The following is a 455,441-nucleotide window of genomic DNA, read 5'->3' on the forward strand; positions in this document are numbered from 1 at the left end:
AGGTTTCCCATACGTCAGGCCCGACCGTCTCGCCGACCCACTCACCCATCGCCACATGACGAGTCTGGCCCTGCCGCTGACGCGGCAGGGCCAGAACCCCAAGATCTTCATCGGCCTTCTAGCGCGCGACGAGTTCCCGCACGCGGTCCACGAGCTGTATGAGGACCGGGTCGCCCGCGCTCGCGTGGGCCTCGGACGGGTTCAGGATGAGCAGGAGCAGGCTGACGAAGGCCAGGGTGGGCAGGGCGAGGGCCCACCAGGGCAGCAGGGTGCCGAGGCCGCCGCCCGGGGCGGCCGGGTGGGGCCGGGTGTGCGTGCGCGCCGCCATGGGTGCCTCCGCTGGTCTGCGAGTCGTCCGTGGACCGCCGCCTGCGGTCACACTTCGAAGGTACGGACGCGGAGGCCCTCGGCCCATCCGGTGATCCACCCACTTGACCCTGACCCTGACCCCCTAGGGGACGGGGGGTTAACCCCACCCTCCGTGAGGGGCGGGGCGGATCCGTCGGGGCGGCGTCAGGGCGAGGCGATCGTCGCGATGACGCCGATGATCACGAAGATGAGGAAGAACGAGCCGAAGACGAGCAGCATCTTCTTCTGACCGTTCCGGGGATTCGGATCGAGCACTGGCATGGGTCAAGTCTCGCACCCGGCGGGGACGGCGACTCCCCCGGGGTCAGCGCGCGGCCTCGTCCTCCACCGTGCGGTCGCGTCCCGCCAGGACGCCCACCGCCATCTGCGGGACCATGAGCACCGCCATCAGCGCGAGCGGCAGCCCCCAGCCGCCGCTGTGCTGGTAGAGCACCCCGACCAGCAGCGGACCGGGGATCGAGATCAGATAGCCCGTGCTCTGCGCGAAGGCCGACAGCTGGGCCACTCCCGCACCGGTCCTGGCGCGCATCCCGACCATCGTGAGCGCCAGCGGGAAGGCGCAGTTGGAGACGCCGAGCAGCAGCGCCCACGCCAAGGCGCCGCCGGCGGGCGCGAAGTAGAGGCCGGCGTACCCGACGAGGCCGCAGACGCCCAGCGCGATCACGATCGGTCCCTGGTGCGGCAGCCGGGTCGCCACGCGCGGGATGACGAAGGCCAGGGGCACGCCCATCGCCATCGTGACGGCGAGCAGGAGTCCGGCCGCGCCCGCGGCCACGCCCGCGTCGCGGAAGATCTGCGCCATCCAGCCCATGGTGATGTAGGCGGCGGTGGCCTGGAGCCCGAAGAAGACGGCGAGCGCCCAGGCGGTACGGCTGCGCGTCATCCGCAGGCCGCCCGCCGCGCCCGGGTCCGACCCGCCGGGGTCCGACGCGTCCGGGCCCGAGGCATCCGGGTCCGGGGCCGACGCGTCGGCACCCGGCGTCCCCCCGCGCGCGGTGCGCCGTACCGTCGCCCTCTCCCCCCGCTCGCGGGCCAGCGGCAGCCAGGCGAGCACGGCCGCCGCGGCGAGGCCCGCCCAGATCGCGAGCCCGGACTGCCAGCCGCCGCCGAGCGCCTCGGTCACGGGCACGGTGGCCGCGGCGGCGATCGAGGTGCCGAGGGCGAGGGCCATCGAGTACAGCCCGGTCATGGAGCCGACCCGGTCGGGGAACCAGCGCTTGACGATCGCGGGCATCAGGACGTTGCTGACGGCGATGCCCATCAGAGCGAGGGCGCTGGCGGCCACGAAGCCGGCCGTGCTGTGCGTGTACGGCCGTACGAGCAGCCCCGCGCCGATGGCGACCATGCCCGCGCAGACGACGGCGCCCGCGCCGAAGCGGCGGGCGAGCCGGGGCGCGGTGACGCCGAAGACGGCGAAGCAGAGCGGCGGCACGGAGGTGAGCAGGCCGGCCACGGTGCCGCTCATGCCGAGGCCGTCGCGGACCTCTTCGAGCAGGGCGCCGAGGCTGGTGATGGCGGGGCGGAGGTTGAGGGCGGCCAGCACGATGCCGACGACGAGCAGCCGCCGCGTCCACGCACGCGTGGACGTGCGCGGCACCCGCGCATCGACCCGGGGCTCCTCCACCGCCGGGGGCTCCCCCGTCGCCGGTGCACCACCCGGACTCGGGGAAGTCGTCCGGGAAATCGTCCGTGTCTCCTCACGCGCCATGCCGCCCATCATAGAATCATGGGATGATTGGTTGTCCACCCGGGTCACCGTCCCCGGCCGTGCCCGCGCCGCCCCGTCCGTGCGAAGGTGTGCCATGCCTCTGAGTCATCCCCGTCGCTCGGCGCTGTCCGAGCAGGTCATCGCCGCGCTGCGTCATCAGATCACCTCGGGCGAGTGGCCGGTCGGCGCGCGCATCCCGACGGAGCCGGAGCTGGTGGAGCAGCTCGGCGTCGCCCGGAACACGGTCCGTGAGGCCGTCCGCGCGCTCGCGCACAACGGCCTGCTGGACATCCGGCAGGGCTCGGGCACCTATGTCGTCGCGACGAGCGAGCTGGCCGGCGTGATGCACCGCCGCTTCGCCGGCGCCGACCCCCGGCACATCGCCGAACTGCGCTCCACGCTGGAGTCGGGGGCGGCGAAGCTGGCCGCCGAGCGGCGTACCGAGCGGGATCTGAAGCAGCTCGACGCGCTGCTGCTGCGGCGCGAGGAGGCGTGGGAGTCGGGCGACGCGGAGGCGTTCGTCGCGGCGGACACCAGCTTCCACATGGCGGTGGTGGCCGCCTCCCACAACGACGCGATGACCGCGATGTACGCGGACCTAGGCGAGGTGCTGCGGGACTGGCTGCGCGCCGACGTCGGCGAGGAGCTGAAGCCGGAGACGTTCATGGAGCACACGCGGCTGGTGGACGCGATCCGGGCCGGGGACGCGGAGGCGGCCGGCGTGGAGGCGGCGAGCTATCCGTTCCAGTGCCGGCCCGGACGGTTCACCGCCGCTGGTGGCTGACCCAGACCGTGGCGACCTCCTTCCAGCAGCGGCCGCTCAGCCGCACGGTCACGGCGGGGCCCGCGTCGGCGGGGGCGCCGTCGGTGTCGAGGTCCCACCAGCGTTCGCACTCGATGTGCAGGCGTACGCGGTCGGTGCGGGCGTAGGGGTTGTGGCAATGGGCGACCACATGGGAGCCGCGGACGTCGATCCGGCATTCCGCGCCGAACAGCTCCGGCGGGGCGGTGGGTTCCCGTGCCTCCACGCGCGTGTGGGACAGCGCGTCGTACGGCAGGGAGAGGACGAGACAGACGGCGACGGTCAGTGGGACCAGGCTGCGAGACAGGCGCACAAGGGGACCTCCTCGGCCGAGCTGGGGAGGGAAGCGCGGTAACGGACCCGCACTTCAGAGTGGCTTGTCAGGCCCGCCCCGCGCCCGGTCAGCTGGGCCGAACGGGTGAGGGCCCGCGTCGCTCGGACGCGGGCCCTCACCCGTGGAAACCGTGGGCTCGGCGTCCCGTGAGACCCTCAGCGCCCCGGCGGCGTCACGCGCCGATGGCGTGCAGACCGCCGTCGACGTGGATGATCTCGCCCGTGGTCTTCGGGAACCAGTCGCTCAGCAGGGCGACCACACCGCGGCCGGCCGGCTCGGGGTCCTTGAGGTCCCACTCCAGCGGGGAGCGGTCGTCCCACACGGCGGCCAGCTCGCCGAAGCCCGGGATGGACTTGGCGGCCATGGAGGCGAGAGGGCCCGCGGAGACGAGGTTGCAGCGGATGTTCTGCTTGCCGAGGTCCCGGGCGACGTAACGGCTGGTGGCCTCCAGGGCGGCCTTGGCCGGCCCCATCCAGTCGTACTGCGGCCATGCGAACTTCGCATCGAAGGTCAGACCCACGACCGAGCCGCCGTTCTGCATCAGCGGCAGGCAGGCCATGGTCAGCGACTTCAGGGAGTACGCCGAGACGTGCATGGCCGTGGCGACGGACTCGAACGGCGTGTTGAGGAAGTTGCCGCCGAGGGCGTCCTGCGGGGCGAAGCCGATGGAGTGGACGACGCCGTCGAGGCCGCCGAGCTCCTCGCCCACGATGTCGGCCAGGCGCCCGAGGTGCTCGTCGTTCGTGACGTCCAGCTCGATGACCTTGGTGGGCTTGGGCAGCTTCTTGGCGATGCGCTCGGTCAGCGTGGGCCGCGGGAAGGCGGTCAGGATGATCTCGGCGCCCTGCTCCTGGGCCAGCTTGGCGGTGTGGAAGGCGATGGAGGACTCCATCAGCACACCGGTGATCAGGACGCGCTTGCCCTCGAGAATTCCGCTCATGGTGATCAGTGACCCATTCCCAGTCCGCCGTCAACGGGGATGACGGCTCCAGTGATGTACGAGGCGTCGTCCGAGGCGAGGAAGCGCACCGCCGCGGCGATCTCCTCCGGCCGCGCGTACCGGCCGAGCGGCACCTGGGAGACGATGCCCTCGCGCTGCTCGTCGGTGAGCACCTTGGTCATGTCGGTGTCGACGAAGCCGGGCGCGACGACGTTGAAAGTGATGTTGCGCGAGCCCAGCTCACGGGCGAGGGAGCGCGCGAAGCCGACCAGTCCGGCCTTGGAGGCTGCGTAGTTGGCCTGTCCGGGCGAGCCGTACAGGCCCACGACCGAGGAGATCAGCACGACGCGGCCCTTCTTGGCGCGCAGCATGCCGCGGTTGGCGCGCTTGACGACGCGGAAGGTGCCGGTGAGGTTGGTGTCGACGACCGAGGTGAAGTCCTCCTCGGACATGCGCATCAGCAGCTGGTCCTTGGTGACGCCGGCGTTGGCGACCAGGACCTCGACGTTGCCGTGGGCGTCCTCGATCTCCTTGTAGGCCTGCTCCACCTGCTCGGGGTCGGTGATGTCGCACTTGACGGCCAGGAAGCCCGCGGGCGGCTCCCCCGAGCGGTACGTGATCGCGACCTTGTCGCCGGCGTCGGCGAACGCGCGGGCGATGGCGAGGCCGATGCCCCGGTTTCCTCCGGTGACGAGAACCGAGCGGCTCAACGGATCACCCTTTCGATAGGGATCTGAACACACCCGCCCGAACGCTGGATGACAGGCGGCTTCCTTCGAAACCTATCGGTCGGCCCCTGCTCACGGACATTCGGGCACCGACAGTGGGGCACGGGAGTCGCTGTGGGGTTTCTACAGTCGTCACCCGTCCCGCCCCCATCGGAGATCGGCGGCGGACAGCTTGGCGCACAGATCGTCGAGCTCCTCGTCCCCGAGGACGTCGCGGTGCGAGAGCGTGTTGCGGGCTTTGACCAGAGCCGCCAGCAGGACCCTTTCGTCGAGCGGCAGGGCGACATGGCCGCTGAGGCAGGCGTGCTGGAGCTCGGCGGCCTCGGCGCACCGGAAGGTGCGCTCCGGGCGGGCGTCGCAGTCGGGGAGCCGGGCCCGCATGTGGAGCTTCACCAGTTCGGCCGCAGGCCGGTTGGCGAAGGACAGCGCCAGGTCGGCCAGCCGGTACCGGGCCTCCTCGATCCACGGCATCAGCACGCGGGCCTGGGCCAGGCCGACCAAGGCGTTGAGCCGGTCGGTGCGCCCCGCGCCGCCGTCGCTGTGCCACAGGGCGGGGTGGAGGCGGGGCCGGCCTTCCCAGGCCTGCACGATCCCGTCCGCCCAGGCGCGGCGCAGTCCGGACGGGGGCTTGTGCTGAAGGCCCGCCCCGCCGCGCACCGTCGGGCATTCGACGTGCGCCTTCCGTGTCCGGGCGGCCAGGCAGGCGCGCAGACAGTCGTCCAGGCTGCGGTCGCTGCCGTCCCAGCGGGCGTGGAGGTCCACGGCGAGGGCGAGGTCGGCCCCGCACACCTCGCCTATCACCTCGGCGCGCACCGCGCGCACGACCCGGGTGCGCAGCACCGCGCCGCCCTGGGCGGTCCTGCCCCGGTCCCGGTGTCCGCCCGACCCGCTCAGGAGGGTGGCGCTGTCGAGCCGGCCGATCGTGCCCCACCACCAGTGGACGGCGGCGGCGCCCAGTTCCCGTTCGCATTCGTCGGGGAGCTGGGGAGGCAGGTCCCCGAGTCGGCCGGTGACCATCAGCCGGGGCCGCTGATCGGGGAGGAGGCCCGCCTCCTTGACCGCCGCTCCGAGGGCGCGGACCAGCCGGGCGATGTCGTGGCCGCGCTCTCCCGCCCGCCCGGCGCCGCCCTGCCGGGGTCCGGGTTCGGTCCAGGCTCTGATGCCGATGACCGGCCGCCAGTGCGCGGCCGGGTCGGTCAGCTCGTCGAGCGCGTGGTCCGGGTCGACGGAGAGCTCCTTGGCCAGCCGGGTCACCAGCTCCGACGGTCCGCCTTCCACCGGCGCGGACGTCGGCGGGGTGCGCGTGGGCGTGGGCGTCGGCAGGTCCCAGCCGATGTCGAAGCCGTCGTCGAACCCGTCGAGGAGCGGCACGTCGGCGACGGGCCGTGCCGGTTCGTCGTGCCAGGCGGCGGTCTGCGGGGCCGGGGCCGCGGGCTCGGGCAGCTCGACCTGTTCCGGCCAGCGCGCCATCACCGCGCGGTGCAGCTCCTCGGCGACGCCCTGGTCGACGAGGTCGTCCGGCATCAGCCACACGCAGGTACGGCCGGCGGCCAGATCGGCCGCGATGCGTTCGATCTGGCCGCGCACACCGGGCAGCCGGGCCAGTTCCTCTCCGGTCGGGAGCACGCCTCACTCCCCGGCGCGACGGGCGGCCACGGCGCGGAAGGTCACCGGGTCCACCGCGATGCCGTCCGCGAGCTCGTCGATCAGGCCGAGCCGTTCCAGGCGCGTGAGCCAGGTCTCGGTCTCCGCCTCGGGCAGTTCGACCGCCTCGGCGACCTGGTCGATGGGGATGCCCTGGCCCTCGCTCACATACCCGTTCCACAGGGCGAGCAGGTCCAGGTCCCCGCGCTCCAGGCCGGACGCCTCGCAGTGCCGGTCGAGGTTGTCCGGCTGCCGGATCACCCGGCCGATCTTGTCGAGGGCGCTGTCGAAGGTCGCGCCGTTGACGGTGACCTCCGCGATGGCGGGTTCCACCCAGGTGGCCCAGCCTCCGGTCACCTGGATGAGTCGCGTGCGGTCGGCGGTGGACACGAACGGGCACTCCGGCCAGGCCCGCAGGCTCTCCACCGACCACCGCTCGGGGCGCAGGAAGCGCACCGGCAGCGGTTCCGCGTCCGCCGCCTCTCGCGGCTCGCGCAGCGTGCCCGCGGCCGGGGCGTCGGCGATGACGAACACGGACCGGTGGTTGGAGCGTTTGCGGCCCTCGGCCTGGTGGACGAGGGTGTCGGCCGCGGGGCCCGCGTGCTCCACGCACAGCCGCACCGCCTCGGCCAGGGGCACGCCCTCCAGGCCGCGCAGGTCGAGGGCGAGGACGTAGTTCTTGCGCAGGCGTGAGGCGTCGGTGAGGACCGCGCGCAGGTCGTGGGCGGCCGTGGCCCGGCGGACCTCCACGCCGCGCGTCTCCGCGAACCGCTCGGTGGCGGTGATCATCAGCTCCGGCCGGTGCAGTCTGGTGGTGCCGATCACCGTGACGCCCGGCTGGGCGGCCTCGTGCAACTGGCCCTCGGTGAGCGGGCTGTAGCGGGTGACATAGCGGTTGGGGTCGCTGCCCGTGTAGCGGCCGAGGAGCCTGCGGGCCGCCCGGGGGTCGTACTCGTAGGGCTGGCTGAACTCGGTCTCCCTCAGCTCCAGCAGCAGTTCGTCGCGGGTGCCCAGCATGTTGACGACGTTGGGGCTGCGGACGGCGAACCGGGAGCGGTCGCCCAACTGCACGAGCAGGCCCAGGCCGACCATCTCCCGGAGGTAGATCTGCACCTGTTTGACGCCCAGTTCACGGAAGCCCTCCTCCCAGGCCTCCACGGCCCACTGGAGGAGTTCCTCCGCGGAGTAGTCGCCCCGGTAGCCGTCGTCGAGGCTGCGCAGGGCGATGACCAGGGTCAGGACGCGGTAGCGGTCCTCCAGGTTGATGGTGAACCGCAGCCGCTCGGCCAGCCGGGTGCGTACGGTCTCCGAGGCCGCGACGTCCTGGACGTCGCTCTCGGTGATGCGGGTCGGGCGGTCGTGGCCGCGCTGGGAGCGTCCCTGGAGGGTCCGGACGAGCTCGCTGCAGAATATCTGCACCAGGTTGGCCTGGTAGTTGGTGATCGCCAGGATGCGCCACACCAGCTCCGGGCGTTCGAAGACGAAGCCCAGGGCCGCCATGGGTTCGGTGACCAGGCGTACGGCCGCGGTCGGGTTGAGCGGGCCGACCAGGACGTCCGGACCGCCGTGCGCGGTCGAGACGTTGGACAGCTCGCCGAAGCGCTGCACCTGGTGGAGGCCCGCGAACACGACCTTCAGGCGGCGGTCCGTCTGCTCCATCAGGTGCTGGAAGCGCTTGACGTTCTGGAACGTGGACTCGCCGCCGGAGCGGAAGACCCGGCGGGAGTCGGCGGTGAGGAACGCGTCCGCCTCGTCGGCGAGGATCAGCAGCCGGCGCGAGTCGTCGGCGTCCAGCCAGCTGCGGATCGCCTTGGCCACCACGTCGGGGCCCGCCTGGTCGGACACCTTCCGCGGGTCGATGACCTTCTGCCGCTTCAGGTCCTCGGCGAGCAGGTTCCAGATCCGCTCCGGGGACTCGGCCTGGCCGATCTCGGCCTTGACGAGGTCCAGGTAGACGGCGACGTTGGCGTCGGAGTTGCTCGGGAACAGCTCCGCCACCCGGCGCAGCAGCGCCGACTTGCCCAGCTGCCGGCCCCCGTAGAGGAAGAGCCCGCCCTCCGGGTTCATCACCTCGCGCAGTTCCTGGTCGCGGCCGTAGAAGACCTCGGGCGGGACGGCGCCCGCGACGAACGGGGTGTACGGGTCGTAGGACGCCCAAGGCAGCGTCACCCGTTGCAGCGCGCGGAAGGCGCCGGGAGCGCGGGCCGCCATCCAGCCGAGGACGGCGGGGTCGACGACGAGGGCCTGCTGCGCCTTCCGGCGGGAGGCCTCGGTGAGGGCGCGGCGGCCCTCCCGCCCGAGCGGGTGCAGGTAGAGGACGATGTTCGCGTCGACGTCGGAGTCCTCCAGGTGGGCGAGGGGCCCGTCGGCGCGCTGCTCCTCCCAGATCAGCAGGACAGTGTAGGAGGTGGCGCGGGAACCGAGGGCGGCGACGTACCCCGGCGCCTCGGCGACGAGCGCGCGTCCCTTGAAGCGGCGGACGCCCTGGCTCGTGCGCTCGGCCTGGAACTGGCCGGTGGGCTTCAGTCCGAGCAGCCGCAGCACGCGGGAGATGTGGTGGCGCCAGTCACCGTTGCGGCCCTTCTTCGTGCAGAGGGCCTTCCAGGAGGCGAGGCCGAGATCGGCGTTGGGCGTGACCTTCTCGCCGCGGCCGTAGCGGTCGACCCACCAGCCGGCGGGGACGCCGTCGCCGCCGGGCGCGGGGGCTCCGGGGCCGGCCAGGCCGGCCAGGAACTCGCGCAGTTCGGCGCCCTCCTCGTCGGAGCGGTCGGGGAGCCGCTGTCCGCTCTCCACCAGGGCGAGGAACTCCTGCGCGGTGACGGTGTCGCCCTCGTCGATCAGGCGCAGGATCCGCTCGTGGTCGGGTTCCGAGAGGGGGCGTTCGGGGTCGAGCCACACCGCTTCGAGGCGTTCGCGCAGGCGGTCGGTCGACTCCGCGACCCGACCGGTCAGTTCGGCCGCCAGGTCGCGCAGGGCGTCGAGGGCGTAGCGGTAGCGGCCCGCCTCGTCGCCGTCCGCGAACTCCTGGAGCCGGCCGGTGAACTCGCGTTCGGTGTCGGAGGGCATGAGGTTGAGCGTCCGGATCTGGGCCAGGTGCGAGGCGGCCAGCCGGTGGTGCTCACCGATCTCGCGGCGCCATGCCTTCTCCGCCTCGCGGCACCGCCGTACGGCGTCCTCGAGCCAGTCGGGCTGTGCGTCCGGCTCCACGCCGGACTCGCCGGCCGTCCGGACGAGCGCCCGTGCCAGATGCAGGTCGCCGCGGTCCAGGTACTCGGCCAGGGCCGTCTGCGGGGAGGCCGGGGCGAGCAGGCCGGCCAGGGCGGGGGCGGTGCGCGGGTCGGTGAGGTCGGGCCGGCCGAAGGCGTCGCGCGGGAGGTTCGGCAGGAGCAGCAGACAGGATTCGGAGGGGCGCATGGAGCCGTCCGGTGCGACCAACGCGGCGGTGTGGACCACGGGTTGGGCGGCCAGCCACCGGCGCAGGAGGCCGAGGGCCGCGCCGCCGATGCCGGGCGGGTCGTCGCAGGCGGCGAGTTCCGCCACGGCGGACTCGAGCTGGGGCACCTTGGAGCCGGAGGCGGCATCCCTGGCCTGGGCCGCGGCGGCCATCGCCTCGGCCTTGGCCGTCAGCTCCCCCACCGAGCGGATCGTGGCGTGCAGTTGGCGCAGCGCGCCCGAGTGGATGGCTTCCCTGGCCTGCTTCGGGGTGCGGAAGCGGCTGTCGGCGTCCTCGATGAGCCGGTCGACGTACTCGCCGCGGCGCAGGTTCTCGCCGAACGCCCTGAGCGCGGTCGCGTCGGCGGTGCCGCGCGCCCAGTCCAGCACCGTGCGCAGCGCCTGGTGGAGCTCTCCCGAGGGGCCGGTCAGGTACTGGAGGACCCGGGAGGCGCGCTGGTACTTGATCTTCCGGCGCGGGAGGTCCTCCAGGAGGACCCGCGCGGACTCCTCGATGTCCCGGACGGTGAGCTGGTGGTCCAGTTCGGAACGTTCCTGGGCCGCGCCGGGCACGAAGACGTGGCACTCGCGCACGGCCTCCTTGAGCACCATCAGCAGCAACTGCCAGGGCTGGGAGAGCCCGGAGGGCAGCCCGAAGTCGCTGACGAGGGCATGCGGCCAGCCGGCGGTGAGTCCTGACCTCATCGCGGCGACGAGGGCCACGAGATGCGCCTCACGGTCCTCGACGAGGTCGAGGGTGGTGATGTCGTGCTCCATCTGCACCTGGGTGGCGCCGTCCACGTCCACGGCGGCGAACGCGGCCGTGAGGAACGAGAGCGCCTTGGTGCGATGCGGGTGCTCCCCGGACGCCGCCGTCATCCAGTACGCCTGCGCGAGGTGTCCGCGGGTGAGGAGTCGCGCCAGCGGGGAGGGGCCGTTCTCCGACGCCGTCCAGGGGTGGACCACTTCCTCGGTGAGCTGCTCCGCGGGCGCGGCGACACTGGCGGACCTGGCGGCCGGACGGTGCTCGGTGCTCGTCGGGGGCAGCACGGCCGGCGCCGCCGGTTCGGCCGGGGCGGGGGCGGGGGCGGGTGGGTCGGTGTCCTCAGGGACGGCGGGGATCGCCTCGGCGGGCGTCCGCGCGTCCGCCGCCGAGGGCGGGGCGGAGCGGGCGGCGCGGGCGGCGACGCTCTCCGCCGTGCGCAGGTCGGTCCCGTCGGCGCGGCCGGCGATGCTCTCCGCCGAGGGCGAGCCGGTTTGGGCGGCGACGCTCTCCGCCGTGGGCGGGCTGGTCCGGGCGGGGCGGGCGGCGATGCTCTCCGCCGAGGGCGGGCCGGTTCTGGCAGCGCGGGCGGCGACGCTCTCCGCCGTGGGCGGGCTGGTCCGGGCGGGGCGGGCGGGGACGCTCTCCAGCGAGGGAGAACCGGTCCGGGCCGCGCGGCCGACGACACTCTCCGCGGTGCGCGGGTCGGTCCGGTCGGCGACACTCTCCGCCGTGGGCGAGCCGGTCCGGTCGACGCGGGCGGCGGCGCTCTCCGCCGTGCGAAGTTCGCCCGCTGCACCCTGCGGGGCGGCCCCTGCACCGTGCGGCGTGGTCGCCGACTCGGTGGTCTCGGTCTGCGCCGTCGGGCCGGGGCCGCCGTCCGCGGCGGGTGCGTCGGCGTCTTCCGGCCCGGGGTGCGTTCCCGGCGCGACGGGAGCGGCCCCGGGCTCCGCGGGCGACGGCTCCGCGGGCGACGGCTTCGCCGGCGGTTCGGCGGAGGCCGGTTCCCCTGCCGGCTCCGTCACCGCGTCCCCGTCCGCGGTCGGCGACGACTCGTAGCCCGCCAGCGCCTCCCATCGGTCCAGCTGGCCGCGTATGCCGTCCAGCGCCATGCGCAGACCGTCGGCCTCCGCCTCGGCGACCGCCCCGGCGATCAGCTCCTCGTACTGCGCGGCGCGCAGCCGGAGCCGCTCCAACTGGGCGCGGGCTTCGGCCTGTTCGGCACGGGCGCGGCGGAGGCGGTCGAGTTCGGCCTCGAGTTCCGTGTAGCCGGCGTCGGCAGGCCACTGCCCCCGCCGCGCGGACACAGCGTCGGCGAGACGTCCGCGCTCCTCGACCCACGCGGCCAGCCGGCCGGTGAGCCCGTCGGCCGTCCCGGGCAGCCGGCCCTCCGCCACGGCAGCGGCCAAGTCGCCTAACTCTGCCGCGAGTTCGGCACCGGACGAGCGCAGCGCGTCCACGGCGCCCCGTACCGCGTCGGTGTTCTCGCCGTCGCCGCTGACACCACCGGCACCGCTGTCGCCGTCCGCCGTCCGTGTCCCGGCCGTCGTCATCCCCGTCCCCCTTCGCCCCTCGCCATCACCCGGCGCCGCGCGGTGCCGGCAGCCGTCTCCCGCCTTGTCTCCCCGCTGATCCACCGGCGCACGCGGCTGCTTGCGTTCGCCCAGCTCCCGGGCGAGCGCCGGACCGACGCCCAGCGCTCCGGGCTGCGGTTCCCGGTCGGCCGCGGCCAGGCACCGGTCCTTGTGCCGTACGGCCACCTCCGCCGCGGGCAGCCTCCCCAGGGCGTCCGGCGCGAGCAGGCCGTAGACGGCGCAGCGGGCCAGGGGCGGATCGAGGACTTCCAGCATCAGGAGCAACTGGTCCTCGGTGGGATGAGCCACCACCTGCCCCGGAAACCCGTAGGCGCCCACCAGCGCCCGGGACGCCCAGGTGACACCGCACGCCGCCGCCGACTGGAGCATGTGGTCCGTCGCGTTGGTCAGCCAGACGCGCACCGACTGCGTGTCGCGGCGCGAGGAACAGGCCGCCGTACGGGCGTCTTTCGTCCCGTCCCGGGGCCGCCGGTGCAAGCAGTGTCTGCGCCGCAGACAGGGGTGCTGGGCCAACAACCCCCGCATACCTCGCTTGTCGAGCGACAGCAGCCACGTCCGAAACTCAAGCCCCCAAGCCTGCATGGACAGATACTGGCACTCGCCGCCGACAAAGCACCCCGAGTCACGGGAAATCACGCGGAGTCGAGGCGCGGGGTGGCACGATCTTCCTGCGCCCGCGGCCGGAGGTACATGATTCACTCCGAGGAACGGTCTTCACACGCGACAGCGCGAAGGGAACCCCATCCGTGCCCCATGAAATCGATCAGTCATTTCTGGCACTACCCCTGCGCGCCCTTGCCGACGCCGCGCTCGCGCGGGCGCGGGCGCTCGGGGCCGAGCACGCGGACTTCCGGTTCGAGCGGGTGCGCAGCGCGTCGTGGCGGCTGAGGGACGCCAAGCCGGCCGGGTCATCGGACACCACGGACCTCGGGTACGCGGTGCGGGTGGTGCACGGCGGGACGTGGGGGTTCGCCTCGGGCGTGGATCTGAGCATGGACGCGGCGGCCCGGGTGGCCTCGCAGGCGGTGGCGATGGCCAAGCTGTCGGCGCAGGTGATCAAGGCGGCCGGGTCGGACGAGAGGGTGGAGCTCGCCCACGAGCCCGTGCACGCCGAGAAGACGTGGGTGTCGTCGTACGAGATCGATCCGTTCACCGTGCCGGACGAGGACAAGGCGGGGCTGCTCGCGCAGTGGAGCGCGCGGCTGCTGGCGGCCGACGGGGTCGATCATGTGGACGCCTCGCTGCTCACCGTCCACGAGAACAAGTTCTACGCCGACACCGCGGGGACGGTGACCACGCAGCAGCGGGTGCGGCTGCACCCGGCGCTGACGGCGGTGTCGGTGGACGAGTCCAGCGGTGAGTTCGACTCGATGCGGACGATCGCGCCGCCGGTCGGGCGGGGCTGGGAGTACCTGACGGGGACCGGCTGGGACTGGGACGACGAGCTGGAGCGGATTCCGGGGCTGCTCGCCGAGAAGATGCGGGCGCCGAGCGTGGAGCCGGGGCTGTACGACCTGGTCGTCGACCCGTCCAACCTGTGGCTGACCATCCACGAGTCCATCGGGCACGCCACCGAGCTGGACCGGGCGCTCGGCTACGAGGCCGCCTACGCCGGCACCTCGTTCGCCACCTTCGACCAGCTCGGCAAGCTGCGCTACGGCTCCGAGCTGATGAACGTCACCGGCGACCGCACCGCCGAGCACGGTCTCGCCACGGTCGGGTTCGACGACGAGGGCGTCGAGGGCCAGTCCTGGGACCTGGTGAAGGACGGCACGCTCGTCGGCTACCAGCTGGACCGGCGGATCGCGAAGCTCACCGGGCTGGGGCGCTCCAACGGCTGCGCCTTCGCCGACTCCCCCGGGCACGTGCCCGTGCAGCGCATGGCGAACGTGTCGCTCCAGCCGGATCCGGCGGGGATGTCGACCGAGGATCTGATCGGGAGCGTCGACCGGGGCGTCTACGTCGTCGGCGACCGGTCGTGGTCCATCGACATGCAGCGCTACAACTTCCAGTTCACCGGCCAGCGGTTCTTCAAGATCGAGAACGGGCGGATCACCGGGCAGCTGCGGGACGTGGCCTACCAGGCGACGACGACCGACTTCTGGGGCTCGATGGCGGCGGTCGGCGGCCCGCAGACCTACGTCCTCGGCGGCGCCTTCAACTGCGGCAAGGCCCAGCCGGGACAGGTCGCCGCCGTGTCGCACGGCTGCCCCTCCGCCCTGTTCAAGGGCGTCAACATCCTCAACACGACGCAGGAGGCCGGTCGATGAGCGCCCGTATCAACAAGCCGCACGAGATCGTGGAGCGGGCGCTGGAGTTGTCGCGGGCCGACGGCTGCGTCGTCATCGCGGACGAGCAGTCGACCGCCAACCTGCGCTGGGCGGGCAACGCGCTCACCACCAACGGCGTCACGCGCTCGCGCACGCTCACCGTGATCGCGACGGTCGACGGCAAGGAGGGCACCGCCTCCGGGGTCGTCTCCCGGGCGGCCGTGACGCCGGACGAGCTGGAGCCGCTGGTGCGGGCCGCCGAGGCCGCCGCGCGCGGCGCCGCCCCAGCCGAGGACGCGCAGCCGCTGGTGACGGGCGTGGCGCGGTCCCCCGAGTTCACGGAGGCGCCGGCCGAGACCTCCTCCGCCGTGTTCGCCGACTTCGCGCCGGCGCTGGGCGAGGCGTTCGCACGCGCGCGTGCGGGCGGGCGTGAGCTGTACGGCTTCGCCAACCACGAGGTGGTGTCGACGTACCTGGGCACCTCGACGGGGCTGCGGCTGCGGCACGACCAGCCGAACGGGACGCTGGAGCTCAACGCCAAGTCGCCGGACCGTACGCGCTCGGCGTGGGCCGGCCGGTCCACGCGGGACTTCAAGGACGTCGACCCGGCGGCGCTCGACGCGGAGCTGGCCGTACGGCTGGGCTGGGCGCGGCGGCGGATCGAGCTGCCCGCGGGGCGGTACGAGACGCTGCTGCCGCCGACGGCCGTCGCCGACCTGATGATCTACCAGCTGTGGTCGGCGTCGGGCCGGGACGCGGCGGAGGGTCGGACGGTGTTCTCCAAGCCGGGCGGCGGTACCCGTGTCGGCGAGCGGCTGACCGAGCTGCCGCTGTCGCTGCGCAGCGACCCTCACGAGCCGGGCCTGGAGTCGGCGCCGTTCGTGATCGCGCACTCCTCCGGCGGCGACCAGTCCGTCTTCGACAACGGGCTGACGATCGCCTCCACGGAGTGGGTCGCCGGGGGCGAGCTGAAGCACCTCACCACCAGCCGGCACAGCGCCGGTCTGACCGGTCTCCCGGTGGCCCCCGGCGGCGACAGCCTGATCCTGGACGGCGGCGACGACCGCTCCCTGGAGGAGATGGTCGCGGGCACCACGCGCGGGCTGCTGCTGACCTGCCTCTGGTACATCCGCGAGGTCGATCCGGCGACGCTGCTGCTGACCGGTCTGACTCGGGACGGCGTGTACCTCGTGGAGGACGGCGAGGTCGTCGGCGAGGTCAACAACTTCCGGTTCAACGAGTCGCCGGTCGACCTGCTGGGCCGGGCGACCGAGGCCGGGCGCACGGAGAAGACGCTGCCCAGGGAGTGGAGCGACTGGTTCACCAGGGCCGCGATGCCCGCGCTGCGGGTGCCGGATTTCAATATGAGCTCTGTCAGCCAGGGCGTATAACCTCGTAGCCGGTAGTCACTCGACTGCCCGAGAACGTCAAGAAGATCACCGAGGAGACACGAGAACCGTGACGGACATCGTCGACGAGCTGAAGTGGCGGGGGCTGTTCGCCCTGTCCACCGACGAGGACGCTTTGCGCAAGGCGCTCGCGGACGGTCCCGTCACGTTCTATTGCGGCTTCGACCCGACCGCCCCGTCCCTGCACGTCGGGCATCTGGTGCAGGTGCTCACCGTGCGCCGGCTCCAGCAGGCCGGTCACCGGCCGCTGGCACTGGTCGGCGGGGCGACGGGCCTGATCGGCGACCCGCGCCCGACGGCGGAGCGCACGCTGAACGACCCGGAGACGGTCGCCGGCTGGGTCGGCAAGCTGCGCGGCCAGATCGAGCCGTTCCTGTCCTTCGAGGGCGAGAACGCGGCCGTGATGGTCAACAACCTCGACTGGACGGCCGGTCTGTCCGCGATCGAGTTCCTGCGGGACATCGGCAAGCACTTCCGCGTCAACAAGATGCTGACGAAGGACTCCGTGGCCCGCCGGCTGGAGTCCGACCAGGGCATCAGCTACACCGAGTTCAGCTACCAGATCCTCCAGGGCATGGACTTCCTCCAGCTCTACCGGCGCTACGGCTGCACGCTCCAGCAGGGCGGCAGCGACCAGTGGGGCAACCTCACGGCCGGCCTGGATCTGATCCACCGGCTGGAGCCGGACGCGTCCGCGCACGCGATCGCGACGCCGCTGATGACGAAGGCCGACGGCACCAAGTTCGGCAAGACCGAGGGCGGCGCGGTCTGGCTCGACCCGGAGATGACGACCCCGTACGCGTTCTACCAGTTCTGGCTGAACGTGGACGACCGGGACATCTCCCGGTACCTGCGGATCCTGTCCTTCAGGTCCCGTGCGGAGCTGGAGGAGCTGGAGCGGCAGACCGAGGAGCGGCCGCAGGCGCGGGCCGCGCAGCGGGCGCTGGCCGAGGAGCTGACCACGCTGGTGCACGGCGCCGAGCAGACGGCCGCCGTGATCGACGCGAGCCGTGCCCTCTTCGGGCAGGGCGAGCTGGCCGGCCTCGACGACCGGACGCTGGCGGCGGCGCTGTCGGAGCTGCCGCACATCCAGGTCGCCGAGCTCCGTCCGGTCGTGGACCTGTTCGCCGAGGTCGGGCTGGTGGCCAGCAAGTCCGCGGCGCGGCGCACGGTGAAGGAGGGCGGGGCCTACGTGAACAACGTGAAGGTCGCCGCGGAGGACTCCGTCCCGGGGCGGGAGGAGTTGCTGCACGGGCGGTGGCTCGTGCTGCGGCGGGGGAAGAAGAATCTGGCCGCGGTGGAGGTCGTCAGCGGGAGCTGAGGTTCGCTCCGCGGGGTGCGCCGTAGGGGTGCGGGTGTTCTGCGGGCCGCGCGTGCGTCGTGGCTGGTCGCGCCCCGCGGCGGAGCCGCATGTCGACACTGCCCCGCGCCCCTTTTGCGGTGCCCTTCGGGCGCCTGCGACGGGGGCTCAGACCCGTTGCTTCCTCTTGCCCAGTGTCTTCATGTACAGCATGTCGCCGAGGGCGACGATGATGATCGCTGCGATCAGTTGGAAGATGTGGCGGCTCCAGTCGATGCCGGGGGTCTCGGCGACGCCGAAGCCCCGGGCGACGGCGTTGCCGACGACCGCACCGAGGATGCCGAAGATGGTGACCAGCCAGAGCGGACTGTGCTGCTTGCCCGGAATGATCGCCTTGGCGATCAGGCCGAGTATGAATCCCACGATGATCGCCCACAACCAGCCCATGGCTGCCTCCTTGTACGGCTCGACGTGAGCATTGCCCCCAGTTTCGGCCCGTCCGCCGTACGGCGCATGTCGGGTGATGTCGTACACGTTCCGGCGTAGCGGTGTCCGTGCGGGCGGGAGAGGGCCCGGTCTCGAAGGCGGCGCAGCCGCGGCGTACCGTGGAGACCGGGGAGAGTTCGACGCGGGCGGATGGTGGAACGCGATGCGGAAGCAGGGTGGCGGCGGGAACGTCCAGGTGTTCCGGATCACCGGGGCCCGGCAGGGGCTCCAGGACGATGTCCGGGCGCGGCAGCGACGGTATGTGATCTCGATGTCGGTCCGTACGGTGTCGGTGATCCTTTCCGCGGTGCTGTGGAACGTGGAACGGCATGTGGCGATCGTGGCGCTGGTCCTCGGCCTGGTGCTGCCGTACATCGCGGTGGTGATCGCCAACGCCGGGCGGGAGAACGCGCCGGGGCTGCCGACGACGTTCGTGACGGTGCCGACGCCGCCGATGATCACGCCGCCCGGGACGGACGGGCGCGGCCCGCAAGAGGAGCGCTCCGCGGAAGCCGGGCGGGAGGACCCGGGGCCCCGCGAGGGGGAGGCGCAGGCCGATCAGGCTGAGCGCAGGCCGTGAGTCGGCCATGGGTCGACTGTGCGCCAAGCTCAGGAAAAGCTCAGATCAATCATGTTGTTCCGGTGCCCTGCGGCCAGTTGGCCGTGACATACTTCGTACGACGCTCCGCATCCCCCGTCGGAGCGACAGACCGACGCCGGGCAGCTCCCCCCGTGGCTGCTCGGCGTCGCCTTTTGTGCGCGTGTCGGCGAGACGAATCTGTGAGTGACGTCCGTGAGTGACGAGACCCCCATCTGTTCCGCCAAGGGCTGCCGTGTCGACGCGGTGTGGGTGCTGGCGTGGAACAACCCGAAGATCCACACGCCGGAGCGGCGGAAGACGTGGCTGGCCTGCGAGGAGCACCGCGAGCACCTGTCGCAGTTCCTCGGCGTCCGGGGGTTCCTGAAGGACGTGGTCCGCTTCGAGGACTGGCAGGCGCCCGCGGGGTCCTAGGGCTCCAGAGCTCCGGGGCTCCAGGTCTCAGGGCCTCAGCCGCCGATCGCGGACATCGGTCGGTCCGGCTGGACGAACGAGGGGTCGTCCAGGCCCGCGCCGGTCTTCTTGCCCCACATCGCCAGCCGCCAGATACGGGCTATCTCCTCGTCGGGGGCGCCGGAGCGCAGGGCCGCCCTGAGGTCGGTCTCCTCGCGGGCGAAGAGGCAGGTGCGGACCTGGCCGTCGGCGGTGAGGCGGGTGCGGTCGCAGGCCGAGCAGAACGGGCGGGTGACCGAGGCGATCACGCCCACGCGGTGCGGGCCGCCGTCGACGATCCAGCGTTCCGCCGGGGCCGAGCCGCGCTCCTCGGAGCCCTCGGGGGTGAGGTCGAAGCGGGTGCGCAGGGCGGCCAGGATGTCGCCGGCCGTGACCATGCCGTCGCGCTTCCAGCCGTGCTGGGCGTCCAGGGGCATCTGCTCGATGAACCGCAGCTCGTAGTCGTGCTCGACGGCCCAGGCCAGCAGGTCGGGGGCCTCGTCCTCGTTCAGGCCGGGCATCAGGACGGTGTTGACCTTGACCGGGTTGAGATCGGCGTCGCGGGCGGCCTGGAGGCCTTCGAGGACGTCCTTGTGGCGGTCGCGGCGGGTGAGCGCCTTGAAGACGTCCGGGCGGAGCGTGTCCAGGGAGACGTTGACGCGGTCCAGGCCGACGGCCTTCAGGGCCGCCGCCGTGCGCTTGAGGCCGATGCCGTTGGTCGTCAGCGACATCTGGGGGCGCGGGGTCATGGCGGCGACCCGCTCGACGATGCCGACCAGGCCGGGGCGCAGCAGGGGCTCGCCGCCGGTGAAGCGGACCTCCTCGATTCCCAGGGAGGTGACCGCGATGTCGATCAGGCGGACGATCTCGTCGTCCGTGAGGAGGTCTGGCTTGGCCAGCCACTGCAAGCCCTCCTCGGGCATGCAGTACGTGCAGCGCAGGTTGCAGCGGTCGGTCAGCGAGACCCTCAGGTCGGTGGCCACTCGGCCGAAGGTGTCGATGAGCACGTGGGCCCCCTCCCTCGTGGTGGATCAGTCCTCTGTCGTCACTTGCGAGCCTACGTGACGGCGCCGACAGCGCGGGGGCCGCCGTAGGGATCTACGACGGCCCCCGCGTGGGGTGGTTCGGCGGGTCGGCTCAGTGGGCGCCGGTTCCGGTGAGCGAGCGCACCTCCAGTTCGGCGTACTTGCCGGTGTCGGGGCCCTCCTTCGACAGGACGGTGCCCAGCCAGCCCATCAGGAAGCCGAACGGGATGGAGATGATGCCGGGGTTCTTCAGCGGGAACCAGGCGAAGTCGGCGTCGGGGAACATCGCCTTGGGGTCGCCGGAGACGACCGGCGAGAACAGCACCAGGCCGACGGCGACGATCAGGCCGCCGTAGATCGACCACAGGGCGCCCTGGGTGGTGAACTTCTTCCAGAACAGGCTGTAGAGGATGGTCGGCAGGTTGGCGGAGGCGGCGACCGCGAAGGCCAGGGCGACCAGGCCGGCCACGTTGAGGTCGCGGGCGAGGGCGCCCAGGCCGATGGAGACGACGCCGATGAAGACGGTCGCCCAGCGGGCCGCCCTCATCTCCTCCTTCTCCGTGGCCTTCCCCTTGCGGATGACGTTGGCGTAGATGTCGTGCGCGAAGGACGACGACGAGGCCAGGGTGAGGCCGGCGACCACGGCGAGGATCGTCGCGAAGGCGACCGCGGAGATCGTCGCGAGCAGGATCGCGCCCCAGGTGGAGTCCACGCCGCCGAGGTGCAGGGCGAGCAGGGGCGCGGCCGTGTTGCCGGACGGGTTGGAGGCGATGATCTCCTCCTGGGAGATCAGGGCCGCCGCGCCGAAGCCGAGGGCGATGGTCATCAGGTAGAAGCCGCCGATGATGCCGATCGCCCAGTTGACCGACTTCCGGGCCGCCTTCGCGTTGGGGACGGTGTAGAAGCGGATCAGGATGTGCGGCAGGCCCGCGGTGCCGAGGACCAGGGCGATGCCCAGGGACATGAAGTCCAGCTTGGAGGTGCCGGTCGCGCCGTACTGGAGGCCGGGCTCCAGGAAGGCGGCGCCCTTGCCGCTGTTCTCGGCGGCCGAGCCCAGCAGGTCCGAGATGTTGAAGTCGAACTTCAGCAGCACCAGGAAGGTGATCAGCAGGGTGCCGCCGATGAGCAGCACCGCCTTGACCATCTGGACCCAGGTGGTGCCCTTCATGCCGCCGATGGAGACATAGACGATCATCAGGATGCCGACGAGGGCGACGATGAGGATCTTGCCGGCGTCGGAGGTGATGCCGAGCAGCAGGGAGACGAGGACGCCCGCGCCCGCCATCTGGGCCAGCAGGTAGAAGATCGAGACGACGATCGTGGAGGTGCCGGCCGCGGTGCGGACGGGGCGCTGGCGCATCCGGTACGCGAGGACGTCGCCCATGGTGTAGCGGCCGGAGTTGCGCAGCGGCTCGGCGACCAGGAGCAGCGCCACCAGCCAGGCGACGAGGAAGCCGATGGAGTAGAGGAAGCCGTCGTATCCGAACAGGGCGATGGCGCCGGCGATGCCGAGGAACGACGCCGCCGACATGTAGTCGCCGGAGACCGCCAGACCGTTCTGGAACGCGCTGAACTGACGGCCGCCCGCGTAGAAGTCGGCGGCGTCCTTGGTCTGACGGCCCGCCCAGACGGTGATGATGAGCGTCGCGACGACGAACAGTCCGAACAGTGTGATGATCAGGGGCCGGTGCTCGCCGGCCTCGCCGGCCGCCATGGTGATCGCGGGGCTCATGCGCCGCCCTCCATCCGGGACTTGATGGCCTCCGCCTTGGGGTCGAGCTTCGCGGCGGCGTGCCGCGAGTACCACCAGGCGATGAGGAACGTGGTGACGAACTGGGCGACGCCGAGGACGAACGCGACGTTGATGTTGCCGAAGAGCTTGGTGCCCATGAAGTCGCCCGCGTAGTTGGACAGCAGGACGTACAGCAGGTACCAGGCGATGAAGGCGACGGTCAGCGGGAAGGCGAAACTGCGGTAGGAGCGGCGCAGTTCACCGAACTCCGCGCTCTCCTGCACCGCGACGAACTCCTCGGTGGACGGGAGCCGGGCTTGCGTTTTCGAGGGGGGCGGTGTCTCGGTGGCCACGGAGTCTCCTCGCGTTGCGGACGACGGGTGTGCGGGGGGCTCGATCGTCCTCGGGCTCCCTGCCCAAGGTCACGGCGGCGCGCGAGGGCCGGTTCAACTCGATCGGGTTCTTTCGCAAGTTGTCGGCCGGTCGTTTTCCGACGCCTTTCCGGGAGCCGCTGAACGAGTCGTTCCGGAAGTCGTCGCCGTAGGTCATTGCTGGCCGGTGAGTCAGGAAGATAGCTTCGGGTGGTACACCCGTCATGTACCTGTCCAGGCACTACCTGTGTCTGGGCCGGTCCCGTTTCCGGATGATGTGGAGACCCCATGGCTCATCTGCCTTCCAGACGCCGTCTCGCCCTCGCGGTGCCCGTCGTGCTGTCGCTGACCGCCTCGCTCGGCTTCCTGCCGACGGCCGCCTCCGCGGCCCCGGTCACGGCCCCCGCCGCGCAGACGACGGCCGCCGGCACCCTGACGTACGTCGTCAACACGAAGGTGGATCCCCGCACGATCAAGTCGGTGGAGAAGGCGATCGCCGCCTCCGGCGGCACGGTCGTGACGACGTACGAGAAGATCGGCGTGATCGTCGTCCACTCGGCGAACCCCGAGTTCGGCCCGCAGATACGCGCGGTGCGCGGGGTGCAGTCGGCGGGTGCGACCCGCACCGCGCCGCTGAGCCTCGCGGGGACCACCGACGAGGGCGCGGCCAAGCTCCTCACGGCGCCCGAGGCCGCGAAGACCGCGAGCGCGTCGGCGAAGGCGGGCGCGAGCGAGCCCCTCGAGGCCGACCAGTGGGACCTGCGCGCGATCGGCGCCGACAAGGCCGCGGAGATCAACCCGGGCAGCAAGAAGGTCACCGTCGCGGTGATCGACACCGGCGTCGACGACACCCACCCGGACCTCGCCCCCAACTTCTCCGCCTCGCAGTCGGCCAACTGCGTCGGCGGCGTCGCGGACACCTCCGAGGGCGCCTGGCGTCCGTACACCGAGCAGGACTACCACGGCACGCACGTCGCCGGTGAGATCGCGGCGGCCCGCAACGGCATCGGCGTCGCCGGTGTCGCGCCCGGGGTCAAGGTCTCCAGCATCAAGGTCAGCGACCCGAAGGACGGCCTCTTCTACCCGGAGAACGTCGTCTGCGCCTTCATGTTCGCCGCCGACCACAGCGTCGAGATCACCAACAACAGCTACTACGTGGACCCGTGGCTGTACAACTGCATGGACGACCCGGACCAGAAGGCCATCGTCGACGCGGTCAACAGGGCGCAGCTGTACGCCCAGTGGCAGGGCACGCTCAACGTCGCCTCGGCGGGCAACTCCAACCACGACCTGGACTCCGACGCGATCGTCGACACCAGCAGCCCGGACGACTCCACCCCGGTGACCCGGACGATCGACCCGCACAAGTGCTTCGACGTGCCGACCCAGTTGGAGGGCGTCGTCACGGTGAGCGCGACGGGCGTCAAGGGCGCCAAGTCGTACTACTCGACGTACGGCCTGAACGCGGTCGACGTGGCGGCGCCGGGCGGCGACCGCTACCAGATCCCGGACACCCCGTCGGCCAACGGCCGCATCCTGTCGACGATGCCGAACAACGGGTACGGCTTCCTCCAGGGCACCTCGATGGCGTCCCCGCACGTGGCCGGCGTGGCCGCGCTGCTGAAGTCCACCCACCCGTGGGCGTCGCCGGGGGCTCTCCAGAAGCTGCTCAAGAAGCAGGCGGACAACCCGGGTTGCCCGACCGAGCCGTACGACGGCAACGGTGACGGCGTCGTCGACGCGACCTGCGAGGGCGACAAGCAGCTCAACGGCTTCTACGGCTCGGGCGTGGTGAACGCGCTGAAGGCCGTGAAGTAGCCGACAGTCGAGGTGAGTTGAGCCAGAAGGGCCGGACGGAGCACCGTCCGGCCCTCCGCGCCTCATCTGGCCCCCGGCATCCGGTGCCCGGCACCCGGTCGAACTGTCGTGCGGGCTTGGCCCCTTCCGTCCGGTTTCGTCTCGTACGCCCGTATGGGGCGTCGGCGTTCGGCGGCGGGATGCTTGCGCGGGGTGTCAGTGAGGGCCCGTATCCTCAGTGACCATGCTTGAAGACCGCATGACCACAGCGTCCTCCCCCACGGAGTGGCCGGCCGCTTATCCCCAGGGGTACGCGGTCGTTGACGTGGAGACCACCGGGCTGGCACGCGACGACCGGATCGTGTCCGCCGCCGTCTACCGGCTGGACGCGCGCGGCGAGGTCGAGGACCACTGGTACACGACGGTCAATCCGGAGCGCGATCCCGGGCCGGTGTGGATACACGGTCTGACGAGCGAGGCGCTGGAGGGCGCGCCCCTCTTCCGGGACGTGGCCGAGGAGTTCGCGGGACGGCTCGCGGACCGGGTGCTCGTCGCGCACAACGCGGTCTTCGACTGGCAGATGATCGCGCGGGAGTACGCGCGCGCGGAGCGCGAGGCGCCGGTGCGGCAGCGGCTGTGCACCATCGCGCTCTCCAAGGAGCTGGCGCTGCCGCTGCCCAACCACAAGCTGGAGTCGCTGGCCGCCCACTTCGGCGTCGTGCAGCAGCGGGCGCACCACGCGCTGGACGACGCGCGCGTGCTCGCGGAGGCGTTCCGGCCGAGTCTGCGGGCCGCGGCGGCGGGCGGGGTGCGGCTGCCGCTGCACGAGTGCCGGCCGCTGACGGAGTGGCAGGACCGGCCCGCGCCGCGCATCGGGCAGCAGGCGAGCGGCCCCGGCGGAGCCCGTGGCGGCTACGGCGGCGGGTACGGGGGCGGCGGCTACCGGCCGAGCAGTTGGCGTCCCTCCCGCAAACGGCCCGCATGCCCCCATCCCAACCCCGGCCGGTATGAAGAGGGCAAACGACTCAAGCAGGGCATGCGGGTCGCGTTCTCCGGGGACACGTCCGTCGAGCGGGAGCTGCTGGAGGACCGTGCGGCCGAGGCCGGTCTGCATGTCGCGACCTCCCTCTCCCGGCTGACCAGCCTGCTCGTCACCAACGATCCCGGCTCGGGCACCTCGAAGGTGGTCAAGGCCCGGCAGTACGGCACGCCGGTGATCGACGAGGCGGCGTTCGGGCAGTTGCTGCGGGACGTGGAGCCGGCCTCGGAGGAGTGACCGTACGGACGGGTGATTGACGGGCGACTCGCCTGGAGCCGCCTCGCCCGCGCCGCGCCGACGGCTCACCCTGTGGCGCATGGCGACATGTGAAGTCTGCGGCAACAACTACGGCATGACCTTCGAGGTGCACGCGCAGGGCGCTGTGCACGTGTTCGACTGCTTCTCCTGCGCGATCCACCGCATGGCACCCATCTGCGAGCACTGCCGGGTGCAGATCATCGGGCAGGGCGTCGAGGTCGAGGGCCACTGGTACTGCGGCGCCCACTGCGCCCGCGCGGAGGGGAAGGTGGGCATCGTCGACCGGGTCTGAAGCGGCCCCCCACGCGCGTGCGCCCCGCGACCGAGTTGTACGGTCGTGGGGTGTACCGCTTCCTGTTGTCCCGGCAGTGGGTGATCCTCACGCTGGTCGCCCTGCTGCTCATCCCCACGATGATCAGGCTGGGCATCTGGCAGATGCACCGCTACGAGGAGCGGACCGCCCGCAACCAGCTGGTCTCCGACGCGCTCGCCGCCGCGCCGGCGCCCGTGGAGACGCTGACGTCCCCGGGGCACGTCGTGACCAGGGACGAGCGGTACCGCAACGTGACCGCCACGGGGCGGTTCGACACCGAGCGGGAAGTCGTGGTCCGGCGGCGCGTCAACGCCGACGAGGAGGTCGGCTTCCACGTCCTCACCCCGTTCGTCCTGACGGACGGCAAGGTGCTGCTGGTCAACCGCGGCTGGATCCCCGCCGACGGCCCGAGCCAGACCGTGTTCCCCAAGGTGCCCGCGCCGCCCGCCGGGCAGATCACCGTCACCGGGCGGCTCATGCCCGACGAGACGACCGCCGCGAGCGGCATCAAAAACCTCAAGGGGCTGCCCGACCGGCAGGTCATGCTGATCAACAGCGAGCAGGAGGCGGAGCGTCTGGGCGCCGAGGTGCTCGGCGGCTACATCGCGCAGACCGCGCCCGCGCCCAAGGGCGACACCCCGCAGCTGATCGGGCGCCCCGGCGACGAGGACGCCGCGCTGAACTATGCGTACGCCATCCAGTGGTGGCTGTTCTCCGCGGCCGTGCCGGTCGGCTGGGTCGTGCTGGTCCGGCGCGAACTGCGCGACCGCCGGGAGGCCGGCACACCGGAGAAGAGCGAGCAGACGGAGCCGGCGGCGGTGTAGCGAACGCACGGAGCCGGCGGCGGCGGAGCGAACGCCCACCGTCCACGTCTGCCCCGCCCCAGCTCCCGCGCCACCGCCCCGCCCGCCACCATGGGCGGACGAGGCAGGCGCGGCGGGTGAGGCAGGCGGGCTCAGCAGCAGCGGCTCTGTGGGTGCTCCTCGCGGTGGCGCGTGCGCAGCACCTGGTACTCGCGGCGGGTGGGGACCGGGGCCCGCGGATGCCGGCGGCGGTGCCGTTCGCAGTAGCGGTCGTACTCCGCCTCCCCGGTCAGCTCCCGCAGATACCAGCGCACCGCCCGCAGGACGCGCGCCGCCCCCGTCCAGCACACCTCCGGCAGCACACGCACCGACCTCACGAGCGCGCCCCCGCCAGCGGCTCCCGCTCCCGCTGTTCCGGCAGCTCGATGCGGGACTCGACGTAGGGCGCCTCCGTCGTCGGGAGTGACCCGGGGGCGCGGACCGCGCGTGCGCACACGACCGCCGCGTTCACGATCACCACCGCGACCAGGAGCAGGAAGAGGGCGATCAGGACGCCGTCGACCGTGGAGTTGGTGACCACCGTGTGCATGTCGTCGAGGGACTTCGCGGGCGGCAGGACCTGGCCGGCGTCGATGGCGTCGGCGTACCGTGTGCGCTGGGCGAAGAAGCCGATCTTGGGGTCGTCGGAGAAGATCTTCTGCCAGCCCGCGGTGAAGGTGATCGCGACCACCCAGGCCAGCGGGACGCCCGTGACCCAGGCCCAGCGCAGCCGGCCGGACTTGACGAGCACCGTCGTGCAGACGGTCAGGGCGATGGCGGCCAGCAGCTGGTTGGCGATGCCGAACAGGGGGAAGAGCTGGTTGATCCCGCCGAGGGGGTCGGTGGCGCCGGTGTAGAGGAAGTAGCCCCAGGCCGCCACGACGAGGGCGCTGCACAGCCAGATGCCGGGCTTCCAGTTGACGCGGCCGACGGGCTTCCAGACGTTGCCGAGCATGTCCTGGAGCATGAAGCGGCCGACCCGGGTGCCCGCGTCCACCGTGGTCAGGATGAACAGCGCCTCGAACATGATGGCGAAGTGGTACCAGAAGGCCTTCATCGCCGTGCCGCCGAAGACGCCGGAGAAGATCTCCGACATGCCGACGGCCAGGGTGGGCGCACCGCCGGAGCGGGCGATCAGGGTCTGCTCCTCGACCGCCTTCGCGGCCTGGGTGAGCTGGTCCGGGGTGATGCTGAAGCCGAGGCCGGCCACCGCCTGGGACGCGGACTCGGCGGTGGCGCCGAGCAGGCCCGCCGGCGCGTTCATCGCGTAGTAGAGGCCCGGCTCCAGCGTGGCCGCGGCGATCAGCGCCATGATCGCGACGAACGACTCCATCAGCATGGCGCCGTAGCCGATCATCCGGACCTGGGACTCCTTCTGGATCAGCTTGGGGGTGGTCCCGGAGGCGACCAGGGCGTGGAAGCCGGAGAGCGCGCCGCACGCGATGGTGATGAACAGGAAGGGGAACAGCGAGCCCGCGAAGACCGGGCCGGTCCCCGAGGTGGCGAACTCGGTCACCGCGTCCGCCCTGAGCACGGGCGCGGCCACGACGACGCCGACCGCGAGCAGCGCGATGGTGCCGATCTTCATGAAGGTGGAGAGGTAGTCGCGCGGCGCGAGCAGCATCCACACGGGCAGCACCGAGGCGACGAAGCCGTAGCCGACCAGGCAGAAGACGAGGGTCGTCGGGCTGAGCGTGAACGCGCCGGCCAGCGAGGAGTTCTGCACCCAGCCGCCGCCGACGATCGCGAGCAGCAGCAGCGCCACGCCGATCAGGCTGGTCTCGACGACCCGGCCCGGACGGAAACGGTGCAGCCAGAAGCCCATGAACAGGGCGATCGGGACGGTCATCGCGACGGAGAAGGTGCCCCACGGGGAGTGGGCGAGCGCGTTGACGACGACCAGCGCGAGCACGCCCAGCAGGATGATCATGATGGCGAAGACGGCGATCAGGGCGGCGGCACCGCCCGCCCGGCCGATCTCGTCCCGGGCCATCTGCCCCAGCGACTTGCCGTCCCGCCGCATCGACAGGAACAGCACCACCATGTCCTGCACGGCTCCGGCGAAGATCACGCCGGCGACGATCCACAGGGTGCCCGGCAGATAGCCCATCTGGGCCGCGAGCACCGGGCCCACCAGCGGTCCCGCGCCGGCGATCGCGGCGAAGTGGTGGCCGAGCAGCACCCGGCGGTCGGTGGGCTGGAAGTCGACGCCGTCCTCCAGCCGCTCGGCCGGGGTGGCGCGGCGGTCGTCGGGCCGCAGCACGCGCCGGGCGATGAAGCGGGAGTAGAACCGGTAGGCGATGGCGTACGAGCCGAGCGCGGCCACCACCAGCCAGACCGCGGAGATCTCCTCGCCCCGGACCAGCGCGACCACGCCCCAGGCCACCGCGCCCAGCAGGGCGACGGCGGACCACGACAGGATCGAGCGCAGTGACATACGCGACTTTCCCGGCCCCGTTCGGCCGGTTTCGGGCAGGGTGGACGCAGGCATGGCGGCTCCTCGCTCGGACTGCGGGGTGAAAGCGCCCGGCCGCTCGGGCGAGCGGCCGGACCAGCGAAGACGCGGCCCGTGGGCTCCCGTCCGCTGTCGGTCTGTGCAAGAGTTGCCCGCCCGCCGGATCCGGTTGACAGCGAATGTCCGGAACATTTCCCGCAGGTCTCCGTCAACCGAACGGGCCCTCCGCGCAACTGACGCGTGAGGGCACAGGCACACCAAGGACGGTGACCCATGGCCGACGGCGCCATGACCGCGACGTTCCTCGCCGTGATCGGCGGGGCGTCGCTGCTCGCCGTGACCGCGCGCCGGCTGCGCCCGAGCGACCGGCTGCCCTCCCTGGAGGGCTGGGCGCTGGCCGACCGTTCCCTCGGCCCGGTGTGGACCTGGCTGCTGCTCGGCGGCACGATCTTCACCGCGTACACCTTCACGGCCGTCCCGGGACTGGCGTACGGCAACGGAGCGCCCGCGTTCTTCGCCGTGCCGTACACGGTGATCGTCTGCCCGCTCGCCTTCGTCCTGCTGAGCCGGCTGTGGAGCGTGGCCCGCCGCAACGGTTACGTGACCGCCGCCGACTTCGTGCGCGGCCGGTACGGGTCGCCGTCGCTGGCCCTGGTGGTTGCGCTGACCGGGATCCTCGCGACCATGCCGTACCTGGCGCTGCAACTGCTGGGGATCCGGGCGGTGCTGACGGCCGGGGGCGTCTCCCCGCGGGGCGTGGCCGGCGATCTGCTGATGGTGGCGCTGTTCGCGGGGCTCGCGGTGGCCACCTACCGGCACGGGCTGCGCGCGCCCACGGTGATCTCGGCGCTGAAGGCGGTCGCGGTGTTCGTGTCGGTGACCGCCGTCTGCTGGCTGGTGCTGTGGCGGCTGGGCGGGCCCGGGGCGGTGTTCGAGAGCGCGGCACGGCGGCTGGGCGGCACGGACGTGGCCCACTCGCCGCTGCTGCTCTCCCCCGAGCAGCAGCCCGCGTACGCCACCCTCGCGCTCGGCTCCGCGCTGGCCCTGCTGATGTACCCGCACGTGCTCACCGCGGGGTTCGCCGCCGACGGTCCGCGCACCCTGCGCAAGGTGTCGGTGGCGCTGCCGGCCTGGACCGGGCTGCTCGCCCTCTTCGGGTTCCTCGGCGTCGGGGCGCTCGCCGCCGGGGTGCGCGCTCCGGCGGGCGCCGCCGAGTCCGCCGTCCCGATGCTGGTCGACCGGCTGATGCCCGCGCCGCTGGCCGGGCTGGTGTTCGCGGCGATCACCGTGGGCGCGCTGGTCCCGGCCGCCGTGATGTCGATCGCCGCGGCCACGAGCTTCGTGCGGAACGTGTACGTCGAGTACGTCCATCCGACGGCCACGCCGAAGCGGCAGGTGCGTATCGCGAAGGCGGTGTCGCTGACCGCGAAGGCCGGGGCGGTGGCGTTCGTGTTCGGGCTGCGCGACCAGGACGCCGTCAACCTGCAACTGCTGGGCGGGGTGTGGATCCTCCAGATCTTCCCGGCGGTGGCCGTGGGCCTGTTCACCGGGCGGCTGCGTCCGCGGGCGCTGCTCGCCGGGTGGGCGGCGGGCATGGTGACGGGGACCTGCCTGGTGGTGCGGGAGGGGTTCTCGTCGATCGTGACGCTGGGCTTCGGACCGCTGGAGATCTACGCCGGGCTCGCTGCCCTGGTGGTGAACCTGACCGTCGCGGTGGCCGGCAGCGCCGTCCTCGCGCGTCTCGGCGTCCCGCGCGGCGCCGACTCGACCGACCTGCCGTCCCGCCTGGTCCTCAGGCGGCGCCCCGAGACGGGAGCGAACAACCCGTGACACGACGACGCCCCATCCCCCTGCGGCGACCCGGCACCGGACCGTCCGCCGAGCCGCTCGCGGCGACCGTGACCGGATCGGCCGGACCGGCTGGACCCACCGGGCTGGCTGGCCCCACCGGGCCGACCGGGCCGACCCGACCAACCGGGCGTGTCGGCCCGTTCGCCGACGCGCCGCCGGCCGCCGAGCCGCTCACCGGCGTGCCCCGTCCCGCCGACCCGTTCACCGCAGAGCCCTTCGCCGCCGACCCGTTCGCCGCCGAGCCGCAGGCCGCAGACCCGTTCGCCGCCGACCCGTTCACCGCGGAGCCGCCGGCCGCCGACCCGCTCGCCGACGTCCCCCGCCAGGCGGAGCCGTTCGCCGCCGTCGCCGATCCCGGCGAGCGGGAGCGCGAGGCCGGTGTCGCCCGGCTCTTCGAGCTGCACTACTCCTCGATGCTGCGGCTCGCCGTGCTGCTCGGCGCCGACGACCCGGAGAACGTGGTCGCCGAGGCCTACTACCAGATCTACCGCAAGTGGCGGCGGCTGCGGGACACCCAGGCGGCGGAGGCGTACCTGCGCTCCACCGTCTGCAATCTGACCCGGATGCGGATACGCCACCTCCAGGTCGCCCGCCGGCATGTGGAGGTCCCCCCGGAGCTCCCGGACGAGACCGTCGCCTCCGCCGAGAGCGCGGCCCTGCTCCGCGACGACCAGCGCGTCCTGATCGACGCCCTCCAGCAGTTGCCGGCCCGGCAGCGCGAGGCGCTCGTGCTGCGACACTGGCTCGGGCTGAAGGAGGGCGAGATCGCCGCCGCGATGGGCATCTCCTGCGGCTCCGTCAAGACCCACACCTCCCGCGGCCTGGCCGCGCTGACCCAGGCGATGGAGGCCCGGCGATGACGCACCGAGACGCGACTCCGTCGCACGGCACCGGTCAGGACCGCACCGAGCGGGAACTGCGCGAGGCGTTGGAGGCGCTGGCCGGCGGCGTGCGGCCCGCCCCGGACGCCTACCGCACGGCGCGCGGCGAATGGCTGCGCCGCGAGCGCCGGCGGCGGCTCGTGCTCGCCGTGCTGATCGCCGTCGTCTTCGCCCTGGCCACGCTGATCGGGCTGTGGGTGCTGAACCAGGCCCCCGCGCACCCCGGCGTGATCTTCTCCGGCGCGGGCGGCGAGGTGAGCCACGCCTCGCTCCCCCGGCCCGCGTCACTCCCCCGGCCGCACCCCTGATTGCCCGGGGGGCCCGCCGGGAACCCGCACCCCGTGCACCCCCGTATCGAGGACTACGCCCTCATCGGCGACGAACAGACCGCCGCCCTGGTCGGCAGGGACGGCTCGATCGACTGGCTGTGCCTGCCCCGCTTCGACTCCGGCGCCTGCTTCGCGCGCCTCCTCGGCGACGAGAACAACGGCCACTGGCGCATCGCGCCCGCGGACGCCGAGGGCCCCTGCACCCGCCGCGCCTACCGACCCGACACCCTGGTGCTGGACACCGAGTGGGAGACGGCCGAGGGCGCGATCCGGGTCACCGACCTGATGCCGCAGCGCGACCGCGCCCCCGACGTCGTACGCGTCGTGGAGGGCCTGCGCGGCCGGGTCACCGTGCGCAGCACACTGCGGCTGCGGTTCGACTACGGCTCGGTCGTGCCTTGGATGCGCCGGGTCGACGGCCACCGGGTGGCGGTCGCCGGGCCGGACTCGGTCTGGCTCCGCAGCGAACCCGCCGTGCGCACCTGGGGCGAGGACTTCTGCACGTTCTCCGAGTTCACGGTGGAGGAGGGCGAGTCCGTCGCGTTCGTCCTGACCTGGCATCCCTCGCACCATCCGCGTCCGCCGCTGGTCGATCCGCACGAGGCGCTGCGCCTCAGCGTCGCCGACTGGCGGGCGTGGGCGGCGCGCTGCCGCTACGACGGGCCCCACCGGGACGTCGTCGTGCGTTCCGTCATCACCCTCAAGGCCCTGACCTACGTCCCCACCGGCGGGATCGTCGCCGCGCTGACCACCTCCCTGCCCGAGGAGCTGGGCGGGGTGCGCAACTGGGACTACCGGTACTGCTGGCTGCGCGACTCCACCCTCGCCCTGGGCGCCATGCTCGCCGCCGGCTACCAGGAGGAGGCCGAGGCCTGGCGCAACTGGCTGCTGCGCGCCGTCGCGGGCGACCCGGCGGACCTCCAGATCATGTACGGGCTGGCGGGCGAGCGCCGGCTCCCCGAGTGCGAGCTGCCCTGGCTGTCGGGCTACTCCGGCTCCACACCCGTACGCATCGGCAACGGGGCCGTGGACCAGCTCCAACTGGACGTCTACGGCGAGGTCATGGACTCGCTGTCGCTGGCGCGGATCGCCGGCATGACGCCGCCGCCGCACATGTGGGCGCTCCAGTGCTCGCTGATGAAGTGGCTGTGCGAGCACTGGCGGCAGCCGGACGAGGGACTGTGGGAGGTGCGCGGCGGGCGCCGCCAGTTCACGCACTCCAAGGTGATGGTGTGGGTGGCCGCCGACCGGGCCGTCCGCACGCTGGAGGAGTACCCCGCGCTCGACGGCGACCTGGAGCGGTGGCGGGCGCTGCGCGACGAGGTGCACCGCGAGGTGTGCGAGAAGGGCTACGACCCCGAGCGGAACACCTTCACCCAGTACTACGGCTCCCGTGAGCTGGACGCCTCCCTGCTGCTCATCCCGCGCCTGGGCTTCCTGCCGCCCGAGGACCCGCGGGTGACCGGCACCGTGGACGCGGTCCGCACGGAACTCGGCCACGGCGGGCTGGTGCGCCGTTACAGCACCGACGGGACGGCCGTCGACGGCCTGCCGGGCGACGAGGGCACCTTCCTGGCCTGCTCGTTCTGGCTCGCGGAGGCCCTGCACCTGACGGGCCGCACCGACGAGGCGCGGGAGCTGTTCGAGCGGCTGGTGGGCCTCGCCAACGACGTGGGCCTGCTGGCGGAGGAGTACGACCCGGTGGCGGACCGCCACCTCGGCAACTACCCGCAGGCCTTCAGCCACATCGGCCTGGTGAACACCGCCCTCGCCCTCCTCGGCGGCAAGGGGGCAGGATAGGGACCATGGATCTTGGACTGAGGGACCGGGTGTACGTCGTCACGGGGGCCACGCGCGGCCTCGGCAACGCCGCCGCGCGGGAGCTGGTCGCGGACGGTGCGAAGGTCGTCGTCACCGGGCGGGACGAGCAGCGGGTCGCCGACGCGGCGGCCGAGCTGGGACCGAACGCGCTCGGGGTCGCCGTGGACAACGCCGATCCGGAGGCTGCCGCGCGGCTGATCGCCGCCGCGCGGGACGCCTTCGGCGGCTTCGACGGGATCCTGGTGAGCGTGGGCGGGCCGCCGCCGGGGTTCGTCGCCGACAACACGGACGAGCAGTGGCAGTCGGCGTTCGAGTCGGTGTTCCTGGGCGCGGTGCGGCTCGCGCGGGCGGCGGCGGCCGAGCTGGAGGCCGGGGGCGTCATCGGGTTCGTGCTGTCCGGGTCGGTGCACGAGCCGATCCCCGGGCTGACGATCTCCAACGGGCTGCGGCCCGGGCTCGCCGGGTTCGCGAAGTCGCTCTCGGACGAGCTGGGCCCGCGGGGAGTGCGGGTGGTGGGGCTCCTGCCGGCCCGGATCGACACGGACCGCGTGCGCGAGCTGGACGCGCTGTCGGCGGACCCGGAGGCGACCCGGGCCGCCAACGAGTCCCGCATCCCGCTGCGCCGGTACGGCGCGCCCGAGGAGTTCGGCCGGGTGGCGGCGTTCCTGCTGTCCCCGGCCGCTTCCTATCTGACGGGCCTCATGGTGCCGGTCGACGGGGGCATGCGGCACGGGTTCTGATCCCGGCGGGTTCAGGTCCCGGCGGCGCTCAACTCACCCTTTCCGCCGCGTGCTTGGCCGTCTTCAGGCGTACCTCCGCGGGCAGGGCCTTCAGGGCGGCCGAGTCCCGCGCGTGGGTCAGCGCCTGTGTCGTCAGGTGGTTCAGGGCGTCCGCCGGGTCCACGTGGGGTTCCAGGAGGAGGCGCACGTGGGCCTCGGGGGCGTGCCGGCGGCCCTTGAGGTGGGTGTGGGCCTGGGCCACGCCGTCCAGGCGGGCGGCGTCGCCGTTCAGGACGCCCTCCAGGGCGCGCCCGCGCAGCAGGGCGCCCGCGCCGTCCCCGGTGTCGACGAGCACCTCGCCGAGCCGGCGGCGGCGCAGATCGGCGATCAGCCACCACAGGGCGAGCAGGACGAGCAGCGCGAGCACGGCGATGACGACCGGCCACCACCACGTCTCGTCCCGCCAGCGGGTGCGTTCGGCGGCGCTGAGCAGCACGTCCCGCTTGCCGTCGTGGATCCACCAGGCGGGCGACGGGGCGCCCAGGCCCACGGCGAGCACCGCGCCGCCGACGGCCAGCAGGACGAGTCCGACGAGTCCGGTCACCACGCGGTTGACGGTCCTGAGCATCGTCGTCATCCCTTCCTGCCGAGCCGGCGCACCCGCACCGACAGCGCGGGCGGCCGGGACAGGCCCAGGCCGCGGACCGCGTCGCCGAGCACGGCGTCGAGATCGGCGCGTACGTCGTCGAGGTCGCGGAAGTGGGAGACCGCGTGCACGTCGGCCTTGCGGCGGCGCGCGCGCACCCGCACCGACTGCACGCCGGCGACCTCCATGGCCCGGTCGCGCAGCACCAGCGCGGCGGCGGCGCGGTGGAGTCCGGCGCGGACGTCGGGGTGGGCGCGGCTCATGGGCAGGACCTTTCGCAGGCCGGGGGTGACGGCGAGAACCACCAGCCACAGGCCGGCGGCGGCCGCGACGCCCGCGCCGACGAGCACCCAGGTGTCGTCCAGGGGGCGTTCGGCGAGCTGCCGGGCGAGCGCGCGCCGCGCGTGCAGGGCGGGCCGGTCGGCGCGCACGGCGGCGACGTCGTAGAGCAGGACGCCCGCGAGGGCCAGGAGCAGCAGGGCGACGACGGCCGCCGGGACGCGTCGCGCGGACCAGAAGCGTCCGCCGCGTGTGGTCGGGGCGGGGCCCGGCCCTGCTTCCCGTGGGCCCTGCGGATCGTGCGGGTCCTGCGGTTCGTGCGGGTCGTGCGGGTCCTGTGGGGGCTTGTCCAGGACCGGCAGTCGTTGCGTGCTGCCCTCGGAACTCCGGGGCTCGCTCATCGCGTCCTCCCGTGCGCCGGGCCGTGTGCCGCCGTCAGATGCAGTCGTTCGACCTGCACGGCGACCTCCGGCACCTCCATTCCCACCAACGCGCCTACCCGCTCGGTGACATGACGACGCACCGCATGACAGCGCGGGCCGATGTCGGTCGGGTAGTCGAGTTCGAGGTGTACGCGGACGCGGGCCGCCTCGTGATGCACGACGACGGTGGCCTGCGGACGGGCTGCCTCGGGCGGCAGCGGTCCGACGGCCTCGCGGGCGGCCTGCGCGGCCACCTTGGCGACGACCCGGTCGGCGATCCGGGTCGCGCCGCGCTCCCCCGGTGGGACGACCGCCGCGGGCGGGCGTCCGCCGGGGGCCTCGGTCCCCTCGTTCACCGGTGTCACCGGCGCCGGTCGTCACGGGTGCGGGTGTGGAAGAAGTCGCCGAAGTCCAGGTCCCCTTCCAGGAACCGGCCGACGACGAAGCCGACGGCGCCCAGCGCCGCCACCAGCAGAAAGGCCCCGAACCCACCGAAGTATCCGGCGAAGCCCAGTGCCATGCCGGCGATCAAGCCGACCACGGCCATGCTCAAGGTGCACTCCCCTCAGCGGTCCGGTCGCCCGGCCGCCGACGCGTCACTGGATCCGGGGCTCCGGCTCCTCGTCCTCTTCCTCGGGCAGCTTCACGTCGCTCACCGCGATGTTGACCTCGACGACCTCCAGACCGGTCATCCGTTCCACCGCCGCGACGACGTTCTCCCGTACGTCCCGGGCGACGTCCGAGATCGACACGCCGTAGTCGACGACGATCTCCAGGTCGAGCGCGGTCTGCACCTCGCCGACCTCCGCCTTGACCCCCCGGGTCACCGACTTCCCGCCGGGCACCCGGTCCCGTACGGCGCCGAAGGTGCGGCTGACGCCGCTGCCCATCGCGTGGACTCCGAGGACGTCCCGGGCCGCGAGGCCGGCGATCTTCTCCACGACTCCGTCGGCGATGGTGGTCCGCCCACGGCTCGCCGGGTCCTCGCCGCCCCGCCGGGTGGTCTTGCGGGTCTGGACCGGTTCCCCGCCGCCGTCCGGGGGCTGTGTCCGGTTCTGCTCGGTCGTCTCGCTCATCGCCGTACGTCCTTTGCGATTTACGTCATGTGTGAATTGTCGTCCTTCTGCCACATTAAGCGCCGTTGCCCGACCTCGCCCCGGGGATACGGCAGGCTGGAGGAATGACGGCTGATCGGTGGACGCGAGCGGTGCGGGAACAGCTGGGCCTGGGCAGACTGCTCCCCTTGGGCGGACCGGGGGACGGCGCGTGGATCGCGGAGGGCGCGGCGCGGGCGGCGCTGCGGCAGGCGGTGCGGGGCCTGCCGGGCGTGCGGCTGGGGGAGTTGCGGATCGCGCTCGCGGATCCGTCCGACGCGCACGAGCCGGCGGTACCGCCCCCGCCGACCGGACTACCGCCGGGCCCCCTACGAGTGACGGCCGACTTCACCGCGACGGCGTCGGAGCCACTGCCGGCCACGGCCTCCCGCCTCCGCGAGGCCCTGAGCTCCGCCGCGGCGCGACGACTGGGCCTGACGGTGACAGAGATCGACCTACGGGTGACGTCACTGCTGGACGCCGGGGAGGAGGCTGCGCCGGCCGGGTCGGAACCGGGGGTGGCGGCGGGGCCGGAGGCGGGCGCGGCCGACGCGGCCTCGGTGGGTGACGCGCCCACAGAAGGCGACGTGGCTCGGGTGAGCGCCGTGGCTCTGGGTGTGCCCGGAGTGGTGGGGCTCAGTTCCGTGGTCGGGAGGGCTGTGTATATCGAGGAAGGGGAGGTCGTGGGGGTCTCGCTGGCTCGGCGGCATGTGCGGGTGCAGTTTGCCGTGAGTGCGGCCTGCCGGGCGGTGGACGTGGCCCGGCAGGTCCGTGTGGCGGTGTCGGAGGCGTTGCCTGATCATCCGACGGTGGCGGTGCTGGTCACCGACGTGCGGTGACCGGGCCGTTCACTCGCCGAGGCCGGCCAGGTCCCGCAGACGGCGGGCCTGCGAGGCGCGTTCGGCGCCGCGCTGCTCGTCGTAGGTGCGGTCCGCGGCGCCGCGGAGCAGCGCCTTGGTCTCGATGACCGCCTCGCGCGGGGCGGCCAGGATCGCCGCCGCCAGCTCGCGGACCGTCGCGTCGAGGTCCGCCGCCGGTACGGCGATGTTGGCGAGGCCGGAGCTCACCGCCTCCTCCGCGTGCACGAAGCGGCCGGTGAGGCAGATCTCGGCGGCGCGGCCGTAGCCGACCAGGGAGACGAGGGGGTGCGTGCCGGTGAGGTCCGGGACCAGGCCGAGGCTCGTCTCGCGCATGGCGAACTGCACGTCGTCGGCGACGACGCGCAGGTCACAGGCGAGCGCGAGTTGGAAGCCCGCGCCGATGGCATGCCCCTGCACGGCGGCGATCGACACGATGTCGTTGCGCCGCCACCAGGTGAAGCCCTCCTGGAACTCCGCGATGGCGGCGTCGAGTTCGGCGTCGCCACTGCGCGCGAGTTCGATGAAGGACGGTTCGCCCTCGATCCCCTCGGGCGTGAACATCTGCCGGTCGAGCCCGGCGGAGAAGGACTTGCCCTCGCCGCGCAGCACGACCACACGGACGGAGCCCGGCAGCTGACGTCCGGCTTCGGCGAACGCACGCCACATCGCGGGGCTCTGCGCGTTGCGCTTGGCCGGACTGGTCAGCGTCACCGTGGCGAGCGTGTCGTCGACGGTGAGCCGTACGCCGTCCTTGTCGAGCAGGGGAACGAGTTCCTGGTCGGGCGAAGCCATGGGGCGCCTCCGGTGGGTGCGGTCAGCAGAGCATGCTGTGAGCGGTGCTAAGTGACTGCACAGTAACCACCCGGCCGACCTGGTGGTCCCCCCGGGCCCCTCTCAAAGGCCTGGGAAGAGACCGACCGGGTGGCCACCGCAGAAGCCCGGTGGAGCCGCCCGGGTCAGGACGAGGCGGCCTTCTTGCCCCGCGTCGCCCCGCCACGCCCACGGAGCGTGACGCCCGACTCGCTGAGCATCCGGTGTACGAAGCCATACGAGCGGCCGGTCTCTTCGGCCAGCGCCCGGATGCTCGCACCGGAGTCGTACTTCTTCTTCAGGTCTGCCGCGAGCTTGTCGCGCGCGGCGCCGGTCACCCGGCTGCCCTTCTTCAGAGTCTCGGCCACCCGTGCCTCCTCATGGGAAGTGCGCTCTGGTCCCCTCATGATCACCCCTCCGGGCCCCGATGGCCACCCATTCGGCAAGGTCCGTGCGACATGGTTTTGACGACAGGAGTGCGTACCCACAAGCGGAACCTCCGCTTCCAGGCGGTGATGTTCGTACGGCCGAACGGGTTGTTCCGCGAAGTCCCAGGTCAGAGACGCGCGACGGCCGATCCTCCGTCGAAGGGAGGATCGGCCGCGAAATGGATGTAGGACACACCTCGATACGAGGAGATCTCACACAGATGATGGATCACCGATAGGCCGAATGATCCATACGCCGTGGATCACGCTTTCGGTCACGCCAGGGCGACGAGATCCGCGTAGTCGGCGCCCCACAGGTCCTCGACGCCGTCGGGAAGCAGGATGATCCGCTCGGGCTGGAGCGCCTCCACGGCGCCCTCGTCGTGGGTGACGAGGACGACCGCGCCCTTGTAGGTGCGCAGGGCCCCGAGGATCTCCTCGCGGCTGGCCGGGTCGAGGTTGTTGGTGGGCTCGTCGAGCAGCAGCACGTTCGCCGAGGAGACCACCAGGGTGGCGAGCGCGAGCCGGGTCTTCTCGCCGCCGGAGAGCACGCCGGCGGGCTTGTCGACGTCGTCGCCGGAGAACAGGAACGAGCCGAGCGTCTTGCGGACCTCGACCAGATCCAGGTCGGGGGCGGCGGAACGCATGTTCTCCAGGACCGTGCGCTCCGGGTCGAGGGTCTCGTGCTCCTGCGCGTAGTACCCGAGCTTGAGACCGTGGCCGGCGACGACCTCGCCGGTGTCGGGCTGCTCCGCCCCGCCGAGCAGCCGCAGCAGGGTCGTCTTGCCGGCGCCGTTCAGGCCGAGGATGACGACCCGGGAGCCCTTGTCGATGGCCAGGTCGACATCGGTGAAGATCTCCAGCGAGCCGTACGACTTCGACAGGCCCTCCGCCATCAGCGGGGTCTTGCCGCAGGGCGCGGGCTCCGGGAAGCGGAGCTTGGCGACCTTGTCGGAGACGCGGACCGCGTCCAGGCCGGAGAGCAGCTTGTCGGCGCGGCGGGCCATGTTCTGCGCGGCGACCGTCTTGGTGGCCTTGGCGCGCATCTTGTCGGCCTGGGAGTGCAGGGCCGCCGCCTTCTTCTCGGCGTTGGCGCGTTCGCGCTTGCGGCGCTTCTCGTCGGCCTCGCGCTGCTGCTGGTAGAGCTTCCAGCCCATGTTGTAGACGTCGATCTCGGAGCGGTTGGCGTCCAGGTAGAACACCTTGTTGACGACCGTCTCGACCAGGTCGACGTCGTGGCTGATGACGATGAAGCCGCCGCGGTAGGTCTTGAGGTAGTCCCGCAGCCAGACGATGGAGTCGGCGTCGAGGTGGTTGGTCGGCTCGTCGAGGAGCAGGGTGTCCGCGTCGGAGAACAGGATGCGGGCCAGTTCGACGCGGCGGCGCTGACCGCCGGAGAGCGTGTGCAGGGGCTGGCCGAGCACGCGGTCGGGCAGGTTGAGCGCGGCGGCGATGGTGGCGGCCTCGGCCTCGGCGGCGTACCCGCCCTTGGTGAGGAACTCCGTCTCCTGGCGCTCGTACTGCCTCAGGGCCTTCTCGCGGGTGGCGCCCTGGCCGCTCGCGATGCGCTGTTCGTTCTCGCGCATCTTGCGGATCAGGACGTCGAGGCCGCGCGCGGAGAGGATGCGGTCGCGGGCGAGGACGTCGAGGTCGCCGGTGCGGGGGTCCTGCGGGAGGTAGCCGACCTCGCCGGAGCGGGTGACGGTGCCGCCGGCGGGCATGCCCTCGCCTGCGAGGACCTTGGTGAGGGTGGTCTTGCCGGCGCCGTTGCGGCCGACCAGGCCGATGCGGTCGCCCTTGGCGACGCGGAAGGAAGCGTTCTCGATGAGGATGCGGGCACCGGCGCGCAGCTCGATGCCGGAGGCGGAGATCACGGACAGACTCCAGGGCGGGGAAAGGTGGCGGGTGGGCGGCTGAGGACGTTCCCGCTGTCTAATGCGCGAGGAGAATGGCCATGGGGTCAGTCTAACGGGGTTGTGCAACCAGTTTTCCGGGGTTCGGGTGTTCGATCTCCCCGCGGCCTCGTCCGGGGGCGTTGTCAGTGGTGGGTGCCAGACTGGGCGGTGGGTGACATTCCCGACACGGAGCGGGTGACACGACCGACAGGGATCACGAGGGAGTGATCGGTATGGCAGGGACGGACGGCGGGCGTCCGAGCATCTACCCGACGGTGCTGTACCGGGACGCGAAGGCGGCGATCCGGCAGCTCACGGAGGCTTTCGGGTTCGCGGCGCCGGCGGTGCACGAGGGGGACGACGGGACGGTGGCGCACGCCGAGCTGGTGCAGGGCAACGGCGCGGTGATGGTCGGCTCGAAGGGCACGGGCGGGGTCTTCGACTCGGTGATGAAGGACGCGGGCCCGACGGGGGTGTACGTCGTGGTGGAGGACGTGGACGCCCACCACCGGCGGGCCGTGGAGCACGGCGCGGAGATCCTGATGCCCCCGACGGACCAGGACTACGGCTCTCGCGACTACATGGCCCGGGACGCCGAGGGCAACATCTGGAGCTTCGGCACATACGCGCCCGAGATACGGGGCTGAGGGCCCGCCGGGCGTCCTTCCCCTGCTCGGCCGGCCGCTCGGCCGCGGCTCAGCTGCCGCCGGTGTGCACCTGGAAGGCGGCCCGGCGGACGGCCTTGGCCAGGGCCGGGTCGGGGTGCGCGGCGGCGAGCGCCACCAGGACCTGCACGGTGCGCGGATGACCGACGGCGCGGACCTCGGCGAGGAGCGCGGGGACGGTCGGCTGGAGGGCGGACTCCAGGTGTCTGACGAGCATGGGCGCCTCGCCGTGGTCGGCGACGGCGGCGGCGGTGTCGACCCACAGCCAGGTGGCCTCCTCGCGGGTGAGCACCTCGTGCGCGTCCTCGGGGTCCACGCCGTCGTGCTCGGCGAGCCAGAGCAGGGCGTAGGGCCGCAGGGCGGGGTCCTCGACGACGACGCGGACGTCGTGCTCGGCGGGGGCGCCGACCACGCGCAGCGCCTCGAAGGCGAGGCCGCGCAGCAGGGCGTCCTCGCCGCGGGCGGCGGACAGCAGTTCGGTGACGGCGCTGCCGACGGGGCGGGCGGCGAGCCAGGCGCGGTACTCGGCGCGGGCCGCGTTGGGGCGCAGCTGGGCGCAGCCGCGGAGCATGTCCTCCGCGGACTGCTCGATGTTGCCGGCGGGGCTCTGCGCGGCGACGCAGATCTGCTCCAGCTTGACCCAGACCGCCCAGTTGCCGAGCGGGGTGAGGGTGGCGTGTCCGTCGCCGCAGGTGAGGGCGCCCACCGAGGCGAGGGCGCGCAGGGCCCAGTCGAGGAGGGGGGCGAGTTCGGCGTCCTGCGCGGGCTCCGCCTGGTCGGCGACGGCGACGGCGGGGCGGGGGGCCTCGGGGGCCGCGGCGACGGCCTCGGGACCGTAGGGGACCTCGCAGCGGGCGGTACGCAGTTCGGTGACGCGCTGGCTGAGCAGGTCGAGGAGTTGGTCCACGGGGACGGGGCCGGCGGACAGCTGGAGGAAGGAGAGCACCTGGGGCATGGCCGAGACGACCTCGGCGACGGCGGCGGACTCCAGTTCCCGGGATTCCGGCAGGGCGAGGGACCAGGCGTCGAAGAGGGCGACCCAGCCGCGCAGGACGGCGCTGTCGTCGCGGTCCCAGGCGCGCAGGCGCCAGCTGGAGCGGGCGCTGTCGCCGTGCACCTCGACGAGGCCGGCGAGGCGGGCGGTGTCCCAGTCGGCGCGGACCTGAGTGAGGGTCAGGCCCAGGTCGCTCGCCGCCCGTTCGGCCGTGGCGTCGGAGAGGGTGGCCTTGCCGTCGGTCGCCGCGTCGCGGCCGGGGCCGAGGGCGTTGTCGGCCCAGCGGGCGACGCGGGCGGCGGAGGCCAGACCCGAGCGTGCCATTCTGGCCAGCTCCGCCGGGGCGGGGGTGCCCTCCGGCGGGCGGGGCGCGGGGCGGCGCGGGCGCCGCTGGTTCACAGCTGAGGGGGCGGCGGCCAGGGGTCGCGGGCGGACGAGTCGAAGCCTGGAGTCGCGCGGGATACGGGACGTCACGGGTGCAGTCTTCCGGTTGACGGTCCGAAAACCCAAACGGAATGTCACGACGGGCCGGGGGACTGGCCAACGCACGGGGTCGCGAGAGGCCTGGAGAGAAGCGATCCGGCCAGTGGTACGGCCTTGAACGGAACCTTGGGGGCCAGGTGGAGCGGGGTGCAGCGGGGTGCGGCAGGGGGGACGGCGGGAGGTGGCCGCGGGGCGGCGAGGGGGACGACGGCGGGCCGCTCGCCGCGCTCTACATCAGCGGGGTCAGGAAGCGGCGGAGCGCCTCCTCGTAGGCGGTGGGGTCGGCGTTCCACATGGCGGCGTGGGGAGCTTGGGGAACGGTGTGGAGGGTGACCAGGTCGGGGCGGCGGGCGGCGAGGGTGCGGGAGGCCGACCAGGGGGCGACGGTGTCGTCGGGGCCGTGCACGATCAGGGTGGGGGCCTGGAGGCGGGCCGGGTCCGTGGTCGGGTCGGCGCGCAGGCCGGTGCGGCCCTGGGCGGCGCGCACCGCCAGCGGCAGCAGCGGGCCAGGGGTGTGGCGGGCGGTGGCGAGGGCGCGCAGGGTCGCCTGCCAGTCGAGGACCGGGGAGTCGAGCACCAGCCCGGCGACCAGGTGGCGCAGGCCCGAGCGGGCGGCGGCGCGCAGGGCCATGGTCGCGCCGGTGGACCAGCCGAGCAGGACGAAACGTTCGGCGCCGTAGCGGACGGCGTACCGCATCGCCGCGTCCAGGTCGCGCCACTCGGTCTCGCCGAGGTGGTTCAGCCCGTCCGGGGAGCGGGGCGCGCCGAGGTCGCCGCGGTAGGCGAGGGCGAGCACCGGGAAGCGGCGGCCGTGCAGGAAGCCGGTGAGGTTGAGGGCGTGTTCCCGGGTGGCGCCCAGGCCGTGCACGGCGATGACCCAGGTGCGGCGCGCGCCGGGGACGAACCAGGCGGGCAGCGCGCCGAGTTCGCCGGGGACGTCGACGTCGGCGTGGTCGAGGCCGAGCGCGCCGCTCGGGTTGCCGACGTACAGGTTCGGGGTGAGCCAGACGGCGTCTCCGGCGCTCAGGGTGCCGTGGGTGACGCGGTCCAGGCGGCGCACGACCGTGTCGGCGGAGTGCGGGGCGTCGGTGAGGACGGGGCCGACGACCGCGTGGGAGCCGTCGCCCGCGAGGCCGTACGCGCCGGGGCGCAGGGCGGCCAGATGGCGGGTCAGGGTGATCCGCCCGTCGGCCGTGCCGTGCACGGTGAGCCGGGGTTCGGTGGGCAGGGGGCGGCCGGGCGGCGCCTTGAGCGCGGCGTCGCTGGCGAGCCGGCCGGCGGCGACACTGGCGGCGCCGGCGGCGAGGGCTGCGGAGACGGCGGCGGCCGTCGCGGTGACAGTGCGCACCCGTCCAGTGTCCCGGCGGATCCCGTCACCGGCCAGTGGTCTCTCACCGGCCGGCGCTACGGGTCTCTCCCCCGCTGGTGCCACGGGTCCCCCTCAGCCCCGCTGGCCGTACCCGCGCAGCCGCTCCCCCGCCTCCGTCAGCTGGTCCGTCGTGAGGAGGGTCGGGGTCAGGCCGGGAACGGAGGACGCCGTCAGCCACAGGCGGCACATCCAGTCCAGCTGGGCCGTGCGGTCGTAGGCCTCGTCGAGGGTGGCGCCGTAGGTGAGCGCGCCGTGGTTCCGCAGGAGGCAGCCGGTGCGGCCGGCGAGGGCCCGGACGGTGTTCTCGGCCAGCTCGTCGGTGCCGTACGCGGCGTAGGGGGCGACCCGTACGGGTCCGCCGAGGGCCGCGGCCATGTAGTGGACCGCGGGGAGTTCGGTCACGAGGGTGGAGACGGCCGTGGCGTGCACGGCGTGGGTGTGGACGACGGCGCGGGCGTCCGTCGTGCGGTACACGGCCAGGTGCATGGGCAGTTCGCTCGTGGGGACGAGCGTGCCGAGCACCCGCCGTCCGTCGAGGTCCACGCCGGTGACGTCGTCCGGCGTCAGCCGGTCGTAGGGCACGCCCGACGGGGTGACCAGCACGGTGTCGCCGACGCGGACGGAGACGTTGCCGGAGGTGCCGACGACCAGGCCGTCGGCGACGCTGCGCCGGGCCGTCGCCACGAGCGCCTCCCAGGCGGCCGCCACCGAGCCGTGATCCATGCCGTGATCCATGCCGTGATCCATGCGGCGATCCTCGCAGGAGCGGGGGTCAGCGGGGGTCTCCGGGGCGGGCGGCGGCTAAGCGGAACCACTCCCGCCATGTGCGGACACCACGATGCCCGCCCCAGTTCACCTTCCGTTCACTCAGGTTACTTACGTTCATCCCGCCAATGACGCTCGAACGATTGCCTGGGTAAATGGAAAGCTTCTCGCTGATCCTCGCGATTGTGGTGGTAACCGCTCTCGCGTTCGATTTCACGAACGGTTTCCACGACACCGCCAACGCGATGGCCACGACCATCTCGACCGGTGCGCTCAAGCCCAAGGTCGCGGTGGCCATGTCCGCCGTGCTGAACCTTGTGGGTGCTTTCCTCTCCGTGGAGGTCGCCAACACGATCTCCAAGGGGCTCGTGGACGAGACCGGTATCCGCCCCGAGGTCATCTTCGCGGCGCTGGTCGGCGCGATCCTCTGGAACCTGCTGACCTGGCTGGTCGGACTGCCCTCCAGCTCGTCGCACGCCCTCATGGGCGGTCTGATCGGCGCCACCGTCGCCTCCGCGGGCGTCGGCGCGGTCCACGGTGACGCGCTCGTCACCAAGGTCCTCATCCCGGCGGTCGCGGCCCCGCTCGTCGCGGGCATCGCCGCGATGCTCGCCACCCGGCTGTCGTACGCGCTCGGCAAGAAGGCCGACGGCAAGGCCGCCGACAAGGGCTACCGGGCCGGCCAGATCGCCTCCGCGGGCCTGGTCTCCCTCGCCCACGGCACCAACGACGCGCAGAAGACGATGGGCATCATCACCCTCGCCCTGGTCGCCGGCGGCGCCGTCGCCCCCGACTCCGACCCGCCGATGTGGGTCATCCTCTCCGCCGGCATCGCGATCGCGCTCGGCACCTACCTCGGCGGCTGGCGCATCATCCGCACCATGGGCAAGGGCCTGACCGACCTCCAGCCGCAGCAGGGCTTCGCCGCCCAGACCAGCGCGGCCACCGTCATCCTGGCCTCGTCCCACCTCGGCTTCTCCCTCTCCACCACCCACTCGGTCTCCGGTGCGGTCATGGGCGCGGGCCTCGGCCGCAAGGGCGGCGTCGTGCGCTGGTCGACCGCCACCCGCATGTTCGTCGCCTGGGGCCTGACGCTCCCGGCCGCGGCCCTGGTCGGCGCGATCGCCGAGTACGTGACGGGCTTCGGCGACTGGGGCACGGCGCTCGTCGCGGTCTTCCTGGTCGGCTCCAGCGCCGCGATCTGGAAGATCTCCCGCCGCGAGGTCGTCGATCACACCAACGTCAACGAGACCGACGAGCCGGCCGGCGTCGTCACCCAGGCGATCGCCGCAGTGACCCCGCCCCCGGCGGGCACGGTCGCCGACGAGCTGACGGCCACCATCCCGGCCCAGGCGACCGAGTCGGCCCCGTCGGCCGCGACCACCTCCGTCTGAGCCCCGCCCACCCCGGTACGAAGGAAGAAACCGTATGAAGATCGACTGGGCGGCCCTCGGCTCCGTCTTCGGCGTCAGCCTGGTGGTCACCGTGGCGCTCGTCGGCCTGTTCACCCTCGGCATCATGGGCCTCTCCCGCCGCGAGCGGGCCGAGGCCCAGGGCGACTCGGCGGCCCTCGCGGTCACCGGCGCGTACGCCTGCTTCGCGGCCTGCGCGGTGGCGGTGGCGTACGGCATCTCGCTGATCGTCATCTGATCGTCGTCTGACCGGCGTCTGACCGGCGCGACGCGCACAGCGCCCGGGGCGCGGGACGGTTCGCCGTCCCGCGCCTCACGCGCGTGCGTGCGCCGTGAGCCCGCGACCGGAGGGCGTGTGGGGTTCTGCACACCACCCCGTCGCAGGTCAACAGCAAGTTGACTGCCCTTCCGCGCCCGTGGTGGACTGCCAAGGCCATGTACGGCGGCAGAAGAGGAAGCCGGTGCGAATCCGGCGCGGTCCCGCCACTGTCACCGGGGCAGCCAAGCCCCCGGAAGCCAGGAACTCTCGTCGTCGGACTCGTCGAACCAGGGCGCGGACACCCTGAGTGAGGACATATCGCCATGCCCGGCTGCCGTTCGAGGTCCAGCACCAGGCCGTTCCCCGACCCTGCGGTCGGCTGAGCCCATGGGTGCCGATCGCGTCCACGCGTACGGCGCCGCCGCCGGCCTCCTGGGGGACCTGCTCCTCGGCGATCCGCGCCGCGGTCATCCGGTGGCCGCGTTCGGACGGGCCGCCGCCGGTGTGGAGCGGGTGCTGTGGCGGGACCACCGCGGATGGGGCGCGCTGCACACCGCCGTGTGCGCCGGGGGCGCGGTGGCGCTCGGAGCGCTCGCCACGCGGGCCGTGCGCTCCTCCCCCGCCGCCTCCGTCGCGCTGACCGGGGCCGCCACCTGGGCCGTCGTCGGGGGCACCTCCCTCGTGCGCGAGGCCCGGCTCATCGGGCGGGCCCTCGAAGCGGGCGACGTCGAGGCGGCGCGGGAGCGGCTGCCGCATCTGTGCGGGCGGGACCCGCAGGCCCTGGACGCCGACGGGATCGCCCGCGCGGTGGTGGAGTCGGTCGCCGAGAACACCTCGGACGCCGTGGTCGGAGCCCTCGTGTGGGGAGCCGTCGGCGGGGTGCCGGGACTGCTCGGGTTCCGGGCCGTCAACACGCTGGACGCGATGGTCGGCCACAGGTCGGCCCGTCATCTGCGCTTCGGCTGGGCCTCGGCCCGGCTCGACGACCTCGCCGGCTGGCCCGGCGCGCGGCTGACCGCCGTACTGGCGGCCCTCGCCGGAGACGATCCGCGGGGCGCCGTACGGGCCTGGCGTGCCGACGCCCGCAAGCATCCGAGCCCCAACGCCGGCCCGGTGGAGGCCTCCTTCGCGGGCGCCCTCGGCGTGCGGCTCGGCGGGACGCTCTCCTACGGCGGCCGGGTCGAGCACCGGCCCGTGCTCAACGGGGCGGCCGGGCGGGCCGTCGTGCCCCGGGACATCGAACGCGCCGCGCGGCTCTCCCGCCGCGTCGGCCTGCTGGCGCTCGGCGTCACGGCCGCCGCACGCGCCGTCGCGGCGGCAGCGACAACCAAAGCGACAGCCACAGCCACAGCCACAACGGCAGCCATAACGGCTGCTGGATCGAAAGGGCGTGCGTCATGAGCGGGGGGCTCCTCGTCGCCGGCACCACCTCCGACGCCGGGAAGAGCGTCGTGACGGCGGGCATCTGCCGGTGGCTGGTGCGGCAGGGCGTGAAGGTGGCGCCGTTCAAGGCGCAGAACATGTCGCTGAACTCGTTCGTGACGCGGGAGGGCGCCGAGATCGGGCGGGCCCAGGCCATGCAGGCCCAGGCCTGCCGGGTGGAGCCGACCGCGCTGATGAACCCCGTGCTGCTCAAGCCGGGCGGCGAGCAGAGCAGTCAGGTCGTGCTGCTCGGGAAGCCCGTCGGGGAGATGAGCGCCCGCGGCTACCACGGCGGGCGTCGGCAGAAGCTGCTGGGGACCGTGCTGGAGTGCCTCGCCGAGTTGCGGGGCACGTATGACGCGGTGATCTGTGAGGGGGCGGGCAGTCCGGCCGAGATCAACCTGCGGCGGACCGACCTCGTGAACATGGGGCTCGCGCGCAACGCGCGGCTGCCCGTGCTGGTGGTGGGCGACATCGACCGCGGGGGCGTCTTCGCCTCGTTCTTCGGGACCGTCGCCCTGCTCTCCCCCGAGGACCAGGAACTGGTCGCCGGGTTCCTCGTCAACAAGTTCCGCGGCGACGTCTCGCTGCTGGAGCCGGGCCTCGACATGCTGCGCGGGCTCACCGGGCGGCCGACGTACGGGGTGCTGCCGTTCCGGCACGGGCTCGGGATCGACGAGGAGGACGGGCTGCGGGTGTCGCTGCGGGGCACGGTGCGGGAGTCCGTGGTCGCCCCGCCCGTCGGCGAGGACGTGCTGCGCGTCGCCGTCTGCGCCGTCCCGCTGATGTCCAACTTCACCGACGTGGACGCGCTCGCCGCCGAGCCCGGGGTCGTGGTGCGGTTCGTGGACCGGCCGGAGGAGCTGGCCGACGCCGACCTCGTGGTGATCCCGGGGACCAGGGGGACCGTGCGGGCGCTGGAGTGGCTGCACGAGCGCGGACTCGCGGACGCCGTGCGGCGCAGGGCCGCCGAGGGGCGGCCGATCCTCGGCGTCTGCGGCGGCTTCCAGGTGCTCGGCGAGCACATCGAGGACGAGGTGGAGAGCCGGCGCGGGCAGGTGGAGGGGCTCGGCCTGCTGCCCGTGCGGGTGCGGTTCGCCCGCGAGAAGACCCTGACCCGGCCGGTGGGCGTGGCCCTCGGCGAGCGGGTCGAGGGGTACGAGATCCATCACGGCGTCGCCTCCGTCGAGGGGGGCGAGCCCTTCCTGGACGGCTGCCGCGTCGGACAGACCTGGGGCACCCACTGGCACGGCTCGCTGGAGTCGGACGGCTTCCGGCGCGCCTTCCTGCGCGAGGTGGCCGCCGCCGCGGGCCGCCGGTTCGTGCCGGCCCCCGACACCTCGTTCGGCGCGCTGCGCGAGGAGCAGCTCGACCGGCTCGGCGACCTGATCGAACAGCACGCGGACACCGACGCGCTGTGGCGGCTCATCGAGTCGGGCGCGCCGTCGGGACTGCCGTTCGTCCCGCCGGGAGCGCCCGCATGAGCCCTCAGCGCGAGTCCGGCCCTCAGCAGGTGTCCGGCCCTCACCGTGTGTCCCCGTATTCGCCGACCGCCGACGCCGATCCGGCGTCCGAAGGAGTGATCGCCACGTGACCGCCCCCTTTCCGTTCACGGCCGTCGTCGGACAGGACGACCTGCGCCTGGCGCTGCTCCTCAACGCGGTGAGCCCGGCGGTCGGCGGCGTCCTGGTGCGCGGGGAGAAGGGCACCGCCAAGTCGACGGCGGTGCGGGCGCTCTCGGCGTTGCTGCCGGAGGTGGCCGTGGTGCCCGGGTGCCGCTTCTCCTGCGACCCGGCCGCCCCGGACTCCGGCTGCCCGGACGGTCCGCACGAGGCGGGGGCGGGCGCGACGCGGCCCTCGCGCACGGTCGAGCTGCCCGTCGGCGCGTCGGAGGACCGGCTCGTGGGCGCGCTGGACATCGAGCGGGCGCTCGCGGAGGGCGTGAAGGCGTTCGAGCCGGGCCTCCTCGCCGACGCGCACCGCGGGATCCTCTACGTCGACGAGGTCAACCTCCTGCACGACCATCTCGTCGACCTGCTGCTGGACGCGGCGGCGATGGGCGCCTCGTACGTCGAGCGCGAGGGCGTGTCGGTGCGGCACGCCGCCCGGTTCCTGCTCGTCGGGACGATGAACCCCGAAGAGGGCGAGCTGCGGCCGCAGTTGCTGGACCGGTTCGGCCTGACCGTCGAGGTGGCCGCCTCCCGCGAGCCCGAGCAGCGGGTGGAGGTCGTCCGGCGCAGGCTCGCCTACGACGACGACCCGGCGGGCTTCGCGGCGGGCTGGGCGCGGGAAGAGGCCGACGTACGGGCACGGATCGTGGCGGCGCGGGAGCTGCTGCCGCAGGTGCGGCTCGGCGACGGGGCGCTGCGGCAGATCGCGGCGACCTGTGCGGCGTTCGAGGTGGACGGCATGCGCGCCGACATCGTGATGGCGCGGACGGCGACGGCGCTGGCGGCGTGGGCCGGCCGGACCGACGTGGAGGCGGAGGACGTACGGCAGGCGGCGCTGCTCGCGCTGCCGCACCGCCGGCGGCGCAACCCGTTCGACGCGCCCGGTCTGGACGAGGACAAGCTCGACGAGACGCTGGAGCAGTTCGCCGACCGCAGCGACGTCGACGAGGGCGACGGCGAGGACCCGGATCCGGACGGGCCGGGCGGCGGCGGACTGCCCCCGCAGGGCGGGCCCGAGGGCGGCGAACCGCCGTCGAACGACGCGCCCCAGGAGCCTCACGAGCCCCAGGAAACCGCGCAGCCCGAGCCCTCCGAGCCCGAGTCCGGAGGCGAGGGCGATGGCGGCCGGCCGCGCGGCGCCGGGGCCGGCGGGCGGTCCGCCGTGCAGGCCGCCGAGCCGTTCCGCACGAAGGTGCTGAGCGTGCCCGGCATCGGTGAGGGCGCCGCCGGGCGTCGCTCGCGGGCGCGGACCGAGCACGGGCGGACCACGGGGTCCCGGCGGCCCCGGGGCGCGCTCACCAAGCTGCACCTGGCGGCGACCGTGCAGGCGGCCGCACCGCATCAGCGCTCGCGCGGGCGGTCGGGGCCGGGGCTGGTGGTGCGGCGGGACGATCTGCGGCAGGCGACCCGGGAGGGGCGCGAGGGGAACCTCGTGCTGTTCGTGGTCGACGCCTCCGGGTCGATGGCGGCGCGGCAGCGGATGAGCGCCGTGAAGGGCGCCGTGCTGTCGCTGCTGCTGGACGCCTACCAGCGGCGGGACAAGGTGGGCCTGGTGACCTTCCGGGGCACGGCCGCGGAGGTGGCGTTGCCGCCCACGTCGTCCGTGGACGCGGCGGCCGGCCGGCTGGAGGCGCTGCCGACCGGCGGGCGCACACCGCTCGGCGCCGGGCTGCTGAGGGCGCACGACGTGCTGCGGGTGGAGCGGCTGCGGGATCCCGCGCGGCGGGCGCTGGTCGTGGTGGTGACCGACGGGCGGGCCACGGGCGGCCCCGAGCCGGTGGCGCTCGCGGGGCGGGCGGCCCGGCTGTTCGCCGCCGAGGGCGTCGCGTCGGTGGTCGTGGACTGCGAGTCGGGGCCGGTGCGGCTGGGGCTCGCCGGGCGGCTCGCGGGTGAGCTGGGAGGTACGGCGGTGACGCTCGACGAACTGCGGGCGGACTCGATCGCCGGGCTGGTCAGGGAAGTTCAAGGCGACAGGAGGGCCGCGTAATGCCGCAGGGACAGCCGAGCGTCGTACCGGACGACGGGCTGACGACCCGTCAGCGACGGAACCGGGCGCTCGTGCTCGTGCACACGGGCATAGGGAAGGGCAAGTCGACCGCCGCGTTCGGGCTCGCGCTGCGGGCCTGGAACCAGGGGTGGCCGATCGGGGTGTTCCAGTTCGTCAAGTCGGCCAAGTGGAAGGTCGGCGAGGAGAACGCGCTGCGGGTGCTGGGCGCCAGCGGTGAGGGCGGCACCGTCGACTGGCACAAGATGGGCGAGGGCTGGTCGTGGATCCAGCGCGACCCGCAGGGCGACAACGCCAGCAACGAGGAGAAGGCCCGCGAGGGTTGGGAGCAGGTCAAGCGGGACCTGGCCGCCGAGCGCTACAAGCTGTACGTGCTCGACGAGTTCGCGTATCCCCTGCACTGGGGCTGGATCGACACCGACGAGGTCATCGCGGTGCTGCGGGACCGGCCCGGTACGCAGCACGTCGTGATCACCGGGCGCAACGCCCCCGAGAAACTGGTCGACTTCGCCGATCTCGTCACCGACATGTCCAAGGTGAAGCATCCGATGGACGCGGGGCAGAAGGGTCAGCGGGGAATCGAGTGGTGATGTCGTCGTGAAGTCGTTCCCGTCGTCCGTGTCGTCCGTGTCGTCCGCGTCATCCGCGTCGTCCGGGGTGTCCGTTCCGCGGCTGGTGATCGCCGCGCCGGCCTCCGGCAGCGGCAAGACCACCGTGGCCACGGGGCTGATGGCCGCGTTCACCGCGCGGGGGCTCGCCGTGTCCCCGCACAAGGTGGGCCCGGACTACATCGACCCCGGGTATCACGCGCTCGCCACCGGACGGGTCGGGCGCAACCTCGACGCGTATCTGTGCGGGCCCGAGTCGGTCGGCCCGCTGTTCGCGCACGGGGCCCGCGGCTGCGATCTGGCGGTCGTCGAGGGTGTGATGGGGATGTACGACGGGGCCGCCGGGGAAGGCGAGTTGGCGTCCACGGCGCATGTGGCGAAGCTGCTGCGGGCACCGGTGGTGCTGGTGGTGGACGCCTCCTCGCAGTCGCGGTCGGTGGCGGCGCTGGTGCACGGGTTCGTGTCGTTCGACCCGGAGGTGCGGGTCGGGGGCGTGATCCTGAACAAGGTGGCGTCGGACCGGCACGAGGAGTTGCTGCGGGAGGCGTTGGACTCTGCCGGAGTGCCGGTGCTGGGGGTGTTGCGGCGGACGGCTCAGGTGGACACGCCGTCGCGGCATCTGGGGTTGGTGCCGGTGGCTGAGCGGCGGGCGGCTGCGGTGGATGCTGTGGCGGCTATGGGGGCGCAGGTGGCTTCCGGGTGCGATCTTGACGCCGTGATGGGGCTTGCGCGGAGTGCGGGAGTCTTGTCCTGTGCGGCTTGGGATGCGGCTGAGGTGCTTGGTGGGTCGCCCCCGCCGCCCCTTCCCTCCCCCACTCTCGGCTTCGCTCGAGCGGGGGGACCCCCATCGTCCCCGGGGGCTGCCGCCCCCGGACCCCCGCTTTCGGCCCTGGACGGGCCTCGTCCTCAATCGCCGGACGGGCTGAAGACACCGGGCCTGGCTCAGAAAGCGGACGGGCTGAAGACACCGACCCCGGGTGACAAGGTCGTCGTCGCTCTTGCCGGGGGGCCTGCGTTCACCTTCTCCTACGCTGAGCACAGTGAGTTGCTCGCTGCCGCCGGGGCCGAGGTCGTGACCTTTGATCCGTTGCGGGACGAGCGGTTGCCGGACGGGACCGCCGGGCTGGTCGTCGGGGGCGGGTTCCCCGAGATGTACGCGGCCGAGCTGGCCGCCAACGAGCCGTTGCGCAAGGCCGTTTCCGAGCTGGCCCTCAGCGGTGCTCCGGTCGCCGCCGAGTGCGCCGGGCTGCTGTATCTGTGCCGGGAGCTGGACGGGCTGCCGATGTGCGGGGTGCTCGACGCCTCCGCGCGGATGTCGGGGCGGCTCACCCTCGGCTACCGGGACGCGGTCGCCGTGAGCGACAGCGTGCTGGCGGCCACGGGGACGCGGATCCGGGGGCACGAGTTCCACCGGACCGTCGTCGAGCCGGGGGCCGGGGCGACGCCCGCCTGGGGGATGCGGACCCCGCAGCGTCGGGTCGAGGGCTTCGTGCAGGGGGGCGTGCACGCGAGTTACCTGCACACGCACTGGGCGGGCGAGCCCGGTGTGGCCCGGCGCTTCGTGGAGAGGTGCCGTACGCCATGAGCGGGAGCGGCTCAGCCCGACAGGCCCACCACCAGCCAGATGAAGGCCGCGCCCGCGACCGTGCACAGCACGGTGGAGCGGGCGGGGTGGTCGTGGTGGGCCTCGGGGAGGATCTCGGCCGCCGCCAGGTAGAGGAGCGCGCCGCCGAAGAGGCCGAGGTAGCCGCCGAGCAGGTGCTGGGGGATGGTGACGAACGCGGTCGAGGCCGCGCCGACGACGGGCGCCGCCGCGTCGGCGAACAGCATGGCCAGGGCCCTGCGGCGGGCGTTCCCGTACAGGCTCGTGATCGTGTACGTGTTGAAGCCGTCCGCGAAGTCGTGGGCGACGACCGCCAGCGCGACCGCCGTTCCCATGCCGTCGCCGACCTGGAAGGCCGCGCCGATCGCCACGCCGTCCATGGCGCTGTGGCCGACCATCGCCGCGGCGGCCGTCAGGCCCACCTCGGGCGTGCGGCCGTCGTGCTCCTCCGCGCCGTGGGCCGCCCTGCGGTGGGCCAGCAGACGTTCCACCAGATGGGCCAACAGGAAGCCGGCCACGAAGAGGAGCAGCGCGGCCGGGACGCCGAAGACCTCCGTGCCGGCCGCCTCCAGGGCCTCCGGCAGCAGGTCGAGGCCGACCACGCCGAGCATCAGGCCCCCGGCCAGTCCCAGCACCAGGTGGCGGCGGTCGGTCACGCGTTGCGCCGTCCAGCCGCCGGCCAACGTCATCAGGAACGCGCCGAGCGCGACGAACACCGCCATGTGCCCTTGGTATCCGATCGGGCCCCGGCCGCGCACATCAGCTCCCCCGGCGTCCTGGTGGTGGGCGTCGGCGCGTCCACCGGGGTGTCGGTCGAGGAGGTGCTCGGCGTGATCGAGGGCGCGTTGCGGGACGCGGGACTGTCCGCGTGCCGCGTGGCCGAGCTCGCCACGGTGGACGGCAAGCGCGACGAGCCCGGCGTCGCCGGCGCGGCGGCGCGGCTCGGGGCGCCCCTGGTGACGTACTCCGCCGGGGAGTTGGCGGCGGTGCGGGTGCCGAACCCGTCCGACGCGCCGCTCGGCGCGGTGGGCACGCCGTCCGTCGCGGAGGCCGCGGCGCTGGCCGGCGGGGGCGAACTCGTCGTGCCCAAGCGGAAGTCGGAGCGCGCGGACGGGCGGCCCGCAAGGGCGACCTGTGCCGTCGTACGGCGGACGGGGCCCGGGGACGGTTCCGGACAGCAGCAGCACGAAGGGCACGTGGACTTCCATGCACACTGACGGTCATGATCTGCGGCACCACGGGGACTCCGAGGTGCGTGACGACGGCGCGGCGCTGGTCGACCTCGCGGTGAACGTCCGCGCGGACACCCCGCCGGAGTGGCTGCGCGAGCACATCGCCGCGTCCCTGACCGGTCTCGCCGCCTACCCCGACGGGCGCGAGGCGCGGGCGGCGGTGGCGGCGCGGCACGGACTGCCGCCGGAACGGGTGCTGCTGACGGCGGGCGCGGCGGAGGCGTTCGTGCTGATCGCCCGCGCCTTGAAGGTGCGCCGGCCGGTGGTCGTGCATCCGCAGTTCACCGAGCCGGAGGCGGCGCTGCGGGACGCCGGGCACAGTGTGGGCCGGGTGCTGCTGCGGGAGGAGGACGGCTTCCGGCTCGATGCGGCGGCCGTCCCGGAGGACGCCGATCTGGTCGTCGTGGGCAATCCGACGAACCCGACATCGGTGCTGCACCCGGCGGACAGCATCACGCGTCTGGCCCGGATCGGGCGGACGCTGGTCGTCGACGAGGCGTTCATCGACGCGGTGCCGGGTGAGCGGGAGGCCCTGGCCGCGCGGACCGACGTGCCCGGCCTGGTCGTCCTGCGCAGCCTGACGAAGACCTGGGGGCTGGCCGGGCTGCGCATCGGGTATGTGCTCGGCGCGCCGGAGACGGTGCGGGAGCTGGAGCGGGCGCAGCCGTTGTGGCCGGTGTCCACGCCGGCGCTGGCCGCGGCGCGGGCGTGCGTGTCGTCGCGGGCGGTGGCGGAGGCGGCGCACGCGGCGCGGCGGGTGGCGGTGGAGCGGGCGCGTCTCGTCGCGGGGCTGGAGGGGTTCGCGGGGGACGGGGTGCGGGTGGTGGGGCCTGCGGAGGGGCCGTTCGTGCTGGTGCGGGTGGCTGGGGCGGGGGTGGTGCGGGAGCGGTTGCGGGGGTTGGGGTACGCGGTGCGGCGGGGGGACACGTTTCCCGGGCTGGGGGCTGAGTGGATTCGGGTGGCTGTGCGGGACCGGGGGACTACGGAAGGGTTCCTACGGGCGCTGGGGAGGGTGCTGGCCTCCGCCTGAGGGTGGGCGCCCCGGGGGCTCCGCCCCCGGACCACCTCATCGGCCCTGAACGGGCCTCGTCCTCAAACGCCGGACGGGCTGTGTATCCCAACCGAGTCGGGTGGTGGATGGGCATGGGCCGGGGGTCTGGGGGCGGAAGCCCCCAGGGACGGTCAGCCGCGGCGGCGGGCCAGGGCCACCGCTCCCCCGCCCAGCGCCAGCAACGCCGCCGCCCCCGCCGCGACGTACGGCGTGACCGAACTGCCCCCCGTGGCCGCGAGGTCGGACTTCACGGCGTCCCCCTAGGCGCGGACCTCACCGGCAGGTGCGGCGGCGGTCGCCGGGGACACCGCCCCCTCCCCCGCCGCCGCAGGCATCTCGCACGTCGCCGCCGCCACCGTCACCGTGCCGCTCACCTCGGCGACGTTCAGCTTCAACGGGTTGACGGACACCGTGAGTTCGAGGGCCGTCGCCGCGGCCGTGCGGGACGTCGTCTCGCGCTGGGAGAGGTCGAGCCGCACCTCGCCGACGCCCGGCACCCGCACCTGCGTGGGCCCGGACGCGGAGACCGACACCCGCCGGCCCAGGACGGTCACCGCGCCGGGCAGTTCGGCGGTGGCGACCGGTGTCTTCCCGGTCTCGCAGACCGCCTTCGAGGTGACGGCGTCGATCTCGATGAGCGACAGCAGCGGCAGCCCGGGGACGTGCAGCCGGGCGCGGGCGAGCCGGGTGGAGGCCTCGGCCCTGTCCGCGTCGGCGGTCGCCTTCGCCTCGGCGACGTCCGCGCGCAGCACCTGGACGGGACGGCCGCCGTCGACGCCGCCGACCCCGTCGACGTGCACGGTCAGCGCCGTCTTCTCCGCACTGTGCGGGGCCTGTACCTCGTTGAGGGTGGCGGCGAGCGGGACGTGGACGGTCCTGTTCTGAAGGGCCACGTCCAGGCCGGTGCGGAGCACGACGGCGCTCGCGCGCCCTTGGTCGGCGGCGTGCGCGGGGTGTGCGCCGGAGAGGACGGCAGGGCCGGCGGCGAGGACGGCCGCCGCCCCGACGATGAGGCAACGGCGTGCGGGCATGCGGAAGTTGGTGCCGTTCAAGGTGGTGGGACCCCCAGAGAGAACCGCTTGGGACCTCGAAAGGATGTCGCACCGCCGTCCGTTCGACAGCGATCCGCCGGGAGTTCACACCATCGTGGCGCACCCGCGCGCGTATTCGAGAGGAGCGGGGTCCGGTGGGCCCGGATCAGCCCACGACGCGGCCGTTCAGGACCACGCGCCGGGGTGCGGCCAGGACGCGCACGTCCGTGCGGGGGTCCTGTTCGTAGACGACCAGGTCGGCCGGGGCGCCCTCGTCCAGGCCGGGCCGGCCCAGCCACTCGCGCGCGGCCCAGGTGGTCGCCGCCAGGGCCCGCACCGGGGGGATGCCGGCCGTGACGAGTTCCGCGACCTCCTCGGCGACCAGGCCGTGGGGCAGGGTGCCGCCGGCGTCGGTGCCGACGTAGACGGGGATGCCGGCGTCGTAGGCGTTGCGGACGGTGTCGTAGCGGCGGGCGTGGAGGCGGCGCATATGGGCGGACCAGGCGGGGAACTTCGTCTCGCCGCCGGCCGCCAGGTCGGGGAAGGTCGCGATGTTCACCAGGGTGGGGACGATCGCGACGCCGCGCGAGGCGAACAGGGGGATCAGTTCGTCGGTGAGGCCCGTGGCGTGTTCGACGCAGTCGATGCCCGACTCGACGAGGTCCTGGAGGGAGTCCTCGGCGAAGCAGTGGGCGGTGACCCGGGCGCCCAGCCGGTGGGCCTCCTTGATCGCCGCCTCGACGGCCTCCCGCGGCCAGCAGGCCGACAGGTCGCCCAGCTCGCGGTCGATCCAGTCGCCGACCAGCTTCACCCAGCCGTCGCCGCGCCGGGCCTCCTGGGCGACGTAGGCGACGAGGTCGTCCGGTTCGATCTCGTGGGCGTAGCCGCGGAGGTAGCGGCGGGTGCGGGCGATGTGCCGGCCCGCCCGGATGATCTTCGGGAGGTCCGGGCGGTCGTCGGTCCAGCGGGTGTCGGAGGGGGAGCCGGCGTCGCGGATCAGGAGGGTCCCGGCGTCCCGGTCGGTGAGGGCCTGGCGTTCCGCCGTGTCCTGGTCGACCGGGCCGTGGGCGCCCAGGCCCACATGGCAGTGGGCGTCGACCAGGCCGGGCAGGGCCCAGCCGGTCACCGTGCGGACGTCGCGGGCGCCGGCGGGGCGGTCGTAGGAGATCCGCCCGCCGACGATCCACACCTCGTCGTGGACCCGGTCCTCGTCCGGTCCGGCGAGGACCCTGCCCTTCACGTGCAGCACCGCGCGATCGCTCATGTACCGCACCCTAGCTAGTGCGCCTTCTTCACCCGGTCCGGCGTCTCCTCCTCCACCTCGGCCATGGCCGGGTCGAGGATGCGGGAGAGGAAGTGGCGGGTGCGTTCGTGGGCGGGGGCGCCGATGACCTGTGCGGGCGCGCCGTCCTCGACGATCACGCCGCCGTCCATGAAGACGACCCGGTCGGCGACCTCGCGGGCGAAGGTCATCTCATGGGTGACGACCATCATCGTCATGCCCTCGCGCGCGAGGCCGCGCATCACCGCGAGGACGTCGCCCACCAGCTCCGGGTCGAGCGCCGAGGTCGGCTCGTCGAACAGCATCACCTCGGGGCCCATGGCGAGGGCGCGGGCGATCGCCACCCGCTGCTGCTGGCCGCCGGAGAGGGAGGAGGGGTAGGCGTCCGCCTTCTCGGCGAGGCCGACGCGTTCCAGGTTCCGGGCGGCGACCCGGGCGGCCTCCGCCTTGTCGCGCCGCAGCACCCGGCGCTGCGGCAGCGTGAGGTTCTCGGTCACCGTGAGGTGCGGGAACAGGTTGAACTGCTGGAAGACCATGCCGATCCGGCGGCGCGCGGCGTCGATGTCGACGTCCGGGTCGGTGAGTTCCGCGCCGCCGACGAAGACCTGGCCCCCGGTCGGCTCCTCCAGCAGGTTCACACAGCGCAGCAGCGTCGACTTGCCCGAGCCGGACGGGCCGATGACGCAGACGACCTCGCCCCGCCGGATCTCCAGGTCGATGCCGCGCAGCACCTCGTTGTCGCCGAACGACTTGCGCAGGCCGCGTACTTCGATCTCCGGTCGGCTCATTTCACGGCCTCCTGGGCCTTCGCCTCCATACGGCGCACGACGAAGCCGAGCGGGATCGTGACCAGCAGGTAGCACAGGCCGGCGACGAGGATCGGCGTGGAGTTGGCGGTCGTACTGGCCAGGTCGCGGCCGTACTTGGACAGTTCCCGCTCCTCCAGGGTGACGCCGAGGAACAGCACCAGGGAGGAGTCCTTGAAGAGCAGGACCAGTTCGTTGGTGAGCGGCGGGAGGATGACGCGGAACGCCTGCGGGATGATGATCGAGACCATCGCGCGGGCCGGGGAGAAGCCCAGGGAACGGGCCGCCTCCATCTGCCCCTTGGGCACGGCCTGGATGCCGGCGCGGATCGTCTCCGCCATGTAGGCGGCGGCGACCAGGCCGAGCGCGAGGGCGACCTTGCCGTAGGTGCCGCCGATGATCTCCGTGCCGGGGAAGGCCAGCGGGACGGCCACCCCGATGAAGATGAAGATCAGCAGGGCGGGCAGGCCGCGGAAGATCTCGATGTAGATCCCGGCGAGCCAGCGGTAGGGGCCGACGGACGACAGCCGCATCAGCGCGATGACCATGCCGAGGCCCAGTCCGACCAGGAAGCCGGAGACCGTGTAGAGCACGGTGTTCTTCAGCGCCAGCGTGATGACGTCCGGGAACATCTGCTCGGCGATGTCGGCCTGGGCGAACTGGTTCTGGAGCCGGCCCCAGTCCGCCGAGACCGCGAAGGCGATCACGGCGGCGACGAAGACGGCGTACTGGACCCCGCGCGAGACGCCGCGCTTCTGGCGTCGGGTCAGGCCCTTGCGGCGGGGGGTGGCCGCGGGATCGGGCGACCCCGGGCCCGGTTCCGGCGCTGGTGCGGTGTCGCTCATGAGGTGGCGGGTGCGGACGGGGAGGCGACGGCCGGGTCGTAGGGGCCGATCCACTGCTCGTACAGCTTCTTGTACGTGCCGTCGGCCTTGGCGTCGGCGAGGGCCTTGTTGATGGCCGCGGTGAGCTTGGTGTTGCCCTTCTTCACCGTGAAGCCGTACTGCTCGCCGGTGTCGAGGTTGTCGACGACCTTGAAGGCGTCGGCGTTGGCCTTGTCCTTCAGCCAGCCCTGGACGACGGGGTAGTCGATGACGACGGCCTTGACCTGGCCGGTGCGCAGGCCGTTGAGGACGGCGTCGGAGGACTCGAAGGAGACCGGGTCGAAGCCCTCCTTCTTGACGTAGTCCTCGCCGGTGGTCTGCGCCTGGGCGCCGAGCTTGACCTTCTTGGACTTGATGTCGGCGAGGGAGTTCACGCCGGCGTTCTTGTCGACGAGGACGGCCTGGGTGGCCTCGAAGTAGGGGTCGGAGAAGTCGACGTTCTTCTTGCGCTCGTCGGTGATGGTCATGCCGGCGGCGGCCAGGTCGCACTCGCCGGAGTTGAGGAACGCGCCGGTCTTGAAGTTCTCGAACGGGGTGTCGAGGATCGACTGCTTCACGCCCAGGTCGGCGGCGACCAGGTCGATCAGGGCGACGTCGAAGCCCTGCACCTTGCCGTCGATCTCCGACTGGAACGGCGGGTACGGCAGGTGGGTGCAGGTGGTGAGCTTGCCCGCCTTGGCGAGCTCGACGCCGCCGGCGGCGGTCTTGGAGCCGCTGCCTCCGTCGTCGGTCGAGGTGCAGGCAGTCACGAGCATCAGCCCGGCCGTCACGGTGGTGGCGGCCAGGATGCGGGTCCGGCGCCCGGGAAGCGTGGTCACGGCGGGCCTTCCTGTGAGAGGACTTTGGGGTCCGATTATAAGGAAAGGTTTGAGGTACTCAAACCATTCCGATGGTTCCAGAGCTGCACGACCTGCGAAGTCGCCGCCGGTTACTCTCGTCACCTCTACCCCGTGAGTGAAGAGAGCACCGCCGTGACACACCCGTTCCTGGACCTTGCCCCGCTGAGCGCCGCCCGCTTCGCGTCGATCGAGGACCGGGTGGCGCGGCTGCTGAGCACCCGGCAGGACGTCGTGATCATGCAGGGCGAGGCGCTGCTCCCGCTGGAGGGCGCGATCCGCGGCACGGCGGGGCCGGGGACGACCGCGCTGAACGTGATCACCGGCCCGTACGGGCAGACCTTCGGGGACTGGCTGAGGGACTGCGGGGCCACGGTGATCGATCTCTCGGTGCCCTTCCACACGGCGGTCACCGCCGGGCAGGTGCGGGAGGCGTTCGCCGAGCACCCGGAGATCGACTTCGTCTCCCTGGTGCACGCCGAGGCCGCCACCGGCAACACCAACCCGGTCGCGGAGATCGGCGCGGCGGTGCGGGAGCACGGCGCGCTGTTCTACCTGGACGCGGTCGCCTCGGTGGCGGCCGAGCCGGTGCTGCCGGACGCGTGGGGCGTGGACCTGTGCGTGATCGGGGCGCAGAAGGCGATGGGCGGTCCCGCCGGGGTGTCGGCGGTGTCGGTGAGCGAGCGGGCGTGGGCCCGGATGGCGGCGAACCCCGGGGCGCCGCGCCACTCGTACCTGTCGCTCCTCGACTGGAAGGAGCGCTGGGTGGACGGCGGCCGCAAGGCGCTGCTGCACGCGCCGGCCCAGCTGGAGATGCTGGCGCTGGAGGCGTGCGTGGAGCGGATCGAGGCCGAGGGGCTGGAGACGGTGACGGCCCGCCACTCCTCGGCCGCCGCGGCGGCCCGCGCGGGCGCGACGGCGCTGGGCGGCGGTCTGGAGCCGTACGTGCACGCGGCGCGGGAGGCTGCGCCGGTCGCCACGACCCTGCGCGCCCCGTCGGGCGTCCCGGCCTCGGAGCTGGTCGCCCACGCCCTCGCCGCCGACCCGGCGCTGCCGCTGGCCGCGGGGGGCGGCGCACTGGCCGCCGAGATGATCCGCGTCAACCACTACGGCCCGGCGGCGACCCCCGGCACCATCCGCGGCGCCCTGACCGCCCTGGCCACGGCCCTCACGGCGCACGGCCGCACGGTGGACCTCCACGCCGCGCTGGAGGCGGCGGACCGCACCTGGCGCTGACCGGGCGCCGGCCGACGTGCCGGCCGTAGCGCTGACCGAGGCGCTGACCGAGGTGGATTGTCAGTGTGCGGTGCCATGCTCGGCGCATGGACACCCTTCCCGACGGCAGGCCCGTGCCGCGCATGACCGGTGACGAGCGGGCCATGCTCGACAGCTGGCTCGACTTCCACCGCGCCACCCTGGAGCTCAAGTGCGCCGGGCTGGACGACGAGCAGGTGCGGCTGGCCGCCGCCGCGCCCTCCGAACTGACCCTGCTCGGCCTGGTGCAGCATCTCGCCGAGGTCGAGCGCACCTGGTTCCAGCGGGTGTTCGCCGGTCTCGACGTGCCGCCCGTGTTCGAAGAGCCGACCGGGTACGCCCTCTCCCCCGAGCGGGGGCTCGACGAGGCCCTGGACGCCTGGCGGCGGGAGATCGCCCGCGGACGCGAGCTGACCGCCGGCCGCTCACTGGAGGACGCCGGGCGGATCGCCGACGGGCCGATGGCGGGGCTGGAGGTCAGCCTTCGGTGGGTGCTGATCCATCTCATCGAGGAGTACGCGCGGCACAACGGTCACGCGGACATTCTTCGGGAGAGTATCGACGGGATGACCGGGGCCTGAATTGCGGGTAATTCTGAAATTCCTTTCGCGGATAGCTTGCCCAAGTTCTTCTGCCCGGATTTCCCAGGTCTAAACGCAGGCAGATTTCGAGCGGATTGCCTATGCGTGACGCATTGCACAGGGGTGCCTTTATGTACCTTTTTGCACCGGTCAAACCGGGACACAGTCACCACTGAGCACGAGTGCATCACCAAATCGACGCCGCCTCTCCATGCATCTTTTGATTTCGCTCGGTAAATTCAATCCGCATGACTGCCACGCAAGCAGACCTCCAGATCGACCGCCCTTCGGTGGCGGACGGGGCCGCGCTCTGGCGTATCGCCAAGGAATCCGGAAACCTCGACCTGAACTCCTCCTACAGCTATCTGCTGTGGTGCCGTGACTTCGCCGGCACCACGGCGGTGGCCCGCGCCGAGAACGGCGAGCCGGTCGGGTTCATCACCGGCTACGTACGGCCGGAGGCCCCGCACACCCTGCTGGTCTGGCAGGTGGCGGTCGACGCCGCGTACCGCGGTCGCGGACTGGCCGCGGCCCTGCTCGACGGACTGACCGCACGGGTCACCGCCGAACGCCCGGTCACCTCCGTCGAGACGACGATCACGCCGGGCAACACCGCCTCCGAGCGGCTGTTCACGTCCTTCGCCGCGCGGCACGGGGCGGACCTCAGCCGCGAGGTGCTGTTCGCCACGGGCCTGTTCCCGGACGGCCCGCACGACCCGGAGGTCCTGTACCGGATCGGCCCGCTGCCCTCGGGCGCGGCCTCCGCGTGACCCCGTGACCCTGGGCGCGGCCTCCGCGTGACCTTCGGGCACGACGCCCGCCCCGGTCCCTCCCCCCTGACTTCGCCCGGCCTTCGGCCCGGCATCCCCACTCCCCACGCACCCCACACCCCGCATTGAGGAGCGTTTCGCCGTGACCATCACTCAGCCCGACCTCAGCGTCTTCGAGACCGTCGAGTCGGAGGTGCGCAGCTACTGCCGCGGCTGGCCCGTAGTCTTCGACCGCGCGGTGGGCAGCCGTATGCACGACGAGGACGGCCACCAGTACCTCGACTTCTTCGCCGGCGCCGGCTCACTCAACTACGGCCACAACAACCCGGTGCTGAAACGGGCGCTGATCGACTATCTGATGCGCGACGGCGTCACCCACGGGCTCGACATGTCCACCGTCGCCAAGCGGTCCTTCCTCCAGACCTTCCAGGACCTGGTGCTCAGGCCGCGCGACCTGCCCTACAAGGTCATGTTCCCCGGCCCGACGGGCACCAACGCCGTGGAGTCCGCGCTGAAGCTGGCGCGGAAGGTGAAGGGGCGCGAGGCGATCGTGTCGTTCACCAACGCCTTCCACGGCATGTCGCTGGGCTCGCTCGCCGTCACCGGCAACGCCTTCAAGCGGGCCGGCGCGGGCATCCCGCTGGTGCACGGCACGCCGATGCCGTTCGACAACTACTTCGACGGCACGGTGCAGGACTTCCTTTGGTTCGAGCGGCTGCTCGAGGACCAGGGCTCCGGCCTGAACAAGCCCGCCGCGGTGATCGTCGAGACCGTGCAGGGCGAGGGCGGCATCAACGTCGCCCGCCCGGAGTGGCTGCGGGCCCTCGCCGAGCTGTGCGAGCGCCAGGACATGCTGCTGATCGTCGACGACATCCAGATGGGCTGCGGCCGCACCGGCGCGTTCTTCTCCTTCGAGGAGGCGGGCGTCACCCCGGACATCGTCACCGTGTCGAAGTCCATCAGCGGCTACGGCCTGCCGATGTCGCTGTGCCTGTTCAAGCCCGAGCTGGACGTGTGGGAGCCGGGCGAGCACAACGGCACCTTCCGCGGCAACAACCCGGCCTTCGTCACCGCCACCGCGGCGCTGGAGACGTACTGGGCCGACGGCTCGGCCATGGAGAAGCAGACCCGCCGGCGCGGCGAGCAGGTCGAGCAGGCGCTGATCTCGATCACCGAGGAGAACCTCGCCGACGTCCGGGAGTACCGGGGCCGCGGTCTGGTGTGGGGCCTGGAGTTCCACGACAAGGACCGCGCCGGCAAGGTCGCGCGGCGCGCCTTCGAGCTCGGGCTGCTGATCGAGACGTCCGGCCCCGAGAGCGAGGTCGTCAAACTGCTGCCCGCCCTCACCATCACGCCCGAGGAGCTGGACGAGGGCATGCGCATCCTCGCCCGCGCCGTTCGGGAGACCGTCTGACCGGCCGTCCGTCCGGTCGCCCGGCGGGTCGTCCGACACCGACCGGCTCCGTGACCGTTCGACGCCGTCAGAGACACCATCCACCTAGGAGGCATCGCACCACCGTGATCGTCCGTTCGTTCAAGGACATCGAAGGCACCGACCGGCACGTCAAGGCGGCGTCCGGGACGTGGGAGAGCAAACGCATCGTGCTGGCCAAGGAGAGGGTCGGCTTCTCCCTCCACGAGACCGTGCTGTACGCCGGCACCGAGACGTCGATGTGGTACGCGAACCACGTCGAGGCCGTCGTCTGCGTCGAGGGCGAGGCCGAGCTGACCGACCACGAGAGCGGCCGGACGTACTCGATCACGCCCGGGACCATGTACCTCCTCGACGGGCACGAGCGGCACACGCTGCGCGTCAAGGAGGACTTCCGCTGCCTCTGCGTGTTCAACCCGCCCGTGACGGGCCGGGAGGATCACGACGAGAACGGCGTCTACCCGCTGCTCACCGAGCCCGAGGAGGTGTGAGACCCCGATGACCACTCACCTGACCACCCCCGCCCAGGCCCCCGCGGCCCCGGTCACCGACCTCTACCCGAGCCGTGGCGCGACCGAGGTGACCGTGCCGCGCCAGGACCCGGTCCTGTGGGGCGCCCCGGACGCGCCCGGCCCGTTCGAGCCGCTGGACCTCCAGTCGTTCGAACGTGACGGCTTCTTCGCCGTCGACCAGCTGCTCGCCGACGACGAGGTCTCCGTCTACCGGCAGGAGTTGGACCGGCTGGTGAGCGACCCGACGATCCGGGCCGACGAGCGGTCCATCGTCGAGCCGCAGTCGCAGGAGATCCGCACCGTCTTCGAGGTGCACCGGATCAGCGAGGTCTTCGCGCGGCTCGTGCGCGACGAGCGGCTCGTCGGCCGGGCCCGGCAGATCCTCGGCTCCGACGTGTACGTCCACCAGTCGCGGATCAACGTCAAGCCGGGCTTCGGCGCCTCCGGCTTCTACTGGCACTCCGACTTCGAGACCTGGCACGCCGAGGACGGGCTGCCCCGGATGCGGACGGTGTCCGTCTCGGTCGCGCTGACCGAGAACCACGACACCAACGGCGGTCTGATGATCATGCCGGGCTCGCACAAGACGTTCCTCGGCTGCGCCGGCGCGACGCCGAAGGACAACTACAAGAAGTCGCTCCAGATGCAGGACGCGGGCACGCCCTCCGACGAGGCGCTGACCGCGATGGCCTCCGACTACGGCATCAAGCTGTTCACGGGCCGCGCCGGTTCGGCGACCTGGTTCGACTGCAACGCCATGCACGGCTCCGGCGACAACATCACGCCGTTCCCGCGCAGCAACGTCTTCATCGTGTTCAACAGCGTGGAGAACGAGGCGGTCGAGCCGTTCTCGGCCCCCGTCCGCCGCCCTGAGTTCATCGGCGCCCGTGACTTCACCCCGGTGAGGTAGGCAGGCGCTCTCAGGACACCGCGCCTCAGGTCACCGGGCCGGGCCCCCTCGTGTGGGACGGGGGGCCCGGCCCGGTTCTGTGCCGTCAGCTCTGCGCGGTCAGCTCTGTGCCGTCAGCCGGACAGCGCGTCGAGGAGACGGTCGACGTCCGCGGGCGTGTTGTAGAGGTGGAAGCCCGCGCGCAGATTGCCGGCGCGGTCGGAGAGTTCGATGCCCGCGCGGCTCAACTCCGGCTGCCGGGAACCGAGTCCGGGGACCGAGATGATCGCCGAGCCGGGCGCGGACAGCGGTTCGTGGCCGAGTTCGGCGAGCCCGGCCCGGAACCGGTCGGCGAGGGCGACATCGTGGGCGTGCACGGCGGCGACGCCGAGTTCCTCGATCAGGTCCAGGCTGTGACGCAGTCCCGCGAGCGCGAACAGGGCCGGGCTCAGGTCGAACCGCCGTGCGGAGTGGGCGAGTTCGGCCACCGGGCCGTAGCAGCTGTCCCACGGCCGCTCGCCGGCGACCCAGCCCGCCAGCACCGGCGTCAGCCCGCCGAAGTCCTCCGGGACGGTGAAGAAGGCGGTGCCGTGCGGGCCGAGCAGCCACTTGAAGGCGACGGCGGCGGTGTAGTCGTACGCGTCGGCGTCCATCGGCAGCCAGCCCGCCGACTGCGAGCAGTCGACGTAGGTGCGGGCGCCGTGCGTCCGCGCCGCCTCGCGCACCGCGGGCAGGTCCGCGAGCCGCCCGTCCGCCGACTGCACGGCGCTGACCGCGACGAGCGCGGTGTCCGGGCGGACGGACTCGGCGATCCGCTCCAGCGGCACCGCGCGGACCTTGAGGTCGCCGCGCACATGGAACGGGTTCAGCACGGAGGTGAAGTCGTCCTCTGCGGTGAGGACCTCGGCCCCGGCGGGCAGCGAGGCCGCGACGACCGCGGTGTGCGCGGCGACCGAGGCGCCGACCGCCACCCGGGTGACCGGGACGCCGGCGAGCCGGGCGTACGCGGCCCGGCAGGCCTCCACGTCCTCGTAGAGCGGCGTCGTCGGCCGGCCCTCGGCCCGCAGCAGCGCCGCCTCGTGCAGGGCGGCGACGGCGCGGGCCGGGAGCAGGCCGTTGCTGGCGGTGTTGAGGTAGGTGGTCTTCGGGGCGAACTCGGAGCGGACGAGGGTGTCGAAGATCGCCGGGTTCTCCGTGCTTCCCGTGCTCCGCGGGCTCTCAGGGCTCTGGGGGCTCTCCGTGGTCTCCATGGATCCACTGTGCGGCCCGCCGATGTAGAAGTCCATCGCGGATTTCTGCACGGCTTCCCCAAGTGACGCTTATGAGTCAGGGCTGGACGCCCCTGCCCTGACGCGTCAGTGCCCCGGGACCGCGCAGCCGTCCGGGCCGCAGGCCTCGGCCCCGCCGTCGTCGATCAGCTCGAGCGGGGAGCGGTCGCCCCAGGCCCGGGCCAGCGCCTGGGCGAACACCTCGGCGGGCTGGGCGCCCGAGACGCCGTAGGCGCGGTCGAGGACGAAGAACGGCACGCCGTTCGCGCCGAGTTCGGCCGCCTCGCGCTCGTCGGCGCGGACCTCGTCGGCGTACGCGGTCGGGTCGGCGAGCACCTCGCGGACGGCGTCGGGGTCGAGACCGGCCGCCACGGCCAGCTCCACCAGCCGCTCGTCGCCCTCGGAGAACAGGGACCGCTCCTCGGCGAAGTTCGCCCGGTACAGGATTTGGATCAGCTCGTCCTGCCGGCCCCGCTCCTTGGCGAGGTGCAGCAGCCGGTGCAGGTCGAAGGTGTTGCCGTGGTCGCGGTCACGGGTGCGGTAGTCGAGGCCCTCGGCGGCGGCCTGCGCGCCGAGGTTGTCCTCGCCGGCCTGGGCCTGCGCCTCGCTCATGCCGTACTTCTTGGTGAGCATGGTGATCACGGGCTGGACGTCGCCCTTGGCGCGGCCGGGGTCCAGCTCGAAGGAGCGGTGCACCACCTCGACCTGGTCACGGTGCGGGAAGGCCGCGAGCGCCTTCTCGAAGCGGGCCTTGCCCACGTAGCACCAGGGGCAGGCGATGTCGCTCCAGATCTCGACGCGCATGTCTCGGCTCTCTCAGTTCGTCGTCACGGCGGCGGAGACTCCCTCCGCCGATAGATGAACGTTCAAGCTCAGCCGGGCATTCCCGTCGGTCGCCCGCCGCCGACGCAGTAGCGCAGGAAGAGGTGGTGGTCGCCCTCGGCGGGCGGGTTCTCCGGGTCGGGGACCCAGCCCCGGCGGGCGTAGAAGGCCTGCGCGCGCCGGTTGTCGACGTGCACGTCGAGGACGGCGGCGGCCTTGCCGTCGGCGCGCCACCGCTCGACGCACGCCGTGTGCAGGGCCGTGCCGAGGCCCGTCCGCCAGTGGTCGGGGTCGACGTGGAACTGGAACAGCTTGACCGTGTCCGCCGGCGTCCCCTGCGGGGTGCGGAAGGAGGCGAGCGCGACGATCCGGTCCTGCTCGACGGCGCACAGCACCCGCCCGTCCGGCCGCTCGACGGCCGTGCGCCAGTTGGCGTGCCAGTCGGTGCCGTCCTGCGGAATCCCGTCCGGGTAGTAGGTGGCCCGTGCCCGCGCGTGCAGCGCGACCACGGCCTCCACGTCGGCGGGTACGGCGGTGCGTATCACCGTCGAGTGCGGCACGCTGGGCCTCAGCTTCCGTCGCGGAGGTCGTCCGGCCAGCTCGGGCGGAACTCGACGTGGTCGTACGTGACCACGCACCCCTCCCCCATCGGCGCCTGCGCCATGAAGCCGACCAGGGCCGCGCCGGTCTCCTTCTCGTCGCCGAGCGTGAACAGCCGGACGAAGGTCCAGTGTTCGCCGTCACGGGAGGCGTGGAAGGCGAAGGCCCGCCCGGTCCTGCTCACCCTCAGCCAGACCGAACTGCCGTCCACGGTGAAGGAGTTGGCGTCGTCGGAGTGCCCCCGGGTGACCACCGTGCAGACGGTGGGCACGTCCGGGGAGTACTCCAGGCAGAGCTTGGCCCAGGCCCGCTCCCCGACGTGGACGTACAACACCCCCGCGTCGAAGGCCCCGTTGAACCCGACGGTGACCCGTGCGATGAACTGGAAGTCCCCCTCGGGCGCCCCGAGCAGCCGGGGCGCGTCGGAGGCGGGATCGAGCGCCTCCCCGGTGGGCGGCACGAACCGGTCCTGCCGGGGCCCGGCCCACGCGGTGAGCACCCCGTCCTCGTAGGACCAGTTCCCGTCGGGCCCGTAAGCGCGGAGGGAAAAGGGCAGTTGGGGAAGTGAGACGTCCATGGCTTTTCCTCCCGGGGCCGCGAAGCCAACCTGTTTGGGGGCGCGGGGAACTGCGCGACCAGCCACAACGGCCCCGCAGCCCGCGAACGACTGTATCCCTGACGGCGATTCCGCGAAGCGTTACCGTTCCAGCCGCCCATTGAATCGCCGCGGCAACCCCAACCCGTTCTCATCCCGAAGCTCCACCGGCAACAACGCCTCCGGGGCATTCTGGTAGACGACCGGCCGCAGCCACCGCTCGATCGCGGTCCCGCCCACCGAGGTGGACGTGGACGTGGTCGCCGGGTACGGCCCCCCGTGATGCTGGGCCGGCGCGACGGCGACCCCCGTCGGCCACCCATTGACCAGCACGCGCCCCGCGAGCGGCGTCAGTTCGGCGAGAATCTCGGCCCCGCGCCCCTGCCCGGCCGCCTCCTCGGCGGACAGCTGGACCGTCGCCGTGAGGTTGCCCGGCAGCCGCGTGAGGACCGCCTTCACCTCGTCCTCGGAGTCGTAGCGGGCCACCACGGTGACCGGCCCGAAGCACTCCTCCAGCAGCAGGTCGTGCTCGCCCTCCGCCGCCAGCCGCGCGGCCGGCACGGTCAGGAACCCGGCGCTGACGGTGTGCTCGCCGCCCGCGCCCGGCGTCACCGGGGACTCCACCTCGGGCAGCTCCGCCCGCTCGGCGACCCCGGCGATGAAGTTGTCCCGCATCCGGTGGTCGAGCAGCACGCCCGCGTCGGTGTCGCTCACGGCGTCCGTCAGCGACTTCAGGAGCCCGTCGCCGGCCGCGCCGGACGGCACCAGCACGAGTCCGGGCTTCACGCAGAACTGGCCGACGCCCAGCGTCATGGAGCCGGCGAGCCCGGAGCCGATGGTCTCGGCGCGTTCGGCGGCGGCGGCCTCGGTCACCACGACCGGGTTGAGCGAGCCCAGCTCGCCGTGGAAGGGGATCGGCGTCGGCCGGGCCGCCGCCGCGTCGAACAGCGCCCGGCCGCCCCGCACGGACCCGGTGAAGCCGGCCGCGGCGACCAGCGGGTGCTTGATCAGCTCGACGCCCGCCTCGAAGCCGTGCACCAGGCCCACGACGCCCTTGTCGACGCCCTGCTCGGCCGCGGCCGAGCGCAGCAGGCTGGCGACCAGCTCGGACAGGGCCGGGTGGTCGGGGTGCGACTTGACGACGACCGGGCAGCCCGCGGCGAGCGCGCTCGCGGTGTCGCCGCCGGCGACGGAGAAGGCGAAGGGGAAGTTGGAGGCCGAGTAGACGGCGACGACGCCCAGCGGCACCTTGTAGCGGCGCAGGTCCGGGACGGGCGGGGTGGCGGTGTCGTCGGGGTGGTCGATGACGACGTCGAGGAAGGCCCCTTCGTCGACGATGCCGGCGAACGCGCGCAGCTGGTAGCAGGTGCGGGCGAGTTCGCCGTTCAGCCGGACCGGGCCGAGCGCGGTCTCGGCGTCGGCGACCTCGACGAGGTGGTTCCGGGACGCCTCCAGGCGGTCGGCGGCGGCACGCAGGAACGCGGCGCGGACGGTGCGGTCGGCGAGGGCGTCGCGAGCGGCGTGCGCGGCACGGACTACGGCGTCCACCTCCTGGGCCGTTGCCTCCACCGCAACCTGCTCACGCTGCTTCCCGGTTCGGGGGTCGACACTCCAGACTGGTGCTGCTGCCACCGCGGGTCCCTCCACGTGCTCTGTTCTCGGGGGCGTTCGATATACTGAACGTTGTCTCTGATGGTGAATACGCTGGAGATTATTTCCCGTCGAACGAAGGGGTCAAGGGCGATGTCGGCTGGCGAGACGGGGGGCGGGGCGCAGGTCAAGTCCGCGGTGCGGACGGTTGAGCTGCTCGAATACTTCGCCGGCCGCCCCGGTATGCACTCCCTCGCGTCGGTCCAGGAGGCCGTCGGGTATCCCAAGTCCAGTCTCTACATGCTGCTGCGCACCCTGGTGGAGCTGGGCTGGGTGGAGACGGACGCCACCGGCACGCGCTACGGCATCGGCGTGCGGGCGCTGCTCGTCGGCACCTCGTACATCGACGGCGACGAGGTCGTGGCGGCGGCCCGGCCCACGCTGGACCGGCTCTCGGACGACACCACCGAGACCATCCACCTGGCCCGCCTCGACGGCACGAACGTCGTCTATCTCGCGACCCGCCAGTCCCAGCACTACCTGCGCCCCTTCACGCGCGTGGGCCGCCGGCTGCCCGCCCACTCCACCTCGCTGGGCAAGGCGCTGCTGAGCACGTACACCGACGAGCAGGTCCGCAAGATGCTCCCGGAGACGCTGCCCGCGCTGACCGAGCACACCATCACGGACCGCGAGAAGCTCATCGAGGAGCTGCACCAGGTCCGGGACCAGGGCTTCGCGGTGGACCGCGAGGAGAACACGCTCGGTCTGCGCTGCTTCGGCGTCGCCGTCCCGTACCGCACGCCCGCGCGTGACGCGATCAGCTGCTCCGTGCCGGTGGCGAGACTCACGCCCGCGCACGAGCAGATGGTGAAGGACGCGCTGTTCGACGCGCGTGACCGGCTGACCCTGGCGACCCGGAGGCTCTGAACGGTGCAGGTGGTACTTCGCGAGGTGCACGACAGCGACCTGCCGGTGTTCTACCGGCAGCTCAACGATCCGGAGGCCCTCCGGATGGCCGCGTTCACCCCGCCCGACCCGGCCGACCACGACGCGTTCGAGGAGCACTGGAGGCGGGTCCGCTCGACCGCCCTGGTGCGCACGGTCCTGGCCGACGGCGACGTGGTGGGGCACGCGGCGGTGTACGGGGAGCCCGGTGAGCGCGAGGTCACCTACTGGGTGGACCGCGCCTACTGGGGGCGGGGCGTGGCGACGGCCGCGCTGCGCGGGCTGCTGAACGAGGTCGCGGAACGGCCGTTGTACGCGCGTGCGGCGGCGGACAACGCGGGGTCGCTGCGCGTGCTGGAGAAGTGCGGCTTCCGCACGACGGCCGAGGCGACGGGGTACGCGCCCGCGCGCGGCGAGGAGATCGACGAGCTCGTGCTGCGGCTGGAGGAGTGAGGCCGGCCCGCTCATGAACCGTTCATGAGATGAACCGTTCATGAGAAACATGAGAAAGATGAGAAAGCGGACCTTCGGGAACGTTTCGCGGTGACTCGTTCGTCTGACCGTTCGCGATGAACAAGACGATCAGGCGTGCCTCGGTCTTCACGCTGCTGCTGGTGTTCGCCCTGCTCCTGCGGGCGACCTGGGTGCAGTTCTACGAGGGCCGCGCGCTCGCGGACGACCAGGACAACCGGCGCAACGCGATCGAGACGTACTCGGGGCCGCTGGGGAACATCGTCGTGGCCGGCAAGGCGATCACCGGCTCGGCGGCCGGTACGGACAGCGACCTGAAGTACCGGCGCACGTACACGGACGGCGAGTTGTACGCGGCGGTGACGGGCTACGCCTCGCAGAGCTACGCCCCCACCCAGCTGGAGGGCGTCTACGCCGAGCTGCTCAACGGCACCGACACCCGGCTCAGGACCATGATGGACACGGTCACCGACACCCGGGCCGCCCCCGGCAACGTGATCACCACGATCGACCCGGACGTGCAGAAGGCCGCCTACGACGCGCTCGGCGACAAGAAGGGCGCGGCCGTCGCCATCGACCCGGCCACCGGGAGGATCCTCGCGGTGGTGTCGACGCCCTCGTACGACCCGTCCTCGCTGACCGACGCGAACAGCGCCGGAGCGGCCTGGAAGAAGCTCACCGCGGACCCGGACAAGCCGCTCACCAACCGTGCGCTGCGGCAGCCGCTGCCGCCGGGCTCCACGTTCAAGCTGGTCGTCGCGGCGGCGGCGCTGGAGAACGGCCTGTACGCGTCGGTGGACGTGGGCACCGACAGCCCGGACCCCTACACGCTGCCCGGCACGAGGACCGTCCTGCGCAACGAGAACACCTCCGCGCCCTGTGAGAACGCCTCGATCCGGGTCGCCCTCCAGTACTCCTGCAACAACGTCTTCGCCCATATGGCCGTCCAGTTGGGGCAGGACAAGCTGCGGGCGACGGCCGAGAGGTTCGGCTTCGACGACACTACGCAGGACGTGCCGGTGCGGGCGTACACGAGCGTGTACCCGTCCGGCATGGACGAGTCGTCGACCGCCCTCACCGGCATCGGCCAGTTCGACGTGACGGCGACACCGCTCCAGATGGCCATGGTGTCGGCCGCGATAGCCAACGGCGGTGAGCTGGTGTCGCCGCACATGGTCTCGCAGATCACCGACGGCGGCGGCGATGTGCTCGACGACTACGACGCCGACGCCTCGACGACGCGGGTGGTCAGCGCCCGCACCGCCGAGCAGTTGCAGTCGGCGATGCGGACGGTCGTCGAGGAGGGCACCGGCACCAACGCCCGGATCGACGGGGTCACCGTCGGCGGCAAGACGGGCACCGCCCAGCACGGCGAGAACAACAGCCAGACGCCGTACGCCTGGTTCACGTCGTACGGCGCGTCAGGCGGCGAGAAGGTCGCCGTGGCGGTGGTGGTGGAGCAGTCGGACGCGGAGCGGTCCGAGGTGAGCGGCAACGGTTTGGCGGCACCTGTGGCCAAGGCCGTCATGAAAGCGGCGTTGCGGTAACCCCTCAGGGGCGCGGGGCTGTGTCAAGTATGCGGCTCCGCCGCTTGGGCGCGACCGGCCACGACGAACCCGCGCCGGCCGCGCAGCGCCCCCTACTTCGCGCCCAGGATCTGCTCGATCGGGTCGATCGCGAAGTACACCACGAACAGCGCCGACGCTCCCCACAGCAGCCAGTGCACCTCCTTGGCCCTGCCCAGCACCGTCTTGATCAGCACGTAGGCGACGAAGCCCGCGCCGATGCCGTTGGTGATGGAGTAGGTGAACGGCATCACGGCGATCGTCAGGAACGCGGGGACGGCGATCTCGTACTTGTCCCAGTCGATGGACTTGACCTGGGTCATCATCAGGAAGCCGACCGCGACCAGCGCGGGGGCCGCCGCCTGGAGCGGGACGATGGTGAGCAGCGGGGTCAGGAACAGGGCGAGGGCGAACAGGCCGCCGGTGACGAGGTTGGAGAAGCCGGTGCGCGCGCCCTCGCCGACGCCGGCCGCCGACTCGATGTAGGAGGTCGCGGAGGAGGACGAGGCCGCGCCGCCGGCGACCGCCGCCGCGCCGTCGATGAGCAGCACACGGCTGAGGTTGGGCACCTTGCCGTCCTCGTCGAGGAGTTCCGCCTCGGCGCTGATGCCGACGACGGTGCCCATGGTGTCGAAGAAGTCGGACAGGATCAGCGTGAAGACGAGCAGGACGACGGTGATGACGGTGGTCTCGCCGAACGCGCCGAACAGGCTGAAGTGACCGATCAGTCCGAAGTCGGGGGTGTCGACGATCTTCTCGGGCCACTCGGGTGTGGTCAGGCCCCAGGACTTGATGTCCGCGACCGAGTCGATGACGATCGCGAGGATCGTCATCGTCACGATGCTGATCAGGATCGCGCCCTTGACCTTGCGGGCGAGCAGTCCGACGGTCAGCAGCACGCCGAGGCAGAACACCAGGACCGGCCAGCCGGTGAGGGTGCCGGAGCCGCCGAGCTGCACGGGGACGGTGGTGTTCGCGGCGTCGGGGATCCGGCTGACGAACCCGGCGTCGACGAAGCCGATGAAGGCGATGAACAGGCCGATGCCGACGCTGATCGCCTGCTTCAGCGGCTGCGGGATGGCGTGCATGACGGCCTCGCGCAGACCGGTCAGCACCAGCACGCAGATCAGCAGGCCTTCGAGGACGATGAGGCCCATCGCGTCGTCCCAGCTCATCAGCGGGGCGATCTGGAAGGCGACGACGGCGTTGAGGCCGAGGCCCGCGGCGAGCGCGAGGGGCAGGTTGCCGCCGACGCCCATGACGATCGTCATCACGGCGGCCACCAGGGCGGTGGCGGTGGTGAGTTGGACCGGGTCGAGGGAGTCGCCGAACTTGTCCTTCGCGCTGCCCAGGATGAGGGGATTCAGGACAAGGATGTAGGCCATGGTGAAGAACGTGGCGAAGCCGCCGCGTATCTCACGGGCGAAGGTCGAGCCCCGTTCGGAGATCCTGAAGAACCGGTCGACGCTGTTCGCCGCGGGGGGCGGGGCAGTCGGCCGGTCGGTCTCCTGCTGCGGTGCGGACATGGCGGACACTCCTTGTGACCTGGGTGATCAGTGCGCGGATGCTGGCTGGATTGTTCCCCTGTTGAACCCGCTTCAGGTTTTCGCCGTGTTACGGAATCAGGGTTCGATCGGCCCTACGGTGTTCGAACCCCCGTACAAAGCCGAGTGAATGATCACTGCTACGCTTCCGGATCTCGTCCCGACCCCTTCTCGGGACATCCTCATGTCATTCACATGACACGCACAGCGTCCCCGGCCGGGATGCCAGAAGTCCGCATCGAGAAGAGGTCACCCGTGGGCACAGTCGTCGACGACGCCGCCTCCGTGGAGTTCCATGCCTTCTTCGAACGTCACTACGCCGAACTCTCCCGCCTCGCCGCCCTGTTGACCGGCGAGGCGGACGCCGCCGACGATCTGGCGGCGGACGCGCTGCTGGCGCTGTGGCACCGCTGGGACCGGGTGCGCGCGGCCGACCACCCGGTGGCGTACGCGCGCGGCGTCGTCGCCAACCTCGCCCGCAGCCGTATACGCAGCGCCGTGCGCGAGCGCCGCAGGATCACGCTGTTCTGGTCGCAGCGCGAGGAGAAGACGGAGAACCCGGACGTGGCGGGCGTGGTGGACGTCCAGTCGGCGCTGCGTAGACTCCCGTTCCGCAAACGGGCCTGTGTCGTGCTGCGGCACGCCTTCGACCTCTCGGAGAAGGACACCGCGCTCGCGCTGGGGGTCTCGGTGGGTACGGTGAAGAGCCAGACCTCCAAGGGAATGGCCGAGTTGCAGAAGCTGCTCGGCGCACAAGGCGCTCCGCAGCGGGTGCACGCCGTGATGGCGGCGCGCACCGGTCAGGCCGGAGGAAGGGACCGATGACGATGCAGCGGGACGTGCACGACGAGCTGCGCGCCCGGCTGCACGAGGCGGCCGAGGCGCACGAGCCGGACCGCGAGTACATCCTCGCCCGGGTCGAGCGCGGCATGGCGGGCCAGGAGCGGACCGACCACCGGGCCTCCCGGCCGCCCCTGTGGAGCTGGACGCGGATCGTGGGCGCCACGGCCGCGGTCGCGGGCATGCTCGCGGTCGGCGGGTACGCGGTGGCCTCCGCGGTGAAGGACGACACCCCGCCGCAGCAGCAGACGGTGGCGGTCTCCTCGCCGCCGGTGGAGTCCCCGGACGCCACGAGCCGGCCGCCCGCCTCCCCCGAGGCGACGCCGAGTTCCGGCGGCGGGAAACAGGACCCGGCCGAGCCGAGCGGCTCCCCCGCGCCGAGCGCGCCGCCCTCGTCCGCCGCGCCGCCCGCCGCCTCGACGCCGCCGTCCGCCGACGGCGCCGAGGACGGCCCGCTGTGGTCGGACGGCTCGGTCGACCCGCACAGCAACGACTTCTGGGCGCAGAGCAACATCACCATCAAGACCTCCGAGCAACTCAGCGCGTTGACCGTGGAGTTGAAGGTGGCGCAGACCGGCGGCGTGTCCTCCGCGGGCGCCTGGCGCTCGCTGCCGGAGAGCGACTTCACGTACACGGTCGCCGAGCGGGACGGCTTCCTCGTCCACACCTGGGTGCTCAAGGAGGGCCGTACGGTCCCCAAGGGCGAGTGGGTGTTCGCCGGACAGTACGACCACGACCGCGGCGGCCGTGACGCCAAGGACGACCGCTACACCGTCACCGCCCGGGTCGGCGACGACACGCGCTCGGTGGGCGGCGACTTCGCCGCCCAGGACGACGACGAGGACGATTCGTAGCTTCGTCAGGGGCCGGCGGGGGTCAGTTCATCGTCGAGCCGATGGTCGTGCTGCCCGTCGTCAGGAACGCGGTGGCGGGCATGGCCCGGGTGAGCGGTACGACGAGACATGGAGTGCGGTCCTCTCTCGTGCGGGTGGGGGGACGGTTCACAGGACCGGCTCACGGGGCGGTTCACAGGACGCGTTCACACGACGGTGTCGAGCCAGGCGAAGACCTCGTCCTGCATGCGGTCGACGAAGACATGGCCGAGGTCGGGCCAGGTCGACAGACGCAACCGCTCCTCGGCGTGGTGGGACCGCCAGACGGTGCGCAGCTTGTCGTGGGCCGCGCGGACGCCGTCGGCGGGGAACAGCGGATCGAGGCCGCCGTCGAGGAAGAGCATCGGCCTGGGTGCGGCGATGCTCGCCACGTCGGGGAAGTCGAGATGCCGGGACAGTCCGGGGTGCAGCATGCAGTAGGCGGACTGTCCGCGCAGGGTGTTGTTGCCGGGGACCATCATCTCCTTGAGCCCGGTCATCCAGCAGACGGCGGCCGTGGCGGCGATGTCGTCGCTGAGCGCGGCGGTCTGCCAGGCGCGGAAGGCGCCCATGGAGAAGCCGAGGGCCGCGATCCGCCGCCGGTCGACCCGGTCGAGGCCGGCGAGGAAGCCGGCGGCCCGTACGTCCTCGCGGGCCATGAGCCCGGCCAGGGAGGAGCCCAGGTTGAAGAAGTTGCTTGCCAGGGCCTGCTGTTGCTCGTAGGCGAGGGGGCCTCGATCGCTCCAGCCGAGGGCGTCGGCGGCCAGCACCACATAGCCCCGCCGGGCCAGTTCGTCGCCGACGAACCGTCCGCTGAAGTACTTCTCCGCCCAGCTCCGCGCGGAGGCGAGCCGCGTGGAGTCGTACCAGGGCCGGACCAGTTTCTCCTTGCCGATGTCGAACTTCGCCCCGTGGTCGTGCAGAAGGAGAACGGCCGGGAAGGGGCCGGCGCCGTGCGGGGTGAGCAGGGCGGCGCGGACGCGTTCGTGCCGGGTGAGGGAGAGGGTGACCAACTCGCTTGAGTAGTCGTCGTGTTCGGCGCGCGCGCCGAACTCGGCGTCGTACGGGAGGCGCGGGTCCGCCTCGACGATCAGCAGTTCCTCGACCTTGGCGCGGGCGGCCCGGCGCCAGGCGCGGAAGTCGCGGATCGGGGAGTTGCCCCAGGCCAGCGGGAAGTCCAGCTCCGCCCTGAGCGCGGGGTGGAAGTCGGGCAGCGGCCCGGCGACGACCGCCGCCCGCGCCCCGCTCACCGCGCCTCCCGTGACCAGCGCGGCCCCGGCGCCGACGACGAACGCCCGCCGCCCCACCGGGTCATGGGCGCTCATACGGCCTCCAGTCGCCGAGGTAGGTCCGCCGGGTGTGCGCGGCGGCCTCGGCCGAGGTCAGCCGCGGCCGGTTGTCCGGCTGCGAGATCACCGCGCCGGGGCCGGAGTTGGCGTGCTCGCGGAACCGCATGGTCTGCCACGGGTAGGCGTCGCGCATGTTCGTGTAGGGGGCGGCGGCGTCGATGCCGGGCCCGATCCAGGTGTCCCGCACGACCAGCGAGGGCCAGGCGGTCGTCTCGTACGACGGCACCCAGGGCCGGGCGATCTTGTACGCGCCGTCCTCGGCGCCGGAGGTGATCCGGCCCCGCACGGCGAGGAACCCGTAGGGGTTGGCACGGGCGGTGGAGGGGGCGAAGACCATGCCCTTGGGGGTGAAGGACACGTCCCGCTGGAGGGTGTGGAAGCGGCAGGCGTCGAAGACGGCGCGGGCCCGCCCGAAGACGAAGTCGACGTCGCCCTCGATGTGGCAGCGGCGGTAGTAGTGCCGGTCGAAGGCGTCCAGGGCGGTGGTGTCCGCGAACAGGGTGTCCTGGTGGGCCAGGAAGCGGACGTTGTCGAAGGACGAGCGGTCGCCGGTGACGTACGCGGCCACTGCCTGGGTGCCGGTGACGTCCGGGTGATCGGCGCGCAGCCAGTCGTTGGCGAGGGTGAGGTCGCGGACGGTGAGGCCGGGCGCGGCGGAGGCGAAGGTGGCCGAGCCGGCCGTGCCGTACGTCGTGCCGTCGGGCTTCTTGGTGCCGTTGGCGTTGTCGTACACGATCACGGCGGCGCGGGGGTCGCGGCAGGCTCCCCGCAGGGTCAACGAGGGCCGGTCGGCCGGGATGCCGACGACCTCGCGGTACGTCCCGGGGTGCACGACGATCGTCCAGCCGGGCCCGTCGACGGCGTCCACGGCGGCCTGGACCGAGTCGCCGGGGCGGACGTGCAGGACACGGCGGGAGCCGTGGGAACCGTGCGAGCCGTGGGCACCGTACGAGACGGCGTGTGCGGAGGTCGCCGCCGTGCCCGTGCTCAGCGCGCCGCCGGCGAGGCCCGCGAGGAGGGTGCGTCGGCGCATGTCAGTGGCCCTCCTTCCAGGGCCGCCAGTCGCCGAGGTGGGTCTCGCGGGTCGCCGACTCGGCCTGCTCGCGGGTGAGTTGGGGCCGGTTCTCCGGGACGGTGATCCGTGCGCCCGGCCCGGAGTTGCGGTACTCGGCGAAGCGCTGGTCCTGCCACGGGAAGGAGGCCGACATGTTGGCGTAGGGGGCCACCGCGTCGATGCCGGGGCCGAGACGGGTGTCGCGGACGGTGAGCATGGGGCGGGCGGTGGTGTCGGAGCTGGGCACCCAGGGGCGGGCCAGCTTGTAGTAGCCGTCCGGGGCCTCGCCGGTGACACGGCTCCGGGTCACCAGGTAGCCGCGCGGGTTGGCGCCGGCGGTGGAGGGCGCGAAGACGAACCCGTAGGGGGCGGAGGCGAGGTCGGTGCGGGTCAGGGTGCGGAAGCGGCAGTGCTCGAAGACGGCGGTGGCCCGCCCGAAGACGAAGTCGACGTCTCCCTCGGCGTAGCAGTGGGAGTAGTACTGGCGGGCGAAGACGCCCAGGGACATCGAGTCGGCGTACAGGGTGTCCTGGTGGCCGAGGAAGCGGCAGTGGTGGAAGGCGGACCGGTCGCCCTGGACCTTGACGGCGACGGCCTGGGTGCCGGTGATGTCGGGGTGGTCGGCGCGCAGCCAGTCGTTGGCGAAGGTGATCCAGCGGGCGGTGAAGCCGGCGGCCTGCACGGTGGTGGTGGCCGAACCGGTGGTGCCGTGGGTGCCGCCGCCGGGCTTGGGGGTGCCGGCCGCGTTGTCGTACACGATCACCACGTCGTGCGGGTTCTCCGAGGCGCCGATCCAGGTGGCCTCCGTGCGGGTGGCGTCGACGGCGACCGTCTCGCGGTAGACGCCGGGCGCGAGGACGAGGGTCCGGCCGCTGCCCGTCGCGGCGGTCACGGCGTCGCGGACGGAGGTGTGGTCGCCGCGGCCCAGGGGGTCGACGTACAAGGTGCGCGGGGTGAGGCGGGCGGCCGGGGAGCCGAAGCGGCCGAACGGGCGGGCCGGGCGGCCGGTGGCGGCCAGGGCGCCGGGGGCGGCCAGGGGCCCGAGCCCGAGGGCGGCCGCCGTGCCGGCGCCCGCCGTGAGGAAGCCCCTGCGGGACAGGGGCGGTCGGGGGTGGGACGAAGACATGGGGGACGAAGGCATGGGGGACGAGGGCATGGGGGACGAGGGCATGCGGGACGGGGGCATGCGGGTGCTCCTTCGCGTGCGGCTCGAATCGAAGGGGGGTGGGCCGGGGCTCGGGGGCCCCGGCCCGTGACCGGCGAGCGGTCAGCAGATCTTTCCGGCGCCGGCGCCGGCGCGGACGATCCCGGGGACGGCCCTGGCCGGGTCGACCTTGGTGCGCAGGGTCGGCGTCCAGCCCGCGCCGGACTGGAGGGTCTCGGCGGGGATCTCCGCGTTGTGCACGGCGATCAGGTCGACGGCCCTGCCGTTGACGAGGTTGTTGTCGGCGGTGACCGGCGCCTCGTTCCACTTCTTCAGCACCTTGGCCGCGCTGACCCCGCTGGGCAGGGTGAACGCGTTGTGTTGGGCGACGAGTTGGGACTCCTTGCCGATGCCGAAGCTGTAGGCGTAGGTGGAGTCCGCGACGAAGTGGTTGTTGTAGGCGTCGACCTGCCCGAACCGCACCCGGGGCGCGCGCTCGACCAGGTTGGAGAACAGGTTGTGGTGGAAGGTGACCTTCAGCTTGCCCCGGTCGCCCGCCGCGGTGGACTCACTGTCGCTGTTGCCGACCAGGATCGTCTTGTCGTGCTCGGTGAAGACGTTCCAGGAGGCGGTGACGTGGTTGGAGCCGCGGACGATGTCCAGCTCGCCGTCGTGCTGCTGGTACAGCATCCCGAAGTAGGTCGGCGCGGCGCTGTCCGGGTGGGAGCCGTCGGTGAAGGTGTTGTGGTCCAGCCAGACATGGGTGGAGCCGTAGACGACGGCGGTGTCGTACTCCGAGTTCCAGTTGCCCTTCGAGCCGTCGGTCGGGTCCCATTGGGGGAAGCAGTCGACGGGGCTCTCGAAGGCGAGGTTGCGGACGATGACGTTGTCGACGGCCCTGATCTGGAGGCTCGCGCCCTTGAACCCGGCGTCGCGGCCCACGCCGATGATGGTGGTGTTGGCGGGGACGTTCGCCTTGATGGCCTTGTCCTGGCCGGCGGCGGAGACGCGGCGCAGGCCCTCGGGGCTGTCGGCGGGCTCACCGCTGAGGTCGGTGTCGAGGCCCCACGTCTCCGGCGCGTACTTCGCCAGATAGGCGTCGAAGTCGTAGCCGGGCGCGGCGAAGGCGTCGCAGCCCTCGGAGACCGCGTCGATCGTGCCCTTCACCTTGATGATCTTCGGGGCGTCGCCGCCGGCGGCGAGGGCGGCCTTGAACTCGGCCCAGGTGGTGACGGTGTAGACGTGCGCGGCGTCGGCGGCGGCCCCGCCGGTGGTCCCGGTGCCGTACGACCCCCAGCCGTCGCCGGCCGGGAGGGTCTGCCGGGCGGGGTCGCGCGGGGACTGCGCCTGGGCCGTGGCGCCGGTGGCCGTCAGCGCGAGGGCGGTGCAGCCCACCACGACCATGCTGGTGACATGCCCATGCCATCTCTGTGCGTTCATCGTGCGGCTCTCTTCCCGATGTCGAAGGGGTCGGTGGTTACGCGGCGGCCGGCGGCCAGGTGATCCAGGAGTCCGGGATCTGCGCGTCGAGCCGGCGCACGTCCCGGCGCGCGAGCACCCGGCGGCGCGCCAGCCCGGCGGCGACCAGCCGGGCCAGGGCGATCGCGCCCGGCGGGTTGAAGTGCGTGTTGTCCTGCTCGGTCTCGGTCCAGTTGAAGTAGGTCTTGGTCCCCTCCACCCCGAGCTCCTGCCACAGCGCGAGCGAGAGCGCCTGGAGGTCGAGCAGCGCGACGCCCTCCTCCTCGGCCAGCGCGCGCATCGCCGCCGGATACTCGCCGTGACTGGGCACGGCGTTCCCCGCCGCGTCGAACCGCCGCCGCTCGACGGGCGTCAACAGCACGGGCCGCGCACCACGGGCCCGCGCCCCGTCGACGTACAGCCGCAGATAGTCCTGGTACGTCGTCCAGGGCTCGGTGTAGCGGGTGGGGTCGGTGGTCTTCTCGTCGTTGTGCGCGAACTGGATCAGAAGAAGGTCACCGGGCCGGATCGAGGCGAGGAGCGCGTCGAGCCGCCCCTCGTCGACGAAGCTCTTCGAACTCCGCCCGTTCACGGCGTGGTTGGCGACGGCGAGCCCCTCCCGGAGAAAGAAGGGCAACGCCATGCCCCACCCGGTCTCGGGCGCGGCATCGGCGAACTTCTGAGCGGCGGTGGAATCACCGGCGAGGTAGACAGTACGGGGGCAGTGGGAGGAGGCGCGCGCGGGAGCAATTCCCGCAACGCCGAGCGGTATGGCCGCAACGGCCGCGGAAGCAACCTGCCTGCGGGTAAGGGACACAGAGGTGCACCTTTCACCAGGGGATGGGCAACTCACCTAGGGGCGCGGGGCTGTATCGATTTGCGGCTCCGCCGCGTGGGCGCGCCCAGCCGGGGACGGCCCGCACCCTGCAACGAAACGGACCGCCCCCGGCGAGACACAGCTCGGTCAGCTCTTCTGCTGCTTCCACTCCGCCTGCGCCTTGTTCAGCTGCTCAGCCAACGTGTCCAGAAAGTCCTTCGCGCTCATCTTCCCGAGCAGCACCTTCTGGAAGTTCGGCTCGTTGTCCGACTTGGAGATCGTGTTCCAGTCCGGCAGGTAGTACGGCAGCTGCACGATCGTCGTCGACCCGTCCGTCAGAGCCTGCGCGGCCAGCTTCGTCGGCTCGGCCTTGGCGATCCACGCGTCCTTGGCCGCGTCGTTGTTGGACGGCACCTGCCCGGCCGACTCGTTGAACTTCGAGTTCTCCGCCTTGGAGGTGGCGAACTCGATGAACTTCCACGCCGCGTCCTTGTTCTTCGAGCTCTTGAACAGGCCGAGCCCGTCGACGGGGTTGGAGACCTGGACCCGCTTGCCGTCGGTGCCCGTCGGCTGCGGGATGCCTCGGAACTTGTCGACGCCGAGCGCCTTCACATGGTCCTGGTAGGAGCCGAGGTTGTGGTTCAGCATGCCGATGGTGCCGGAGTCCCACTGCGCGACCATCTTGGTGAAGTCGTTGTTCAGGTCGGCCGCGGGCGTGACCTTCTTGTAGAGCGCCGCGTACTTCTCCAGCGCCGCGACGTTCTTCGGGTCGTTGACGGTGGTCTTGTCCCCGTTCCAGAACGAGGTGATCCCGCTCTGGCCGTAGGTCGCGTCCAGGGCCTGGGCGATGGAGCCGGTGCCGCCGCGGATGGTGTACCCGAACTTGTTCTTGCCGGCTTCGGTGAGCTTGTCCGCGGCGGCGAAGAACTTGTCCCAGGTCGTCGGCGCTTCCAGGCCCGCCGCCTGGAACAGGTCCGTGCGGTAGTACAGGACGCCGTTGTTGGCGGAGGTCGGGATCGAGTACAGGGTGCCGTCGCCGCCGCCGGCCGCCTTCAGCACCTTGACCATGTCCTCGTTGAGCTTGCCGCCGAGGGAGGACTTGCCGAGCCGGTCGTCCAGCGGCTCCAGCGCGTTCTGGGCGGCGAACCCGGCGAGCATCGCGGCGCCGACGCCGCCGACGTCCGGCAGACCGCCGCCCTGGATGGCGGTGTCGACCTTGGACTGGTACTCGGTGGAGGCGATGCCGACGTACTCGACCTCGATGCCCGGGTTCTGCTTCTCGAAGTCGGCGATGATCTCCTTCCAGATGTCGGTGCGGACACCGCCGTTGTTGTCCCAGAAGACGATCTTGCCCTTGCCGCTGCCCTCGGACCCCTTGTCGCCGCCCGCTCCGCTGCCGTCGTCACCACAGGCGGTGGCGGTCAGGGCGAGGACGGATCCGAGCGCGACGGCCACGGCGGCACGCCTGCTTCTGTGAACGCTGATCTTCATTGGTCGGCTCTCTTCTTCTGGATCCAACGAGGATTTCTGTGACGTCGTGGGGGGAGGTCAGTGGGGTAGGGCGGGCGGCGGCCCGTCGGCGCCGATGTGCTGCTGCGGCCCGGAGAACCGCGTCACCAGCGCGGGCACGGCCGCCGCCGGGTCCAGGCGGTAGGCGTAGAAGTCCCGCGGCTCGAAGGCGGCGCCCCAGGCGTCATGGCGGCCGGTCGTGTTCCTCAGGATCGACCCGCGCTGCACCAACTCGGCGGTGGTCTCGGCCTGATAGGGGTGCTGGACGTCGCGGTAGTAGCTGTTCTCGATGACCATCTTCGTCCGGCCGCGCGACCAGTTGCCGTACGTCCACACCGGATCGCCCGGATCGGCCTGCGCCTTCAGGTAGTTGTTGTAGAGGTGCGCGTAAGCGGCGTTGTCGACCGAGGGGTTGCGCTGCTTGGTGTTGGCGAACAGGTTGTGGTCGACGGTGATCTGCGTCCTGACGTTCGTCGTCCAGCCCAGTCCGAAGGTCTTGTTGTTGTTCTCGAACCGGTTGTAGGAGACGGTGATGTACTCGCTGTCCTTGCGGACGTCGAGCTGCCCGTCGCAGATGTTCGAGAAGCGGTTGTGGCCGACCCAGACGTGATGGACGGTGTCCATCTGGACGCCGTCGAAGTCGGTGGTCTTGCAGTCCCGGTCGCCCTCGACCGCCGAGTCCCGGATCGTCAGATTGCGGATGATCACGTTGTGCGTGCCGGGGTTCAGATGTAACTCCCCGTGGACGATCTCCCCGGTGACGCCGACGCCGACGAGCGTCTTGTCCGAGGCCACCACGATGTCCGCACCGAAGGGCTCGACCTCGATCGCCCCGGCGACCCGGATGACGTACGGCTCCTCGGCGGCGGCGTAACGGGCCAGCGAGGCCTGGTCGGTGACGGTGACCACCTTCCCGCCGGCGCCTCCGGTGGTCCCGCCGGCCAGCGAGGCGAAACCGTGGGCCCGGTCGCTCCAGCGGGACGCGCCGGCGTGGTCCGACGGCGGCACGGCCTTCGCCTCGCCGACCGCGCCGAGTCCCAGCGCGGCGATCAGGCCGGCCACGGCGGCCAGCACCGCGCCACGTCGCGGCAAGCGCTTGCTCCGGAAGTGCGTCATTGCGGCTCCCACAGGCGTTCGGATGGTCAGGCGTTCTGCTTGTCAGGGCGCTCGGGTCGTCAGGCGTTCAGGGACGGTGCGGTCACAGGCGGTGCGGTCGGAGGCGGTGCGTCGGCGCGGAGGGGGCTGATCCGGAAGTGCGAGAACGTGGCCGCCCCGGCGTGCCCGGGTCCGTCCGGGGCGAGGGCGAACAGGCCGAGCTGCGCGCCGACCCAGCGCCACGGCGCGGCGGCGAAGACGGGGCCGGAGGGGCGGAGGCCGTCGCCGAGGTCGTGGGCGAAGCGGCAGCGCGCGCCGGCGCCGATCTCGACGCGCAGCCGGACGCGTCCGCCGGGCGCGAGCCGCGGCCGGTCGGCGTCCCGCTCCCGCTCGGCGACGGTCTCGGCGAACCGGTGCACGAGCTGGACCGTCCCGTCGGCGGCGCGTTGCAGCCCGATCCAGGAGAAGGCGTCCCCGAGGACCGCGAGTCCGGCCCGCGCGCCGGGCTCCTCGCCGTGCAGCTCGAGTTCGACCTCGACGGCGGACGGGGAGCCGGGCAGCCGCTGGGTGAGGATGTGCGGCAGCTTGCGCAGGTCGTGCGCGTCGTGGGTGCGGACGCAGCTCAGGCGCAGTCCGTCGCCGGAGTGGTGGGTGGACCAGCCGTCGCGCGGGTTGGCCGTCCAGCTCCACTGGCGGCCGAAGCGTCCGCCGGGGAAGTCGTCGTCGGCGGCGGGCGCGGCGGGCGGCTGCGGGGGCAGGTCGGGCCGCCGGTGGACGGTGACGGGGGCGCCCTCGTCGCCCAGCACCGGCCAGCCGTCGACTCCCCAGCGCATCGGCTGGAGGTGGACGACCCTGCCGTACGCGCCGCGCTGCTGGAAGTGCAGGAACCAGTCCTCGCCGGCCGGGGTGCGCACCCAGCCGCCCTGGTGGGGGCCGTTGACCTCGGTGTCCTTCTGCTCCAGGACGATCCTCTCCTCGTAGGGGCCGAAGAAGTCCCGGGAGCGGAAGGCGCCCTGCCAGCCGGTCTCCACTCCCCCGGCGGGCGCGAGGATCCAGTACCAGCCGTCGTGGCGGTAGAGCTTGGGGCCTTCGAGGGTGAACCAGCCGGGGATGTCGTCGCCGTCGACGATCAGCCGGCCCTCGTCGAGCAGGGAGGTCCCGTCGGGGTGCATCCGGTGGCCGGTGAGGCGGTTCTTGACGCCGGAGCGAGACTTGGCCCAGGCGTGGACGAGGTAGGCCTCGCCTGTCTCGTCGTCCCACAGGGGGCACGGGTCGATCAGGCCCTTGCCCTGCTTCACCAGATGCGGCCGGGTCCAAGGGCCCCTGATCTCGGGGGCGTTGACCTGGAAGATGCCTTGGTCGGGGTCGCCCCAGAAGATCCAGAAGCGGTCGTGGCTGTGCCGCAGCGAGGGCGCCCACACTCCGCAGTCGTGGCGGGGTGAGGTGAACTCCCGTGCCGGTTCGAGGCGTTCGAGGGCATGGCCGACCAGGGTCCAGTTGACCAGGTCGCGCGAGTGCAGCAGGGGCAGGCCGGGGGCGCGGCCGAAGCTGGAGGCGGTGAGGTAGAAGTCGTCGCCGACGCGCACGACGTCCGGGTCGGACCAGTCGGCGTCCAGCACCGGGTTGGTGTAGGTCTCGCCGGTCACTGGCTGACCGCCTTCCGGACCAGGGAGGCCGCCTCGTCGCGGCGCAGCCGGCCGTCGGCGACGACGGTGACGATCCGCCGGACGGCCGTGTCGCCGGGGGCGATCGCCAGCCGCTGTGCCGAGGCGAGGGAGGAGCCGACGCCCGGGTATTCGGCGGTGCGCACGAACCAGGGGTCGCGGCGGGTGGTGTCGGTGGCGCCCGCGAAGACGAGGGTCCAGTCCGCGCCGGCCAGGGCGAGCCATTCGGCGCGCTCGCCGTGGACCGCCGTCTCGCCCTCGGTCGTGGCGGTGAACACGTCCGGCGCCGACGCCTCCTTGCGGGCGCGCCAGAAGAAGCCTCCGTAGGCGGCGCCGGGGCGGCCGTTGGTGGCGGGGCTGCCGATGGACAGCGGGTCGGGGGTGACGTTGGTGAGGGAGAAGGTGAAGTCCAACGCCCAGGCGCTGTCGGTGAGTTCGCTGGCCGCGACCGTGCGTCGCTCGCGCAGCAGCTCGGCTCCGGCGGCGACCCAGCGCAGTTCCTCCACCAGCCCGTCGGGGTCGCGGAGTTGGAACGCGGTGTGCCGCTGGGCGCCGTGGTTGTCGAGCTCGGTGGGGCCCTGGTCGCGGACGTAGGTGCGGCCGCCCCAGAAGTTGAACCCCTCGACGTCGGGAACGGCGACACCGACGCCGAGGTGGTGGGTGTGGTCGGCGGGGCTCAGTTCGGTGACCGCCGTGCCGGCCAGGGTGGTGACGGGGTGCAGGTAGGGGCGCGGGGAGAGCCGTGCGGGCAGCTCCGGCCGGGTGACATAGCGGCCGACGGGGCGGCCCGCGACGCGCAGGACGAGCGGTGCGTCGGGTGCCGTCATCAGGTGATCACCTCTTTCGGATGCGCGCTCGGGTAGGTGGTCGGGTGCGCCCAGGAAGCGCCGAGCTCGGAGAACAGCGTGAGGGTGTCGGCGGCGGCGGCCACCAGCCCGTCGGCCCCGGGGACCACGCGGCGGCCCTCGTCGGGCAGCAGGCGCCAGGCGTCCTCGGGCAGCCGCACCGGATCGGGGGCGACCCGGATCGCCTCGACGACCCGCATGAACGCCTCGGTCGCGGCGGGCGGGACGAGCAGGTCCGCGCCGTCGGTGAGGTGGTCGACGAGGTTCTCCAGCAGGTCGGTGCGGCCGTGCTCGAACTCCTCGGGGCCGTGGCCGGCGCGCTGGAGCAGGACGCGGTCCTGCTTGTACCAGTAGGTGATCCGGCCGCGGCTGCCGTGGACGAGGACGTAGGGGTCGTCCGGGTCCTCGGCGCAGAGCGTGGCGGCGACGACGAGGGGCAGCCCGTCGGGGGTGGTGACGCGGACGCAGGAGGTGTCGTCGGACTCGATGTCGTTGGCGTGCGCCAGCTCGGTCTCGATGCCGGCGACGTCCTCGGCGCGGGTGACGCCGGCCAGCGCGAGGGCGGTGGCGACGGCGTGCGCGAGCGGGTTGGTGAGGGCGCCGTCGATCACGTCGACGCCGTTCAGCCGTCGCTTGCCGGCCCAGGGGGCGCGCCGGAAGTAGGTCTCCGCACGGGCCCAGGCGCCGGCCCCGCCGACCCCGACGACCTCGCCGACGGCCCCTTCGGCGATGAGCCGCCGGATGGCGGGCACAGCGTGCGAGCCGAGGGACTGGAAGCCGATCTGGCAGACCACGCCCGCCTCGGCGACTCCGTCCGCCATCCGCCGGAACTCGGCGTACGACGGGGCCGGGGGCTTCTCCAGCAGCAGGTGGACGCCCCGGCGGGCCGCGGTCAGGGCCAGGTCGGTGTGGGTGGGGATCGGGGTGCAGATCACGGCGATCCGGGCGCCGGTGGAGTCGAGGAGCGCGCCGAAGTCGCCGGACTGCTCGGGCGTGCCGAGGCCCTCCGGGATCTCGTCCGGGGTGAGCGGGGTCAGCTCGCAGACTCCCGCGAGACGGACGATGCCCTTGTCCTGGAGCCGGCGGATGTTGTCCAGGTGCCAGCGGCCGTGGCCGCGCGCGCCCGCGAGGACGATCGGGACCGGTGCGTTCGTCGGTGCTGCGGTGCTCATGGGATCCTCCCTGCGCCCGCGCCGCGTGCCGCCTCGCGGTCGGCCGCCGCGGCGCTGTCGATCTTTGTGTGCAGGGTAGGCGTCCGGCCGCCGTCCGCCGTGCGCTCGCTCATCCCTTCACCGCCCCCGCGCTGAAGCCGGTGATCAGCCACTTCTGGATGAAGGCGAAGACGATCACCACGGGGACGGCGGCGATGATGCCGCCCGCGGCGAGCGCGCCCAGGTCGACGCTGTCGGCGCTCATCAGGGTGTTGAGGCCGACCGGGATCGTCTGCTTGTCCTGGTTGTTGAGGAACATCAGGGCGAACAGGAAGTGGTTCCAGGAGTGCACGAAGGCGAAGGAGCCGACGGCGATCAGACCGGGCCGCAGCAGCGGCAGCACCACGATCCGGAAGGCCGTCATACGGTTGCAGCCGTCGACCCAGGCCGCCTCCTCCAGCGAGTACGGCACGTTCTTGATGAAGTTGCTGATCAGGATCATCGACAGCGGCAGCTGGAAGACCGTCTCGGCGAGGATGACGCTGCCCAGCGAGTTGATCATCTGGAGTTCGGCGAAGATCTCGAACAGCGGGACCAGCAGCAGAGCGCCCGGCACGAACTGGGAGCACAGCAGCGCCAGCATGAAGCCCTGCTTGATCTTGAAGTCGAAGCGGGCGAGGGCGTAGCCGCCGGCCAGCGCGACCAGCGTCGTCATCACCAGGGTGGCGACGCCGACGAGCAGGCTGTTCTGGAAGTAGGTGCCGAAGCTGCGTTCCGTCCAGACCTTCTCGAAGTGGTCGAGGGTGATCGGCCAGGGCACGAGGGAGGTCGAGCCGGCCGGGCGGAGCGCGAAGAGCAGGATCCAGTAGAAGGGGATCAGGGTGAAGACGAGGTAGACCGACAGGGGCAGATAGATCTGCCAGCGCGGGACCTCGTCCCAGGAGCGGTTCTTGCCGTGCGGCCGCTGCTCGGGCGCGGCGGGGGCGCTCACGGGCGTGGGCGCCGCCTCGGTGGCCTCCTTGGTGATCACTTGGCCTCCCTTCCGAACTTGCTCAGCCGCAGGTAGACCATCGAGCAGAAGAGCAGGATCACGAACGCGACCGTGGTGAGCGCGGACGCGTAGCCGAAGTTGTGGGCGTCGACGCTGGTGTTGGCGATGTAGAGCGGGAGGGTCGTGGTCTCGCCCGCGGGTCCGCCGCCGGTCAGGGTGTAGAGCAGGTCGACGTTGTTGAACTCCCACACCGCGCGCAGCAGCGTGGACAGGACGATGGCGTCCTTCAGGTGCGGCAGCGTGATGTGCCAGAACTGCTGGAGCCGGCCGGCCCCGTCGACCTCGGCGGCCTCGTACAGGTCCTTCGAGACGGACTGGAGGTCGGCGAGGATGAGGATCGCGAAGAAGGGCACGCCTCGCCACAGGTCGGCGACGATCGCCGCCGGGAAGACGGTGGAGGTGTCCGACAGCCAGCTGGTGCCGTAGGAGCCGATGCCCACGTCGGCGAGGTAACGGGTGATGCCCGTCTGGGAGTTGTAGAGGAGCACCCAGATCGCGGAGGTCAGCACGCCGGAGACGGCCCACGGGGAGAAGACCAGGGCGCGTCCCAGCGCCCGCCCCACGAAGGTCTGGTTGACGATCAGCGCCAGCGCGAGGCCGAACAGCAGTTGGAGCGACACCTCGACGAGGACCCACTTGGCGCTGAAGGTCAGCGTGTCCCAGAAGACGGGGTCCTCGGTGAAGGCGTGGACGAAGTTGTCGAAGCCCGCGTATCCGTTCCGCCACGGCTTGGTGGGGTTGTAGTTCTGGAGGCTGTAGTAGAAGACGCTGATGACCGGGTAGGCGATGAAGCCCAGCATGAGCAGGGCCGCCGGTGCGATCAGCAGGTACGGCAGCCTGCGCGGCGTGGCGGAGGTACGGCGCCGCCGGGGTGGCGCGGGCGGTTTCGCCACGGCTGCGGCTTGGGCCATGACAGTTCTCCGTTCTGGTACGTCGTCGTACGTGGTGCGGGCGTGCGCGTGGTGCGTGGTGCGTGTGTCACGCGTGGCGCGGGAAGCGCTTTCTCTCTGCGCATGGGTGTGCCGAGTCGTGCGGGTGCTGCGGCGGTTCAGCCCGCGTAGGGGTCCTGCACCTTGCCCGGGCGGGCCAGGAACTCGAAGTCGCAGCCGGTGTCGGCCTGGGTGATCTGTTCGTTGTAGAGCGCGCCGTAACCGCGCTCGTACCGCACGGGCGGCGGCGTCCACTCCGCCCGACGACTCTCCAACTCCTCCTCGTTCACGTTGAGTTGAAGTGAGCGCGCCTGCACGTCCAGGGTGATCGAGTCACCGGTGCGCACCAGCGCGAGCGGTCCGCCGACGTACGACTCGGGTGCCACGTGCAGCACGCAGGCGCCGTAACTCGTGCCGCTCATACGGGCGTCGGAGATGCGGACCATGTCCCGCACGCCCTGCTTGAGCAGATGGTCGGGGATCGGGAGCATGCCGTACTCGGGCATGCCCGGACCGCCCTTGGGGCCGGCGTTGCGCAGGACGAGGACGCTGTCGGCGGTGATGCCCAGCGCCGGGTCGTTGATGGTGCGCTGCATGGTCCGGTAGTCGTCGAAGACGACCGCGGGGCCGGTGTGCTTGAGCAGGTGCCCCTCGGCGGCGATGTGCTTGATGACGGCGCCGTCCGGGCAGAGGTTGCCGCGCAGGACGGCGACCCCGCCCTCGTCCGCGACCGGGTTGTCCCGGGGCCGGATCACGTCGTCGTGGTGCACCCGCGCGCCGGCGATCTGCTCGCGCAGGGTGTCGTGGGCGACGGTCGGGCGGTCCAGGTGGAGCAGGTCCGGGATCCGGGAGAGGAAGCCGGGCAGGCCGCCCGCGAAGTGGAAGTCCTCCATCAGGTACTTCTGGCCGCCGGGGCGCACGTTGGCGAGGACGGGGACCGTGCGGGCGATGCGGTCGAAGTCGTCGAGGGTGAGCGCGACGCCGGCCCGGCCCGCCATGGCGATCAGATGGATCACCGCGTTGGTGGAGCCGCCGAGGCCGAGGACGGTGGTGACGGCGTCCTCGAAGGCGTCCGGGGTGAGGATGTCGTTCAACGTCCGGCCCTTGTGGACCAGTTCGACGATGCGCAGGCCCGCCGCGGCGGCCATCCGGTCGTGTCCCGAGTCGACGGCGGGGATGCTCGACGCCCCCGGGACCGTCACGCCGAGCACCTCGGCGGCGGCGGTCAGCGTGGAGGCCGTGCCCATCGTCATGCAGTGGCCGGGCGAGCGGGCGAGGCCGCTCTCCAGTTCGGTCATCTCGCAGTCGCCGATGAGGCCGGCCCGCTTGTCGTCCCAGTACTTCCACATGTCGGTGCCGGAGCCGAGGACCTCGCCCCGCCAGTGGCCCGGCAGCATCGGCCCGGCGGGCACGAACACGGTGGGCAGGTCGACGCTCGACGCCCCCATGAGCAGGGCGGGGGTCGTCTTGTCGCAGCCGCCCATCAGCACCGCCCCGTCGACCGGGTAGGAACGCAGCAGCTCCTCGGTCTCCATCGCGAGGAGGTTGCGGTAGAGCATCGGGGTCGGCTTCTGGAAGGTCTCCGAGAGGGTCGAGACGGGGAACTCCAGGGGGAAGCCGCCCGCCTGCCACACACCCCGCTTGACCGCCTGCGCCCGGTCACGGAGGTGTACATGACAGGGGTTGATGTCCGACCAGGTGTTGAGGATCGCGATGACCGGCTTGCCGAGGTGCTCCTCGGGCAGGTAGCCGAGCTGGCGGGTGCGGGCGCGGTGGCTGAAGGAGCGCAGCCCGTCGGTGCCGTACCACTGGTGGCTGCGCAGCTCCTCGGGGCGCTTCCGGGCGTCGTCGGTCATATGGACCACCCGGCGGCGATGGCGGCGACCTCGGCGCGCTCGTCCTCGGGCAGCGGCCGGCTCGGCGGGCGGACCTCGCGCCGGCACAGCCCGAGGGAGGCTAGGGCCTCCTTGACGACGGTGACGTTGTTGGCGGAGCCGTTGGCGGCGCGCAGCTCCTCGAAGCGGCGGATCTGCTCCCAGACCTTCATCGCGGCCCGGTAGTCGCCGGAGCGCAGCGCCTCGATCATGTTCAGCGAGACGGCCGGGGCGACGTTCACCAGGCCCGAGGTGAAGCCGGTGGCGCCCGCGGAGAAGTAGGAGGGGGCGTACGGCTCGGCGAGGCCCGCGACCCAGACGAACCGCTCCAGCCCGGCGTCCCGCGCGAAGGCGGCGAAGCGGGCGGCGTCCGGGACGGCGTACTTCACACCGATCACGTTCGGGCAGGCGTCGGCCAGCTCGGCGAGCCGGAGCCCGGAGAGCTGCGCGTTGCGGATGTACGGGACGACGCCCAGCTCGGGCACGGCCTCGGCGATGGCGCGGTGGTAGTCGACCCAGCCGCTCTGCGAGACGTAGGGGTGGACGGGCTGGTGGACCATCACCATCTGCGCGCCCAGCTCGCGGGCGTGCCGGGCGGAGGCGACGGCGGTGGGGACGTCGTGCCCGACGCCGACCAGGATCACGGCCCGGGCGCCGGCCTCGTCCACGGTCAGCTCGGTGACCAGCCGGCGCTCCTCGGGGGTGAGGGCGTAGAACTCGCCGGTGTTGCCGTTGGGGGTGAGGGTGGTGACGCCGCCGTCGAGCAGCCGGCGCAGCAGGGCCCGGTGGACGTCCCGGTCGACGGAGCCGTCCTCGGCGAACGGGGTCACCGGGATGGCCACCACGTCGGCCAGGGCCGCACGCTGGGCCTCGAACGCCACGCTGCTCATCGCTGACCTTCCTCTCCCTGGGCTTCCCCGGCCTCGGGGAACGCCCGCCGTACGAACGACGCGATGTGGGCGTGCAGGGCGCGGGCCGCGCCGTCCGCGTCGCCGTCGAGGGCGAGCCGCAGGATCTCGCGGTGCTCGCCGGCCTCCCGCTCCCAGGAGGGCGAGGCGGCCCAGGCGACGGCGGAGACCAGGGCGGCCTGGTCGCGGACCTCGTCGAGCATCCGGCCGAGCAGCGGGTTGCCGCAGGGCAGGTAGAGGGCGCGGTGGAACTCCCGGTTGGCCAGGGAGCGTTCGGCCGTGTCGGTGGCCCTGTCCGCCCTGGTCAGCGCGGAGCGGGCGGCGTCCAGGGACGCCCCGCGCCGCACCGCCCGCTTCAGCGCCTCGGGTTCGAGGAGCAGCCGTACGTCGTAGACCTCGCGCGCCATGTCCGCGTCCACCATGCGCACCGTGACGCCCTTGTACTGGCTCATGACGACCAGGCCGGTGCCGGCGAGGGTCTTGAGCGCCTCCCGCACGGGGGTCTTGGAGACCCCGAACTGTGCGGCGAGCTCGGTCTCGACCAGCGCCTGGCCCGGCGTCAACTGCCCGGTGAGGATGCGGCGTTTGATCTCCTCCAGCACGTACTGCGTGCGGGACGGGATCGGCGTGGGCACAGAGGTCATGCGCGCCTCTCGGATGTCGCGTATCTGATCTCGCGTATCGCGTCTCATATATGACGTACGAAGTACGACGCGTTGAAGTTAGGAGGGGCCCAAGGTTTCGTCAATGCTTCTGACAAGAGAAGTTGCGGGATGGCTCAAAGGGCCGGGTGGCTTCAAAGTGCCGGACGGCTTCAGCGGGCCGGGGGGCTTCAGCGGGGGCCTCAGAGGGGGATGGTGTCGCCCTCGTACGCGGTGCGGGCGGGGCCGCCGAACGCGGCGGCGGCCCGCGCGATCGCGTTCTCCCGGGTGAGCGTGGGCCCCACATGGGTGACGACGAGTTCGCGCACCCCGGCCTGCCGGGCCGCCTCCCCGGCGTCCTCGGGGGTGAGATGCACCTGTTCGCCTTCGCGATGCCGGTCGATGTCCGCCTCGCACAGGAACAGGTCCGCGCCGGAGGCGAGTTCGGCGAGCGCTCCGCACGGCCCGCTGTCCCCGGAGTACGCGAGGACGCTCCCCTGGCATTCGGCGCGCAGCCCGTACGCCTCGGTGTCGTGGACCACCGCGCGGGAGGTGAGCCGCAGGTTCCAGTGCCGTACGGTATGGCCGTCGTACAGGGCGCGGAAGTCGAGGATGCCGGTCAGGAACCGGGCGTCCGGCTGCCCGAAGAACGCGGCGAGCCGCCGGGCGCAGTCCCTCGGCGCGTACACCGGGACGGGGGCCGGCGGGGTGAGGCCGCCGAACGCGTACGCGTACACGAGGGCGAGCAGGTCGGCGCAGTGGTCGGCGTGCAGATGGGAGATCCAGATCGCGGTGAGCCGCCGCGGATCCGTGTGCCGTTGCAATTCGGCGAACGTGCCGGTGCCCGCGTCCACCCACACCTCGGCGCCCCCGCCGCGCAGCAGATACCCGGAGCAGGGGCGGCCCGGCTCCGGATGCGGGGAGGCGGTGCCGAGGACGGTGAGGCTGAGGGGCATGGTGGGGAGCGTACGTTTCGCCCCCGCCCGACGCGCCCTGATTACGTCCGTCTACGCCGTGCTCATCGGTGCGTCTAGGGGTGCGTCTACTGGTGTGTCTACGGCGTCCAGCCGGGGTCGCGCCCGCTCAGTCCGACGGTCCGGTCGAGCAGCGGGGCGTCCGGCGGGACGGGGACGACGGGTCCGAAGATGCCGCCGCCGCGGTCGTCGTCCTCGGCGGCGGCCCGCAGGAACGCGTGGGACGCCCGAAGCGCCGCCGGGTCGGGCGCGTACGACTGTCCGGTGGCCCGCGCCAGGTCCCATCCGTGGACGACCAGTTCGTCGGCGGCCACGGCGCCGGCGATGTCGCCGGGAAGGTCGATGCCGCCCGCGCGGGTCATGCCGGTCCAGGCGGCGGGGTCGCGCCAGGCGTCGGCGAGCCCGGCGAGCGCTTCGGGCAGCTCCTCGCGCCAGCCGGGGGCGAGGTCGGGCAGGGCCGCCTCCGGGCTGGTGTCGGTGGTGGCGCCCAGCTCCTTGCGTCCGGCGTCCCGGAAGGCGACGGCGAGGCCCGTCAGATGCGCGAGCAGGTGCCGTACGGCGTACTCCGGGCAGGGTGTGCGGCTCGCGAGCTGCTCGTCGCGGACCGCCTCGGCGAGCCGCGCGACGATCCGGGCCTGCGGTGCGAGATCGAGAGTGGTGGTGATGTCGGTCATGAGAGGTAGACCGGCGGCGGTCCGCGAACTCATCGCCCCGCCGGGACAGGTGTCGGGCTCAGAGCTCGGCGAGCCCCTTGCGCACCGCTTCCAGGTCGCCGTCCGACGCCAGTCCGGCGTGGTACAGCCGCAGCTCGGTGGCCCCGAGTTCACGCGCGCGTGCCGCGTCGGCCGCGAGAGTGCCGGGGCTGCCGTCCATGCCGGAGACGATCTGGAGGTTGGCGGCGAGCACGGCCCCGTCGCGGCCCTGCTCGGCGAAGGGCGTGAGCAGGGCGGGGCCGCCCGCGCAGGGGACGACCACGCCGTCCGCGACGGACAGGGCGTGCGCGGGGTCGACGCCCGGGTTGGCGCCCACGTGGTGGGACACGGGGTCGGCGTGCAGCAGCACCTGGAAGCCCTCGGGCGCCGCCGCGCGGACGGCCGCGACCGCCGTCTCCTGGAGCGTGCGGGCGGTCGCCTCGCGCCACGCGCGCGTGGCCCGCGCGGTCTCCTCCCCGAGCAGCCGCTCGACGCCCGCCCAGTCCCCGTCGTCGGACGCCCCCTGCCAGAGCGGCTCCAGCGCGGTCCGCACGGAGTCCGCCAGGCGGTCGGCGTCCAGTCCGCGCGCGTCGTAGCCCTGCCGGCAGGACGGGCAGAAGCAGAGCGACATCAGGTACTGCCCGGCGTCCCCGAGGGCGACGCCGGACGTCTTGTCGTGGGCGTGCAGGTGCTGGAGGCCGTACCAGCCGAGGGACTCCAGCTCCGTGCCGGCCGCGCCCGGCCGTACGGCGGCCTCGGCGGCGAGGTCGACGAGGTACGCGCGCGTGGCGGGCTGCGCGATGCACGGGGCCCACGGGTAGCGGTCGCCGTAGGCGTTGACGACCGAGGTGTCCGGATGCTCGGCGCCGAGGCGGGAGTTGTGCGCGAGGACCACCCAGGTGTGCACCTCCAGACCCGCCTGCGCGAGCGCGGCGGCGGCCTCGCCGTAGGCGTCGCCGGGGGCCCAGTCGCCGGCCGGGTGGGGGCGAGGGGCGCGGCCTTCCCAGCGTGCGTCCGTCGTCGGGTACAGCACGGCCGCGTGCTCGGCGGTGACGATCCGGTGCCGCGGGTGGCGCGGGGTGAGGGCGCGGGTGGAGTGGTAGGCGGCGGCGAGCGTCGCCTGCGCCACGCCGAGCGCGGCGATGCGGCCCGGCGCCTCCGGGTCCCCGTTGACGTCCCAGGGGTAGACGAATGCCGACGCCTTCACCGGTCCTCCTCCAGCAGCGCGTGTCCGCGCTCGATCACCTCGGCGAGCTGTTTGACATGATCCTCGCTCGGTTCGTGCAGCGGCGGGCGTACTTCGCCCACGTCGAGGCCGCGCATCCGTACGGCGGCCTTGACGAGGGAGACGGCGTAGCCGCGGCCGAGGGCGCGCAGTTCGACGAGCGGGCGGTAGAAGCCGTCCAGCAGTCGGTGGACGGTGTCCCGGTCGCCGGCGGTGAGTGCCCGGTGGAAGGCGAGGGCGATCTCGGGGGCGAAGCAGAACACGGCCGAGGAGTAGAGGGTGACGCCGATGCCGTGGTAGGCGAGCTGGGTCTGTTCTGCGGTCGGCAGGCCGTTGAAGTAGAGGAAGTCGTCGCCGGGGACCTCGCTGCGGACGGCGCTGACGATGCGCTGCATGAGGTCGAGGTCGCCGGTGCCGTCCTTGAGGCCGATGATCCCCTCGGTGCGGGCGAGTTCGACGACGGTCTCGGGGGTGAGGACGGCGTTGTCGCGCTGGTAGACGATGACCGGGAGAGCGGTGGCCGCGGCGAGTTCGCGGTAGTGGCGCAGCAGCCCCTCCTGGGCGGCGACGACGAGGTAGGGCGGCATCGCGAGCAGCCCGTCCGCGCCGGCCGCCTCCGCGAGCCGGGCGTAGCGGACGGCGAGGGCGGTGCCGTATCCGGCGCCCGCGACGACGGGCACCCGTCCGCCGGTCTCCTCCACCGCCGCCCGGACGCAGTCCTGGAACTCCTCGGGGGTGAGGGCGTGGAACTCGCCGGTGCCGCAGCAGGCGAAGACGGCAGCCGCCCCGGCCTCCACGCCGCGCCGGACGTGCGCCCGGTAGACGTCGAGGTCGATCGAGCCGTCCTGGCCGAAGGCGGTGACGGGGAAGAACAGCGGTCCGCTGGGCACGCGGAGGCGGGCGGTCAGGGGGGCGGTGGCGAGCGGGGCTGGCGTCACGGACACTCCCTGAGACGAGGCGTGCATTCTTCTGACTGATGTCCACATTTCTGAACGCTGTTCACCCTAGGGAGCCGGTCAGGCCCGGTCAAGCGCACGGACGCCGACACGGGAGGCGACTTGTCGACTTCACGAGCCCTTGACTGGGCCCGTGCGAGATCCCTAGCGTGTACATGCATGTGAATAGCGTCCACGCATACGGCCGTGAGATCCAAGGAGACCCCAGGGATGCCCGCACCGCGCACCGTCCTGCTCACCGGCGCCGCCGGCGGCCTCGGCACCCTGATGCGGGACCTGCTCCCCGCCTACGGCTACGAGCTGCGCCTGCTCGATCTGCGCCCGATCGAGGGCGAGCCGGACGCGATCGTCGCGGACCTCGCCGACCGGGACGCCGTCCGGGAGGCCGTCCGGGGCGTCGACGCGATCATCCACCTCGCGGGCATCTCCCTGGAAGCCCCCTTCGAGAAGATCCTCAAGGCGAACATCGAGGGGACCTACCACCTGTACGAGGCCGCCCGCGAGGAGGGCGTCGGCCGGATCGTCTTCGCCTCCTCCAACCACGCGGTGGGCTTCACCCCCCGCCCCGAGGGCGAGGTCCCGCTCGCCCCCGACGCGCTGATCCCGGTCGACACCCCGCGCCGCCCGGACACCTTCTACGGCCTGTCCAAGTCCTTCGGCGAGGACCTCGCCCAGCTCTACTGGGACAAGCACGGCCTGGAGACGGTGTCGGTGCGCATCGGCTCCTGCTTCCCCGAGCCGACCAGCGTGCGCATGCTCTCGGTGTGGATGAGCCCGGCCGACGGCGCCCGCCTGCTCCACGCCGCCCTCACCGCCGAGGAGGTCGGCCACACCGTCGTCTACGGCTCCTCCGCCAACACCCGCCTGTGGTGGGACCTGACCAGCGCACGGGCCCTCGGTTACGAGCCGCGGGACGACTCCGAGCCGTACGCCGAGAAGCTGATCGCCGAACAGGGCGAACTGGACCCGGACAACATCGCCCACGCCTGCCTGGGCGGCCACTTCGTCAGCGACCCGCCGATCTGGCCGTACTGACACCCGCGCGGCACGCGCACGCGTGTGAGGTCTCCACGGCGGCGGACGGGCACCGAACGGGCCCGTCCGCCGCCGCATTCGGGCAGCCGCGCCGCCCGCTTCGCCGCCCTCCCCCACGCCCGCGCAGGTCCGCGGCGGGCGCGCCCTCCGGCGAACGGGCGCATCCGGGCGACATCGGGCCCGTAACAGGCCTGGTCAGTGCCGCGCACCGGCTGTAGAACTTCCCCCATGGGTCCCACCGGGCCCGAACGGGCAGCCCGACGGCGGGGGAAGGCGAGGTGACCGGGATGGCTCCGGAGACGGCCCCGAGAACGGCGGAGGAGCGCCAGCGCGAGATCGTGCGGGCCGCGCGGGCCGCCGGCTCGGTCGACGTCGCCGGGCTCGCCGCCGCACTGGGGGTGGCGAAGGAGACCGTACGGCGGGATCTGCGCGCGCTGGAGGACCACGGCCTGGTGCGCCGCACCCATGGCGGCGCCTATCCCGTGGAGAGCGCCGGCTTCGAGACGACCCTCGCGTTCCGCGCCACCAGCCATGTGCCCGAGAAACGCCGGATCGCCGCCGCGGCGGCCGGGCTGCTCGGGGACGCCGAGAGCGTCTTCGTCGACGAGGGCTTCACCCCGCAGCTCATCGCCGAGGCGCTGCCCCGGGACCGGCCGCTCACCGTGGTCACCGCCTCCCTGCCGGTCGCCGGCGCCCTCGCGGAGACCGGCAACGTCTCGGTCCTGCTGCTGGGCGGCCGGGTCCGCGCCGGCACTCTGGCGACCGTCGACCACTGGACGACGAAGATGCTGGCCGGGTTCGTCCTCGACCTCGCCTACATCGGCGCCAACGGCATCACCCGCGAGCACGGACTGACCACGCCCGACCCGGCCGTCGGCGAGGTCAAGGCGCAGGCCGTGCGCGCGGCGCGGCGCACCGTGTTCGCGGGCGTGCACACCAAGTTCGGGGCGGTCGGCTTCTGCCGGTTCGCCGAGGTCGGCGCGCTGGAGGCGATCGTGACGAGCACGCTGCTGCCCGCGCCCGAGGCCCACCGCTACTCACTGCTGGGACCGCAGGTCATCCGGGTCTGAGAACCGGGATCCCGGCACACCCCCACGGCCACCTCACACCCAGTTGTGCCCCTTATCTCCCCACATGTCCAGGAGCGATTCATGCGCATCCCGAGCCGACGACGACCACCGCGGGCCACGCTCGCCCTGGCCGCCGCGGGGACGCTGCTCGCCCCGCTGCTCTCCGGCTGCTGGGCCGGGGCGGGCGGGTCCGGTTCCGGCGGCGACTCGATCAACGTCCTGATGGTCAACAACCCGCAGATGGTGGAGCTCCAGAAGCTCACCGCCGCCCACTTCACCGAACGGACCGGCATCCAGGTCCACTTCACCGTCCTGCCCGAGAACGACGTCCGCGACAAGATCAGCCAGGACTTCGCCAACCAGGCCGGCCAGTACGACGTGGCGACCCTCTCCAACTACGAGATACCGATCTACGCCCGCAACGGCTGGCTGCGCGAGATGGACTCCCACCTCGCGAAGGACCCCGCGTACGACGAACGGGACGTCCTCGGACCGATGCGGGAGTCCCTGACCGGCGACGACGGCAAGCTCTACGGCCAGCCCTTCTACGGCGAGTCGTCCTTCCTGATGTACCGCAAGGACGTGTTCGCCAAGGCGGGCCTGACCATGCCGGCGCACCCCACCTGGACCCAGGTCGCCGACCTCGCCGCGAAGGCGGACGGCGCCGAGCCCGGCATGAAGGGCATCTGTCTGCGCGGACTGCCGGGCTGGGGCGAGGTGATGGCCCCCCTCACGACCGTCGTGAACACCTTCGGCGGCACCTGGTTCGACGAGGACTGGAACGCCCGGCTGGACTCCCCCGAGTGGAAGAGGGCGACCGAATTCTACGTCGGACTGGTCCGCGAGCACGGCGAGTCGGGCGCCGCCCAGTCCGGCTTCGCCGAATGCCTGAACAACATGACCCAGGGCAAGGTGGCCATGTGGTACGACGCCACCTCCGCCGCCGGCTCCCTGGAGGCCGCCGGCTCCCCGGTGAAGGACAAGGTGGGCTACGCGCCCGCCCCCGTCGAGCGCACCGAGTCCTCCGGCTGGCTGTACACCTGGGCCTGGGGCATCCAGGACGCCTCCCGCAACGCCGACAAGGCCTGGCAGTTCGTCTCCTGGGCCTCCGGCAAGGAGTACGAGCAGCTGGTCGGCGAGGAGTTCGGCTGGGCCAACGTCCCGGCCGGCAAACGCGCTTCGACGTACGCCCGCCCCGCCTACCGCGCGGAGGCCGCCGCCTTCCAGGAGATGACGAGGCAGGCCATCGAGGCCGCCCGCCCGAACGACCCCGGCGTACAGCCGCGTCCCGCGCCCGGCATCCAGTTCGTCGGCATACCCGAGTTCACCGACCTCGGCACCAAGGTCTCCCAGGAGATCAGCGCGGCCGTCGCCGGACGCCAGTCCGTCGAGTCGGCCCTGAACAAGTCCCAGCAGCTCGCCGAGCGCATCTCCGAGGAGTACGAGGGACGATGACCGCGACGACGACGGCCCCCCTGGCCACCGCCCCCGTGCACCGCCCGCGCCGGCCCTCCGCCCGGCTGCGCGCCTGGGCCACCCGCGCCCCGCTGCTCCCCGCCCTGATCTTCATGGTCGCCGTGACCCAACTCCCGTTCGTGGCCACGCTGGTGATCTCCTTCTTCGACTGGAACGCGCTCTACCCCGACGCCCGCCGCTTCACCGGCCTGGACAACTACCGCCAGGTGCTGGGCGACGCCGATCTGCGCCGCTCGGTGTGGACGACGGTGCTGCTGACGGCGTCGGTGGTGCTGGCCTGTCTGGTGCTCGGTCTGCTGCTGGCGCTGCTGCTGGACCGGCGCTTCAAGGGCCGTGGCGTGGTCCGCACACTGCTGATCGCGCCGTTCCTGGTGGTGCCGGTGGCGGCGGCCCTGCTCTGGAAGCATGTGCTCTACAACCCCGAATACGGGCTGCTCAACGGGCTGTTGCACTATGCGGGCGGCCCGCAGCCCGACTGGATCTCCGACACCCCGCTGCTCGCCGTCGAGGCCTCGCTGGTCTGGCAGTGGACGCCGTTCATGATGCTGATCCTGCTGGCCGGACTGCAGAGCCGGGACCAGCAGCAGATCGAGGCCGCGCGGGTGGACGGCGCGAGCGACTGGCAGATCTTCCGCCATCTGACGCTGCCGCACCTGCGCCGCTACCTGGAGCTGGGCGCCCTGCTCGGCTCGATCTACATCGTGCAGAACTTCGACGCGGTCTTCACGATCACGTCCGGCGGCCTGGGCACGGCGAACCTGCCCTACACCGTCTACCAGAGCTTCTACCAGGCCCATGAGAACGGCCTCGCCTCCGCGGCGGGCGTCCTGGTGGTCATCGGCTCCCTCGTCATCGCGACCTTCGCCCTGCGGGTCGTCTCGTCCCTGTTCCGCGAGGAGGCGTCCCGCGCATGAAGGTCCTACGCTCCAGCGGCCCGGGCCTGGTGGCCTGGCTGGCCGGGATCGTGTTCTTCCTGCCGATCGCGTGGATGGCGCTGACGTCCTTCCACGCCGAGCAGGACGCGGCGACCAACCCTCCCTCGTGGGGCGCCGCGCTGACGCTCGACGGCTACCGCGAGTTCTTCGGCATGGACGGCGGGGCGAGCCCCTGGCCGTCCCTGGTCAACTCCACGGTGGCGTCGGTGGCGTCGACCCTGTGCGTGCTGCTGCTGGCGCTCCCGGCGGCGTACGCGCTGTCGATCCGCCCGGTGCGCAAGTGGACGGACGTCCTGTTCTTCTTCCTCTCCACCAAGATGCTCCCGGCGGTGGCGGGCCTGCTCCCGATCTACCTGTTCGCCAGGGACGCGGACCTGCTGGACAACATCTGGCTGCTGGTCGTCCTCTACACCTCCATGAACCTGCCGATCGCCGTCTGGATGATGCAGTCGTTCCTGGCGGAGGTACCGGTCGCGGTGATCGAGGCGGCGCGGGTGGACGGGGCACGGCTGCCGACGGTCCTCGCGCGCGTGGTCGCCCCGATCGCCCTGCCGGGCATCGCCGCGACGGCCCTGATCTGCTTCATCTTCAGCTGGAACGAACTGCTGTTCGCCCGGGTGCTCACGGGCGTGGTCGCGGAGACCGCGCCCGTCTTCCTCACCGGCTTCATCACCAGCCAGGGCCTGTTCCTGGCCAAGGTGTGCGCCGCGTCGCTCGTCATCTCCCTGCCGGTGCTCGCCGCGGGGTTCGCCGCCCAGGACAAACTGGTCCAGGGCCTGTCCCTGGGAGCCGTGAAATGAAGGCCGCCGTCATCGAGTCCGTGGGCCACGCCGTCGTCACCGAGGTCCCCGACCCGGCGCCCGGTCCGCGCGAGGTCGTCGTGGAGGTCGCGGCATGCGGCCTGTGCGGCACGGATCTGCACATCCTCCAGGGCGAGTTCGCCCCGAAGCTGCCGGTCGTGCCGGGGCACGAGTTCGCCGGGGAGGTGGTCGGCGTCGGCGCGCGGGTCACGGAGGTCGCGGTCGGCGACCGGGTCGCGGTGGACCCGTCGCTCTACTGCCACGAGTGCCGCTACTGCCGCACGGGCCACGACAACCTGTGCGAGCGGTGGGGCGCGATCGGCGTGACGACGGCCGGCGGCGCGGCGCAGTTCGCGGTGGCGCCCGTGGCGAACTGCGTGAAGCTGCCCGAGCACGTCCGCACCGAGGACGCGGCGCTGGTGGAACCGCTGTCGTGCGCGGTACGGGGTTACGACGTGCTGCGCTCCCGCCTCGGGGCGCACGTCCTGATCTACGGCTCCGGGACGATGGGGCTGATGATGCTGGAGCTGGCGAAGCGGACGGGCGCGGCGGGGGTCGACGTCGTCGACGTGAACCCGTCCCGTCTGGAGACGGCCCGCCGGCTGGGCGTCTCCGGGGCGGCGGCGAACCCGGACGAGCTGGACCGGCCCGAGGGGTGGGACGTGGTCGTGGACGCCACGGGCAACGCGGCGGCGATCCAGGACGGCCTGGAGCGGGTGGCCAAGGCGGGCACGTTCCTCCAGTTCGGGGTGGCGGACCACGGGACGCGGGTGACGATCGACCCGTACCGGATCTACAACCGGGAGATCACCATCACGGGGTCGATGGCGGTCCTCCACAGCTTCGAGCGGGCGGCGGGGCTGTTCGCGAACGGGGTGCTGGACCCGGAGGTGTTCATCAGCGACCGCGTTCCGCTGGACCGGTATCCGCAGGCGCTGGAACAGTTCGCGGCGGGGGTGGGCCGCAAGATCCTGGTGATGCCGTAGGGCTTTTCTCGCCCCCGCCGCCCTTTCCCGTCCCGTCCCCGGGGGCTGGCGCCCCCGGACCCCCGCTGTCGGCCCTGAACGGGCCTCGTCCTCAAACGCCGGACGGGCTGCATGTCCTCACCCTCCGATCGGGCGGTGGGTGGGCATAGGCCGGGGGTCTGGGGGCGCAGCCCCCGGGGACGGGACGGGTAGGGGCGGCGGGGGCGAGAAAGCCGACGGTAAGGGAACGGCAAAACGGCCTCGCTCGTTCATGTGGCATGACAGCTATGACCCCCGGCTCGAACATCCCCCTCTCCGCCACCCGCGTGGCGGTGGACGTCACCGCCCCCGTGCGCCTCGACGTCTCGAGCCTGCTGCTCACCGCCGACGGCAAGGTGCGCTCCGACGACGACTTCATCTTCTACAACCAACCGAACGGCCCCGGCGTGACGTACCGCTCCGGCGGCGGTACGGCCCCCGACGCGATCACGGTCGACACGGCCGCCGTCCCCCCGGGCATCGAGAAGATCGTCGTCACCGCGAGCCCGGACGCCGCGGGGCAGACGTTCCAGGGCATCGAACCGACGGCGACGATCCGCAACGCGGACGACGGCGGCGTCCTGGCCACCTTCACGCCCCCGCAGCTCGGCGCCGAGACGGCGCTGGTGATCGTGGAGATCTACCTGCGCAACGGCGCGTGGAAGGCCCGGGCGGTGGGCCAGGGGTACGCCGACGGTCTGGCCGGCATCGCCACCGACTTCGGCGTGACGGTGGAGGAACCGGCCGCGCCCGCACCGGCCGCCCAGCCCGCCGCGCCCGCCGCTCCCCCGGCTCCCGCCGCCCCCGTGACCCCCGCGGCCGCCGCCCCGCCGATGCCCCAGTCGCCTCCCCCGGCGCCGCCCGCCGCCGCTCCCGGCGCCGGCAAGATCAACCTCGACAAGGGCCGCGTCAGCCTCCAGAAGAACCAGACCGTCTCCCTCATCAAGGGCGGCCAGCCCCTGCTGTCCCAGGTCAAGATGGGCCTCGGCTGGGAGCCGGCGTACCGCGGCCGGGACATCGACCTGGACGCCTCGGTCATCGCCTACGGCCCGCAGCGCAACCACATCGACAGCTGCTACTTCGGCAAGCTGACCATCGTCGGCGGCGCGATCAAGCACTCCGGGGACAACCTCACCGGTGAGGGCGGCGGGGACGACGAGGTGATCGCCGTCGATCTGGGCCGTCTCCCGCAGGAGGTCACGGGCCTGGTCTTCACGGTGAACTCGTTCTCCGGGCAGAAGTTCACCGAGGTGGCGAAGGCCTACTGCCGGCTGCTGGACGCCACGACCGGCGAGGAGCTGGTCCGCTTCGACCTCACCAGCGCCGAACCGCAGACGGGCGTCATGATGGCGAAGCTGATCCGCCAGTACTCCGGCGAGTGGGAGATGACCGCCATGGGCGAGTTCGTGAAGGCCCGGACGGTCCGGAACATGGTGAAGCCGGCGGCGCAGGCGCTCTGACCCACCACCTGGCATCCCCCACCCTGACATCTCCCGCAGTCGCGGGCGCCCTCCCTCAGGCGGAGGCGCGCCCGCCGCCGGGCTCAGCGGGCCGGGCGCAGTCCCTCCGTCAGCAGCGTCACGTACCGCCGGATGCTCCCGCAGCCGCCGTCCCCGCCGACCAGTTCCGCCGCCGACGCCAGGCCGTGCGCCAGCCGCAGCACCTCCATGGGCTCGACGTCCGCCCGCAGGGTCCCCTCCCGCTGCGCCGCCTCCACCAGCCGGGCCGCCGCGTCCTTCACGCTGGTGGCGCAGGCCGGGACGGCCCGGCCTGCGCCGTCGGTGACGGCCGAGCCCAGCAGCGCCTTCATCCCGCGGACCTGGAGCGTTCCGACGCACAGCTCGTTCAGCCAGGCCACCAGCGCCTCCCCCGGCGGCAGTCGCGCGCCGAGTTCGTCGGCGCGGACCGCGAACGCCTCGACCCGGTCGACGTAGGCCGCCTCCAGCAGCGCCTGCCGGGTCGGGAAGTGCCGGTACAGCGTGCCGGAGCCGACGCCGGCGCGCTTGGCGATGTCGTCGAGGGACGCGCCCTCCCCGTGCTCGGCGAAGGCCTCCGCCGCCGCCGTCAGCAGCCGCTCGTAGTTGCGGCGGGCGTCCGCGCGCATGGGCCTGGCCCGCGTCATCCAGCGCCTCCTTCGTCCGGCACCCAGCGCGGCACGTCGCCCGGCCGGCAGTCCAGCGTGCGGCAGGCCGCGTCCAGCGTGGTGAACCGTACCGCCTTCGCGCGGCCGTTCTTCAGCACGGCGATGTCGGTAGGCGTGATGCCGACGACGATCGCCATCAGACCACCTCGGCGATCTCGGCCTGGAGGTCCGTCGCCTTGTGCAGGAGGCTGCGCATGATGACCATGAGCATCGCGAACGCGGCGGCCACGCCGAGGCCCGCGGTCGCGGCGGCCAGCGCGCCCTCGACGTCCATGCCGTCGCCGGGCGAGGGGATCTCGGCCAGGGCCAGATGCCCGGCGACCCCGAGCGCCAGCACCGTCGCCACGACCGCGGAGCCGATGATGACGTCGACCCAGCGGAAGGCCAGCGGGGTGAAGATCGCGTCGCGTTCGACCGCGGTGAGCAGCATCCACACCGCGAAGAGCCCGACCTGGACGCAGACGACCTCGATGATCGCCACCGTTGTGTAGGGTCCCGCGAACGGCGCGTAGGGCGGGAAGCGGTCGACCTCATCGGCTGCCGCGCCCGGGATGACCACGAGCTGACCGAAGAGACCGAGCAGGATCGCCAGGACGATGCCGGCCCGGAGCGCGGCGATGAAGATTCGATGCATATATCGATTCTCGATGGATACCGATCGAAAATCAATCGATGCGGTGATCAACCTTTTGGCCGTGATCACCATCGGGGGCGGTGAGCAGCGCGGCCAGCCCGGCGAGCAGCTGCCGTTCGCCCCCGCTCTGGGCGAGGGCCGGTCCGAGCTCGCGCAGCTGCGGGAACTCGGCGGGCGGGAGCCGGTGCAGGCCGAGCCGGAAGGCCGGGTCGGTCTCGTCGGGGGCGTCCACGGTCTGCCGGAGTTCGATGACGATGTAGCCGAGCACCCAGGACAGGAACCTGCGGTAGAGCGTCAGCGCGCGCTCGTCGTCCATGCCTGATCCCCGCAGCAGGGCCAGCACGCGTTCATGGCAGCGCAGCACCGCGCGCGGGCGGCGGGCGAAGGGGACGCTGAGGGGGCGGGTGGCGACGAGCGGCACGACGCGGGGATGGGCGAGCGCCATCCGGTAGATCGCGAGGGCCTGCTGTTCCAGCCCCTCCCGCCAGGCGATCACCCCCGCCTCCTCCGCCGCCGCCCCGTCCGCTCCCGCCGTCACCCTGCCCGCCCCCGCCGTCACCTCGTCCGCGCGCGTCAGTGGTTCCTCGGCGTCCAGGAACAGCGTCTCCACCATCCCGTCGAGCAGGTCGTCCTTGCTGGGCGTGTAGCGGTACAGCGCCATCGCCTCCACGCCCAGCTCGTCGGCGACGCGGCGCATGCTCAAGGCCGCCAGGCCCTCCCGGTCCACCACCGCGACCGCCGCCCGCAGCACCCTCTCCCGCGTCAGCCGCTCCCGGCCCCGCACGGTCTCCTCGGCCACCACCTGCCGCACCTCCTGCACCCCGGGCTCCCCTTGACCCGCTTACGACGTAAGCGCACCCTGGAAAAATACGGTGTAAATGTACACAAGAAGCATATATCCCACACAGCGGAACAGGACAGCACGATGACGACACAGGCACACCGGCCGCAAGGCCAGTTCGACACCCTGGTGCGCGCCCTCGCGGACGAGATGTCCCGGCGCTCCGGCGACATAGCCCACCCCGCGGCGTACGACGACGGCCGGACGGACGGCGGGCCGCGGGCGTTCGGCGCAGAGGCCGTCGACGCCGGCATCGCCCCGTCGACGCGCCGCAGCGGGCTGTACGTCCGCGCGGCGCTGGTCCCGGGGGACGACGCCGCGGGGAGCGACGGAGCCGCGCGGCCCGACATGGATGCCGTCCCGCCCGCCCCGCCGCTCGGCCTGTTCGAGGACCTGCGGGTGGACGTGGACGGTCCGGCCCCCACGATGACCGTCTCCGGCCGTCTCTGGCGGCTCACCGCCGGCGGTCTCACCTGGATCGCGCGGGTCGCCGAGCAGCCGGACGGCTCGTACGCCGGCCCCGTCGTCTTCCGCGACGGCAACCCCGCGCTGCGCCCCGCCGCCTCCGTGCAGGTACGGCTCACCGGCCGGCCGCCGCTGCAACGGCTCGGCGCCCTGGTGACGTTCAGAAGCCCGGGGGCCGCCGACCGGACCCTCGGCTACGCCTTCCGCCGGCCGGGTTTCCGCGAGGTCGGCATCGAGTTCGACCAGGTGGAGGGCGCCGTCCGGACGGACGTGTACGCCCTGCACGACCATCCGCTGCGGCCCCCCGACCTCCCCGATCTCACGCTGAGCGTGGAGGACGCGTTCACCCGACAGGGCATCGACGTCACCCGCACCCGCGGCGGCGACACGATCCCGCTGTCCGCCGCCGCGAACGACGTCTGGTCGAACATCGAGATGCACGACGCCATGCAGGCCCACTGGTCCGAGTGGAAGCCCGGCCCGACCGGCCAGGGCGTCGCCCAGTGGCAGGTGTGGACGCTGTTCGCGGGCCGGCACGACCGGGGGACGGGCCTCGGCGGGATCATGTTCGACTTCGAGGGCGCGGTCCAGCGGCAGGGCTGTGCGGTGTTCTCGGACTCGTTCATCTCCGAGGAGCCGCCGGGCGATCCCGCGCCCCAGGCCTTCGCGCGCCGCATGCGGTACTGGACCGCGGTGCACGAGATCGGGCACTGCTTCAACCTGTGGCACTCCTGGCAGAAGACGGCGGCGGAGGACAGCCTCTGGATGTCGATTCCGGACGAGCCCGAGGCCCGCAGCTTCATGAACTACCCGTTCAACGTGGTGGGCGGCCCGGACTCCTTCTTCGCCGACTTCCGGTACCTGTTCTCGGAGAACGAGCTGCGCTTCCTGCGGCACGCCCCCGAGCGCTTCGTCCAGCAGGGCGGCCTCCCGTGGGGCGACGAGCACGCCTTCGAACAGGTGCGCCGCGAGACCGCCGCCGGCCCGCTGACGCTGTCCCTGCGCGTGAACCGCGAGCCCGGCCCGGACGGCGCCCACCGCTACGGGATGCTGGAGCCGGTGATCGGCGAACTCAAGCTCGCCAACACCTCGGCCGCCCCCGTCATGGTGGACAAGAACGTGCTGAGCGGCGACGAACTCGGCGTCGTCGTCCAGCGCGGCGGGGCCGCCGAGGCCCGGATGCGCCGCCCCTACCTGCACTACTGCCGGCAGCGCGAGCCCGTGGTGCTCCAGCCCGGGGAGGCGCTCTACCACGCCCTCGTGCTCGGCTCCGGCGTCGGGGGCTGGCAGATCGCCGAACCCGGGACGTATCGCGTGTACGCGGCGCTGCGCACCGTCGGCGATCCGGCGGGCCGGGCGGCGACGGCCGCCGCCGACGGGGCCGCGCAGGGACAGCTCCTGGCCGCGCCGCTCAGCGTGCGGGTGGAGCGCCCGGCGGGGCGTGAGCAGGAGCGGCTCGCGGACGACGTCCTCACCGACGAGGTCGGGCGCGTCCTCGCCCTCGGCGGCAGCCGTGTCATGGACCGCGCCAACAAGGTGCTGGAGGAGGTCGTCGACCGGATCCCCGAGGAGGCGGTGGCCACGCATGCCGCCTCCTGCCTGATGACGGCGTCGGCCGTGCCGGGCAAGGTGCTGCGCGAGGGGCAGATCCGCCAGGACTCGCTGGGCCTGGAGACCGGCCGGCTGGCCGAGCGCGCCTACGGCGACCTCGACGCGGCGGCCGAGACGCTCGGCCACATCCGGCTGACCCGCGCCGTCGAGCAGGTCGCCGGCGCACGCCACGACCGGGAGGAGGGCGCGCCGGCCGCCCGGCTGCTGACCGACCTCGCCCGGACCCTGGAGCGTCGCGGGGTCAAGCCCTCCGTGGTGCAGGAGGTGCGGGAACTGGGCCGCAGGCTCGCCGCCGAGGGCTGACGGCGGGCAGGAGATTCCGGTCCGTACCGCAACCGCTACGCGGTACCACCTCGGGTTCCTGTTTCACAGGCCACTGGCGACCGGTGAGGGTCGGTCTTACACGGCCTCCGCAGGCCTGACTTCCCGCCCGTCCGGCGGTAGGTCCGACGACTACGCAGCCGGACAAGGCGCGCCCGGGTGTAGCGGCTTGCTCTCCAGCAGCCCCTGGTCCACGAGCCGCGTGAAGGCCTCGCGCACCGGCGCCCGGGACAGCCCTAGGCGCTCGGCGAGCTCGGCGTCGCGCACCACCGCGACAAGGAGGCGGACAGGGGGATGCGCCAGGGGACCGCGCACACGGGCGCGAGCCCCTCGCAGTGCGTGCGGCGTCGGGCGGCGCGTCCGGTCAGCCGCGCCGCTGGCGCTTCCAGGGGCCGGTGATGGCGAGCATGATGCCGGGGGTCTGGATGTTCGCGTACAGCGTGCGGCCGTCCGGGGAGAAGGTGACGCCGGTGAACTCGCTGTATTCCGGGTCGTCTTCGGTGCCCTGGTTCAGGTCGTTGCGGGCGATCGGGTAGGTGCGGCCGGAGTCGGTGGCGCCGAACAGGTGCTGGACGCCCTCGCCGTCCTCGGCGATGACCAGTCCGCCGTAGGGGGAGACGGTGATGTTGTCGGGGCCGTCGAGGGCGCCGTCCGCCGAGGGGTCGGGGTTGACGCCGAGGAGGACCTTCAGGGTGACGGTGCGGCGCTTGGGGTCGTAGAACCAGACCTGGCCGTCGTGCGCGGCGCCGGGGCTCTCGGCGCGGGCGTACGAGGAGACGATGTAGGCGCCGCCGTCGGCCCACCACATCCCCTCCAGCTTGCGGGCGCGGGTGACCTCGCCGGCGGCGAACTGCTTGCGCACGTCGACGGTCTTCGCGTCGCGGTCGGGGACGTCGATCCAGTCCACGCCGTACACCGTGCCGATCTTCGTGGCGCGGGAGAGGTCGTCGACGAACTTGCCGCCGGAGTCGAAGCACTTGGGGGCCTGGAGGACGCCGGCGTCGTCGGCGAGGGTGCGGAACCGGCCGCGGCCGTGCTCGAAGCCCTTCGGGGGGACCCAGCGGAAGAAGAGGCCGTTGGGGCTCGCGGCGTCCTCGGTGAGGTAGGCGTGGCCGCGCCTCGGGTCGATGACGACGGCCTCGTGGTCGTAACGGCCGAAGAACTTCAGCGGCTTGGGATCGCGGTTGGCGCGGCGATCGCAGGGGTCGACCTCGAAGACGTAGCCGTGGTCCTTGGTCATGCCGTTGACGCCGGCCCGGTCGGAGTTCTCCTCGCAGGTGAGCCAGGTGCCCCAAGGGGTGCTGCCGCCCGCGCAGTTGGTGGAGGTGCCGGCGATGCCCACCCATTCGGCGACCCGGCCGCCGGGACGGACCTCGACGACCGTGCAGCCGCCGGCCGCGGCCGGGTCGTAGACCAGACCCTCGGTGAGCGGGACGGGGTGCTTCCAGTTGGCGCGGGGGCCCTTCAGCTCGTGGTTGTTGACGAGGAGGGTGGTGCCGCGCGGGCCCTCGAAGGCGGCCGTGCCGTCGTGGTTGGAGGGGGTGAACTCGCCCGACTCCAGTTTCGTCTTCCCGCTGTAGGTGATGACCCGGTAGCTGAATCCGGCGGGCAGCGCGAGGATGCCCTTCGGGTCGGGGACCAGCGGCCCGTAGCCGACACCGACCCCGCGGCGCGCGGCCTCCGGCGTGTCCTGCGCGCTCTCGGTGTCCGTGGACGCGAGGGCGTTGGGCGCGCTGGCGAGGGCGCCGACGCTGCCCGCCAACGCGACTCCGGCCCCGGTGACCGCGGATGTTCTGGCGAAGTCCCTGCGGGTGAGCGACATGGTGTCTCCTGAGACGGTGGCTGTGCCGTGAGGTGCGGCGAACCTCGGATCGGCGCCACGCTCCCGCCCACGCCTGAACAACGCCTGAACACAGGGCAGCTTCGGCTCCCCCGCTTGTGTGAACCCACCGGGTCGAGGGCGGGGACTCGTGGTGGCCGACGAGGGCTCTGGGCCGGCAGAGCCTCCGGGCTGTGGGTCGGGGATGTGGGTTCGGAACCTTGAGTTCGAGGGCTTTGGGCCTGGGCCGGCGGGGCTGTGGGCCCGGGGACTGGGGCCTGTCCGGCGGGGCTGTGGGCCCGGGGCCTGGGGCCTGTCCGGCGGGGCATGCCGGAGGCTCCCTCCAGCTTTCCGTCGGACGTACCGAGCCCCGCTCGCCCCCGCCGAGGAACCACCGCAGGTTCCCGTGACCGGAGCCGCCGGGCAGGCCTAGCCCTGCTGGGACCTGGCCTTGAAAGCCGCCTTGCGGGCCTCCTTGGCGATGCGCTTGTCGGGGTGGAGGCGGCCCATTGCCTCCAGTACGTCGGGGGTGGCCGGGTGCTCGACGCGCCAGGCTGCCGCGAAGAAGCCGCTGTGCTGCTGGGCCAACCCCTCGACCAGGGACTGGAGTTCCTCGGAGTTGCCCTCGGCGGCCAGTTGGGCGGCCACGGTGTCGATGGTGAGCCAGAAGATCATGGCCTCCGACGGAGGCGGTACGTCGGTGGCGCCCAGCTCGGTCAGCCAGACCCGGGCGAGGCCGCCCAGTTCGGCGTCGTCGAGCACCTCCCGCACGGCCGGCTCAGCCTGGGGCCCCACCAGGGACAGCGCCTCCTGACAGCGCAGCCGGCGCAGCGGCGCACCCTCGTCGGAGCCGCGGGCGGCGGCCAGCAACTCCCGCGCGGCGGCGAGGGGTTCGCGCTGGGCGAGCCACTGCTCGGTCTCGGCGCGGGCGGCGAGCGGCCCGTAGCCGGCGCTGCCGTCGAGGAGGACGTCGGCGCCCTTGTCGGCGAGCTCGCCGACGGCCGGCACGGTGAACCCGGCCTCCAACAGCCGCGCCCGCAGCCCGTACAGGCCGAGCGGGGTGAGCCGGACCATGCCGTAACGGGCGACGTCTGTGTCGTCGTCGACCGGTGAGGCGGGGGCCTCGGCGGACTCACGCATGAGCGCCTCGTCCACCGGCCGGTAGGAGACCAGCCCGATCGGCTCCAGCAGGCGGAACTGGTCGTCGAGGCGCATCATCGCGTCGGAGACCTGCTCCAGCATGTCGTTGGTGGGCTCGGCCGCGTCCCCGGGGACGATCATCGAGGCGGCGAGCGCGGGCAGCGGGACGGGCGCCTCGCCGGGGCTGTCCTCGCCGACGGTCAGCAGGTAGAGGTTGCCGAGCACGCCGTCGAGGAAGGCGGCCTCCCGCTCGGGGTCCCAGTCGAGCCGGGAGAGGTCGACCTGGCCGAGCCCGCCCTCGGAGTCGACGGCCTCGATCAGATCGTCGAGGTCGGGCACGCTCGCGTCGGCGAGGACCGTCTCCAGGGCGACGAGCCAGAGGGCGAGCACGTCCTGCGGGGAGCCGCCGGTCAGCAGCGCGAGGTCCTCGCCCGCGGCGACGGCGCCGGTCTCCTCGTCGACGATCTCGACGAGCCCGGTGTCCAGCGCGACCCGCCACGCCTCGCTCGCGCAGGCGGCGGCCTCGTCGCCGGTGAGGCCGAGCACCTCGGCCGCGGCCGGCAGCTGCTCGTCGACGAGTCCGCCCCCGGCGTCGACACGCGTCTCGGGCCCGGCCCAGCGGGCGAGGCGCGCGGCGCGCAGGAGCAACGGGGTCGACAGCGCGTCGCGCGCCAGCTCCGCTTCGGAGTGCAGCCGTACGGGCGGCAGGGGGGAGCTGTCTGACATCGGCTGGTTCTCCTAGGACGCGTCGTGCCACTCGGTCACTCAGCCTAGACGGATATCCACCCATGCCGCCCGGTTCATCTCCCGTACGGCATCCGTACATGGCTGAAACCTTGACAACTGGCGTGACCAGGCAGGAGATTGACGCGCGTAGAAGTTGGGGGGACAGGTGTTCACTGATTTTCTCCGCGCGTCCGTCCGCGCCCCACGCCTCACCCTCGTCCCGGCGCTCATGTACGTCCCCCGGAGGGAACCCGTTGCCTAGCAGGTCTTCCGCGCGCCTCGCCGCGCTCACCGTCGCCGCCGTCTGCTCCGCGGCGTCCACCGTCGTCATCGCCTCGCCCGCGCAGGCCGACGCCGTGCGCATCCACGACATCCAGGGCACCACCCGGATATCCCCGTACGCCGGCCAGCAGGTCACGGACGTGGCCGGAATCGTCACCGGGGTGCGCACCTACGGCTCCTCCAGAGGTTTCTGGATCCAGGACCCGAACCCGGACACGGACGTCGCCACCAGTGAGGGCGTGTTCGTCTTCACCAGCTCCACCCCGAAGGTCGCCGTCGGCGACTCCGTCACCGTGACCGGCACCGTCACGGAGTTCGTCCCCGGCGGCGCGTCGACCGGCAACCAGTCGGTGACCGAGATCGTGCGGCCGACGGTCACCGTCGTCTCCAGCGGCAACCCGGTCCCGGCCGCGACCGTCGTCAACGCCGGGACGGTCCCGAACAAGTACGCCCCCGACGGCGACCCCGCCGCGAACAACTCGATCAACGGCCTGACCCTGCGGCCGCGGAAGTACGCCCTGGACTACTACGAGTCCCTGGAGGGCCAGAACGTCCAGGTCGCGGACACGCGCGTGGTCGGCGCGACCGACCCGTACACCGAGCTGTGGGTCACGGTGAAGCCGCACGAGAACCCGAGCGGCAACGGCGGCACGGTGTACGGCTCGTACAAGACGCCGAACACCGGCCGGATCCAGATCCAGTCGCTCGGCGCGACGGCCGCCTTCCCGAAGGCGAACGTCGGCGACGTCCTCGAGGGCGTGACCGCGGGCCCGCTGGACTACAACCAGTTCGGCGGCTACACCCTGGTCGCGAACCGGATCGGCACGCTGAAGAGCGCCGGCCTGGAGCGTGAGACCACCGAGGCGCAGCAGACGGGCGAGCTGGCCGTCGCGACGTACAACGTCGAGAACCTCGACCCGGGCGACGCCACCTTCGATGAGCACGCCGCCGCGATCGTGCGCAGCCTCCAGTCGCCCGACATCGTGTCCCTGGAGGAGATCCAGGACGACAACGGCGCGAAGAACGACGGCACGGTCGGCGCCGGCCAGACGGTGCGCAAGCTGATCGACGCGATCGTCGCCGCGGGCGGCCCGCGCTACGACTGGCGCTCCGTGGACCCGGTGAACAACGCCGACGGCGGCGAGCCGGGCGGCAACATCCGCCAGGTGTTCCTGTTCAACCCGGAGCGGGTCTCCTTCACGGACCGCGCGGGCGGCGACGCCACCACCGCGGCCGGGGTGACCGGGGTCCGCGGCAAGGCGGCCCTGACGGTCTCCCCCGGCCGGATCGACCCGGCGAACGCGGCCTTCAACTCCAGCCGCAAGCCGCTGGTGGGCGAGTTCGTCTTCCGTGACCGCACGGTCTTCGTGATCGCCAACCACTTCAACTCCAAGGGCGGCGACCAGGGTCTGACCTCGCAGTACCAGCCGGCGGCGCGCAGTTCGGAGGTCCAGCGCCACCAGCAGGCGGCCCTGGTCAACGGCTTCGTCAAGGACATCCTGGACCTGGAGCGCAAGGCGTCCGTCATCGCGCTCGGCGACATCAACGACTTCGAGTTCTCCGGCACCGCGGACGTCCTCGAAGGCGACGGCGAGCTGTGGTCGGCGATCAAGTCCCTGCCGACGAACGAGCGTTACTCGTACGTCTACCAGGGCAACAGCCAGGTCCTCGACCAGATCCTGGTCAGCCCGGCCATCCGGCGCGGCGTCTTCGAGTACGACAGCGTGCACGTCAACTCGGAGTTCCACGACCAGATCAGCGACCACGACCCGCAGGTGCTGCGCTTCCAGCCGTAAGGCCTGCGCTTTCAGCCGTGGGCCGCAGGCCTCGTCAACTGGGCCGGCTGAACACGCCGTTCAGCCAGCCCTGCCAGGCGAGTTCGTTCGCCTTGGCGTCGGCGTCCGGCGCGAAGTCGTGGACGCTGACGCCGACGGGCGCGCCCCAGTGGTTGCGTCCGAAGAAGCGGATCAGCGCGTGGTCCGTGCGCAGCCCGACGAAGTAGGGGTTGCGGAAGTCGAGTACGGCGTCCACCGGTCGCCCCTCGGGCCCGTGGGCGCGTACCCGCTCGCCGGCCGCGTCGCCGTCGGCGAGGCCGAGCGCCCGGCCGACGGCGGCGAAGGCGTCGGGGGCCTTGGACGCCTCGGGCCCCTCGAAGGTCGCGAAGGCCACCGGGCGGGGCGCGAAGTGCGTGAGGTACTCGCGCAGGGTGTGCAGATAGAACTCGGTGTGCTTGCTCGCGCCGTCGTACTGGTTGTCCCAGTCGTCGGTGAAGACGCCGCTGTGCACGTACCGCACCCAGGCGCGGCGTCCGCCGTCCCGCGCCTCGATGGTGTGCTCCAGCTGGTTGGCGCTCTGGACGGAGAAGCCGACGTCCTCGCTGCGAATGGTGAGGTGGTGCGGCGGGTCCCAGGCGGTGACGGTGGAACCGAAGGCCGCCGCGCCCCCGACCCGGGGCTCGGGCGGATCCATCGGCCACAGATAACCCCCGGTGCCTTCGGTGATCGCCTCCCAGACCTGCTCCGGAGAGGCGTCGACCTCAAACTCACGGACGATCTCGAATTCCCTGTCCGTCGACGTGCTGTTCTGCGGCGTGCTGTTCTGCGACATGGCAAGCTCCTACTGGTTGTTCTCGGGGGAGGACTCGGGGCGAGCCTCGGGAAGGGCGGCGGGCCGCTCCTCGGCCGCGGGCCGCGCCTTGAGCGTCGGATGGACGGCGACCACGATCCGGTGATCCCGGCCCCGCTCGGCGTCCGGCGCGTCGTACTTGCGGATGAGCGCGGTGACGCCGACCGTCAGCTCCTGGACGAAGGCCGCGCGGTCGGCGGCGGAGGCGAAGCGGACCTCGCCGTCCAGGGCGTACGTCGCCAGCCGCTGGTCGGCCTTCGCCGCGCCGGTGATCAGCGAGCCGACGTCCCGCACCAGCCGTGCGCCGAGCGCGAGCAGCCAGCGCGCGGAGAGCTGGTCGCGGAAGCGGCCGGGATCCGGCTGCACCTCGGCCAGCGCCAGCGGCGAGATCACGTACGAGGCGGCGGTGGCGCGCATCAGCCGCTCGGTGACGTTGCCCTTGCGGCGCTCGCCGGCCAGTTCGACCAGACCGTGCCGCTCCAGCGCCTTCAGGTGGTAGTTCACCTTCTGCCGCGGCAGCCCCACCTTGCCGGCCAGCATCGCGGCCGACGCGGGGCCGGCCGCGAGCTCGGCCAGCAGCCGGGCCCGTATGGGGTCCAGGGAGACGGCCGCGGCCTCGGGGTCCTCGATGACGGTGACGTCCAACATGGGTCCACCGTCTCACCGAAAACTTTTTTTGTCCAGACAGTCAGAGTTTTCGGTGCGTGTCGGCGGCGGGCGTCATTCGGGCACGAGCCCGACGGCGTGCGTGTACCGGCTGCCGGTGACCTTCGTCAGCCCGGGGTAGGTCCGCACCCGCTCCCACTCGGGGGACGACGGCGCGGCCATGGCCTCCTCGTAGGCGCGCCCGCTCTCCCACTCGGCGTAGTTCAGGACGTGCGCCCCGTCGGCGCTGAGGTGGAAGTGGGCGGCGATCAGGCCGCGGTGGCCGTGGGGATCGTCCGCCAGGGCCTTCAGCACGACGTCCACCCAGTCGGCGCGCCGCCCGGCCGCCTCCGGTTCGAAGTCGATCCGCACGGTCGCGATCATCCCCGGGACCCGTACGTCCCCGGCGGCCCGTTCACGGCTGCGGTGACGCCGGTAGCGGTCGAGCGCCACCCGCTCGATGCCGGGGACGGCGGTGTCGATCTCGTCCACGCGCTCCTGGCGGTGCGTCTTCACGAAGGCCTCGAAGGCCTGCTCGGTCGTCCAGCGGGAGTGGTGCAGCAGGGTGGAGCCGTCATGGCCGGTGTAGAGGTGGTAGCCGAGCAGGTCGGCGGTGGGCCAGGGCCGTCGCTCCCAGGTGTGCGCGACCGCCTCGACGGTACGGGCCTGGCGCTCGGGCGTGCCGACGCGCCAGGTGCTGAAGAGGGGCGCGCCGGCGCGGGGGTCGGCGACGTCGGGGTGGGTCTCGGTTCGACGAGTCATGGCCCCCACCCTCCAACCTCAACCAAGATTCAGGTCAAGTGCGAGGTTCGCGGCCCCTTTTCGGGAAACCCGCAGGTCATGGAGGATGACGCCAAGGACCGTCCCGGCCGGTTGCCCGCACGATCCTGGTGGGCGGTGGCGCGGCGCACGGCGAAGGAACTGCTCGACGACGAACTCTCCGACCGGGCCGCCGCGTTGACGTACTACGGCGTGCTGTCCCTGTTCCCCGCCCTGCTGGTGATGGTGTCGCTGCTGGGCGTGGTCGGCCAACGCGCCACCGACGGGATCCTCGACAACATAGGGGAGTTGGCCCCCGGGCCGGCCCGGGACATCCTGCGCGACTCGGTCGTCCAGCTGGGCGAGAGCGGCGGGACGGGCAGCGTCCTGGCGGTCGTGGGCCTGCTCGCCGCGCTGTGGTCGGCGTCCGGTTATGTCGCCGCGTTCATCCGGGCGTCCAACGCGGTGTACGACCTCCCCGAGGGCCGCCCGGTGTGGAAGCTGACGCCGCTGCGGCTGGCGCTGACCGTGACGCTGATGCTGATGCTGGCGGCGAGCGCGCTGATCGTCGTCTTCACGGGACCGCTGGCCGAGCGCGCGGGCAGGCTGGTGGGGGCCGGCGACGCGGCGATCGCGGTGTGGGACGTCGCCAAGTGGCCGGTGCTGCTGCTCCTGGTGGTGCTGATGATCGCCCTGCTGTACTGGGCCGCCCCCAACGTCCGTGGCCGCGGCTTCCGTTGGATCTCCCCCGGCAGTGTCGTCGCCACCCTCATCTGGCTCGTCGCCTCCGCGGGCTTCGCGGTCTACGCGGCCAACTTCTCGCTCTACAACCGGACTTACGGCACGCTCGCGGGCGCCATCGTCTTCCTGGTGTGGCTGTGGCTGAGCAATCTGGCGATCCTGCTGGGCCTGGAGTTCGACGCGGAGCTGGCGCGGGAGCGGGCGATCGTGTGCGGCGGGCGGGAACGGGAGTCGGCGAAGACGCCGTACGCGGAACCGCATGCGGAGCCGTACGTGGAGCCGAGGGACACCCGGAAGTGGCCGGCCCGGCTGCGCTCGACGTGGGCGGCGACGCGCCGCGGCCGCTCGACCTCGTCGACCCAGTCGACCTCGGGGTGAACGACGTGGGGTGAACGACGCCGGCTGCGCCGTCGGACATGGTGGGACGCGATCGGACATGCGGAAGGGTCCGGCACCCGAACCGGGTGCCGGACCCTTCCGCACTCCGTGCGGAGCGTCCGCCGCTGATCAGCGACGACGGCCCGCTCGCCGCCGCCCCATCACACCGGCCGCGAGGAGCGCCACGCTCGCCGCCGCGGCGATGAGCACGGGGCGCGGGTGCTGCTGGGCGTAGCGCACCGGGGTGCGCAGCGTCCCGGGCAGGTCGCGGCTCGCGCGGGACGTCGTGTCCTGCACACCGTGGCGTGCGTGCGCGGCCTTGTCCTGGGCGGTGAGTGCCGCCTCCTTGGCCTTGTTCTGGGCGACGTGCCCGGCGCGGCCCGCCTTGTCCTGGACCGTGTGACCGGCCCGGCCCGCCTTGCTCTGGACGGTGTGGCCCGCGCGTCCGGCCTTCTGCTGCACGGTGTGGCCCGCCTGGGCGGCCGTGCTGCGGAGCTGGACCGTCATCGCGCCCGCGCGGTCCCTGAGGTCGGCCGCACGGGCGCGGGCCCGTCCACGGAGGTCCGTTTTCGCCGCCAACTCCTCGACGGTGTGGCCGAGTTGGTTTCGCGTCTCGGCTATCTGCCTGCGCAGCTCCGCCGCCGCTGTCCTGTCCGTCATCGATGCGCCCTTTCCCTGATCTCCTCGACGTCGGCCTTGACGCTGCCGATGGCTTCCTCGGGGGTGGGCGGCGCGGCCCGGCGCAGCTGCCTGCGGCCGGTCACGGCCAACACGGCGGCGATCGCGAACAGTACCGCCGTCACGATGAGCGCCGCGGCCCAGACGGGCAGCGCCAGCGAGAGTGCGGCGACGCCCGTCCCGGACAGGGCGAGCAGACCGGCGTAGGCGAACGCGCCCGCCCCGCCGAGCATTCCGCCGCCGCGCCCCGCGCGGCGACCCTTCTCGGCCAGCTCCTCCTTGGCGAGGGCGAGTTCCTGCCGTACGAGCCGGGAGAGCTGTTCACTGGCTTGGCCGACGAGTTCGCCGACCGAGTGGTGCCCGTCGTGGTGGACGGGCCGGGTGTCCGTGATCCCGGTCAAGGTGTTCCGCCTCCTCTCGGTTCCGGAACCACCGGGTACCCTGCCGGGCCGGTGCTACCCCTGCCCGGCAGGACCCCGCACGCCGCCCATAGGACGGTCGCACGTCCCGCCGACTCCTCCCCCGACACGCCCACCACCCCCACAGACACCACACCACAGCTAATCAATACCCCGTAGAAGAATTAAGTAGAGCTTCACCCCCACCTGTCCGAAGCTACTCCCATGACAACCGCACCCGTGCACGCACCCACACCCGCGCACGCACCCGCCCCCTCCCCCTCCCCCGCCCCCGCCCCCGCCCCCGTCTTCGGCCGCGCCCTGTGCGCCATGATCACGCCCTTCACCGAGTCGGGGGCGCTGGACCTGGACGGCGCGCAGCGGCTCGCCGCCCGTCTGGTGTCGCACGGCTGCGACGGGCTGGTGCTGTCGGGGACGACGGGCGAGTCGCCGACCACGTCGGACACGGAGAAGGCGGAGTTGGTACGGGCCGTGCGGGCGGCGGTCGGGGACGGGGTGCCGCTGGTGGCGGGCGTGGGCACCGCCGACACCCGCCACACGGTCGACGCGGCCCTGGCGGCCGAGAAGGCCGGCGCGACCGGCGTCCTCGTCGTCAGCCCCTACTACAGCAGGCCCCCGCAGGACGCACTGGAGGCCCACTTCCGCGAGGTCGCGGACGGCTGCGGACTGCCGGTGATGCTCTACGACATCCCCGGCCGCACCGGCGTCCGCATCGAACCGGACACGATGCTCCGCCTGGCGGAGCACCCCTCCGTCGTGGCCGTGAAGGACTGCTCCTACGACCTCCTCGGTGCCCAGAAGGTCATGTCCCGCACGGAGTTGGCGTACTACGCGGGCTGCGACGAGCAGATCCTCGCCCTGTACGCGGTGGGCGCGACGGGCTACGTCAGCACGGTCGCCAACGTCGTCCCCCGCCGACTCCGCGCCATCCTGGACGCGTTCGACCGCGGCGACACCCACGAAGCCACCCGCCTCCAGCACCAAGCCCTGCACCTCATCGAACCGATGATGACCACGAACCTCCCCGGCACGGTCACCACCAAGGCCCTCCTCACCACCCTCTCCCTCCCCTCCGGCCCGGTCCGCCCCCCACTACGCCCCGCCGACCCCGAAACGGCCACCGCCCTCCGCGCGATCCACGACCACCTCGTCACGCACTCGGGGTGAAGCCCGTCGGCGACGGACACGCAAAGAGCGCCCTGCCGACCACCGGCCGAAGGGCGCTCTTCCGCGGACGTGACGCTCAGTTGTGGCTGTGCAGGATTTCGTTCAGGCCGCCCCAGACCGCGTTGTTCGGGCGGGCCTCCACCGTGCCGGTGACCGAGTTGCGGCGGAAGAGGATGTTGGAGGCGCCGGAGAGTTCGCGGGCCTTGATGATCTGGCCGTCGGGCATGGTCACGCGGGTGCCCGCGGTGACGTAGAGGCCCGCCTCGACCACGCACTCGTCGCCCAGCGCGATGCCGACGCCCGCCTCGGCGCCGACCAGGCAGCGCTCGCCGATCGAGATGATCACGTTGCCGCCGCCGGAGAGCGTGCCCATCGTGGACGCGCCGCCGCCGATGTCCGAGCCGTCGCCCACGACGACGCCCGCGGAGATGCGGCCCTCGACCATCGACGTGCCGAGCGTGCCGGCGTTGAAGTTCACGAAGCCCTCGTGCATGACCGTCGTGCCCTCGGAGAGGTGCGCGCCCAGGCGGACGCGGTCCGCGTCGGCGATGCGGACGCCCTTGGGGGCCACGTAGTCCGTCATGCGCGGGAACTTGTCGATCGACGTCACCTGGAGGTGCAGGCCCTCCGCGCGCGCGTTCAGGCGGACCTTCTCGATGTCGTCCACGGCGACCGGGCCGAGGGACGTCCACGCGACGTTCGCCAGGTGGCCGAACATGCCGTCCAGGCTCTGGCCGTGCGGCTTGACCAGGCGGTGCGAGAGCAGGTGCAGACGCAGGTAGACGTCGTGCGCGTCCAGGGGCTTGTCGTCGAGGGAGGCGATGACCGTGCGGACCGCGACCACCTCGACGCCCCGGCGGGCGTCCGGGCCGATCGCCTTCGCCGCGCCCTCGCCGAGCAGCTCCACGGCCTTCTCGGGGGACAGGCGCTCGGTGCCGGCCGGGCCGGGCTCGGCGGTGAGCTCGGGCGCGGGGAACCAGGTGTCGAGAACGGTGCCGTCGGCGGCGAGGGTGGCGAGGCCGGCGGCCGCGGCGCCGGTGGTGCGAGGAGCAGTCGTTTCGGTCATAAGGGCAACCTAACCGGGTCGGGCCACCGGAGGCCAACCGACCGAGCGGCGTCTCAGGTGGCGGTCGGGAGGGGCCCCCTCCCACAGCGTCACCCCTCACCCACAACCCGCGCCAGCACCCCCCGCGCCTCCCCCTCGTCGTACGGCGTGTCCGTCAGCAGGGTCTGGAGGCAGATTCCGTCGATCAGGGCCACCAGGGCGCGGGCCGTGAGCGGGTCCGTGCGGGTGGTCAGGAGGGCGGTCAGAGCCTGGATCCATTCGCCGGCCACGGGCCGCAGGGCCGGGCGGCGCAGGGCGGCGAGATAGAGCTCGTACTCCAGCTCGACCCCGGTGCGGTCGCCCGACAGCCACTCGCCCATCAGGGCGGCCAGCTCGGCCGGGAGGTCGGTCCGGCGGTCCGTCAGACCGCCCCGGCCGCGCAGCAGTTCGGCGAAGCCCTCGTTCACCTGCCGCAGGGCGGCCGCCATCAGGTCGTCGAGGGTGGCGAAGTGGTACGTGGTGGAGCCGAGCGGCACGTCCGCCTCGGCGGCCACCGTGCGGTGGCTCAGGCCGGACAACCCTTTCTTCCCCACCACCCGGATCGCCGCGTCGATGATCCGCTGCCGCCGCTCGGGGTCGTGGCGGCGCGGCATCAGTGCACGCCCCCCGCCCCCTCCGCGCCCCCCAGGTTGAGCACCACCACTCCCCCGACGATCAGCAGGATGCCGGCCACCTTCGTGAACGTGAGCGCCTCGCCGAAGAGGACGAGCCCGAGGACGGCGATCGACGCGGTGCCGACGCCCGACCAGATCGCGTAAGCCGTCCCGATTCCGACCGACTTGAGGGTCTGGGCGAGCAGCGCGAAGGAGACGACATAGCCGACGGCCGTCAGCAGGGACGGCCAGAGCCGGGTGAAGCCGTTGCTGTACTTCATGGCGGTCGTGGCGGCGACCTCGGCGGCGATGGCGGCGGCCAGCGTCAGGTATCCCATGTGTACGAGCGTACATATCGAAGTGGCCCGCGAGCACCCGGGCGTGAGAAACCGTTATGGAAACCGCTCGCCCAAACGGATGCTCGGAAGCCACAGGGTCCACTACTGTTTCACCATTCACACACCGGGCCCTCGCAGCCCGCGGCCGCCGACACGAGCGCCGCTGGAGGAACAGCGCATGCCAGACAACAAGTCCCGGCCTTCCCCGGAGAATCCCTGGGAGAACGGTTGGGCCCCGGACACGTCCCGGGCACCCGGAACGCGACGGCTGTGGCTGGCCGGCGCGCTCGCCGTGGCCACCGTGGTGGCCTGCGTGACGGCGATATCCATCGCCGACAAGGCCACTGACGACCAGTCAGCCGCCCGCCAGGGCAACACGACGTCGGACAAGGAGACCTCCTCGGGGCTCATCTCCTTCGCCTCGCCCTCGGCGAGCGGCTCCTCGGCATCGCCTTCGGCGAGCAAGAGCGCCTCGCCGTCCGCGTCCGCCTCGGCGTCGGCCTCGCCGTCCGCCTCGACCTCGGCCCAGCCGCAGGGGAGTTCGTCGCCCCGCACGTCCCCCGTCCCGGCCCCGCCGGCGCCCCCCGCGTCGCCGACCAAGGGCGCGCCCGCCCCGCAGCCGGCGACCACCCGGAAGTCGGTGCGGTCGGTCAACTACCCCGACCGCTACTGGCGGGTGGGCGGCGGCACCGTGCGGCTCGAGGCGCCCGGCGGCTCGGAGTTCCGCGAGGACGCCTCCTTCGACGTCGTGGCGGGCCTGGCCAGGAGCTCCTGCTACTCGTTCAAGACGTCCGACGGCACGTATCTGCGCCATCGCAACTTCGTGCTGCGCTCGGAACGCAACGACGGCTCCGGCCTGTTCCAGCAGGACGCCACCTTCTGCCCCAACTGGTCGCCCTACTCGGGCGCCATGACGCTCCAGTCGGTGAACTACCCCAACTACGCCCTGCGGCACAAGAGTTTCCAGCTGCGGCTGGAGCCGTACGGCTACAACACCGGCAGCCGCGAGGACTTCGCGTTCCGCCTCGTGGACGGCCTCGCCTGAGCGAAGCCCTCACTCTCACGCACGTGTGGCCCCCGGCGATCGTCGCCGGGGGCCACACGTGTCAATCGCGTCCGCGGACGCCGAAGGCCTGTCTCAGACGTTGAAGCCGAGCGCCCGAAGCTGCTCGCGCCCGTCGTCGGTGATCTTGTCCGGGCCCCACGGCGGCATCCAGACCCAGTTGATGCGCAGCTCGTTGACCAGACCGTCCGTGGCGGACTTCGCCTGGTCCTCGATGACGTCCGTCAGCGGGCAGGCCGCGGAGGTCAGGGTCATGTCGATCGTCGCGATGTTCGCGTCGTCGATGTGGATGCCGTAGATGAGGCCGAGGTTGACCACGTCGATGCCCAGTTCGGGGTCGACGACGTCGTACAGCGCCTCGCGGACCTCTTCCTCCGAGGCCGGCTTCATCTCCAGGGTCTCGCTCATGCCGTCTTCCTTTCGGCTTCGGCGTCGGCGCCCAGCGCCTGGGCCGTCGCGTCCTTCCACGCCATCCAGCTGAGGAGGGCGCACTTGACCCGGGCCGGGTACTTGGAGACGCCGGCGAACGCGACCGCGTCCTCCAGCACCTCCTCCATCGCGTCGTCGGGTTCGAGCTTCCCCTTGGACTGCATCAGCTCCAGGAAGGTCTCCTGGATCCGCCGCGCCTCGGACAGCTCCTTGCCGACGAGGAGTTCGTTCAGCACGGACGCGCTCGCCTGGCTGATGGAGCAGCCCTGGCCCTCGTACGAGACGTCCTCGATCGTCGTGCCGTCGTACTTCACCCGGAGCGTGATCTCGTCACCGCAGGTGGGATTGACGTGGTGCACCTCGGCGTCGCCGTCCCTCAGACCACGCCCGTGCGGGTTCTTGTAGTGGTCCAGGATGACTTCCTGGTACATCGAATCCAGCTTCACGGTTCAGCTCACGCCTCTCAGCCGAAGAAGTTCCGTACGTGCTCCAGGCCGTCCACCAGAGCGTCGATCTCGGCGGGCGTGGAGTACAGATAGAACGACGCACGCGTGGTCGCGGGAATTCCGTAGCGCAGGCAGACGGGTCGCGCACAGTGGTGGCCGACGCGGACCGCGATGCCCTGCTCGTCCAGGACCTGGCCCACGTCGTGCGGGTGGATGTCGCCCAGCGTGAAGGAGATCGCCGCGCCACGGTCCTCGGCCGTGGTGGGGCCGATGATCCGCAGGTCGGGCACCTCGCCGAGCCGCTTCACCGCGTACTCGGTGAGCGCGTGCTCATGGGCGAGGATCTTGTCCATGCCGATCGCCGACAGATAGTCGATCGCCGCGCCGAGACCGACCGCCTGGGCGATCGGGGGCGTGCCCGCCTCGAACTTGTGGGGCGCGGGAGCGTACGTCGACGAGTGCATCGAGACCGTCTCGATCATCTCGCCGCCGCCGAGGAACGGGGGCAGGTCCTCCAGCAGCTCCTGCCGGCCCCACAGCACGCCGATGCCGGTCGGGCCGCACATCTTGTGACCGGTGAAGGCCACGAAGTCGGCCTGGAGGGCCTGGACGTCCAGCGGCATGTGCGGCGCGGCCTGTGAGGCGTCGATGCAGACGAGGGCGCCGACCTCCTGCGCCCGGCGGACTATCGCCTCGACCGGGTTGACCGTGCCGAGGATGTTCGACACCAGCACGAAGGAGACGATCTTCGTCTTCTCCGTGATGATCTCGTCGATGTTCGACAGGTCGAGGCGGCCGTCGTCGGTGAGACCGAACCACTTCAGCTTCGCGCCCGTGCGCTGCGACAGCAGCTGCCACGGCACGATGTTGGAGTGGTGCTCCATCTCGGTGATGACGATCTCGGTCTCGGAGTCCACGCGGTAGGGCTCGTCGGCCCAGCCCAGCATGTTCGCCACGAGGTTCAGCGACTCCGAGGCGTTCTTGGTGAAGATCACCTCGTCGCGGCTGGGCGCGTTGACGAACTCCGCGACCTTGTCGCGCGCGCCTTCGTACAGCGCCGTGGCCTCCTCGGCGAGCACATGCACACCGCGGTGGACGTTGGCGTTGTAGCGCTCGTAGTACTCGCTCAGGGCGTCCAGCACCTGGCGCGGCTTCTGTGAGGTCGCCGCGTTGTCCAGGTACACGAGCTTCCGGCCGTCGTGGACCTGCCGGTCCAGGATGGGGAAGTCCTTGCGGAGCGCCTCTGTGTCGAGGAGGCCCGGCAACTGCGTCACGCGGATACGCCACCCTTCACGTACTTGTCGTAGCCCTCGGCCTCGAGCTGGTCGGCGAGCTCCGGGCCGCCGGACTCGGCGATACGGCCGTTCGCGAACACGTGCACGTGGTCGGGCTTGATGTAGCGCAGGATGCGCGTGTAGTGGGTGATCAGCAGGGTGCCGACCTCGCCGGTCTCGCGGACGCGGTTGACGCCCTCGGAGACGATGCGCAGCGCGTCGACGTCCAGGCCGGAGTCGGTCTCGTCGAGGATCGCGACCTTCGGCTTGAGCAGCTCCAGCTGGAGGATCTCGTGGCGCTTCTTCTCACCGCCGGAGAAGCCCTCGTTGACGTTGCGCTCGGCGAAGGAGGGGTCCATGTTGAGGCGCTCCATGGCCTCCCGGACCTCCTTCACCCAGGTGCGCAGCTTGGGGGCCTCGCCGCGGACGGCGGTGGCGGAGGTGCGCAGGAAGTTGGACACGGAGACGCCGGGGACCTCGACCGGGTACTGCATCGCCAGGAACAGGCCCGCGCGGGCGCGCTCGTCGACGGACATCTCCAGGACGTCCTCGCCGTCGAGGGTGACGGTGCCGCCGGTGATCGTGTACTTGGGGTGACCCGCGAGGGAGTAGGCGAGGGTCGACTTGCCGGAGCCGTTGGGGCCCATGATGGCGTGCGTCTCGCCCTGCTTCACGGTGAGGTCGACGCCCTTGAGGATCTCCTTCGTGGCGTTGTCGGCCTCGACGGTGACGTGCAGGTCTCGGATTTCAAGCGTTGCCATGGATGCCTCAGGACTCCTGGGTGAGGGAGACGAGCACGTCGTCCCCTTCGATCTTTACGGGGTATACGGGTACGGGGCGCGTCGCGGGAAGGCCGGACGGTTTGCCGGTGCGCAGGTCGAAGGCGGAGCCGTGCAGCCAGCACTCGATCTGGCAGTCCTCCACCTCGCCCTCGGAGAGCGAGACGTTCGCGTGCGAGCAGATGTCGTGGATGGCGAACACCTCCCCCTCGGTCCGCACCACGGAGACCGGCGTGCCGTCGAGTTCCACCCGTTTCGGGGTGTCCTCGTCCAGCTCGCTCAGCCCGCAGGCGCGTACATAGGTCGTCATCCGACCGACGCCTCCAGCTCTTCGTCGATCTTCGCGAGCAGACGCTCCTCGATGTCGTCGACACCGATCTGCTGGACGAGCTCGGCGAAGAAGCCGCGGACGACGAGGCGGCGGGCCTCGTACTCCGGGATGCCGCGGGCCATCAGGTAGAAGAGCTGTTCGTCGTCGAAGCGGCCGGTGGCGGAGGCGTGGCCGGCGCCGACGATCTCGCCGGTCTCGATCTCCAGGTTCGGCACCGAGTCGACGCGCGCGCCGTCCGTGAGGACGAGGTTGCGGTTCATCTCGTAGGTGTCGGTGCCTTCGGCCCTGGCCTCGATGAGCACGTCGCCGATCCACACCGCGTGCGCGTCGTCGCCCTGGAGCGCGCCCTTGTAGACGACGTTGGACTTGCAGTGCGGGACGTTGTGGTCGACGAGGAGGCGGTGCTCCTGGTGCTGGCCGGCGTCGGTGAAGTACAGCCCGAACAGCTCGGCCTCGCCGCCGGTGCCGGCGTAGCGCACACGCGGGTGGAGGCGTACGACGTCGCCGCCGAAGGTGACGATCACCGACTTGAAGGAGGCGTCGCGGCCGACGAGGGCGTTGTGCTGGGCCACGTGGACGGCCTTGTCGTCCCAGTCCTGGACGGAGACGACGGTCAGCTTGGCGCCGTCGCCGAGGAGGTAGTCGACGTTGGCGGCGAGGACGGCGTCACCGGTGTGGTCGATGACGACGACGGCCTCGGCGAAGGCGCCCAGCTCGATGACCTGGTGGCCGTAGGCGACCCCGCCCTCGCCGTGCACCGCGATGCGGATCGGCTCGGTGAGGACGGTCTCCTTGGGGACGGTGACCACGCCGGCCTTCTCGAAGGCGGAGTACGCCTGGGCGGCGACGCGGTCCACGGGGGTGCCCGCCTTGCCCAGCCGGGCGTCGTCGCGGCCGACGGTCTCTACGGTGACGCCCTCGGGGGCCTCCACCTCGACCTTGACGCCGGTGCCGGCCGCGACGGCGGTGCCGTCGTGGAGGCCGCGCAGGCGCTCCAGCGGGGTGAACCGCCACTCCTCCTCGCGGCCGTGGGGGACCGGGAAGTCCGCCACGTCGAAGGACGCGGGCGCGCTCATGCGCGTGGCGACGGTCGATTCCGCGGCGACCGCGATCGAGCCCGCGGTGGTGGATCCCACGGGGATGTTCTGAGCCTCAGCCATGGCTGTCGGTCTGCTCTCTTCCTGCGTAAGTGGCTTGGCGGTGACGGCGGTTGGTCAGCCGACCGCGCCTTCCATCTGGAGCTCGATCAGCCGGTTGAGTTCGAGCGCGTACTCCATCGGCAGTTCCTTCGCGATGGGCTCGACGAAGCCGCGCACGATCATGGCCATCGCCTCGAACTCGCTCAGACCGCGGCTCATCAGGTAGAAGAGCTGGTCCTCGGAGACCTTGGAGACGGTCGCCTCGTGGCCCATGGACACGTCGTCCTCGCGGACGTCGACGTACGGGTACGTGTCCGAGCGGGAGATGGTGTCGACGAGCAGCGCGTCGCACAGCACGTTGGACTTGGAGCCGGGAGCGCCCTCGCCGATCTCGATGAGACCGCGGTAGGAGGTACGGCCGCCGCCTCGCGCCACCGACTTGGAGACGATGTTGGAGGAGGTGTTCGGGGCCATGTGGACCATCTTGGCGCCGGCGTCCTGGTGCTGGCCCTCGCCCGCGAAGGCGATGGAGAGGGTCTCGCCCTTGGCGTGCTCGCCCATCAGGTAGACGGCCGGGTACTTCATCGTCACCTTGGAGCCGATGTTGCCGTCGACCCACTCCATGGTCGCGCCCTCGTAGGCGACGGCGCGCTTGGTGACCAGGTTGTAGACGTTGTTCGACCAGTTCTGGATGGTCGTGTAGCGGCAGCGCGCGTTCTTCTTGACGATGATCTCGACGACCGCGGAGTGCAGCGAGTCCGACTTGTAGATCGGGGCGGTACAACCCTCGACGTAGTGCACGTAGGCGCCCTCGTCGACGATGATCAGGGTCCGCTCGAACTGGCCCATGTTCTCCGTGTTGATGCGGAAGTAGGCCTGGAGCGGGATCTCCACGTGGACGCCCGGCGGGACGTAGATGAAGGAGCCGCCGGACCACACCGCGCTGTTCAGCGAGGCGAACTTGTTGTCGCCGACGGGGATGACGGTCCCGAAGTACTCCTTGAAGAGCTCCGGGTGCTCCTTCAGCGCGGTGTCGGTGTCGAGGAAGATGACGCCCTGCTCCTCCAGGTCCTCACGGATCTGGTGGTAGACGACCTCCGACTCGTACTGGGCGGCGACACCGGCGACGAGGCGCTGCTTCTCGGCCTCCGGGATGCCCAGCTTGTCGTAGGTGTTCTTGATGTCCTCGGGCAGGTCTTCCCACGACTCCGCCTGCTTCTCCGTGGAGCGCACGAAGTACTTGATGTTGTCGAAGTCGATGCCCGACAGGTCCGAGCCCCAGTTCGGCATGGGCTTCTTCTCGAAGAGCTTCAGGCCCTTGAGGCGGAGCTTGGTCATCCACTCCGGCTCGGACTTCTTGGCGGAGATGTCCCTGACGACGTCCTCGTCGATGCCTCGGCGTGCAGAGGCACCGGCCGTGTCGGAGTCGGCCCAGCCGTATTCGTACTTGCCCAGACCCTCGAGTTCGGGGTGAGCAGTCTCCGTGGGGAGAGTCATGCGGGGTTCCTCCCGGCCGTGCTTGCAGATGCGTTCTGGCTGCGTTGATCAGTGTGGGAAATCTTGGGGATGAACGTCGTGCAGACGCCGTCTCCGTGCGCGATGGTCGCCAGTCGCTGGACGTGCGTGCCGAGCAGTTGGGAGAAGATCTCCGTCTCGGCCTCGCAGAGCTGCGGGAACTTCTCCGCGACATGGGCCACCGGGCAGTGGTGCTGGCAGAGCTGCTCACCCTTTTGAGGGAGGGGCGCGCTACGCGCCGTAGCAGCGTACCCGTCGGCGCTCAGCGCCTTGGCCAGGGCCTCGGTGCGCTGTTCGGGGGCCGCTGCCTCGATCGCCTCGCGGTAGGCCGCGGCCTGTTCCGCGATCCTCGCGCGCGCGAAGGCGACGACGGCCTCGTCCCCGCCGAAGCGCTCCTGTATCCAGCGGAGCGCGTCCGCGGCGAGCGTGTCGTACGACTGGTCGAAGGCGTCGCGGCCGCAGTCGGTGAGGGCGAAGACCTTGGCGGGACGCCCGCGCGTCCGCGCGCCGTACACCCGCTGCTCGCGTGCCTCCACGACGTCGTCGGCGACCAGTGCGTCGAGGTGGCGGCGGACGGCGGCCTGGGTGAGCCCCAGCCGCCCGGCCAGCTCGGCGACGGTCGAGGGCCCGTGGTCCAGGATGGAGCGCGCGACCCGGTTGCGCGTCGAGCGCTCACCGGTCGCCAGCTCCTCCTGAGGGGCCCCCGTGGGGGTCTCCCGAGCCTGTCCGACGTTTTTCACAACGCCATTGTTGCGTAATTCCTCAGAGGCAGGCAAGCCGCGTCGAGCCGTCCGGGCGGTGCCCTACGTCACTTAGGTAAAGCTAACCTGACCTGCGGAAACGATCTTTGATCGATCACCGGGGAGGGGTCCGCCGGGGGATCACGCACCCGCCCGTCCGGCCCCCCGCCCGCGAACCTAGACTCTGGATCCATGCGAACTGAGCCTGTCGTCCGGGTCCAGGCCCTGGTGCAGCGGTACGGGACGAAGACCGCGGTGGACGGCCTCGACCTGGAGGCCCGGGCGGGCGTCACCGCCGTCCTGGGCCCCAACGGCGCCGGCAAGACGACCACCATCGAGACCTGCGAGGGATACCGCAGGCCCCACTCCGGCACCGTGCGGGTCCTCGGCCTCGACCCGGTGAGACAGGCCCGCGAACTGCACCCCCGGATCGGCGTGATGCTCCAGTCCGGCGGCGTCTACTCGGGCGCGCGGGCCGACGAGATGCTCCGCCATGTCGCGAAGCTGCACGCCCACCCGCTGGACGTGGACGCCCTCGTCGAACGACTCGGGCTCGGCGGCTGCGGCCGGACCGCGTACCGCCGCCTGTCCGGCGGACAGCAGCAGCGGCTCGCGCTGGCGATGGCCGTCGTCGGCCGCCCCGAACTGGCGTTCCTGGACGAGCCGACCGCCGGGCTCGACCCGCAGGCCCGCCGCGCCACCTGGGACCTCATCCGCGACCTGCGCGCCGACGGCGTCTCGGTCATCCTCACCACCCACTACATGGACGAGGCCGAGCAGCTCTCCGACGACGTCGCGATCATCGACGCCGGCCGGGTCATCGCCCAGGGCTCGCCCGAGGAGCTGTGCCGGGGCGGCGCCGAGAACACGCTCCGCTTCACCGGCCGCCCCGGACTGGACGTGACGTCCCTGCTCAAGGCGCTGCCCGCGGACAGCACCGCCGCGGAGCTGACGCCGGGCTCGTACCGCGTCTCCGGCAAGATCGACCCGCAGCTCCTGGCGACCGTCACCTCCTGGTGCGCGCAGCACGGAGTGATGCCGGACCGCATCTCGGTCGAACGCCACACCCTCGAAGACGTCTTTTTGGAGCTCACGGGCAAGGAGCTGCGTTCATGACGCCACCTCGCACAAGGACCTGCTGGGGGTCCGGGGGTCATCCCCCGGGAAGGCACAGCCTGGAGCTCACGGGCAAGGAGCTGCGTTCATGACCGCCGCCGGGACGTACACCCCGAAGCCGGGCGCCGCGCCCCTGCCCCGCATGATCGCGGCGCAGGCGGCGCTGGAGACGCGGATGCTCCTGCGCAACGGTGAGCAACTGCTGCTCACCGTGGTGATCCCCACGCTGCTGCTGGTGCTGTTCAGCTCGGTGGACATCGTCGACACGGGCGAGGGGAAGGCGGTGGACTTCCTCGCCCCCGGCGTCCTCGCGCTCGCCGTGATGTCGACGGCGTTCACCGGGCAGGCCATCGCCACCGGCTTCGAACGCCGCTACGGCGTGCTGAAGCGGCTGGCGTCCTCGCCGCTGCCCCGGTGGGGCCTGATGGCCGCCAAGACGCTGTCCGTGCTGGTCACGGAGATCCTCCAGGTCGCCCTGCTCACCGCGATCGCCTTCGCGCTGGGCTGGTCCCCGCAGGGCGGCCCGCTCCCGGTGCTGCTCCTGCTCGTCCTCGGCACGGCCGCCTTCTCCGGCCTCGGCCTGCTGATGGCGGGCACGCTCAAGGCGGAGGCGACGCTCGCCGCGGCCAACCTGGTCTTCCTGCTGCTGCTCGTCGGCGGCGGTGTCGTCGTCCCGCTGGACAAGTTCCCGCCGGCGGCGCAGGACGTCCTGGGGCTGCTGCCGATCTCGGCCCTGTCCGGCGGGCTGCGGGACGTGCTCCAGCACGGGGCGGGGATGCCGTGGGGCGAGCTCGGGATCCTGGCGGTGTGGGCGGTGGCCGGTCTGGCCGCGGCCGGCCGGTTCTTCCGCTGGGAGTAGGCGGCCCATGGCGTCCGGGACCCTCGTGAAAGCGTGCACAAGCGGCCCCCTACGATGGAGGGCGTGCCAAACGTGACCCGCGCCGACGCCGTGGCGGCCGTGCGCAACCCGCTCGCCTTCATCGCCGCCCGCTGGACCCCCTCCCCCCGGACGGTTCAGCGGGCGGCCCTCGCCGCACTCGTGATGTCGGTGCTCATCGTGGTCACCGGGGGCGCCGTACGGCTCACCGGCTCCGGCCTCGGCTGCCCGACCTGGCCCAAGTGCACCGAGGACTCCCTCACCGCGACCAGCGAGATGGGCGTCCACGGCGTCATCGAGTTCGGCAATCGCATGCTGACGTACGTGCTGTGCGCGGCGGTCGGCTGGGCGATCATCGCCGCCCGCTCGCAGAAGCCGTACCGGCGCAGCCTCACCCGGCTGGGCTGGACCCAGTTCTGGGTGGTGATGAGCAACGCCGTGCTCGGCGGGATCGTCGTCCTCGTCGGCCTCAACCCGTACACCGTCGCCCTCCACTTCGTGGCGACGTCGGCGCTGATCGCGGTCGCCACGGTGATGTGGCAGCGCACCCGGGAGGGCGACACGGCGCCGCGCCCGCTGGTCGGCGGCTCCGTGCAGCAGCTGGTGTGGTGCCTGATCGGGGCCACGGTCCTGCTGATCCTGGTCGGCACGGCCGTGACCGGCGCGGGCCCGCACGCCGGCGACTCCAGCGAGGTGGAGCGCATGCCGCTCGACTGGGAGACGGTCAGCAAGGTCCACGCCGTCCTCGCCTGGATCGTGGTCTCCCTGACCTTCGCCCTGTGGTTCGTCCTGCGAGCGGTCGACTCCCCGAAGGCCCCGCTGGACCGCACCCGCGACCTCTTCGTGATCCTCCTCGCCCAGGGCGTCATCGGCTACGTCCAGTACTTCACGGACCTCCCCGAGATCCTGGTCGGCCTCCACATGCTCGGCTCGGCCCTCGTCTGGATCGCGGTACTCCGCGTCCTTCTGTCACTGCGCGAACGCCTCGACGACGAGACCCTCCAGGCTCCCGCACCGGCCGACCGGGTCCAGGCGGCGTCCTCCACCTGAGCCCGCTCGCGGTCTAGTCACCCAGTCCGTACACCCGCCGCGCGTTCCCCGACGACACCAGGTCCACGACGCGTTGGGCGTCCGGGAGGGACCAGGCTCCCTCTGCGACCCAGGTTCCCAGTACGCGGCCGAGGGCCTCGCGGAAGAGGTGGGCGCCGACGACGTGCAGTTCGGGGAGGGCACGGGCGCCGCTGGAGAAGAGGATCTTGCCGAAGGGGGCGAGTTCCAGGATCTCCGCGAGGATCGTCGCCGCGCGGGCCCCGATGCGGACGAGTGCCGCGCCGGAGTCGGCGTAGACGTGCGGGAAGACGCCCGCGAGGTGGGCGGCGTGCCGGTGGTAGGGGTAGCCGTGCAGCAGGACCAGGTCCGTGCCGAGGCCGGCCGTCGCGCGGACGAAGTCGGTGAGCAGCACGGGGTCGGTGCGGTCGACGCGCAGGCCCGGTTCCCCCAGCCCCGCGTGCAGTTGGAGCGGCAGCCCGGAGGCGACCGCGCTCCACAGCACGTGGCGCAGCAGCACCGGGTCGCTCAGCTCGCCGCCGACGCGGCGGCCGGCCAGCCAGCGGCCCGCCGCGCCCCGCACCTCCCCCGGTCCCGGCGGCTCGGGCGCGAGGGCGAGGCCGTGCCGGACGCCGGCCACGGAGGTGAAGGCGACGGCGTGCGCGGCGGCGCCGTGCACCGCCTCGGCCAGGTTGGCGAGGAACGCCTCGACGGTGCCGGAGGTGTCGGCGACCTGCTCGGCGAGCAGCTCCAGCCGTACGATCTCGCGGGCCTCGGCGGCCCCAGCCGACGCGATCTCGGCGGGGCCGGTCAGATCGCCGGGCAGGCCGGTGTCGACGAGGTACGTCGTGATGCCGCTGCCGCGCAGCAGCCGGCGGCCCGCCTCCAGTACGCCGAGCTCACGGCGCCGGGCGAGATAGCGGGCCGGTGGACAGTGCGGCTCAAGACCGAGGAGCGGGGGGCACCAGCGGCGTACGGCGAAGCCCGTCTGGGTGTCGAAGAGGGTGGTGCCGGGGGCGGGCGGTCCCTCGGTGCGGGACAGCTGGGCCTCGAAGGTGCCGAGGCCCAGCTCCGTTCTCAACACGCCGTGGCAGTACTGGTCCACCAGGGACGGCGTTTCGATCATCCAACACTCCCCGCGTGTCGACCACGTCTTCTACGGGGCTAACGGGTGAACGGGGTCGCAGGTGTTGCTTCCGTCCAAGGGGGCTCAGCCGGCTCAGCCGTTGGACGGGCCGCCCACCTGGATCCCCGCCATGCGGGTCCATTCGTACGGGCCGGTCTTCACCTTCGCCGCGAACTCGCCGTCGAAGTCCTCGTGGGCGGTGATGCCGGACTTCTCCACCGCCTTCCGCGCGATCTCGACGGAGGGGGCGACGAGGTCGCCCCAGCCGCCGTCCTCGCCGACGAGGACGATCCGCGCGCCCCGCTCGCCGATGTACGCGACCTGGCCCTCGGCCCCGCCGTGCGCCGTGGAGAAGGCGCTGATCCGCTTGGCCAGCCGGGCCGCCGTGCGCTCGGCCTTCGCCTCAACCTGCTTGCTGTCTGCCATGGTCAGGATGCTACCGACGGGTAGATCAAACGGCGACGGCCGGGGTGCGTGGCCTTGACCACGCACCCCGGCCGCGATGCCGAGCGGGAGCAGGGGTTCAGCGGAGGAAGGGGTCCACCGCCACCGCCACGAACAGCAGCGAGACATAGGTGATCGACCAGTGGAAGAGCCGCATCTCCTTCAGCTTCCCGCCCGTCGTCTCCGCCTTCGCCCGGTTCTGGAGGGCGTGCGCCTCCCACAGCCACCAGCCGCCGGCGGCCAGCGCGACCACCGTGTAGAACCAGCCGGTGTAGCCGAGCGGGGTCAGCAGCAGCGAGACGGCGACCATCACCCAGCTGTAGATCACGATCTGCTTGGCGACGACCTTGTTGGAGGCGATCACCGGCAGCATCGGCACGCCCACGCGCGCGTAGTCGTCCTTCACCTTCATGGACAGCGGCCAGTAGTGCGGCGGCGTCCAGAAGAACATGACGAGGAAGAGGACGACCGGCGCCCAGGACAGCGAGTTCGTGACGGACGACCAGCCGATCAGCACCGGCATGCAGCCCGCGATGCCGCCCCACACGATGTTCTGCGACGTACGCCGCTTGAGGATCATCGTGTAGACGACGACGTAGAAGAGGAGCGCTCCGAGGGCCAGCCAGGCCGACAGCCAGTTGACGGTGAGACCGAACAGCAGCGTCGAGACCACGGCCAGCGAGATGCCGAAGGCGAGGCACTCGCGCGGGCTGACCATGCCGGTGACCAGCGGGCGCTGCGAGGTGCGGTCCATGAGCGCGTCGATGTCGCGGTCGATGTACATGTTGAGCGCGTTGGCGCCGCCGGCGGAGAGGTAGCCGCCGACGCAGGTCAGGAGCACCAGACCCAGGTCGGGCACACCCTGCTGCGCCAGGAACATCACCGGAACGGTGGTGATGAGCAGCAGCTCGATGATCCGCGGCTTGGTCAGCGCCACGAACGCCTTGACACGGGCCCCGAACGGCCGGTGGCTCGGGCTCTGGCTCGTCCCGATCATCCCTACTGGACGGGATTCAACGGCCGTCACGCACACCCCTGACAGAGACTCCCAGCGAGCCTCCCCATGTGAATACGGGGTAAAGGCTCGCGCGTACCACGCCACTGTAGACGTTGCCCATACCTCGTCCTTCGCGGGGGTGGGGTCGTGTTGAGGGGGGCCGCTCGGGGGTGTGTTCGGGGGTGTCCCGAAGGCCCGCTCATCGGTCGCACGGTGGCTCGATTGAGCAGTCAGATGAGCGGCTCCGTATTCATGTGCCAAGTGGGGAACGGCCCAGTCGGGAGGCGGATACCGACGCGGCCCGGCAGTCTGGAATGACGCGAAAAAGGCACGTCCTCACGGGGGTAGGCTCGACAGCGGCCGGTGGGCGCACAGCGCACCGGCAGCCGGTGGGCGCGCGCCCGCAACAGCCGGTATTCGACATGTGGAGAGGAGCCCTGACTCAGGGTGAGCACCAAGCCGACCACCACAGACCTCGAGTGGACCGAGTGGGACCAGCGGGCCGTGGACACCGCCCGCGTTCTTGCCGCCGACGCCGTACAGAAGGTCGGCAACGGCCATCCCGGTACGGCGATGAGTCTGGCGCCCGCCGCCTACACCCTCTTCCAGAAGGTGATGCGGCACGACCCCGCCGACGCCGACTGGGTCGGCCGCGACCGCTTCGTGCTGTCCGCGGGACATTCGTCGCTGACCCTCTACACCCAGCTGTACCTGGCCGGTTTCGGCCTGGAACTGGACGACCTGAAGGCGTTCCGGACGTGGGGCTCGAAGACCCCCGGCCACCCGGAGTACGGCCACACCGTGGGCGTGGAGACGACGACCGGCCCGCTCGGCCAGGGCGTCGCCAACGCCGTCGGCATGGCGATGGCCGCCCGTTACGAGCGCGGCCTGTTCGACCCGGAGGCCCCGGCCGGCGAGTCGCCCTTCGACCACTTCGTCTACTGCGTCGCCGGTGACGGCTGCCTCCAGGAGGGCATCTCCGCCGAGGCGTCCTCGCTGGCCGGCCATCAGCAGCTCGGCAACCTGGTGCTGCTGTGGGACGACAACCACATCTCCATCGAGGGCGACACCGAGACGGCCGTCTCCGAGGACACCGTCAAGCGGTACGAGGCGTACGGCTGGCATGTGCAGCGCGTCGCCCCGAAGCCGGACGGCGACCTCGACCCGCACGCCCTCTACGACGCGATCGAGGAAGCGAAGAAGGTGACGGACCGGCCGTCCTTCATCGCGATGCGCTCGATCATCGCCTGGCCCGCCCCGAACGCGCAGAACACCGAGGCCGCGCACGGCTCGGCGCTCGGCGACGACGAGGTGGCGGCCACCAAGCGCGTCCTCGGCTTCGACCCGGAGCAGAGCTTCGAGGTCTCCGACGAGGTCATCGGCCACACCCGCAAGGCACTGGAGCGCGGCGCCGAGGCGAAGGCCGAGTGGGAGAAGTCCCTCCAGCAGTGGCGCGACAACAACCCCGAGCGCGCCGCCGAGTTCGACCGCGTCGCCGCGGGCGAGCTGCCGACCGGCTGGGAGGAGAAGCTCCCGGTCTTCGAGCCCGGCAAGGGCGTCGCCACCCGCGCCGCGTCCGGCAAGGTGCTCCAGGCCCTCGGCGCGGTCATCCCCGAACTGTGGGGCGGCTCGGCCGACCTGGCCGGCTCCAACAACACGACGATCGACAAGACGTCGTCGTTCCTGCCCGCCGGCAACCCGCTGCCGGAGGCCGACCCCTACGGCCGCACCATCCACTTCGGCATCCGCGAGCACTCCATGGCCGCGGAGATGAACGGCATCGCGCTGCACGGCAACACCCGTGTCTACGGCGGCACGTTCCTCGTGTTCTCCGACTACATGCGCAACGCGGTGCGCCTGTCGGCCCTGATGCACCTGCCGGTGACGTACGTGTGGACGCACGACTCCATCGGCCTCGGTGAGGACGGTCCGACCCACCAGCCCGTCGAGCACCTCGCCTCGCTGCGCGCCATCCCGGGCCTCAACGTCGTGCGCCCGGCCGACGCCAACGAGACGGCCATCGCCTGGCGCGAGATCCTCAAGCGCTGGACGAAGCAGTTCGGCAAGGGCGCCCCGCACGGTCTGGCGCTGACCCGTCAGGGCGTGCCGACGTACGAGCCCAACGAGGACGCGGCGCGCGGCGGTTACGTGCTGTTCGAGGCGGGCTCGGGCACTCCGGAGGTCGTGCTCGTGGCGACCGGTTCCGAGGTGCATGTGGCCGTCGAGGCGCGCGAGCTGCTCGAAGCCGACGGGGTGCCGACGCGGGTGGTGTCCATGCCGTCCGTGGAGTGGTTCGAGGAGCAGGACCAGGGGTACCGGGACAGCGTGCTGCCGCCGTCGGTGAAGGCCCGTGTCGCGGTCGAGGCGGGCATCGGACTGACCTGGCACAAGTACGTCGGGGACGCCGGCCGCATCGTCTCCCTGGAGCACTTCGGTGCTTCGGCCGACGGCAAGGTCCTCTTCCAGGAGTACGGCTTCACTGCCGAGAACGTGGCCGCCAAGGCCCGGGAATCCCTCGCGGCCGCTCAGCGCTGACGCCCATACACGACACGTAGGAGATGTAATTCCATGACAGACGCACTCAAGCGCCTCTCCGAGGAAGGCGTCGCGATCTGGCTGGACGACCTGTCGCGCAAGCGGATCACGTCCGGCAACCTCGCCGAGCTGATCGACCAGCAGCACGTCGTGGGCGTCACCACCAACCCGTCGATCTTCCAGAAGGCGATCTCGCAGGGCGACGGCTACGACCAGCAGCTGTCGGACCTCGCCTCCCGCAAGGTCACCGTCGAAGAGGCCATCCGCATGATCACGACGGCGGACGTCCGTGACGCCGCCGACATCCTGCGCCCGGTCTTCGACGCGACGGGCGGCCAGGACGGCCGGGTGTCGATCGAGGTCGACCCGCGGCTGGCCCACCACACCAAGCCGACGGTCGCCGAGGCCAAGCAGCTGGCCTGGCTGGTCGACCGGCCCAACACGCTGATCAAGATCCCGGCCACCATGGGCGGTCTCCCCGCGATCGGCGAGGTCATCGGCCACGGCATCAGCGTCAACGTCACGCTGATCTTCTCGCTCCAGCGCTACCGCGAGGTCATGGACGCCTACCTGACCGGTCTGGAGCAGGCGCAGGCCAAGGGCCTGGACCTGTCGAAGATCCATTCGGTGGCGTCCTTCTTCGTGTCCCGCGTGGACACCGAGATCGACAAGCGCCTCGACGCGCTCGGCACCGACGAGGCCAAGGCCGCCCGCGGCAAGGCCGGCCTCGCCAACGCCCGGCTCGCCTACGAGGCGTACGAGGAGGTCTTCTCCTCGGACCGCTGGCAGGCGCTGGAGAAGGCGGGCGCCAACAAGCAGCGTCCGCTGTGGGCCTCCACCGGCGTGAAGGACCCGGCCTACAAGGACACGCTGTACGTGGACGAGCTGGTGGCGCCGAACACGGTGAACACCATGCCGGAGGCGACCCTGTTCGCCGCCGACGACCACGGCGAGATCACCGGCGACACCGTCACCGGCACCTACGAGCAGGCGCGCGCCGACCTGGACGCGGTCGAGAAGCTCGGGATCTCGTACGACGAAGTCGTGCAGCTGCTGGAGGACGAAGGCGTCGAGAAGTTCGAGGCGTCCTGGAACGACCTGCTCAAGTCGACCGAGGCGGAGCTCCAGCGCCTCGCTCCTTCGGAGGACTGAGGATTTGTCATCCCTTCCCGGTTCCGGAGCGAATCCGCTTCGTGACCCCGCAGACCGACGGCTCCCGCGTATCGCGGGGCCGTCGGGCCTGGTCATCTTCGGCGTCACGGGCGACTTGTCGCGCAAGAAGCTGATGCCCGCGGTGTACGACCTCGCGAACCGGGGTCTGCTGCCGCCGGGCTTCTCACTGGTCGGGTTCGCCCGCCGTGAGTGGGCCCACGAGGACTTCGCGCAGGAGGTCCACGACGCGGTCAAGGAACACGCCCGCACCCCGTTCCGCGAGGAGGTCTGGCAGCAGCTCATCCAGGGGATGCGCTTCGTGCAGGGCACCTTCGACGACGACGACGCCTTCGAGCGGCTGCGTTCGACGATCGAGGAACTGGACAAGGCGCAGGGCACCGGCGGGAACTTCGCGTTCTATCTGTCGGTGCCCCCGGGCGCCTTCCCGGTGGTCATCCAGCAGCTGAAGAAGCACGGGCTGGCGGACCAGAAGGGCGGGCACTGGCGGCGCGCGGTCATCGAGAAGCCGTTCGGCCACGATCTGAAGTCGGCCGAGGAGCTCAACGAGATCGTCCACGAGGTCTTCGCCCCGGACCAGGTCTTCCGCATCGACCACTACCTGGGCAAGGAGACCGTCCAGAACATCCTGGCGCTGCGCTTCGCCAACACGATGTTCGAACCGATCTGGAACCGGTCCTTCGTGGACCATGTGCAGATCACGATGGCCGAGGACATCGGCATCGGCGGCCGGGCCGGCTACTACGACGGCATCGGCGCCGCCCGTGACGTCATCCAGAACCACCTCCTCCAGCTGATGGCCCTGACGGCCATGGAGGAGCCCGCCTCCTTCGACGCGGACGCGCTCGCCGCGGAGAAGACCAAGGTGCTCGGCGCGGTCCGGCTGCCGAAGGATCTGGGCAGCGACACCGTGCGCGCCCAGTACGCGGCAGGCTGGCAGGGCGGCGAGAAGGCCGTCGGCTACCTCCAGGAAGACGGCATCGACCCGCAGTCGAAGACCGACACCTACGCGGCGATCAAGCTGGAGGTGGACAACCGCCGTTGGGCGGGCGTCCCCTTCTATCTGCGCACCGGCAAGCGGCTCGGCCGGCGCGTCACCGAGATCGCGGTGGTCTTCCAGCGGGCCCCGCACTCCCCGTTCGACCACACGGCGACCGAGGAGCTGGGCAAGAACGCGATCGTCATCCGCGTCCAGCCGGACGAGGGCGTGACGGTCCGCTTCGGCTCCAAGGTGCCGGGCACCTCGATGGAGATCCGGGACGTGTCCATGGACTTCGCCTACGGCGAGTCGTTCACGGAGTCCTCCCCGGAGGCGTACGAGCGGCTGATCCTGGACGTGCTGCTCGGCGACTCCAACCTCTTCCCGCGCACCGAGGAGGTCGAGCTGTCCTGGAAGATCCTCGACCCGATCGAGGAGTACTGGGACAAGAACGGCAAGCCCGCCCAGTACCAGGCCGGCACCTGGGGACCCGTCGAGGCGGACGAGATGCTCGAACGACACGGACGGAGCTGGCGCCGGCCATGAAGACAGACCTCACGGACACCACGGCCAGCAAGATCAACAAGGCGCTGGTGCAGGGCCGCCGGGCGATCGGCACGCCGGCCGTCGGCATGGTGCTCACGCTGGTCATCGTCACCGACGAGGAGAACGCGTACGACGCGCTCAAGTCGGCCGGCGACGCCTCGCACGAGCACCCCTCGCGCACGCTCGTCGTGATCAAGCGCGTCTCCCGCTCCCCCCGTGACCGCACCCAGTCCCGGCTGGACGCGGAGGTGCGGGTGGGCGCGGACGCGGGCACCGGCGAGACGGTCATCCTGCGGCTGTACGGGGAGGTGGCCGACCACGCGCAGTCGGTGGTGCTGCCGCTGCTGCTGCCGGACGCGCCCGTCGTCGTGTGGTGGCCGGTGAACGCGCCGCTCGACCCGGCCCAGGACCCCCTGGGCGCGCTGGCCCAGCGCCGCGTCACCGACACCTACGCCGCCGAGCAGCCGGTACGGGACCTGGCGGCCCGCTCCGAGGCCTACACCCCCGGCGACACCGACCTGTCGTGGACCCGCATCACGCCCTGGCGCTCGATGCTGGCCGCGGCCCTGGACCAGGTCACCTGCAAGGTGGAGTCGGTCGAGGTGGAGGGCGAGGAGTTCAACCCGAGCTGCGAGCTGCTGGCGATGTGGCTGGGCGACCGGCTGGGCGTCCCCGTCCAGCGCTCGCTGTCTGCCGGGCCGGGGCTCACGGCGGTGCGCATGCGCACCGACTGCGGTCCGATCGCGCTGGACCGGGCCGACGGCTCGCTGGCCACGCTGTCCATCGAGGGCCAGCCCGACCGTGCGGTGGCGCTCAAGCGCCGGGACACGGCCGAGCTGATCGCGGAGGAGCTGCGGCGGCTGGACCCGGACGACACGTACGCCTCGGCGCTGCGGTTCGGGGTGGAGCGGCTGGGCGCGACGGAGTCGGCGGACGGGGCGGGGTCTCCGGGCCCGGCTGAGTCCGCGGACTCGTCGGAGTCCGCGGGTTCGTCGGCGTCTTCGGGTTCGTCGGCGTCTTCGGGCTCGTCGGCGTCTTCGGGCTCGGTCGGGCGGACGGAGTCCGCCACGGGTGAGCGGGGCGCGGAGGAAGCGGCCTCGGCCGAATCCGTCGCGGGTGACGCGGTCGCGGACGAGCCGGCCTCGGACGAGTCGGGCTCGGCTGAGCCGGCCGGGACCGAGCCGGCCGCCGTCGAGACCCCCGTCGAGGAGGCCGCGAAGGCGCCCGCCCCGCAGGCGGCGAAGAAGACCGCCCGGAAGGTCCCGGCGAAGAAGGCGGCGGCGAAGTGAGCGCCCCTCAGCTCGTCGTGCACCACGACAAGGACCTGATGGCGCAGGCCGCCGCGGCCCGGCTGATCACGAAGATCGTGGACGCGCAGACCTCCCGGGGTCACGCGTCCGTGGTCCTCACCGGCGGACGCAACGGCAACGGCCTGCTGGCCGCGCTGGCCGCCGCGCCCGCCCGGGACGCCGTCGACTGGGCCCGGCTCGACCTGTGGTGGGGCGACGAGCGCTTCCTGCCCGAGGGCGACCCGGAGCGCAACGTCACGCAGGCCCGCGAGGCCCTGCTGGACTCCGTCCCCCTGGATCCGAAGCGCGTGCACGCCATGCCCGCGTCGGACGGTCCGTACGGCGCCGATGTCGAGGCGGCGGCCGAGGCGTACGCCGAGGAGCTTGCCCGCGCGGCCGGCCCGGAGAACCATGGAGCCGTCCCCACCTTCGACGTGCTGATGCTGGGCGTCGGCCCGGACACCCATGTGGCCTCGCTCTTCCCGGAGTTGCCGGCCGTGCGGGAGACCGAGCGCACGGTGGTCGGCGTGCACGGCGCGCCCAAGCCGCCGCCGACTCGTGTCACGCTCACCCTCCCGGCGATCCGGGCGGCCCGTGAGGTGTGGCTGCTGGCGGCCGGCGAGGACAAGGCGCGGGCGGCGGCGATCGCCCTGTCGGGCGCGGGTGAGATCCAGGCCCCGGCGGCGGGCGCGCGCGGTCGTGCGCGCACGCTGTGGCTGCTGGACACGGCGGCGGCGTCCGAACTGCCGAGGGCGCTGTACCCGCCGGCGTCGCCCTGATCCCCGGACCCGGGACTCCGGAAGCAGGAAGAAGTGAGGGCGGCGGGCCGGTAAACAGCCCGCCGCCCTCACCCGTTGTGGGGACTCACTTCACCGAGCCCGCCATCACCCCCTGCACGAAGTGCCGTTGGAAGGCGAAGAACACGGCCACCGGTACCACCAGCGACAGGAACGCGCCCGGCGCGAGCACGTCGATGTTGCTGCCGAACTGCCGGATCTGGGACTGGAGCGCGACCGTCAGCGGCTGCGCGGAGCTGTCCGCGAAGAGCAGCGCCACCAGCATGTCGTTCCACACCCACAGGAACTGGAAGATGGCCAGGCTGGCGAGGGCGGGCCGGCCCACCGGGAGGACCAGCCGGGTGAAGATGCGCCACTCGCTGCCGCCGTCCATGCGGGCCGCCTCCAGCATCTCCTTCGGGATCTCCACGAAGTAGTTGCGCAGCAGGAACACCGCGAACGGCAGCCCGTACGCCACGTGGAAGAGCACCACGCCGGGGATGGTCCCGAACAGGCCCAGCTGGCCGAAGAGTTTGGCGACCGGCAGCAGACCGATCTGCACCGGCACCACCAACAGCGCGACCACGACGAGGAAGACGGCGTCCCGGCCGGGGAAGTCCAGCCAGGCGAAGGCGTATCCGGCGAGCGCCGCCAGCACCACGACGAGCACGGTCGTGGGCACCGAGATCAGCACGGTGTTCCAGAACGCCTCGGTGATGCCCGAATTCCCCAGCAGCGAGGCGTAGTTGTCGAAGGACAGCTGCCCGGGAGCGGCGAACACCGTCCACCAGCCGCCCTGGGCGGTGTCCTCGGCGGACCGCAGGGAGGACAGGAACAGCCCGGCCAGCGGTGTCATCCACACCAGCCCGACCACCACGAGGAAGGCCTGGACGACCCCGCTGCCGAGGTGACGCCTGAGGGCGTTCATCGCTGACTCCTTCGGAAACGGCGGACGTTGAAGACCATCGCCGGGACCACCAGCAGCAGGAGCAGCACGCCCAGCGCGCTGCCGAGGCCCTGGTCGTTGCCGCCGCCGAAGGACACCAGCCACATCTGCGTCGCGAGCACGGTCGCGTCCTCCTGCACCGGTCCTGGCGCGATGATGTAGACGAGGTCGAAGACCTTCATCACGTTGATCACCAGGGTCACGAAGACCACGGTCAGGACGGGCGCGAGCAGCGGGACGGTGATCCGGCGGAAGATCTGCCACTCGTTGGCCCCGTCCATCCGCGCCGCCTCCAGCGCGTCCCGGGGCAGTGTGGAGAGCCCCGCGCCGATCAGGACCATCGCGAAGCCGGTCCAGATCCACAGGTACGCGCCGATGATCGCCGGGGTGACGAGGGCCGGGCCGAGCCAGGAGACGCCGTCGTAGGGCTGTGCGAAGTTCGAGGCGGGGAGCCGCAGCGTGTAGGAGCCGGCGTCCAGTCCGGGGAAGCGGAAGGAGCCGTCCGCGGCCGTGGTCGTGCTCGCGACCGTCGTGCCGTCGCGGACCGCCTCGACCCGCAGCTGCGGCAGGCCGCTCTCCGGCCGGTCGACCTTGCCCTGTTCCCCGCCGCCGCCGGGCGTGAAGTCCAGGTAGACCACCCCGCGCAGTTCGTCGGGGGCGGCCGCGCGGCCGGCGGCGGCGTACGCGGGCTCGGCGCCGGCGGGGACGTCCTTGGGCGCGACGCCGACCAGGGGCAGCGCCACCGAGTCGCCCGGGGACACGCCCGCGCCGGTCCGGTACGAGCCGTCCGCCGCCGCGGTCAGCCCCTGTCCGTCGCGTGCGCGGGCCGTCGGATAGGCCGCGGTGTCGCGGAAGGCGTCGTGGAAGGAGACCGCGGCGGCGTTCAGCACGCCCTTGTCCGGGTCCTCGTCGTAGGCGAGCCGGAAGATGATGCCGGCGGCGAGGAAGGACACCGCCATCGGCATGAACAGCAGCAGCTTGAACGCCGTCGCCCAGCGGATCTTCTCGACCAGCACGGCGAGGATCAGTCCCAGCCCGGTCAGCAGCGCCGGGGCCACGACCACCCAGATCGCCGTGTTGCGGACGGCCTTGAGGGTCGCCGGGTCGCGGAACATCTCGGCGTAGTTCTCGCCGCCGACGAAGCGGGTGCCGGACGCGTCGAACAGGCTGCGGCCGATGGAGAAGAGCACCGGGTAGACGACGAGGGCGCCCAGCAGGAGCAGTGCGGGGAGGGCGAACAGCAGGGCGACGATCCGCCCCCGCCGCCGCGGGCGGCGCGGGGGGCCGTCCGGGGCGGCGGGCGGCGGGGCCGCCTCTTTCACGAGGGTCGCGGTCATGTCCGGTCAGCCCTTGTAGGCCTTGGCCGCGGCGGCTTCGAGCTGGGCCGCGGTCGCCTTCGGGTCGGACGGGTCGCGCAGGAAGTCCTGGAGCAGCTTCCACTCCCCCGCGCCCTTGGTGCCGCCGAACGCGGCGGGCGCCTGGTCGGACATGTCGAAGCGGACGGAGTCTCCGGCGTCGACGAGGGACTTGGCGGTGGCGCGGGTGACGTCGTCGCCGTAGGAGGCGAGGTCGAGCTTCTTGTTCGGGGACAGGAAGCCGCCCGCCTCGGCCCAGACGGCGGCGGCCTCGGGGGTCGCCAGGTACTCCAGGAGGGCCATGCCCGCCTTGGCGTTCTTGCCGTCCTTGAGGACGACGGCCGCGTCGCCGCCGCTGACCACGGGGGCGTCGCCGCCGTCGACCGCCGGGAAGGGGAAGAAGTTCGCGTCCTGGCCGATCTTCCGGCCGAACTGGTCCTTGGCGACGCCGGCGACGAAGTCGCCCTCGTAGACCATGCCCGCCTCGGGCTTGGGCCCGAACACCTTCTCCACCGAGCCCGGGAAGTCGGTGTTCAGGGCGCCCTTCTGGCCGCCGGCGATGAGCTGCTTGTCCTTGAACAGCTCGCCGAGGGTGGTGAGCGCCTTGACGACGGAGGCGTCGGTCCACTTCAGCTTGTGGGCGGCGAGGGCGTCGTACTTCTCGGGTCCGGCCTGGGAGAGGTAGACGTTCTCGAACCAGTCGGTGAGGGTCCAGCCGTCCTGCCCGGCGACCGAGAAGGCGGCGAGCCCGGAGTCGGAGACGGTGCGTCCGGCCTTCAGCAGGTCGGCGTAGGTGGTGGGCGGCTTGACGCCGGCCTGGGTGAGGGCGTCGGGGCTGTACCAGACGGTCGACTTGTGGGCGGCCTTGAAGTAGAGGCCGTAGAGGGAGCCGTCGACGCTGCCGTAGGTCTTCCACACGGGGGCGTAGTTGGCGTCGACGGACTTGACGGTGGTGGCGGAGAGCGGCTGGAGCCAGCCGTTGCCGGCGAACTGCTGGAGCACGCCGACCTGCGGGACCATCACGACGTCGGGGGCGTTGCCGCCCTCGATCTTGCTGCCGACAACGGTGGAGACGTTGTCGCCGGTGGACGTGAACTGCGTCTTGGCGCCGGTCTTCTCGGTGAAGGCGTCCAGCACCTTCTGGAAGTTCTTCTGTTCGCTGCCGGACCAGACGCCGGCCACGGTGACGGTCTGGCCGTTCAGCGCCTTGTCGCCGCCGCCCGCCGTGACCGGGCCTCCGCCGCCGCAGGCGGTGGCGCCGAGCGCGAGGGCGAGGGCGGTGCAGCCGGTGAGCAGGGTGGTACGTCGTCGCATCATCGTTGATGTCCCTTCGGGGAGTGGGGAGTTGACGGGGTTCAGAGGTCGCTGAGCCACCAGGGGGGTTCAGAGGTCGCTGAGCCACCAGGCCGCTGTCGAGCCGGGCAGGACGCCGGCCGGGCAGGGGTCGCTGGAGAGCAGCGGGGTGCCGGAGACCGGCGCGGGGGTGGGCGCGGTACCGAAGTTGACGGCGCAGACCAGGCCGTCGCCGCGCTCGAAGGCGAGGACGCCGGGCGGGGTGTCCAGCCAGCGCAGTTCACCCTCGCCCAACTGGGGTAGGGCGGCCCGCAGTTGGAGTCCGTCGCGGTACAGGTGCCAGAAGGAGCGGGTGTCGGCGAGGGCGCGGTCGGTGGCGTGCTCGGCGAAGTACTCGGGCTGCGGCAGCCAGGGCTTGGCTCCCTCCGCGCCGGAGGTGAAGCCGAACGGCGAGGCCTGTCCGGACCAGGGCAGCGGGACGCGGCAGCCGTCGCGGATGCGGGCGCGGCTCCCGGTGCGGCGGAAGATCGGGTCGGTGAGCACGTCGTCGGGCAGGTCGACGACCTCGGGCAGGCCGAGTTCCTCGCCCTGGTAGATGTACGCGGCGCCGGGCAGCGCCAGCATCAGCAGGGCGGCGGCGCGGGCGCGGGCGGTGCCGAGGCCGCTGCCGCCGGTGGCCGGTTCGCCGTAGCGGGTGACGGTGCGGACCTGGTCGTGGTTGTTGAGGACCCAGGTGACGGTGGAGCCCGTGCCGGCGATGTCCTGGATGGCCTCGGAGACGACCTTGCGGAAGGCGTCGGCGTCCCAGGGGGCGCTCAGCAGGTCGAAGAAGAAGGCCTGGTGGAGCTCGTCCGGGCGGACGTACTGCGCGTGTTCGCGGGCGGTGGGGACGGAGACCTCGCCGACCAGGAGCCGTTCGCGGCCGTCGGCGGCCGTGTACTCCTCGCAGACGGACCGCCAGTGCCGCCACACGTCGTGCACCTCGGGCTGGTTCCAGGCGAGCGGGTTGACCGAGTCGCGGGTGCGGGCGTCGGCCTCGGGGTCGTCGGAGTCCGGCAGTTCGGGGTGCTTGTAGAGGCCCGCGGCGACGTCGATACGGAAGCCGTCGACGCCCCGGTCGAGCCAGAAGCGCAGGATCCGGTCGAACTCGGCGGCGACCTCGGGGGTGCGCCAGTTCCAGTCGGGCTGTTCGGGGGTGAACATGTGCAGGTACCACTGGCCTGGCCGGCCGTCCGGCTCCGTGACGCGGCTCCAGGCGGGGCCGCCGAACATGGCGTGCCAGTTGTTGGGCGGCTCGGCGCCGTCCGGGCCGCGGCCGTCGGCGAAGTGGAAGCGGGCGCGGGCCGCGCTGCCGGGCGCGGAGGCGAGCGCCTCGCGGAACCAGGGGTGCTCGCTGGAGCAGTGGTTGGGGACGACGTCCAGGAGCACCTTGACGCCGAGTCGCCGGGCGGCCGCCGCCAGCAGGTCGAACTCGGCGAGGTCGCCGAAGAGCGGGTCGACGTCGCAGTAGTCGGCGACGTCGTAGCCGTGGTCGTGCTGCGGGGACGGGTAGAAGGGGCTCAGCCAGATGCCGTCCACGCCGAGCTTCTTCAGGTAGGGCAGTCCGGCCCTGACTCCGGCGAGATCGCCGACGCCGTCGCCGGTGCTGTCCAGGAAGCTGCGCACGTAGACCTGGTAGATCACCGCGTCCCGCCACCAGCGGTACTTACTCAACATGTATGCATGTTAGGTAAGTGGGTTACGAAAGTGTCAACGCAAAGGTGCCTCAACAAGGCGAGATGAGACCTACGCGTTACCTAACAAGTAACTAGGGAGCCGTGAGAGAGCGGGAACGCCGGGCGGTGCTAGCGGCGGGACAGCGCATCGAGCTCGCGCGCGAGCCGGCGGACCGCCGCCTCGGGCGTCTCGCGGCCGGCCATCGCGTCGTGCACGACCGACTGCACGACCAGGCTGACCTGGTCGTAGCGCGGGCTCTTGGGGCGCGGCGCGGCCGCCAGCACGCTCTCGCGCAGGGTCGGCAGATAGGGGAACGCCCTGATCAGCTCGGGGTCCTCGTACAGCGCGGCGCGCACGGGCGGCAGGGCGCCGCGGGTGAGGACCTGGCGCTGGACGGGCTCGCTGGTGAGGTAGGCGATCAGGCGCGCTGCGGAGTCGGGGTGCCGCGCGTGGGCGTTCACCGCGAGGTTGGAGCCGCCGAGGACGCTGGTCCCGGGACCGTCGGGCCCCGGCAGCGGTACGGCGCCGACCCGTCCGGCGACCTTCGAGTCCGCGGCGGAGGCGGCGACGTAGGCGTAGGGCCAGTTGCGCAGGAAGAGCAGCCGGCCCTCCTGGAAGGCCTGTTTGGACTCCTCCTCCTTGTAGGCGAGGGCCCGCTGCGGTATCCATCCCTCGCGCACGCCCCGGGCGAGGAAGCCGATGCCCTCGCGGGCGGCGGCCGAGTCCACGGTGACCCGCGCCCCCTCGTCGCCGAGGATCGAGCCGCCCGCCGAGTAGACGGCCTCGGCCGCGTTGACGGTGAGCCCCTCGTAGGGCAGGAACTGCCCGGCGTAGCCGTCGAGTCCGTGCTTCGGGGCGATGGTCCGCGCGTACCGTTCCAGCTCGGCCCAGGTGCGCGGCGGCGGGACGCCCTCCGCGGCGAGGACGTCCTTGCGGTAGAGGAGGAGGCCGGCGTTGGTGACGTACGGGACGGCGTAGAGCCGTCCGTCGTAGGTCGCCGTGTCCACGACCGGCGACAGGAAGTCCTGGAGGGGGAAGCGGCCGGAGGGCAGCGGGCGTATCCAGCCCGCGGCGGCGAACTCCGATGTCCAGCTGACGTCGATGTTGAGGACGTCGAAGCGGCTGCGGTCGCCGTCGCGCAGGTCGGTCGCCATCTGCGCGTGGGTCTCGTCGGCGGAGTCCGGGAGTTCGACGAGGGTGACCCGCTCGCCGGGGTGGGTGCGGTTCCAGCCCTCCAGCAGGGGGCCGAGATAGCCGGTGAGGTCCCCGGCGGTGGCGAGCGTCAGCGGCCCCCGGCCGCCCGCGCTGCCCTCGTCGGCCCGTGCGCCCGAGGCGATGTAACCGGTCATGACCACGACCAGGACGAGAAGGCCCCTACCGGCGGCGCGTATCCACCGCATAGGTTCCTCCCTGTACACCGGCCCGGGGCACCCTTGCCTGGGGTCAGAGGCCATGTATACCTGTTAGGTATGGGCGATACTAGAGCCTGGAGCACATTACGCGAGGAGGAGGACAGCACGAGTGCGCCTGCCCCTCCTGGCTCTTCTCGCGCGCGGCCCGGCGCACGGTTACGAGCTGAAGCACGACCTTGAGCAACTGCTGGGCTCCGCGTACCCTCAGCCGAACGTCGGCCAGATCTATGTGACCCTCGGCCGCCTCGAGAAGCAGGGACTGATCGAGGGCGAGGACGTCGAGCAGTCCAGCCGGCCCAACAAGAAGGTCTACCACCTGACCGACACCGGGCGGGTGGCGCTGCGCGCCTGGTTCGAGGAGCCCGAGGACGAGCCGCGGGTACGGGACGAGTTCTTCATGAAGCTGGCCCTCGCCCCGCAGACCGGTCTCGCCGACCAGGTCGCCCTCATCAACCGGCAGCGGCGGCAGTACCTGAACACCATGCGCAGTCTGTCCAAGCTGGCGGCTGCCGAAGACCGCGACAACCGCATCGCCCATCTGCTGATCGAGGGCGCGATGCTGCACCTGCAAGCCGACCTCGACTGGCTGGAGCGGTGCCAGGAAGAACTGGAAGACCTGGGAGAGCTGGAGGAGCTGGAGTGAGCGAGCGTCCCGCTCCGGTGCTGCGCGCCGAGGGCCTGGTCAAGACGCACCACGGCGAGGGCGCCCCGGCCCACGCCGTGCGCGGGGTCGACCTGTGCGTGGACCCCGGTGAGTTCGTGGCGATCACGGGTCCTTCCGGCGCCGGGAAGTCGACGCTGCTGCATCTGCTCGGCGGGCTGCAACGCCCGGACGGCGGCAGCATCTGGCTGGACGGCGAGCGCACCGACGCCTACAGCGAGGCGCGCTGGGCGGTGGAGCGCCGGAAGCGCATCGGGATCGTCTTCCAGTTCTTCAACCTGGTGTCGAACCTGTCGGTCGCCGACAACGTCGAGCTGCCCGCGCTGCTCGCCGGCGTCTCCCCCCGGCAGGCGCGCGCCGAGCGGGAGGGGCTGCTCGCCGAGCTGGGGCTCGCGGGCAAGGAGCGCAGCATGCCGGGCGAGCTGTCCGGCGGCGAGCAGCAGCGGGTGGCGCTGGCCCGCGCCCTCGTGAACCGTCCGCCGCTGCTGCTCGCCGACGAGCCCGCGGGCAGCCTCGACAGCAAGGGCACCCGCGAGGTGATGCGGCTGCTGTCCCGCTTCCACCAGCGCGGCCAGACGATCGTGCTGGTCACCCATGACGCACGGCTGGCGAGCGCCGCGGACCGGGTGATCAGCTTCTTCGACGGGCGGATCGCCGACGACGCTCGACTGGACGGCACGCCGACGCGCGGCGCCGGCATCTCCGGCGTGCTGGAACTGAAGGACTGACGTGCGGCAGCTCAAGGCGTACGACGACCCCCGGAAGGGCTGAGACGGTGCGGGCCACCTTGCGCTGGGCGCACTCCGATCTGCGGACGCACCGCGGCGAGGCGCTGTTCCTCGTGCTCGCCACGGCGGGCATCGTCGCCTCGCTGCTGCTGGCCACGGCGCTGTTCGGGTACGCCACCAACCCCTGGCAGCGGGTGTTCACCCAGGCGCGCGGCGCGCATGTGTGGATCCACACCGGTCCGGCCGCCGCGACGGACGAACTCGCCGCGCTGGACGGCGTCGACTCCGTCGCCGGGCCCTATCCCGTCGCCTCCACCGCTGTGACCTCACGCGGCGCCCGCGCCTCCGTCGAACTGCGCGGCGTCTCCGAGCAGCCCTCCGTGGGCCGCCCGCTGCTCGCCTCCGGCCGCTGGCTGGACCCGGCGACGCCGGACGGCGTGGTGCTGGAGAGCCGGCTCGCCCGCACGCTGGTGGCCGAGCCCGGCGACACCCTCGACCTGCCCGGCGGCGCGCGCGGGCTGACGGTCCTCGGCATCGCCGACAGCGCCGAGCCCCGCTACTCCCCCGGCGACCGGCCCGGCCTGGTCTGGGCGCTCCCGTCCGCCGTGCCGGACCCGGCCGGCCAGGTGATCGGGCTGCGGCTGACCGATCCCGACGACACGGACTACGCCGTGCAGCGCGCGGTCACGGTGCTGGGCGCGGGCGCGGTCAGCGAGGTGTCCACCTGGCAGCAGGCGCGCGCCGAGGCGCAGGGCGACAACCGGCTGCTCGGGCAGGTGCTGGGCCTGTTCGGGCTGGGCGCGCTGGTCGCCGCCGGGCTCGCGGTGCACGGGGCGATCGCCACCCGGATCCGCGGGCATCTGCGGGACATCTCGATCCTGAAGGCGATCGGCTTCACTCCCGGTCAGGTCGTACGGATCTTCCTCCTCCAGCACATCGCCTACGCGCTGCTGGGCGCCACGGCCGCGGCCGCCCTCATCCAGGCGCTGGGCAGCCGGGTCCCGGGGCGGCTCGGGGACGCCGTGGGCGTGTGGCAGGGCCTGCCGGGACACACGGTGGCGCTGTTCACGGTGCCGGCCGGGGCGGTGCTGTTCATCGGCGCCATCACCGGCCTCGCCGCCTGGCGCGCGGGACGCGTGCCGCCGGTGCCGGTGCCCCGGCCCGCCCCGCGGGCGGCCGGACGGCTGTCCGGCTCGGCGCTGCGGGCGCTCGGACTGCGGCTGCCGCCCGCCCTGGTCCTGGGCTGGCACCGGGCCTTCGGCACCCGTCGGCTGAGATCCCTGGCGACGGTGGCCCGGCTCGCGCTGCCGCTGCTGCTGATCGTGGTCGCGCTGAGCGCCTGGACCACCATCGACCGCTTCCGCAGCGCGCCCGAGCAGACGGGCCTGCCCACCGCGCTCACGGTCCACCCGGACGCCGCGCTCCCCGACCGGGAGACCCGCGCCCTCCTGGAACGCGACCCGCAGATCGCCGCCGCCTACCCCGGCGTGGAGGTGGCGGCCCTGGTCCCCGGCCAGACCGCGACGATCGCCCTGCGCGGCTACGGCACCCGCGCGGACCCCTACCCGTACACCCTGGCCGAGGGCCGCCCGGCGCACGGCCCCGACGAGGCGGTGGCCGGGCAGGGCCTGCTCGACCTGCTGGACGTGCGCGTCGGCGACTGGGTGCGGATGACCGTGGGCGACCAGCCGCAGATCCTGCACATCGTGGGGCGCAGCATCGAGCCGGAGAACGCGGGGCGGGTCATCTCCACCTCGCTCGACACCCTCCACGAGAACGCCCCCGAACTGGGCCCGACCCTCTACCAGCTCCGGCTGACCCCCGGAGCCGACCCCGCGGAGGTGGGCGCCCGCCTCACCGCCGCGAGCGAGGGCCGCCTGGACGTCCACACGCCCACCAACCCGGCCGACGGCCTCTCCCCGCTGCGCGGGGTGGTCGTCGCCGTGATCGCCGTCCTGGCCCTCATCGGCCTGATCGAACTGCTGACGGTGATTGGCGGCACGGTCCGCGAGAGCGAACGCGATCTGCTCGCCCTCAAGGCCATCGGCCTGTCCCCGCGCCAGATCACGGCGATCACGGTCACGGCCACGGCCTGCACGACCCTGTCGGCGGTCGTCCTCAGCACCGCCGTGGGCGCCCCCCTGGCCCACTGGCTGATCGACGCCCAGGCCGGCTCCAGCGGAACAGGAGCGGGAATAGCCCGAACCCCGCCCCTCCCCCTCCTCGCCCTCTTCGCGACGGCAGCGGTACTGGGCGCCACGGCTTTGGCGACCTTCCCTGCGACGAGGGCGGCTCGGCGCAGGTTGGCGGACACGTTGAGTGCGGCGATGTGAGGATGCTGCGCCGCCGGCGGGGTTGGGGTGCTGGGGCGGAGCCCCGCCGGGGCGCAGGGGCGGAGCCCCACGGGGGTGCAGGGGCACAGCCCCGCCGGGGTGCAGGGGCACAGCCCCGCCGGGGCGCAGGGGCGGAGCCCCGCCGGGGTGCAGGGGCGGAGCCCCGGTTGGGGAGTTGCTTACTTACCGAGTCGGGCGGGTGGGTGGGCAAAGGGGTCAGCGGTTGCGCAAGGTGCGGTACTTCTTGACCAGCGCTCGGGTGGAGCCGTCCAGCCCCCAGACGTCCGCGTCCTCGGTCAGCGCCGGCTCCAGCCGCTTCGCCAGGACCTTGCCCAGTTCCACGCCCCACTGGTCGAAGGAGTCGATGTCCCACACCGCCCCCTGCACGAACACCTTGTGCTCGTAGAGGGCGATGAGCTGCCCCAGCACCGACGGCGTCAACGCGGTCGCCAGGATCGTCGTCGTAGGGTGATCGCCCTTGAACGTCTTGTGGGCGACCAGCTCCTCCGGCACCCCCTCCTCCCGCACCTCGTCCGGCGTCTTGCCGAAGGCCAACGCCTGCGTCTGCGCGAAGAAGTTGGCCATCAGCAGATCGTGCTGCGCCCGCAGCTCCCCGCTCAGCTCGGCGACCGGCTCGGCGAAGCCGATGAAGTCCGCCGGGATCAGCTTCGTCCCCTGGTGGATCAACTGGTAGTACGCGTGCTGCCCGTTGGTCCCCGGCGTCCCCCACACGACGGGCCCGGTCTGCCAGTCGACCGCCCTGCCGTCCCGGCCGACGGACTTGCCGTTGGACTCCATGTCCAACTGCTGGAGATACGCGGCGAACTTGGACAGATAGTGGCTGTACGGCAGCACGGCATGCGACTGAGCATCGTGGAAGTTGCCGTACCAGACGCCCAACAGCCCCAGCAGCAATGGCACGTTGGCCTCGGCGGGCGCGGTGCGGAAGTGCTCGTCGACGAGCCGGAACCCGTCGAGCATCTCCCGGAACCGGTCCGCGCCGATGGCGATCATCAGGGAGAGCCCGATCGCCGAGTCGTAGGAGTAGCGGCCCCCGACCCAGTCCCAGAACTCGAACATGTTGGCCGTGTCGATGCCGAAGTCGGCGACCTTCTCCGCGTTGGTCGACAAGGCGACGAAGTGCTTCGCCACGGCGGCCTCTTCACCCAGCGCGTCCAGCACCCACTTGCGGGCCGAGGTGGCGTTGGTGATCGTCTCGATCGTGGTGAAGGTCTTGGACGCGATGATGAACAGCGTCTGGGCCGGGTCCAGGTCCCGCACCGCCTCGTGCAGGTCCGCGCCGTCCACGTTGGAGACGAACCGGAAGGTCAGCGAGCGGTCGGTGTAGGCCCGCAGCGCCTCGTAGGCCATGGCGGGGCCGAGGTCGGAGCCGCCGATGCCGATGTTGACGACGTTGCGGATGCGCTGACCAGTGTGCCCGGTCCACTCCCCGGAGCGGACCCGTCCCGCGAAGTCGGCCATCTTGTCGAGGACGGCGTGCACCGCCGGGACGACGTTCTCCCCGTCGACCTCGATCACCGCGTCACGCGGCGCGCGCAGCGCGGTGTGCAGGACGGCCCGGTCCTCGGTGGTGTTGATCTTCTCGCCGCGGAACATCGCGTCCCGCAGGCCGAACACGTCGGCGGCGGCGGCCAGTTCGCGCAGCAGCCGAAGCGTCTCGTCGGTGACGAGGTGCTTGGAGTAGTCGATGTGGAGGTCGCCCACCTCGAGGGTGTACTCGTCGCGCCGGGCGTCGGCGCCGAACAGCGCCCTCAGCCGCACCTCGCCGAGCTCCTCGCGGTGCTTGGCCAGCGCGGTCCACTCGGGAGTCTGGTTGAGCCTCGTACGGCCGTCTGCGTTCATGTCGGACCCAGCCCTCTTTCTTCACCTGTCCGTGCTGCGCGTCTAGTCCCGCTGCGGGTCCCAACCTAATTGATCAGCGTGTGACATGAGCTGACGCGGGACCGCGAGGGGGTGCGACAACAGGTACGTCCGAGAGGGCCGCCGGTATCAACGCGACGGACGACGGGACGAAGGCGGGACGAGGGCGGGGCGAACGGCAGGGCGGACGGCGGAACGGACCCGGCCAGGCACCCGGAACGCACCCGGCCGACCCCGACTCCTAGATCTCGCCCCGCAGTTTGGCGAGCGCCTCCGCGAGGATCGCCTCGCCGTCGGCGTCGCTGCGCCGCTCCCGCACATAGGCGAGGTGCGTCTTGTAGGGCTCGGTGCGCGGCGGGTCCGGGGGGTTGTCCCGGTCCTGGCCGGCCGGGAAGCCGCAGCGCGGGCAGTCCCAGGTATCGGGCACCTGCGCGTCACTGGCGAAGCTGGGCTGGGTCTCATGCCCGTTGGAGCACCAGAAGGAGATGCGCAGACGCGGCGCTGACTCACCGCGCTCGGCCTCGCCCATCGGCCCCGCCCCGACCCGGCTTCCCCGGATCGCGTTGCCACTTGCCACGGTCGTAACTCCCTGCGTGATGGTGCCGCGAAGCGAGTCGGCGTTTCGCTCCGCTGCGAGCGCCTCAGTCTACGTAAGGCCCAACGCGCGTCCAGTGATTGGAGTTACAGCTCCCACACGTAGACGCAAGCCCCATGATAGGCCGCGCTGAGCTGCGCGTACCGAACATGGGGCCTTACGTACGAAATGTGCGTTTGTGTGCGTCTGTTCAGCTGTTCGTCTGATCAGGTGCGTACCTGATCAGCTGTTCGTCTTCATGAGGATGCCGAGGACGACGATGCACGCGAACCACAGCAGCCCGATCACGACGGTGATGCGGTCGAGGTTGCGCTCGGCGACCGAGGAGCCGCCGACGGAGGACTGCATACCGCCGCCGAACATGTCGGAGAGGCCGCCGCCCTTCCCCTTGTGCATCAGCACCAGCAGCATCATCAGCAGGCTGAAGACGATCAGGGCGATCGAGAACCCCAAAACCACGGCTGGACCAACTTCCTCGGATTCGGATGACGACGTCGGATAACGACGGGGGCACAGCGACGGCGCTGTGCCCCCGCAAGGGTACGACGGATCGCCGCTACCGCCTACACACGGCCGGACTCACTGGTCGCGGAAGCGCACGATCTTGACGAACTCGTCGGCGTCCAGCGAGGCGCCGCCGACCAGCGCGCCGTCGATGTCGGCCTGCGCCATGATCTCGGCGACGTTGCCGGCCTTGACGGAGCCGCCGTACTGGATGCGGACCCGGTCGGCCAGCTCCTGCGTGTACAGCTCGGCGATCTTGCCGCGGATGGCGGCGCAGACCTCCTGGGCGTCCCCGGCGCCGCAAACCTTGCCGGTGCCGATGGCCCACACGGGCTCGTAGGCGATCACGATCGTCTCGGCCTGCTCGGCCGGGACGTCCTTCAGACCGCCCTCGACCTGGGCGAGGGTGTGGGCGACGTGGTCGCCCGCCTCACGGACCTCCAGCTCCTCGCCGACGCACAGGATGGGGGTGATGCCGTGCTTGAAGGCGGCCTTGACCTTGGCGTTGACCACGTCGTCGGTCTCGGCGTGGTACTGGCGGCGCTCGGAGTGGCCGATCGCGACGTACGCGCACTTCAGCTTGGCCAGCATCGGGCCGGAGATCTCGCCGGTGTACGCGCCGCCGTCGTGGGCCGAGATGTCCTGGGCGCCGTACTTGATCTTCAGCTTGTCGCCGTCGACCAGGGTCTGCACGGAGCGCAGGTCGGTGAAGGGCGGCAGGACGGCGACCTCGACGGCCTCGTAGTCCTTGTCCGCGAGGGCGAAGGCGAGCTTCTGGGTGTGGGCGATGGCCTCGAGGTGGTTGAGGTTCATCTTCCAGTTGCCCGCCATCAGCGGCGTGCGCTCCGAAGAAGTAGATGCAGCCATCAGGGGTCAGTCCTCCAGTGCGGCGAGGCCGGGGAGCGTCTTGCCCTCGAGGTATTCGAGGGAGGCGCCGCCGCCGGTCGAGATGTGGCCGAATGCGTTCTCGTCGAAGCCCAGGAGGCGGACGGCCGCGGCGGAGTCGCCGCCGCCGACGACCGTGAAGCCCGGGGAGTCGAGGAGGGCCTGGGCGACCGCCTTGGTGCCCTCGGCGTAGTCGGGGTGCTCGAAGACGCCCATCGGCCCGTTCCAGAAGACGGTGGCCGCGTCGGCGAGCTTCGAGGCGTACAGCTTGCGGGTCTCGGGACCGATGTCCAGACCCTCCTGGTCGGCGGGGATCGCGTCCGCGGCGACGGTCGTGGGGTGGGTGGGGGCCTTGGCCTTCAGGTCCGGGAACTCGGGCGAGACCAGCACGTCGACGGGCAGGACCAGCTCGACGCCGGTCTTCTCCGCGCGGGCGATGTACTCGGTGACGACCGGGATCTGGTCCTCCTGGAGGAGGGAGATGCCGACCTCGTGCCCCTGGGCCTTGAGGAAGGTGTAGGCCATGCCGCCGCCGATGAGGAGACGGTCGGCCTTGCCGAGCAGTTCGTCGATGACGGCGAGCTTGTCGGAGACCTTGGCGCCGCCGAGCGCGACGACGTAGGGGCGCTTGACGTCCTCGGTGAGCTTCTTCAGGACGCCGACCTCGGTGGCGATGAGGTAGCCGGCCGCGTGCGGCAGGCGGGCCGGGAGGTCGTACACCGAGGCGTGCTTGCGGTGCACGGCGCCGAAGCCGTCGCCGACGTAGAGGTCGGCGAGTTCGGCGAGCCGGTCGGCGAACTCGCCGCGCTCGGCGTCGTCCTTGGACGTCTCGCCCGGGTTGAAGCGCAGGTTCTCGATGACGGCGACCTGGCCTTCGGCGAGGCCGGCGACGGTGGAGCGGGCGGACTCGCCGACCGTGTCGGTCGCGAACGCCACGTCGGCGCCGAGGAGTTCGCCGAGGCGGACGGCGGCCGGGGCGAGGGAGAAGGCGGGGTCCGGGGCGCCCTTGGGGCGGCCCAGGTGCGAGGCGACGACCACCTTGGCGCCCGCGTCCGCGAGTGCCTTGACGGTCGGCAGCACGGCGCGGATACGGCCGTCGTCGGTGATCGTGGCGCCGTCCAGCGGCACGTTCAGGTCGGCACGGACGAAGACGCGCTTGCCGGCCACGCCTTCGGAGAGGAGTTCGTCGATCGTCTTCATGAAAGGGGCTCCCGGGAGGGCTGGTGGTACTCCGTGATCGTAGAGAAGGCCGTTCCGTACGTGAGTCAGGGCCCGGACAGCGCGTCCCTGCGCTGCCCGAGCCCTGCTCTCACACCGGGCTGCCCGCTCTGTCGGTCAGAGCTGGCCGCCGACGAAGACCGTCAGGTCGACGAGGCGGTTGGAGTAGCCCCACTCGTTGTCGTACCAGCCGAGGATCTTCACCGAGTTGCCCTCCTGGACCATGGTCAGGGAGGAGTCGAAGGTGCAGGAGGCCGGGTCGCCGACGATGTCCGAGGAGACGATCGCGTCCTCGGTGTACGCCAGGTAGCCCTTGAGGTCGCCGTCGTCGGAGGCCTTCTTGAACGCGGCGTTGACCTCGTCCTTGGTGACCTCGCGCTGGAGGGTGACCACCAGGTCGGTCGCCGAGCCGGTGGGGACCGGGACGCGCATCGCGATGCCGTCCAGCTTGCCCTTGAGCTGCGGGAGGACCAGGGCGGTGGCCTTGGCGGCGCCCGTCGTCGTCGGGATGATGTTCTCGGCGGCGGCACGCGCGCGGCGCAGGTCCGAGTGCGGGAAGTCCAGGATGCGCTGGTCGTTGGTGTACGCGTGGACCGTCGTCATCAGGCCCTTGACGATGCCGAAGTTCTCGTCGAGGACCTTCGCCATGGGCGCCACACAGTTGGTGGTGCAGGAGGCGTTGGAGATGACGTGGTGGTTGGCGGCGTCGTACTTGTCCTGGTTGACGCCCATCACGATGGTGATGTCCTCGTCCTTGGCCGGAGCCGAGATGAGGACCTTCTTGGCGCCGCCGGCGAGGTGCTTCTCGGCGTCGGCCTTCTTGGTGAAGATGCCGGTGGACTCGATCACGATGTCCACGCCCAGCTCGCCCCACGGGATGTCGGCGGGGTTGCGCTCGGAGAGCACCTTGATGGTGTGGCCGTCCACCGTGATGGTGTCGGCGGTGTGCGACACCTCGGCCTTGAGGCGGCCCAGGATGGTGTCGTACTTGAGCAGGTGAGCGGTGGTCGCGGTGTCACCCAGGTCGTTGACAGCCACGATCTCGATGTCAGCACCCTGCTCAAGGAGCGCGCGGAAGTAGTTACGCCCGATACGGCCGAAGCCGTTGATGCCTACGCGGATCGTCACGAACCGATCTCCTCGTTGGTACGCCGGCCATGCGGTGCCGGCGAGCTGTGTTTGGGATGTCCCCGACCACCCCCGACCCTACCTCTCCGAGACCCGGGGAGTGACATTGAGTCGGCGCATACACGGCATGGCGGCCCGTACCCGTCAGTAGGGGTACGGACCGCCCTGACCGGAGGGCCTTTCGGCCCTTTTTCGTCACGGACCGTCAAAGCCCGTTTGGCTGTGCGTCACTGATCAAGTGATGCGAGGGCCTTTCCGATGAGCGCCGCGCGGTCCGCGGCGGCGGTGACGTGCTCCAGGCCGAAGCCCAGCAGCACGGTGTCGTCGGTGGTGACCGCTCCGTACGTCTGGAACAGGGCTCCGCTGCGCGCCCAGTCCTTGACGACCGCGGGGCTGCCCGCGGGCGGGCCGGGCACGCTCCAGGCGCCCAGCGACGTCTCGAAGCTCTCGGTGTCGACGGCGTCGCCGCCGACGACGACGGAGGCGTTGTCGGCGAGGACGCCACGTCCGCCGCTGCCGGGGTCGGTGATGTAGGAGAGCGACAGCTCGACGTTCTTCCCGGCGTAGGCGGACAGGTCGAAGGAGACGTCCTGCCAGCCGGCCGAGGCGCCGGTGAAGCTGTTCCAGGAGCCGCTGGCCCCCGTCGGCGCGCAGGAGCCGCCGTTGAGCGTCAGGTACCGCTTGAGGGCGGGGTGCGCCTGGATGAAGTAGCCGGCCTCGCACTCCAGGGGCACGGCGGTGCTGGTGGCGCCGCCGGCCTCGGGCAGCGTGGTCCAGTCGTCGGCCCCGGCGGTGTGCGCCTCCAGGACGGCGTGGTCGTAGCCCGTCTCGGTGTTCCACAGCAGCCGGGTCCGCAGCGTGGGCTTCTGGGACGCGGTCACCCCGGTGAGGTCGACGGTGCGGGTGAGCCGGTTCCAGGCGTAGTCGCTGTGGGTGACGGCGGCCATGGACGCGCCCTCGTAGGGCCCGAACGGGTTGATGGTGCCGGGGTAGCGGCCCGCTCCCGCGCTGGCGAACTGCGGGAAGCCGGACACGGGCAGCGTCTCGGAGGTGACGCTGTAGGAGCCCGCCTGGTTCAGCGGGTTGCCGGGCGCCGCGCCCAGCGGCCCGCCGGAGCCGGCGAGCGCGCCCGCGCCCTCGAAGGAGGTCGCGCCGGGCAGGGAGGTGCGGGTGTAGGCGCCCAGGTAGTACTGGCTGAAGTCGTTGGACGGGGTGCCGTCGCCGAGGTCGACGCTGCCGCCGGCCAGTTCGCCCGCCTCGATCAGCTTGCCGCGCTCGTTGAGGTAGGCGCGCAGTTCCAGCTGGGTCGGGTTGCCCGGGGCGCTCGCGCCCGTGTAGTGGACGACGGTGTCGAAGTGGCCGAGCACGCCGAGCGCGTCCGGCACGCCCTGTGCGGCGACGTCCCAGACGACCGCCTTGTGGCCGTTGGCCTTCAGCGCGTCCACGTAGGTCTGCGCCTGCGTGGCGGCCGCGCCCTCCTCGGCGACGACGAGGATGTCCGCCTTGGCGCGTGCGGCGACCGTGTAGGTGAAGTGCGAGCTGGAGACCTTCTTGCCTTCCGCGGTTTCACCGGTGAACCACACCTCGACCTTGTCGCCCGGCTCGCCGTCGCGCACCTTGGCCCGGTACTCGTCGAAGTACAGGTTGTCCTCGCCGCCGTAGGTCTCGCCGCCGTTCCATGAGCTGAGCTTCTGGCCCTGGGTGCGGCCGCCGTTGACGCGGTACTTGAGCTCCTTGTCGCGCAGCGCCTTGCGGGCGACGACGGAGACCTCCTGGTCGCGGCCGCGCGAGTACGACGTGGTGAACGGCGCCGGGGTGAAGTCTGCGGCGGTCAGGCCGACCGAGGACTTCGGCTGGTCGGGGCGCGCGGCGCTCTCGGCGACGGAGAGCGCGAAGGGGATGTTCTTCGCGAACTCCTCCTGGATCAGCTTCTCGTCGTCCGGGAAGTTGAAGACCGACTGGCAGTCGGCGGCGTTCCACTCATCGTCCGGGTAGAGGTTCGACACCGTCTGGCAGGTCGACATCTCGGGGGTGAACATCGCCGTGCCGTTGACGTTGGCCGCGTGCCCGTCGGCCTCGCCGTTGGTGGTGTACAGCTCCGAGGAGACCTGCGGGTGGTAGCCGGGGACCGCGGAGTTCTCCGGGGTGCCGGCGAGCGCCTTGTAGAGGACGTCGTCCGGGGTGTCGGTGGCGACCTGCCAGCCGACGCCGTAGAGGAGGAGTTCGGCGGCGGAGTGGTAGTTGATGCCGTACGTGAAGTCGATGCGCTTCTGGAAGGCGTCCAGCGCCTTGGTCTCGGGCTCGGAGTTGGGCCCCGCGCCGCGGTAGGTCTGGCTGGTGGGGTTGGGGGACGAACCCTCGTCGTCGTAGCCCCACTTGTAGGCGAAGTTGCGGTTGAGGTCGACGCCGTCGCCGGTGCTGATCACGCCGTCGGCGTTGACGTCCCGCAGGTTCTTGCGCCACAGGCGGTTGTCGGTGTCCTGGAAGGTGTAGTCGTAGCCGTCCGGGTTGGCGGACAGCACGAACCACAGCTCGGTCGTGTCGACGACCTTCTTCACGCGCTGGTCCGACCGGTAGCTGTCCAGGTAGTGGTGGAGCAGCCGGCGGGTCATCTCCGGCGTGATCCACTCGCGCGCGTGCTGGTTGGACATGTACAGCGTGGACGGCTTGGAGCCGTCCTTGCTCTTCTTCGCGTCCTTGGTGAGCTTCAGCGCGAGGATGTCCTGGCCGCCCACGGTCTTGCCGATGGAGACGACCTTGGTGAGGCCGGGGTTCTCCTGGGCGGTGCGGAGGATCTCCTCCTTCAGGCCGCCCTTGCCGCTGTAGGGGCGGAACACGCCCTCGGCGGCGGCCTCCACGCGGCCCTCCGCCTTGGCGGACAGGGTGTGCTCGGTGAGCGGGACGCCCTGCTTCTCCAGCTTGTCGGCCTGCTTGTCGGTGAGGTAGACCTCGATGGTGGCGGTGCCCTGCTCGGGCGCCTGCTCACTGAGTTCGTGAGCGTCCTGGCCGGCCGCCAGCAGCAGCGGGACCTGCTTCTTGGTGACCTCGGCGCGGAAGACCTTGACCTCGTCCGCGTCGGATTCCTGGGGTGAACTTCCGGGTTGTGCCTGGGCGATGGGCGCGATGCTCGCTCCGCCGAGCAGGAGCGTGCCGACAGCGAGGATCGATCTCGCTCTTCGTCTCATGAACCCCCCTGGTGTGGGTTCGCCGCAACAGCGAACAGAAGCCAGGCTCATGACAGTCCATGATCGAGTCAAGGGTGCCTCAGGGACACGCGAACGCCGACGCCTGCCACCCAACTGGGTGCGGGCACCGGCGTTCTGACAGGAGGTCAGCGTGTTCCGGGCCGACCGCGGAGGGCGGCGGCGCGGCGGCGAGCCCGCGCGGCGGGGGCTGCTCAGCTCACCCCCGCGGCGGGCGGGCGGCTCAGCCCACGAGGTTGTCGGCCAGCTCCTCGCTGAGGTTGGCCTCCGTGCTCGGGATGCCCAGGTCGGAGGCGCGCTTGTCGGCCATGGCGAGCAGCCGGCGGATCCGGCCGGCGACGGCGTCCTTGGTCAGCGGCGGGTCGGCGAGCGCGCCCAGCTCCTCCAGGGAGGCCTGCTTGTGCTCCATGCGCAGCCGGCCGGCCGCGGCGAGGTGCTCGGGGACCTCCTCGCCGAGGATCTCCAGCGCGCGCTGCACCCGGGCCCCGGCGGCCACGGCCGCGCGGGCGGAGCGGCGCAGGTTGGCGTCGTCGAAGTTGGCGAGGCGGTTCGCCGTGGCGCGCACCTCGCGGCGCATCCGGCGCTCCTCCCAGGCGAGCACCGACTCGTGCGCGCCGAGGCGGGTGAGCAGCGCGCCGATCGCGTCGCCGTCGCGGACCACGACCCGGTCGACCCCGCGCACCTCGCGGGCCTTCGCGGCGATGGACAGCCGGCGGGCGGCGCCGACGAGCGCGAGCGCGGCCTCCGGACCCGGGCAGGTGACCTCCAGGGAGGAGGACCGGCCGGGCTCGGTGAGCGAGCCGTGCGCCAGGAACGCCCCGCGCCAGGCCGCCTCCGCGTCGCAGGTCGCGCCGGACACCACCTGCGGGGGCAGGCCGCGGATCGGGCGGCCCCGGCCGTCGACCAGGCCGGTCTGCCGGGCCAGCTGGTCACCGCCCGCGACGACCCGCACGACATAGCGGGAGCCGCGGCGCAGACCGCCGGGCGCCATCACGATCAGCTCGGAGCTGTGGCCGAAGATCTCCAGGATGTCCCGCTTGAGCCGGCGGGCCGCCATCGCCGTGTCCAGCTCCGCCTCGATCACGATCCGACCGCTCACCAGGTGAAGGCCGCCGGCGAACCGCAGGATGGCGGAGACCTCCGCCTTTCTGCAGCAGGTACGGGTGACGGGGAGCCGGGAGATCTCGTCCTTCACCGCTGCCGTCATCGCCATGGGCCGATCCTTCCATGCATCCGAAAAATACGGTCGTACGCGGCGGCCAGCAGCTCCGGATCATGCCGCGGAGTTCCGTCGGGCCGGGCCACCGGCGCCAGCTCCACCGCGGCCCCGAACCGTTCGGCGGCGTCGGTGAGGGAGTCGCGGTCGGGCACGGCGGCCTCGTCGGCCAGCACCACGTCCAGGGCGAGTTTAGGGGCGTGTCGTCCCAAAACCTCCAAATGACGCTGCGGGGAGAAGCCTTCGGTTTCTCCCGGCTGCGGTGCGAGGTTCAGGGAGAGTACCCGGCGCGCCTTCGTCTCCGTGAGCGCGTCCAGCAGTTGCGGCACCAGCAGGTGCGGGATGACCGAGGAGAACCAGGAGCCGGGGCCGAGGACGACCCAGTCCGCGTCGAGGACGGCCGCCACCGCCTCCGGGACGGCCGGCGGGTCGTGCGGCACGAGGTGCACGGACTGCACGTCGCCGGGCGTCAGCGCCACGGTCGCCTGTCCCCGCACGGTGTCCACGTCGTCGGGGCGCTCGGGGTCGTGCCCCTTGACCAGGGCCTCGAGCTCCAGCGGCACCGCCGACATGGGCAGCACCCGCCCGTGCGCGCCCAGCAGCTTGCCGACCAGGTCCAGGGCCTGCACATGGTCGCCGAGCTGCTCCCACAGGGCCACGATCAGCAGGTTGCCGACCGCGTGGCCATTGATCTCGCCCTGCGACTGGAAGCGGTGCTGGATGACGCGGGACCAGGTCTGGCCCCAGTCGTCGTCGCCGCACAGCGCGGCCAGCGCCTTGCGCAGGTCGCCGGGCGGCAGCACGCCCAGCTCGTCGCGCAGACGCCCGCTGGAGCCGCCGTCGTCGGCCACCGTGACGACGGCGGTGAGGTCGCCGGTGATCCGGCGCAGCGCGGCGAGCGAGGCCGACAGGCCCATGCCGCCGCCGAGGGCGACGACCTTGGGCTGGGCGCCGCGGCGGCGCGGCCTGGCGCCCCGGGCCTCGGCCGGCCGGCTCACCCGCCCCTCGGGCGCCGTTCTGCGCAGCCGGCCCAGCCGCGGAGTGCGTCCCGTCATTCCCGTCCCATGTCCCGGTGCACGACCACCGTCTCCACGCCCTCGGCCGCGAGGCGCGCGGCGAGCTTCTCCGACATCGCGACCGAGCGGTGCTTGCCGCCCGTGCAGCCCACCGCGATGGTCACATAGCGCTTGCCCTCCCGCCGGTAGCCCGCGGCGACCAGCTGGAGCATCTCGGCGTACCGGTCGAGGAACTCCTTGGCGCCGGGCTGGTTGAGGACGTACGCCGAGACCTCCTCGTTGAGGCCGGTGAAGGGGCGCAGCTCCGGGACCCAGTGCGGGTTGGGCAGGAAGCGCATGTCGACGACCAGGTCGGCGTCGACGGGGAGGCCGTACTTGAAGCCGAAGGACATCACGGTGGCCCGCAGCTCGGGCTCCTCCTCGCCGGCGAACTGGGCGTCCATCTTGGCGCGCAGTTCGTGCACGTTGAGGCTGGAGGTGTCGATCACCAGGTCGGCGTCGCCGCGCAGTTCGCGCAGCAGCTCGCGCTCGGCGGCGATGCCGTCCACGATGCGGCCGTCGCCCTGGAGGGGGTGCGGCCGGCGCACGGACTCGAAGCGGCGCACCAGGGCGTCGTCGGAGGACTCCAGGAACACGATCCGCCGGGTGACGCTCTTGGACTCCAGATCGGCGAGGGATTCGCGGAGGTTGTCGAAGAAGCGCCGGCCGCGGACGTCGACGACGACCGCGATCCGCGCCACGTTGCCCTGGGAGCGGGCGCCGAGCTCCACCATGGTGGGGATCAGGGCGGGCGGGAGGTTGTCGACGACGAACCAGCCGAGGTCCTCCAGACACTTGGCCGCCGTCGAGCGCCCGGCCCCGGACATGCCGGAGATGATCACCAGCTCGGGGATGGCCGCCTCGGGGATCCCGGGGGGTGTGACGTCCGTACTCACCTGTGCTCCGTCTTCCTGGCGTGCCTGCTGCTCGTCGCCGTCGTGACCTGCGTCGTGCGGGGTCTGTTCCGGTTCGGTGCTGGGGTGTGCGTCGTGCTCGGTCATGTCTCCTGCCCCCGTCGTTCTTGTGGGACGCCCGCGGCCACGGGCTCCTCGGCGGAACCCTCCGTCGTACCGGGTTCCCCCTCCTCCATGATCTCTCCTGTCGCCGTGTTCACGGCGGGGGCGGACGGAGCCGCCTCGGCGAGGGCGACGGCGATCGTCTCGGCCGTCTTGCGGCCTATGCCGGGCACCTCGCAGATCTGCTCGATCGTCGCGGCACGCAGCCTCTTCACGGAGCCGAAGTGTTTGATGAGCGCCTGCTTGCGGGTCTCGCCGAGGCCCGGCACGTCGTCCAGCGGGCCGGAGCGGAACCGCTTGGCGCGCTTGGTGCGCTGGTAGGTGATCGCGAAGCGGTGGGCCTCGTCGCGGACGCGCTGGAGCAGGTAGAGGCCCTCGCTGCTGCGGGGCAGGACGACCGGGTCGTCGTCGTCCGGCAGCCAGACCTCCTCCAGGCGCTTGGCGAGGCCGCAGACGGCGATGTCGTCGATGCCCAGCTGGTCCAGCGCCCGCCGGGCGGCCGCGACCTGCGGCTGCCCGCCGTCGACGACGACGAGCTGGGGCGGGTAGGCGAAGCGCTTGGGACGGCCGTCGTCCTCGGTGAGGGTGCTGACGACGGCGTCTTCGGGGGTGGCGGGCGCGATGGGGGCGACCGTGGCGACGGGCGTGCCGTCGGCGAGGGCGGGGTCGGCGTCACCGTTCGAGGGGGCCGGGTCGCCGTCCGGGAGGGCGGGGTGGGTGGTGTCGGTCCACTCGCCCGTGCGCTCCTTCTCGGCGAGGTAGCGCCGGAAGCGGCGGGTGATCACCTCGTGCATGGACCGGACGTCGTCCTGTCCCTCGAAGCCCTTGATCTGGAATCGGCGGTACTCGCTCTTGCGGGCCAGACCGTCCTCGAAGACGACCATGGAGGCCACGACGTCGTCGCCCTGGAGGTGCGAGATGTCGAAGCACTCGATCCGCAGCGGGGCGCTGTCCAGGTCGAGGGCCTCGGCGATCTCCTCCAGGGCACGCGAGCGCGTGGTGAGGTCGGAGGCGCGCTTGGTCTTGTGCAGGACCAGGGCCTGCTGGGCGTTGCGCTCGACGGTCTCCATCAGGGCCCGTTTGTCGCCGCGCTGCGGGATGCGCAGCGAGACGCCGGAGCCGCGGCGGCCGGTCAGCCACTCCTGCACCGGCTCCACCGGCTCGGGCAGGGCGGGGACCAGGACCTCCTTGGGCACGGCGTCCCCGGTCTCCTCGCCGTAGAGCTGCTGGAGGGCGTGTTCCACGAGGGCGCCGGTGGTGATCTCCTCGACCTTGTCGGTGACCCAGCCGCGCTGGCCGCGCACGCGTCCGCCGCGCACGTGGAAGATCTGGACCGCTGCCTCCAGCTCGTCCTCGGCGACCGCGATCAGGTCGGCGTCGGTCGCGTCGGCGAGCACGACCGCGTTCTTCTCCATGGCCTTCCGCAAGGCCTCGATGTCGTCGCGCAGCCGGGCGGCCCGCTCGTACTCCAACTCCTCGGCCGCCTCGCCCATCTGCTTCTCCAGCCGGCGCAGATAGGTGCCGGTGCGGCCGGTCATGAAGTCGCAGAACTCGTCGGCCAGCTCCCAGTGGTCGTCGGCGGAGATCCTCTCCACGCAGGGCGCGGAGCACTTGCCGATGTAGCCGAGCAGACAGGGGCGGCCGGTGCGGGACGCGTTCTTGAAGACGCCCGCCGAGCAGGTGCGGACCGGGAAGACGCGCAGCAGGAGGTCGACGGTGTCGCGGATCGCCCACGCGTGCGCGTACGGCCCGAAGTACCGGACGCCTTTCTTCTTGTGGCCGCGCATGACCTGCACGCGCGGGAAGTCCTCGTTCATCGTCACCGCGAGGTAGGGGTAGCTCTTGTCGTCGCGGTACTTGACGTTGAAGCGGGGGTCGTACTCCTTGATCCACGAGTACTCCAGCTGGAGCGCCTCCACCTCCGTGGACACCACCGTCCACTCCACGGACGCCGCCGTGGTCACCATGGAGCGGGTGCGCGGGTGCAGGCCCGCCAGATCCTGGAAGTAGTTCGCCAGGCGCTGGCGCAGGCTCTTCGCCTTTCCGACGTAGATCACCCGGCGGTGCTCGTCACGGAACCTGTACACCCCGGGGGAGTCCGGGATCTGTCCCGGACTGGGGCGGTAGCTGGAGGGGTCGGCCATGTCTCACACCCTACTGGCGCACGGTGACAGTCCGGCGGGGCTGTGGACAACCACGGCCGTGTCCACGACACGTGTCACGGAGAGGTCCCGGCCGGTCGTGCGTCACGTTCGGGCGTCAGGTGTTGTCGGGGCTTGGTCAACACGCTTCAATGCGGGAGAACTCGGGGTGGTGAAGCACGCCCTACGGATGTGAAGGCGCCCCGCGCCTCCTGGGGTCGCCCGGCCACCCACGCGATCGGTCTGACCAGCCGTCGTGCGCATTCACAGAAAGGCCCCTGCATGCCGCATGCCCCTCAGCACGTGGACGCCGCCGCCGACGCCCCCGCCGCGGACCTGGACGCGGCCCTGCGGGGCGGCCCCTTCCACGTCGCCCTGCGCGCCGCGATCGCCGCACGGGGACTGCCCCTCCAGCGCGTCCAGCACCATCTGTCACGGCACGGGGTCAAGGTCGGCGTCACCAGTCTGAGTTACTGGCAGCAGGGCGCCCGCCGGCCGCAGCGCCCGGAGTCCCTGCGGGCCGTGCGCGCCCTGGAGGAGATACTGCGGCTGCCGGACGAGTCCCTGATCCGGCTGCTCACGGAGGCCGAGGCGGACTCGCTCACCGGGCAGCCCGCGGGACGCTCCTACCGGGCGCTCATGGCGGCCTCGGACGTCCTGGAGACGCTCTTCGTCGAACTGGAGTGCCCTCTCGACGACGGTCTGCACACGCTCGGCCACCATGAGCGGGTCCGCATCGGCGCGCGCCGCGAGCTGCTGGGGCGCGAGTCGCAGCACATCGTGCGGGCCCACCGCGACGGCGTCGACCGTTTCGTCGCCGTCCACCACGGCGACCCGGGGTGCGTACCGGAGCAGATGGCCGTGCAGGCCCTGGAGAACTGCCGCACCGGACGCGTCCGCCGCCACCACGACACCGGCGTCCTGGTGGCCGAGTTCCTCTTCGACACCAGCCTGCGCGCCGGCGACACCTTCCTCTTCCGCTACGGCGTCCAGGACGGCACCGCCGAGGCGTCCCGCGAGTACGTCCGCGGCTTCGACGCGCCGGGCGGCCAGTACGCCCTCCAGATCCGGTTCGCCGAGGACGCGCTGCCCGTCCGCTGCCACCGCTTCACCCGGCACTCCCCCGCCGCGCCGCGCAGCGGCCGACAGGAGCTGCCGCTCAGCCACCGCCACCGCTCGGTCCACCTCGTCGAGCCGCGGGTGCGGTCGGGCATGCTGGGCATCGGCTGGGACTGGGAGTGAACGAGCCGCCGAGTCCATCCGCGCCGCCGAGCCGCCGGCAACCGAGCCGCTGAGCAACTGGGTGACCGAGTCACCCGAGGAAGGAACCGCCCCGTGATCGTCGTCGCCGGTGAGGCCCTGATCGACCTGGTACCGCAGGGCACGGGCGCCCTAGCGACACTTCAGCCGGCGCTCGGCGGCGGCCCGTTCAACACGGCCGTGGCCCTGGGCCGGCTCGGCTCCCCCACCGCCTTCTGCTCCCGCACCTCCCGCGACGCCTTCGGCGAGGCCCTGCTCGACCGGCTGCGCGAGACCGGCGTGGACGTGTCGCCGGTGCAGCGCGGCACGGAACCGACGACCCTCGCGGTCGCCACGATCGACGCCGACGGCTCGGCCGCCTACTCCTTCTACGTCGACGGCACCGCGGACCGGCTGTTCGCGGCGCCGGCCGGCCTGCCCGCCGGGACGCGCGCGGTGTCCTTCGGCACCTGCTCGCTCGTCCTGGAGCCGGGCGCGAGCGCGTACGAGGAGCTGATGCGGACCTCGGCCGCGCGAGGTCTGTTCACCGCGCTCGACCCCAACGTCCGGCCCGGCCTGATCCCCGACGCCGACGCCTACCGGGCCCGCTTCAAGAGCTGGCTGCCGTCGGTGGCCCTGCTCAAGCTGTCGGAGGAGGACGCCCGGTGGCTGGGCGGTTCCCCGCGCGAGTGGCTGTCGGCCGGCCCGGCGGCCGTCGTGATCACGCACGGCGGCGAGGGGCTGACCGCCTACGCCTCGGACGGCGCCGAGTACTCGGTGCCGGGCGAGAAGGTCGAGGTCGTGGACACGATCGGGGCCGGTGACACCGTGAACGCGGCGCTGCTGCACGGGCTGTCCGCGCGGGACGCCCTGTCCCCGGCGGCGCTGGCGGGCCTGGGGCGCGACGGCTGGGAGCGGCTGCTGCGGTTCGCGGCCCGCGCGGCGGCGATCACCTGTTCCCGGGCGGGCGCCGAACCGCCGTACGCGTCCGAACTCGGCGAGCTGTAGGGGCGGTTCGTCGGCGTACGCCGGGTGCGCGATCCGGTGCACGGAGAACGGACGGCGGCCCGTGGGGAGTTCCCACGGGCCGCCGTCCTTCGTGCGTGCTCGGCGTGTCAGCGCCTCGGCTCGGCCGTCAGGCCTTGCGCGCTGCCCGCGTGGTCTTCTTCGCCGGCGTCGCCTTCTTCGCGGCCGTCTTGGCCGGCGTCTTCGCCGCTGTCTTGGCAGCCGTCTTGGCCGCCGTCCTGCGGGGGGCCTTCACCGGTGCCGCGTCGCTGATGCGGTCGGCGTCGAGGATCTCCCTCAGGAACTTGCCGGTGTGGCTGGCCGGCACTCCGGCGACCTCCTCCGGCGTGCCCTCGGCGACGACGACGCCGCCGCCCGCGCCGCCCTCGGGGCCCATGTCGACGACCCAGTCGGCGGTCTTGATCACGTCGAGGTTGTGCTCGATGACGATGACCGTGTTGCCCTTGTCGACCAGCCCGGAGAGCACCCTGAGGAGCTTGCTGATGTCCTCGAAGTGCAGGCCGGTGGTCGGCTCGTCCAGGACGTAGACCGTGCGGCCGGTGGAGCGGCGCTGGAGCTCGCTGGCGAGCTTGACGCGCTGGGCCTCACCGCCGGACAGGGTGGTCGCGGACTGGCCGAGCCGGACGTAGCCGAGGCCGACGTCCTTGAGCGTGTTGAGGTGGCGGGCGATCGCGGGGACGGCCTCGAAGAACGCCGTGGCCTCCTCGATCGGCATGTTGAGGACGTCGGCGATGGACTTGCCCTTGTAGTGGACCTCCAGGGTCTCCCGGTTGTACCGGGCGCCGTGGCAGACCTCGCACGGGACGTAGACGTCCGGGAGGAAGTTCATCTCGATCTTGATGGTGCCGTCGCCCGCGCAGTTCTCGCAGCGGCCGCCCTTGACGTTGAAGGAGAAGCGGCCGGGCATGTAGCCGCGGACCTTCGCCTCGGTGGTCTCGGCGAACAGCTTGCGGACGTGGTCGAAGACGCCGGTGTAGGTGGCGGGGTTCGACCGGGGGGTGCGGCCGATGGGCGACTGGTCGACGTGGACGACCTTGTCGACGAGATCGTCGCCGTCCACACGCGTGTGCCGCCCCGGCACGCTTCTCGCGCCGTTCAGCTCGCGGGCCAGGTGCGTGTACAGGATGTCGTTGACCAGGGTCGACTTACCGGAGCCGGAGACACCGGTGACCGCGGTGAACACGCCCAGCGGGAAGGAGACGTCGATGTCCCGCAGGTTGTTCTCGCGGGCGCCGTGCACGGTGAGCTGCCGGGACAGGTCGCGGGGGCGTCGGATGTCGGGCAGCGGGATCGCCTTCTTGCCGGACAGGTACTGCCCGGTCTGCGAGGCGGAGTTGGCGAGCAGCTCCTTCAGGGAGCCGCTGTGCACGACCTCGCCGCCGTGCTCGCCGGCGCCGGGGCCGATGTCGACGATCCAGTCGGCGACCTTGATGGTGTCCTCGTCGTGCTCGACGACGATGAGCGTGTTGCCCATGTCGCGCAGCCGGACGAGGGTCTCGATCAGCCGGTGGTTGTCGCGCTGGTGCAGGCCGATGGAGGGCTCGTCGAGGACGTAGAGGACGCCGACGAGTCCGGAGCCGATCTGGGTGGCCAGACGGATGCGCTGGGCCTCGCCGCCGGAGAGCGTGCCGGCGGCGCGGTTGAGGGAGAGGTAGTCCAGGCCGACGTCGACGAGGAACTTCAGCCGCTCGTTGACCTCCTTCAGGACGCGCTCGGCGATCTTCTTGTCGCGGGCGTTGAGCTTGAGCTCGCCCAGGAAGTCCGCGCAGTCGCTGATGGACATCGCGGAGACCTCCGCGATGGACTTCTCCATGATCGTGACCGCGAGGACGATCGGCTTCAGGCGCGTGCCCTCACAGGTGGGGCAGGGCACCTCGCGCATATAGCCCTCGAAGCGCTCGCGGCTGGCGTCGCTCTCGGCCTCGCTGTGCCGGCGCTTGACGAAGGGGACGGCCCCCTCGAAGGGCGTGGTGTACACGCGCTCGCGGCCGTACCGGTTGCGGTAGCGGACCTCGATCTGCGTCTTGTGGCCGTGCAGGAGCGCCTTCTTGGCGCGCTGCGGCAGCCCGGCGAAGGGGATGTCCGTCCGGAATCCCAGCGCGTCCGCGAGTGCGGTGATCAGCCGGCCGAAGTAGTCCTTGGTGTGGCCGTGCGACCAGGGGTGGATGGCGCCCTCGTCGAGGGACTTGTCCTCGTCGGGGACGATCAGCTCGGCGTCGACCTCCATGCGCGTGCCGATGCCGGTGCACTCGGGGCAGGCGCCGAAGGGCGAGTTGAAGGAGAAGGAGCGGGGCTCCAGCTCCTCGAATGAGAGGTCGTCGTACGGGCAGTACAGGTGCTCGGAGTACATGCGCTCGCGCTCGGGGTCGTCCTCGGGGAGGTCGACGAAGTCGAGCACGACCATGCCGCCGGACAGGCCGAGCGCGGTCTCCACGGAGTCGGTGAGCCGGCGCTTGGCGGAGTCCTTCACCGTGAGGCGGTCGACGACCACCTCGATGGTGTGCTTCTCCTGCTTCTTCAGGGTGGGCGGGTGGGAGAGCTGGACGGTCTCGCCGTCCACCCGCGCGCGGCTGTAGCCCTTGGTCTGGAGATCCGCGAAGAGGTCGACGAACTCGCCCTTGCGCTCACGCACGAGCGGCGACAGGACCTGGAAGCGGCTCCCCTCCGGCAGCTCCAGGACCCGGTCGACGATGGCCTGCGGCGACTGGCGGGAGATCGGGCGGCCGCACTCGGGGCAGTGCGGCTTGCCGATGCGCGCGAAGAGCAGCCGCAGGTAGTCGTAGACCTCGGTGATGGTGCCCACCGTGGAGCGCGGGTTGCGCGAGGTCGACTTCTGGTCGATGGAGACCGCCGGGGAGAGGCCCTCGATGAAGTCGACGTCGGGCTTGTCCATCTGGCCGAGGAACTGGCGGGCGTACGAGGAGAGCGACTCCACGTAGCGCCGCTGGCCCTCGGCGAAGATCGTGTCGAAGGCCAGCGAGGACTTGCCCGACCCCGACAGGCCCGTGAAGACGATGAGCGAGTCGCGCGGAAGGTCGAGCGAGACGTTCTTGAGGTTGTGCTCGCGCGCTCCACGGACGATGAGACGGTCGGCCACGCCGGTCCGCACCTTTCTTGAGAGAAGTGACAGGGGCGGGGCCCCCGTCCTTTTCAGACTAGGGGGAGCCACTGACAACGCCGGACGGGATTCACCGGTTCACAACAATCCCCGGGCTTCCAGCATGCCTGACGTCGCCCCCGACCATATAGCACGCACATTCGATTTGCGGGCCCGTCCGCCTCCTTCACTCGAAGGTGTGACGGGTCTAGGGTCAGCACCATGATTGATCACGCTCATGACCTGGTGTCTGTACGTGAAGCGACGGAACGGCTCCTGAACGCAGTCGCCGAACTGGACGACGCGTCGGCGGCAGAACCGTCCCGCCTGCCCGGCTGGAGCCGCGGCCACGTCCTCGCCCACCTCGCCCGCAACGCGGACGCCCTGGTGAACGTCCTGGAGGGCCGACCCATGTACGTCGACGGCGCCACCCGCGACGCCGACATCGAGCGGGACGCCCCACGGCCCCTGGACGCGCACCTCGCCGATCTGCGGGAGAGCGCGGCCCGCCTCCATGCGGCGGGCGCCGCGCCCGCGGACTGGTCGCGCACCGTGGAACTGCGCAACGGCGTCACCGACTCCGCGTCCCGGCTGCCCTTCCGTCGGTGGGTGGAGGTCGAGCTGCACCACGTCGACCTCGGGATCGGCTACGACCTGGAAGACCTCTCGGCGGAGTTCACCGAACGGGAGATCGACTTCCTCGCGGACCGGTTCGCCGGCCATCCAGACGTGCCGCCGACGCGCCTGACGGACGGCACGCGCGCGTGGCGCACCGGCCGGCAGGCCGACGGCCCCGAGACGACCGTCACGGGTGCCCCCGCCGACCTCCTGGGCTGGCTCGCCGGGCGGCGCGACGGGGCCGCCCTGACCGTCGGCGGCGGACCCCTTCCGGCGCTCCCGCCGCTATAGGCTGCCGTCATGACGTACAGCGGAGAGGTGCGGGTCGGCGGCCCGGCGGACGTGCACGAGCTGAAGGACCTGATGATCACCAAGATCGCGGTCGGTCCCATGGACAACAACGCCTATCTGCTGCGTTGCCGGGCCACGGACGAGCAGTTGCTGATCGACGCGGCCAACGAGGCGCAGACGCTGCTCGGCATGATCGGTGACGACGGGATCGCCTCCGTCGTCACCACCCACCAGCACGGCGATCACTGGCAGGCGCTCGCCGACGTGGTCGCGGCCACGCGTGCGCGTACGTACGCGGGCCGGGAGGACGCCGAGGGCATCCCCGTGCCGACAGACGTCCCGGTGGACGACGGCGACGTCATCCGGGTGGGGCAGGTCGAGCTCACAGCGCGTCATCTCGTCGGGCACACGCCGGGCTCGATCGCCCTCGTCTACGACGACCCGCACGGGCACCCCCACGTGTTCACGGGCGACTGCCTCTTCCCGGGCGGTCCTGGTCGGACAACACAGCCTGAGGACTTCCAGAGTCTGATGAGCGGTCTCGAAGCGAAGGTCTTCACACTGCCTGATGAGACATGGATCTACCCGGGCCACGGTAACGACACCACCCTTGGGGATGAGCGGCCCCACCTTCAGGAGTGGTGGGCCCGCGGCTGGTAAGTCGCACACGCGATGAGAACTCAGATCATCACGGCGCTCGTGGGCGTCGTCGGCACGGGCCTCGGCGCCTCGCCGACCCTCATAGGCACGACTTGGCAGGCGCGCATTACTGCGCGAAGCAAACGCCAGGAGCTGGATCAGACGAAGGAGCAGGCCAGCACTCAGCTGTACGTCGACCATGTGAGCCGCCGCTTGGAGAACCGGCGGACCACGTACATCGGCTTCATGCAGGCCGTGTCTCAGCTGGTTCAGCTGACACGTGAGGACAAGATCGACCGGGCTCGGCTTGACAACGAAACCTTCGATCACCGGATGCAGATGATGGAGGCGGCGGGGGAGATCGAGGCGGCCAGGAACACGGTCATGGTCGACGGGCCCCAAGCAGTCGCCATCCAGGCCGCCGAGATCTGCCGGGTCCCCTACCCCCTGGCGCAAGCCGTCTCTGCCATCTACAACGAGGCCCTGGATGACGACGGGCGCCGGCAGGCGATGGAGCAGGCCATTGAAGTCCGCACTGTACTGATGCGGGAGCTGACGCGCTTCTCTGTGATGGCGTCAGCAGCGCTGAACCTGGATGGCGTTGGCAACCACCTAGACCCGCTTACCTCTCCTACTCCGACGCAAGGTCGCTAACGTCGCCTCCCCCGGTCACGATGTCTGGCGGCCAGCGTAGAGTGCGCGCACCCGGGCGCCGAGGGGCTCGAAAACGGCGTTCGCCGTCCTCACCACTTCTATGGTGTCGATTGATGAGCTCGCCGCAAGCAATCCGCTAGCCCGGGCCATGTGACTGGTGGCGGCCTGGGCCTTTTCTCTCACACCGTCATCCAGAACAAATCCCAGTTGCGAAGCGAGGTTGGACAAAGCTCCTGCGCCGCTGCGCCTGCCGCCTCCCTGCGCTCCTCAACCTCCGAGCTGAGACTGTTCCTGTCTCTTCGGTCCACGAACAGGAGGACCGACACGTGATAGTCGAGGAGTGCCGCAACGGCGGCCTGCATCAACTCGTTCACCTCGACGAGATGCTGTAGCTCGAACTCCTCACGCCGAGCCCGGAGCGCGTCCGCAGCGTCATCGGCCCGGTCCTTACGTTGCCGACGGTAAGCAAGCCAACTGTTCAACTGGGTGGCCAGGACACCGAGAAAGAATGCGGCGATCCCCCACCAGAAGTTCCACCCCTCCATGAGGCGTGAGCGTACGCCAAGCGATCACTGAGTTGGACGACCGTATGACGGTCGTCCAAGGGGGGATGCAGGTTGGCGATATCCGGGTGTCGCCAGTCTCTGAAAAGTGCCTGCGCGGTTCTACTGCGGCGCGCAGCCGCGCAGGACGGACGCGATCAAGTCGTCCAAGCCGTGCTCAGTGGCCTCCGGTGGCAGGACGCCGCTCACCGCCAGGCCGGCGTAGCCGTGCAGCGCCGCGAAGACCGGCAAGGCAATCCGTTCGAGTGGCCCCTCATGTACTTCGCCGCGGCCCTGCCCGTAGGCGATCAGGTCCAGGAGTTGATCGGACCATCGGTGGGCCGTTGCCCCGAGTGCTTCCGATGCCTCCGGGCTGTGCTTGACCGAGAACATCAGGTCGAGCAGCGCGGCGTTGTCCACGGCGAAGCCCACGTAGGCGCGGGCCGCGCTGTCCAGGCGGTCGGCGAACGTCTCGCCAGCGTCTTCCTGCGAGGCTGCGATGGCCTCGGCGAACCGCTCGAACCCGGTCAGCGCCAGGGCGTCCAGCAGCGCCTGCTTGGACTTGAAGTGGCGACTCGGTGCGGCGGGGCTCACCCCGATCTCGCGGGCCAGTTCACGCAGCGACAGCGCGGCTGCCCCCCGCTCGCGCAGTGTCGTCTCGGCTCGCGCGAGCAGCGCGGCGGGGAGGTCTCCGTGATGGTAGGGGCGGTTCGTCATGCCCTCAGCCTAGCCGGGTGTAGGCGACGTACACATTGTTATCGTTGACTACATTGTGATCGGTGCATACATTGGGGTCATGGCAAAGAACACGCACACCCAGCCCTGGAACACCACCGACATCCCCGACCAGACCAGCCGCACCGCCGTCGTCACCGGCGCCAACAGCGGCCTCGGACTCGCCACCGCCACAGCCCTGGCCGCGGCGGGCGCCCACGTCGTCCTCGCCGTACGCGACACCAAGCGCGGCGAAGCCGCAGCCGCGACGGTGAACGGCAGCGTGGAGGTCCGCCGACTCGACCTGGCCGACCTCGCCTCCGTCCGCGAGTTCGCCGCCGACTGGCACGACGACCTGGACCTGCTCATCAACAACGCCGGCATCATGAACGTCCCCGAAGGCCGCACCAAAGACGGCTTCGAGACCCAGTTCGGCACCAACCACCTGGGCCACTTCGCCCTGACCAACCTGCTGCTGCCGCACATCACCGACCGCGTGGTGTCCCTGTCGTCGGGAGCGCACAAGGCCCCGGGCAGTCCCCGCATCCACTTCGACAACCTCAACCTGACCGGCGAGTACAACCCGCTGACCGCCTACAGCCAGTCCAAGCTCGCCACCCTGCTCTTCACCCTGGAACTCCAGCGACGACTCAGCACCGCCGGCTCGCCCGTCCGCGCCCTCGCCGCGCACCCCGGCCTGGCCGCCACCAACCTCCAGAGCCACGACGCCAGCCTCCTGCGAACCCTCTTCTACCGTCTCGTCAACAGGCTGATCGCCCAGGACGGAGAGGCCGGCGCACTCCCCACCCTGTACGCGGCCGTCCAGGACCTTCCCGGCGCGAGTTACGTCGGCCCTGACGGCATGTTCGAGACCCGCGGCGCCCCGACCCTGGTCGGCCGCTCCCGAGCCGCCGCCGATCCAGAAGCCGCCCGCCGTCTGTGGACCGCCTCCGAAGAGCTGACCGGCGTCACCTTCCCTGAACCGACCGCCGCAGTTCGATCCTGAAGCCGCGGCCGACCCACCACACGGTGTCGGAGGCTGCTCGATACAGGGTGCTGAAGGTGGAGGACTGGGCGGAGATACGGCTGCATTGAGCAGAGGGCGTGCCCATTGAGGCGATCTCACGGCGGCTGGGGGCGGCCCGGAACACGGTGCGGGCCGCGTTGAACTCGGACCGGCCGCCGAAGTACGAACGGACTGCGCGCGGACGGGTAGCGGACGCCTTCGAGCCGCAGGCCGGCGCCCGTGATCGCCGAGCGGACTACCCGGCAGTGCAGCCAGAGCCACCTCAGCCTCGCCAAGGCCGAGGGGGTGCCACAGTCGCCAGTCGTCCGGCAGGCCTCGGATGCCCTCCCGCGGGGCGCGGGTCTTTTCGGTGGACGATCCTCCGATGCCGAGTGGCCCTGAGGCCTGTCCGACCCCGAAGGGGGAACGATGCTGTGCCACAACGATGTGTGCCCGGAGAACGTCGTCTTCCCGGGCGGGGTGGGCAACACCCGCAAGGACCCCGAGGCGTTCGCCCGCCTCATCCACGACGTGGAGACGAGGATCTTCGACGTCCTCCCGGACGAGACCTGGGTCTACCCGGGCCACGGCAACGACACCACGCTGGGCGCCGAGCGGCCGCACCTGCCGGAGTGGCACGCGCGCGGGTGGTGAGCAGGCGGTGAACCGCGCGGGCGGCGAACGGCGCGACAGGTGAACAGGGGGCGCGCGTTGGTGCTTGCGCGCCCCGTGTGAACGGTGTGCACGCGCCGGTGCCGCGCGCACACTCCCCGTCCACGTGGTTGCGCGGTCAACTGGTTGTAGCCCCGCGCGGGATGACGGCTCCCGCTCGGATGGGCCGCCGGCCTACGTTCCCCGCCCTCGGCCGGCGGCCCAGGCCCTCTCCAGCGGCCCTGTTCACGCAGCCGCAACACCCGTTCCCACCATGCGGACAGAAGCCGGGGCGACCTCGACAGACACGGGTTTCGCTGTCACTCTCCCGCCATGCACCTCGCCCTTCGCGTCCCGCGTCGCGCCCTCGTCGGCGTCACCGTAGCCCTCCTCGCCACCGCCGTCGGCTGCGCTCCGCAGCCGGAGGGCGAGGCGGCCGCCGCTCCGTCCGGTTCGGCCGGGAACGCCTGCGCCAAGGGCGCGTTGGCCACCAAGACCTCCGGCAAGCTGACGATCGCCACCGACACGCCCGCGTACGAGCCGTGGTTCAAGGACGACCAGCCCGCCAACGGCGAGGGCTTCGAGTCGGCGGTCGCGTACGCCGTGGCGAAGCAGCTCGGCTACGACAAGAGCGCCGTCGTCTGGCAGAGCGTGCCGTTCAACAAGGCCTTCGCGCCGGGCGCGAAGACCTTCGACTTCGACCTCAACCAGGTGTCGATCAGCGACGAGCGCAAGCAGGCCGTCGACTTCTCCTCCGGCTACTACGACGTGCGCCAGGCCGTCGTCGCGCTGAAGAACTCCAAGGCCGCGGGCGCGAAGAGCATCGCCGACCTCAAGGGCCTCAAGCTGGGCGCCCAGGTCGGCACCACGAGCCTCGACTACATCGACGACGTGGTGAAGCCGACGCGGGACGCGGCCGTCTACGCCAAGAACGACCAGGCCAAGTCCGCGCTGAAGAACGGCCAGGTCGACGCCATCGTCACCGACCTGCCGACCGCCTTCTACATCACCGCCGCGGAGGTCACCGACGGCACGATCGTGGGGCAGTTCGAGAACAAGGGCGGCACCCCCGAGCAGTTCGGGCTGGTGCTCGACAAGGGCAGCGCGCTCACCCCGTGCGTGACGGCCGCCGTGGACGCGCTCCGCGCGGACGGCACCCTGGCGAAGGTCGAGAAGCAGTGGCTCTCCGACGCCGTCGACGCCCCGGTCCTCAAGTGACCGTCGTCAAGGAGGAGTCCGGCCCGGAGGACGCCGACGACTCGGGCGACACGGGCCACACGGGCGACGACAGCGGTGACGTGCGGGCCCGCGACGCTCAGGACGACGGCTACATCCCCTCGCGGCGGCGGCTGGAGCGGGAGCGCTACAAGCGCACGCGTGCCCGCCGCGCCACGGCGATCGCCGCGCTGTCGACCCTGGTCACCGCCGTCGTCCTCTACCTGGTCGTCGTCAGCGCGCCCGGCTGGCCGCGCACCAAGGAGACGTTCTTCGACGGGCGCTACGCGCGCGAGGCCCTTCCGAAGGTCCTGGAGGGGCTCTGGCTGAACGTGCGTCTGCTGCTCGTCTGCGGCGCCGCCGTGCTCGTCCTCGGCATGCTCATCGCGGTGGCGCGCACCCTGCGCGGCCCGGTCTTCTTCCCGCTGCGGGCGCTGGCCGCCGCGTACACGGACTTCTTCCGCGGACTGCCGCTGATCATCAATCTGATGATCGTGGTGCTGGGCGTGCCGGCGCTGCGCCTGCAAGGCGTGACCGTCGACCCGATCCTGCTCGGCGGCACGGCGCTGACCCTGACGTACTCGGCGTACGTCGCCGAGGTGTTCCGCGCCGGCATCGAGTCCGTGCACCCCTCGCAGCGCGCCGCCGCCCGCTCGCTGGGCCTGACCAACCGGCAGGCGCTGCGGCACGTGGTGCTCCCCCAGGCCGTGCGCCGTCAGGTGCCGCCTCTGCTGAACGACCTGGTCTCCCTCCAGAAGGACACCGGTCTCGTGTCGATCGGCGGCGCGGTCGACGCCGTGCGGGCCGCCGACATCATCGTGGGCCGCAGCCTCAACTACACGCCGTACATCGTCGCGGGACTGGTCTTCGTGGCGCTGACCATCCCGATGACCCGGTTCACGGACTGGGTGACGGCCCGGATGGACCGTCAGCGGGCCCAGGGAGGAACGACATGAGCGACGCGCCCGACGCCCACGACGGCCCCGTGCTGCGGATGGAGTCCGTCCGCAAGACCTTCGGCGGTTCCGTGGTCCTGCGGGACGTCGATCTGGAGGTCGCCCCGCACACGGTGACCGCGCTGATCGGCGCCTCCGGCTCCGGCAAGTCCACGCTGCTGCGCTGCGCCAACCTGCTGGAGGACATCGACGACGGCGCGATCTGGCTGGACGGCGAGGAGATCACCGACCCGCGCGCCGACCAGGACGCGGTACGGCGGCGGATCGGCGTGGTCTTCCAGTCGTACAACCTGTTCCCGCACATGACCGTGCTGGAGAACATCACGCTGGCCCCGCGCCGGGTGCACGGCGTCCCGCGCGCGCAGGCCGAGGAACGCGCCCGGGAGCTGCTGGAGCGGCTCGGTCTCGGCGGGAAGGCGGGCGAGTACCCGGACCGGCTCAGCGGCGGCCAGCAGCAGCGTGTCGCGATCGTGCGCGCCCTCGCCGTACGGCCCCGGCTGCTGCTGCTCGACGAGATCACCGCGGCTCTCGACCCCGAGCTGGTGGGCGAGGTCCTGAACGTCGTCCGCGATCTGAAGGGCGACGGCATGACCATGGTGCTCGCCACGCACGAGATGGGCTTCGCACGAGAGGTCGCCGACCAGGTCTGCTTTCTGGACGGAGGCGTGGTGCTGGAGCGCGGCACCGCCGAGCAGGTCTTCGGCGACCCGCGGCAGGAGCGCACGCGGCGCTTCCTGCGACGGATCGTGGAGGCGGGCCGGCTGTAAGGGCGCGCGCAGAAAGGGTGCGTGCGGCAAGGGCGCTCGTTGTAAGGGGCGTTCGCCAGGAGGCCGGTGCTTACGCGTCGGCCCGCGCCGCGCCCGCCAGCGCCGCGACCCGCTCCACGCCGAAGACGTACCCCTGCACGCCGCAGCCCGCGATGACGCCGTCGGCGCGCAGCGAGACGTACGAGTGGTGCCGGAACGACTCCCGCTGGTGGATGTTGGAGATGTGGACCTCCAGCACAGGCAGGCCGTCGCAGGTGTTGAGCGCGTCGAGGATCGCGACCGAGGTGTGCGAGTAGGCGCCGGGGTTGATGACGATCCCGCAGTGGTTCAGCCGCGCCTCGTGGATCCAGTCCACCAGCTCGCCCTCGTGGTTGGACTGCCGGAAGTCCACCGTGCCGCCGTGCGCGGCCGCCGCCTTGACGCACATCGCCTCGACGTCGGCCAGGGTGTCCGAGCCGTAGATCTCCGGCTGGCGCTGCCCCAGCAGGTTCAGGTTGGGGCCGTTGAGGATCATGATCGGGGCGTTGGCGAGGGTGCGGGGCACGGTTCCTCCGGTCCGGTGAAGGCAGGCTGCTCACCCACCGTTTATCACGATGCGCCGCCACGGTACCGGCCGTACCCTCCCGGCATGACCATGATCTCGTACCCGCCCAAGCCCTCCCCCGGCGACCGCATAGCCGTCGTTTCGCCCGGCGCCGGCCTGCCCGGCCTCTTCCCGCGCCCCTTCGAACTGGGCCTGAAGCGGCTGCGCGAGGACTATGAGCTCGAACCGGTCGAGTACCCGACCACCCGCAAGATGGGCTCGACGCCGCAGGAGCGCGCCGACGACCTCCACGCGGCCTTCGCCGACCCGGACGTGAAGGCGGTCATGGCGTCGATCGGCGGCGATGACCAGATCACCGTGCTGCCTTTCCTGGACCGGGAGTTGATCCGGGCGAACCCGAAGCCGTTCTTCGGGATGAGCGACAACACGAACCTGCTCGCGTACCTCTACAACACCGGGATCGTCGGCTACCACGGCGCGACCGTGATGACGGCGCTGGGCCGGCCCGTGAGCATGGACCCACTGACCGCCGACTCCCTGCGGGCGGCGCTGTTCACCTCCGGCGCGTACGAACTGCGGCCCGCCGAACGCTGGAACGACGTCAACCGCGACTGGGCCGACCCGGCCACGTTCGAGGCGGAGCCGCAGACCCGTCCCGGCGACGGATGGACCTGGCTGAACGCCGACCGGGTGGTGGAGGGCCGCAGTTGGGGCGGCTGTCTGGAGATCCTCGGCTGGCTGCTCATGGCCGACCGGGAGATCGCGCACGACCTGTCCGAGTACGACGCGGGCGTGCTGCTCCTGGAGACCACCGAGGAGCTGCCGAGCGGCGAGGAGGTCTTCCGGACCCTGCGGAACATGGGCGAGCGCGGGCTGCTCCAGCGCTTCTCCGCGCTGCTGATGGGCCGGGCGAAGACCTGGTCCTTCGAGCGCCCCAACAGCCCGGAGGAGGCCGCTCGTTACGCGGCCGAGCAGCGCGACGCCGTCCTTCGTGCCATGCGCGCCTACGCCCCCGACACGACGATCGTCTTCGACGTGGACTTCGGGCACACCGATCCGCAGCTCGTGATCCCCTACGGGGGCATCGTGCGCGTCGACGGGCCCGCCCGGCGCATCACCGTCACGTACTGACGGGGGCAGCGCACCTCCGCGCGCCCCGTAACCCGCTGTGACGCTGGGTAGTTGACGCGGCATGCACGACGTACGCACCGTGAAGGCGCCCTCCATGCCGCGGCTCGCGGCCGCCTCGCTCGCCGGGACGGCCATCGAGTTCTACGACTTCTTCGTCTACGGGACCGCGGCCGCGCTGATCCTGGGGCCGCTGTTCTTCCCGACGTTCTCACCGCTGGCGGGGACACTGGCCGCCTTCGGGACGTTCGCCGTGGGCTTCGTGGCGCGCCCGCTGGGGTCGGTGCTCTTCGGGCACATCGGGGACCGGCACGGACGCCGGCCGGTCCTCGTCGTCTCCCTGCTGCTGACCGGCGGCGCGACGGTCGCGGTCGGATGCGTGCCGACGTACGACGCGATCGGCGTCACGGCCCCTCTGCTGCTGCTCCTGCTGCGTTTCCTCCAGGGGCTGGGGCTCGGCGGGGAGTGGGGCGGCGCCGTCCTGCTGACCGCCGAGCACGCGCCCGCCGGGCGACGGGCGCTGTGGTCGAGCTTCCCGCAGGTCGGGCCCGCGGTGGGGTTCGTGCTCGCCAACGGGGTGGTCCTCGCGCTGTCGGCGACGCTGACCGAATCGCAGTTCGCGCAGTGGGGGTGGCGGGTGCCGTTCTGGGCGGCGGGGGCGCTGGCCGTGCTCGGGCTGTGGCTCAGGTCGTCCCTCCCGGAGAGTCCGCGGTTCCTGGAGATCGACGACCACGCGCGGGTGCCGTTCGTGGAGGTCGTGCGCTCCCACTGGCGGCTCGTCCTGCTGACCGCCGGCGCGCTCTCCGTCGGCTACGCGATCTTCTACGCCGTGACGACGTGGTCCCTGGCGTACGCCACCGAGCGGCTGGGAGTGAGCCGGAACGTCATGCTGGCCTGCATCATGGCCGCGGTGGTGGTGAAGGGGGCGCTGACGCCGCTGGCGGCGCTGCTCGGCGACCGGTACGGGCGGCGGCCGTTGTGCCTCGCCGGCTGCGCGGCGGCGGCCCTGTGGATGTTCCCGCTGGTCGCGCTGCTGGCGACCGGTGAGCCGCTGCCGATGTTCCTGGGCATCCTGGGGGCGCTGGTCGCGTTCGTCACGATGTTCGCCGTGATCGCGGCCTATCTGCCGGAGCTGTACGAGCCGCGGGTGCGCTGCACGGGCGCGGCGGTCGGCTACAACCTCGGCGGGGTCCTCGGCGGCGCGCTCACGCCGATCGCGGCGACGGCTCTGGCGGAGCAGGGCGGGCGCGTCCCGTGGGGTGTGGGGGCGTATCTGACGGGCATCGCGCTGCTCAGCCTCGGCTGTTTCGCCCTGCTGCCGGAGACCCGCCCGGCGGCGGTGACGGTGGCGCGGCCGGCTATGGATTGACCGCCAACTCCAGGTACGCCGCGAACACCACCAGGTGCACGCCGCCCTGGAGCGGTGTGGCCCGGCCGGGCACCACGGTGAGGGAGCTGACCACGACGGTGAGCGCGAGCAGCACCATGTGGGTGGGGCCGAGGCCGAGGACGAGCGGCCCGGAGAGCCAGATGGAGGCGAGGGCGACGGCGGGGATGGTGAGGCCGATGCTGGCCATCGCGGAGCCGAGCGCGAGGTTGAGGCTGGTCTGCACCCGGTCGCGGCGGGCGGAGCGCAGTGCGGCAATGGTCTCGGGGAGCAGCACGAGCAAGGCGATGACCACACCGACGACGGCGTGGTGCAGTCCGGCCGCCTCCACGCCCTGTTCGATCGTCGGCGAGACCCCCTTGGCGAGTCCCACCACGCCGACCAGGGCCATGCCGAGCAGCCCGAGGCTGATCAGCGTGGTCCGGGAGGACGGGGCGCCGGCGTGGTCGTCCGCGGTGATCACGTCGCCCTGCCGGGTGACGGGCAGGAAGTAGTCGCGGTGCCGGACGGTCTGGGTGGCCACGAACAGGCCGTACAGGATCAGGGACGACAGGGCGGCGAAGGTGAGCTGGACGCCGGAGAACTCCGGGCCCGGCTTGCTGGTGGTGAAGGTCGGCAGCACCAGGCTGAGCGTGGCGAGGGTGGCGACGGTCGCGAGGGCGGCGCCGGTGCCCTCCGGGTTGAAGACCGCCGTTCCATGGCGCAGCGAGCCGACGAGGAGGCTGAGGCCGACGATGCCGTTGCAGGTGATCATCACGGCGGCGAAGACGGTGTCCCGGGCGAGCGTGGAGCTCTTGTCGCCGCCGTCCGCCATCAGCGTGACGATCAGGGCGACTTCGATGATCGTCACGGCGATGGCGAGGACCAGCGAGCCGAAGGGCTCGCCGACCCGGTGGGCGACGACCTCCGCGTGGTGGACGGCGGCCAGGACGGCGCCGGCGAGGACCACGGTCACGAGGGCGACGATCGCGCCGGGCAGATCCCGGCCCCAGGTCAGGATCAGCAGGACGACCGCGAGCGCCGGCACAAGGGACGTCCACCGGGTCGTGACCGACCTGAGCCGAGCGATCATGCTGCGATGGTCCCAGAGCTGTACGGGCTTCGCACCCCGGCCGCCTGGACGGCCGGCCGGAGTGCGGGGCGCCGGGGGCGGCGCCCGGCATCACGCCGGGCGCCGCCTCCGAAGACCGCGTCAGACATCGACGCTGTCCTTCGGAGCGCCTTCGCCGGTCTGCTGAGCCTCCTCGGCCGCCGCCTGCTTCTTGGACGCCCGGAGGCTGGTGATCGTGGTGATGATCAGGACGGAGCAGATGACACCCAGCGAGACCGGGATGCTGATCTCCGGGACGTGGACGCCGGACTCGTGCAGCGCGTGCAGCACCAGTTTGACGCCGATGAAGCCCAGGATGATCGACAGGCCGTAGCTCAGGTGGACCAGCTTCTTCAGCAGGCCGCCGATGAGGAAGTACAGCTGGCGCAGACCCATCAGCGCGAACGCGTTGGCCGTGAACACGATGTACGGGTCCTGCGTCAGACCGAAGATCGCGGGGATGGAGTCCAGGGCGAACAGGACGTCCGTGGAGCCGATCGCGAGCATCACGACCAGCATCGGGGTCATGACCCGCTTGCCGTTCTGCTCGATCCACAGCTTGGTGCCGTGGTAGCGGTCGGCGACGCCGAACTTGCGCTCGACGGCCTTGAGCAGCTTGTTCTCCTCGAACTCCTCGTCCTCCTCGTCCGCGCGGGCCTCCTGGATGAGCTTCCAGGCCGTCCAGATCAGGAAGGCGCCGAAGAGGTAGAACACCCAGGAGAAGCTGGCGAGGATGGCGGCGCCGGCGGCGATGAAGATCGCCCGGAGCACCAGGGCTATGAGGACGCCGATGAGCAGGACCCGCTGCTGGTACTGCGACGGGACCGCGAACTTCGCCATGATCAGGACGAAGACGAAGAGGTTGTCGACGCTCAGCGACTTCTCGGTGATGAAGCCGGCGAAGAACTCGCCGGCGGGCTGACCGCCGCCGAAGACGAACAGTCCGAGCCCGAAGAGGCCGGCGAGCACGATCCAGACGATCGTCCAGATGCCGGCTTCCTTGATCGACACGTCGTGCGGTTTGCGGCCGATGAAGAAATCGACCGCGATGAGAGCGGCTAGGCCCACGATGGTGAGGACCCACAGGCCCACGGATACATCCACTGCGCCTCCGGCAGTACGTAACGGCAGGTGATCAGCGTCGTCGCGCTGCCGGAGGTCTCTTCCACCCCGGGCCCCGGCACGCCGAAGCGCGTGGGACCACACGGGCCGACGCCCCGGGATCTGGCCAGATCCGTATTGACGGGTACGCCGCAGCAGACAGGGAGTACTCCCCTCCGATGTGAAAGACAGTACCCCAATCACCAAGGATTGGTAAAGGGCTTGGCAAAAGAAATGCCAAGTTCGCAGGTCAGAGTGGCTTTACGGGGCTTTACAGATGCTTGGCGGAGCCCTGAGCCGACGTCACCGGGGCCCGGAACGGCGGGCCTGGGCGACCTGCGCGAGCACGGTGTCGAGCACCCGGCTGCCGGCCGGCACGAGCGCCGGCTCGTACGTCCAGGCATGCCCGACCCAGGGGTCGGCGAGGTGGTCGTCGGGCACCGGGGTCAGCCGCATCAGCCCGCGCCACAGCGGGTCCAGCAACGGTCCGTAACCGGCGGCGTCCTCGCGGTCGGCCACCATCATCAGGTGGACGCCGACCACCGGGCCCTCGTCGGCGAGGTAGCGCAGCTGGTTCACGGCCCGGTCGTCGAAGCCGTGCGGGAAGTCGTTGACCACCAGGAGCTGCTGGGACGTGTCGAAGCCGGGCGGGAGCGAGTCGGCGGCGCCGCCGCGCACCGCCATCTGCACCAGGTCGACGCGCTGGGTGAGACGGGCCAGCGCGTCCGCCACACCGGCCGCGCCGACGGCTGGCGGGCCGGCGAGCACACCGGCCCGCACCAGCGGCGCCAGGGCCTGCGCGCCCGACCCCGCCGGGTCGACGACGTGCACGGTGAACTCGTCCGCGGGATGCACCGCCAGCAGCCGGGCCGTGTGCGCCACGGCCGACTCCAGGGCGAGGCGGCGCAGCTCGTGGGAGTCGAGGAACGAGCCGTCGGCCGACCCCGACCGCCCGCTGTCGATCCACAGGCCCCGCTCCAGCGGGAGGCGGATCAGCATCGGTATGCGCAGCCGGTCGCTCTCGGGCAGGTGGAGGTCGCCCAGGCGCAGGGCCATGGGCATCTCCATGGGGACGCGGTAGCCGTGCCAGGCCGGGTTGTCCCAGCGGGCGTACGCCGGCGGCAGCGCCGGTTCCACCACGTCGGCCTCGGCGGCGAGCTGGGCGAGGTCGCGGTCCAGGACCTGGCGGGCCTGGTCGACGAGCCGGCTGTGCTTGGCGCGAGCCGACTCCCGGGCGGCGTCGCCCTGGCCGCCGATCCGGCTGCGCGGGTCGGACAGGACCTCGTCGAGTTCCTTCTCCATGCGGGTGTCGGCGAAGTCGACGGCGCTGCGGAACGCCGCCGTCGTACGGGCCAGGTCCTCGAACATGCCCCAGACCTGGTTGTAGAGCCGCTCCTCCATCGACCAGCCGGTCGCGTCGCCCGCGACGGGCTGGGCGGGCCGGCCGGGCTGGGCCGGGGGCGCGGTGGGCGGGGGCGGCGGGGCGGTGTTCTGCCGGCGCGGGTGGCTGTAGTCGACCGGGCCGCCCGCGGCGGGCGGCTGCGGAGTCGTGGGCGAGGCCGCCGACGGATCCGCCGGTGCGGCGGCCGTGGGGTAGCCGACCGGGGGCTCGGCGGGGCCCTGCGGGGTCTGCGCGCCGTGCGGGCCCGGACCGCTCTGGGGCCCGCCGTACGGGCCGGCGTGGCCCTGGGGGTTCTGCCCGCCGTAGGGGGAGCCGCTCTGGTCCGGGCCGAGGGCGCTCGTGGCCGTCTGCCGGGAGCGGCCGCCGTCGGTCGTGACCGGCGGCGGGGCCGGCACCGAGCGGGCCATGCCCTGCGCCACGGCCTCGTTGATGTCGGCGGCGAGCTGGTGGGCCTGCGGCAGGCCCTGGTCTGTGAGGAGTTCGGCGAGGCCGCCCGCGTAGCCCTGGCCGATGGCGCGCACCTTCCAGACGCCCTGTCGCCGGTACAGCTCCAGGGCGACGACGGCCGACTCGGCGCCCAGGCCGGTGAGGGTGTAGCTGGCGACCTCGGTGCCGTCGAGGCCGGTGACCGCGACGAAGGGGGCGGCGACGGAGCCGAAGCTCGAGGGCCCGCCGACGCCCGTGGGCAGGGCGAGCAGCACGCCGACCCGGTGCACGGCCTCCGCGACGGCGTCCAGGTCGACGGCGAGGCGGTGCTCGGCGGCGGCCTGCCGGGAGACCTCGACGCCGGGCAGCGTGGGCGAGCCCGGATGGGCCACCCACTCCACGCCGTGCACCCTGCCGCTCTCGTCGCCGAGCGTGGCCCCCGCCACGATCGGCGCGCCGGCCGAGACCCTGATCTCGAGGCGGACCTCGGAGAGCGGGTGGTTCTGGCCCCGTACCAGCTCGGCCGTCATCGCCTGTCGTCCCCCTGCGTCGCGTCGGTCGCGTCGGTCGTGTCTTGTGTTGTCGAGTGCCGCTCGGCCTGCGCCCTACAGCGCCGGCAGGATCGAGGGCATCAGGTCCTGGAAGGTGCGGCCGTTGGCCGGTGTGCCGAGGGCCGTCATGTTCCAGCCCGTGCCCACCCGGTGGACCTTCGCCATGATCTGGGCGGTGTAGGCGCCGCCGCCCGCGAGCGTGTAACGCGCGAGCTCCTGGCCGTTGGTCTCGTCGACCAGACGGCAGAACGCGTTCTGCACCTCCTGGAACGTCTGGCCGGTGAAGGAGTTCACCGTGAAGATGATCTGGTCGATGTGGACCGGCACCCGGGACAGGTCGACGAGGATCGCCTCGTCGTCGCCGCCCTGGCCGACCCCGCCGACGAGGTTGTCACCGGTGTGCCGGACGGAGCCGTCGTCGCTCACCAGGTGGCGGAAGAAGACGACGTCGACCGGCTGCTTGTCCGCGAAGAGCACGGCGGAGGCATCGAGGTCGATCTCCCGGGTGCGGGAGCCGAACAGGCCGCGCCGGGGGGCAGCCTGCCAGCCGAGACCCATGCGCACCGCGGTCAGGCTGCCGCCGTCGTTCTTCTGCAGACTGATGGCCTGACCCTTGGTCATGTTGACGGTCACGCGCTGATTCCCCTCTCGACTGTCCCCTGTTGCCGCGGAACCCGCGGTTGACGAAAACCCTACGCAAGGGCACTGACAGTGCCGTACCCAGGTCCGCACTTTGTGTCGTTCTTGCAACACAGTGCGTACGGCGCCGGGCCCGGCCTGGTCCCTCAGGCCAGGCCGGCCTCCTTCATCTGACGCAGTTCCTTCTTCATCTCGGAGACCTCGTCGCGCAGCCGGGCAGCGACCTCGAAGTGGAGATCCGCGGCGGCGGCCCGCATCCGCTCGGTCATCTCCTCGATCTGCTCGGCGAGTTCGGCGGCGGGGCGGTCCGTCGGGACCGTCTCCTTGGCCTTCCCCTTCGCGGACTTGGCCGGTTTCGCCGCCTTGGCGGCCTTGTCGCCGAGGGAGGGCACCGGCGCCTTGGTGCCCCGGCCGTCCTTCTTCGCGCGGTAGCCCGAGCCGAGCAGCTGCTCGGTGTCGACCTCCTCGCGGGCGATCTGCGCCACGATGTCGTTGATCTTCTTGCGGAGCGGCTGCGGGTCGATGCCGTTCGCCTTGTTGTAGGCGATCTGCTTCTCCCGGCGGCGGTTGGTCTCCTCGATCGCCCGCTCCATGCCCGGGGTGATCTTGTCGGCGTACATGTGGACCTGGCCCGAGACGTTGCGCGCCGCGCGGCCGATGGTCTGGATCAGGGAGGTGCCCGAGCGCAGGAAGCCCTCCTTGTCTGCGTCGAGGATGGCCACCAGGGACACCTCGGGCAGGTCGAGGCCCTCGCGCAGCAGGTTGATGCCGACGAGGACGTCGAACTCGCCGGCGCGCAGCTCGCGCAGCAGCTCGATCCGGCGCAGCGTGTCGACGTCGCTGTGCAGGTAGCGCACCTGGATGCCGAGTTCCAGGAAGTAGTCCGTGAGGTCCTCGGCCATCTTCTTGGTGAGCGTGGTGACCAGGACGCGTTCATCCTTCTCCACGCGCGTGCGGATCTCGTGCACCAGGTCGTCGATCTGGCCCTCGGTGGGCTTGACGACGACCTCGGGGTCGACGAGGCCGGTGGGGCGGATGATCTGCTCGACCACGCCGTCCCCGCGCGAGAGCTCGTACTTGCCGGGCGTCGCCGACAGGTAGACGGTCTGCCCGATGCGCCCCTGGAACTCCTCCCACTTCAGGGGGCGGTTGTCGAGCGCGGAGGGCAGCCGGAAGCCGTGGTCGACGAGCGTGCGCTTGCGGGAGGCGTCGCCCTCGTACATGGCGCCGATCTGCGGGACCGTGACGTGGGACTCGTCGATGACGAGGAGGAAGTCGTCGGGGAAGTAGTCGAGCAGGGTGTTCGGCGGCGAGCCGGGCGAGCGGCCGTCGAAGTGCATCGAGTAGTTCTCCACGCCGGAGCAGCTGCCGATCTGGCGGAGCATCTCGATGTCGTACGTGGTGCGCATGCGCAGGCGCTGGGCCTCCAGGAGCTTGCCCTGCTTCTCCAACTCGGCCAGGCGCTCGCCCAGTTCCTTCTCGATGTCGTTGACGGCCCGCTCCAGGCGCTCGGGGCCGGCGACGTAGTGGGAGGCCGGGAAGACGTACAGCTGGTCGTCGTCGCTGATGATCTCGCCGGTGAGCGGGTGGAGCGTGGACAGCGCCTCGATCTCGTCGCCGAACATCTCGATGCGGACGGCGAGTTCCTCGTAGACCGGGAAAATCTCGATGGTGTCGCCGCGCACCCGGAAGGTGCCGCGGGAGAACGCCAGGTCGTTGCGCGTGTACTGGATGTCCACGAAGCGGCGCAGCAGTTCGTCCCGGTCGATCTCCTCGCCGACCTTCAGCGGGACCATGCGGTCGACGTACTCCTGCGGCGTGCCGAGGCCGTAGATGCAGGAGACCGAGGCGACCACGACGACGTCGCGGCGGGTGAGCAGCGAGTTGGTCGCGGAGTGCCGCAGTCGCTCGACCTCCTCGTTGATCGAGGAGTCCTTCTCGATGTAGGTGTCCGACTGCGGGACGTACGCCTCGGGCTGGTAGTAGTCGTAGTACGAGACGAAGTATTCGACCGCGTTGTTCGGCAGCAGTTCGCGGAACTCGTTGGCCAGCTGGGCGGCCAGCGTCTTGTTCGGCGCCATCACGAGCGTGGGGCGCTGGAGCTGCTCGATCATCCACGCGGTGGTGGCGGACTTGCCGGTGCCGGTCGCGCCCAGCAGGACGACGTCCTTCTCACCGGCCTCGACGCGCTTGGCCAGCTCGGCGATGGCCGCCGGCTGGTCGCCGTTGGGCTGGTACGGGCTGACGACCTCGAAGGGCGCCACCGTGCGTTCGATCTGGGAAACGGGCCGCATGCCATCCACCGTACGACCCGCCACTGACAACGGGGTCCGATCAGCGGTTCTGCGGGGTCCGCGACGGGTGGGCGGCGACCTTGCGACGGGTGCGCAGCGGAGCCCGGCGGGCGGTGTGCGGGGGGTGGGCGGGGACGCCGGGCCGGGGCTGGGCGGGCGTCCAGTCGGGCTTGCCCATGACCATCAGCGGGTCGAACATCACGACGACGCCCGCGAGGCAGAGGAAGGCGAGGGGGCCGATCAGCATCGGCGCGAGCAGGCCGGCCGGGGAGTCGCCCTGGGAGGGCGCGCCGGTGGCGTGCAGGTGGACGCTGAGGGCGGCCATGCCCGTGTAGTGCATGCCGGTGACGGCCAGCCCCATGACGAGGCTCGCGCCGACGCTCCAGAGGAAGCCCCTGACCTGTCCGGCGGCCCACAGGGCGGCGGTGGCGGCGGCCATGGCTATGGCGACGGAGACGGCCACGGTGAGGGTGTTGTACTCGAACCTGCCGTTGAACCGCATCCCGGCCATGCCCAGGTAGTGCATCGACGCGATGCCGAGGCCGGTGATGGTGCCGCCGGTGAACAGCGCGGTGCCGGTCGCGCCCCGGTAGCCGACGATGAAGATCCCGACTCCCACCATGACGATCGCGACGCCCAGGCTGGCGTAGGTGATCGGCTTGTCGTAGTGGATCGGGGCGCCCGAGACCCAGAAGCCGATCATGGCGATGAAGTGCATGGTCCAGATGCCGGAGCCGATCGCCGCCGCGCCCAGGGCGAGCCAGCCGGGGCGCCAGGAGTGGGCGACGAGCAGGGCTCTGGTGGTGCACCGCAGGCCGAGGGCACCGCCGAGGCAGGCCATGAGGTAGGCCACCAGCGGTGTGACGAGTCCGTAGCTGAATCCGTCGACCGTGCCGTGCATGCGCGGTTGCCCTTCCGCCCTGTTGCTGGACTTCCTGAAGCGCGCCCCTTCCCAGTCCGCGCGAGCGGCCAGGGTTGACGCAGAAAGTATGACCCCCACCGGAATGGTCGAACGATTTTCCGGCAAAGAAACACGTCCTTGCCCCACATGTGCGGCCCTGGTGAGCGGGTCGGGGCACCGTCTTCCCTTCTGTGGGAATCTTGCACCGCCGCCCGCCGATGACTCTCCGCTGCCAGAGTTGAGCAGAACGTGATACCCCGACGCGAGGAGTCCGCATGCACGCGCGCGCAGTCGTCCCGACCACCGCGCTCCTGGGCGCCGTCGCCCTTCTGCTCCCTGTCGTCGACGCCCGGGCCGGCGTCGACGTCCGTCCCTCGCTGATCGCCCACCGGGGCGCGTCGGCCCAGGCGCCGGAGAACACCCTCGCCGCGGTCGACGCGGCGGCCGGTATGGGCGTCTCGTGGGTGGAGAACGACGTCCAGCGCACCCTGGACGGCGAACTCGTCGTCCTCCACGACGAGAGCCTGAGCCGGACCACCGACGTCGAGGAGGTCTTCCCGGAGCGCGCTCCCTGGAAGGTGAAGGACTTCACCGCGGCGGAGATCGCGCGGCTCGACGCGGGCAGCTGGTTCGGTCCGGCTTACGTCGGCACGCGCGTGCCGACGCTGACGGAGTACGTCCGCCGTGTCGAGGGCAACCACCAGAAGCTGCTGCTGGAGATCAAGAACCCGGGGCTGTATCCGGGGATCGAGCGGCAGACCCTCAAGGTGCTCGGCAACGAGGGGTGGCTGGACCGGCGGCACATTCAAGGCCGGCTGATCGTGCAGAGCTTCAGCGCCGACAGTCTCCGCGCCGTCCACGACCTGGATCCGGCGGTGACGACCGGGCTGCTCGGCAAGCCGGCGGTGGCGGACCTGCCCGACTGCGCGCGCTTCGCCGACCTGATCAATCCCTCGTACGCGTCCCTGTCGGCGGGCTACGTCTCCGCCGTGCACGAGACGACCGGGCCGCACGGCAGGCCGTTGAGGATCTTCGTCTGGACCGTCGACGACGACGCGGTCGCCCGCAGCGTGGCCGGCTACGGCGTCGACGGCGTGATCACGAACAGGCCCGACGTGGTGCGGCGGGCGTTGGCCCGGCCCTGAGGTCCGGCCACCGGCGGGGTGGCTCCGGCGGATGCCGAGGGGCGTTGTCAGTGGCTGGTCGTACGGTGGGCGCATGGACAGCCATGGGCAGATCGAGCAGCAGGTCGTGTGGGCCGTCGTCGGTACCGACATCGGTCCGCTGCTGCTGGCCGCGACCGGTGAGGGCCTGGTCAACGTCGTGTTCCACGCCACCGACGCGGTGCGGGACAAGTCGCTCGGTCGGCTCGCGGACCGGCTCGGCGTCGAGCCGGTCGAGTCGCCCGGCTCCCCTTTGCTGGCCGAGGCGATACATCAGGTCGAGGCCTATTTCGCGGGTGCGCGCAAGGACTTCGCGCTGCCTCTGGACTGGTCGCTGATCTCCGGCTTCAACCGGCAGGTGCTGCGCGAACTCGCCTCCGGCGTGCCGTACGGAAGCGTCGTGGGCTACGGCGACCTGGCGAGACGGGTGGGGCAGCCGGGGGCCGCGCAGGCGGTGGGGACGGCGATGGGCGCCAATCCCCTTCCCGTGGTCGTGCCCTGTCACCGGGTCGTGGAGAGCGACGGCGGGATCGGCGGGTTCGGGGGCGGCCTGGAGGCCAAGCGGAAGCTGCTCGCGCTGGAAGGGGTGCTGCCCGAGCCGCTGTTCTGAGGCGGTGCCGCGGCGGTGCTGCGGCCGGAAGGGGGCCTGGGCCGGAGGGAAGGCAAGGGGGACACTGCGCCAGTGACCACTCATGACACGCACGCGTATCCGCTCGGCCGGGGACGGGCGCGGTCCGGTGACCGCTGTCGCCGTGCCGGGTGGACGTCGTGACCTCTGTGGAACGCGCCTGCGCCCCGGCCGCCGTCACCGCCGAGCTGCTGCCCGCCCTGCGCCGCCGTACGACCGCGGTCCTGATCGCCGGCCAGATCCTCGGCGGGCTGGGCGTCGCCACGGGCATCGCGCTGTCCGCCGTACTGGCCCAGGAGGTCGGCGGCACCGAGGCGCTGTCGGGGCTCGCGGCCACGGCGACCGTCGCCGGCACGGCCGTGCTGTCGGTGCCGCTGGCCGCGCTGATGACCGCGCGCGGCCGCCGTCCGGGGCTGGTGCTGGCCTACGTCGTGGGCGCGCTGGGCGGCGGTCTCGTCGTGGTGGCGGCACGGCTCGGGAGCTTCCCTCTGCTGCTGTGCGGGATGGCCCTGTTCGGGGCGGCCTCGTCGGCGAACCTCCAGGCCCGGTACGCGGCGGCCGACCTGGCCGAACCGGACCGGCGGGCCCGGGCCATCTCGTCCGTCGTGTGGGCGACGACCGTCGGCGCGGTCCTGGGACCGAACATCGCCGCGCCCGCCGGCCGCAGCGTCTCCGGGCTCGGGATACCCGAGGCGGCGGGACCGTTCCTGTGGGCGGCCGGGATCTTCCTCATAGCGGCGGTCGTCATCAGCGTCCTGCTGCGCCCCGACCCCCTGCTGACGGCACGCGCGCTCGCACCGGAGGAGGAGCGGTCCCCCGCGGCCCGTTCCCTGCGCGCGGGGGCCGCCGCGGTGGCCGCCTCGCCCCGCGCGCGGCTCGCCCTCGTGACGGTGGCCGTGTCCCACACGGCGATGGTGTCGGTCATGTCGATGACCCCGGTCGCCCTCGCGCACCACGGCGCGGGCATCGATCTGATCGGGCTGGTCATCAGTGTGCACATCGCGGGCATGTACGCGTTCTCCCCGCTGATGGGGCGGCTGGCGGACCGGGTGGGGCGGCTGTCCGTCACGGGGCTCGCGGCGGGGCTGCTGGCGTGTGCGCTGTTCCTGTCCGGCACGGCGGGCGGCAGCCACGGGCAGACCGCCGCCGGGCTCTTCGTGCTCGGCCTGGGCTGGTCGGCGGGGCTGGTCGCCGGGTCGTCGCTGCTCACCGACGCCGTGCCGCAGCCCGCGCGGGCCGCCGCCCAGGGGCTGTCCGACCTCGTCATGAACGCCTCGGCGGGCGTCGGCGGAGCGGTCGCCGGGCTCGTGGTCGCGCAGGCGAGCTACGCCTGGCTGAACCTCGTGGCGGCCTGTCTGCTCGTCCCGTTGGCCGGGCTGGCGCTGTTCACCCGGGGCCGGGTTCGTCAGTCGTCGTAGTGCCGGGCCTCGATCACGTTGCCGTCGGGGTCGGGGAAGTAGAAGCTGCGGACGGCCTCGCCGCGGGCGCCGAAGGAGCCGTGCGCGACGTCCGACGCCGGGACGGAGTGGTCCGCGAGGCGCTTCAGGAGCGCGTCGAAGGCGGCCCGCGGCAGGGCGAGGCAGACGTGGTTCACGGGGTGCCCGGCGGCTTCGGCGGCTCCGGGGAGCATGGTCATGCGGTCGGCCACGGTGAGCGGCATGAGGTCGAGCAGCGTCTCTTCGTTGACGCGTACGGACGGGAACGGGGCGTCGCCCGAGGCGAACTCGGTCACGCGGACCGGCTCCAGGCCGACGGTCCGCTCGTACCAGCCGGCCGTGGCGATCGGGTCACGCGCCCACAGGACGAGGTGGTCGAGACGTGTCGTGTTGTCGGTCATGCGTCCCAGGCTGGTGTCGTCCCCCACAGGTCGCAAGGGTTTGACCGGGCGCGCCGCCCGCCAGAGATGAGGCAGGACCGATCGACAGGAGGCGGGCTCTTGGTGCTGGTGGTGTCGGAAGAGGTGCGGGAGGCGGTCGACGCGCGTCGTCCCGTGGTGGCCCTGGAGTCCACGATCATCGCCCATGGGCTGCCGCGCCCGCGCAACCTCCAGGTGGCGCTGGAGCTGGAGGCGGTGGTGCGGGCGGAGGGCGCCGTGCCGGCGACGATCGCCGTGCTGGACGGGCATCCGCATGTCGGCCTGGACAAGGAGCAGTTGGAGCGGGTCGCCAACGAGGACGGCATCCGCAAGCTGGGCCATCGTGATCTGCCGCTCGCGGTGGCCTCCGGGGCGAGCGGCGCGACGACCGTCTCGGCGACCGCCCTGCTGGCGGCGCTGGCGGGGGTGCGGGTGTTCGCGACGGGCGGGCTCGGCGGGGTGCACCGGGAGTGGACGGTGACCCAGGACGAGTCGGCCGACCTGGGGCTGCTGGCGCGGACGCGGATCACGGTCGTGTGCGCGGGGGTGAAGTCGATCCTGGACGTGCCGGCGACCCTTCAGCGCCTGGAGACGCTGGGCGTCGCCGTGGCCGGGTACGGCACGGACCGCTTCCCCGGCTTCTATCTGTCCGACTCGGGGCATCCGGTGGACTGGAGGCTGGACGACCCGCGGCAGGTGGCGGAGGTGATGCGGGCGCAGGACGCGGTGGGCGGGCCCGAGTCGGCGCTGATCGTCGCGAACCCGGTGCCCGAGGCGGAGCAGCTGGATCCGGGCCTGCACGCGCGTGTGCTCGCCGACGCGCTGCACGCGTGCGAGGCGGAGGGCGTCACCGGCCAGGGCGTCACGCCGTTCCTGCTCGACTACCTGGTCCGGCACACCGACGGGGCTTCCCTGAGCGCCAACCTGGCGGCGGTGCGCGGGAACGTACGGCTGGCGGGGCGGATCGCGTCGGCGTGGGCGGGGACGTGACCGCAGGGCCGGGCGGGGCGGCGGGCGGGGACGGGCGCGGGGCGTTGCTGGTCGTCGGGGACGTCGTGACGGACGTCGTCGCACGGCATCGCGGGCCGCTGGCCTCGGGCACCGACACGGCCTCCGTGATCCGGACTCTGCCGGGCGGGGCGGGCGCCAACGTGGCGTGCTGGGCGGCGCACCGGGGGTGTGCGGACGTGCGGCTGCTCGGGCGGGTGGGAGCGGACGGGGCGGCCTGGCACGAGCGGGAGCTGATCGCCGGCGGGGTGCGGCCCCGGCTCGTGGTCGACCCCGAGGCGTCGACAGGGACGGTGATCTGCCTCGTCGACACGGGCGCGGGGGGCGAGCGGACGTTCCTCACCGACAGCGGCGCATCCCTGCGGCTGGAGCCGGACGACTGGTCGGACGCGCTGCTCGACGGTGTCGGCCGGCTGCATCTGTCGGGGTACCTGTTGTTCTCCGCGTCGGGTCGTGCGCTGGTGCGCACGGCGCTGGCGTCGGCACGCGCGCGTGGGGTTCCGGTGAGCCTGGATCCGGCGTCGGCGGGGTTCCTGGTGCGGTTGGGCGTGGAGCGATTCCTGACGCTCGTCCAGGGCGTGGACGTGCTGCTGCCGAGCCGGGACGAGGCGTGTCTGCTGACGGGCCTGTCCGACGGGGCGGACGCGACGGCCCGGCTGAGCCGTCAGTTCCCGCTCGTCGTGGCCAAGCAGGGCGTGCACGGTGCGGTGGTGGCCCAGGGCGGCGTCGTGATCGCCCGTGTCCCCGCCTTCCCGGCGACGCCGTGCGACACCACGGGCGCGGGCGACGCCTTCACGGGCGCTTTCCTCGCCGCCCTGCTGACCGGGGCAGCCCCCGGGGACGCGGCGGTCGAAGGATGCGCGGCGGGGGCCCGGGCGGTGGAACGGGTGGGCGGCAGACCGCCCGTGCGCGAAGACCGCACCGCGCCGGCGGTCCACCCGGCCCGCACCCCCTGAGCCCGCCCGTCCCTCCCGGGGGCTTGCCGCTCGTGATCGATCCGCCTAGGCCTTCCGCCCCCATGTGGAGATCATCGGCGCCGTGGCGAGGTCCATGTCGCCGGTGGCGACGTTCGTCAGGTGGCGGTCGATCTCCTCCTCGGTGGCCAGGCCGGCGGTGACGAGGTCGGCGCGGATCTGACGGATCGTCGCGGACTCCAGGGCCGCGCAGTCGGGCGAGGCGACCGGGAAGTAGGCGTCGGCCTCGACCCGGCGCAGTCCGGCCTCGCGGAGGAGGCGGGGCAGCTTGCGGCCGTAGGCGAGGTCGGCGCCCCGGTCGGTGAGGAGCGTGCGGAAACCGTTCCGCAACCGGTTGGCGAGCTGCTGCTCCGGGCCGTGCTCGTCGGGGCAGAGCAGGGGTTGCAGAGCGGGGTCGGCGTCCTCCAACAGGAGCCGTCCGCCGGGGCGCAGCGCCCTGATCATCGACCGCAACGCCCGCTCCCGCTCGGGCACATGGACCAGGACGAGCCGGGCGTGCACCAGGTCGAAGCCCTCCCCCGGCGGTTCCTCGGCGCCGACGTCGTGGACGCGCACCTCGACCGGCGGGCGGGCGGCGGAGGCCAGTTGAGAGGTGTCGATGTCGGTGGCGACGACCTTCCCGGTCGGGCCGACCTTCTTGGCAAGCCAGGACACCACGGAGGTGGCACCCGCGCCGACCTCCCAGCAGCGCCAGCCGGGTCCGACGCCGAGCCCTTCGAGGTGCCGGAACGTCGTGGGGTCGAAGAGCGTAGCGAAGGCCTCGAAGCGTTCACCCGCCTCGGTGCGTCGGTTGTCGAGGAGATACCCGTCGGATCGCGTCATGCGGCGATCATCCCAGTCGTCCGGGTTGTCCGCGACGGTAGACGCGGCCGGGCCGCCCTGGCCGGAAGCGGTCGGCGGGGCCGGGGGCCGGCAGGCGGCGGGGCGGCGAAAGGGGTGGGGAGAGGGGTGGGGAGAGGGGTGGGGATCCGTGGCGTGGGCAGACCCTCATCAGCTCGTCCACAGGCGGGAACTAAGCGGAACGTCCCCTTTCCACAGGCTCGCCCACGTCGGTTGCGGGCCTGGCAGACTGGCGTGCCAGGGCGCAGGAATCGCGCCACGGCACATCCACGCGAGGAGATGCGGATGACCATGGCAGGGAATCTGCGGAAGGTCACCGGCCTGGGCCGGGTCGGCGGCCTGCGCGGGATGGCGCGGCTGGCCCGCCGCCGAGCACGGGTCGATCTGAGCCATCCGGCGCGCTCACCGCTGGGCTCCTCGGTGGTGAACTGCGTGACGTACCGGGACGGCGCCCGGGCCCCGGTCGGCGGCGATCTGGTCGACACGGTGGAACGGGTGCGCAAGAGCGGCCACGGCTTCGTCTGGCTCGGTCTGCACGAGCCGACGAACGAGGAGTTCGCGGGCATCGCCGAGTTGTTCGACCTGCATCCGCTGGCCGTCGAGGACGCGGTGGAGGCCCACCAGCGCCCGAAGGTGGAGCGGTACGACGAGACGCTGTTCGCGGTGTTCAAGACGGTCTGCTACGTGGAGCACGAGCAGCTCACAGCGACCAGTGAGGTGGTGAACACCGGCGAGATCATGGTGTTCGTCGGCGAGGACTTCGTGGTCACGGTGCGCCACGGGCGGCACGGCTCGCTGGGCCCGCTGCGCGAGGATCTGGAGTCCGACCGGCGTCAACTCGCCAAGGGCCCTTCGGCGGTGCTGCACGCGATCGCGGACCACGTCGTCGACGACTACCTCCACGTCATCGACGCGGTGCAGGCGGACATCGACCAGGTGGAGACGGACGTCTTCGCCGAGAACGGCGCGCGGGCGGACCCGGGGCGCATCTATCAGCTCAAGCGTGAACTGCTGGAGCTCAAGCGGGCGGTGGTGCCGCTCGGCCGGCCGCTGCTGGACCTCGCCGGCCGGCCGATGCGGGTGGTCGATCCGGAGATACAGGCCTACTTCCGGGACGTCTCCGACCATCTGCTGCGGGCCACGGAGCAGATCGCCGCGTTCGACGAGCTGCTCAACTCGATCCTCCAGGCGCATCTGGCGCAGGTCACGGTCGCGCAGAACGCCGACATGCGGAAGATCACGGCGTGGGCCGCGGTGATCGCCGTGCCGACCATGGTGTGCGGCATGTACGGCATGAACTTCGATCACATGCCGGAGCTGCACTGGAGATTCGGCTATCCGCTGGTCGTCGGCGTCATATCGGTGGTCTGTCTGACCTTGTACCGGGGGTTCCGGCGCAACGGCTGGCTCTGAAGCGCCGGCGCGTCACGGCCGGCCGGCGCCGGTCCTGGCGTAGACGCTCTCGGCCCAGGAGCCCAGCTGATCGTCGGTCAGGTGCTGGGCGAGGTCGGCCTCGCTGATCATGCCCACGAGGCGCTTGTCCGCGATGACGGGCAGTCGGCGGATCTGGTGGTCCCGCATCTCCTGGAGCACCTCGCTGACGTCGGCGTCGGCGTCGATCCAGCGCGGTGTGCCCTGGGCCATCTGTCCGGCGGTGACCTTGGCGGGGTCGTGACCCCTGGCCACACAGCCCACGACGATGTCCCGGTCGGTGAGGATGCCGCAGAGCCGCTCGTTCTCGTCGCTGATGGGCAGCGCTCCGACGTTGAGGTCGCGCATCAGCTGGGCGGCGCGATCGAGGGTCTCGTGGGCGGGGATCCACTGGGCGCCCCGGTGCATGATCTCTCCGGCGGTGGTCATGTGTGCCTCCCGGTGCGGGCGACCGGCGCGACGCGGATCGCGCCGCTCCCGGCGCCCTGAAGTGTCGTTTCCCGGCGTTCCTTCGATTCTCACCGGCCGGTCGGACGGGCGCACCTTCGCGGACGCCTCCACGACGAGGGGCTCCGGAAAGCGGGCGGCACGGGCGTGGCTCACCCGTTCCAGGCCGGGTGGCGCGGGTCGTCGGCGCGGACCAGGACGTCGGCCGCGGCGGCGGGGTCCGTCTCCTGTTCGTACCGCTCGAAGGCGGGGAGCGTCCAGTGGTCGGCGTCGGGGGTGCGGCGGCGCAGGGCGCCCGGGGAGAGGAGGACGTGGACGGTCAGATCGAAGGGGAACCAGTGCCGCAGGAGGAGAGGACCGTGCAGCAACAGGACGCCGCCGGGCGGGAGTTCGACGTAGGAGCTGCGGGTGGCGCGGTCGGTGACGGGGTCCCAGAGATCGGGCAGGACACGGCCGTCGCCACCGGCTTCCAGAGGGCCGAACACCTCGCGCCACAGGGCTCCGGTGTCGAACCAGCCGTCGTAGTAGGCCTCCACGTCCTGGTGGCCGTACTCCAGGCGGAGCGAGGCGGGGCGGAGGAAGCCGTGGGTGTCGATGACGCGGGACGGCCGGCCGCGTGCGCGCAGCGCCTCGGCGACGCGCTCGGCGAGGTCTCCAGGGCGGGCCGCCGGGGCCCCGTCGAAGGCGATGCGCGGCCAGGGGCTGCCGTCGCCCGGCTTCAGATCGAGCAGCCGGTCGGCGAGGGCGTCGCCGAGCCTCTCCCAGGTGATCGCTTCGAGTCGCACACGGCCCATGATGCGTCAGGGAGCCGGCCCGGTCGGCGGCCGGGGCGTGCGAGACGGGGCCGGGGGCCGGAGTCGACGCCGGTGCCGATACCGAGCCGAGGGCCCGCGCCGCATCGGATGTGCGTGTCCGTTGTGCGTGTCCGTGTACAGCCAGGCTCACCGGAGGGAATGAAGCCGGTATGCCGGCTCTCGCACCTCACCCGTCCCGTACCGGGCTGCTCGTCGTCCAGCCGCTGCGCCGCCGTCAGTGCGTCGGCTGCCGGCGCGGGCCGCTGCCGATGCTCGTCCTGGAGGACTCCGCTCCGCGCTGCCTCGACTGCGCCGATCTGGGGCACCTGGTGTTCCTGCCGCGCGGTGACACGGCGCTGACGCGCAGGTCGCGGGAGGAGAGCACGCTCTCGGTGGTCGTCGTCCGGTTCAACCGGCGCAAGGGACGCTACGAGCGGCAGGGCGTGCTGGTCGAGGAGGCGGGGCTCGCGCGGGCCGAGGTGCGGTGCCTGGCGGACGCCGAGGCACGGCGGCGACGCCGGATGCGGGACGCTCGGCTGCGGGCGGTTCGGGACGAGCGGTTCGTGGCAGCCTTCACGGCTGAGGTGCGGCGGCTGTTCCCGGGCTGCCCGGCCGACCGGGCGCGGGACATCGCCGCGCACGCCTCGGTGCGGGGCAGCGGGCGGGTGGGGCGCAGCGCGGCCGGGCGGGCGCTGGCCGAGGGGGCGGTGGTCTCGGCGGTCGTGGCCTCCGTACGGCATCTGGACACGCCGTACGACCGGCTGCTGATGAGCGCGGTGCCGCGGCGGGAGGCGCGGGCGCGGATCGCGGCGCAGGTGGAGTCGGTGCTGCGGGCCTGGGGGTGGGAGGGGCGGTTCTGGTCGGCCGGGCCATGAGACACGGCCCGCGGTCGGTGAACCCGGCGCACCTCGCCCCGTCACCTCCTCGCCCCGTCACGCCCTCGCCCGTCGCGCCCTCGCCTCCGCCCCCTGGACGCTCGCGTATGGCTTCGCGGCTCTCGGCCATGGTCGTCGTGGTCCGGTGGGGATTCACTTGTGGTGACGGGCGGTGGCGGGCGGGGTGCCGGGCCGCCGGGCAGGACATGGAGGTGGCGTTGAGATGACCGATGGACCGTACTTCGTGCTGACGGTGCTCGGGGTGCTGGGAACGGGGCTGGTCGCAGGGGTCTTCTGCGGGTTCTCCACCTTCGTGATGAAGGGCCTGGCCGCGCTGCCGCCCGCGCAGGGCGTCGCCGCGATGAAGGCGATCAACGTGGCGGCGGTGACACCGGCGTTCATGGTCGTGTTCATCGGCTCGGCGGTGGTGTGCGCGATGATCGCGGTGGTGACGTTCGTGCTGTGGCCGGACGAGGGGGCGGTGGAACTGCTGCTGGGCAGCGCGCTGTACCTGTTCGGCTCGTTCGGGGTGACCATGGTCGCCAACGTGCCCCGCAACGACGCGCTCGCCGAGCTGGAGCCGGGCACACCGGAGGCGGTCGCGTACTGGCCGGCCTATGTGCGGGAGTGGACGGCGTGGAACCACGTGCGCACGTTCGCCTCGGCCGCCGCCGCCGTCGCATACGTGCTGGCGCTCACCTGAGAGCAGAGGTAGGGACAGGGGCTTTGTTTCCGGCTTGCGAGAAAGCGCTGTCCGGGCCCTGCGCACGGGGCCCGGGGGACGTATCGTGGCCGGAAGAGCGCCGCCCGATGACGCACTGGTCGCCGCACGCGTACGCAAGGAACACGGCCATGGCCGATCCCAAGGGATTCATGACCACGCCCCGCCAGGACTGGCCCCGCCGGCCGGTCGAGGAGCGGGTCCGGGACTGGGACGAGGTGTACGTCCCCGGTGCGCTGCTCCCCATCGTCAGCAAGCAGGCCGACCGCTGCATGGACTGCGGCATCCCGTTCTGCCACGACGCCTGTCCGCTCGGCAACCTGATCCCCGAGTGGAACGACCTGGTCTCGCGCGAGGACTGGCGGGCGGCGAGCGACCGGCTGCACGCGACGAACAACTTCCCCGAGTTCACGGGGCGGTTGTGCCCGGCTCCGTGCGAGGCCGGGTGCGTGCTCGCCATCAACCAGCCCGCCGTGACCATCAAGAACGTCGAGGCGGCCATCGCCGACCGGGCCTGGAGCGAGGGGTTCGCGCAGCCGCGGCCCCCGGACCGGCTGTCCGGGCGGACGGTGGCGGTGATCGGCTCGGGGCCCACCGGGCTGGCCGCCGCCCAGCAGTTGACGCGGGCCGGGCACACGGTCGCCGTGTACGAGAAGGACGACCGGATCGGCGGGCTGATGCGGTACGGCATCCCCGAGTTCAAGATGGAGAAGCGCCATCTGGAGCGGCGCATCGAGCAGATGCTCGCCGAGGGGACCAAGTTCCGTACGTCGACGCAGGTCGGGCGGGATGTCATGGCCGACGATCTGCGGTCCCGCTACGACGCCGTGGTGATCGCCACCGGCGCGACCGCGTGGCGGGAACTGCACGTGCCGGGGCGGGAGTTGACCGGCATCCACCAGGCGATGGAGTACCTGCCGCTGGCCAACCGGGTGCGCGAGGGGGATCTGGAGGCGTCCCCGATGTCCGCCGCCGGCCGGCATGTCGTGATCGTGGGCGGCGGCGACACCGGTGCGGACTGTCTGGGGACGGCCGTTCGGGAGGGGGCCGCGTCGGTGACCCAGCTGGACATCTACGCCCAGCCGGGCGTGGACCGCGACGAGGACGCCGACCCCTGGCCGACGTATCCGAAGATCTACCGGCTGTCGGCGGCGCACGAGGAGGCGCGCGAGCTGGAGACCGCGCCGGCGGCGGACGCGGACGCGCGCCTCTTCGCCGCGTCCACGCTCCGCTTCACCGGCGACGAGAGCGGGCACGTCCGCTCCCTGCACCTCGTCGAGGTGGACGCGCGCCGCAGGCCGGTGCAAGGCACCGCGCGGACGCTTCCCGTAGACCTGGTGCTGCTCGCCCTCGGCTTCTCCGGGCCCGACCGGGAGGACGGGCTCGTCGAACAGCTGGGGCTGACCATGGAGCCGCGCGGCACGATCGCCCGGGACGCCGACTTCGCGACGAACGTGCCCGGGGTGTTCGCCGCCGGGGACGCGGCACGCGGGCAGTCGCTGATCGTGTGGGCGATCGCGGAGGGCCGGGCGGTGGCGGCGGCCGTCGACCGCCGACTGACGGGGAGTTCCCGGCTGCCGGCCCCGATCGGACCGTACGACCGGCCGATGAGCGTCTGACGGCCGAGCGGGGGCGGCGGGGGCTTTCGGCGCGCCGAGCGGACGTTCAGCGGCGTTCGTCCGTGCCCGCCACCTTGCCCGTCGCCAGGGCCACCCGGTTCCAGGTGTTGATCGTGCAGATCAAGGCGATGACCTGGGCGAGTTCGTCGTCGTCGAAGCGGGCGGCGGCCTCGGCGTAGACGTCGTCGGGGACGCCTCCGCCGGACACGAGGGTGATCGCCTCGGTCAGCGCCAGCGCGGCCTGCTCCCGCTCGCTGAAGAAGTGCCGGGCCTCGCGCCAGACGGCGACCAGGTGCAGGCGGTCCTCGCTCTCGCCGGCCTTGCGGGCGTCGTTGGTGTGCATGTGCAGGCAGTACGCGCAGTGGTTGAGGTGCGAGGCGCGGATCTGGATCAGTTCGACGAGGGCCGGGTCGAGGCCCTCCCGGGCCGCCGCGTCGAAGCCGATGAGGGCCCGGAAGGCCTTGCGGGCGGACTTCCCGAAGTCGAGACGGGTCCTCGCGGCCTCGGCGGCGGCGATCGCCGGGGAGGAGCCGACGGGCGCGGCAGCGGCGGCGTCAGCGGTGGTGGCGGTGGCGGTCGCGGTGGCGGTAGTGGTGATCGCGGTGTCGGTCGTGTTCGTCGTCGTGTTCGTCATGTCCTTCAACCTACGGACCCCAAAGACCCCTTGTAGGGTGCATTTCCATGGGGGAATCGTGGGTCAATTACGCGGAGCGCATCGGCGTCGACCTGCATCTGGAGCTGTCCGCGCCGGGCGGGCGGCGGGCCGCGCTGACCGTGGCGCTGCGGGAGGCCGTGCGCAGTGGGCGGCTCGCCGCAGGGACCAGGCTGCCGCCGTACCGGTCGCTCGCCGCCGACCTCGGAGTCGCCCGCAACACGGTCGCCGACGCCTACGCGGAGCTGGTGGCGGAGGGCTGGCTGACGGCGCGCCAGGGCTCCGGCACTCGGGTCGCCGAGCGGGCGGAGCCCCTGCGGGCCGCCGCGCGCGTGCCCAGGAAGTCGCCCACACGCGCGCGTGGGCCACGGCACGACCTGCGGCAGGGCACTCCGGACGCGTCGGCCTTCCCACGCGCGGCCTGGCTGGCGTCCTACCGGCGGGCGGTGCAGCGGGCGCCCAACGAGGTGTTCGGACCGGGTGATCCCGCGGGCCGCCGCGAGTTGCGCGAGGCGCTGGCCGAGTATCTGGCACGCGCGCGTGGCGTGCGGGCGAAGCCCGGACGCATCGTCATCTGCTCCGGTTTCGCGCACGCCCTGCGCCTGCTGTTCGGCCCGGGCCACGGAGCGGGAAGCGGCGGGGCCGGGGGCGCGGTGCTGCGCGGCCCGCTGGCCGTGGAGGCGTACGGGCTCGGCTTCCACCGGGAGTTGCTGACGGCAGCGGGCGTACGGACGGTGCCGCTGCCCCTCGACGAGGACGGGGCGCGCGTCGATCTGCTGGGGCGCGAGCGGGGCGTCCTGCTCACGCCCGCGCACCAGTTCCCGACCGGCGGTCCGCTCCACCCGACCCGTCGCGCGGCGGTCGTCGACTGGGCACGCGCGCGTGACGCGGTGGTCGTGGAGGACGACTACGACGGCGAGTTCCGCTACGACCGCAAGCCGGTCGGGGCCGTGCAGGGCCTCGATCCCGAACGGGTCGTCCATATCGGCTCGGTCAGCAAGAGCCTGTCGCCGGCTCTGCGGCTGGGCTGGATGGTGCTGCCGGAGCGGTACGTCGACGGGGTCCTCGCGGCCAAGGGCGAGCGCGAGGCCTGGGCGAGCGTCCTGGACCAGCTGAGCCTGGCCGACTTCATCGTCTCCGGGGCGTACGACCGTCATGTGCGGCGCATGCGGCAGCGGTACCGCCGGCGTCGGGACCGGCTGGTGGAGGCGCTCGCCGAGCACGCGCCGCATGTCCGGGTCACCGGGGTCGCGGCCGGGCTGCACGCGGTGCTGCGGCTGCCGCCGGGCACCGAGCGCTCCACGCTCAAGGCCGCCGCCTGGCACGGCGTCGCCCTGGAGGGCCTCGCGGCGTTCCGGCACCCGCAGGCGCACGGGGCGGATGACGCGGACCCGGCGGTTCGGGACGGACTCGTCGTCGGATACGCGACACCCCCGGAACACGCCTACGGGGCGGCGCTGGACGCACTCTGCGCGGTGCTGCCGCCGCCATAGGCCGCGCCGTGCTGCCGACGGACCGCCGGACCGCCGGACGCCGCCCTAGGCAATGCCCCTACGGCGGCGGCGATGTCATCCGCGCGGTCAGCCCGCCCAGCCGGGCGTCTCCTTCATGTCGTCGACGACCGCGCGCTGGGTGATCGCGCTGGTGAAGGTGAACGCTCCGCACGCTCCCGGACCGGGAGCGTGCGGAGCGTTCGATGTGTCCCGCCGTCAGGGTTTGCGGCCCACCGCCCCGTACCCCGGGATGACCCCGTCCTCCTGGCAGGGCACCGGCTCGCCGAGTTCGGGGTGCCAGTCGGGCACCACGGCGACGCCGGGCTCGACCAGGTCGAGGCCGTCGAAGAAGCGGGTGAACTCCTCGCGGGAGCGCAGCGCCAGGGTGACCCCGACCGCCTTGAGCTTGGCCGTGGCCGCCGCGGACTCCGCCGGGGAGAAGTCGGCGGTGGCGTGGGTCATCATCAGGTAGCTGCCGGAGGGGAGTTCGGCGAGGAGCCGGCCGACCAGCTCGTGCGCGCCGTCCTCGTCGGAGACGAAGTGCAGCAGCGCCACCAGCGACAGGGCCACCGGCCGGTCGAAGTCCAGGATCTTCCTGGCCCCCTCGACGATGGCGGCCGGGTCGCGGACGTCCGCCTGGAGGTACTCCGTGACGCCGTCGGGCGTGCTGCGCAGCAGGGCGGCCGCGTGGGCCAGAACGATCGGGTCGTTGTCGCAGTAGACGACGCGGGCGTCGGGTGCGACCTCCTGGGCGACCTGGTGGAGGTTGGGCTCGGTCGGGATGCCCGTGCCGATGTCCAGGAACTGGCGTACGCCGTTTCCGGCCAGCCAGCGGGTGGCCCGGTGCATGAAGGCGCGGTTGACTCGTGCCATGACCGGCACGCGCGGGTCGAGGGCGAGCATCTGCCGGCCCATCGCCTCGTCGACGGGGTAGTTGTCCCTGCCGCCGAGGTACCAGTCGTACATCCGCGCCGGGTGGGGCTTGCTGGTGTCGATGTGGACGGCGGCGGCGGTGGGGTCCGGGCCGGTCATGAGGCACTCCGTAAGACGCAGTGGATAAGCAATTAAGCACCAAAATAGGGAAGTTGAACGGAAAAAAGACAATCGAAGGGCAAGCAACGACAGACATCAGGTCATGACAGCAGGAAGTCCGCCTCTCCGGCCTTGGCCCCCTCGATGAAGGCCGTCATCTCGTCGGTGGTGTAGATCAGCGCCGGACCGTCGGGGTCGGTGGACTGGCGGACGGCGATCCGGCCGTCGGCGAGCTTCATCGCCTCCAGGCAGTTCCCGCCGTTGCCGCCGCTCCACGGCTTGTGCCAGCCGTCGCTGCCCAAGTCCCGCGCGGGCATGCCGTTGTAGACCCGTTTGCGCGGCTTGATGCGATCCATTCACAGCTCCTTGCGGAGATCCTTGAGGATCTCCTTCGTGCGATGTGCAGTAGCGGCCTGCGCCGCCATGCGGTCCATGACCTCGAGATGGGTCGCCACCTCGGTGCGCGCGTCGAGATAGACGGCGCCGGTCAGGTACTCGCTGTAGACCATGTCCGGAAGCTCCGGCATGGCGAATCGGAAGAGCACGAAGGGCCCGTACGTGCCGGGGTGCGGCCCGCAGGCGAACGGGGCGATCTGAAGGGTCACGTTGGGCAGCTTCGTGGCTTCGAGCAGTTTGTCGATCTGCGCGCGCATCACCTCCGGGCCGCCGACGGGGCGGCGCAGCACGGTCTCGTCCATCACCACCCACAGCCGGGGCGCGTCCTGACGGGTGAGCAGTTCCTGGCGTCGCATACGCAGGTCGACGAGGCGCTCGACGTCCTCCGGCCGGGTCTGGCCGATGGCGCCGGACGTCAGCACTCCGCGCGCGTAGTCCTCCGTCTGGAGCAGACCGGGCACGAAGTGCGGTTCATACTGGCGGATGAGACTGGCCGCGCCCTCCAGGCTGACGTGCATGGAGAACCAGCCGGGCAGGACGTCGTGGAACCGCTGCCACCAGCCCGGCCTGTTGGCCTCCTCGGCGAGCCGGACGAAGCCCTCGGCCTCGTCGTCGCTCACCCCGTACGCCTTCAGCAGCAGCTGGAGGTAGGGGATCTTGAGGCCGACCTCGGCCATCTCCATGCGGCGGACCGTGGCGGGTGCGACGCGGAGGATGCGGGCGGCTTCCTCGCGCTTGAGGCCCGCGCGTTCCCGCAGGTCCAGCAGGCGCCGGCCCAGGACCACCTGTCCCACCGTCGGCGCGGACCGCGGTTCGCTCACGCTCCACCTCCACGAAGAGCCCGGTCCGTCCGGTCACTTGAGCAGGGCTGGGCCCGACCGGACGGTCACGAGTAAACGATTCCCGACAGCCCTGCGGCGCCATGCGAAGATCGATTCGAAGATCTGTACGAATGAGTACGGATCTCCTTTGATCCCAACTGGCGCCGCTCTACGTGCTGTTGCGAGCAGTGTGCCACGGCGTCTCACCGCGTCACACAGCACTCTGCATTTTTCAGAGTGACACTTGCCAAGTGTTCACGGCGGGGCGATAGTGGCAAGCGTGATTCCGTCCGCGCCTTTAGGAACAGACGCCGCCGCAGGCCGCCCCCAGGGTCTCGGTGCCGCCGCGGCAGCAGGCCCTGACCAGGCCGCCGCCGAGCGCCGGTTCCGATTCGAGCTGGCCGCCCATCCGGGCTCTCCCGCCCAGGCCAGACGCCTGGCACGGGCCCGGCTGACCGGCTGGTCGGTGTGCGAGGACACCTGCGACACGGCCGCCCTGGTCATATCCGAGCTGGTCACCAACGCCATCGTGCACACCGCGAGCGGCGTCGTCGTCTGCGAGCTTCAGGACGGCGACGACCTGGTGCGCATAGCCGTGCGCGACGAGGGCTGCGCGCCCGGTGAGCCGCATCCCTCTCCGCAGCGCCCCGAGGAGGAGCACGGGAGGGGACTGTTCCTCGTCGACGCCCTCTGTCACGCCTGGGGAGCCGAGGAGTGCGGCCCCGGCCTGCTGGTCTGGGCCGACCTGCCCCGGCACGCCGAACCGGAGCCCGCCGACGGCGAGCACGCGCATGGGTTCGCGGAGGCCCTGGAGCCCTCCGTCGAACCGGAGCCCCCCGTCGAACTGGAGTCCCCGGTCGAACTGGTGCCCCCGGTCGACCTCCCCGCCGTCGACCTCGCCCGCACCGCCCTCCCTGCCGCCGGCCTCACCCGCGCCGGCCTCGTCGCACCGCGCGGCGACCTCGGCTGGGGCGCGCGCCCGAAGCCGGGACCGGCGGACGGTTCCCGCGACGACGAGGACTCAGCCGAACGCGGCGAGCACGGCGAACCGGGCGGACACGGCGAGCAGCGCCATCGAGGCCCCCAGGACCACCCGGCTCACCAGAACCACCCGGCTCACCAAGACCACACAGCTCACCAGGACCACCCGGTTCACCAAGACCACCCCGCGCACCGAGCTGCCCAGAGTTTCGAGGCGCCCGGCTGGAAGTCCGTCCGCGCCCGCTGGCCGCACCGCACCCCGCAGACCCCGACCCCTCTCCCCCTCGTGGCCCAGCAGCGCCGCCGCGCACCGGAGCCCGAGGGAGCCCCGTTCGAGCGCACCCGCGAGCGGGACCCCGACCGGGATCCCGCGTGAGCGGCCCACGCGGTCGGGCTCCCGTCCTCAGCCTCGACACACTCGTACGTCTCCGGCGCGGCCAGGGCGACCCCGCGCGGGCGCCCCGCAGGCTCGCCGTGCCCGACGGCATGACGGCTCCGCTGGGCTGCGACGCCGTCGCCGTCCCGGCCCGCCTCGGTCCGCTGATCCTGCCCCGCCTGCCGCTCGTGGGCTGCGTCTACGCCGACGAGGCGCACTGGTGGTGGCTGGTCCCGGCCGACTCCGACCACGCCCTGGAGTGGCCCGCGCCGGCGCACTACGCCACGGGCGCGCTCCTCGGGGACGCCCCGCAGGCCCCCGCCCTCATCCACCGACCGGACGGGATCCTTCCGTACACCCCGCCGATCCCCCTCTATCTGGCGCTGTGCCGTCTGACGGGCACCCCGCCGGCCTGGTCGCGCCCGATCAGCGCGTAGCGACAGGCGGCGCGCGGCGAGCGCGCCGACACCCCGCGCACCCGGCGGCGCCCCGGGCGCGCACCCGCGTGCGTCCCCTCCCCCGTCCCGCGCCCTGCCCTCCCGCCGCGCCTCCCGCGATAGTGGCCACTTGCCCACGATCGGGGGAGGTCGAAGGTGCGGAAGGCGAAGCCGCCCAAGGGGTCACAGAAGCAACAGAAGGCACGGCGCACGGACGGACGTGACGTCTCCGAGTCGGAGCAGCTGCTGTTCGGCGGCCCGCTCCGCTACGACACCGGCTGGAACCAGCACCAGGAAGCCTTCCTGGAACTGGACTTCCGCGCCATGATCACCCGGCTGCCCGCCCTGCTCGCGGTCAGCCTCCGGCTGGCCCGGCAGGCCGATCCGCGGGCCGCCGCGATCGTCATGGCCTCGGAGGTGGGCCGGGGCGTGGCGGAGGCCGTGGGGCTGCTCGCCGTGAACTCGATCCTGGGCCGGCTGGTCGGCGACGGCACGATCGAGGACCGGCTGCGCGGCGCCGTCCCCGCGCTGGCCGTCATGGCCGCCGTCCTCATGGTCGGCGCGGTGCTGCGGGCGGCGTCGACGTATGCCACGGGACGCCTGGAGCCCAAGGTGGAGCGGGTGGCGACCGAGCTGTACCTGGAGCGGGCGGCCGCGGTGGAGCTGGCCGCGATCGAGGACCACGCCTTCCACAAGCTGCTGGACACCGCGCAGTACGGCGCCCGGTCCAGCCGCTACATGATCAGTCACGGCACGCGCGTGGTGAACGCGATGATCTCGCTGGTCGCGGCGGCCGGCGTGCTGACCGTGCTGCATCCGCTGCTGCTGCCGCTCCTCGTCACGATGACGCTGCCCAGCGCCTGGAGCGCCCTGATCAACGCCCGCCGCCGGTACGAGTCCTTCCACACGTGGGTGCAGCACGCGCGCGCGGGTCACCTCATCGCGAGTCTGCTCACCGAGCCGGAGGCCGCGCCGGAGATCCGGGTGCACGGGGTCGGGCCCTTCCTGCTGCGGCACTTCCGCGCGATGTCGGAGACCGCGGAGGCGGAGCAGGCGCGCCTCGCCCGCCTCGCGGCCCGCACCGGTCTGTTCGCGGCGGCCTGGACGGGCCTGGCGACGGTGGCGACGTACGCCACGCTCGGCGGGCTGCTGCTCACCGGGACGATGGCGCTGGCGGTGGCGGGCACGGCCGTGATCGCCATCCGCAGCGGCTCCACCAGCCTGAACACCCTCGTCCTGGAGATCAACCAGCTCCATGAGGAGGCTCTGTTCGTGGGCGATCTGCAACGCCTCTACGTGGAGGCGGCCGAGCGGGCGATCCCGGAGGGCGGGGCCGCGCTGCCCGAGGACCCCCGGGAGATCCGGTTCGAGAACGTCACCTTCGGCTATCCGGGCGAGTCGGCGCGTCCCGCCCTCGACGACGTCAGCCTCACCCTGCCGCTCGGCCGGATCGTCGCGCTCGTCGGCGAGAACGGTTCCGGGAAGACGACCCTGGTGAAGCTGCTGGCGGGCCTGTACCGGCCGGACCGGGGGCGGATCATGTGGGACGACGTCGACGCGGCGGACGCGGACCGGCGTCTGCTGGCCGAGCGCATCGCGATGGTGGCGCAGGACTTCAAACGGTGGCCGTTCACGGCCCGCGTCAACGTCGCCGTGGGCCGTTCCTCCGCGCCGCTGACCGAGGACCGGCTCGCCGCCGCGGTCGGGGAGGCGGGCGCCGAGGACGTGGTCGCCGATCTGCCGCGCGGCCTGGACACCCTGCTCGCCCGGCACTTCAGCGGCGGGCACGAGCTGTCCGGCGGTCAGTGGCAGCGGCTGGGCATCGCGCGGGCGGCGTACCGGCGGGGGCGCATCCTGATCGTGGACGAGCCGACGGCGGCCCTCGACGCGCGGGCGGAGCTGGAGGTCTTCGAGAAGATCCGCGCGCTGGCGGACGGCGGCCAGACGGTCGTCCTGATCACGCACCGGCTGGCGTCGGTGCGGCACGCGGACCTGGTGCACGTCCTGGACCAGGGCAGGCTGGTGGAGTCCGGCACACCCGACGAGCTGCTGGCGGGCGGCGGCGTCTACGCGGAGCTGTACGCGCTCCAGGCGGAGCAGTTCACGAGCCCCCCGACGGCGCGGGTGCCCGCCCGGTAGGCGGGCCGGGGCCGCGGCCTCTCGGCGCGCGGCGGCGTCACTCGATGGCGTCGCCCCGGACGACCACCAGGAACGTGTCCGTCGCGAGGTCCATGACGACCTCGGCGGCCAGCCCCTCCATGCGCCGCGCGTGCGCGAACTCCTCGGCCGGCCACGATCCCCGCGGCCCGCCCGCGGGAAAGCGTTCGAGCACTGTTCGCCCGTTCACCATCTCGCACCTCCAGGAAGCGTTGTACTTGTAGGAGTTAACGCTGTCCGGAGGCGAAACACCTCGCCCGGTGACGGTACTGAGACGTACTTGACACGGATCCAGTGCGGACTGTAAGGATCCGGTCACTTCCTGAATATGACGAGCACATTGCGCACTGAAAAGATCACATGAAGTGATCGCGGGCGGGACTGCGGGCGGACTCGGCCGCGCGCCGCACACACGACCCGCCGACCCGCCGACCCGCCGACCCGCCGACCCGCCTACACGGCGACGGCCGGTCCCGGCGGGTCTCCCGTGGAGCCTCTCGCCGGCAGCCCCAGACGTTCCCGATGAGCGGACAGCTCTTCGAGCAGTTCGGCGAGTTGTCCGCTTTGTCGGCTGCTGAGCCGTCCGGTGTCGTCGAGGTGGACGGCGCAGGCGGTGGTCGTGTCGACGAGCCGTTCCAGCAGCGCGGCGATCTCGTCGGTGCCCTCGGTGTGCCGGGCGAGGGCGGGCAGTTCGGCAGCGGAGAGGGCGATGGCGGTGCGGGCCTCGGCGAGGGTGCGGTAGGCCTCGCGGCGGAGGGTCCAGCGGGCGGCGCGGACGTCAGGGCGGTGCGAGTCGACCGAACCGCTTTTGACGTAGGGGACGTTGAGGCCGCGTCCGGTGTCGGGGCCGTTTCCGGTGTCGGGGCCCTCGAGGACGTGGACGAGGTAGGCGTGGGCGGCGGTCGCGGCGGCGGTCAGCCGGGCGTTCACCTGCCCGCCGCGCTCCCCCGGCATCGGCAGGTGCCCGACGATCAGCACGATCGCGCAGGCCAGCAGGGTCTCCCAGATCCGGCTGACGGAGGCCTGGGGCTCCCCGCCGACCATGACGAGCGCCAGGACGAGGACGGTGACGACGGCGGTCTGCGCGGCGAAGTGCCGTGTCGAGACCGGTATGAGCGCCCCGCAGAGCGCGACCAGGGCCACCAGCCCCTCCGGCCTGGGCAGCACGGCGGCGAACCCGGCGAACAGCAGCGCGCCGAGGACGGTTCCGGCGGCCCGGCACAGCACCCGGGACACCAGCGGCCCGAGGTCGGGCTTGACGAGGAAGACGGCGGTGGCGGGCAGCCAGTACCAGTGCGTGTGCTGCCCGTACCAGTGCGAGTGGTACAGGCCCTGCGCGATGGCGGCGCTCGCCCCGAAGCAGAGCGCGACCCGCAGCCCGTACTCCCGCCCGCCGACGCCGAAGGCGGTGCGGAGCAGGTCACGTGCGCCACGTCGCCGCGTGTGCAGATCGCCCCCGCCGCCCTGGTCGAAGGCGTCGGCGGCCCGCAACAGGGCGTCGTCCAGGGCCCGTAGCGCCGGCGCCGACCGCGAGGGCGCGGGCAGCGGACCGGTGGGCGCGTTCCCCCGTACGGCGGCGGCGAGACGGCGGGGGCCCTCCGAGGCCCGCTCGGTGAGGGGTTCGCCGGCCCAGGCGAGGGCGGTCGCCGCCTCGGCGAGGGGCAGCGCGGCGGCGTACTGCGCGTGCAGCCGCCGTTCGGCCGCCGAACTGGCGTAGCGCCGCAGCCGGGGCCCGGCCAGGGCGTCCTGCGCGTGGTCGAGGGCGGCGGTGAGGGCGGCGCGCCGGGCGAGGGCGTCCTCGGTACCGGCGGCGTCCAGCAGTGCGGCAACGGCCTCGTACACCCCGGCGACGGCGGCCCGTTCGCCGTCGAAGCGGAAGTCGAGACGGAAGTCGAAGCGGGAGTCGCCGACCAGCGATCCGGGCGTGGGAAGGACGAGCCGCAGCACGAGCAGCCAGCCGGCCCCGGCGAGGAAGGCGAGGGCGCGCAGCCAGCCGCTGTCGGGCAGCGGCATCCCCGCGCCGATCGCCGCGGCGACGAGGAGCTGGGTGCCGGCGCCCGAGGCGACCGGCCCGATGGCGCTCATCCCGCCGGCGAGCAGCCCGAGCCCGGTGAACACGAGCGTCAGCGCGACCGCGCCGACGTGGTCCCCGGCGTACGTCCCGACGAGCAGCCCGGCCGCTCCCGCGAGCGCGGGCTCCCCGAGCCTGCGCACGGAGGCCCGCCGGCTGCCGGGCCGGTCGTTGATCCCGGCGAGCATCGCGGCGACGGCGGCGACCACCCCGAGGGAGGTGCGGTCGACGAGCACGGCGACCAGCAGCAGCGGCCCGGCGGCGAGCGCCCCGCGCACGACGGCGCTCCACGGCACGGGTCCGCGCTGCGCGCGCAGGGCATGGGCGAGCCAGGGCGGCAGAGCGGCGCGTACGCGAACGGGAAGGGACGGGCGCGGGGACACGAAGCTCCTGTCGAGACGAGGGCGGGGGTGTGCCTTCGGGCGACGGCGGCCGGGGCTGGTGCTGAGCTGTGCCTCCACGGTACGGGTCGAACCGGGGGAGCGAGAGGCCGTGGCGTTTCGGGAAGGTGACACGGGGCCGGAAACCCGCGTTCTTTATGTACGCAACTCTCTGCCTAGACTCTCTCGATCCTTCGGGCACGAGTCCGACGGCGATGCATGGCTGACGGGATGGGGAGCGTAAATGGTCAGCAGACGCGGGCTGTTGAGCGGTGCGGCGCTGGTGGGGGCGGGCGCGATGAGCGGGGTGCTGGGCGGTGCGGGGGCCGCCGCAGCCGCCGCCCCGCTCGACACGCCGTTCACCCCGGTCGGCGTGCCGCACCTCGCGGAGGCGGAGCGGATGGTGCAGTACCAGCGGCTGCTCGCGGCCGGCCATCTGCCGGAGGGGCTGGCCGGGCACTGGCCGCTGGACGGCTCCGGCGCGGACCGCTCCGGGCGGGGCCGGCCCGTCACTCTCGGCGCGGGCGCGAGCTGGTCGGCGCTTCGGGCCGGCGGTGAGCTGAGCCTCGACAGCGCTCACGCCGCCACCGCCTCCGTGCTGGACACCACGGCCCCGTTCACGGTCTCCGCCTGGGTGCGCCTCGCGAACGACGCCGTCCTCACGAACATGTACACGGCGGTCAGCCAGGACGGCGCCGCGTGCAGCCGCTTCCTGCTCCAGTACGACGACACCGCCGGCAAGTGGGCGTTCAAGGTCCGCAGCGAGGACCAGAGCGTCAAGATCTCCGCCCTGTCCACCACCGCCCCCGTGCCGGGGCTGTGGACCCACCTGACGGGTGTCTGGGACGGCGCCCGCGTCCACCTGTACGTCGACGGCAAGCTGGAGGGCAGCGCCGACGCGGCCCTGTCGTGGGCCGCGCCCCAGGGCTTCAGCATCGGGCGGGCCCGCTGGAACGGCGCGTACGTGAACCAGTTCAAGGGCGCCGTCGACGACGTCCGCGCCTACGGCCGCGCCCTGAGCGCCGCCGAGGCGTACCTCATCAGCGGCAAGAAGGCGCGCGACAACAACCGCTACCTGATCGGCTCCCCCTCGACGGTCACCTGGGGCACCCCGGACGACCTGGCGAGCTGGGTCGCCCACGCCCGCTGCTCGTCCTTCCTCACCTGGGTGCTCAAGCACACCTACGGCTGGGCCGCCGACTCCTACTTCACCCAGTACTTCCAGGACCGCATCCCCGAGGCCGCCGACTACCGGCAGGCCTTCGCCGACGGCACCGCCGGCCCGCGCTTCCAGCAGATCCGCAAGGTCACCGACCTCCAGCCGGGCGACCTGATCGCGGTGGACTACCGGGGCCAGGTCGAGAACAACACGGGGCACATCGTCATGGTCCGCGAGGTCAAGGGCGTCTTCAGCGGGGTGGCGGATTTCGCCGGCGAGACGCAGTACGCCGTCGAGGTCGTCGACTGCACGGCCGAGCCGCACGGCGTGTACGCGCTGACCAACTACCCGAAGTATCCCGACACCCGCATGGTCGGCCTCGTGAAGGAGGAGAACTTCGAGGGCGTCGGCATCGGCCACATGATGTTCTACGCCTCGCAGGGCACCGGCGAGTTCTCCCGGTACCGGTGGAGCGTCAACACCCACAAGGACGACGCCCACCCGGTGGCGGAGCGGCCCCTCGCCGCGGCGCGCATCGTCTGAGAAGCGCGGCGGGGCCGGCTGTCACCGAGGTCCCGCCGTCGCCGTCGCCGTCGCCGCCGCCGTCCGCAGGACGTCCCTGAGCATCTCGGGGGTGAGCCGCCCGGTGAAGGTGTTGCGCTGGCTCACATGGAAGCAGCCGAAGAGAGCGAGGCCGTCCAGCTCCACCCGGGCCCCGTGGGAGAAGGCGGGCCGCGGGCGGGGCACGGACCAGCCGGCCTCGGCGAACGCCGGGAGCGCCGCCTGCCAGCCGAAGGCGCCCAGGACGACCACCGCCCGCAGCGTCGGCCGCAGCAGCCGCAGCTCCTGGACCAGCCAGGGTCGGCAGGTGTCCCGCTCCCCGGGAGTGGGCTTGTTGGCGGGCGGCGCGCAGTGCACCGGCGACGTCACCCGCACACCGTGCAGCACCAGGCCGTCGGCGGCGGACACGGACGTCGGCTGCGAGGCGAGCCCCACGTCGTACAGCGCCTGGTACAGCACGTCTCCGGAGCGGTCGCCGGTGAACATGCGGCCGGTGCGGTTGCCTCCGTGCGCGGCCGGGGCGAGTCCGACGATCAGCAGCCGGGCGTCGGGCGGGCCGAAGCCGGGCACCGGGCGGCCCCAGTACGTCCAGTCCGCGAAGGCCGCCCGCTTGGTGCGGGCCACCTCCTCACGCCAGTCCACCAGCCGGGGGCAGGCCCGACACCCCGCGATGCGCCGGTCCAGTTCGGCGAGGGCGTCCATGCCCCCACCGTACGGCCCCGCCGCACGCCCCCACCTGGTGACGCCGACGCTCACGCCCCGCGTCGCACCAGCCGCAGCAGGTCGGCCACGCAGCCGCGCCGCGCCCAGGCGATCAGGGTCAGCGGGGCGAGCAGGATCAGCGGCGTCGCCGCGTTCTGCCCGTCGAACACGGTGACCTGCACGACGAACGCGCCCACCATCAGCGCACCCAACGCCACCGCCGCCACCGACTGGAGCACCGGCACCAACAGGGCCACGGCCCCGGCCAGTTCGAGAACGCCGATCGCGTACATGCCCGCACTGCCCCAGCCCATTTTGTCGAAGCTCTCGGCGGCCGACGGATGCGCGATCAGCTTCGGCAGCGCGCTCGCGATCCCGAAGAAGAGGGCGATCAACACCTGAAGCCCCCGCAACACGACCCGAGCACCCCGCCGCCCACCGGACTCGGAAGCGGCGGAGGCGAGAGAGGCGGAGGGGCGAGGGGCGGCGGAGCGAGTGGCGGCGGTCTCGGACATGGGAGTCTCCCGTGGGAAGCGATCCATCGTGCTGTCACAGAGAAAGACCCGCCCCCCACCCCGAACTCATCGCCGCCCGCCGGGTTTCTTTCGGCCGCCGCACCGCAGCGCTCTATACGCCCCTCCCCTATGCCTCCGCCGGCACCGCTCTCACCCAGACCCGATCCTCCGTCAGATAGCTCTCCACTCTCAGCCCCGCCTCTCCCAACGCGTCCTCGAACTGTTCTCTGGTCAGAGGTCGGGAGCGGAAGGTCTGGGTCCACACCGCGTCCGGGAACACATACTCCGCGCGCACCGAGTTCACGCCGTCGCCCACAGGCTCCGCGGAGACGATGCGGGACGTGTAGCCGGTCGGGTCGACGCGTTCGCGTGGCAGGTCGGTGTGGTAGTCCTCCCCCTCCCGCTGGATCAGGACGCACCCGCCCTCCGTGACGTGGCGCGCGCAGGCGCGCAACATGCCGCGCCGTACCTCGACGTCCCCGGCGTGCACGAGGAACGACGCGAGCATCACCACGTCGAACGTCTCCCCCAGGTCGAGGTCCTCGATGGGGCTTCGAATGGTGCGCGCCCCATGGATCCGGTCGAGCATCTCGGCGGACTCGTCCACCGCGGTCACCGTGAATCCGCGCTCCACGAGGGCGTGGGTCACACGCCCCACGCCGCTGCCCAGCTCCAGGATGTGCGCGCCGGCGGGGACCGCCGCGACGATGACGTCCGGTTCGTCGCGCACGGGCAGGCGGCTGTAGAGCTCGACCGCGCATCCGTCCGGCGTGATGGCTCCGGGACCTGTTCCCTCGTATCCCTCTCGCATTTCGAGTGTCATACCCGTCGAACGGGCCGTCTCAGCCCGACCGTTCCCCACCCCGCACCAATCACCTGTTCGGGTGACAGCAGCTCGTTCGAGGGCCGACGTGCGGAGACAACCGGCTCCCGGCCTGACCTCACCCGGTTCCCGGCTCCCCTGGAGAACGTTCGGGACCAGGAGTACGTTGCAAGGAGGAGTGATGGTCCGATGCGTACAGGCAGTGAGCCGGTCACGGCGCGCAGTCCGTTGCGGATGCGTCTGTGGCTGACCGTCTGGGGGCTGCTCTGGGCTGCCTTCGGGACGGTCGCGTTCGCGCTGGTCGGGCGGACCGGGTGGGCGGTCGCCTGCGGGGTGCTGTGGGTGGTGATCACCGTCGATCTGGCGATGATCCTCCGCCATCTGCGCCAGGGGCCCCACTACCAGCCGGGGCGCGACATCCCGCCGTACCGGCCGCCGGAGCGCCGGCGTCCCTAGGATCCGTGGCGAGCCGCCTACGAATCGAAGCGGGCCGCTTTCAGGTACTGCGGGTTGGGGTCGAGCGCGGCGGCCAGCCGGAAGTGGCGCTTGGCCTGGTCGCCGCGTCCCTGCCGCTCGTAGGTGCGGGCGAGCGCGAAGTGCGCGAACGCGTTGTCCGGCTCGCGCTCCAGGACGATGGTGAACTCCAGCTCGGCGGGCCGCAGTTGCGCGGCGGCGAAGAAGGCACGCGCGCGCAGCAGCCGGGCCGCGGTGTTCTCGGGGTAGGCGGCGATGACGCCGTCGAGCAGCTTCACCGCGCCCCGCGGGTCCCGTGCGGCGAGCAGTTGCTCGGCGGCGCGGAAGTCGATGACATGCGTCTCCGGAGTACGTCCGGTCGAACCGCTGGTATCGGGCACGGAAAATTCCTTCCCTCGCTGCACGCGTTCAACGCCTGGCGGGAGTGCCGCTATTCCTGTGGCGCGGGTGGCCCGCCCCGTCGGCTCAGGCGGCGCGTGCCCGGCGCTCCAGCTCGGCCCACACGTCCTTCACGCGCTGCTCCAGGTCGGCCAACGGTACGTCGTTGTCGATGACGACGTCGGCGATCTCCCGGCGCTGCTCGCGCGTGGCCTGCGCCGCCATGCGCGCGCGTGCGTCCTCCTCGGTCATGCCGCGCAGGCGGACGAGGCGGTCGAGCTGGGTCCCGGGCGCGGCGTCGACGACCACGACGACGTCGTAGAGCGACGCGAGGCCGTTCTCAGTGAGGAGGGGGACGTCGTGGACGACGACGGCGTCCTCGGGGGCGGCGGTCTCCAGTTCGCCGGAGCGGGCTCCGACCAGGGGGTGCACGATCGCGTTGAGCGCGGCGAGCTTGTCCGGGTCGGCGAAGACGATGGAGCCGAGCCGGGGGCGGTCGAGGCTGCCGTCCGCGGCGAGCACGCCGTCCCCGAAGGCCTCGACGACCGCGGCGAGGCCGGGCGTGCCGGGCGCGACGACCTCGCGCGCGATGCGGTCCGCGTCGATCAGCACGGCCCCGCACTCGACGAGCAGCCGTGACACCTCGCTCTTGCCGGCGCCGATGCCCCCGGTAAGGCCCACTTTCAGCATGAGACGCAGCATAGGGGCTGCCGCCGGCAACGCACCCGGCGGCTCATCACCCGCTGCTCGCCCCACTGCTCGTCCCGCTGCTCGCCCCTCTGGGCCGCTCCCCTCAGCCGTCGCCCTCCCGCTCCGCCAGGAACTTCTCGAACTCCCTGCCGATCTCGTCCGCCGAGGGGATGTCGACGGGCTCGGCGAGCATGTTGCCCCGGGTCTCGGCGCCCGCGGCGGCGTCGTACTGGTGCTCCAGGCCCTGGACGAGGGCGGTGAGCTCTTCGTCGCCCTCCTGGATCTGGCGGTCGATCTCCGTCTGGGTGCGGTGGGCGTCCGTGCGCAGGGAGTGCGCGATGCTCGGCAGGACCAGTCCGGTGGCGCCGGTGATGGCCTCCAGGACGGTGAGCGCCGCGTCCGGGTAGGCGGAGCGGGCGATGTAGTGCGGGACGTGCGCGGCGACGCCGAGGACGTCGTGGCCGGCCTCCATGAGGCGGTACTCGACGAGCGCCTCGGCGCTGCCGGGGACCTGCGCCTCGTCGAAGGGGCTGCGGTGGCCCGGGACGAGGTCGGTGCGGTTGCCGTGCGGGGTGAGGCCGACCGGGCGGGTGTGCGGGACGCCCATGGGGATGCCGTGGAAGTTCACCGACAGGCGCACGCCGAGCCGCTCGACGATCTGCTGGACGGCCACGGCGAAACGCTCCCACTCCACGTCCGGCTCGGGGCCGGACAGCAGCAGGAAGGGGGCGCCGGTGGTGTCCTGGACGAGCCGCACCTCGATGGCGGGCTCCTCGTAGGCGCTCCACCGGTCGCGCTTGAAGGTCAGCAGCGGGCGGCGGGCCCGGTAGTCCACCAGCCGGTCGTGGTCGAAGCGGGCGACGACCTGGTGGGGCAGCGTGTCGAGCAGCCGGTCGACGATCTGGTCGCCGGTCTCCCCCGCGTCGATGTATCCGTCGAAGTGGTAGAGCATGACCAGTCCGGCCGACTCCTGGGCGAGCGCCATGTCGACGACCGCCAGCCCCTTCGGCTCCCATGCGTACAAACCCTGCGGATCAAGCACCTGGACCGCGCCTCCTCGTGTTCAACCGTCTCAACACGCGCAAGGGCGCGGCCATTCCCGCCCAACTCCGCAAGATGGCAACGAGGATGAGAACGACCCCGCGGTCGGCAGTCGAACGACAAGGCAACGCTGAAGGCCCGCACCTCGAAAGGTGCGGGCCCTCAACTATCGGCTCAGCCTAGCGGCAGCGTTCAGCTCTGCCCGCCCGCCAGCTTCTCGCGAAGCGCGGCCAGCGCCTCGTCCGAGGCGAGCGCACCGGAGGTGTCCGCGCCCTCGGAGGAGTACGAGCCACCGCCCGCGGCCGGAGCCGCACCGGCAGCGTCGCCGCCCTCGGCCGCGGCAGCGGCGTCGGCCTCGCGGGACTTGATGACCTGCTGCTGGTGCTGCTCGAAGCGGGTCTGCGCCTCGGCGTACTGGTGCTCCCACGCCTCGCGCTGGGTCTCGTAGCCCTCGAGCCAGTCGTTGGTCTCGGGGTCGAAGCCCTCGGGGTAGATGTAGTTGCCCTGGTCGTCGTAGGACGCGGCCATGCCGTACAGGGTCGGGTCGAACTCGACCGCGGCCGGGTCGGCGCCGAAGGCCTCGTTGGCCTGCTTCAGCGAGAGGCTGATGCGACGACGCTCGAGGTCGATGTCGATGACCTTGACGAAGATCTCGTCGTTGACCTGGACGACCTGCTCCGGGATCTCCACGTGGCGCTCGGCCAGCTCGGAGATGTGGACCAAACCCTCGATGCCCTCGTCCACGCGGACGAACGCACCGAACGGAACCAGCTTCGTGACCTTGCCGGGCACGACCTGGCCGATCTGGTGGGTGCGGGCGAACTGCTGCCACGGGTCTTCCTGGGTCGCCTTCAGCGACAGGGAGACGCGCTCGCGGTCCATGTCGACGTCGAGGACCTCGACCGTGACCTCCTGGCCGACCTCGACGACCTCGGAGGGGTGGTCGATGTGCTTCCAGGACAGCTCGGAGACGTGGACCAGACCGTCGACGCCACCCAGGTCCACGAAGGCACCGAAGTTGACGATCGAGGAGACCACGCCGGAGCGGACCTGACCCTTCTGGAGGGTCGTGAGGAAGGTCTGGCGGACCTCGGACTGGGTCTGCTCCAGCCAGGCACGGCGGGACAGGACCACGTTGTTGCGGTTCTTGTCCAGCTCGATGATCTTCGCCTCGAGCTCCTTGCCCACGTAGGGCTGGAGGTCGCGGACGCGGCGCATCTCGACGAGGGAGGCCGGCAGGAAGCCACGGAGGCCGATGTCGAGGATGAGACCACCCTTGACGACCTCGATGACGGTACCGGTGACGATGCCGTCCTCTTCCTTGATCTTCTCGATGGTGCCCCAGGCACGCTCGTACTGGGCGCGCTTCTTCGAGAGGATCAGGCGGCCTTCCTTGTCTTCCTTCTGGAGGACAAGGGCTTCGATCTCGTCACCGACGGCGACGACCTCGTTGGGGTCGACGTCGTGCTTGATCGAGAGCTCGCGGCTCGGGATGACACCTTCGGTCTTGTAACCGATGTCGAGCAGGACCTCGTCCCGGTCGACCTTCACGATGACGCCGTCGACGATGTCGCCGTCGTTGAAGTACTTGATCGTCTCGTCGATCGCGGCGAGGAAGGCTTCCTCGTTACCGATGTCGTTGACCGCAACCTGCGGGGTGGTGGCGGTGGTCTCGGTGCTGCTCGTCATGTGGGAAAGGGCTCCGGTGCGGACATTGAAGTCGTAGGTACTGCTACGCCGGGAGCCCGTATCGCTCTGAAGAAGCCGGACAGCCTAGGAAGCGCCCCACCGGTGAACCGGTGATGACGCCTCGACAACCGAGGGGACATACGACAGATGCGAGCGCAGCCTGCTACGTCTGAGGTGCGCAGGCCCGCAGCGCAACTTGTAGCATACGGGGGCAGCCGGGCAGGGTCAATGCGCGAAGGCGCACACCCGGGGCAGAACACCGCATACCCGGCACAAGAAACGTCCTGCGAGGCCAGACAGGCCGGAAAGACCTCTTCCGCGACACGCCCCCGGCGGGATGAACGGAAGAGTACGACGAGGGAGCCGATCATCCAAGAGCCCGATGCGTTCGAACCGGAAGCCACCCGGCGTGACGCCGACGTCACGGAGAGTTCCCGCGCCAATCGCGGCTGGTGGGACCGGAACGCGGACGAGTACCAGGTCGAGCACGGCACGTTCCTCGGCGACGACCGCTTCGTGTGGTGCCCGGAGGGCCTGGACGAGGTGGAGGCCGAGCTGCTCGGCCCGGCCGAGGACCTGAAGGGCAGGGACGTCCTGGAGATCGGCGGCGGCGCGGCCCAGTGCTCGCGCTGGCTCGCCGCCCAGGGGGCCCGGCCGGTCGCCCTGGACCTCTCCCACCGCCAGCTCCAGCACGCGCTGCGCATCGGCGGATCGTTCCCCCTGGTGTGCGCCGACGCGGGCGCGCTGCCCTTCGCGGACGCCTCCTTCGACCTGGCGTGCTCGGCGTACGGCGCGCTGCCGTTCGTGGCGGACCCGCGGCTGGTGCTGCGCGAGGTGCGGCGGGTGCTGCGGCCGGGCGGCCGCTTCGTCTTCTCGGTCACGCACCCCGTCCGCTGGGCGTTCCCCGACGAGCCCGGCCCCGAAGGACTGTCGGTGGCCTCCTCCTACTTCGACCGCACGCCCTACGTCGAGCAGGACGAGGACGGCCGCGCGGTGTACGTCGAGCACCACAGGACGCTCGGCGACCGCGTCCGCGACATCGCGTCGTCCGGCTTCCGCCTGGTCGACCTCGTCGAGCCGGAGTGGCCGGCCTGGAACACCTCGGAGTGGGGCGGCTGGTCGCCGCTGCGCGGGAACCTGATCCCGGGCACCGCGATCTTCGTGTGCGAGCGGGACTAGCCGCTGCGCCTGTGCGCACGTTCCTTCTCGCACGCGCGCGTACGAGGGGCTTCCCGGGGCGTACGACACTGGGGGCGTGATCCGTGACGACGCCCTGGACGCGCTGCCCGTGCGGGCCGCCCTGCCCGCCCTGAACGACGCCCTGGACGGGCCCGGCGTCGCCGTGCTGGCCGCGCCGCCGGGCACCGGCAAGACGACGCTGGTGCCGCTGGCGCTGGCGGGCCTGCTGGGCGAGGGCCCGGCCCGGCGGGTGGTCGTGGCGGAGCCGCGGCGGATCGCCGCACGCGCGGCGGCCCGGCGGATGGCCTGGCTGCTGGGCGAGAAGACCGGCGAGAGCGTCGGCTTCACCGTGCGCGGGGAGCGGGTCGTCGGACGGCACACACGCGTGGAGGTCGTCACCACCGGTGTGCTGCTCCAGCGCCTCCAACGCGACCAGGAGCTGACGGGCGTCGACGTCGTGGTCCTCGACGAGTGCCACGAGCGGCATCTGGACGCGGACACGACGGCCGCGTTCCTGTGGGACGTGCGCGAGACGCTGCGGCCCGAGCTGCGGCTGGTGGCGGCTTCGGCGACGACGGACACGGCGGGGTGGGCGCGGCTGCTGGGCGGCGCGCCGGTGGTGGAGGCGCGGGGCGCCTCGTACGACGTCGAGGTGGTGTGGGCTCCCCCGGTCCGGCCGCTGCGGCCGCCGCACGGGATGCGGGTCGATCCGGCGCTGCCGGGTCATGTGGCGTCGGTGGTGCGGCGGGCGCTGGGCGAGCGGTCGGGGGACGTGCTGTGCTTCCTGCCCGGCGTCGGGGAGATCGCGCGGGTGGCGGGGCTGCTCGGGGGGCTGGAGGGGGTGGACGTGCTCCAGGTGCACGGGCGGGCGCCGGCGGCCGTGCAGGACGCGGTGCTGGCGCCGGGCGTCCGGCGCCGGGTGGTGCTGGCGACGTCCGTGGCGGAGTCCTCGCTGACGGTTCCCGGGGTGCGGGTGGTCGTCGACGCGGGGCTGGCGCGGGAGCCGCGGGTGGACCACGCGCGCGGGCTGAGCGCGCTGGCGACCGTGCGGGCCTCGCGGGCGGCCGGGCGGCAGCGGGCCGGGCGGGCGGGGCGTGAGGCGCCGGGGACGGTGTACCGGTGCTGGACGGAGGCGGAGGACGCGCGTCTGCCGCTTTTCCCGTCCCCGGAGATCAAGGTGGCCGACCTGGCGGCGTTCGCCCTTCAGACGGCCTGCTGGGGCGATCCGGAGGCCTCCGGGCTGGCGCTGCTCGATCCGCCGCCGGGCGGGGCGATGGCGGCGGCGCGGCGGCTGCTGACGGCCGTGGGGGCCGTGGACCGCGACGGCCGGGCGACGGACCGCGGGCTGCGGCTGGCCCGGCTGGGGCTGCACCCCCGGCTGGGGCGGGCCCTGCTGGACGGGGCGGCGCTGGTGGGCGCGGAGCGGGCGGCGGAGGTGGTCGCCCTGCTGAGCGAGGAGGCTCCGCGGGAGTACGGCGACGATCTGGCCGCCGCGGTGCGGCGCGCGCGGCGCGGGGGCGACGCCTACGCCGGGAGGTGGCGTGCCGAGGTCCGGCGGCTGCGGTCCGTGGTCGGCGCGGAGGTCTCCGGTCCGTCCGCCGGCGGCTCCTCGCCGCGTGGGAGCGTGGAGTGGGGTGCGGGCGCGCGGGACGAGCAGGTCGCCGGGCTGGTGGCCGCGCTGGCGTTCCCGGAGCGGATCGCGCGGTTCGACGGCGGGTCGTACCAGATGGTGTCGGGCACCCGGTCCGAGGTGTCCGACGGGTCCCCGCTGCGGGGCGCGCCCTGGCTCGCCGTGGCCGTGGCCGACCGGCCGCTCGGCAAGGGGCACGCGCGGGTGCAGCTCGCGGCGGCGGTCGACGAGGACATGGCGCGGTTCGCGGCCGGTGCGCTGCTCGACGAGCGGGAGGAGGTCCACTGGGACGGAGGGGACGTCGTCGCGCGGCGCGTGGAGCGGCTCGGCGCCGTGGAGCTGACGGCGCGTCCGCTCAGGGACGCCGACGCCGGCCTCGTACGCGAGGCGCTCGTCGAAGGGCTGCGGCAGGAGGGGTTGCGGTTGCTGCGGTGGCCGGCGGAGGCGGAGGTCCTGCGGCAGCGGCTGGCGTTCCTGCGGCTGCACCTGGGGGAGCCGTGGCCGGACATGGCGGACGCGGCGCTGCACGCGCGTGTGGGCGAGTGGCTGGAGCCCGAGCTGAGCCGGGCCCGGCGGCGGGCCGATCTCGCGCGGATCGACGCCGGGGAGGCGCTGGCCCGGCTGCTGCCGTGGGCGTCGGGTGAGGCGGCGCGGCTGGAGGAGCTGGCGCCCGAGCGGATCACGGTGCCGAGCGGGTCCCGGATCCGCGTCGACTACGGCGATCCCCGGCAGCCGGTGCTCGCGGTCAAGCTCCAGGAGATGTTCGGGCTCCAGGAGTCGCCGCGGGTCGCGGGGGTGCCGTTGCTGGTGCATCTGCTGTCCCCCGCCGGGCGGCCCGCGGCCGTCACCGCCGATCTCGCGTCCTTCTGGCGGGACGGCTACAAGGGCGTGCGGGCGGAGTTGCGCGGCCGGTATCCGAAGCATCCGTGGCCGGAGGACCCGGCGGGCGCCGAGCCGACCCGGCACACCAACGCGCGGCTCAGACGGTGACCGGCTCGGGTTCGGCGTGCTCGTGGGGCGGGGGTCCGCCGGGGCGTCGGCCGCGGGCCTCCAGCCAGAGGGCGAGGGCGAGCAGGGCCGCGCCGAGGAGCAGGAAGCCCCAGGGCAGGTAGGACGTCATCAGCAGGACCAGGGTGCGGTTGGACTTGACCAGGTCGACGGTGTGCGCGATGTAGTCCTCGCGCATCTTCACGTGCCCGGCGAACGCCGTCACCCGGTCGCGGTCGCCGAGCAGGGTGCCGCCGCGCAGTTCCTCCTGGTGGATCTCCTCGCCGTAGACGGGCGCGCCGGTGAGGGGTTCGACCCAGAACTTGCGGACGGTGGTGTACCAGCGGGTGGTGCCCGTCGCGGCGACGGTCTCGGGGGTGATGCCGGCGACCGGCATGGTCTTGGGCATGGGGACCTTGGTCCACGGGATGGTCTGCTCGAAGTAGTAGACCTCCACGCCGCGGAAGTCCTGGGTGCCCTTGTAGTGGATGGGGGCGGTGATCCTGGCCTGCGCGTCGAAGTACTCGTAGTCCCGTTTCTCCGTCAGGAACGGCCACTTGAACTCCAGGCCCTCGCGCCGGACGGGGTCGCCGTCGACCATCTCGCCGGCGGCGTGCACGGGTTCCTGTGTGTGGGCGTCGAAGATGTAGCGCTCGGGGACCTTGGAGACCATCTTGCCGTCGGGGCCCTGGACGTAGGACAGGCCGTCCCAGACGACGACGTCCCGGCCCGCCGTCCTCTCGATCTCCTCGGAGGCCTCCACGTCGCCCTTGAGGGTCTGCACGATGGTGACCTTGGGGACCGTGCGGGCGGTCATGGTGCCGTAGTCGAGGAGGGTGGCGTTCCGCGCCTCCAGGACCATGGTCTGGTACTCGTCGGCCGGGATCTTCGCCAGGCGCGGGAAGGCGTACCAGCGCAGCAGCGGGGACAGCGCCGCGAAGAACACGGCGAGGGCGAGCAGGATCAGGCCGGCCTTGCGGCGCATCTCGGGCTCCCTCCCGGGCGGTCAGGGGTGTGCGGGCACCGTCGTGAGCAGCGGTTCGGGAGAGGTCCGGCCGGCCGGGGTTCCCACACCGGTGAGGGCGAGGACCAGGGCGAGCGCGGCGGCGAGGCCGGTCGCGGCGGCGATCAGAGCGCGCATGCGGGCCTCCCGGAGCGGCAGCGGAACTGATGGTGCGTCAGGTCGCGCACCGTAGCAACGGGCGGCCGAGATGAGAACACGTCGCACACGACGACGGCGCCCCGCTCGCGTGGAGGGGGCGCCGTCGTCGTGCCGGGGGCGGTGCCGTGCGGACGCGGACCGCGTCGCGCCGACGGTGGGTCAGGAGCCGGCCGAGGCCGACTCGGAGGGGGTCGCCGAGGTGTCGTCGGAGGGTTCCGTCGAGGAGCCGTCGGTCGGGTCGGGCGTGGTCGGGTCGGGTGTGGTCGGCTCCGGCGTGGTCGGCGCGGGCGCCGTCACGGTGAGTTCGACGGTGAGGGTGGCGCCGCCCGTGGTGGTGACGCGCAGCAGGAACGTGCCCGCGGCGTCGTCCGCGTAGAGCTTCGGCAGCTTCAGCAAGCCGTCGGCGTCGGTCTGGAGGTCCGTCAGGCTGCGGACGGCGTTGCCGGCGGCGTCCTTGAAGTAGGGGCCCTTGCCGCCGGCCGAGGTGCCGTCCGCCGCGACGACCGCGGCGGTGGCCGCGACCTTGCCCGCCGCCGCGCCCTTGTACGTGGCCTTCACCTCGACCTGATCCGCGAACTCGCCGCCCACGACGCAGGTCAGCGCGTTCGTGCTGGTGCGGGTCAGGGCGTCGGCGGAGCGGGCGGAGACGGTGGCCGTGTACTCCAGGGCGGGGACCGTGCGGCCCACGACGGTGGCGCGGACGGTGAACGTGCCGGTCTTCTCGCCCGCCTTGAGGGCGGGGGCGGTGGCGACGCCCGCGCTGTCGGTCATGACGCTGGCGACGCTCTCGCCGCCGGTGAAGGTGGCGTCGGTGCCGCCGGTGATGGTGAAGCGGATCCTGACCTTGCCGACGGCCTTGCCGGCCTTGGTCTCGGCCCGCGCGCTGATCTTGTCGCCGAACCCACCGCCCGCGGTGGCGGTGAGCTTGGTCGTGCCCGCGGCCTCCAGGTGGTCGACGGTGTCGGTCGGCGTCGAGGGGGCGGGCGGAGCGGGCGGCGTGGCGGGCGGCGTCGTCGTGCCGCCGCCGGGCTTGGTGGGCGGCTTGGGGCTCGCCGGGGGCGTCGTCGCCGGCGTGGTGGGCGAGGTCGACGGGGAGGTGGTCGGGCCGGTGCCGTTGTCGCTGCGGTTGCCCGGGAGGGAGCCGGTGCCGTCCGGGATCTCGTGGGTGCCCTGGCGGTAGTACTCCAGCCACGACACGACGGTGTTGTAGTAGTCCGTCGATTTGTTGTAGCTGAGGATCGCCTTGCGCAGGCCGGACGTGGTGGCCATGTCCCAGCTGTAGCGGCACAGGTAGTGCCCGGCGGCGAGCGCGGCGTCGTAGATGTTGTTGGGGTCCTTCTTGCCGTCGCCGTTGCCGTCGCGGCCCGCCCACTCCCAGGTGGACGGGATGAACTGCATGGGGCCCACGGCGCGGTCGTAGGTGGAGTCGCCGTCGTAGGCGCCGCCGTCGGTGTCGCTGATGTTGGCGAAGCCGACGCCGTTGAGGACCGGGCCGAGGATGGGCGAGGTGGTGGTGCCGTCGGCGCCGACCTGGCCGCCGCGGGCCTGACCGGACTCCACCTTGCCGATGGCGGCGAGGAGTTGCCAGGGGAGGTTGCAGCCCGGCTTGGACGCGTTGAGGGCGTCCGCGGCCTTCTTGTAGGCGTCCAGGACGGTGGCGGGGATGCCCGCCTCGCTGCTGCCGGTCCCGGTCGGCGTGGTGCCGGTGCTCTGGGTGGGCGAGGGAACGGGGCTGTTGAGCGGCGGCAGGTCCGTGTAGTACGGCGAGTTGCCGGTGGCGCTGTCCTCGGTGCCCGCGGAGTCTCCTGACGGGGCGTCGGCGGCGGTCCGTCCGCCCGGGGTGTCGGCCGTGACGTCCGGTGCCTGGGACGCGGCCAGTGCGGCGACCGCCAACGCGGCCACCGTGGTGTTGACCGCCCCCTTGCGCAGCCTCCTGCCGATATGCGCCGACATGAAGTGAACCCCTCCCGTGGACACTCGAGCGCCCGTCTTCGTCTGCTGCGGCCGTCCTGGTGGGACGGCCTGATTCCGCTCGTCCTGATGGGACGATCAATCCTCCGAAAAGGTTGCCCCCCGCGGACGGCTTGCACTGCGACCAGGCGACCCTACGACAACTTCTTTTGCACCGGCACCCGTTCGAACCCTCCATTCACCGAGTGCTCACGTCCGCGGGGGCTGTCGGACGCGTCACGCATACTGGTCGGGTCGTCGTACTTCCGGCCGGCCGGTCCGGCAGCGACCGTCACGGGGAGCCGGGTTGCCGTTCACGTTGAGTCATGCGGCCGCCGTGCTGCCCGTCGTGCGCACCGACGGGACCGGGCGCGGCCCGCTGGTGCCGGCCGTCCTCGTGGCGGGCTCCTTCGCCCCCGACATGACCTACTACGCGGCGAGCGTCCTGGACGACGCCATGCGGTTCGGCGACGTCACGCACTCCTTGCCCGGCGTGTTCACCGTCGACGTGGCGGTCGCCTGGGCGCTGGTGGGGCTGTGGCTGCTGGTGCGCGAGCCGCTGGTGGCGCTGCTGCCCCGGTCCCGTCAGGGCCGCGTCGCCGCCCTGACGCGCTGCGGAGCGCCGCGCGCGCGGGTCGACGTGTCCGTCGTTCTGCGGTGGTACGCGTCGGCGGTGCTCGGTTCGCTCACGCACGTGGTGTGGGACGCGTTCACGCACCTCGACCGGTGGGGCATGCGGCTGTTCCCCGTGCTGGGCGAGACGGTGGCCGGCTGGCCGCTGTACTGGTACCTCCAGTACGGCGGTTCGGCGGTCGCCGCGGTGGTGATCGCCCTGTTCCTCGTGACCGCCCTGCGCAGGACGCCCGCCGCCCGGCCCGCAGCCGAGCCGGCCGGCGTGCCGGCGCTGTCCGCGCGGGACCGGTGGTGGGCCGGCGCGGTGATCGGCGGCTGCGCGCTGGTCGCCGCGGTGCAGCGGGCGACGCGCTGGTGGGAGTACTGGGGCCCGCGGGCCAAGCCGTACGAACTGGTCCCGACGGTGTGCTTCGGCGCGGGCGCGGGCCTGGTGCTCGGCCTGCTGCTGTACGCCACGGCGGTGCGCCTGTGGCGTCCGGCGTCCCGGGAGACGGCGGAACGGCGGGACGGGGTCGGCGTTCACTGAGCGGGGCGCGGCGCGGTCGGCGTTCAGCGGGGCTCACCGGGCTCACCCGGGCTCACCGGGAGGCCCCGGGGCGGCGGAGCGCGCCGGCGGCCGGCCGGGAGGCGCTCACCCCCCGGCCGGCCGATCGCCGCGTCTGCCGCGGCCCCGGCGGTCAGTGCGCCGCCGACTCCCAGTCCGGGCCCGAGCCGACCGAGACGTCCAGGGGAGCGCGGAGCTGGACCGCGTCGGCCATCTCGCGGCGGACCAGTTCCTCCACGGCCGCCCGCTCGCCGGGGGCGATCTCCAGGACGATTTCGTCGTGGACCTGGAGCAGCATCCGGGAGTGGAAGCCGGCCTCGCGCAGCGCTCCGTCCACCTTCAGCATGGCGATCTTGACGATGTCCGCCGCCGTGCCCTGGATGGGGGCGTTGAGAGCCATCCGCTCGGCCGCCTCGCGGCGCTGGCGGTTGTCGCTGTTGAGGTCGGGTAGGTAGCGGCGGCGGCCGAAGAGGGTCGCCGTGTAGCCGGTGGCGCGGGCTTCGTCGACCGCCCGGCGCAGGTAGTCCCGTACGCCGCCGAAGCGCTCGAAGTACGCGTCCATCAGGGCGCGGGCCTCCGCCGCCTCGATGTTCAGCTGCTGGGACAGCCCGAACGCCGACAGCCCGTAGGCCAGCCCGTACGACATCGCCTTGATCTTGCGGCGCATCTCCGCGTCGACCGCCGAGTGCTCGACGGCGAAGACCTGGGAGGCCGCGGTGGTGTGGAGGTCCTCGCCGGAGGTGAACGCCTGGATCAGGCCCTCGTCCTCGGAGAGATGGGCCATCACGCGCAGCTCGATCTGGCTGTAGTCGGCCGTCATCAGGGACTCGAAGCCCTCGCCCACGACGAAGCCGCGGCGGATCGCGCGGCCCTCGTCGGTGCGGACGGGGATGTTCTGGAGGTTGGGGTCCGTGGACGACAGGCGGCCGGTCGCGGCGACGGTCTGGTTGAAGGTGGTGTGGATGCGGCCGTCGGCGGCGATCGTCTTGATCAGGCCCTCGACGGTGACGCGGAGCTTCGCCTGCTCGCGGTGGCGGAGCATGATGACCGGCAGTTCGTTCTCGGTCTGCGTCGCCAGCCAGGCCAGCGCGTCGGCGTCCGTGGTGTAGCCGGTCTTGGTCTTCTTGGTCTTGGGCAGCGCCAGCTCGCCGAAGAGGACCTCCTGGAGCTGCTTGGGCGAGCCCAGGTTGAACTCGTGCCCGGCGGCCGCGTGCGCCTCCTTCACCGCCTGCTGGACGGCGCCCGCGAACATCTGCTCCATGGCCTCCAGGTGGGCCCGGTCGGCGGCGATGCCGTGCCGCTCCATGCGGGCGAGGAGGGCGGAGGTGGGCAGCTCCATGTCGCCCAGCAGGTCGGCGGCGCCGACCTCCTCCAGCCGGCCCTGGAACGCCTCCCCGAGGTCGAGGATCGCGCGGGCCTGCACCATCAGCGCCTCGGCCTCGGCACTGTCGTCCGCGCCGAAGGCGAGCTGCCCGTCGGCGGTGGCCGCGGGGGCCAGCTCCCGGTGCAGGTACTCCAGGGACAGCGCGTCCAGGTCGAAGGAGCGGCGGCCCGGCTTGACCAGGTAGGCGGCGAGGGCGGTGTCCATGGAGACGCCGGCGACGCTCCAGCCGTGCTCGGCGAAGACCCGCATCGCGCCCTTGGCGTCGTGCAGGACCTTGGGGCGGTCCTCGGCGGCCAGCCAGGCCGCCCACGCGTTCTCGTCGGCCTCGTCCAGCTCGGACGGGTCGAACCAGGCGGCGGCTCCGCCGGCCGCGGCGAGGGCGACCTCGGCGACCGAGCCGGCCCCCAGCGCCCACGTGTCCACGGTGGCGACGCCGAGGGGACCGCCGCCGTGCTCGTCGAGCCAGCCGGTCAGCTCGCCGGAGCCGAGGACCGTGCCGTCCAGCTCGACGCCCGCGGCGACGACCGGGCTCGCCTCGGCCTCCTGGCCGCCCGGGTCGACGGCGAGGAGCCGCTCGCGCAGCGAGGGGTTCCTGATCTCCAGGGTGTCCAGGACCATGGCGACGGTCTTGCGGTCGTACGGCGCCCGTTCGAGGTCGGCGACCTGCTTGGGCAGCTCCACGTTCCGCTCCAGCTCGGTGAGGCGGCGGTTGAGCTTGACGGCCTCGAGGTGGTCGCGGAGGTTCTGCCCGGCCTTGCCCTTGACCTCGTCGACGCGCTCGACCAGCTCCGCGAACGAACCGAACTGGTTGATCCACTTGGCGGCCGTCTTCTCGCCGACGCCGGGGATGCCGGGCAGGTTGTCGGACGGGTCGCCGCGCAGGGCCGCGAAGTCCGGGTACTGGGCGGGCGTCAGCCCGTACTTCTCGACGACCTTCTCCGGGGTGAACCTCGTCAGCTCGGAGACGCCCTTCGTCGGGTAGAGCACCGTGGTGTGCTCGCTGACCAGCTGAAAGGAGTCACGGTCCCCGGTGACGATGAGCACCTCGAAGCCCTCGGCCTCGGCGCGGGTGGCGAGCGTGGCGATGACGTCGTCGGCCTCGAAGCCGTCGACCGCGAACCGCGAGACGTGCATCGCGTCGAGCAGCTCGCCGATCAGCTCGACCTGGCCCTTGAACTCGTCCGGCGTCTTGGAGCGGTTCGCCTTGTACTCGGTGAACTCCTCGGAGCGCCATGTCTTGCGGGACACGTCGAAGGCGACCGCGAAGTGCGTGGGCGCCTCGTCACGCAGGGTGTTCGCCAGCATCGACGCGAAGCCGTAGATCGCGTTCGTCGGCTGGCCCGTCGCGGTGGTGAAGTTCTCCGCGGGCAGCGCGAAGAACGCGCGGTAGGCCAGTGAGTGCCCGTCCATGAGCATCAGGCGGGGCCGGTCGCCGCCGGGGGTGGTCTCGGTCTTCTTCGATGCTGTCTCTGCCACGCCCCCGATCCTGCCACGACCCACTGACACTCGGTCCCGCCCCCGGTTCCCGGCCCTCCCTCGATGTCGGCGCCGCGTGGGAGGATCGGAGACAGAGGTCACCCGTGTCAGCGAAGGAGAGCGCCGCGATGGCAACGAAGCCGCCCAAGGCCGATCCGGTCCAGGACGCGCCCCAGGTCGCCGAGCCGAAGCACGCGGCGGCGGGCCTGCCCGCGATCGGACACTCGCTGCGGATCGCCCAGCAGCAGATGGGCGTGAAGCGCACCGCGCTGACGCTGCTGCGCGTCAACCAGAAGGACGGCTTCGACTGCCCGGGCTGCGCCTGGCCGGAGCCGGAGCACCGGCACACCGCGGAGTTCTGCGAGAACGGCGCGAAGGCGGTCGCCGAGGAGGCGACGCTGCGCCGGGTCACCCCGGAGTTCTTCGCCGCGCACCCGGTGGCCGACCTGGCCGGCCGCAGCGGCTACTGGCTGGGCCAGCAGGGGCGGCTGACGCACCCCATGTACCTGCCGGAGGGGGGCGAGCGCTACGAGCCGGTCTCCTGGGAGCGCGCCTTCGACATCGTCGCGGAGGAGATGCGCGCCCTCGTCTCCCCCGACCAGGCCGTCTTCTACACCTCCGGGCGCACCAGCAACGAGGCCGCGTTCCTGTACCAGCTCTTCGCGCGCGAGCTGGGCACGAACAACCTGCCGGACTGCTCGAACATGTGCCACGAGTCGTCCGGCTCGGCCCTGTCGGAGACGATCGGCATCGGCAAGGGCAGCGTCCTGCTGGAGGACCTCTACCAGGCCGATCTGATCATCGTGGCCGGGCAGAACCCGGGGACGAACCATCCGCGCATGCTCACCGCGCTGGAGCGGGCGAAGGCGAACGGCGCGAAGGTGATCAGCGTCAATCCGCTGCCCGAGGCGGGCATGGAGCGCTTCAAGAACCCGCAGACCCCCAAGGGGCTGACCGCGGGCGCCGCGCTCAACGACCTGTTCCTCCAGATCCGCATCGGCGGCGACCAGGCACTCTTCCGCCTCCTGAACAAGCTGATCCTGGAGGCGGAGGGCGCTCTCGACGACACGTTCATCCGGGAGCACACCCACGGCTTCGAGGAGTTCGCGAAGACCGCCCGCGCCGCCGACTGGGACGAGACACTCGCCGCGACGGGCCTCACGCGCGCGGACATCGAGCGGACGCTGGAGATGGTCCTGGCCTCCGAACGCACCATCGTGTGCTGGGCGATGGGCCTGACCCAGCACAAGCACTCCGTGCCGACCATCCGCGAGGTGGTCAACTTCCTGCTGCTGCGCGGCAACATCGGCCGGCCGGGCGCGGGCGTGTGCCCGGTGCGCGGCCATTCGAACGTGCAGGGCGACCGCACCATGGGCATCTTCGAACGCCCGGCGCCGGCGTTCCTGGACGCCCTGGAGAAGGAGTTCGGCTTCGCGCCCCCGCGCGCGCACGGCCTCGACGTCGTCCGGGCGATCCGCGCGCTGCGCGACGGCGAGGCGAAGGTGTTCTTCGCGATGGGCGGCAACTTCGTGTCGGCCTCCCCCGACACGGACGTCACCGAGGCGGCCATGCGGCGCGCGCGGCTGACCGTGCACGTGTCGACGAAGCTCAACCGCTCGCACGTCGTCACGGGCGCGCGTGCGCTGATCCTGCCCACCCTCGGGCGCACCGAGCGCGATGTGCAGGGCGGCGGCGAGCAGTTCGTGACCGTGGAGGACTCCATGGGCATGGTGCACGCCTCCCGGGGCCGGCTGGAGCCGGCGAGCGCGCAACTGCTGTCCGAGCCGGCGATCGTGTGCCGGCTCGCGCGCCGGGTGCTCGGCGCGGACAGCGTGGTGCCGTGGGAGGAGTTCGATAAGGACTACGGGACGATCCGCGACCGCATCGCGCGCGTGATCCCCGGCTTCGAGGACTTCAACGCGCGCGCGGCGCGTCCCGGCGGCTTCGTCCTTCCGCACGCCCCGCGTGACGAGCGCCGCTTCCCCACGGTCACCGGCAAGGCCAACTTCACGGCCGCGCCCGTCGAGTACCCGAAGGTGCCCGCGGGCCGCCTGCTGCTCCAGACGCTGCGCTCGCACGACCAGTACAACACCACGATCTACGGCCTCGACGACCGCTACCGGGGCATCCGCAACGGCCGCCGCGTGGTCCTCGTCAACGCCGGCGACGCGCGGGAGCTCGGCGTGGCCGACGGCTCGTACGTCGACCTGGTGAGCGAGTGGCGGGACGGCACGGAGCGGCGCGCGCCCGGTTTCCGCGTCGTGGTGTACCCGACGTCGCGCGGGTGCGCGGCGGCGTACTACCCGGAGACGAACGTCCTGGTGCCGCTGGACTCCACGGCGGACACCAGCAACACCCCGGCCAGCAAGTCCGTCGTCGTCCGTCTGGAACAATCGGCGACCGACTGAGCGTTTGCTCAGCCAGTGCGGCGGCGGTGCCGCCGCACCGGTCACGACGAACGGAGCAGGGTCCCGATGGGCGAGCAGCAGCATGTGAAGTTCCCGCAAGCGGTCCTCGACGAGTACGCGGCGCTCGGCGTCGACCTGGTGGCGCTGTTCTCCGCCGGGCACCTGGGCACACGCATGGGCGTGCAGATCGTCGAGGCCTCCGCGGACCGGGTCGTGGGCACGATGCCGGTGGAGGGCAACACCCAGCCGTACGGGCTGCTGCACGGCGGCGCGTCCGCGGTCCTCGCCGAGACCCTCGGCTCGGTCGGCTCGATGCTGCACGGCGGCAGCTCCAAGATCGCCGTCGGCGTCGACCTCAACTGCACCCACCACCGCGGGGCCCGCTCCGGCCTGGTCACCGGCGTGGCCACGCCGGTCCACCGGGGCCGGTCGACGGCGACGTACGAGATCGTGATCAGCGACGAGGAGGGCCGCCGGGTGTGCACGGCCCGTCTGACCTGCCTGCTGCGCGACGTGGGCCCGGCGGACGCGGCACGGGTGGGTGCGACGGGCTGACGCACGGCGGGCCGCCCTGCGGCGCGCTCAGCGCCACGGGGCGAGCCGGGCCCGCGCAGGGCGTTGCCCCGTACCGCCGGGGCCGCCTAGCGTCGGGGCATGGCAACGGGAGGGGCACTCTCGGCGAGGGCGGCGCGTCTGCTCGGCCTGGTGGTCGCGGCGGGCGTGTCGGCGATCGGCTGCGGCGGCCCGGGGGACGCGGTGGCGAGGAGCACGCCGTCGGCGTCCGCGACCCCGCCGGAGGCGCTGTGCGCCCGCCTCGTCGCCCACTGGTCGCGCGAGGTGCTGGACAGCGGGACGTACGGCGACTACCAGTCGATGGGGCTGTCCAACGGGCAGTACGAGATCCTGCGCACGGTCGTGGACGCGGCGCGCGCCGAGCGCGGACGGCAAGGGGCCGCGGCCGCCGACGAGTTGATCGACCGTCAGGCACGCGCGGGCTGCGTGCGGTGGTACCGCTCGGGCGGGCCCGGCAAGGGCCCCTGGCAGTGAGCGGCGTCGGCCCCGTCGAGCCGGGCGAGGGCACGCACGCGTGGGAGAGCACACACGCGCGGGAGGGCACACACGCGCGGGAGGGCACGCGCGTGCGGGAGGCCGCCGACGAGACCCCCGTCGGCCCTCCCCCACCCCCGCCCCACCCGTCGGCCCGGCTGTCCGCCGCCCGGCGGCGGGCCGTCCTCGCGTCCCTGGCCGCCGGGGCCCTCCTCGCCGGCGCCGGCCTGCTCTACGCGACCCGCCCCGACGACCCCGAACCGCCCGCCACGGCACCGCCGTTCCCGTCACAGGTGGTGGAGATCAGCTACGTCGGCGTCCGCGCCGCGCGGCAGCCCGCCGCCCGCTCCCGGTCCTTCGCCTTCGAGGTGCTGCTGAGCGTGGCCTCCGGCCCGCCGGTCACCACGACCCGCGTGGGGCAGCCCTACGCCGGGCTCTCGCTGACCTCGTCCCCGCGCCCGCCCTTCCGCACCGCGCCGGGCTCCGCCCGCAAGATCGTCATCACGATGCAGGTGACCGAATGCGGAAAAGTGCCATGGAACGCCGACCTCCCATTCCTTGACGTAACTCTGCGTAATACGCGCGCAATACAAGACCACAGCTACATCCTCGGCCCCCGCTATGCGCAGGACCTCTCCCAGGCCCTACAAGTCGCCTGTAGCAACGATTTCGAGTAATCACCAAAACGCCCGAGACGCCTGAACTCCCCAGGGCGCGTCCTGCGATTTCTCACTATGCGGACAGGGCGAATCAGTCCGAATTCCTCTCTTCCACCCCCTCAGTACCGCTCTGCATTACCTCGTGTCATAACAAGAGCGTCACAGCCTTCGTCAGACCCTCCTCCACGTTCCCTCCACCCGCTTAGAGTCACGCCCAGTCACCGCGCGGTCGAAAAGGTCTCTTCGGCCCAGCGCTCGACTCGGCCTCTTCCAGGGGGGAGGGCCGCGCCAGGGAAAGGACCCGGATCGTGCGTCAACGTTCGTTCTTCGCCATCACCGCCGCGCTGGCGGCGGGAGCACTCACCCTCACCGCCTGCGGCTCCCGCGGCGACGACGGCGGCTCCGACGCCGAAGGCGGCGGCACCACCGTCGTCATCGGCGTCGACGCCCCGCTGACCGGCGACCTGTCCGCGCTGGGCCTCGGCATCAAGAACTCCGTCGACCTCGCCGCCAAGACGGCCAACAAGGAGAAGACCGTCGCCGGCGTGACCTTCAAGGTCGAAGCCCTCGACGACCAGGCGCAGCCCTCCTCGGGCCAGCAGAACGCCACCAAGTTCGTCGCCGACAAGGAAGTCCTCGGAGTCGTCGGCCCGCTGAACTCCTCCGTCGCCGAGTCGATGCAGAAGGTCTTCGACGACGCCAAGCTCGTCCAGGTCTCGCCGGCCAACACCAACCCGGCGCTCACCCAGGGCACCGACTGGGCCACCAGCAAGAAGCGCACCTACAAGTCGTACTTCCGCACCGCGACCACGGACGCCATCCAGGGCCCGTTCGCCGCCCAGTACGTCTTCAACGACGCCAAGAAGAAGAAGGTCTTCGTCATCGACGACAAGAAGACCTACGGCGCCGGCCTGGCCGCTACCTTCACCGCGGAGTTCAAGAAGCTCGGCGGCACCGTCGTGGGCACCGAGCACATCGACCCCGACACCAAGGACTTCTCCGCCGTCGCCACCAAGGTGAAGACCGCCGGCGCCGACGTCGTCTACTACGGCGGCGAATACCCGCAGGCCGGCCCGCTCAGCAAGCAGATCAAGGCCGCCGGCGCCAAGGTCCCGCTGGTCGGCGGTGACGGCATCTACAGCGCCGACTTCATCAAGCTGGCCGGCGCCAGCGGCACCGGCGACCTCGCCACCTCCGTCGGCGCACCGGTCGAAGAGCTCCCCTCCGCCAAGGAGTTCGTCTCCAACTACAAGACCGCCGGCTACAAGGAGGCCTACGAGGCCTACGGCGGCTACTCCTACGACTCCGCCTGGGCGATCATCGAGGCCGTGAAGAAGGTCGTCGAGGCCAACGACGGCAAGCTCCCCGACGACGCCCGCGCCAAGGTCACCGAAGCCATGCAGGGTGTCTCCTTCGACGGCGTGACCGGCAAGGTCTCCTTCGACGAGTACGGCGACGCGACCAACAAGCAGCTCACCGTCTACGCCGTCGAGAACGGCGCGTGGAAGGCCGTGAAGTCCGGCACCTACACCGGCTGACCCACACCCGCACCATTCCATGAGCCGCGCGGGGCGCCGCACCACTGGCGCCCCGCGCGGACTCGCATCCGGTCACATCCCTCGACTATCCGAAGTCTCGGAGGACATGCGGTGAACGAACTGCCGCAGCAGCTGGTCAACGGCCTGCTACTGGGATCCATGTACGGGCTGGTCGCCATCGGCTACACAATGGTCTATGGCATTGTCCAGCTCATCAACTTCGCCCACGGCGAGATCTTCATGGTGGGCGGCTTCGGCGCCCTCACCATGTACCTCTACGTGCTGCCCGACGGCACGTCGATGTGGGTGGCACTCCCCCTCATGCTCGTCGGCGGCATCCTCGTCGCCGTCCTCGTCGCCGTAGGAGCGGAACGGTTCGCCTACCGTCCGCTGCGCACAGCGCCGCGCCTGGCCCCCCTCATCACGGCCATCGGCCTCTCGCTCGCCCTCCAGCAAGCGGTGTGGGCCTGGTACCCGGACGCCCGGTCCGCGATCACCTTCCCGCAGATCGAAGGCGGCCCCTTCGAGATCGGCAGCGTCACCATCCAGACCGGCGACGTCTTCCTGCTGACCGCCGCGCCGATCAGCATGGCGATCCTCGCCTACTTCGTCATGAAGACCCGCACCGGCCGCGGCATGCAGGCCACCGCGCAGGACCCGGACACCGCCAAGCTCATGGGCATCAACACCGACCGCATCATCGTGGTCGCCTTCGCCCTCGGCGCCGCCTTCGCCGCCGTCGGAGCCGTCGCCTACGGCCTCAAGTACGGCGAAGTCCAGTTCCGCATGGGCTTCATCCTCGGCCTCAAGGCCTTCACCGCGGCCGTCCTCGGCGGCATCGGCAACATCTACGGCGCCATGCTCGGCGGACTCGTCCTCGGCGTCGCCGAAGCACTGTCCACGGCCTACATCTCCGACATCCCCGGCATGGAACAGTTCGGCAGCCAGTCCTGGGCCAACGTATGGGCGTTCGTACTCCTCATCCTCGTGCTGCTGTTCCGGCCACAGGGCCTGCTCGGCGAGCGCGTGGCGGACAGGGCGTGACACCGATGACCACACAGACCACCGCGACCCAGACGCCCGACCACACCACGGGCGCCGCCACCCACAGCCTGGTGGCCATCCCGCCGCACATCGGCCGCGCCCTCGCCACCGGCGGCGGCGTCCTCACCATCGTCTCCACCTTCCTCGCCTGGACCTGGACCTCCGCCTTCCCCGGCGACCTCACCGTCTACGGCTACCCCGGCGGCCTCCAGGTCCTCGTCCTCATAGGCGGCGCGCTCACCACGCTCCTCGGCCTCGCCTCCTACGGCGTCAAGGGCCTGCGCTGGCTCGTCCCCGGCAACGCCGACAGCGCGCTCAAACTCGCCGCGCTCGGCGCCTTCGCCACCGCCTGGTACACCATCCTCGCCATCAGCTCCAAGCTCGGCGGCCTCGTCAACCTCGAGCCCGGCGGCTGGATCGCGGCGGTGACCACCCTCGTCGCCCTGCTCGGCGCCCTCGCCCTGCCCTTCGAACGACCGGCCACCGACCCGGCCGACCCCGAGGACAGCGCCTGGGAGCAGTACCGCCACAACAGGCGCAACAACCTGACCGTCATCAAGGCCGCCGTCGCCACCGGTCCCGTCACCCCCGCCCGCAAGCTGCCCGCCTACGCCGAAATCCTGATCATCGTCGCGAGCCTCGCCCTCGGCCTGATCGTCTTCACCTACGGCATCGGCACCGAATACGACGAGCAGTTCATCGGCTTCCTCATCACCGCCGGCTTCGGCTTCGGCGCCGCCGCCAAGGCAGGCCTCGCCTCCCGAGTCTCCGCACTCACCGCCAAGCACCGCAACGTGACGATGATCGGCGCGTTCGTCGCAGCCGCCGCCTTCCCCTTCACCCAGTCCGACGACCAGTACGCGACCATCGGCGTCTACATCCTCATCTTCGCCACCGTCGCCCTCGGCCTGAACATCGTCGTCGGCCTCGCCGGCCTCCTCGACCTCGGCTACGTCGCCTTCCTCGGCGTCGGCGCCTACACCGCGGCCATGGTCTCCGGCTCCCCCTCCTCCCCCTTCGACATCCACCTGCCGTTCTGGGCCTCCGCCCTCCTCGGCGCCGTCGTCGCCATGATCTTCGGCGTCATCATCGGCGCCCCCACCCTGCGACTGCGCGGCGACTACCTCGCCATCGTGACGCTCGGCTTCGGTGAGATCTTCCGCATCACCGTCCTCAACATGGACGGCACCTCCGGACCCGACATCACCAACGGCTCCAACGGCATCTCCTCGGTCCCGAACCTCAACATCCTCGGGTTCGACTTCGGCGAGGAACACACCTTCCTCGGCTTCACCATCGCCCGCTTCGCCAACTACTTCCTGCTGATGCTGCTCATCACGCTGGTCGTCGTCATCGTCTTCCGGCGCAGCAGCGACTCCCGCATCGGCCGCGCCTGGATCGCCATCCGCGAGGACGAGACCGCCGCACTCGCCATGGGCATCAACGGCTTCCGCGTCAAGCTCATCGCCTTCGCCCTCGGCGCCGCCCTCGCCGGCCTCGCCGGCACCGTCCAGGCACACGTCACCTACACGGTGACCCCCGAGCAGTACCAGTTCGCCCACGTGGTCCCGCCGAACTCGGCGTTCCTCCTGGCAGCGGTCGTCCTCGGCGGCATGGGTACCATCAGCGGCCCGCTCGTGGGCGCCGCTCTGCTCTACCTCATCCCCGCCAAGCTCCAGTTCCTCGGCGACTACCAACTCCTCGCCTTCGGGCTCGCACTCGTGCTGCTGATGCGCTTCCGCCCGGAAGGCCTCATCCCGAACCGGCGACGCCAGCTCGAATTCCACGAAGAGGCCGAAGCGCCCGCAGTCCTCAGCAAGGCAGGGGCCTGACACACCATGACTACCGACACCACCACCAAGGACACCGCCCCGGGCGCCACCGCCCCCGGCGAGACCGTCCTCGACGCCCGCGGCGTCACCATGCGCTTCGGCGGCCTCACCGCCGTCCGCAACGTCGACCTCACCGTCAACAGCGGCGAGATCGTCGGACTCATCGGCCCCAACGGCGCCGGCAAGACCACCTTCTTCAACTGCCTCACCGGCCTCTACATCCCCACCGAGGGCGAAGTCCGGTACAAGGGCCAGGTCCTGCCCCCCAAGTCGTTCAAGGTCACCGCCGCCGGCATCGCCCGCACCTTCCAGAACATCCGGCTCTTCGCCAACATGACCGTCCTGGAGAACGTGCTCGTCGGCCGCCACACCCGCACCAAGGAAGGCCTCTGGTCCGCCCTGCTGCGCGGCCCCGGCTTCCACAAGGCCGAAGCCGCCTCCCGCGAACGCGCCATGGAACTCCTCGAGTTCGTCGGCCTCGAAGCCAAAGCCGAACACCTCGCCCGCAACCTCCCCTACGGCGAACAGCGCAAGCTCGAGATCGCCCGCGCCCTCGCCAGCGAACCCGGACTCCTCCTCCTCGACGAGCCCACCGCCGGCATGAACCCCCAAGAGACGCGGACCACCGAAGAGTTGGTCTTCGCCATCCGCGACAAGGGCATCGCCGTCCTCGTCATCGAGCACGACATGCGGTTCATCTTCAACCTCTGCGACCGCGTCGCCGTCCTCGTCCAGGGCGAAAAGCTCGTCGAAGGCGACAGCGCCACCGTCCAGGGCGACGAACGCGTCGTCGCCGCCTACCTGGGCGAGCCCTACGAGGACGCACCCGGCAAGGACGAGGTCGCGGAGGTCGAGGCCGCCGAGGCCAACGCCGAGCCCACGACGGACGCCGCGCCCGGCAAGGAGAACGACCGATGACCGCACTGCTCGAAGTCGAGGACCTCCGGGTCGCCTACGGCAAGATCGAAGCCGTCAAGGGCATCTCCTTCAAGGTCGACGCCGGCGAGGTCGTCACCCTCATCGGCACCAACGGCGCCGGCAAGACCACCACCCTGCGCACCCTCTCCGGCCTGCTCAAGCCCGTCGGCGGCCAGATCAAGTTCAACGGCAAGTCGCTGAAGAAGATCCCCGCCCACAACATCGTCTCGCTGGGACTCGCCCACTCCCCCGAGGGGCGGCACATCTTCCCCCGCATGACGATCGAGGACAACCTGCGCCTCGGCGCCTTCCTCCGCAACGACAAACCGGGCATCGAGAAGGACATCCAGCGCGCCTACGACCTCTTCCCCATCCTGGGCGAACGCAGGAAGCAGGCGGCCGGCACCCTCTCCGGCGGCGAACAGCAGATGCTCGCCATGGGCCGCGCCCTGATGTCCCAGCCCAAACTGCTCATGCTGGACGAGCCCTCCATGGGCCTCTCCCCCATCATGATGCAGAAGATCATGGCCACCATCGCCGAACTCAAGTCCCAGGGAACGACGATCCTCCTCGTCGAACAGAACGCCCAGGCCGCGCTCTCCCTGGCCGACCACGGCCACGTGATGGAGATCGGCAAGATCGTCCTGTCCGGCACCGGGCAGCACCTCCTCCACGACGAGTCCGTCCGCAAGGCGTACCTCGGCGAGGACTGAGCCGACCGGACCGAGCCGACGGCCCACGGTCGCAGAACGGCGAGGCCCGCACCCCACTTCTCCGGGGTGCGGGCCTCGCCGTCGTACCAGACCTACCTGGGCGCTCAGCCCTTGGACTTCTTCTCGTCCGCGTCCTGGATGACCGCCTCCGCCACCTGCTGCATCGACATCCGCCGATCCATCGACGTCTTCTGGATCCACCGGAACGCCGCCGGCTCCGTCAACCCGTACTCCGTCTGAAGAATCGACTTCGCACGGTCCACCAGCTTGCGCGTCTCCAGCCGCTGGGTGAGATCCGCGATCTCGTTCTCCAGCTCCCGCAGCTCCGTGAACCGCGACACCGCCATCTCGATCGCCGGCACGACGTCGCTCTTGCTGAACGGCTTCACCAGGTAGGCCATCGCACCGGCGTCCCGCGCACGCTCCACGAGGTCGCGCTGCGAGAACGCGGTCAGCATCAGCACCGGCGCGATGCGCTCCTCCGCGATCTTCTCGGCGGCCGAGATGCCGTCCATCTTGGGCATCTTCACATCGAGGATCACCAGGTCCGGCTGGTGCTCGCGGGCCAGCTCGATCGCCTGCTCACCGTCACCGGCCTCACCGACGAGGCTGTAGCCCTCCTCCTCCAGCATCTCTTTGAGATCGAGCCGGATCAGGGCCTCGTCCTCGGCGATGACGACACGGGTCGTCAGCGGAGGCACGTGCGACTTGTCGTCGTCGGGCGCGTCTACGGGCTGGGGCGACTCGGGGGCGGTCACGGGGGCTCCTCGTTCAGGGCAGGGGTACTGCTGACAAGAGCGTACCTAGCTGCGGTAAGGTGGGGGCACGGCGGGTGACTGCTGACCTTCATATTGAAGGGGCCCCGGTAGCCCAGCGGTAGAGGCCATGGATTCAAAACCCATACAGCGTCGGTTCGAATCCGACTCGGGGCACTATTCCTTCGAATTGAAGGTTGCCACTAAGAAGCGGATGTTCACGTTCTCGTGAACATCCGCTTTTCGCTGCGTGTCGCCGTGGCCTCCCTCCCAAAGTGGCCGCATGTACGACGTCAGCACACGCAAGCGAGCCCTCGCCCTGGTTGCACAGGGTCGCAGCCTGAATTCGGTGAGCCGAGAGACGGGCATCTCCCGTGCCGCGATCCGCTCTTGGCGGCATCGCCTGGAGCCGCTGCCCAGGATGGCACCACCGGACCCCGGCCCACCCGCCGATAACTCGGCCTACGCGTACCTGTTGGGGCTCTATCTCGGCGACGGCTGCATCAGCGCACACCCGCGGGGTGGCTACCACCTGCGGATTGCGTGCGCTGATGCGTGGCCCGGGCTTCTCCAGCAGTGCCGCGAGGCGATCACCAAGGTGCGCCCCGCCGTCGGTGTTTACGCCTTGCAGAAGCAGGGCTGCGTCATGGTGACCTCCTACTCCCGGCACTGGCCGCTCCTCTTCCCCCAACACGGGCCCGGCAAGAAGCACGAGCGCCCGATCGTCCTCGAGCCCTGGCAGCAAGCCATCGTCGACGACCACCCCTGGGACTTCATCCGGGGCCTTATCCACTCCGACGGCTGCCGTATCACCAACTGGACGACCCGCATGGTCGCGGGCGTGCGCAAGCGCTACGAATACCCCCGGTACTTCTTCACCAACGTGTCCGACGACATCCGCCGTCTCTACACCGACACCCTCGACAAGCTGGGTGTCGAGTGGACTCAGTGCACACGCAACGGAAACCCGTTCAACATCTCCGTCGCCCGCAAAGCCTCCGTCGCCCTGTTCGAGGCCTATGTGGGCCCCAAGTACTGACCCGCCCCTACCTGTCGTCCTCCCCGATGTGATGCACCCGCACCAGGTTCGTCGAGCCGGACACCCCCGGCGGGGACCCCGCAGTGATCACGACCACGTCGCCCTTCTGGCAGCGGCCGTACCGCAGCAGCAACTCGTCCACCTGGTCGACCATCGCGTCGGTGGAGTCGGCCGTCGGGCCGAGGAACGTCTCCACGCCCCACGTCACGCTCAACTGCGAGCGGGTCGCCGGTTCCGGGGTGAAGGCCAGGAGCGGGATGGGTGAGCGGTAGCGGGAGAGGCGGCGGGCGGTGTCGCCCGACTGGGTGAAGGCGACGAGGAACTTGGCGTTGAGGAAGTCGCCGATCTCGGCCGCCGCGCGGGCCACCGCGCCGCCCTGGGTGCGGGGCTTGTTGTTCTCGGTGAGGGGCGGGAGGCCTTTGGCGAGGATGTCCTCCTCGGCCGCGGTGACGATCTTCGCCATGGTGCGGACGGTCTGCACGGCGTACTTGCCGACGCTGGTCTCGCCGGAGAGCATCACCGCGTCGGTGCCGTCGATGACGGCGTTGGCGACGTCGGAGGCCTCGGCGCGGGTCGGGCGGGAGTTCTCGATCATGGAGTCGAGCATCTGGGTGGCGACGATGACCGGCTTGGCGTTGCGTTTGGCGAGCTTGATCGCGCGTTTCTGGACGATGGGGACCTGTTCGAGGGGCATCTCGACGCCGAGGTCGCCGCGGGCGACCATGATGCCGTCGAAGGCGGCGACGATGTCGTCGATGTTCTCGACGGCCTGGGGTTTCTCCACCTTGGCGATGACGGGGAGGCGGCGGCCTTCCTCGTCCATGATGCGGTGGACGTCGGCGATGTCCTTGCCGGTGCGGACGAAGGAGAGGGCGATGACGTCGAAGCCGGTGCGCAGGGCCCAGCGCAGGTCGTCCTCGTCCTTCTTGGAGAGGGCGGGGACGGAGACGGCGACGCCGGGGAGGTTGAGGCCCTTGTGGTCGGAGATCACGCCGCCTTCGAGGACGCGGGTGTGGACGCGGGGGCCGTCGACGTCGGTGACTTCGAGGGTGACCTTGCCGTCGTCGATGAGGATGCGTTCGCCGGGGGTGACGTCGGTGGCGAGGCCGGCGTAGGTGGTGCCGCAGCGGTGGCGGTCGCCTTCGACGCCTTCTTCGACGGTGATGGTGAAGGTGTCCGCGCGTTCGAGGAGTACGGGTCCTTCGGTGAAGCGGCCGAGGCGGATCTTCGGGCCCTGGAGGTCGGCGAGGAGGCCGACGCTGTGGCCGGTCTCGTCGGAGGCCTTGCGGACGCGTTGGTAGCGCTCCTCGTGTTCGGCGTGGTCGCCGTGGCTGAGGTTGAAGCGGGCGACGTCCATTCCGGCTTCGACCAGTGCTTTGATCCGGTCGTAGGAGTCGGTGGCGGGGCCCAGGGTGCAGACGATTTTCGCTCGGCGCATGTGTCGAGCCTATGTCTTACCGCCGGGTAGGGCTTTGGCGGCAGGTGGCTGGTCAACGACCTTTGGATGAAGGGTGGTTGACTGGGGTTGAATTGTGCGGGCGGCTGCTCTGATGAGCATGTTTTCCGCTTCCTTGAATTCCCCGAAAGGGTGAATTCACAGGTGTGGGGGGACCATCGTGAATCGTGCGCTCACTTCGGCCTGGAGGTGGATGCGCTGGGGTTCGAGGTCGAGTGGTTCGGGGGCGGTTTCGGTTTCCTGGGCGGTGGCGGACATGCGGATCGTGCGGCGGTCGAAGGCGGATCGGGGGCGGGGGCCGCCCTGGGTGCCGGTGTCGGCGAGTTCGATGAGGGCGGCGACGGTGGTGCCGAGGGCGTCGGCGTATTCGTGTGCTCGTCGTACGGCTTCGTGGACGGCTTGGCGGCGGGCGTCGCGGTGGTGGGGTGAGTCGGGGCGCAGGTGCCACCAGGGGCCGTCGACGCGGGTGAGGTCGAGGTCGGCCAGGCGGGTGGTGAGTTCGCCCAGGGCGGTGAAGTCGGTGAGGTCGGCGGTGAGGTGGACGTGGCCGTGGTAGGTGCGGATGCGTTCGCCTCGGCCGTGGGGGGCGAGTTCCGGGGTGATGGAGAGGGCGCCGGTGGCGATGTGTTCGACGGCGTCGCCGTAGGACTTGACGAGGTCGAGGGCGGTGGCGTTGCGGCGGGTGAGGTCGTCGAGGGCGGTGTGGCGGTCGCGGCCGCGGGCGGTGACGGAGACGCTGATGCGGGCGATCTCCGGGTCGACTTCGAGGGTGGCTTCGCCGCGGACGTGGAGGAGGGGGGCGTGGGGGGTGCCGTGCGGGGTGTGGGGGGCGGCCGGCGTGGTCATACGCCCCACTCTGGCAGGTCTTACCTGGCTATGGGGGTGTGTTCGGGTGTCTGAGGTCACCATTTCGAAACCTCCGGGGCCTGTTGTGGTTCGCCATGCGCAGGTCAGAATCTACGCGCGTCGCCAGTGAGCGCTGTCTGTGCGGTCTGCGTGAGGGCGACGCGAGCGCTGTCTACGCGCGTCATTCACTGTTCTTCGAGGAGCACGACATGCCGTTGAACCGCCGGAAGTTCTTGAAGAAGTCCGCCGTGACGGGAGCGGGTGTGGCGATCGCGGGGGCCGCCGCGGCTCCGGCGGCCCAGGCGGCGGAGGGGAAGAAGCCCTCGAAGCCCGCGAAGCCGGCGAAGCGGTACGCGTTCACCGTGATGGGGACGACGGACCTGCACGGCAACGTCTTCAACTGGGACTACTTCACGGACCAGGAGTTCGACGACAAGGCGCACAACGACGTCGGACTGGCGAAGATCTCCACGCTGGTGAACCGGATCCGTGAGGAGAAGGGCCGCCGCAACACGCTGCTGATCGACGCGGGCGACACGATCCAGGGCACGCAGCTGTCGTACTACTACGCGAAGGTCGACCCGATCACCGCCAAGGGCGGGCCGGTGCACCCGATGGCGCAGGCGATGAACGCGATCGGCTACGACGCGGCGGCGCTCGGCAACCACGAGTTCAACTACGGCATCCCGGTGCTGCGCAAGTTCGAGAAGCAGTGCGATTTCCCGTTGCTGGGCGCGAACGCGCTGGACGCGAAGACGCTGCGCCCGGCGTTCGCGCCGTACAGCATGCACCGGCTGCGCAACCCGCACGGCCCGGACGTGAAGGTGGCGGTGCTGGGGCTGACGAACCCGGGGATCGCGATCTGGGACAAGGCGAACGTGCAGGGCAAGATGACGTTCCCGGGTCTGGAGGAGCAGGCGGCGAAGTGGGTGCCGAAGCTGCGGTCGATGGGCGCGGACGTCGTCATCGTGTCGGCGCACAGCGGTTCGTCGGGGACGTCGTCGTACGGTGATCAGTTGCCGTACATCGAGAACGCTGCGGGTCTGGTGGCGGAGCAGGTGCCGGGGATCGACGCGATCCTCGTCGGGCACGCGCACACGGAGATCGCCGAGTACTTCGTGACGAACAAGCAGACCGGCAAGCAGGTGGTGCTGTCGGAGCCGTTGAAGTGGGGGCAGCGGCTGACGCTGTTCGACTTCGAGCTGGTGTGGGACGACCGCCGTTGGGCGGTCGAGAAGGTGGGCGCGAAGGTCCTGAACTCCAACACGGTGGAGGAGGACCGGAAGATCGTGCGGCTGCTGGGCGACGAGCACGAGAAGGTCGTGGCGTACGTCAACCAGGTCATCGGCACCAACGCGTCGGAGATGCGGTCGGTGGAGGCTCCGTACAAGGACGTGCCGATCATCGATCTGATCAACCACATCCAGGCCGACACGGTGAAGCAGGCGCTGGCGAGCACGGAGTACGGTGCGCTGCCGGTGCTGTCGCAGGCGGCGGCGTTCTCGCGCAGCGCGGTCATCCCGGCGGGCGAGGTGACGATCCGGGACGTGGCGGGTCTGTACGTGTTCGAGAACACGCTGGAGGCGCGTCTGATGACGGGTGCGCAGATGAAGGCGTATCTGGAGTACTCGGCGAACTATTTCGTGCAGACGGCGGCGGGCGCGGCGATCGACCCGGCGAAGTTGACGAACGCGAACGGGACGCCGGACTACAACTACGACGTGGTCAGCGGTCTGACGTATGAGATCGACATCGCCAGGGCGGCGGGGTCGCGGGTGACGAACGTGCGGTTCGGTGGTGCGCCGCTGGCCGATGACGCGCGGTTCGTGTTCGCGGTGAACAACTACCGGGGGAACGGTGGGGGCAACTTCCCGCATGTGGCGGCGGCGAAGCTGCTGTGGTCGAACTCGGACGAGATCCGTAACACCATGATCTCCTGGGTGAAGGCGAAGGGTTCGGTCGACCCGGCCGAGTTCGCGTCGGTGGACTGGAAGCTGACGCGCGACGGTGTGCCGGTGTTCTAGCCGGTGGGTGTCACCGGTGTTCCAGCCGGTGGGTGTCAGATCCCGTCCGTCAGGGGGGTCAGCTCGGCCGGCCTGCGGGTGGGCGGGATCTGGGACCGGTGGTCTTCCAGGCCGAAGGTGGTGAAGGCGGTGCGCTGCGGCAGGGGGTAGTGCTCCTTGCCGGTGAGGGTGTTGAGGACGGTGGCGCTGCGCCAGGCGGCGAGGCCGAGGTCGGGTGCGCCGACGCCGTGGGTGTGGCGTTCGGCGTTCTGGACGTAGACGTGGCAGCCGGCGGCGGTGATGCGGGGGTCGAGGACGAGGCGGAAGTCGGCGTCGACGCGGGGGCGTTCGGCGTTGTCGCGGCGCAGGTAGGGGTCGAGGCCGGCGAGGATGCGGTCGAGGGGGCGTTCGCGGTGGCCGGTGGCGAGGACGACGGCGTCGGTGGTGAGGCGTGCTCGGGTGTTCTGCTGGATGTGTTCGAGGTGGAGTTCGATCCTGGTGGTGGCGATGCGTCCGGCGGTGCGGACGCGGACGCCGGGGGTGAGGACGGCGTCGGGCCAGCCGCCGTGCAGGGTGCGGCGGTAGAGCTCGTCGTGGATGGCGGCGAGGGTGGTGGCGTCGATGCCTTTGTGGAGTTGCCATTGTGCGGCGAGGAGGCGGTCGCGGGCGGCTTCGGGGAGGGCGTGGAAGTAGCGGGTGTGGTCGGGGGTGAAGTGTTCGAGGCCGAGTTTGGAGTACTCCATGGGGGCGAAGGCCTCGGTGCGGCCGATCCAGTGGAGGCGTTCGCGGCCGGTGGGGCGGTGGCGCAGGAGGTCGAGGAAGACCTCGGCTCCGGACTGTCCTGAGCCGACGACGGTGACGTGGTCGGCGGTGAGGAGGGCGGTGCGGTGGCGGAGGTAGTCGCTGGCGTGGACGACGGGGACGCCGGGGGCGTCGACGAGGGGGCGCAGGGGGTCGGGGACGTGGGGTTCGGTGCCGATGCCGAGGACGATGTTCCTGGTGTGGGTGCGGCCGAGGGCTTCGGCTTCTCCGTCGGCGTCGAGTTGGGTGTAGTCGACTTCGAAGGTGTCGCGTTCGGGGTTCCAGCGGACGGCGTCGATCTGGTGGTGGAAGTGGAGTGCGGGGAGGCTGTCGGCGACCCAGCGGCAGTAGGCGTCGTATTCGGCGCGTTCGATGTGGAAGCGTTCGGCGAAGTAGAAGGGGAAGAGGCGGTCGCGGGTTCTGAGGTAGTTGAGGAAGGTCCAGGGGTTGGTGGGGTCGGCGAGGGTGACGAGGTCGGCGAGGAAGGGGACTTGTACGCGGGCTCCGTCGAGGAGGAGGCCGGGGTGCCAGGCGAAGGCGGGGCGTTGTTCGTAGAAGACGGCGTCGAGTTCGGTGAGGGGGTGGGCGAGGGCGGCGAGGGAGAGGTTGCAGGGGCCGACGCCGATGCCGACGAGGTCGCGGGGGGTGTCGGCGTCGGTGGGTGACAGGGTGTTCGGGTGGGGTGACGGGGTGTTCGGGTGAGGTGGGGGCGTGTTCATGTGGGGGTGTGTCCTTCCACCAGGGTGAGGAGGGCGGCCAGGTCGTGGGGCCGGGTGTGGGGGTTGAGGAGGGTGGTCTTGAGCCAGAGCCGGCCGTCGGCGCGGGCCCGGCCGAGGACGGCGCGGCCGTCGGTGAGGAGGCGGCGGCGGATGGCGGCGACGGTGTCGTCGGGGGCGTCCTTGGGGCGGAAGAGGACGGTGGTGAGGGTGGGGGTGTCGTAGAGGTCGAGGGCGGGGCGGGCGCGGACGAGGGCGGCGAACTCCTGGGCCTGGTCGCAGACTTGGTCGACGAGGGCGGCGAGGCCTGCGCGGCCGAGGGTTTTGAGGGTGACGGCGATCTTGAGGATGTCGGGGCGTCGGGTGGTGCGGGGTGAGCGGCCGAGGAGGTCGGGGAGGCCGGCGTCGGTGTCGTCGTCGGCGTTGAGGTAGTCGGCGCTCTGGTGGAGGGCGGTGAGGTCGGCGGGTTCGCGGGTGGCGAGGAGGCCGGCGGCGACGGGTTGCCAGCCGAGTTTGTGCAGGTCGAGGGTGACGGTGTGGGCGGTGTCGAGGCCTGCCAGTTTGGGCCGGTGGCGGTCGCTGAACAGCAGGCCGCCTCCGTAGGCGGCGTCGATGTGCAGTCGGGCGTCGTGGGCTCGGCAGCGGGCGGCGATGCCGGGGAGGGGGTCGATGAGTCCCGCGTCGGTGGTGCCGGCGGTGGCGGCGACGAGGAGGGGGCCCCTCAGGCGGCTGAGGGTCTCGTCGAGGGCCGTGGGGTCGAGGAGGCCTGCGGGGGTGGGGACGGCGACGGGTTCGGGCAGGCCGAGGAGCCAGGCGGCGCGGGGCAGGGAGTGGTGGGCGTTGGCTCCGTGGACGAGGCGGAGGCGGGGGCCGTGGCGTTCGCGGGCGAGGAGGAGGGCGAGGTGGTTGGACTCGGTGCCGCCGGTGGTGACGAGGGCGTCGGTCATTCCGGCTTCGTCGGCGAGGGTGCGGGTGACGAGGGCTTCGAGGGCGGAGGCGGCCGGGGCCTGGTCCCAGGAGTCGAGGGAGGGGTTGAGGACGGAGACGGCGAGGTCGGCGGCGGTGGCGACGGCGAGGGGCGGGCAGTGCAGGTGGGCGGCGCACAGGGGGTGGGCGGGGTCGGCTGCGCCTTCGGCGAGGGCGTGGACGAGGGTGGCGAGGGCGTGGGGGTCGCCGTGGTCGGGGAGGACGTCGCCGACGGCGTCGTGGAGTCTGCGGGCGACGGCTGCGGGGCCGCCGGCGGGGAGGGGGCCGCCGCGGGCGCGGGCTCCGGCGTCGAGCGCGTCGAGGACGGTGTCGAGGAGCGGTCGTAGCGCGTGGCTCCCGGTGGGGCCTGAGGCGAGCGGCGGGGTGCCCATGGTGCCCTCCGGGCGGGCGCGGATCAGACGGGGTACCAGCTTGTACGGGGATGTGGAGACAGGCCCGAAAGAGCGACGATCGGTACCCGAAAGGGGGTACCGATCGTCGCGGAGCGGCGGGTCAGTCCGTGAACTCGTCGTCCTCCTCTTCCTGTGGCTCCGCTTCGGTCGCCTGCCTGTGCAGGGTGATCTGGCCGACGAGTTGGCGCACCTCGGCGATCATTCGATCCAGTTCCTCCTGCGAGCCGAAGGGGTGCACGGTGGTGGCTCTGGCCTCGGGACCGTCCGCGATTTTCAGCAACCGCTCCACGGCGGACCGGGCATCGGTGACGGCCTGTCGCAGGGCACGCCGTTCGGCGGCGAGTTTGTCGGCGATGGTCTGCTCGGAGTCAGTGGCTTTCTCGTTCTGCTGCTGCCGCTCCTCTTCGGCCTGCTGTGCCTTGTCGGGGTTGGACAGGGCGACGACAGTCCACTGATCGAGCGGTTGGACAGCTCGGCCACCCGCATCGCGTGCCACTTTGTCCGATGCGGTCAGGTCGACGGCCGGGATGGTGTACATGTCGGCCGGGTTTCGCGCCAGAAGCTGGGCGTCGGTGAAGGAGTTCAGGCATTCTCGTTTCGCCTCGAAGGCACGGGCCGCAAAGGCAAGGCTCCACAGTCCTTCCTCTGATTCGGCGAGGCCGGCGACGATCTGGTCGGTGTTGGCGCGGAACGGAACGGTCTTGCCTACCGCGGAGCCGACGTTACGGGTGATGAGTTTGTCCGCGATGAGCGCGATTCCACCCGCGACCGCGAGGGTCTGGCGGGCGTGGTTGTTCCCCTTCAGCGCCGGTTCGACGAGGTCGCCGAAGTCTTGACTGGGCGTGGGCTGCCAGTCGCTCAGCACCTTCTTGGTGAGTACGCCGCCGTTGGCCCAGGCGTTGCGGGCCTGCTGGAGTGAGCCCGCCTTGTAGCCGCGCCAGGGCAAGTCGATCACAGGACCGAGGAGTTCGGCGTACCCCGAGGTCTTCATCTGGCTGGTGCCCTTGATGTCCTTGGCGAACTTCTTCACCTGCTCCAGGACCTCGGGCCGGGTGAGGAAGTGGGTCAGGTAGACGGCGCGCCAGAGGGGGGTTCCAGGAATGTCGTTCCTGCCGAAAACGGTGGGCAGGTCCTCCGGCTTGCGGCGTCCCAGGGCGAGGCCGATGATTCCGTCGAGCAGGCTGTTCTGCGGGAGGCCTGGGAGGCGCACCCGGCTGATCGCTCGGCTTCCGACCTCCACGTTCTGTGCGGCAGCTTCCCAGTGCCGAAACTCGACGTGGATCGAGGCGAGGATGGAGCGGACGGCGTCGTCGAAGACCTCCTCGGCGGCGAGTCCCGCGGAGCCGTGCCGGTGGATCCCAACGGTGATCTGAGCGGGCACGACGAGCGTCTGGCCGAGCCGTACGGAACGGTCCGCGGGCTGCGGCTGATTGACGCCTCGCTGAAATTCCGCCAGGAGCCCGTTGAGTGCTTCCTGCCGCCCCAGCGCCATGCGCTGGCTGAGGGACTTCTCGGCGGAGCCTCGTCGCTGTGTCTTCTCGGCGGTCAGAATGCGCAGCGCGGTGGCGGCGATGTCGTCGGCGTAGGGCGAGGCGCCTTCCGTGAGGAGGGCCCATGCGCTGGTCAGCCGGGTGATGCCGTCGCGTACGGCGAGGACGTCCATGTGTTCGTCGCTGTCGGCGAATTCGAGCCGGCAAGGGTGGGCGATGACGGCCCGGGTGATCCGCCGAGCGAGGATCGAACGGTCGTAGGGGTTGGGGTTGGCGTGCCGGGTCTGTTCTATGGTCTGGGCCAGGTGGTCGCGCAGATGCTTCCGGTCGCGGTAGCGGTAGACGACCCGGGCGTAGGGGCGACCCTGCTCGTCCACATCGCCGTGGACCTCGGGATCCTCGACGGGCAGGGCACCCTGGCTGGTGCGGGGCTGGTGCCCGGGGAACAGTTCGCTCAGCCAGACCCTGGTGTGCAGTGAACGGAGGGTGGCACCCTCGACGTGCTCCTCGATCAGGGCCGAGGCCTGCCCTTTGGCGGACCGCAACTGAGCGGCGGCGGCCTCGGGCGAGATGATCGCGCGGGCGACGGCGTGCCAAGCGTCCTCGTCGAGGGCGGCACCGTCGGCGTGCAGACCGGCCTTGACGAGTTGGGCGCGGTCGCCCGGGGTGGAGGGATCAGGCAGGGTGCGTTCGAAGCCCGAGACGGTGAATTCCTCGCCTTCGAAGGTGAACGAGATCGTCTCGGGGCCGTCTTCGGAGGCTTCGATACGCTGACTGGAGTCGACCTGGTCCTGAGATTCAGTGGATGCACTCACATTTTTCCTTTCTTTGGGCCGCCGAGGTCCCATAAATCGCTCTCTTGTTCACTGGCCCGGGGCCATCCGGACCGGTAGACTTGAAAGTGCAGTCAGGGCCGCGCGGGAGCGCGTGCCAGGTCTGCTTCCACGAACCCCGGCCATCGGCCGGGGTTCGTCAGTAGGTGGTGGTCAGCACCGCTCGGGTGCGGGTGCCTTGGGGAGGTGCCGGGCATACCACCCCCACATGAACTGCCTGTTCTCCCGACGGGCGATCGCCTGGCAGCCGCAGTAAGCTACGAGGTCGGCCATCTGAAGCCACGGCGAGGCGTGGGCCGGGACTGCCACGGCCGGGAGCGGGATGCGGCTCGGCCGCAGGTTCAGGTGCACCTCGTCGTAGAGGTGCTCGCTGCCATCTCCGTCGACGACCAGTTCGGCGTTCTCGCCCGTCCCGGCCAGTCGCTGGTCGAGCACGCGCAGAAGCCTGTCGTAGGCGCGTCGCTTGGCCCGCCCCCAGTGGGTGAGGTCTTGGGTATAGACGGTGACGATGTCGAGGTCCGGCTGCGCCGCGATCACGTCGAGGGCTTCCTGGGCCATGCGGTAGCGCTCTATCTTGAGCGGGTTGCGGCCACCGGGACGCCCGCGGCCGGCGAGGAAACCGTTCGCGTGGAGCTCGTACTCGGGAGGGATTCCGTGGTCACGCGACCAACGGTCGCGCTGTTCCTGCCAGGCACGCAGGACACGCGCGGTTTGGGTCTTCGGGACGCCCACAGCGGTGTAGAGCGCGAGGCCAGTGCTGGGAATGCCGGAGTCGTCGATGTAATACACACGGTCGACCGGCTGAGATGCGCTGATGGCTGTTCCTGGCCTTTCGCTCGAATCCGAAGGGTCGTCAGAACGACAGGCGGCTGCACCGCATCGAACTGATCACTCCAGCCGGCCTTCGGGCCGGTCAGGCAAACGGATTCGGGCGATACGCGCTGCGTCGTCCATCACTTCGCTCCTCGCCCTCTCCCTCGGCGGCCCGCTGAGATTCAAGTGATCTCTGGGGTCCGCCAGTTCGAGTGCGAGTGGCATCCGGCCTGGTGCCGTCTGCTTGGTCGCGGAGCAATGAAGGGCTCGTACTACTTTCAGGCTAGACCCGTATCTTTCACACCGTCAACTTCTCTATGACGGAACCCCGGTGGCGCTCTCCCCCTACGCCCGAGCGGGGAGAGCCGGCCACCGGGTTCACTCGCCCCTCGACCGCAACGCCCTCTTCAGGTCGTCGAGTTGGTCGGCGAGCTTGCGTCGTAGGGACGGGGTCAGGTCGGTGTCGCGCAGGCAGGTCTCGCCCAGGGCGAGGTTCTCGGCGTCGACGGCGTAGGCGGGGAAGGCCCAGCGGCCGGCGGCGTCGGCGATGGCGGGGCCGCGGCGGGCGGCGACGGCGACGGCGTCCTCGTAGAAGCGCGGCACGTACGCGCGTACCAGGTCGGCCTGTTCGGGCTGCCAGAAGCCCTGGGCGGTGGCGGTGAACAGGTAGTTGGAGAGGTCGTCGCCGTCGAACATCGCCGCCCAGGCCTGTTCCTTGCTCCGCGGGTCGGGCAGGGCGGCGCGGCAGCGGGCGGCGCCTTCCTGGCCGTCGGCGGAGGGGTCGCGTTCGAGTTCGGCGGCGATGGCGGTCTCGTCGGTGGCGCCGAGGACGGCGAGCCGGGCGAGGAGGCGCCAGCGCAGGTCGGGGTCGAGTTCGGGGCCGCCGGGGACGGTGCCGTCGGCGAGCCAGGCGGCGATGGTGTCGGGGTGGGCGGCGACGTCGATGAAGTGGCGTACGGCGGTCAGGCGCAGGCCGGGGTGGTCGCCGTCCTCGGTGCGGCGGATGAGGTCGCGGCACAGGGAGGCGAGGGTGGCGAGGGCGGCGGGGCGTTCCTCGGGGGTGACGTAGCGGTCGGCGACCTGTCCGGAGGCGAAGGCGAGGACGCCCTGGGCGAGGGCGAGGTCGGTCTCCTGGGGGAGGTGGGCGCGCGCGGTCTCCAGGTAGGCGGTGGGTGAGAGCTCTCCGTCGCGGACGGCGTCGCGCAGGGCGTTCCAGACGACGGCCCGGGTGAGCGGGTCGGGCAGGCCGGAGAGGGCGGTGCGGAGGGTGTCGTAGGACGCGGTGTCGAAGCGGACCTTGGCGTAGGTGAGGTCGCCGTCGTTGAGGAGGAGCAGCGCGGGGCGCTTGCCGATGGGCTGCGGGGCGGTCTGGGGGACGTCGACGTCGAGGCGTTCGCGCAGGGTGAGCTGGCCGCCTTCGTCGGAGAGGTCCTGGTCGTAGAGGCCGACGGCGATGCGGTGGGGGCGGCTGCCGGTGTGTTCGACGGCGAGGGCGCACAGGCCGGCGTCGGCGGTGACGGTGGGGGTGAGGGTGTCGACGCCGGTGGTGCGCAGCCAGGCGTCTGCCCAGGCGTGGACGTCGCGTTCGGTGCTGGAGGCGAGGGAGTCGATGAAGTCGGCGAGGGTGGCGTTGGCGAACTTGTGGCGGGCGAAGTGGGTGTTGATGCCGGCGAGGAAGTCCTTCTCGCCGAGCCAGGTGACGAGTTGGCGCAGGGCGGAGGCGCCCTTGGCGTAGGAGATGCCGTCGAAGTTGAGGAGGGCGGAGGCGGTGTCCTCGACGTTCTCGGGGGCGACGGGGTGGGTGGTGGGGCGCTGGTCGGCGTCGTAGCCCCAGGCCTTGCGGACGACGCCGAACTCGGTCCAGCTGTCGGTGAAGCGGGTGGCTTCGGCGGTGGTCTGGTAGCCCATGTACTCGGCGAAGGACTCGTTCAGCCAGATGTCGTCCCACCACTTGAGGGTGACGAGGTCGCCGAACCACATGTGGGCCATCTCGTGGGCGATGACCATGGCGCGGGTCTGGCGTTCGGTGTCGGTGACGGCGGAGCGGTAGACGAAGTCGTCGCGGAAGGTGACGAGTCCGGGGTTCTCCATGGCGCCGGCGTTGAACTCGGGGACGAACGCCTGGTCGTAGGAGTCGAAGGGGTAGGGCTCCTCGAACTTCTCGTGGTAGCGGTCGAAGCACGCGCGCGTGACGTCGAGGATCTCGTCGGCGTCGGCGTCGAGGTAGGGGGCGAGGGAGCGGCGGCAGTGGATGCCGAAGGGCAGGTCGCGGTGTTCGGTGCGCACGGAGTGCCAGGGGCCGGCGGCGACGGCGACGAGGTAGGTGGAGATGGGCGGGGTGGGGGCCGCCTTCCATGCTCCGTCGGTGTGTTCGGTGACGCCGTTGGCGAGGACGGTCCAGCCGTCGGGGGCCTTGACGGTGAGTTCGAAGACGGCCTTCAGGTCGGGCTGGTCGAAGGCGGCGAAGACGCGCTGGACGTCGTCCATGAACATCTGGGTGTAGACGTAGGTCTCGCCGTCGGAGGGGTCGGTGAAGCGGTGCATGCCCTCGCCGGTGCGGGAGTAGCGCATGGCGGCCCGGACGGTGAGTTCGTGGTCGCCCGCGGTGAGGTTCTTCAGGGGCAGGCGGTTGTCGTCCAGGAGTTCGGGGTCGACGGGCTCGCCGTCGAGGGTGACGGAGCGCAGTTCGGCCGGCTTCAGCTCGACGAAGGTGTCCGCGCCCGTGCGCGCGGCGAACCGGATGACGGTCAGGGACTCGAAGGTCTCGTCACCGGTGGTGAGGTCTAGTTCGACGGTGTAGTGGCGGACGTCGAGGAGCTGGGCACGGGTCTGCGCTTCGTCGCGCGTCAGTACGGACATGCAGGCCATGCTGCCCGATGGCGCGGCGGGGGCACAGGGGCGGATCGGTACGCACCGTATGTCCCTTCTCGTGCCGGAGCGCCGCAGCGCCGGAGCCGCCGTCGGTGTTCAGGAGGCCTTCGGCGTCGTCGGGCCCGTCGGCCGGGGGTCCGCGTCGCGTTGGACCGGGACCCGGGTGTCCGGGACGGGTACGGGCAGGCGGGTCGCGGCGATGTCGCCGGGGTCCTTCACCAGTGCGCGCAGGGCCCGCACCTCGTGTTCCAGGGCGAGCTGGCGTTGGTGGGCGTCGTAGAGGTAGCGGACCTTGGTGCGCAGCGCCCAGGGGTCGACGGGCTTCATGACCAGGTCGGCGACGCGCAGGTCGAAGGCGGCGGAGGTCAGTTCGTGGTCGGGGCCGAAGCCGGTGAGCAGGAGGACGGGGATGTGCTGGGTCTGTTCCAGGCGTCGCATGTAGCGCACCACGTCCAGTCCGCTGACGCCGGGCATGCGCACGTCGAGCACCAGCAGGCCGACCTGTCCGCGCAGCACCTGCTTGAGCGCCTCGTCGCCGCTGGTGGCGCGTGCGAGTCGGTAGCCCAGGGGGGCGAGCGCGCTCTCCAGCGCGTACAGCGTGTCCTGGTGGTCGTCGACGATGAGGATCCTGGCATCCGGCGGCATGACCCGACGTCCCTCCGCGATGGGACCACCAGCTTACGTCCCAACCCTGACGGCCAGTGCTCGTCGGCTGACTCGCTGTGCGGGCCGGTGGGCGGGCGGTGCGCCGCGCCGGAGGCGGTGGCGGGTGCGGGCGGCGGCGTCGCGTCGCGCGCGTGGGGCGTCGGCCGAGGTCAGCCGGTGGTCGGGGCGTCGCCGTTGACGGCGTCGTCGGCGATGCGCTCGTGGTGGCGGATCACCTCGGCGATGATGAAATTGAGGAACTTCTCAGCGAAGGCCGGGTCCAGCTTGGCGTTCTCGGCGAGGGTGCGCAGCCGGGCGATCTGGCGGGACTCGCGGGCGGGGTCGGCGGGCGGCAGCTGGTGGCGGGCCTTGAGGTGGCCGACCTGCTGGGTCGCCTTGAATCGCTCGGCGAGCATGTGGACGACGGCCGCGTCGATGTTGTCGATGCTGTCCCGCAGCCGCGCGAGTTCCTCACGGACGGCGGGGTCGACGTCACCGGTTCCGGTGCTGCTGGTGTTGCTGGTGGTCATGGGCGATCACCCTAGTCCGTCGGTCCGCACGACCCGGTCCGCGGGCGGTCAGGTCCTCGTGCGCCGGATCCTCGTACAGTGGAGACGGCTGCACGGCGTCCCGGGACGTCTTGGGGGTTACGGACGTGGCGAACGGTGGACCGGTCGAGCACGGCTATCCGCATCTGGAGACGGTGCGGGCCGCCGTCACCGCGCTCTACAGACGTCTGTCGTACGACACGATCCATCAGTTCGCGACCAGCGTGGCCCCGGTGGACGTGGCGTTCTGCGACACCGACGACCTGCATCTGGGGGCGCAGCGGGTGGCGCGCGAGCTGGTGCGGCACTATCGGCTGCCGGACGCCCGGATGATCGTCGGCTTCCGGGAGATGCAGCACGCGGCGAACGTGGAACTCGCGGCGGGGCCCGAGTACTTCATCGAGCTGAACGACCGGTTCCGCACGCATCGACGGGACATCGGCGCGGCCCTCGCGCACGAGGTCATGCATGTCTTCCTGCACCGGCTGGGTCTGTCGTTCCCGGGGACGCGGGACAACGAGATCCTCACCGACACGGCGACGACGTATCTGGGCGCGGGCTGGCTGCTGCTCGACGCCTACCGGGAGGACGCGGCCTCCTCGCAGAAGCTGGGGTATCTGACGCCGGAGGAGTTCGGGTACGTGCTGGCGAAGCGGGCGGTGGTCTTCGGGGAGGACCCGTCGACGTGGTTCACCAGCCCGCAGGCGTACACGGCGTATGTGCGGGGGCGGGAGCGGGCGCTGCTCGACGAGCGGCAGCCGCCGCTGACGGCGGCGGGGTGGGCGGGACGGCGGCGCTACGCGCGCGACCGGCGGCACGCGCAGGACCACCGGCCGCACGCCGCCGTCGCGAACGCGGACGCGCCGTACGACTTCGTCCCGGACGCGGGCGGGCCGCTGCGGGTGGCGTTCTCGTGTCCGACCTGCCATCAGCGGATCAGGGTGCCGGTGCGGGGGCGGGTACGCGCGCGGTGCGGGCTGTGCAGGACGGTGCTGGAGTGCGACACGTAGGCGTCGGTCGCGGGACGGGGCGGAGCGGGGCCTCACATGGGAGCCCGGCCCGCGTCACGCCCCATACACCTTGCCCGGCGTCTCCGCCTCCGCCAGCAGCTTGCGTGCCGTCTCCCCCGCCTCCGCCGGGCTCCACCGGGCGCCCTTGTCGGCGGTCGGGCCGGGGCGCCAGCCCTCCATGACGGTGATGCGGCCGCCTTCCGTCTCGAAGACACGGCCGGTCACGCCGTCGCTGGCGGCGGAGCCGAGCCAGACGACGAGCGGGGAGACGTTTTCGGGGGACATCGCGTCGAAGCCGGCGGCGGGCGCGGCCATGGTGTCGGCGAACGTGCGTTCGGTCATACGGGTGCGGGCGGCCGGCGCGATGGCGTTGACCTGGACGCCGTAGCGGGCGAGTTCGGCGGCGGCGACCAGGGTGAGGGCGACGATGCCGGCCTTGGCGGCGCTGTAGTTGCCCTGTCCGACCGAGCCGAGCAGGCCGGCGCCGCTGCCGGTGTTGACGATCCGGGCGTCGGGCGCGCGGCCGGCCTTGGCCTCGGCGCGCCAGTGCGCGGCGGCGTGCCGCAGCGGCAGGAAGTGGCCCTTGAGGTGGACGCGCATGACGGCGTCCCAGTCGTCCTCGTCGAGGTTGACCAGCATGCGGTCGCGCAGGAAGCCGGCGTTGTTGACGAGGGTGTCGAGGCGGCCGTACGTCTCCAGCGCGGTGGCGACGAGGGAGGCGGCGCCCTCGGCGGTGGCGATGTCGCCGGCGTGGGCGACGGCCTCGCCGCCCGCCGCGCGGATCTCGGCGGCCACGCGGGCGGCGGGGGTGTCCGGAGGGCCGCCGTCGAGGCCGCCCCCGGGGTGGCCGCCGGTGTCGACGGCGGGGTGGCCGTCGAGGCCGACGCCGAGGTCGTTGACGACGAGCCGGGCGCCCTCGGCGGCGAAGGCGAGGGCGTGGGCGCGGCCCAGGCCCCGGCCCGCGCCGGTGACGACGACGACGCGTCCGGTGCACAGTCCTGTCATGTCGGTTCTCCCTGTCGGCCGTTGCCGTTGACCGTCGCCGCGTCGAGGAACGCGGGGCGCTCCCCGCCGCCGTGGACGAGGAGGCTGGCGCCGCTGATGTAGGCGGCGGCGTCCGAGGCGAGGAAGACGGCCGCGGCGCCGACGTCGGAGGGCTCGGCGAGGCGGCCGAGCGGGACGGTGGCGGAGACGGCGGCGATGCCGTCGTCGTCCCCGTAGTGCAGGTGGGACAGCTCGGTGCGGACCATGCCGAGGACGAGAGTGTTGACGCGGACGTCCGGCGCCCATTCCACAGCCATCGAGCGGGCGAGGCTCTCCAGGCCGGCCTTGGCCGCGCCGTAGGCCGCGGTGCCGGGCGAGGGGCGGCCACCGCTGACGCTGCCGATCATCACGATCGAGCCCCGGGCGCGTCTGAGGTGCTCGTACGCGGCGAGGGAGACGGTCAGCGGGGCGACGAGGTTGAGTTCGAGGACGCGTACATGACGTTCGGGCCCGGCGTGGGCGAGGGGGCGGTGTGGGGCTCCGCCCGCGTTGTTGACGAGCACGTCGAGGCGGGGCAGGCCGGTGAAGAACCGTCGTACGGCTTCCGCGTCCCGGACGTCCAGCGGGACGAACTCGGTTTTGGGCAGCGGGACTTGGGGTGGCCGGCGGGCGCAGACGAGGACGTCGGCGCCGGCTTCGGCGAAGGCCTGCGCGATGCCTGCCCCGACGCCGCGGGTACCGCCGGTGACGACGGCCGTCCTGCCGTGCAGCGAGTTATCCACAGGCCCTCCCGCTCGTCCGCGGCGACTGCTAGCTTCGAAGCCTCACACCTAACAAATGTTTGGTGGAAAGGTAGCTGAGTGCGAAGGTAGCTGATGCGTCCATGGGTGTCTCCACCTCGTCCCCGGAAAAGGGGATTTCCGTCGTCACGGTCGACTTCCCGCCGGTGAACGCCGTGCCGGTGGCCGGCTGGTTCGCCCTGGCCGAGGCGGTGCGCGCGGCCGGCCGCGATCCGCAGGCGCGGTGCGTGGTGCTGGCCGCCGAGGGGCGGGGATTCAACGCGGGTGTGGACATCAAGGAGATACAGGCGCGGGGGGCCGACGCCCTGGTGGGCGCGAACCGCGGCTGCTTCGAGGCGTTCGCGGCGGTGTACGAGTGCGAGGTCCCGGTGGTGGCGGCGGTGCGGGGCTTCTGCCTGGGCGGCGGGGTGGGGCTGGTGGGGAACGCGGACGCGATCGTGGCCGGCGAGGACGCGGTGTTCGGGCTGCCCGAGCTGGACCGGGGCGCGCTGGGCGCGGCGACGCATCTGGCCAGGCTGGTGCCCCAGCATCTGCTGCGCACGCTGTACTACACGGCGCGCACGGTGACGGCGCAGGAGTTACGGGCGCACGGCGCGGTGTGGCGGGTGGTGCCGCCGCGGGAGGTGGTCGTGGGCGCGCTGGAGCTGGCCCGGGAGATCGCCGCGAAGGACGGTGAGCTGCTGCGCCTGGCCAAGGCGGCTCTCAACGGGATCGATCCGGTGGACGTGCGCCGCAGCTACCGCTTCGAGCAGGGGTTCACCTATGAGGCGGGGGCGAGCGGGGCGGGCGACCGGGTCCGCGCGGGCTTCGGGAGAGGCGCGGGCGACGGGAACGCGGGCGACGGGAACGCGCGTGTAGGGAAGGGGGAGCAGGGGTGAGCGACAAAACGATGACCGCCGACGAGGCGGTGTCCCGGCTGGAGAGCGGGATGACCCTCGGCATAGGCGGCTGGGGTTCGCGCCGCAAGCCGATGGCGCTCGTCCGCGCGCTGCTGCGCTCCGGCGTCACCGATCTCACGGTGGTGTCGTACGGCGGCCCGGACGTGGGCATGCTCGCGGCCGCCGGCCGGATCCGCAGACTGGTCACCGCGTTCGTCACCCTGGACTCCATCCCGCTCGAACCGCACTACCGGGCGGCGCGGGAGCGGGCGGCCTTCGAGCTGACGGAGATCGACGAGGCGATGTTCATGTGGGGGCTGCGGGCGGCCGCCCACCGGATGCCGTTCCTGCCGGTGCGGGCGGGGCTCGGTTCGGACGTGATGCGGGTCAACCCGGGGCTGCGCACGGTGACTTCGCCGTACGAGGACGGTGAGACGTTCGTGGCGATGCCGGCGCTGCGGCTGGACGCGGCGCTGGTGCACGTCAACCGGGCCGACCGGCTGGGCAACGGGCAGTATCTGGGCCCCGACCCGTACTTCGACGACCTCTTCTGCGAGGCGGCGGACACGGCGTACGTCTCGTGCGAACGGATCGTGGACACGGCGGAGTTGACGAAGGAGGCGGCGCCGCAGTCGCTGCTGGTCAAGCGGCACACGGTGACGGGGGTGGTCGAGGCTCCGAACGGGGCGCACTTCACGTCCTGCGCGCCGGACTACGGGCGGGACGAGGCGTTCCAGAAGCGGTACGCGACCACGCCGTGGCCGGAGTTCGCGGCACGGTACCTCGCCGGGGACGAGCAGGCGTACCGGTCGGCGGTCGGGGAGGAGACATGACGGCGCGGGTCACCCGAGCCGAGTACTGCGTCGTCGCCTGTGCCGAGGCGTGGCGGGGCGCGGGTGAGATCGTGGCGAGCCCCATGGGGCTGATCCCCTCGGCGGGGGCCCGGCTCGCCCGGCTCACGTTCGCGCCGGAGCTGATGCTGACCGACGGCGAGGCGCTGCTCGTCGGCCCGGACGGCACCGTCGAGGGTTGGCTGCCGTACCGGCAGCACCTGGCCCTGGTCACCGGCGGGCGGCGGCACGTGATGATGGGGGCGAGCCAGATCGACCGGTACGGCAACCAGAACATCTCGTGCATCGGCGACTGGGCGAGGCCGTCCCGGCAGCTGCTCGGGGTGCGCGGCGCGCCGGTCAACACGCTGAACAACCCGACGAGTTACTGGATACCGAAGCACTCCCGGCGGGTGTTCGTGGAGAAGGTCGACATGGTGTGCGGGGTGGGGTACGACCGCGCCGGCGGCGCCCGTCACCACCGGCTCGCGCGGGTCGTCACGAATCTCGGCGTCCTCGACTTCGAGACGCCGGACCGCTCGATGCGGCTGGTCTCGCTGCATCCGGGGGTGACCGTGGACGCGGTGCGGGAGGCGACCGGGTTCGCGCTCACCGTCCCGAACGAGGTGCCCGCCACGCGGGAGCCGACGGCGGAGGAGCTGAGGCTGATCCGTGAGGTGGTCGATCCGCGCGGCGCGCGGGCGAGGGAGGTCGCGGACTGATGGAGACCGCGCTGACCCGGCTGGTCGGGGTCCGTCATCCGATCGTGCAGACCGGGATGGGATGGGTGGCCGGGCCGCGGCTGGTGTCGGCGGCGGCGAACGCGGGCGCGCTGGGCGTCCTCGCCTCGGCGACGATGACCGTCGACCGGCTGCGGGAGGCGATACGGGAGGTGAAGTCCCGTACGGACGCGCCCTTCGGGGTCAATCTGCGGGCGGACGCGGGGGACGCCGGGGACCGGGTCCGGGTGATGGTGGAGGAGGGGGTGCGGGTGGCGTCCTTCGCGCTCGCCCCCTCCCGGGAGCTGATCGCCGAGCTGAAGGAGGCAGGTGTCGTCGTCATCCCCTCCGTGGGGGCGCGTCGGCACGCCGAGAAGGTGGCCGCGTGGGGTGCGGACGCGGTGCTGGTGCAGGGCGGCGAGGGCGGCGGGCACACCGGTGAGGTGGCGACGACGGTGCTGCTGCCGCAGGTCGTGGACGCCGTGGACGTCCCCGTGGTGGCGGCGGGCGGCTTCTTCGACGGGCGGGGCCTGGTCGCGGCGCTGGCGTACGGGGCGGCCGGGGTCGCGATGGGCACGCGGTTCCTGCTGACGTCGGACTCGACGGTGCCGGACGCGGTGAAGGCGCGGTATCTGGCGGCGACGGTCCGGGACGTCACGGTGACCCGGGCGGTGGACGGGCTGCCGCACCGCATGCTGCGCACGGAGCTGGTCGAGTCCCTGGAGCGGTCGGGGCGGGCGCGGTCCCTGGCGCGGGCGGTGCGGCGGGCGGCCGGGCTGCGTCGGCTGTCCGGGCTGGGCTGGCGGCAGATGGTGCGCGACGGGCTGGCGCTGCGGCACGGCAAGGAGCTGACGTGGAGTCAGGTGCTGCTGGCCGCGAACACGCCGATGCTGCTGCGGTCGGCGATGGTGGAGGGCCGTACGGATCTGGGGGTGATGGCGGCGGGGCAGGTCGCCGGGGTGATCGACGACCTGCCGTCGTGCGCGGAACTGGTGGAGCGGATCATGAAGGAGGCGGAGGAGGCGCGGGAGAGGCTCAGAGCCTCTCGATGATCGTCACGTTGGCCTGGCCGCCGCCTTCGCACATGGTCTGGAGGCCGTAGCGTCCGCCGGTGCGTTCCAGTTCGTGCAGGAGGGTGGTCATCAGCTTGGCGCCGGTCGCGCCGAGCGGGTGGCCGAGGGCGATGGCGCCGCCGTTGACGTTGACCTTGGCGGGGTCGGCGCCGGTCTCCTTCAGCCAGGCCAGGACGACGGGTGCGAACGCCTCGTTGATCTCGACGAGGTCGATGTCGTCGAGGGTCAGGCCGGTCTTCTTCAGGGCGTGGGCGGTGGCGGGGATGGGGGCGGTGAGCATGCGGATGGGGTCCTCGCCGCGCGCCGACAGGTGGTGCACGCGGGCGCGGGGCGTCAGGGCGTGCTCACGGACCGCGCGTTCGGAGGCGAGCAGCAGGGCGGCCGCTCCGTCGGACACCTGGGAGGAGCAGGCGGCGGTGACGGTGCCGCCGTCGATGACGGGCTTCAGTGCGGCCATCTTCTCCAGCGAGGTGTCCCGGCGGGGGCCCTCGTCGCGGGTGACGTCGCCGTAGGGTTCGGTCTCCCGCTCGAAGCGGCCCTCGTCGATCGCCCGCACCGCCCGCCGGTGGGAGCGCAGGGCGAACTCCTCCTGGTCGGTGCGGCTGATGCCCCACTTGGCGGCGATCATCTCGGCGCCGGCGAACTGGTTGACGGGCCGGTCGCCGTAGCGGGCGCGCCAGCCCTCGCTGCCGGCGAAGGGGCCCTGGGTGAAGCCGAGCGGTGCGGCGGCCTGCCGGGTGGCGTAGGCGATCGGGATCTGCGTCATGTTCTGCACGCCCCCCGCGACGACGAGGTCCTGGGTGCCGGACAGCACGCCCTGCGCGGCGAAGTGCACGGCCTGCTGGGAGGATCCGCACTGCCGGTCGACGGTCACCCCCGGCACCTCCTCGGGCAGCCCGGCCGCGAGCCAGCAGGTCCGCGCGATGTCGCCGGCCTGCGGGCCGACGGCGTCCAGACAGCCGAAGACGACGTCCTCGACGGCGGCCGGGTCGACGCCGGCCCGGGTGACGAGGGCCTTGAGGACATGCGCGCCCAGGTCGGCCGGGTGGACCCCGCCGAGTCCTCCCCCGCGCCGCCCGACGGGCGTGCGGACCGCTTCGACGATGTAGGCCTCGGCCATGTCAGCTCCTCAGGGGAAAGAGGTTTCGCGGCTAGGTGCGTACGGCGATCCCGTCCAGGACCATCGACAGGTACTGGCGGGCGATCTCCTCCGGGCTGTGCTGTCCGCCGGGCCGGTACCAGGAGGCGGCGACCCAGACGGTGTCGCGCACGAACCGGTAGGTGAGCCGGACGTCGAGGTCGGCCCGGAAGACCCGGTCGGCGACCCCGCGTTCCAGCGTGGACAGCCATGCCTGTTCGAACCGGCGCTGTGACTCGGCGAGGAACGCGAACCGTTCCTGCACGAGGAGCTGCCTGCTCTCCTTCTGGTAGATCGCGACGGCCGCGCGGTGCCGGTCGATCTCCCGGAACGACTCGGTGACCAGCGCTTCGAGGGTCTCGCGCGGTCCGAGCCCGGCGCCGAGGACGGTGTCGTAGCCGTCCCACAGCTCGTCGAGGAAGGTCTTGAGGATCTCCTCCAGCATCGACTCCTTGGAGTCGAAGTGGTAGTAGAGGCTGCCGGCGAGCATGCCCGCGTGGTCCGCGATCTTGCGGACGGTGGTGGCGTTGTAGCCCTGTTCGGCGAAGACCTCGGCGGCGGTGTCGAGGAGTTCGCCGCGGCGGTCGCGGGCGGCGCCGGCCGCGGGCGGAGCGGCGGCGGTCACCTGGGGCTTCTTCTTGGTAGGCACGCGCACATTCTCGCCTTCGCCTCAGGCCCGCTGACTGCTGACCGACACGACCTCGCCGGTCAGGTACGAGGAGTAGCCCGAGGCGAGGAACACGATCACGTTGGCCACCTCCCAGGGCTCGGCGTACCGTCCGAAGGCCTCGCGCGCGGTGAGCTCCTGGAGCAGTCCGGGGGTGGCGACCTTGGCGAGGTGGGGGTGCATGGCGAGGCTGGGGGCGACCGCGTTGACGCGCACCCCGTACTCCGCCGCCTCGACGGCGGCGCACCGGGTCAGCGCCATCACGCCCGCTTTCGCGGCGGCGTAGTGGGCCTGACCGGCCTGGGCGCGCCAGCCGACGACGGAGGCGTTGTTGACGATCACCCCGCTCCCGGTGGGCCGCATCAGCCGCAGGGCGGCGCGGGTGCAGCGGAAGGTGCCGTTCAGCGTCACGTCCAGCACCCGGGTCCACTGCTCGTCGGTCATGTCGGCCAGGGGCGCGGTGCCGCCGAGGCCGGCGTTGTTGACGACGACGTCCAGCCGCCCGTGCGCGTCCACGGCGGCGTCGAACAGGGCGCGCACCTGGTCCTCGTCGGTGACGTCGCAGGGCAGTGCGGTGACCGCGGCCTGACCGAACTCTCCGGCGAGCGCGGCCTCGTGCTCCTTCAGGCGCCGGGTGTGGGCGTCGCTGATCAGCACCCGGGCGCCCTCCTCCAGGAAGCGGCGGGCGGTGGCGCCGCCGATGCCCGCGCCCGCGGCGGCGGTGACGACGGCGGTGCGGCCCGCCAGCAGTCCGTGTCCGGGGACGTAGGCCGGAGTCTCGACGCCTGTCATAGGGCCACGCTAACCTACCAAACACTTGTTAGGGAAGGATCGTCGCTGATGGATCTCGCCTTCACGCAGGAAGAGGAAGCCCTCCGGGCCGAGGCCCGCGTCTGGCTGGCGGCGCACGTGCCGTCGTCGCCGCTGCCCTCCCTGGAGACCGAGGCCGGTTTCGCCGCGCACCGCGCCTGGGAGGCCGAGCTCGCCGCGGACGGCTGGTCGGTGGTCGACTGGCCGACGGCGTACGGCGGCCGGGACTGCGGGCTGATCGGCCGGCTGCTGTTCGAGGAGGAGTACTGGGCGGCCGGCGCGCCCGGACGCGTCAACCAGAACGGCGTGAGCCTCCTCGCCCCCACCCTCTTCGACCACGGCACCGAGGAGCAGCGCGACCGCGTCCTGCCGCCGATGGCGACCGGCGAGGCGGTGTGGGCGCAGGCCTGGTCGGAGCCCGAGGCCGGCTCGGACCTGGCGTCCCTCAGGTCCAGGGCGGTGCGCACGGCCGGCGGCTGGCTGCTCAGCGGCCAGAAGACCTGGTCCTCCCGGGCGGCCTTCGCCGACCGCGCCTTCGGCCTGTTCCGCAGCGACCCGGACACCGCGAAACCCCATCAGGGCCTCACCTACGTCATGTTCGACCTGCGGGCGCCCGGCGTCACGGTCCGCCCGATCGGCCGGCTCGACGGGAAGCCCGCGTTCGCGGAACTGTTCCTGGACGAGGTGTTCGTGCCCGACGAGGACGTGATCGGCGAGCCCGGCCAGGGCTGGCGCATCGCCATGGCGACGGCCGCCAACGAACGCGGGCTCACCCTGCGCTCCCCCGGCCGCTTCCTGGCGGGCGCGGACCGGCTGCGGGACCTGTGGCGGGCGCGGGGCGGGCCGGGCTGGGCGCGGGACAGGGTCGCCGACGCCCTGATCGACGCCCGCGCCTACCAGTTGTTCACGTACGCGGCCGCCTCCCGCTTTCTGGAGGGCGAGCCGCTCGGCCCGCAGTCCAGCCTGAACAAGGTCTTCTGGTCCGAGTACGACATCGCGCTGCACGAGACGGCGCTCGACCTGCTCGGCGCGGACGGCGAGCGGGCGGACACCGACTGGGCCGAGCGGTACGTGTTCTCCCTCGCCGGCCCGATCTACGCCGGGGCCAACGAGATCCAGCGCGACATCATCGCCGAACGCCTGCTGGGCCTGCCGAAGGGACGCCGCTGATGCGTTTTCTCCTCGACGTCGAGCAACGGGCTCTCGCGGACTCCCTGGACGCGATGCTCACGGCTGCGGACACGCCCTCGGCGGTGCGGGACTGGAGCCGCGGCGACCCGGAGCGCGGGCGCGCGCTGTGGTCCCGTATCGGCCGGGCGGGTGTCTTCGCGCTGGCGGTTCCCGAGGAGTACGAGGGACTGGGCGTGCGGCCCGTCGAGGTCGCGGTCGCCTTCATCGAGTTGGGGCGGCACGCGGTGCCGGGGCCGCTGGTGGAGACGGTGACCGCGGCCGTGCTGCTCGCCGGCACGGGCCATGCGAAACAGTTACTGCCGGGGCTCGCGACCGGGGAGACGATGACGACCCTCGCGTACGAGGACGGGCTCGCCCTGGACGGTGACGCGAGCGCGCTGCGGCTTTCCCTCTCGGCCGAGGGGCTTCGCCTGTCGCCCGGCGCGGGCCCCGTCCGCCCCTCCCTCGACCCCGCCCGTCGGCTGACGCCCCTGCTCCCGGGCGGCGAACGCCTCGCACCGCCCGCCGAGGGGCCGCCCGACGCCCTTCTCTGGGCCCGGCTCGCCACCGCCGCCCAGGCCCTCGGCGTCGGCCTGACACTGCTCGACCGCACCGTCGCGTACGTCGGGCAGCGCACCCAGTTCGGCGTCCCGATCGGCTCGTTCCAGGCCGTGAAGCACCGGCTGGCGGACGCGAGGATCGCCCTGGAGTTCGCCCGGCCGCTGGTCCTCGGGGCCGCGCTGACCATGGATCCGGCCGACGTGGCCGCCGCCAAGGTGCGCGCCTGCGAGGCGGCGTACGCCACCGCCCGCACCGCGCTGCATCTGCACGGCGCGATCGGCTACACGGCGGAGTACGACCTGTCGTTGTGGCTCACCAAGGCCCGCGCCCTGCACTCGGCCTGGGGCAGCCCGCGGGAGTGCCGCGCCGACGTCCTCGACGCCCGCGCCCGGTAGTTCAGCGGTCCCGCACGATGCCCCGCGCCCGCGCCGCCGCCAGCCACTGCGGGAACTCGCCGACGAGATGGTCGTACAGCTCGGCGTCGGACACCTCGCGCGGGTCCGAACCGGCGTGGAAGAAACCGGCGTTGTCGACGACCCGCTTGCCCGGCACGGCCAGCTCGTCGAGCCTGCGCAGGAAGTCGAACTGCTTGCTGCGCGCGTCCCCGAACCCGATGAACTGCCAGAACAGAGGCAGTTCGGCCGCCTTGCACAGATACCGTTCCGCGGCGAGCTTGTTGATGGGGCCGCCGTCGGTCTGGAAGACGACGAGGGCGGGATCGCGGGACCCGCTGTCGAGGTAGTGGTCGATGACGGCGTCCATCGCCAGGTGGTAGCTGGTCCTGCCCATGTGCCCCAGCCCGGCCACGATCCGCCCCACCCGGCCCTGGTGATCCGCGAGCGCGATGTCCGTGACGGCGTCCACGTCCGTGGAGAAGAACACGACGGGCACCCGGCCGTCGTCGTCGAGGTGCGCGGAGAGCCCCAGCACCCGGTCGGCGAGCGCCTGCACACTGCCGTCGTCGTAGTAGGGCTTCATCGAGCCCGAGTAGTCGAGCACCAGGTAGACGGCGGCCCGCTGCCCGTCCAGGCCGTGTTCGGTGAGGGAGACCCCGGCGCTCTTGTAGAGGCTGACCAGCGCGGGCGCGGTCTCCTCCACCTTGCTCAGACTGATCGCGACCATGGGCCTCACCCTCCCACACGCCGGACGGCCGCACCCCGGACATGCGGCGGCGCCTGCCCATGGTCCGGTCGGGGACTGGTGGGCAGGCGCTGCCTCGGGGGGTCTGGGGGGCGTGCCCCCAGATATCCCGCCCGCACGCCGTTGTACGGGACGTCTGTGAGTTGCCGTCAGACCGTCAGCGAACGGTCCGTCGGGCGGATCGGGGCCGGCAGTTCGCTGGCTCCGGTCAGGTGGCGGTCGACGCCGCGGGCGGCCGAGCGGCCCTCCGCGATCGCCCACACGATGAGGGACTGGCCGCGGCCGGCGTCGCCGGCGACGTACACGCCGGGCACGTTGGTCCGGAAGTCGGCGTCGCGGGCGATGTTGCCGCGCTCGTCGAGCTCCAGGCCGAACTGCTCGACCAGGCCGTTCTCGCGGTCGGTGCCGGTGAAGCCCATGGCGAGGGTGACCAGCTGGGCGGGGATCTTGCGCTCGGTGCCCGGCTTCTGGGTCAGCTTGCCCTCGACGAACTCCACCTCGGTGAGGTGCAGCCACTGGACGTTGCCGTCCTCGTCGCCCTCGAAGTGGGTGGTGGAGACGGAGTAGACCCGCTCGCCGCCCTCCTCGTGGGCCGAGGTGACCTTGTAGAGCATCGGGAAGGTCGGCCAGGGCTGGGAGACCGCGTGCCGCTCGTCGTTCGGGCGGGGCATGATCTCCAGTTGGGTGACGGAGGCCGCGCCCTGGCGGTGGGCGGTGCCCACGCAGTCGGCGCCGGTGTCGCCGCCGCCGATGACGACGACGTGCTTGCCCTCGGCCGAGATCGGGGGCGCGACGAAGTCGCCCTCCTGCACCTTGTTGGCCAGGGGCAGGTACTCCATGGCCTGGTAGACGCCCTTGAGCTCGCGGCCCGGCACCGGCAGGTCACGGGCGGCCGTCGCGCCGGCGGCGATGACGATCGCGTCGTACCGCTTCTTCAGGTCGGTCGCCTTGAGGTCGCGGCCGATCTCGATGCCGGTGCGGAAGCGGGTGCCCTCCGCGCGCATCTGCTCGATACGGCGGTTGATGTGCCGCTTCTCCATCTTGAACTCGGGGATGCCGTAACGGAGGAGGCCTCCGATGCGGTCCGCGCGCTCGTAGACGGCGACGGTGTGGCCGGCCCGGGTCAGCTGCTGGGCGGCGGCCAGGCCCGCGGGGCCCGAGCCGATGACCGCGACCGTCTTGCCGGACAGACGCTCGGGCGCCTGCGGGGCGACCTCACCGGTCTCCCACGCCTTGTCGATGATGGAGACCTCGACGTTCTTGATGGTGACCGGCGCCTGGTTGATGCCGAGCACGCACGCCGACTCGCACGGGGCCGGGCACAGCCGCCCGGTGAACTCCGGGAAGTTGTTCGTCGCGTGCAGCCGCTCCGACGCCGCCGCCCAGTCCTCACGGTAGGCGTAGTCGTTCCACTCGGGGATCAGGTTCCCCAGCGGACAGCCGTTGTGGCAGAACGGGATGCCGCAGTCCATGCACCGGCTGGCCTGCTTGCTGATGATCGGCAGCAGCGAGCCGGGGACGTAGACCTCGTTCCAGTCCTTGAGGCGGACGTCGACGGGGCGGGACTTGGCGATCTCACGCCCGTGGTTGAGGAAGCCCTTCGGGTCAGCCATTGATCGCCGCCTCCATCATCTTCTCGGTGATCTCGGTCTCGGTGAGACCGGCCTGCTCGGCGGCGGCCTTGGCGGCGAGCACTGCCTTGTACGTGCTGGGGATGATCTTGCTGAAGCGCTCCACGGCGTCGTCCCACTCGGCGAGCAGCTTCTCGGCGACCGTCGAGCCGGTCTCCTCGGCGTGGCGGCGCACCACGTCGTGCAGCCACTGCTTGTCGGCGTCGTCCAGGGCCTCGACGGCGTCGGCGTTGCCCGCGTTGACGTTGTCGCGGTCGAGGTCGATGACGTAGGCGATGCCGCCGGACATGCCGGCCGCGAAGTTGCGGCCCGTCTCGCCGAGGACCACGGCGTGACCGCCGGTCATGTACTCGCAGCCGTGGTCGCCCACGCCCTCGGAGACGACCGTGGCCCCGGAGTTGCGGACGCAGAACCGCTCACCGGTGCGACCGCGCAGGAACAGCTCGCCGCCGGTCGCGCCGTAGGCGATGGTGTTGCCCGCGATCGTCGAGTACTCGGCGAGGTGGTCGGCGCCCCGGTCCGGGCGGACGACGACACGGCCGCCGGAGAGGCCCTTGCCGACGTAGTCGTTGGCGTCGCCCTCCAGGCGCAGCGTGATGCCGCGCGGCAGGAACGCGCCGAAGGACTGGCCGGCGCTGCCGGTGAAGGTGATGTCGACGGTGTCGTCGGGCAGGCCCGCACCGCCGAACTTCTTCGTCACCTCGTGGCCGAGCATGGTGCCGACGGTGCGGTTGATGTTGCGGATCTGGACCTGGGCGCGCACCGGCTGGGCGTCGGTCGCCGAGTCGGCGGCCAGGGCGTCGGCGGCGAGCTTGATCAGCTCGTTGTCGAGCGCCTTCTCCAGGCCGTGGTCCTGGGGGACGACCTGGTGCAGCACCGCGCCCTCGGGCAGCTCGGGCACGTGGAAGAGCGGCTCCAGGTTGAGGCCCTGCGCCTTCCAGTGGTCGACGGCCCGCTGGACGTCGAGGACCTCGGCGTGGCCGACGGCCTCCTCGATGGAGCGGAAGCCCAGCTCGGCCAGCAGCTCGCGGACCTCCTGCGCGATGAACTGGAAGTAGTTCACCACGTACTCGGCCTTGCCGGTGAAGCGGTCGCGCAGGGTCGGGTTCTGGGTGGCGATGCCGACCGGGCAGGTGTCCAGGTGGCAGACGCGCATCATGACGCAGCCGGAGACGACGAGCGGCGCGGTCGCGAAACCGAACTCCTCGGCGCCGAGCAGCGCGGCGATGATCACGTCGCGGCCGGTCTTCAGCTGGCCGTCGGTCTGGACGACGATCCGGTCGCGCAGGCCGTTGAGCAGCAGGGTCTGCTGGGTCTCGGCGAGGCCGAGCTCCCAGGGGCCGCCCGCGTGCTTCAGCGAGGTCAGCGGGGAGGCGCCGGTGCCGCCGTCGTGGCCGGAGATCAGCACGACGTCCGCGTGGGCCTTGGACACGCCGGCCGCGACCGTGCCGACGCCGACCTCGGAGACCAGCTTCACGTGGATCCGCGCCTGCGGGTTCGCGTTCTTCAGGTCGTGGATCAGCTGGGCCAGGTCTTCGATGGAGTAGATGTCGTGGTGCGGCGGCGGGGAGATCAGACCGACGCCAGGGGTGGAGTGCCGGGTCTTGGCGACCCACGGGTACACCTTGTGGCCGGGCAGCTGGCCGCCCTCGCCGGGCTTGGCGCCCTGGGCCATCTTGATCTGGATGTCGTCCGCGTTGACCAGGTACTCCGAGGTCACGCCGAAGCGGCCGGAGGCGACCTGCTTGATGGCGCTGCGGCGCACCGGGTCGTACAGGCGCTCGGGGTCCTCGCCGCCCTCACCGGTGTTGGACTTGCCGCCCAGCTGGTTCATGGCGATGGCGAGGGTCTCGTGCGCCTCCTTGGAGATGGAGCCGTACGACATGGCGCCGGTGGAGAAGCGCTTGACGATCTCGGAGACCGGCTCCACCTCGTCGACGGAGATCGGCTGCCGGCCCTCGCTGTTGAAGCCGAACAGGCCGCGCAGCGTCATGAGCCGCTCGGACTGCTCGTTCACGCGGTCCGTGTACTGCTTGAAGATGTCGTAGCGGCCGGTGCGCGTGGAGTGCTGGAGGCGGAAGACCGTGTCCGGGTCGAACAGGTGCGGCTCGCCCTCGCGGCGCCACTGGTACTCGCCGCCTATCTCCAGGGCGCGGTGGGCCGGCGCGATGCCGGACGCCGGGTAGGCCTTGGCGTGCCGGGCGGCGACCTCCTTGGCGACGACGTCGATGCCGACGCCGCCGATCTTGGTGGCGGTGCCGTCGAAGTACTTCTCGACGAAGGCCTCGTCGAGGCCGACGGCCTCGAAGACCTGGGCGCCGCGGTAGGAGGCGACGGTCGAGATGCCCATCTTGGACATGACCTTCAGGACGCCCTTGCCGAGGGCGTAGATCAGGTTGCGGATGGCCTTCTCGGCCTCGATGTCCGACAGGAAGGTGCCCGCGCGGACCAGGTCCTCGACGGATTCCATCGCCAGGTACGGGTTGACGGCGGCGGCGCCGAAGCCTATGAGCAGGGCGACGTGGTGGACCTCGCGGACGTCGCCGGCCTCGACCAGCAGGCCCACCTGGGTGCGCTGCTTGGTGCGGATGAGGTGGTGGTGGACGGCCGCGGTGAGCAGCAGCGACGGGATCGGCGCGTGCTCGGCGTCGGAGTGCCGGTCGGACAGGACGATGAGGCGGGCGCCGTTGTCGATGGCGGCGTCGGCCTCGGCGCAGATCTCCTCGATGCGGGCGGCCAGCGCGTCGCCGCCGCCGTGCACCCGGTACAGGCCGGACAGGGTCGCGGCCTTGAAGCCGGGCATGTCGCCGTCGGCGTTGATGTGGATGAGCTTGGCCAGCTCGTCGTTGTCGATCACCGGGAAGGGCAGGGTGACGGAGCGGCACGACGCGGCCGTGGGCTCCAGCAGGTTGCCCTCCGGGCCCAGCGAGGAGCGCAGCGAGGTGACGAGCTCCTCGCGGATGGCGTCCAGCGGCGGGTTGGTGACCTGCGCGAACAGCTGGGTGAAGTAGTCGAAGAGCAGACGCGGGCGCGAGGACAGCGCGGCGATCGGCGAGTCGGTGCCCATGGAGCCGATCGGCTCGGCGGCGGACTTGGCCATCGGCGCGAGGATGACGCGCAGCTCTTCCTCGGTGTAGCCGAAGGTCTGCTGGCGGCGGGTGACCGAGGCGTGCGTGTGCACGATGTGCTCACGCTCGGGCAGGTCGCCGAGCTCGATCTCGCCGGCCTCCAGCCATTCGGCGTAGGGGTTCTCGGCGGCGAGCTGCGCCTTGATCTCGTCGTCCTCGATGATGCGGTGCTCGGCGGTGTCGACGAGGAACATCCGGCCGGGCTGGAGGCGGCCCTTGCGGACGACCTTGGCGGGGTCGATGTCGAGGACGCCGACCTCGGAGCCGAGGACGACGAGACCGTCGTCGGTGACCCAGTAGCGGCCGGGGCGCAGTCCGTTGCGGTCGAGGACGGCGCCGACCTGGGTGCCGTCGGTGAAGGTGACGCAGGCGGGGCCGTCCCAGGGCTCCATCAGCGTGGAGTGGAACTGGTAGAAGGCGCGCCGGGCCGGGTCCATGGAGTCGTGGTTCTCCCACGCCTCCGGGATCATCATCAGCACGGAGTGCGGCAGGCTGCGGCCGCCGAGGTGGAGCAGTTCGAGGACCTCGTCGAAGGACGCCGAGTCGGAGGCGTCCGGCGTACAGACCGGGAACACGCGCTCGATGGCCTTGCCGTCGGCGGCGCCGTTCCCCTGGCCGGAGGCGCCGAACAGCTCGGAGGCGAGCTGCGACTCGCGGGCGCGCATCCAGTTGCGGTTGCCCTTGACGGTGTTGATCTCACCGTTGTGCGCGACGAAGCGGTAGGGGTGGGCGAGCGGCCAGCTCGGGAAGGTGTTCGTGGAGAAGCGGGAGTGGACCAGGGCGACGGCCGAGGCGAAGCGGCGGTCGGACAGGTCGGGGAAGAACGGCTCCAGCTGGCCGGTGGTCAGCATGCCCTTGTAGACGATGGTCCGCGCGGACAGCGACGGGAAGTAGACGCCGGCCTCGCGCTCGGCGCGCTTGCGCAGCACGAAGGCCTTGCGGTCGAGGGCGATGTCCTTGCTCGTGCCGTCGGCGACGAAGATCTCGCGGAAGGCGGGCATCGTCGAGCGGGCGGTCGCGCCGAGCAGCTCGGGGGCGACGGGGACCTCGCGCCAGCCGAGGACGGTGAGGCCTTCCTCGGCGGCGATCGTCTCGATCTGTGAGACGGCGGCCTGGGTGCCGTCCTCCGGGAGGAAGGCGATGCCGACGGCGTAGGCGCCGGCCTCGGGCAGCTCGAATCCGGCGACCTCGCGGAAGAAGGCGTCCGGGACCTGGGTGAGGATGCCCGCGCCGTCGCCGGAGTCCGGCTCGGAGCCGGTGGCGCCGCGGTGCTCGAGGTTGCGCAGAACGGTCAGCGCCTGCTCGACCAGCGTGTGGCTCGCCTCGCCCGTGAGGGTGGCCACGAAGCCGACGCCGCAGGCGTCGTGCTCGTTGCGGGGGTCGTACATACCCTGCGCAGCAGGGCGAGCATCCATGAACGACCAATTCCGGCCATTCGTGGAGTGCTGGGACGGCTGGCGCGGCGTACGCATCGGCTCTCCCGTCGTCGTCAACTGGCATATGCAATTGCCGAGGGACGACGTTGGCCCTCTGCGTGGGGGTGCAAAATTTCGTGCAGGTTACATGATGGAGCGGTTCTCGGGAACCGGATACTCCGTTCCAACATGCGGACGCCGCGCAGGTGCGGCGGGGTGCCGCGAGGTCGCGACGGGGTGCCGCGCACACGGCTTGAAGTATGTGGGTGCCGAAGGGGACCGGATCGGTCAGATCGGTGTCCATCGGACCTGGGGGCGGAGGGAGCGGCGTCGCTCACCCCGCGAGTGCGCGGCAGGCGTCATTGCCCACAGCGCTTACGGCTCATGCCCGGTGGTCACTCGCTCGAAACCAGCGAGTAACGGCTACTTATGCGGCCCATCGCATAAGTAGCGTCCCGGCTCATCCTACGGCGGTACCGAACAGACTGCCCAGGGCGTACGTCACACCGGCCGCCGCGGCCCCGAGAGCGAGCTGCCGCAGCCCGCTGTACCACCAGCTGCGCGCCGTCACCCTGGCCACCACCGCACCGCACAGAAAGAGCCCGAGCAGCGCGAGCAGCAGGGCAGGCCAGAGGGCGGTCGCGCCCAGCAGATACGGCAGCACGGGGAGCAGGGCGCCGAGCGCGAAGGAGCCGAAGCTCGACACGGCGGCGACGGTCGGCGAGGGCAGGTCGCCGGGATCGACGCCCAGTTCCTCCCGGGCGTGGATCTCCAGGGCCTGTTCGGGGTCGCGCGACAGCTGCCGGGCGACCTCCCGCGCGAGTGGGGCCTCGACGCCCCGGGACTCGTAGAGCGCGGCCAGCTCGGCCTCCTCGTCCTTGGGGTGCTTGCGCAGCTCCCCCCGCTCGACGTCGAGTTCGGCCTCGACGAGTTCGCGCTGCGAGGCGACGGAGGTGTACTCGCCGGCGGCCATGGAGAACGCGCCGGCCGCGAGACCCGCGAGGCCGGTCAGCACGATGCCCGACCGGCCGACCGAGCCGCCGGCGACGCCGGTCATGAGCGCGAGGTTGGAGACCAGTCCGTCCATCGCGCCGAAGACGGCGGGGCGCAGCCAGCCGCCGTTCACGTCGCGGTGGGTGTGGTTGTCACGGTGCGCTTCGTGCAGCGCGGCTTCGTTTTCGATGATCGCCACGAGACTCCCCCTGAGCCAAGCCTTAACTAACTTTGGACACTTTCTACTCTTCGACAACATCAACAGTACGACTCCGGATTCCCGCCCGCCACCAAGGAAAACCTGGCCTACCCACCCCTGCGCCCCCCCGATCGCTCATCTGATCGACATCCCGCACAGATGTCGACCGGGTGACATGGAGGCCGCGCAGGCTCAGGTCAACCGCCGACGGTGGGACACATCCGCAAAGGACTCCGCGCCCGTGCGGAACCCCCTCAGGAGAGGCCCCGTATGGCATCGACCGCCCGCATCCCCTCGGTCCCGGCGCCGGGGGACGCCGCCGAACTCCGCGAACGGGCCCGCGGCGCACTGCTCGGCCTGGCCGTGGGAGACGCCCTCGGGGCGCCGGCCGAGAACATGAAGCCCTCGCAGATCCGCGCCCGCTGGGGCCGGGTCACGGGCTACGTCGCCGAGAAGCCGGCCGGCACGGACGACACCGAGTACGCGATCTTCTCGGGACTGCTGCTGGCCCGCCACGGCTCCGCGCTCACGCCGGCGCATGTGGAGGCGGCCTGGCACGAGTGGATCGCCGACCGCGCCGAGGGCCCGTTCCGCGGGGCGGGCTTCAGCGAGCGCGGCACCCTGGAGAACCTGCGCCGGGGGCTGGCCGCCCCGATCTCGGCCCAGCACCGGCACGCCTGGAGCGACGGCCTCGCCATGCGCGCGGCCCCCTTCGGGGTCTTCGCGGCCGGCCGCCCCGCCGAGGCGGCCCGACTCGTCGCGATCGACGGCTCGGTCAGCCACGACGGCGAGGGCATCTTCGGCGGCCAGGCCGTCGCGGCGGGGGTCGCGGCGGCGATGGCGGGCGCATCCACGATCGCCGTCGTCGCCTCCGCGCTGGCCGTCGTCCCCGAGGACTCCTGGACGGCACGCTCCCTGCGCCGCGCGGTCGCCGCCGCCCATCGCGGCGAACGGGCGGTCCGCTCGGCCGTCGTGATCGGCGGCTACCCGTGGACCGACCTGGCCCCGGAGGCCGTCGCCCTCGCCTTCGGCGCGTACGCGGCGGCCGACGGCGACTTCCGGCACGCCGTCCTCACGGCCGTGAACATGGGCCGCGACGCCGACACCACGGCGGCGGTGGCGGGCGCGCTGGCCGGCGCGACCCAGGGCGCCTCGGCGATCCCGCCCGAGTGGGCGGCCCCCATCGGCCCGGCCCGCGGCACCTGCCTGCCCTCGATGGCGGGCCACCACATCCTGGACGTCGCCGAACTCCTGATCCCCGGCGAGAACGCCAGATGGAGCACCACCGGCTCCACCCCCCACAAGACGGAGGCCCTCTCATGACCCCTCCGGCCCCCTGGACCGACGCAACGACACAACCGACCGAACCCTCACTGACAACCCCGCCGGACGAATCTGCGGTCGCAGCCGCGGTCGCCGACGGCGGGGACGCCCCACAGGGGCCACCCGCACCCGACGACGAATGCCGCACGGGCGGTGCGGGTGGGAAACACAACCCGGCCGAAGGCGAAGCCGAGGCCGGCCGGACAGCCACCAGCCGCCGGCAGGCAACCCGCATCGAGGGCCTCCTGCTCGGCCTGGCCGCAGGCGACGCCGCCGGCTGGCCCGCCGCCCGCCACCGAGCCGCCCGCATGCCGGAGTGGACCCGCCGCCTCACCCGCGAACTCGACACCTTCGCCGAACAGAACGCGACGACCACCCTCCCCGTCCCCATCGCCCTCAACCAGCCCCCCGAACCGCTCCGCCTCGGCCCCTCCGACGACGCCGAATGGGCGGCCTTCGCCGCGGAAGCGGTGCTGCGCGCCGGCGACGACACCGTCCTCGGCGACCTCAGCCGGCAACGCCGGATGCGCGCAGCCATCGACCTCACCTGGAACGCCCTCGCCGGCGAGGTCGCGGCGGCGGCCGACCGCGCCCCCGAGATCGAGTCGGCCGTACTCCCCCTGCGCGCCCGCATCTCCGTACGGGCCGGCCTCGGCAACCTCGCCACCGGCCTGCGTCCGCCCGCGACCGGGCACGACAACCCGCACTACTTCGACGACGCCGCCTGCGTACGCGCGTGCGTGCTCGCGGTGGCCCACCCCGGCGACCCCCGGAAGGCCGCCGAGCTCGCCGAGTTCGACGCCCGCTACACCCAGGACGGCGACGGCGTGCACGGCGCCCGGGCGATGGCGGCGGCGCTGGCGCTCGCGCTCGTCGGCGCGGGAACCGAGGAGTGCGTGACGGCCGCCCTCGCCGAACTCCCCGAGGAGACGGAGATCGGCCGCAACGCCCGCCACGCGCTCAAGCTCGCGCACGACGCGGACAGCGCCTTCGCACTGGTCCCGCTGCTCGAACATCAGATCGTCGACCATGTGTACAGCTACGGCATCGCCGCCGCGGAGACCGTCCCGGTGGCCCTCGCCCTGACCCTCGCCTCCGGCGGCCGTCTGGCGGAAGCCGTGCCGGCCGCGGCCTGTCTGTCCAGGGTCGCGGACTCCGCCCCCGCCCTCGCGGGCGCCCTCACCGGCGCGCTGGGCGGCGGCGCGGCGGTCCCCGACACCTGGCGCGCCGCCTGCCGCACCCTCTCCGGCTGCGCGCTCCCCCGTCTCACCGACACCGACCTCGTGGAACTCGCCGGGCTCCTGGAAACCACACAACCGGCCCCACCGGAGGGATGATTCGGGCCATGACCCCCGAAAACCATAAATCCCCACCCAAAGCACCACCCAAAGCCTCACTCAAAGCCCCACCCGAAGCACTGCCCGACACCCCCGCCGCCCTCGGCGCGCCCTTGGAGGACCGCATCACCGCCGCCCTCGTCGGCGCGGCCGTCGGCGACGCCCTCGGCGGTCCCGTCGAGGGCTACTCCCCCGACCAGATCCTCCAGCGGCACGGCGGCCGCGTCCACGGCATCGTCGGCCCCTGGAACGGCGACGCCTGGCGCACCGCGCGCCCCATCGCGCCGTACCACAAGGGCGACGGGCACGTCACCGACGACACCCTGATGACCCACGCGCTGGTCCGCGTCTACGCCGCGGTCCGCGACCACCTCGACGCGTACGCCCTCGCCGACCATCTGGTCCCGGACCTGATGACGAACCCGCGCTGGATCCCCGAGCTGGAGGCGGAGGCGCTCCCGCTGCACCGCGTCTTCCTCGCGGAGAAGTGGCTCGTGGCGCGGCTGCACTACGGCCACGTCGACCCCCGCGAGGCGGGCAGCGGCAACATCGTCAACTGCGGTGCGGCGATGTACACGGCCCCCGTCGGCCTGGTCAACGCGGCCAACCCGGCAGCCGCCTACGCCGAGGCGATCGACCTCACCGGCGCGCACCAGTCGTCGTACGGAAGGGAGGCGGCCGGGGTCCTCGCCGCGGCGGTGGCGGCGGCCTGCGCGCCGGGAGCGACGCCGGACTCGGTGGTGACGGCGTGTCTGGCCCTGGCGAAGGACGGCACCCGGACCGCGATCGAGAAGGTGTGCGAGACGGCGGCCCGCCACACCGACTTCGAGTCGGCCCTGATCCCGCTGCGTGAGGCCGTGGCCCCCTACGACACGGTGGGCCCCGACTACCGGCAGCCCTCGCCGGCCGCCCGCCGCCCCTCCCGTGTGCACGCCATCGAGGAACTCCCCGTCGCGCTGGGCATGTTGCTGGTGGCCGGCGGCGACTACCGGCACGCCGTGCTGGGCGCGGTGAACTACGGCCGTGACTGCGACTCGATCGCGACGATGGCGGGCGCGATGGCCGGCGCCCTGGGCTCCCCGGTCCCGGACGAGTGGTCGAAGCGGGTCGCGGAGGCGAGCCGGCTGGACCTGTGGGCGCCGGCCCGCACCCTCACCGAGGTCACCCGGGAGGTCTTCGCCCGGGACGTCCGCGCCCGCCGCGCCCACGAGGCGGCCTTCCTCACCCTCGGAGGCCAGGAATGCTCCGCCTGACCTGGGCCCAGCCGGAGGACCTCCTCGGCCATGAACTCCGGCAGGCGGCCCAGGACGGCCGCAACGCCTCCGCCGTCGCGGCCGTCGCGGCCCGCTGGAGGACGGCCGGCGGCTGGGACCCCCCGCCCCGGGCCGGCGTCTCCCCCCAGCCCGCCTCCCCTTATCTGCGGCTCCTCGCGGAAGACCTCCTGGACGAACTGGCGGACCTGCCCTGCGCGTCGGCGGAGGACGAGCCCACCGACCTGGACCGCGTCAAGTCGCTCTGCCCGCACTGGCCCCGCCGGACCACGCGGGATCCCGCGACCGTCACCCCGGCCGCCCTGGAAGCCGCCTGGCTCGGCCGGGCCGTCGGCTGTCTCCTCGGCAAACCCGTGGAGAAGCTCCCCCTCGACGGGGTCCGCGCCCTCGCCCGGTCCACCGGCAACTGGCCGCTGAACGCCTACTTCACCGCCCGGGGCGTCCCCGCCGACCTGCTCGCCGCCCACCCCTGGAACCGCCGCTCGGCCGCCACCTCCCTCGCCGAGAACATCGACGGCATGCCCGAGGACGACGACCTCAACTACCCCCTGCTCAACCTGCTCCTGCTGCAACGTCACGGCAGGGGCTTCACCACCGTCGACGTGGCCCGGCTCTGGCTGGACGAACTCCCCGCCGGCCGCACCTTCACCGCCGAACGCCTCGCCTACCGCAACCTGCTGTGCGGCATCGAACCCCCGCGCACGGCCCGCCACCGCAACCCCTTCCGCGAATGGATCGGCGCCCTCATCCGCGCCGACCTGCACGGCTGGACCAACCCCGGCGACCCGGCCGCCGCGGCGGAACAGGCGCACCGCGACGCCGCCCTCACCCACACCGCCAACGGCGTCTACGCGGCGATGTTCACCGCGGCCGTCGTCGCCACCGCCGCGACCGGCGCGCACGACGTCCACGCCTGCCTCGCCGCCGGCCTCACCGTCGTACCGCCCCGCTCCCGGCTGGCGAGGGCCGTCACCGACGCCGTCCGACTCGCGCGCTCCCACGAGGACTTCGACAGCGTCGTGGACCAACTCCACGCCGCATACGGCGCGTCCCACCACTGGGTGCACGCCGTCCCCAACACCGCCCTGATCGCCGCCGCGCTCACCCACGCCGACGGCGACTTCACCGGCTCCATCACCCGTGCCGTGTCCGGCGGTTGGGACACCGACTCGGCCGGCGCCACCGCGGGCGGGATCGCCGCCCTGCTCGCCGGCGACCCCGCCGCCCTCCCCGACCGCTGGACGGCGCCCCTGAAGAACCGCCTCGCCACCTCGGTCGGCGGCTTCGACGGCGCCGGCTTCGACACCCTCGCCCACCTCACCCACCGGGAGGCTGCACGCCCATGACCGACATCGTCGTGCTCGGCAGCACGAACATGGACCTCGTCGCCTACGTCGAGAAGCCCCCGCAGCGCGGGGAGACCGTCACCGGACGGGAGTTCAGCACGATCCCCGGCGGCAAGGGCGCCAACCAGGCGATCGCCGCCGTCCAGGCGGGCGCCAACGTGTCGATGATCGGCGCGGTCGGCAACGACGCCTTCGGCTCCCGGCTGCGCTCCACGCTGGAGCACTCCGGTGTGAACACCGACCATCTGCGCACCGTGGAGGGGCCCTCCGGCACCGCGCACATCGTCGTGGACGACCAGGGCGGCAACGCGATCGTCGTCGTCCCCGGCGCGAACGGCGCCGTCGACCACCTCGTCCCCGGCGACGAGGGCCTCATCGCCTCCGCCGATGCGCTGCTGCTCCAGTTGGAGATCCCCCTCGCGGCGGTCGTCGCCGGCGCCCAGGCGGCCCGCGCCCACGGCGTCCGGACCGTCCTCACCCCGGCCCCCGCCCAGCACCTGCCGCCCGAACTCCTCGACACCACCGACCTGTTGGTGCCCAACGAGCATGAGGCCACCACCCTCACCGGACGCATCGACCCGCGTGAGGCCGCCCTCGCCCTCCTGGACAGCGTGCCGGAGGTCGTCGTCACCCTCGGCGCGTCCGGCTGCCTGTACGCGACCCGGGGCGCCGAACCGGTGATGATCCGCGCGCCGCACGTCAAGGCCGTGGACTCGACCGGCGCGGGCGACACCTTCGTCGGCGCCCTCGCGGTGGCGCTCGGCGAGGAGCGCCCCGCACAAGAGGCGATCGCCTGGGCGGCGGCGGCCGCCGCGCTGTCGGTCCAGCGGCCGGGGGCGTCCGCGTCGATGCCGTTCCGCTCCGAGATCGACAAGCAGTACACGTCATGACCGAGCCCCACGTGCCCACCGGGCCACCCGCGTCCACCGAGCCGCCCGTGAACCCTCCTGCGCACGCCCCGCTGCACGGTTTGCGCGTCCTCGATCTGGCCACCCTCTTCGCCGGTCCCCTCGCGGCCACCATGCTCGGCGACTTCGGCGCTGAGGTCGTCAAGGTCGAGCACCCGCAGAAGCCCGACCCGTCCCGGGGCCACGGCCCGTCCAAGGACGGCGTCGGGCTGTGGTGGAAGCTCCTCGGCCGCAACAAGCGCGCGATCACGCTGAACCTGTCCCGGCCCGGCGGCCGGGACACCCTGCTGCGTCTCGCCGCGACCGCCGACGTGATCATCGAGAACTTCCGGCCCGGCACCCTGGAGAAGTGGGACCTCGGCTGGGAGGAGCTGTCGGCGGCCAACCCCCGGCTGATCCTCACCCGGGTCACCGCCTTCGGCCAGTTCGGTCCCTACGCCCATCGCCCCGGCTTCGGCACCCTCGCCGAGGCGATGAGCGGCTTCGCGGCGATCACCGGCGAACCGGACGCGCCCCCGACCCTGCCGCCGTTCGGCCTCGCCGACTCCATCGCGGCGCTGGCGACGGCGTACGCCGTGATGACGGCCCTCGCCGCCCGCGAGCGCACCGGCGAGGGGCAGGTCGTCGACATGGCGATCATCGAGCCGATCCTGACCGTCCTCGGCCCTCAGCCCCTCTGGTACGACCAGCTCGGCCACGTCCAGAAGCGCACCGGGAACCGGTCCGCCAACAACGCCCCGCGCAACACCTACCGCACGGCGGACGGCAGTTGGGTCGCCGTGTCGACGTCGGCCCAGTCGGTCGCGGAACGCGTCATGCGGCTGGTCGGCCGCCCCGACCTGATCGACGAGCCGTGGTTCGCGACGGGCGCCGAGCGGGCCGCCCACGCCGACGTCCTCGACGAGGCGGTCGGCCGCTGGATCGCCGCGAACACCCGCACCGACGTCCTCGCCGCCTTCGAGAAGGCCGAGGCGGCCGTCGCCCCCGTCCAGGACGTCCGGGACGTGATGACGGACCCTCAGTACCAGGCACTGGACACGGTCACCACCGTCGACGACCCCGAACTGGGCCCGATCCGCATGCAGAACGTCCTCTTCCGGCTCTCCTCCACGCCCGGCGCGATCCGCTGGGCCGGCCGCCCGCACGGCGCGGACACCGAGTCGGTCCTCACCGAACTCGGCCTCACCCCGGCCGACCTGACCGCCCTGCGCGCGGAGGGCGCCCTGTGACCTTCCCGCTCACCTGGCTGTACGCCCCCGGCGACCGCCCGCACGTCGTCGCCAAGGCCCTCGTGTGCGGCGCGGACGTCGTCGTGATCGACTTGGAGGACGCGGTCGCCCCGGACCGCAAGGAGTACGCCCGCGCGGCGACCGCCGAACTCCTCACGGAGGTGCCCGGCGTTCCGGTCCATGTCCGGGTCAATGCCCTGGACGGTCCGCTGGCCCGGGACGACCTCGGGGCGGTGGCGGGCCTGCCGGGCGTCTCGGGGCTGCGGCTGCCGAAGGTGACGTCGCCGGGGCAGATCGCCCGGATCGCGGAGGCGACCGCACCCTCGGACGGCGGCGCGCCCTCGCTGTTCGCCCTGGTGGAGACGGCCCTCGGCGTCGAACACGCCTTCGCCATCGCCGCCGCCCACCCTGCCCTGCGCGGCATCGCGCTGGGCGAGGCGGATCTACGGGCCGACCTGGGCGTCCGGGAGGACGCCGGCCTCGACTGGTGCCGCTCCCGCGTGATCGTCGCCGCGCGGGCCGCGGCGCTGCCCCCGCCGCCCCAGTCCGTCCACCCCGACACCCGTGACCTGGAGGGCCTGGCGGCCTCCTGCGCCCATGGCCGCACCCTCGGCTTCCTGGGCCGCGCCGCCATCCACCCCCGTCAGCTGCCGATCATCGAACGGGCCTATCTGCCCACGCAGCGGGAGTTGGAGGAGGCGGAGACGATCGTCAAGGCGGCGGCGACCGAGCAGGGCGCCCAGGCCCTCCCGGACGGCCGCTTCATCGACGCGGCGGTGGTGGCGGCGGCCCAGCGGACCCTGTCCCTGGCCCGCAGGATCTGACCGCGGGGCCGGCCCGGCACGGCCCCGGCACACAGCGAGGGCGCCCGGAGATCCCGGGCGCCCTCGTCGGTCTGTCGGGCCGTCAGCTCTTCTTGCCCGCCGACTCGGCCTCGGTCTCGACCTTCGCATCGGCCTTCGTCCCGGCCTCGGCGTCGGTCCCGGTCTCGGTCTTCGTGTCGGCCTTGGCCTCGGACTTGTTCTCGGACTTCGTCTCAGACTTCGTCTCGGTCTTCGAGTCGGCCCCGGCCTCGGGTCCCTTCCCGACGGACTTCTCGTCCTTCGCGGACTTGTCGTCCTTCGCGGACTTCTCGTCCTTCGCGGACTTCTCGTCCGTCTCGGCCTTGGCCGCCCCGGCGTCCTTCTTCGTCTCCGAGGACTCGGCGTCGGCCGCATCGCCGTCGGGGGCCTGGGCGTCGGGCTCCACGATCTCCTCGCGGCCCGGCCGCTTCTTCGCCGACAGCACCAGGTAGACCACCGCGAGGACGAAGACGAACAGCGCGGTCCAGTTGTTCAGCCGCAGACCCAGGATGTGGTGGGCGTCGTCGACGCGCATGTACTCGATCCAGAAGCGGCCCACGCAGTACGCGGCGACGTACAGCGCGAACGCCCGCCCGTGGCCCAGCTTGAAGCGACGGTCGGCCCAGATGACGAGCAGGGCGACGCCGACGCACCACAACGACTCGTACAGGAACGTCGGGTGGTAGTACCCGGGCACCCGGCCGTCCGCCGCGGAGGTGATGTGCAGGGCCCACGGAAGGTCCGTCTCCCGCCCGTAGAGCTCCTGGTTGAACCAGTTGCCCCAGCGGCCGATGGCCTGGGCGAGGGCGATGCCGGGCGCGATGGCGTCGGCGTACGCGGGCAGCGGGATGCCCCGGCGCCGGCAGCCGATCCACGCGCCCACCGCTCCGAGAGCGATCGCGCCCCAGATGCCGAGGCCGCCCTCCCAGATCTTGAAGGCGTCCACCCAGTCACGGCCCTCGCTGAAGTACAGCTCGTAGTCCGTGATCACGTGGTAGAGACGGCCGCCGATCAGACCGAAGGGCACGGCCCAGACCGCGATGTCGGCCACCGTGCCGGCCCGCCCGCCCCGGGCGATCCAGCGCCTGTTGCCGAGCCAGACCGCGACGAAGACGCCGACGATGATGCAGAACGCGTAGCCGCGCAGCGGGACGGGGCCGAGGTACAGCACTCCGCGCGACGGGCTGGGAATGTAGGCAAGTTCCATGGCAGGGTCGACGCTACCGTGCCGGGCCGGGCGCACGGCAACCAGCCCGGCTACGGCTCCATAACAGGCGGGCGGGCGGAGCCCGCCGCCGGCGCTCACCCCTGGGCGGCCTCCTCCACCATCTGCTTCAGCTTCGCGGGCGTCATCGTGCGATCCGCGTAGATGTTCTTGCCGTTGAACAGCACAGTCGGGGTGCCGGTGAAGCCCCCCTTCTGGAAGGCCTCGTTGGACTTCGCGACCCAGCTGTTGTGCGTGCCGTCCTCCACACACGTGCGGAACGCGGGCGTGTCGAGACCGTCGACCTTGGCGGCCAGCTCGATCAGCTTGCTGTTCTTCGCGTACGCGTCGTCGGGCTCGGGCGGCTGGTTCTCGAACAGCACGTCGTGGTACGCGGGGAACTTGCCGGCGTCCTGGGCGCAGGCCGCGGCGTTCGCGGCGTTGCGGGAGCCGGTGCCGCCCATGTTGCCGTCGATGAGGGTGACCAGGTGGTACTCCACCTTGAGCTTCCCGGCCTCGGTCAGCTCGTGCAGGGTCGAGCGGTAGGCGTCCTCGAAGCCCTTGCAGGCGGGGCAGCGGAAGTCCTCCCACACCGTGAGCGTGGACTTGGCGTCATCCTCGCCGACGGGGATCGCGAGGGCGTCCTTGCCCTGTGCGCCCGAGGGCGCGACGACCGGGCCCGCGCTGTCGCTGCCGTCGTCCTTGCCGGCGTTCGCCGCGACGACGCCGATGATCGCCGCCAGGCCCAGCACGCACACGACGCTCGCGGCGACGATCAGCGTCCGGCGACGCCGCTCCCCGGCCTTCTGCTTCTCGCGCTCGACCGCCAGCCGCTCCCTGGCGGTGCGCTTCCCATCACGATTCTTCTCGCTCACACCCCGGAAACGAACCGGGGAGGCGTGCAGCGCCTCCCCGGTCCCAGGTCCACCCGTTCGGGTGACCGAATGCTCCGCGTCCGGCGCGAGCCGGACCCGTTCGAGCCGTCACGCCTGGCCGCGTACGCCCTTCGCCAGTTCGCCGGCGAGCGCCCGGACGGCCTCGACGCCGGCCGCGTCGTCCGGGGCGTCCAGCATCCGCTTGACGAAGGCCGAGCCGACGATCACCCCGTCGGCGAAGCCGGCCACCTCGGCCGCCTGCACCGCGTCGGAGACCCCGAGGCCGACGCAGACGGGCAGGCCGCTGCCGGTGGCCCGGGTGCGTTCGACCAGGTCCTGGGCCTGCGCGCCGACCGACTCGCGGGTGCCGGTGACGCCCATCAGCGAGGCGGCGTAGACGAAGCCGCTGCCCGCCCCGGTGATGGTGGCGAGCCGCTCGTCCTTGCTGCTGGGCGCCACGACGAAGACGGTCGCGAGGCCGTGCTTGTCGGCGTGCTCCCTCCACAGCGCCGACTCCTGCACGGGCAGGTCGGGCAGGATCGCCCCGGCCCCGCCCGCCTCGGCGAGCTCGGCGGTGAACCGCTCGACGCCGTAGCGGTCGATGGGGTTCCAGTACGTCATGACGAGCACCGGCTTGCCGGTGGCCGCGTGGGCCTCGCGGACCGTGCGCATCACGTCGGCGATCCTGACGCCGCCGCGCAGGGCGATGTCGTCGGCGGTCTGGATGACCGGGCCGTCGAGGACGGGGTCGCTGTGCGGCAGACCGACCTCGACGACGTCCGCGCCGCCGTCGAAGGCGGCCTTGATCGCCTCGATGCCGCCGTCCACGGTCGGGAACCCGGCCGGGAGGTAGGCGATGAGGGCGGCGCGGCCCTCCGCCTTGGCGGCGGCGAGGGTGTCCGTCAACAGCCGAATGTTGCCGCTCACTTGGCGTCCCCCTCGATCTCGGCGAGGTCGGCGGCGTCGGCCTCGACCTCGGCGTCGGTGTCGTACAGGCCGAAGTAGCGGGCGGCGGTGTCCATGTCCTTGTCGCCGCGGCCGGACAGGTTGACGACGATCAGCCCGTCCTTGCCCAGCTCCTTGCCGACCTCCAGGGCGCCGGCCAGCGCGTGGGCGCTCTCGATGGCCGGGATGATGCCCTCGGTGCGCGACAGCAGGCGCAGCGCCTGCATGGCCGCGTCGTCGGTGACCGCGCGGTACTCGCCGCGGCCGGAGTCCTTGAGGTAGGAGTGCTCGGGGCCGATGCCCGGGTAGTCCAGGCCCGCGGAGATCGAGTACGGCTCGGTGATCTGGCCCTCGTCGTCCTGGAGGACGTAGGACCGGGAGCCGTGCAGGATGCCGGGCTCGCCCGCGGTGAGGGTGGCCGCGTGCTCTCCGGTCTCGATCCCGTGTCCGGCGGGCTCGCAGCCGATGAGGCGTACGCCGGTGTCCGGGATGAAGGCGTGGAAGAGGCCGATGGCGTTGGAGCCGCCGCCGACGCAGGCGATCGCCGCGTCGGGCAGGCGTCCGGCGCGCTCCAGGATCTGGCGGCGGGCCTCGACGCCGATGACGCGGTGGAAGTCGCGGACCATGGCCGGGAAGGGGTGCGGTCCCGCGACGGTGCCGAACAGGTAGTGGGTGCGGTCGACGTTGGCGACCCAGTCGCGGAAGGCCTCGTTGATGGCGTCCTTCAGCGTGCGGCTGCCGGACTTCACCGCGACGACCTCGGCGCCCAGCATGCGCATCCGGGCCACGTTGAGGGCCTGGCGCTGGGTGTCGATCTCGCCCATGTAGATGGTGCAGTCGAGGCCGAACAGGGCGCAGGCGGTCGCGGTGGCGACGCCGTGCTGGCCGGCGCCGGTCTCGGCGATCACGCGCGTCTTGCCCATGCGCTTGGTGAGCAGCGCCTGGCCGAGCACGTTGTTGATCTTGTGCGAACCGGTGTGGTTGAGGTCCTCGCGCTTGAGGAACACCCGGGCGCCGCCGGCGTGTTCGGCGAACCTCGGCACCTCGGTGAGGGAGCTGGGGCGGCCGGTGTAGTGGACGAGCAGATCGTCGAGTTCGCGGGCGAACTCGGGGTCGTGCTTGGCCTTGTCGTACTCGACGGCCACCTCGTCCACGGCGGCGACGAGGGCCTCCGGGATGAACTTGCCGCCGAAGGCGCCGAAGTAGCCTTCGGCGCTGGGGACTTGACCCTCCGGGTCGGGGATGAAGAACTCGCTGGGCATGCGGAAACCTCACGGTGAGCTTGGGAAACACCTGATAGCCGTGGGGCGTGGGGTTGTCAGTCGGCTACGGGCCGTCAGTGGCTGGTCGCGCCCGCGCGGCGGCAGCCGCACATCGAATGGAGCCCCGCGCCCTTGAAGGGGCGCTGCCATCGACGCCCGTTGACCTGCCCAGGTTCGTCTCCGATGACGTATCGCACACGTCGACCATGCACGCGCCGTGCGGGCGCGCGGCAGCCGCGCGGGCGGCAGCCGCGTGCGAGGCGGGCGTACCGGTCCGTGGCGGGCACGGTCGTCGTCGGAGTCATCGGAGGTCAGCCTAGCGGGTGATCAACTACGCCCGTGGCGCAGCGCGGGGTGTTCGCCCGCCGCGACCAGGTCGGCGACCGCCGTCTTGGGGTCGCGGCCGGTGACCAGGGACTCGCCGACCAGGACCGCGTCGGCACCGGCGTTGGCGTAGGCGATGAGGTCGTGCGGGCCCCGGACGCCGGACTCGGCGATCTTGACGAGGTGGTCGGGGATCTCGGGGGCGACCCGTTCGAAGGTGCCCCGGTCGACCTCCAGCGTCTTCAGGTTGCGCGCGTTGACGCCGATCACCTTGGCGCCGGCGTCCACCGCGCGCTCGACCTCGTCCTCGTCGTGGACCTCGACGAGCGGGGTGAGACCGATGGAGACGGCACGCTCGATCAGCGACTCCAGGGCCGACTGGTCGAGCGCGGCCACGATCAGCAGCGCGAGGTCGGCGCCGTACGCGCGGGCCTCCCACAGCTGGTACGAGGTGACGATGAAGTCCTTGCGCAGCACCGGGATGTCCACGCGCGCGCGGACGGCCTCCAGGTCGGCGAGCGAGCCGCCGAAGCGGCGCTGTTCGGTGAGGACGGAGATGACGGCCGCGCCGCCCGCCTCGTAGTCGGCGGCGAGGCCCGCCGGGTCGGCGATCGCGGCCAGCGCGCCCTTGGACGGGCTGGAGCGCTTGACCTCGCAGATCACCTTGACGCCGTCGCCCTTGAGCGCGGCGACCCCGTCCTTGGCTGCGGGAGCCTTCGCCGCGCGCTCCTTGAGCTCGTCGAGGCTGACGCGCGCCTGCCGTTCCGCGAGGTCGGCACGGACTCCGTCGATGATCTCGTCGAGCACACTCACGCGAGCGGCCCCCTTCCAGACGGTTGACAGTTCCAGCGACCAGGGAAATCCATGGCCACTGCGATGGTATCCGGAGGAACCCGAAGGCCTCACATCCGCTTGACAGCGGTCCCACTACCTGGACGTCCGGGGCGCGATCAAGGGTGCAGCCAGCCACCGAACGGCAGGTTCCGGGCAACCGTGAAGACCAGCAGCAACGTGCCCAGCGTCCACAGGTGCGCGGTCCCGAGGTCGAGGCGCGTCGGGCGGCCGCGGGCCGCGCGGACCACCCAGACGGTCCACAGCACGGCGAAGCCCAGGTAGGCGGCCACGGCCATCGCGTTGGCGTGCAGGGCGGCGGTGAGGTCGCCGTGCACGAAGGCGTGGGCGCTGCGCAGTCCGCCGCAGCCGGGGCAGTACAGGCCGGTGTACCGCAGGAGCGGGCAGATCGGGTAGTGGCCGGGCTCGTTGGGGTCGACGGCCCCGACGTACGCGAAGGCCCCGGCCACGGCCGCGAGAAGCGCGGCGGGCACGGCGATCCGTTTCAGGAGGTCTCCCCGGGAGGGCGTCCCAGAAACGGGCGAAGGCGGTGTTGGGGGCGGGTCGGGAGGCGGTGTCACGCTGCGGCTGTCGGCGTTCACCGGATCTCCTTCGAGGATGCCCCGGCTTTCAGGCCGGGTGTATCGAACCCCTGCGGAGCAGGGCAGACGGCGGGGTTGTGCCTCACGACGGAAAGGACGACTACAGGATCGGGTAAGTTGCATACCGTGCGTAGCGAGAACCAAGCGCGCATGACGCGCCGAGCGAGAACCAAGTAGGCGCACACCAACGCTTTCGGGCGACCGGGCAGGTTCCGTCCCGGCTGGTGCTGAGGGAGTCAGACCTCGCTGGTCGCTGACCGGCGGGGCTTCCTGAGCCAGGAATCCCCCCGCCTTCAGCTGGGGGAGGGTTCAAGCCTCGCATTGTGCCCCGGTGACGGGTTCCACGCGCGCGTGAGGGGCGGCCGGTCGTCCACCGGCCGCCCCTCACGACGACGTACGAGAGGCGAGGTCAGCTCTCGGCGGTGGCCGGGGTGGGGCGAGCCGTCGCGACCTGGTGCACGGGGTGGGCTTCCTTCGGCTGGCCCAGGCCCATCGAGCGCATCACGGCACCGACGACGCCGCCGAGGACGACGATCACCATGCCGGCCCAGAAGCCCAGCGGCTGCGCCATCACCATGAACGCGCCCGCGACGCAGAAACCGATGATGGCGATGGTGACACCGGTCCAGGCGGCCGGGGTGTGTCCGTGGCTGCTGCCCGCCATGACGTTGCTCCTCGTTGCTGTCTGTTGCTGTCTGTGTGTCGTACTGCTCGTCGCTCGCCGTACGTGATGCACAGGCGGTACGCGCCGTACCTGTCCGAGCCGGTCGCTCGGCGTCCATTGTCCCGTACGCGCACGCGTACCGGACGCGGGGGTCGCTTCCGATGACGTCTGATTCACCACATCGGTGACGCGGGAGCCGTCAGGCCGGTCCGGTGCCCGTCGGGTCCTCGCCGCGGTCCAGGGCCTTCCAGATCTCCTCGGGCCGGTCCGGGTCGGCGGCGGCCGGCCTGCGACGGGGGCGGGGGGCGCCGCTCCGCTCGTAGCGGCCGGACATGGCGGGCCACAGGCTGCCGTAGCGCAGGGCGAGCAGCCCGGCCAGGAGGATCAGCGCGCCGCCCACGGCCGCGGCGTACGGCCAGGCGGTGTGGCTGAGCGACGCGACGGTGGCGGAGGTGTCTCCGGAGGCCTGGGCGGCCTTCTCGTCGAGCGCGGAACTGTCGGACGCGCCGAACAGGGCGGCGGCGACGATCCCGGCGCCGGAGAGCGCGAGGAGCAGGGCGACCGCGAAACGGCCGGCCCGGCGGACGGCGAAGACGGCGACGAGCGCGGCGAGGCCCACGATGGCGAGCGCCGCGGGGACGCCGGTGACGTCGCTGCCCTGGGCGGTCAGGGGGAAGTCGCCGCCGGGCACGGTCGCCGTGCCCTCCGACCAGCGCTGCCGGGTCGCGAGCAGGGCCACGGCCGCGCCCAGCGCACCGCTCAGCAGGGCGAGGGCCAGACTCCGGCGGCCGGACCGGGCGGGTCCGGCGTCTTCGGAACGGGGGTGAGGAACAGCAGTCACGTACCCCACTATCGCCTGGACCCCGGGCGAACCGTCACCCGGGGTTACGTGAGAAGCACCCCACTTTTCAGGGAAAGCGCGTACCCGCCGCGTACCCGCCGCGTACGCGCCGCCCTCGTACTCGCCTACCCGCCCAGCCGGTTGGCCGTGTGGACCGCGCGCAGGACCGCGGCCGCCTTGTTGCGGCACTCCTGGTCCTCGGCGACCGGGTCGGAGTCGGCGACGATGCCGGCGCCGGCCTGGACGTAGGCGGTGCCGTCGCGCAGCAGGGCGGTGCGGATGGCGATGGCGGTGTCGGAGTCGCCGGCGAAGTCGAGGTAGCCGACGCAGCCGCCGTACAGACCGCGGCGGGAGGGCTCCAGTTCGTCGATGATCTGCATGGCGCGGGGCTTGGGCGCGCCGGAGAGGGTGCCCGCGGGGAAGCAGGCGGTGAGGACGTCGAAGGCGGTGCGGCCCCGGGCGACCCGCCCGGTGACCGTCGAGACGATGTGCATGACGTGCGAGTACCGCTCGATGGACATGAAGTCGACGACCTCGACCGAGCCGGGTTCGCAGACCCGCCCGAGGTCGTTGCGGCCGAGGTCGACGAGCATGAGGTGCTCGGCGCGCTCCTTGGGGTCGGCGAGCAGTTCGTCGGCGAGGGCCTGGTCCTCCTGCGGGGTGGCCCCGCGGTGCCGGGTGCCGGCGATGGGGTGGACCATGGCCCGCCCGTCCTCGACCTTGACCAGCGCCTCGGGGGACGAGCCGACGACGTCGAACCCCTCGAAGCGGAACAGGTACATGTACGGGGAGGGGTTGGTGGCGCGCAGCACGCGGTAGACGTCGAGCGCGCTCGCGGTGCACGGCGTCTCGAAGCGCTGGGAGGGGACGACCTGGAAGGCCTCGCCCGCGCGGATGCGCTCCTTGACGTCCTCGACGGCTGCCTGGAAGTCGGGGCCGCCCCACAGCGCGGAGTACTCGGGGAGTTCGGAGGGCGGGAGGACGGCCGGGGGCTGGGCCACCGCGCGCGAGAGGTCCGCCTCCATGGCGTCGAGGCGGGCCACGGCGTCCGCGTGGGCCTCGTCGACGCCCGTGTCGAGGTCGTTGTGGTTGATCGCGTTGGCGATCAGCAGGACGGAGCCCTCCCAGTGGTCCATGACGGCGAGGTCGCTGGTGAGGAGCATGGTCAGCTCGGGCAGTTTCAGGTCGTCGCGCTCGCCGGGGCCGATCTTCTCCAGGCGGCGGACGATGTCGTAGCCGAGGTAGCCGACCATGCCGCCGGTGAAGGGCGGCAGACCGTCCTGGTGGGGGGTGTGGAGGGCCTCGATGGTGGCGCGCAGGGCGGCGAGGGGGTCGCCGTCGACGGGGACGCCGACGGGCGGGGTGCCGAGCCAGTGGGCCTGGCCGTCGCGGGCGGTGAGGGTCGCGGCGGACCTCACGCCCACGAAGGAGTACCGAGACCATTGGAACGCTGTGCGGCCGTTCTCCGCGGACTCCAGCAGGAACGTGCCGGGGCGCTCGGCGGCGAGCTTGCGGTAGAGCGCGACGGGGGTGTCGCCGTCGGCGAGGAGCTTGCGGGTGACCGGGATGACCCGGCGGTCGGTGGCCAGCTTGCGGAACGTCTCGAGGTCCATGGCGGCAGACCTTACTGATCCGAGCGGGGGGTGCCGGACGCTGTGCCGGAATCGGCGTCCTTCAGCAGCACGTCGGCGTCGAAGCAGGTGCGGGCGCCGGTGTGGCAGGCGGCGCCGACCTGGTCGACCTTGACGAGCACGGTGTCGGCGTCGCAGTCGAGGGCGACGGACTTGACCCACTGGAAGTGGCCGGAGGTGTCGCCCTTGACCCAGTACTCGCTGCGGCTGCGCGACCAGTAGGTGCAGCGGCCGGTGGTGAGGGTGCGGTGCAGCGCCTCGTCGTCCATCCAGCCGAGCATGAGCACCTCACCGGTGTCGTACTGCTGGGCGATGGCGGGGACGAGCCCGTCGGGGCTGCGCCTGAGGCGCGCGGCGATCTCCGGGTCGAGGCTGCTGGGCGGAGGCGTGCTGGTCATGGGGCCATTGTGCCGCGCGGCACGAGCGGTCTCGGGGCGGTGTCCACTGGATGAGCAGGAGCGGCCTGGAAGGCCTCCATGAGGGGCGGTGGTCGGGAGACGGGTGGGCGGACCTCGTACGTGGTCGTAGGCTGACTGCATGTCGACTTTCGCCAAGCGTGAACGGCTCCTGCTCGCCGACCTCTTGGAAACCGCGGGTCCGACCGCGCCGACCCTGTGCGAGGGCTGGCAGACCCGCGATCTCGCCGCGCACGTGGTGGTCCGCGAGCGTCGGCCCGACGCCGCCGGGGGGCTGCTGATCAAGCAGCTGGCGTCCCGGCTGGACAAGGCGATGGAGGAGTTCGCCGCCAAGCCGTACGAGGAGCTCATCCAGCTGATCCGTACCGGTCCGCCGCGTTTCTCGCCCTTCCAGCTGAAGCAGATCGACGAGGCGTCCAACACGATCGAGTTCTACGTCCACACCGAGGACGTGCGCCGTGCGCAGCCGCAGTGGTCGCCGCGCGAGCTCGACCCGGTCTTCCAGGACGCCCTGTGGTCGCGGATGGAGCGCACGGCCCGGCTGATGGGCCGCTCCGCCGCGACCGGTCTGGTGCTGCGCCGCCCGGACGGCCGTACGGCGGTCGCCAATCGCGGCACCCCGGTGGTGACGGCGACCGGCGAGCCGTCGGAGCTGCTGTTGTTCCTGTACGGCCGGCAGAACGCCGCCCAGGTGGACCTGGCCGGCGACGACGACGCGATCACGAAGCTGCACGGCGGCAAGCAGCTCGGGATCTGAGAGGACCGGCCGTGATCAAGGTCGCCATGACGAGCGTGTACGTCGACGACGTCGCGAAGGCGCACGCGTTCTACACGGAGGTGCTGGGCTTCGAGACCCGTATGCACATGGACCTCGGGGGCGGCTCCCTGTTCGTCACCGTGGGCGCGCCCGAGGGGGCCCAGCGGGATCTCCAGCTGCTGCTGGAGCCCGGCCAGGGCCCCATCGCGGAGCCGTACCGAGCGGCGCTGCGGGAGGCGGCGCTGCCGTGCATCGTGTTCTCCGTGGACGACGTCCAGGCGGAGTTCGAGCGGCTGCGGGGGCTCGGCGTCCGCTTCGCGCAGGAGCCGCAGGAGCAGGGTCCGGTGATCTCGGCCGTGCTGGACGACACGGTCGGCAACTTCGTGCAGCTGGCCCAGCCGAAGGGGTAGGCCCCAGCCGCCCCGGCCCCCTTCGGCCCATGGGTCAGCGAACGGGGTGGCCCGCCTCCCGGAGGGACTGCTTGACCTCGCCGATGCGCAGGTCGCCGAAGTGGAAGACGGAGGCGGCGAGGACCGCGTCCGCGCCCGCCTCGACGGCCGGGGAGAAGTCGGCGAGGCGGCCGGCCCCGCCGGAGGCGATGACCGGGAGCGTGACGTGCTTGCGGACGGCGGTGATCATCTCCAGGTCGTAGCCGTCCTTGGTGCCGTCGGCGTCCATCGAGTTGAGCAGGATCTCGCCCGCGCCCAGCTCGGCCGCCCGGTGCGCCCACTCGACGGCGTCGATGCCGGTGCCCTTGCGGCCGCCGTGGGTGGTCACCTCGAAGGTCCCGGAAGGGGTCCGCCGGGCGTCCACCGAAAGGACCAGCACCTGGCTGCCGAAGCGCTCGGCGATCTCCTGTATCAGCTCCGGGCGGGCGATCGCCGCGGTGTTCACGCCCACCTTGTCGGCGCCGGCCCGCAGCAGCTTGTCGACATCCTCGGGGGTGCGCACCCCGCCGCCGACGGTGAGCGGGATGAACACCTGCTCGGCGGTGCGGCGCACCACGTCGTAGGTGGTCTCGCGGTTGCCCGAGGAGGCGGTGATGTCCAGGAACGTCAGCTCGTCGGCGCCTTCGGCGTCGTACACCTTGGCCATCTCGACGGGGTCGCCCGCGTCGCGCAGGTTCTGGAAGTTGACGCCCTTGACGACCCGGCCGGCGTCCACGTCCAGGCAGGGGATGACTCGTACGGCCAGGGTCATGCGGGGGCTCCTCGGAACGCCTCCACCTCGACCTCGACGACCAGGCTGGGGTCCACGAAGCCGGAGACGATGATCATGGATGCGGCGGGGCGGACGGTGTCGAACAGCTCCTTGTGGGCGCGTCCGACGTCGTCCACGTCCCGCGCGTGGGTGAGGTACATGCGCGTGCGCACGACGTCGTCGCGGCCGAGGCCCAGCTCCGCCAGGGCCGAGAGGGCGACGTTGAAGGCGTTGACCGTCTGCTCGTAGGGGCCGCCGCCGGCGATCTGGCCGTCCACTATCGACGTGCAGCCGGAGACGAGCACCAAGCCGTTGGGCAGTTCCACCGCCCGGGAGTACCCGAAGGTCTCCTCCCAGGGCGCGCCGGTCGTAACGCGTCGCAGATCGCTCACTGGGCTACCGCCTCCAAGGCCTCTTCGAGGGTGAACGCCTTCGCGTAGAGCGCCTTCCCGACGATCGCGCCCTCGACACCGAGCGGCACGAGCGCGGCGATGGCGCGCAGGTCGTCGAGGGAGGACACGCCGCCGGAGGCCACGACCGGGCGGTCGGTCGCGGCGCACACGGTGCGCAGCAGCTCCAGGTTGGGGCCCTGGAGGGTGCCGTCCTTGGCGATGTCGGTGACGACGTAGCGCGCGCAGCCCTCCTTGTTCAGCCGGTCCAGCGTCTCGTAGAGGTCGCCGCCGTCGCGGGTCCAGCCCCGGCCGCGCAGGGTCGTGCCGCGCACGTCGAGGCCGACGGCGATCTTGTCGCCGTGCTCGGCGATGACCTTGGCGACCCACTCGGGCGTCTCCAGGGCGGCCGTGCCGAGGTTGACGCGCTTGCAGCCGGTGGCGAGGGCGGCGGCGAGCGTGTCGTCGTCGCGGATGCCGCCGGACAGCTCCACCTTGATGTCCATCGCCGCGGCGACCTCGGCGATCAGCTTCCGGTTGTCCCCCGTGCCGAACGCGGCGTCCAGGTCGACCAGGTGCAGCCACTCGGCGCCCGACCGCTGCCAGGCGAGGGCGGCCTCCAGGGGGGAGCCGTAGGAGGTCTCGCTGCCGGACTCGCCGTGCACCAGGCGGACGGCCTGGCCGTCGCGGACGTCGACGGCGGGGAGGAGTTCGAGCTTGCTCACAGGGTTCCGATCCAGTTGGTGAGGAGCTGGGCTCCGGCGTCGCCGGACTTCTCGGGGTGGAACTGCGTGGCCCACAGGGCGCCGTTCTCCACGGCGGCCACGAACGGCTCGCCGTGCGTCGTCCAGGTCACCTTGGGGGCCCGGATCGCCGGGTTGCGCGACTCCAGGGTCCAGTCGTGGACGGCGTAGGAGTGCACGAAGTAGAAGCGGGCGTCGGCGTCGAGGCCGGCGAAGAGCTGGGTGTCGGCGGGGGCGTCGACGGTGTTCCAGCCCATGTGCGGGACGATCTCGGCCTTGAGCGGCTCGACCGCGCCGGGCCACTCGTCGAGGCCCTCGGTCTCCACGCCGTGCTCGATGCCGCGCTCGAACAGGATCTGCATACCGACGCAGATGCCCATCACCGGGCGTCCGCCGGACAGCCGGCGGTCGACGATCCAGTCGCCGCGCGCCTCGCGCAGGCCCTTCATGCAGGCGGCGAAGGCGCCGACGCCCGGCACCAGCAGTCCGTCGGCGTTCATCGCCGTGTCGAAGTCGCGGGTGATCTCCACGTCGGCCCCGGTGCGCGCGAGGGCGCGTTCGGCGGAGCGGACGTTGCCGAAGCCGTAGTCGAAGACCACGACCTTCTTGGTTGCGGTGCTCAATTCCAGACCTCCAGCCGCATGACGCCCGCGACGAGGCACATCGCGGCGCCGATGGAGAGCAGCACGATCAGGCTCTTCGGCATCTGCTGCTTGACGAAGGAGTAGACGCCGCCGGCGAGGAAGAGGCCGACGACGATCAGCAGGGTCGACAGTCCGGTCATGGTCTACAGGGCGCCCTTCGTGGAGGGCAGGATGCCCGCCGCGCGCGGGTCGCGCTCGGACGCGTAGCGCAGGGCCCGGGCCAGCGCCTTGAACTGGCACTCCACGATGTGGTGCGCGTTGCGTCCGTAGGGCACGTGCACGTGCAGCGCTATCTGCGCCTGGGCGACGAAGGACTCCAGGATGTGCCGGGTCATCGTCGTGTCGTACTCGCCGATCATCGGCGCCATCTTCTCGGGCTCGGTGTGCACGAGGTAGGGGCGGCCGGAGAGGTCGACGGTGACCTGGGCGAGGGACTCGTCCAGCGGGACCGTGCAGTTGCCGAAGCGGTAGATGCCCACCTTGTCGCCGAGGGCCTGCTTGAAGGCGGCGCCCAGGGCGAGCGCGGTGTCCTCGATGGTGTGGTGGGAGTCGATGTGCAGGTCGCCGTCGGTCTTCACGGTGAGGTCGAACAGACCGTGCCGGCCGAGCTGGTCGAGCATGTGGTCGTAGAAGCCGACGCCGGTGGCGATGTCGGTCTTCCCGGTGCCGTCGAGGTCGATCTCGACCAGGACGGACGTCTCCTTGGTCGTGCGCTCCACGCGTCCAACCCGGCTCATGAACCCTGCTCCTTCTTGATTGCGCGGACCGCGTCGAGGAACGCGTCGTTCTCTTCGGGCGTGCCGGCGGTGACCCGCAGCCACCCGGGGACGCCGTTGTCCCGGACCAGGACGCCCCGGTCGAGGATCTTCCGCCAGACGGCGTGGGCGTCGTCGAACCGGCCGAACTGCACGAAGTTGGCGTCCGAGGCGGTCACCTCGTAGCCGAGCTCCAGCAGTTCGCTCACCAGGCGGTCCCGTTCCGTCTTCAGCTGCTCGACGTACTTCAGCAGCGTGCCGGTGTGCTCCAGGGCGGCCAGGGCGGTCGCCTGGGTGACGGCCGAGAGGTGGTACGGCAGCCGGACGAGCTGCACGGCGTCCACGACGGCCGGGTGCGCGGCGAGGTAGCCGAGGCGCAGTCCGGCCGCGCCGAAGGCCTTCGACATCGTCCGCGAGACGACGAGATTCGGCCGACCTTCGAGCAGCGGCAGCAGCGAGTCGCCGTGGCTGAACTCGACGTAGGCCTCGTCCACGATCACCATGGACGGCTTGGCGGCCTGCGCGGCCTCGTACAGCGCGAGGACGGTCTCGGCCGGGACGGCGGTGCCGGTGGGGTTGTTGGGGGTGGTGACGAAGACGACGTCGGGCCGGTGCTCGGCGATCGCCTCGCGGGCCGCGGCGACGTCGATGGTGAAGTCGTCGTGGCGCGGTCCGGAGATCCATCCGGTGCCGGTGCCGCGCGCGATGAGGCCGTGCATCGAGTACGACGGCTCGAAGCCGATCGCGGTGCGGCCGGGCCCGCCGAAGGTCTGGAGCAGTTGCTGGATGACCTCGTTGGAGCCATTGGCCGCCCACACATGGGCGAGGCCCACCTCGTACCCGGAGGTGTCCGTGAGGTACTCGGCGAGCCGGGTGCGCAGTTCGACGGCGTCCCGGTCCGGGTAGCGGTTGAGGTTCCGGGCCGCCTCGCGCACCCGCTCGGCGATCCGCTCGACCAGCGGCTCGGGCAGCGGGTAGGGGTTCTCGTTGGTGTTCAGCCGTACGGGGACGTCCAACTGGGGCGCGCCGTAGGGGGACTTGCCGCGCAGCTCGTCCCGTACGGGAAGATCGTCGATTCGGAAGCTCACTTGCTCGTCGGTACCTTCCAGGCGAACCTTGCCTTGATAGCCGCGCCGTGGGCGGGCAGGTCCTCCGCCTCCGCGAGCGTGACCACGTGGTGCGCGACCTCGGCCAGCGCCTCGCGCGTGTAGTCGACGATGTGGATGCCGCGCAGGAAGGACTGGACGGACAGGCCCGAGGAGTGGCAGGCGCACCCGCCGGTGGGCAGGACGTGGTTGCTGCCGGCCGCGTAGTCGCCCAGGGAGACCGGGGCCCAGGGGCCGATGAAGATCGCGCCCGCGTTGCGCACGCGGTCGGCGACGGCGGCGGCGTCGGCCGTCTGGATCTCCAGGTGCTCCGCGCCGTAGGCGTCGACCACGCGCAGGCCCTCGTCGACGCCGTCGACGAGGACGATCGCGGACTGCCGGCCCTTGAGCGCGGGAACGATCCGGTCGTCGATGTGCCGGGTGGCCGCGATCTGCGGTTCCAGCTCCTTCTCCACCGCGTCCGCCAGCTCGACGGAGTCGGTGACGAGGACGGCGGCGGCCAGCGGGTCGTGCTCGGCCTGGCTGATCAGGTCGGCGGCGACGTGCACCGGGTCGGCCGTGGAGTCGGCGAGGATCGCGATCTCGGTCGGGCCGGCCTCGGCGTCGATGCCGATCTTGCCGGTGAAGTAGCGCTTGGCGGCGGCGACCCAGATGTTGCCGGGGCCGGTGACCATGTCGGCGGGCGGGCAGGACTCGGTGCCGTGGGCGAACATCGCGACGGCGGTCGCGCCGCCGGCCGCGTACACCTCGTCGACGCCGAGCAGCGCGCACGCGGCGAGGATCGTCGGGTGCGGCAGACCGCCGAAGTCGGCCTGCGCCGGGGAGGCGAGCGCGATGGACCCGACGCCGGCCTCCTGGGCCGGGACGACGTTCATCACGACGGAGGACGGGTAGACCGACCGTCCGCCCGGCGCGTACAGCCCGACGCGGTCGACCGGAACCCACTTCTCGGTCACGGAGCCGCCCGGCACGACCTGGGTCGTGTGCGTCTGGCGGCGCTGTGCGCGGTGCACGAGGCGGGCGCGGCGGATCGACTCCTCCAGGGCGGCGCGCACGGCCGGGTCGAGTTCCTCCAGCGCGCGCGTGAGGGCTTCGGCGGGCACCCGCACCCGGTCGAGCCTGACCCCGTCGAACTTCTCGGCGAAGTCGATCAGCGCCGCGTCGCCCCGATGATGCACGGCCTCGCAGATCGGACGCACCTTCTCCAGGGCGGCCGAGACGTCGAAGTCGGCTCGGGGCAGCAGGTCGCGCAGGGCGGGTCCCTCGGGGAGGGCGTCGCCGCGCAGATCGATTCGGGCCAGGAAGGAATGTTGCAGCACATCGTCAATTCTCTCAGACCGGAATCGGGGGGTGTTCGCGCGTATCAATGGCTGATACAGAACGTGGCCGGATCCGGAAGATCACCCTCACTCGTTGCGTTCACGGGGTCACCGGCGGGCATGAACGGTTGTGCGAAACGGTGGGCCGCGAGCAGCGGGAAGCGGCAGGAGGGACGGAACAGCGTGACCGAGGGGGCCGGCGTCCACGCCGGGGACGTGCCGGAGGACCTGACCGCGGCCGAGGCGGGCATGTGGCAGGCCTTCCGCAACGGCAGCGTGTACGACCTGAGCAGCGGCGACACGGTCGTCGACGATCCGCACGGGGGCCATCCGTGGGGCGAGGAGCGGACCGTGCGGGCGCGGATCGTGGCCTGGCTGCTGCTGGCCGGGCCGCCCGCGCTCGCGGGCCGGGTGTCCTCGCTGAAGCTGGTCGGCGTGCGGATCAGCGGCGCGCTCGACCTCGCGGGCGGCACGGTGGAGCCGTACGTCGAGCTCAGACGGTGCCGGTTCGATCGGGACGTGCTGCTGCCGGAGGCGCGGGTGACGACGCTGCGCATGGTGGACTGCTCGGTGCCCCGACTGGAGGCGGCGCGGCTCCAGACGGAGGGCGATCTGCATCTGCCGCGCTGCCGCTTCCACAACGGCGTCCGGCTCACCGACGCGCACATCGGCACCGACCTGCTGCTCAACCAGGCGATCGTCTACCGCGACCGCACGGGTCGCTCGATCGCCGCCGACGGGCTGACCGTCGGCCAGGACCTCCAGGCAGAGCTGCTGGAGTCGCACGGCGAGCTGAGGCTGCGCAGCGCCAAGATCGGCGTCTCGCTGAGCCTGCGCGGGGCCCGGCTGACCAACCCGTACACCCGGTTCGCGCTCAACGCGCCGCAGCTGACCGTGGAGCGGTCGATCTATCTGACCCCGGCCGGCGTCGGCGGCCTGGCGCTGAGCGGCACGACCCCCGCGCGCGGGACGCGCGTCCAGCGCTTCGAGTGCCGGGGCGGGGTGCGGCTGGACGACGGGCGGTTCGGGGACGCCGTCGACCTGGAGCGGGCCCGGTTCGACCTCACCGACGAGCAGGAGCTGTCGCTGCGCCGGGTGCAGACGCCCGAGCTGCGCTTCCTCGGGGAGAAGCCGCAGCGCGGCAAGGTGGTGTTGTCGGGGGCGCGGGTGGTCAACCTGGTGGACCGCGCGGCGGCCTGGCCGGACCCGGGCAATCTGCACATGGGCGGCTTCACATACGAGAATCTGGTGCCGCAGGGTCCGTTCCCGCTGGCCGAGCGGCTGGGGTGGGTGGCCGCCGCGACCGCCGAGTACAACCCCGAGCCGTACGAGCGGCTGGCGGCGGTGCTGCGGGCGGGCGGCGAGGACGAGGACGCGCGCGAGGTGCTGCTCGCCAAGCAGCGCCGCCGCCGCGAGACGCTGCCGCCGGCGGCGAAGCTCTGGGGGTACGCGCAGGACTGGACCGTCGCCTACGGGTACCGGCCCGGCCGGGCGGCGGTGTGGATGGCGGTGCTGTGGGCGGCGAGCTCCCTCGCCTTCGCGCACGCCGACCATCCGCCGGTCAATCCCCAGGGCCACCCGCCCTGGAACCCGGCCCTGTTCGCCCTGGACCTGCTGCTGCCCGTGATCGACCTCGGCCAGACCGGCCAGTGGCGTCTGCACGGCGGCTGGCAGTGGGTCCAGGCGTCGATGGTCCTCCTGGGCTGGATCCTGGCGACGACGGTGGCGGCGGGGGCGACCCGGATGCTCCGCCGCGGGTGACGTCTGCGAGTGGTCGGCCTTTACCGTCCCTTGACCTGGCGTCGTACAACTTTTTACGGACTGCCCCTGCCCTCTGGCGCATCCCCGAGCTGCGGCTTTTCAATGGCAAAACCATGGCTCTGCTGCCCCCCTTCATCCGTGCCCCCAGGACGGCGACGTCCCGGCGCGCGCGGAACACAGCCCCCCACCTCCTCGCAGGGCTCCCCGCCGACGACGAGGTGCTCCTCGACGTGCCCGACGACCGTCTCGGACCCGCGCTGGTCGCGGCCGGGCTGGGCGCGTACGGGACCGCCGCCGCCCTGCTGGCCGACACCCGGGAACGGGCCGAGTGGGAGTACCGCGACCGGTACGCGACCCGCCTCGCCTCGTTCGCGCGCTCCCGCCCCGAATGGTTCGAGGAGTGGCGGGCCGCCGCTCCACGCGATCCCGACGTCCTGCTGGTGGCCGCCCAGCTCGCGGTGGACCGCGCCTGGCGCTCGCCCGCGCGGGCCGAGCTGCTGCGCGAGGTCAGCCCGCTGATCACGGCGGCCGCGCAGAGCGACGTCCGCGACCCGGTGCCGTGGCGGATAGCCCTGGACCACGCGCGCGGGACCGGAGCCGGGCACAAGTACTTCGGCGAGCTGTGGGAGGCCGCCGTCCGGCGCGCCCCGCACCACTACGGCTGCCATGTGGCCGCCAAGCGCTATCTCGCCGAGTCCTGGCACGGCTCCCACCGCGAGTGCTTCGACTTCGCCGACCGGGCCGCCCAGGACGCCCCGGCGGGCTCGCTGGTCCAGGCGCTGCCGGTCCGCGCGGCCTTCGCGTACCTGACCGACGGCTGCGGTCCCGAGGTGCCGCGCGCCCGGCTCGACGACGCCGCCGACCGCGCGGCCGTCCTCTCGGCGCGTTTTCCGGCCTCCGATCCCTGGACGGCCGAGATCCGCAACCTCCTGACGTACGTCCTGGTCCGCCTCGGCCGCCGCGAGGACGCCCTCGCCCAACTGCGTCTGATCGGCCCGTACGCCACCTCTTTCCCCTGGGGCCGGCTGTCGGACGACCCGCTCGGACACTTCCTCGCGGTGCGCGAGTCCGTGTGCGCGGGGCCGTCGGGGCAGCCTCCGGGGCATCCAAGGACTGGGCACGGGGAACGCGCGCACCCCGGGGACCACTAGGCTTCTGCGCCGTGACCACCGTCCGGCTGCCGCTCTTCCCCCTGAACTCGGTGTTGTTCCCGGGGCTAGTGCTCCCGCTCAACGTCTTCGAGGAGCGCTATCGCGCCCTGATGCGCGATCTTCTGAAGACGCCAGAGGAGGAATCGCGCCGCTTCGCCGTCGTCGCCATCCGCGACGGCCACGAAGTGGCGCCCAGCGCACCCGGCATGCCCGACCCGACGGCGCTGCCCCAGCGCGGGCCGGCGGCCGGCTTCGGCGAGGATCCCGCCAAGGCGTTCCACGGCGTCGGCTGCGTGGCCGACGCGGCGACGATCCGGGAGCGGGCCGACGGCACCTTCGAGGTGCTGGCGACCGGGACGACCCGGGCGCGGCTGCTGTCGGTGGAGTCGTCGGGCGCGTTCCTCACGGCGGAGCTGGAGGAGCTGCCGGAGGACCAGGGCGACGAGGCGGGCGCGCTCGCGGAGGGCGTGCTGCGGGCCTTTCGGCAGTACCAGAAGCGGCTGGCGGGCGCCCGGGAGCGGTCGCTCGCCACCGGCGCGGATCTGCCGGACGAGCCTTCGGTGGTGTCGTACCTGGTGGCGGCGGCGATGATGCTGGACACGCCGACCAAGCAACGGCTGCTCCAGGCCCCGGACACCGCCTCTCGGCTGCGGGACGAGCTGAAGCTGCTGCGCACGGAGACGGCGATCCTGCGCAGCCTGCCGTCGCTGCCCGCGGCGGACCTCACGCGCGGGCCGACGAGTCTCAACTGACGTCACTCCCGGAAGGCGCGCATGGCGAAGAAGGCGAAGAAGCAGCAGCAGTCCGGCGGGACGCCCGCCACGGTGGCCCTGACGGCCGCGGGCGTGGACTTCACGGTCCACGCCTACGACCACGATCCGAACCACCCCTCCTACGGCGAGGAGGCGGCCGAGGCGATGGGCGTCTCCCCCGACCGGGTCTTCAAGACCCTCGTCGCGGACGTCGACGGGGCGCTGACGGTGGCGGTGGTGCCGGTCGCGGGCTCGCTGGACCTCAAGGCGCTCGCGTCGGCGGTGGGCGGCAAGCGGGCGGCGATGGCCGACCCGGCGCTGGCGGAGCGCACCACGGGCTATGTCCGCGGGGGCATCTCACCGCTGGGCCAGCGCAAGCGGCTGCCCACGGTCCTCGACGACTCGGCGAAGGCCCACACGACGATCTGCGTCTCGGCGGGCCGACGGGGCCTGGAAGTGGAACTCTCCCCCACCGCCCTAGCCGAACTCACCGAGGCGGTCCTGGCCCCAATCGGCCGCACGTAACCTGAACCGGCGACCCCTCACCCGAGCAAGCCGGCCCCCTTTCCCGAGCGAATCGCCCTGCCCGCTTCCCGAGCAAGCGAGCGGGCCGACACTTTCCCGAGCGAGTCGGCCGCCCCTTTCCCCGAGCGAGCGCGCCCCTCTTCCCCGAGCGAGCCGCCCGGCCCGCTTCCCGAGCAAGCGGGCCGCCACTTTCCCAAGCGAGCCCGTCGCCCCTTTCCCCGAGCGAGCGGGCCCCTCTTCCCCGAGCGAGCCGCCCGGCCCGCTTCCCGAGCAAGCGGGCCGCCACTTTCCCGAGCGAGTCGGCCGCCCCTTTCCCCGAGCGGGCGCGCCCCTCTTCCCCGAGCGAGCGCGCCCCTCTTCCCCAAGCGAGCCACCCGCCCCTTCTCCCAAGCGAGTCGGCCTCCCTTCCCCCGAGCGAGTCGGCCCGCCCGCCCCTTTCTCCCAAGCGAGTCGGGTGGTGGGTGGGCATAGGTCGGGGGTCTGGGGGCGGAGCCCCCAGGGGGTTGCGCACGGTGACGGGCCTGCGCCTATGGGCCGGGGTGCGTGGAGGGGCCGGGGTGCGGCTGCGGAGCGTCGTGCTGCTTCGGGTACGGGTCCGGTGCGTACGGCTCCGGGTCCCGGGGACCGAACAGCGCCGTGAGCCCCAGGTGGACCACCAGCGCGGCCACCGGCCAGGCCAGCCACGCCCCCTTCGCGGTGAGCTTCAGCGGGCCGGAGAACGTCTCGCCCTGTCCCGCCGCCTTCGCCGCCGCGATGACGTCCTGGGCCGGTCCGAGCCACATCCCGAGCCGCCACGCCAGGAGCGAGGCGAGGAACCCGCCGACGGCCAGCGCGACCACCAGGGGCACGCTGCCGCGCCGCCGCCAGGCGAACACCGCCAGCGCGCTCACGGCGCCGCAGGCCATGGCCAGCAGAGTGAACGTTCCGTCCGCGCCCGCGGCCTGCTCGCCCTCGGCGTCGGCCGGGACCACCACCCACTTGCCGTCCACGACACCGCCGACCTTCGGCATGCTCGGCGCGAGCCACACCCACAGCAGGCCGAGCACCACACCGGCGACCGCCACCGCCACCGTGACCACGGCGGCCTCCCGCAGCTCGGTCTTCATACCGGGACCGTCCTGCCCGTACGTGACGTGCGCGGCGGCCGCGCCCGGGTAGCGGGGGTGGCCGCCCGGCGGCGGCCAGGCGTCGTGCGGTGACGGTTCGTGCGGGGGCGGAGGGGGAGTCAGCGGTGCGGTCACCCTGACATCGTGCCAGGCGCGCCCGTGGGGCGCGTCATCGGACGGCGGCCCGCCGGTACGCCCAGGTGGCGACCGCCAGCGAGACCACGCCGACGCCCGCGCAGACCGCGAGGTCGCCGAGGACGAAGGCCCAGTCGGGGCTGGACCGGAAGGTCCGCGCGAAGGCCTCGACGCCGTAGGTGGAGGGCAGCAGATCGCGGGTGAAGCGCACCGCCTCCGGCATCCGGTCGGGCGGCAGCACGCCGAGCAGCAGCGCGGCGGACATGCCGAGCTGGCCGAGCACGGTGGCCAGCTCGGGCCGGGGCGCGAGCAGCCCGAAGGCCGCGCCGAGCCCGGACAGCGCGGCGCCCGCCAGCGGGATGACCAGCGCCAGCACCCACAGGTGGGTCAGCGGCAGCCCGAACAGCACACAGCCGAAGACGGCCGTCACCAGCGTCCCCGGCACGGTGAAGGACGCGTACGCGCCCGCCGCGCCCAGCACGACGGCGGCCGGCGGCACCGGGAGCGTCGCGTAGTGGTCGAGGCCCCCGCTCGCCCGCAGCTGCCCGAAGTACTGCGCGAGCAGGTTCAGCGCGACGAACGCGACGACGAGGACCGCCGAGCCGGCCACCACGGCCTCCGCCTCGCGTCCGCCGTCCACGACCCCGCGCATCATGATCAGGATGCCGACCGACTGGAAGGTCGCCACGAACAGCAGCGGGATCCGCGCCACCCGCGCGCGGGACAGCTGCGCCCGGTACACGGCCACGAGCGACGGCCACAGCCGGGCGCGCGGGCCCAGCTCGGCCGCCTCCCGGACCGGCTGCTCGTCCACGGCCAGGACGCTGTTCGGCAGAACCTCTGCGGGTACGACACTCACGTCGCGCTGCGCTCCCTCTCGGAGTTCACTCCGTCAGTCGTCCTGTTCGGTACGGATGCGATGGCTGTCGTGCTCAAAACGGATGCCATGACTCTCGTGCTCGGTCCGGGAACGGCGGCCGGTGCGTTCACAGCCTCACCAGCCCCTGCCGCGCGGCGCCGCCCAGCGCCAGGTAGACGTCCTCCAGGCTCGGTGTGGCGAGGGTGAAGTCGTCCAGGGCGGCGAAGGCGGCCCCGCCGGTGACGGTGGCGACGATCGCGCGGGCCTCCTCGGGGGCCAGCCGCAGCGTCCAGCGGCGGCCGGACTCCACGGCCCGCTCGCGCAGCGCGGCGACCTCGGGCACGTCCAGCGGCGCCCGCTCCCGCCACACCAGCTCCACCCGCACCTCGCCGGCGACCTGTTCCTTCAGGCCGGACGGCGTGTCGCAGGCGATGACGCGGCCCCGGTCGAGGACGGCGACCCGGTCGAGGACGGTCTCGGCCTCGATGACGTTGTGGGTGACGAGCAGGACGGTGGTGCCGCGTTCGGCGCGCCGCCGGTCCACGGCGGACCACACGGCGCGCCGGGCGACGGGGTCCATGCCGGTGGTCGGCTCGTCCAGCACCAGCAGGGGCCGCTCCCCCACCAGGGCGGTCGCGAAGCAGGCGAGCCGCCGCTGTCCGCCGGACAGCTTGCGCAGAGGGCGCGCGGCGAGCGGGGTGAGCCCCAGCTCGTCGAGCACGGCGTCCCGCTCCTGGCGGGCCTGCCGCACTTCCAGGCCGCGCAGGCGTCCGGTGGTCTCGGCGGCGAGGGAGACGGTGAGTTCGTCGAGGGCGGTGGACTCCTGGCCGAGGTAGGCGAGGAGGCGGGCGGCCCGCTCGGGGTGGCGCACGATGTCGTGGCCGAGGATCTCCACGCTGCCGGTGTCGGGCCGCATCAGCCCGGTGACCTGCCGGACGAGGGTGGACTTGCCGGCCCCGTTCGGCCCGAGCAGCCCGAAGATCTCCCCGCGCCGGACCTCGAGCCGTACGTCGTCGGTGGCGCGGACCTCGGGCGTGGCGGGGACGCCGCGCCGGCCGCGTACCGCCGGATAGGTCTTGGTCAGGCCGCGCACGGCACACACGACCTCGTCGCTGTGCCGAAATGTCGGTGCCGCGCGCTTACTCACAAGGGACGAGACTACGGGGTCGACGCCCCCCGCTCACCGCCGGGTCCGCCCGTCCCGGCCGCCCCCGGCGCGGCGCGGCGCGTTCAGTCGCCCGCGGGTGCGTGTTCCGGCGTGGTGCGGACGTCCACCTCGCGCCAGAATCCCGCCCGGATGGCGTAGCGGTCGTGCTCGTCGATCTGGTCGTCCTTGTGGGCGAGCAGGCCGAAGCGGGCCGCGTAGCGCAGCAGTTCGCCGTCGACGCGGTGCGGGATGCGCGGGTACATGCCGGACAGCTTCTGGAGGTGGCCCTGGTCGCCGAGGCGCTCGGTCCAGCGCCGGGCGAAGACCTGCCCCACCTCGTAGGGGTCGCCGCCGACGGTGGTGATGTCCTCCTCGCGGTCGGCCCACCGCTGCTCGGCCGTGGTGAGCTGGGCGAGCGTCGGCATGGACGCGGCCTCGGCGGGTTCGGCGGCGACTCCGGGCCGGTCGACCCAGCCCTTGTCGGAGGACCAGCGCAGGGTCGCGGTCGCGGGGTGCTGGACGGCCTGGACGCCGGGGGCGCGCAGGGCGGCGAGGTCCTTCGGGGTGGGGACGCCCTTCGGCGTGGGGACGCGCTCCTGCGCGCCGTTCTCGGCGGCGGGCGCGCCGGCGTGCTCGGCCTCCTCGACGGTCCGCTCGGCGGCGGGGGCGAGACCGGAGTCGGGCAGCGGCGCGGAGAGGATCGCGGCGATCTCGGGCCGGGGCGCCGGCGGCGGCGCGCAGACCCCGCCGAGGTCCTTCGCGCGGACGGCCTTGGTGATCCACGTGCGGTCCAGCACCCGCCGTTCGTCGGCTTCGGCGACCAGGTCCTCGGACTGGTTGTAGTCGCCGTCGGCGGCCTGGACGGCCCACAGGTGGACGGCGACGCCGTGCTCCTTCGCGGCCATCATGCCGGGCAGCAGATCGCCGTCGCCGGTGACCAGGACGACGTCGGAGCAGGCGCGGTTGCGGGCCAGTTCGGTCAGTTCGGCGTGCATGGCGGCGTCGACGCCCTTCTGCGCCCAGCGGCCGTCGCTGCGGGTCAGGGCGCCCAGGCGGACGGTGACCCGGGGCATCACGCGCAGCCGGCGGTGCTCGGGCTGCGGGACGCGGTCGGGGGCGCCGTCGAACCAGTAGATGCGCAGCAGGGGCCGTTCCGTGTCGGACTCGGCCTGTTCGCGCAGCCCCTGGACGAGGGCGGAGTGGTCGACGGTGATCCGGGACCGCGAGGGCTCTCCGGCGAGGAGACTCGCGGCGGCCCCCAGCAGATACCCGGCGTCCACCAGGACGATGCAGCGGTCCACACGACTCACCCTCTTCCCGGGAGGTTTGCTTCGGGCTTCCTTCGAGTCTGCCCGACGGCGCGGGGGTTAACGGCCCGAACTCGATCTTCGGCGTGGCGTTTCGGGGCGGGGCGCTCCGACGAACCCTGTCACAGACGGTAATTATCCGAAATGCGGCACAAGTCAGCCTATGTGAATCTGGTCGCGGCCCTGGCCCCAACCCTCGACAGGAGGCAGATCCCCATGGCCAAGAACAAGAACCGTGAGCGCAAGCAGCCGCAGTCCGAGCGTGGTCGGCAGGAGGCGCGGCAGCCCTCCCTGGAGACGCAGAGCGAGCCCCACCTCGCGCAGCCGACACCCGGCGATTCGGCCCACAAGGGCCGGCAGAAGCGTTTCGGTCACAACTGACCTCCGTGCGAGGGCTGTTGCAGCCCGGGTACACCGAGGGGCGCATCCGATTCCGGATGCGCCCCTCGCGCGTGGGTCCGTGGGACCGTCAGCCCGCCAGGCAGGACGGGCCGAGCAGCACCTTCAGATCGCCGAACAGCGCCGGATCCGGCTTGACCCGGTGCCGGTCCAGGCGCAGCACGGTCGTCCTGGTCGGGCCCTGGAGCTTGATGCGGACCTCGCTGTCGCCCTTGTGGTGGCTGAGGATCTCGCCGAGGCGGCTGACCATCGGCGGGGTGACCCGGGTGGCGGGGATGGTGAGGACCACGGGCGCGTTGGTGCCCGCGTTGGACAGGTCCGGGACCATCAGCTCCATCGCGACCAGCCGCGGCACGTCCTCCCGCTTGTCGAGGCGGCCCTTGACGAAGACGACGGCGTCCTCGACGAGTTGGGTCGACACGAGCTGGTAGGTGGCGGGGAAGAACATGCACTCGATCGAGCCGGCGAGGTCCTCGACGGTGGCGATCGCCCAGGCGTTGCCCTGCTTGGTCATCTTGCGCTGGAGGCCCGAGATGATGCCGCCGATGGTGACGACCGCGCCGTCCGAGTGCTCGCCTCCGGTGAGCTGGGAGATGCCCGCGTCCGCCTTGTCGGACAGCACGTGCTCCAGGCCGAACAGCGGGTGGTCGGAGACGTACAGGCCGAGCATCTCGCGCTCCTGCGCGAGCAGGTACGTCTTGTCCCACTCGTCATCGGTGAACTGCACGTCGAGTCCGAAGCCGGGCTCGCTGCTCTGCTCCTCGCCCATCCCGCCGAAGAGGTCGAACTGTCCCTCGGCCTCCTTGCGCTTGACCGCGACCACGTTGTCGATCATCGGTTCGTACTGCGCGGTGAGGCCCTTGCGGGTGTGGCCCATCGAATCGAAGGCGCCGGCCTTGATCAACGACTCCGTGGTGCGCTTGTTGCAGACGACCGCCTCGACCTTGTCGAGGTAGTCGGGGAAGGAGCTGTACTTCCCCTTCGCCTTGCGGCACTTGATGATCGACTCGACGACGTTGGTGCCGACGTTGCGGACGGCGGAGAGGCCGAAGAGGATCACGTCGTCGCCCTGGGCGGCGAAGTTGGACTGGGACTCGTTGACGTTCGGCGGGAGCACCTTGATGCCCATGCGGCGGCACTCGTTGAGGTAGATCGCGGACTTGTCCTTGTCGTCCTTGACCGAGGTGAGCAGCGCCGCCATGTACTCGGCGGGGTAGTTCGCCTTCAGGTAGGCGGTCCAGTACGAGACGAGCCCGTACGCGGCGGAGTGCGCCTTGTTGAACGCGTAGCCGGCGAACGGGACCAGCACGTCCCACAGGGCCTGGATGGCCTCGTCGCTGTAGCCCTTGTCGCGGGCGCCCTTCTGGAACAGGACGAAGTTCTTCGCCAGTTCCTCGGGCTTCTTCTTGCCCATCACGCGGCGGAGGATGTCGGCCTCGCCGAGCGAGTAGCCGGCGATGATCTGGGCGGCCTTCTGCACCTGCTCCTGGTAGACGATCAGGCCGTAGGTGACGTCCAGGACCTCCCTGAGGGGCTCTTCGAGCTCCTTGTGGATCGGGGTGATCTCCTGGAGCTTGTTCTTGCGCAGCGCGTAGTTGGTGTGCGAGTCCATGCCCATCGGGCCCGGACGGTAGAGCGCCGACACGGCGGAGATGTCTTCGAAGTTGTCGGGCTTCATCAGCCGCAGCAGCGAGCGCATGGGGCCGCCGTCGAACTGGAAGACGCCGAGGGTGTCGCCGCGCTGGAGGAGTTCGAAGGTCGTGGGGTCGTCGAGCGGGAGGCTCAGCAGGTCGATGTCGACGCCCTTGTTGGACTTCACCATCTTGACGGCGTCGTCCATGATCGTCAGGTTGCGCAGGCCCAGGAAGTCCATCTTCAGCAGGCCGAGCGACTCACAGCTCGGGTAGTCCCACTGGGTGATGGTCACGCCGTCGGTGTGCCTGACCCAGACGGGCACGTGCTCGGTGATGGTCTCGCTGGACATGATCACGCCGGCCGCGTGCACGCCCATCTGCCGGACCAGGCCCTCGACGCCCTTGGCGGTGTCGATGACCTTCTTCACGTCCGGCTCGTTCTCGTACATCCCGCGGATCTCGCCCGCCTCGCTGTAGCGCGGGTGCGAGGGGTCGGTGATGCCGTTCAGGTCGATGCCCTTGCCGAGGACGTCGGCGGGCATCGCCTTGGTCAGCCGGTCGCCCATCGCGTACGGGTAGCCCAGCACGCGCGCGGAGTCCTTGATGGCGTTCTTCGCCTTGATCTTGCCGTAGGTGCCGATCATGGCGACCTTGTCGGCGCCGTACTTCTCCGTCACGTACCGGATCACCTCGACGCGCCGGCGCTCGTCGAAGTCGATGTCGACGTCGGGCATGGAGACGCGCTCGGGGTTGAGGAACCGCTCGAAGATCAGGCCGTGCGGGATCGGGTCGAGGTCGGTGATGCCCATGGCGTAGGCGACGATCGAGCCGGCGGCGGAGCCTCGGCCCGGGCCGACGGCGATGCCCTGGTTCTTGGCCCACATGATGAAGTCGGCGACGACGAGGAAGTACCCCGGGAACCCCATCTGGATGATGACGTCCATCTCGTACTCGGCCTGCTTCTGGCGGTCCTCGGGGATGCCGCCGGGGAAGCGGCGCTCCATCCCGCGCCGGACCTCCTCCTGGAACCAGGTGACCTCGGTGAAGCCGTCCGGGATGTCGAACTTCGGCATGAGGTTCTTCGCCTCGAACATGCCGCTCGTGTCGATCTGCTCGGCCACCAGGAGCGTGTTGCGGCAACCCTCCTGCCAGGCGTCCGAGGAGTCGATGGCGTACATCTCGTCCGTGGACTTCAGGTAGTAGCCGGTGCCGTCGAACCGGAAGCGGTCGGGGTCCGAGAGGTTCTTGCCGGTCTGGATGCACAGCAGCGCGTCGTGCGCGGCCGCCTCGTGCGCGTACGTGTAGTGCGAGTCGTTGGTGACCAGCGGGGGGATGCCGAGCTTCTTGCCGATCTCCAGCAGGCCGTCGCGGACCCGGTGCTCGATCTCGATGCCGTGGTCCATCAGCTCCAGGAAGTACCGGTCCTTGCCGAAGATGTCCTGGTACTCGGAGGCCGCCTTCAGCGCCTCGTCGAACTGGCCGAGGCGCAGCCGGGTCTGGAGCTCTCCGGAGGGGCAGCCCGTGGAGGCGATGAGGCCCTCGGACCACTGGGAGATGGTCTCCTTGTCCATGCGGGGCCACTTCTGGAGCCAGCCCTCGGCGTACGCGTCCGAGGAGAGGCGGAAGAGGTTGTGCAGGCCCGTCGCGTTCGCCGCCCAGATCGTCTTGTGGGTGTAACCGCCGGAACCGGACACGTCGTCGCGCTTCTGGTGCGGCTGGCCCCACTGGATCTTGCGCTTGTTGCGCCGGGACTCCGGGGCGACGTACGCCTCGATGCCGATGATCGGCGTGACGCCCGCCTTGCGCGCCGAGTGGAAGAAGTCGTACGCCCCGTGGAGGTTGCCGTGGTCGGACATGGCGATGTGCGTCATGCCCATCTCGTTGCACGCGTCGAACATGTCCTTGAGCCGCGCGGCACCGTCCAGCAGGGAGTACTGGGTGTGGACGTGCAGGTGCGTGAACGGCGGCTTCGACACGGCTCGGGCCTCCAGGGAAACGACGACGCCAGGCTGCGGGCAGTCTGGGGGGACAGCGTCGAAGTCTATGCCTCGGCGGTGACACTCCGGCGGCTCACCCGCGTACCTTCACGCGGGGCCGCGGGCACTTTCGCCGGCGGCCGCACGTTGGACGACGACAGAAACGCTGTCGTACATGTCATGCACCAGGAGGCACCCCGCGATGTCGGTTCCGCAGCTCAACGACGAGCCTCGCGGCGAGGAGATCCTCGCCGTCTTCGACACCGCCTTCGGCGAGCTCCTGGCCGCCGACCCGGCTGCGTTCCGCGTGAAGTTCCGCAAGATGGCCGCCTCGGCCTTCGCCTTCTACCGGGGCACGGCGTGCCTCTTCTACCACGACCTGGACGCGTCGAGGGGCGAGAACGCCGGGCGCGGCGGCGGCCGGATGTTCAGTGGCCCGTACCTGGACGAGCGCACCTCGCGCGTGTGGATCCACGGCGACCTGCACGCGGAGAACTTCGGCACCTACATGGACTCCCAGGGCCGGCTGATCTTCAACGTCAACGACTTCGACGAGGCGTACGTCGGCCCCTTCACCTGGGACCTGAAGCGCTTCTCCGCCTCCATCGCGCTCATCGGGTACGCGAAGGCGCTCGGCGACGAGCAGATCACCGAGCTTGTCGAGGTGTACGCGGGCGCGTACCGCGAGCGCGTGCACGCGCTGGCCGGCGGCGCCAAGCGCGACGAGGTGCCGCCGTTCACGCTGGACACGGCCGACGGGCCGCTCCTCGGCGCGCTGCGCATGGCCCGCTCCCTCACCCGCTTCGGGCTGCTGGACTCGATGACCGAGATCCGTGACTTCGAGCGCCGTTTCGCGCCCGGCGGCGGCGCGATCGAGCTGGACGCGGCCACGCGCTACAAGGTGCTGGCGGCCTTCGACGGCTATCTGGAGACGCTGCCGGAGACGTCCCTGGCCCGCCCGGACTCCTACCGGGTGAAGGACGTCGTCGGCCGCCGGGGCATCGGCATCGGCTCGGCGGGGCTGCCCTCGTACAACATCCTGCTGGAGGGCCACAGCGACGCGTTGGAGAACGACGTGGTGATCTACATCAAGCAGGCCCAGACCCCGGCCGTCTCCCGGCACGTCACGGATCCGGCGATCCGCGACTACTTCCAGCACGAGGGCCACCGCACGGTGATCTCCCAGCGCGCCCTCCAGGCGCACGCCGACCCGTGGCTCGGCTGGACCGAGCTGGACGGCGCGGGCCAGCTGGTCGCCGAGGTCTCGCCGTACGCCGTCGACCTGGACTGGGGCGACATCGACGACCCGGAGGAGATCGCGGCCGTCGTCGCCGACCTGGGCCGGGCGACGGCCACGATGCACGCGGCGGCGGACGACACCTCCGGCGAGTCGCTGGTGCCGTTCTCCACCGAGCGGGCGATCGACGCGGCCATCGCCGCCGACGAGGACGGCTTCGCCCCGCTCCTGGTCGACTTCGCGCACTCCTACGGCGCACGCGCGCGTGCGGACCACCAGATCTTCGTCGACCTGTTCCGCAACGGCCGGATCCCGGGACTGTGACGCGATCCCGGTGACGCCGTCCCGGGCGCTGTGCCGCGTCCATAACGAATAGGGCTCTGCCGGGGACCCTTCAGCAGTCCACCACAGGAACGCGTGACAGACTCTCCAGCGCCATGGACATATCCGGAACCCGACTCAGAGCCGTACGCGCGGCGCTGTTCACGGCCTTCGTCGTGACGCTCAGCACCGCGTCGCACGTCCTGCTGTCCCGGGCCCCGCTGCCGCTGAACACGGTGGCCGCCGTCGCGGTCGCCGTGTTCGTCCTCGCGTACGCCCTCGCGGGCCGCGAGCGCGGCTTCGGGCGGATAGCCGCCCTGCTGATCCCGCTGGAGCTGGCGGCCGACACGGTGTTCACCACCGGCCAGCACGTCTGCTACGGCCGGGCGGGCGGCCCGGTCGCCGGCCCGCTGGCCTCGGTCGGCTGGGACGTGCTGTGCGGCGACGGCACCCCCGTCGGCGCGCCGCTGGCGCACCTCGCGGGCGCCGACACCGACGCCGACCGGCTCGGCGGGGTGCTGGCGCACGCCGACCCGGTCACCGCCTGGCTGCTGCTCGGCGCCCATGTCCTCGTCGGCCTCGTCGCCGCCGCCTGGCTGCGCCGGGGCGAGCGGGCGCTGGCCCAGCTGATGCGGGCGGCCGGTGCGACGACGTTCCGGCCGCTGCTGCTGGCCGTCGCCGCCGTGACCGTACGACGCGCCCCGGCGGCCCGCCGCCTGCCGCGGCCCGCGCACCGCACGGCCACCGCCCGTGAGCGGATCCTCGTGCACTCCCTGGGACGCCGCGGCCCACCGCGCCGGGCCGCCCTCGCCTGAGCACGACCAGTCCCCACACACGTATTGAGCGCACCTCGGCGGTGCGCGTCCCACAGGGAGAACACCCACATGAGCAAGCGGAACACCCAGGCGGCGAAGACGGCGGCCCGGGAGCGGCTGCGCGTCGAGCGCGAGCGCCAGGCCAAGCGGGCCAAGATCAAGCGTCAGGTCATCGTGGCCTGCTCGGCCGTCGGCGTGCTGGCGGTGGCCGGCGGCATAGGCTACGCGGTCGTCCAGGCCAACAAGCCCGGCTACTGGGAAGAGGCCAAGGACGCCAAGCTGGTCAAGCCGGCCAACAGCACCGGCGAGAACGGCACGACCGTCGTCGTCGGCAAGAGCACCGCCAAGAAGACCCTCACGATGTACGAGGACCCGCGCTGCCCGGTCTGCGCCCAGTTCGAGCAGACCGTGGGCTCCGCGGTGAAGGCCGACTACGATGCCGGCAAGTACAAGATCCAGTTCGTCGGCGCGACCTTCCTCGACAACAGCCTCACCGGCGAGGGCTCCAAGAACGCGCTGAGCGCCCTGGGCGCCGCGCTGAACGTGAGCCCGGAGGCGTTCCTCGAGTTCAAGACCGCGCTGTACTCGGCGGAGTACCACCCCGAGGAGAGCGACGACAAGTTCAAGGACGACAGCTACCTGATCAAGGTGGGTGACTCGGTCCCCGAGCTCAAGGGCAACAAGAAGTTCCAGGACGCCGTGAAGAACGGCACGTTCGACAAGTGGGCCCTGGAGATGTCCAAGACGTTCGACGACGCGGGCGTGTCGGGCACCCCGACGCTGAAGATGGACGGCAAGACGCTGACCGGCTCCGACGGCAAGAACGCGCCGATGACGGTCGCCGACTTCCAGACGGCGGTGGCCGCGGCCCTCAAGGGCTGATCCGACGCCGAGCCGAAGAGCGGGCGAACTTTTGCCGGTTCGCCCGCTCTTTGTCGTACTGGTCAGTAATCTGATCGCCTGTGACCAGTCGATACAGATCAACTGAGAGTTCCAACGCGCCCGTTGACGGCGCCGCCTCCCTCGCCCCGCGCCGTCGTACGGTCGTCAAGGCCGCGGCCGCCACCGCGGTGCTGGCCGGGCCGCTCGTCGCCGCGCTGCCCGCGCGGGCCGTCGAACAGGCCCCGGCCTTCCTGCACGGCGTCGCCTCCGGGGACCCGCTGCCCGACGGCGTCCTGCTGTGGACCCGGGTGACGCCCACCGCCGAGGCGATACCCGGCTCCGGGCTCGGCCCGGACACCGAGGTCGAGTGGGTCGTCGCCAAGGACAAGGCGCTGACGGCCATCGTGGCCAAAGGCTCCGTCACCGCGCGCGCCGCCTCCGACCACACCGTCAAGGCCGATGTGCGCGGCCTCGCCCCGGCCACCGACTACTGGTTCCGCTTCTCGGCCGGCGGGACCGACTCCCCCGTCGGGCGCACCCGCACCACGCCGGCGGCGGACGCCTCCGTCCCGAACCTGCGCTTCGGCGTGGTCTCCTGCTCCAACTGGGAGGCCGGCTACTTCTCCTCGTACCGGCATCTCGCCGCCCGCGGCGACCTGGACGCCTGGCTGCACCTCGGCGACTACATCTACGAGCACGGCACCGGCGAGTACGCCGCGCGCGGAACCGTCGTCCGGCCGCACGCCCCCGCGCACGAGATCCTCACCCTCGCCGACTACCGCACCCGGCACGGCAGATACAAGACCGACCCCGACCTCCAGGCCCTGCACGCCAAGGCGCCCTGCATCGCGATCTGGGACGACCACGAGATCGCCAACGACGCCTGGTCGGGCGGCGCGGAGAACCACACCGAGGGTGCCGAGGGCGCCTGGGCGGACCGTCAGGCGGCCGGCAAGCAGGCCTACTTCGAGTGGATGCCCGTCCGCCCGGCCATCGCCGGCACCACCTACCGCCGGCTGCGCTTCGGCAAGCTCGCCGACCTCTCCCTCCTTGACCTGCGCTCCTTCCGCTCGCAGCAGGTCAAGTTCGGCGACGGCAAGGTCGACGACCCGGAGCGCACGCTCACCGGCCGCGCCCAACTCGACTGGCTGAAGGCCGGTCTGACGGCGTCGGACACCGCCTGGCGGCTGGTCGGCAACTCCGTGATGATCTCGCCGCTCGCCCTCGGCTCGCTCCCGGCGTCCCTGCTCAGGCCGCTCGCCAAGCTGCTCGGCCTGCCGCAGGAGGGTCTCGCCCTCAACACCGACCAGTGGGACGGCTACACCGACGACCGCCGCGAAGTCCTCGCCCATCTGCGGTCCAACGCCATCCGCAACACCGTCTTCCTCACCGGCGACATCCACATGGCGTGGGCCAACGACGTGCCGGTGGACGCCGGGACCTACCCGCTGTCCGCCTCCGCCGCGACCGAGTTCGTGGTCACCTCGGTGACCTCCGACAACCTCGACGACATCGCGAAGGTCCCCGAGGGCACGGTCTCCGCGGTCGCCGCGCCGCTGGTGCGGGCCACCAACCGGCACGTCCACTGGCTGGACACCGACCGGCACGGCTACGGCGTCCTCGACATCACCGCCGAGCGCGCGCAGATGGACTACTACGTCCTGTCCGAGCGCACCAGGGCGGACGCGACCTCCTCCTGGGCCCGTTCGTACCGCACGCGCAGCGGCACCCAGAAGGTGGAGCGGACGTACGACCCCGTGTAGGCCTGCGCCCCCGTACGGCGGCCGTCCACGGCCGCTACGGCGAGGCCGCTACAGCGAGTCGAGGAAGCCGAGCGCCACCCGCCAGGTGGCCTCGGCGGCCTCCGCGTCGTAGTCGGGGAGGTCGGGGTCGGTGTAGAGGTGCCCGGCCCCGGCGTACCGGTAGATCTCCACGTCTGCGCCCGCTCTGCCCATCTGGAGATACCAGGCGCTCAGCCAGTCGTCGGTCTCGAACACGTCCGGCTCGGCCACGTGCAGCTGCACCGGCAGCTCGTCCACCGAGACGTTCGGCGCGAGGTCCGAGGTGCCGTGCAGGAGCAGCAGGCCGCGCGCCTTGTCGTCGCCGAGGGCGAGGGTCTGCGCGACGGACGCGCCGAGCGAGAACCCCGCGTAGACCAGGCCCCTGTCCGAGTAGGGCGCGGCGGCCAGGACCGCTCTGCGCAGCAGCTCGTCCTTGCCGATGCCGTCGTTGTGGGCCATGCCCTCCTCGACCGTGTCGAACGTGCGCCCCTCGAACAGGTCCGGCGTCCAGACCTCGTGCCCGGCGGCACGCAGCCGGTCCGCCGCCGCGCGCACCGCGGGACGCAGCCCATAGGTCGAGTGGAAGAGCATGATGTTCATGAGGCCATGGTGCCAGCCGCCGCCGACAACGCCGCACGCCCGCCTAGATCGCGCCGCACGCCCGCCTCACGCATGCTTTTCGCACGCCCCACGTGCGCCGTATGTGTGCTCGACGTGTGCCTCTTCACAAAAGGAGCATGTTCGAGACCCCGCGAGGCCGGTTACGTTCGAAGGCATGGAGAACCTGCTCCGCCCCGTGATCGTGGTCGGCGGTTCGGTCCTACTGACGCTGTTCATAGGCTGGGCCACCGACCGACTGTTGTCCAAAGCCGACCGACGGCACCCGGAGACGCCCCTGTGGGGGCTGCTGCGCCGTGGCCGGATCCCGTACCAGCTCGTGCTGTGCGCCGCGCTGTTGAGAGGGTCGTACGACGAGGCCCGCCTGCTCCAGGAGCACCAGACCGGCATCGGCCGGACGCTCACGCTGGTGCTGATCGGCGCCGCCGCCTGGCTGGTGATCCGTATCGCCGGCGCGGTCGTGGAGACGTCGTACAGCCGGTACGCGCGCGTGCACCGCGACGCGGCCCGGGTGCGACGTGTGCGCACCCAGGTGTCGCTGATCATGCGGGTGGTGTCCGCCGTGGTCGGCACGGTGGCTGCGGCGGCGATGCTGCTGACGTTCCCGGCGTTCCGCGCCGCGGGCGCGTCCCTGCTGGCCTCGGCCGGTGTGCTCGGCATCGTCGCCGGTGTCGCCGCCCAGTCCACGCTCAGCAACATGTTCGCCGGGCTCCAGATCGCCTTCGGCGACATGGTGCGCATCGGCGACACGGTGGTCGTGGACGGCGAGTGGGGCACGGTCGAGGAGATCACCCTGACCTTCCTGACCGTGCGGACCTGGGACGAGCGCCGGATCACCATGCCCGTCTCGTACTTCACGTCCAACCCGTTCGAGAACTGGTCGCGCGGCACCCCGCAGATGACCGGCATCGTCTACTGGCACCTCGACCACTCCGCGCCGCTGGACGCGATGCGCGAGAAACTGCGGGACGTCCTGCGCGAGTCGCCGGCCTGGGACGGCCGCGCCTACGGCCTGGACGTCACGGACAGCACCCCGAGCACCATCCAGGTCAGGGCGCTGGTGACGGCGAAGGACGCCGACGACATCTGGACGATCCGGGTCACGGTCCGCGAGCGGATGCTCCGCTGGCTGACCGAGGAGCACCCCTACGCGCTGCCCCGCGTCAACACCGCGGACGCGATGGTGCCGCCGGGCCGCTCGAAGGGTTTGCCGTCGGGCGACGACGCCCCGTCCCACGAGGGCATGGCGTCCCTCGACGCGGCGCCCCCGCGCCAGCGGCGCGCCCACGAGTCGCCGCAGGTTGACCGCTGACCCTCAGTGTCCGCGCTCGGCACCGCCGTTGACCTGCACGATCTGTGAAGTGACATGCCCGGCGCCCGGGGAGGCCAGCCACCGCAGAGTGGCGGCCACATCCCCGGGCGTCGCGGCGCGTCCGGTCGACGTCTCCTCCACGAGCCGTTCCCGCCGCGACCGCGCGATCTCCCCGCCGAAGAACTCGGTGTCCTCGACATAGCCGGGCGCGACGACGTTCACGGTGACGCCCCGCGGCCCCAACTGCCGTGCCAGATCGTGCGCGTACGGGTGGAGCGCGGCCTTGGCGGCGGCGTACGCCCCACTGCCCGAGCCCCGGTAGGCGGCGATGGAGCTGAGGAACAGCACCCGTCCGCCGGGGCCGGTGAGCCGGTCCTTCAGGGCCTCGGTGAGCAGGGCCGCGGTGAGGACGTTGCTGCGGAAGTTCACCGTCCAGTCGCGCGCGACGACGTCCAGCGGGTCGTCGCTGTCGCCCTGCGGCTCCAGGCCGCCGTTGCCTCCGGCGCAGTGCACGAGGACGTCGACCCGGTCGAACGCCTCCCCGACGAACCACTCGACCTGCCGCACCTGGTCCGGCTCGGTCAGATCGGCGGCATAGGTCAGCGCCCCGCTCACCTCGTCCTTCGCCTTGTCCAGCGTCTCCTGCCGCCGCCCGAGCAGCAGCACCCGGTCGCCGTCGCCGGCGAAGGCCCGCGCGGCGGCCAGCCCGATGCCCGTGCCGCCCCCACTGATCACCACGTTGCGTCCCATACCCCGACCCTACGTTCGAGCCCCGGAACCGGTCACGGATTCGGTGTTCTTGACTCACCGTCAGGCTTGATGCACGGGCGGGCGACTCACCGCAGACTGCGCACGTCGAGATGGCGCAGCACCCGGTCCACGATCTCCGGATCCGCCCCGGGCTCGCTCCGCGCCGCGACCACCTCATGACGCGCCGCGCTCAGCATCTCCGCCTGGATCCGCCGCACCCGCTTCAATCGGCGCATCCGGTGCTCATGCCCCTCGCGCCGCTCGTCCTCCCCCATGTCCGGGCTGATCCGCCATCCGATGTCGAAGGCCCGCCGCACCATCTGCTCGAAGAGCTCCTCCGGCAGCTCCTCCTCGGCCTCGATCTCCCGCAGCCTCCGCTTCGCGGCCTGCGCCGCCCGCACGGCGAGCGCCTTCTCGACCTCTTTCTCATGGTCCGTGTCCGCCTGCACCCCGAGCCGCTTCACCAGCCAGGGCAGCGTCAGCCCCTGCAACACGAGCGTCGCCATGATCACCCCGAACGCGATGAACACGATCTCGTCGCGGTTGGGGAAGGGCGCCCCGCCCTCGGTCTCCAGCGGGATCGCCAGCGCCAGAGCCACCGAGGCCACGCCCCGCATCCCGGACCACCACATGACGACGGTCTCCCGCCAGGTCATCGGGATGTCCTCGTCGTAGTCCCGCTTGGCGTGCATCCGTTTGGTGAGCCAGGTCGCCGGCAGCAGCCACAGCAGCCGTACCAGCACGACGACGGCCACCACGGCCGCCGCCCAGCCCAGCATCTCGCCCCAGCGCCCGGACGCCGTCCGGATCGCGTTGTGCAGCTCCAGCCCGATCAGCCCGAACGCGACACCGGTGACCAGCGTGTCGACGATGTCCCAGAAGGTGTGCCCGGCGAGCCGCGTCATCACGTCGTCGGGGTCGGTGGCGTATTCGGCGAGGAACAGCGCGGTGGTCAGCACGGCGAGCACGCCGGACCCGTGGAACTCCTCCGCCATCACGTACGAGGCGTACGGCACGAGCAGCGTCAGCCCGATCTGGAGGGTCGCGTCCCCGAGCAGGTCCATCAGCTTGTTCGCGCCCCACCCCAGGGCGAGCCCCACGGCCGCGCCCACCACGGCGGACAGCACCAGGTCCAGCCCGGCCTCCCACGGGGAGAAGGTCCCGCTCACGGCCGCCGCGATCGCCACGTGGTAGAGCACGATGGCCGTGACGTCGTTGAACAGACCCTCGCCCTCCAGGATGGACACCAGTCGGCGCGGCAGGCCGAGCTGTCCGGCCACGGCGGTGGCGGCGACCGGGTCGGGCGGCGCGACGAGCGCCCCGAGGGCGAAGGCCGCGGCGATCGGCAGCCCCGGCACGATCGTGTGCGCCACGGCGGCCACGCACAGCATCGTGACGAACACCAGCGCGACGGCCAGCAGGAAGATCGGCCGTTTGTTCGCCGTGAACTGCCGCCAGGAGGTGCGCCGCACCGCCGCGTAGAGCAGGGGCGGCAGCAGCAGGGGCAGGATCAGATCCGGCGGGACGTTCACATTGGGCACGAAGTCGAGGACCGCGAGCACTATCCCGAGCAGCGTCATGAGGACCGGCGCGGGCAGCCCCCACCGGTCTCCCAGCGGGACGCTCACCACGGCCCCGAGCAGAAGGACGAACAGCAGGGCCAACTGATCCACGGTCAGTGCTCCGGCGGTCTAGAGATCACGAACATCCAGGGCTCCAGCCTGTCACGCTCGCCCCGCTTCTGACCGCCTTGCCCGTTTCGGCGCTACAACACCCGCCGCATCGCCCGGTGCGGAATTCCCGCGTCCGGGAACTCCGGCCCGTACGGCTCGTAGCCCAGCCGCTCGTAGAACTCCAGCGCGTGCGTCTGCGCGTGCAGATCCACCGCCGTCAGCCCGCGCGCGCGGGCCGCGTCCTCTATCCCCCGGACCAGCGCGGCCCCGACACCGAGTCCGCGCGCCTCCTTCGCGACGGCGAGCCGCCCCAGCGAGCCCACCGACGGGCCGGCGTCGTCGGTCTTCGCCGCGGCCGCCTCCCCGTGCAGCAGCCGCCCGGTCCCGAGCGGCACGCCGTCCTCCCGGATCGCCAGCACATGCACCGCGCCGGCGTCGTAGGCGTCGTACTCGATGTCCTCGGGGACGCCCTGCTCGCCGACGAAGACCTCCTTGCGCAGCGCGAAGCACGCTTCGAGGTCGGCGGGGTCCTCGGCGACGCGCACCGCGTACGCGGGTGTGCCGCTCATCCGTAGGTCTCCTCGCGGACCTGGTCCAGGGCCTGCCGCAGATCCTCCGGGTAGTCGCAGCCGAACTCGACCCACTGCCCGTCCCCGGGGTGCTCGAAGCCCAGCCGCACCGCGTGCAGCCACTGCCGGGTGAGCCGCAGCCGCTTGGCGAGCGTCGGGTCCGCGCCGTACGTCAGGTCGCCCACGCACGGGTGGCGGTGGGCGGACATGTGCACGCGGATCTGGTGCGTGCGGCCCGTCTCCAGCTTGACGTCCAGCAGCGAGGCCGCGCGGAAGGCCTCGATGAGGTCGTAGTGCGTGACGGACGGCTTGCCGTCGGCGGTGACCGCCCACTTGTAGTCGTGCTGGGGGTGCCGGCCGATGGGCGCGTCGATGGTGCCGCTGGTCGGGTCGGGGTGGCCCTGGACGAGCGTGTGGTACCGCTTGTCGACCGTGCGCTCCTTGAACTGGCGCTTCAGCGAGGTGTACGCCCGCTCCGACTTGGCGACCGCCATCAGGCCCGACGTGCCCACGTCCAGGCGGTGCACGATGCCCTGGCGCTCCGCGGCGCCGGAGGTGGAGATCCGGTAGCCGGCGGCGGCCAGCCCGCCGATGACGGTCGGGCCGCTCCAGCCGGGCGACGGGTGCGCGGCCACGCCGACCGGCTTGACGATGACGACCACGTCATCGTCGTCGTGCACGATCTCCATGCCCTCGACCGGCTCGGCGACGATCTGCACCGGCGCGGGCGCCTGCGGCATCTCGACCTCCAGCCAGGCCCCGCCGTGCACCCGCTCGGACTTCCCGACCACCGACCCGTCGACCGTGACCTTCCCCGCCGCGGCGAGCTCGGCCGCCTTGGTGCGGGAGAAGCCGAACATGCGGGAGATGGCGGCGTCGACGCGCTCGCCCTCCAGGCCGTCGGGCACGGGCAGGGTACGGATCTCGGGAATCGTGCTCACCCGTCGAGTATGCCGGACGGCCACCACCGCCCCGCACGGGCCTGTGGACAACCCCGCGCCTGTGGACAACTCCCCTGCCGGACCGGTCCCCGCGGGCTCGGTCCCCGTGCACTCGGTCCCCGTGCACTCAGTCCCCGTGCACTCAGTCCTTGTGGACGGTGCCGTCCGGGTCGAGGCCCTTGAACGACAGCAGCACGATCAGGATGCCGCCGCACACGATCGCCGAGTCGGCGAGGTTGAAGACCGCGAAGTGCTTCGGGGCGATGAAGTCCACGACCGCGCCCTCGAAGACGCCCGGCGAACGGAAGATGCGGTCGGTGAGGTTGCCGAGCGCGCCGCCGAGCAGCAGGCCGAGCGCGATCGCCCAGGGCAGGCTGTAGAGCTTGCGGGCGAGCCGGGCGATCACCACGATCACCGCCGCCGCGATCACCGTGAAGATCACGGTGAAGGCCTCGCCGAAGCCGAAGGCCGCGCCCGCGTTGCGGATCGCCTCGAAGCGCAGCCAGTCCCCGATGATCTCGATCGGCTCGTGGTGCTCCAGCTTGGCGACGACGATCATCTTGCTGATCAGGTCGAGGGCGTAGGCGAACGCGGCGACCCCGAACAGCACGGCGATCCGACGCCTGCCGCGGGGCCGCTCGGCGGAACCCTCGCCCGCCCCCTCCGCACCGGACGCCTCGCCCGAAGCCGGCGTGCCGGCGCTCCCGACGCCCGCGTCGGGCCGCTCCGGCTCGCCCCCCGCCGCTTCCGGGGTGCCCGGCGTACCGATGATGCGCTCCGCCTCTGCCACGTGAGTCCCTCAACCTAGGTACCTGACTGAGGACGAGAGTACGGCACGCCCACAGGGAGGCAGACGATCAGTACCGCCGCTCCTGTTTCTGCTTGCACTCCACGCACAGCGTGGCCCGCGGGAAGGCCTGCATACGGGCCTTTCCGATGGGGTTGCCGCAGTTCTCGCACAGGCCGTAGGTGCCGGCGTCCAGCCGCTCCAGGGCGTGCTCGGTCTGGATCATCATCTCGCGCGCGTTGGCGGCCAGCGCGAGTTCGTGCTCACGCGTGATGTTCTTGGTCCCGGTGTCCGCCTGGTCGTCGCCGGCGCCGTCCCCGGAGTCCCGCATGAGGCCGGCCAGGGCCTTCTCCGACGCGGCGAGCTCCGCGCGCAGCCGATCGAACTCCGACTGGAGGTCGGCGCGGGCCTCCTCGACCTCCTCCGGGGTCCACGGCTCCTCACCGGGGCGTACCGCCAGGTCGCCCGGCTCCGCCGCGGCGAGCCGTGCCTTGGGAACGGCGGTCTTCGCCGCCGTGGCCGTGCCAGGAGTCTTCTTCGCAACCACCGTCGTGGCTCCCGTCTGCTCCGCGGCCGTGGCCGCGCCCGCTTTCTTGGCCCTGCTCTTCCTGACGGCGCCTTCCGTGCCGCCCCCCTTCCCGACCGCACCGCCGTCACCGCTCCGCCCCACACCACCACCGGCCCCGGCGGAAGCTCCCTCGGCCTCCCCCGCGGCCCGCGCGCCCGTCTTCTTCGCGGCGCCCCTCGCCTTCGAAGCGGTTTTGCCGGCCGGTGCGGCCTCGGCCTTCGCGCCCGCGCGTGACGTCCCGGACCCGCGCGCACCCGTCGTCGCCGCCTTCTTGGCGGCCGCAGCCTTCTTTGCATCCGTCGCCCCGGCGGCCGGCTTCGTCCCGGCAGCCGACTTCGTCGCGGTCGCCCTCGCCGTGGCGGGCTTCGCGGTGGTCGGCTTCGCGGTGGTCGGCTTCGTCGTGGCCGGCTCCGCCGCCGTCGCCTCGGCGTCAGCCGTCTTCGCGGTCACCGCGCCGGCCGCCGCGCCCCTCCCCCTGTCCTTCTTCGCAGCCGTCTCCTTCACCGCCCTTGTTCCGACCGCCCCCGCGGCCCCGGCCTTCCCCGACCCCGCTGCCTTCTTCCCTCCCGGCGTCCCGCCAACCCCCGCCCCGCCCCTGCCCGCCCCCTCGGCCGCCTTCCCGCCCCCGACGGCCTTCTTCGCCCCCTTGGCGGCGCGCGCCGACGCCGCCCCCTCACCCGTCGCCCCCACCGACTTCACCGCCGTCACGGCGCGTGACGCGCTGCCTCCCCGCACGCTGTTCCCGGCCACGCCGCCGGAGGCGCCCGCGTCCGCGGATCTGCCGGACGCCGACTGCTCTACGGCGGTCTTCTTCGCCACCATGCCGCGGCCCCTTCACATATTGTGATCTTGCGCGCGAATCGTGCTGGGACGATAAATCGACTTGGGTCCCGCGGCAACGGGGCACACCGCCCGATTCGCCCGCCTCGCGCACGCCGCGCGACGAGCCTGCATGCGTTGTGCCCAGCTCTTCGCCAGGTAATCCGCCCAGTTCGCCGTCCCAGGATCCGAACACGCGCACCTCACCATTCGGGTCATACCGGACCCACCTCCATCCCTCGTCCACAGGCCCGGAAAACCGGTCGGCCGCCGTCGTCGCCGCGCCGTACACTGGGCGGAGCGAAAAGCGTGGATGGGGACGAGTAGCGGCGTACGCAGCCCAGAGCGACCCGGGGACGGTGGAAGCCCGGGGGCGAGCGCGAAGCGAAGATCACCCCGGAGCCGCCGGAGGAAAGCCCCGCCCGAGAGGCGCGGGCGAGTAGAACCGGCATCGCGACCCCAATGAGGGGGCCCACCGAGGCGCACCACGCGTCGGAGGGCCAAGGAGGGTGGTACCGCGGGAGCGCGCCGCACACGGCGTAGACAGGCAGGAAGGCTCTCGTCCCTCCGACGGAAGGCAGTACGTCCGCCGGAGGAAGCTCGTTGAACACGCAGCCGCAGTATCGCCAGGTGCCCGCCCAGGTCGACCTCCCCGCCCTCGAGCACGCCGTGCTCGACTTCTGGCGCGAGCAGAAGATCTTCGCCAAGAGCCTGGAGCAGTCCGAGGGCCGCCCCGAGTGGGTGTTCTACGAGGGCCCGCCCACCGCCAACGGCATGCCGGGCGCCCACCACATCGAGGCGCGCGTCTTCAAGGACGTCTTCCCCCGCTTCCGCACCATGCGCGGCTACCACGTGGCCCGCAAGGCCGGCTGGGACTGCCACGGCCTCCCGGTGGAGCTCGCGGTGGAGAAGGAGCTCGGCTTCTCCGGCAAGAAGGACATCGAAGCCTTCGGCATCGCCGAGTTCAACGCCAAGTGCCGCGAGTCCGTCCTGCGCCACACCGACGCCTTCTCCGAGCTGACCACCCGCATGGGCTACTGGGTCGACCTGGACGACGCCTACGTCACGATGGACCCCGAGTACGTCGAGTCGGTCTGGTGGTCGCTGAAGGAGATCTTCAACAAGGGCCTGCTGGTCCAGGACCACCGCGTCGCCCCCTGGTGTCCGCGCTGCGGCACCGGCCTGTCCGACCACGAGCTGGCGCAGGGCTACGAGACGGTCGTCGACCCGTCCGTGTACGTCCGTTTCCCGCTCACCTCCGGTCCGCTCGCCGGCGAAGCCGCCCTCCTGGTCTGGACGACGACGCCCTGGACGCTGGTCTCCAACACGGCCGTGGCCGCGCACCCCGAGGTCCCCTACGTCGTGGCGACCAACGGTGAGGAGAAGCTGGTCGTCGCCGAACCGCTCGTCGCCAAGGCGCTCGGCGAGGGCTGGGAGACCACCGGCGAGACCTTCACCGGCGCCGAGATGGAGCGCTGGACCTATCAACGTCCGTTCGAGCTCGTGGAGTTCTCGGAGCCGGCGCACTATGTGGTGAACGCCGAGTACGTCACCACCGAGGACGGCACCGGTCTGGTCCACCAGTCCCCCGCCTTCGGTGAGGACGACCTCAAGGTCTGCCGCTCCTACGGCCTCCCGGTCGTCAACCCGGTCCGCCCGGACGGCACCTTCGAGGAGTCCGTCCCGATGGTCGGCGGCGTCTTCTTCAAGAAGGCGGACGAGAAGCTCACCGAGGACCTCCAGGAGCGCGGCCTCCTGTTCAAGCACATCCCGTACGAGCACAGCTACCCGCACTGCTGGCGCTGCCACACCGCGCTCCTCTACTACGCGCAGCCGTCCTGGTACATCCGCACCACCGCCGTCAAGGACCGTCTCCTCCAGGAGAACGAGAAGACCAACTGGTTCCCGGACTCGGTCAAGCACGGCCGCTTCGGCGACTGGCTGAACAACAACATCGACTGGGCGCTGTCCCGCAGCCGCTACTGGGGCACCCCGCTGCCGATCTGGCGCTGCGAGGACGACCACCTCACCTGCGTCGGCTCGCGCGCGGAGCTGAGCGAGCTGACCGGCGCCGACCAGTCCGAGCTGGACCCGCACCGGCCCTTCATCGACGCGGTCACCTTCGACTGCCCGCACGAGGGCTGCGGCCGGACATCCACGCGCGTGCCCGAGGTCATCGACGCCTGGTACGACTCGGGGTCCATGCCGTTCGCGCAGTGGGGCTACCCGTACAAGAACAAGGAGCTGTTCGAGAGCCGTTACCCGGCGCAGTTCATCTCCGAGGCCATCGACCAGACCCGCGGCTGGTTCTACACGCTGATGGCGGTCGGCACGCTGGTCTTCGACAAGTCCAGCTACGAGAACGTCGTCTGCCTCGGCCACATCCTCGCCGAGGACGGCCGCAAGATGTCCAAGCACCTCGGCAACATCCTCCAGCCGATCCCGCTCATGGACCAGCACGGCGCGGACGCGGTCCGCTGGTTCATGGCGGCCGGCGGCTCGCCCTGGGCGGCCCGCCGCGTCGGCCACGGCACGATCCAGGAGGTCGTCCGCAAGACGCTCCTCACCTACTGGAACACGGTCGCCTTCCAGGCCCTGTACGCGCGCACCAGCGGCTGGTCCCCGTCCGGGGCCGACCCGGCGCCCGCCGACCGTCCCGTCCTCGACCGCTGGCTCCTGTCCGAACTGCACGCGCTCACCGACCAGGTGACCCAGTCGCTGGAGGCGTACGACACCCAGCGCGCCGGCAAGCTGCTCTCCGCCTTCGTCGACGACCTGTCGAACTGGTACGTGCGCCGCTCGCGCCGCCGCTTCTGGCAAGGCGACAAGGCGGCGCTGCGCACGCTGCACGAGGTCGTGGAGACGGTCACCAAGCTGATGGCCCCGCTGACCCCGTTCATCACCGAACGGGTCTGGCAGGACCTGGTGGCGCCCGTCACGCCGGGCGCTCCGGAGTCCGTGCACCTGTCCTCCTGGCCGGAGGCGGACCTGTCCTCGATCGACCCGGAGCTGTCCCGGCAGATGCTCCTGGTCCGCCGCCTGGTGGAGCTGGGCCGCGCCACGCGCGCGGAGTCGGGCGTCAAGACCCGCCAGCCGCTGCGGCGCGCCCTGATCGCCGCGACCGGGTTCGACGCCCTCTCCGCCGAACTGCGCACGCAGATCACGGAGGAGCTGAACGTCGAGTCGCTGGCGTCCCTGTCCGAGGTGGGCGGCAGCCTGGTCGACACGACCGCGAAGGCCAACTTCCGCGCGCTGGGCAAGCGGTTCGGCAAGCGCGTCCAGGACGTCGCCAAGGCCGTCGCGAACGCCGACGCGGCGGCGCTCTCCCTCGCGCTGCGCGAGGGCACGGCGTCGGTGGAGGTCGACGGCGAGACGATCGCCCTCGGCCCGGACGAGGTGATCATCACGGAGACCCCGCGCGAGGGCTGGTCGGTGGCGTCCGACTCCGGCGCGACGGTCGCCCTGGACCTGGAGATCACGGAGGAGCTGCGCCGTGCGGGCCTCGCCCGTGACGCGATCCGGCTGATCCAGGAGGCCCGCAAGAACAGCGGCCTCGACGTCGCCGACCGCATCGCGCTCCGCTGGACGGCGACCGACCCGGCGACCGTCGACGCGCTGACGGGGCACGCCGGTCTGATCGCCGAAGAGGTCTTGTCGACCGACTTCGCGCAGGGTGACGCCGATGACGGCTACGGCGCTCCGTTCACCGACGAGGCGTTGACGCTGACGTTCCGGTTGCGCAAGGTGTAGCGCTTGCGCTGAGCGGGTCGACGGCGGCTGTCCCCCTGCGGGGCAGCCGCCGTTGTGCGTCCCGCCGTCGCCGCGCGCGGGCCGTGGGGGGGCTTGTCGCGCCCACCCGGCGGAGCCGCACCTCGACACAGCCCCGCGCCCCTTGGGTCGCAACGCGCGTAAAAAGGGCGGGACCCCGGATCGTGATCCGGGGCCCGCCCTTTGAACGCTGCCGACGCCTAAGGCGTATTACTGGCCGTCAGTTGTCGTCCTCGTCGATGAGGAAGCCGCGCATCGGCGAGGGAGCCTGGCCCATCGGGGAGGGGCCCTGCGGTCGTACCGGCGCCATCGGCTGGGTCATGGCGGGGGACATCTGCTGCTGCCCGCCGTAGGACGGCGCGGCCGGGCTGGGCGCGCCCATGCCCTGGTTGCCGCCGTAGGACGGGGCGCTGGCACCGGCCGGAGCCATGGAAGGCGCCGGGGACGGCGGCAGGGAGGCCGTGGCCGGAGTGCGCGGCGGGGCGAGGGAGTCGTCCGCCTGCGTCTCCAGCTGGCGCAGCTGGGACTCCAGGTACGACTTCAGGCGCGTGCGGTACTCGCGCTCGAAGCCGCGCAGGTCCTCGACCTTGCGCTCCAGCGTGGCGCGGGCGGACTCCAGGGAGCCCATCGCGACGCGGTGCTTCTCCTGCGCGTCCCGCTCCAGGGCGTCGGCCTTGGCACGGGCGTCACGCTCGAGACCCTCGGCACGCGAACGCGCCTCCCCGACGATCTTGTTGGCCTCGGAACGGGCCTCCGCGATCGCCTGGTCCGCGGTCTGCTGGGCCAGCGAGAGGACACGTGCGGCGCTGTCACCGCCGGGACCCTGACCGGGGCCGCCCATCGGACCGCCCATGGGGCCGCCCATCGGACCGCCCATCTGCTGCTGCATGGGGGGCTGACCGCCCATCGGACCCTGACCCATGGGGCCCTGGCCCATCGGACCCTGACCCATCGGGCCGGGACCCTGGGGACCGCCCTGACCGCCGCCGGGACCGGCGGGCAGCTGCGGGGCACCGCTCGGCAGCTGGGGCGGACCACCCATGGGGCCACCCATCTGCTGCTGCGGCGGGCCCGATATGCCGGCGGGCACCGGAGCGCCGGGACCTCGCATGCCCTGCTGGGGCATGCCCTGTCCCTGCATGCCGCCCTGCTGCATGCCGCCTTGTCCCTGCATGCCGCCCTGCTGCATGCCACCCTGCCCCTGCATGCCGCCTTGCTGCTGCATGCCGCCCTGCTGCATACCGCCCTGAGGTCCGTCCTGCGGCTCCGGCGGCTTGCGCATGTTCTGCTGGTTCTGGGCAGCCGCGCGCGTGGCAGCGGCCAGTTTGGCGCGCAGGTCCTCGTTCTCGCGGAGCAGTCGGGTCAGTTCGGCTTCGACCTCGTCGAGGAAGGCATCGACCTCGTCCTCGTCATAGCCTTCTCGGAGGCGGACGGTCGTGAACTGCTTGTTCCGCACGTCCTCGGGGGTCAACGGCATCTCTTCACCTCAACGTAGTCGTCGGCATTCGGCAAGACGGTAGTTCACATCGACTCACAGCCGGCTCACGATCGAGATCAGGATGTAGACGATGATCATCAGTACGAAGAAGGACAGGTCGAGCGCCACGCCCCCGAGACGCAGCGGCGGGATGACCCGCCGCAGAAGCTTGAGCGGTGGATCGGTGACAGTGTAGGTGGCCTCCAGAACGACCACCATCGCCTTGCCGGGTTGCCATGAGCGGGCGAACTGGAAGACGTAGTCCATGACCAACCGGAAGATGAGCACGATGAGGAAGACCATCAGCGCGATGTAGACGACATCCAGGACCACGCTCATGTTCGGTGCTTCCCTCTCCCCTGCTTACGCGCTCACTCGTACTGCTGTTTCCGGTGTTTCCGGTGTGGTGTCTCAGCTCTGGTTGAAGAACCCGCCCTCTGCGATGCGGGCCTTGTCCTCCGCCGTGACATCGACGTTAGCAGGCGACAACAGGAACACCTTCTGCGTCACCCGCTCGATGCTGCCGTGAAGACCAAACACCAAACCGGCCGCAAAGTCGACAAGTCGCTTCGCGTCTGTGTCATCCATCTCGGTCAGATTCATGATCACCGGAGTGCCCTCGCGGAAGTGTTCCCCGATGGTACGGGCCTCGTTGTAGGTCCGGGGGTGGAGCGTGGTGATCCGGTACGGCTCTCGTTCCGACACGACCTTGGGCATGATCACCGGTGCGTTCTTCTCCAGGGACTGGCGTTCTTGTGTGATGGATGCCACGGGCGCGATGCGCGCGGGGCGGCCGGATTCCGCGGCGAGCGAAGCGGCCCGGGCCACCGGCTCGCGCGGCGCGGGCGGTTGCACGATACGCACCTCTTCGTCCCTTTGGGACTGATGTGCGCCGTGTGCCTGGTGTGGCGGCTCGTGCCGCCGGTGATCCCGCTCGGGTTCCGGGTCGAGCTCGGGTTCGAAGTCGTCGTCGGGGTCGAAGCCCCGGCCGTCGTACCCATCGTCCTCCACGAGGCCGAGGTAGACCGCCATCTTGCGCATCGCGCCGGCCATGCTCTGAGTCCTCCGCTCTGTGGTGGATCGGCTGACGACTGCCAAGTCCCGCGATCCACGTGGTCCTTAAGCCCGCCTTCCAGCGGTAATGACCATATTTTCTGCTGTGGTCCGACTTCTTGGCGACGTTACCCGAGCCTGGGGCGGACTCCGAGTACCGCAGTGCCGACGCGTACATGTGTCGCCCCGGCCGCCACGGCTTCCTCGAGGTCCGCACTCATCCCTGCGGAGACCATGTTCGCAGCCGGATGGGCTCGGCGCAGGTCAGTCGACAAATCCATCAACCGCTCGAACGCCGCCCGTTGACGACCGGCGTATTCCCCGGTCAGAGGTGCGACAGTCATCAGTCCGTCGATCCGCAGCCCCGGGGAGTCCGCGACGAGAGCGGCCAACTCTTCGATTCCTTCGGGCGCTACGCCGCCGCGCTCTCCCCGCGCGGCCCCTCCCGTCGTGGACTCCCCCGCGTCGAGGGCGACCTGGACGAGACATCCGAGTTCGCGCCCGACCCGTACGGCTTCCTTCGACAGGGCCGTCACCAGCTTGGAACGGTCGACGGACTGCACGACATCGGCATAACCGACCACCGAGCGGACCTTGTTGGTCTGCAACTGGCCCACGAAGTGCCAGGAAAGGGGCAGATCCGAGCAATCCGCGGCCTTCGGCGCCGCGTCCTGGTCGCGGTTCTCGGCGACGTGGCGCACCCCGAGCTCCGACAGGATCCGCACGTCCTGCGCGGGGTAGGTCTTGGTGACCACGATCAGGGTCACCTCCTCGCGCTTGCGCCCGGCCGCCGCGCACGCGGCGGCGATGCGCTCCTCCACCTTCGCCAGATTCCCGGCGAGTTCGTCCCTACGGTCCGTCATGTCCATCAGTCCAGCCAGACATATCCCGCGAGTCGCCCCGTGAGGCGGTCGCGGCGGTACGAGAAGTGGTCCTGCGACTCCCGTGTGCACACCGGCGACTGCTCCCGGTCGTGCACCCCGAGCCGCTCGAGCTGCGCGAGCACCCCGGCGGTCACGTCGACCGCCGGCGTACCCCAGCTCGTCCCGGCGTACGCCGCCGGTTCGACGGCGGCGACCTCGGCGCGCATCGCCTCCGGCACCTCGTAGCACCGGCCGCACACGGCGGGTCCGGTGCGGGCGACGATCCGGTCCGGTTCGGCGCCGAGCTCCACCATGGCCCGTACGGCGGCCGGGACGATCCCGGCGACCATGCCGGGCCGGCCGGCGTGGGCCGCGGCGGCCACGCCCGCGACCGGGTCGGCGAGCAGGACGGGCGTGCAGTCGGCGGTGAGGACGGCGAGGGCGAGACCGCGCCGGGCGGTGACGAGCGCGTCCACCTCGGGGACGGGACCGTCGCCCGAGGGTCCGTCGGCCTCGGCGACGCCGACGCCGTGCACCTGGTTCATCCAGACGACCCGCCGCGGGTCCAACCCGAGCGACTTCGCGGCGAGTTCCCGGTTGGTGCGCACGGCGCCGGGGTCGTCGCCGACCCCGCCGCCGAGGTTGAGCTCCTCATACGGAGCGGCGCTCACCCCGCCCCACCGGTCGGTGAAGGCGAAGTGCGCGCCGCTCGCGCTCTCGCGCTGTCCTATCACTTCAGGAAGTCCGGCACGTCCAGTTCCTCGGCCGCGCTGTCGGTGTAGGTCCGCGACGGCGGGACCGGCGGGGCGACCGGGATGTCGGCCACCGGCTCGGGGGCCGGCTCCGGCTCCTCCTTGGGCGTGACGCTGCCGAGCGAGCCGAAGCTCGGGCGGCTCTCCGGCTGCCGCGCCGGGGCGGGCTCCTCACGGCGGTTCGACGAGGCCGAGGCCGACGACGAGGCCGAGCCGAGGACGTTGTCCCGGCGGGCCGGGGGCTGACCGCCGTCGAAGCCGGCCGCGATCACGGTGACCCGGACCTCGTCGCCGAGGGCGTCGTCGATGACCGCGCCGAAGATGATGTTGGCCTCGGGGTGCGCGGCCTCGCTGACCAGCTGGGCGGCCTCGTTGATCTCGAACAGACCGAGGTCGGAGCCGCCGGAGATGGAGAGCAGCACGCCCCGGGCGCCGTCGATGGACGCCTCCAGGAGCGGCGAGGAGATCGCCATCTCGGCGGCGGCCACCGCGCGGTCGTCGCCGCGGGCCGAGCCGATGCCCATGAGGGCCGAACCGGCCTCGGACATGACCGACTTGACGTCGGCGAAGTCGAGGTTGATCAGACCGGGCGTGGTGATGAGGTCGGTGATCCCCTGGACGCCGGAGAGCAGGACCTGGTCCGCCGACTTGAAGGCGTCGAGGACCGAGACCTGGCGGTCCGAGATGGACAGCAGCCGGTCGTTGGGGATGACGATGAGGGTGTCGACCTCTTCGCGGAGTTCGGCGATGCCGTCCTCGGCCTGGTTGGCGCGGCGCCGTCCCTCGAAGGTGAACGGGCGGGTGACCACGCCGATGGTGAGGGCGCCCAGGGAGCGCGCGATGTTGGCCACGACGGGCGCGCCGCCGGTGCCGGTGCCGCCGCCTTCACCGGCGGTGACGAAGACCATGTCGGCCCCCTTGAGGACCTCCTCGATCTCCTCGCGGTGGTCCTCGGCGGCCTTGCGGCCGACGGCCGGGTTGGCTCCGGCGCCGAGTCCGCGGGTGAGTTCGCGGCCGACGTCGAGCTTGACGTCGGCGTCGCTCATCAACAGCGCCTGCGCGTCGGTGTTGATGGCGATGAACTCGACGCCCTTGAGACCGACCTCGATCATCCGGTTGATGGCATTGACACCACCGCCGCCGACACCGATGACTTTGATGACTGCGAGGTAGTTCTGCGGTGCTGCCACGTCGAAGGCCTCTCGCCTCGAGTTACGTGTCGTCCGGTTCACGGGGCGCTCCGCGCTCCGCGCTCCGGCGACTGATGCCGAATGGGACGGTCCGTTTCGCCGACCCGAACCCTAACCCTGAAGTTTAGGGTTACCAGTGTGTCTGTTCCTTGAAGTCTTCTGAACAGGACACTAAGTCGACAAGTGGCGCCCGTTCAACGAACACGCCGAACCTCCCGTTTTTCTTTTCACCCTATGTGATCAGCCATAGCGGTGCCCAACCAGGGTGCTGGCCTGCGCTGATGTGCGTCAACTTCCCGCTGACGCCGGGGCGGTGGGGACGCTGACATCGAAGTGCCGTGCGCTCGGGGAGGCTTTGATGAGGGCGGTGAGGGCGCGGGCCTTCGCGGCGCCCTTCTCGGCGCTCCCCCACGCGACCGTACGGCCGCCGCTCAGATCCAGCGAGATGTCGTCGTAGGAACGGACCTTGACCAGCCGGGTGTCCCGGGCGACGGCGGCCGGAAGCGCTCCCGCGGCCCGGACCGCCTCGCGGACCAGACGGGCCTCGCCGAAGCGGCGCAGGCTCGCGGCGGCCGAACCGGAGGAGGACACTTCCAATTTCAGCAGCGGAACGCCTTTGGGAGCCACGGAAACCGTGGCGAAACGGACGCCCTGGTCGTCCACTTCCACGAATTTCCTCCCTTTTTGAACCAGCAGGACGGGCTTGCGTTCCGTCACTTTCAAGCCGATTCCATGAGGCCAGGAACGGACCACGGCCACCGAGTCGATGCGCGGCAGTTCCGCGCGCAGCCGCGCCTCGATCGCGTCGGTGTCGACGGAGACCAGCGGCGCCCCGACCGGAACGGCGGCGGCCTCGCGCACCTGGGCCGGCGTCAGGACCTCCGTGCCGGACACGGAGACGCGCTCCACGCGCAGCCACCGCGAGCCGTACAACGCCCAGACCGCGCCCGCCCCGAGGAGCACGACGACCACCGCGATGATGATGATCGTACGAAGTCGGCGTGGGCCCAGCCTTCGGACGAGGGGCGGGCCGGACGACTCCTGCCTGCGTGCACCGCGTTCGGCGGTGGCGGGTCCGGCCACGCGCACTCCCTTTCCTGGCTCGGTGCGCCTCCGGGGCGCGTCGGCCGCTGCCGAACGCCCCTCGGGCCCACTCGCCGCCGATCCGTTCCCTAGCGGTGTGCGCGACTGGCGGCGATCGCCTCGTACACCATGCGGACGAGCAGGTCGTCCGCGTCCCGGCGGCCGAACTCGCTTGCGGCGCGGGACATCTCGTACAGCCGGTGCGGGTCGGCGAGCACGGGCAGGACGGTCTCCCGGACCCATTCCGGGGTCAGTTCCGCGTCGTCGACGAGCAGTCCGCCGCCGGCCTTGACCACCGGCTGGGCGTTCAGCCGCTGTTCGCCGTTGCCGATGGGCAGCGGGACGTAGGCGGCCGGGAGTCCGACGGCGGAGAGCTCGGCGACGGTCATCGCGCCCGCGCGGCAGAGCATCATGTCGGCCGCGGCGTACGCGAGGTCCATCCGGTCCAGGTACGGTACCGGGATGTAGGGGGGCATTCCCGGCATCTGCTGGACGTGCGGCAGTTCGTTCTTCGGGCCGACCGCGTGCAGGATCTGGATGCCGGCCTGCTGGAGCCACGGGGCGACCTGCTGGATCACCTCGTTGAGCCGGCGGGCGCCCTGCGAGCCGCCGGAGACGAGCAGCGTCGGCAGGTTCGGGTCGAGGCCGAACATCGCGCGGGCCTCCGGGCGAGCGGCGGCCCGGTCCAGGGTGGCGATGGAGCGGCGCAGCGGGATGCCGATGTAGCGGGCGTCGCGCAGCTTGCTGTCGGGCGTGGAGACGGCGACCCGGGCGGCGTACCGGGAGCCGATCTTGTTGGCCAGTCCGGGGCGGGCGTTGGCCTCGTGGATCACGATGGGCACGCCGAGGCGCTTGGCGGCGAGGTAGCCGGGCAGGGCCACGTACCCGCCGAAGCCGACGACGACGTCCGCCTTGGTGCGCTCCAGGATCTGCTCGGTCGCCTTGATCGTGCCGCGCAGCCGGCCCGGGACGGTGATCAGCTCGGGGGTGGGCTTGCGCGGCAACGGGACCGCGGGGATCAGCGCCAGCTCGTAGCCCCGCTGGGGAACGAGCGTGGTCTCCAGGCCGCGTTCCGTGCCCAGGGCCGTGATCCCCACACTCGGGTCCTGCCTGCGCAGGGCGTCCGCGAGGGCGAGCGCGGGCTCGATGTGGCCGGCGGTCCCCCCACCAGCGAGTACGACATGCACCGAAATTCACCGCTCTCCGGACGAGCGCGCCGCCGAGGCACGCCGTCGCATCGTGTTCCATCTCCGGGGCCCCCTGAGGGAAGCAGAGCCCCCGGCTCCCCGCTTTCTACCAAAGCGGGGATGCCGCATCGCAAGCGCCGCCCGCGCAGCGGGCTCGTCGCGTGCGAAGGCGATCAGCAGCCCGATGGCGAACATGGTCGGCAGCAGGGCGGACCCTCCGTAGGAGAACAGCGGGAGGGGGACGCCGGCGATCGGCAGCAGACCGAGCACCGCACCGATGTTGATCACTGCCTGAGCGGTGATCCAGGTGGTCACGCCTCCCGCGGCGTACCTCACGAAGGGGTCCTCCGTGCGTCCGGCCACGCGGATACCCGCATAGCCTAGAGCCGCGAACAGGGCGAGCACCGACAGCGTCCCCGCCAGGCCCAGTTCCTCACCGGTGACGGCGAAGATGAAGTCGGTGTGGGCTTCGGGCAGTTGGCCCCATTTCTCCACACTCGCGCCGAGCCCGGAGCCGAAGATGCCGCCGGAGGCGAGCGCGTAGATCCCGTGCACGGCCTGCCAGCAGTCGACCTGGCCCGACTGGGGCTCGGTCGCGCCGAGGCACTGGAGCCGGGCCATGCGGTTGGGGCTGCTCTTGATGAGGATCACGCCGATCGCCGCCGCCACCGACAGCACCCCGACGAAGAGCCGGGTCGGCGCGCCCGCCAGCCACAGCAGGCCGAACAGGACCGCCGTGAGGATGATCGCGGTGCCCATGTCGCCGCCGAGCATGATCAGTCCGAGCAGCATGAACGCGACCGGCACCAGCGGCACCAGCATGTGCTTCCACTGGGTCAGCAGCTTCCTGTCGTGCTTGCGGGCGAGCAGGTCCGCGCCCCACAGCACCAGCGCGAGCTTGCCGAACTCGCTGGGCTGGATCTGGAAGGAGCCGCCGAGCGAGATCCAGTTCTGGTTGCCGTTGACGGCCATTCCTATCCCCGGCACCTGCACCAGGATCATCAGGAAGACGGCCCCGGCGAGGATCGGGTAGGCGAGCGCCCGGTGCAGCTTCACCGGCATCCGGGAGGCGACCAGCAGCAGCACCCCGCCGATGGCGGCCGCGAGGAACTGCTTGCGGAAGAAGAACGATCCGGGCAGCGACATCTGCAACGCCTTGATCTGCGAGGCGGAGTAGACCATCACCAGGCCCAGCACGGTGATCAGCAGACTGCCGCCCAGGATCAGGTAGTAGGCGGTCAGCGGCCGGTCCCAGGCCTTGCGCGCCCGCGTGTACAGGCGCAGCACGGGGTTGTCCCGAGGCGGCCGGGGGGCGGCGGGCCTGCGGACGGTGCGCTGGACGGGCGGACGCCCGGTACGGCTACCGGGCACCGCGGCCTCCGCTGAACGTCGACCTCGACGGTCCCACGCGTCCCTCCCAAGGTCCGCCCGGCGGCGGCCGGGTCAGGCGCCGAGTTCGCGAACGGCCTCCGCGAACGCGTCACCGCGCTGGTTGTAGTTGGCGAACATGTCCATGGAGGCGCAGGCCGGGGCGAGCAGCACCGTGTCGCCGGGCCGCGCCAGCCGCTTCGCCTCCTGGACGGCCTGGAGCATCGCCCCAGTGTCGGTCCGGTCGAGGTCGACGACGGGTACTTCCGGGGCGTGTCGCGCGAGGGCGTCGCGGATCAGCGCCCGATCGGCGCCGATGAGGACGGCCCCGCGCAGCCGCTTCGCCGACTTGGCGACCAGTTCGTCGAAGGTGGCGCCCTTCGCCAGTCCGCCGGCGACCCAGACGATCGACTCGTAGGCCGCCAACGAGGCTTCCGTGGCATGGGTGTTGGTGGCCTTGGAGTCGTCGATGTAGGTGACGCCGTCGACGTCCGCGACGTGGGCCATGCGGTGGGCGTCCGGGACGAAGGCCCGCAGGCCGTCCCGCACGGCCTTGGCCGGCACGCCGAAGGCGCGGGCGAGGGCCGCCGCGGCAAGGGCGTTGGCGACGTTGTGCGGGACCGGCGGGTCGACGTCGGAGACCTCGGCGAGTTCCTGGGCGTTCTTCTGCCGGTTCTCGACGAAGGCGCGGTCGACCAAGATGCCGTCCACGACGCCGAGTTGGGAGGGGGCGGGCGCGCCGAGGGTGAAGCCGATCGCCCGGCAGCCCTCCTCGACGTCGGCCTCGCGCACCAGGTCCTCGGTCGTCTTGTCGGCGACGTTGTAGACGCAGGCGACCCGATTGCCCTCGTAGACACGGCCCTTGTCCTTGGCGTACGCCTCCATGGAGCCGTGCCAGTCGAGATGGTCGGGGGCGAGGTTCAACACGGTGGCGGAGTGCGCCCGCAGGGACGGCGCCCAGTGCAGCTGGTAGCTGGAGAGTTCGACGGCGAGGACGTCGTACGGCTCCTCGCCGAGGACCGCGTCCAGCAGGGAGACGCCGATGTTGCCGACGGCCGCCGCGCGCAGGCCCGCCGCCTGGAGGATGGAGGCGAGCATCTGCGTGGTGGTGGTCTTGCCGTTGGTGCCGGTGACGCAGAGCCAGGGGGCGGCCTTCCTGCCGTCCAGCTCCCGCAGGCGCCAGGCGAGTTCGACGTCGCCCCAGATCGGCACCCCGGCCTCGCGGGCCGCGGTGAAGAGCGGTTTGTCGGGCTTCCAGCCGGGCGCGGTGACGATCAGCTCGGTGCCCTCGGGCAGGGTGGCGCCGTCACCGAGGCGCACGGTGACGCCCAGGGCCCGCAGTTCGGCGGCCTGGGCACGCGCGCGCGGGTCGTCGCCGTCGTTGACGACGGTGACCCTCGCGCCGAGCCCGTGCAGCACCTTGGCCGCCGGGACGCCGGAGACTCCGAGCCCGGCGACGGTGACGTTCTTCCCCTGCCAGTCGGTCACTTTTCGGCTGCCCATCCCGCGTAGAAGAGGCCCAGTCCGACGATGACGCAGATGCCCTGGATGATCCAGAAGCGGACCACGACAAGGACTTCGGACCAGCCCTTGAGTTCGAAGTGGTGCTGGAGCGGTGCCATCCGGAAGACGCGCTTGCCGGTGAGGCGGAACGAGCCGACCTGGATGACGACCGACATGGTGATGAGGACGAACAGACCGCCCATGATGGCCACGAGCAGCTCTGTGCGGGAGCAGATGGCGAGGCCGGTGAGGACACCGCCGAGCGCGAGCGAACCGGTGTCACCCATGAAGATCTTCGCCGGTGAGGTGTTCCACCACAGGAAGCCCAGACACGCGCCCATCAGCGCGGCGGAGATGACCGCGAGGTCCAGCGGATCGCGTACCTCGTAGCAGGCGTTGGGGTTGGTCAGGGTCTCGCCGTTGGCGCAGGACTCCTGGTACTGCCAGACGCCGATGAACGTGTAGGCGCCGAAGACGAGGACCGAGGCGCCGGTGGCCAGACCGTCCAGACCGTCCGTCAGGTTCACGCCGTTGGACATCGCGAGGATCATGAACAGCGCCCAGACGACGAACAGCACCGGGCCGATCGACCAGCCGAAGTCCGTGATGAACGACAGCTTCGTGGAGGCCGGGGTGTTGCCGCGGGAGTCGGCGAACTGGAGCGAGAGCACCGCGAAGGCGATGCCGACGATCAGCTGGCCGGCCATCTTCGCCTTGGCCCGCAGACCCAGCGAGCGCCGCTTGACGATCTTGATGTAGTCGTCGAGGAAGCCGACCAGACCCATGCCGCACATCAGGCCCAGCACCAGCAGACCGGAGTAGGTCGGCGGCTTGCCCGTGATCAGCTTGGACAGGAAGTACGCGGCGACGGTCGCCAGGATGAACGCGATGCCGCCCATGGTCGGCGTACCGCGCTTGCTGGCGTGCTCGCGCGGGCCGTCGTCGCGGATGTACTGGCCGTAACCCTTGCGCGCGAGCAGCTTGATCAGCAGCGGCGTGCCGACCAGGGTCAGGAAGAGGCCAATGACTCCCGCGAACAGGATCTGCTTCATCATCGGGCGGCGACCTCACCCTCGGCACCGGTGTCGAGCAGCGCCTGGGCGACACTCTCGAGACCGACCGAACGGGACGCCTTCACGAGCACGACGTCCCCCGGGCGCAACTCGCTGCGCAACAGGTCGACCGCCGCCTGTGCGTCGGACACGTGCACCGACTCCTCACCCCACGAACCCTCGTTATATGCGCCCAGTTGCAGCCAGGCGGCTTCCCTGCCCCCGACCGCGACGAGCTTGCCGACATTGAGCCGGACGGCGAGCCGTCCGACCGCGTCGTGCTCGGCGAGCGCCTCGTCCCCGAGCTCGGCCATCTTGCCGAGCACCGCCCAGGTCCGCCGCCCCTTGCCGATGGCCGCCAGCGCGCGCAGTGCGGCACGCATGGACTCGGGGTTCGCGTTGTAGGCGTCGTTGACGATCGTCACGCCGTCCGGGCGCTCGGTGACCTCCATACGCCAGCGGGAGAGGGAGCCCGCCTCGGAGAGCGCGGTGGCGATCTCTTCCGCGGACATGCCCAGCTCATGGGCGACGGCGGCCGCGGCGAGCGCGTTCGACACGTGGTGCTCACCGTACAGGCGCATGGTCACATCGCTGCACCCGGAGGGTGTGTGAAGGCTGAAGGCGGGCTGTCCGCTGTCCGTGAGTCGTACGTTCTCGGCGCGTACGTCCGCTTCGTCGGACTCTCCGAAAGTGATCACCTTCGCCTTGGTCCGGGAGGCCATGGCCCGGACCAAGGGGTCGTCCGCGTTGAGGATCGCGGTGCCGCCCTCCTCGGCCGCCGGGAGGCTCTCGACGAGTTCGCCCTTCGCCTGGGCGATCTGCTCGCGGCCGCCGAACTCGCCGATGTGGGCGGAGCCGACGTTCAGGACGAGCCCGATCCTCGGCGGCGTCAGACCGGTGAGGTAGCGGATGTGGCCGATGCCGCGGGCGCCCATCTCCAGCACCAGGAAACGGGTTTCCTCGGTGGCGCTGAGCGCGGTGAGCGGCAGCCCGATCTCGTTGTTGAGCGAGCCGGGCGTCCACACGGTCGGCGCCTTGTGCTGGAGCACCTGGGCGATGAGGTCCTTGGTGCTGGTCTTGCCGGCCGAGCCGGTGAGCGCGACGAGCGTCGTGCCGAGCCTGCGCACCACGTGCCGGGCGAGGGCGCCCAGCGCCGCCTGGACGTCGTCCACGACGATCGCGGGCACGCCGACGGGGCGCGAGCCCAGGACGGCCGCCGCGCCCGCCTCGACGACCGCCCGCGCGTAGTCGTGGCCGTCGACGCGTTCGCCGACGAAGGCGACGAAGAGGCTGCCGGGCCCCGCTTCGCGGGAGTCCCGGACGACGGATCCGGTGACCTGGACGGACGGATCCGGTATGTCGTGCGTCTGCCCGCCGACGACTTCGGCGATCTCGGCGAGGGAGAGGGCGATCACAAGTTCATCCCTGGGTCTTCTGGATAGCTTCGCGAAGCACCTGGCGGTCGTCGAAGGGACGGATCACGCCGGCGATGTCCTGGCCCTGCTCATGGCCCTTGCCCGCGACCAGCACGGTGTCCCCGGCCTGCGCGCGCCCGACGGCGGCGGCGATCGCCGCGGCCCGGTCCTCGAACAGCTGCACCTCGCCGCGCTCGTGGGCGGGCACGGACGCCGCGCCCTGGAGCATGGCCGCGAGGATCGCGAGGGGGTCCTCGGAGCGGGGGTTGTCGGAGGTCAGCAGCGCGGTGTCGGAGAGCCGGGCGGCGGCGGCGCCCATCGGCTCGCGCTTGGTGACGTCGCGGTCGCCGCCGCAGCCGAGCACGACGTGCAGGCGGCCCTTGGTGACCTTGCGCAGCGCCTTGAGGACCGACTCGACGGCGTCGGTCTTGTGCGCGTAGTCGACGACCGCGAGGTAGGGCTGCCCCGCGTCGACGCGCTCCAGCCGGCCCGGCACGCCCGGCACGGCGGCGACGCCGTCGGCGGCGGCCTGCGGGTCGAGTCCGGCGGCGGCGAGGGCGACGATCGCGGCGAGGGCGTTGGCCACGTTGAAGGGGCCCGCGAGCGGCGACTTGGCGGCGACGCGGCGGCCGTCGGGGCCGACGACGGTGAACGTCGAGTCCAGCGGGCCGACCTGGACGTCCACGGCGCGCCAGTCGGCGTCGGGGTGGCCCTCGGCGGAGAAGGTGATGACGGGGACGGTGGCCTCGTCGACCAGGCGGCGGCCGTACTCGTCGTCGAGGTTGACCACGCCCAGCTTGCTGCGCTCCGGCGTGAACAGCTTCGCCTTGGCCTGGAAGTAGTCCTCCATGCCGGAGTGGAACTCCATGTGCTCCGGGCTGAGGTTGTTGAAGACGGCGATGTCGAAGACGCAGCCGTCGACCCGGCCGAGGACCAGGGCGTGGCTGGAGACCTCCATGGCGACCGCCTCGACGCCGCGCTCGCGCATGACGGCGAACAGGGCCTGGAGGTCGGTGGCCTCGGGGGTGGTGCGCTCGGACTTGATGCGCTCGTCGCCGATGCGCATCTCGACGGTGCCGATGAGTCCGGTGGCGCGGGCGGTCTTCAGGCCGCCCTCGACGAGGTACGCGGTGGTGGTCTTGCCGGAGGTGCCGGTGATGCCGATCTGGAGCAGGTCGCGGCCCGGGTGGCCGTAGATGGTGGCCGCCAGCTCGCCCATCCGCCCGCGCGGGTCGTCGACGACCAGGACCGGCAGGCCGGTCGCGGCGGAGCGCTCGGCGCCGGTCGGGTCGGTCAGGACGGCGACCGCGCCGAGGCCGGCGGCCTGGGCGACGAAGTCGGCGCCGTGCAGGCGGGCTCCCGGGAGGGCGGCGTACAGGTCGCCGGGGCGGACGGCGCGCGAGTCGTGGGTGATGCCCGTGACCTCGGCGGCGGTTCCCGGCTGCTCGGCGCCCAGCTGATCGGCGAGCTCCGCGAGGGGTGCGGCGGAGGTCTGAACCGGTCGCGGCGGTCCCGGATAGGTCACGGAAGCGCCCTTCTGGGTGGTTTGGGACTGATCAGCGTGTGGCACGGCGGTGAGCGTACCGGGCGCACCCGCCCGGGAGCGAAGTGAGGGCCCGGGCGGGGGCGGGAGCGGGGCGCTGTTCCCGGGGTCGGGAGTGATCATGGTCACGGGCTGGTTCCTGGCTTGTTCGGCGCTGAACGGTGGCGGGCGGGGAGCTGGGTGGGGCGGGCTCAGGGAACTCGGTGCGGGGCTCGGGGTTCAGGGACTCAGGGGGAGAAGGCGACCGGCAGCTTCGCCGGCTTCGCCCCGGTGGGCGGGACCTGGAGGGACTTCAGGGCGAACTCCATGACCTGCTTGAAGACGGGGCCGCAGATCTGGCCGCCGAAGTAGCTGCCCTCGGTGGCGTTCTGGATGGCGCAGTAGACGGTGACGCGGGGGTTGTCGGCGGGGGCGAACCCGGCGAACGACGACGTGTAACCGTTGTACTTGCCGGTGGCCGGATCCACACGGTTGGCGGTGCCGGTCTTGCCCGCCACGCGGTAGCCGGGGATGCGTGCCTTGGTGCCGGTGCCCTCCTCGTCGTCCACGACCGACTCCAGCATCTGGGCGAGGGTCTTCGCCGTCTTCTGGCTGACCACGCGCGTCTTCTGCGGGGCCTCGGCCGGGGTGAAGCGTCCGTCGGGCCCCTTGGTGCCGCGGACGAGGCTCGGGGCGACGCGGACGCCGCCGTTGGCGATGGTCGAGTAGACGGAGGCCGCCTGGAGCGCGTTGACGGACATGCCCTGGCCGAAAGGGATCGTGTACTGCTGCGAGGTCGACCAGGCGGCGGGCGCCGCGAGGATGCCCTTCGTCTCGCCGGGGAAGCCGAGCCCGGTGTGGCGGCCGATGCCGAACTTGCGCAGGTAGGAGTAGAGGACCCGGTTGGCCTCGGCCTGCGTCTTGCCGAGCTGGCCGGTGGCCAGGATGGTGCCGATGTTGCTGGACTTGGCGAGCACGCCGTTGAGCGTGAGGTACCAGGTCGGGTGGTCGATGTCGTCCTGGAAGAGCCGGTCGCCGCGGTGCAGCCGGTTGGGCACGGTGACGTGGGTGAGCGGGGTGGCCGCGTTCTCCTCCAGGACGGCGGCCATCGACATCACCTTGGCGGTGGAGCCGGGCTCGAAGGCGTCCTGGACGGCCGCGTTGCCGAGGGCCTCGGGGCGCGCGTCGGACAGGTCGTTGGGGTCGAAGCCGGGCGAGTTGGCCATGGCGAGGATCTCGCCGGTGCGGGTGTCCTGGACGATGACGTAGCCGCGGTCCGCCTTGGACTTCTTCACCTGCTCGCCGATGGCGTTCTGCGCGGCCCACTGGATGTCGCGGTCGATCGTCAGCTCGACGTCGGAGCCGGGCACGGCGGGCGTCTCGGTGGAGCCCGCGGTGGGCACCTGACGGCCGCCGGACTGGGCGTAGCGGATCTTGCCGTCCTTGCCGGCGAGGGTCGCGTTCAGCTGCTGCTCCACGCCTCCGCCGCCCTTGCCCTCGGAGTTGACCCAGCCGAGTATTCCGGCGGCGAGGTCGCCGTTGGGGTACACGCGCTTGCTGCTGGGCACGGAGAAGACGCCGGCGAGGACGTTGACGGTGGCGCCGTCGGCGTCCGACTTGTCGGCGAGGGCGGACTTCAGGTCCTTGATCTGCTTCCAGACCTGCGGGGTCTGCCGGCCGGCCAGCTTGGTGTAGCGCGTGTCCGGGTCCTTGGGGCGCAGCTTCTTGACCAGGTCGGACTGCTCCTGGCCGAGGATCGGCGCGAGGAGGGCGGCCGCCTGCTCGGGACCGTCGCCGATCTTCAGCTGCTCGCGGGCGAACATCGTCGGGTCGGCCGTGATGTCGTAGGCGTCCTCGCTGGCGGCGAGGGCGACGCCGGAGCGGTCGGTGATCTCGCCGCGCTCGGCGGCCAGCACCTGGCCGACGTACCGGTTGCGCTCGGCCTTGGCGGCGTAGGTGCTCGCGTCGACGGCCTGCACCTGGAGGAGGCGGACGACGAAGGCGGTCAGCACCAGGGTGAGGGCGAGGCCGACCATGCGCAGCCGGGGGCGGGGGCTGCCGAGCCGGATGACGCGCGCGGCGGCGGGACGGGGCGTGGCGGCACGGGGGGCGGCGGGACGGCGGGCGGGGCGGGCGCCCGGGCCGGGCCGCCGCCGCTCGGACGCGGGGCGGGAGGGCCGGGCGGGGCCGGGCACGCGCCGGCGGGGCGGTTCCCTGTCGGACACTTCCGTCACCTGCCGGGAGTCGTGGGAGTGGCTGCGGTCGGGGTGGCGTCGGGGACGGGCGTCGCGGGTGCCGGGTCCGCCGGGGTGTCGGCAGCGGTGCCCGCGGTGGCGTCCGCGTCGGTGTCCGTGTCGCCGTCGCCGGTGGCGTCGCTGTCGGCCGGGGCGGTCTCGATGGCCTCGGGCGGGCGGACGGCCACGGGGGTGTCCCGCGCGGACCGCAGGGCGGCGGGCGACGGGACGCCCTTCACGGTGCCGTCGGAGCCGAGGAACGCGGGATCGCCGCCGGGCACCATGCCGAGTTCGCGCGCGCGGCGCTGGAGGGCGTCCGGGGCGGAGTAGGAGTCGATGTCCCGCTGGAGCGCCTGCTCCTCGTCGGTGAGGCTCTTGGTGTCCTTCTCCAGGTCGTCCATCCTGAACGAGCCCTCGCTGAGCGCGGAGTTCAGCACGAGCAGGCCGATGAGACCGCCGCCGAGGAGCAGGACGACGAGGAGGACGAACGGCGTGCGGGCCGCCCGGCGCGGGCCGGCCGGGAAGAGACGCGCGAGCCGGGCGGCCCTCCCCCGCAGTTCGGGTTTCCCGCTCACTCGCCCTCCCCCGCCGAGGAGTTGCGGCCCGAGCGCCCCTCACGCCTCGGGCACACCGCGCTCCTCACGTCTGTCACGCCCCTCATTCGATGTGCTCCCTGATGCGCTCGGCTCCGCGCAGCCGCGCCGGCGCCGCACGCCGGTTCTCGGCGACTTCTTCCTCGGTGGGAAGTTCGGCACCGCGCGTGAGCAGCTTGAGCCGGGGCTGGTAGCGCTCGGGGACGACCGGCAGTCCGGGCGGCGCGGTGGTGGCGGCCCCGGCCGCGAACACCTGCTTCACCAGCCTGTCTTCGAGCGAGTGGTACGACAGCACGGCGATCCGCCCGCCGACGTCCAGGGCCTTCACGGCGGCCGGGATCGCCCGTTCCAGGACGGCGAGTTCACCGTTGACCTCGATGCGCAGCGCCTGGAAGGTGCGCTTGGCCGGGTTGCCGCCGGTGCGCTTGGCGGCCTGCGGGAGCGCGGCGCGGATCAGGTCGACCAGGCGCGCGCTGTTGGCGAACGGCTCCTTGTCCCGCTCGCGGACGATCGCGGACACGATCCGCTTGGCCTGCTTCTCCTCGCCGTACGCCCGCAGGATGCGCACGAGTTCGCCCGGCGGGTAGGTGTTGAGGACCTCGGCGGCGCTGATGCCGGTCGTCTGGTCCATGCGCATGTCGAGCGGGGCGTCCTGGGCGTAGGCGAACCCCCGGTCGGCCTCGTCGAGTTGCATGGAGGACACGCCCAGGTCGAACAGGATGCCCTGCACGCGCGCGATGCCGAGCCGGGCGAGCACGGCGGGGAGTTCGTCGTAGACGGCGTGCACGAGTTCGGCGCGCTCGCCGAAGGGCGCGAGGCGCTCACCGGACAGGCGCAGGGCCTCCTTGTCCCGGTCGAGGGCGACGAGCCGCGCCTCGGGGAACCGGGTCACCAGGGCCTCGCTGTGTCCGCCGAGGCCGAGCGTGCAGTCGACGACCACCGCTCCGGGCTCCCCGAGGGCGGGGGCCAGCAGGTCCAGGCAGCGCTGGAGCATCACCGGGACGTGCCGGCTCTCGCCCTCCCGTCGCCCGGCATCGCCCTTGTTCGAATGCGCTTCGCGCCCCTGCACTCTGGGCCCTCTCAGATCCGGCGGGCCCGTACGCACCGCCGGGTCCCCGCCCGCTCGAAGAAGGGGAGGTCCGCCGGCGCCGGAAGCGTCAGCCGACCGGGAGCGGGAGGAGGCCGAGCCGTACGTACGCGCCGCGCACGCGGGGAGATCTCCGGCGGCCGCGCCGGGGTCTCTCGGGGAATTCAGTCCAGCGGGGAGATCGCCGCCTCCCGCTTCGCGTCACTTTAGTCCACCCTGTCACGCGGTCAATCAACCGGCCTGCGCGTCGCGGTCCCACGCGCGCGTGAAGCGGCCGACCGCCGGAAATCACCCGTTCGGGTAGCCGTCTCTCACCCTTGTGGCTTACCTCACAGGCGCAGCGTGATGACGCCCTTTTTCCCTTCTCACAACAGGACCGCGACGGCGGTGACCAGTAACGTCATGCCTATGACGACTTCCGCATCCGTCCCCATCGAGTCCGCGGGCACCATAGGCAGCGGCAGCGTGACCGACCGCCTGGTCCAGGCGAACGGGCGCTACGCCGCCGCGTTCACCGACCCCGGCATGGACGCCCGGCCCGTGCTGCACGTCGCCGTCGTGGCCTGCATGGACGCCCGTATCGACCTGCACGCCGCGCTCGGTCTGGAGCTCGGCGACTGCCACACGATCCGCAACGCGGGCGGTGTGGTGACCGACGACGTGATCCGCTCGCTCACCATCAGCCAGCGCAAGCTGGGCACGCGCAGCGTGGTCCTCATCCACCACACCGGCTGCGGCCTGGAAGCGATCACCGAGGACTTCCGCACCGAGCTGGAGATGGAGGTCGGCCAGCGCCCGGCCTGGGCCGTCGAGTCCTTCCGGGACGTCGACCAGGACGTACGGCAGTCCATGCAGCGGGTGCGCACCTCGCCGTTCCTCCTCAGCACCGAGGACGTCCGCGGGTTCGTGTTCGACGTGAAGACCGGACTGCTGCGGGAGATCGACCCCGTTCAGGAGTCCGCACAAGAGTCTTAAGACCTGACATATCGCTGTCAGTTGTCCACAGGCGAGTGACACGAAACGGTAACGGCGGCAAGAATGCGGTTGTGGCGTCGCGCGGAACTTTTCCCGCGTGGTGTCCGTGATTGGGGTGGGCCGGTCCGCGTTCAGAAGCGTCGGCCCGGAAAGAACGGGCCGAGGAGGGCCGGGTGACGACCTATGACGATCGAGCGAGCCTCACTGATCTGACCGCCACTGTGGAGCGTGTCCGCAGTTCGGTGGAAGGAGTGATCGAGGGCAAGCCCGAGGTCGTACGGCTTTCGCTGACCGTGCTGCTCGCCGAGGGACATCTTCTGATCGAGGATGTCCCCGGCGTCGGCAAGACGATGCTGGCCAAGGCACTGGCGCGGTCGATCGACTGCTCGGTGCGACGTATCCAGTTCACGCCCGACCTGCTGCCGTCGGACATCACCGGCGTGTCCATCTGGGACCAGCAGCGGCAGGACTTCGAGTTCAAGCCGGGTGCGATCTTCGCGCAGATCGTGATCGGCGACGAGATCAACCGCGCCTCGCCGAAGACGCAGTCCGCGCTGCTGGAGTCCATGGAGGAACGCCAGGTCACGAGCGACGGGCAGTCCTATGAACTGCCCAGCCCCTTCATGGTGGTGGCCACGCAGAACCCGGTCGAGATGGAGGGCACCTACCCGCTGCCCGAGGCGCAGCGCGACCGCTTCATGGCCCGGGTCTCCATCGGCTACCCGAGCCCGGAGGCCGAGCTCCAGATGCTCGACATCCACGGCGGGGTGAACCCGCTGGACGACCTCCAGCCGGTGGCGCACGCGCACGAGATAGTGAAGCTGATCGAAGCGGTGCGCGGCGTCCACGTCGCGGAGGCGGTCCGCCGGTACGCGGTCGACCTGGTCGCCGCCACCCGCACGCATCCCGACCTCAGACTCGGCGCCTCGCCGCGCGCGACGCTGCATCTGCTGCGCGCGGCGAAGGCCTCCGCCGCCCTCGGCGGCCGGGACTACGCACTGCCGGACGACGTGCAGAACCTGGCCGTGGCCGTCCTGGCCCACCGGTTGCTGCCCACCGCGCAGGCCCAGCTCAACCGGCGTACGTCGGAGCAGGTCGTCGCGGAGATCATCCAGCGCACCCCGGTGCCCGCGGCCCCCCAGCAGCGCGGCTACGGCCTGGGCGGCGACGGGCAGGCGTACGGCCGGCCGCCGCGGAGGCTGTGATGGCCCTCGGGGGGACGGGGCAGGCGGACACCGGCCGCGGGGAGAAGGGCGGCGCCCGCACCGCCCTGGCCGGTCTGACCACCCGTGGCCGCTCGTTCCTGGCCGCCGGCGTCGCCGCCGCGATCTGCGCGTACGTCCTCGGGCAGCCCGACCTGCTGCGGGTGGGGCTGCTGCTGGCGGCGCTGCCGCTGGTGTGCGCCGCCGTCGTCTACCGCACCCGGTACCGGGTCGCCGGCAGCCGCCGGCTCTCCCCCGGGCGGGTGCCCGCCGGCAGCGAGTCCCGCGTCCATCTGCGGATGGACAACGTCTCCCGGCTGCCCACCGGTCTGCTGATGCTCCAGGACCGGGTGCCGTACGTGCTCGGCCCGCGCCCCCGCTTCGTGCTGGACCGGGTCGAGCCGGGCGGCCGCCGCGAGGTGTCCTACCGGGTCCGCTCCGACCTGCGCGGCCGCTACCCGCTGGGCCCGCTCCAGCTGCGGCTGAACGACCCGTTCGGGATGTGCGAGCTGACCCGCTCCTTCTCGACCTTCGACACACTGACGGTCATCCCGCGCGTGGAGCCGCTGCCGGCGCTGCGGCTGAGCGACGAGGCCAAGGGGTACGGCGACGGACGGCAGCGCTCGCTGGCGCTGGCCGGCGAGGACGACGTGATCCCGCGCGGCTACCGCTACGGCGACGACCTGCGCCGGGTGCACTGGCGTTCCACGGCCCGCTACGGCGAGCTGATGGTGCGCCGGGAGGAACAGCCCCAGCGGTCCCGCTGCACGGTGCTGCTCGACACCCGGGGCACGGCCTTCCGGGGCGCGGGCCCCGACTCGGCCTTCGAGTGGGCGGTCTCGGGCTGCGCGTCGGTGCTGACGCACATGCTGGAGCGGGGCTTCTCGGTGCGGCTGCTGACGGACACGGGCACCTCGGTGCCCGGCGAGGGCGCCGACGGCTTCGCCGGGGCCAGCCAGGAGTCGGCGGACGCGGCCGGGCTGATGATGGACACCCTCGCGGTGGTCGACCACTCCGACGGCACGGGCCTGTCCCGGGCGTACGACGTGCTGCGCGGGGGCAACGAGGGGCTGCTGGTGGCCTTCTTCGGCGAACTCAACGAGGAGCAGGCGGCGGTGGCCGGCAAGATGCGCCAGCGCAGCGGGGGCGCGGTCGCCTTCCTGCTGGACGGCGACAGCTGGGTGCGTGAACCGAACGAGGCCCCCGCGACGATGAACAGGACACAGGAGCGGCTGCGGATGCTGCGCGAGGCGGGCTGGACGGCCGTGAGCGTGTCACGGGGCGTTCCACTGACGGAGGTATGGCAGCTGGCGGACCAGGAGCGGTCCGGTGTGGTGACGGTGGGCGGGACGAGCGGCGGGGAGGCGGGATCATGAGCGGGCGGGCGCGACTGACGCTGTGCTCGGCGGCGGCCACACTGATGGCCTCCCTCGCCATGCTGCCCCTGGTCGACCCGGCCACCTGGATCCTCCAGGCGGCGGTCCTGCTGGCGGTCCAGTCCGGGGTGGGCGCGGCGACCCGGCGGGTGCCGCTGGCCCGGCCGCTGACCGTGCTGGCCCAGGCCCTGGTCACGCTGGTGCTGCTGACCCTGGTCTTCGCCCGTGAGCAGGCCCTCGCCGGGCTGATCCCCGGCCCGCATGCCTTCCAGCACTTCGCCGACCTGCTGCGGGCCGGCGCGGACGACGTCGGGCGGTTCGCGATACCGGCGCCGCTGTCCGAGGGCATCCGGCTGATGATGGTCGGCGGTGTGCTGGTGATCGGCCTGGCGGTGGACACCCTCGCGGTGACGTTCCGCAACGCCGCCCCGGCCGGTCTGCCGCTGCTCGCGCTGTATTCGATCGCCGCGGGCCTGTCGGACGGGGTCGTGGACTGGCTGTGGTTCCTGGTGGCCGCCGCCGGCTATCTGATGCTGCTCCTCGCGGAGAGCCGGGAGCGGCTCTCGCAGTGGGGCCGTGTCTTCGGCGGCGCCCCGCGCGCGCCCGGCGGGCCGTCCGGCCCGGTGGCCCCGGTGCGCACCGGGCGGCGGATCGGCGCGGTCGCCCTGGGCGTGGCCCTGGTGGTGCCGCTGCTGCCGCTGCCCGCGATCGGCAGCGGCCTACTGGACGGCACGGGCACCGGGGTGGGCGCGGGCAACGGCAGCGGGGGCACGATCTCCGCGGTCAACCCGCTGGTGTCGCTGCGCGACAGCCTGAACATGGACGACGACCGCACGGTCCTGACGCTGCGCACCTCCTCCAGCGACATCTCGGACCTCTATCTGCGGATCGTCTCCCTGGACGACTTCGACGGCACCACGTGGAAGCCCTCGAAGCGCCAGATCAGCGCCGTGCCGGACGAGTTCCCGACGCCCGCCGGTCTGGGCTCGGACGTCAGGCGCTCGCAGGTGACGACCCGGATCAGGGCCGCCGACTGGTACGCCCAGGACTGGCTGCCGATGCCGTATCCGCCGAGCGACGTGAAGATCAGCGGGAACTGGCGGTACGAGCCGGTCGGCATGACCCTGGTGGGCGACCACGGGCAGAACACGCGCGGCAAGACGTACGAGGTGAACAGCCTCGCCGTGCAGCCGACGGCGAAGCAGCTGGCCTCCGCCCCGGAGGCGCCCGGCTCGGTCAGGGGCGACTTCACGGAGGTGCCGGGCTCACTGCCGTCGTCGGTGGCGCGGACGGCCCGGGAGGTGACCCGGGGCGCGGCGAACGACTACGAGCGTGCGGTCAAGCTCCAGGACTACTTCGCGGTCACGGGCGGCTTCGAGTACGACACCGAGGTGCAGGTCGGCAGCGGCAAGGACGCGATCGCCCGCTTCCTGCGGGACAAGCAGGGCTTCTGCGTGCACTTCTCGTTCGCGATGGCGGCGATGGCCCGCACGCTGGGCATTCCGGCCCGGGTCGCGGTGGGCTTCGCGCCGGGCTCCCCGCAGGCGGACGGTTCGGTGGCGGTGAGCCTGAAGGACGCGCACGCGTGGCCCGAGCTGTATTTCGAGGGTGTGGGCTGGACCCGTTTCGAGCCGACCCCGACCCGGGGTACGACGCCCACGTACACGCTGCCGGAGAACTCCGGCGACGCGATCGCGGAGCTGCCGCAGGCCTCGCGTTCGGCGTCCGCCGCGCCGTCGGCGGAGGCCTCGGCGAGCACGAGCTGCTCGGCGGACGACAAGAAGGCCGAGGCCTGCACGAGCGCGCTGCCGCTCGACGAGGCCGAGCAGGGCGGCGGCGGGCCGTCCTGGTACGAGATCGCCGGATGGACGGTGCTCGGGGCCGGGGTCCTGCTGCTGCCGCTGCTGCCGATGCTGTGGCGGCTGAGACGCCGTGCGGTGCGGCTCGCGTCGGCCCAGCACACCGGGTCCTCCGCCGACGGAGGTCCGGAACCGGCCGTGCCCGGCCCGGCGGTGCTGCTGGACGTGCCGTCGCACGAGGCGACCGAGGCGGCCGTCGCCCATGTCCTGTCGGTGTGGCGCGAGCTGACCGACACGGCCTGGGACTACGGCATCGAGCCCGACGACGCGCTGACGCCCCGGCGGGCCGCCGCGCGGATCGTCCGCCTCGGCGAGCTGGACGACACGGTGGCCGCGTCGGTGCACCGGGTGGCGGGCGCCGTGGAGCAGGTGCTGTACGCGCCGCAGCCGCGGGCGGAGGCCGGGCTGGCCGACGAGGTGCGCGGGGTGCGCGCGGCCCTGCGGTCCCGGGTCGGACGGCGCACCCGGCTGCGCGCGGTCGTCGCGCCCCGCTCCGCCGTGCGCGCCGCCTGGGATCTCGCGGACCGCTGGACGGCTGTGAAGGCCTCCTGGGCGGCCCGCCTGGCGACGCTGACGCGCCGGCTGTGGCGCTTCGGCAGGACGGCCTGAGCGGCGGACCGACAGCGCGGACCGGCGGCGCGGCCGACCGGCGGCATGGCAGCGGCCCCCGCTCCGGGGTTTTCCTCGGGGCGGGGGCCGAATGCTGTGAGTGGTCCGGTGGCTGGTGTCTCGGGGCCGGTGTCAGGGCGTGCGTGAGGGGGCGACCACCCTGTCCGGGTGGTCGCCCCCTCATCGATGTCTCGATGTCCTTCGAGGCGTCTGCGCGGCTACACCGTCAGGAGCCCGGGGCCCGGCCTCAGTGACCGTGTCCGCCCTGCTCGTCACGGCGGCGCTGCCAGCGCTGCTCGATCCGGTCCATCATGGAGCGCTTGGGCCGTCCCTGACCGCGTCCCTGGCCGCCGCGAGCGTGCGGAGCGCCCGCAGGCTGTTCGCCCGGCTTGGGAGCCTTGCGCCAGCCCGTCACGGCGAGCACCGCACACCCCAGCATGACGAGGAAGCCCATCACGCTCAGCCAGACCTGCTGGGCGACCATACCGGCCATAAGGAGCGCGATTCCCACGAGGAAGCCCGCGACTGCCTGGTAGACCCGACGCCGGGTGTACGTACGCAGCCCGCTTCCCTCAAGCGCCGACGCGAACTTGGGATCTTCGGCGTACAGCGCTCGCTCCATCTGCTCGAGCATGCGCTGCTCGTGCTCCGAGAGCGGCACGGAGTCCTCCTCATCGTGCAGTCGCCGGGGCGACCCGGGGGGTCCCTTCAGGATAGGCAGGGAATCGCCCCCGTGAAACCCGCCCCTCTACGCCAATTGGCCAACCGGAGCCCGCCATGGACGTCCCGGCTCGCTGGAGGTTCCATTCCCCAGCGGCCGACCCGTCATGCCGGGCGGTCTCCCTCGATCATACGGCGCACAGCGGCCGAACGGGGGGCCTGTGGCGTACTCCATGTGCGGCCAAGTCGCTGATCAGCGGAGCGCCCCGGCCCTCGCCCCCGCGGACGACTCACGCCTCGTCGGCCCCTCGGGTCTCACCGAGGACGTGGAGCTGCGTGGCCACGGAGTGGAAGGCGGGGAGTTCGGCCGCGGCCTCCTCCAGCTTCAGCAGTGCTTCCAGGGCGCCGGGCTCGGTGTCCACGAGCACGCCGGGCACCAGGTCGGCGAAGACCCGCACGCCGTGCACGGCGCCGACGCGCAGGCCCGCGCCCTCGACCAGGTCGGTGAGCTGCCCGGCGGTGAAGCGGTGCGGCACGGGGTCGCCCTCGCCCCAGCGGCCGGCCGGGTCGGTGAGGGCCTGGCGGGCCTCCTTGAAGTGTCCGGCGAGGGCCCGCGCGAGCACGGCTCCGCCGAGGCCGGCGGCGAGCAGGCTGAGGACGCCGTCGGGGCGCAGCGCGGCCACGACGTTGCGGACGCCCTCGGCCGGGTCGTCGACGTACTCCAGCACGCCGTGGCACAGGACGGCGTCGTAGCCGCCGCGCTCGACGACGTCGAAGAGGCCGTGCGCGTCGCCCTGGACGCCCTGCACGCGGTCGGCGACGCCGGCCTCGGCGGCGCGGCGCTCCAGGGCGAACAGCGCGTTGGGGCTGGGGTCGACGACGGTGACCCGGTGCCCGAGGCGGGCCACGGGCACCGCGAAATTGCCGCTGCCGCCCCCGGTGTCGAGGACGTCCAGCGACTCACGCCCCGTGGCCTTGACCCGGCGGTCGAGGGCGTCCTGGAGGACGTCCCAGACCACGGCGGTGCGAAGGGCGGCGCGCGGGCGAGAGTCGGAACGCAGCGGCGTCGCTTCGGGGCGGTGGGGTGAGGCGGGAGGGCGCATCGGGTCCGACACGGCAGTTGACTCCTCGGCGCGGCACCGCCTCTTGCGCGGCGGAGCGAACGGGGCGCCTTCCCCGGCCGGACCGGCAGGTGGAAGGCTTCAGGCGCCTTCCACCCTATTGCCTTCGGCATCGCCTCCGACATCGCCGTCGACGCCGCACCCGGCAGCCGCGGCACGGGCCGCACCGGCCGCCGCTCGGCGTCCCGCGCCAGTCATCGTCAGCCCGCGTCAGTCGTCGTCAGCCCGCGTCCGGCATGTCCCGACCCTCCCCCGGGCCGGCCGGCCGCTCCCCCTCCCGGTGCGGCTGCCGTGCGTCGAGGCGCGGCTGCGGCAGGACCGGCTGGAGGACCAGCATGCGCTCGACGATGCGCAGGAACATCGCCACGTCCCGTATCAGGTCGTCGGCGTCCCTGCGGCCGGCCGCGCCCTGTATGCCGGCCTCCGCCCGCGCGCGGCGGCCGGCCCCGGAGGCGAACAGCGCGCTCCACTCGGTGAGTTCGGGCGCGATCTCGGGGAGCACTTCCCAGGCGCTCCGGATGCGGTTGCGGCGTCGGGGCGAGGTCTCGGGCCGGCCGCGCGCGGCGAGCACGGCGGCGGCGGTGCGCAGGGCCGCGAGGTGGGCGGTGGCGTAGCGCTCGTTGGGGGTCTCGAGGACGGCGGCCTCGTCGAGTGCGGCGCGGGCCTGGGCGAGCAGGTCGAGGGCGGCGGGTGGGGCCGTGGTCCGGCGCAGCACGGGGTGCACATCGCTCGCCGGGCCGTTCAGTGAGGGGGCAGGGCCGAGGGCGCGGCGCCGGTGGGCGGCTGCTGCGTGATTGCTGGCCATGACGAACCTCCTGTCGTCTGTGTGACGGCACGACCCGAAACGGGGTGCCGTATGTGCTCATCGTGAGGTATGGCACTGACAATCCGTTCTGACCTGCGCTTTTGCTTCGATCGAAGGTTCGGGCTAGTTTTTGCACTGACCAGTCAGTTCAATTAGGGGGAAGCAGTGGACGGAGTCGGTGTCGCAGCCGACGGTCTCGGGCTTCGCGGACCGCGCGGGTGGGCGTTCCGCGGCGTCGGCTTCAGCGCGGAGCCGGGCTCGCTGATCGTGATCGAGGGGCCGTCCGGGTCCGGGCGCACGAGCCTGCTGCTCGCGCTCACCGGCCGGATGAAGGCCACGGAGGGCACGGCGACGGTGGGCACGGCACGGCTGCCCAAGCAGCTCGCCGGGGCTCGCCGGGTCAGCGCCGTGGCCCATGTCGCCGGGGTCACCGACCTGGAACCGGCCCTGACCGTCGGCGAGCACCTTCGTGAACGGGCGCTGCTGGAGCGGCGGTTCGCCGGTTCCGTACGGGGTCTGCTGCGCCCGCGCGCGGAGAAGGCCGCGGAGACGGACGCGCGCGTGGACGCCGCGCTGGCGGCCGCCGGACTCGAGGTACGGGCGCTGCCCAAGGGGGCGCGGACGGCCGTACGGGATCTGGAGCGGCTGGAGGCGCTGCGGCTGTCCGTGGCGCTGGCCCTCATCGGCCGGCCGGGCCTCCTCGGCGTGGACGACGCCGACCTGAAGCTGTCCGAGGCCGAACGCGCCGACGTGCGTGCGCTGTTCGCGTCCCTCACGGCGGCCGGGACGACGGTCGTCGCGGTGTGCGGCGAGGCCCCCGAGGACGCCGTCAGGGTGAGGACCCTCGGCGAGGACACCTGGGCCGCGGAACCTGAACCGGACACGGCCCCAGAGCCGGACACCAGCTCCGCGACGACTGAGCTCGAAGCCGAGGACGAGGACGAAGCCGACACCGGCACCGGCACCGGCACCGGCACCGCCGACGAAACCAAAACCGACACCGAAGACGACACCGACACCGAACAGCCCAGCGACAAGGAGGACCCGGCGGATGCGCTCCCCGAAACTCGCCGCGCTTGAGCTGCGCCGCTTCGGCCGGGGGAAGCTCCCCCGTGCCGCCCTGGTCGCCCTCCTGCTGCTGCCGCTGCTCTACGGCGCGCTGTACCTGTGGTCCTTCTGGGACCCGTACGGCCGTCTCGACCGCATTCCCGTCGCGCTGGTCAACGACGACACGGGGGCGAGCGTCGACGGCAGGAGGATGGTCGCCGGCGACGACATCACCGAAGGGCTGCGGGACAGCGCGACCTTCGAATGGCACGAGGTGAGCGCCGCACAGGCACGCGCGGGCGTGGAGGACGGCACGTACTACCTGTCGCTGACCATGCCGGCCGACTTCAGCCGGCGGATCGCCTCCAGCTCCGGTGACGCCCCGGCGACGAGCGCCCTTCAGGTGCGCACGAACGACGCGAACAACTACATCGTCGGGCAGATCTCGCGGACGGTCTTCAGCGAGGTGCGCACGGCCGCGTCGACGAAGGCCTCCCGCTCCTTCCTGGACAAGATCTTCATCTCGTTCTCCGACATCCACGGCAAGACCGTGGAGGCCGCCGACGGGGCCGACAAGCTGACCGGCGGCATCGGGAAGGCTGAGCAGGGCTCCAAGGACCTCGCCGACGGGCTGAAGGACGCCAAGTCGGGCAGCGACAAGCTGGCCAAGGGGCTGAAGAAGCTCGACACGAGCGGGGGCGACCTGGAGGACGGCACGCAGAAGATCGCGGACGGCACGCAGTCGCTGGCCGACAAGGCCAACGGGATCAACGACAAGATCGGGCCGTTCGTCGCGCGGAACGAGAAGACCATCGGGGACACGGCCCAACTGGTCGCCGACTCCGCCGAGGTGGTCAGCGGCCACCTCGCCACGCTGGTGAAGACCGCGCCGGTCGCCGCCAAGGACGCGCGCACGGAGGCCGACGCGCTGGCCGGCGTCTACAAGACGCGCTGCGAGACGCCGGTGCTGCCCGATCCCGCCTGCGACGACCTGAAGGCGGCCAAGGAGGCGGCCGCCGACGTGGCGACGGTCGCCGAGGGCCTCGACGTGCTCATCGCCGACCGCAGCGGCGAACTGAAGACGCTCCGCACGAACGTCGGTCTGCTCCAGAAGCAGGCCCAGGCGCTCGCCGACCGCGCCCCGCGCCTCTCCGAGGACCTCACCGACGCCGTGTCCCGGATCAACGAGCTGAACAAGGGGGCCGCGAAGGTCGCCGCCGGGGCGAAGAAGCTGCACACCGGGCTCGGCACCGCCAAGACCGGGGCCGGAGACCTCGACACGGGCGTCGGCAAGCTCAAGACGGGCGCCTACGACCTCAACGGCGGCATCTACAAGCTGGTCGACGGCTCCGGGAAGCTCGCCGGCGGGCTGCACGACGGGGCCGAGAAGATCCCCGACTACGACGAACCGGCCCGCGACGCGCGCACCGCCGTGATGGCGGACCCCGTGCAGCTCGCCACCCAGGACCTGCACAAGGCCCCCAACTACGGCACCGGGTTCGCCCCGTACTTCATCCCGCTGTCCCTGTGGGTGGGCGCGATGGTGGCGTACATGCTGATCGCGCCGATGAACCGGCGGGCGCTCGCCGCGGGCGCCTCGGCGTGGCGGATCGCGCTGGCGGGCTGGCTGCCGGTGGTCGCGATCGGCGTGCTCCAGACGACGGCGCTGATGGCGGTGCTGCACTGGGCGGTCGGCCTGGAGATGGCACGGGCCGCCGGGACGGTGGGCTTCCTGTTCCTGGTGACGGCGTGCTTCGCGGCGCTGATCCAGTGGCTCAACGCCCGCTTCGGCGCGGCCGGGCGCATCCTCGTGCTGGCCCTGCTGATGCTCCAGCTGACGTCCGCGGGCGGCACCTACCCGGTGCAGACCAGCCCCGGCTTCTTCAACGCGATCCACCCGTTCCTGCCGATGAGCCATGTCGTCGACGCGCTGCGCCGGCTGATCACGGGCGGTGGTCTGGAACCGGTGTGGCAGGCGTGCGCGGTGCTCGTCGCCTTCACCGTGGGCGCTCTCGCGCTGACCGCGCTGTCGGCGCGACGGCGTCAGGTGTGGACGCTGGACCGGCTGCACCCGGAGCTGAGCCTGTGAGCACCCGGTCACGGCCTCCGGCGCGTCGGGTTCCTGTGACAATCGGGGGCATGGAAAGCACCACCACGCCGGGCGGCCGCACCCGCCGCGAGGCCACCCGGCAGAAGCTCTACGAGGCGGCCGTCACCCTCATCGCCGAACAGGGCTTCTCCGCCACCACGGTGGACGAGATCGCCGAGCGGGCCGGAGTCGCCAAGGGCACGGTCTACTACAACTTCGCGAGCAAGTCGGTCCTCTTCGAGGAGTTGCTGCGGCACGGGGTGGGCCTTCTCACCGCCTCTCTGCGGGAGGCGGCCGAGCGCACGGCGCGGGAGGGCGGCAGCCGGGTCGACGCGCTGGACGCGATGATCCGCGCGGGCCTCGTCTTCATCGACCGCTATCCCGCGTTCACGCAGCTGTACGTGGCCGAGCTGTGGCGCACCAACCGGGCCTGGCAGTCCACGCTGATGGTGGTGCGGCAGGAGGCGGTGGCCGTCGTCGAGGGCGTGCTGCGGGAGGGCATCGAGGGCGGCGAGTTCAGCGACGAGATCGATGTGCCGCTGACGGCCGCGGCGCTGGTCGGCATGGTCCTGGTGGCCGCGCTGGACTGGAAGGCGTTCCAGCCGGAACGGTCCCTGGACGACGTCCACGCGGCGCTGTCCCGGCTGCTCCAGGGGCGGGTGAGCGGCCGCCGCTGACCGGGCGACGCCGCGCGGGCGCCGTCTCGGCGCCCTGGGGATGAGCACTCATGGCTGAGTACGCGTACCTAAGGGGGGAGATGAGTACGCGCGCGGATGGGTGCGGGCCTGCGGGAACGGGAGAGTGAAGACACGGGAAGGGGCACGGCACCGGCACCGCCGACACGGGGCGGCGGAACGGCGCCGGTCCTGGACCGCTCCTTCCGTCGGCTCTGTCGGCGGGAGCGAGGCACGGGGGGACCCGGGGGAACGACCGATCGGGGGAAACGGGGGAGCACGGGGGAACGGGGGGATCGGGGGAACGGGGGGAGCACGAGGAAGCGCCGGTGCGCGGTGGCCCGCGGGGGACGTGGCCATCACGCACCGGCGTTTTCGTGCACGCCGGACAAGACCGGGCGAGAGCGGGCGGGACCGGGGGGCGCGTCCCCGTTCGGACATCGGGCCGACGGCGTCACTGTCAGTGGTGGCCGATAAAGTCGCGGTCATGGCACGGATTGCGGTGATCGGCGCCGGACTGGGCGCGATGGCGGCCGCTGCCCGGCTGGCCGTCGCGGGTCACCGGGTGGTGGTGTACGAACGTACGCGGACGTACGGCGGCGCGGTGCGCCGGTTCGAGCGGGAGGGGTTCGCGTTCGACACCGGGCCCGGTCTGCTGCCGCTGCCCGCGGTCTGGCGCGATCTGTTCCTCAAGACGGGCAAGGAGCCGCTGGAGGACCTCGTCGAGCTGGCGCAGGTCGACCCGTCCTCACGGCACGTGTTCGCGGACGGCACCGAGGTGGCCCTGCCGAACGCCTCGCGCGCGGGAGTCGTCGCGGCCCTGGAGGAGTCGCTCGGGGCGGGCGCGGGAAAGCGCTGGGGCGACTTCCTGGTCCGGGCCCGCGAGGCCTGGGACCGCACCCGCCGGCCGCTCCTGGAGGAGCCCCTGTGGCCGAACTGGCAGGTGCTGGCCGAGCGTGAGCCCTACCCGTCGGTGCCGCACAAGCGCCTGCTGCGCACCCGTCGGGCCGGCACCCTCGCCGAGGTCGGCGCGTGGGAGCTGCGCGACGCCCGGCTCGCCGCGCTCCTGGAGAGCCACGCGCTCGCGTACGGCCTGGATCCGCGCGTCGCCCCGGCGAGCGCGGCCGTGCTGCCGTACATGGAGCACGCGTTCGGGATGTGGTACGTGCGCGGCGGGATCCGGGAGCTGGCCCGCGCGGTGTACGAGCGGTGCGTGGCCCGGCGGGTCGAGTTCGTCTTCGACGCCGAGGTCGCGCGGGTCCTGGAGAAGGACGGCCGGGCGGCGGGCGTGGAGCTGCTCGACGGCACGCTCGTGGAGGCCGACTTCGTGGTCGCGCCGGGAGGCGTCGAGGGTCTGCCCGCGCGTGCGCGGGGCGAGGTCCCGTCCCAGGCGGGCCTGTCGAGCCGTCTGACCGTGCTGCTGGCGCTGCGCGGCGGGCGTCCGCAGGGGGCGGCCCCTCGCACGGTGGTGCACACGGACGACCGCGAGGGCGAGTTGGAGAGCCTGTTCGGCACGACGCCGGTGACGCCGGCACGCCCGACGGTCACCGTGCTGCGGCCCGACGACCCGGGCCTGGTCCCGGACGCCGGTCATGAGGCGGTCGTCGTCGGCTGCGTGGTCCCCGCGGGGACGGACGTGCCCGCCGACGGCGTCGAGCGGCTGATCGACGCCGCCGGACGTGCCGTCCCGGGGCTGCGGGACCGCGTCCTGTGGAGCGAGGTGCGCACGCCCGCCGACATCGCGGACGAGACCGGGGTCGCGGGCGGGTCGGTGCCGGCGCCGGCGCTGGCCGCGGCCGGGGGGCGACTGCTGCACCCGTCCAACTCCACCGCGATACCAGGCCTGTTCACCGTCGGCGGCTGGTCCCACCCGGGCGGCGGGCTGCCCCACGCCGGGATGTCGGGCGCGCTGGTGTCCGGACTGATCGTGGAGGGACGGGAGTTCCGGGGCTCGCAGTGAGCCCCGGAGCGGTACCGCTCGTCGGAGTCGGAGCGCCGTCAGTACCGGTACTGCTCGTCGTACCCGGTGCCCTGCTGCCGTCCGTCGCCCTGGTAGGGGTAGTTCTGGTCGGGCGGGAGGTCGCCGCCCAGCGGGTCGTCGGCGGTGCGCTGCTGCGGGACCCAGACACCGCCGGCCGGGGTCTCCCCGTAGCCGCCGGCGCCGTACTGGTCCTGGCCGTAGCCCTGCTGCCCGTACTGCTGCTGGCCGTAACCGGTGTCGTACGAGCCGCCGCCGTAGGTCTGGGTGCCGATGTACGGGTCGGAGTAGGCGGCGTACTGCTGTTCGCCGGCGGAGTCGTAGCCGTACTGCTGCTGTCCGTAACCGGAGTAGCCGTCATAGCCGTGGCTCTGGTCCGCGCCCTGGGCTGCCGTCGCGTACTGGTCCTGGGGCTGGGCGGCGGCCGCGTAGGCGGAGTCGCTGTAGACGCCGTAGGTGCCGGTGTCGTCGGGCATGGGCTGCGGCTCGTAGACGGCGGTGGTCTCGGCGGCCCCGGCGGCGCCCCGGGCGGCCGGGGTGAAGACGTCGTCGCGGTCGTCGTCGTCGAAGGAGTTCTTGTCGCGGCCGTAGGAGACGCTGTCGCCGCCGAAGGGGGAGCCGGTGTCCTGGCCGTAGGGGTCGGCGCCGGCCTCGGCCGCCTCCAGGTCGGAGACCTCCAGGGTCGGGTCCTTGCGCTCGGTCTTGCCCCGGCGGCCCTTGACGGCGTCAGCGCCGCGGCGGCTGACCGCCCAGCCGGCGGAGAAGCCGCGGCGGAACGACAGCGTGACGTACGTCTGGCCGACCGCGAAGGCGGCGGCGCCCAGCCCGATGACGATCACGTTGGGCATGAGCACGCCCAGCACCACGCCGACGAAGCCGGCGAACGCCAGCAGTCGCCAGCGCAGCCGCGCCTTGTACTGCAACAGCACCTCGCCGAGCAGCCACAGCGCGACGATGCCGAACGCGATGTAGAGGACCGTCCAGCCCATGTACGCCCCTCTCCCAGTGGCCGCTACGCAGTGTGTCGTATCTGGATGCGACCGGTCTAGGCCTGCGGTGGGTGGTGCAGACCCAGGTTCTCGTAGATTTCCAGCGTCGCCGTGGAGTTGTTGAGCGTGATGAAGTGCAGTCCGGGCACTCCCTCGGCGAGGAGCCGAGCGCAGAACTCCGTGGCGAAGTCGATGCCAATGGAGCGTACAGCGGCCGGATCGTCTTTGGCTGTGAGGATGCGCTCTTTCAGCTCGGCCGGGAAGTGGGCGTTGCTGAGCTTGGGGAGCCTCTCCAGCATCTTCACACTCGTCACCGGGAGGATCTCGGGGATGACCGGGGTGGCGCAGCCGGCCGCCGCCACCCGGTCGCGCAGCCGCAGGTAGGACTCGGGCTGGAAGAACATCTGGGTGATGGCGTAGTCGGCGCCGGCCCGGCACTTGTCGACGAAGTGCCTGACGTCCGCGTCCCAGTCGCCGGAGCGCGGGTGCATCTCGGGGAAGGCGGCGACGCCGACGCAGAAGTCGCCGGACTCCTTGATGAGCCGGACGAGCTCGGCGGCGTAGGTGAGACCGCTCGGGTGCCGCACCCACTCGCCCATGGGGTCGCCGGGCGGGTCGCCGCGCACGGCGAGCATGTTGCGGATCCCGGCGTCGGCGTACTGGCCGATGATGTTGCGCAGCTCGGCGACGGAGTGGTCCACGGCCGTGAGGTGCGCGACCGGGGTGAGGGTGGTGTCGACGACGATCTGCTGGGTCTCCTTGACCGTGGTCGCCCGGGTGGAACCGCCGGCGCCGTAGGTCACCGACACGAAGTCCGGGGCGACCGCCTCGACCCTGCGGAGCGCGTCCCACAGGCTCCGCTCGCCCTTGGGCGTCTTCGGCGCGTAGAACTCGAACGAGTAGGTCGTCTTGCCGGTGGCCAGGATGTCGCGCACGGTGCGGGCGCGGTCGGTCCTGGTGGATGCGGTTCCGAGGGCCATACGGGCAGGTTAGTCAGGGGGCGGCGGTCCCCCAACCGGATCTCGGAGATTTGCCCGATTCGCCGGGCTGTTGTCCACCCTTTGGACAATCGGCCGGGCTCATGCCTCACGCCTGGCGCAGTCGCTTCACGAACTCGGCCGCCGCGGCGCCCGGGTCGACGGCCTCGGTGATCGCCCGGACGACGACGACCCGGCGGGCGCCGGCGTCCAGCACCTCGTCGAGGCGGGAGAGGTCGATGCCGCCGATGGCGAACCAGGGGCGGTCGGCGCCCAGGGCGGCCGTGCGGCGGACCAGGTCGAGGCCGGGGGCGTGGCGGCCGGGCTTGGTCGGGGTGGGCCAGCAGGGGCCGGTGCAGAAGTAGTCGACGCCGTCCTGGACGGCGGCGGCCCCGGCCTCCGCCTCGGCGTGGGTGGAGCGGCCGATGAGGACGTCGTCGCCGAGGATCGCGCGGGCCGCGGGGACCGGCAGGTCGCCCTGGCCGAGGTGGAGGACGTCGGCGCCGGCGGCGTGGGCGACGTCCGCGCGGTCGTTGACCGCCAGCAGCTTGCCGTGCCGTGCGCAGGCGTCGGCGAACACCTTCAGGTGCTCGAGTTCCTCGGCCGCCTCCATGCCCTTGTCCCGCAGCTGGACGATGTCGACGCCGCCCGCGAGGACCGCGTCCAGGAACTCGGGGAGGTCGCCCTGCTTCTTGCGGGCGTCCGTGCAGAGGTACAGCCGGGCGTCGGCGAGGCGGGCGCGGGCGGTGTCGGGCATGCGTGGTCCCCCGGGGCGGCGGCGCACCGGAGGGTCCCCCGGGTGCGGTGGTGTACGGCCGGGGCCGCGGCGGACCGGGCCGGGGCCGTACACCGGACGGTTGTTCGACTCAGTGCGTCAGACGGCGAGCGCCTGGGCGCGGCGCTTCACCTCCGTGCCGCGATTCTCGCTCAGGGCCTGGGCCGGGGTGCCGGGCAGGCTCGGGTCGGGGGTGAAGAGCCACTCGAGCATCTCTTCGTCCGTGAAACCGTCGTCCCGCAGGAGCGTCAGGGTGCCCACCAGGCCCTTGACGACCTTGTCCTCGTCGATGAAGGCGGCGGGGACGTGCAGCGCGCGGTTCTCGCCACGGCGTACGGCGATGAGCTGGCCCTCCTTGACCAGCTGCCGCACACGCGTCACCTCGACATCGAGGGCTTCCGCGATGTCGGGCAGGGTGAGCCAGGCGGGGACGAGAGCATCGATCTTTGCGTCAATCTCGGTCACGGGACAAGCGTAGGCGCTCCGCGGGGCGGGCCGCGATGGGCCGTCCCCCGGGCGGGGGCGCGCTGCCCCGGGGGGCGTCGCGCCCGCGCGCTCAGGCGGTCGCGTTCTTCAGGGGGCGGGCCGGGTCGGTGAGCAGTCTGGGGTTCATGGGCGTGCCCGCCTCGATCAGCTTGCGGCCCTGGGCCAGGTCACGCGGCCGGCCGACGGCCAGGAGGGCCATCAGGCGGTCCTCGCGCAGCCAGCACACCGTCCACGCGGGACCGGAGCCGTCGCCGCGCCACACCATCCGGTCGGCCGCGCCGTGGTGGCCCGCGTACTGGACGAAGCGGCCGAACTGCTCGGACCAGAAGTACGGCACCGGGTCGTAGGCCTCCAGGGGCTCATCGGTGGGCTCGCCGATGATGTTGGCGGCGACCGTGCGCGGGCCCTGGAGGGCGTTGTCCCAGTGGTGGACGAGGAGCCGTTCGGCGTACCGCGCGGAGGGGAAGGAGGCGCAGTCGCCGACCGCGTACACGTCCCGCGCGGAGGTGCGCAGATGGGCGTCGGCCACGACCTCGCCGTGCGCGCCGAGCTCGACGCCGGAGCCGGTCAGCCAGGCCGTCGCGGGCCGCGCGCCGATGCCGACCACGACGGCTCCGGCGGGCAGCCGTGAGCCGTCGTCGAGGACGACCGCGCCGGGTTCGACGCGCTCCACGCGCGTGTGGGTGCGCAGTTCGGCGCCGCTGTCGGCGTACCAGCCGGCCATCGGGGCGGCGACCTCGGCGGGCAGGGCGCCCGCCAGCGGCCGGTCGGCGGCCTCGACGACGGTGACGGCGCAGCCGGCGTCACGGGCGGCCGTGGCGAACTCCGCGCCGATCCAGCCGGCGCCGACGACCACGACGTCGTGCTGCCGGGCGAGGACGGGCCGCAGCCGTTCGGCGTCGTCCAGGGTGCGCAGCAGATGGACGCCCGGCACGCCCTCGGCGCCGGGCAGCCGGATCGGCTCGGCGCCGGTGGCGAGGACCAGGACGTCGTACGGGACCGGTCCGGCCTCGGTGTCCAGCACATGGTCGGCGGGGCGCACGCCGAGCGCCTCGCTGCCGAGCCTGAGGTCGATGCCGAGGCTCTCGAAGTCGACGTCGAAGGCGGAGCCCTCGGCCTTGCCGAGCAGGACGGCCTTGGACAGCGGGGGCCGGTCGTAGGGCTGGTGGGGTTCGGCGCCGATCAGCGTCACCGAACCGTCGAATCCCTGCTCACGCAGGGCGACCGCGGTCTGCACCCCGGCCATGCCCGCGCCGACGACGACCACGCGCCGCTGGGCCGGCCTGACTTCGTCCCGTCTCTGCTCGCTCACCTGATCACCTTAGACAACTGACGAATTGTCAGTCAGCCGTCGTGCTCCGTGACCTGCTCCACAACGCTGGTCCCGCTGCCGGACTGCGACTCCCACTCCCAGGTCTCGTCGAGGCGCACCCGGCCGTCGGGCAGCTCCACCACCGTCGACACGCAGTGCCCTGAAGACGTCGTGCCGTCGTACTTGAGTTGTACGTACCGGAAGTCGAGTCGGTCTCCCTCTCGGGTACCCACCAGATGCCCTCGTACGACGTCGCCGCCCGTGTAGTCGGCCCAGATCACACCGTCCCGCTCGTGGTACGTGAAACGGGTGCGGGTGCCGACCTGGCCGGGGGCCTGGTCGGCGACGGGGGCGAGGACGAGTCCTTCGAGCGAGCGCGGCATCCCGCCATGCTGCCTTACCGGTGTGCGGGACCAAGAGCTAGGGTGGCCGCGTAGAGCACTCGCGGGAGCCCGGACGCACCGGGCTGAGAGGGAGGCTGGCGGCCTCCGACCGTACGAACCTGATCCGGGTCATGCCGGCGAAGGGAGGGGCTGGACGCCCATGTCCTCACATACGTCGGACGTCCTCGTCGTCGGCGGCGGCGTCATCGGGCTGGTCACGGCGTGGCGGGCCGCGCAGCGCGGGTTCGCCACGGCGGTGGTGGATCCCGAACCGGGCGGCGGGGCCGCGCAGGTGGCGGCCGGGATGCTGGCCGCCGTCACCGAACTGCACCACGGCGAGCAGACGCTGCTCGGTCTGAACGTGGAATCGGCGCGCCGCTACCCGGACTTCGCGGCCGAGCTGACCGACCTCACCGGGCACGACCTCGGCTACCGCCGCTGCGGCACCCTCGCGGTCGCGCTGGACTCCGACGACCGGGCGCATCTGCGTGAACTGCACGCCCTGCAACGGCAGTCGGGGCTGGAGTCGGAGTGGCTGTCCGGGCGGGAGTGCCGTCGTCTCGAGCCGATGCTCGCGCCGGGGGTGCGCGGCGGGCTGCGGGTGGACGGCGACCACCAGATCGACCCGAGGCGGCTCGCGGGGGCGCTGGTGGCCGCGTGCGAGCGGTCGGGCGTGGTGTTCCACCGCGCGTGGGCCGAGCGGCTGTCCGTGACGGGCGGCCGGGCCGCCGGGATCGTCACGGCCGACGGGACGGCGCTCGGGGCGGGGCAGATGGTGCTCGCGGGCGGGAGCCTCAGCGGGCGGCTCGCGGGGGTGCCGCGGGAGGTGCTGCCGCCGGTGCGGCCGGTGAAGGGGCAGGTGCTGCGGCTGGCGGTGCCCCCGCGCTACGCGCCGTTCCTGAGCCGTACGGTGCGCGCGGTGGTGCGTGGCAGCGACGTCTACCTGGTGCCCCGGGAGAACGGCGAGCTGGTCGTCGGCGCGACGAGCGAGGAGCTCGGCTGGGACACGACGGTGACGGCGGGCGGCGTCTACGAGCTGCTGCGCGACGCCCATGAGCTGATCCCCGGGATCACCGAGCTGCCGCTCACGGAGACGCGTGCGGGGCTGCGTCCCGCCTCGCCCGACAACGCGCCGCTGCTCGGGCCGAGCGGGCTGGACGGGCTGCTGCTGGCCACCGGGCACCACCGCAACGGCGTGCTGCTCACGCCGGTGACCGGCGATGTGCTGGCGCATGCCCTGACCACGGGTGAACTGCCCGATGTGGCCCGTCCGTTCACACCCCGGCGCTTCGGCGCCGCCGCACTCTCGGAGCTGCCCGTATGAACAGCCCGGAACAGGACCAGGCCCACGGCTCGGCCGGCGACTCCGCCCACGGCTCGGTGTGTGTCCGCGTCAACGGCGAGCAGCGGGAGGTCGCGGCCGGCACCGCCCTCGACGCCGTCGTGCGGTCCCTGACCGCCGCGCCCTCCGGGGTGGCCGCCGCGCTCAACGAAACCGTCGTCCCGCGCGCGCGGTGGTCCGACACGCCCCTCCGCGAGGGCGACCGTGTGGAGATCCTCACAGCCGTGCAAGGAGGCTGAGCCATGGCCGACGATCCCTTCGTCCTCGGCGGTACGGCGTTCTCGTCCCGTCTGATCATGGGCACGGGCGGTGCGCCCAGCCTGGAGGTGCTGGAGCGGGCGCTGGTGGCGTCCGGGACCGAACTGACGACGGTCGCGATGCGGCGGGTGGACCCCTCGGTGCACGGCTCGGTGCTCTCCGTGCTGGAGCGGCTCGGGATCCGGGTGCTGCCGAACACGGCGGGGTGCTTCACGGCCGGGGAGGCGGTGCTGACGGCGCGGCTCGCGCGGGAGGCGCTCGGGACGGACCTGGTGAAGCTGGAGGTCATCGCGGACGAGCGGACGCTGCTGCCGGACCCGGTGGAGCTGCTCGACGCCGCGGAGACGCTGGTCGACGACGGGTTCACGGTGCTGCCGTACACCAACGACGATCCGGTGCTGGCGCGGAAGCTGGAGGACGTGGGGTGCGCGGCGGTGATGCCGCTGGGGTCGCCGATCGGGTCCGGGCTCGGGATCCGCAACCCGCACAACTTCCAGCTGATCGTGGAGCACGCGCGGGTGCCGGTGATTCTGGACGCGGGGGCCGGTACGGCGTCGGACGCGGCGCTGGCGATGGAGCTGGGGTGTGCGGGGGTGATGCTGGCGTCCGCCGTGACGCGGGCGGGGGATCCGGAGCGGATGGCGTGGGCGATGCGGGCGGGGGTGGAGGCGGGGCGGTTGGCTCGGCTGGCGGGGCGGATTCCCCGGCGCTACTTCGCCGCGGCGTCTTCTCCTGCGGAGGGCTTGGCCGTGCTGGACCCCGAGCGTCCCGCGTTCTGACCGTCGGGACGGTCCCGTTTTTTCTCCCACCCGCGCACCGCCCGTTCACCGTCGACTGAGAGGTGGACGTCGCCTGTGGGGGCTCGGCGCCGTCGGCGGCTTTCCCCGCGTTCGATTCTTGTCGCTGGTTCATTGCGTGCGTCACAGGTCCGCTTCAGTGCGGTGGTGGGTGGGGTGGGGGTGTCGGTGGGGGCTCGTAGACTCGCTGCGTGGACACGACCCTTCAGGACCCTCTGGTCGGGCAGGTGCTCGACCGGCGTTATCGCGTGGAGGCGCGGATCGCGGTCGGCGGGATGGCCACGGTCTATCGGGCCGTGGACACCCGCCTCGACCGCGTGCTCGCGCTGAAGGTGATGCACCCGACGCTCGCGAGCGACGTCTCCTTCGTCGAGCGCTTCATCCGCGAGGCCAAGTCCGTCGCCCGGCTCGCCCACCCGAATGTCGTTCAGGTGTTCGACCAGGGTGCCGACGGGGCGTACGTCTATCTCGCCATGGAGTACATCGCCGGCTGCACGCTTCGCGACGTGCTGCGGGATCGCGGCGCGCTCCAGCCGCGGGCCGCGCTGGACATCCTGGAGCCGGTGCTCGCCGCGCTCGGCGCCGCGCACCGGGCCGGGTTCGTGCACCGGGACATGAAGCCCGAGAACGTGCTCATAGGGGACGACGGGCGGGTCAAGGTCGCCGACTTCGGTCTCGTGCGCTCCGTGGACACCGTCACCAGCACCACCGGCGCCGTCCTCGGCACCGTCTCCTACCTCGCGCCCGAGCAGATAGAGCACGGCACCGCCGACGCGCGCGTGGACGTGTACGCGTGCGGCGTCGTGCTCTACGAGATGCTCACCGGCGACAAGCCGCACGACGGCGGCACGCCCGCGGTCGTGCTGTACAAGCACCTCCACGAGGACGTGCCGCCGCCCTCGGCCGTCGTGCCCGGCATGCCCTACGAACTGGACGAGCTGGTCGCCTCGGCCACCGCCCGCAATCCGGACGTGCGTCCGTACGACGCCGTGGCGCTGCTCGCGCAGCTTCGGGAGGCGCGCGCCGCGCTCACCGAGGAGCAGTTGGACGCGCTGCCGCCGCAGGCCCTCTCCGCGGAGCACGACAGCGCCGAGGACCGGACGAGCGTGATCCCGCGCTCGCTGACCGTGCCGCGCCCCCTGCCCGTCAACGAGGACGACCCGGCCGCCCCCGCCGACGGGGACGGGCTCGACCGGACGTCCCGGTTCCGGAGCCCGCCTCCGCTGCCGCCGCGCCGCCGCTCCGTGCGGCCCCGCGGCGGGGTGCTGGCGGTCGTCACCGTGGTCCTGCTGGTCCTCGGCCTCGGCGCGGGCGTCTGGTACATCAACTCCGGCCAGTTCACCAAGGTCCCCGCGGTGCTCATGCAGACCGAGCAGCAGGCCAGGCAGCGGCTGGAGGAGGCCGGGCTGGAAGCCGGCACGGCCGAGCACCGGTACAGCGACACCGTCCCCCGCGGCGCGGTCATCGCCACCGATCCGGGGACGGGCGACCGCATCCGCAGGAACGACACGGTGAAGCTCGTCGTGTCCGACGGCCCGGAGACCGTGAAGGTGCCGTATCTGAAGGGCCAGCGGCTGGCCAAGGCCAGGGCGCAGCTGAAGGAGGACGGCCTGGAGCCGGGCATGGTGACCCAGGCGTTCAGCGAGGACGTCCCCAAGGGCGCGGTGATCAGCAGCTCGCCCGAGGCGGGCACGGAGCGCCGCGCGGGCACCGCGGTCTCCCTCGTCGTCAGCAAGGGCAGTCCGGTCGACGTCCCTGAGGTCACCGGCGAGAGCCTGGCCGACGCGCGGGCCGCGCTGGCGGACGCCGGGCTGAAGGTGAAGGTCTCCACCGAGCAGGTCAACTCCGAGTTCGACAAGGGCCTGGTCGCCGTCCAGTCGCCGGGGCCGGACAAGCGGGCCGCCGAGGGCGACACCGTGACGCTGACGCTGTCCAAGGGCCCGGAGCTGGTCGAGGTCCCGGACGTGGTCGGCGACAGCGTCGACGACGCGAAGCGGCGGCTCGAGCAGTCCGGCTTCGAGGTCAAGGAGGACCGGGGGCTGCTGGGGCTGTTCGGGGACACCGTGAAGAAGCAGTCGGTGGAGGCCGGGGAGTCGGCGCCCAAGGGGTCGACGATCACGATCACCATCCGGTGACGGAAGGCGGCGGGCGGCCTCGGTGACCGGGCGGTTTCCGGGGCATGGCACTCTGAACGGGTGAGTCCTCAGCAGTCCGCCGCCCCCGCCTCCAGCACCGCAGCCGCCCCCGCCGCAGCCGCCTCCCCCGTCTCCCCCTTCCCCACCCGCAACCCCGTCGGCGGCCATGTCCCCGTGGCCGGCGGCCTGCACTCGGTCGGGGTGTCCTACGCCCGCGACCTCCAGGCCGAGACCGTGCAGGTCTTCGTCGCCAACCCGCGCGGCTGGGCCACCCCCGTCGGCAACCCGCGGCAGGACGAGGCGTTCCGGGAGGCGTGCGCGGCGGAGTCGACGCCGGCGTACGTGCACGCGCCGTATCTGATCAACTTCGGCTCGCACACCGAGGCGACGGTCGAGAAGTCGGTGGAGTCGCTGCGGCACTCGCTGCGCCGGGGGCGGGAGATCGGCGCGCTCGGCGTGGTCGTGCACACCGGGAGCGCGACGGGCGGGCGGGACCGGTCGGTGGCGCTGAAGCAGGTGCGGGAGCACCTGCTGCCGCTGCTCGACGAGCTGACCCACGACGACGACCCGTGGCTGCTGCTGGAGTCCACCGCCGGACAGGGCGCCTCGCTGTGCTCGCGGACCTGGGACTTCGGGCCGTACTTCGAGGCGCTGGACGCCCATCCCAAGCTCGGGGTCTGCCTCGACACCTGCCATGTCTTCGCCGCCGGGCACGATCTGACCGGCCCGTCCGGCATGCACCAAACGCTCGATCTGCTGGTGGACACGGTCGGCGAGGGCCGGCTGCGGCTGATCCACGCCAATGACTCCAAGGACGTGGTCGGCGCGCACAAGGACCGCCACGCGAACATCGGTTCCGGCCACATCGGCGAGGATCCGTTCCGCGCCCTGATGACCCACCCGGCCACCGTCGGCGTGCCGTTGATCATCGAGACGCCCGGCGGCAAGGAAGGCCACGCGGCGGACGTGGAACGCCTGAAGAAGCTCAGGGACGGCTGAGGAAGCTCAGCGGCAGCTGTACCCGCCACGGCTGAAGCCCCTCACAGCTCCGGCCCCTCCCCCGGCGCCTCCTGGTAGGAGTACCGCTGCTCCCGCCACGGGTCGCCGACGTTGTGGTAGCCGCGTTCCTCCCAGAAGCCGCGGCGGTCGGCGGTCATGTACTCGACGCCGCGCACCCACTTCGGACCCTTCCAGGCGTAGAGGTGCGGGACGACCAGGCGGAGCGGGAAGCCGTGTTCGGCGGTGAGGAGTTCGCCGTCCTTGTGGGTGGCGAAGATCGTGCGGTCGGAGGAGAAGTCCGCCAGGCGGAGGTTGGAGCTGAACCCGTACTCCGCCCACACCATCACATGGGTGACGTCGTCCGCGGGCGGCGCGATCTCCAGGATCGTGCGGGCCGGGATCCCGCCCCACTCCGCGCCGAGCATGCTGAACTTCGTCACGCAGTGCAGATCGGCGACCACGGTGGAGTACGGAAGGGCCGTGAACTCCTCGTGGTTCCAGCCGCGCTTCCCGCCGTCGGCGGTGGCCCCGAACACGCTGAACTCCCAGCGTTCGGGCCGGAACTTGGGCACGGGTCCGTAGTGTGTGACGGGCCAGCCCCGTTGGAGTCGCTGCCCCGGCGGAAGCTCGGACGCTGCTGCTTCTCCCGTTTCTCGCTGCACCGGCTGACCCATGACTCCATCCTGACAGACCCGGTGCGATGCACATGACCGGCCATGTCGAGAAACGGGCAACTGCTACTAAGCATGCACTAACTTACTAAGTACGCACTTACTGGACGATCTTCGGCGTGCGGTGAAATCATGCGGCGGCAACCTCCCGAATTCCCCACGTGGAAGGAGCCTCTGCGATGCAGGGCGACCCCGAGGTCATCGAGTTCCTCAACGAGCAGCTCACCGCCGAGCTCACCGCGATCAACCAGTACTTCCTGCACGCGAAGATGCAGGAGAACTTCGGCTGGACGAGGCTCGCGAAGTACACGCGGCACGAATCGTTCGACGAGATGAAGCACGCGGAGGTGCTCACCGACCGGATCCTGTTCCTGGACGGCCTGCCGAACTACCAGCGTCTGTTCCATGTGCGCGTGGGCCAGACGGTGAAGGAGATGTTCGAGGCCGACCGGATGATCGAGGTGGAGGCGATCGACCGCCTCCGGCGCGGGATCAAGGTGATGCGCGAGAAGGGCGACATCACGTCCGCCAACATCTTCGAGTCGATCCTCGCGGACGAGGAGCACCACATCGACTATCTCGACACCCAGCTGGAGCTGGTGGAGAAGCTCGGCGAGGCGCTCTACATCGCGCAGCTGATCGAGCAGCCGGAGGGCTGAGCCCGGATCTAGGCGGCTTCGCCGAGCTCGGTCGCCTCGGCGTGCTCCGACAGCACCGGCCGGCCCTGGTCGGCCAGATCGCGGCGGGGGTAGGCCCCGCGGCCCAGGATGGCTTGAATGCGACGGACGCAGGACCCGCAGTCCGTGCCGGCCTTGCAGGCCGAGGCTATCTGGCGAGGCGTGCAGGCGCCGTTCTCCGCGTGCTGCTTGACCTGTGCTTCGGTCACTCCGAAGCAGCTACAGACGAACACGCGGTTCACCTCCCGACAGGGTCCATGGATGCGCCGAACCGATATGGCGAGAACCCGTTGATCGGTGAGGCTAACCTAACCTTACCCGTGGCGAAGGTGGCGTAAAAGTGGAGGGGGGCGCGGATCGTATGTGATCCGCGCCCCACCTCGCCCGCCCGTAACAGGCGAACCCCTACTGGTGCCTCTACTGGTCCCGGTACATCTCCGCTACGAGGAAGGCCAGGTCGAGCGACTGGCTGCGGTTCAGCCGCGGGTCGCAGGCCGTCTCGTACCGCTGGTGCAGGTCGTCGACGAAGATCTCGTCGCCGCCGCCCACGCACTCGGTGACGTCGTCGCCGGTCAGCTCCACGTGGATGCCGCCCGGGTGGGTGCCGAGGGCCTTGTGGACCTCGAAGAAGCCCTTGACCTCGTCGAGCACGTCGTCGAAGCGGCGGGTCTTGTGACCGGAGGCCGCCTCGAAGGTGTTGCCGTGCATCGGGTCGGTCACCCAGGCGACCGTCGCGCCCGAGGCGGTGACCTTCTCGACCAGCTCGGGCAGCTTGTCGCGGACCTTGTCGGCGCCCATGCGGACGATGAAGGTCAGCCGGCCCGGCTCGCGGTCCGGGTCGAGGCGCTCGATGTACTGGAGCGCGTCCTCGGCCGTCGTCGTCGGGCCGAGCTTGATGCCGATCGGGTTGCGGATCTTCGAGGCGAACTCGATGTGCGCGTGGTCCAGCTGCCGGGTGCGCTCGCCGATCCACACCATGTGCGCGGAGACGTCGTAGAGCAGACCGGTGCGGGAGTCGACGCGGGTGAGCGCGGACTCGTAGTCGAGCAGCAGCGCCTCGTGCGAGGCGTAGAACTCGACGGTCTTGAACTCCTCCGGGTCGGCCCCGCAGGCGTGCATGAAGTTCAGCGCGTTGTCGATCTCGCGGGCGAGCTGCTCGTAGCGCTGGCCGGACGGGGACGAGCGCACGAAGTCCTGGTTCCAGGCGTGCACCTGGCGCAGATCGGCGTAGCCGCCGGTGGTGAAGGCGCGCACCAGGTTCAGCGTGGAGGCGGAGGCGTGGTACATCCGCTTCAGCCGCTCCGGGTCCGGGACGCGGGCGGCCTCGTTGAAGTCGAAGCCGTTGACCGAGTCGCCGCGGTAGGTCGGCAGGGTCACGCCGTCGCGGGTCTCGGTGTTCTTGGAGCGCGGCTTGGAGTACTGGCCGGCGATCCGGCCGACCTTCACCACGGGCACGGACGCGGCGTACGTCAGCACGGCGCCCATCTGGAGCAGCGTCTTCAGCTTGTTGCGGATGTGGTCGGCGGACACCGCGTCGAAGGCCTCGGCGCAGTCGCCGCCCTGGAGGAGGAACGCCTCTCCCTTGGCGACGGCCGCCATCCGGGCGCGCAGCTGGTCGCACTCGCCCGCGAAGACGAGCGGCGGATACGACTCGAGGTCCGCGATCACTGCGCGCAGAGCCTCGGTGTCGGGGTACTCGGGCTGCTGCGCCGCGGGCAGGTTTCGCCAGGTGTTGCCAGCGCTCGCGCTGGACTTAGCGTTCACGGTCACGCCCTCAACATTACGGGGTCGTGTCGGGCGTCCATCCCCATGCCCATCAAGTGAGACGAACCCCGCTCGATCGGAGCGGGGTCCGACGGGACGGTCGGTGCAGGTTCCGCACCGCGGTCAGTGCAGGTTCCGCACCGCGGTCAGTGCAGGTTCTGCACCGCGGGATCGGTGAACCCGACGGCGAAGACCGTGCGCAGCGAAAGCGAGGTCGCGCCGGTGTAGCCGAGGCAGGCGTCGCCGTCGCCGGTCGTCGGGTCGACGGCCTCGAAGTCCTCCGGGTAGGAGGCCTTGAGCGAGTCGCTCGGGCAGATGTGCTCCGTCAGGCCCCACAGCTCGTCGACCTGGGCGGTCCCGAGCTTCGGCCAGTGGCTGAGGGCCTGCGGGGTGCCGACGGCCCAGTTGCCGGTGGAGACGCCGCCGCCGGTGCACGCCGTCGGGGTGCGGGTGTCGCCGGCCCAGGTGTGGGAGAAGACGGCGGGCTTGGTGCCGCAGCCCTTGTGGAAGTCGAAGTGCAGCACGCCCTGGTCGTCGGTCCAGGTCATGCCGCCCTGGAGGCCGCGGTAGCGGGTGGCGGCGTAGGCGTCCTGGATGACCGTCTTGCCGCCGGAGAGGTTGAGCAGCCCCGGGTACGTGGCCGAGCCGGCCGGGTTGAGCTGGTAGCGCACGACGCGTCCGCCGTTGGCGGCGCCGAACCACTCGCCGGTGACCAGCTTGAACGGGCCGCCGCCGGTCTTGTCGAGCGAGAGCCAGGAGTAGCACAGGGAGTCCGCGTCGGGGACGCCGTCGACGGCGTCGTCGCTGCACCCGCCGGACGGCGGCGCTGAGGCCTGCTTGTAGTAGTGCACCTGGGGCAGCACGTAGGGGTAGCCGCAGGCGCTGGACCTGCCGCCGCTGATGCCGTAGGTGCTGACGCCGGAACCGTACGTGTCGACCTTGGCGAGCTTGTTGACGTCGAAGACGCGGATGCCGCCCGAGGTGTCGGTGACGTAGAGGTAGTTGGCGTACCAGACGATGCCGCCACCGTGGCCGGTGACGAACTTGAAGTTCGAGGCGGTGGACGAGGTGCTGGTGGGCTCGGCGAGCAGCACGTGGCGGTACTTGCCGGTGTCGCGGTCGACGAAGCTCACCTTGAGCAGGTTGTTGGTGCGGCAGCCGGTCTTCTCGGCGGCGGAGTCGCGCGTGTACGTCTTGTAGTGCCAGGCGACGGCCAGGGCGCGCTTGTCCTGGATGGCGCCGTCGCCGCCGTCGGCGGTGCCGGTGCTGCTCATGCCCTGCGGCCACCAGCGTCCCGTGGTGTCGTCGCCGTGGGCCGAGGACCAGCACCAGGCGACCTTGCGGGTCACCGGCGGCAGCGCCTTGGTCTCCGCGCCCGAGCAGGTCCGCATGGACCGCAGGTTCAGCCAGGGGTCGGTCGTGCCGGACGAGTTGGCCGAGTGGTCGGCGGTGAGCACCTCCGCCAGGCTCGCGTGCTGGGTGAGGTGGTTGTCGTAGAGGTTCTCCGTCGCGGCGGCGTAGCTCGTGTCGGTCATCTTGAACCGGTCGGCGGCGAGCGACAGCTTGGTCATCGTCGGCTCGCCGGCGGCCGTCGCGGACGGCCCGGTGAGGCCGGAGAGCAGCGCGGCCGTGGCGGCGACGAAGGCCAGCGGCCTCAGTCTGCGTGTGAGGGACACACCCACCCCTTCAAATCTTCGTCTGGAACATGCCAAAGCAGACGTGATCATATGGTGAACGCGCGACGGCGAACGGCATGCCTCGCCTCCCCCGGTGGGGTAGGGTGCGGCGCATGTTCGCGCACTCGACCCGCATCCAGAACTGGTGGTGGACCGCTCATCCGGCGGCCCACTGACTGCGCGTACGCAAGACTTCGCGAAGGCCGCCCGAGGGGCGGCCTTCGGCGTTCTCCGAGGCCGTTCCTCTCCCCCGGCTCCCCCGGCCCCCGGCTCCCCGGCTCCCCGGCTCCCCCGAGAGGAACACCGCCCCATGGACCACCACCCGCCCGTGAACCTGCCGAACCTGCTGGACCTGCTGGACGATCCCCGCCCCTTCGCCCTGCTCCGCCGCCGCGCCCCGGGCCACGACGAGCAGACGGTGGAGCTGCTCCTCGGCCCGGTCACCACGTACGACCGCCTCGCCGACCTGCCCGACGAGGGCCTCGCGCTCGTGCCCTTCCGCCAGATCCGCGAGCGCGGCTTCGACGTCCGCGACGACGGCACGCCGCTCGCCTTCCTGACCCCCGAGGAGCGGCACGACATCCCGCTCGCCGTGGTCCTGGAGCAGCTGCCCGCGCACGAGGTGCGCGTCGAGGGCGGCGCATTCGACGTCGGCGACGACGAGTACGCGGACATCGTCGCCCGGGTGCTGCGGGACGAGATCGGCCGGGGCGAGGGCGCGAACTTCGTGATCCGGCGGACGTACGAGGGGGAGATCCCCGGCTTCTCCCGGGCCGACGCGCTCGCGCTGTTCCGGCGGCTGCTGGAGGGCGAGCGGGGCGCGTACTGGACGTTCGTCGTGCACACCGGGGACCGGGTGCTGGTGGGCGCGAGCCCCGAGGTGCATGTGCGGATGTCCGGCGGCACGGTCGTCATGAATCCGATCAGCGGCACGTACCGGTATCCGGCGGAGGGGCCGAGCCCGGAGCACCTGCTGGACTTCCTCGCCGACGGCAAGGAGATCGAGGAGCTGTCGATGGTCGTCGACGAGGAGCTCAAGATGATGTGCACCGTCGGCGACATGGGCGGCACGGTGGTCGGGCCGCGGCTGAAGGAGATGGCCCATCTCGCGCACACCGAGTACGAGTTGCGCGGACGGTCCTCGCTGGACGTGCGCGAGGTGCTGCGGGAGACGATGTTCGCGGCGACCGTGACCGGGTCGCCGGTGCAGAACGCCTGCCGGGTGATCGAACGCCACGAAACCGGGGGACGCCGTTACTACGCTGGGGCGCTGGCGCTGCTCGGACGGGACTCGGGCGGGGTCCAGACCCTCGACTCGCCCATCCTCATCCGCACCGCCGACATCGACGCGTCCGGACGGCTGCGGGTGCCGGTCGGGGCCACGCTGGTGCGCGGCTCGGACCCGGCGGGCGAGGTGGCCGAGACCCACGCGAAGGCGGCGGGCGTGCTGGCCGCCCTCGGCGTCCGGCCGGGCCGGCCGCGCGAGGAGGGCGCCCGGCCCCGGCTGGCCGACGACCCGCGGGTGCGGGCGGCGCTGGACGGGCGGCGGGCCTCGCTGGCGCCGTTCTGGCTGCGGATGCAGGAGCGGTCGCGGGAGCTCGACGGGCACGCGCTCGTCGTCGACGGCGAGGACACCTTCACGGCGATGCTCGCCTACGTGCTGCGCTCGGTCGGCCTCGAGGTGTCGGTCCTGCGGTACGAGGCGCCGGGGCTGCGGGAGACCGTCCTCGCGCACGAGGGCCCGGTGGTGCTGGGCCCCGGGCCCGGCGACCCGTCCGATCTGGCCGACCCCAAGATGCGGGTCCTGCGGGACCTGACCGCGCGGGTCATCCGCGAGCACCGGCACGGGGTCCTCGGCGTCTGCCTCGGCCATGAGCTGATCGCGGCGGAGCTGGGGCTGGACATCGTGCGCAAGGAGGTCCCCTGCCAGGGGGCGCAGACGACGATCGACTTCTTCGGGCGGGACGAGACCGTCGGGTTCTACAACAGCTTCACGGCACGGTGCGACGACGACGCCCGGCAGGAGCTGACCGCGCACGGGGTCGAGGTGAGCCGGGCGGAGAACGGGGAGGTGCACGCTCTGCGCGGCGCGGGATTCAGCGGTGTGCAGTTCCACCCGGAGTCGGTGCTGACGCTGAACGGGGCTGCCCTGGTCAGGGAGTTGCTGGGGCAGCTGCGGGGCGCCACCGCGTTCTAGCGCCCCGAGTCGTGGTGCCCCGAGTCCTGTGCCCCGGCAACAAGCGACGTTCGCCCCGTCGCGGGGGCAGGCGGGAGTTTCGAACCCGCCCTACAGGCCCCGGCGCAGGCGCTCCGTCAGTGCCCTGCCCTGCTGTGGCGCCGGGCGGGGCTCCGCCAGGCGGGTAAGGAGACGGTCCAGGTGAAGGTCCACGGCGGACTCGACCAGCTCCGCGTAGGCCTCGGCGGCGAGGAAGGCCCTGCGGCGGGCCACCGCTGCGGCGATGAGGGCGATCACCGCGGCCGGCCACCACCATGCGGCGAGCGGGAGATAGAGGAGCGCCCAGCCGCCGAGCGTGAACGCGGCGTCGAGGCGAGCGCGGGCCTCGGTGAGGATGTCACGGGTGGGGGTCGGCAGCAGCAGCCACAGGCGGGGCCAGACCGTGGCGAGGTCGATGCCGTACTCCCGGCCCAGGCGTACGGCGGGGGCGCGGAGACGGTCGCCGAGCCAGGTGGGCCGCTCGGGCGGGATGAGCGAGACGGCGTTGCGGCGTACGGCGTGGGCGATGGCGTCGGCCTGTCCGCCGGCCGCCGCGCAGGCCATGTCGTACGCCGCGTCGGCCCCCTGCCAGGCGGTGGCCCGGCGGGTGGTCAGCCGGGCGGCCAGGGCGGTGAAGGGGCGCGGCCATTCGCCGCACAGGGCGCGTTCGACGGGTGCCGCGAGCACCTGGGCGAGCAGGCCGAGCCCGGCCGATACGGGGACGGCGACGACGACGAGCAGCACGGCACGGACCGCGAGCGCGTTCTGACGGTCCGGCTTGCCCCCGGTGAGCGCGCCGAAGCCGTCCCACAGCGCGCGCCAGTCGGCCCAGTCGCCGTGGCCGAGGCGGGCTGCGGCCACGGCGACCAGCAGGTAGGCAAGGCCCGGCAGGACCAGCAGCGTGAACCAGCGTTCGGCCAGTCTGCGGCCGAGCTCGGCGAGGAAGCCCGTCACCCCGCGGCCCTCAGCCGTCCGCCACGAAGCTCAGCACACGTTCGTGGACCAGACACTCCGGCGGCCCCTGCCCGGACCGGCGCCGCTCGACGCGCGGGCAGGCCCCGACCGGGCAGACATAGCTGCCGCGCACGGGCGGGCCGGGGGCTCCGACGGGCGTGGGGGCGCGGGCCAGCAGCGGGGCGGTGAGCGCGACGTCGAGCGAGGCGAGCACCTCGCCGATGGCCGCGCCCTCCCGCAACCGCCGTACCGCCTGTTCGAGTGCCGCCCGCCGGGGGCCGCTCAGCAGCCGCAGGGTGGCCAACTCCCGGCAGAACTCGGCATGGAGATCGTCGTCGGCTGTTTCCACGGCGACGATCGTAGAGCCCATCGCCCCGGTCACGCCCCGGAATGCAGGTGCGCGGCCCAGCTCAGTGGGCGGTCCGGGTGGCGGGCGCGCAGGCGGCCCACCGCCCGGTGGAGGGCGAGGGCGGCCGGCGGGGCGCCCGGACCCGCGTCCTTCAGGACCCCGTAAACACCCTGCGCGATCTCGGCCGACGACTCGTCGTCCACCCGCCACAGCGTGCCGATCACCTGGGAGAATCCGGCGAGTTGGAGCGTGCCGGCCAGGTGCAGCGCCTCGTCGGGCAGACGGGTGCCGCCCACGGCGGTCTCGCACGCCGAGAGGTAGGCGAACTGGGCGCCGGGCAGGTGGAACCGGGAGACGTCCCGCACGGACAGCTCCCCGTCGGAAAGCAACAGCCGTCCGCGGGAGGGCTGTTCGGGGTCCTGGACGCCGTGGCAGGCGAAGTGCGCCCAGGAGTGTGCGGTGAGTGCGGTGCGTACGGTGTCGGTCCGTGCCGCGTCGCCGGTGAGCAGGGTGCCGCCGACCGCCGCGTGGGCCAGGCCCGCCTCGCGCAGGGCGCCGGGGAGCGGTGCCTGGCCGTCGAGTTCGGGGACGGCGACGATCAGGGGGTGCGCTCCGGCCGCCGTGCCGCCGCGGGCCCGGAGCAGGGCGGCGACGCTCGGCGTGTAGGAGGACACCACCCGGTCCGGCACCTCGCCCGCCGCGTGCAGCGGGAGGAAGGACAGCGCTCCGGACGGGCACCACCACAGGCGGGGCGGGTCCTGGCCGGGCGCGGGAGGGCCGGTGACGCCGAGGGCGTCCAGGACCGGTCCGGCCACCGTGCGCCAGAGCCAGTCGAGGATGTCGCCGACGGCCTGTTCGGCGAAGGCGCGGGCCAGGCCGGAGCGGGCGGCGGCGGCAGCGGCCCGCGCCAGCGTCTCGCCGCGCTCCCTGGCCTCCTCCTCGGAGAAGCCCGGCAGCGACAGGGCCTGTACGTCGGGGCCGTCGAGCAGCAGAGCGTATCCTCCGCTGCGCGGTCCGCCGGTGACCACGACGACCGGTCCGTGCTCCGCGACCCGCAGCAACTGCTCCGCGCGGGGCGGGCGCAGGAAGTCCTGGAAGCCGTCGTGGGCGCGGATCTCGTCCAGGGTCTCCTGCCACTCTCGGGCGAGCCGGTGGCGGCGGTCCGCCTCCTCGCCCGCCGTGCCGTCGACGGCGACCCGGTCCAGGCTATGGCGCAGCGCGTCGAGTCGGGCGGCCAACTCCGGCTGCGCATCGGACAGTTCATCGGTCTCGGTGCGTAGTTCGAGGGCTTGGGCGGCGAGCACCCCGCGCCCCGCCTCGAGCAGTTCCAGTGCTTCGGCGGGCCGTTGTACGGCCAGCGCGATCAGCCCGGCGAACGTGCCGGCCTGCGCCCTGTGGCCGAGCATCTCCTCCTGGTCGGACCGGTCGACCCCGCGCCAGGCGAGCAGCGGCAGCGTCTCCATCGCGGCGCGGGCCGCGGAGAGGGCCCGCTCCATGTCGCCGGACGCCCCCGCCAGGGTGGCGAGTTCCAGGGCCGCGCCCGTACGGACGAGCGCGGACTGCCCCGGGTCGGCGGCGAGTTCTGCGTTGACGGCGAACACCTCGTCGCGTACGGCGTCGTGGTCGCCGTCGGTGCGTGCGGTCGTGGTGAGCATCCGGGAGAGGACGGTGAGGGCGTTGCCGCGGCGCGGCTCGCCGGGAGGCAGCATACGTACGGCCGTACGCGCCGCCTCCAGCGCCCGGTCCAGGTCGGCACGCCCACCGCCGTGATCGTGGCGGGCCCACAGGGCGTGCGCCAGGTTGCCGTACAGGACGGGTGCGGAACCCCGCGGGTTTTCGGGCACGTCCCGCAGGGCGGCTTCGCAGTGCCGTACGGCGGTGTCGGCGGCCTCGATGCCGGCGCCGGGCAGCCGGGTGCGGGCGAGCAGGATGCCGCCGAGGGCGACCAGCAGATGGCCGCGCCCGTGGTGGCCGGGCGCGGTGGTGGCCAGGGCGTGCTCGACGAGCCGCTGACCCCGGTCGAGTTCGGCGGGGTCCCCTGTCCGCTGGGCGTGCTCGACGATCAGGGCGACCAGGTTGCCCAGGATCACGGGGCGTTCCGAGCCGAAGTCGGGGGTCTCGTCCACCAGCCGCTCCGCCGCGTCGACCGCCTCGCGCAGGGAGGCGAGGTGCCGGGTCCGGGCGTGCCGCTCGACCAGGGCCATGACGAGGGCGCCCGGCAGTTGCGGGGGCACGTCGGCGCCGGGCGGCAGTACGGCGGCACCCTCGCGGCAGCAGGCGACCGCCTCGTCGAGCAGGGCCAGGTCGCGGGTGGCCCGGTAGCGGTCCACGAGCACCTCGGCGAGCCGCGCCAGCGCGCGGGCCCGGTGCCCGGCGGTGCCGGCGCGGGTCAGGGAGCGGCGGGCCGCGGCCTCGGCGGGGCCGTACTCCGGCGGCCGGGCCCGTTCGCCGGTGGCCCGCAGCAGGTCGGAGAGGGTGCCCAGGACCTGGCTGTCGTCGGCGTGGGCGGCACCGGGGGCGGTGAGCCGGGTCACCGTGGCCACGGCCCGGTCCACCGCGTCGGTGCCGCCCGTCGCGCGGTGCTCCTGTAGCACGGCGGTGCCGTAGGACATGATCGCCTCCTGGCCGGCCGGCGCGGCGGAGAGTCCCTCGGCCATCAGGTCGACGGCGCGGCGCAGCTCCGCGGTGTCGCCGTGCGTCTGGAAGCGGTACTGGAGGTGCCGGCCGAGATCGGCGGCGTACCGCCCCGGTTCGAGGGCGTACAGCTCCTCGTACGCCGCGATGGCCTCGTCCAGGATCCCCCGGTCCCGGCGCCGGGCGAAGCGCTGGGCGAGCAGGCCCGCGTACCCGTCGCCGAACATGTCCCGTAAACGGTGGTACTGCGGGTGGCGCCGCATCGCGCGCTCCACGTCCAGGGCCTCGTCGAGCAGGTCGACGTTCTCGGTGTCCTTGGCCGTGGCGGCGAGGAGGGTGCCCACCGTCGCCGTCGCCTGTGCCAGCCAGGCGAGGCTTCCCGGATCCCGCAGGGCGAGCGCGGACCGGGCCAGCTCGACGCCGTCCTCCATGAGGGAGGGGTCCCGCAGCCGGACGGAGCGGCCGGTCAGCAGCCGGGCGAGGCGGGCGGCGCGATCCGGGCGTTCCGGGCCGGTGGCCAGGTCGAGCGCGGCACGCGCGTGGGTGAACGCGATGTCCTCGTCGGCCGGGTCGCCGACCGCCTCGAAGCGCTGCCCGGCGAGGAGCGCGAGGTGGTGGTGGACCTGGCCGCGCGCGTCCTCGTCAGGCGCCGGCCCGTGCAGACAGCGGCTGCCGCAGAGCAGGGCGGCGTCCAGGCACCAGCGGCGCAGCCACTGCGGTGTGCGGTCCGAGCCGGCCCGGGCGGCGAACCCGGCGGCCGCCCCGGCGGCGGCGGCGGCCGACTCGGCATCGACGTCCGCCGTCAGGTCGAAGAGCGGGAGCAGGGCCGGGGGCCGGGCCACCGGAACCACGCGGTGCAGCACGACGCCGGCGAGGAGGCCGACCGCGAGTTCCGGCGCGTCGTCTCCCCCGGCGGCGGCCGCCTTGGACGCCACCCTGCACAGTGCGGCAAGCGACTTCGTCCGCCTGCGGTCCGGAACAGGCGGGGCCGTGCCGTCGCGTACGGCGGGCCAGACGGCGGCGAGCGTCTCCGCGTTGGCCTCCAGCAGCGCCCGCAGGCCCAGCGCCTTCCACCATGCGGCCACGATTCCCCCGTTCACCCGACGCTTGACGTCCCGTCAGCCGAAGGGCAGTCCGGCCTCCGCGAGCGGGTCGCGGACGCCACGCGTGCCGCGCGCGGCGGCCATCGTGGCGAAACGGCCCTCGTGGAGAGCGAAGACGGTCCGACGGAAGGTCAGTGTCGCGCGCCGCTCACTCGTCGTCGAGGCCGCGCTCTATCGCGTACCGGACGAGTTCCACCCGGTTGTGCAGCTGGAGCTTGCCGAGGGTGTTCTGCACATGGTTCTGGACCGTGCGGTGCGAGATGACGAGCCGTTCGGCGATCTGCTTGTAGCTCAGGCCCTTGGCGACGAGCCGCAGCACCTCGGTCTCGCGGTCGGTGAGCCGGGGCGTGTCGGACTCGTCGGCGCCGGCGGCGGGCGCGGGCTCGGAGGCCAGCCGGCGGTACTCGCCGAGGACCAGACCGGCCAGGCCCGGGGTGAACACCGGGTCGCCGACGGAGGTGCGGCGCACTGCGTCCAACAGCTCCTCGGTGGAAGCCGACTTGAGCAGATAGCCGGTCGCGCCGGACTTCACCGCCTCCAGCACGTCGGCGTGCTCGCCGCTCGCGGACAGCACCAGGACGCGCAGCGCCGGGTTCGCGGCGACGACCTCCTTGCACACCTGGACGCCCGGCTTGGCGGGCAGGTTGAGGTCCAGGACGAGCACGTCCGGCTCGGTGGCACGGGCGCGGCGCACGGCCTGCTCGCCGTCGCCGGCGGTGGCGACCACGTCGAAGCCGGACTCCGCGAGGTCCCGGGCGACGGCGTCCCGCCACATGGGGTGGTCGTCGACCACCATCACCCTGATCGGGCCGTTCACGTCGCTCATCGTCTTCCCGCCTTACCCCGCTGGTTGTTCTCCCGCGGCGCCTTCGGCACCGTCAGTTCGACCTCCGTGCCCTGGCCCGGCGTCGAGATCAGCTCGGCGCCGCCGCCGAGGTCGCGCAGCCGGCCCCGGATCGACTGGGCCACCCCGAGCCGTCCCTCGCCCTCGGCCTGCGCGAGCCGCCCCTCCGGGATGCCGGGCCCGTCGTCCCGCACGGTGACGACGACCGAGTCGGGCTCGTCCTCGACCAGGATCCACGCGCGCGCGTCCTGCCCGGCGTGCCGGCGGACGTTGTCCAGCGCGGCCCCGACGGCCGCCGCCACCTCCCGCGCGGCGGGCGGCGGCAGCAGCACCGGGGCGCCGGGCTCGGCGAGGTTGACCCGGGCGGCGGCGAAGGGCGCGAGCAGGGTGCGCAGGTCGACCGGCCCGTCGTCGCCGTCGTCCTCCTCGGGCACGTCCACCAGGCGGACGACGGCGCCCTCGGACTCGTCCTCCGAGACGCGGGAGACGGGCACCAGCCCGCCGGAGACCAGCGTGCGCAGCGCCACCTCCTGCTCGCCGGCCATCCTGCCCAGCTCGGCCGCCTCGCCGCCGATGACCGCGCCCCGCCGCTGCACCATGGCCAGCACCTGGAGGACGCCGTCGTGGATGTCCCGGGCGAGCCGCTCCCGTTCCCGGGTGGCGGCCTCGATCTCCAGGGCGCGGGCGAGGGTGCGCTCGGAGGCGCGGGCGACCTCGACGACGTAGCCGATGGCGATGGAGGCGACCCAGACGAGGATGACGTTGTGGACGGTGTCGTGGGCCGGGGCGCCGCGCTCGATCAGGTTGGCGACGGCGACCGGGGTGGAGGCGAAGGCCGCCCAGCGCCAGCCGCCCTTGATGGCGAAGGCGAGGACGGCGCCGGCGGTCCATATCGACGGCAGGGTGGGGCCGCCGTCGACGATCCGCTGGTGGGCGTCGGCGAACGGGGTCAGGAGGATGCCGGTGAGCGCGATGGTGAGGTCGACGGCGAGGAACCGCTTGGTGCAGGCGGCCGCGTTCTGCACCCGGGGCAGGGTGGCCAGCGTCCAGACGCTCAGCACCGCGTAGTAGCCGACGGCGACGCCGGGGCGGACGAACTCGTCGTAGGCGGTGGCGAACAGGCCGACCGCGTACAGCATCGTCAGCACCCGGTAGGCGGCGAGCGCGCGCCACAGCGGCAGCTCCACCGACATCCGCATGACTCTCTCGCGTCTGGCCACGTCCCCCACCCCCCGGCCCCGGCCCCGTCTAGGGCCCGGACCGCTCCGACTCGTCGTCCGTCTCGTCGTTCGTCTTGCCGTCCGTCTCCGCCCGCGCCGCCTGCCGCTCTGCTGCTCCGGCCTGCCTGGCCCTCTCGGCCTGCTCGGCCTTCAGCTTCTCGGCCTGTTCCTTCTCCGCTCGGGCGAGCGCAGCCTTCGCGGCCTTGCCCGCCTCCTTCTCGGCCTTCGCCGCCTCCGCGATCTGCCGCTTGGCGGCGGTCGCGTACATGTCGACGTACTCCTGGCCGGAGAGCTTCATGATCTCGTACATGACCTCGTCCGTCAGCGCGCGCAGTACGAAGCGGTCGTGGTCCATGCCGTGGTACCGGCTGAAGTCCAGCGGCTTGCCGATGCGGATGCCGGGCCGCATCACCTTCGGCATCACCTTGCCGGGCGGCTGGATCTTCTCCGTGTCGATCATGGCGACCGGGACGACGGGCGCACCGGTGGCGAGCGCCACGCGCGCGAGGCCGCCGGGCTTGCCGCGGTAGAGGCGGCCGTCGGGCGAACGCGTGCCCTCCGGGTAGATCCCGAACAGCTCGCCGCTCTCCAGGACCTCTATGCCGCTCCTGATCGCGGCCTCACCCGCGCCGCGGGCGCCGGAACGGTCCACCGGGAGCTGGCCGACGCCCTTGAAGAAGGCCGCCGTCAGCCGGCCCTTCACCCCGGGCGTGGTGAAGTACTCGGCCTTGGCGATGAAGGTGACCTTGCGGTCCAGGACGGCGGGCAGGAAGAACGAGTCCGAGAAGGAGAGGTGGTTGCTCGCCAGGATCGCGGGGCCCTCGGCGGGAACGTTCTCCAGGCCTTCCACCCAGGGCCTGAAGATCACCTTCAGCGGACCCCCGACGGAAACCTTCATCGCGCCGTACAACAACCGAGTGCCTCCTGTTATGTGTCGATCAGACCTTAACCCGGAGTGGCCGCAAAGGCTCCGACGGCCCTGGTCGGTGTCAGTGCGGTCGCGTACGGTGAACCACACACAAGACAGAAGACGGGAGACCGAAGGTGCCGGTTCTTCCTGGAGCCGAGCCGTACCGCCGGGCCGGCGGGGAGGTCGGGGTCCTCCTCTGCCACGGTTTCACCGGATCCCCGCAGTCGCTGCGCCCCTGGGCACGGCAGCTCGCCGGGCGCGGTCTGACCGTCTCGCTGCCGCTGCTGCCGGGACACGGCACGCGCTGGGAGGACATGGTCCTCACCGGCTGGCCCGACTGGTACGCGACGGTGGACCGCGAGCTGCGGATCCTGCGCGAGCGCTGCGCGCGGGTGTTCGCGGCCGGACTGTCCATGGGCGGGGCCCTGGCACTGCGGCTCGCGGCGAAGCACGGCGAGGGGGTCGAGGGCGTGATCGTCGTCAATCCGGCGAACCGGGTGCACGGTCTGTCCGCGTACGCGCTCCCGGTGGCCCGGCATCTCGTGCGGACGACGAAGGGGATCGTGGGCGACATCGCGAAGGAGGGCGTCGTGGAGACCGGGTACGACCGGGTGCCGCTGCACGCCGCCCACTCCCTGCGGGCCTTCCTGCGACAGGTCGACGGCGAACTGCCCCAGGTCACCCAGCCGCTGCTGCTCCTGCGCAGCCTGCGGGACCATGTGGTGCCGGCCGCCGACGCGGCCCGGATCCTGGGCCGGGTGTCGTCGACGGACGTGACGGAGGTCCTGTTGGAACAGAGCTGTCATGTGGCGACGTTGGACCACGACGCGGACCGGATCCTCGACGAGAGTCTCGCGTTCATCGGCCGGCTCGCACCCAGTGTCGGCAAGGAAGGGACGACGGCAGGTGGCTGAGCACGACTCCGACCGCGAGGACCGCGAGGAGCGGGAGGGACGGGACTCCGGCGCGAGCGGCGGGGACCGCGAGCCGGAGGAGCAGCATGTGCCCTTCGACGAGGAGGCCGCGTGGGCGGCGATCGTCGCGGGCTACGGCGAGGAGCCGGCGGACCCGCCGGGCGCGAAGCCGTTCAAGTCGATCGAGGATCTGGCGCTGCTGGAGGCGGAGCCGAACGACGACGGGGCGGGGTCGGGATCGGGGACGGGGTCGGGAGCGGCTTCCGGCGCCGGGCCCGGGGCGGGGACCGGCTCGGGGATCGGCGCGGGGGCCGTCTCCGTCGCCGATCCCGGCGCGGCCTCCGACGCCGGATCGGGGGCGGGCACGGGTACGGGCACCGGCACCGGTGCGGGTACCGCCGCCGGAGCCGGGGCCGGTTCGGCTGCCGAGCCGGGGTCCGGTTCGGGTTCCGGGTCCGGCTCTGGTTCGGGTTCCGGTTCCGGTTCCGGTTCCGGGGACGAGTCCGGCGGCGGGGACAAGCCGGCCAAGCCGCTGGGCAGTTCCATCTCCTTCGCGCCCGGTGTCGGCCCGCGCGACTACTCGCTGTCCGAGCCGTCCGAGGCGGACTTCGACGAGGACGACGAGGGCCACTTCGTGCCGCCCGAGCCGCCGCCGCTGCCGGACGCCGACACCACGGCCAAGTTCGCCTGGCTGGGCGTGCTCGGCGGACCGGTGCTGCTGCTGGTGGCGGTGCTGCTGGGCTGGGAGATGACGTGGTGGCTGACGACCGTCGGCATCGGCGGCTTCCTGGGCGGCTTCGCCACGCTGGTCATGCGGATGAACCCGGGTGACGACGAGGACGAGGGCGACCCGGGTCGGGGAGCGGTCGTCTAGAACGAACCGGCGGGATCGACGGGGATTCTGAGGGCGGCGAGGACCGGGAGGTGGTCCGTGGCCGCCCTCAGATCGCGTTCGGTCACCCCCGGGTGCCCGGCCGGCACTCCGCAGCCGAGCACCTCCACCCCCTCGGTCGCGAAGATCGCGTCGATGCGGCGGCGCGGGTCGGCGGGCGTGAACGTCAGCTCTCCGCCCCAGGGCGCGACGGCCCGGCAGTCCTGGAGGGCCGCGCTCAGCCGGGCGAACGTGCCTCCGGCGGGCGTCTCGTTGATGTCGCCGCCCGCGACGACGTGCTCCACGCCCATCCCGGCCAGCCGGTCGAGGAGCATCCCGCCCTGCTCGTACCGCTCCCCTGTGTGCAGGCTCAGATGGCAGCTGACGACGCCCAGCCGCGCGCCCGCGAAGCGGACCACGGCGGTGGCGAAGCCCCGTCGGTGATGCCCGGGGGTGAGGGGCAGGAGGACGTCCTCGGTGTGCTCCACGGTGGCCCGCAGCGAGCAGAGCACGGCGGGGCCCGCGGCCGTGCCGCCGCCGGTGAGGACCACCTGTCCGGTGGCGGACGCGAGCCGGGCGAGCTTCTTGCGCCAGCGGAAGAAGATCGGCGCTTCCTGGACGAGGACGAGGTCGGGAGCGCAGGCGGTGATGACGCGGGCGAGGGCGTCGGTGTCGTCCCTCATGGAGCGGATGTTGTAGCTCAGGACCCGGATGACGGCCGAACCGTCGGACTCGGTGCGGGAGTTGGGGAGCTGCGGCATGGGGGTCAATGTACGCCGACGACTCGGGCGCAATTGTCCTGTTGCGACGACGGGTGCGTCGTTGGTTCTTCGTGCGGTTCCCCGCGCCCGCCGTTCCGGGGCGCGGGGAACTCGAACAGCCGCCTTACATGATCGGGTCGGGCTCGCGGGCCAGGTCCGCCGCGCCCACCAGGCCCGCCTTGTTGCCGAGTTGGGCCGCGATCACGTCGGCCACCGGACGCCAGTTCCCGCCGACCAGCCAGCGCCGGTACGACTTGCGGATCGGGTCGAGGACGAGGTCGCCCTCGTCGGAGAGACCGCCGCCGACGATGAACGCGGACGGGTCGAAGAGGGAGGCGAGGTCGGCGAGGCCGGCGCCGGCCCAGCGGGCCAGCTCGCGGTAGGAGTCTACGGCGACCGGGTCACCCTGGCGGGCGGCCATGGAGATGTGCTTGCCCTCGATGCCGTCGGGCGTGCCGTCGCCGAGGCCGAGCAGCACCTCGGCGCGCTCGGGGGTGGCGTTGGCGCGCTGCTTGGCGTACCGCACGAGGGCGCGGCCGGAGGCGTACTGCTCCCAGCAGCCCTGCGAGCCGCAGCCGCACAGCAGGCCGTCCGGCACCATGCGGATGTGGCCGAACTCGGCGGCCACGCCGAAGTGGCCGCGGCGCAGCTTGTTGCCGATGATGATGCCGCCGCCGAGCCCGGTGCCGAGCGTGATGCAGATGACGTTGCGGTGGCCCTTGCCCGCGCCGAACTTGTACTCGCCCCAGGCGGCCGCGTTGGCGTCGTTCTCGACGACGACCGGGAGGCCTACGCGCCCCTCGACCTTCTCCTTGAGCGGTTCGTTGCGCCAGTCGATGTTGGGTGCGAAGTAGACGGTGGAGCGCTGCCGGTTGACGTAACCGGCCGCTCCGATGCCCACGCCGACGATCTCGTGGCCGGCGCGTGCGCCCTCCACCGCCGAGGCGATGGCGTCCACGATGGCCTCGGGCGTGGAGGGGGTCGGCACCTTGAAGGTCGAGAGGATGTTGCCTTCCTCGTCGACCACGCCGGCCGCGATCTTCGTGCCGCCGATGTCGACGCCGATGGTGAGTCCCATGAATCCCTCAGTTTCGGTCGAGCCCCGCTACCGCAACCGTACCCGAGGCCTTGTGCCGTCGGGTTCCCGGCGGCGGGGCCTCAGGGGGACTTCCGGGGGGCTCAGTCCAGGTCGATGCGCTGGCCGGGGCCGGGGTCCTCGCCGCCGTCGCGGGGGTCGGCGGGGTCGGCCGAGGGGCGGAGCGGGTCGCCGGCGCGGGCCGTCCAACGCTGCTCCTGGTGCTGGACGGCGGAGCGGTAGGCGGCGAGCAGTTCGTTCCCCGCGGCGGCCAGGTGGTCGAAGACGTCCGGGTTGCGTTCGATGACGGGTTCGACGGCGGCCTTGGCCTGCTGGACGACCTGGCGCACGACCTGCTGGGCGGCGGGCCCGGCGACCGCCCCGAGCAGCGGGGACTGGAGACCGGAGAGCCGGTCGGCGACCGAGTCGACGAGCTTGCGCAACTCCTCGGCGGCCGATCCCGGCGGCGGCCCGTTCTCGGCGCGGCGGCGGGCCTTCTCCGCCGCCAGGTCCTCGGCGCAGGCGGTGGACCAGGCGTCGGCGTCGGTCGCGCGAGCCTCCCCGAAGCCCTCGTCGCCGGCGGCGTCGGGTGTGGGGCGCTCTTCGCTCATGGCGGGCTCCTGACGGGCTCCTGACTACGGTTCGCCTCTACGACGTTACCCGAACGGCGGTACGTCGTTCATCACGTGCGCGGCCAGAGCGCGGGATCCGGCGCGAACCGGACGCGCAGCTCGCCGTCGCGCAGGGCGGCGCCGTCGACGGTGCAGCGGCGCAGCACGGAGGGCAGCGGCACGATCCGGCGGAACGGCCCGGCGGTGACGACGAGTTCGTCGCCGCGCCGGACGAGGTCGAGTTCGTCGCGTATGGCGCCGGGCAGGGGGACGTGCCACACGAGCACGCCGTCCTGCGCGACCCGGTCGGCGACGGGCCACTCGACCGGGGGGACGCTCGTGTTGACGGCGGGGACGGCGAGCGCGGTGAGGTCGTCCGCGCCGCGGGGGTCGTGGCCGAGGTGGGCGACGGGGCGGGCCTCGGCCCAGGCGGTCAGGACCTTGCGCTGCTGGGTCACCAGTGCGGCGAGGGGGCCGGCGTCGGCGGCGTCCTCGGGCAGGACGCGGTTGGCGACGAGGCGCTCGACGGGCAGGCCGCGCAGGGCGAGGCCGAGGCGGGCGTCGCGGACGGCGTCCTCGCCGGCCGGTCCGGGCTCGGCGACCAGGCGTACGGCGGTGGCGCGGTCGGCGAGGACGGCCTGCACGGCGGCCAGTTCCACGTCCCAGCGGGCGGTCGTCTCGTACAGCCACTCGGCGGGCATGGGGACGCCGGCGAGACGGCCGAGGACGGGGCGCAGGGCGCGGGCGGCCTGACGTTCCGGGGGGAGCAGGCGGCGCAGGTAGCGGCGCAGTTCCTCCGGGAGGGCGAGGAGGCCGAGGGCCTGCGGGGTGGGCGGGAGGTCCACGACGAGGAGGTCGTGGGACTCGGCGAGGGCGGCGTCGCGCAGGGCGCGCAGGAGGGTGAGCTCCCCGGCGCCGGGGAGGGGGGTGACCTCCTCCGGGTCGAGGCGGGAGGCGCCGAGCAGGTCTAGGACGGTGGAGGCGCGGTCCTGGAAGCCGGCGAGGTCGTCGCGGAAGCCGGCGGAGGCGTCGGGGCGCCAGGCGGTGAGGGTGGGGGTGAGCTGGGTCGGTACGGCTCCTGTGGGCGCGCCGAGGGCGGCGCCCAGGGTGTCGGTGCGGTCGGCGCTCAGGACGAGGGTCTTGGCGCCGGCGCCGGCCGCGGACAGCGCGGTGGCCGCCGCGAGGGTGGTCCGGCCGCTGCCGCCCGGGCCGGTGATCAGGAGGGTACGCATGAGGGTGAACGGTAACGGACGATCACCTTCCCCCCGGCTTGCCGGTGAACCGGCGTGGGGGTGGCCCGAGGGTCGGCCGAGTGCGCGGCCCGGCGACCGGGGCCGGGGGTGGGTCGCACGGCCCGGCGCTAACGGGTTGCCGCCGCGCCCACCCTCCCCCACTCTCGACTTCGCTCGAGCGGGGGGACCCCCATCGCCCCTGCGGCACGACTGCCCGCGGCTGGGGAGGTTCTGCGGCCCCGCCGTCCGCCGATACCGCCGGGTAGCGCCCCAGCGGCGCGGCCGCTAGCGCATGGCGGCGTTGCGCGACCAGCGTCCGCGCGGGCGGCCGGGTAGCGGCGCGGCTGCCCGCAGGGCAGGGCCCGAGCGATCCAGGTTCTGCGGTGCCTCTTGAGCTGCCGAACGGGTGGGTGGGGGGAAAAGTCGTGGCCTTCGCCCCCCCCACCCGCCCGCGCAGGAAAACTACTGGCCGGATTCCACGCGCTTCTTCAGGCCTGCCAGCGCGCGGTCGATGATGACCTTTTCCGCCTTGCGCTTGATCATGCCGAGCATCGGGATCTTGACGTCCACCGTGAGGAGGTACGTCACCTCCGTGCCCGTGCCCGCCGGCTTCAGGACGTACGAGCCGTCCAGGGAGCGCAGCATCTGGGACTTCACCAGCGTCCAGGACACCTCGTGCTCACCGGTCCAGGTGTACGCGAGCACCTGGTCGTCCTTGATCGCGCCCGCGTCCATGACGAGACGGACCTGCTCGGCGCGCCCCTGCGCGTCGGAGGCGAGCACCTCCGCCTCCTTCACCTCGCCGGTCCACTCCGGGTAGCGGGCGAAGTCGGCGATCACGCCCATGACGTCGGCCGGCGCCGCCTCGATCGTGATGCTCGAACTGGTGTGTTCCGCCATCGCCCCGGCTCCTCCAGACGCGGTCCCTGTGTGCAGCGTGAAGGCTACCGCGCGTGCGCCGCGCCGTTGCCACCCCACCCGGTCAGAACTCCAGCGCCCAGGGTGTCCCGGCGCCGGCGAAGTGCCCCACGTTGACGCACTCGGTGGCCCCGATCCGCATCCGCCGCGCCAGCGGCTGGTGGACGTGGCCGAAGAGGGAGTACCGGGGACGGGTCCGGCGGATCGCGTCCAGCAGCGCCCGGCTCCCCCGCTCGAAGCGGCGCGCGACCGTGTCGTAGACGAGGTCCGGCACCTCCGGCGGAATGTGCGTGCACAGCACGTCGACCTCGCCGACGGCCTCGATCTTCGCCGCGTACTCCTCGTCGCCGATCTCGTACGGCGTGCGCATGGGCGTTCGCAGGCCCCCGCCGACGAAGCCGAAGACCCAGCCGCCGATCTCCACCCGCTGCCCGTCCAGCACCGTCGTGCCGGGCCCGGCGAACTCGGGCCACAGCTTCGGCATGTCGACGTTGCCGTAGGTCGCGTACGTCGGCGTGGGGAACGCCGCGAACATCTCTGCGTACTGCCCCCGCACCGCCCGTTCGATCACCGCGGCCCGGTCCTCGCCGACGCCCGCCCACAGCCGCGCCCCCAGCTCCCGCGCCTCCTCGAAGCGGCGGGCGGTGCGCAGTTCGACGAGCCGGTCCGCGTTCTGAACGCCGAAGAGATCGGGGAAGATGCCACGGGAGTGGTCGGCGTAGTCCAGGAACAGCACCAGGTCGCCGAGGCAGATCAGGGCGTCCGCGCCCTCGCCCGCGCGGGCGAGGTCACGCGCGTTGCCGTGCACGTCGCTGACCACGTGGATGCGTGTCCTGCCCCGGCCGGACGGTGTGGATGCCATGGCGATCAAGAGTAAGCGTGTGCGGCATACGTGAACAGTGGCGGCCGGAATACCGGTTACTGGCCAGTTAGTAAAGCGGTGGACTACTGTGCGCGAGGAAACACCAATCTGTGTGACGCAGCGAACATCTCGCCGGGCCCCCCTGTCAAAGAAGCCATACCGGCGGGTAACGTCCGGGCAGTCCAGTCGTGCTCAGGTTTCAGCCAGCGGGTCCCGGCCCGCCCGAGGAACCGGAGCACCGCCCGAGCCTTGGACCGCACCGTCGCATCGCACAACGTCGTGGCGCCGGCGCCCTATGAGGAGCAGCAGTCTTGCGCGAGTTCAGCCTTCCGGCTTTGTACGAGGTCCCCGCGGACGGCAATCTGACCGACATCGTCCGCAGAAACGCCGCGCAGCACCCTGACGTCGCCGTCATGGCCCGCAAGGCCGGCGGGGCCTGGGAGGACGTGTCCGCGACGGTCTTCCTGGCCGAGGTGCACGCGGCCGCCAAGGGTCTCATCGCCTCCGGGGTCCAGCCGGGCGACCGGGTCGGCCTGATGTCGCGCACCCGTTACGAGTGGACGCTGCTGGACTTCGCCATCTGGTGCGCGGGCGCGGTGACGGTGCCGGTGTACGAGACCAGTTCGCCGGAGCAGGTGCGGTGGATCCTGTCCGACTCGGGCGCGACCGCGATCGTCGTCGAGCTGGACGCGCACAGCGCCGCCGTCGAGTCGGTGCGTGACACGCTGCCCGCCCTCAAGCACGTCTGGCAGATCGAGAACGGGGGCGTGGAGGAGCTCGGACAGCTCGGCAAGGACGTCTCGGACCGGACCGTCGAGGAGCGCAGCTCGCTCGCGAAGGCCGACGACCCGGCCACCATCGTCTACACCTCGGGCACGACCGGGCGCCCCAAGGGCTGTGTCCTCACCCACCGCAGCTTCTTCGCCGAGTGCGGCAACATCGTGGAGCGACTGCGTCCGCTGTTCCGCACCGGCGAGTGCAGCGTGCTGCTGTTCCTCCCCCTCGCGCACGTCTTCGGCCGGCTGGTGCAGATCGCCCCGATGATGGCGCCGATCAAGCTGGGCACCGTCCCGGACATCAAGGATCTCACCGACGAACTGGCCTCCTTCCGGCCGACGCTGGTGCTGGGCGTGCCGCGCGTCTTCGAGAAGGTCTACAACTCGGCGCGGGCGAAGGCGCAGGCGGACGGCAAGGGCGCGATCTTCGACAAGGCGGCGGACACGGCGATCGCATACAGCCGGGCGCTGGACACGCCGTCGGGCCCGTCGATCGGTCTGAAGATCAAGCACAAGGTCTTCGACCGGCTGGTGTACAGCAAGCTGCGCGCGGTGCTGGGCGGGCGCGGCGAGTACGCGATCTCCGGGGGCGCTCCGCTGGGCGAGCGGCTCGGCCACTTCTTCCGCGGCATCGGCTTCACCGTCCTGGAGGGCTACGGCCTCACCGAGTCCTGTGCCGCGACCGCGTTCAACCCGTGGGACCGGCAGAAGATCGGCACGGTCGGGCAGCCGCTGCCGGGCTCGGTGGTGCGGATCGCGGACGACGGCGAGGTGCTGCTGCACGGCGAGCACCTGTTCAAGGAGTACTGGAACAACCCCGGCGCGACCGCGGAGGCGCTGGCCGACGGCTGGTTCCACACCGGTGACATCGGAACCCTCGACGAGGACGGTTATCTCAGGATCACCGGCCGCAAGAAGGAGATCATCGTCACCGCGGGCGGCAAGAACGTCGCCCCGGCCGTGATCGAGGACCGCATCCGGGCGCACGCGCTGGTCGCGGAGTGCATGGTGGTGGGCGACGGGCGACCGTTCGTGGGCGCGCTGATCACCATCGACGAGGAGTTCCTGGGCCGTTGGGCCGCCGAGCACGGCAAGCCGTCGGGGTCCACCGCGGCATCGCTCTGTACGGACGCGGACCTGCTGGCCGCGATCCAGTCGGCGATCGACGACGGCAACGCCGCGGTGTCGAAGGCGGAATCGGTGCGGAAGTTCCGCATTCTCTCCTCCCAGTTCACGGAGGACACGGGCCATCTCACCCCGTCGCTGAAGCTCAAGCGCAACGTCGTGGCGAAGGACTACGCGGCGGAGATCGAGGCGATCTACGCGAAGTAGCGGCCCTTCTGGCCCTCCTGACGGAGCGTCATGGCGCGGTGTCCTCGGCGAGGACCCGCGCCATCGTGCGTTCGGCGAGCGCGGTGATGGTGACGAACGGGTTCACCCCGATGGAGCCGGGCACGAGCGATCCGTCGGTGACGTACAGCTTCGAATATCCCTTCACCCGGCCGTAGTCGTCGGTCGCCTTCCCCAACACACAGCCGCCGAGCGGGTGGTAGGTGAAGTCGTCGGCGAAGACCTTGCTCGGCGAGCCGAACAGGTCGTAGCGGTAGATGGTGGAGTTCGCCGAGTTGATCCGGTCGAACAGCTTCTTGGCCATGCCCACGGAGACGGCGCTCTGCGCCGCCGACCAGCCCAGTTTCACCCCGCCGGTGGCGCCGTCGTACGTGAACGACGCCCGCTGCGGGTTCTTGGTGATCGCCAGATACAGGCTTACCCAGTGCTCCAGGCCCGTCGGCAGCGGGGCGATCTCCGCGAAGACGGGATTGGAGGTGTTGGCCCAGTCGTCGATGCCCATGACCGGCATGGTCGACTGGTCGGCGCCGACGGTGTCCCACAGATGGTTGGCCCGCCCGAGCATCACGTTGCCGTTGGTGCCCCAGCCGGCCCCGACGCTCGCGTCCAGCGCGGGCAATGCGCCCGTCTCCCGGGCGCGCACGAGGAGTTCGCTGGTGCCGACGCTGCCGCCGCCCAGGAACAGGTAGGTGCAGCCGTACTGCTTGGTCTCGACGACCTTCCCGGTGACGTCGATGCGGTCGGCGGTCAGGACGTAGGTGCCGTCGGCGGCGCGGCTGATCGCGCGGACCTTCTCCAGGGTGTGGACGGTGACGTTGCCGGTGCCGAGCGCGGACGCCAGGTACGTCTTGTCGAGGCTGCGCTTGCCGTGGTTGTTGCCGTAGATGACCTCGCCGGCGAGCGCCGACTTCGTCGCCGTGCCGTCCGCCTCGCGCCGCATGTAGCCGAAGTCGTAGACGTTGGGCACGAAGGTGGTCTTCAGGCCGGCGTTCTGGGCGTGCTTGCGGGAGATCCGCGAGAACCGGTACCAGTCCGTCGCCTCGAACCAGGCGGGGTCGACCGTGTTGACGCCGAGCATCGAACGGGCGCGCGGGAAGTAGGTGCCGTACATCTCGTTGACGTCGACCGTCGGGAACTGCTCGGCGAAGTAGGAGCGGAGCGGGGTGACCGCCATCCCGCCGTTGACCAGCGAGCCGCCGCCGACGCCTCGGCCCACGTACACGGACATGTTCGCGAAGTGCACGCGGTCCAGGACGCCGGGGTAGGCGCTGATGTCCTTGTTGACGACGTCCAGCCAGAGGAAGGTGGCGAGCGGGGCCTCGGTGCGGGTGCGGAACCACATGGAGCGGTGGTCGGGGGCGCTGGTGGTGCAGAACACCTTGCCGTCGGGACCGGCGGTGTTCCACAGGCGGCCCATCTCGAGGACGAGGGTGCGGATGCCGGCCTGGCCGAGGCGGAGGGCGGCCACGGCGCCGCCGTAGCCGGAACCTATGACGATGGCGGGGGCGGTGTCGACTGCGTCGGGCTCGGCGGCGTGGGCTGCGGTGAGGTTGATTCGGGTGAAGCCGAGGGTGGCTGCGGCCTGGAGGGCTGCCATGCCGAGGATTTGACGTCTCGTCAGTTGAGGGTGCGTCAGCTGACGGTTGCTCAGGTTTGGTGTCATGTGCGTCAGCATGGGCCGGTTTATCGCCTCCCGCTAGGGGTTGCGTACGCCTTCCAGAGTGCCGGGTCCCGCGGACGGGCGGGTGCGGACCGTAGGTAGCCGGTCGCGCAGTTCCCCGCGCCCCTGTAGGGCGCGCCCTACGGGCGCTGCCCTACAGCAAGCCCTTCAGCTTCTCCGCCAGCAGGTCCCAGCGCCATCGTTCCTCCACCCACTGTCTGCCGCGTTCGCCCATTCGGTGGCGGAGTTCCGGGTCGGCCAGGAGGGTGGTGATGCGGTCTGCCGTGTCCTCGGGGGAGTCGCCTCGGACCACCCAGCCGGTCTCTCCGTCGAGTACCGCGTCCGGCGCGCCGCCCGAGTCGCCGGCCACCACCGGCAGTCCGGTCGCCGAGGCCTCCAGGTAGACGATGCCGAGGCCCTCCACGTCGAGTCCGCCCCGGCGGGTGCGGCACGGCATGGCGAAGACGTCGCCGGCGCCGTAGTGGGCGGGCAGCTCCGACCAGGGCACCGAGCCGGTGAAGCGCACCGAGCCCGCGACGCCGCTCTCCTGGGCCAGCCGCCGCAGGTCCTTCTCGTACGGTCCGCCGCCGACGATCAGCAGCACGGCCTCCGGCTCGGCGGCCAGGATCCTGGGCATCGCCCGGATCAGCGTGTCCTGGCCCTTGCGCGGCACCAGCCGGGAGACGCAGACGACGACCGGCCGGTCGGCGAGTCCGAGGCGGGCCCGGACCGCGTCGCCGCCGGAGCCCGGGTGGAAGGTCTTCTCGTCGACGCCCGGCGGCAGTTGCACCATGCGTCCGGCGGCCCCGGCGCTCAGCGCGGTCGCGATCCGCGAGCGCGTGTACTCGCCCAGGTAGGTGATCGTGTCGGTGGTGTCGCCGATCCGCCCGAGCAGTTGCCGGGCGGCGGGCAGCTGGGCCCAGCCGGCCTCGTGGCCGTGGGTGGTGGCGACCAGCCGGCGAGCGCCGGCCCTGCGCAGCGCGGGGGCCATCAGCCCGAGCGGCGCGGCGGCCCCGAACCACACGGACGTGCACCCGTGTTCGCGCAGCAGCCCGACGGCCCGCCGGGTCGCGCCGGGCGTCGGCAGCAGCATCGTCGTGCGGTCGCGGACGACGGTGAAGGGCTGCTCGGCGTCGAAGGCGGCCGTCGCCTCGGCCCCCTCCCGGCCGCGCTTCCAGGTGGACGCGTAGACGACGAGCCGCTCGGGGTCGAGGCGGAGCGCCATGTTGTGCAGGAACGCCTGGATGCCGCCCGGCCGGGGCGGGAAGTCGTTCGTCACGATCAGGGTCTTGTGCATCGCCGCCGACCCTACCCAACCGGCGTTCACCGCCCGTGCACAGCCGGGCGGGGTGTCACGATGCCCGGCCCGGGCATCCCGAGGCCCGACAGGCCGTGGGCGAGCGGCAGTTGGCCCGGAAGGGACCGCCCGACCGGCTGACCGAAGGCGATCGCCGGCCCGGAAGGCACCGCCTGACCGGCTGACCGGCTGCGACCGCCCGCCCGGAAGGCACCGCCTGACCGCCTGACGGAGGCGACCGTCCGCCCGGAAGGCACCGCCCGACCGGCTGGCCGAAGGCGATCGCCGGCCCGGAAGGCACCGCCCGACCGGCTGGCCGAAGGCGATCGCCGGCCCGGAAGGCACCGCCTGACCGGCTGGCCGGAGGCGACTGCCCGCCCGCAGGGGGCCCACCGGCTCAGGCGAGCCGTTCCGTGAGGTAGTTCCGCCAGTCGCCGGTGAACTCCTCCAGCGTCGTCCCCAGTTCGCTCTTCAGCGCCTCCTCGACCGCCCCGGCCCGCTGCTCGTGCTCCCCCACGGCCCGGTAGAACGCGTCGAGCCGGTCCTCGCCCCACCGTTCGGCGATCAGCAGGCAGGCCAGCCAGCCCCCCTCGTACGCCCGCGCCAGGCGGCCCGCGTCCCCGGCGAAGCCGAAGTCGCCGTCGGCGGGCAGCTCCGTCGGGGCCTGTCCCTCGGTGACGGCCTTCTGGAGTTCGGGGGCGACCTGGGCCGGGGTGCGTCCGGTGCCGCGGTAGCCGACCCAGTCCGCGTACCCCTCGGACAGCCACAGCGGAGTGGCCGCGCCGGTGTGGGCACGGGTGGCGACGTGCGTGGTCTCGTGGGTGAGCACGACCTGCTGGCCGACCGGGCCGAGGATGCCGTACGCGTCGGGGTTGACGATGACCCGGTCCGCGGGCGCGCGGTCCGCGCCGCCCGTCTCGCCCGTGGTGACGGCGGCGATCCCCCGGTAGGAGGAGGCTGGCGAGCCGAGCAGCGCCGCCATGCCGTCCAGCGACCGCGGCACGAGGACGACGACGTGCCCCGCCCAGTCCGTGCCCCAGGCCGCCGAGACCGCCGGGACGGCGCGGTCGGCCAGGTCCGCGAAGCCCCGCAGCCGCTCGGCGGAGTGCCCGACGCCGAGGATCAGGCTGTGCGCGCCCCGGGCGACGGTCACGGGCCCCTGGTCCCACAGCTGGTCGCCGGCCTTCGGCGCGGGCCGCTCGGAGGTCACCGCCCAGCTCCCGGCGGCGGTGCGGGCCAGGCGCAGGGTGCGGGCGACGGTCACCGGGGCCCTGTCGTAGCCCTCGATGCGGTAGCTGAGCTCGGCGCCGGCGGTGAGGGTGTCGCCGGCGCGGGCGGCGGAGGTCACCCGGTAGGACCAGGCGGCCAGCGGCAGGGTGCGCAGCCGGGCGTAGCCGGCACGGTCGCCGGTGGCGGCGTAGGCGTCCGCGTCGTGGGCCAGCACCGCGGCGGCCCGCCGGTCGAGCACGCGCTGCGCGTCCTCCCGGGCGCCGTCCACGGCCGGCCGTCCCCCGCAGCCCACGAGGAACGCGAGCAACAGCACCGGCAGGAGGAGCGGCAGGACCGGCAGGCGGAGCGGCGGCACCGGCCGGCGGAGCGGTGGCACGGGTATGCCGGACGGACGCGGGGACATGCTCTCCCGCACCCCGCTCACCCGTCTCAGCCCGGCCATCCCCCGATCGTACGGCGGCCCGCCGGGAGGGAGCCCGGCTCTCAGGGTCTCGTGACCGTCGACACCGGCATCATGCCGACCGGGTCGTAGCGGACCGGCGCGCCGGGATAGGGGGCGTGGATGACCTGGCCGTTGCCGACGTACATGCCGACGTGGCTGGCGTCGGAGCGGTAGGTGACGATGTCGCCGGGACGGGCCTGGGAGAGCGGGACCTGTCGGCCTGCGTGCGCCTGGGCCTGCGAGGTGCGCGGGAGGGCGACGCCGGCCTGCGCGTAGGACCACTGCACGAGGCCCGAACAGTCGAAGCCGGTGGGGCCGTTGGCGCCCCAGACGTACGGCTTGCCGAGCGCGGAGCGGGCGGCGGCCAGGGCGGCGCCCGCGCGGCCCGAGGCGGGGGCGGCGTCGCCGGGGCCGGGCATGTGGTCCCGGCCGGAACGGGAGGCCCGGTCGTAGGCGGCGCGCTCGGCGAAGGGCAGGGAGTTCAGCAACCGCCGTGCTCTGGCGAGCTTCTGCTCGACGATCCGCTTGTGCCCGGCGACCGCCTTGCGGCTCTTCTCCAGCTCGCCGAGCCGGCGGGCGGCCTCGGAGCGTTCCTGGGCGAGTTCGCGCAGGGCGCCCTGGAGGTCCTTCAGCTCACCGGCCTGGTGGAGGGTGATCCGGTCGAGGGCGGAGGCCTTGTCGAGGTAGTCGTCCGGGTCGTCGGAGAACAGCAGCGCCAGCGACGGGTCGAGGCCGCCGGTGCGGTACTGGGCGCCGGCGAGCGCGCCGAGCCGCTCGCGCAGGTCGTTGACGCGGGCCTGCTGCCGGGCGACCCGGTCCTGCGCGTCGCCGACCTGCCGGCGCAGCGTTCCGGCCCGCTCACCGGCCTTGTTGAAGGCCTCGGTGGCCTTCTCGGCCTGCTCGTAGAGACGGTCCACCTCGGCACGGGTGTCGTCGAACGGTGCGGCCGGGGCCGGTACGGCGGCGGCGACCGCGCCGAGGGCGGCGGCGGCGACGGACACGGCGCACAGGGCGCCCCGGTCGAACCCGGACGGTGCAAGGCGGCGATGGGACCCCACGGGAAGCCGCGCTCCTTCCACTGGCGGACGAGGAAACGCGGCCGACAGTAGCCCCGCCACCGGGGGCGGGCCAAAGACCTCCGCGGGCACACAACGTGACACCCCGCCTCTGACGCAGGTCATGGGCGGGGTGCGGGGTCAGTTCACGTCGTGGTGATTCGCCCGTTCGGGCGGCACGGTGTCGTGATCTTGAGGGAGACGCCTAAGACGAGGAGTCGCCTCGGGAGAGGAGACGCCTCAGATCCGGACGCCGAACTGGAACGGCATGTTGTTGATCGACTCGTAGCGCACGACCGTGCCGGTGCGCGGGGCGTGCAGCACCTGGCCGTTGCCCGCGTAGAAGCCGACGTGGTGCAGGTCGCCGTAGAAGATGACCAGGTCGCCGACCTTGAGGTCGGACTGCGAGTAGATCCGGGTGCCCGCGTTGGCCTGGTCCTGCGAGATGCGCGGGATCTTGACGCCGGCCTGGGCGAAGGCCCAGGAGGTCAGGCCCGAGCAGTCGAACGAGGAGGGGCCGGTCGCGCCGTAGACGTACGGGGTGCCGATCTTGCCCTGGGCTGCCTGGAAGGCGGCCATGGCGCGGCCCGAGGCGGGGGCGGTGTTGCCGAGGTCGACGCGCTCGCCGGCGTCGCGGCTGGCGCGGGCGTCGGCGGCGGCCAGGTCGGACTTCTCCTTGGCCGTCAGCGTGTTGAGGAGCTTCTGCGCCTCGGCCAGCTTGCCCTGGACTTCCTTCTTCTTCTTGCCCAGCTCGGTCCGGGTGGAGGCGAGGTCCTTGAGCTTCTCGGACGCCTCGGCGCGGTCCTGGGCGAGTTCGCGCTGCTTGTCCTGGATCTTCTTCAGCGCCTCGACCTGCTGGGCGCTGAGCTGGTCGGCCGTGGAGGCCTTGTCCAGGTAGTCGTCGGGGTCGGACGACAGGAAGAGCTGGAGGGAGGAGTCGATGGTGCCGGTGCGGTACTGGGCGGCGGCGGCGAGACCTATGCTGTCGCGCAGCTCGTTGAGCTCCTCCTGGCCACGGGCGACGTTGTCCTGGATCGTGGAGATCTCCTTCTGGAGCTTCTCCTGCTTCTCCTTGGCCCCGTTGAACTTCTCGGTGGCCTGCTCGGCCTGCTCGTAGAGCGTGTCGACCTTGGCCTTGACCTCGTCCTTGGTGGGCTTCTCGCTGGGGGCGGCGTTGGCCGCCTGCGAGCTCAGCGCGACAGCGGCGGCGGCCGCGGTGGTCAGCACGGTGACGCGTGCGCGGCTCGGCTGCTTGGGTCGACGGTGGGACGCCACTGAGGACGAACTCCTTCTTGAGAGGGATCACCCGTGTGGAGGTTCGAAGGCAGACCCTAGTGACCCTCCCGTGATCACTTCAAATCCTCGGGCAAAAAATCTCGGCTACGCACCGCATTCTTTACACTCAATTCACGTGCAGTGATGTCCGATTGACACTACGTTGCGTAACGATTGCGCCAATTCGGGCATTAAACCTGTACGTTGACGTTCAGGTCAGTCGCTTCAGGAGTACCGCAGAAGCGACAGGACGCGCCCCCGCCTTGGCGACCCCGTCGGCCACCTCGCGGTCGGTGGAGACGACGATGACCGGCCGGCCCGGCGGCTCGGCGCGCACCAGCTGGCGGATCAGCTCGTCGGCGGTGACGCCCGGCTTGGAGAACAGCACCCGCACCCCGCGCGGCGGCGCCAGCAGCACCGGCGCGGCCAGTTCGGCTCCGTCGAAGACGCAGGTGACCTCGGCGCCGGTCTGCGCGGCGAGCTGCGAGAGCTGCCCGAGCAGCCGCAGCCGCTGCTTCTCCAGCGGCATCTGGGGATAGCCGGTCTTGGTGACGTTGTAGCCGTCGACCACGAGATGGGCCTGCGGCAGGGCGAGCAACTGGTCCAGGATCGCCGGGTCGTTCTCCGACAACGCGCGCGCGGCAATGTCCTTCGGGGTCATTCGTCCCGGTTCGACCGCGTCCACGGTCTCCGCCGGACGGACCGACACCGGCGGCAACGCCAGTTCCCTGCGCAGCCCTTGGGCCGCGTCCAGCACGGTGTCCAGCAGCAGCCGTACGCGCATGTCCTCGACGCTGCGCCCCTCGCGCGCCGCCCGCCGGGCGGCCTCCAGGGCGGCCTCCGCCTCACCGAGCCGGGCCTTCAGCCGCCGTGACTCGCTCTCCGCGGCGGACACCTGCGCCTGGCCCTCGCCGCGCACGGACTCCATCTCGCCGTGCAGCTTGCGCAGCGCCGCCTCACCGCGCTTGACATCGCTGAGGGCCGAACGCAGCTTGCGGTGAAGCGATTCCGCTTCCCTCTTCGCCGCGTCCAGCTCGGCGCGCAGCCGCTCGGTCTCGGCCCGGGTGTGGTCACGGGCCTGCTCGAGCTCCTCCCGCAGCCGCTCCAGTTCCGCGCGGCTCTCCTCGTCGGCCCGCTCGGCGTCCGCGCGCTGCGCCTCCTCGCCGGCGGCCGTCACCAGCTTCACCCAGCCGGTGGGCCGCAGCACATAGGCCGCGGCCGCCACATCGAGCGGATCCGCGGCCGGGGGCGGCGAGCCGGAGTCGAGGGCGCCCGCGAGTTCCGGCTGCGCCTCTCTGAACTTCTCCGCGATGCGCTGCCGGAACAGCGGATCCGTCTCCAGCGCGGCGGCCATCGCGTTGCCCGCGAACTTGGCCCGGCGGTTCGGGGCGAACCGGGCGTACTGCCGCAACTGGGCGGGCAGTTCACCGACGGTCAGCCCGCCGAAACCGTCCGAGACGATCTGCACGACCCGGCGGCGCACGCCGTCGGGCAGCGGACGGTCGAGCACCTCAGCGGCGCCGTCGCCCGGCCCCCCGCCTGCGCTCTCCACCATCCGTCACACCCCACTAGCTGTGCGGGCCCGCTCCTCAGGAGCCGGCGCCCGGCCTGTCCACGAGTTCCACCTGGTCCACGGCGTTGCACCAACGGCACCGCACCGACTCGATGGTCTCACTGACCACCTCGCGCTCCTCGACGTCCGGCTCACCGGCCAGATCGAGGTGCACGTACTCGACGACCTTCGACGAGCGCGTCACATCGAACCGGGTGAGGTTGCCGCACAGCGTGCAGCGCCACCGCGTCGTGGCGGTCGGCAGGGGAACCGTCATCGTGACTGTCCGCTTCCTTCTAGTGTCGGTCTTCCGCTTCTCCGGCACCCACCGGACGCCCGGCGGGCACCCTGTGCGTGTGGCTCGTAACCCTACGGCCTGGCGGGTACTCGCCGCCCATCCGTCCACGGCGGCGAGGCGAGAGGGGGGAGTCCGTCCCGTTACGTCATGCTCTGTGTCCATGATCAGCGACTGGAACGGGGCCCTGGACCGAGCGATCCGGCACCCCTCCGCGCCGGTGACGTACGGACTGATCGCCCTGTGCTGTCTGCTCTTCGCGATCGGCCCGGCCTCCGGCCTCCATCCCGCGTACGGCGCCGGCGAGGAGCTGGAGGCCGCGCAACGGGCCTACTTCCGCCGCTGGGGCGTGATCCCCGCCGACCTGTTCGACGGCTCCCCCCGCGCGCTCCTCACCCCGGCCACGGCGCTGTTCGTCCACGGCACCTGGGTGCACCTGCTGGGCAACATGCTCTTCCTCTACGTCTTCGGGGCCATGGCCGAGCACCGGATGGGCCGCGTCCAGTTCACGCTCTTCTACCTGTGCTGCGGCTGCCTGGCCCTCGCGGGCTACGCCGCCGCCAACGCCGGCTCCGAGCAGCCCCTGGTGGGGGCGTCCGGGGCGATCTCGGCGGTCCTCGGCGGGTTCCTCTACCTGTTTCCCAGAGCGCGGGTGACCAGTCTCCTGCCGTTCCTCTTCTTCCTGCCGCTGCGTTTCCCGGCCTGGGTGGTGCTGCCGTTCTGGGCGGCGCTGCAATGGCTGGCGGCGGGGCGGGCCGGGCAGGGGCCGGGCGTGGCCTACCTCGCGCATCTGATGGGGTTCGGCCTGGGCTTCGGCTACGCGTGGGCCCGGTTCAACGGGCCGACTACAGTGAAGGCCGCCCCAGCTCCGGCCCCCGAGGGAGAGAACCAGCCGTGATCACCGCGATCGTCCTCATCAAGACCAGCGTGGACCGGATCCCCGAGATCGCGGAGTCGATCGCTTCGCTGGAGTCCGTGAGCGAGGTGTTCTCCGTGACCGGGACGTACGACCTGATCGCCATGGTGCGGGTGCGGCAGCACGAGGACCTCGCCGAGGTGATCCCCGGGCGGATCAGCAAGATCCCCGGTGTTCTGGGGACGGACACTCACGTCGCTTTCCGTACGTACTCGCAGCATGACCTCGAGGCGGCTTTTGCGATCGGGCTGGACTCCTGAGGTGGTCGCCTAGGCGTCTGCGGGGCGCGGGTGCTTCGTGCGTCTGCGGGTTCGCGGTGGCTTGTCGCGCCCACGCGGCGGAGCCGCATATCGACACAGCCCCGCGCCCCTGGGGGTGCCCCCGAGGGCGCTCGGACAGCGAGGTCGCCGGCGGGCGAAATCGCTCACACCGCCGGGACGCAGCGGCCGTCTTCCGTCCTGTACTGCCACTTCGCGCCCTGGGTCACCAGTTCCTTCACCGCGCCCACGAAACGGTCCACGTGCTCGTCGGGGGTGCCCGCGCCGAAGCTCACGCGGATGGCGTTGAGGGACTTCTCGCCGGGGGCCGCCTCGGGGGCGCCGCACTCGCCCTGCGTCTCGGGGGCGCTGCCCAGCAGGGTGCGGACCAGGGGGTGGGCGCAGAAGAGGCCGTCGCGGACGCCGATGCCGTACTCGGCGGAGAGGGCGGCGGCGAAGTGGGAGCTGTTCCAGCCCTCGACGACGAAGGAGATGACGCCGACCCGCGGGGCGTCGTCGCCGAAGAGGGAGAGGATCCGGACCTCCGGGACGTCGGCCAGGCCCGTCCGCACCTTGTCGATCAGGTGGCGCTCGCGGGCGACCAGCGCGTCGAAGCCGGCCTCGGTGAGGGCCTTGCAGGCCGACGCGATGGAGTAGGCGCCGATGACGTTCGGGGAGCCGGCCTCGTGGCGGGCGGCGCCCTCGTGCCACTCCACGTCCACTCCCCCGTCCTCGCGCCGGGTGACCTTGCGGCTCGCGCCGCCGCCCGCGAGGTACGGCTCGGCCGCGCGCAGCCAGTCGGCGCGGCCGGCGAGGACGCCGGTGCCGAACGGGGCGTACAGCTTGTGGCCGGAGAAGGCGATCCAGTCGACGTCCAGGTCACGGACGGAGACCGGGTGGTGGGGGGCCAGCTGGGCGGCGTCGAGGACGATGCGGGCGCCGTGCGCGTGGGCCGCGGCGGCCAGCTCGCGCACGGGCCACAGCTCGCCGGTGACGTTGGAGGCGCCGGTGACGCAGACCAGGGCGGGGCCGTGGCCCCCCTCGGTCGACACCGTGCGGGCGGCGAGGGCGCGCTCCAGGGTCTCGACGGCCTGGCCGGGGGTGCGCGGGGCGTCGAGGTAGGTGACGCGGGCGTCCTTCCAGGGCAGCAGGCTGGCGTGGTGCTCGGTCTCGAAGACGAAGACCTGGCAGTCGGCGGGCAGCGCGGCGGCGAGGAGGTTCAGGGAGTCGGTGGTGGAGCGGGTGAAGACCAGCTGGTCGTCGGCGCGGCAGTCGAGGAACTCGGCGACCGTCCGGCGGGCGTTCTCGAACAGGTCGGTGGAGAGCTGGGAGAGGTAGCCGGCGCCGCGGTGGACGCTGCCGTAGTACGGGGCGTAGGCCGCCACGTCGTCCCAGACGCGCTGGAGGGCGGGGGCGCTGGCCGCGTAGTCGAGCGCCGCGTAGGTGACTTCGCCGCCCGTGACGAGCGGGACGGTGACATCCCGGCCCAGAACGGGCAGCGGGGAACAAACCGACGGGGCGAGGGCGGTGGTGGAGACGGACATGGCGGAACTCCCGTGAGACAGAAGGGAAAAGAGTGAGAGAGGGTGTGCGGAGGCGGGGCTCGGCGCCCTAACGCATTCGCTTGCTCACGGGAGACTCCTCGACGACCAGGATCCCTGGTTGCGAGAGGGATCCGCGCTTGCCGCGCACCTTGCTGTGCACGGCCTGGTCTTCACCCGGGGCACCCCGCCACGGACGGAGGGTTGCCGGACAGTCGGCCGGGGCCTCATGACTGTCACTCATGACCTGGACAGGAACGTACGTGATGCGTTCGCGGTCCCGCAACTCCTGTCCGGATCGCGGGACCGCGCCCCATCCCCCCTCTGGAGAGGGGTCTTACGCGTTGCTCGCCGCCACCCAGCGCTCCAGCGCCTGCTTGGCCGCGCCGGAGTCGACGGACCGGGCCGCCTTCTCCATGCCGGCCCGGATCTGCTCGGTCAGCGGGGCGTCCGTCGGGTCCAGCGCCACCAGCGCCGCCGCGGAGTTCAGCAGCACGGCGTCCCGGACGGGGCCCGTCTCGCCCTCCAGCAGCCGGCGCGCGACCTCCGCGTTGTACGAGGGGTCCGCGCCGCGCAGCGCCTCCACGGGGACCAGCTCGATGCCCACGTCCCGCGGGTCGAATGTCTCCTCGGTGACCTTGCCGTCGCGGACGACCCAGACCCGTGAAGTCGACGTCGTCGTCAGCTCGTCGAAGCCGTCGTCGCCGCGGAACACCAGGGAGGAGTTGCCGCGTTCGGCGAAGACGCCGGCGATGAGCGGGGCCATCCGCGGATCGGCGACGCCCACCGCCTGGGCCTTCACCTTCGCCGGGTTGGTCAGCGGACCCAGCGCGTTGAAGGTGGTGCGGATGCCCAACTGGCCGCGGGCCGCGGCGACATGACGCAGCGCCGGATGGAACTTGATGGCGAAGCAGAAGGTGATGCCGGCCTCCTCGGCCACCTCGGCCACCCGCTTCGGGGTCAGTTCCAGATTGACGCCGAGCTTCTCCAGGACGTCCGAGGCGCCGGACGCGGAGGACGCGGCCCGGTTGCCGTGCTTGACGACCTTCGCGCCCGTGCCGGCGATGACGATCGACGACATGGTGGAGATGTTCACCGTCTTCGCGCCGTCGCCACCGGTGCCGACGATGTCGACGGTCCGGCCGGGCACCTCGATCACGTTCGCGTGCCGGTACATCGTGCGCACCAGACCGGTGATCTCCTCGACGGTCTCGCCCTTGGCGCGCAGCGCCACCGCGAACCCGGCGATCTGCGCGTCGGTGGCCTCGCCGCGCATGATCAGGTCCATCGCCCAGGCGGTGTCGTCCGCGGTGAGGTCGCGGCCCTCCAGTAGGCCGTTCAGCAGTCCGGGCCAGGAGCGGCCCGCCGCGGTGTCGCCTCCAGCGGGGTGCACAGCGCTCATATGGCCGCTCCTGGGTGTCGTACGAGAGGGGAACTCCCGTAAGAGAGTTGTGATCCCACCCTATCCAGCCGGACGGCACGCCGAAGGGCCCCGTCCGAACACCGGACGGGGCCCTTCAGTGTGGTGTGGCGACGCAGTGATCAGTGGTGGCCGTGGCCGCTCGTGATCTCCCGGTACTCCTCGACGGTCGGCTTGGCGATCTGGTTCTCCTCGCCGTAGTACGCCTTGCTGAGCTTGGCGCGGACCTTCTCGGAACGCTTCACCTTGCGCTCGACGCCGTTCTCGTCGACCGTGGGGCCGATCTCGGCGGGCTGGTACTGCTCGTGCGCGGTGAGCGTGTACAGGGCCTCCTGGCTGAGCGGCTCGTGCACCTCGATGAACTCACCGTGCGGCAGGCGCTTGATGGTGCCGGTCTCCCGACCGTGCAGCACCTTGTCCTTGTCGCGGCGCTGAAGGCCGAGGCAGATCCGCTTGGTGACCACGAAGGCGAGCACCGGTCCGGCGAAGAAGCCGATCCGGACGAACCAGGTGACCGCGTTGATCGACAGGTGGAAGTGGGTGGCGACGATGTCGTTGCCACCGCCGATCAGCATGATCATGTAGCCGGTGATCCAGGCGACGCCGAAGGCCGTACGGGTCGGGGCGTTGCGCGGACGGTCCAGGATGTGGTGCTCGCGCTTGTCGCCGGTGATCCAGGACTCGATGAACGGGTAGAGCGCGATCACGCCGAGGAACAGACCGAAGAGCACCAGCGGGACGAACACGCCCAGGACGAGCGTGTGACCCCAGAAGTTGATCTCCCAGCCCGGCATGGCGCGGATCAGACCCTCGGCGAAGCCCATGTACCAGTCGGGCTGGGCGCCGGTGGACACCTGGTCCGGACGGTAGGGGCCGAGCACCCAGATCGGGTTGATGGACGCGATACCGGCGATGGCCGCGATGGCGCCGAAGACCAGGAAGAAGAAGCCTCCGGCCTTGGCCATGTAGACCGGCAGCAGCGGCATGCCGACGACGTTCTTGTTGGTGCGGCCGGGGCCCGCGAACTGCGTGTGCTTGTGGTAGAAGACCAGGATCAGGTGGCCGACCACGAGCCCGAGCATGATGCCCGGCAGCAGCAGAATGTGGATCGAGTAGAACCGCGCGACGAAGTCGCCGCCCGGGAACTCCCCGCCGAACAGGAACATCGAGATGTACGTGCCGACGATCGGCACGGACAGGATCGCGCCCTGCGTGAAGCGGACACCGGTGCCGGAGAGCAGGTCGTCCGGGAGCGAGTAGCCGGTGAAACCGGTGAACATGCCCAGGACGAACAGCAGGAAGCCGAACAGCCAGTTGATCTCACGCGGCTTGCGGAACGCGCCGGTGAAGAAGACGCGCATCATGTGCACGAACATGCCGGCGAGGAAGATGACCGCGGCCCAGTGGTGGATCTGCCGGATCAGCAGACCACCGCGCACATCGAAGGAGATGTGCATGGTCGAGTTGAAGGCCTCGGACATCAGCTGTCCCTGGAGCGGGACGTAGGAGCCGTGGTACTCCACCTCGTTCATCGACGGGTGGAAGAACAGCGTCAGATACACACCCGTGAGGATGATGATGATGAAGCTGTAGAGGCAGATCTCACCCAGCATGAAGGACCAGTGGTCCGGGAAGATCTTGCGCATGTTGGCCTTGGCCAGGGAGTAGATCCCCAGCCGGCCGTCGGCCCAGTCGGCGACCCGCTCACCTGCGGGCGCCTTGCGGCGGTCGTCCTTGTTGCTCATCCGCGCTCCCAGAATGCAGGACCGACGGGCTCTGCGAAGTCGCCGAGCGCCTCGAGGTAGCCCTCGTCGTTCACACCGATGCGCAGCTGCGGCAGGGCGTGACCGGCCGGGCCGAAGATCACTCGGGCACCGTCGGACAGGTCGAAGGTGGACTGGTGGCAGGGGCACAACACGTGGTGCGTCTGCTGCTCGTACAGGGAGATCGGGCAACCGACGTGGGTGCAGATCTTCGAGTACGCCACGATGCCCTCGTGCGACCACTCGAGCTCGCGCTTGTCCTTGATGTCCGCCGGCTGGATCCGGACGATCATCAGGGCGGCCTTGGCGATCTCGGTCTGGAAGTCGTGGTCGTGCTCCTCCAGGCCCTCCGGCTTGGCGAAGGTGAGGGAGCCGACCGCGACGTCCGAGGGACGCAGCGGCTCGTTGGTGTTCATGTTGACGAGCAGCTTGCCCTTGGCCCACAGCGTGTGGCGCAGCTTGTCGCCGGGCAGCGGACCGAGGTCGCGCAGCAGCACGACGCCGGAGAGCGGGAACAGGGCCAGCGCGCCGAACATCGTGTTGCGGATCAGCTTGCGGCGGCCGAGCGCGGACTCCTTGGCGCCCTGCTTGAAGTCGGCCATGACCTTGGCCTTGACCTCGGGGCTCGCCTCGATCGGGTGACGCTCGTCGGCGACCTCCACGTCGGACATCAGGGTGCGGGCCCAGTGGACCGCGCCCGCGCCGATGCAGAACAGGGCCGCGCCGAGCGTCAGACCCAGCGCGAAGTTCATCGCGCTGATGTGCCCGATCGGGAACACGAAGATCGACTTGTCGTGCGGGATCGTCACGTACGCGGCGATGAAGCCGACGGTGGCCAGCATCGACAGCGTGAACAGGAAGGCGACCGCGCGCTCGGACCGCTTGGCGGCCCGCTCGTCGACGTCCTGCATCCGGTGCTCGTGGGGCGGCAGCCCCGGGTCCGCGAACGGGTGCTGCTCGTCCGCGACGCTCACCGCGCCGTGCACGCTGTGGTGGGTGCCCTGCTCAGCGGGCAGGTTCTCTTCTGGAATGTCTTGGCTACTCATGACTTCTTGGCCTTTGCGGTCCGGGCGGCGACCCACACGGCGACGGCGATCAGTCCGCCGAGACCGAAGATCCAGCCGAACAGACCCTCGCTGACCGGCCCGAGGCCGCCCAGTTCGAGACCGCCGGGGCTCTCCGTCTCATCTCCGTTGACCGCGTTCAGGTACGCGATGATGTCCTTCTTGTTCTGCTCCGACAGCGTGGTGTCGGGGAAGGAGGGCATGTTCTGCGGGCCGGTCTGCATGGCCTCGTAGATGTGCTTCGGGTCCACGCCCTCGAGCGTCGGTGCGTACTTGCCTCGGGTGAGGGCGCCGCCCTTGCCGGTGAAGTTGTGGCACTGCGCGCAGTTGGTGCGGAACAGGTCACCGCCCTTGGCGATGTCCGCGCCCTCCGGACCGTACTCGGCCTCGGTCGGGACGGACGGGCCGGCGCCGAGCGAGGCGATGTAGGCGGCCAGCTGGTCGATCTCGGCCTGCGAGTAGACGACCTTCTTCTTCGGCACCTGGGCGCCCTGGGAGGTCGCCGCGGGCATGCGGCCGGTGCCGACCTGGAAGTCGACGGACGCGGCGCCCACGCCCACGAGGCTCGGACCGTCGGAGGTTCCCTGACCGCCGGTGCCGTGGCAGCTGGCGCAGCCTACGGCGTAGAGCTTCTTGCCCTCGTCGATGGCCAGGGACTGGGCGGTTTCATCTGCCTGCGCCTTGCTCGCGGGTGCGAACGCGGCGTACAGCCCCCCGGTGCATGCCAGCGCGAGGAGTAGGACGACGAGCGCCGCCAGCGGATGGCGTCGTCGTGCGGAGAGCTTTTTCACGGATTACCCCGGTGTCAGGATCTTCTGCGTCGATGCTTCTGGATGTGTGGGTGCGGGCCCGGCTACTTGATCATGTAGATCGTGGCGAAGAGGCCGATCCAGACGACGTCGACGAAGTGCCAGTAGTAGGACACGACGATCGCGGCGGTCGCCTGCTCGTGGGTGAACCTCCTGGCCGCGTAGGTGCGTCCGAGGACCAGCAGGAAGGCGATGAGACCGCCCGTCACGTGCAGGCCGTGGAAGCCGGTGGTCAGGTAGAAGACCGAGCCGTAGGGGCCGGAGGACAGGGAGAGCCCCGCCTCCTTGACCAGCTCGGTGTACTCGTACACCTGCCCGCCGATGAAGATCGCCCCCATCACGAACGTGACGATGAACCACATCCGGAGCTTCTTCACGTCACCGCGCTCGGCGGCGAACACGCCGAGCTGGCAGGTGAGAGAGGAGAGCACCAGGATCGTGGTGTTCGTCGCCGAGAACGGGAAGTCGAGATGGTGCGCCATCTCCTTCCAGTACTCGGGACCCGTCACCGATCGCAGGGTGAAGTACATCGCGAAGAGGGCCGCGAAGAACATCAGCTCGGAGCTCAGCCAGATGATGGTTCCGACGCTGGTGAGGTTCGGCCGATTGACCGACGGGTGCGCGTGCCCGGTTTCTACTGTCGTTGCTGTCGCCACGACCGACATTATGTCGGTCGCTTATCTCGCCCTCACTCCCGGGGGTGCCGTTCGGAGTGTCCGTACCGTGTGGAGTGCCCGTATGGCCCATCACGGGGGTGTTCCGACAGGTGTTGACGGGGTGGTCGGGGGAGTAGCATCCGCCCCATCGGTACCCCGAAGTTCCACTCCAATGACGCGGAGGAACCATGCAGGCGACCGCCACGGTGCTGGTCTACAGCGACGATTCAGGCACCCGGGAGCAGGTGCGGCTCGCGACCGGTCGGCGGCCCGCGCCGGACTCGCCCGTCGTGGAGTTCATCGAGTGCGCGACGCACGAGGCGGTCGTGCGGACACTGGACCAGGGCGGTGTCGACGTCGTCGTCCTGGACGGGGAGGCCGTGCCCATGGGGGGCATGGGGCTGTGCCGGCAGATCAAGGACGAGGTGTTCCGCTGCCCGCCGGTGCTGCTGCTCATCGGACGGCCGCAGGACGCGTGGCTGGCCACGTGGAGCCGGGCGGACGCGGCGGTGACGCTGCCGGTGGAGCCGGTGGAGTTCGCGGGGGCGCTGGCCGCGCTGCTGCGGGAGAAGCGGCTCCAGAGCGCCTGAGGGGCGCCGGCTAGACGGCCGCGGGGCGCAGACGGGTCGTGTCCGGCACGCTCTTGTGCGCGCCGGACGTCAACGCGCTGCCCTCGGTCCACTTCTTCCAGTCGACGTTCCAGTCGCCGAAGCCGTTGCCGAAGGTCTCCATCGTGCGGCCCTTGCTGTTGACGACCTGCACGACGTCGCCCTGGCGGACGTTGTCGTAGAACCAGGAGGCGTTGGCGGTGCTCATGCCGGTGCAGCCGTGGCTGACGTTGGCGTATCCCTGGGAGCCGACGGACCAGGGGGCGGCGTGCACGTACTCGCCGCTCCAGGTGACGCGGGTGGCGTAGTAGACGGGCAGGTCGTACGACTCCGAGGAGCCCTCGGGGATGCCGATGCTGGTGCCGCGCATGCGGACGTAGTACTCCTTGCCCAGGACGACCTTGATCCCGTTGCGGGTGTCGAAGCCGGGCTTGCCGGTGGTGACGGGCAGCTTCTTGACCTCCTCGCCGTTCTTGACGAGGGTCAGGGTGTGGGTCGCCGCGTCGGTGACGGCTATGACGCGGTCGCCGATGGTGAGATCGAGGTCCTTGCCGGCGCCGCCCCAGAGGCGGTCGCCGATCTTTATGCCGTCCAGGTTGCTGTGCACGCGGATCGTGGTGTGGGCGGGCCAGTAGTCCTGGGGGCGGTAGTGGAGCTTCTTGTCGTCCACCCAGTGCCAGCCGCCCTGCACGGCGGGCTGGGAGTCCACCTTGAGGGCCCGTTCGACGATCGCGCGCTGGGCGGGGTCCTTGACGGCCTGGCTCAGTTCCGCGGTGACGGGCTGGCCGACGCCGTAGGTGCCCGTCTGCGGGCCGAAGGCCACCGTCAGGCGCTTCTTGTCGGTCGGCTTGCCGGTGACGAAGGACAGCAGGCGGCGGCCGGGGGCGCCGTCCTCGTCCTCGGTGCTGACGCGGACCGTGTAGCGGGCATCGGCGGCGAGCGGCTCGGTGCTGTGCCAGCGGGTGCCGTCGGCGGAGAGCTCGCCCGCCACGTAGCGGCCGGCGGCGTCCATGGCTGTGACGTCCGTGATGCGGCCGTCGGCGTCCCGCGCGGTGATCTCCAGGGGCTTGTCCGGGTCGGCCTTCTCGGCTTCGCCGGTGGGCCCGTTGAAGGCGATCTGGTCCGTCGCGTCGTACGGGCGCGAGGCGAGGGGGTTGTCGTCCGAGCCGCAGGCGGTGGCGCCCTCGGCCAGGGCTATCACCAGCAGTGTGCAGCCGACGACGGTGCGGGGGCGGGGGCGGGGTGCGTGGCTCATGTGGATCACGCTAGGGAGCCGTGTCAACGGTGGCGCGCTGGGAGACACGGACGGGTGACGCTCGTTGCGGCGAACGCAGGAGCCCGGACGCTCCTGACGGAGTGTCCGGGCTGTGCCGCGTGCGGCGGGTGCCGCGGGGTGCGGGTGCTCCAGGGTGCGCGAGCTACTGGGTGCGGTTCTCGCCGCGGTAGTACTCGAAGACCCAGCCCCAGAGGCCGATGAGGACCAGCGGGGCGGAGAAGTACAGCAGCCACCAGCCGACCGCGACCCCCAGGAAGGCGAGGGCGCCGCCGATGGCCAGGGAGAGCGGCTGCCAGCTGTGCGGGCTGAAGAAGCCCAGCTCGCCGGCGTCGTCCGCGACGTCCGCGTCCTTGTTGTCCTGTGCGCCGGTGTCGACCCGCTTGGCGGTGAAGCCCAGGTAGAAGCCGACCATGATGCACAGGCCGAAGGCCAGGAAGAGGGCCGTGGTGCCGGCCGGCTCCTTCGACCACACGCCATAGACGACCGCCATGGCGAGGACGAAGACGCTCAGCCAGATGAACATCTTGCCCTGGATCTTCACTTGCCGGCCTCCTTGCTGCCCGCGATGGCGCCGGTGCCGTGGTCGGCGTGCTCCAGCTGCTCGAGCGCGGCGATCTCCGGGTGGTGCAGGTCGAACGCCGGGGATTCACTGCGGATCCGCGGCAGGGTGAGGAAGTTGTGCCGCGGCGGCGGGCAGGAGGTCGCCCACTCCAGGGAGCGGCCGTAACCCCACGGGTCGTCGACGCCGACCGGCTTGCCGTACTTGGCCGTCTTCCACACGTTGTACATGAACGGCAGGATCGACAGACCGAGGACGAACGAGGCGATCGTCGAGATCGTGTTCAGGGCGGTGAAGCCGTCGGCCGCCAGGTAGTCGGCGTACCGGCGCGGCATGCCCTCGGCGCCCAGCCAGTGCTGGACCAGGAAGGTGCCGTGGAAGCCGACGAACAGCGTCCAGAAGGTGATCTTGCCGAGGCGCTCGTCCAGCATCTTGCCGGTCCACTTCGGCCACCAGAAGTGGAAGCCGGAGAACATCGCGAAGACGACGGTGCCGAAGACGACGTAGTGGAAGTGCGCCACCACGAAGTACGAGTCGGAGACGTGGAAGTCCATCGGCGGCGAGGCCAGGATGACACCGGTCAGACCACCGAAGGTGAAGGTGATCAGGAAGCCGGTGGCCCAGAGCATCGGCGTCTCGAAGGACAGGCTGCCCTTCCACATCGTGCCGATCCAGTTGAAGAACTTCACGCCGGTCGGGACGGCGATGAGGAACGTCATGAAGGAGAAGAACGGCAGCAGCACACCGCCCGTCACGTACATGTGGTGCGCCCACACGGTCACGGACAGGCCGGCGATGGAGATCGTCGCGGCGATCAGGCCCATGTAGCCGAACATCGGCTTGCGGGAGAAGACCGGGATGACCTCGGAGATGATGCCGAAGAACGGCAGGGCGATGATGTACACCTCTGGGTGTCCGAAGAACCAGAAGAGGTGCTGCCACAACAGCGCGCCGCCGTTGGCCGCGTCGAAGACGTGGGCGCCGAACTTGCGGTCCGCCTCCAGGGCGAACAGCGCGGCCGCGAGGACCGGGAAGGCCAGCAGGACCAGGACACCGGTCAGCAGGACGTTCCAGGTGAAGATCGGCATGCGGAACATCGTCATGCCCGGGGCGCGCATGCAGATGATCGTGGTGATGAAGTTGACCGAGCCGAGGATGGTGCCGAAGCCGGAGAAGGCCAGCCCCATGATCCACATGTCGGCGCCGATGCCGGGGCTGCGGACCGCGTCCGACAGCGGGGCGTAGGCGAACCAGCCGAAGTCGGCGGCGCCGTTCGGCGTGAGGAACCCGGCGACGGCGATGAGCGAGCCGAACAGGTAGAGCCAGTAGGCGAACATGTTCAGCCGCGGGAAGGCCACGTCCGGCGCGCCGATCTGGAGCGGCATGATCCAGTTCGCGAAGCCGGCGAACAGCGGCGTCGCGAACATCAGCAGCATGATCGTGCCGTGCATCGTGAACGCCTGGTTGAACTGCTCGTTCGACATGATCTGCAGGCCCGGACGGGCCAGCTCGGCGCGCATGAAGAGCGCCATCACGCCGCCGATGATGAAGAACATGAACGACGTGGCGAGGTAGAGCGTGCCGATCGTCTTGTGGTCAGTCGTGGTCAGCCACTTGACGACCACTTCACCACGGCGCTGGCGCCGGACCGGCAGCTCGTCCTGGTAGTGGGACCCTGCTGCCGCGGCACCCTGGGGTTCGTTGAGGATGCTCACAGGTTTGTCGTCTCCCGGTTCTTCTCGTGGCTCGTCTGCTCGATGCCCGCGGGAACGTAACCGGTCTGCCCCTTCTTGGCGAGGTCCTTGAGGTGCTGCTCGTAACGCTCGGGGGAGACGACCTTCACGTTGAACAGCATCCGGGAGTGGTCGACGCCGCAGAGCTCGGCGCACTTGCCCATGAAGGTGCCCTCCCTGTTGGGGGTCACCTGGAAGGCGTTGGTGTGGCCCGGGATGACGTCCTGCTTCATCAGGAACGGCACCACCCAGAAGGAGTGGATGACGTCCCGCGAGGTCAGGACGAAGCGGACCGTCTTGCCCTCCGGGAGCCAGAGGGTCGGGCCGGGGTTGCCGTTCTGCGGGTTCCGCTCACCGGGGGTGCCGCAGGTGTAGACGCCGCCCGCGTCGGCCGGGAAGTCCTTCTTGTACCGGTCCGGGATCGCGGCCAGGTTCTCGTCGGTCTTCGCGTCACCGGTGGAACCGTCGACGTTCTGGATGTAGTTGAAGCACCAACTCCACTGGAAGCCGACCACGTTGACCGTGACGTCGGGCTTCTTCTCCAGGCTGAGGAGCTTGGATTCGTCACGGGCGGTGAAGTAGAACAGCACCGAGACGATGATGATCGGGACCACCGTGTACAGGGCCTCGATGGGCATGTTGTAACGGGTCTGCGGAGGTACCTCGACCTTGGTCCGGCTGCGCCGGTGGAAGATCGCACTCCACAGGATCAGGCCCCACACCAGCACGCCAACGGCGAGCGCGGCGGCCCACGATCCCTGCCACAGGGAGAGGATCCGCGGAGCCTCTTCCGTGGTCGGGGTGGGCATGCCAAGGCGGGGGAAGTCCTCCCATGTGCAACCGGTTGCGGTCGCAAGGACCAGTCCCGCGGTCAGTGCCTGCAGCAGCTTCCGCCGCATCGGGCGCCGCGGCGTGGGGGTACCGCCCGCGTCCTTCAGGCAGCGGGGGAGGTCGGAGCCGTTGGGACTCACGTAGCGCCTTCCCGAGAGTCTCGCCCGCGCTGTTGGCTGCGGCCTTCTCGCTGGTCGGTCGCCGCCCTGCGTCGGGCAGGGGTTTGGATGTTTATGCGGACCAAACCCTAGCCGACGCCCTCCGGGGGTTCTCCAGGAGGGGTGCCTACTCACTCGGGTGGTTCGCTTGTTTGGCGGGTGCGGCATCCGCTGTGGCTTGTCGCGCCCACGCGGCGGAGCCGCATATCAACACAGCCCCGCGCCCCTGAGGGGTGCAGTGCGCCGGCGTTCTTTTAACGTTGCTGTGTGTCCTACTTTGACGCGGCCTCCGCCGCTCCCCTCCATCCCGTTGCCCGGCAGGCGCTGTTGGCTGCTCTGGATGAAGGGTGGGCCGATCCTTCGCGGTTGTATCGGGAAGGGCGGCGGGCTCGGTTGCTGCTGGACGCGGCTCGGGAGGCGGCGGCCGAGGCCGTGGGGTGCCGGGCGGACGAGTTGGTGTTCACCTCGTCCGGAACCCGTGCCGTGCACAGCGGGATCGCGGGGGCGCTGGCGGGTCGGCGGCGGGTCGGACGCCACCTGATCGTGTCCTCGGTCGAACATTCCTCGGTGCTCCATTCGGCGGAGGTGTTCGAGGCGGACGGCGGGACCGTGACGCGGGTTCCGGTGCGGCGGTCGGGGGCGGTGACCGTGGAGTCGTACGAGGAGGCGCTGCGCTCCGACACGGCGCTCGCCTGTCTCCAGTCCGCGAACCACGAGGTGGGGACCGAGCAGCCGGTGGCGGAGGTGGCCGAGGCGTGCCGGGCGGCGGGGGTGCCGTTGCTGGTGGACGCGGCGCAGTCGCTCGGGTGGGGGCCGGTGGCCGGGCCCTGGTCGCTGCTGACGGCGAGTGCGCACAAGTGGGGCGGGCCGTCGGGGGTCGGGCTGCTCGCGGTGCGCAAGGGGGTGCGGTTCGCGGCCCGGGGGCCGGTGGACGAGCGGGAGTCGGGGCGGGCGGCCGGGTTCGAGAACCTGCCGGCGATCGTCGCCGCGGCGGCCTCGCTGCGGGCGGTGCGGGCGGAGGCGGCCGCCGAGGCGGCGCGGCTGCGGGAGTTGACGGAGCGGATCCGGACCCGGGTGCCGGAGCTGGTGCCCGATGTGGAGGTGGTCGGCGATCCACGGCGGCGGCTGCCCGGGACCGTCACGTTCTCGTGTCTCTACGTCGACGGGGAGGCGCTGTTGCACGAGTTGGACCAGGAGGGGTTCTCCGTGTCGTCCGGCTCGTCCTGCACCAGCAGCACGCTGACGCCCAGCCATGTGCTGAGGGCGATGGGGGTGCTGAGCGAGGGCAATGTGCGGGTGTCGCTGCCGGCGGGGGCCGCGGAGGAGGACGTGGAACGGTTCCTCGCGGTGCTGCCGGGGGCGGTCGCGGGGGTGCGGGAGAAGCTGGGGGCGCCGTCCGCGCCGGCGGCCGTCCTGCGGGAGGACGAGCTGGTCGTCGACGCCCTCGGGAAGCGCTGCCCGATCCCCGTCATCGAACTGGCGAAGGTCATCGGGGACGTGCCCGTCGGCGGGACGGTGCGCGTCCTGTCCGACGACGAGGCCGCCCGCCTGGACATCCCGGCGTGGTGCGAGATGCGCGGCCAGGAGTACGCCGGCGAGGAGCCGGCGGACCGAGGCACGGCATACCTGGTTCGCCGGCTCTCCTGACGGGTGGGGTGACGGCGGGGGGCGACCGGGGTGGCCGGCCCGAAGGCTTGTTGGGTGGCTGAGCCGACTGAGCGATGTCAGCTGCGGTTCGGCAATACCGGGCAGGGGCGCGGGGCTGTATCGACATGCGGCTCCGCCGCGTGGGCGCGACCAGCCCCCACGCTGCCGCAGCAAACCGACGACCCCACCCGGCACCGCCGAGCCAGGCGCTCAGCCGAGATGCTTGCGCACCTCCGCCGCGGCCTCGTCGCCGTACGCCTGGGCGAACCGGTCCATGAAGTGGCCGCGGCGCAGCTGGTACTCCTGGGTGCCGACCGTCTCGATGACGAGGGTGGCCAGCATGCAGCCGATCTGGGCGGCGCGCTCCAGGGAGACGTTCCAGGCCAGGCCGGAGAGGAAGCCGGCGCGGAAGGCGTCGCCCACGCCGGTCGGGTCGGCCTTGCGCTCCTCGGCGGCGCAGCCGACCTCGATCGGGTTCTCGCCGGCCCGCTCGATGCGCACGCCGCGCGAGCCGAGGGTGGTGACGCGGTGGCCGACCCGGGCGAGGATCTCCTCGTCGCTCCAGCCGGTCTTGGACTCGATGAGGCCCTTCTCGTACTCGTTGGAGAAGAGGTACGTCGCGCCGTCCAGCAGTATCCGGATCTCCTCGCCGTTCATCCGGGCGATCTGCTGGGAGAAGTCGGCGGCGAAGGGGATGGACCGGGAGCGGCACTCCTCGGTGTGGCGGAGCATCGCCTCCGGGTCGTCGGCGCCGATCAAGACCAGGTCGAGGCCGCCGACGCGGTCGGCGACCGTCTTCAGCTCGATGAGGCGGGCCTCGCTCATCGCGCCGGTGTAGAACGAGCCGATCTGGTTGTGGTCGGAGTCCGTCGTGCACACGAAACGGGCGGTGTGCAGGGTCTCGGAGATACGGACCGAGTCGGTGTCGACGCCGTGCCGGTCCAGCCAGGCCCGGTACTCGTCGAAGTCGGAGCCCGCGGCGCCGACCAGGACCGGCTGGGTGCCCAGCTGGCCCATGCCGAAGGCGATGTTCGCGCCGACCCCGCCGCGCCGCACGTCCAACTTGTCGACCAGGAAGGAGAGCGAGACCGTGTGAAGCTGGTCCGCGACGAGCTGGTCGGCGAAGCGGCCGGGGAACGTCATGAGATGGTCGGTTGCGATGGAGCCGGTGACTGCGATGCGCACGGCGTGGACTCTCCTGTGGTGGGGAGCGGGATTGACAGTTCACGCTACCGGGTCGGCCGCCGCCACCGAAGCCTCAGAAACTACCCGATAGTAGATCTTTCTTCGCACGGTTCCCCGTGCGTACGGTGCCGCTATGACGAACCTCAAGGTCCACACGCCCGCACCGGCCGACCTGGACGGCGGCCTGGCCTCGCTGCGCGGCGACTGCGCGCGGATGGCCCCGCACTGGGCGGCCCCGGAGCGGATCGCCTCCCGGCCGGTGCCGCTCTCCCTGCTCCACGGGGTGACCGTGCCGGCGGCGTCGGCCCGCCTGCTGGAGGCGATGCCGGAGTACGGCAACTGAACCTGGTTTTCTTCGGTTGAGGCGCATGGGGGAACCGTGCGCTCCCCCGCTGCGTCCCATCGCTGTCCCTCGTAAAGGGGATGTGAGATACGACAGCAGCGCAGCAGCCGAAGGAGCGATGCGGTGAACACCGAGCGACCCGACAACGACGACGCCGCACGCGGGCCGGAGGACGGGACCACACCGGAGAAGAAGGAACCCGCCGACGGCGGCGCGGCGAAGGCCGCCCACGAGGGTGTCGCGGAAGACGCCGCCGAGGCAGCCGAGACCTCCGAGGCCGCCGAGGGTTCCGTGCAGGACACGGACGGCGAGGCGTCGGACGACACGGCGAAGGCCGCCGCGGAGCCCGAGGCGACGAAGCAGCAGCCCGAGGCCGCGAAGCACCCCGAGGCCGCGAAGGAGCCCGAAGTCTCCCCAGAGGCTGGGGCCACCAAGGAGCCCGAGGCCGCCGCGGAGGCCGTGACCGCCGCGGAGGCCGTGACCGCCGCGGAGGCCGCGACCACCTCGGAGCCCGGCCCCGGCCCCGGCGAGAAGACGCCCGCCGCCGCCCCCGCCGCCCCCGCCGCCCCCGACGTGCCCCCCGCCGCCTCCGGCGAGGACGTCACCGCCCAGGACGTGTCCGTAGGGGATGGGTTCGACGGTGAGGCCGATGAGCCTCGGCGGCGGCGGTCCCCCGCCGTGGTGGCCGCCGTCGCGGCCGCCGTGCTGCTCGTCGGCGGGGGCGGGGCCTTCCTCGCCGCCAACGCGGGCGGTGGGGGCGGGGAGTCGGGGGCCGGAGCGCCCTCGAAGGACGGGACTCCGCCGGCGCTCGTGCTGGACGACCACAGCGTGGCGACGAACCCCTCCGAGGGCGACAGCGGCGGCAACGGCATCGCGCCCGGTGAGCCCAACCCCTACGGGGTGGTCTACCGCGCCGACGGCACCCTCCCGGACGGTCCCGACTCCGCGCCCGTGTACTGGGCGAAGGGCGGGGTCACCGCGGGCGAGGTGGCCCGGCTGGCCGCCGCGCTAAGGGTCGAGGGGACTCCGGTCACCGAGGGACAGAGCTGGAAGGTCGGCGCCGGGACGGACGGCTCGGGTCCGGTGCTCCGGGTGGAGAAGCAGGCGCCCGGCCTGTGGTCGTTCAGCCGGTACGCCGCCGGCACCGACGCCTGCGAGGGCGGCGCGGCCGTCTGCACGCAGGGTTCCACGGCCGGGTCCCCGGTGAGCGAGGAGGCCGCGAAGAAGGCCGCCGCGCCGGTCCTGAAGGCCGTCGGCCAGGACGAGGCCAAGATCGACGCGAGCCAGGTCGTGGGCGCCCAGCGGATGGTGAACGCCGACGCCGCGTTCGGCGGTCTGCCCACCTACGGCTGGACCACCGGCGTCACCGTCAGCGGCCAGGGCGAGGTCGTCTCCGGGAACGGGCAGCTGAAGACGCCCGCCGAGGGGGACTCGTACCCGGTGCTGGGCGCGCAGGAGACGCTGGACCGGATGAACGCCGCGCCGGGCACGGGCCACCGGATGGGCATCGGGGGCTGCGCCACCTCGGCCCCGCTGGACGGCCGGCCGGAGGGCAAGGGGGACCGGCTGGAGAGCCCGTGCGCCCCGTCCACCGCCGTTCCGCAGAAGCAGACGCTGACGGTCCAGGACGCGGTGTTCGGGCTCGCCCCGCACTCCTCGGGCGGCCGGCAGGTGCTGGTGCCGTCCTGGCTGTTCGAGGTGCGGGGCGCCGCCGCCGGAGCCGGCACGTACACGGTGACGCATCCGGCCGTCGAGCCGGAGTTCCTGAGCGCGCCCCCGACGGCCGGCGCGTCCGACGCGCCGGGCTCGGACGCGAAGACCCATGACGTGAAGGTCGACGGCTACACCGCCGAGGGCCGGGAGCTGACGGTGAGCTTCACCGGCGGGGTCTGCGCCGACTATGCGGCGAAGGCGACCGAGAGCGGTGATCAGGTCAAGGTGACCGTGACGGCGACGCCGTGGCCGGACAAGGTCTGCATCAAGATCGCCAAGGTGTTCCAGAAGACCGTGCAGCTCGACGAGCCGCTGGGCGGCCGGAGCGTGGTGGGCTCGGACGGCAAGGCGGTCCCGCTGGAGAAGCCGGGAGCGCGGCTCCCGTAAGCCGGACGGCCCCGCGCAGGCGGGGTGAACGCGGAAGGCGGCGGCCCCGTCGGAGGGGGCCGCCGCCTTCACGTCGTTCCGGGACGGCTCAGCTGAAGGAGTCGCCGCAGGCGCAGGAGCCGGTCGCGTTCGGGTTGTCGATCGTGAAGCCCTGCTTCTCGATCGTGTCCACGAAGTCGATCGTGGCACCGCCCAGGTAGGGGGCGCTCATGCGGTCGGTGACGACCTTGACGCCGTCGAAGTCCTTCTCGACGTCGCCGTCGAGGGAACGCTCGTCGAAGAAGAGCTGGTAGCGCAGACCGGAGCAGCCGCCGGGCTGCACGGCCACGCGCAGGGCGAGGTCCTCACGGCCTTCCTGGTCGAGCAGGGCCTTGACCTTCGACGCGGCGGCGTCGGTCAGGATGATGCCGTCGGTGACGGTGCTGGTCTCGTCCGATACGGACATCTACATCTCTCCCGGGTTGTACGGAGACTGCTTGCCGACGGTTGCAACCGGCGGGGCCGCGGATTCATTCCGGGCCGAGGAACGTGTCTCCAGCTTCTTTGCTTCTTTTCCTCTTGTGGCCTCGTTCTGCCCTTCATGCTCGCACACACGCGTGGGAGCGAACAGCGTCCGCGGGCCGGACCAGGGATTCACGTCACATCGACGCAATGACCATCGTCAAAGTGACGTGAAGCGGGTTATCATAGATAACGTCAGTTCGACGAAAAGTAGAAAGGGTGCGTGTCGTGACCACCGCCCAGACCCCGGAGCTCGACGTACAGCCGAGTCCCCTCGCCCTGTTGCTGCTCGGCCGTGAGGCCGACCCGAAGAGCGAGCGGGGCGTCGAGTGCCCCGGCGACCTGCCCTCCCCGTCCGACCCGGACCTCGTGGAGCGGGCCCGCGCCGCCAAGGAGAAGCTCGGCGACAAGGTCTTCGTCCTCGGCCACCACTACCAGCGGGACGAAGTCATCCAGTTCGCCGACGTCACGGGCGACTCCTTCAAGCTGGCCCGGGACGCGGCCGCGCGCCCCGAGGCCGAGTACATCGTGTTCTGCGGTGTGCACTTCATGGCGGAGTCCGCGGACATCCTCACCTCCGACGACCAGAAGGTCGTGCTGCCCGACCTCGCCGCCGGCTGCTCCATGGCCGACATGGCGACGGCCGAGCAGGTCGCCGAGTGCTGGGACGTGCTGACCGAGGCCGGCGTCGCCGAGCAGGTCGTGCCCGTGTCGTACATGAACTCCTCCGCCGACATCAAGGCGTTCACCGGCAAGCACGGCGGCACCATCTGCACCTCCTCCAACGCCCAGCGGGCGCTGGAGTGGGCCTTCGAGCAGGGCGAGAAGATCCTGTTCCTGCCCGACCAGCACCTGGGCCGCAACACCGCCGTCCGCGACCTGGGCATGTCCCTGGAGGACTGCGTCCTGTACAACCCCCACAAGCCGAACGGCGGGCTCACCGCCGAGCAGCTGCGGGACGCGAAGATGATCCTGTGGCGGGGCCACTGCTCGGTGCACGGCCGCTTCAGCCTCCAGTCGGTGGAGGACGTGCGCGCCCGCATACCCGGCGTGAACGTGCTCGTCCACCCGGAGTGCCGGCACGAGGTCGTGGCGGCGGCGGACTACGTCGGCTCGACCGAGTACATCATCAAGGCGCTGGAGGCGGCCCCGGCCGGCTCCAAGTGGGCCATCGGCACCGAGCTGAACCTCGTGCGCCGGCTGGCGAACCGTTTCGCGCCCGAGGGCAAGGAGATCGTCTTCCTCGACCGCACGGTCTGCTTCTGCTCGACCATGAACCGCATCGACCTGCCCCACCTGGTGTGGACCCTGGAGTCCCTGGCCGAGGGCAAGCTGGTCAACCGCATCGAGGTCGACCCGGAGACGGAGGCGTTCGCGAAGCTGGCGCTGGAGCGGATGCTGGCGCTGCCGTAGGCGGGTGCGCGGCGCGGGCGTCGGAGCGGTCGCTCACTCCGGCGCCTCGCGGCGCGGGTCGTCCGGGTCGAGGGTGAACAGCGTGCCGTCGGGAGTGGACACCACCAGCGCCCCCTCGTCGAAGAACACCCGCGACGAGACGGAGCCCGAGTAGTTGCCGATCCGCCCGGCGCGTGGGAGGGACTCCCACAGCAGACTGCCGTCGCCGACGTCGAGGGCCGCCACGCGTCCGCCGGCGCCGGCCGTGTACACGGTCTCCCCCTGGTCGCCGGCGACCGGGCGGCCGGGCTGCTCCACGGTCGTCGCGGTCTGCCAGAGCCGCCGGCCGGTCGTGGGCGACAGGGCCGTCACCCGGCCGTTGCCGGCCGCGAACGACAGCACTCCGTGCGCCAGAGCCGGCCTTCCCTGGGGTGCGCCCTCCAGCGGCACCGTCCGCCGGGCCCCGGTGGCGGGGTCGATCAGCACCGCCTCGGTGTACGCCTGCTCCTCGTAGCCCGTCAGCTCACGGTCGCGGAAGCCCACGAGGACCAACCGGTCGTCGGCCGTGCCCACGTAGACGCCGTCGAACGCGAAGGTCGTCACCGTCCGGGTGCTGCCGTCCGCCGGGTCGAAGGCGGCGACGACGATCCGGCTGCCCTCGCCGCCGTCCCCGTCGCGGTCGAAGCACATGGCGTACGGGCGGCCCTCGACCTCGTTCAACCCGCAGTCGTAGGCACCGGGCAGGGCAGCGGTCCAGCGTTCCGTGCCGTCGCTCGCCGAGCGGGCGGTGACCCGGGATCCGTCGGCCGGGACGAGCAGCAGATCGCCGACACGGATCGGCTCGAAGGACGACGAACGGTCCGCCGTACGGGACCACAGCCGTCGGCCGCTGTCCGCGGCAAGGCCGACGACGCTGAACGTCTGGTCGTTCCCCGCGGCGTTCATGACCGACTGGCTCACCAGCACCACACCGTCCCGCGCCGCGATGACCGAGCTCGCGTAGCGCTTCGCGGGGACCCCGGGGGGCACCGAGTCGGCCCGCCAGAGCGTCTCGCCGGTCCGCGCGTCCACCCGGACGGGGAGGGTGCCGTCGCCGCCGCAGTACAGAGCGCCCTCGCTCAGCGCGCAGGACGGCGACACGCCCGACGGCACGTCGCCCGCGTCCGCCGGTGCCGTCACGACACCGGCGGCGGCTCGGTCGTGGACCGTCGACTGCCAGGGACTCCACCCCGGCGGCAGGGCCCCCCACCGGGATTCCTCGGCGGCCTCCCCGCCGCCCCCGCCGCCCTTCAGCGGCCCGAGGGCGAGATAGACGGCGAGAGCGACGGCGAGCACCCCGGCAACCCCGGCCAGGCCGAGCAACCGCCCACGCCCACGCCGCCTGACGGCCGCCCCGGCGGCGACCGGGGCGAGGGGCGCCCCGGCGACTTCGGCGAGGACCGGCACTGGGACGGGCGCGGCGTCGGGCGCGGCGGCCGGGGCGGCGACCTGCGCGGCGTCGGGCGCAGCGACCGGCGGGGCGGCCGAGGCGGCGGGCGGGGTAGCCGAGGCGGCGGCCGGGGCGGCTGTGGGCGGGGCGGCCCCGGCGGCCGGCGGGGCGGTCGAGGCGGCGGGCGCGGCGGCCGAGGCAGCGTCAGGCGCGGCAGCCGGCGGGGCCGCCGAGGCGGCGACGTGCGCGGCGTCGGGCGCGGCGTCGGGCGCGGCGTCGGGCGCGGCGACCGAGGAGGCGGCGGCTGACGCGGGCAGGGCGGCCCCGGCGGCTGGCGGGGCCGCTGTGGGCGGGGCGGCGGTAGACGCGGCGGGGGGCGGGGCGGGGGTTGTGTCGGGGCCTGGGCGGCGCTGGGCCACCGTTGCCTCGTCCTGTGGCGACTCGCCGGGCAGGACGACCGCGAACGCCTTCAACAGCTCGTCCAGCCCCGGCCGTTCCTCGGGGGACTTGGCCAGACAGCCGGCGACGACCTCGCTCAGCGAGGACGGCAGGCGCGTCAGATCCGGTTCGTCGTTCAGCACCCGGTACGCCGTCAGATACGGGCTGTGCGCGTCGAAGGGGCCCCGGCCGGTCGCCGCGTAGGTCAGGAGCGCGCCGAGGGAGAACACGTCCGAGGGCGGACCGGCCGAGCGGGCGTCGGTGAGCTGTTCCGGGGACATGAACGGCGGGGTGCCGATCATGTGGCCGGTCTCGGTCAGCGTCTGGTTCTCCGCCGCGCGCGAGATGCCGAAGTCGATGACGCGGGGCCCGTCTTCAGCCATCAGGACGTTCGCCGGCTTGAGGTCGCGGTGGACGACCCCGGCCCGGTGGATCTCCCGCAGCGCCTCCACGAGTCCCAGCGCGAGCCGCCGCAACTCCGCACCCGTCAGCGGTCCTTCGTCCCGGATCCGGGCGGCGAGCGACGGGAAGGGCACGTACTGGGTGGCCATCCAGGGCCGTACGGCCTCCGGGTCGGCGTCCACGACGGGCGCGGTGAAAGCGCCGCTCACCCGCCGGACGGCCTCGATCTCCTGGCGGAACCGGGTCCGGAAGACGGCGTCCTCGGCGTACTGCGCGTGCACCACCTTGACGGCGACCTCGCGCCCCGATCTGGACCGGGCGCGGTAGACCACGCCCATCCCGCCGGCGCCGAGCCGGTCGACGATCCGGTACCCGCCGAGCGACTTCGGGTCCTCCTTGTGCAGCGCCACCGCCCCGATCCCCCTTCCCCCGCAGAGCAGTTCCCGCTCACAGGATAGGAAACCCCGCGGGAGGAAGGGACATCGGCGCGGCGGGCGTCAGACTCCGGCCGGCTCCGGGGTCTTCTCGGGCTCGGCCGCCCCCCGCTTCGCCGCGCGCTTGTCCGCCCGGCGCTCCTTGCGCAGTTCGAGCATCGCGTAGAGCGTCGGGACGAGGAGCAGCGTGAGCAGGGTCGAGGTGACCAGGCCGCCGATCACGACCACCGCCAGCGGCTGGGCGATGAAGCCGCCCTCGCCGGTGACGCCCAACGCCATGGGCAGCAGCGCGAAGATGGTCGCCAGCGCGGTCATCAGGATGGGGCGCAGCCGGTGCCGGCCGCCCTCGACCACGGCCTCGACGACGCCGTAACCCTGTTCGCGGTACTGGTTGATGAGGTCGATCAGGACGATCGCGTTGGTCACCACGATGCCGATCAGCATCAGCATGCCGATCATCGCCGGGACGCCCATCGGGGTGCCGGTGGCGAGCAGCAGACCGATCGCGCCCGTCGCCGCGAACGGGATGGACACCAGCAGGATCAGCGGCTGGGCCAGCGAGCGGAAGGTCGCCACCAGCAGCATGAACACGATCGCGATCGCCGCCAGCATCGCCAGGCCGAGGTTCGCGAACGCGTCGTCCTGGTCCTGCGAGACGCCGCCGATCTCCGCCGTCGCGCCCGCCGGGAGCTTCAGCGCGTCCAGCTTCGCCGTGAGGTCCGCGCTCACCGCGCCCGTGTTGTCGCCGGTGGGACGGGCGGTGACGGTCGCCGCCCGCCGGCCGTCGATGCGGGTCATGGACACCGGGCCGTCCGCCAGTTCGACGGTGGCGATGTCGCCGAGCTTCACCGCGCCCAGCGGCAGGGCCTTGAGCTGCGCCAGTGTGCGGGCGGGCTTCGCGGAGGTGATGACGACGTCGCGCTCGGCGTCGTCGAGGACCGCCTTCGCCGCCGTCGTGCCGCGCACCGCCTGCGCGACCGCCGCGCCCAGCGTCTGGTCGTCGAAACCGGCCGCCGCGGCCTGGGAGTTGGCCTTGACCGAGATGCGCGGCACGCTCTGCGACAGGTCGCTGGTGACGTCGGTGACGTCGTCGAGGCCGGCCACCGCGGAGCGGACCTGCTCGGCCGCCGTGCGCAGCACCTCGGCGTCGGCCGCCTTCACCACCACGGACAGGTCCTGGCTGCCGAAGCCGTCGCCGGCGGCGACGGTGGTGACGCCGATGCCCTTCAGCCCGGCGAGGCCCTTCTCGACGCGGTCCTGGACGTCCTTGTAGGACGCCGAGTCCTCCAGCATCACCTGGTAGGAGGCCTGGTTGGTGTCCGTGCCGCCGCCGAAGGCCGCCATGAACCCGGAGGAGCCGACGGTGACCTGGTAGTCCTTCACGCCCTCGACGCCGGCGAGCAGCTTCTCGACCTTCTTCGCCTGGACGTCCGTCGCCGCGAGGCTGGTACCGGGCGCCAGCTCCTGCTTGACCGTCAGGACCTGCTGCTCGCCCTGGTCGAAGAAGTTGGTCTTGAGCAGCGGCGCCATGGCGAAGGTGCCGATCAGGACGACGACCGCGATGGCCACGCTGGTCAGCCGGCGCCGGGTGGCGAAGCGCAGGACGGGGACGTAGACGCGCTGGAGACGGCTCTTGGCCTCCTTCTCCTCGGCGGCGCGGCGGGCCTCCTCGGCGTCCTCGGGGGTGCCCTTGGGGGCGCGCAGGAACCAGTACGACAGGACCGGGACGACCGTCAGCGAGACCAGGAGGGAGGCCAGCAGGGCCGCCGTCACGGTGAGGCTGAACGAGCCGAACAGCGCGCCCACCATGCCGCCGACCAGCCCGATCGGCAGGAACACGGCGACGGTGGTGAGGGTGGAGGAGGTGACCGCGCCGGCCACCTCGCGGACCGCGGTGATGATCGCCGACTGGCGCTCCTCGCCGTAGCCGAGGTGGCGCTTGATGTTCTCCAGGACGACGATCGAGTCGTCGACGACCCGGCCGATCGCGATGGTCAGCGCGCCCAGGGTCAGCATGTTGAGGGAGAGGTCGCGGGTCCACAGCACGATCAGGGCGAGGACCACGGACAGCGGGATCGACACCGCCGTCACCAGCGTCGAGCGGATCGACGCCAGGAAGACCAGGATGACGAGGACCGCGAAGAGCAGACCGAGCGCGCCCTCCGTGGTCAGGCCCTCGATGGCCTTGGAGACGGCCGGGCCCTGGTCGCTGACGACCGTGATCGACGCGCCGGAGCCGAGGTCCTGGCGCAGACCGGGCAGCTTGTCCTCGACCGCTTCGGAGATGGCGACCGCGCTGCCGTCGTGGTCCATGGTGAGGGCGACGGAGAGGCTGGGCCTGCCGTCGGTGCGGGTGAGGGAGTCGGCCTCGGCCTCGCGCTGGGCGACCGCGGCGACGTCGCCGAGCCGGACCGGCTTGCGGCCCGCCACGCCCGGGATCGCCAGGTTCCGGATCTGCTCCAGGGAGGTGTAGCCGCCGCCGACGCGGACGGTGCGGTTGGCGCCGGCCTCGTCGAAGGAGCCGGCCGGGACGGTCGCGCCGCCCGCCTGGAGTGCCTGGGCGAGGGCCTGCCCGGTCAGCCCGGCCGCCGCGAGCTTCGCGTCGTCGGGGGTGACGGTGACCCGAAGGTCGCGCACGCCGTCGACGGTGACCTGGCCGACGCCGTCGATGTCGCGCAGGGCGGGCACGACGGTCGTGTCGAGCTGGTCGGCCAGGGCCTGCTGGTCCTTGCCGGAGGTGACGGCGAGGACCACGGTCGGCATGTCGTCCGTGGAGCCGGCCACGACCTGCGGGTCGACGGAGTCCGGGAGCTGGACGCGGGCCCGGTTGACGGCCTGCTGGACGTCGGCGACGAGCTGCTCGGTGTCGTTGCCGTAGTCGAAGGAGGCCATGATCACGGCGTTGCCCTCGCTCGCCGTGGAGGTGACGCCGGTGATGCCGTCGACGCCTTCGAGGTTGTCCTCGATCGGCTCGATCACCTGCTTCTCGACGACGTCCGGGGCGGCCCCCTGGTAGGGCGCGAGGACGGACACCATCGGAAGCTCGATGGTGGGCAGCAGCTGCTGTTTCAGCTGCGGAATGGCGATCGCGCCGAACACGAGCGCGACGATGGACACGAGGCCTATGAGGGCCCGTTGCGCGAGGCTGAATCGCGACAGCCAGGACATGGGTCAGGGTCTCTCTTCTATCGAGCGGCTCTGTGAGCGGCAGAGGCACGGAACGCACGGGAGCGGCCCGCCCCTACACCCTGATCCATCCGGGACGGCTGATCGGTAAGCCCCAGGGCGGTTTCCTTATCCGGCGCATACTCCGGGCGCAGTACGGCCGGGCCGGCTCAGTCCACCCTCGGGCGTACCAGCCCGGACTCGTACGCGATCACCACGAGCTGGGCCCGGTCGCGGGCGCCCAGTTTGGCCATGGCCCGGTTGACGTGCGTCTTCACGGTCAGCGGGCTGACCTCCAGACGTTCGGCGATCTCGTCGTTGGAGTGGCCGCCGGCGACCTGGACGAGGACCTCGCGTTCGCGCACGGTGAGCGCGTCCAGCCGCTGGGCGCGGGCGGGGTCGCGGGCGTCGTCGCTGCCGCCCTGGGCGAGGAAGCGGGCGATCAGGCCCTTGGTGGCGGCCGGCGACAGCAGGGCCTCGCCCCCGGCGGCGACCCGGATGGCGCTCAGCAGCTCGTCCGGCTCGCTGCCCTTGCCGAGGAAGCCGGAGGCCCCGGCGCGCAGCGACTGCACCACGTAGTCGTCGACCTCGAAGGTCGTCAGGATCACCACGCGCACCTGGGCGAGCGTCGGGTCGGCGCTGATCAGACGGGTCGCGGCGAGTCCGTCGGTGCCGGGCATGCGGATGTCCATCAGGACGACGTCGGCGGCGCGCTCCTTCGCCAGCCGCACCGCCTCGGCGCCGTCGGAGGCCTCGCCGACCACCTCCATGTCGGGCTCGGAGTCGACGAGCACGCGGAAGGCGCTGCGCAGCAGCGCCTGGTCGTCGGCGAGCAGGACACGGATGGTCATACGAGATCCTCCTGGGCGGACGGTCGGGTCTCCAGCGGCAGGACGGCGTGGACGCGGAAGCCGCCTCCGTAGCGGGGGCCGGTGGTGAGGGCGCCGTGCAGGGCGGTGACGCGTTCGCGCATGCCGAGCAGGCCGTGGCCGCCGCCCTCCGCCGGCGGCGGGGCGTCGCCCGCGCCGTCGTCGAGGACGGTGACCTCGATACGGGGTCCGACGCGGACGACGCTGACCTCGGCCTTGGCGTCCGGCCCGGCGTGCTTCTGCACATTGGTCAGGGCCTCCTGGATCACCCGGTAGGCGGCCAGGTCGACGGCGGCGGGGAGCGTGGTGTCCTGGTCGGCGCGGGCGACCTCCACCTGGAGGCCGGCGTTGCGGAAGGTGCCGGCGAGTTCGTCGAGGCGGTCCAGGCCAGGGGCGGGCTCGGTCGGGGCCTCGGGGTCGCCGGACTGGCGCAGCAGGCCGACGGTGGCGCGCAGTTCGTTCAGCGCGGAGCGGCTGGCCTCGCGGACGTGCGCGAGGGCTTCCTTGGCCTGGTCGGGGCGCTTGTCCATGATGTGCGCGGCGACCCCGGCCTGGACGTTGACCAGGGCGATGTGGTGGGCGACGACGTCGTGCAGGTCCCGGGCGATGCGCAGGCGCTCCTCGGCGACCCGGCGGCGGGCCTCCTCCTCCCGGGTGCGTTCGGCGCGCTCGGCGCGGTCCCGGATGGCCTGGACGGCGGCGCGGCGGCTGCGGACGGCGTCGCCCGCGGTGGCGCCGATGCCGGTCCAGGCGAGGAGTCCCAGGTTCTCCTGGGCGTACCAGGGCAGCGGGCCGGCCAGCATGGCCGCGCCGGTGAGGACCGTCATCGTGAGCAGGCCGGCGCGCCAGGTGGTGGCGCGGTCGGTGGCGGCGGCGACGGTGAACAGGGCGACGACGGCGGACATCGCGACGGGGGCGCGGGGGTCGCCGGTGACGGACTCGACGAGGGAGAAGGTGCCGGTGAGCGCGAGGACCGTCATGGGGGCGCTGCGGCGCAAGACGAGGGCGGCTGCGCTGAGGGTCATCAGGAGCAGGCTCAGCGGGTCGGGGGTGCGGATGCTCCAGCTGACGCTGTGTTCGCCGTGGGGGTCCACGAAGGAGCCGGCCAGCATGCAGATCAGGACGCATGTGGCGAGGGTCGCGTCCGCGGCCAGGGGGTGGGCTTTCAGCTGGCGCTGGGCTCGGGCGAGGGGAGTCAAGGTGCGGTGCCTTTTCGAGTGACCGTCGCTGTAGTGGACGTTGCTGGGGGCTGCCGCCCCCAGGCCCCCGCTTCGGCCCTTGAGGGGCCTCGTCCTCAAACTCCCCCAGAGGGGGGACCCCAGACGGGCTGAAGTTACCGTGCCCGGCACCAGAAAAAGCGGGCCTCGGCCGGCTCAGCCCGGGATCAAGCCGTCGTCGGTCAGCATGTCCCGGACCTCCTCCAGGCTCGCGTCCGGGGCCGGGAGGATCAGATCCGAGGGTTCCAGGGTGTCGTCCGGGAGGGGGTCGCCGAGGGTGCGGACGGCGTTCAGGAGGGCGCCGAGGGTGCGGCGGAAGCCGTCGGCGTCGCCGCTCTCCATCTCCTTCAGCAGCTCGTCGTCCAGCTTGTCCAGCTCGGCCAAGCGGGAGTCGGCCAGCGTCCACTGGCCCTCCCCCATGATCCGTACGATCATGTCGCCCTCCTGAGGTGCCGGCCCCGGCGCCGGGCTACTGCTTGTCGAAGCGCGGGGTGTCCTGCGGCTGCTGCTGGGGCTGCGACTGGCTCGTGCCACCTTCGATGGCCTGCTGCCCGGCCGAGGAGCCGCCGGCCAGCTCGGCCTTCATGCGCTGGAGCTCCAGCTCTACATCCGTACCACCGGAGAGGCGGTCCAGCTCGGCCTGGAGGTCGTCCTTGGCCATGCCGGTGGGGTCGTCGAGGGCGCCGGAGGCGAGGAGTTCGTCGAGGGCGCCGGCGCGGGCCTGGAGCTGGGCGGTCTTGTCCTCGGCGCGCTGGATGGCCAGGCCGACGTCGCCCATCTCCTCGGAGATGCCGGAGAAGGCCTCGCCGATGCGGGTCTGGGCCTGGGCGGCGGTGTAGGTGGCCTTGATGGTCTCCTTCTTCGTGCGGAAGGCGTCGACCTTGGCCTGGAGACGCTGGGCCGCGAGGGTGAGCTTCTCCTCCTCGCCCTGGAGCGTCGCGTGCTGCGTCTCGAGGTCGGTGACCTGCTGCTGGAGGGCGGCGCGGCGGGAGAGCGCCTCGCGGGCGAGGTCCTCACGGCCCAGCGCGAGCGCCTTGCGGCCCTGGTCCTCCAGCTTGGAGGACTGCGACTGCAACTGGGTGAGCTGGAGTTCCAGCCGCTTGCGCGAGGTGGCCACGTCGGCGACGCCGCGGCGGACCTTCTGGAGGAGCTCCAACTGCTTCTGGTACGAGTAATCGAGGGTTTCGCGCGGGTCCTCGGCCCGGTCAAGGGCCTTGTTCGCCTTCGCGCGGAAGATCATCCCCATACGCTTCATCACACCGCTCATGGGCTTCGCGCGCCCCCTTCTGACGGACTCCAGCTCACAGGTCTGCGACAGAACCCACAGTACGGGCCCTGCATCTATTGACGCACTGTTCGGGGACGGATGCGCTCATCCCCAAGGACGACTGACCAAGGCCTTGCTCCGGCGTAAGGAGTAGGTGACCTTCAGGGTGAGCGACAGGTCATCGGGTGTCCCCTCTCACCCCGTCTCCGACCGGTCTGTCCCCACTACAGACGACCGGTGTTGCCGGATCGTTCCCCACGGAGCTGGGGTCCATGCCGGAGAAGCGCTTACCCTTGGGTTTTGTGTTCCGTAGCCGTGCCAAGGATGAGAAGGCAGCGCTCGCCGACAAGGCGTCGCCGACCGACTCCAGTCAGCCCCGCGACCCGCAGGCCCCCAAGGGCCGGCCCACGCCGAAGCGCAGTGTGGCCCAGTCCCAGCGCCGCAGCGTCGCCAACACCCCGATGACGCGCAAGGAGGCCGCCAAGCGGCAGCGTGACGATCGCCGCGCCCAGTTGGAGCGGCAGCGTCAGGCGCTGGCCGGCGGCGACGAGCGGTATCTGCCGGCCCGTGACAAGGGCCCGGTGCGCAGGTTCGCGCGCGACTTCGTCGACTCGCGGTTCAACGTGGCGGAGTTCTTCCTGCCCATGGCCGTGATCATCCTCGTGCTGAGCATGGTCCGGGTCGCCTCCCTCCAGAGCATCGCGCTGCTGCTGTGGCTCGTGGTGATCGTGCTCATCGTGCTGGACTCGATCGTCACCGGGTTCCGTCTGAAGAAGCAGCTCGCCGAGCGCTTCCCGGACGAGAACCGGCGCGGCGCGGTGGCCTACGCCCTCATGCGCTCGCTCCAGATGCGTCGGCTCCGGCTGCCCAAGCCGCAGCTCAAGCGCGGAGCGAAGCCCTGAGCGGTGCTTCGTTCTCCGGGGACGCGGCGCGGGCCTGGCTGAACACGCTGGGCGGACTGCGTGACGTGGTGCGGCAGGAGCTGGTGGCCCGGCAGCTCGACGAGCAGATAGCCGGGCGGTACCCGGTCGGGCAGCGGCTGCGGGTGCTCGACGTGGGGATGGGCCAGGGCACGCAGGCGCTGCGGCTGGCCCGGCTCGGTCACCGGGTGACGGGCCTGGAGCAGGACGCGACGATGATCGCCGCGGCCCGGGAGACCCTGTCGGGGGAGCCGGAGGGCATCCGGGAGCGGATGCGGATCATCGAGGGGGACGGCCGGGACACCGGTGTGCACTTCCTGCCGGGCAGTTTCGACATCGTGCTCTGCCACGGCGTGCTCATGTACGTGGCGGAGCCCGACCCGTTGCTGGCGGGACTGGCGCGGGTGCTGGCCCCGGGCGGGCTGCTGTCCCTCCTGGTCCGCAACGCCGACGCGCTCGCGCTGCGGCCCGGCCTGGCCGGCGACTGGGCGGGAACCCTGGCCGCCTTCGACACCGTCTCCTACCGCAACCGCCTCGGCCTGGACGTCCGGGCGGACCGGCTGGAGAGGCTGACGGCGACGCTCGCCGGCATCGGCGCGCCGCTTCATTCCTGGTACGGCGTACGGGTGTTCACGGACACCGCGGTGGACGGGGCGCAGGTCCCGGAGGACCTGGAGGCGCTGTTGGCCGCGGAGGAGCGGGCGGGGCGCACGGACCCGTACCGCCGGGTCGCGGCGCTGCTGCATCTGTGCGGGGTCCGGGGCTGAGCGAGGTCCGGGGCTGAGCGGGAGCCGGGGGGCGCGGCCGCTTCGCGGGTGAGCCCGGTGAGCCCGGGTGAGGTGGCCGCGGAACGGCCACCCCGCCCGGCTGGTGCCCTGCCGGTGTTCGGCGGGTGCTACGACTCGTCCGCGTGCAGGTTCATCGGGCCGTAGATCTCGGTGGCGTCCTCGAACAGCCGCACCTGGTCCGCGCCGCCTTCGAGCAGGGCCTTCCAGTGCTCCCCGATCCAGGACTCGGCGTCCCCCTGAGTGGTCCACTCCTCGGGCTGCACCGCGGGCTGGACCTCCGTGCCGTCGGCCTTCTCGAACCGCCACGTCCATGCCGCCATGTACACCTCCAACGTATGAGCACGAACAACGCGAGAGCCGGATCTTGGTCCGGCTCCTGCTCGCAGCCTAGTCGGATGCGCAAGACCAGCGGCGACAAGCGAAAATCGGTTCGTGGAAGTCACTCTGCTCGGAACCGGCGCCCCCGCGGGACTCCCCCGCCCCGACTGTCCGTGCGCGGTCTGCGCGACCTCGCTCGGCGCGGACGCGCGCGCGGCGACCTCCGTCCTCGTGGACGGCGCGCTGCTGCTGGACCTGACGCCGGGCGCGGCGTTCGCGGCGGCACGGGCGGGTCGTTCGCTGGGCGGGGTGCGGCAGGCGCTGCTGTCCCACCCGCACGACGGGCCCGCGGTGGAGGTGCCGGCCGGGCTGCCGCAGCCCGGACGGGTGCCGGACGGGCGGGAGTCGGCGCTGCTGACGGGGCATCGGGTGCGCGCGGTCGCGCTGGACGCGCCCGGCACCGGGTACGCGGTGACCGGGCCGGACGGGCAGCGGCTGCTGTATCTGCCGCCGGGCGGCGCGCCGGCCGGTCTGGAGGAGTCGGCGGACCCCGCCGAGCGCTACGACCTGGTCCTCGCGGACGTCGTGGGGCGGCCGGACGGGCTGGCGAAGCTGCGGGCGGTGGGGGCCGTCGGGCCGACGACGGACGTCGTGGCCGTCCATCTCGACCACGAGGCGCCGCCGGGCGCGGAGTCGCGGCGGCGGCTCGCGGCGGCGGGGGCGCGGACGGTGCCGGACGGGACGACGCTGACGGTGGGGGCGTACGAGAACGTGCCGGACGTGCCGCGGCGCACGCTGGTGCTGGGCGGGGCCCGGTCGGGCAAGTCGGTGGAGGCGGAACGGCGGCTGGAGTCCTTCCCCGACGTCCTGTACGTGGCGACCGGGGGGACGCGGGGCGGGGACGGGGAGTGGGCGGCCCGGGTCTCCCTGCACCGTGAGCGGCGGCCGGGGTCGTGGCGTACGGCGGAGACGTGCGACCTGGTGCCGCTGCTGGCGGCGGACGGGCCTCCGCTGCTGATCGACTGTCTCTCCCTGTGGCTGACGGACGCGATGGACTCCGTCGGGGCGTGGGACGACGCGGTGTGGGCGGGCGGGGGCGAACGGGAGCTGCGGGGGCGGGTGACGGAGCTGGCGGGGGCCCTGCGGGCGACCCGGCGGACGGTGGTGCTGGTCTCCAACGAGGTGGGATCGGGGATCGTGCCGGCGACGGCCTCCGGGCGCCGGTACCGGGACGAGCTGGGACGGCTGAACGCGGCGGCGGCGGGCGAGTGCGAGCAGGTGGTGCTGGTGGTGGCGGGACAGGCGCTGGTGTTGCGGGGGTAGCGGTGTCGCGGGGGGATTTCACCGGGGCGCGGAGGCCGCGGGGCTCCGGGCGATCACTCGGTAGGTGTTGGAGAAGCGGGTGTGGCGCAGGAGGGGGGAGAGGGTGTGGTCCAGGGCGGTGGCGGCGGTCAGGAGGGGGGCCGCCCCGCGGGCGTGCGGCAGGGAGAGGGAGAGGGCGGCCGTGAGGTCGTGGGGGACGTGTGCGGCGCTGCGGTCGGCCGTCACGATCGTGCAGCCCCGTGACTCCAGTTCGGCGCGGAGGTTGGCCAGCGGGAGGAGGTGCAGGTGGAGCGGCTGCCCGTGCGGCGCCCACCACTTGCCGAGGAGCGAGGCGAACGCGCTCTGCGGGTCGGGGAGTTCGAGGAGGAGGTGGCCGCCGGGGCGCAGCACGGTGAGGGCCGCGCGGAGTTCCTCCCGGGGGTCGGGCGTGTGCTCCAGGTGGTGCAGCATGCTGACGACGTCGTAGCGGCCCCGCAGGCGGGCGGTGATCGCGGGGGCCGTCAGCCGGCCGACGTGGGCCTCCTCCACCCGTCCGGCCTGCCGCGCCCGCTCCACCCGGGGCGTGAGGTCCAGGCCGTCGAACGACGTGTAGGTGAACAGCTCCTTCGCGGCCTGCGGGAACAGCGCGTGCCCGGTGCCGACGTCCAGCCAGCTCTCCGGCTCGGGGAACCGCAGCATCACCCGGGCGACGGACCTGAGGCGGCGCCGGCTGGTGCGGGCGGCGAGGACGCGGGCCGCCGGGCCCCGCGCGCGGCCCGCCTGCGGTTCGCGCCGGTAGAGGGCGAGGCCCTCCGGGGTCAGGCGCGGGTTCTGGAAGGCGTGCGCGCAGTCCCGGCACTCGTCGACGACGAACATCCCGGGCCGGCGGTGCAGCAGGTCGGGGGCGCGCAGCCGGGTGCGCAGACGTTTCGAGCCGCACCAGGGGCAGTCGTCGCGGCGCGGCTCGTGGATGGGCCTGGGGGGCATGAGCGGCTCCGGTGGGAGAAGCGGCGGGGCGACGCGGGTGACTGCGGCAATTCGTGGCAAACCGGAACGTATGGGATCGCCTTGCCGGGTGCAACGACGTCGCGGGGGTGTGGTGGCGGAGTGGCGCTGAAGCGTTCGATCGGTGCCGGTACTGTTCGGCGAATGAGCTCGCTGAATCTCGACGACTTCACCGACCTGATCGAGCGCCCCGACGGCGGGGTGCGCCGCGACGCGGAGGCGCGCCGGGAGCGTCAGATCGTGCCGCCCGGAGCGCTGGGACGCCTCGACGACCTGGGCGAGTGGCTCGCGGCGGCGCAGGGATCGGTGCCGGTGCGGCCGGTGGAGCGGCCTCGGGTGGTGCTGTTCGCCGGCGACCACGGGGTGGCCGGGCTGGGCGTCTCGGCGCGGCCCGCGGGCGGCGCGGCGCAGCTGGTGCGGGAGGTGCTGGAGGGCGGGCGTCCGGTGTCGGTGCTGGCGCGCCGGCTCGGGGTGCCGCTGCGGGTCGTGGACATGGCGCTGGACTGCGAGCCGGACGCGTTCCCCGAGGACGTCGTACGGCACAGGGTGCGGCGCGGCAGCGGCCGTATCGACGTCGAGGACGCGCTGACGCCCGAGGAGGCGGAGGCGGCGTTCCTGGCCGGGGTCGCGGTCGCCGACGAGGAGGCGGACTCCGGTACGGACCTGGTCGTGCTGGGCGATGTCAGCGTGGGCGGGACGACGGCGGCGGGCGTGCTGGTCGCGGCGTTGTGCGGGACGGACGCGTCGGTGGTGACCGGGCGGGGCGGCGAGGCGATCGACGACCTCGCCTGGATGCGCAAGTGCGCCGCCATCCGTGACGCGCTGCGGCGGGCCCGGCCGGTGCTGGGCGAGCAGCTGCAACTGCTGGCGACGGTCGGCGGGGCCGATCTGGCCGCCATGACGGGCTTTCTGCTCCAGTGCGCCGTAAGGAAGTTGCCCGTCGTGCTGGACGGGGTCGTGGCGGCGGCCTGCGCGCTCGTCGGCCAGCGGATCGCGTTCCGCGCGCCGGACTGGTGGCTGGCGGGCCAGCGCAGCGGCGAGCCGGGCCAGGCGAAGGCACTGGACCGGATGGCCCTGGAACCGCTCCTGGACCAGGGCGTGACGGTGGGCGAGGGCGCGGGCGCCCTCCTGGCGCTGCCCCTGGTGCAGGCCGCGGCGGCCCTCGCGGCGGAACTCCCGGAGAAGCCGGCCGCCCCCGCGGAGCGGGAGGCCTCGAAGGCGGACCCGGAGGAGGACTCGGAGAAGGAGCCGGAGAAGGACCCGGAGAGGGAGTCGCTCGAAGAGGGGTGACCGCGCGAGGTCACTTGTGGCTCGCCGGGCGCAGTTCCGGGTCCGGCTTGCCGCCGAGCCAGTTGCCGACGGCCCGGCTGGGACGGGACCAGCGGCGGTCGTGGTGGTAGGCGCGGAGAGCGGCCTTCGCGCGGGCCCGGGGGCGGTTGCGGTAGAAGCGGCGGGCCCAGGGGGAGCCGGGACGGGCCAGGCGCACGAGGCCGATCAGGGCGATGAACGGGACGATGACCCCGAAGATCGCCATCTTGGCCTTGCCCTTGGTCAGTGCGGCCAGGGCGACGAGGAAGTTGCCGCCGACGGTCGCGATCACGGTGCCGCGGTCCTGGAGTTCGTCGGCGCTCAGGTCGTTGACCCCGAAGGGCGAGAAGCCCACCAGCATCAGGCCGACGAGGGCCGCCGTCAGGACGACGGCCTCCACGCTCTGGCGGCCCGCCTCCGTCCAGTACACGTCGGCGAGGTGCAGCACCAGCGCGAACTCGTCGAGGACGAGCCCCGCGCCGACGCCGAAGACGACCGCGAAGGCCGCCGAGCCGAAGCCGTGCCGGCCGCTGGCCACCGCGCCGAAGCCGCCGAGGACGGTCAGCACCACGCCGGGGACGACGTGGTGGATGTGCAGGCCGCCCGCGCTGACGTTGCCGAACGGCCCTTTCCCCGCACGGATCAGACGGGTGACCATCCGGGTGACGGCGAAGGTCAGGACGAAGGCGGTGAGGGCGAGGAGCAGCGGGAGCTTGCCCGGCTCGACAATGTTCTGCTGCAACCAATCTCCCATATGCGCATTTTCGTCCCGGTCTTCCGGAGGCGCCCGTCCGACCGCCGGGTAACCTGCGCCGGTGTCCACACCCCCGCCGCCCCCGCCCCCCGCGCCGCCCCCACCCCCGTCGTCCCCGGCCTCCGTCCCCGACGGCCTCCGTTTCGCCTTCGGCACGCTGACCGCGCTGCCGGTCCGGGTGACCCGCTGGGACCGGGCGGCCGCGCGCGGGGGCATGACCGCCGCCCCGGCGGTCGGGCTGGTCGTCGGCGGCTGCGCGGCCGGGCTGGGACTCCTGGCGCTGCTCGCGGGCGCGGGCCCGCTGCTCGCCGCGGTCGCCTCCGCCGCCGTCCCCGCCGTCCTGACGCGCGGTCTGCACCTGGACGGGCTGGCCGACACCGCGGACGGCCTGGGCAGCGGGCGGCCCGCGCAGGACGCGCTGCGGATCATGAAGCAGTCGGACATCGGGCCGTTCGGCGTGCTCACCCTGGTCCTCGTCCTGCTCGCCCAGACCGCCGCGCTGGCGCAGCTCTACGGCGACTCCTGGGCGCGCGGCGCGACCGCGGCCCTCGTCTCGGCGGTCGCGGCCCGGCTGGCGCTCACCCTGGCCGCGCGCACCGGGGTGCCGGCCGCCCGGCCGGAGGGGCTGGGCGCGGCGGTCGCCGGGGTCGTCCCCGCGCGGGGTGCGGTGGCCGTCGTGGCCGTCTGCGTCGCCGCCGCGGCCGGCGCGGGCGCGCTCGCGGGCCCCTACGACGCCGTCCGCGCGGCCCTCGCGGTCGTCCTCGGCGTCGCCGCCGCCGAACTCCTGCTGCGCCACTGCGTCCGCCGCTTCGGCGGCGTCACCGGCGACGTGTTCGGCGGCCTCGCCGAGACGGCGGCCACGACGGCACTGGTGGTGCTCTGTCTGGGCTAGGGCTCGTGGTCGAACGGCCCCCCACGACTGTCCTGTTTGCCGTAGGTGGGGCGGCTCCCGGGGTGCGAGGATCGGCTCATGGCCATGACGCCACCGCCAGGTGAACACCCGCATGCATGAGCGAACGCACGCGCACGCGTAGGCTCATTGCGGGGTTCGCCCCACCGGTTCGCCGCGCCGGTGGGACACACCCCGGTGACGACCGCTCCCCCGGCCCGGATCTAGGGTCGGCCGTCGGGCCGGTCGACCCACCGCATTCGGCCACCGCAACTTCACATCGGAAGCGAGATTTCACCACCGTGACTGCTCTCACTCTCAGCACCGCCGCGGCGCCCGGCCTGCGGGCCGACGCGATCGTGATCGGTGTCGCCAAGGGCCCTGCCTCCGGGTCCGCGAACCTGGTCGTCGCCCCGGGCGCCGAGGCCGTGGACAAGGCCTACGACGGCCGGCTCGCCGCCGTCCTGGAGACCCTCGGCGCCACCGGCGCCGAGGGCGAGGTGACGAAGCTGCCCGCCCCCGCCGGCTTCAAGGCGCCGCTCGTGCTGGCGGTGGGTCTGGGCGGAGAGCCCGAGAAGGACGCCGCCTACGACGCCGAGGCGCTGCGCAGGGCGGCCGGTGTGGCCGCCCGCACCCTCACCGGGTCCAAGAAGGCCGCCTTCGCGCTGCCCGTGACGGACGCCGCCGACCTGGGCGCCGTCGCCGAGGGCGTCGGACTGGGCGCGTACTCCTTCGACACCTACAAGCAGAGCGCCAAGGACCCCAAGGCCAAGAACGGCAAGGCCCCGCTCGCCGAGGCCGTCCTCCTCGGCGGCAAGCCGCGCGACGCCGCCCACAAGGCGGCCCTCGCCCGCGCCACCGCCGTCACCGAGGAGCTCAACCGGGCCCGCGACCTGATCAACATGCCGCCGAACGACCTCAACCCCGAGGCGTTCGCGGCGGTCGCGCAGAGCGCGGCCAAGGAGAACGGCGTCAAGGTCCAGGTCCTCGACGAGAAGGCCCTCGTCAAGGGCGGCTACGGCGGCATCCTGGGCGTCGGCTCCGGCTCCGCGTCGGCCCCGCGCCTGGTGAAGCTGTCGTACACCTCCTCCAAGGCGAAGAAGCACCTCGCCTTCGTCGGCAAGGGCATCACCTACGACTCGGGCGGCATCTCGCTGAAGCCGGCCGGCCACAACGAGACGATGAAGTGCGACATGAGCGGTGCCGCGGCGGTCTTCGCGGCCGTCGTCGCCGTCGCGCGCCTCGGTCTCGAGGTCAACGTCACCGCCTGGCTGGCGCTGGCCGAGAACATGCCCTCCGGCTCCGCCACCCGCCCCGGCGACGTGCTGCGGATGTTCAGCGGCAAGACGGTCGAGGTGCTGAACACCGACGCCGAGGGACGGCTCGTGCTCGCCGACGCGCTGTGGGCGGCCTCGCAGGAGAAGCCCGACGCGATCGTGGACGTGGCGACCCTCACCGGCGCGATGATGCTGGCGCTGGGCAACCGCACGTTCGGGATCATGGCGAACGACGACGCGTTCCGCTCCGCGGTGTTCGAGGCGGCGGAGGAGGTCGGCGAGCCGGCCTGGCCGATGCCGCTGCCGGAGCACCTGCGCAAGGGCATGGACTCGGCCACCGCCGACATCGCGAACATGGGCGAGCGGATGGGCGGCGGGCTCGTCGCGGGGCTGTTCCTGCGGGAGTTCGTGGGCGAGGGGATCACCTGGGCGCACCTGGACATCGCCGGGCCGGCGTTCAACGAGGGCGGGCCCTTCGGGTACACGCCCAAGGGCGGGACCGGTACGGCTGTGCGGACACTTGTGCGGCTCGCTGAGCTGACCGCCGCGGGTGACTTGGGCTGACGCCCGCTTCTGGGACGCGGGGGACTGTGCGCCTCATCACTCGGGTCGACCCGTCGCGCGGCGGGTGCGGGCCGTGTGGGGCTGGTCGCGCAGTTGCCCGCGCCCCTTGGTGGGTGCCGTCGCCCTTGTCACAAGCGAGCGTGGGCGTCTCACACAGCAGCCCGGCGTCTCGTCCGTCTCCCACAAGTGCAAAGATGGGGCTCGGCAGGACAGGGCCCCCACCACAGGGCCGAAGAAAGAGCGGCCGGACACCAGCCGCCGGCGGTCAGCGACGACCGGCGCACGGCGCACATGCATGGAGGACGTGACGTGGCGAACGACGCCAGCACCGTTTTCGACCTAGTGATCCTCGGCGGCGGTAGCGGTGGTTACGCCGCGGCCCTGCGCGGGGCCCAGCTGGGCCTGGACGTCGCCCTGATCGAGAAGGACAAGGTCGGCGGCACCTGCCTGCACCGGGGTTGCATCCCCACCAAGGCCCTGCTGCACGCGGGCGAGATCGCCGACCAGGCCCGCGAGAGCGAGCAGTTCGGCGTCAAGGCCACCTTCGAGGGCATCGACATCGCCGGGGTCCACAAGTACAAGGACGGCGTCGTCTCCGGCCTGTACAAGGGGCTCCAGGGTCTTGTCGCCTCCCGGAAGGTGACGTACATCGAGGGCGAGGGCCGACTGTCCTCCCCCACCTCCGTCGACGTCGACGGCCGGCGGATCCAGGGCCGTCACGTGCTCCTCGCGACCGGCTCCGTGCCGAAGTCGCTGCCGGGCCTGGAGATCGACGGCGACCGGATCATCTCCTCCGACCACGCCCTCGTCCTGGACCGCGTGCCGAAGTCCGCGATCATCCTCGGCGGCGGCGTCATCGGCGTCGAGTTCGCCTCGGCGTGGAAGTCCTTCGGCGCGGACGTCACGGTGATCGAGGGTCTGAAGCACCTCGTCCCGGTCGAGGACGAGAACTCCTCGAAGCTCCTCGAGCGCGCGTTCCGCAAGCGCGGCATCAAGTTCAACCTCGGCACCTTCTTCTCCAAGGCCGAGTACACCCAGGACGGCGTCAAGGTCACCCTCGCCGACGGCAAGGAGTTCGAGGCCGAGGTCCTGCTCGTCGCCGTCGGCCGCGGCCCCGTCTCGCAGGGCCTCGGCTACGAGGAGCAGGGCGTCGCCATGGACCGCGGCTACGTCCTGGTCGACGAGTACATGCGCACCAACGTCCCGACCGTCTCCGCCGTCGGCGACCTGGTGCCCACGCTCCAGCTCGCGCACGTCGGCTTCGCCGAAGGCATCCTGGTGGCGGAGCGCCTGGCCGGTCTGAAGACCGTCCCGATCGACTACGACGGTGTCCCGCGGGTGACGTACTGCCACCCGGAGGTCGCCTCCGTCGGCATCACCGAGGCCAAGGCCAAGGAGATCTACGGCGCGGACAAGGTCGTCGCTCTGAAGTACAACCTGGCGGGCAACGGCAAGAGCAAGATCCTCCAGACCGCGGGCGAGATCAAGCTCGTCCAGGTCAAGGACGGCGCCGTGGTCGGCGTCCACATGGTCGGCGACCGTATGGGCGAGCAGGTCGGCGAGGCCCAGCTGATCTACAACTGGGAGGCGCTGCCGGCCGAGGTCGCCCAGCTCGTCCACGCCCACCCGACGCAGAACGAGGCCCTCGGCGAGGCCCACCTGGCCCTGGCGGGCAAGCCGCTGCACGCGCACGACTGACCGACCCTCGGTCACCGCACTGCGAAGCGACGATCCAGACTTCCGCAATTCGTAAGGAGCAACAGAAACCATGGCGGTTTCCGTAACCCTTCCGGCGCTCGGCGAGAGCGTCACCGAGGGCACTGTCACCCGCTGGCTGAAGGCCGAGGGCGAGCGCGTCGAGGCCGACGAGCCGCTGCTCGAGGTGTCGACCGACAAGGTCGACACCGAGATCCCCTCGCCCGCCGCCGGCGTCCTGGCCTCCATCAAGGTCGCCGAGGACGAGACCGTCGAGGTCGGCGCCGAGCTGGCCGTCATCGACGACGGCACCGGCGCGCCGGCTGCCGCCCCGGCCCCCGCCGCCGAGGAGGTCGCCGAGCCCGCTCCCGAGCCGGCCGCGGCCGCCCCCTCCACCGAGCAGGAGGCCCCGGCCCCCGCTCCCACCGCCGAGGCGGCCACCGGCGGCGGTTCCGCCGAGGGCACCGACGTGGTCCTGCCCGCGCTCGGCGAGTCCGTCACCGAGGGCACCGTCACCCGCTGGCTGAAGTCGGTCGGCGACTCCGTCGAGGCCGACGAGCCGCTGCTCGAGGTGTCGACGGACAAGGTCGACACCGAGATCCCCGCGCCCACCGCCGGTGTGCTGCTGGAGATCGTCGTCGGCGAGGACGAGACCGCCGAGGTCGGCGCGAAGCTGGCCGTCATCGGCGCCCCGGGCGCGGCTCCGGCCGCCGCCCCCGCCCCCGCCGCCGCTGCCCCGGCCGCTCCGGCCGAGCCCGCTCCGG

The 455,441-nt window shown here is 72.0% G+C and carries 405 protein-coding genes, 1 tRNA gene, 7 pseudogenes and 3 riboswitches (1 of these 416 running past the window's edge); of the genes and pseudogenes, 164 read left to right on the plus strand and 249 right to left on the minus strand.

Annotated features, from left to right (window positions below; all coding sequences use genetic code 11):
- Window positions 1–118 precede the first annotated feature (118 nt).
- The 3 genes from ACFYX4_RS00005 to ACFYX4_RS00015 form a co-directional block, all read right to left on the minus strand.
- Window positions 119–328, minus strand: a complete 210-nt coding sequence (locus ACFYX4_RS00005) for a hypothetical protein (protein ID WP_389323156.1) — start codon at window positions 326–328, stop codon at window positions 119–121.
- Window positions 329–513: 185 nt separating this feature from the next.
- On the minus strand, window positions 514–630 hold the full coding sequence (locus ACFYX4_RS00010; protein WP_389323159.1) for an SGM_5486 family transporter-associated protein: 117 nt from the start codon (window positions 628–630) through the stop codon (window positions 514–516).
- Between the two features lie 43 nt (window positions 631–673).
- Window positions 674–2,089 (minus strand): CynX/NimT family MFS transporter, encoded by a 1,416-nt coding sequence (locus ACFYX4_RS00015; protein WP_389326626.1) that lies wholly within the window; start codon window positions 2,087–2,089, stop codon window positions 674–676.
- An 82-nt stretch (window positions 2,090–2,171) separates the two neighbouring features.
- Between ACFYX4_RS00015 and ACFYX4_RS00020 the strand changes: the two genes are divergently transcribed.
- On the plus strand, window positions 2,172–2,861 hold the full coding sequence (locus ACFYX4_RS00020) for a FadR/GntR family transcriptional regulator (RefSeq protein WP_389323162.1): 690 nt from the start codon (window positions 2,172–2,174) through the stop codon (window positions 2,859–2,861).
- On the opposite strand, the gene ACFYX4_RS00025 is transcribed toward ACFYX4_RS00020, so the two are convergent.
- From ACFYX4_RS00025 to ACFYX4_RS00045, 5 genes are all read right to left on the minus strand, one after another.
- On the minus strand, window positions 2,842–3,192 hold the full coding sequence (locus tag ACFYX4_RS00025) for a hypothetical protein (protein WP_389323165.1): 351 nt from the start codon (window positions 3,190–3,192) through the stop codon (window positions 2,842–2,844). The two genes, ACFYX4_RS00020 and ACFYX4_RS00025, sit on opposite strands and share 20 nt — an antisense overlap.
- 193 nt (window positions 3,193–3,385) lie before the next feature.
- The gene (gene fabI, locus ACFYX4_RS00030) at window positions 3,386–4,153 is read right to left on the minus strand and encodes an enoyl-ACP reductase FabI (RefSeq protein ID WP_045560796.1); all 768 of its coding nucleotides are present in this window, start codon (window positions 4,151–4,153) and stop codon (window positions 3,386–3,388) included.
- A 5-nt stretch (window positions 4,154–4,158) separates the two neighbouring features.
- Window positions 4,159–4,863 (minus strand): 3-oxoacyl-[acyl-carrier-protein] reductase, encoded by a 705-nt coding sequence (gene fabG / locus ACFYX4_RS00035; protein ID WP_389323169.1) that lies wholly within the window; start codon window positions 4,861–4,863, stop codon window positions 4,159–4,161.
- Window positions 4,864–5,013: 150 nt separating this feature from the next.
- Window positions 5,014–6,507 carry a hypothetical protein gene (locus ACFYX4_RS00040; RefSeq protein WP_389323173.1) on the minus strand — a complete coding sequence of 498 codons (1,494 nt, stop codon included), beginning with the start codon at window positions 6,505–6,507 and terminating at the stop codon, window positions 5,014–5,016.
- A 3-nt stretch (window positions 6,508–6,510) separates the two neighbouring features.
- Entirely contained in the window at window positions 6,511–12,717 is a 6,207-nt protein-coding gene (locus ACFYX4_RS00045) for a hypothetical protein (protein ID WP_389323176.1), read from the minus strand.
- 344 nt (window positions 12,718–13,061) lie between these two features.
- Between ACFYX4_RS00045 and ACFYX4_RS00050 the strand changes: the two genes are divergently transcribed.
- The 3 genes from ACFYX4_RS00050 (at window position 13,062) to tyrS (ending at window position 17,315) form a co-directional block, all read left to right on the plus strand.
- Entirely contained in the window at window positions 13,062–14,585 is a 1,524-nt protein-coding gene (locus ACFYX4_RS00050) for a TldD/PmbA family protein (protein ID WP_389323179.1), read from the plus strand.
- Window positions 14,582–15,976, plus strand: a complete 1,395-nt coding sequence (locus ACFYX4_RS00055; RefSeq protein WP_389323182.1) for a metallopeptidase TldD-related protein — start codon at window positions 14,582–14,584, stop codon at window positions 15,974–15,976. Before ACFYX4_RS00050 ends, ACFYX4_RS00055 begins: the two co-directional genes overlap by 4 nt.
- Window positions 15,977–16,043: 67 nt before the next feature.
- Window positions 16,044–17,315 (plus strand): tyrosine--tRNA ligase, encoded by a 1,272-nt coding sequence (gene tyrS / locus ACFYX4_RS00060; protein ID WP_389323185.1) that lies wholly within the window; start codon window positions 16,044–16,046, stop codon window positions 17,313–17,315.
- 147 nt (window positions 17,316–17,462) lie between these two features.
- On the opposite strand, the gene ACFYX4_RS00065 is transcribed toward tyrS, so the two are convergent.
- The gene (locus ACFYX4_RS00065; protein WP_389326629.1) at window positions 17,463–17,741 is read right to left on the minus strand and encodes a GlsB/YeaQ/YmgE family stress response membrane protein; all 279 of its coding nucleotides are present in this window, start codon (window positions 17,739–17,741) and stop codon (window positions 17,463–17,465) included.
- 202 nt (window positions 17,742–17,943) lie between these two features.
- On the opposite strand from ACFYX4_RS00065, the gene ACFYX4_RS00070 reads away from it, so the two are divergent.
- Together ACFYX4_RS00070 and ACFYX4_RS00075 are read left to right on the plus strand one after the other, a co-directional pair.
- Window positions 17,944–18,360 carry a DUF3099 domain-containing protein gene (locus tag ACFYX4_RS00070; RefSeq protein WP_389323188.1) on the plus strand — a complete coding sequence of 139 codons (417 nt, stop codon included), beginning with the start codon at window positions 17,944–17,946 and terminating at the stop codon, window positions 18,358–18,360.
- Window positions 18,361–18,573: 213 nt separating this feature from the next.
- Window positions 18,574–18,792, plus strand: coding sequence for a hypothetical protein (locus tag ACFYX4_RS00075; RefSeq protein ID WP_130437472.1), 219 nt, complete (start codon window positions 18,574–18,576; stop codon window positions 18,790–18,792).
- Window positions 18,793–18,827: 35 nt separating this feature from the next.
- Here ACFYX4_RS00075 and moaA read toward each other — a convergent pair whose 3' ends face one another.
- From moaA to ACFYX4_RS00090, 3 genes are all read right to left on the minus strand, one after another.
- Window positions 18,828–19,817 carry a GTP 3',8-cyclase MoaA gene (moaA, locus tag ACFYX4_RS00080; protein WP_389323191.1) on the minus strand — a complete coding sequence of 330 codons (990 nt, stop codon included), beginning with the start codon at window positions 19,815–19,817 and terminating at the stop codon, window positions 18,828–18,830.
- Window positions 19,818–19,947: 130 nt separating this feature from the next.
- Window positions 19,948–21,567: a cation acetate symporter gene (locus ACFYX4_RS00085; protein WP_389323194.1), complete on the minus strand. Its 1,620-nt coding sequence runs from the start codon at window positions 21,565–21,567 to the stop codon at window positions 19,948–19,950.
- The gene (locus tag ACFYX4_RS00090; RefSeq protein ID WP_389323197.1) at window positions 21,564–21,920 is read right to left on the minus strand and encodes a DUF485 domain-containing protein; all 357 of its coding nucleotides are present in this window, start codon (window positions 21,918–21,920) and stop codon (window positions 21,564–21,566) included. The genes ACFYX4_RS00085 and ACFYX4_RS00090 overlap by 4 nt, the downstream gene beginning before the upstream one ends.
- 306 nt (window positions 21,921–22,226) lie before the next feature.
- On the opposite strand from ACFYX4_RS00090, the gene ACFYX4_RS00095 reads away from it, so the two are divergent.
- From ACFYX4_RS00095 to ACFYX4_RS00110, 4 genes are all read left to right on the plus strand, one after another.
- Window positions 22,227–23,756 (plus strand): S8 family serine peptidase, encoded by a 1,530-nt coding sequence (locus tag ACFYX4_RS00095; protein ID WP_389323200.1) that lies wholly within the window; start codon window positions 22,227–22,229, stop codon window positions 23,754–23,756.
- A 223-nt stretch (window positions 23,757–23,979) separates the two neighbouring features.
- The gene (locus tag ACFYX4_RS00100) at window positions 23,980–25,011 is read left to right on the plus strand and encodes a DEDDh family exonuclease (protein WP_389323203.1); all 1,032 of its coding nucleotides are present in this window, start codon (window positions 23,980–23,982) and stop codon (window positions 25,009–25,011) included.
- Window positions 25,012–25,090: 79 nt separating this feature from the next.
- Complete coding sequence (locus ACFYX4_RS00105) at window positions 25,091–25,324, plus strand: hypothetical protein (RefSeq protein ID WP_188291435.1); 234 nt, start codon at window positions 25,091–25,093, stop codon at window positions 25,322–25,324.
- Between the two features lie 50 nt (window positions 25,325–25,374).
- The gene (locus tag ACFYX4_RS00110) at window positions 25,375–26,169 is read left to right on the plus strand and encodes an SURF1 family protein (RefSeq protein WP_389323206.1); all 795 of its coding nucleotides are present in this window, start codon (window positions 25,375–25,377) and stop codon (window positions 26,167–26,169) included.
- Window positions 26,170–26,300: 131 nt separating this feature from the next.
- Here ACFYX4_RS00110 and ACFYX4_RS00115 read toward each other — a convergent pair whose 3' ends face one another.
- Together ACFYX4_RS00115 and ACFYX4_RS00120 are read right to left on the minus strand one after the other, a co-directional pair.
- The gene (locus ACFYX4_RS00115; RefSeq protein ID WP_389326632.1) at window positions 26,301–26,516 is read right to left on the minus strand and encodes a YbdD/YjiX family protein; all 216 of its coding nucleotides are present in this window, start codon (window positions 26,514–26,516) and stop codon (window positions 26,301–26,303) included.
- Window positions 26,517–26,521: 5 nt separating this feature from the next.
- A complete protein-coding gene (locus tag ACFYX4_RS00120) occupies window positions 26,522–28,678 on the minus strand; it encodes a carbon starvation CstA family protein (protein WP_389323209.1) in 2,157 nt (718 codons plus the stop codon).
- A 237-nt stretch (window positions 28,679–28,915) separates the two neighbouring features.
- Here ACFYX4_RS00120 and ACFYX4_RS00125 point away from each other — a divergent pair, with 237 nt between their 5' ends.
- The 5 genes from ACFYX4_RS00125 to ACFYX4_RS00145 all read left to right on the plus strand — a co-directional run bounded on the left by ACFYX4_RS00125 (window position 28,916) and on the right by ACFYX4_RS00145 (window position 34,264).
- Entirely contained in the window at window positions 28,916–30,472 is a 1,557-nt protein-coding gene (locus ACFYX4_RS00125) for a sodium:solute symporter (RefSeq protein ID WP_389323212.1), read from the plus strand.
- 200 nt (window positions 30,473–30,672) lie between these two features.
- Complete coding sequence (locus ACFYX4_RS00130; RefSeq protein WP_389326635.1) at window positions 30,673–31,353, plus strand: sigma-70 family RNA polymerase sigma factor; 681 nt, start codon at window positions 30,673–30,675, stop codon at window positions 31,351–31,353.
- Window positions 31,350–31,682, plus strand: a complete 333-nt coding sequence (locus tag ACFYX4_RS00135; RefSeq protein WP_389323215.1) for a hypothetical protein — start codon at window positions 31,350–31,352, stop codon at window positions 31,680–31,682. The genes ACFYX4_RS00130 and ACFYX4_RS00135 overlap by 4 nt, the downstream gene beginning before the upstream one ends.
- A gap of 33 nt (window positions 31,683–31,715) precedes the next feature.
- Window positions 31,716–33,503 (plus strand): glycoside hydrolase family 15 protein, encoded by a 1,788-nt coding sequence (locus ACFYX4_RS00140; RefSeq protein ID WP_389323218.1) that lies wholly within the window; start codon window positions 31,716–31,718, stop codon window positions 33,501–33,503.
- A gap of 5 nt (window positions 33,504–33,508) precedes the next feature.
- Window positions 33,509–34,264, plus strand: coding sequence for an SDR family oxidoreductase (locus ACFYX4_RS00145; RefSeq protein ID WP_389323220.1), 756 nt, complete (start codon window positions 33,509–33,511; stop codon window positions 34,262–34,264).
- A gap of 28 nt (window positions 34,265–34,292) precedes the next feature.
- On the opposite strand, the gene amaP is transcribed toward ACFYX4_RS00145, so the two are convergent.
- The 5 genes from amaP to ACFYX4_RS00170 are packed head-to-tail and all read right to left on the minus strand — an operon-like array spanning window position 34,293 to window position 36,666.
- Window positions 34,293–34,880, minus strand: a complete 588-nt coding sequence (gene amaP / locus ACFYX4_RS00150; RefSeq protein ID WP_389323223.1) for an alkaline shock response membrane anchor protein AmaP — start codon at window positions 34,878–34,880, stop codon at window positions 34,293–34,295.
- A complete protein-coding gene (locus ACFYX4_RS00155) occupies window positions 34,877–35,569 on the minus strand; it encodes a DUF6286 domain-containing protein (protein WP_389323226.1) in 693 nt (230 codons plus the stop codon). Before ACFYX4_RS00155 ends, amaP begins: the two co-directional genes overlap by 4 nt.
- Entirely contained in the window at window positions 35,566–35,955 is a 390-nt protein-coding gene (locus tag ACFYX4_RS00160; RefSeq protein ID WP_389323229.1) for a hypothetical protein, read from the minus strand. The genes ACFYX4_RS00155 and ACFYX4_RS00160 overlap by 4 nt, the downstream gene beginning before the upstream one ends.
- Window positions 35,952–36,143 (minus strand): hypothetical protein, encoded by a 192-nt coding sequence (locus ACFYX4_RS00165; RefSeq protein ID WP_389323232.1) that lies wholly within the window; start codon window positions 36,141–36,143, stop codon window positions 35,952–35,954. The genes ACFYX4_RS00160 and ACFYX4_RS00165 overlap by 4 nt, the downstream gene beginning before the upstream one ends.
- A 43-nt stretch (window positions 36,144–36,186) precedes the next feature.
- Complete coding sequence (locus ACFYX4_RS00170; protein WP_389323235.1) at window positions 36,187–36,666, minus strand: Asp23/Gls24 family envelope stress response protein; 480 nt, start codon at window positions 36,664–36,666, stop codon at window positions 36,187–36,189.
- Window positions 36,667–36,770: 104 nt separating this feature from the next.
- Here ACFYX4_RS00170 and ACFYX4_RS00175 point away from each other — a divergent pair, with 104 nt between their 5' ends.
- Window positions 36,771–37,523, plus strand: coding sequence for a nucleopolyhedrovirus P10 family protein (locus tag ACFYX4_RS00175; RefSeq protein WP_389323238.1), 753 nt, complete (start codon window positions 36,771–36,773; stop codon window positions 37,521–37,523).
- A gap of 9 nt (window positions 37,524–37,532) precedes the next feature.
- Here the strand turns inward: ACFYX4_RS00175 and ACFYX4_RS00180 are convergent, their stop codons facing one another.
- The 3 genes from ACFYX4_RS00180 to abc-f form a co-directional block, all read right to left on the minus strand.
- Window positions 37,533–38,336, minus strand: a complete 804-nt coding sequence (locus tag ACFYX4_RS00180) for an enoyl-CoA hydratase/isomerase family protein (protein ID WP_389323241.1) — start codon at window positions 38,334–38,336, stop codon at window positions 37,533–37,535.
- A 164-nt stretch (window positions 38,337–38,500) separates the two neighbouring features.
- Window positions 38,501–38,722 (minus strand): helix-turn-helix domain-containing protein, encoded by a 222-nt coding sequence (locus ACFYX4_RS00185; RefSeq protein ID WP_004002281.1) that lies wholly within the window; start codon window positions 38,720–38,722, stop codon window positions 38,501–38,503.
- A 335-nt stretch (window positions 38,723–39,057) separates the two neighbouring features.
- Window positions 39,058–40,656, minus strand: coding sequence for a ribosomal protection-like ABC-F family protein (gene abc-f / locus ACFYX4_RS00190; RefSeq protein WP_389323244.1), 1,599 nt, complete (start codon window positions 40,654–40,656; stop codon window positions 39,058–39,060).
- Between the two features lie 254 nt (window positions 40,657–40,910).
- Between abc-f and ACFYX4_RS00195 the strand changes: the two genes are divergently transcribed.
- Complete coding sequence (locus ACFYX4_RS00195; protein WP_389323247.1) at window positions 40,911–41,324, plus strand: VOC family protein; 414 nt, start codon at window positions 40,911–40,913, stop codon at window positions 41,322–41,324.
- Between the two features lie 49 nt (window positions 41,325–41,373).
- On the opposite strand, the gene ACFYX4_RS00200 is transcribed toward ACFYX4_RS00195, so the two are convergent.
- The 3 genes from ACFYX4_RS00200 to ACFYX4_RS00210 all read right to left on the minus strand — a co-directional run bounded on the left by ACFYX4_RS00200 (window position 41,374) and on the right by ACFYX4_RS00210 (window position 44,935).
- Entirely contained in the window at window positions 41,374–42,810 is a 1,437-nt protein-coding gene (locus ACFYX4_RS00200) for a hypothetical protein (RefSeq protein ID WP_389323250.1), read from the minus strand.
- Window positions 42,811–43,048: 238 nt separating this feature from the next.
- A complete protein-coding gene (locus ACFYX4_RS00205) occupies window positions 43,049–44,167 on the minus strand; it encodes an alpha/beta hydrolase (RefSeq protein WP_389323253.1) in 1,119 nt (372 codons plus the stop codon).
- 93 nt (window positions 44,168–44,260) lie between these two features.
- Entirely contained in the window at window positions 44,261–44,935 is a 675-nt protein-coding gene (locus ACFYX4_RS00210; protein ID WP_389323256.1) for a class II aldolase/adducin family protein, read from the minus strand.
- A gap of 173 nt (window positions 44,936–45,108) precedes the next feature.
- Here ACFYX4_RS00210 and ACFYX4_RS00215 point away from each other — a divergent pair, with 173 nt between their 5' ends.
- The 7 genes from ACFYX4_RS00215 to ACFYX4_RS00245 all read left to right on the plus strand — a co-directional run bounded on the left by ACFYX4_RS00215 (window position 45,109) and on the right by ACFYX4_RS00245 (window position 53,914).
- The gene (locus ACFYX4_RS00215) at window positions 45,109–46,347 is read left to right on the plus strand and encodes an anion permease (protein WP_389323259.1); all 1,239 of its coding nucleotides are present in this window, start codon (window positions 45,109–45,111) and stop codon (window positions 46,345–46,347) included.
- Between the two features lie 34 nt (window positions 46,348–46,381).
- Entirely contained in the window at window positions 46,382–46,603 is a 222-nt protein-coding gene (locus tag ACFYX4_RS00220) for a hypothetical protein (protein ID WP_389323262.1), read from the plus strand.
- A 155-nt stretch (window positions 46,604–46,758) separates the two neighbouring features.
- A riboswitch (cobalamin riboswitch) is annotated at window positions 46,759–46,912 on the plus strand.
- Between the two features lie 99 nt (window positions 46,913–47,011).
- Complete coding sequence (locus tag ACFYX4_RS00225) at window positions 47,012–48,025, plus strand: cobalamin biosynthesis protein (protein WP_389323265.1); 1,014 nt, start codon at window positions 47,012–47,014, stop codon at window positions 48,023–48,025.
- Window positions 48,022–49,530, plus strand: a complete 1,509-nt coding sequence (locus tag ACFYX4_RS00230; RefSeq protein WP_389323268.1) for a cobyric acid synthase — start codon at window positions 48,022–48,024, stop codon at window positions 49,528–49,530. The genes ACFYX4_RS00225 and ACFYX4_RS00230 overlap by 4 nt, the downstream gene beginning before the upstream one ends.
- 106 nt (window positions 49,531–49,636) lie before the next feature.
- On the plus strand, window positions 49,637–51,703 hold the full coding sequence (locus tag ACFYX4_RS00235; RefSeq protein WP_389323271.1) for a putative cobaltochelatase: 2,067 nt from the start codon (window positions 49,637–49,639) through the stop codon (window positions 51,701–51,703).
- Window positions 51,703–52,311 carry a cob(I)yrinic acid a,c-diamide adenosyltransferase gene (cobO, locus tag ACFYX4_RS00240; protein WP_389323274.1) on the plus strand — a complete coding sequence of 203 codons (609 nt, stop codon included), beginning with the start codon at window positions 51,703–51,705 and terminating at the stop codon, window positions 52,309–52,311. The genes ACFYX4_RS00235 and cobO overlap by 1 nt, the downstream gene beginning before the upstream one ends.
- A 37-nt stretch (window positions 52,312–52,348) precedes the next feature.
- Entirely contained in the window at window positions 52,349–53,914 is a 1,566-nt protein-coding gene (locus tag ACFYX4_RS00245; RefSeq protein WP_389323277.1) for a cobyrinate a,c-diamide synthase, read from the plus strand.
- An 11-nt stretch (window positions 53,915–53,925) separates the two neighbouring features.
- Here the strand turns inward: ACFYX4_RS00245 and ACFYX4_RS00250 are convergent, their stop codons facing one another.
- Window positions 53,926–54,654 carry a ZIP family metal transporter gene (locus tag ACFYX4_RS00250; RefSeq protein ID WP_389323280.1) on the minus strand — a complete coding sequence of 243 codons (729 nt, stop codon included), beginning with the start codon at window positions 54,652–54,654 and terminating at the stop codon, window positions 53,926–53,928.
- Between ACFYX4_RS00250 and ACFYX4_RS00255 the strand changes: the two are divergent.
- Together ACFYX4_RS00255 and cobC are read left to right on the plus strand one after the other, a co-directional pair.
- Window positions 54,655–55,095, plus strand: a pseudogene (locus ACFYX4_RS00255) (cobalamin biosynthesis protein); the annotation flags it as partial. It abuts the gene before it with no gap.
- A gap of 43 nt (window positions 55,096–55,138) precedes the next feature.
- Window positions 55,139–56,194 carry an Rv2231c family pyridoxal phosphate-dependent protein CobC gene (gene cobC / locus ACFYX4_RS00260; RefSeq protein ID WP_389323283.1) on the plus strand — a complete coding sequence of 352 codons (1,056 nt, stop codon included), beginning with the start codon at window positions 55,139–55,141 and terminating at the stop codon, window positions 56,192–56,194.
- A 152-nt stretch (window positions 56,195–56,346) separates the two neighbouring features.
- Here the strand turns inward: cobC and ACFYX4_RS00265 are convergent.
- The 5 genes and pseudogenes from ACFYX4_RS00265 to ACFYX4_RS00285 all read right to left on the minus strand — a co-directional run bounded on the left by ACFYX4_RS00265 (window position 56,347) and on the right by ACFYX4_RS00285 (window position 61,036).
- Window positions 56,347–57,267, minus strand: a pseudogene (locus tag ACFYX4_RS00265) (SCO1860 family LAETG-anchored protein).
- A 145-nt stretch (window positions 57,268–57,412) separates the two neighbouring features.
- Window positions 57,413–58,510: an amidohydrolase family protein gene (locus tag ACFYX4_RS00270; RefSeq protein WP_389323286.1), complete on the minus strand. Its 1,098-nt coding sequence runs from the start codon at window positions 58,508–58,510 to the stop codon at window positions 57,413–57,415.
- Window positions 58,511–58,524: 14 nt separating this feature from the next.
- Window positions 58,525–59,316, minus strand: a complete 792-nt coding sequence (locus tag ACFYX4_RS00275; RefSeq protein WP_389323289.1) for an amino acid ABC transporter ATP-binding protein — start codon at window positions 59,314–59,316, stop codon at window positions 58,525–58,527.
- On the minus strand, window positions 59,313–60,179 hold the full coding sequence (locus ACFYX4_RS00280) for an amino acid ABC transporter permease (protein ID WP_389323292.1): 867 nt from the start codon (window positions 60,177–60,179) through the stop codon (window positions 59,313–59,315). Before ACFYX4_RS00280 ends, ACFYX4_RS00275 begins: the two co-directional genes overlap by 4 nt.
- Window positions 60,176–61,036, minus strand: a complete 861-nt coding sequence (locus ACFYX4_RS00285) for a transporter substrate-binding domain-containing protein (protein ID WP_389323295.1) — start codon at window positions 61,034–61,036, stop codon at window positions 60,176–60,178. The genes ACFYX4_RS00280 and ACFYX4_RS00285 overlap by 4 nt, the downstream gene beginning before the upstream one ends.
- Window positions 61,037–61,189: 153 nt before the next feature.
- Between ACFYX4_RS00285 and ACFYX4_RS00290 the strand changes: the two genes are divergently transcribed.
- From ACFYX4_RS00290 to thpD, 6 genes are all read left to right on the plus strand, one after another.
- Window positions 61,190–62,290: a pyridoxal-phosphate-dependent aminotransferase family protein gene (locus tag ACFYX4_RS00290; protein WP_389326638.1), complete on the plus strand. Its 1,101-nt coding sequence runs from the start codon at window positions 61,190–61,192 to the stop codon at window positions 62,288–62,290.
- Between the two features lie 86 nt (window positions 62,291–62,376).
- The gene (locus ACFYX4_RS00295; protein ID WP_389323298.1) at window positions 62,377–62,889 is read left to right on the plus strand and encodes a DinB family protein; all 513 of its coding nucleotides are present in this window, start codon (window positions 62,377–62,379) and stop codon (window positions 62,887–62,889) included.
- A gap of 248 nt (window positions 62,890–63,137) precedes the next feature.
- Window positions 63,138–63,659: a diaminobutyrate acetyltransferase gene (gene ectA, locus ACFYX4_RS00300; protein WP_389323301.1), complete on the plus strand. Its 522-nt coding sequence runs from the start codon at window positions 63,138–63,140 to the stop codon at window positions 63,657–63,659.
- Between the two features lie 142 nt (window positions 63,660–63,801).
- Complete coding sequence (ectB, locus tag ACFYX4_RS00305; RefSeq protein WP_389323304.1) at window positions 63,802–65,073, plus strand: diaminobutyrate--2-oxoglutarate transaminase; 1,272 nt, start codon at window positions 63,802–63,804, stop codon at window positions 65,071–65,073.
- A gap of 104 nt (window positions 65,074–65,177) precedes the next feature.
- Complete coding sequence (locus ACFYX4_RS00310) at window positions 65,178–65,582, plus strand: ectoine synthase (protein ID WP_389323307.1); 405 nt, start codon at window positions 65,178–65,180, stop codon at window positions 65,580–65,582.
- A gap of 7 nt (window positions 65,583–65,589) precedes the next feature.
- Window positions 65,590–66,513 (plus strand): ectoine hydroxylase, encoded by a 924-nt coding sequence (gene thpD, locus ACFYX4_RS00315; protein WP_389323310.1) that lies wholly within the window; start codon window positions 65,590–65,592, stop codon window positions 66,511–66,513.
- A gap of 113 nt (window positions 66,514–66,626) precedes the next feature.
- On the opposite strand, the gene ACFYX4_RS00320 is transcribed toward thpD, so the two are convergent.
- The 5 genes from ACFYX4_RS00320 to ACFYX4_RS00340 form a co-directional block, all read right to left on the minus strand.
- Entirely contained in the window at window positions 66,627–67,778 is a 1,152-nt protein-coding gene (locus tag ACFYX4_RS00320; protein WP_389326641.1) for an aminotransferase class V-fold PLP-dependent enzyme, read from the minus strand.
- A 69-nt stretch (window positions 67,779–67,847) separates the two neighbouring features.
- Window positions 67,848–68,564 (minus strand): DsbA family oxidoreductase, encoded by a 717-nt coding sequence (locus ACFYX4_RS00325; protein ID WP_389323313.1) that lies wholly within the window; start codon window positions 68,562–68,564, stop codon window positions 67,848–67,850.
- A gap of 68 nt (window positions 68,565–68,632) precedes the next feature.
- Window positions 68,633–69,127 carry a GNAT family N-acetyltransferase gene (locus tag ACFYX4_RS00330; RefSeq protein ID WP_389326644.1) on the minus strand — a complete coding sequence of 165 codons (495 nt, stop codon included), beginning with the start codon at window positions 69,125–69,127 and terminating at the stop codon, window positions 68,633–68,635.
- 23 nt (window positions 69,128–69,150) lie between these two features.
- Window positions 69,151–69,759, minus strand: a complete 609-nt coding sequence (locus ACFYX4_RS00335) for a DUF1349 domain-containing protein (protein WP_389323316.1) — start codon at window positions 69,757–69,759, stop codon at window positions 69,151–69,153.
- Between the two features lie 120 nt (window positions 69,760–69,879).
- Window positions 69,880–71,409, minus strand: a complete 1,530-nt coding sequence (locus tag ACFYX4_RS00340; protein ID WP_389323319.1) for an aldehyde dehydrogenase (NADP(+)) — start codon at window positions 71,407–71,409, stop codon at window positions 69,880–69,882.
- 111 nt (window positions 71,410–71,520) lie between these two features.
- Here ACFYX4_RS00340 and ACFYX4_RS00345 point away from each other — a divergent pair, with 111 nt between their 5' ends.
- The 3 genes from ACFYX4_RS00345 to ACFYX4_RS00355 all read left to right on the plus strand — a co-directional run bounded on the left by ACFYX4_RS00345 (window position 71,521) and on the right by ACFYX4_RS00355 (window position 74,330).
- Window positions 71,521–72,294: an IclR family transcriptional regulator gene (locus tag ACFYX4_RS00345; RefSeq protein ID WP_389323322.1), complete on the plus strand. Its 774-nt coding sequence runs from the start codon at window positions 71,521–71,523 to the stop codon at window positions 72,292–72,294.
- A 3-nt stretch (window positions 72,295–72,297) separates the two neighbouring features.
- Window positions 72,298–72,765 carry a GNAT family N-acetyltransferase gene (locus ACFYX4_RS00350; protein WP_389323325.1) on the plus strand — a complete coding sequence of 156 codons (468 nt, stop codon included), beginning with the start codon at window positions 72,298–72,300 and terminating at the stop codon, window positions 72,763–72,765.
- A gap of 116 nt (window positions 72,766–72,881) precedes the next feature.
- Window positions 72,882–74,330 carry a peptidoglycan D,D-transpeptidase FtsI family protein gene (locus ACFYX4_RS00355; protein WP_389323328.1) on the plus strand — a complete coding sequence of 483 codons (1,449 nt, stop codon included), beginning with the start codon at window positions 72,882–72,884 and terminating at the stop codon, window positions 74,328–74,330.
- Between the two features lie 92 nt (window positions 74,331–74,422).
- Here ACFYX4_RS00355 and ACFYX4_RS00360 read toward each other — a convergent pair whose 3' ends face one another.
- Window positions 74,423–75,874, minus strand: a complete 1,452-nt coding sequence (locus ACFYX4_RS00360; protein ID WP_389323331.1) for an NCS2 family permease — start codon at window positions 75,872–75,874, stop codon at window positions 74,423–74,425.
- Between the two features lie 273 nt (window positions 75,875–76,147).
- Between ACFYX4_RS00360 and ACFYX4_RS00365 the strand changes: the two genes are divergently transcribed.
- Both ACFYX4_RS00365 and ACFYX4_RS00370 read left to right on the plus strand, forming a co-directional pair.
- Window positions 76,148–76,717, plus strand: coding sequence for a SigE family RNA polymerase sigma factor (locus ACFYX4_RS00365; protein ID WP_389323335.1), 570 nt, complete (start codon window positions 76,148–76,150; stop codon window positions 76,715–76,717).
- Complete coding sequence (locus ACFYX4_RS00370; RefSeq protein WP_389323338.1) at window positions 76,714–77,586, plus strand: hypothetical protein; 873 nt, start codon at window positions 76,714–76,716, stop codon at window positions 77,584–77,586. Before ACFYX4_RS00365 ends, ACFYX4_RS00370 begins: the two co-directional genes overlap by 4 nt.
- 22 nt (window positions 77,587–77,608) lie before the next feature.
- Here ACFYX4_RS00370 and ACFYX4_RS00375 read toward each other — a convergent pair whose 3' ends face one another.
- The 20 genes and pseudogenes from ACFYX4_RS00375 to ACFYX4_RS00470 all read right to left on the minus strand — a co-directional run bounded on the left by ACFYX4_RS00375 (window position 77,609) and on the right by ACFYX4_RS00470 (window position 98,922).
- Window positions 77,609–77,737 carry a hypothetical protein gene (locus ACFYX4_RS00375; protein WP_389323341.1) on the minus strand — a complete coding sequence of 43 codons (129 nt, stop codon included), beginning with the start codon at window positions 77,735–77,737 and terminating at the stop codon, window positions 77,609–77,611.
- A 34-nt stretch (window positions 77,738–77,771) separates the two neighbouring features.
- Window positions 77,772–78,929, minus strand: a complete 1,158-nt coding sequence (locus ACFYX4_RS00380; RefSeq protein WP_389323344.1) for a dienelactone hydrolase family protein — start codon at window positions 78,927–78,929, stop codon at window positions 77,772–77,774.
- On the minus strand, window positions 78,916–79,986 hold the full coding sequence (locus ACFYX4_RS00385) for a pectinesterase family protein (protein WP_389323347.1): 1,071 nt from the start codon (window positions 79,984–79,986) through the stop codon (window positions 78,916–78,918). Before ACFYX4_RS00385 ends, ACFYX4_RS00380 begins: the two co-directional genes overlap by 14 nt.
- 1 nt (window position 79,987) lies before the next feature.
- Window positions 79,988–81,133, minus strand: coding sequence for a pectinesterase family protein (locus ACFYX4_RS00390; protein WP_389323350.1), 1,146 nt, complete (start codon window positions 81,131–81,133; stop codon window positions 79,988–79,990).
- 141 nt (window positions 81,134–81,274) lie between these two features.
- Window positions 81,275–82,591, minus strand: a complete 1,317-nt coding sequence (locus ACFYX4_RS00395) for a polysaccharide lyase family 1 protein (protein ID WP_389323353.1) — start codon at window positions 82,589–82,591, stop codon at window positions 81,275–81,277.
- 37 nt (window positions 82,592–82,628) lie between these two features.
- On the minus strand, window positions 82,629–83,426 hold the full coding sequence (locus ACFYX4_RS00400; RefSeq protein ID WP_389323356.1) for a rhamnogalacturonan acetylesterase: 798 nt from the start codon (window positions 83,424–83,426) through the stop codon (window positions 82,629–82,631).
- A gap of 147 nt (window positions 83,427–83,573) precedes the next feature.
- Window positions 83,574–84,917, minus strand: a complete 1,344-nt coding sequence (locus tag ACFYX4_RS00405; RefSeq protein ID WP_389323359.1) for an ABC transporter substrate-binding protein — start codon at window positions 84,915–84,917, stop codon at window positions 83,574–83,576.
- Between the two features lie 90 nt (window positions 84,918–85,007).
- Window positions 85,008–86,051: pseudogene (locus ACFYX4_RS00410) on the minus strand (polysaccharide lyase family 1 protein); the annotation flags it as partial.
- A 59-nt stretch (window positions 86,052–86,110) separates the two neighbouring features.
- Window positions 86,111–87,676 carry a family 43 glycosylhydrolase gene (locus ACFYX4_RS00415; protein ID WP_389323362.1) on the minus strand — a complete coding sequence of 522 codons (1,566 nt, stop codon included), beginning with the start codon at window positions 87,674–87,676 and terminating at the stop codon, window positions 86,111–86,113.
- Window positions 87,673–88,521 (minus strand): PmoA family protein, encoded by an 849-nt coding sequence (locus ACFYX4_RS00420; protein WP_389323365.1) that lies wholly within the window; start codon window positions 88,519–88,521, stop codon window positions 87,673–87,675. The genes ACFYX4_RS00415 and ACFYX4_RS00420 overlap by 4 nt, the downstream gene beginning before the upstream one ends.
- Window positions 88,521–89,711, minus strand: a complete 1,191-nt coding sequence (locus ACFYX4_RS00425; protein WP_389323368.1) for a Gfo/Idh/MocA family protein — start codon at window positions 89,709–89,711, stop codon at window positions 88,521–88,523. Before ACFYX4_RS00425 ends, ACFYX4_RS00420 begins: the two co-directional genes overlap by 1 nt.
- A 109-nt stretch (window positions 89,712–89,820) precedes the next feature.
- The gene (locus ACFYX4_RS00430; protein ID WP_389323371.1) at window positions 89,821–90,720 is read right to left on the minus strand and encodes a carbohydrate ABC transporter permease; all 900 of its coding nucleotides are present in this window, start codon (window positions 90,718–90,720) and stop codon (window positions 89,821–89,823) included.
- Window positions 90,717–91,652, minus strand: a complete 936-nt coding sequence (locus ACFYX4_RS00435) for a carbohydrate ABC transporter permease (protein WP_389323374.1) — start codon at window positions 91,650–91,652, stop codon at window positions 90,717–90,719. Before ACFYX4_RS00435 ends, ACFYX4_RS00430 begins: the two co-directional genes overlap by 4 nt.
- A gap of 137 nt (window positions 91,653–91,789) precedes the next feature.
- Window positions 91,790–93,526: an L-arabinonate dehydratase gene (gene araD, locus ACFYX4_RS00440; RefSeq protein WP_389323377.1), complete on the minus strand. Its 1,737-nt coding sequence runs from the start codon at window positions 93,524–93,526 to the stop codon at window positions 91,790–91,792.
- Window positions 93,523–94,434: a dihydrodipicolinate synthase family protein gene (locus tag ACFYX4_RS00445; protein ID WP_389323380.1), complete on the minus strand. Its 912-nt coding sequence runs from the start codon at window positions 94,432–94,434 to the stop codon at window positions 93,523–93,525. Before ACFYX4_RS00445 ends, araD begins: the two co-directional genes overlap by 4 nt.
- Window positions 94,431–95,096, minus strand: coding sequence for a GntR family transcriptional regulator (locus tag ACFYX4_RS00450; protein ID WP_389323383.1), 666 nt, complete (start codon window positions 95,094–95,096; stop codon window positions 94,431–94,433). The genes ACFYX4_RS00445 and ACFYX4_RS00450 overlap by 4 nt, the downstream gene beginning before the upstream one ends.
- A gap of 200 nt (window positions 95,097–95,296) precedes the next feature.
- Entirely contained in the window at window positions 95,297–96,049 is a 753-nt protein-coding gene (locus tag ACFYX4_RS00455; RefSeq protein WP_389323386.1) for an MBL fold metallo-hydrolase, read from the minus strand.
- Window positions 96,050–96,147: 98 nt separating this feature from the next.
- A complete protein-coding gene (locus tag ACFYX4_RS00460) occupies window positions 96,148–96,741 on the minus strand; it encodes a TIGR03086 family metal-binding protein (RefSeq protein WP_389323389.1) in 594 nt (197 codons plus the stop codon).
- 58 nt (window positions 96,742–96,799) lie between these two features.
- Window positions 96,800–97,966, minus strand: coding sequence for a hypothetical protein (locus tag ACFYX4_RS00465; protein WP_389323392.1), 1,167 nt, complete (start codon window positions 97,964–97,966; stop codon window positions 96,800–96,802).
- Entirely contained in the window at window positions 97,963–98,922 is a 960-nt protein-coding gene (locus tag ACFYX4_RS00470) for a 5-dehydro-4-deoxyglucarate dehydratase (protein ID WP_389323395.1), read from the minus strand. The genes ACFYX4_RS00465 and ACFYX4_RS00470 overlap by 4 nt, the downstream gene beginning before the upstream one ends.
- A gap of 228 nt (window positions 98,923–99,150) precedes the next feature.
- Between ACFYX4_RS00470 and ACFYX4_RS00475 the strand changes: the two genes are divergently transcribed.
- From ACFYX4_RS00475 to ACFYX4_RS00505, 7 genes are all read left to right on the plus strand, one after another.
- Window positions 99,151–99,975 carry an NAD-dependent epimerase/dehydratase family protein gene (locus tag ACFYX4_RS00475; RefSeq protein WP_389323398.1) on the plus strand — a complete coding sequence of 275 codons (825 nt, stop codon included), beginning with the start codon at window positions 99,151–99,153 and terminating at the stop codon, window positions 99,973–99,975.
- Between the two features lie 287 nt (window positions 99,976–100,262).
- Window positions 100,263–101,045, plus strand: coding sequence for a DeoR/GlpR family DNA-binding transcription regulator (locus tag ACFYX4_RS00480; RefSeq protein WP_389323401.1), 783 nt, complete (start codon window positions 100,263–100,265; stop codon window positions 101,043–101,045).
- A gap of 81 nt (window positions 101,046–101,126) precedes the next feature.
- Entirely contained in the window at window positions 101,127–102,500 is a 1,374-nt protein-coding gene (locus tag ACFYX4_RS00485) for an ABC transporter substrate-binding protein (RefSeq protein ID WP_389323404.1), read from the plus strand.
- On the plus strand, window positions 102,497–103,435 hold the full coding sequence (locus tag ACFYX4_RS00490; RefSeq protein ID WP_389323407.1) for a carbohydrate ABC transporter permease: 939 nt from the start codon (window positions 102,497–102,499) through the stop codon (window positions 103,433–103,435). The genes ACFYX4_RS00485 and ACFYX4_RS00490 overlap by 4 nt, the downstream gene beginning before the upstream one ends.
- Window positions 103,432–104,256 (plus strand): carbohydrate ABC transporter permease, encoded by an 825-nt coding sequence (locus ACFYX4_RS00495; RefSeq protein ID WP_389323410.1) that lies wholly within the window; start codon window positions 103,432–103,434, stop codon window positions 104,254–104,256. Before ACFYX4_RS00490 ends, ACFYX4_RS00495 begins: the two co-directional genes overlap by 4 nt.
- The gene (locus ACFYX4_RS00500; RefSeq protein ID WP_389323413.1) at window positions 104,253–105,242 is read left to right on the plus strand and encodes a zinc-dependent alcohol dehydrogenase family protein; all 990 of its coding nucleotides are present in this window, start codon (window positions 104,253–104,255) and stop codon (window positions 105,240–105,242) included. Before ACFYX4_RS00495 ends, ACFYX4_RS00500 begins: the two co-directional genes overlap by 4 nt.
- A gap of 266 nt (window positions 105,243–105,508) precedes the next feature.
- On the plus strand, window positions 105,509–106,720 hold the full coding sequence (locus ACFYX4_RS00505; protein WP_389326647.1) for a TerD family protein: 1,212 nt from the start codon (window positions 105,509–105,511) through the stop codon (window positions 106,718–106,720).
- 83 nt (window positions 106,721–106,803) lie between these two features.
- Here the strand turns inward: ACFYX4_RS00505 and ACFYX4_RS00510 are convergent, their stop codons facing one another.
- The 4 genes from ACFYX4_RS00510 to ACFYX4_RS00525 are packed head-to-tail and all read right to left on the minus strand — an operon-like array spanning window position 106,804 to window position 108,857.
- Window positions 106,804–107,382, minus strand: a complete 579-nt coding sequence (locus tag ACFYX4_RS00510) for a TetR/AcrR family transcriptional regulator (protein ID WP_389323416.1) — start codon at window positions 107,380–107,382, stop codon at window positions 106,804–106,806.
- Window positions 107,379–107,540: a helix-turn-helix domain-containing protein gene (locus tag ACFYX4_RS00515; protein ID WP_389323419.1), complete on the minus strand. Its 162-nt coding sequence runs from the start codon at window positions 107,538–107,540 to the stop codon at window positions 107,379–107,381. The genes ACFYX4_RS00510 and ACFYX4_RS00515 overlap by 4 nt, the downstream gene beginning before the upstream one ends.
- Entirely contained in the window at window positions 107,540–108,037 is a 498-nt protein-coding gene (locus tag ACFYX4_RS00520) for a DUF2975 domain-containing protein (RefSeq protein ID WP_389323422.1), read from the minus strand. Before ACFYX4_RS00520 ends, ACFYX4_RS00515 begins: the two co-directional genes overlap by 1 nt.
- Window positions 108,038–108,068: 31 nt before the next feature.
- Window positions 108,069–108,857: a TetR/AcrR family transcriptional regulator gene (locus ACFYX4_RS00525; RefSeq protein ID WP_389323425.1), complete on the minus strand. Its 789-nt coding sequence runs from the start codon at window positions 108,855–108,857 to the stop codon at window positions 108,069–108,071.
- A gap of 105 nt (window positions 108,858–108,962) precedes the next feature.
- Here ACFYX4_RS00525 and ACFYX4_RS00530 point away from each other — a divergent pair, with 105 nt between their 5' ends.
- Window positions 108,963–111,257 carry a hypothetical protein gene (locus ACFYX4_RS00530; protein ID WP_389323428.1) on the plus strand — a complete coding sequence of 765 codons (2,295 nt, stop codon included), beginning with the start codon at window positions 108,963–108,965 and terminating at the stop codon, window positions 111,255–111,257.
- 183 nt (window positions 111,258–111,440) lie between these two features.
- Here ACFYX4_RS00530 and ACFYX4_RS00535 read toward each other — a convergent pair.
- The 3 genes and pseudogenes from ACFYX4_RS00535 to ACFYX4_RS00545 form a co-directional block, all read right to left on the minus strand.
- Window positions 111,441–111,590, minus strand: a pseudogene (locus ACFYX4_RS00535) (GntR family transcriptional regulator); the annotation flags it as partial.
- A 49-nt stretch (window positions 111,591–111,639) separates the two neighbouring features.
- The gene (locus ACFYX4_RS00540) at window positions 111,640–113,097 is read right to left on the minus strand and encodes an alkaline phosphatase PhoX (RefSeq protein WP_389323431.1); all 1,458 of its coding nucleotides are present in this window, start codon (window positions 113,095–113,097) and stop codon (window positions 111,640–111,642) included.
- A gap of 426 nt (window positions 113,098–113,523) precedes the next feature.
- Window positions 113,524–114,960, minus strand: a complete 1,437-nt coding sequence (locus tag ACFYX4_RS00545; RefSeq protein WP_389323434.1) for a hypothetical protein — start codon at window positions 114,958–114,960, stop codon at window positions 113,524–113,526.
- A gap of 254 nt (window positions 114,961–115,214) precedes the next feature.
- On the opposite strand from ACFYX4_RS00545, the gene ACFYX4_RS00550 reads away from it, so the two are divergent.
- Window positions 115,215–117,038: an endonuclease/exonuclease/phosphatase family protein gene (locus ACFYX4_RS00550; protein WP_389323437.1), complete on the plus strand. Its 1,824-nt coding sequence runs from the start codon at window positions 115,215–115,217 to the stop codon at window positions 117,036–117,038.
- A gap of 34 nt (window positions 117,039–117,072) precedes the next feature.
- Here ACFYX4_RS00550 and ACFYX4_RS00555 read toward each other — a convergent pair whose 3' ends face one another.
- The 3 genes from ACFYX4_RS00555 to ACFYX4_RS00565 form a co-directional block, all read right to left on the minus strand.
- Window positions 117,073–117,849 carry an SRPBCC domain-containing protein gene (locus ACFYX4_RS00555; protein WP_389323440.1) on the minus strand — a complete coding sequence of 259 codons (777 nt, stop codon included), beginning with the start codon at window positions 117,847–117,849 and terminating at the stop codon, window positions 117,073–117,075.
- Window positions 117,850–117,858: 9 nt separating this feature from the next.
- Complete coding sequence (locus ACFYX4_RS00560; RefSeq protein WP_389323443.1) at window positions 117,859–118,515, minus strand: ArsR/SmtB family transcription factor; 657 nt, start codon at window positions 118,513–118,515, stop codon at window positions 117,859–117,861.
- A gap of 72 nt (window positions 118,516–118,587) precedes the next feature.
- Window positions 118,588–119,274, minus strand: coding sequence for a hypothetical protein (locus ACFYX4_RS00565; protein ID WP_389323446.1), 687 nt, complete (start codon window positions 119,272–119,274; stop codon window positions 118,588–118,590).
- 78 nt (window positions 119,275–119,352) lie between these two features.
- Here ACFYX4_RS00565 and ACFYX4_RS00570 point away from each other — a divergent pair, with 78 nt between their 5' ends.
- A complete protein-coding gene (locus ACFYX4_RS00570) occupies window positions 119,353–120,390 on the plus strand; it encodes a YihY/virulence factor BrkB family protein (protein ID WP_389323448.1) in 1,038 nt (345 codons plus the stop codon).
- A 129-nt stretch (window positions 120,391–120,519) separates the two neighbouring features.
- Here ACFYX4_RS00570 and ACFYX4_RS00575 read toward each other — a convergent pair whose 3' ends face one another.
- Entirely contained in the window at window positions 120,520–121,050 is a 531-nt protein-coding gene (locus tag ACFYX4_RS00575) for a DUF3618 domain-containing protein (protein WP_389323451.1), read from the minus strand.
- Entirely contained in the window at window positions 121,047–121,469 is a 423-nt protein-coding gene (locus tag ACFYX4_RS00580; RefSeq protein ID WP_389323454.1) for a phage holin family protein, read from the minus strand. The genes ACFYX4_RS00575 and ACFYX4_RS00580 overlap by 4 nt, the downstream gene beginning before the upstream one ends.
- A 222-nt stretch (window positions 121,470–121,691) precedes the next feature.
- Here ACFYX4_RS00580 and dapA point away from each other — a divergent pair, with 222 nt between their 5' ends.
- Window positions 121,692–122,654 (plus strand): 4-hydroxy-tetrahydrodipicolinate synthase, encoded by a 963-nt coding sequence (dapA, locus tag ACFYX4_RS00585; RefSeq protein ID WP_389323457.1) that lies wholly within the window; start codon window positions 121,692–121,694, stop codon window positions 122,652–122,654.
- Between the two features lie 76 nt (window positions 122,655–122,730).
- Here dapA and dapD read toward each other — a convergent pair whose 3' ends face one another.
- The 3 genes from dapD to ACFYX4_RS00600 all read right to left on the minus strand — a co-directional run bounded on the left by dapD (window position 122,731) and on the right by ACFYX4_RS00600 (window position 124,690).
- Window positions 122,731–123,720 (minus strand): 2,3,4,5-tetrahydropyridine-2,6-dicarboxylate N-succinyltransferase, encoded by a 990-nt coding sequence (gene dapD / locus ACFYX4_RS00590; protein ID WP_389323460.1) that lies wholly within the window; start codon window positions 123,718–123,720, stop codon window positions 122,731–122,733.
- Between the two features lie 89 nt (window positions 123,721–123,809).
- The gene (locus ACFYX4_RS00595; RefSeq protein WP_389323463.1) at window positions 123,810–124,352 is read right to left on the minus strand and encodes a TetR/AcrR family transcriptional regulator; all 543 of its coding nucleotides are present in this window, start codon (window positions 124,350–124,352) and stop codon (window positions 123,810–123,812) included.
- Window positions 124,352–124,690, minus strand: coding sequence for a DMT family transporter (locus ACFYX4_RS00600; protein ID WP_389323466.1), 339 nt, complete (start codon window positions 124,688–124,690; stop codon window positions 124,352–124,354). Before ACFYX4_RS00600 ends, ACFYX4_RS00595 begins: the two co-directional genes overlap by 1 nt.
- Before the next feature lie 178 nt (window positions 124,691–124,868).
- Between ACFYX4_RS00600 and ACFYX4_RS00605 the strand changes: the two genes are divergently transcribed.
- The gene (locus ACFYX4_RS00605; protein ID WP_389323469.1) at window positions 124,869–125,735 is read left to right on the plus strand and encodes an AbfB domain-containing protein; all 867 of its coding nucleotides are present in this window, start codon (window positions 124,869–124,871) and stop codon (window positions 125,733–125,735) included.
- A 93-nt stretch (window positions 125,736–125,828) separates the two neighbouring features.
- Here ACFYX4_RS00605 and ACFYX4_RS00610 read toward each other — a convergent pair whose 3' ends face one another.
- The 8 genes from ACFYX4_RS00610 to ACFYX4_RS00645 are packed head-to-tail and all read right to left on the minus strand — an operon-like array spanning window position 125,829 to window position 132,406.
- Complete coding sequence (locus tag ACFYX4_RS00610; RefSeq protein WP_020130530.1) at window positions 125,829–126,161, minus strand: metal-sulfur cluster assembly factor; 333 nt, start codon at window positions 126,159–126,161, stop codon at window positions 125,829–125,831.
- Window positions 126,158–126,628, minus strand: a complete 471-nt coding sequence (gene sufU / locus ACFYX4_RS00615) for a Fe-S cluster assembly sulfur transfer protein SufU (protein WP_389323472.1) — start codon at window positions 126,626–126,628, stop codon at window positions 126,158–126,160. The genes ACFYX4_RS00610 and sufU overlap by 4 nt, the downstream gene beginning before the upstream one ends.
- A 17-nt stretch (window positions 126,629–126,645) precedes the next feature.
- A complete protein-coding gene (locus tag ACFYX4_RS00620; RefSeq protein ID WP_389323475.1) occupies window positions 126,646–127,902 on the minus strand; it encodes a cysteine desulfurase in 1,257 nt (418 codons plus the stop codon).
- The gene (sufC, locus tag ACFYX4_RS00625) at window positions 127,899–128,663 is read right to left on the minus strand and encodes a Fe-S cluster assembly ATPase SufC (RefSeq protein ID WP_389323478.1); all 765 of its coding nucleotides are present in this window, start codon (window positions 128,661–128,663) and stop codon (window positions 127,899–127,901) included. Before sufC ends, ACFYX4_RS00620 begins: the two co-directional genes overlap by 4 nt.
- Before the next feature lie 7 nt (window positions 128,664–128,670).
- The gene (locus ACFYX4_RS00630; RefSeq protein WP_389323481.1) at window positions 128,671–128,991 is read right to left on the minus strand and encodes a non-heme iron oxygenase ferredoxin subunit; all 321 of its coding nucleotides are present in this window, start codon (window positions 128,989–128,991) and stop codon (window positions 128,671–128,673) included.
- The gene (sufD, locus tag ACFYX4_RS00635; protein WP_389323484.1) at window positions 128,988–130,172 is read right to left on the minus strand and encodes a Fe-S cluster assembly protein SufD; all 1,185 of its coding nucleotides are present in this window, start codon (window positions 130,170–130,172) and stop codon (window positions 128,988–128,990) included. Before sufD ends, ACFYX4_RS00630 begins: the two co-directional genes overlap by 4 nt.
- Window positions 130,173–130,226: 54 nt before the next feature.
- The gene (gene sufB / locus ACFYX4_RS00640; RefSeq protein WP_389323486.1) at window positions 130,227–131,648 is read right to left on the minus strand and encodes a Fe-S cluster assembly protein SufB; all 1,422 of its coding nucleotides are present in this window, start codon (window positions 131,646–131,648) and stop codon (window positions 130,227–130,229) included.
- Window positions 131,645–132,406: a helix-turn-helix transcriptional regulator gene (locus tag ACFYX4_RS00645; RefSeq protein ID WP_389323489.1), complete on the minus strand. Its 762-nt coding sequence runs from the start codon at window positions 132,404–132,406 to the stop codon at window positions 131,645–131,647. Before ACFYX4_RS00645 ends, sufB begins: the two co-directional genes overlap by 4 nt.
- 192 nt (window positions 132,407–132,598) lie before the next feature.
- Between ACFYX4_RS00645 and ACFYX4_RS00650 the strand changes: the two genes are divergently transcribed.
- The 3 genes from ACFYX4_RS00650 (at window position 132,599) to ACFYX4_RS00660 (ending at window position 135,449) form a co-directional block, all read left to right on the plus strand.
- Window positions 132,599–133,522, plus strand: coding sequence for an ABC transporter ATP-binding protein (locus ACFYX4_RS00650; RefSeq protein ID WP_389323492.1), 924 nt, complete (start codon window positions 132,599–132,601; stop codon window positions 133,520–133,522).
- Between the two features lie 88 nt (window positions 133,523–133,610).
- Entirely contained in the window at window positions 133,611–134,381 is a 771-nt protein-coding gene (locus tag ACFYX4_RS00655) for an ABC transporter permease (RefSeq protein ID WP_389323495.1), read from the plus strand.
- Between the two features lie 54 nt (window positions 134,382–134,435).
- Entirely contained in the window at window positions 134,436–135,449 is a 1,014-nt protein-coding gene (locus ACFYX4_RS00660) for a heme A synthase (protein WP_389323498.1), read from the plus strand.
- A gap of 13 nt (window positions 135,450–135,462) precedes the next feature.
- Here the strand turns inward: ACFYX4_RS00660 and ACFYX4_RS00665 are convergent, their stop codons facing one another.
- From ACFYX4_RS00665 to ACFYX4_RS00675, 3 genes are all read right to left on the minus strand, one after another.
- Window positions 135,463–136,572, minus strand: a complete 1,110-nt coding sequence (locus ACFYX4_RS00665; protein ID WP_389323501.1) for an amidohydrolase family protein — start codon at window positions 136,570–136,572, stop codon at window positions 135,463–135,465.
- 93 nt (window positions 136,573–136,665) lie between these two features.
- Window positions 136,666–136,998, minus strand: a complete 333-nt coding sequence (locus tag ACFYX4_RS00670) for a hypothetical protein (RefSeq protein ID WP_389323504.1) — start codon at window positions 136,996–136,998, stop codon at window positions 136,666–136,668.
- A gap of 97 nt (window positions 136,999–137,095) precedes the next feature.
- Window positions 137,096–138,013 carry a heme o synthase gene (locus tag ACFYX4_RS00675; RefSeq protein ID WP_389323507.1) on the minus strand — a complete coding sequence of 306 codons (918 nt, stop codon included), beginning with the start codon at window positions 138,011–138,013 and terminating at the stop codon, window positions 137,096–137,098.
- Between the two features lie 447 nt (window positions 138,014–138,460).
- Between ACFYX4_RS00675 and tkt the strand changes: the two genes are divergently transcribed.
- From tkt to pgl, 5 genes are read left to right on the plus strand one after another with little or no spacing between them, the layout of a single operon-like run.
- Window positions 138,461–140,548 carry a transketolase gene (tkt, locus tag ACFYX4_RS00680; RefSeq protein WP_389323510.1) on the plus strand — a complete coding sequence of 696 codons (2,088 nt, stop codon included), beginning with the start codon at window positions 138,461–138,463 and terminating at the stop codon, window positions 140,546–140,548.
- A 33-nt stretch (window positions 140,549–140,581) separates the two neighbouring features.
- Window positions 140,582–141,700, plus strand: coding sequence for a transaldolase (gene tal, locus ACFYX4_RS00685; protein ID WP_389323513.1), 1,119 nt, complete (start codon window positions 140,582–140,584; stop codon window positions 141,698–141,700).
- A 4-nt stretch (window positions 141,701–141,704) separates the two neighbouring features.
- Window positions 141,705–143,243 carry a glucose-6-phosphate dehydrogenase gene (gene zwf, locus ACFYX4_RS00690; RefSeq protein WP_389323516.1) on the plus strand — a complete coding sequence of 513 codons (1,539 nt, stop codon included), beginning with the start codon at window positions 141,705–141,707 and terminating at the stop codon, window positions 143,241–143,243.
- Window positions 143,240–144,532, plus strand: a complete 1,293-nt coding sequence (gene opcA / locus ACFYX4_RS00695) for a glucose-6-phosphate dehydrogenase assembly protein OpcA (protein WP_389323519.1) — start codon at window positions 143,240–143,242, stop codon at window positions 144,530–144,532. Before zwf ends, opcA begins: the two co-directional genes overlap by 4 nt.
- Entirely contained in the window at window positions 144,529–145,311 is a 783-nt protein-coding gene (gene pgl / locus ACFYX4_RS00700) for a 6-phosphogluconolactonase (RefSeq protein WP_389323522.1), read from the plus strand. Before opcA ends, pgl begins: the two co-directional genes overlap by 4 nt.
- Before the next feature lie 85 nt (window positions 145,312–145,396).
- Here the strand turns inward: pgl and ACFYX4_RS00705 are convergent, their stop codons facing one another.
- From ACFYX4_RS00705 to ACFYX4_RS00725, 5 genes are all read right to left on the minus strand, one after another.
- The gene (locus ACFYX4_RS00705; protein WP_389323525.1) at window positions 145,397–146,236 is read right to left on the minus strand and encodes a carbohydrate ABC transporter permease; all 840 of its coding nucleotides are present in this window, start codon (window positions 146,234–146,236) and stop codon (window positions 145,397–145,399) included.
- The gene (locus ACFYX4_RS00710) at window positions 146,233–147,591 is read right to left on the minus strand and encodes a carbohydrate ABC transporter permease (protein ID WP_389323528.1); all 1,359 of its coding nucleotides are present in this window, start codon (window positions 147,589–147,591) and stop codon (window positions 146,233–146,235) included. Before ACFYX4_RS00710 ends, ACFYX4_RS00705 begins: the two co-directional genes overlap by 4 nt.
- A 6-nt stretch (window positions 147,592–147,597) precedes the next feature.
- Window positions 147,598–148,926 (minus strand): ABC transporter substrate-binding protein, encoded by a 1,329-nt coding sequence (locus ACFYX4_RS00715; protein WP_389323531.1) that lies wholly within the window; start codon window positions 148,924–148,926, stop codon window positions 147,598–147,600.
- A gap of 66 nt (window positions 148,927–148,992) precedes the next feature.
- Entirely contained in the window at window positions 148,993–150,618 is a 1,626-nt protein-coding gene (locus ACFYX4_RS00720) for a glycoside hydrolase family 13 protein (RefSeq protein ID WP_389323534.1), read from the minus strand.
- A 128-nt stretch (window positions 150,619–150,746) separates the two neighbouring features.
- Window positions 150,747–152,018: an ABC transporter substrate-binding protein gene (locus tag ACFYX4_RS00725; protein WP_389323537.1), complete on the minus strand. Its 1,272-nt coding sequence runs from the start codon at window positions 152,016–152,018 to the stop codon at window positions 150,747–150,749.
- Between the two features lie 121 nt (window positions 152,019–152,139).
- Between ACFYX4_RS00725 and ACFYX4_RS00730 the strand changes: the two genes are divergently transcribed.
- Genes ACFYX4_RS00730 through ACFYX4_RS00740 form a run of 3 tightly spaced genes read left to right on the plus strand, consistent with a single transcriptional unit; the run spans window position 152,140 to window position 155,752 of the window.
- Entirely contained in the window at window positions 152,140–152,673 is a 534-nt protein-coding gene (locus ACFYX4_RS00730) for a PadR family transcriptional regulator (RefSeq protein WP_389323540.1), read from the plus strand.
- Window positions 152,670–153,419 (plus strand): ABC transporter ATP-binding protein, encoded by a 750-nt coding sequence (locus ACFYX4_RS00735; RefSeq protein WP_389323544.1) that lies wholly within the window; start codon window positions 152,670–152,672, stop codon window positions 153,417–153,419. The genes ACFYX4_RS00730 and ACFYX4_RS00735 overlap by 4 nt, the downstream gene beginning before the upstream one ends.
- 47 nt (window positions 153,420–153,466) lie before the next feature.
- Window positions 153,467–155,752, plus strand: a complete 2,286-nt coding sequence (locus ACFYX4_RS00740) for an FtsX-like permease family protein (RefSeq protein WP_389323547.1) — start codon at window positions 153,467–153,469, stop codon at window positions 155,750–155,752.
- 216 nt (window positions 155,753–155,968) lie between these two features.
- On the opposite strand, the gene pgi is transcribed toward ACFYX4_RS00740, so the two are convergent.
- From pgi to uvrC, 11 genes are all read right to left on the minus strand, one after another.
- Window positions 155,969–157,615 carry a glucose-6-phosphate isomerase gene (pgi, locus tag ACFYX4_RS00745; protein WP_389323550.1) on the minus strand — a complete coding sequence of 549 codons (1,647 nt, stop codon included), beginning with the start codon at window positions 157,613–157,615 and terminating at the stop codon, window positions 155,969–155,971.
- A gap of 259 nt (window positions 157,616–157,874) precedes the next feature.
- The gene (locus ACFYX4_RS00750; protein WP_003957010.1) at window positions 157,875–158,210 is read right to left on the minus strand and encodes an RNA polymerase-binding protein RbpA; all 336 of its coding nucleotides are present in this window, start codon (window positions 158,208–158,210) and stop codon (window positions 157,875–157,877) included.
- Window positions 158,211–158,450: 240 nt separating this feature from the next.
- Window positions 158,451–158,681 carry a preprotein translocase subunit SecG gene (secG, locus tag ACFYX4_RS00755; RefSeq protein ID WP_389326650.1) on the minus strand — a complete coding sequence of 77 codons (231 nt, stop codon included), beginning with the start codon at window positions 158,679–158,681 and terminating at the stop codon, window positions 158,451–158,453.
- 126 nt (window positions 158,682–158,807) lie between these two features.
- The gene (tpiA, locus tag ACFYX4_RS00760; RefSeq protein ID WP_389326653.1) at window positions 158,808–159,563 is read right to left on the minus strand and encodes a triose-phosphate isomerase; all 756 of its coding nucleotides are present in this window, start codon (window positions 159,561–159,563) and stop codon (window positions 158,808–158,810) included.
- A 42-nt stretch (window positions 159,564–159,605) separates the two neighbouring features.
- On the minus strand, window positions 159,606–160,817 hold the full coding sequence (locus ACFYX4_RS00765) for a phosphoglycerate kinase (RefSeq protein WP_389323553.1): 1,212 nt from the start codon (window positions 160,815–160,817) through the stop codon (window positions 159,606–159,608).
- A gap of 135 nt (window positions 160,818–160,952) precedes the next feature.
- A complete protein-coding gene (gap, locus tag ACFYX4_RS00770; protein WP_389323556.1) occupies window positions 160,953–161,963 on the minus strand; it encodes a type I glyceraldehyde-3-phosphate dehydrogenase in 1,011 nt (336 codons plus the stop codon).
- Window positions 161,964–162,190: 227 nt separating this feature from the next.
- Window positions 162,191–165,148, minus strand: coding sequence for a M14 family zinc carboxypeptidase (locus tag ACFYX4_RS00775; RefSeq protein WP_389323559.1), 2,958 nt, complete (start codon window positions 165,146–165,148; stop codon window positions 162,191–162,193).
- Window positions 165,149–165,389: 241 nt separating this feature from the next.
- On the minus strand, window positions 165,390–166,379 hold the full coding sequence (whiA, locus tag ACFYX4_RS00780; protein WP_130437364.1) for a DNA-binding protein WhiA: 990 nt from the start codon (window positions 166,377–166,379) through the stop codon (window positions 165,390–165,392).
- A complete protein-coding gene (yvcK, locus tag ACFYX4_RS00785) occupies window positions 166,370–167,437 on the minus strand; it encodes a uridine diphosphate-N-acetylglucosamine-binding protein YvcK (protein WP_389323562.1) in 1,068 nt (355 codons plus the stop codon). Before yvcK ends, whiA begins: the two co-directional genes overlap by 10 nt.
- Window positions 167,434–168,438, minus strand: coding sequence for an RNase adapter RapZ (gene rapZ, locus ACFYX4_RS00790; RefSeq protein WP_389323565.1), 1,005 nt, complete (start codon window positions 168,436–168,438; stop codon window positions 167,434–167,436). The genes yvcK and rapZ overlap by 4 nt, the downstream gene beginning before the upstream one ends.
- Window positions 168,435–170,597: an excinuclease ABC subunit UvrC gene (uvrC, locus tag ACFYX4_RS00795; protein WP_389323568.1), complete on the minus strand. Its 2,163-nt coding sequence runs from the start codon at window positions 170,595–170,597 to the stop codon at window positions 168,435–168,437. Before uvrC ends, rapZ begins: the two co-directional genes overlap by 4 nt.
- Before the next feature lie 279 nt (window positions 170,598–170,876).
- Between uvrC and ACFYX4_RS00800 the strand changes: the two genes are divergently transcribed.
- On the plus strand, window positions 170,877–171,836 hold the full coding sequence (locus ACFYX4_RS00800; protein ID WP_389323571.1) for a hypothetical protein: 960 nt from the start codon (window positions 170,877–170,879) through the stop codon (window positions 171,834–171,836).
- 93 nt (window positions 171,837–171,929) lie between these two features.
- A complete protein-coding gene (locus tag ACFYX4_RS00805) occupies window positions 171,930–172,841 on the plus strand; it encodes a carbohydrate kinase (RefSeq protein WP_389323574.1) in 912 nt (303 codons plus the stop codon).
- Window positions 172,842–172,968: 127 nt separating this feature from the next.
- Here the strand turns inward: ACFYX4_RS00805 and uvrA are convergent, their stop codons facing one another.
- Entirely contained in the window at window positions 172,969–175,956 is a 2,988-nt protein-coding gene (gene uvrA / locus ACFYX4_RS00810) for an excinuclease ABC subunit UvrA (protein ID WP_389323577.1), read from the minus strand.
- Window positions 175,957–176,178: 222 nt separating this feature from the next.
- Between uvrA and ACFYX4_RS00815 the strand changes: the two genes are divergently transcribed.
- The 3 genes from ACFYX4_RS00815 to ACFYX4_RS00825 are packed head-to-tail and all read left to right on the plus strand — an operon-like array spanning window position 176,179 to window position 178,158.
- A complete protein-coding gene (locus ACFYX4_RS00815; protein ID WP_389323580.1) occupies window positions 176,179–176,865 on the plus strand; it encodes a maleylpyruvate isomerase family mycothiol-dependent enzyme in 687 nt (228 codons plus the stop codon).
- A 9-nt stretch (window positions 176,866–176,874) separates the two neighbouring features.
- Complete coding sequence (locus tag ACFYX4_RS00820; protein ID WP_389323584.1) at window positions 176,875–177,525, plus strand: MBL fold metallo-hydrolase; 651 nt, start codon at window positions 176,875–176,877, stop codon at window positions 177,523–177,525.
- A 12-nt stretch (window positions 177,526–177,537) separates the two neighbouring features.
- Window positions 177,538–178,158, plus strand: a complete 621-nt coding sequence (locus tag ACFYX4_RS00825; protein WP_389323587.1) for a hypothetical protein — start codon at window positions 177,538–177,540, stop codon at window positions 178,156–178,158.
- Window positions 178,159–178,337: 179 nt separating this feature from the next.
- On the opposite strand, the gene ACFYX4_RS00830 is transcribed toward ACFYX4_RS00825, so the two are convergent.
- A complete protein-coding gene (locus ACFYX4_RS00830; protein ID WP_389323590.1) occupies window positions 178,338–178,703 on the minus strand; it encodes a hypothetical protein in 366 nt (121 codons plus the stop codon).
- A 120-nt stretch (window positions 178,704–178,823) separates the two neighbouring features.
- Window positions 178,824–179,417, minus strand: coding sequence for a TetR/AcrR family transcriptional regulator (locus tag ACFYX4_RS00835; protein WP_389323593.1), 594 nt, complete (start codon window positions 179,415–179,417; stop codon window positions 178,824–178,826).
- 79 nt (window positions 179,418–179,496) lie between these two features.
- On the opposite strand from ACFYX4_RS00835, the gene ACFYX4_RS00840 reads away from it, so the two are divergent.
- The 6 genes and pseudogenes from ACFYX4_RS00840 to ACFYX4_RS00865 all read left to right on the plus strand — a co-directional run bounded on the left by ACFYX4_RS00840 (window position 179,497) and on the right by ACFYX4_RS00865 (window position 184,009).
- On the plus strand, window positions 179,497–180,420 hold the full coding sequence (locus ACFYX4_RS00840) for an oxidoreductase (RefSeq protein ID WP_389323596.1): 924 nt from the start codon (window positions 179,497–179,499) through the stop codon (window positions 180,418–180,420).
- A gap of 98 nt (window positions 180,421–180,518) precedes the next feature.
- Window positions 180,519–180,647, plus strand: a pseudogene (locus ACFYX4_RS00845) (IS21 family transposase); the annotation flags it as partial.
- A gap of 238 nt (window positions 180,648–180,885) precedes the next feature.
- Window positions 180,886–181,074 (plus strand): annotated as a pseudogene (locus ACFYX4_RS00850) (MBL fold metallo-hydrolase); the annotation flags it as partial.
- 330 nt (window positions 181,075–181,404) lie between these two features.
- Complete coding sequence (locus tag ACFYX4_RS00855) at window positions 181,405–182,289, plus strand: ABC transporter substrate-binding protein (protein WP_389323599.1); 885 nt, start codon at window positions 181,405–181,407, stop codon at window positions 182,287–182,289.
- Window positions 182,286–183,242, plus strand: coding sequence for an amino acid ABC transporter permease (locus ACFYX4_RS00860; protein ID WP_389323602.1), 957 nt, complete (start codon window positions 182,286–182,288; stop codon window positions 183,240–183,242). Before ACFYX4_RS00855 ends, ACFYX4_RS00860 begins: the two co-directional genes overlap by 4 nt.
- Window positions 183,239–184,009 carry an amino acid ABC transporter ATP-binding protein gene (locus tag ACFYX4_RS00865; RefSeq protein ID WP_389323605.1) on the plus strand — a complete coding sequence of 257 codons (771 nt, stop codon included), beginning with the start codon at window positions 183,239–183,241 and terminating at the stop codon, window positions 184,007–184,009. The genes ACFYX4_RS00860 and ACFYX4_RS00865 overlap by 4 nt, the downstream gene beginning before the upstream one ends.
- 70 nt (window positions 184,010–184,079) lie before the next feature.
- On the opposite strand, the gene aroQ is transcribed toward ACFYX4_RS00865, so the two are convergent.
- The gene (gene aroQ, locus ACFYX4_RS00870) at window positions 184,080–184,553 is read right to left on the minus strand and encodes a type II 3-dehydroquinate dehydratase (RefSeq protein ID WP_389323608.1); all 474 of its coding nucleotides are present in this window, start codon (window positions 184,551–184,553) and stop codon (window positions 184,080–184,082) included.
- An 84-nt stretch (window positions 184,554–184,637) separates the two neighbouring features.
- On the opposite strand from aroQ, the gene ACFYX4_RS00875 reads away from it, so the two are divergent.
- Complete coding sequence (locus ACFYX4_RS00875; RefSeq protein WP_389323611.1) at window positions 184,638–185,684, plus strand: S66 peptidase family protein; 1,047 nt, start codon at window positions 184,638–184,640, stop codon at window positions 185,682–185,684.
- A gap of 61 nt (window positions 185,685–185,745) precedes the next feature.
- Window positions 185,746–187,050 carry an MFS transporter gene (locus ACFYX4_RS00880; RefSeq protein WP_389323614.1) on the plus strand — a complete coding sequence of 435 codons (1,305 nt, stop codon included), beginning with the start codon at window positions 185,746–185,748 and terminating at the stop codon, window positions 187,048–187,050.
- On the opposite strand, the gene ACFYX4_RS00885 is transcribed toward ACFYX4_RS00880, so the two are convergent.
- The 6 genes from ACFYX4_RS00885 to ACFYX4_RS00910 form a co-directional block, all read right to left on the minus strand.
- Entirely contained in the window at window positions 187,040–188,140 is a 1,101-nt protein-coding gene (locus ACFYX4_RS00885) for a calcium:proton antiporter (RefSeq protein ID WP_389323617.1), read from the minus strand. The two genes, ACFYX4_RS00880 and ACFYX4_RS00885, sit on opposite strands and share 11 nt — an antisense overlap.
- Before the next feature lie 120 nt (window positions 188,141–188,260).
- Window positions 188,261–189,262 carry a TerC/Alx family metal homeostasis membrane protein gene (locus ACFYX4_RS00890; RefSeq protein WP_389323620.1) on the minus strand — a complete coding sequence of 334 codons (1,002 nt, stop codon included), beginning with the start codon at window positions 189,260–189,262 and terminating at the stop codon, window positions 188,261–188,263.
- Window positions 189,263–189,562: 300 nt separating this feature from the next.
- Window positions 189,563–191,617, minus strand: a complete 2,055-nt coding sequence (locus tag ACFYX4_RS00895) for a TerD family protein (protein ID WP_389323623.1) — start codon at window positions 191,615–191,617, stop codon at window positions 189,563–189,565.
- Between the two features lie 75 nt (window positions 191,618–191,692).
- Window positions 191,693–192,271, minus strand: a complete 579-nt coding sequence (locus ACFYX4_RS00900) for a TerD family protein (protein ID WP_389323626.1) — start codon at window positions 192,269–192,271, stop codon at window positions 191,693–191,695.
- Between the two features lie 152 nt (window positions 192,272–192,423).
- Window positions 192,424–194,571 carry an excinuclease ABC subunit UvrB gene (gene uvrB / locus ACFYX4_RS00905; protein WP_389323629.1) on the minus strand — a complete coding sequence of 716 codons (2,148 nt, stop codon included), beginning with the start codon at window positions 194,569–194,571 and terminating at the stop codon, window positions 192,424–192,426.
- Between the two features lie 40 nt (window positions 194,572–194,611).
- Window positions 194,612–195,472, minus strand: coding sequence for an MHYT domain-containing protein (locus ACFYX4_RS00910; protein ID WP_389323632.1), 861 nt, complete (start codon window positions 195,470–195,472; stop codon window positions 194,612–194,614).
- Window positions 195,473–195,747: 275 nt separating this feature from the next.
- Between ACFYX4_RS00910 and ACFYX4_RS00915 the strand changes: the two genes are divergently transcribed.
- The 3 genes from ACFYX4_RS00915 to ACFYX4_RS00925 all read left to right on the plus strand — a co-directional run bounded on the left by ACFYX4_RS00915 (window position 195,748) and on the right by ACFYX4_RS00925 (window position 198,681).
- Window positions 195,748–196,617: a glycerophosphodiester phosphodiesterase gene (locus tag ACFYX4_RS00915; protein ID WP_389323635.1), complete on the plus strand. Its 870-nt coding sequence runs from the start codon at window positions 195,748–195,750 to the stop codon at window positions 196,615–196,617.
- A 73-nt stretch (window positions 196,618–196,690) separates the two neighbouring features.
- Window positions 196,691–197,245, plus strand: coding sequence for a methylated-DNA--[protein]-cysteine S-methyltransferase (locus ACFYX4_RS00920; protein ID WP_389323637.1), 555 nt, complete (start codon window positions 196,691–196,693; stop codon window positions 197,243–197,245).
- 158 nt (window positions 197,246–197,403) lie between these two features.
- On the plus strand, window positions 197,404–198,681 hold the full coding sequence (locus ACFYX4_RS00925; protein ID WP_389323640.1) for an MFS transporter: 1,278 nt from the start codon (window positions 197,404–197,406) through the stop codon (window positions 198,679–198,681).
- Here the strand turns inward: ACFYX4_RS00925 and ACFYX4_RS00930 are convergent.
- Window positions 198,669–199,100, minus strand: a complete 432-nt coding sequence (locus ACFYX4_RS00930; protein ID WP_389323643.1) for a VOC family protein — start codon at window positions 199,098–199,100, stop codon at window positions 198,669–198,671. The two genes, ACFYX4_RS00925 and ACFYX4_RS00930, sit on opposite strands and share 13 nt — an antisense overlap.
- A gap of 99 nt (window positions 199,101–199,199) precedes the next feature.
- On the opposite strand from ACFYX4_RS00930, the gene ACFYX4_RS00935 reads away from it, so the two are divergent.
- Complete coding sequence (locus ACFYX4_RS00935) at window positions 199,200–200,108, plus strand: pseudouridine-5'-phosphate glycosidase (RefSeq protein ID WP_389323646.1); 909 nt, start codon at window positions 199,200–199,202, stop codon at window positions 200,106–200,108.
- Entirely contained in the window at window positions 200,105–201,082 is a 978-nt protein-coding gene (locus tag ACFYX4_RS00940; RefSeq protein ID WP_389323649.1) for a carbohydrate kinase family protein, read from the plus strand. Before ACFYX4_RS00935 ends, ACFYX4_RS00940 begins: the two co-directional genes overlap by 4 nt.
- 45 nt (window positions 201,083–201,127) lie before the next feature.
- Here ACFYX4_RS00940 and ACFYX4_RS00945 read toward each other — a convergent pair whose 3' ends face one another.
- Window positions 201,128–201,922, minus strand: coding sequence for a methyltransferase domain-containing protein (locus ACFYX4_RS00945; RefSeq protein ID WP_389323652.1), 795 nt, complete (start codon window positions 201,920–201,922; stop codon window positions 201,128–201,130).
- 303 nt (window positions 201,923–202,225) lie between these two features.
- Between ACFYX4_RS00945 and ACFYX4_RS00950 the strand changes: the two genes are divergently transcribed.
- The gene (locus ACFYX4_RS00950) at window positions 202,226–203,353 is read left to right on the plus strand and encodes a magnesium and cobalt transport protein CorA (RefSeq protein WP_389323655.1); all 1,128 of its coding nucleotides are present in this window, start codon (window positions 202,226–202,228) and stop codon (window positions 203,351–203,353) included.
- A 12-nt stretch (window positions 203,354–203,365) separates the two neighbouring features.
- On the opposite strand, the gene ACFYX4_RS00955 is transcribed toward ACFYX4_RS00950, so the two are convergent.
- Both ACFYX4_RS00955 and ACFYX4_RS00960 read right to left on the minus strand, forming a co-directional pair.
- Window positions 203,366–203,800 (minus strand): CBS domain-containing protein, encoded by a 435-nt coding sequence (locus ACFYX4_RS00955; RefSeq protein ID WP_389323658.1) that lies wholly within the window; start codon window positions 203,798–203,800, stop codon window positions 203,366–203,368.
- Between the two features lie 170 nt (window positions 203,801–203,970).
- Window positions 203,971–204,612 (minus strand): uridine kinase, encoded by a 642-nt coding sequence (locus tag ACFYX4_RS00960; protein ID WP_389323661.1) that lies wholly within the window; start codon window positions 204,610–204,612, stop codon window positions 203,971–203,973.
- A 170-nt stretch (window positions 204,613–204,782) separates the two neighbouring features.
- On the opposite strand from ACFYX4_RS00960, the gene ACFYX4_RS00965 reads away from it, so the two are divergent.
- The 3 genes from ACFYX4_RS00965 (at window position 204,783) to ACFYX4_RS00975 (ending at window position 207,827) form a co-directional block, all read left to right on the plus strand.
- Complete coding sequence (locus ACFYX4_RS00965; RefSeq protein WP_389323664.1) at window positions 204,783–205,487, plus strand: DUF2293 domain-containing protein; 705 nt, start codon at window positions 204,783–204,785, stop codon at window positions 205,485–205,487.
- 223 nt (window positions 205,488–205,710) lie between these two features.
- Window positions 205,711–206,190 carry a DUF1772 domain-containing protein gene (locus tag ACFYX4_RS00970; RefSeq protein ID WP_389323667.1) on the plus strand — a complete coding sequence of 160 codons (480 nt, stop codon included), beginning with the start codon at window positions 205,711–205,713 and terminating at the stop codon, window positions 206,188–206,190.
- A 149-nt stretch (window positions 206,191–206,339) separates the two neighbouring features.
- Window positions 206,340–207,827 carry a glutamate synthase subunit beta gene (locus ACFYX4_RS00975; protein ID WP_389323670.1) on the plus strand — a complete coding sequence of 496 codons (1,488 nt, stop codon included), beginning with the start codon at window positions 206,340–206,342 and terminating at the stop codon, window positions 207,825–207,827.
- Window positions 207,828–207,873: 46 nt separating this feature from the next.
- Here the strand turns inward: ACFYX4_RS00975 and ACFYX4_RS00980 are convergent, their stop codons facing one another.
- Window positions 207,874–208,461 (minus strand): carboxymuconolactone decarboxylase family protein, encoded by a 588-nt coding sequence (locus ACFYX4_RS00980; RefSeq protein ID WP_389323673.1) that lies wholly within the window; start codon window positions 208,459–208,461, stop codon window positions 207,874–207,876.
- A 47-nt stretch (window positions 208,462–208,508) separates the two neighbouring features.
- Here ACFYX4_RS00980 and ACFYX4_RS00985 point away from each other — a divergent pair, with 47 nt between their 5' ends.
- A complete protein-coding gene (locus tag ACFYX4_RS00985) occupies window positions 208,509–209,972 on the plus strand; it encodes a PLP-dependent aminotransferase family protein (protein WP_389323676.1) in 1,464 nt (487 codons plus the stop codon).
- Between the two features lie 216 nt (window positions 209,973–210,188).
- On the opposite strand, the gene ACFYX4_RS00990 is transcribed toward ACFYX4_RS00985, so the two are convergent.
- The 3 genes from ACFYX4_RS00990 to ACFYX4_RS01000 all read right to left on the minus strand — a co-directional run bounded on the left by ACFYX4_RS00990 (window position 210,189) and on the right by ACFYX4_RS01000 (window position 212,221).
- Window positions 210,189–211,004 (minus strand): SAM-dependent methyltransferase, encoded by an 816-nt coding sequence (locus tag ACFYX4_RS00990; RefSeq protein ID WP_389323679.1) that lies wholly within the window; start codon window positions 211,002–211,004, stop codon window positions 210,189–210,191.
- Window positions 211,005–211,105: 101 nt separating this feature from the next.
- Window positions 211,106–211,360: a DUF397 domain-containing protein gene (locus ACFYX4_RS00995; protein WP_389323682.1), complete on the minus strand. Its 255-nt coding sequence runs from the start codon at window positions 211,358–211,360 to the stop codon at window positions 211,106–211,108.
- Complete coding sequence (locus tag ACFYX4_RS01000; RefSeq protein ID WP_389323685.1) at window positions 211,361–212,221, minus strand: helix-turn-helix transcriptional regulator; 861 nt, start codon at window positions 212,219–212,221, stop codon at window positions 211,361–211,363.
- Between the two features lie 244 nt (window positions 212,222–212,465).
- On the opposite strand from ACFYX4_RS01000, the pseudogene ACFYX4_RS01005 reads away from it, so the two are divergent.
- The 3 genes and pseudogenes from ACFYX4_RS01005 to ACFYX4_RS01015 all read left to right on the plus strand — a co-directional run.
- Window positions 212,466–213,059: pseudogene (locus ACFYX4_RS01005) on the plus strand (ATP-binding protein); the annotation flags it as partial.
- 515 nt (window positions 213,060–213,574) lie between these two features.
- Window positions 213,575–214,015 (plus strand): hypothetical protein, encoded by a 441-nt coding sequence (locus ACFYX4_RS01010; protein ID WP_389323688.1) that lies wholly within the window; start codon window positions 213,575–213,577, stop codon window positions 214,013–214,015.
- A 324-nt stretch (window positions 214,016–214,339) separates the two neighbouring features.
- Complete coding sequence (locus tag ACFYX4_RS01015) at window positions 214,340–216,154, plus strand: ABC transporter ATP-binding protein (protein WP_389326656.1); 1,815 nt, start codon at window positions 214,340–214,342, stop codon at window positions 216,152–216,154.
- A 37-nt stretch (window positions 216,155–216,191) separates the two neighbouring features.
- Here the strand turns inward: ACFYX4_RS01015 and ACFYX4_RS01020 are convergent, their stop codons facing one another.
- A complete protein-coding gene (locus tag ACFYX4_RS01020; RefSeq protein ID WP_389326802.1) occupies window positions 216,192–216,362 on the minus strand; it encodes a hypothetical protein in 171 nt (56 codons plus the stop codon).
- Between the two features lie 263 nt (window positions 216,363–216,625).
- Entirely contained in the window at window positions 216,626–218,626 is a 2,001-nt protein-coding gene (locus ACFYX4_RS01025; RefSeq protein ID WP_389323691.1) for an FUSC family protein, read from the minus strand.
- Window positions 218,627–218,867: 241 nt separating this feature from the next.
- On the opposite strand from ACFYX4_RS01025, the gene ACFYX4_RS01030 reads away from it, so the two are divergent.
- Window positions 218,868–220,325 (plus strand): LamG domain-containing protein, encoded by a 1,458-nt coding sequence (locus ACFYX4_RS01030; protein ID WP_389323694.1) that lies wholly within the window; start codon window positions 218,868–218,870, stop codon window positions 220,323–220,325.
- 21 nt (window positions 220,326–220,346) lie between these two features.
- Here the strand turns inward: ACFYX4_RS01030 and ACFYX4_RS01035 are convergent, their stop codons facing one another.
- The 3 genes from ACFYX4_RS01035 to ACFYX4_RS01045 form a co-directional block, all read right to left on the minus strand.
- Window positions 220,347–221,045, minus strand: a complete 699-nt coding sequence (locus tag ACFYX4_RS01035; protein ID WP_389323697.1) for a uracil-DNA glycosylase — start codon at window positions 221,043–221,045, stop codon at window positions 220,347–220,349.
- Between the two features lie 50 nt (window positions 221,046–221,095).
- Window positions 221,096–221,560, minus strand: coding sequence for a DoxX family protein (locus tag ACFYX4_RS01040; RefSeq protein ID WP_389323700.1), 465 nt, complete (start codon window positions 221,558–221,560; stop codon window positions 221,096–221,098).
- A 127-nt stretch (window positions 221,561–221,687) separates the two neighbouring features.
- Complete coding sequence (locus ACFYX4_RS01045) at window positions 221,688–222,371, minus strand: class I SAM-dependent methyltransferase (RefSeq protein ID WP_389323703.1); 684 nt, start codon at window positions 222,369–222,371, stop codon at window positions 221,688–221,690.
- A gap of 201 nt (window positions 222,372–222,572) precedes the next feature.
- Here ACFYX4_RS01045 and ACFYX4_RS01050 point away from each other — a divergent pair, with 201 nt between their 5' ends.
- Entirely contained in the window at window positions 222,573–222,839 is a 267-nt protein-coding gene (locus ACFYX4_RS01050; RefSeq protein WP_389323706.1) for a DUF6343 family protein, read from the plus strand.
- Window positions 222,840–222,856: 17 nt separating this feature from the next.
- Here ACFYX4_RS01050 and ACFYX4_RS01055 read toward each other — a convergent pair whose 3' ends face one another.
- The 4 genes from ACFYX4_RS01055 to rpsA form a co-directional block, all read right to left on the minus strand.
- Window positions 222,857–223,237, minus strand: a complete 381-nt coding sequence (locus ACFYX4_RS01055; protein WP_389323709.1) for a tetratricopeptide repeat protein — start codon at window positions 223,235–223,237, stop codon at window positions 222,857–222,859.
- An 85-nt stretch (window positions 223,238–223,322) separates the two neighbouring features.
- Entirely contained in the window at window positions 223,323–223,925 is a 603-nt protein-coding gene (gene coaE, locus ACFYX4_RS01060) for a dephospho-CoA kinase (protein WP_389323712.1), read from the minus strand.
- 103 nt (window positions 223,926–224,028) lie between these two features.
- Window positions 224,029–224,967 carry a PAC2 family protein gene (locus tag ACFYX4_RS01065; RefSeq protein ID WP_389323715.1) on the minus strand — a complete coding sequence of 313 codons (939 nt, stop codon included), beginning with the start codon at window positions 224,965–224,967 and terminating at the stop codon, window positions 224,029–224,031.
- Window positions 224,968–225,158: 191 nt separating this feature from the next.
- Window positions 225,159–226,655, minus strand: a complete 1,497-nt coding sequence (rpsA, locus tag ACFYX4_RS01070) for a 30S ribosomal protein S1 (RefSeq protein WP_389323718.1) — start codon at window positions 226,653–226,655, stop codon at window positions 225,159–225,161.
- 228 nt (window positions 226,656–226,883) lie between these two features.
- On the opposite strand from rpsA, the gene ACFYX4_RS01075 reads away from it, so the two are divergent.
- Together ACFYX4_RS01075 and hrpB are read left to right on the plus strand one after the other, a co-directional pair.
- Window positions 226,884–227,834 carry a class I SAM-dependent methyltransferase gene (locus ACFYX4_RS01075; RefSeq protein WP_389323721.1) on the plus strand — a complete coding sequence of 317 codons (951 nt, stop codon included), beginning with the start codon at window positions 226,884–226,886 and terminating at the stop codon, window positions 227,832–227,834.
- A gap of 76 nt (window positions 227,835–227,910) precedes the next feature.
- Window positions 227,911–230,454, plus strand: coding sequence for an ATP-dependent helicase HrpB (gene hrpB, locus ACFYX4_RS01080; RefSeq protein ID WP_389323724.1), 2,544 nt, complete (start codon window positions 227,911–227,913; stop codon window positions 230,452–230,454).
- Here hrpB and ACFYX4_RS01085 read toward each other — a convergent pair.
- From ACFYX4_RS01085 to ACFYX4_RS01095, 3 genes are all read right to left on the minus strand, one after another.
- Window positions 230,444–231,436 carry a DUF3068 domain-containing protein gene (locus ACFYX4_RS01085; RefSeq protein ID WP_389323727.1) on the minus strand — a complete coding sequence of 331 codons (993 nt, stop codon included), beginning with the start codon at window positions 231,434–231,436 and terminating at the stop codon, window positions 230,444–230,446. The two genes, hrpB and ACFYX4_RS01085, sit on opposite strands and share 11 nt — an antisense overlap.
- A 21-nt stretch (window positions 231,437–231,457) precedes the next feature.
- Window positions 231,458–231,592 carry an SPW_0924 family protein gene (locus ACFYX4_RS01090; protein WP_389323730.1) on the minus strand — a complete coding sequence of 45 codons (135 nt, stop codon included), beginning with the start codon at window positions 231,590–231,592 and terminating at the stop codon, window positions 231,458–231,460.
- Between the two features lie 180 nt (window positions 231,593–231,772).
- Window positions 231,773–233,566 carry a lytic transglycosylase domain-containing protein gene (locus tag ACFYX4_RS01095; RefSeq protein ID WP_389323733.1) on the minus strand — a complete coding sequence of 598 codons (1,794 nt, stop codon included), beginning with the start codon at window positions 233,564–233,566 and terminating at the stop codon, window positions 231,773–231,775.
- 304 nt (window positions 233,567–233,870) lie between these two features.
- On the opposite strand from ACFYX4_RS01095, the gene ACFYX4_RS01100 reads away from it, so the two are divergent.
- Window positions 233,871–234,722, plus strand: coding sequence for a DUF4184 family protein (locus ACFYX4_RS01100; RefSeq protein ID WP_389323736.1), 852 nt, complete (start codon window positions 233,871–233,873; stop codon window positions 234,720–234,722).
- Between the two features lie 151 nt (window positions 234,723–234,873).
- Here the strand turns inward: ACFYX4_RS01100 and polA are convergent, their stop codons facing one another.
- The gene (gene polA / locus ACFYX4_RS01105; RefSeq protein ID WP_389323739.1) at window positions 234,874–237,600 is read right to left on the minus strand and encodes a DNA polymerase I; all 2,727 of its coding nucleotides are present in this window, start codon (window positions 237,598–237,600) and stop codon (window positions 234,874–234,876) included.
- 128 nt (window positions 237,601–237,728) lie between these two features.
- Between polA and ACFYX4_RS01110 the strand changes: the two genes are divergently transcribed.
- The 9 genes from ACFYX4_RS01110 to ACFYX4_RS01150 all read left to right on the plus strand — a co-directional run bounded on the left by ACFYX4_RS01110 (window position 237,729) and on the right by ACFYX4_RS01150 (window position 247,759).
- On the plus strand, window positions 237,729–240,008 hold the full coding sequence (locus tag ACFYX4_RS01110) for an FdhF/YdeP family oxidoreductase (protein WP_389323742.1): 2,280 nt from the start codon (window positions 237,729–237,731) through the stop codon (window positions 240,006–240,008).
- Between the two features lie 66 nt (window positions 240,009–240,074).
- Window positions 240,075–240,563: a hotdog fold thioesterase gene (locus tag ACFYX4_RS01115; protein ID WP_389323745.1), complete on the plus strand. Its 489-nt coding sequence runs from the start codon at window positions 240,075–240,077 to the stop codon at window positions 240,561–240,563.
- A 99-nt stretch (window positions 240,564–240,662) separates the two neighbouring features.
- Window positions 240,663–241,055, plus strand: a complete 393-nt coding sequence (locus ACFYX4_RS01120) for a hypothetical protein (protein WP_389323748.1) — start codon at window positions 240,663–240,665, stop codon at window positions 241,053–241,055.
- Complete coding sequence (locus tag ACFYX4_RS01125) at window positions 241,052–241,732, plus strand: Tat pathway signal sequence domain protein (protein ID WP_389323751.1); 681 nt, start codon at window positions 241,052–241,054, stop codon at window positions 241,730–241,732. The genes ACFYX4_RS01120 and ACFYX4_RS01125 overlap by 4 nt, the downstream gene beginning before the upstream one ends.
- Before the next feature lie 290 nt (window positions 241,733–242,022).
- Window positions 242,023–243,252: a branched-chain amino acid ABC transporter substrate-binding protein gene (locus ACFYX4_RS01130; RefSeq protein ID WP_389323754.1), complete on the plus strand. Its 1,230-nt coding sequence runs from the start codon at window positions 242,023–242,025 to the stop codon at window positions 243,250–243,252.
- A 111-nt stretch (window positions 243,253–243,363) separates the two neighbouring features.
- A complete protein-coding gene (locus tag ACFYX4_RS01135) occupies window positions 243,364–244,296 on the plus strand; it encodes a branched-chain amino acid ABC transporter permease (protein ID WP_389323757.1) in 933 nt (310 codons plus the stop codon).
- Between the two features lie 5 nt (window positions 244,297–244,301).
- Entirely contained in the window at window positions 244,302–246,128 is a 1,827-nt protein-coding gene (locus tag ACFYX4_RS01140) for a branched-chain amino acid ABC transporter permease (protein ID WP_389323760.1), read from the plus strand.
- A gap of 6 nt (window positions 246,129–246,134) precedes the next feature.
- On the plus strand, window positions 246,135–247,046 hold the full coding sequence (locus ACFYX4_RS01145) for an ABC transporter ATP-binding protein (protein ID WP_389323763.1): 912 nt from the start codon (window positions 246,135–246,137) through the stop codon (window positions 247,044–247,046).
- Complete coding sequence (locus ACFYX4_RS01150) at window positions 247,043–247,759, plus strand: ABC transporter ATP-binding protein (RefSeq protein WP_389323766.1); 717 nt, start codon at window positions 247,043–247,045, stop codon at window positions 247,757–247,759. Before ACFYX4_RS01145 ends, ACFYX4_RS01150 begins: the two co-directional genes overlap by 4 nt.
- A gap of 104 nt (window positions 247,760–247,863) precedes the next feature.
- On the opposite strand, the gene ACFYX4_RS01155 is transcribed toward ACFYX4_RS01150, so the two are convergent.
- Window positions 247,864–248,517 carry an ANTAR domain-containing response regulator gene (locus tag ACFYX4_RS01155; RefSeq protein WP_389323769.1) on the minus strand — a complete coding sequence of 218 codons (654 nt, stop codon included), beginning with the start codon at window positions 248,515–248,517 and terminating at the stop codon, window positions 247,864–247,866.
- A gap of 101 nt (window positions 248,518–248,618) precedes the next feature.
- On the opposite strand from ACFYX4_RS01155, the gene ACFYX4_RS01160 reads away from it, so the two are divergent.
- Both ACFYX4_RS01160 and ACFYX4_RS01165 read left to right on the plus strand, forming a co-directional pair.
- A tRNA-Leu gene (locus tag ACFYX4_RS01160) sits at window positions 248,619–248,691 on the plus strand.
- A gap of 106 nt (window positions 248,692–248,797) precedes the next feature.
- Window positions 248,798–249,553 (plus strand): helix-turn-helix domain-containing protein, encoded by a 756-nt coding sequence (locus ACFYX4_RS01165; protein ID WP_389323772.1) that lies wholly within the window; start codon window positions 248,798–248,800, stop codon window positions 249,551–249,553.
- 7 nt (window positions 249,554–249,560) lie between these two features.
- Here ACFYX4_RS01165 and pyk read toward each other — a convergent pair whose 3' ends face one another.
- Window positions 249,561–250,991, minus strand: a complete 1,431-nt coding sequence (gene pyk, locus ACFYX4_RS01170; RefSeq protein WP_389323775.1) for a pyruvate kinase — start codon at window positions 250,989–250,991, stop codon at window positions 249,561–249,563.
- A gap of 156 nt (window positions 250,992–251,147) precedes the next feature.
- The gene (locus tag ACFYX4_RS01175) at window positions 251,148–251,855 is read right to left on the minus strand and encodes an SIMPL domain-containing protein (protein ID WP_389323778.1); all 708 of its coding nucleotides are present in this window, start codon (window positions 251,853–251,855) and stop codon (window positions 251,148–251,150) included.
- Window positions 251,856–252,064: 209 nt separating this feature from the next.
- Between ACFYX4_RS01175 and ACFYX4_RS01180 the strand changes: the two genes are divergently transcribed.
- Window positions 252,065–253,879, plus strand: a complete 1,815-nt coding sequence (locus ACFYX4_RS01180; protein WP_389323780.1) for a bifunctional metallophosphatase/5'-nucleotidase — start codon at window positions 252,065–252,067, stop codon at window positions 253,877–253,879.
- A 35-nt stretch (window positions 253,880–253,914) separates the two neighbouring features.
- Here the strand turns inward: ACFYX4_RS01180 and ACFYX4_RS01185 are convergent, their stop codons facing one another.
- The 7 genes from ACFYX4_RS01185 to ACFYX4_RS01215 all read right to left on the minus strand — a co-directional run bounded on the left by ACFYX4_RS01185 (window position 253,915) and on the right by ACFYX4_RS01215 (window position 263,936).
- Entirely contained in the window at window positions 253,915–255,378 is a 1,464-nt protein-coding gene (locus ACFYX4_RS01185; RefSeq protein WP_389323783.1) for a lysine N(6)-hydroxylase/L-ornithine N(5)-oxygenase family protein, read from the minus strand.
- A complete protein-coding gene (locus ACFYX4_RS01190) occupies window positions 255,375–256,733 on the minus strand; it encodes a pyridoxal phosphate-dependent decarboxylase family protein (RefSeq protein ID WP_389323786.1) in 1,359 nt (452 codons plus the stop codon). The genes ACFYX4_RS01185 and ACFYX4_RS01190 overlap by 4 nt, the downstream gene beginning before the upstream one ends.
- A 121-nt stretch (window positions 256,734–256,854) precedes the next feature.
- Entirely contained in the window at window positions 256,855–259,059 is a 2,205-nt protein-coding gene (locus tag ACFYX4_RS01195) for a hypothetical protein (RefSeq protein ID WP_389323789.1), read from the minus strand.
- Window positions 259,060–259,230: 171 nt separating this feature from the next.
- Window positions 259,231–259,866, minus strand: a complete 636-nt coding sequence (locus ACFYX4_RS01200; RefSeq protein ID WP_389323791.1) for a hypothetical protein — start codon at window positions 259,864–259,866, stop codon at window positions 259,231–259,233.
- 402 nt (window positions 259,867–260,268) lie between these two features.
- Window positions 260,269–262,749 carry an aminopeptidase N gene (pepN, locus tag ACFYX4_RS01205; protein WP_389323793.1) on the minus strand — a complete coding sequence of 827 codons (2,481 nt, stop codon included), beginning with the start codon at window positions 262,747–262,749 and terminating at the stop codon, window positions 260,269–260,271.
- A gap of 108 nt (window positions 262,750–262,857) precedes the next feature.
- Window positions 262,858–263,406: a two-component system response regulator gene (locus ACFYX4_RS01210; protein ID WP_389323795.1), complete on the minus strand. Its 549-nt coding sequence runs from the start codon at window positions 263,404–263,406 to the stop codon at window positions 262,858–262,860.
- A gap of 170 nt (window positions 263,407–263,576) precedes the next feature.
- Window positions 263,577–263,936, minus strand: a complete 360-nt coding sequence (locus ACFYX4_RS01215) for a chorismate mutase (protein ID WP_389323798.1) — start codon at window positions 263,934–263,936, stop codon at window positions 263,577–263,579.
- A gap of 125 nt (window positions 263,937–264,061) precedes the next feature.
- On the opposite strand from ACFYX4_RS01215, the gene ACFYX4_RS01220 reads away from it, so the two are divergent.
- Complete coding sequence (locus tag ACFYX4_RS01220) at window positions 264,062–264,964, plus strand: hypothetical protein (protein WP_389323801.1); 903 nt, start codon at window positions 264,062–264,064, stop codon at window positions 264,962–264,964.
- A 54-nt stretch (window positions 264,965–265,018) separates the two neighbouring features.
- Here the strand turns inward: ACFYX4_RS01220 and ACFYX4_RS01225 are convergent, their stop codons facing one another.
- Both ACFYX4_RS01225 and ACFYX4_RS01230 read right to left on the minus strand, forming a co-directional pair.
- Window positions 265,019–265,969 carry an SDR family oxidoreductase gene (locus ACFYX4_RS01225; RefSeq protein WP_389323804.1) on the minus strand — a complete coding sequence of 317 codons (951 nt, stop codon included), beginning with the start codon at window positions 265,967–265,969 and terminating at the stop codon, window positions 265,019–265,021.
- Entirely contained in the window at window positions 265,966–266,730 is a 765-nt protein-coding gene (locus tag ACFYX4_RS01230) for an SDR family oxidoreductase (protein ID WP_389323806.1), read from the minus strand. The genes ACFYX4_RS01225 and ACFYX4_RS01230 overlap by 4 nt, the downstream gene beginning before the upstream one ends.
- Window positions 266,731–266,831: 101 nt before the next feature.
- Between ACFYX4_RS01230 and ACFYX4_RS01235 the strand changes: the two genes are divergently transcribed.
- The 4 genes from ACFYX4_RS01235 to ACFYX4_RS01250 are packed head-to-tail and all read left to right on the plus strand — an operon-like array spanning window position 266,832 to window position 270,227.
- Window positions 266,832–267,626, plus strand: coding sequence for an enoyl-CoA hydratase family protein (locus ACFYX4_RS01235; RefSeq protein WP_389323809.1), 795 nt, complete (start codon window positions 266,832–266,834; stop codon window positions 267,624–267,626).
- Window positions 267,623–268,459 carry a CoA transferase subunit A gene (locus ACFYX4_RS01240; RefSeq protein WP_389323812.1) on the plus strand — a complete coding sequence of 279 codons (837 nt, stop codon included), beginning with the start codon at window positions 267,623–267,625 and terminating at the stop codon, window positions 268,457–268,459. Before ACFYX4_RS01235 ends, ACFYX4_RS01240 begins: the two co-directional genes overlap by 4 nt.
- Window positions 268,456–269,178, plus strand: a complete 723-nt coding sequence (locus tag ACFYX4_RS01245) for a CoA-transferase subunit beta (protein ID WP_389323815.1) — start codon at window positions 268,456–268,458, stop codon at window positions 269,176–269,178. The genes ACFYX4_RS01240 and ACFYX4_RS01245 overlap by 4 nt, the downstream gene beginning before the upstream one ends.
- Window positions 269,178–270,227, plus strand: coding sequence for an NAD(P)H-dependent flavin oxidoreductase (locus tag ACFYX4_RS01250; RefSeq protein WP_389323818.1), 1,050 nt, complete (start codon window positions 269,178–269,180; stop codon window positions 270,225–270,227). The genes ACFYX4_RS01245 and ACFYX4_RS01250 overlap by 1 nt, the downstream gene beginning before the upstream one ends.
- On the opposite strand, the gene ACFYX4_RS01255 is transcribed toward ACFYX4_RS01250, so the two are convergent.
- From ACFYX4_RS01255 to ACFYX4_RS01265, 3 genes are read right to left on the minus strand one after another with little or no spacing between them, the layout of a single operon-like run.
- Window positions 270,211–271,368 carry an acetyl-CoA C-acetyltransferase gene (locus ACFYX4_RS01255; protein ID WP_389323821.1) on the minus strand — a complete coding sequence of 386 codons (1,158 nt, stop codon included), beginning with the start codon at window positions 271,366–271,368 and terminating at the stop codon, window positions 270,211–270,213. The genes ACFYX4_RS01250 and ACFYX4_RS01255 overlap by 17 nt on opposite strands.
- Before the next feature lie 31 nt (window positions 271,369–271,399).
- Window positions 271,400–272,035 carry a TetR/AcrR family transcriptional regulator gene (locus ACFYX4_RS01260; protein WP_389323824.1) on the minus strand — a complete coding sequence of 212 codons (636 nt, stop codon included), beginning with the start codon at window positions 272,033–272,035 and terminating at the stop codon, window positions 271,400–271,402.
- A gap of 21 nt (window positions 272,036–272,056) precedes the next feature.
- Window positions 272,057–272,845, minus strand: coding sequence for an SDR family oxidoreductase (locus ACFYX4_RS01265; protein WP_389323827.1), 789 nt, complete (start codon window positions 272,843–272,845; stop codon window positions 272,057–272,059).
- A gap of 48 nt (window positions 272,846–272,893) precedes the next feature.
- On the opposite strand from ACFYX4_RS01265, the gene ACFYX4_RS01270 reads away from it, so the two are divergent.
- A complete protein-coding gene (locus tag ACFYX4_RS01270) occupies window positions 272,894–274,033 on the plus strand; it encodes an acyl-CoA dehydrogenase family protein (RefSeq protein ID WP_389323830.1) in 1,140 nt (379 codons plus the stop codon).
- Window positions 274,033–274,989, plus strand: a complete 957-nt coding sequence (locus ACFYX4_RS01275; protein WP_389323833.1) for an acyl-CoA dehydrogenase family protein — start codon at window positions 274,033–274,035, stop codon at window positions 274,987–274,989. The genes ACFYX4_RS01270 and ACFYX4_RS01275 overlap by 1 nt, the downstream gene beginning before the upstream one ends.
- A 1-nt stretch (window position 274,990) precedes the next feature.
- Here ACFYX4_RS01275 and ACFYX4_RS01280 read toward each other — a convergent pair whose 3' ends face one another.
- The 4 genes from ACFYX4_RS01280 to ACFYX4_RS01295 form a co-directional block, all read right to left on the minus strand.
- Window positions 274,991–275,716: a vWA domain-containing protein gene (locus ACFYX4_RS01280; protein WP_389323836.1), complete on the minus strand. Its 726-nt coding sequence runs from the start codon at window positions 275,714–275,716 to the stop codon at window positions 274,991–274,993.
- 167 nt (window positions 275,717–275,883) lie between these two features.
- Window positions 275,884–277,347, minus strand: a complete 1,464-nt coding sequence (locus ACFYX4_RS01285; RefSeq protein WP_389323839.1) for a glutamate synthase subunit beta — start codon at window positions 277,345–277,347, stop codon at window positions 275,884–275,886.
- A complete protein-coding gene (gltB, locus tag ACFYX4_RS01290) occupies window positions 277,340–281,965 on the minus strand; it encodes a glutamate synthase large subunit (protein WP_389323842.1) in 4,626 nt (1,541 codons plus the stop codon). Before gltB ends, ACFYX4_RS01285 begins: the two co-directional genes overlap by 8 nt.
- A gap of 403 nt (window positions 281,966–282,368) precedes the next feature.
- Complete coding sequence (locus ACFYX4_RS01295; protein ID WP_389323845.1) at window positions 282,369–283,100, minus strand: VIT1/CCC1 transporter family protein; 732 nt, start codon at window positions 283,098–283,100, stop codon at window positions 282,369–282,371.
- A gap of 270 nt (window positions 283,101–283,370) precedes the next feature.
- On the opposite strand from ACFYX4_RS01295, the gene ACFYX4_RS01300 reads away from it, so the two are divergent.
- The 7 genes from ACFYX4_RS01300 to ACFYX4_RS01330 are packed head-to-tail and all read left to right on the plus strand — an operon-like array spanning window position 283,371 to window position 291,338.
- Window positions 283,371–284,423 (plus strand): ADP-ribosylglycohydrolase family protein, encoded by a 1,053-nt coding sequence (locus tag ACFYX4_RS01300; protein WP_389323848.1) that lies wholly within the window; start codon window positions 283,371–283,373, stop codon window positions 284,421–284,423.
- Window positions 284,420–285,760, plus strand: coding sequence for an ADP-ribosylglycohydrolase family protein (locus tag ACFYX4_RS01305; RefSeq protein ID WP_389323851.1), 1,341 nt, complete (start codon window positions 284,420–284,422; stop codon window positions 285,758–285,760). The genes ACFYX4_RS01300 and ACFYX4_RS01305 overlap by 4 nt, the downstream gene beginning before the upstream one ends.
- 8 nt (window positions 285,761–285,768) lie before the next feature.
- On the plus strand, window positions 285,769–287,013 hold the full coding sequence (locus tag ACFYX4_RS01310) for an ADP-ribosylglycohydrolase family protein (protein WP_389323854.1): 1,245 nt from the start codon (window positions 285,769–285,771) through the stop codon (window positions 287,011–287,013).
- Window positions 287,001–288,377, plus strand: coding sequence for an ADP-ribosylglycohydrolase family protein (locus tag ACFYX4_RS01315; RefSeq protein ID WP_389323857.1), 1,377 nt, complete (start codon window positions 287,001–287,003; stop codon window positions 288,375–288,377). The genes ACFYX4_RS01310 and ACFYX4_RS01315 overlap by 13 nt, the downstream gene beginning before the upstream one ends.
- Window positions 288,374–289,267, plus strand: a complete 894-nt coding sequence (rbsK, locus tag ACFYX4_RS01320) for a ribokinase (RefSeq protein WP_389323860.1) — start codon at window positions 288,374–288,376, stop codon at window positions 289,265–289,267. Before ACFYX4_RS01315 ends, rbsK begins: the two co-directional genes overlap by 4 nt.
- Entirely contained in the window at window positions 289,264–290,514 is a 1,251-nt protein-coding gene (locus ACFYX4_RS01325) for a CaiB/BaiF CoA transferase family protein (protein WP_389323863.1), read from the plus strand. The genes rbsK and ACFYX4_RS01325 overlap by 4 nt, the downstream gene beginning before the upstream one ends.
- The gene (locus ACFYX4_RS01330) at window positions 290,511–291,338 is read left to right on the plus strand and encodes an HpcH/HpaI aldolase/citrate lyase family protein (RefSeq protein ID WP_389323865.1); all 828 of its coding nucleotides are present in this window, start codon (window positions 290,511–290,513) and stop codon (window positions 291,336–291,338) included. The genes ACFYX4_RS01325 and ACFYX4_RS01330 overlap by 4 nt, the downstream gene beginning before the upstream one ends.
- 82 nt (window positions 291,339–291,420) lie before the next feature.
- Here the strand turns inward: ACFYX4_RS01330 and lgt are convergent, their stop codons facing one another.
- The 11 genes from lgt to hisI form a co-directional block, all read right to left on the minus strand.
- Window positions 291,421–292,563, minus strand: a complete 1,143-nt coding sequence (gene lgt / locus ACFYX4_RS01335) for a prolipoprotein diacylglyceryl transferase (protein WP_389323868.1) — start codon at window positions 292,561–292,563, stop codon at window positions 291,421–291,423.
- A gap of 95 nt (window positions 292,564–292,658) precedes the next feature.
- Window positions 292,659–293,435 (minus strand): DsbA family protein, encoded by a 777-nt coding sequence (locus ACFYX4_RS01340; protein ID WP_389323871.1) that lies wholly within the window; start codon window positions 293,433–293,435, stop codon window positions 292,659–292,661.
- A gap of 108 nt (window positions 293,436–293,543) precedes the next feature.
- Window positions 293,544–294,362 (minus strand): tryptophan synthase subunit alpha, encoded by an 819-nt coding sequence (trpA, locus tag ACFYX4_RS01345; RefSeq protein WP_389323873.1) that lies wholly within the window; start codon window positions 294,360–294,362, stop codon window positions 293,544–293,546.
- Window positions 294,359–295,642 carry a tryptophan synthase subunit beta gene (trpB, locus tag ACFYX4_RS01350; protein WP_389323875.1) on the minus strand — a complete coding sequence of 428 codons (1,284 nt, stop codon included), beginning with the start codon at window positions 295,640–295,642 and terminating at the stop codon, window positions 294,359–294,361. The genes trpA and trpB overlap by 4 nt, the downstream gene beginning before the upstream one ends.
- A gap of 74 nt (window positions 295,643–295,716) precedes the next feature.
- The gene (trpM, locus tag ACFYX4_RS01355; protein WP_389323878.1) at window positions 295,717–295,947 is read right to left on the minus strand and encodes a tryptophan biosynthesis modulator TrpM; all 231 of its coding nucleotides are present in this window, start codon (window positions 295,945–295,947) and stop codon (window positions 295,717–295,719) included.
- Window positions 295,948–295,969: 22 nt separating this feature from the next.
- Window positions 295,970–296,779, minus strand: a complete 810-nt coding sequence (trpC, locus tag ACFYX4_RS01360; protein ID WP_389323881.1) for an indole-3-glycerol phosphate synthase TrpC — start codon at window positions 296,777–296,779, stop codon at window positions 295,970–295,972.
- Between the two features lie 137 nt (window positions 296,780–296,916).
- Window positions 296,917–297,306, minus strand: coding sequence for a DUF2752 domain-containing protein (locus ACFYX4_RS01365; RefSeq protein ID WP_389326659.1), 390 nt, complete (start codon window positions 297,304–297,306; stop codon window positions 296,917–296,919).
- 502 nt (window positions 297,307–297,808) lie between these two features.
- Window positions 297,809–298,063 (minus strand): HGxxPAAW family protein, encoded by a 255-nt coding sequence (locus ACFYX4_RS01370; RefSeq protein WP_389323883.1) that lies wholly within the window; start codon window positions 298,061–298,063, stop codon window positions 297,809–297,811.
- A gap of 199 nt (window positions 298,064–298,262) precedes the next feature.
- A complete protein-coding gene (locus tag ACFYX4_RS01375) occupies window positions 298,263–298,913 on the minus strand; it encodes a TIGR02234 family membrane protein (RefSeq protein ID WP_389323886.1) in 651 nt (216 codons plus the stop codon).
- 116 nt (window positions 298,914–299,029) lie between these two features.
- Complete coding sequence (locus ACFYX4_RS01380) at window positions 299,030–300,517, minus strand: anthranilate synthase component I (protein ID WP_389323889.1); 1,488 nt, start codon at window positions 300,515–300,517, stop codon at window positions 299,030–299,032.
- Between the two features lie 11 nt (window positions 300,518–300,528).
- On the minus strand, window positions 300,529–300,933 hold the full coding sequence (hisI, locus tag ACFYX4_RS01385; RefSeq protein WP_389323892.1) for a phosphoribosyl-AMP cyclohydrolase: 405 nt from the start codon (window positions 300,931–300,933) through the stop codon (window positions 300,529–300,531).
- A 139-nt stretch (window positions 300,934–301,072) separates the two neighbouring features.
- On the opposite strand from hisI, the gene ACFYX4_RS01390 reads away from it, so the two are divergent.
- Window positions 301,073–301,708: a TIGR03085 family metal-binding protein gene (locus ACFYX4_RS01390; RefSeq protein WP_389323895.1), complete on the plus strand. Its 636-nt coding sequence runs from the start codon at window positions 301,073–301,075 to the stop codon at window positions 301,706–301,708.
- Between the two features lie 11 nt (window positions 301,709–301,719).
- A complete protein-coding gene (locus ACFYX4_RS01395; protein ID WP_389323898.1) occupies window positions 301,720–302,118 on the plus strand; it encodes a VOC family protein in 399 nt (132 codons plus the stop codon).
- 34 nt (window positions 302,119–302,152) lie between these two features.
- Here ACFYX4_RS01395 and hisF read toward each other — a convergent pair whose 3' ends face one another.
- Genes hisF through hisD form a run of 8 tightly spaced genes read right to left on the minus strand, consistent with a single transcriptional unit; the run spans window position 302,153 to window position 307,864 of the window.
- Window positions 302,153–302,908, minus strand: coding sequence for an imidazole glycerol phosphate synthase subunit HisF (hisF, locus tag ACFYX4_RS01400; protein WP_389323900.1), 756 nt, complete (start codon window positions 302,906–302,908; stop codon window positions 302,153–302,155).
- A complete protein-coding gene (locus ACFYX4_RS01405) occupies window positions 302,905–303,300 on the minus strand; it encodes a RidA family protein (protein ID WP_389323902.1) in 396 nt (131 codons plus the stop codon). The genes hisF and ACFYX4_RS01405 overlap by 4 nt, the downstream gene beginning before the upstream one ends.
- Window positions 303,297–304,022, minus strand: a complete 726-nt coding sequence (gene priA / locus ACFYX4_RS01410; protein ID WP_389323905.1) for a bifunctional 1-(5-phosphoribosyl)-5-((5-phosphoribosylamino)methylideneamino)imidazole-4-carboxamide isomerase/phosphoribosylanthranilate isomerase PriA — start codon at window positions 304,020–304,022, stop codon at window positions 303,297–303,299. The genes ACFYX4_RS01405 and priA overlap by 4 nt, the downstream gene beginning before the upstream one ends.
- Window positions 304,019–304,669, minus strand: coding sequence for an imidazole glycerol phosphate synthase subunit HisH (gene hisH, locus ACFYX4_RS01415; RefSeq protein WP_389326662.1), 651 nt, complete (start codon window positions 304,667–304,669; stop codon window positions 304,019–304,021). The genes priA and hisH overlap by 4 nt, the downstream gene beginning before the upstream one ends.
- Window positions 304,660–304,824 (minus strand): hypothetical protein, encoded by a 165-nt coding sequence (locus tag ACFYX4_RS01420; protein WP_389323908.1) that lies wholly within the window; start codon window positions 304,822–304,824, stop codon window positions 304,660–304,662. The genes hisH and ACFYX4_RS01420 overlap by 10 nt, the downstream gene beginning before the upstream one ends.
- Window positions 304,825–304,827: 3 nt before the next feature.
- Complete coding sequence (gene hisB / locus ACFYX4_RS01425; RefSeq protein ID WP_019328035.1) at window positions 304,828–305,421, minus strand: imidazoleglycerol-phosphate dehydratase HisB; 594 nt, start codon at window positions 305,419–305,421, stop codon at window positions 304,828–304,830.
- A complete protein-coding gene (locus tag ACFYX4_RS01430) occupies window positions 305,418–306,527 on the minus strand; it encodes a histidinol-phosphate transaminase (RefSeq protein ID WP_389323911.1) in 1,110 nt (369 codons plus the stop codon). The genes hisB and ACFYX4_RS01430 overlap by 4 nt, the downstream gene beginning before the upstream one ends.
- The gene (gene hisD / locus ACFYX4_RS01435) at window positions 306,524–307,864 is read right to left on the minus strand and encodes a histidinol dehydrogenase (protein WP_389323914.1); all 1,341 of its coding nucleotides are present in this window, start codon (window positions 307,862–307,864) and stop codon (window positions 306,524–306,526) included. The genes ACFYX4_RS01430 and hisD overlap by 4 nt, the downstream gene beginning before the upstream one ends.
- Window positions 307,865–308,047: 183 nt before the next feature.
- Between hisD and ACFYX4_RS01440 the strand changes: the two genes are divergently transcribed.
- From ACFYX4_RS01440 to ybaK, 4 genes are all read left to right on the plus strand, one after another.
- Window positions 308,048–309,625, plus strand: a complete 1,578-nt coding sequence (locus ACFYX4_RS01440) for an oxidoreductase (protein ID WP_389323917.1) — start codon at window positions 308,048–308,050, stop codon at window positions 309,623–309,625.
- Between the two features lie 113 nt (window positions 309,626–309,738).
- On the plus strand, window positions 309,739–310,776 hold the full coding sequence (locus ACFYX4_RS01445) for a hypothetical protein (RefSeq protein WP_389323920.1): 1,038 nt from the start codon (window positions 309,739–309,741) through the stop codon (window positions 310,774–310,776).
- Window positions 310,777–310,787: 11 nt separating this feature from the next.
- A complete protein-coding gene (locus ACFYX4_RS01450; RefSeq protein ID WP_389323923.1) occupies window positions 310,788–311,528 on the plus strand; it encodes an LON peptidase substrate-binding domain-containing protein in 741 nt (246 codons plus the stop codon).
- A gap of 21 nt (window positions 311,529–311,549) precedes the next feature.
- Window positions 311,550–312,053 (plus strand): Cys-tRNA(Pro) deacylase, encoded by a 504-nt coding sequence (gene ybaK / locus ACFYX4_RS01455; RefSeq protein WP_389323926.1) that lies wholly within the window; start codon window positions 311,550–311,552, stop codon window positions 312,051–312,053.
- 527 nt (window positions 312,054–312,580) lie between these two features.
- On the opposite strand, the gene ACFYX4_RS01460 is transcribed toward ybaK, so the two are convergent.
- From ACFYX4_RS01460 to ACFYX4_RS01475, 4 genes are all read right to left on the minus strand, one after another.
- On the minus strand, window positions 312,581–313,294 hold the full coding sequence (locus tag ACFYX4_RS01460; protein ID WP_389323929.1) for an AAA family ATPase: 714 nt from the start codon (window positions 313,292–313,294) through the stop codon (window positions 312,581–312,583).
- A gap of 34 nt (window positions 313,295–313,328) precedes the next feature.
- Window positions 313,329–314,153 carry an ABC transporter permease gene (locus ACFYX4_RS01465; protein WP_389323932.1) on the minus strand — a complete coding sequence of 275 codons (825 nt, stop codon included), beginning with the start codon at window positions 314,151–314,153 and terminating at the stop codon, window positions 313,329–313,331.
- Between the two features lie 127 nt (window positions 314,154–314,280).
- Window positions 314,281–315,255 carry an ABC transporter ATP-binding protein gene (locus ACFYX4_RS01470; protein ID WP_389323935.1) on the minus strand — a complete coding sequence of 325 codons (975 nt, stop codon included), beginning with the start codon at window positions 315,253–315,255 and terminating at the stop codon, window positions 314,281–314,283.
- Between the two features lie 128 nt (window positions 315,256–315,383).
- Window positions 315,384–316,601: an NYN domain-containing protein gene (locus tag ACFYX4_RS01475; protein ID WP_389323938.1), complete on the minus strand. Its 1,218-nt coding sequence runs from the start codon at window positions 316,599–316,601 to the stop codon at window positions 315,384–315,386.
- Between the two features lie 222 nt (window positions 316,602–316,823).
- Here ACFYX4_RS01475 and ACFYX4_RS01480 point away from each other — a divergent pair, with 222 nt between their 5' ends.
- Window positions 316,824–316,988, plus strand: coding sequence for a hypothetical protein (locus ACFYX4_RS01480; protein ID WP_389323941.1), 165 nt, complete (start codon window positions 316,824–316,826; stop codon window positions 316,986–316,988).
- Window positions 316,989–317,076: 88 nt separating this feature from the next.
- Here ACFYX4_RS01480 and dnaE read toward each other — a convergent pair whose 3' ends face one another.
- The gene (gene dnaE, locus ACFYX4_RS01485) at window positions 317,077–320,616 is read right to left on the minus strand and encodes a DNA polymerase III subunit alpha (protein ID WP_389323944.1); all 3,540 of its coding nucleotides are present in this window, start codon (window positions 320,614–320,616) and stop codon (window positions 317,077–317,079) included.
- A 202-nt stretch (window positions 320,617–320,818) separates the two neighbouring features.
- On the opposite strand from dnaE, the gene ACFYX4_RS01490 reads away from it, so the two are divergent.
- From ACFYX4_RS01490 to ACFYX4_RS01505, 4 genes are all read left to right on the plus strand, one after another.
- Window positions 320,819–322,177, plus strand: a complete 1,359-nt coding sequence (locus tag ACFYX4_RS01490; protein ID WP_389323947.1) for a DUF2252 domain-containing protein — start codon at window positions 320,819–320,821, stop codon at window positions 322,175–322,177.
- A 113-nt stretch (window positions 322,178–322,290) separates the two neighbouring features.
- A complete protein-coding gene (locus tag ACFYX4_RS01495; RefSeq protein WP_389323950.1) occupies window positions 322,291–322,989 on the plus strand; it encodes a hypothetical protein in 699 nt (232 codons plus the stop codon).
- Between the two features lie 69 nt (window positions 322,990–323,058).
- Complete coding sequence (locus tag ACFYX4_RS01500) at window positions 323,059–323,871, plus strand: thioredoxin domain-containing protein (RefSeq protein ID WP_389323953.1); 813 nt, start codon at window positions 323,059–323,061, stop codon at window positions 323,869–323,871.
- Window positions 323,872–323,951: 80 nt separating this feature from the next.
- Complete coding sequence (locus ACFYX4_RS01505) at window positions 323,952–325,634, plus strand: alkaline phosphatase D family protein (protein ID WP_389323956.1); 1,683 nt, start codon at window positions 323,952–323,954, stop codon at window positions 325,632–325,634.
- A 48-nt stretch (window positions 325,635–325,682) separates the two neighbouring features.
- On the opposite strand, the gene ACFYX4_RS01510 is transcribed toward ACFYX4_RS01505, so the two are convergent.
- Complete coding sequence (locus ACFYX4_RS01510; protein WP_389323959.1) at window positions 325,683–326,252, minus strand: dienelactone hydrolase family protein; 570 nt, start codon at window positions 326,250–326,252, stop codon at window positions 325,683–325,685.
- Between the two features lie 175 nt (window positions 326,253–326,427).
- On the opposite strand from ACFYX4_RS01510, the gene ACFYX4_RS01515 reads away from it, so the two are divergent.
- Window positions 326,428–327,582 carry a mechanosensitive ion channel family protein gene (locus tag ACFYX4_RS01515; RefSeq protein ID WP_389323963.1) on the plus strand — a complete coding sequence of 385 codons (1,155 nt, stop codon included), beginning with the start codon at window positions 326,428–326,430 and terminating at the stop codon, window positions 327,580–327,582.
- A 3-nt stretch (window positions 327,583–327,585) separates the two neighbouring features.
- On the opposite strand, the gene ACFYX4_RS01520 is transcribed toward ACFYX4_RS01515, so the two are convergent.
- The 6 genes from ACFYX4_RS01520 to ACFYX4_RS01545 all read right to left on the minus strand — a co-directional run bounded on the left by ACFYX4_RS01520 (window position 327,586) and on the right by ACFYX4_RS01545 (window position 333,692).
- Window positions 327,586–328,332, minus strand: coding sequence for an SDR family NAD(P)-dependent oxidoreductase (locus tag ACFYX4_RS01520; protein WP_389323966.1), 747 nt, complete (start codon window positions 328,330–328,332; stop codon window positions 327,586–327,588).
- A gap of 86 nt (window positions 328,333–328,418) precedes the next feature.
- The gene (locus tag ACFYX4_RS01525; protein ID WP_389323969.1) at window positions 328,419–330,005 is read right to left on the minus strand and encodes a Na+/H+ antiporter; all 1,587 of its coding nucleotides are present in this window, start codon (window positions 330,003–330,005) and stop codon (window positions 328,419–328,421) included.
- A 92-nt stretch (window positions 330,006–330,097) separates the two neighbouring features.
- Complete coding sequence (locus ACFYX4_RS01530) at window positions 330,098–330,574, minus strand: GNAT family N-acetyltransferase (protein ID WP_389323971.1); 477 nt, start codon at window positions 330,572–330,574, stop codon at window positions 330,098–330,100.
- Entirely contained in the window at window positions 330,571–331,515 is a 945-nt protein-coding gene (locus ACFYX4_RS01535; protein WP_389323974.1) for an RluA family pseudouridine synthase, read from the minus strand. Before ACFYX4_RS01535 ends, ACFYX4_RS01530 begins: the two co-directional genes overlap by 4 nt.
- Before the next feature lie 142 nt (window positions 331,516–331,657).
- Window positions 331,658–332,305 (minus strand): signal peptidase II, encoded by a 648-nt coding sequence (gene lspA / locus ACFYX4_RS01540; protein WP_389323977.1) that lies wholly within the window; start codon window positions 332,303–332,305, stop codon window positions 331,658–331,660.
- A 67-nt stretch (window positions 332,306–332,372) separates the two neighbouring features.
- On the minus strand, window positions 332,373–333,692 hold the full coding sequence (locus ACFYX4_RS01545) for a TraR/DksA family transcriptional regulator (RefSeq protein WP_389323980.1): 1,320 nt from the start codon (window positions 333,690–333,692) through the stop codon (window positions 332,373–332,375).
- 600 nt (window positions 333,693–334,292) lie between these two features.
- On the opposite strand from ACFYX4_RS01545, the gene ileS reads away from it, so the two are divergent.
- Window positions 334,293–337,439 carry an isoleucine--tRNA ligase gene (gene ileS / locus ACFYX4_RS01550; protein WP_389323983.1) on the plus strand — a complete coding sequence of 1,049 codons (3,147 nt, stop codon included), beginning with the start codon at window positions 334,293–334,295 and terminating at the stop codon, window positions 337,437–337,439.
- Window positions 337,440–337,677: 238 nt separating this feature from the next.
- On the opposite strand, the gene ACFYX4_RS01555 is transcribed toward ileS, so the two are convergent.
- From ACFYX4_RS01555 to rsmH, 16 genes are all read right to left on the minus strand, one after another.
- Complete coding sequence (locus ACFYX4_RS01555; protein WP_389323986.1) at window positions 337,678–338,934, minus strand: DivIVA domain-containing protein; 1,257 nt, start codon at window positions 338,932–338,934, stop codon at window positions 337,678–337,680.
- Window positions 338,935–338,988: 54 nt separating this feature from the next.
- A complete protein-coding gene (locus ACFYX4_RS01560) occupies window positions 338,989–339,273 on the minus strand; it encodes a YggT family protein (protein ID WP_020129925.1) in 285 nt (94 codons plus the stop codon).
- A 72-nt stretch (window positions 339,274–339,345) separates the two neighbouring features.
- The gene (locus ACFYX4_RS01565; RefSeq protein ID WP_389323989.1) at window positions 339,346–339,987 is read right to left on the minus strand and encodes a cell division protein SepF; all 642 of its coding nucleotides are present in this window, start codon (window positions 339,985–339,987) and stop codon (window positions 339,346–339,348) included.
- 128 nt (window positions 339,988–340,115) lie between these two features.
- Complete coding sequence (locus tag ACFYX4_RS01570; protein ID WP_389323992.1) at window positions 340,116–340,856, minus strand: YggS family pyridoxal phosphate-dependent enzyme; 741 nt, start codon at window positions 340,854–340,856, stop codon at window positions 340,116–340,118.
- Window positions 340,856–341,584, minus strand: coding sequence for a peptidoglycan editing factor PgeF (gene pgeF / locus ACFYX4_RS01575; protein WP_389323995.1), 729 nt, complete (start codon window positions 341,582–341,584; stop codon window positions 340,856–340,858). Before pgeF ends, ACFYX4_RS01570 begins: the two co-directional genes overlap by 1 nt.
- The gene (gene ftsZ / locus ACFYX4_RS01580) at window positions 341,581–342,792 is read right to left on the minus strand and encodes a cell division protein FtsZ (RefSeq protein WP_389323998.1); all 1,212 of its coding nucleotides are present in this window, start codon (window positions 342,790–342,792) and stop codon (window positions 341,581–341,583) included. Before ftsZ ends, pgeF begins: the two co-directional genes overlap by 4 nt.
- 288 nt (window positions 342,793–343,080) lie before the next feature.
- Window positions 343,081–343,875 (minus strand): cell division protein FtsQ/DivIB, encoded by a 795-nt coding sequence (locus ACFYX4_RS01585; RefSeq protein WP_389324001.1) that lies wholly within the window; start codon window positions 343,873–343,875, stop codon window positions 343,081–343,083.
- 89 nt (window positions 343,876–343,964) lie between these two features.
- Window positions 343,965–345,062 carry an undecaprenyldiphospho-muramoylpentapeptide beta-N-acetylglucosaminyltransferase gene (gene murG, locus ACFYX4_RS01590; RefSeq protein WP_389324004.1) on the minus strand — a complete coding sequence of 366 codons (1,098 nt, stop codon included), beginning with the start codon at window positions 345,060–345,062 and terminating at the stop codon, window positions 343,965–343,967.
- 6 nt (window positions 345,063–345,068) lie between these two features.
- A complete protein-coding gene (ftsW, locus tag ACFYX4_RS01595) occupies window positions 345,069–346,433 on the minus strand; it encodes a putative lipid II flippase FtsW (RefSeq protein WP_389324007.1) in 1,365 nt (454 codons plus the stop codon).
- A 72-nt stretch (window positions 346,434–346,505) separates the two neighbouring features.
- Window positions 346,506–347,933 (minus strand): UDP-N-acetylmuramoyl-L-alanine--D-glutamate ligase, encoded by a 1,428-nt coding sequence (gene murD, locus ACFYX4_RS01600; RefSeq protein ID WP_389324010.1) that lies wholly within the window; start codon window positions 347,931–347,933, stop codon window positions 346,506–346,508.
- Window positions 347,915–348,988 (minus strand): phospho-N-acetylmuramoyl-pentapeptide-transferase, encoded by a 1,074-nt coding sequence (gene mraY / locus ACFYX4_RS01605; protein WP_389324013.1) that lies wholly within the window; start codon window positions 348,986–348,988, stop codon window positions 347,915–347,917. Before mraY ends, murD begins: the two co-directional genes overlap by 19 nt.
- Entirely contained in the window at window positions 348,985–350,400 is a 1,416-nt protein-coding gene (gene murF, locus ACFYX4_RS01610) for a UDP-N-acetylmuramoyl-tripeptide--D-alanyl-D-alanine ligase (RefSeq protein ID WP_389324016.1), read from the minus strand. The genes mraY and murF overlap by 4 nt, the downstream gene beginning before the upstream one ends.
- Window positions 350,401–350,404: 4 nt before the next feature.
- Window positions 350,405–352,072, minus strand: coding sequence for a UDP-N-acetylmuramoyl-L-alanyl-D-glutamate--2,6-diaminopimelate ligase (locus ACFYX4_RS01615; RefSeq protein ID WP_389324019.1), 1,668 nt, complete (start codon window positions 352,070–352,072; stop codon window positions 350,405–350,407).
- A gap of 98 nt (window positions 352,073–352,170) precedes the next feature.
- The gene (locus ACFYX4_RS01620) at window positions 352,171–354,147 is read right to left on the minus strand and encodes a peptidoglycan D,D-transpeptidase FtsI family protein (RefSeq protein WP_389324022.1); all 1,977 of its coding nucleotides are present in this window, start codon (window positions 354,145–354,147) and stop codon (window positions 352,171–352,173) included.
- 5 nt (window positions 354,148–354,152) lie between these two features.
- Window positions 354,153–354,731 carry a septum formation initiator family protein gene (locus tag ACFYX4_RS01625; RefSeq protein ID WP_389324025.1) on the minus strand — a complete coding sequence of 193 codons (579 nt, stop codon included), beginning with the start codon at window positions 354,729–354,731 and terminating at the stop codon, window positions 354,153–354,155.
- Window positions 354,732–354,813: 82 nt separating this feature from the next.
- The gene (gene rsmH / locus ACFYX4_RS01630; RefSeq protein WP_389324028.1) at window positions 354,814–355,818 is read right to left on the minus strand and encodes a 16S rRNA (cytosine(1402)-N(4))-methyltransferase RsmH; all 1,005 of its coding nucleotides are present in this window, start codon (window positions 355,816–355,818) and stop codon (window positions 354,814–354,816) included.
- A gap of 363 nt (window positions 355,819–356,181) precedes the next feature.
- Between rsmH and ACFYX4_RS01635 the strand changes: the two genes are divergently transcribed.
- The 4 genes from ACFYX4_RS01635 (at window position 356,182) to ACFYX4_RS01650 (ending at window position 361,857) form a co-directional block, all read left to right on the plus strand.
- A complete protein-coding gene (locus tag ACFYX4_RS01635; protein ID WP_389324031.1) occupies window positions 356,182–356,811 on the plus strand; it encodes a beta-class carbonic anhydrase in 630 nt (209 codons plus the stop codon).
- A gap of 173 nt (window positions 356,812–356,984) precedes the next feature.
- Entirely contained in the window at window positions 356,985–358,016 is a 1,032-nt protein-coding gene (locus ACFYX4_RS01640; protein WP_389324034.1) for an AAA family ATPase, read from the plus strand.
- Window positions 358,016–359,389, plus strand: a complete 1,374-nt coding sequence (locus ACFYX4_RS01645; protein ID WP_389324037.1) for a DUF58 domain-containing protein — start codon at window positions 358,016–358,018, stop codon at window positions 359,387–359,389. Before ACFYX4_RS01640 ends, ACFYX4_RS01645 begins: the two co-directional genes overlap by 1 nt.
- Window positions 359,386–361,857: a DUF3488 and DUF4129 domain-containing transglutaminase family protein gene (locus ACFYX4_RS01650; RefSeq protein ID WP_389324040.1), complete on the plus strand. Its 2,472-nt coding sequence runs from the start codon at window positions 359,386–359,388 to the stop codon at window positions 361,855–361,857. Before ACFYX4_RS01645 ends, ACFYX4_RS01650 begins: the two co-directional genes overlap by 4 nt.
- A 247-nt stretch (window positions 361,858–362,104) precedes the next feature.
- Here the strand turns inward: ACFYX4_RS01650 and ACFYX4_RS01655 are convergent, their stop codons facing one another.
- The 3 genes from ACFYX4_RS01655 to ACFYX4_RS01665 form a co-directional block, all read right to left on the minus strand.
- A complete protein-coding gene (locus ACFYX4_RS01655; RefSeq protein ID WP_389324043.1) occupies window positions 362,105–362,518 on the minus strand; it encodes a DUF3040 domain-containing protein in 414 nt (137 codons plus the stop codon).
- Between the two features lie 289 nt (window positions 362,519–362,807).
- Complete coding sequence (locus ACFYX4_RS01660; RefSeq protein ID WP_389324046.1) at window positions 362,808–363,632, minus strand: class I SAM-dependent methyltransferase; 825 nt, start codon at window positions 363,630–363,632, stop codon at window positions 362,808–362,810.
- Between the two features lie 226 nt (window positions 363,633–363,858).
- On the minus strand, window positions 363,859–364,443 hold the full coding sequence (locus ACFYX4_RS01665) for an SAV_6107 family HEPN domain-containing protein (RefSeq protein WP_389324049.1): 585 nt from the start codon (window positions 364,441–364,443) through the stop codon (window positions 363,859–363,861).
- Between the two features lie 165 nt (window positions 364,444–364,608).
- Here ACFYX4_RS01665 and ACFYX4_RS01670 point away from each other — a divergent pair, with 165 nt between their 5' ends.
- The 4 genes from ACFYX4_RS01670 (at window position 364,609) to ACFYX4_RS01685 (ending at window position 370,213) form a co-directional block, all read left to right on the plus strand.
- Complete coding sequence (locus ACFYX4_RS01670; protein WP_389324052.1) at window positions 364,609–365,523, plus strand: ATP-binding cassette domain-containing protein; 915 nt, start codon at window positions 364,609–364,611, stop codon at window positions 365,521–365,523.
- Window positions 365,495–367,579, plus strand: coding sequence for a YhgE/Pip family protein (locus tag ACFYX4_RS01675; RefSeq protein WP_389324055.1), 2,085 nt, complete (start codon window positions 365,495–365,497; stop codon window positions 367,577–367,579). Before ACFYX4_RS01670 ends, ACFYX4_RS01675 begins: the two co-directional genes overlap by 29 nt.
- Before the next feature lie 50 nt (window positions 367,580–367,629).
- Complete coding sequence (locus tag ACFYX4_RS01680) at window positions 367,630–368,256, plus strand: TetR/AcrR family transcriptional regulator (protein WP_389324058.1); 627 nt, start codon at window positions 367,630–367,632, stop codon at window positions 368,254–368,256.
- Window positions 368,257–368,740: 484 nt separating this feature from the next.
- A complete protein-coding gene (locus ACFYX4_RS01685; protein ID WP_389324061.1) occupies window positions 368,741–370,213 on the plus strand; it encodes a phytoene desaturase family protein in 1,473 nt (490 codons plus the stop codon).
- Between the two features lie 38 nt (window positions 370,214–370,251).
- Here ACFYX4_RS01685 and ACFYX4_RS01690 read toward each other — a convergent pair whose 3' ends face one another.
- The 6 genes from ACFYX4_RS01690 to ACFYX4_RS01715 all read right to left on the minus strand — a co-directional run bounded on the left by ACFYX4_RS01690 (window position 370,252) and on the right by ACFYX4_RS01715 (window position 375,153).
- A complete protein-coding gene (locus ACFYX4_RS01690; RefSeq protein ID WP_389324064.1) occupies window positions 370,252–371,220 on the minus strand; it encodes a hypothetical protein in 969 nt (322 codons plus the stop codon).
- Between the two features lie 56 nt (window positions 371,221–371,276).
- Window positions 371,277–372,200: a methylenetetrahydrofolate reductase [NAD(P)H] gene (metF, locus tag ACFYX4_RS01695; protein ID WP_389324067.1), complete on the minus strand. Its 924-nt coding sequence runs from the start codon at window positions 372,198–372,200 to the stop codon at window positions 371,277–371,279.
- 106 nt (window positions 372,201–372,306) lie between these two features.
- Window positions 372,307–372,954 carry a thiamine phosphate synthase gene (gene thiE, locus ACFYX4_RS01700; protein WP_389324070.1) on the minus strand — a complete coding sequence of 216 codons (648 nt, stop codon included), beginning with the start codon at window positions 372,952–372,954 and terminating at the stop codon, window positions 372,307–372,309.
- A gap of 117 nt (window positions 372,955–373,071) precedes the next feature.
- A complete protein-coding gene (locus tag ACFYX4_RS01705) occupies window positions 373,072–373,437 on the minus strand; it encodes an Rv2175c family DNA-binding protein (RefSeq protein WP_389324073.1) in 366 nt (121 codons plus the stop codon).
- A 91-nt stretch (window positions 373,438–373,528) separates the two neighbouring features.
- On the minus strand, window positions 373,529–374,770 hold the full coding sequence (locus ACFYX4_RS01710; RefSeq protein WP_389324076.1) for an NAD(P)/FAD-dependent oxidoreductase: 1,242 nt from the start codon (window positions 374,768–374,770) through the stop codon (window positions 373,529–373,531).
- A 32-nt stretch (window positions 374,771–374,802) separates the two neighbouring features.
- Entirely contained in the window at window positions 374,803–375,153 is a 351-nt protein-coding gene (locus tag ACFYX4_RS01715; RefSeq protein ID WP_389324079.1) for a hypothetical protein, read from the minus strand.
- A 51-nt stretch (window positions 375,154–375,204) separates the two neighbouring features.
- Window positions 375,205–375,316: riboswitch (TPP riboswitch) on the plus strand.
- On the opposite strand from ACFYX4_RS01715, the gene thiO reads away from it, so the two are divergent.
- The 5 genes from thiO to ACFYX4_RS01740 all read left to right on the plus strand — a co-directional run bounded on the left by thiO (window position 375,314) and on the right by ACFYX4_RS01740 (window position 380,684).
- Window positions 375,314–376,477: a glycine oxidase ThiO gene (thiO, locus tag ACFYX4_RS01720; protein ID WP_389324082.1), complete on the plus strand. Its 1,164-nt coding sequence runs from the start codon at window positions 375,314–375,316 to the stop codon at window positions 376,475–376,477. It overlaps the preceding riboswitch by 3 nt.
- 56 nt (window positions 376,478–376,533) lie before the next feature.
- Window positions 376,534–376,734, plus strand: coding sequence for a sulfur carrier protein ThiS (gene thiS, locus ACFYX4_RS01725; RefSeq protein WP_389326665.1), 201 nt, complete (start codon window positions 376,534–376,536; stop codon window positions 376,732–376,734).
- 3 nt (window positions 376,735–376,737) lie between these two features.
- Window positions 376,738–377,532: a thiazole synthase gene (locus tag ACFYX4_RS01730; protein ID WP_389324085.1), complete on the plus strand. Its 795-nt coding sequence runs from the start codon at window positions 376,738–376,740 to the stop codon at window positions 377,530–377,532.
- Between the two features lie 209 nt (window positions 377,533–377,741).
- Window positions 377,742–379,685 (plus strand): Stk1 family PASTA domain-containing Ser/Thr kinase, encoded by a 1,944-nt coding sequence (gene pknB / locus ACFYX4_RS01735; protein WP_389324088.1) that lies wholly within the window; start codon window positions 377,742–377,744, stop codon window positions 379,683–379,685.
- 60 nt (window positions 379,686–379,745) lie between these two features.
- Window positions 379,746–380,684: a deoxyribonuclease IV gene (locus ACFYX4_RS01740; RefSeq protein WP_389324091.1), complete on the plus strand. Its 939-nt coding sequence runs from the start codon at window positions 379,746–379,748 to the stop codon at window positions 380,682–380,684.
- 41 nt (window positions 380,685–380,725) lie between these two features.
- On the opposite strand, the gene ACFYX4_RS01745 is transcribed toward ACFYX4_RS01740, so the two are convergent.
- Window positions 380,726–381,358 (minus strand): sulfite oxidase-like oxidoreductase, encoded by a 633-nt coding sequence (locus ACFYX4_RS01745; RefSeq protein ID WP_389324094.1) that lies wholly within the window; start codon window positions 381,356–381,358, stop codon window positions 380,726–380,728.
- A 176-nt stretch (window positions 381,359–381,534) separates the two neighbouring features.
- Here ACFYX4_RS01745 and bfr point away from each other — a divergent pair, with 176 nt between their 5' ends.
- The gene (gene bfr, locus ACFYX4_RS01750; protein ID WP_389324097.1) at window positions 381,535–382,014 is read left to right on the plus strand and encodes a bacterioferritin; all 480 of its coding nucleotides are present in this window, start codon (window positions 381,535–381,537) and stop codon (window positions 382,012–382,014) included.
- 8 nt (window positions 382,015–382,022) lie between these two features.
- On the opposite strand, the gene ACFYX4_RS01755 is transcribed toward bfr, so the two are convergent.
- The 3 genes from ACFYX4_RS01755 to ACFYX4_RS01765 all read right to left on the minus strand — a co-directional run bounded on the left by ACFYX4_RS01755 (window position 382,023) and on the right by ACFYX4_RS01765 (window position 385,472).
- The gene (locus ACFYX4_RS01755) at window positions 382,023–382,274 is read right to left on the minus strand and encodes a bacterioferritin-associated ferredoxin (protein WP_389324100.1); all 252 of its coding nucleotides are present in this window, start codon (window positions 382,272–382,274) and stop codon (window positions 382,023–382,025) included.
- A gap of 175 nt (window positions 382,275–382,449) precedes the next feature.
- The gene (locus ACFYX4_RS01760; RefSeq protein ID WP_389324103.1) at window positions 382,450–383,802 is read right to left on the minus strand and encodes a class II 3-deoxy-7-phosphoheptulonate synthase; all 1,353 of its coding nucleotides are present in this window, start codon (window positions 383,800–383,802) and stop codon (window positions 382,450–382,452) included.
- A 140-nt stretch (window positions 383,803–383,942) separates the two neighbouring features.
- On the minus strand, window positions 383,943–385,472 hold the full coding sequence (locus ACFYX4_RS01765) for a hypothetical protein (protein WP_389324106.1): 1,530 nt from the start codon (window positions 385,470–385,472) through the stop codon (window positions 383,943–383,945).
- 113 nt (window positions 385,473–385,585) lie between these two features.
- Here ACFYX4_RS01765 and ACFYX4_RS01770 point away from each other — a divergent pair, with 113 nt between their 5' ends.
- Window positions 385,586–385,648: a trp operon leader peptide gene (locus tag ACFYX4_RS01770; RefSeq protein WP_389326668.1), complete on the plus strand. Its 63-nt coding sequence runs from the start codon at window positions 385,586–385,588 to the stop codon at window positions 385,646–385,648.
- Between the two features lie 134 nt (window positions 385,649–385,782).
- Window positions 385,783–387,669, plus strand: a complete 1,887-nt coding sequence (locus tag ACFYX4_RS01775; protein WP_389324109.1) for an anthranilate synthase family protein — start codon at window positions 385,783–385,785, stop codon at window positions 387,667–387,669.
- A gap of 90 nt (window positions 387,670–387,759) precedes the next feature.
- Here ACFYX4_RS01775 and ACFYX4_RS01780 read toward each other — a convergent pair whose 3' ends face one another.
- From ACFYX4_RS01780 to ACFYX4_RS01805, 6 genes are all read right to left on the minus strand, one after another.
- Entirely contained in the window at window positions 387,760–388,641 is an 882-nt protein-coding gene (locus ACFYX4_RS01780; protein WP_389324112.1) for a hypothetical protein, read from the minus strand.
- A 10-nt stretch (window positions 388,642–388,651) separates the two neighbouring features.
- A complete protein-coding gene (locus tag ACFYX4_RS01785) occupies window positions 388,652–388,990 on the minus strand; it encodes a hypothetical protein (protein ID WP_389324115.1) in 339 nt (112 codons plus the stop codon).
- Between the two features lie 29 nt (window positions 388,991–389,019).
- Window positions 389,020–392,709: a CHAT domain-containing protein gene (locus ACFYX4_RS01790; RefSeq protein WP_389324118.1), complete on the minus strand. Its 3,690-nt coding sequence runs from the start codon at window positions 392,707–392,709 to the stop codon at window positions 389,020–389,022.
- A gap of 166 nt (window positions 392,710–392,875) precedes the next feature.
- Entirely contained in the window at window positions 392,876–393,553 is a 678-nt protein-coding gene (locus ACFYX4_RS01795) for a response regulator (RefSeq protein WP_389324121.1), read from the minus strand.
- A complete protein-coding gene (macS, locus tag ACFYX4_RS01800) occupies window positions 393,550–394,791 on the minus strand; it encodes a MacS family sensor histidine kinase (protein WP_389324124.1) in 1,242 nt (413 codons plus the stop codon). Before macS ends, ACFYX4_RS01795 begins: the two co-directional genes overlap by 4 nt.
- A gap of 28 nt (window positions 394,792–394,819) precedes the next feature.
- Window positions 394,820–395,689 carry a lysophospholipid acyltransferase family protein gene (locus ACFYX4_RS01805; RefSeq protein ID WP_389324127.1) on the minus strand — a complete coding sequence of 290 codons (870 nt, stop codon included), beginning with the start codon at window positions 395,687–395,689 and terminating at the stop codon, window positions 394,820–394,822.
- 146 nt (window positions 395,690–395,835) lie between these two features.
- On the opposite strand from ACFYX4_RS01805, the gene ACFYX4_RS01810 reads away from it, so the two are divergent.
- Together ACFYX4_RS01810 and ACFYX4_RS01815 are read left to right on the plus strand one after the other, a co-directional pair.
- Window positions 395,836–396,615, plus strand: a complete 780-nt coding sequence (locus ACFYX4_RS01810; RefSeq protein ID WP_389324130.1) for an alpha/beta hydrolase — start codon at window positions 395,836–395,838, stop codon at window positions 396,613–396,615.
- Complete coding sequence (locus ACFYX4_RS01815) at window positions 396,608–397,489, plus strand: hypothetical protein (RefSeq protein WP_389324133.1); 882 nt, start codon at window positions 396,608–396,610, stop codon at window positions 397,487–397,489. The genes ACFYX4_RS01810 and ACFYX4_RS01815 overlap by 8 nt, the downstream gene beginning before the upstream one ends.
- Here ACFYX4_RS01815 and ACFYX4_RS01820 read toward each other — a convergent pair.
- The 6 genes from ACFYX4_RS01820 to ACFYX4_RS01845 all read right to left on the minus strand — a co-directional run bounded on the left by ACFYX4_RS01820 (window position 397,486) and on the right by ACFYX4_RS01845 (window position 402,945).
- A complete protein-coding gene (locus tag ACFYX4_RS01820; RefSeq protein ID WP_389324136.1) occupies window positions 397,486–398,247 on the minus strand; it encodes an endonuclease/exonuclease/phosphatase family protein in 762 nt (253 codons plus the stop codon). The two genes, ACFYX4_RS01815 and ACFYX4_RS01820, sit on opposite strands and share 4 nt — an antisense overlap.
- Window positions 398,248–398,371: 124 nt before the next feature.
- Window positions 398,372–399,325: an ROK family glucokinase gene (locus ACFYX4_RS01825; RefSeq protein WP_389324139.1), complete on the minus strand. Its 954-nt coding sequence runs from the start codon at window positions 399,323–399,325 to the stop codon at window positions 398,372–398,374.
- A 101-nt stretch (window positions 399,326–399,426) separates the two neighbouring features.
- Window positions 399,427–399,933 carry a DUF5304 domain-containing protein gene (locus ACFYX4_RS01830; RefSeq protein WP_389324142.1) on the minus strand — a complete coding sequence of 169 codons (507 nt, stop codon included), beginning with the start codon at window positions 399,931–399,933 and terminating at the stop codon, window positions 399,427–399,429.
- A 71-nt stretch (window positions 399,934–400,004) separates the two neighbouring features.
- The gene (locus ACFYX4_RS01835) at window positions 400,005–401,165 is read right to left on the minus strand and encodes an ArsA family ATPase (RefSeq protein WP_389324145.1); all 1,161 of its coding nucleotides are present in this window, start codon (window positions 401,163–401,165) and stop codon (window positions 400,005–400,007) included.
- A 462-nt stretch (window positions 401,166–401,627) separates the two neighbouring features.
- Window positions 401,628–402,065, minus strand: a complete 438-nt coding sequence (locus ACFYX4_RS01840; RefSeq protein ID WP_389324148.1) for an SRPBCC family protein — start codon at window positions 402,063–402,065, stop codon at window positions 401,628–401,630.
- 82 nt (window positions 402,066–402,147) lie between these two features.
- Window positions 402,148–402,945: a metallophosphoesterase gene (locus tag ACFYX4_RS01845; RefSeq protein ID WP_389324150.1), complete on the minus strand. Its 798-nt coding sequence runs from the start codon at window positions 402,943–402,945 to the stop codon at window positions 402,148–402,150.
- Window positions 402,946–403,256: 311 nt separating this feature from the next.
- Between ACFYX4_RS01845 and ACFYX4_RS01850 the strand changes: the two genes are divergently transcribed.
- Complete coding sequence (locus ACFYX4_RS01850) at window positions 403,257–405,053, plus strand: AMP-dependent synthetase/ligase (protein ID WP_389324153.1); 1,797 nt, start codon at window positions 403,257–403,259, stop codon at window positions 405,051–405,053.
- A gap of 28 nt (window positions 405,054–405,081) precedes the next feature.
- On the opposite strand, the gene ACFYX4_RS01855 is transcribed toward ACFYX4_RS01850, so the two are convergent.
- The 7 genes from ACFYX4_RS01855 to ACFYX4_RS01885 form a co-directional block, all read right to left on the minus strand.
- The gene (locus ACFYX4_RS01855; RefSeq protein ID WP_389324156.1) at window positions 405,082–406,668 is read right to left on the minus strand and encodes a GMC oxidoreductase; all 1,587 of its coding nucleotides are present in this window, start codon (window positions 406,666–406,668) and stop codon (window positions 405,082–405,084) included.
- Window positions 406,669–406,885: 217 nt separating this feature from the next.
- Window positions 406,886–408,028, minus strand: coding sequence for a glycosyltransferase family 4 protein (locus ACFYX4_RS01860; protein ID WP_389324159.1), 1,143 nt, complete (start codon window positions 408,026–408,028; stop codon window positions 406,886–406,888).
- Window positions 408,029–408,425: 397 nt separating this feature from the next.
- Window positions 408,426–409,700, minus strand: coding sequence for a hypothetical protein (locus tag ACFYX4_RS01865; protein ID WP_389324162.1), 1,275 nt, complete (start codon window positions 409,698–409,700; stop codon window positions 408,426–408,428).
- 41 nt (window positions 409,701–409,741) lie between these two features.
- The gene (locus ACFYX4_RS01870; protein WP_389324165.1) at window positions 409,742–410,758 is read right to left on the minus strand and encodes an NlpC/P60 family protein; all 1,017 of its coding nucleotides are present in this window, start codon (window positions 410,756–410,758) and stop codon (window positions 409,742–409,744) included.
- A 237-nt stretch (window positions 410,759–410,995) separates the two neighbouring features.
- On the minus strand, window positions 410,996–412,030 hold the full coding sequence (locus tag ACFYX4_RS01875; RefSeq protein ID WP_389324168.1) for an NlpC/P60 family protein: 1,035 nt from the start codon (window positions 412,028–412,030) through the stop codon (window positions 410,996–410,998).
- Between the two features lie 211 nt (window positions 412,031–412,241).
- Window positions 412,242–413,585, minus strand: coding sequence for an NYN domain-containing protein (locus ACFYX4_RS01880; RefSeq protein WP_389324171.1), 1,344 nt, complete (start codon window positions 413,583–413,585; stop codon window positions 412,242–412,244).
- Window positions 413,586–413,619: 34 nt separating this feature from the next.
- Window positions 413,620–413,859, minus strand: a complete 240-nt coding sequence (locus ACFYX4_RS01885) for a hypothetical protein (RefSeq protein WP_258780630.1) — start codon at window positions 413,857–413,859, stop codon at window positions 413,620–413,622.
- 181 nt (window positions 413,860–414,040) lie between these two features.
- On the opposite strand from ACFYX4_RS01885, the gene ACFYX4_RS01890 reads away from it, so the two are divergent.
- Both ACFYX4_RS01890 and ACFYX4_RS01895 read left to right on the plus strand, forming a co-directional pair.
- Window positions 414,041–414,775 carry a rhomboid family intramembrane serine protease gene (locus ACFYX4_RS01890; RefSeq protein ID WP_389324179.1) on the plus strand — a complete coding sequence of 245 codons (735 nt, stop codon included), beginning with the start codon at window positions 414,041–414,043 and terminating at the stop codon, window positions 414,773–414,775.
- On the plus strand, window positions 414,772–415,053 hold the full coding sequence (locus ACFYX4_RS01895; protein ID WP_358795271.1) for an Lrp/AsnC ligand binding domain-containing protein: 282 nt from the start codon (window positions 414,772–414,774) through the stop codon (window positions 415,051–415,053). The genes ACFYX4_RS01890 and ACFYX4_RS01895 overlap by 4 nt, the downstream gene beginning before the upstream one ends.
- 164 nt (window positions 415,054–415,217) lie before the next feature.
- On the opposite strand, the gene ACFYX4_RS01900 is transcribed toward ACFYX4_RS01895, so the two are convergent.
- The 6 genes from ACFYX4_RS01900 to ACFYX4_RS01925 all read right to left on the minus strand — a co-directional run bounded on the left by ACFYX4_RS01900 (window position 415,218) and on the right by ACFYX4_RS01925 (window position 422,312).
- On the minus strand, window positions 415,218–416,594 hold the full coding sequence (locus ACFYX4_RS01900; protein ID WP_389324182.1) for an aminotransferase class V-fold PLP-dependent enzyme: 1,377 nt from the start codon (window positions 416,592–416,594) through the stop codon (window positions 415,218–415,220).
- A gap of 128 nt (window positions 416,595–416,722) precedes the next feature.
- A riboswitch (SAM riboswitch) is annotated at window positions 416,723–416,839 on the minus strand.
- Window positions 416,840–416,928: 89 nt separating this feature from the next.
- Window positions 416,929–417,993, minus strand: coding sequence for an anthranilate phosphoribosyltransferase (trpD, locus tag ACFYX4_RS01905; protein ID WP_389324185.1), 1,065 nt, complete (start codon window positions 417,991–417,993; stop codon window positions 416,929–416,931).
- Between the two features lie 140 nt (window positions 417,994–418,133).
- The gene (locus ACFYX4_RS01910) at window positions 418,134–419,756 is read right to left on the minus strand and encodes a cytochrome bc complex cytochrome b subunit (RefSeq protein WP_389324188.1); all 1,623 of its coding nucleotides are present in this window, start codon (window positions 419,754–419,756) and stop codon (window positions 418,134–418,136) included.
- Window positions 419,753–420,820, minus strand: coding sequence for a Rieske 2Fe-2S domain-containing protein (locus ACFYX4_RS01915; protein ID WP_389324191.1), 1,068 nt, complete (start codon window positions 420,818–420,820; stop codon window positions 419,753–419,755). The genes ACFYX4_RS01910 and ACFYX4_RS01915 overlap by 4 nt, the downstream gene beginning before the upstream one ends.
- Entirely contained in the window at window positions 420,817–421,629 is an 813-nt protein-coding gene (locus ACFYX4_RS01920) for a c-type cytochrome (RefSeq protein ID WP_389324194.1), read from the minus strand. Before ACFYX4_RS01920 ends, ACFYX4_RS01915 begins: the two co-directional genes overlap by 4 nt.
- A gap of 62 nt (window positions 421,630–421,691) precedes the next feature.
- A complete protein-coding gene (locus ACFYX4_RS01925; RefSeq protein ID WP_389324197.1) occupies window positions 421,692–422,312 on the minus strand; it encodes a heme-copper oxidase subunit III in 621 nt (206 codons plus the stop codon).
- A 179-nt stretch (window positions 422,313–422,491) separates the two neighbouring features.
- Here ACFYX4_RS01925 and ACFYX4_RS01930 point away from each other — a divergent pair, with 179 nt between their 5' ends.
- A complete protein-coding gene (locus tag ACFYX4_RS01930; protein ID WP_389324200.1) occupies window positions 422,492–422,893 on the plus strand; it encodes a hypothetical protein in 402 nt (133 codons plus the stop codon).
- Window positions 422,894–422,903: 10 nt separating this feature from the next.
- Here ACFYX4_RS01930 and ACFYX4_RS01935 read toward each other — a convergent pair whose 3' ends face one another.
- The 4 genes from ACFYX4_RS01935 to coxB form a co-directional block, all read right to left on the minus strand.
- A complete protein-coding gene (locus tag ACFYX4_RS01935; protein WP_389324203.1) occupies window positions 422,904–424,166 on the minus strand; it encodes an Ig-like domain-containing protein in 1,263 nt (420 codons plus the stop codon).
- A 163-nt stretch (window positions 424,167–424,329) separates the two neighbouring features.
- Window positions 424,330–424,728, minus strand: coding sequence for a cytochrome c oxidase subunit 4 (locus ACFYX4_RS01940; protein WP_389324206.1), 399 nt, complete (start codon window positions 424,726–424,728; stop codon window positions 424,330–424,332).
- Window positions 424,725–426,461 carry a cytochrome c oxidase subunit I gene (gene ctaD / locus ACFYX4_RS01945; RefSeq protein ID WP_389324209.1) on the minus strand — a complete coding sequence of 579 codons (1,737 nt, stop codon included), beginning with the start codon at window positions 426,459–426,461 and terminating at the stop codon, window positions 424,725–424,727. The genes ACFYX4_RS01940 and ctaD overlap by 4 nt, the downstream gene beginning before the upstream one ends.
- On the minus strand, window positions 426,458–427,450 hold the full coding sequence (gene coxB / locus ACFYX4_RS01950; RefSeq protein ID WP_389324212.1) for a cytochrome c oxidase subunit II: 993 nt from the start codon (window positions 427,448–427,450) through the stop codon (window positions 426,458–426,460). Before coxB ends, ctaD begins: the two co-directional genes overlap by 4 nt.
- Before the next feature lie 285 nt (window positions 427,451–427,735).
- Between coxB and ACFYX4_RS01955 the strand changes: the two genes are divergently transcribed.
- Entirely contained in the window at window positions 427,736–429,115 is a 1,380-nt protein-coding gene (locus ACFYX4_RS01955) for a cysteine desulfurase/sulfurtransferase TusA family protein (RefSeq protein ID WP_389324215.1), read from the plus strand.
- Between the two features lie 210 nt (window positions 429,116–429,325).
- Here the strand turns inward: ACFYX4_RS01955 and ACFYX4_RS01960 are convergent, their stop codons facing one another.
- Window positions 429,326–430,300 (minus strand): carbohydrate kinase family protein, encoded by a 975-nt coding sequence (locus ACFYX4_RS01960; protein WP_389324218.1) that lies wholly within the window; start codon window positions 430,298–430,300, stop codon window positions 429,326–429,328.
- Between the two features lie 133 nt (window positions 430,301–430,433).
- Here ACFYX4_RS01960 and ACFYX4_RS01965 point away from each other — a divergent pair, with 133 nt between their 5' ends.
- Both ACFYX4_RS01965 and ACFYX4_RS01970 read left to right on the plus strand, forming a co-directional pair.
- A complete protein-coding gene (locus ACFYX4_RS01965) occupies window positions 430,434–430,643 on the plus strand; it encodes a hypothetical protein (RefSeq protein WP_389324221.1) in 210 nt (69 codons plus the stop codon).
- A 123-nt stretch (window positions 430,644–430,766) separates the two neighbouring features.
- The gene (locus tag ACFYX4_RS01970) at window positions 430,767–432,743 is read left to right on the plus strand and encodes a hypothetical protein (RefSeq protein WP_389324224.1); all 1,977 of its coding nucleotides are present in this window, start codon (window positions 430,767–430,769) and stop codon (window positions 432,741–432,743) included.
- 88 nt (window positions 432,744–432,831) lie between these two features.
- Here ACFYX4_RS01970 and erpA read toward each other — a convergent pair whose 3' ends face one another.
- Entirely contained in the window at window positions 432,832–433,188 is a 357-nt protein-coding gene (gene erpA / locus ACFYX4_RS01975) for an iron-sulfur cluster insertion protein ErpA (protein ID WP_389324227.1), read from the minus strand.
- A 284-nt stretch (window positions 433,189–433,472) separates the two neighbouring features.
- Here erpA and nadA point away from each other — a divergent pair, with 284 nt between their 5' ends.
- Window positions 433,473–434,657 (plus strand): quinolinate synthase NadA, encoded by a 1,185-nt coding sequence (gene nadA / locus ACFYX4_RS01980; RefSeq protein WP_389324230.1) that lies wholly within the window; start codon window positions 433,473–433,475, stop codon window positions 434,655–434,657.
- Window positions 434,658–434,690: 33 nt separating this feature from the next.
- Here the strand turns inward: nadA and ACFYX4_RS01985 are convergent, their stop codons facing one another.
- From ACFYX4_RS01985 to ACFYX4_RS02010, 6 genes are all read right to left on the minus strand, one after another.
- Entirely contained in the window at window positions 434,691–437,315 is a 2,625-nt protein-coding gene (locus ACFYX4_RS01985) for a serine/threonine-protein kinase (RefSeq protein ID WP_389324233.1), read from the minus strand.
- An 87-nt stretch (window positions 437,316–437,402) separates the two neighbouring features.
- Window positions 437,403–440,507: an efflux RND transporter permease subunit gene (locus ACFYX4_RS01990; RefSeq protein WP_389324236.1), complete on the minus strand. Its 3,105-nt coding sequence runs from the start codon at window positions 440,505–440,507 to the stop codon at window positions 437,403–437,405.
- A gap of 167 nt (window positions 440,508–440,674) precedes the next feature.
- Window positions 440,675–441,355, minus strand: coding sequence for a response regulator (locus ACFYX4_RS01995; protein WP_389324239.1), 681 nt, complete (start codon window positions 441,353–441,355; stop codon window positions 440,675–440,677).
- The gene (locus ACFYX4_RS02000) at window positions 441,352–442,572 is read right to left on the minus strand and encodes a sensor histidine kinase (protein WP_389324242.1); all 1,221 of its coding nucleotides are present in this window, start codon (window positions 442,570–442,572) and stop codon (window positions 441,352–441,354) included. The genes ACFYX4_RS01995 and ACFYX4_RS02000 overlap by 4 nt, the downstream gene beginning before the upstream one ends.
- A 174-nt stretch (window positions 442,573–442,746) precedes the next feature.
- Window positions 442,747–443,025 (minus strand): hypothetical protein, encoded by a 279-nt coding sequence (locus ACFYX4_RS02005; RefSeq protein ID WP_389324245.1) that lies wholly within the window; start codon window positions 443,023–443,025, stop codon window positions 442,747–442,749.
- 34 nt (window positions 443,026–443,059) lie between these two features.
- On the minus strand, window positions 443,060–443,857 hold the full coding sequence (locus ACFYX4_RS02010; protein ID WP_389324248.1) for a PspA/IM30 family protein: 798 nt from the start codon (window positions 443,855–443,857) through the stop codon (window positions 443,060–443,062).
- A 272-nt stretch (window positions 443,858–444,129) separates the two neighbouring features.
- Between ACFYX4_RS02010 and ACFYX4_RS02015 the strand changes: the two genes are divergently transcribed.
- Both ACFYX4_RS02015 and ACFYX4_RS02020 read left to right on the plus strand, forming a co-directional pair.
- Window positions 444,130–444,759 (plus strand): DUF3043 domain-containing protein, encoded by a 630-nt coding sequence (locus ACFYX4_RS02015; RefSeq protein WP_389324251.1) that lies wholly within the window; start codon window positions 444,130–444,132, stop codon window positions 444,757–444,759.
- A gap of 83 nt (window positions 444,760–444,842) precedes the next feature.
- Window positions 444,843–445,544: a methyltransferase domain-containing protein gene (locus ACFYX4_RS02020; protein WP_389326671.1), complete on the plus strand. Its 702-nt coding sequence runs from the start codon at window positions 444,843–444,845 to the stop codon at window positions 445,542–445,544.
- Between the two features lie 128 nt (window positions 445,545–445,672).
- Here the strand turns inward: ACFYX4_RS02020 and ACFYX4_RS02025 are convergent, their stop codons facing one another.
- Window positions 445,673–445,885, minus strand: a complete 213-nt coding sequence (locus ACFYX4_RS02025) for a hypothetical protein (protein WP_389324253.1) — start codon at window positions 445,883–445,885, stop codon at window positions 445,673–445,675.
- 112 nt (window positions 445,886–445,997) lie between these two features.
- Between ACFYX4_RS02025 and ACFYX4_RS02030 the strand changes: the two genes are divergently transcribed.
- The gene (locus ACFYX4_RS02030) at window positions 445,998–447,206 is read left to right on the plus strand and encodes a bifunctional adenosylcobinamide kinase/adenosylcobinamide-phosphate guanylyltransferase (RefSeq protein WP_389324256.1); all 1,209 of its coding nucleotides are present in this window, start codon (window positions 445,998–446,000) and stop codon (window positions 447,204–447,206) included.
- Window positions 447,207–447,224: 18 nt separating this feature from the next.
- Here the strand turns inward: ACFYX4_RS02030 and ACFYX4_RS02035 are convergent, their stop codons facing one another.
- On the minus strand, window positions 447,225–448,172 hold the full coding sequence (locus ACFYX4_RS02035) for a class I SAM-dependent methyltransferase (RefSeq protein WP_389324259.1): 948 nt from the start codon (window positions 448,170–448,172) through the stop codon (window positions 447,225–447,227).
- 162 nt (window positions 448,173–448,334) lie between these two features.
- Here ACFYX4_RS02035 and cobT point away from each other — a divergent pair, with 162 nt between their 5' ends.
- Window positions 448,335–449,480 carry a nicotinate-nucleotide--dimethylbenzimidazole phosphoribosyltransferase gene (gene cobT, locus ACFYX4_RS02040; RefSeq protein ID WP_389324262.1) on the plus strand — a complete coding sequence of 382 codons (1,146 nt, stop codon included), beginning with the start codon at window positions 448,335–448,337 and terminating at the stop codon, window positions 449,478–449,480.
- Between the two features lie 10 nt (window positions 449,481–449,490).
- On the opposite strand, the gene ACFYX4_RS02045 is transcribed toward cobT, so the two are convergent.
- Window positions 449,491–450,252, minus strand: a complete 762-nt coding sequence (locus ACFYX4_RS02045) for a hypothetical protein (protein ID WP_389324265.1) — start codon at window positions 450,250–450,252, stop codon at window positions 449,491–449,493.
- 61 nt (window positions 450,253–450,313) lie between these two features.
- On the opposite strand from ACFYX4_RS02045, the gene ACFYX4_RS02050 reads away from it, so the two are divergent.
- From ACFYX4_RS02050 to sucB, 4 genes are all read left to right on the plus strand, one after another.
- Window positions 450,314–451,144 (plus strand): adenosylcobinamide-GDP ribazoletransferase, encoded by an 831-nt coding sequence (locus ACFYX4_RS02050; protein WP_389324268.1) that lies wholly within the window; start codon window positions 450,314–450,316, stop codon window positions 451,142–451,144.
- A 299-nt stretch (window positions 451,145–451,443) separates the two neighbouring features.
- Complete coding sequence (locus tag ACFYX4_RS02055; protein WP_389324271.1) at window positions 451,444–452,982, plus strand: leucyl aminopeptidase; 1,539 nt, start codon at window positions 451,444–451,446, stop codon at window positions 452,980–452,982.
- Window positions 452,983–453,291: 309 nt separating this feature from the next.
- Window positions 453,292–454,680: a dihydrolipoyl dehydrogenase gene (gene lpdA / locus ACFYX4_RS02060; RefSeq protein WP_389324274.1), complete on the plus strand. Its 1,389-nt coding sequence runs from the start codon at window positions 453,292–453,294 to the stop codon at window positions 454,678–454,680.
- A 70-nt stretch (window positions 454,681–454,750) separates the two neighbouring features.
- Window positions 454,751–455,441, plus strand: partial view of a 2-oxoglutarate dehydrogenase, E2 component, dihydrolipoamide succinyltransferase gene (gene sucB, locus ACFYX4_RS02065; protein WP_389324277.1) — the beginning only. Its footprint extends 1,118 nt past the window's final position; the window shows 691 of its 1,809 coding nt (coding positions 1–691); it begins with the start codon at window positions 454,751–454,753; its stop codon lies beyond the right edge, outside the window.

Origin of the sequence: Streptomyces sp. NPDC002328, assembly GCF_042890065.1 — a bacterium.
Taxonomy (GTDB): Bacteria; Actinomycetota; Actinomycetes; order Streptomycetales; family Streptomycetaceae; genus Streptomyces.

Coding starts and splice junctions, on each gene's coding strand:
- ACFYX4_RS00005 (WP_389323156.1), bottom strand. CDS start 328: ATGGCGGCGCGCACGCACACCCGGCCCCACCCGGCCGCCCCGGGCGGC.
- ACFYX4_RS00010 (WP_389323159.1), bottom strand. CDS start 630: ATGCCAGTGCTCGATCCGAATCCCCGGAACGGTCAGAAGAAGATGCTG.
- ACFYX4_RS00015 (WP_389326626.1), bottom strand. CDS start 2,089: ATGATGGGCGGCATGGCGCGTGAGGAGACACGGACGATTTCCCGGACG.
- ACFYX4_RS00020 (WP_389323162.1), top strand. CDS start 2,172: ATGCCTCTGAGTCATCCCCGTCGCTCGGCGCTGTCCGAGCAGGTCATC.
- fabI (WP_045560796.1), bottom strand. CDS start 4,153: ATGAGCGGAATTCTCGAGGGCAAGCGCGTCCTGATCACCGGTGTGCTG.
- ACFYX4_RS00055 (WP_389323182.1), top strand. CDS start 14,582: ATGAGCGCCCGTATCAACAAGCCGCACGAGATCGTGGAGCGGGCGCTG.
- ACFYX4_RS00065 (WP_389326629.1), bottom strand. CDS start 17,741: ATGGGCTGGTTGTGGGCGATCATCGTGGGATTCATACTCGGCCTGATC.
- ACFYX4_RS00070 (WP_389323188.1), top strand. CDS start 17,944: ATGCGGAAGCAGGGTGGCGGCGGGAACGTCCAGGTGTTCCGGATCACC.
- ACFYX4_RS00085 (WP_389323194.1), bottom strand. CDS start 21,567: ATGAGCCCCGCGATCACCATGGCGGCCGGCGAGGCCGGCGAGCACCGG.
- ACFYX4_RS00095 (WP_389323200.1), top strand. CDS start 22,227: ATGGCTCATCTGCCTTCCAGACGCCGTCTCGCCCTCGCGGTGCCCGTC.
- ACFYX4_RS00100 (WP_389323203.1), top strand. CDS start 23,980: ATGCTTGAAGACCGCATGACCACAGCGTCCTCCCCCACGGAGTGGCCG.
- ACFYX4_RS00105 (WP_188291435.1), top strand. CDS start 25,091: ATGGCGACATGTGAAGTCTGCGGCAACAACTACGGCATGACCTTCGAG.
- ACFYX4_RS00120 (WP_389323209.1), bottom strand. CDS start 28,678: ATGCCTGCGTCCACCCTGCCCGAAACCGGCCGAACGGGGCCGGGAAAG.
- ACFYX4_RS00125 (WP_389323212.1), top strand. CDS start 28,916: ATGGCCGACGGCGCCATGACCGCGACGTTCCTCGCCGTGATCGGCGGG.
- ACFYX4_RS00135 (WP_389323215.1), top strand. CDS start 31,350: ATGACGCACCGAGACGCGACTCCGTCGCACGGCACCGGTCAGGACCGC.
- ACFYX4_RS00145 (WP_389323220.1), top strand. CDS start 33,509: ATGGATCTTGGACTGAGGGACCGGGTGTACGTCGTCACGGGGGCCACG.
- amaP (WP_389323223.1), bottom strand. CDS start 34,880: ATGACGACGATGCTCAGGACCGTCAACCGCGTGGTGACCGGACTCGTC.
- ACFYX4_RS00155 (WP_389323226.1), bottom strand. CDS start 35,569: ATGAGCGAGCCCCGGAGTTCCGAGGGCAGCACGCAACGACTGCCGGTC.
- ACFYX4_RS00170 (WP_389323235.1), bottom strand. CDS start 36,666: ATGAGCGAGACGACCGAGCAGAACCGGACACAGCCCCCGGACGGCGGC.
- ACFYX4_RS00175 (WP_389323238.1), top strand. CDS start 36,771: ATGACGGCTGATCGGTGGACGCGAGCGGTGCGGGAACAGCTGGGCCTG.
- ACFYX4_RS00180 (WP_389323241.1), bottom strand. CDS start 38,336: ATGGCTTCGCCCGACCAGGAACTCGTTCCCCTGCTCGACAAGGACGGC.
- ACFYX4_RS00195 (WP_389323247.1), top strand. CDS start 40,911: ATGGCAGGGACGGACGGCGGGCGTCCGAGCATCTACCCGACGGTGCTG.
- ACFYX4_RS00210 (WP_389323256.1), bottom strand. CDS start 44,935: ATGGATCACGGCATGGATCACGGCATGGATCACGGCTCGGTGGCGGCC.
- ACFYX4_RS00215 (WP_389323259.1), top strand. CDS start 45,109: ATGGAAAGCTTCTCGCTGATCCTCGCGATTGTGGTGGTAACCGCTCTC.
- ACFYX4_RS00220 (WP_389323262.1), top strand. CDS start 46,382: ATGAAGATCGACTGGGCGGCCCTCGGCTCCGTCTTCGGCGTCAGCCTG.
- ACFYX4_RS00225 (WP_389323265.1), top strand. CDS start 47,012: ATGGGTGCCGATCGCGTCCACGCGTACGGCGCCGCCGCCGGCCTCCTG.
- ACFYX4_RS00230 (WP_389323268.1), top strand. CDS start 48,022: ATGAGCGGGGGGCTCCTCGTCGCCGGCACCACCTCCGACGCCGGGAAG.
- cobO (WP_389323274.1), top strand. CDS start 51,703: ATGCCGCAGGGACAGCCGAGCGTCGTACCGGACGACGGGCTGACGACC.
- ACFYX4_RS00250 (WP_389323280.1), bottom strand. CDS start 54,654: ATGGCGGTGTTCGTCGCGCTCGGCGCGTTCCTGATGACGTTGGCCGGC.
- cobC (WP_389323283.1), top strand. CDS start 55,139: ATGCACACTGACGGTCATGATCTGCGGCACCACGGGGACTCCGAGGTG.
- ACFYX4_RS00270 (WP_389323286.1), bottom strand. CDS start 58,510: ATGAGCGATCGCGCGGTGCTGCACGTGAAGGGCAGGGTCCTCGCCGGA.
- ACFYX4_RS00275 (WP_389323289.1), bottom strand. CDS start 59,316: ATGAGCCGACCGGAGATCGAAGTACGCGGCCTGCGCAAGTCGTTCGGC.
- ACFYX4_RS00280 (WP_389323292.1), bottom strand. CDS start 60,179: ATGAGCGACACCGCACCAGCGCCGGAACCGGGCCCGGGGTCGCCCGAT.
- ACFYX4_RS00295 (WP_389323298.1), top strand. CDS start 62,377: ATGGACACCCTTCCCGACGGCAGGCCCGTGCCGCGCATGACCGGTGAC.
- ectA (WP_389323301.1), top strand. CDS start 63,138: ATGACTGCCACGCAAGCAGACCTCCAGATCGACCGCCCTTCGGTGGCG.
- thpD (WP_389323310.1), top strand. CDS start 65,590: ATGACCACTCACCTGACCACCCCCGCCCAGGCCCCCGCGGCCCCGGTC.
- ACFYX4_RS00320 (WP_389326641.1), bottom strand. CDS start 67,778: ATGGACTTCTACATCGGCGGGCCGCACAGTGGATCCATGGAGACCACG.
- ACFYX4_RS00325 (WP_389323313.1), bottom strand. CDS start 68,564: ATGCGCGTCGAGATCTGGAGCGACATCGCCTGCCCCTGGTGCTACGTG.
- ACFYX4_RS00335 (WP_389323316.1), bottom strand. CDS start 69,759: ATGGACGTCTCACTTCCCCAACTGCCCTTTTCCCTCCGCGCTTACGGG.
- ACFYX4_RS00345 (WP_389323322.1), top strand. CDS start 71,521: ATGTCGGCTGGCGAGACGGGGGGCGGGGCGCAGGTCAAGTCCGCGGTG.
- ACFYX4_RS00355 (WP_389323328.1), top strand. CDS start 72,882: ATGAACAAGACGATCAGGCGTGCCTCGGTCTTCACGCTGCTGCTGGTG.
- ACFYX4_RS00360 (WP_389323331.1), bottom strand. CDS start 75,874: ATGTCCGCACCGCAGCAGGAGACCGACCGGCCGACTGCCCCGCCCCCC.
- ACFYX4_RS00370 (WP_389323338.1), top strand. CDS start 76,714: ATGACGATGCAGCGGGACGTGCACGACGAGCTGCGCGCCCGGCTGCAC.
- ACFYX4_RS00380 (WP_389323344.1), bottom strand. CDS start 78,929: ATGAGCGCCCATGACCCGGTGGGGCGGCGGGCGTTCGTCGTCGGCGCC.
- ACFYX4_RS00385 (WP_389323347.1), bottom strand. CDS start 79,986: ATGCGCCGACGCACCCTCCTCGCGGGCCTCGCCGGCGGCGCGCTGAGC.
- ACFYX4_RS00390 (WP_389323350.1), bottom strand. CDS start 81,133: ATGTCTTCGTCCCACCCCCGACCGCCCCTGTCCCGCAGGGGCTTCCTC.
- ACFYX4_RS00395 (WP_389323353.1), bottom strand. CDS start 82,591: ATGAACGCACAGAGATGGCATGGGCATGTCACCAGCATGGTCGTGGTG.
- ACFYX4_RS00405 (WP_389323359.1), bottom strand. CDS start 84,917: ATGAAGATCAGCGTTCACAGAAGCAGGCGTGCCGCCGTGGCCGTCGCG.
- ACFYX4_RS00420 (WP_389323365.1), bottom strand. CDS start 88,521: ATGACGGCACCCGACGCACCGCTCGTCCTGCGCGTCGCGGGCCGCCCC.
- ACFYX4_RS00425 (WP_389323368.1), bottom strand. CDS start 89,711: ATGAGCACCGCAGCACCGACGAACGCACCGGTCCCGATCGTCCTCGCG.
- ACFYX4_RS00435 (WP_389323374.1), bottom strand. CDS start 91,652: ATGGCCCAAGCCGCAGCCGTGGCGAAACCGCCCGCGCCACCCCGGCGG.
- araD (WP_389323377.1), bottom strand. CDS start 93,526: ATGACCGACGACGCCCGGAAGCGCCCCGAGGAGCTGCGCAGCCACCAG.
- ACFYX4_RS00445 (WP_389323380.1), bottom strand. CDS start 94,434: ATGAGCAGCGTGGCGTTCGAGGCCCAGCGTGCGGCCCTGGCCGACGTG.
- ACFYX4_RS00450 (WP_389323383.1), bottom strand. CDS start 95,096: ATGACCTCTGTGCCCACGCCGATCCCGTCCCGCACGCAGTACGTGCTG.
- ACFYX4_RS00455 (WP_389323386.1), bottom strand. CDS start 96,049: ATGCCCCTCAGCCTCACCGTCCTCGGCACCGCCTCCCCGCATCCGGAG.
- ACFYX4_RS00460 (WP_389323389.1), bottom strand. CDS start 96,741: ATGACCGACATCACCACCACTCTCGATCTCGCACCGCAGGCCCGGATC.
- ACFYX4_RS00475 (WP_389323398.1), top strand. CDS start 99,151: ATGCCCGCACCGCGCACCGTCCTGCTCACCGGCGCCGCCGGCGGCCTC.
- ACFYX4_RS00480 (WP_389323401.1), top strand. CDS start 100,263: ATGGCTCCGGAGACGGCCCCGAGAACGGCGGAGGAGCGCCAGCGCGAG.
- ACFYX4_RS00485 (WP_389323404.1), top strand. CDS start 101,127: ATGCGCATCCCGAGCCGACGACGACCACCGCGGGCCACGCTCGCCCTG.
- ACFYX4_RS00490 (WP_389323407.1), top strand. CDS start 102,497: ATGACCGCGACGACGACGGCCCCCCTGGCCACCGCCCCCGTGCACCGC.
- ACFYX4_RS00495 (WP_389323410.1), top strand. CDS start 103,432: ATGAAGGTCCTACGCTCCAGCGGCCCGGGCCTGGTGGCCTGGCTGGCC.
- ACFYX4_RS00500 (WP_389323413.1), top strand. CDS start 104,253: ATGAAGGCCGCCGTCATCGAGTCCGTGGGCCACGCCGTCGTCACCGAG.
- ACFYX4_RS00505 (WP_389326647.1), top strand. CDS start 105,509: ATGACCCCCGGCTCGAACATCCCCCTCTCCGCCACCCGCGTGGCGGTG.
- ACFYX4_RS00510 (WP_389323416.1), bottom strand. CDS start 107,382: ATGACGCGGGCCAGGCCCATGCGCGCGGACGCCCGCCGCAACTACGAG.
- ACFYX4_RS00515 (WP_389323419.1), bottom strand. CDS start 107,540: ATGGCGATCGTCGTCGGCATCACGCCTACCGACATCGCCGTGCTGAAG.
- ACFYX4_RS00520 (WP_389323422.1), bottom strand. CDS start 108,037: ATGCATCGAATCTTCATCGCCGCGCTCCGGGCCGGCATCGTCCTGGCG.
- ACFYX4_RS00530 (WP_389323428.1), top strand. CDS start 108,963: ATGACGACACAGGCACACCGGCCGCAAGGCCAGTTCGACACCCTGGTG.
- ACFYX4_RS00540 (WP_389323431.1), bottom strand. CDS start 113,097: ATGTCGCTCACCCGCAGGGACTTCGCCAGAACATCCGCGGTCACCGGG.
- ACFYX4_RS00545 (WP_389323434.1), bottom strand. CDS start 114,960: ATGTCAGACAGCTCCCCCCTGCCGCCCGTACGGCTGCACTCCGAAGCG.
- ACFYX4_RS00555 (WP_389323440.1), bottom strand. CDS start 117,849: ATGTCGCAGAACAGCACGCCGCAGAACAGCACGTCGACGGACAGGGAA.
- ACFYX4_RS00560 (WP_389323443.1), bottom strand. CDS start 118,515: ATGTTGGACGTCACCGTCATCGAGGACCCCGAGGCCGCGGCCGTCTCC.
- ACFYX4_RS00565 (WP_389323446.1), bottom strand. CDS start 119,274: ATGACTCGTCGAACCGAGACCCACCCCGACGTCGCCGACCCCCGCGCC.
- ACFYX4_RS00570 (WP_389323448.1), top strand. CDS start 119,353: ATGGAGGATGACGCCAAGGACCGTCCCGGCCGGTTGCCCGCACGATCC.
- ACFYX4_RS00575 (WP_389323451.1), bottom strand. CDS start 121,050: ATGACGGACAGGACAGCGGCGGCGGAGCTGCGCAGGCAGATAGCCGAG.
- dapA (WP_389323457.1), top strand. CDS start 121,692: ATGACAACCGCACCCGTGCACGCACCCACACCCGCGCACGCACCCGCC.
- dapD (WP_389323460.1), bottom strand. CDS start 123,720: ATGACCGAAACGACTGCTCCTCGCACCACCGGCGCCGCGGCCGCCGGC.
- ACFYX4_RS00595 (WP_389323463.1), bottom strand. CDS start 124,352: ATGCCGCGCCGCCACGACCCCGAGCGGCGGCAGCGGATCATCGACGCG.
- ACFYX4_RS00600 (WP_389323466.1), bottom strand. CDS start 124,690: ATGGGATACCTGACGCTGGCCGCCGCCATCGCCGCCGAGGTCGCCGCC.
- ACFYX4_RS00605 (WP_389323469.1), top strand. CDS start 124,869: ATGCCAGACAACAAGTCCCGGCCTTCCCCGGAGAATCCCTGGGAGAAC.
- ACFYX4_RS00610 (WP_020130530.1), bottom strand. CDS start 126,161: ATGAGCGAGACCCTGGAGATGAAGCCGGCCTCGGAGGAAGAGGTCCGC.
- sufC (WP_389323478.1), bottom strand. CDS start 128,663: ATGGCAACGCTTGAAATCCGAGACCTGCACGTCACCGTCGAGGCCGAC.
- ACFYX4_RS00630 (WP_389323481.1), bottom strand. CDS start 128,991: ATGACGACCTATGTACGCGCCTGCGGGCTGAGCGAGCTGGACGAGGAC.
- sufD (WP_389323484.1), bottom strand. CDS start 130,172: ATGGCTGAGGCTCAGAACATCCCCGTGGGATCCACCACCGCGGGCTCG.
- sufB (WP_389323486.1), bottom strand. CDS start 131,648: ATGACTCTCCCCACGGAGACTGCTCACCCCGAACTCGAGGGTCTGGGC.
- ACFYX4_RS00650 (WP_389323492.1), top strand. CDS start 132,599: ATGCGAACTGAGCCTGTCGTCCGGGTCCAGGCCCTGGTGCAGCGGTAC.
- ACFYX4_RS00655 (WP_389323495.1), top strand. CDS start 133,611: ATGACCGCCGCCGGGACGTACACCCCGAAGCCGGGCGCCGCGCCCCTG.
- ACFYX4_RS00660 (WP_389323498.1), top strand. CDS start 134,436: ATGGAGGGCGTGCCAAACGTGACCCGCGCCGACGCCGTGGCGGCCGTG.
- ACFYX4_RS00665 (WP_389323501.1), bottom strand. CDS start 136,572: ATGATCGAAACGCCGTCCCTGGTGGACCAGTACTGCCACGGCGTGTTG.
- ACFYX4_RS00670 (WP_389323504.1), bottom strand. CDS start 136,998: ATGGCAGACAGCAAGCAGGTTGAGGCGAAGGCCGAGCGCACGGCGGCC.
- ACFYX4_RS00675 (WP_389323507.1), bottom strand. CDS start 138,013: ATGATCGGGACGAGCCAGAGCCCGAGCCACCGGCCGTTCGGGGCCCGT.
- tal (WP_389323513.1), top strand. CDS start 140,582: ATGACAGACGCACTCAAGCGCCTCTCCGAGGAAGGCGTCGCGATCTGG.
- opcA (WP_389323519.1), top strand. CDS start 143,240: ATGAAGACAGACCTCACGGACACCACGGCCAGCAAGATCAACAAGGCG.
- ACFYX4_RS00705 (WP_389323525.1), bottom strand. CDS start 146,236: ATGAACGCCCTCAGGCGTCACCTCGGCAGCGGGGTCGTCCAGGCCTTC.
- ACFYX4_RS00710 (WP_389323528.1), bottom strand. CDS start 147,591: ATGACCGCGACCCTCGTGAAAGAGGCGGCCCCGCCGCCCGCCGCCCCG.
- ACFYX4_RS00715 (WP_389323531.1), bottom strand. CDS start 148,926: ATGATGCGACGACGTACCACCCTGCTCACCGGCTGCACCGCCCTCGCC.
- ACFYX4_RS00720 (WP_389323534.1), bottom strand. CDS start 150,618: ATGTTGAGTAAGTACCGCTGGTGGCGGGACGCGGTGATCTACCAGGTC.
- ACFYX4_RS00725 (WP_389323537.1), bottom strand. CDS start 152,018: ATGCGGTGGATACGCGCCGCCGGTAGGGGCCTTCTCGTCCTGGTCGTG.
- pgi (WP_389323550.1), bottom strand. CDS start 157,615: ATGAACGCAGACGGCCGTACGAGGCTCAACCAGACTCCCGAGTGGACC.
- tpiA (WP_389326653.1), bottom strand. CDS start 159,563: ATGGCGGGCAACTGGAAGATGAACCTCAACCACCTCGAGGCCATCGCC.
- ACFYX4_RS00765 (WP_389323553.1), bottom strand. CDS start 160,817: ATGAAGACGATCGACGAACTCCTCTCCGAAGGCGTGGCCGGCAAGCGC.
- ACFYX4_RS00775 (WP_389323559.1), bottom strand. CDS start 165,148: ATGAGACGAAGAGCGAGATCGATCCTCGCTGTCGGCACGCTCCTGCTC.
- whiA (WP_130437364.1), bottom strand. CDS start 166,379: ATGGCGATGACGGCAGCGGTGAAGGACGAGATCTCCCGGCTCCCCGTC.
- yvcK (WP_389323562.1), bottom strand. CDS start 167,437: ATGACGGGACGCACTCCGCGGCTGGGCCGGCTGCGCAGAACGGCGCCC.
- rapZ (WP_389323565.1), bottom strand. CDS start 168,438: ATGACCGAGCACGACGCACACCCCAGCACCGAACCGGAACAGACCCCG.
- uvrC (WP_389323568.1), bottom strand. CDS start 170,597: ATGGCCGACCCCTCCAGCTACCGCCCCAGTCCGGGACAGATCCCGGAC.
- ACFYX4_RS00800 (WP_389323571.1), top strand. CDS start 170,877: ATGCCGCATGCCCCTCAGCACGTGGACGCCGCCGCCGACGCCCCCGCC.
- ACFYX4_RS00815 (WP_389323580.1), top strand. CDS start 176,179: ATGATTGATCACGCTCATGACCTGGTGTCTGTACGTGAAGCGACGGAA.
- ACFYX4_RS00820 (WP_389323584.1), top strand. CDS start 176,875: ATGACGTACAGCGGAGAGGTGCGGGTCGGCGGCCCGGCGGACGTGCAC.
- ACFYX4_RS00825 (WP_389323587.1), top strand. CDS start 177,538: ATGAGAACTCAGATCATCACGGCGCTCGTGGGCGTCGTCGGCACGGGC.
- ACFYX4_RS00830 (WP_389323590.1), bottom strand. CDS start 178,703: ATGGAGGGGTGGAACTTCTGGTGGGGGATCGCCGCATTCTTTCTCGGT.
- ACFYX4_RS00835 (WP_389323593.1), bottom strand. CDS start 179,417: ATGACGAACCGCCCCTACCATCACGGAGACCTCCCCGCCGCGCTGCTC.
- ACFYX4_RS00840 (WP_389323596.1), top strand. CDS start 179,497: ATGGCAAAGAACACGCACACCCAGCCCTGGAACACCACCGACATCCCC.
- ACFYX4_RS00855 (WP_389323599.1), top strand. CDS start 181,405: ATGCACCTCGCCCTTCGCGTCCCGCGTCGCGCCCTCGTCGGCGTCACC.
- ACFYX4_RS00865 (WP_389323605.1), top strand. CDS start 183,239: ATGAGCGACGCGCCCGACGCCCACGACGGCCCCGTGCTGCGGATGGAG.
- ACFYX4_RS00875 (WP_389323611.1), top strand. CDS start 184,638: ATGACCATGATCTCGTACCCGCCCAAGCCCTCCCCCGGCGACCGCATA.
- ACFYX4_RS00880 (WP_389323614.1), top strand. CDS start 185,746: ATGCACGACGTACGCACCGTGAAGGCGCCCTCCATGCCGCGGCTCGCG.
- ACFYX4_RS00885 (WP_389323617.1), bottom strand. CDS start 188,140: ATGATCGCTCGGCTCAGGTCGGTCACGACCCGGTGGACGTCCCTTGTG.
- ACFYX4_RS00895 (WP_389323623.1), bottom strand. CDS start 191,617: ATGACGGCCGAGCTGGTACGGGGCCAGAACCACCCGCTCTCCGAGGTC.
- uvrB (WP_389323629.1), bottom strand. CDS start 194,571: ATGCGGCCCGTTTCCCAGATCGAACGCACGGTGGCGCCCTTCGAGGTC.
- ACFYX4_RS00910 (WP_389323632.1), bottom strand. CDS start 195,472: ATGCACGGCACGGTCGACGGATTCAGCTACGGACTCGTCACACCGCTG.
- ACFYX4_RS00915 (WP_389323635.1), top strand. CDS start 195,748: ATGCACGCGCGCGCAGTCGTCCCGACCACCGCGCTCCTGGGCGCCGTC.
- ACFYX4_RS00920 (WP_389323637.1), top strand. CDS start 196,691: ATGGACAGCCATGGGCAGATCGAGCAGCAGGTCGTGTGGGCCGTCGTC.
- ACFYX4_RS00930 (WP_389323643.1), bottom strand. CDS start 199,100: ATGACCGACAACACGACACGTCTCGACCACCTCGTCCTGTGGGCGCGT.
- ACFYX4_RS00945 (WP_389323652.1), bottom strand. CDS start 201,922: ATGACGCGATCCGACGGGTATCTCCTCGACAACCGACGCACCGAGGCG.
- ACFYX4_RS00950 (WP_389323655.1), top strand. CDS start 202,226: ATGACCATGGCAGGGAATCTGCGGAAGGTCACCGGCCTGGGCCGGGTC.
- ACFYX4_RS00955 (WP_389323658.1), bottom strand. CDS start 203,800: ATGACCACCGCCGGAGAGATCATGCACCGGGGCGCCCAGTGGATCCCC.
- ACFYX4_RS00960 (WP_389323661.1), bottom strand. CDS start 204,612: ATGGGCCGTGTGCGACTCGAAGCGATCACCTGGGAGAGGCTCGGCGAC.
- ACFYX4_RS00965 (WP_389323664.1), top strand. CDS start 204,783: ATGCCGGCTCTCGCACCTCACCCGTCCCGTACCGGGCTGCTCGTCGTC.
- ACFYX4_RS00970 (WP_389323667.1), top strand. CDS start 205,711: ATGACCGATGGACCGTACTTCGTGCTGACGGTGCTCGGGGTGCTGGGA.
- ACFYX4_RS00975 (WP_389323670.1), top strand. CDS start 206,340: ATGGCCGATCCCAAGGGATTCATGACCACGCCCCGCCAGGACTGGCCC.
- ACFYX4_RS00980 (WP_389323673.1), bottom strand. CDS start 208,461: ATGACGAACACGACGACGAACACGACCGACACCGCGATCACCACTACC.
- ACFYX4_RS00985 (WP_389323676.1), top strand. CDS start 208,509: ATGGGGGAATCGTGGGTCAATTACGCGGAGCGCATCGGCGTCGACCTG.
- ACFYX4_RS00990 (WP_389323679.1), bottom strand. CDS start 211,004: ATGACCGGCCCGGACCCCACCGCCGCCGCCGTCCACATCGACACCAGC.
- ACFYX4_RS00995 (WP_389323682.1), bottom strand. CDS start 211,360: ATGGATCGCATCAAGCCGCGCAAACGGGTCTACAACGGCATGCCCGCG.
- ACFYX4_RS01015 (WP_389326656.1), top strand. CDS start 214,340: ATGATCACCCGGCTGCCCGCCCTGCTCGCGGTCAGCCTCCGGCTGGCC.
- ACFYX4_RS01030 (WP_389323694.1), top strand. CDS start 218,868: ATGGTCAGCAGACGCGGGCTGTTGAGCGGTGCGGCGCTGGTGGGGGCG.
- ACFYX4_RS01035 (WP_389323697.1), bottom strand. CDS start 221,045: ATGGACGCCCTCGCCGAACTGGACCGGCGCATCGCGGGGTGTCGGGCC.
- ACFYX4_RS01040 (WP_389323700.1), bottom strand. CDS start 221,560: ATGTCCGAGACCGCCGCCACTCGCTCCGCCGCCCCTCGCCCCTCCGCC.
- ACFYX4_RS01045 (WP_389323703.1), bottom strand. CDS start 222,371: ATGCGAGAGGGATACGAGGGAACAGGTCCCGGAGCCATCACGCCGGAC.
- ACFYX4_RS01050 (WP_389323706.1), top strand. CDS start 222,573: ATGCGTACAGGCAGTGAGCCGGTCACGGCGCGCAGTCCGTTGCGGATG.
- coaE (WP_389323712.1), bottom strand. CDS start 223,925: ATGCTGAAAGTGGGCCTTACCGGGGGCATCGGCGCCGGCAAGAGCGAG.
- rpsA (WP_389323718.1), bottom strand. CDS start 226,655: ATGACGAGCAGCACCGAGACCACCGCCACCACCCCGCAGGTTGCGGTC.
- ACFYX4_RS01075 (WP_389323721.1), top strand. CDS start 226,884: ATGCGCGAAGGCGCACACCCGGGGCAGAACACCGCATACCCGGCACAA.
- ACFYX4_RS01085 (WP_389323727.1), bottom strand. CDS start 231,436: ATGCGCCGCAAGGCCGGCCTGATCCTGCTCGCCCTCGCCGTGTTCTTC.
- ACFYX4_RS01090 (WP_389323730.1), bottom strand. CDS start 231,592: ATGCGCGCTCTGATCGCCGCCGCGACCGGCCTCGCCGCCGCGCTCGCC.
- ACFYX4_RS01095 (WP_389323733.1), bottom strand. CDS start 233,566: ATGTCGGCGCATATCGGCAGGAGGCTGCGCAAGGGGGCGGTCAACACC.
- ACFYX4_RS01110 (WP_389323742.1), top strand. CDS start 237,729: ATGGCAACGAAGCCGCCCAAGGCCGATCCGGTCCAGGACGCGCCCCAG.
- ACFYX4_RS01115 (WP_389323745.1), top strand. CDS start 240,075: ATGGGCGAGCAGCAGCATGTGAAGTTCCCGCAAGCGGTCCTCGACGAG.
- ACFYX4_RS01120 (WP_389323748.1), top strand. CDS start 240,663: ATGGCAACGGGAGGGGCACTCTCGGCGAGGGCGGCGCGTCTGCTCGGC.
- ACFYX4_RS01140 (WP_389323760.1), top strand. CDS start 244,302: ATGACCACACAGACCACCGCGACCCAGACGCCCGACCACACCACGGGC.
- ACFYX4_RS01145 (WP_389323763.1), top strand. CDS start 246,135: ATGACTACCGACACCACCACCAAGGACACCGCCCCGGGCGCCACCGCC.
- ACFYX4_RS01150 (WP_389323766.1), top strand. CDS start 247,043: ATGACCGCACTGCTCGAAGTCGAGGACCTCCGGGTCGCCTACGGCAAG.
- ACFYX4_RS01165 (WP_389323772.1), top strand. CDS start 248,798: ATGTACGACGTCAGCACACGCAAGCGAGCCCTCGCCCTGGTTGCACAG.
- pyk (WP_389323775.1), bottom strand. CDS start 250,991: ATGCGCCGAGCGAAAATCGTCTGCACCCTGGGCCCCGCCACCGACTCC.
- ACFYX4_RS01175 (WP_389323778.1), bottom strand. CDS start 251,855: ATGACCACGCCGGCCGCCCCCCACACCCCGCACGGCACCCCCCACGCC.
- ACFYX4_RS01180 (WP_389323780.1), top strand. CDS start 252,065: ATGCCGTTGAACCGCCGGAAGTTCTTGAAGAAGTCCGCCGTGACGGGA.
- ACFYX4_RS01185 (WP_389323783.1), bottom strand. CDS start 255,378: ATGAACACGCCCCCACCTCACCCGAACACCCCGTCACCCCACCCGAAC.
- ACFYX4_RS01190 (WP_389323786.1), bottom strand. CDS start 256,733: ATGGGCACCCCGCCGCTCGCCTCAGGCCCCACCGGGAGCCACGCGCTA.
- pepN (WP_389323793.1), bottom strand. CDS start 262,749: ATGTCCGTACTGACGCGCGACGAAGCGCAGACCCGTGCCCAGCTCCTC.
- ACFYX4_RS01210 (WP_389323795.1), bottom strand. CDS start 263,406: ATGCCGCCGGATGCCAGGATCCTCATCGTCGACGACCACCAGGACACG.
- ACFYX4_RS01215 (WP_389323798.1), bottom strand. CDS start 263,936: ATGACCACCAGCAACACCAGCAGCACCGGAACCGGTGACGTCGACCCC.
- ACFYX4_RS01225 (WP_389323804.1), bottom strand. CDS start 265,969: ATGACAGGACTGTGCACCGGACGCGTCGTCGTCGTCACCGGCGCGGGC.
- ACFYX4_RS01235 (WP_389323809.1), top strand. CDS start 266,832: ATGGGTGTCTCCACCTCGTCCCCGGAAAAGGGGATTTCCGTCGTCACG.
- ACFYX4_RS01245 (WP_389323815.1), top strand. CDS start 268,456: ATGACGGCGCGGGTCACCCGAGCCGAGTACTGCGTCGTCGCCTGTGCC.
- ACFYX4_RS01250 (WP_389323818.1), top strand. CDS start 269,178: ATGGAGACCGCGCTGACCCGGCTGGTCGGGGTCCGTCATCCGATCGTG.
- ACFYX4_RS01255 (WP_389323821.1), bottom strand. CDS start 271,368: ATGGCCGAGGCCTACATCGTCGAAGCGGTCCGCACGCCCGTCGGGCGG.
- ACFYX4_RS01265 (WP_389323827.1), bottom strand. CDS start 272,845: ATGACAGGCGTCGAGACTCCGGCCTACGTCCCCGGACACGGACTGCTG.
- ACFYX4_RS01270 (WP_389323830.1), top strand. CDS start 272,894: ATGGATCTCGCCTTCACGCAGGAAGAGGAAGCCCTCCGGGCCGAGGCC.
- ACFYX4_RS01275 (WP_389323833.1), top strand. CDS start 274,033: ATGCGTTTTCTCCTCGACGTCGAGCAACGGGCTCTCGCGGACTCCCTG.
- ACFYX4_RS01280 (WP_389323836.1), bottom strand. CDS start 275,716: ATGGTCGCGATCAGTCTGAGCAAGGTGGAGGAGACCGCGCCCGCGCTG.
- ACFYX4_RS01285 (WP_389323839.1), bottom strand. CDS start 277,347: ATGGCTGACCCGAAGGGCTTCCTCAACCACGGGCGTGAGATCGCCAAG.
- gltB (WP_389323842.1), bottom strand. CDS start 281,965: ATGCGTACGCCGCGCCAGCCGTCCCAGCACTCCACGAATGGCCGGAAT.
- ACFYX4_RS01300 (WP_389323848.1), top strand. CDS start 283,371: ATGGCATCGACCGCCCGCATCCCCTCGGTCCCGGCGCCGGGGGACGCC.
- ACFYX4_RS01305 (WP_389323851.1), top strand. CDS start 284,420: ATGACCCCTCCGGCCCCCTGGACCGACGCAACGACACAACCGACCGAA.
- ACFYX4_RS01310 (WP_389323854.1), top strand. CDS start 285,769: ATGACCCCCGAAAACCATAAATCCCCACCCAAAGCACCACCCAAAGCC.
- ACFYX4_RS01315 (WP_389323857.1), top strand. CDS start 287,001: ATGCTCCGCCTGACCTGGGCCCAGCCGGAGGACCTCCTCGGCCATGAA.
- rbsK (WP_389323860.1), top strand. CDS start 288,374: ATGACCGACATCGTCGTGCTCGGCAGCACGAACATGGACCTCGTCGCC.
- ACFYX4_RS01325 (WP_389323863.1), top strand. CDS start 289,264: ATGACCGAGCCCCACGTGCCCACCGGGCCACCCGCGTCCACCGAGCCG.
- lgt (WP_389323868.1), bottom strand. CDS start 292,563: ATGGAACTTGCCTACATTCCCAGCCCGTCGCGCGGAGTGCTGTACCTC.
- trpB (WP_389323875.1), bottom strand. CDS start 295,642: ATGCCCAGCGAGTTCTTCATCCCCGACCCGGAGGGTCAAGTCCCCAGC.
- trpM (WP_389323878.1), bottom strand. CDS start 295,947: ATGACTCCGACGACGACCGTGCCCGCCACGGACCGGTACGCCCGCCTC.
- ACFYX4_RS01370 (WP_389323883.1), bottom strand. CDS start 298,063: ATGGCGGGCAGCAGCCACGGACACACCCCGGCCGCCTGGACCGGTGTC.
- ACFYX4_RS01380 (WP_389323889.1), bottom strand. CDS start 300,517: ATGGACCTCGAGACGTTCCGCAAGCTGGCCACCGACCGCCGGGTCATC.
- hisI (WP_389323892.1), bottom strand. CDS start 300,933: ATGACCAGCACGCCTCCGCCCAGCAGCCTCGACCCGGAGATCGCCGCG.
- ACFYX4_RS01390 (WP_389323895.1), top strand. CDS start 301,073: ATGTCGACTTTCGCCAAGCGTGAACGGCTCCTGCTCGCCGACCTCTTG.
- hisF (WP_389323900.1), bottom strand. CDS start 302,908: ATGACCCTGGCCGTACGAGTCATCCCCTGCCTGGACGTGGACGCCGGC.
- ACFYX4_RS01420 (WP_389323908.1), bottom strand. CDS start 304,824: ATGACCGGACTGTCGACCCTGCTGATCGTCGTCGGCCTCTTCCTCGCC.
- hisB (WP_019328035.1), bottom strand. CDS start 305,421: ATGAGCCGGGTTGGACGCGTGGAGCGCACGACCAAGGAGACGTCCGTC.
- ACFYX4_RS01445 (WP_389323920.1), top strand. CDS start 309,739: ATGGCTCTGCTGCCCCCCTTCATCCGTGCCCCCAGGACGGCGACGTCC.
- ybaK (WP_389323926.1), top strand. CDS start 311,550: ATGGCGAAGAAGGCGAAGAAGCAGCAGCAGTCCGGCGGGACGCCCGCC.
- ACFYX4_RS01480 (WP_389323941.1), top strand. CDS start 316,824: ATGGCCAAGAACAAGAACCGTGAGCGCAAGCAGCCGCAGTCCGAGCGT.
- ACFYX4_RS01490 (WP_389323947.1), top strand. CDS start 320,819: ATGTCGGTTCCGCAGCTCAACGACGAGCCTCGCGGCGAGGAGATCCTC.
- ACFYX4_RS01495 (WP_389323950.1), top strand. CDS start 322,291: ATGGACATATCCGGAACCCGACTCAGAGCCGTACGCGCGGCGCTGTTC.
- ACFYX4_RS01500 (WP_389323953.1), top strand. CDS start 323,059: ATGAGCAAGCGGAACACCCAGGCGGCGAAGACGGCGGCCCGGGAGCGG.
- ACFYX4_RS01510 (WP_389323959.1), bottom strand. CDS start 326,252: ATGAACATCATGCTCTTCCACTCGACCTATGGGCTGCGTCCCGCGGTG.
- ACFYX4_RS01515 (WP_389323963.1), top strand. CDS start 326,428: ATGGAGAACCTGCTCCGCCCCGTGATCGTGGTCGGCGGTTCGGTCCTA.
- ACFYX4_RS01520 (WP_389323966.1), bottom strand. CDS start 328,332: ATGGGACGCAACGTGGTGATCAGTGGGGGCGGCACGGGCATCGGGCTG.
- ACFYX4_RS01530 (WP_389323971.1), bottom strand. CDS start 330,574: ATGAGCGGCACACCCGCGTACGCGGTGCGCGTCGCCGAGGACCCCGCC.
- ACFYX4_RS01545 (WP_389323980.1), bottom strand. CDS start 333,692: ATGGTGGCGAAGAAGACCGCCGTAGAGCAGTCGGCGTCCGGCAGATCC.
- ACFYX4_RS01555 (WP_389323986.1), bottom strand. CDS start 338,934: ATGCCGTTGACCCCCGAGGACGTGCGGAACAAGCAGTTCACGACCGTC.
- ACFYX4_RS01560 (WP_020129925.1), bottom strand. CDS start 339,273: ATGAGCGTGGTCCTGGATGTCGTCTACATCGCGCTGATGGTCTTCCTC.
- ACFYX4_RS01565 (WP_389323989.1), bottom strand. CDS start 339,987: ATGGCCGGCGCGATGCGCAAGATGGCGGTCTACCTCGGCCTCGTGGAG.
- ACFYX4_RS01570 (WP_389323992.1), bottom strand. CDS start 340,856: ATGGACATGACGGACCGTAGGGACGAACTCGCCGGGAATCTGGCGAAG.
- murD (WP_389324010.1), bottom strand. CDS start 347,933: ATGGGCAGCCGAAAAGTGACCGACTGGCAGGGGAAGAACGTCACCGTC.
- mraY (WP_389324013.1), bottom strand. CDS start 348,988: ATGATGAAGCAGATCCTGTTCGCGGGAGTCATTGGCCTCTTCCTGACC.
- ACFYX4_RS01635 (WP_389324031.1), top strand. CDS start 356,182: ATGACGCCCTTTTTCCCTTCTCACAACAGGACCGCGACGGCGGTGACC.
- ACFYX4_RS01645 (WP_389324037.1), top strand. CDS start 358,016: ATGGCCCTCGGGGGGACGGGGCAGGCGGACACCGGCCGCGGGGAGAAG.
- ACFYX4_RS01650 (WP_389324040.1), top strand. CDS start 359,386: ATGAGCGGGCGGGCGCGACTGACGCTGTGCTCGGCGGCGGCCACACTG.
- ACFYX4_RS01665 (WP_389324049.1), bottom strand. CDS start 364,443: ATGGCCAGCAATCACGCAGCAGCCGCCCACCGGCGCCGCGCCCTCGGC.
- ACFYX4_RS01675 (WP_389324055.1), top strand. CDS start 365,495: ATGCGCTCCCCGAAACTCGCCGCGCTTGAGCTGCGCCGCTTCGGCCGG.
- ACFYX4_RS01680 (WP_389324058.1), top strand. CDS start 367,630: ATGGAAAGCACCACCACGCCGGGCGGCCGCACCCGCCGCGAGGCCACC.
- ACFYX4_RS01685 (WP_389324061.1), top strand. CDS start 368,741: ATGGCACGGATTGCGGTGATCGGCGCCGGACTGGGCGCGATGGCGGCC.
- ACFYX4_RS01690 (WP_389324064.1), bottom strand. CDS start 371,220: ATGGGCTGGACGGTCCTCTACATCGCGTTCGGCATCGTCGCGCTGTGG.
- metF (WP_389324067.1), bottom strand. CDS start 372,200: ATGGCCCTCGGAACCGCATCCACCAGGACCGACCGCGCCCGCACCGTG.
- thiE (WP_389324070.1), bottom strand. CDS start 372,954: ATGCCCGACACCGCCCGCGCCCGCCTCGCCGACGCCCGGCTGTACCTC.
- ACFYX4_RS01715 (WP_389324079.1), bottom strand. CDS start 375,153: ATGCCGCGCTCGCTCGAAGGACTCGTCCTCGCCCCCGTCGCCGACCAG.
- thiO (WP_389324082.1), top strand. CDS start 375,314: ATGTCCTCACATACGTCGGACGTCCTCGTCGTCGGCGGCGGCGTCATC.
- ACFYX4_RS01730 (WP_389324085.1), top strand. CDS start 376,738: ATGGCCGACGATCCCTTCGTCCTCGGCGGTACGGCGTTCTCGTCCCGT.
- ACFYX4_RS01745 (WP_389324094.1), bottom strand. CDS start 381,358: ATGGGTCAGCCGGTGCAGCGAGAAACGGGAGAAGCAGCAGCGTCCGAG.
- bfr (WP_389324097.1), top strand. CDS start 381,535: ATGCAGGGCGACCCCGAGGTCATCGAGTTCCTCAACGAGCAGCTCACC.
- ACFYX4_RS01775 (WP_389324109.1), top strand. CDS start 385,783: ATGGACCACCACCCGCCCGTGAACCTGCCGAACCTGCTGGACCTGCTG.
- ACFYX4_RS01795 (WP_389324121.1), bottom strand. CDS start 393,553: ATGAGCGACGTGAACGGCCCGATCAGGGTGATGGTGGTCGACGACCAC.
- ACFYX4_RS01805 (WP_389324127.1), bottom strand. CDS start 395,689: ATGAAGGTTTCCGTCGGGGGTCCGCTGAAGGTGATCTTCAGGCCCTGG.
- ACFYX4_RS01820 (WP_389324136.1), bottom strand. CDS start 398,247: ATGCCGCAGCTCCCCAACTCCCGCACCGAGTCCGACGGTTCGGCCGTC.
- ACFYX4_RS01825 (WP_389324139.1), bottom strand. CDS start 399,325: ATGGGACTCACCATCGGCGTCGACATCGGCGGCACGAAGATCGCGGCC.
- ACFYX4_RS01830 (WP_389324142.1), bottom strand. CDS start 399,933: ATGAGCGAAGAGCGCCCCACACCCGACGCCGCCGGCGACGAGGGCTTC.
- ACFYX4_RS01835 (WP_389324145.1), bottom strand. CDS start 401,165: ATGCGTACCCTCCTGATCACCGGCCCGGGCGGCAGCGGCCGGACCACC.
- ACFYX4_RS01840 (WP_389324148.1), bottom strand. CDS start 402,065: ATGGCGGAACACACCAGTTCGAGCATCACGATCGAGGCGGCGCCGGCC.
- ACFYX4_RS01845 (WP_389324150.1), bottom strand. CDS start 402,945: ATGGCATCCACACCGTCCGGCCGGGGCAGGACACGCATCCACGTGGTC.
- ACFYX4_RS01855 (WP_389324156.1), bottom strand. CDS start 406,668: ATGGCAGCCCTCCAGGCCGCAGCCACCCTCGGCTTCACCCGAATCAAC.
- ACFYX4_RS01860 (WP_389324159.1), bottom strand. CDS start 408,028: ATGCACAAGACCCTGATCGTGACGAACGACTTCCCGCCCCGGCCGGGC.
- ACFYX4_RS01865 (WP_389324162.1), bottom strand. CDS start 409,700: ATGGCCGGGCTGAGACGGGTGAGCGGGGTGCGGGAGAGCATGTCCCCG.
- ACFYX4_RS01880 (WP_389324171.1), bottom strand. CDS start 413,585: ATGGTGGAGAGCGCAGGCGGGGGGCCGGGCGACGGCGCCGCTGAGGTG.
- ACFYX4_RS01885 (WP_258780630.1), bottom strand. CDS start 413,859: ATGACGGTTCCCCTGCCGACCGCCACGACGCGGTGGCGCTGCACGCTG.
- ACFYX4_RS01890 (WP_389324179.1), top strand. CDS start 414,041: ATGATCAGCGACTGGAACGGGGCCCTGGACCGAGCGATCCGGCACCCC.
- ACFYX4_RS01900 (WP_389324182.1), bottom strand. CDS start 416,594: ATGTCCGTCTCCACCACCGCCCTCGCCCCGTCGGTTTGTTCCCCGCTG.
- trpD (WP_389324185.1), bottom strand. CDS start 417,993: ATGAGCGCTGTGCACCCCGCTGGAGGCGACACCGCGGCGGGCCGCTCC.
- ACFYX4_RS01910 (WP_389324188.1), bottom strand. CDS start 419,756: ATGAGCAACAAGGACGACCGCCGCAAGGCGCCCGCAGGTGAGCGGGTC.
- ACFYX4_RS01915 (WP_389324191.1), bottom strand. CDS start 420,820: ATGAGTAGCCAAGACATTCCAGAAGAGAACCTGCCCGCTGAGCAGGGC.
- ACFYX4_RS01925 (WP_389324197.1), bottom strand. CDS start 422,312: ATGTCGGTCGTGGCGACAGCAACGACAGTAGAAACCGGGCACGCGCAC.
- ACFYX4_RS01930 (WP_389324200.1), top strand. CDS start 422,492: ATGCAGGCGACCGCCACGGTGCTGGTCTACAGCGACGATTCAGGCACC.
- ACFYX4_RS01935 (WP_389324203.1), bottom strand. CDS start 424,166: ATGAGCCACGCACCCCGCCCCCGCCCCCGCACCGTCGTCGGCTGCACA.
- ACFYX4_RS01965 (WP_389324221.1), top strand. CDS start 430,434: ATGACGAACCTCAAGGTCCACACGCCCGCACCGGCCGACCTGGACGGC.
- erpA (WP_389324227.1), bottom strand. CDS start 433,188: ATGTCCGTATCGGACGAGACCAGCACCGTCACCGACGGCATCATCCTG.
- ACFYX4_RS01990 (WP_389324236.1), bottom strand. CDS start 440,507: ATGTCCTGGCTGTCGCGATTCAGCCTCGCGCAACGGGCCCTCATAGGC.
- ACFYX4_RS01995 (WP_389324239.1), bottom strand. CDS start 441,355: ATGACCATCCGTGTCCTGCTCGCCGACGACCAGGCGCTGCTGCGCAGC.
- ACFYX4_RS02005 (WP_389324245.1), bottom strand. CDS start 443,025: ATGATCGTACGGATCATGGGGGAGGGCCAGTGGACGCTGGCCGACTCC.
- ACFYX4_RS02010 (WP_389324248.1), bottom strand. CDS start 443,857: ATGAGCGGTGTGATGAAGCGTATGGGGATGATCTTCCGCGCGAAGGCG.
- ACFYX4_RS02015 (WP_389324251.1), top strand. CDS start 444,130: ATGCCGGAGAAGCGCTTACCCTTGGGTTTTGTGTTCCGTAGCCGTGCC.
- ACFYX4_RS02025 (WP_389324253.1), bottom strand. CDS start 445,885: ATGGCGGCATGGACGTGGCGGTTCGAGAAGGCCGACGGCACGGAGGTC.
- ACFYX4_RS02035 (WP_389324259.1), bottom strand. CDS start 448,172: ATGCCCCCCAGGCCCATCCACGAGCCGCGCCGCGACGACTGCCCCTGG.
- cobT (WP_389324262.1), top strand. CDS start 448,335: ATGAGCTCGCTGAATCTCGACGACTTCACCGACCTGATCGAGCGCCCC.
- ACFYX4_RS02045 (WP_389324265.1), bottom strand. CDS start 450,252: ATGGGAGATTGGTTGCAGCAGAACATTGTCGAGCCGGGCAAGCTCCCG.